The 407,498-nt window shown below is 67.3% G+C and carries 390 protein-coding genes, 4 tRNA genes, 1 other RNA gene and 7 pseudogenes (1 of these 402 only partly in view); 230 read left to right on the top strand and 172 right to left on the bottom strand.

Annotation, left to right across the window (positions count from 1 at the left end; all coding sequences use genetic code 11):
• Positions 1 to 214 precede the first annotated feature (214 nt).
• Positions 215 to 2,218, bottom strand: a complete 2,004-nt coding sequence (locus tag AU192_RS02790; protein ID WP_064394136.1) for a TPM domain-containing protein — start codon at positions 2,216 to 2,218, stop codon at positions 215 to 217.
• Between the two features lie 59 nt (positions 2,219 to 2,277).
• Here AU192_RS02790 and AU192_RS02785 point away from each other — a divergent pair, with 59 nt between their 5' ends.
• From AU192_RS02785 to AU192_RS02775, 3 genes are all read left to right on the top strand, one after another.
• Positions 2,278 to 3,534 carry a deoxyguanosinetriphosphate triphosphohydrolase gene (locus AU192_RS02785; RefSeq protein WP_064394211.1) on the top strand — a complete coding sequence of 419 codons (1,257 nt, stop codon included), beginning with the start codon at positions 2,278 to 2,280 and terminating at the stop codon, positions 3,532 to 3,534.
• 31 nt (positions 3,535 to 3,565) lie between these two features.
• On the top strand, positions 3,566 to 5,497 hold the full coding sequence (gene dnaG / locus AU192_RS02780) for a DNA primase (RefSeq protein WP_064394135.1): 1,932 nt from the start codon (positions 3,566 to 3,568) through the stop codon (positions 5,495 to 5,497).
• A gap of 64 nt (positions 5,498 to 5,561) precedes the next feature.
• Positions 5,562 to 5,855, top strand: a complete 294-nt coding sequence (locus AU192_RS02775) for a DUF7155 family protein (RefSeq protein WP_341271741.1) — start codon at positions 5,562 to 5,564, stop codon at positions 5,853 to 5,855.
• Here the strand turns inward: AU192_RS02775 and AU192_RS02770 are convergent.
• Entirely contained in the window at positions 5,852 to 6,106 is a 255-nt protein-coding gene (locus tag AU192_RS02770) for a hypothetical protein (RefSeq protein WP_064394134.1), read from the bottom strand. The genes AU192_RS02775 and AU192_RS02770 overlap by 4 nt on opposite strands.
• A 147-nt stretch (positions 6,107 to 6,253) precedes the next feature.
• On the opposite strand from AU192_RS02770, the gene AU192_RS02765 reads away from it, so the two are divergent.
• Together AU192_RS02765 and AU192_RS02760 are read left to right on the top strand one after the other, a co-directional pair.
• Positions 6,254 to 6,326, top strand: a tRNA-Asn gene (locus tag AU192_RS02765).
• Positions 6,327 to 6,399: 73 nt separating this feature from the next.
• On the top strand, positions 6,400 to 6,771 hold the full coding sequence (locus AU192_RS02760) for a hypothetical protein (RefSeq protein ID WP_064394209.1): 372 nt from the start codon (positions 6,400 to 6,402) through the stop codon (positions 6,769 to 6,771).
• 243 nt (positions 6,772 to 7,014) lie between these two features.
• Here the strand turns inward: AU192_RS02760 and AU192_RS26195 are convergent, their stop codons facing one another.
• Positions 7,015 to 7,704, bottom strand: a complete 690-nt coding sequence (locus tag AU192_RS26195) for a hypothetical protein (RefSeq protein WP_341271740.1) — start codon at positions 7,702 to 7,704, stop codon at positions 7,015 to 7,017.
• 28 nt (positions 7,705 to 7,732) lie between these two features.
• Between AU192_RS26195 and AU192_RS02755 the strand changes: the two genes are divergently transcribed.
• Together AU192_RS02755 and AU192_RS02750 are read left to right on the top strand one after the other, a co-directional pair.
• A complete protein-coding gene (locus AU192_RS02755) occupies positions 7,733 to 9,301 on the top strand; it encodes a DUF4185 domain-containing protein (RefSeq protein ID WP_341271739.1) in 1,569 nt (522 codons plus the stop codon).
• A 1-nt stretch (position 9,302) separates the two neighbouring features.
• The gene (locus tag AU192_RS02750; RefSeq protein WP_064394132.1) at positions 9,303 to 9,779 is read left to right on the top strand and encodes a hypothetical protein; all 477 of its coding nucleotides are present in this window, start codon (positions 9,303 to 9,305) and stop codon (positions 9,777 to 9,779) included.
• Positions 9,780 to 9,785: 6 nt separating this feature from the next.
• Here AU192_RS02750 and AU192_RS02745 read toward each other — a convergent pair whose 3' ends face one another.
• Both AU192_RS02745 and AU192_RS02740 read right to left on the bottom strand, forming a co-directional pair.
• A complete protein-coding gene (locus AU192_RS02745) occupies positions 9,786 to 10,094 on the bottom strand; it encodes a hypothetical protein (protein ID WP_064394131.1) in 309 nt (102 codons plus the stop codon).
• A gap of 94 nt (positions 10,095 to 10,188) precedes the next feature.
• Positions 10,189 to 12,162, bottom strand: coding sequence for an acyl-CoA dehydrogenase family protein (locus tag AU192_RS02740; RefSeq protein WP_064394130.1), 1,974 nt, complete (start codon positions 12,160 to 12,162; stop codon positions 10,189 to 10,191).
• A gap of 101 nt (positions 12,163 to 12,263) precedes the next feature.
• On the opposite strand from AU192_RS02740, the gene AU192_RS02735 reads away from it, so the two are divergent.
• Positions 12,264 to 12,977 (top strand): VIT1/CCC1 transporter family protein, encoded by a 714-nt coding sequence (locus AU192_RS02735; protein WP_064394129.1) that lies wholly within the window; start codon positions 12,264 to 12,266, stop codon positions 12,975 to 12,977.
• A gap of 397 nt (positions 12,978 to 13,374) precedes the next feature.
• On the opposite strand, the gene AU192_RS02730 is transcribed toward AU192_RS02735, so the two are convergent.
• A complete protein-coding gene (locus tag AU192_RS02730; protein ID WP_064394128.1) occupies positions 13,375 to 13,815 on the bottom strand; it encodes a MarR family winged helix-turn-helix transcriptional regulator in 441 nt (146 codons plus the stop codon).
• Positions 13,816 to 13,906: 91 nt separating this feature from the next.
• On the opposite strand from AU192_RS02730, the gene AU192_RS02725 reads away from it, so the two are divergent.
• Both AU192_RS02725 and AU192_RS02720 read left to right on the top strand, forming a co-directional pair.
• On the top strand, positions 13,907 to 15,946 hold the full coding sequence (locus AU192_RS02725) for an ABC transporter ATP-binding protein (RefSeq protein WP_064394127.1): 2,040 nt from the start codon (positions 13,907 to 13,909) through the stop codon (positions 15,944 to 15,946).
• On the top strand, positions 15,943 to 16,788 hold the full coding sequence (locus tag AU192_RS02720; protein ID WP_064394126.1) for a CbiQ family ECF transporter T component: 846 nt from the start codon (positions 15,943 to 15,945) through the stop codon (positions 16,786 to 16,788). The genes AU192_RS02725 and AU192_RS02720 overlap by 4 nt, the downstream gene beginning before the upstream one ends.
• A 76-nt stretch (positions 16,789 to 16,864) precedes the next feature.
• On the opposite strand, the gene AU192_RS02715 is transcribed toward AU192_RS02720, so the two are convergent.
• The 3 genes from AU192_RS02715 to AU192_RS02705 are packed head-to-tail and all read right to left on the bottom strand — an operon-like array spanning position 16,865 to position 19,873.
• A complete protein-coding gene (locus tag AU192_RS02715; protein WP_064394125.1) occupies positions 16,865 to 18,193 on the bottom strand; it encodes an ABC transporter substrate-binding protein in 1,329 nt (442 codons plus the stop codon).
• The gene (locus tag AU192_RS02710) at positions 18,190 to 19,017 is read right to left on the bottom strand and encodes a carbohydrate ABC transporter permease (RefSeq protein ID WP_064394124.1); all 828 of its coding nucleotides are present in this window, start codon (positions 19,015 to 19,017) and stop codon (positions 18,190 to 18,192) included. Before AU192_RS02710 ends, AU192_RS02715 begins: the two co-directional genes overlap by 4 nt.
• On the bottom strand, positions 19,004 to 19,873 hold the full coding sequence (locus tag AU192_RS02705) for a carbohydrate ABC transporter permease (RefSeq protein WP_082694878.1): 870 nt from the start codon (positions 19,871 to 19,873) through the stop codon (positions 19,004 to 19,006). The genes AU192_RS02710 and AU192_RS02705 overlap by 14 nt, the downstream gene beginning before the upstream one ends.
• Positions 19,874 to 19,919: 46 nt before the next feature.
• Here AU192_RS02705 and AU192_RS02700 point away from each other — a divergent pair, with 46 nt between their 5' ends.
• The 8 genes and pseudogenes from AU192_RS02700 to AU192_RS02670 all read left to right on the top strand — a co-directional run bounded on the left by AU192_RS02700 (position 19,920) and on the right by AU192_RS02670 (position 27,330).
• Positions 19,920 to 21,437, top strand: coding sequence for a TldD/PmbA family protein (locus tag AU192_RS02700; protein WP_064394122.1), 1,518 nt, complete (start codon positions 19,920 to 19,922; stop codon positions 21,435 to 21,437).
• Between the two features lie 3 nt (positions 21,438 to 21,440).
• Positions 21,441 to 22,815, top strand: a pseudogene (locus AU192_RS02695) (metallopeptidase TldD-related protein).
• A 52-nt stretch (positions 22,816 to 22,867) separates the two neighbouring features.
• Positions 22,868 to 23,674, top strand: a complete 807-nt coding sequence (locus AU192_RS02690; protein ID WP_064394208.1) for a carboxymuconolactone decarboxylase family protein — start codon at positions 22,868 to 22,870, stop codon at positions 23,672 to 23,674.
• Between the two features lie 147 nt (positions 23,675 to 23,821).
• A tRNA-Ile gene (locus AU192_RS02685) sits at positions 23,822 to 23,895 on the top strand.
• A gap of 268 nt (positions 23,896 to 24,163) precedes the next feature.
• Complete coding sequence (locus tag AU192_RS26090; RefSeq protein WP_269845548.1) at positions 24,164 to 24,295, top strand: hypothetical protein; 132 nt, start codon at positions 24,164 to 24,166, stop codon at positions 24,293 to 24,295.
• A gap of 6 nt (positions 24,296 to 24,301) precedes the next feature.
• Positions 24,302 to 24,976 carry a glycine-rich domain-containing protein gene (locus AU192_RS02680; RefSeq protein ID WP_133148008.1) on the top strand — a complete coding sequence of 225 codons (675 nt, stop codon included), beginning with the start codon at positions 24,302 to 24,304 and terminating at the stop codon, positions 24,974 to 24,976.
• A 98-nt stretch (positions 24,977 to 25,074) separates the two neighbouring features.
• Complete coding sequence (locus tag AU192_RS02675; RefSeq protein WP_064394120.1) at positions 25,075 to 25,878, top strand: crotonase/enoyl-CoA hydratase family protein; 804 nt, start codon at positions 25,075 to 25,077, stop codon at positions 25,876 to 25,878.
• Positions 25,879 to 26,022: 144 nt separating this feature from the next.
• Positions 26,023 to 27,330, top strand: coding sequence for a S1C family serine protease (locus tag AU192_RS02670; protein WP_064394119.1), 1,308 nt, complete (start codon positions 26,023 to 26,025; stop codon positions 27,328 to 27,330).
• A 7-nt stretch (positions 27,331 to 27,337) separates the two neighbouring features.
• On the opposite strand, the gene AU192_RS25875 is transcribed toward AU192_RS02670, so the two are convergent.
• The 3 genes and pseudogenes from AU192_RS25875 to AU192_RS02660 all read right to left on the bottom strand — a co-directional run bounded on the left by AU192_RS25875 (position 27,338) and on the right by AU192_RS02660 (position 29,337).
• Positions 27,338 to 28,096: a DUF1460 domain-containing protein gene (locus AU192_RS25875; protein ID WP_423202663.1), complete on the bottom strand. Its 759-nt coding sequence runs from the start codon at positions 28,094 to 28,096 to the stop codon at positions 27,338 to 27,340.
• A pseudogene (locus tag AU192_RS25870) lies at positions 28,070 to 28,987 on the bottom strand (lytic transglycosylase domain-containing protein); the annotation flags it as partial. The gene AU192_RS25875 and the pseudogene AU192_RS25870, both read right to left, overlap by 27 nt.
• Before the next feature lie 50 nt (positions 28,988 to 29,037).
• Entirely contained in the window at positions 29,038 to 29,337 is a 300-nt protein-coding gene (locus tag AU192_RS02660; protein WP_064394117.1) for a DUF732 domain-containing protein, read from the bottom strand.
• A gap of 132 nt (positions 29,338 to 29,469) precedes the next feature.
• Here AU192_RS02660 and AU192_RS02655 point away from each other — a divergent pair, with 132 nt between their 5' ends.
• Positions 29,470 to 30,750 (top strand): acyl-CoA dehydrogenase family protein, encoded by a 1,281-nt coding sequence (locus AU192_RS02655; RefSeq protein ID WP_064394116.1) that lies wholly within the window; start codon positions 29,470 to 29,472, stop codon positions 30,748 to 30,750.
• A 35-nt stretch (positions 30,751 to 30,785) separates the two neighbouring features.
• Complete coding sequence (locus tag AU192_RS02650) at positions 30,786 to 30,974, top strand: hypothetical protein (protein WP_059163799.1); 189 nt, start codon at positions 30,786 to 30,788, stop codon at positions 30,972 to 30,974.
• 3 nt (positions 30,975 to 30,977) lie between these two features.
• Here AU192_RS02650 and AU192_RS02645 read toward each other — a convergent pair whose 3' ends face one another.
• Positions 30,978 to 31,226, bottom strand: coding sequence for a hypothetical protein (locus tag AU192_RS02645; RefSeq protein ID WP_064394115.1), 249 nt, complete (start codon positions 31,224 to 31,226; stop codon positions 30,978 to 30,980).
• A 17-nt stretch (positions 31,227 to 31,243) separates the two neighbouring features.
• Here AU192_RS02645 and AU192_RS02640 point away from each other — a divergent pair.
• The 3 genes and pseudogenes from AU192_RS02640 to AU192_RS02630 form a co-directional block, all read left to right on the top strand.
• A pseudogene (locus AU192_RS02640) lies at positions 31,244 to 31,636 on the top strand (glycosyltransferase); the annotation flags it as partial.
• Positions 31,637 to 31,861: 225 nt separating this feature from the next.
• On the top strand, positions 31,862 to 33,517 hold the full coding sequence (locus tag AU192_RS25620; protein WP_064394113.1) for an MSCRAMM family adhesin: 1,656 nt from the start codon (positions 31,862 to 31,864) through the stop codon (positions 33,515 to 33,517).
• 71 nt (positions 33,518 to 33,588) lie between these two features.
• Positions 33,589 to 35,232, top strand: a complete 1,644-nt coding sequence (locus AU192_RS02630; protein WP_133148007.1) for a DUF7800 domain-containing protein — start codon at positions 33,589 to 33,591, stop codon at positions 35,230 to 35,232.
• Between the two features lie 7 nt (positions 35,233 to 35,239).
• Here the strand turns inward: AU192_RS02630 and AU192_RS02625 are convergent, their stop codons facing one another.
• The 5 genes from AU192_RS02625 to AU192_RS02605 form a co-directional block, all read right to left on the bottom strand.
• Positions 35,240 to 35,980 carry an SDR family NAD(P)-dependent oxidoreductase gene (locus AU192_RS02625; RefSeq protein WP_064394111.1) on the bottom strand — a complete coding sequence of 247 codons (741 nt, stop codon included), beginning with the start codon at positions 35,978 to 35,980 and terminating at the stop codon, positions 35,240 to 35,242.
• A 148-nt stretch (positions 35,981 to 36,128) separates the two neighbouring features.
• Positions 36,129 to 37,745 carry a dipeptide ABC transporter ATP-binding protein gene (locus AU192_RS02620; protein WP_064394110.1) on the bottom strand — a complete coding sequence of 539 codons (1,617 nt, stop codon included), beginning with the start codon at positions 37,743 to 37,745 and terminating at the stop codon, positions 36,129 to 36,131.
• On the bottom strand, positions 37,742 to 38,632 hold the full coding sequence (locus tag AU192_RS02615) for an ABC transporter permease (RefSeq protein WP_064394109.1): 891 nt from the start codon (positions 38,630 to 38,632) through the stop codon (positions 37,742 to 37,744). The genes AU192_RS02620 and AU192_RS02615 overlap by 4 nt, the downstream gene beginning before the upstream one ends.
• Positions 38,629 to 39,597: an ABC transporter permease gene (locus tag AU192_RS02610; RefSeq protein ID WP_064394108.1), complete on the bottom strand. Its 969-nt coding sequence runs from the start codon at positions 39,595 to 39,597 to the stop codon at positions 38,629 to 38,631. The genes AU192_RS02615 and AU192_RS02610 overlap by 4 nt, the downstream gene beginning before the upstream one ends.
• On the bottom strand, positions 39,597 to 41,132 hold the full coding sequence (locus AU192_RS02605) for an ABC transporter substrate-binding protein (RefSeq protein WP_064394107.1): 1,536 nt from the start codon (positions 41,130 to 41,132) through the stop codon (positions 39,597 to 39,599). The genes AU192_RS02610 and AU192_RS02605 overlap by 1 nt, the downstream gene beginning before the upstream one ends.
• A gap of 140 nt (positions 41,133 to 41,272) precedes the next feature.
• On the opposite strand from AU192_RS02605, the gene AU192_RS02600 reads away from it, so the two are divergent.
• The 5 genes from AU192_RS02600 to AU192_RS02580 all read left to right on the top strand — a co-directional run bounded on the left by AU192_RS02600 (position 41,273) and on the right by AU192_RS02580 (position 46,923).
• The gene (locus AU192_RS02600; RefSeq protein ID WP_242656882.1) at positions 41,273 to 41,818 is read left to right on the top strand and encodes a hypothetical protein; all 546 of its coding nucleotides are present in this window, start codon (positions 41,273 to 41,275) and stop codon (positions 41,816 to 41,818) included.
• Positions 41,819 to 41,860: 42 nt separating this feature from the next.
• On the top strand, positions 41,861 to 42,955 hold the full coding sequence (locus AU192_RS02595) for a DUF4185 domain-containing protein (protein ID WP_235630374.1): 1,095 nt from the start codon (positions 41,861 to 41,863) through the stop codon (positions 42,953 to 42,955).
• A 134-nt stretch (positions 42,956 to 43,089) separates the two neighbouring features.
• Positions 43,090 to 44,118 (top strand): NAD(P)H-dependent amine dehydrogenase family protein, encoded by a 1,029-nt coding sequence (locus AU192_RS02590; protein ID WP_064394205.1) that lies wholly within the window; start codon positions 43,090 to 43,092, stop codon positions 44,116 to 44,118.
• A complete protein-coding gene (locus tag AU192_RS02585) occupies positions 44,118 to 45,890 on the top strand; it encodes an Hsp70 family protein (RefSeq protein WP_064394106.1) in 1,773 nt (590 codons plus the stop codon). Before AU192_RS02590 ends, AU192_RS02585 begins: the two co-directional genes overlap by 1 nt.
• Before the next feature lie 70 nt (positions 45,891 to 45,960).
• Positions 45,961 to 46,923 (top strand): GlxA family transcriptional regulator, encoded by a 963-nt coding sequence (locus AU192_RS02580; protein ID WP_064394105.1) that lies wholly within the window; start codon positions 45,961 to 45,963, stop codon positions 46,921 to 46,923.
• 4 nt (positions 46,924 to 46,927) lie between these two features.
• On the opposite strand, the gene AU192_RS02575 is transcribed toward AU192_RS02580, so the two are convergent.
• Positions 46,928 to 48,016 carry a class I SAM-dependent methyltransferase gene (locus tag AU192_RS02575; protein ID WP_064394104.1) on the bottom strand — a complete coding sequence of 363 codons (1,089 nt, stop codon included), beginning with the start codon at positions 48,014 to 48,016 and terminating at the stop codon, positions 46,928 to 46,930.
• A gap of 136 nt (positions 48,017 to 48,152) precedes the next feature.
• Here AU192_RS02575 and AU192_RS02570 point away from each other — a divergent pair, with 136 nt between their 5' ends.
• Positions 48,153 to 48,896, top strand: coding sequence for an SHOCT domain-containing protein (locus tag AU192_RS02570; protein ID WP_064394103.1), 744 nt, complete (start codon positions 48,153 to 48,155; stop codon positions 48,894 to 48,896).
• Between the two features lie 48 nt (positions 48,897 to 48,944).
• Here AU192_RS02570 and AU192_RS02565 read toward each other — a convergent pair whose 3' ends face one another.
• Both AU192_RS02565 and AU192_RS02560 read right to left on the bottom strand, forming a co-directional pair.
• Positions 48,945 to 49,574 carry an MBL fold metallo-hydrolase gene (locus tag AU192_RS02565; RefSeq protein WP_064394102.1) on the bottom strand — a complete coding sequence of 210 codons (630 nt, stop codon included), beginning with the start codon at positions 49,572 to 49,574 and terminating at the stop codon, positions 48,945 to 48,947.
• 28 nt (positions 49,575 to 49,602) lie between these two features.
• Positions 49,603 to 50,691, bottom strand: coding sequence for an S-(hydroxymethyl)mycothiol dehydrogenase (locus AU192_RS02560; protein ID WP_064394101.1), 1,089 nt, complete (start codon positions 50,689 to 50,691; stop codon positions 49,603 to 49,605).
• Between the two features lie 36 nt (positions 50,692 to 50,727).
• On the opposite strand from AU192_RS02560, the gene AU192_RS02555 reads away from it, so the two are divergent.
• The 4 genes from AU192_RS02555 to AU192_RS02540 all read left to right on the top strand — a co-directional run bounded on the left by AU192_RS02555 (position 50,728) and on the right by AU192_RS02540 (position 54,120).
• Complete coding sequence (locus AU192_RS02555; RefSeq protein WP_064394100.1) at positions 50,728 to 51,507, top strand: dioxygenase family protein; 780 nt, start codon at positions 50,728 to 50,730, stop codon at positions 51,505 to 51,507.
• Positions 51,508 to 51,578: 71 nt separating this feature from the next.
• The gene (locus tag AU192_RS02550; RefSeq protein WP_064394099.1) at positions 51,579 to 52,655 is read left to right on the top strand and encodes a class I SAM-dependent methyltransferase; all 1,077 of its coding nucleotides are present in this window, start codon (positions 51,579 to 51,581) and stop codon (positions 52,653 to 52,655) included.
• A 10-nt stretch (positions 52,656 to 52,665) separates the two neighbouring features.
• Positions 52,666 to 53,490 (top strand): serine hydrolase domain-containing protein, encoded by an 825-nt coding sequence (locus AU192_RS02545; RefSeq protein WP_064394098.1) that lies wholly within the window; start codon positions 52,666 to 52,668, stop codon positions 53,488 to 53,490.
• Between the two features lie 117 nt (positions 53,491 to 53,607).
• Entirely contained in the window at positions 53,608 to 54,120 is a 513-nt protein-coding gene (locus AU192_RS02540) for a DUF3145 domain-containing protein (protein WP_064394097.1), read from the top strand.
• A 144-nt stretch (positions 54,121 to 54,264) separates the two neighbouring features.
• On the opposite strand, the gene AU192_RS02535 is transcribed toward AU192_RS02540, so the two are convergent.
• Together AU192_RS02535 and AU192_RS02530 are read right to left on the bottom strand one after the other, a co-directional pair.
• A complete protein-coding gene (locus AU192_RS02535) occupies positions 54,265 to 55,182 on the bottom strand; it encodes a diacylglycerol kinase (RefSeq protein WP_064394096.1) in 918 nt (305 codons plus the stop codon).
• Positions 55,179 to 56,759 carry an FAD-binding oxidoreductase gene (locus tag AU192_RS02530; protein WP_120275382.1) on the bottom strand — a complete coding sequence of 527 codons (1,581 nt, stop codon included), beginning with the start codon at positions 56,757 to 56,759 and terminating at the stop codon, positions 55,179 to 55,181. The genes AU192_RS02535 and AU192_RS02530 overlap by 4 nt, the downstream gene beginning before the upstream one ends.
• Positions 56,760 to 56,818: 59 nt before the next feature.
• Between AU192_RS02530 and AU192_RS02525 the strand changes: the two genes are divergently transcribed.
• On the top strand, positions 56,819 to 57,397 hold the full coding sequence (locus AU192_RS02525; RefSeq protein ID WP_064394094.1) for a TetR/AcrR family transcriptional regulator: 579 nt from the start codon (positions 56,819 to 56,821) through the stop codon (positions 57,395 to 57,397).
• Positions 57,394 to 58,938 (top strand): glycerol-3-phosphate dehydrogenase/oxidase, encoded by a 1,545-nt coding sequence (locus AU192_RS02520; RefSeq protein WP_064394093.1) that lies wholly within the window; start codon positions 57,394 to 57,396, stop codon positions 58,936 to 58,938. The genes AU192_RS02525 and AU192_RS02520 overlap by 4 nt, the downstream gene beginning before the upstream one ends.
• 102 nt (positions 58,939 to 59,040) lie before the next feature.
• On the opposite strand, the gene AU192_RS02515 is transcribed toward AU192_RS02520, so the two are convergent.
• The 7 genes from AU192_RS02515 to aceE form a co-directional block, all read right to left on the bottom strand.
• Positions 59,041 to 60,465: an acyl-CoA carboxylase subunit beta gene (locus tag AU192_RS02515; protein ID WP_064394092.1), complete on the bottom strand. Its 1,425-nt coding sequence runs from the start codon at positions 60,463 to 60,465 to the stop codon at positions 59,041 to 59,043.
• A 36-nt stretch (positions 60,466 to 60,501) separates the two neighbouring features.
• Entirely contained in the window at positions 60,502 to 61,764 is a 1,263-nt protein-coding gene (gene kasB / locus AU192_RS02510) for a 3-oxoacyl-ACP synthase KasB (protein ID WP_064394091.1), read from the bottom strand.
• Between the two features lie 23 nt (positions 61,765 to 61,787).
• Positions 61,788 to 63,038 carry a 3-oxoacyl-ACP synthase KasA gene (kasA, locus tag AU192_RS02505; protein WP_064394090.1) on the bottom strand — a complete coding sequence of 417 codons (1,251 nt, stop codon included), beginning with the start codon at positions 63,036 to 63,038 and terminating at the stop codon, positions 61,788 to 61,790.
• Entirely contained in the window at positions 63,035 to 63,337 is a 303-nt protein-coding gene (acpM, locus tag AU192_RS02500) for a meromycolate extension acyl carrier protein AcpM (protein ID WP_064394089.1), read from the bottom strand. The genes kasA and acpM overlap by 4 nt, the downstream gene beginning before the upstream one ends.
• Before the next feature lie 77 nt (positions 63,338 to 63,414).
• Positions 63,415 to 64,326 (bottom strand): ACP S-malonyltransferase, encoded by a 912-nt coding sequence (locus AU192_RS02495; protein ID WP_094288399.1) that lies wholly within the window; start codon positions 64,324 to 64,326, stop codon positions 63,415 to 63,417.
• Between the two features lie 139 nt (positions 64,327 to 64,465).
• A complete protein-coding gene (locus tag AU192_RS02490; protein ID WP_064394087.1) occupies positions 64,466 to 65,755 on the bottom strand; it encodes a PucR family transcriptional regulator in 1,290 nt (429 codons plus the stop codon).
• Positions 65,756 to 65,894: 139 nt separating this feature from the next.
• Positions 65,895 to 68,684, bottom strand: a complete 2,790-nt coding sequence (aceE, locus tag AU192_RS02485; RefSeq protein ID WP_064394086.1) for a pyruvate dehydrogenase (acetyl-transferring), homodimeric type — start codon at positions 68,682 to 68,684, stop codon at positions 65,895 to 65,897.
• Between the two features lie 251 nt (positions 68,685 to 68,935).
• Between aceE and AU192_RS02480 the strand changes: the two genes are divergently transcribed.
• The 5 genes from AU192_RS02480 to putP all read left to right on the top strand — a co-directional run bounded on the left by AU192_RS02480 (position 68,936) and on the right by putP (position 72,157).
• Complete coding sequence (locus AU192_RS02480) at positions 68,936 to 69,436, top strand: hypothetical protein (protein ID WP_064394204.1); 501 nt, start codon at positions 68,936 to 68,938, stop codon at positions 69,434 to 69,436.
• 136 nt (positions 69,437 to 69,572) lie between these two features.
• The gene (locus AU192_RS02475; protein ID WP_064347257.1) at positions 69,573 to 70,001 is read left to right on the top strand and encodes a DUF3052 domain-containing protein; all 429 of its coding nucleotides are present in this window, start codon (positions 69,573 to 69,575) and stop codon (positions 69,999 to 70,001) included.
• Positions 69,998 to 70,462 (top strand): peroxiredoxin, encoded by a 465-nt coding sequence (locus AU192_RS02470; protein ID WP_064394085.1) that lies wholly within the window; start codon positions 69,998 to 70,000, stop codon positions 70,460 to 70,462. The genes AU192_RS02475 and AU192_RS02470 overlap by 4 nt, the downstream gene beginning before the upstream one ends.
• 45 nt (positions 70,463 to 70,507) lie before the next feature.
• Positions 70,508 to 70,582 (top strand) — tRNA-Val (locus AU192_RS02465).
• 54 nt (positions 70,583 to 70,636) lie between these two features.
• Positions 70,637 to 72,157 (top strand): sodium/proline symporter PutP, encoded by a 1,521-nt coding sequence (putP, locus tag AU192_RS02460; protein WP_064394203.1) that lies wholly within the window; start codon positions 70,637 to 70,639, stop codon positions 72,155 to 72,157.
• Positions 72,158 to 72,188: 31 nt separating this feature from the next.
• Here putP and AU192_RS02455 read toward each other — a convergent pair whose 3' ends face one another.
• Positions 72,189 to 73,016 carry an oxygenase MpaB family protein gene (locus AU192_RS02455; protein WP_064394084.1) on the bottom strand — a complete coding sequence of 276 codons (828 nt, stop codon included), beginning with the start codon at positions 73,014 to 73,016 and terminating at the stop codon, positions 72,189 to 72,191.
• A gap of 36 nt (positions 73,017 to 73,052) precedes the next feature.
• On the opposite strand from AU192_RS02455, the gene AU192_RS02450 reads away from it, so the two are divergent.
• Positions 73,053 to 74,027, top strand: coding sequence for a cobalamin biosynthesis protein (locus AU192_RS02450; protein ID WP_064394083.1), 975 nt, complete (start codon positions 73,053 to 73,055; stop codon positions 74,025 to 74,027).
• On the opposite strand, the gene AU192_RS02445 is transcribed toward AU192_RS02450, so the two are convergent.
• Genes AU192_RS02445 through AU192_RS02435 form a run of 3 tightly spaced genes read right to left on the bottom strand, consistent with a single transcriptional unit; the run spans position 73,981 to position 75,966 of the window.
• Positions 73,981 to 74,808, bottom strand: coding sequence for an SURF1 family cytochrome oxidase biogenesis protein (locus AU192_RS02445; RefSeq protein WP_064394082.1), 828 nt, complete (start codon positions 74,806 to 74,808; stop codon positions 73,981 to 73,983). The genes AU192_RS02450 and AU192_RS02445 overlap by 47 nt on opposite strands.
• The gene (locus tag AU192_RS02440; RefSeq protein ID WP_064394081.1) at positions 74,808 to 75,302 is read right to left on the bottom strand and encodes a low molecular weight protein-tyrosine-phosphatase; all 495 of its coding nucleotides are present in this window, start codon (positions 75,300 to 75,302) and stop codon (positions 74,808 to 74,810) included. The genes AU192_RS02445 and AU192_RS02440 overlap by 1 nt, the downstream gene beginning before the upstream one ends.
• Entirely contained in the window at positions 75,295 to 75,966 is a 672-nt protein-coding gene (locus AU192_RS02435; RefSeq protein ID WP_064394202.1) for an HAD-IA family hydrolase, read from the bottom strand. Before AU192_RS02435 ends, AU192_RS02440 begins: the two co-directional genes overlap by 8 nt.
• Before the next feature lie 64 nt (positions 75,967 to 76,030).
• On the opposite strand from AU192_RS02435, the gene cobC reads away from it, so the two are divergent.
• The 4 genes from cobC to AU192_RS02415 are packed head-to-tail and all read left to right on the top strand — an operon-like array spanning position 76,031 to position 79,993.
• The gene (gene cobC / locus AU192_RS02430; protein WP_064394080.1) at positions 76,031 to 77,053 is read left to right on the top strand and encodes an Rv2231c family histidinol phosphate aminotransferase CobC; all 1,023 of its coding nucleotides are present in this window, start codon (positions 76,031 to 76,033) and stop codon (positions 77,051 to 77,053) included.
• The gene (locus AU192_RS02425) at positions 77,050 to 78,168 is read left to right on the top strand and encodes a Nif3-like dinuclear metal center hexameric protein (protein ID WP_064394079.1); all 1,119 of its coding nucleotides are present in this window, start codon (positions 77,050 to 77,052) and stop codon (positions 78,166 to 78,168) included. Before cobC ends, AU192_RS02425 begins: the two co-directional genes overlap by 4 nt.
• A 2-nt stretch (positions 78,169 to 78,170) precedes the next feature.
• A complete protein-coding gene (locus AU192_RS02420; RefSeq protein ID WP_064394078.1) occupies positions 78,171 to 78,908 on the top strand; it encodes a zinc ribbon domain-containing protein in 738 nt (245 codons plus the stop codon).
• On the top strand, positions 78,905 to 79,993 hold the full coding sequence (locus tag AU192_RS02415) for a bifunctional RNase H/acid phosphatase (RefSeq protein ID WP_064394077.1): 1,089 nt from the start codon (positions 78,905 to 78,907) through the stop codon (positions 79,991 to 79,993). Before AU192_RS02420 ends, AU192_RS02415 begins: the two co-directional genes overlap by 4 nt.
• Here the strand turns inward: AU192_RS02415 and AU192_RS02410 are convergent.
• Entirely contained in the window at positions 79,990 to 80,562 is a 573-nt protein-coding gene (locus tag AU192_RS02410; RefSeq protein WP_064394076.1) for a helix-turn-helix domain-containing protein, read from the bottom strand. The genes AU192_RS02415 and AU192_RS02410 overlap by 4 nt on opposite strands.
• 46 nt (positions 80,563 to 80,608) lie before the next feature.
• On the opposite strand from AU192_RS02410, the gene AU192_RS02405 reads away from it, so the two are divergent.
• Positions 80,609 to 81,565: an NAD(P)/FAD-dependent oxidoreductase gene (locus tag AU192_RS02405; protein ID WP_064394075.1), complete on the top strand. Its 957-nt coding sequence runs from the start codon at positions 80,609 to 80,611 to the stop codon at positions 81,563 to 81,565.
• Positions 81,552 to 82,178 (top strand): class I SAM-dependent methyltransferase, encoded by a 627-nt coding sequence (locus tag AU192_RS02400; protein WP_064394074.1) that lies wholly within the window; start codon positions 81,552 to 81,554, stop codon positions 82,176 to 82,178. The genes AU192_RS02405 and AU192_RS02400 overlap by 14 nt, the downstream gene beginning before the upstream one ends.
• Positions 82,179 to 82,282: 104 nt before the next feature.
• On the opposite strand, the gene AU192_RS02395 is transcribed toward AU192_RS02400, so the two are convergent.
• Positions 82,283 to 83,482, bottom strand: coding sequence for an IS110 family RNA-guided transposase (locus tag AU192_RS02395; RefSeq protein WP_064394201.1), 1,200 nt, complete (start codon positions 83,480 to 83,482; stop codon positions 82,283 to 82,285).
• A gap of 293 nt (positions 83,483 to 83,775) precedes the next feature.
• On the opposite strand from AU192_RS02395, the gene AU192_RS02390 reads away from it, so the two are divergent.
• The 3 genes from AU192_RS02390 to AU192_RS25565 are packed head-to-tail and all read left to right on the top strand — an operon-like array spanning position 83,776 to position 86,414.
• Positions 83,776 to 85,212 (top strand): HNH endonuclease signature motif containing protein, encoded by a 1,437-nt coding sequence (locus AU192_RS02390; protein WP_064394073.1) that lies wholly within the window; start codon positions 83,776 to 83,778, stop codon positions 85,210 to 85,212.
• Between the two features lie 40 nt (positions 85,213 to 85,252).
• Complete coding sequence (gene lpqN / locus AU192_RS02385; RefSeq protein ID WP_242656881.1) at positions 85,253 to 86,047, top strand: envelope biogenesis lipoprotein LpqN; 795 nt, start codon at positions 85,253 to 85,255, stop codon at positions 86,045 to 86,047.
• 52 nt (positions 86,048 to 86,099) lie between these two features.
• Positions 86,100 to 86,414 (top strand): hypothetical protein, encoded by a 315-nt coding sequence (locus tag AU192_RS25565; RefSeq protein WP_133148006.1) that lies wholly within the window; start codon positions 86,100 to 86,102, stop codon positions 86,412 to 86,414.
• A gap of 15 nt (positions 86,415 to 86,429) precedes the next feature.
• On the opposite strand, the gene AU192_RS02375 is transcribed toward AU192_RS25565, so the two are convergent.
• The 3 genes from AU192_RS02375 to AU192_RS02365 are packed head-to-tail and all read right to left on the bottom strand — an operon-like array spanning position 86,430 to position 87,832.
• Complete coding sequence (locus tag AU192_RS02375) at positions 86,430 to 86,924, bottom strand: methyltransferase family protein (RefSeq protein ID WP_064394070.1); 495 nt, start codon at positions 86,922 to 86,924, stop codon at positions 86,430 to 86,432.
• A gap of 5 nt (positions 86,925 to 86,929) precedes the next feature.
• Complete coding sequence (locus tag AU192_RS02370; protein WP_064394069.1) at positions 86,930 to 87,367, bottom strand: VOC family protein; 438 nt, start codon at positions 87,365 to 87,367, stop codon at positions 86,930 to 86,932.
• A gap of 9 nt (positions 87,368 to 87,376) precedes the next feature.
• Positions 87,377 to 87,832: a helix-turn-helix domain-containing protein gene (locus AU192_RS02365; protein WP_064394068.1), complete on the bottom strand. Its 456-nt coding sequence runs from the start codon at positions 87,830 to 87,832 to the stop codon at positions 87,377 to 87,379.
• A 59-nt stretch (positions 87,833 to 87,891) separates the two neighbouring features.
• On the opposite strand from AU192_RS02365, the gene rnpB reads away from it, so the two are divergent.
• An RNA gene (gene rnpB / locus AU192_RS02795) (RNase P RNA component class A) lies at positions 87,892 to 88,311 on the top strand.
• A gap of 26 nt (positions 88,312 to 88,337) precedes the next feature.
• On the opposite strand, the gene AU192_RS02360 is transcribed toward rnpB, so the two are convergent.
• Entirely contained in the window at positions 88,338 to 89,819 is a 1,482-nt protein-coding gene (locus tag AU192_RS02360; RefSeq protein ID WP_064394067.1) for a CYTH and CHAD domain-containing protein, read from the bottom strand.
• A 75-nt stretch (positions 89,820 to 89,894) separates the two neighbouring features.
• On the opposite strand from AU192_RS02360, the gene AU192_RS02355 reads away from it, so the two are divergent.
• Positions 89,895 to 90,674 (top strand): enoyl-CoA hydratase/isomerase family protein, encoded by a 780-nt coding sequence (locus tag AU192_RS02355; protein WP_064394066.1) that lies wholly within the window; start codon positions 89,895 to 89,897, stop codon positions 90,672 to 90,674.
• Here the strand turns inward: AU192_RS02355 and panB are convergent.
• Positions 90,671 to 91,534, bottom strand: a complete 864-nt coding sequence (gene panB, locus AU192_RS02350; RefSeq protein ID WP_064394065.1) for a 3-methyl-2-oxobutanoate hydroxymethyltransferase — start codon at positions 91,532 to 91,534, stop codon at positions 90,671 to 90,673. The two genes, AU192_RS02355 and panB, sit on opposite strands and share 4 nt — an antisense overlap.
• 160 nt (positions 91,535 to 91,694) lie before the next feature.
• Between panB and AU192_RS02345 the strand changes: the two genes are divergently transcribed.
• Both AU192_RS02345 and AU192_RS02340 read left to right on the top strand, forming a co-directional pair.
• The gene (locus tag AU192_RS02345; RefSeq protein WP_064394064.1) at positions 91,695 to 93,086 is read left to right on the top strand and encodes a WS/DGAT/MGAT family O-acyltransferase; all 1,392 of its coding nucleotides are present in this window, start codon (positions 91,695 to 91,697) and stop codon (positions 93,084 to 93,086) included.
• 45 nt (positions 93,087 to 93,131) lie between these two features.
• Complete coding sequence (locus tag AU192_RS02340) at positions 93,132 to 94,649, top strand: alpha/beta hydrolase (protein ID WP_064394063.1); 1,518 nt, start codon at positions 93,132 to 93,134, stop codon at positions 94,647 to 94,649.
• 35 nt (positions 94,650 to 94,684) lie between these two features.
• On the opposite strand, the gene AU192_RS02335 is transcribed toward AU192_RS02340, so the two are convergent.
• The 4 genes from AU192_RS02335 to AU192_RS02320 form a co-directional block, all read right to left on the bottom strand.
• Positions 94,685 to 95,461, bottom strand: coding sequence for a hypothetical protein (locus tag AU192_RS02335; RefSeq protein WP_233151483.1), 777 nt, complete (start codon positions 95,459 to 95,461; stop codon positions 94,685 to 94,687).
• Positions 95,462 to 95,549: 88 nt separating this feature from the next.
• A complete protein-coding gene (locus AU192_RS02330; RefSeq protein ID WP_064394062.1) occupies positions 95,550 to 96,152 on the bottom strand; it encodes a TetR/AcrR family transcriptional regulator in 603 nt (200 codons plus the stop codon).
• Positions 96,153 to 96,154: 2 nt separating this feature from the next.
• Positions 96,155 to 97,087, bottom strand: a complete 933-nt coding sequence (locus tag AU192_RS02325) for an acyl-CoA thioesterase (protein WP_064394061.1) — start codon at positions 97,085 to 97,087, stop codon at positions 96,155 to 96,157.
• A 38-nt stretch (positions 97,088 to 97,125) separates the two neighbouring features.
• Entirely contained in the window at positions 97,126 to 97,722 is a 597-nt protein-coding gene (locus AU192_RS02320) for a VOC family protein (protein WP_235630165.1), read from the bottom strand.
• Between the two features lie 26 nt (positions 97,723 to 97,748).
• On the opposite strand from AU192_RS02320, the gene AU192_RS02315 reads away from it, so the two are divergent.
• From AU192_RS02315 to AU192_RS02285, 7 genes are all read left to right on the top strand, one after another.
• Positions 97,749 to 98,663 (top strand): NAD-dependent epimerase/dehydratase family protein, encoded by a 915-nt coding sequence (locus tag AU192_RS02315; protein WP_064394059.1) that lies wholly within the window; start codon positions 97,749 to 97,751, stop codon positions 98,661 to 98,663.
• Positions 98,664 to 98,668: 5 nt separating this feature from the next.
• Complete coding sequence (locus AU192_RS02310; protein WP_082694885.1) at positions 98,669 to 99,808, top strand: sulfotransferase family protein; 1,140 nt, start codon at positions 98,669 to 98,671, stop codon at positions 99,806 to 99,808.
• A 4-nt stretch (positions 99,809 to 99,812) separates the two neighbouring features.
• The gene (locus AU192_RS02305) at positions 99,813 to 101,009 is read left to right on the top strand and encodes a hypothetical protein (protein ID WP_064394057.1); all 1,197 of its coding nucleotides are present in this window, start codon (positions 99,813 to 99,815) and stop codon (positions 101,007 to 101,009) included.
• Between the two features lie 63 nt (positions 101,010 to 101,072).
• Positions 101,073 to 102,413, top strand: a complete 1,341-nt coding sequence (gene glnA, locus AU192_RS02300; protein WP_064394056.1) for a type I glutamate--ammonia ligase — start codon at positions 101,073 to 101,075, stop codon at positions 102,411 to 102,413.
• 38 nt (positions 102,414 to 102,451) lie between these two features.
• Complete coding sequence (locus AU192_RS02295) at positions 102,452 to 105,418, top strand: bifunctional [glutamine synthetase] adenylyltransferase/[glutamine synthetase]-adenylyl-L-tyrosine phosphorylase (RefSeq protein ID WP_064394055.1); 2,967 nt, start codon at positions 102,452 to 102,454, stop codon at positions 105,416 to 105,418.
• A 16-nt stretch (positions 105,419 to 105,434) separates the two neighbouring features.
• Complete coding sequence (locus tag AU192_RS02290; RefSeq protein ID WP_064394054.1) at positions 105,435 to 106,070, top strand: PaaI family thioesterase; 636 nt, start codon at positions 105,435 to 105,437, stop codon at positions 106,068 to 106,070.
• Positions 106,067 to 106,927: a TIGR03619 family F420-dependent LLM class oxidoreductase gene (locus AU192_RS02285; protein ID WP_064394200.1), complete on the top strand. Its 861-nt coding sequence runs from the start codon at positions 106,067 to 106,069 to the stop codon at positions 106,925 to 106,927. The genes AU192_RS02290 and AU192_RS02285 overlap by 4 nt, the downstream gene beginning before the upstream one ends.
• Here the strand turns inward: AU192_RS02285 and AU192_RS02280 are convergent.
• Positions 106,924 to 107,889, bottom strand: a complete 966-nt coding sequence (locus tag AU192_RS02280) for an asparaginase (RefSeq protein WP_064394199.1) — start codon at positions 107,887 to 107,889, stop codon at positions 106,924 to 106,926. The genes AU192_RS02285 and AU192_RS02280 overlap by 4 nt on opposite strands.
• A gap of 181 nt (positions 107,890 to 108,070) precedes the next feature.
• Positions 108,071 to 108,484 (bottom strand): annotated as a pseudogene (locus AU192_RS02275) (DoxX family protein); the annotation flags it as partial.
• Between the two features lie 912 nt (positions 108,485 to 109,396).
• Here AU192_RS02275 and AU192_RS02270 point away from each other — a divergent pair.
• From AU192_RS02270 to AU192_RS24945, 3 genes are all read left to right on the top strand, one after another.
• A complete protein-coding gene (locus AU192_RS02270; RefSeq protein WP_064394052.1) occupies positions 109,397 to 111,445 on the top strand; it encodes a hypothetical protein in 2,049 nt (682 codons plus the stop codon).
• A gap of 108 nt (positions 111,446 to 111,553) precedes the next feature.
• Positions 111,554 to 113,068, top strand: a complete 1,515-nt coding sequence (locus tag AU192_RS02265) for an oligosaccharide flippase family protein (RefSeq protein ID WP_064394051.1) — start codon at positions 111,554 to 111,556, stop codon at positions 113,066 to 113,068.
• Positions 113,069 to 113,238: 170 nt separating this feature from the next.
• Positions 113,239 to 113,982: a class I SAM-dependent methyltransferase gene (locus AU192_RS24945; RefSeq protein WP_082694876.1), complete on the top strand. Its 744-nt coding sequence runs from the start codon at positions 113,239 to 113,241 to the stop codon at positions 113,980 to 113,982.
• An 88-nt stretch (positions 113,983 to 114,070) separates the two neighbouring features.
• On the opposite strand, the gene AU192_RS02255 is transcribed toward AU192_RS24945, so the two are convergent.
• The 5 genes from AU192_RS02255 to AU192_RS02235 form a co-directional block, all read right to left on the bottom strand.
• Positions 114,071 to 116,083 (bottom strand): O-antigen ligase family protein, encoded by a 2,013-nt coding sequence (locus AU192_RS02255; RefSeq protein WP_064394049.1) that lies wholly within the window; start codon positions 116,081 to 116,083, stop codon positions 114,071 to 114,073.
• Positions 116,080 to 116,775 carry a hypothetical protein gene (locus AU192_RS25560; protein ID WP_133148005.1) on the bottom strand — a complete coding sequence of 232 codons (696 nt, stop codon included), beginning with the start codon at positions 116,773 to 116,775 and terminating at the stop codon, positions 116,080 to 116,082. The genes AU192_RS02255 and AU192_RS25560 overlap by 4 nt, the downstream gene beginning before the upstream one ends.
• Before the next feature lie 296 nt (positions 116,776 to 117,071).
• Positions 117,072 to 118,310, bottom strand: coding sequence for a glycosyltransferase (locus AU192_RS02245; protein WP_064394047.1), 1,239 nt, complete (start codon positions 118,308 to 118,310; stop codon positions 117,072 to 117,074).
• A gap of 369 nt (positions 118,311 to 118,679) precedes the next feature.
• A complete protein-coding gene (locus tag AU192_RS02240; protein WP_064394046.1) occupies positions 118,680 to 119,885 on the bottom strand; it encodes a glycosyltransferase family 4 protein in 1,206 nt (401 codons plus the stop codon).
• A gap of 70 nt (positions 119,886 to 119,955) precedes the next feature.
• Complete coding sequence (locus AU192_RS02235) at positions 119,956 to 121,269, bottom strand: glycosyltransferase family 4 protein (protein WP_064394045.1); 1,314 nt, start codon at positions 121,267 to 121,269, stop codon at positions 119,956 to 119,958.
• Positions 121,270 to 121,475: 206 nt separating this feature from the next.
• Here AU192_RS02235 and AU192_RS02230 point away from each other — a divergent pair, with 206 nt between their 5' ends.
• Together AU192_RS02230 and AU192_RS24935 are read left to right on the top strand one after the other, a co-directional pair.
• The gene (locus AU192_RS02230) at positions 121,476 to 122,735 is read left to right on the top strand and encodes a nucleotide sugar dehydrogenase (protein ID WP_064394044.1); all 1,260 of its coding nucleotides are present in this window, start codon (positions 121,476 to 121,478) and stop codon (positions 122,733 to 122,735) included.
• Between the two features lie 203 nt (positions 122,736 to 122,938).
• Complete coding sequence (locus tag AU192_RS24935; RefSeq protein ID WP_158220788.1) at positions 122,939 to 123,682, top strand: heparin lyase I family protein; 744 nt, start codon at positions 122,939 to 122,941, stop codon at positions 123,680 to 123,682.
• Positions 123,683 to 123,727: 45 nt separating this feature from the next.
• Here AU192_RS24935 and AU192_RS02220 read toward each other — a convergent pair whose 3' ends face one another.
• Positions 123,728 to 124,939, bottom strand: coding sequence for a glycosyltransferase (locus AU192_RS02220; protein ID WP_242656880.1), 1,212 nt, complete (start codon positions 124,937 to 124,939; stop codon positions 123,728 to 123,730).
• A 112-nt stretch (positions 124,940 to 125,051) separates the two neighbouring features.
• On the opposite strand from AU192_RS02220, the gene AU192_RS02215 reads away from it, so the two are divergent.
• Positions 125,052 to 126,044: a polysaccharide deacetylase family protein gene (locus AU192_RS02215; protein WP_064394042.1), complete on the top strand. Its 993-nt coding sequence runs from the start codon at positions 125,052 to 125,054 to the stop codon at positions 126,042 to 126,044.
• 86 nt (positions 126,045 to 126,130) lie between these two features.
• On the opposite strand, the gene galE is transcribed toward AU192_RS02215, so the two are convergent.
• Together galE and glnA (AU192_RS02205) are read right to left on the bottom strand one after the other, a co-directional pair.
• Positions 126,131 to 127,090, bottom strand: a complete 960-nt coding sequence (galE, locus tag AU192_RS02210; protein WP_064394041.1) for a UDP-glucose 4-epimerase GalE — start codon at positions 127,088 to 127,090, stop codon at positions 126,131 to 126,133.
• 303 nt (positions 127,091 to 127,393) lie between these two features.
• Positions 127,394 to 128,830: a type I glutamate--ammonia ligase gene (gene glnA / locus AU192_RS02205; RefSeq protein WP_064394040.1), complete on the bottom strand. Its 1,437-nt coding sequence runs from the start codon at positions 128,828 to 128,830 to the stop codon at positions 127,394 to 127,396.
• Positions 128,831 to 128,985: 155 nt separating this feature from the next.
• Between glnA (AU192_RS02205) and AU192_RS02200 the strand changes: the two genes are divergently transcribed.
• A complete protein-coding gene (locus AU192_RS02200) occupies positions 128,986 to 129,468 on the top strand; it encodes an RDD family protein (RefSeq protein ID WP_064394039.1) in 483 nt (160 codons plus the stop codon).
• A 12-nt stretch (positions 129,469 to 129,480) separates the two neighbouring features.
• Here AU192_RS02200 and AU192_RS02195 read toward each other — a convergent pair whose 3' ends face one another.
• From AU192_RS02195 to sucB, 6 genes are read right to left on the bottom strand one after another with little or no spacing between them, the layout of a single operon-like run.
• Positions 129,481 to 131,277, bottom strand: coding sequence for an amidohydrolase (locus tag AU192_RS02195; RefSeq protein ID WP_207544897.1), 1,797 nt, complete (start codon positions 131,275 to 131,277; stop codon positions 129,481 to 129,483).
• A gap of 24 nt (positions 131,278 to 131,301) precedes the next feature.
• Entirely contained in the window at positions 131,302 to 132,054 is a 753-nt protein-coding gene (locus AU192_RS02190; RefSeq protein WP_064394038.1) for a DUF4191 domain-containing protein, read from the bottom strand.
• Between the two features lie 4 nt (positions 132,055 to 132,058).
• Complete coding sequence (lipA, locus tag AU192_RS02185) at positions 132,059 to 133,015, bottom strand: lipoyl synthase (protein ID WP_064394037.1); 957 nt, start codon at positions 133,013 to 133,015, stop codon at positions 132,059 to 132,061.
• The gene (gene lipB, locus AU192_RS02180) at positions 133,015 to 133,695 is read right to left on the bottom strand and encodes a lipoyl(octanoyl) transferase LipB (RefSeq protein ID WP_064394036.1); all 681 of its coding nucleotides are present in this window, start codon (positions 133,693 to 133,695) and stop codon (positions 133,015 to 133,017) included. Before lipB ends, lipA begins: the two co-directional genes overlap by 1 nt.
• 10 nt (positions 133,696 to 133,705) lie before the next feature.
• Complete coding sequence (locus AU192_RS02175; protein ID WP_064394035.1) at positions 133,706 to 134,611, bottom strand: TIGR01777 family oxidoreductase; 906 nt, start codon at positions 134,609 to 134,611, stop codon at positions 133,706 to 133,708.
• 19 nt (positions 134,612 to 134,630) lie between these two features.
• Positions 134,631 to 136,502 (bottom strand): 2-oxoglutarate dehydrogenase, E2 component, dihydrolipoamide succinyltransferase, encoded by a 1,872-nt coding sequence (gene sucB, locus AU192_RS02170; RefSeq protein WP_082694873.1) that lies wholly within the window; start codon positions 136,500 to 136,502, stop codon positions 134,631 to 134,633.
• A 159-nt stretch (positions 136,503 to 136,661) separates the two neighbouring features.
• Here sucB and AU192_RS02165 point away from each other — a divergent pair, with 159 nt between their 5' ends.
• Both AU192_RS02165 and AU192_RS02160 read left to right on the top strand, forming a co-directional pair.
• Positions 136,662 to 137,018: a hypothetical protein gene (locus tag AU192_RS02165; protein WP_064394033.1), complete on the top strand. Its 357-nt coding sequence runs from the start codon at positions 136,662 to 136,664 to the stop codon at positions 137,016 to 137,018.
• Positions 137,019 to 137,118: 100 nt separating this feature from the next.
• Positions 137,119 to 138,885 (top strand): SDR family oxidoreductase, encoded by a 1,767-nt coding sequence (locus AU192_RS02160; RefSeq protein ID WP_064394032.1) that lies wholly within the window; start codon positions 137,119 to 137,121, stop codon positions 138,883 to 138,885.
• Between the two features lie 89 nt (positions 138,886 to 138,974).
• Here the strand turns inward: AU192_RS02160 and AU192_RS02155 are convergent, their stop codons facing one another.
• Together AU192_RS02155 and AU192_RS02150 are read right to left on the bottom strand one after the other, a co-directional pair.
• Entirely contained in the window at positions 138,975 to 140,495 is a 1,521-nt protein-coding gene (locus tag AU192_RS02155) for a leucyl aminopeptidase (protein WP_064394197.1), read from the bottom strand.
• Between the two features lie 17 nt (positions 140,496 to 140,512).
• On the bottom strand, positions 140,513 to 141,598 hold the full coding sequence (locus AU192_RS02150; RefSeq protein ID WP_064394196.1) for an adenylate/guanylate cyclase domain-containing protein: 1,086 nt from the start codon (positions 141,596 to 141,598) through the stop codon (positions 140,513 to 140,515).
• 60 nt (positions 141,599 to 141,658) lie between these two features.
• Between AU192_RS02150 and gcvT the strand changes: the two genes are divergently transcribed.
• Positions 141,659 to 142,753 (top strand): glycine cleavage system aminomethyltransferase GcvT, encoded by a 1,095-nt coding sequence (gene gcvT / locus AU192_RS02145; protein WP_064394195.1) that lies wholly within the window; start codon positions 141,659 to 141,661, stop codon positions 142,751 to 142,753.
• A 22-nt stretch (positions 142,754 to 142,775) separates the two neighbouring features.
• Positions 142,776 to 143,894: a branched-chain amino acid aminotransferase gene (locus AU192_RS02140; RefSeq protein ID WP_064394031.1), complete on the top strand. Its 1,119-nt coding sequence runs from the start codon at positions 142,776 to 142,778 to the stop codon at positions 143,892 to 143,894.
• 20 nt (positions 143,895 to 143,914) lie between these two features.
• Here the strand turns inward: AU192_RS02140 and AU192_RS02135 are convergent, their stop codons facing one another.
• The 4 genes from AU192_RS02135 to AU192_RS02120 are packed head-to-tail and all read right to left on the bottom strand — an operon-like array spanning position 143,915 to position 146,855.
• Entirely contained in the window at positions 143,915 to 144,637 is a 723-nt protein-coding gene (locus AU192_RS02135) for an adenosylcobinamide-GDP ribazoletransferase (protein ID WP_064394030.1), read from the bottom strand.
• A 3-nt stretch (positions 144,638 to 144,640) separates the two neighbouring features.
• Entirely contained in the window at positions 144,641 to 145,696 is a 1,056-nt protein-coding gene (gene cobT, locus AU192_RS02130; RefSeq protein ID WP_064394029.1) for a nicotinate-nucleotide--dimethylbenzimidazole phosphoribosyltransferase, read from the bottom strand.
• Positions 145,693 to 146,223, bottom strand: coding sequence for a bifunctional adenosylcobinamide kinase/adenosylcobinamide-phosphate guanylyltransferase (locus AU192_RS02125; RefSeq protein WP_064394028.1), 531 nt, complete (start codon positions 146,221 to 146,223; stop codon positions 145,693 to 145,695). Before AU192_RS02125 ends, cobT begins: the two co-directional genes overlap by 4 nt.
• A 5-nt stretch (positions 146,224 to 146,228) precedes the next feature.
• On the bottom strand, positions 146,229 to 146,855 hold the full coding sequence (locus AU192_RS02120) for a DUF3043 domain-containing protein (protein ID WP_423202662.1): 627 nt from the start codon (positions 146,853 to 146,855) through the stop codon (positions 146,229 to 146,231).
• Between the two features lie 194 nt (positions 146,856 to 147,049).
• On the opposite strand from AU192_RS02120, the gene AU192_RS02115 reads away from it, so the two are divergent.
• On the top strand, positions 147,050 to 147,424 hold the full coding sequence (locus AU192_RS02115; RefSeq protein ID WP_064394026.1) for a HesB/IscA family protein: 375 nt from the start codon (positions 147,050 to 147,052) through the stop codon (positions 147,422 to 147,424).
• A gap of 16 nt (positions 147,425 to 147,440) precedes the next feature.
• Here the strand turns inward: AU192_RS02115 and AU192_RS02110 are convergent, their stop codons facing one another.
• Positions 147,441 to 148,073 carry an Rv0361 family membrane protein gene (locus AU192_RS02110; protein ID WP_064394025.1) on the bottom strand — a complete coding sequence of 211 codons (633 nt, stop codon included), beginning with the start codon at positions 148,071 to 148,073 and terminating at the stop codon, positions 147,441 to 147,443.
• A 119-nt stretch (positions 148,074 to 148,192) separates the two neighbouring features.
• Here AU192_RS02110 and AU192_RS02105 point away from each other — a divergent pair, with 119 nt between their 5' ends.
• Positions 148,193 to 149,167 carry a carbohydrate kinase family protein gene (locus tag AU192_RS02105; RefSeq protein WP_064394194.1) on the top strand — a complete coding sequence of 325 codons (975 nt, stop codon included), beginning with the start codon at positions 148,193 to 148,195 and terminating at the stop codon, positions 149,165 to 149,167.
• A 16-nt stretch (positions 149,168 to 149,183) separates the two neighbouring features.
• Here the strand turns inward: AU192_RS02105 and asnB are convergent, their stop codons facing one another.
• The gene (gene asnB / locus AU192_RS02100; protein ID WP_064394024.1) at positions 149,184 to 151,115 is read right to left on the bottom strand and encodes an asparagine synthase (glutamine-hydrolyzing); all 1,932 of its coding nucleotides are present in this window, start codon (positions 151,113 to 151,115) and stop codon (positions 149,184 to 149,186) included.
• A gap of 128 nt (positions 151,116 to 151,243) precedes the next feature.
• Here asnB and ctaC point away from each other — a divergent pair, with 128 nt between their 5' ends.
• From ctaC to AU192_RS02080, 4 genes are all read left to right on the top strand, one after another.
• Positions 151,244 to 152,311: an aa3-type cytochrome oxidase subunit II gene (gene ctaC, locus AU192_RS02095; RefSeq protein ID WP_064394023.1), complete on the top strand. Its 1,068-nt coding sequence runs from the start codon at positions 151,244 to 151,246 to the stop codon at positions 152,309 to 152,311.
• 9 nt (positions 152,312 to 152,320) lie between these two features.
• Complete coding sequence (locus AU192_RS02090; protein ID WP_064394022.1) at positions 152,321 to 152,740, top strand: cytochrome c oxidase subunit 4; 420 nt, start codon at positions 152,321 to 152,323, stop codon at positions 152,738 to 152,740.
• A 212-nt stretch (positions 152,741 to 152,952) separates the two neighbouring features.
• Positions 152,953 to 153,819 carry an MmpS family transport accessory protein gene (locus AU192_RS02085; RefSeq protein ID WP_064394021.1) on the top strand — a complete coding sequence of 289 codons (867 nt, stop codon included), beginning with the start codon at positions 152,953 to 152,955 and terminating at the stop codon, positions 153,817 to 153,819.
• Positions 153,819 to 154,502 (top strand): DUF2561 family protein, encoded by a 684-nt coding sequence (locus AU192_RS02080; RefSeq protein ID WP_064394020.1) that lies wholly within the window; start codon positions 153,819 to 153,821, stop codon positions 154,500 to 154,502. The genes AU192_RS02085 and AU192_RS02080 overlap by 1 nt, the downstream gene beginning before the upstream one ends.
• Before the next feature lie 39 nt (positions 154,503 to 154,541).
• On the opposite strand, the gene qcrB is transcribed toward AU192_RS02080, so the two are convergent.
• Genes qcrB through ctaE form a run of 4 tightly spaced genes read right to left on the bottom strand, consistent with a single transcriptional unit; the run spans position 154,542 to position 158,915 of the window.
• Positions 154,542 to 156,254, bottom strand: a complete 1,713-nt coding sequence (gene qcrB, locus AU192_RS02075) for a cytochrome bc1 complex cytochrome b subunit (protein WP_064394019.1) — start codon at positions 156,252 to 156,254, stop codon at positions 154,542 to 154,544.
• The gene (gene qcrA, locus AU192_RS02070; protein WP_064394018.1) at positions 156,251 to 157,465 is read right to left on the bottom strand and encodes a cytochrome bc1 complex Rieske iron-sulfur subunit; all 1,215 of its coding nucleotides are present in this window, start codon (positions 157,463 to 157,465) and stop codon (positions 156,251 to 156,253) included. Before qcrA ends, qcrB begins: the two co-directional genes overlap by 4 nt.
• The gene (gene qcrC, locus AU192_RS02065) at positions 157,462 to 158,292 is read right to left on the bottom strand and encodes a cytochrome bc1 complex diheme cytochrome c subunit (protein WP_197505924.1); all 831 of its coding nucleotides are present in this window, start codon (positions 158,290 to 158,292) and stop codon (positions 157,462 to 157,464) included. Before qcrC ends, qcrA begins: the two co-directional genes overlap by 4 nt.
• A gap of 11 nt (positions 158,293 to 158,303) precedes the next feature.
• Positions 158,304 to 158,915 (bottom strand): aa3-type cytochrome oxidase subunit III, encoded by a 612-nt coding sequence (ctaE, locus tag AU192_RS02060; RefSeq protein ID WP_066808554.1) that lies wholly within the window; start codon positions 158,913 to 158,915, stop codon positions 158,304 to 158,306.
• Positions 158,916 to 158,984: 69 nt separating this feature from the next.
• On the opposite strand from ctaE, the gene trpD reads away from it, so the two are divergent.
• On the top strand, positions 158,985 to 160,052 hold the full coding sequence (trpD, locus tag AU192_RS24930) for an anthranilate phosphoribosyltransferase (protein WP_231984501.1): 1,068 nt from the start codon (positions 158,985 to 158,987) through the stop codon (positions 160,050 to 160,052).
• On the opposite strand, the pseudogene AU192_RS02045 reads toward trpD, so the two are convergent.
• Positions 159,990 to 161,777: pseudogene (locus AU192_RS02045) on the bottom strand (DEDD exonuclease domain-containing protein); the annotation flags it as partial. The gene trpD and the pseudogene AU192_RS02045 sit on opposite strands and share 63 nt — an antisense overlap.
• Positions 161,778 to 161,888: 111 nt before the next feature.
• On the opposite strand from AU192_RS02045, the gene AU192_RS02040 reads away from it, so the two are divergent.
• The 4 genes from AU192_RS02040 (at position 161,889) to AU192_RS02025 (ending at position 165,328) form a co-directional block, all read left to right on the top strand.
• The gene (locus AU192_RS02040; RefSeq protein ID WP_064349930.1) at positions 161,889 to 162,092 is read left to right on the top strand and encodes a hypothetical protein; all 204 of its coding nucleotides are present in this window, start codon (positions 161,889 to 161,891) and stop codon (positions 162,090 to 162,092) included.
• A gap of 153 nt (positions 162,093 to 162,245) precedes the next feature.
• Positions 162,246 to 163,367 carry a peptidoglycan hydrolase RipC gene (ripC, locus tag AU192_RS02035; RefSeq protein ID WP_082693832.1) on the top strand — a complete coding sequence of 374 codons (1,122 nt, stop codon included), beginning with the start codon at positions 162,246 to 162,248 and terminating at the stop codon, positions 163,365 to 163,367.
• Positions 163,336 to 164,190, top strand: coding sequence for a hypothetical protein (locus tag AU192_RS02030; protein ID WP_064394014.1), 855 nt, complete (start codon positions 163,336 to 163,338; stop codon positions 164,188 to 164,190). The genes ripC and AU192_RS02030 overlap by 32 nt, the downstream gene beginning before the upstream one ends.
• A gap of 1 nt (position 164,191) precedes the next feature.
• Positions 164,192 to 165,328, top strand: a complete 1,137-nt coding sequence (locus tag AU192_RS02025; protein ID WP_064394013.1) for a glycosyltransferase family 4 protein — start codon at positions 164,192 to 164,194, stop codon at positions 165,326 to 165,328.
• Here the strand turns inward: AU192_RS02025 and AU192_RS02020 are convergent.
• Positions 165,316 to 167,118 carry an AMP-dependent synthetase/ligase gene (locus tag AU192_RS02020; protein ID WP_064394012.1) on the bottom strand — a complete coding sequence of 601 codons (1,803 nt, stop codon included), beginning with the start codon at positions 167,116 to 167,118 and terminating at the stop codon, positions 165,316 to 165,318. The two genes, AU192_RS02025 and AU192_RS02020, sit on opposite strands and share 13 nt — an antisense overlap.
• Positions 167,119 to 167,210: 92 nt before the next feature.
• Between AU192_RS02020 and AU192_RS02015 the strand changes: the two genes are divergently transcribed.
• The 5 genes from AU192_RS02015 to AU192_RS01995 all read left to right on the top strand — a co-directional run bounded on the left by AU192_RS02015 (position 167,211) and on the right by AU192_RS01995 (position 170,525).
• Positions 167,211 to 167,600, top strand: coding sequence for a hypothetical protein (locus AU192_RS02015; RefSeq protein ID WP_064394011.1), 390 nt, complete (start codon positions 167,211 to 167,213; stop codon positions 167,598 to 167,600).
• A 40-nt stretch (positions 167,601 to 167,640) separates the two neighbouring features.
• Positions 167,641 to 168,078, top strand: a complete 438-nt coding sequence (locus tag AU192_RS02010) for an SRPBCC family protein (RefSeq protein ID WP_064394010.1) — start codon at positions 167,641 to 167,643, stop codon at positions 168,076 to 168,078.
• Position 168,079: 1 nt separating this feature from the next.
• Positions 168,080 to 169,339 (top strand): ArsA family ATPase, encoded by a 1,260-nt coding sequence (locus AU192_RS02005; protein ID WP_064394009.1) that lies wholly within the window; start codon positions 168,080 to 168,082, stop codon positions 169,337 to 169,339.
• Complete coding sequence (locus AU192_RS02000) at positions 169,336 to 169,716, top strand: hypothetical protein (protein ID WP_064394191.1); 381 nt, start codon at positions 169,336 to 169,338, stop codon at positions 169,714 to 169,716. Before AU192_RS02005 ends, AU192_RS02000 begins: the two co-directional genes overlap by 4 nt.
• Positions 169,717 to 169,799: 83 nt before the next feature.
• Complete coding sequence (locus AU192_RS01995) at positions 169,800 to 170,525, top strand: lysophospholipid acyltransferase family protein (RefSeq protein WP_064394008.1); 726 nt, start codon at positions 169,800 to 169,802, stop codon at positions 170,523 to 170,525.
• 32 nt (positions 170,526 to 170,557) lie between these two features.
• On the opposite strand, the gene AU192_RS01990 is transcribed toward AU192_RS01995, so the two are convergent.
• Entirely contained in the window at positions 170,558 to 171,835 is a 1,278-nt protein-coding gene (locus AU192_RS01990) for a glycosyltransferase family 87 protein (RefSeq protein WP_064394007.1), read from the bottom strand.
• Between the two features lie 138 nt (positions 171,836 to 171,973).
• Here AU192_RS01990 and AU192_RS01985 point away from each other — a divergent pair, with 138 nt between their 5' ends.
• The 3 genes from AU192_RS01985 to AU192_RS01975 are packed head-to-tail and all read left to right on the top strand — an operon-like array spanning position 171,974 to position 174,726.
• On the top strand, positions 171,974 to 172,810 hold the full coding sequence (locus AU192_RS01985; protein ID WP_233151309.1) for a hypothetical protein: 837 nt from the start codon (positions 171,974 to 171,976) through the stop codon (positions 172,808 to 172,810).
• Positions 172,810 to 173,307: a polyadenylate-specific 3'-exoribonuclease AS gene (locus AU192_RS01980; protein ID WP_064394005.1), complete on the top strand. Its 498-nt coding sequence runs from the start codon at positions 172,810 to 172,812 to the stop codon at positions 173,305 to 173,307. Before AU192_RS01985 ends, AU192_RS01980 begins: the two co-directional genes overlap by 1 nt.
• 33 nt (positions 173,308 to 173,340) lie before the next feature.
• Entirely contained in the window at positions 173,341 to 174,726 is a 1,386-nt protein-coding gene (locus AU192_RS01975; RefSeq protein WP_064394004.1) for a class II 3-deoxy-7-phosphoheptulonate synthase, read from the top strand.
• 116 nt (positions 174,727 to 174,842) lie between these two features.
• On the opposite strand, the gene AU192_RS01970 is transcribed toward AU192_RS01975, so the two are convergent.
• Positions 174,843 to 176,039, bottom strand: coding sequence for a protein kinase domain-containing protein (locus tag AU192_RS01970; protein ID WP_064394003.1), 1,197 nt, complete (start codon positions 176,037 to 176,039; stop codon positions 174,843 to 174,845).
• A 66-nt stretch (positions 176,040 to 176,105) separates the two neighbouring features.
• Here AU192_RS01970 and AU192_RS01965 point away from each other — a divergent pair, with 66 nt between their 5' ends.
• On the top strand, positions 176,106 to 176,510 hold the full coding sequence (locus AU192_RS01965; protein ID WP_064394002.1) for an Rv2175c family DNA-binding protein: 405 nt from the start codon (positions 176,106 to 176,108) through the stop codon (positions 176,508 to 176,510).
• Here the strand turns inward: AU192_RS01965 and AU192_RS01960 are convergent.
• The 4 genes from AU192_RS01960 to AU192_RS01945 form a co-directional block, all read right to left on the bottom strand.
• On the bottom strand, positions 176,431 to 178,074 hold the full coding sequence (locus AU192_RS01960) for an alpha-(1->6)-mannopyranosyltransferase A (RefSeq protein ID WP_064394001.1): 1,644 nt from the start codon (positions 178,072 to 178,074) through the stop codon (positions 176,431 to 176,433). The genes AU192_RS01965 and AU192_RS01960 overlap by 80 nt on opposite strands.
• Before the next feature lie 2 nt (positions 178,075 to 178,076).
• A complete protein-coding gene (gene idsA2, locus AU192_RS01955) occupies positions 178,077 to 179,165 on the bottom strand; it encodes a bifunctional (2E,6E)-farnesyl/geranyl diphosphate synthase (RefSeq protein ID WP_064394000.1) in 1,089 nt (362 codons plus the stop codon).
• Between the two features lie 66 nt (positions 179,166 to 179,231).
• The gene (locus tag AU192_RS01950) at positions 179,232 to 179,960 is read right to left on the bottom strand and encodes an LppM family (lipo)protein (RefSeq protein ID WP_109395591.1); all 729 of its coding nucleotides are present in this window, start codon (positions 179,958 to 179,960) and stop codon (positions 179,232 to 179,234) included.
• Positions 179,961 to 179,970: 10 nt separating this feature from the next.
• Positions 179,971 to 180,570, bottom strand: a complete 600-nt coding sequence (locus AU192_RS01945; RefSeq protein ID WP_064394189.1) for a GNAT family N-acetyltransferase — start codon at positions 180,568 to 180,570, stop codon at positions 179,971 to 179,973.
• A 229-nt stretch (positions 180,571 to 180,799) separates the two neighbouring features.
• Between AU192_RS01945 and AU192_RS01940 the strand changes: the two genes are divergently transcribed.
• The 20 genes from AU192_RS01940 (at position 180,800) to AU192_RS01845 (ending at position 202,070) form a co-directional block, all read left to right on the top strand.
• Positions 180,800 to 181,204, top strand: coding sequence for a DUF3040 domain-containing protein (locus AU192_RS01940; protein WP_064349958.1), 405 nt, complete (start codon positions 180,800 to 180,802; stop codon positions 181,202 to 181,204).
• A gap of 294 nt (positions 181,205 to 181,498) precedes the next feature.
• On the top strand, positions 181,499 to 181,930 hold the full coding sequence (gene mraZ, locus AU192_RS01935; protein ID WP_059098924.1) for a division/cell wall cluster transcriptional repressor MraZ: 432 nt from the start codon (positions 181,499 to 181,501) through the stop codon (positions 181,928 to 181,930).
• Positions 181,905 to 183,065 carry a 16S rRNA (cytosine(1402)-N(4))-methyltransferase RsmH gene (gene rsmH, locus AU192_RS01930; protein WP_174523513.1) on the top strand — a complete coding sequence of 387 codons (1,161 nt, stop codon included), beginning with the start codon at positions 181,905 to 181,907 and terminating at the stop codon, positions 183,063 to 183,065. The genes mraZ and rsmH overlap by 26 nt, the downstream gene beginning before the upstream one ends.
• Positions 183,062 to 184,117, top strand: a complete 1,056-nt coding sequence (gene ftsL, locus AU192_RS01925) for a cell division protein FtsL (protein ID WP_064393998.1) — start codon at positions 183,062 to 183,064, stop codon at positions 184,115 to 184,117. Before rsmH ends, ftsL begins: the two co-directional genes overlap by 4 nt.
• Positions 184,114 to 186,021 carry a peptidoglycan D,D-transpeptidase FtsI family protein gene (locus AU192_RS01920; RefSeq protein WP_064393997.1) on the top strand — a complete coding sequence of 636 codons (1,908 nt, stop codon included), beginning with the start codon at positions 184,114 to 184,116 and terminating at the stop codon, positions 186,019 to 186,021. The genes ftsL and AU192_RS01920 overlap by 4 nt, the downstream gene beginning before the upstream one ends.
• Positions 186,022 to 186,087: 66 nt before the next feature.
• Positions 186,088 to 187,605, top strand: coding sequence for a UDP-N-acetylmuramoyl-L-alanyl-D-glutamate--2,6-diaminopimelate ligase (locus tag AU192_RS01915; RefSeq protein ID WP_064393996.1), 1,518 nt, complete (start codon positions 186,088 to 186,090; stop codon positions 187,603 to 187,605).
• The gene (locus tag AU192_RS01910) at positions 187,602 to 189,119 is read left to right on the top strand and encodes a UDP-N-acetylmuramoyl-tripeptide--D-alanyl-D-alanine ligase (protein WP_064393995.1); all 1,518 of its coding nucleotides are present in this window, start codon (positions 187,602 to 187,604) and stop codon (positions 189,117 to 189,119) included. The genes AU192_RS01915 and AU192_RS01910 overlap by 4 nt, the downstream gene beginning before the upstream one ends.
• Entirely contained in the window at positions 189,116 to 190,195 is a 1,080-nt protein-coding gene (mraY, locus tag AU192_RS01905) for a phospho-N-acetylmuramoyl-pentapeptide-transferase (RefSeq protein WP_064393994.1), read from the top strand. Before AU192_RS01910 ends, mraY begins: the two co-directional genes overlap by 4 nt.
• A complete protein-coding gene (gene murD, locus AU192_RS01900; protein ID WP_174522751.1) occupies positions 190,188 to 191,654 on the top strand; it encodes a UDP-N-acetylmuramoyl-L-alanine--D-glutamate ligase in 1,467 nt (488 codons plus the stop codon). The genes mraY and murD overlap by 8 nt, the downstream gene beginning before the upstream one ends.
• Positions 191,655 to 191,669: 15 nt before the next feature.
• Positions 191,670 to 193,175: a putative lipid II flippase FtsW gene (ftsW, locus tag AU192_RS01895; RefSeq protein ID WP_207544901.1), complete on the top strand. Its 1,506-nt coding sequence runs from the start codon at positions 191,670 to 191,672 to the stop codon at positions 193,173 to 193,175.
• Positions 193,172 to 194,338 (top strand): undecaprenyldiphospho-muramoylpentapeptide beta-N-acetylglucosaminyltransferase, encoded by a 1,167-nt coding sequence (murG, locus tag AU192_RS01890; RefSeq protein ID WP_064393991.1) that lies wholly within the window; start codon positions 193,172 to 193,174, stop codon positions 194,336 to 194,338. Before ftsW ends, murG begins: the two co-directional genes overlap by 4 nt.
• Before the next feature lie 38 nt (positions 194,339 to 194,376).
• Positions 194,377 to 195,780 (top strand): UDP-N-acetylmuramate--L-alanine ligase, encoded by a 1,404-nt coding sequence (gene murC, locus AU192_RS01885; protein WP_064394188.1) that lies wholly within the window; start codon positions 194,377 to 194,379, stop codon positions 195,778 to 195,780.
• Positions 195,777 to 196,745, top strand: coding sequence for a cell division protein FtsQ/DivIB (locus AU192_RS01880; protein WP_064393990.1), 969 nt, complete (start codon positions 195,777 to 195,779; stop codon positions 196,743 to 196,745). The genes murC and AU192_RS01880 overlap by 4 nt, the downstream gene beginning before the upstream one ends.
• A gap of 211 nt (positions 196,746 to 196,956) precedes the next feature.
• Positions 196,957 to 198,096: a cell division protein FtsZ gene (ftsZ, locus tag AU192_RS01875; RefSeq protein ID WP_064349978.1), complete on the top strand. Its 1,140-nt coding sequence runs from the start codon at positions 196,957 to 196,959 to the stop codon at positions 198,094 to 198,096.
• A 19-nt stretch (positions 198,097 to 198,115) separates the two neighbouring features.
• On the top strand, positions 198,116 to 198,823 hold the full coding sequence (pgeF, locus tag AU192_RS01870; protein ID WP_064393989.1) for a peptidoglycan editing factor PgeF: 708 nt from the start codon (positions 198,116 to 198,118) through the stop codon (positions 198,821 to 198,823).
• A complete protein-coding gene (locus AU192_RS01865; protein ID WP_235630164.1) occupies positions 198,820 to 199,623 on the top strand; it encodes a YggS family pyridoxal phosphate-dependent enzyme in 804 nt (267 codons plus the stop codon). The genes pgeF and AU192_RS01865 overlap by 4 nt, the downstream gene beginning before the upstream one ends.
• A gap of 13 nt (positions 199,624 to 199,636) precedes the next feature.
• Positions 199,637 to 200,272, top strand: a complete 636-nt coding sequence (locus tag AU192_RS01860) for a cell division protein SepF (RefSeq protein ID WP_064393988.1) — start codon at positions 199,637 to 199,639, stop codon at positions 200,270 to 200,272.
• A 120-nt stretch (positions 200,273 to 200,392) separates the two neighbouring features.
• The gene (locus AU192_RS01855; RefSeq protein WP_064349985.1) at positions 200,393 to 200,683 is read left to right on the top strand and encodes a YggT family protein; all 291 of its coding nucleotides are present in this window, start codon (positions 200,393 to 200,395) and stop codon (positions 200,681 to 200,683) included.
• Positions 200,684 to 200,920: 237 nt separating this feature from the next.
• Entirely contained in the window at positions 200,921 to 201,718 is a 798-nt protein-coding gene (gene wag31 / locus AU192_RS01850) for a DivIVA-like cell division protein Wag31 (protein ID WP_064393987.1), read from the top strand.
• 25 nt (positions 201,719 to 201,743) lie between these two features.
• Positions 201,744 to 202,070, top strand: a complete 327-nt coding sequence (locus AU192_RS01845; protein ID WP_064393986.1) for a hypothetical protein — start codon at positions 201,744 to 201,746, stop codon at positions 202,068 to 202,070.
• Here AU192_RS01845 and AU192_RS01840 read toward each other — a convergent pair.
• The gene (locus AU192_RS01840; RefSeq protein WP_064393985.1) at positions 202,067 to 202,765 is read right to left on the bottom strand and encodes a phosphoribosyltransferase; all 699 of its coding nucleotides are present in this window, start codon (positions 202,763 to 202,765) and stop codon (positions 202,067 to 202,069) included. The two genes, AU192_RS01845 and AU192_RS01840, sit on opposite strands and share 4 nt — an antisense overlap.
• Before the next feature lie 65 nt (positions 202,766 to 202,830).
• Between AU192_RS01840 and AU192_RS01835 the strand changes: the two genes are divergently transcribed.
• Positions 202,831 to 204,180, top strand: coding sequence for a TIGR01777 family oxidoreductase (locus AU192_RS01835; protein WP_064393984.1), 1,350 nt, complete (start codon positions 202,831 to 202,833; stop codon positions 204,178 to 204,180).
• Here the strand turns inward: AU192_RS01835 and AU192_RS01830 are convergent.
• Positions 204,159 to 204,893 carry a type 1 glutamine amidotransferase gene (locus AU192_RS01830; RefSeq protein ID WP_064393983.1) on the bottom strand — a complete coding sequence of 245 codons (735 nt, stop codon included), beginning with the start codon at positions 204,891 to 204,893 and terminating at the stop codon, positions 204,159 to 204,161. The genes AU192_RS01835 and AU192_RS01830 overlap by 22 nt on opposite strands.
• Positions 204,894 to 204,935: 42 nt before the next feature.
• Between AU192_RS01830 and AU192_RS01825 the strand changes: the two genes are divergently transcribed.
• The 6 genes from AU192_RS01825 (at position 204,936) to AU192_RS01800 (ending at position 216,457) form a co-directional block, all read left to right on the top strand.
• A complete protein-coding gene (locus AU192_RS01825) occupies positions 204,936 to 206,483 on the top strand; it encodes a phospholipase D family protein (RefSeq protein ID WP_064393982.1) in 1,548 nt (515 codons plus the stop codon).
• Entirely contained in the window at positions 206,480 to 208,021 is a 1,542-nt protein-coding gene (locus AU192_RS01820) for a phospholipase D family protein (protein ID WP_064393981.1), read from the top strand. The genes AU192_RS01825 and AU192_RS01820 overlap by 4 nt, the downstream gene beginning before the upstream one ends.
• 24 nt (positions 208,022 to 208,045) lie before the next feature.
• The gene (locus tag AU192_RS01815) at positions 208,046 to 208,792 is read left to right on the top strand and encodes an alpha/beta fold hydrolase (protein WP_064393980.1); all 747 of its coding nucleotides are present in this window, start codon (positions 208,046 to 208,048) and stop codon (positions 208,790 to 208,792) included.
• 167 nt (positions 208,793 to 208,959) lie between these two features.
• Positions 208,960 to 210,387, top strand: a complete 1,428-nt coding sequence (locus AU192_RS01810) for a nitrate/nitrite transporter (protein ID WP_064393979.1) — start codon at positions 208,960 to 208,962, stop codon at positions 210,385 to 210,387.
• A gap of 5 nt (positions 210,388 to 210,392) precedes the next feature.
• The gene (locus tag AU192_RS01805) at positions 210,393 to 214,343 is read left to right on the top strand and encodes a bifunctional nitrate reductase/sulfite reductase flavoprotein subunit alpha (RefSeq protein ID WP_207544896.1); all 3,951 of its coding nucleotides are present in this window, start codon (positions 210,393 to 210,395) and stop codon (positions 214,341 to 214,343) included.
• Positions 214,344 to 214,687: 344 nt separating this feature from the next.
• Complete coding sequence (locus tag AU192_RS01800; RefSeq protein WP_064393978.1) at positions 214,688 to 216,457, top strand: HNH endonuclease signature motif containing protein; 1,770 nt, start codon at positions 214,688 to 214,690, stop codon at positions 216,455 to 216,457.
• A 229-nt stretch (positions 216,458 to 216,686) separates the two neighbouring features.
• Here AU192_RS01800 and AU192_RS01795 read toward each other — a convergent pair.
• Positions 216,687 to 216,775, bottom strand: a tRNA-Leu gene (locus tag AU192_RS01795).
• Positions 216,776 to 216,847: 72 nt separating this feature from the next.
• On the opposite strand from AU192_RS01795, the gene AU192_RS01790 reads away from it, so the two are divergent.
• From AU192_RS01790 to AU192_RS26085, 3 genes are all read left to right on the top strand, one after another.
• Positions 216,848 to 218,191 (top strand): M20/M25/M40 family metallo-hydrolase, encoded by a 1,344-nt coding sequence (locus tag AU192_RS01790; protein ID WP_064393977.1) that lies wholly within the window; start codon positions 216,848 to 216,850, stop codon positions 218,189 to 218,191.
• Between the two features lie 18 nt (positions 218,192 to 218,209).
• Positions 218,210 to 218,740: a YbhB/YbcL family Raf kinase inhibitor-like protein gene (locus AU192_RS01785; protein ID WP_064393976.1), complete on the top strand. Its 531-nt coding sequence runs from the start codon at positions 218,210 to 218,212 to the stop codon at positions 218,738 to 218,740.
• A gap of 112 nt (positions 218,741 to 218,852) precedes the next feature.
• Positions 218,853 to 218,981, top strand: coding sequence for a hypothetical protein (locus AU192_RS26085; RefSeq protein WP_255361514.1), 129 nt, complete (start codon positions 218,853 to 218,855; stop codon positions 218,979 to 218,981).
• On the opposite strand, the gene AU192_RS01780 is transcribed toward AU192_RS26085, so the two are convergent.
• Genes AU192_RS01780 through AU192_RS01770 form a run of 3 tightly spaced genes read right to left on the bottom strand, consistent with a single transcriptional unit; the run spans position 218,978 to position 221,350 of the window.
• Positions 218,978 to 220,036: a quinone-dependent dihydroorotate dehydrogenase gene (locus AU192_RS01780; protein WP_165593258.1), complete on the bottom strand. Its 1,059-nt coding sequence runs from the start codon at positions 220,034 to 220,036 to the stop codon at positions 218,978 to 218,980. The two genes, AU192_RS26085 and AU192_RS01780, sit on opposite strands and share 4 nt — an antisense overlap.
• A gap of 7 nt (positions 220,037 to 220,043) precedes the next feature.
• The gene (locus AU192_RS01775) at positions 220,044 to 220,313 is read right to left on the bottom strand and encodes a DUF5703 family protein (RefSeq protein ID WP_064393974.1); all 270 of its coding nucleotides are present in this window, start codon (positions 220,311 to 220,313) and stop codon (positions 220,044 to 220,046) included.
• Complete coding sequence (locus AU192_RS01770; RefSeq protein WP_423202658.1) at positions 220,310 to 221,350, bottom strand: ligand-binding sensor domain-containing protein; 1,041 nt, start codon at positions 221,348 to 221,350, stop codon at positions 220,310 to 220,312. The genes AU192_RS01775 and AU192_RS01770 overlap by 4 nt, the downstream gene beginning before the upstream one ends.
• A gap of 138 nt (positions 221,351 to 221,488) precedes the next feature.
• Between AU192_RS01770 and AU192_RS01765 the strand changes: the two genes are divergently transcribed.
• The 8 genes from AU192_RS01765 to AU192_RS01730 all read left to right on the top strand — a co-directional run bounded on the left by AU192_RS01765 (position 221,489) and on the right by AU192_RS01730 (position 227,908).
• A complete protein-coding gene (locus tag AU192_RS01765; protein WP_064393972.1) occupies positions 221,489 to 221,800 on the top strand; it encodes a hypothetical protein in 312 nt (103 codons plus the stop codon).
• Between the two features lie 44 nt (positions 221,801 to 221,844).
• On the top strand, positions 221,845 to 222,675 hold the full coding sequence (locus AU192_RS01760) for an undecaprenyl-diphosphate phosphatase (protein ID WP_064394185.1): 831 nt from the start codon (positions 221,845 to 221,847) through the stop codon (positions 222,673 to 222,675).
• Entirely contained in the window at positions 222,672 to 223,376 is a 705-nt protein-coding gene (locus AU192_RS01755) for a histidine phosphatase family protein (protein WP_064393971.1), read from the top strand. Before AU192_RS01760 ends, AU192_RS01755 begins: the two co-directional genes overlap by 4 nt.
• A gap of 46 nt (positions 223,377 to 223,422) precedes the next feature.
• On the top strand, positions 223,423 to 224,010 hold the full coding sequence (locus AU192_RS01750; RefSeq protein ID WP_064393970.1) for a DUF3090 domain-containing protein: 588 nt from the start codon (positions 223,423 to 223,425) through the stop codon (positions 224,008 to 224,010).
• Complete coding sequence (locus AU192_RS01745; protein ID WP_094286545.1) at positions 223,994 to 224,827, top strand: SCO1664 family protein; 834 nt, start codon at positions 223,994 to 223,996, stop codon at positions 224,825 to 224,827. Before AU192_RS01750 ends, AU192_RS01745 begins: the two co-directional genes overlap by 17 nt.
• 3 nt (positions 224,828 to 224,830) lie before the next feature.
• On the top strand, positions 224,831 to 225,610 hold the full coding sequence (locus AU192_RS01740; protein WP_064393968.1) for a 3'(2'),5'-bisphosphate nucleotidase CysQ: 780 nt from the start codon (positions 224,831 to 224,833) through the stop codon (positions 225,608 to 225,610).
• 57 nt (positions 225,611 to 225,667) lie between these two features.
• Positions 225,668 to 226,906, top strand: coding sequence for a cysteine--1-D-myo-inosityl 2-amino-2-deoxy-alpha-D-glucopyranoside ligase (gene mshC, locus AU192_RS01735; RefSeq protein WP_064393967.1), 1,239 nt, complete (start codon positions 225,668 to 225,670; stop codon positions 226,904 to 226,906).
• A gap of 123 nt (positions 226,907 to 227,029) precedes the next feature.
• On the top strand, positions 227,030 to 227,908 hold the full coding sequence (locus AU192_RS01730) for an SDR family oxidoreductase (protein ID WP_064393966.1): 879 nt from the start codon (positions 227,030 to 227,032) through the stop codon (positions 227,906 to 227,908).
• Positions 227,909 to 227,996: 88 nt separating this feature from the next.
• On the opposite strand, the gene AU192_RS01725 is transcribed toward AU192_RS01730, so the two are convergent.
• Positions 227,997 to 228,863 carry a PAC2 family protein gene (locus tag AU192_RS01725; protein ID WP_207544900.1) on the bottom strand — a complete coding sequence of 289 codons (867 nt, stop codon included), beginning with the start codon at positions 228,861 to 228,863 and terminating at the stop codon, positions 227,997 to 227,999.
• Positions 228,864 to 228,968: 105 nt separating this feature from the next.
• Between AU192_RS01725 and AU192_RS26080 the strand changes: the two genes are divergently transcribed.
• The 10 genes from AU192_RS26080 (at position 228,969) to AU192_RS01680 (ending at position 240,485) form a co-directional block, all read left to right on the top strand.
• Positions 228,969 to 229,091 (top strand): hypothetical protein, encoded by a 123-nt coding sequence (locus AU192_RS26080; RefSeq protein WP_255392535.1) that lies wholly within the window; start codon positions 228,969 to 228,971, stop codon positions 229,089 to 229,091.
• Positions 229,092 to 229,317: 226 nt separating this feature from the next.
• The gene (gene metH / locus AU192_RS01720) at positions 229,318 to 233,067 is read left to right on the top strand and encodes a methionine synthase (protein ID WP_064393964.1); all 3,750 of its coding nucleotides are present in this window, start codon (positions 229,318 to 229,320) and stop codon (positions 233,065 to 233,067) included.
• A gap of 12 nt (positions 233,068 to 233,079) precedes the next feature.
• Positions 233,080 to 233,763 carry an HAD family hydrolase gene (locus AU192_RS01715; protein WP_064394184.1) on the top strand — a complete coding sequence of 228 codons (684 nt, stop codon included), beginning with the start codon at positions 233,080 to 233,082 and terminating at the stop codon, positions 233,761 to 233,763.
• A gap of 54 nt (positions 233,764 to 233,817) precedes the next feature.
• Positions 233,818 to 235,275, top strand: a complete 1,458-nt coding sequence (locus AU192_RS01710; protein ID WP_064393963.1) for a sugar porter family MFS transporter — start codon at positions 233,818 to 233,820, stop codon at positions 235,273 to 235,275.
• Positions 235,272 to 236,804: an FAD-binding protein gene (locus tag AU192_RS01705; protein WP_064393962.1), complete on the top strand. Its 1,533-nt coding sequence runs from the start codon at positions 235,272 to 235,274 to the stop codon at positions 236,802 to 236,804. The genes AU192_RS01710 and AU192_RS01705 overlap by 4 nt, the downstream gene beginning before the upstream one ends.
• Before the next feature lie 40 nt (positions 236,805 to 236,844).
• Entirely contained in the window at positions 236,845 to 237,126 is a 282-nt protein-coding gene (locus tag AU192_RS01700; RefSeq protein ID WP_064393961.1) for a phosphoribosyl-ATP diphosphatase, read from the top strand.
• A 5-nt stretch (positions 237,127 to 237,131) separates the two neighbouring features.
• Complete coding sequence (gene hisG, locus AU192_RS01695) at positions 237,132 to 237,977, top strand: ATP phosphoribosyltransferase (RefSeq protein ID WP_064393960.1); 846 nt, start codon at positions 237,132 to 237,134, stop codon at positions 237,975 to 237,977.
• Between the two features lie 67 nt (positions 237,978 to 238,044).
• Positions 238,045 to 238,527: a DUF4126 family protein gene (locus AU192_RS01690; RefSeq protein WP_064393959.1), complete on the top strand. Its 483-nt coding sequence runs from the start codon at positions 238,045 to 238,047 to the stop codon at positions 238,525 to 238,527.
• Between the two features lie 10 nt (positions 238,528 to 238,537).
• Complete coding sequence (locus AU192_RS01685; RefSeq protein ID WP_064393958.1) at positions 238,538 to 239,908, top strand: FAD-containing oxidoreductase; 1,371 nt, start codon at positions 238,538 to 238,540, stop codon at positions 239,906 to 239,908.
• A gap of 25 nt (positions 239,909 to 239,933) precedes the next feature.
• Complete coding sequence (locus tag AU192_RS01680; protein WP_064393957.1) at positions 239,934 to 240,485, top strand: nuclear transport factor 2 family protein; 552 nt, start codon at positions 239,934 to 239,936, stop codon at positions 240,483 to 240,485.
• A gap of 1 nt (position 240,486) precedes the next feature.
• Here AU192_RS01680 and AU192_RS01675 read toward each other — a convergent pair whose 3' ends face one another.
• From AU192_RS01675 to AU192_RS01645, 7 genes are read right to left on the bottom strand one after another with little or no spacing between them, the layout of a single operon-like run.
• Positions 240,487 to 241,119: a flavodoxin family protein gene (locus tag AU192_RS01675; protein WP_064393956.1), complete on the bottom strand. Its 633-nt coding sequence runs from the start codon at positions 241,117 to 241,119 to the stop codon at positions 240,487 to 240,489.
• A 6-nt stretch (positions 241,120 to 241,125) separates the two neighbouring features.
• On the bottom strand, positions 241,126 to 241,620 hold the full coding sequence (locus AU192_RS01670) for an SRPBCC family protein (protein WP_064393955.1): 495 nt from the start codon (positions 241,618 to 241,620) through the stop codon (positions 241,126 to 241,128).
• The gene (locus AU192_RS01665; RefSeq protein ID WP_064393954.1) at positions 241,613 to 241,933 is read right to left on the bottom strand and encodes an ArsR/SmtB family transcription factor; all 321 of its coding nucleotides are present in this window, start codon (positions 241,931 to 241,933) and stop codon (positions 241,613 to 241,615) included. Before AU192_RS01665 ends, AU192_RS01670 begins: the two co-directional genes overlap by 8 nt.
• 46 nt (positions 241,934 to 241,979) lie before the next feature.
• Complete coding sequence (locus tag AU192_RS01660; protein WP_064393953.1) at positions 241,980 to 242,264, bottom strand: YiaA/YiaB family inner membrane protein; 285 nt, start codon at positions 242,262 to 242,264, stop codon at positions 241,980 to 241,982.
• A gap of 43 nt (positions 242,265 to 242,307) precedes the next feature.
• A complete protein-coding gene (locus AU192_RS01655) occupies positions 242,308 to 242,823 on the bottom strand; it encodes a DinB family protein (protein WP_064393952.1) in 516 nt (171 codons plus the stop codon).
• Positions 242,820 to 243,617 carry a thioesterase family protein gene (locus AU192_RS01650; RefSeq protein ID WP_064393951.1) on the bottom strand — a complete coding sequence of 266 codons (798 nt, stop codon included), beginning with the start codon at positions 243,615 to 243,617 and terminating at the stop codon, positions 242,820 to 242,822. The genes AU192_RS01655 and AU192_RS01650 overlap by 4 nt, the downstream gene beginning before the upstream one ends.
• A gap of 34 nt (positions 243,618 to 243,651) precedes the next feature.
• A complete protein-coding gene (locus AU192_RS01645) occupies positions 243,652 to 244,539 on the bottom strand; it encodes a RecB family exonuclease (protein WP_064393950.1) in 888 nt (295 codons plus the stop codon).
• Positions 244,540 to 244,612: 73 nt separating this feature from the next.
• Here AU192_RS01645 and AU192_RS01640 point away from each other — a divergent pair, with 73 nt between their 5' ends.
• Entirely contained in the window at positions 244,613 to 245,446 is an 834-nt protein-coding gene (locus AU192_RS01640) for a tRNA (adenine-N1)-methyltransferase (protein ID WP_064393949.1), read from the top strand.
• 59 nt (positions 245,447 to 245,505) lie between these two features.
• Here the strand turns inward: AU192_RS01640 and AU192_RS01635 are convergent, their stop codons facing one another.
• Genes AU192_RS01635 through AU192_RS01625 form a run of 3 tightly spaced genes read right to left on the bottom strand, consistent with a single transcriptional unit; the run spans position 245,506 to position 246,854 of the window.
• Positions 245,506 to 245,802, bottom strand: a complete 297-nt coding sequence (locus AU192_RS01635; RefSeq protein WP_064393948.1) for a DUF503 domain-containing protein — start codon at positions 245,800 to 245,802, stop codon at positions 245,506 to 245,508.
• Between the two features lie 7 nt (positions 245,803 to 245,809).
• On the bottom strand, positions 245,810 to 246,355 hold the full coding sequence (gene lppK, locus AU192_RS01630) for a lipoprotein LppK (RefSeq protein ID WP_064393947.1): 546 nt from the start codon (positions 246,353 to 246,355) through the stop codon (positions 245,810 to 245,812).
• 7 nt (positions 246,356 to 246,362) lie between these two features.
• On the bottom strand, positions 246,363 to 246,854 hold the full coding sequence (locus AU192_RS01625) for an MTB12 family secreted protein (protein ID WP_064393946.1): 492 nt from the start codon (positions 246,852 to 246,854) through the stop codon (positions 246,363 to 246,365).
• Positions 246,855 to 246,999: 145 nt separating this feature from the next.
• Here AU192_RS01625 and arc point away from each other — a divergent pair, with 145 nt between their 5' ends.
• On the top strand, positions 247,000 to 248,841 hold the full coding sequence (gene arc, locus AU192_RS01620) for a proteasome ATPase (protein WP_064393945.1): 1,842 nt from the start codon (positions 247,000 to 247,002) through the stop codon (positions 248,839 to 248,841).
• A gap of 105 nt (positions 248,842 to 248,946) precedes the next feature.
• Positions 248,947 to 249,585, top strand: a complete 639-nt coding sequence (locus AU192_RS01615; RefSeq protein WP_064394183.1) for a hypothetical protein — start codon at positions 248,947 to 248,949, stop codon at positions 249,583 to 249,585.
• Here AU192_RS01615 and AU192_RS01610 read toward each other — a convergent pair.
• Together AU192_RS01610 and AU192_RS01605 are read right to left on the bottom strand one after the other, a co-directional pair.
• Positions 249,555 to 250,715 carry a hypothetical protein gene (locus AU192_RS01610; protein WP_064393944.1) on the bottom strand — a complete coding sequence of 387 codons (1,161 nt, stop codon included), beginning with the start codon at positions 250,713 to 250,715 and terminating at the stop codon, positions 249,555 to 249,557. The two genes, AU192_RS01615 and AU192_RS01610, sit on opposite strands and share 31 nt — an antisense overlap.
• Before the next feature lie 30 nt (positions 250,716 to 250,745).
• The gene (locus AU192_RS01605; RefSeq protein WP_242656879.1) at positions 250,746 to 251,915 is read right to left on the bottom strand and encodes a hypothetical protein; all 1,170 of its coding nucleotides are present in this window, start codon (positions 251,913 to 251,915) and stop codon (positions 250,746 to 250,748) included.
• 40 nt (positions 251,916 to 251,955) lie between these two features.
• On the opposite strand from AU192_RS01605, the gene dop reads away from it, so the two are divergent.
• From dop to prcA, 4 genes are all read left to right on the top strand, one after another.
• On the top strand, positions 251,956 to 253,452 hold the full coding sequence (gene dop, locus AU192_RS01600; RefSeq protein WP_064350045.1) for a pup deamidase/depupylase: 1,497 nt from the start codon (positions 251,956 to 251,958) through the stop codon (positions 253,450 to 253,452).
• Positions 253,453 to 253,545: 93 nt separating this feature from the next.
• The gene (locus AU192_RS01595) at positions 253,546 to 253,740 is read left to right on the top strand and encodes a ubiquitin-like protein Pup (protein ID WP_064393943.1); all 195 of its coding nucleotides are present in this window, start codon (positions 253,546 to 253,548) and stop codon (positions 253,738 to 253,740) included.
• Entirely contained in the window at positions 253,737 to 254,645 is a 909-nt protein-coding gene (gene prcB / locus AU192_RS01590; RefSeq protein ID WP_064393942.1) for a proteasome subunit beta, read from the top strand. The genes AU192_RS01595 and prcB overlap by 4 nt, the downstream gene beginning before the upstream one ends.
• Positions 254,642 to 255,385: a proteasome subunit alpha gene (gene prcA, locus AU192_RS01585; RefSeq protein ID WP_064393941.1), complete on the top strand. Its 744-nt coding sequence runs from the start codon at positions 254,642 to 254,644 to the stop codon at positions 255,383 to 255,385. The genes prcB and prcA overlap by 4 nt, the downstream gene beginning before the upstream one ends.
• A gap of 1 nt (position 255,386) precedes the next feature.
• On the opposite strand, the gene AU192_RS01580 is transcribed toward prcA, so the two are convergent.
• The 3 genes from AU192_RS01580 to AU192_RS01570 are packed head-to-tail and all read right to left on the bottom strand — an operon-like array spanning position 255,387 to position 258,132.
• Complete coding sequence (locus AU192_RS01580) at positions 255,387 to 256,298, bottom strand: alpha/beta fold hydrolase (protein ID WP_064393940.1); 912 nt, start codon at positions 256,296 to 256,298, stop codon at positions 255,387 to 255,389.
• Positions 256,295 to 257,860, bottom strand: a complete 1,566-nt coding sequence (locus AU192_RS01575) for an alpha/beta hydrolase (RefSeq protein WP_064393939.1) — start codon at positions 257,858 to 257,860, stop codon at positions 256,295 to 256,297. The genes AU192_RS01580 and AU192_RS01575 overlap by 4 nt, the downstream gene beginning before the upstream one ends.
• Positions 257,857 to 258,132 carry a DUF7162 family protein gene (locus AU192_RS01570; protein ID WP_064393938.1) on the bottom strand — a complete coding sequence of 92 codons (276 nt, stop codon included), beginning with the start codon at positions 258,130 to 258,132 and terminating at the stop codon, positions 257,857 to 257,859. Before AU192_RS01570 ends, AU192_RS01575 begins: the two co-directional genes overlap by 4 nt.
• 165 nt (positions 258,133 to 258,297) lie before the next feature.
• Here AU192_RS01570 and pafA point away from each other — a divergent pair, with 165 nt between their 5' ends.
• The 7 genes from pafA to AU192_RS01535 all read left to right on the top strand — a co-directional run bounded on the left by pafA (position 258,298) and on the right by AU192_RS01535 (position 266,808).
• Positions 258,298 to 259,656, top strand: a complete 1,359-nt coding sequence (gene pafA, locus AU192_RS01565) for a Pup--protein ligase (protein ID WP_094286531.1) — start codon at positions 258,298 to 258,300, stop codon at positions 259,654 to 259,656.
• A gap of 248 nt (positions 259,657 to 259,904) precedes the next feature.
• Positions 259,905 to 260,894 carry a helix-turn-helix transcriptional regulator gene (locus AU192_RS01560; protein ID WP_064393936.1) on the top strand — a complete coding sequence of 330 codons (990 nt, stop codon included), beginning with the start codon at positions 259,905 to 259,907 and terminating at the stop codon, positions 260,892 to 260,894.
• Between the two features lie 31 nt (positions 260,895 to 260,925).
• A complete protein-coding gene (locus AU192_RS01555; RefSeq protein ID WP_064393935.1) occupies positions 260,926 to 261,888 on the top strand; it encodes a helix-turn-helix transcriptional regulator in 963 nt (320 codons plus the stop codon).
• Between the two features lie 35 nt (positions 261,889 to 261,923).
• Positions 261,924 to 262,172, top strand: a complete 249-nt coding sequence (tatA, locus tag AU192_RS01550; RefSeq protein WP_064393934.1) for a Sec-independent protein translocase subunit TatA — start codon at positions 261,924 to 261,926, stop codon at positions 262,170 to 262,172.
• A 51-nt stretch (positions 262,173 to 262,223) separates the two neighbouring features.
• Complete coding sequence (tatC, locus tag AU192_RS01545; protein WP_064393933.1) at positions 262,224 to 263,174, top strand: twin-arginine translocase subunit TatC; 951 nt, start codon at positions 262,224 to 262,226, stop codon at positions 263,172 to 263,174.
• Positions 263,158 to 265,926, top strand: coding sequence for a DEAD/DEAH box helicase (locus AU192_RS01540; RefSeq protein ID WP_064393932.1), 2,769 nt, complete (start codon positions 263,158 to 263,160; stop codon positions 265,924 to 265,926). Before tatC ends, AU192_RS01540 begins: the two co-directional genes overlap by 17 nt.
• Positions 265,927 to 265,986: 60 nt before the next feature.
• Positions 265,987 to 266,808 (top strand): DUF4333 domain-containing protein, encoded by an 822-nt coding sequence (locus AU192_RS01535; protein ID WP_064393931.1) that lies wholly within the window; start codon positions 265,987 to 265,989, stop codon positions 266,806 to 266,808.
• Positions 266,809 to 266,815: 7 nt separating this feature from the next.
• On the opposite strand, the gene AU192_RS01530 is transcribed toward AU192_RS01535, so the two are convergent.
• A complete protein-coding gene (locus tag AU192_RS01530) occupies positions 266,816 to 267,772 on the bottom strand; it encodes a 5'-3' exonuclease (RefSeq protein WP_064394181.1) in 957 nt (318 codons plus the stop codon).
• A gap of 69 nt (positions 267,773 to 267,841) precedes the next feature.
• On the opposite strand from AU192_RS01530, the gene AU192_RS01525 reads away from it, so the two are divergent.
• On the top strand, positions 267,842 to 268,969 hold the full coding sequence (locus AU192_RS01525) for a M24 family metallopeptidase (RefSeq protein ID WP_064393930.1): 1,128 nt from the start codon (positions 267,842 to 267,844) through the stop codon (positions 268,967 to 268,969).
• Positions 268,970 to 268,977: 8 nt separating this feature from the next.
• Here AU192_RS01525 and AU192_RS01520 read toward each other — a convergent pair whose 3' ends face one another.
• Entirely contained in the window at positions 268,978 to 269,403 is a 426-nt protein-coding gene (locus AU192_RS01520; protein ID WP_064393929.1) for a F420-dependent biliverdin reductase, read from the bottom strand.
• 35 nt (positions 269,404 to 269,438) lie between these two features.
• On the opposite strand from AU192_RS01520, the gene dprE2 reads away from it, so the two are divergent.
• Genes dprE2 through AU192_RS01500 form a run of 4 tightly spaced genes read left to right on the top strand, consistent with a single transcriptional unit; the run spans position 269,439 to position 272,867 of the window.
• Entirely contained in the window at positions 269,439 to 270,197 is a 759-nt protein-coding gene (gene dprE2 / locus AU192_RS01515) for a decaprenylphospho-beta-D-erythro-pentofuranosid-2-ulose 2-reductase (protein ID WP_064393928.1), read from the top strand.
• Positions 270,194 to 271,372, top strand: a complete 1,179-nt coding sequence (locus AU192_RS01510) for a bifunctional cobalt-precorrin-7 (C(5))-methyltransferase/cobalt-precorrin-6B (C(15))-methyltransferase (RefSeq protein ID WP_064394180.1) — start codon at positions 270,194 to 270,196, stop codon at positions 271,370 to 271,372. The genes dprE2 and AU192_RS01510 overlap by 4 nt, the downstream gene beginning before the upstream one ends.
• Entirely contained in the window at positions 271,369 to 272,124 is a 756-nt protein-coding gene (gene cobM / locus AU192_RS01505; RefSeq protein ID WP_064394179.1) for a precorrin-4 C(11)-methyltransferase, read from the top strand. The genes AU192_RS01510 and cobM overlap by 4 nt, the downstream gene beginning before the upstream one ends.
• On the top strand, positions 272,124 to 272,867 hold the full coding sequence (locus AU192_RS01500; protein WP_064393927.1) for a cobalt-precorrin-6A reductase: 744 nt from the start codon (positions 272,124 to 272,126) through the stop codon (positions 272,865 to 272,867). Before cobM ends, AU192_RS01500 begins: the two co-directional genes overlap by 1 nt.
• Before the next feature lie 25 nt (positions 272,868 to 272,892).
• Here AU192_RS01500 and AU192_RS01495 read toward each other — a convergent pair whose 3' ends face one another.
• From AU192_RS01495 to AU192_RS01485, 3 genes are all read right to left on the bottom strand, one after another.
• Complete coding sequence (locus AU192_RS01495) at positions 272,893 to 273,822, bottom strand: VOC family protein (protein ID WP_064393926.1); 930 nt, start codon at positions 273,820 to 273,822, stop codon at positions 272,893 to 272,895.
• A 206-nt stretch (positions 273,823 to 274,028) separates the two neighbouring features.
• Entirely contained in the window at positions 274,029 to 275,126 is a 1,098-nt protein-coding gene (locus AU192_RS01490) for a phosphotransferase family protein (RefSeq protein WP_082694871.1), read from the bottom strand.
• A gap of 83 nt (positions 275,127 to 275,209) precedes the next feature.
• Complete coding sequence (locus AU192_RS01485) at positions 275,210 to 275,968, bottom strand: DUF2249 domain-containing protein (RefSeq protein ID WP_064393925.1); 759 nt, start codon at positions 275,966 to 275,968, stop codon at positions 275,210 to 275,212.
• A 58-nt stretch (positions 275,969 to 276,026) separates the two neighbouring features.
• On the opposite strand from AU192_RS01485, the gene AU192_RS01480 reads away from it, so the two are divergent.
• The 3 genes from AU192_RS01480 to AU192_RS01470 are packed head-to-tail and all read left to right on the top strand — an operon-like array spanning position 276,027 to position 280,374.
• Positions 276,027 to 276,722 carry a helix-turn-helix transcriptional regulator gene (locus tag AU192_RS01480; protein ID WP_064393924.1) on the top strand — a complete coding sequence of 232 codons (696 nt, stop codon included), beginning with the start codon at positions 276,027 to 276,029 and terminating at the stop codon, positions 276,720 to 276,722.
• Positions 276,719 to 277,807, top strand: a complete 1,089-nt coding sequence (locus AU192_RS01475) for a hypothetical protein (protein WP_064393923.1) — start codon at positions 276,719 to 276,721, stop codon at positions 277,805 to 277,807. The genes AU192_RS01480 and AU192_RS01475 overlap by 4 nt, the downstream gene beginning before the upstream one ends.
• On the top strand, positions 277,804 to 280,374 hold the full coding sequence (locus AU192_RS01470; RefSeq protein ID WP_064393922.1) for a multicopper oxidase domain-containing protein: 2,571 nt from the start codon (positions 277,804 to 277,806) through the stop codon (positions 280,372 to 280,374). The genes AU192_RS01475 and AU192_RS01470 overlap by 4 nt, the downstream gene beginning before the upstream one ends.
• Before the next feature lie 10 nt (positions 280,375 to 280,384).
• On the opposite strand, the gene AU192_RS01465 is transcribed toward AU192_RS01470, so the two are convergent.
• Genes AU192_RS01465 through cobG form a run of 3 tightly spaced genes read right to left on the bottom strand, consistent with a single transcriptional unit; the run spans position 280,385 to position 283,596 of the window.
• Positions 280,385 to 281,848: a precorrin-2 C(20)-methyltransferase gene (locus AU192_RS01465; protein WP_064393921.1), complete on the bottom strand. Its 1,464-nt coding sequence runs from the start codon at positions 281,846 to 281,848 to the stop codon at positions 280,385 to 280,387.
• Positions 281,845 to 282,471, bottom strand: a complete 627-nt coding sequence (locus AU192_RS01460) for a precorrin-8X methylmutase (protein ID WP_064393920.1) — start codon at positions 282,469 to 282,471, stop codon at positions 281,845 to 281,847. The genes AU192_RS01465 and AU192_RS01460 overlap by 4 nt, the downstream gene beginning before the upstream one ends.
• 9 nt (positions 282,472 to 282,480) lie before the next feature.
• Positions 282,481 to 283,596 (bottom strand): precorrin-3B synthase, encoded by a 1,116-nt coding sequence (gene cobG, locus AU192_RS01455; RefSeq protein WP_064393919.1) that lies wholly within the window; start codon positions 283,594 to 283,596, stop codon positions 282,481 to 282,483.
• A 134-nt stretch (positions 283,597 to 283,730) separates the two neighbouring features.
• Here cobG and AU192_RS01450 point away from each other — a divergent pair, with 134 nt between their 5' ends.
• Positions 283,731 to 284,009 (top strand): hypothetical protein, encoded by a 279-nt coding sequence (locus AU192_RS01450; protein ID WP_064393918.1) that lies wholly within the window; start codon positions 283,731 to 283,733, stop codon positions 284,007 to 284,009.
• Between the two features lie 36 nt (positions 284,010 to 284,045).
• Here AU192_RS01450 and AU192_RS01445 read toward each other — a convergent pair.
• A pseudogene (locus AU192_RS01445) lies at positions 284,046 to 284,405 on the bottom strand (TauD/TfdA dioxygenase family protein); the annotation flags it as partial.
• Between the two features lie 101 nt (positions 284,406 to 284,506).
• Here AU192_RS01445 and AU192_RS01440 point away from each other — a divergent pair.
• From AU192_RS01440 to AU192_RS01405, 8 genes are all read left to right on the top strand, one after another.
• A complete protein-coding gene (locus AU192_RS01440; protein WP_064393916.1) occupies positions 284,507 to 285,154 on the top strand; it encodes an ABC transporter permease in 648 nt (215 codons plus the stop codon).
• On the top strand, positions 285,151 to 286,338 hold the full coding sequence (locus AU192_RS01435) for an ABC transporter ATP-binding protein (RefSeq protein ID WP_064393915.1): 1,188 nt from the start codon (positions 285,151 to 285,153) through the stop codon (positions 286,336 to 286,338). The genes AU192_RS01440 and AU192_RS01435 overlap by 4 nt, the downstream gene beginning before the upstream one ends.
• Positions 286,335 to 287,105, top strand: a complete 771-nt coding sequence (locus AU192_RS01430) for an ABC transporter permease (RefSeq protein WP_064393914.1) — start codon at positions 286,335 to 286,337, stop codon at positions 287,103 to 287,105. Before AU192_RS01435 ends, AU192_RS01430 begins: the two co-directional genes overlap by 4 nt.
• Entirely contained in the window at positions 287,102 to 288,067 is a 966-nt protein-coding gene (locus AU192_RS01425) for a glycine betaine ABC transporter substrate-binding protein (RefSeq protein WP_064393913.1), read from the top strand. The genes AU192_RS01430 and AU192_RS01425 overlap by 4 nt, the downstream gene beginning before the upstream one ends.
• 62 nt (positions 288,068 to 288,129) lie before the next feature.
• Entirely contained in the window at positions 288,130 to 289,590 is a 1,461-nt protein-coding gene (locus tag AU192_RS01420; RefSeq protein WP_064393912.1) for a flavin-containing monooxygenase, read from the top strand.
• 405 nt (positions 289,591 to 289,995) lie between these two features.
• Positions 289,996 to 293,580, top strand: coding sequence for a cobaltochelatase subunit CobN (gene cobN / locus AU192_RS01415; protein ID WP_064393911.1), 3,585 nt, complete (start codon positions 289,996 to 289,998; stop codon positions 293,578 to 293,580).
• A gap of 9 nt (positions 293,581 to 293,589) precedes the next feature.
• Positions 293,590 to 293,970: a PPOX class F420-dependent oxidoreductase gene (locus tag AU192_RS01410; RefSeq protein ID WP_064393910.1), complete on the top strand. Its 381-nt coding sequence runs from the start codon at positions 293,590 to 293,592 to the stop codon at positions 293,968 to 293,970.
• Positions 293,971 to 293,972: 2 nt separating this feature from the next.
• On the top strand, positions 293,973 to 294,371 hold the full coding sequence (locus AU192_RS01405) for a PPOX class F420-dependent oxidoreductase (RefSeq protein WP_064393909.1): 399 nt from the start codon (positions 293,973 to 293,975) through the stop codon (positions 294,369 to 294,371).
• On the opposite strand, the gene AU192_RS01400 is transcribed toward AU192_RS01405, so the two are convergent.
• On the bottom strand, positions 294,355 to 295,062 hold the full coding sequence (locus AU192_RS01400; RefSeq protein WP_064393908.1) for a dienelactone hydrolase family protein: 708 nt from the start codon (positions 295,060 to 295,062) through the stop codon (positions 294,355 to 294,357). The two genes, AU192_RS01405 and AU192_RS01400, sit on opposite strands and share 17 nt — an antisense overlap.
• A 47-nt stretch (positions 295,063 to 295,109) precedes the next feature.
• Between AU192_RS01400 and AU192_RS01395 the strand changes: the two genes are divergently transcribed.
• Genes AU192_RS01395 through AU192_RS26240 form a run of 4 tightly spaced genes read left to right on the top strand, consistent with a single transcriptional unit; the run spans position 295,110 to position 299,598 of the window.
• Positions 295,110 to 295,595, top strand: coding sequence for an FxsA family protein (locus tag AU192_RS01395; protein WP_064393907.1), 486 nt, complete (start codon positions 295,110 to 295,112; stop codon positions 295,593 to 295,595).
• Between the two features lie 13 nt (positions 295,596 to 295,608).
• Positions 295,609 to 297,195 (top strand): amidohydrolase, encoded by a 1,587-nt coding sequence (locus AU192_RS01390; protein WP_064393906.1) that lies wholly within the window; start codon positions 295,609 to 295,611, stop codon positions 297,193 to 297,195.
• Entirely contained in the window at positions 297,188 to 298,825 is a 1,638-nt protein-coding gene (gene lnt / locus AU192_RS01385; protein WP_064393905.1) for an apolipoprotein N-acyltransferase, read from the top strand. Before AU192_RS01390 ends, lnt begins: the two co-directional genes overlap by 8 nt.
• Positions 298,822 to 299,598: a polyprenol monophosphomannose synthase gene (locus AU192_RS26240; RefSeq protein WP_064393904.1), complete on the top strand. Its 777-nt coding sequence runs from the start codon at positions 298,822 to 298,824 to the stop codon at positions 299,596 to 299,598. The genes lnt and AU192_RS26240 overlap by 4 nt, the downstream gene beginning before the upstream one ends.
• A 103-nt stretch (positions 299,599 to 299,701) precedes the next feature.
• On the opposite strand, the gene AU192_RS01375 is transcribed toward AU192_RS26240, so the two are convergent.
• A complete protein-coding gene (locus AU192_RS01375) occupies positions 299,702 to 300,037 on the bottom strand; it encodes an RNA polymerase-binding protein RbpA (protein WP_064350208.1) in 336 nt (111 codons plus the stop codon).
• A 125-nt stretch (positions 300,038 to 300,162) separates the two neighbouring features.
• On the opposite strand from AU192_RS01375, the gene AU192_RS01370 reads away from it, so the two are divergent.
• The 6 genes from AU192_RS01370 (at position 300,163) to AU192_RS01345 (ending at position 305,087) form a co-directional block, all read left to right on the top strand.
• Positions 300,163 to 300,504: a hypothetical protein gene (locus AU192_RS01370; protein WP_066808658.1), complete on the top strand. Its 342-nt coding sequence runs from the start codon at positions 300,163 to 300,165 to the stop codon at positions 300,502 to 300,504.
• A gap of 98 nt (positions 300,505 to 300,602) precedes the next feature.
• Positions 300,603 to 301,289 carry a hypothetical protein gene (locus tag AU192_RS01365; RefSeq protein ID WP_064393903.1) on the top strand — a complete coding sequence of 229 codons (687 nt, stop codon included), beginning with the start codon at positions 300,603 to 300,605 and terminating at the stop codon, positions 301,287 to 301,289.
• 213 nt (positions 301,290 to 301,502) lie between these two features.
• Positions 301,503 to 302,225: an ABC transporter permease gene (locus AU192_RS01360; RefSeq protein WP_231984692.1), complete on the top strand. Its 723-nt coding sequence runs from the start codon at positions 301,503 to 301,505 to the stop codon at positions 302,223 to 302,225.
• A complete protein-coding gene (locus tag AU192_RS01355) occupies positions 302,222 to 302,944 on the top strand; it encodes an ABC transporter ATP-binding protein (protein ID WP_064393901.1) in 723 nt (240 codons plus the stop codon). Before AU192_RS01360 ends, AU192_RS01355 begins: the two co-directional genes overlap by 4 nt.
• Before the next feature lie 27 nt (positions 302,945 to 302,971).
• Positions 302,972 to 303,985 carry an ABC transporter substrate-binding protein gene (locus AU192_RS01350; protein WP_064393900.1) on the top strand — a complete coding sequence of 338 codons (1,014 nt, stop codon included), beginning with the start codon at positions 302,972 to 302,974 and terminating at the stop codon, positions 303,983 to 303,985.
• Between the two features lie 7 nt (positions 303,986 to 303,992).
• The gene (locus AU192_RS01345; RefSeq protein ID WP_064393899.1) at positions 303,993 to 305,087 is read left to right on the top strand and encodes an LLM class flavin-dependent oxidoreductase; all 1,095 of its coding nucleotides are present in this window, start codon (positions 303,993 to 303,995) and stop codon (positions 305,085 to 305,087) included.
• Positions 305,088 to 305,096: 9 nt separating this feature from the next.
• On the opposite strand, the gene AU192_RS01340 is transcribed toward AU192_RS01345, so the two are convergent.
• Positions 305,097 to 305,771, bottom strand: coding sequence for a hypothetical protein (locus AU192_RS01340; protein ID WP_064393898.1), 675 nt, complete (start codon positions 305,769 to 305,771; stop codon positions 305,097 to 305,099).
• Positions 305,772 to 305,857: 86 nt separating this feature from the next.
• Between AU192_RS01340 and AU192_RS01335 the strand changes: the two genes are divergently transcribed.
• Together AU192_RS01335 and AU192_RS01330 are read left to right on the top strand one after the other, a co-directional pair.
• Positions 305,858 to 307,366, top strand: coding sequence for a carboxylesterase/lipase family protein (locus AU192_RS01335; RefSeq protein WP_064393897.1), 1,509 nt, complete (start codon positions 305,858 to 305,860; stop codon positions 307,364 to 307,366).
• A 40-nt stretch (positions 307,367 to 307,406) separates the two neighbouring features.
• Entirely contained in the window at positions 307,407 to 309,362 is a 1,956-nt protein-coding gene (locus tag AU192_RS01330; RefSeq protein WP_064393896.1) for a DUF7064 domain-containing protein, read from the top strand.
• Positions 309,363 to 309,456: 94 nt separating this feature from the next.
• Here AU192_RS01330 and AU192_RS01325 read toward each other — a convergent pair whose 3' ends face one another.
• The 3 genes from AU192_RS01325 to AU192_RS01315 all read right to left on the bottom strand — a co-directional run bounded on the left by AU192_RS01325 (position 309,457) and on the right by AU192_RS01315 (position 311,527).
• Positions 309,457 to 309,783, bottom strand: a complete 327-nt coding sequence (locus AU192_RS01325; RefSeq protein WP_064393895.1) for a YnfA family protein — start codon at positions 309,781 to 309,783, stop codon at positions 309,457 to 309,459.
• A gap of 89 nt (positions 309,784 to 309,872) precedes the next feature.
• On the bottom strand, positions 309,873 to 310,757 hold the full coding sequence (locus AU192_RS01320) for an SCO6745 family protein (RefSeq protein WP_064393894.1): 885 nt from the start codon (positions 310,755 to 310,757) through the stop codon (positions 309,873 to 309,875).
• Between the two features lie 56 nt (positions 310,758 to 310,813).
• On the bottom strand, positions 310,814 to 311,527 hold the full coding sequence (locus AU192_RS01315) for a FadR/GntR family transcriptional regulator (protein WP_064393893.1): 714 nt from the start codon (positions 311,525 to 311,527) through the stop codon (positions 310,814 to 310,816).
• Between the two features lie 124 nt (positions 311,528 to 311,651).
• On the opposite strand from AU192_RS01315, the gene AU192_RS01310 reads away from it, so the two are divergent.
• Together AU192_RS01310 and AU192_RS01305 are read left to right on the top strand one after the other, a co-directional pair.
• Complete coding sequence (locus AU192_RS01310; RefSeq protein ID WP_064393892.1) at positions 311,652 to 312,155, top strand: gluconokinase; 504 nt, start codon at positions 311,652 to 311,654, stop codon at positions 312,153 to 312,155.
• A 106-nt stretch (positions 312,156 to 312,261) separates the two neighbouring features.
• Positions 312,262 to 313,710, top strand: coding sequence for a GntP family permease (locus tag AU192_RS01305; RefSeq protein WP_064393891.1), 1,449 nt, complete (start codon positions 312,262 to 312,264; stop codon positions 313,708 to 313,710).
• A 45-nt stretch (positions 313,711 to 313,755) separates the two neighbouring features.
• Here AU192_RS01305 and AU192_RS01300 read toward each other — a convergent pair whose 3' ends face one another.
• The 3 genes from AU192_RS01300 to AU192_RS01290 form a co-directional block, all read right to left on the bottom strand.
• Positions 313,756 to 314,238, bottom strand: coding sequence for an RDD family protein (locus tag AU192_RS01300; protein WP_064393890.1), 483 nt, complete (start codon positions 314,236 to 314,238; stop codon positions 313,756 to 313,758).
• Positions 314,239 to 314,301: 63 nt separating this feature from the next.
• Complete coding sequence (locus AU192_RS01295; protein WP_064393889.1) at positions 314,302 to 315,243, bottom strand: DoxX family protein; 942 nt, start codon at positions 315,241 to 315,243, stop codon at positions 314,302 to 314,304.
• 39 nt (positions 315,244 to 315,282) lie between these two features.
• The gene (locus tag AU192_RS01290) at positions 315,283 to 315,786 is read right to left on the bottom strand and encodes a DUF6328 family protein (protein WP_082693826.1); all 504 of its coding nucleotides are present in this window, start codon (positions 315,784 to 315,786) and stop codon (positions 315,283 to 315,285) included.
• Positions 315,787 to 315,879: 93 nt separating this feature from the next.
• Between AU192_RS01290 and AU192_RS01285 the strand changes: the two genes are divergently transcribed.
• Positions 315,880 to 317,277 (top strand): xylulokinase, encoded by a 1,398-nt coding sequence (locus tag AU192_RS01285; protein ID WP_064393888.1) that lies wholly within the window; start codon positions 315,880 to 315,882, stop codon positions 317,275 to 317,277.
• On the top strand, positions 317,274 to 317,972 hold the full coding sequence (locus AU192_RS01280; RefSeq protein WP_064393887.1) for an MBL fold metallo-hydrolase: 699 nt from the start codon (positions 317,274 to 317,276) through the stop codon (positions 317,970 to 317,972). Before AU192_RS01285 ends, AU192_RS01280 begins: the two co-directional genes overlap by 4 nt.
• 29 nt (positions 317,973 to 318,001) lie before the next feature.
• Here the strand turns inward: AU192_RS01280 and AU192_RS01275 are convergent, their stop codons facing one another.
• On the bottom strand, positions 318,002 to 318,598 hold the full coding sequence (locus AU192_RS01275) for a PaaI family thioesterase (RefSeq protein WP_064393886.1): 597 nt from the start codon (positions 318,596 to 318,598) through the stop codon (positions 318,002 to 318,004).
• A 99-nt stretch (positions 318,599 to 318,697) separates the two neighbouring features.
• Here AU192_RS01275 and AU192_RS01270 point away from each other — a divergent pair, with 99 nt between their 5' ends.
• On the top strand, positions 318,698 to 319,366 hold the full coding sequence (locus AU192_RS01270; RefSeq protein ID WP_064393885.1) for a PadR family transcriptional regulator: 669 nt from the start codon (positions 318,698 to 318,700) through the stop codon (positions 319,364 to 319,366).
• Positions 319,367 to 319,370: 4 nt separating this feature from the next.
• Here the strand turns inward: AU192_RS01270 and AU192_RS01265 are convergent, their stop codons facing one another.
• Complete coding sequence (locus AU192_RS01265; RefSeq protein ID WP_064393884.1) at positions 319,371 to 321,074, bottom strand: 3-ketosteroid-delta-1-dehydrogenase; 1,704 nt, start codon at positions 321,072 to 321,074, stop codon at positions 319,371 to 319,373.
• A 100-nt stretch (positions 321,075 to 321,174) separates the two neighbouring features.
• Here AU192_RS01265 and AU192_RS01260 point away from each other — a divergent pair, with 100 nt between their 5' ends.
• Both AU192_RS01260 and AU192_RS01255 read left to right on the top strand, forming a co-directional pair.
• Positions 321,175 to 322,314 (top strand): 3-ketosteroid-9-alpha-monooxygenase, oxygenase component, encoded by a 1,140-nt coding sequence (locus AU192_RS01260; RefSeq protein WP_064393883.1) that lies wholly within the window; start codon positions 321,175 to 321,177, stop codon positions 322,312 to 322,314.
• Positions 322,311 to 322,586, top strand: coding sequence for a hypothetical protein (locus AU192_RS01255; protein WP_064393882.1), 276 nt, complete (start codon positions 322,311 to 322,313; stop codon positions 322,584 to 322,586). The genes AU192_RS01260 and AU192_RS01255 overlap by 4 nt, the downstream gene beginning before the upstream one ends.
• Positions 322,587 to 322,637: 51 nt before the next feature.
• Here AU192_RS01255 and AU192_RS01250 read toward each other — a convergent pair whose 3' ends face one another.
• The 12 genes from AU192_RS01250 to AU192_RS01195 all read right to left on the bottom strand — a co-directional run bounded on the left by AU192_RS01250 (position 322,638) and on the right by AU192_RS01195 (position 335,692).
• Positions 322,638 to 323,714, bottom strand: a complete 1,077-nt coding sequence (locus AU192_RS01250) for a hypothetical protein (protein WP_064393881.1) — start codon at positions 323,712 to 323,714, stop codon at positions 322,638 to 322,640.
• Between the two features lie 117 nt (positions 323,715 to 323,831).
• Complete coding sequence (locus tag AU192_RS01245) at positions 323,832 to 324,761, bottom strand: alpha/beta hydrolase (protein ID WP_064393880.1); 930 nt, start codon at positions 324,759 to 324,761, stop codon at positions 323,832 to 323,834.
• Complete coding sequence (locus tag AU192_RS01240) at positions 324,758 to 326,377, bottom strand: FAD-binding protein (protein WP_064394175.1); 1,620 nt, start codon at positions 326,375 to 326,377, stop codon at positions 324,758 to 324,760. The genes AU192_RS01245 and AU192_RS01240 overlap by 4 nt, the downstream gene beginning before the upstream one ends.
• 8 nt (positions 326,378 to 326,385) lie before the next feature.
• Complete coding sequence (locus AU192_RS01235; RefSeq protein ID WP_064393879.1) at positions 326,386 to 327,177, bottom strand: SDR family NAD(P)-dependent oxidoreductase; 792 nt, start codon at positions 327,175 to 327,177, stop codon at positions 326,386 to 326,388.
• A 26-nt stretch (positions 327,178 to 327,203) separates the two neighbouring features.
• A complete protein-coding gene (locus tag AU192_RS01230) occupies positions 327,204 to 328,055 on the bottom strand; it encodes an SDR family oxidoreductase (protein ID WP_064393878.1) in 852 nt (283 codons plus the stop codon).
• A gap of 3 nt (positions 328,056 to 328,058) precedes the next feature.
• Positions 328,059 to 328,547, bottom strand: a complete 489-nt coding sequence (locus tag AU192_RS01225) for a nuclear transport factor 2 family protein (RefSeq protein WP_064393877.1) — start codon at positions 328,545 to 328,547, stop codon at positions 328,059 to 328,061.
• 81 nt (positions 328,548 to 328,628) lie between these two features.
• Positions 328,629 to 329,639 carry an acyl-CoA dehydrogenase family protein gene (locus AU192_RS01220; RefSeq protein WP_064393876.1) on the bottom strand — a complete coding sequence of 337 codons (1,011 nt, stop codon included), beginning with the start codon at positions 329,637 to 329,639 and terminating at the stop codon, positions 328,629 to 328,631.
• Positions 329,636 to 330,781, bottom strand: a complete 1,146-nt coding sequence (locus AU192_RS01215) for an acyl-CoA dehydrogenase family protein (protein ID WP_198957169.1) — start codon at positions 330,779 to 330,781, stop codon at positions 329,636 to 329,638. Before AU192_RS01215 ends, AU192_RS01220 begins: the two co-directional genes overlap by 4 nt.
• Positions 330,778 to 331,557 (bottom strand): crotonase/enoyl-CoA hydratase family protein, encoded by a 780-nt coding sequence (locus tag AU192_RS01210; protein ID WP_064393874.1) that lies wholly within the window; start codon positions 331,555 to 331,557, stop codon positions 330,778 to 330,780. The genes AU192_RS01215 and AU192_RS01210 overlap by 4 nt, the downstream gene beginning before the upstream one ends.
• Positions 331,554 to 332,972, bottom strand: coding sequence for an aldehyde dehydrogenase family protein (locus AU192_RS01205; RefSeq protein WP_064393873.1), 1,419 nt, complete (start codon positions 332,970 to 332,972; stop codon positions 331,554 to 331,556). The genes AU192_RS01210 and AU192_RS01205 overlap by 4 nt, the downstream gene beginning before the upstream one ends.
• Before the next feature lie 14 nt (positions 332,973 to 332,986).
• Complete coding sequence (locus tag AU192_RS01200) at positions 332,987 to 334,093, bottom strand: zinc-binding dehydrogenase (RefSeq protein WP_064393872.1); 1,107 nt, start codon at positions 334,091 to 334,093, stop codon at positions 332,987 to 332,989.
• Between the two features lie 21 nt (positions 334,094 to 334,114).
• Positions 334,115 to 335,692, bottom strand: a complete 1,578-nt coding sequence (locus AU192_RS01195) for an acyl-CoA synthetase (RefSeq protein ID WP_416171889.1) — start codon at positions 335,690 to 335,692, stop codon at positions 334,115 to 334,117.
• Between the two features lie 101 nt (positions 335,693 to 335,793).
• On the opposite strand from AU192_RS01195, the gene AU192_RS01190 reads away from it, so the two are divergent.
• Positions 335,794 to 337,722 carry a flavin-containing monooxygenase gene (locus AU192_RS01190; protein ID WP_064394174.1) on the top strand — a complete coding sequence of 643 codons (1,929 nt, stop codon included), beginning with the start codon at positions 335,794 to 335,796 and terminating at the stop codon, positions 337,720 to 337,722.
• Positions 337,719 to 338,606 (top strand): SDR family NAD(P)-dependent oxidoreductase, encoded by an 888-nt coding sequence (locus AU192_RS01185; protein ID WP_064393870.1) that lies wholly within the window; start codon positions 337,719 to 337,721, stop codon positions 338,604 to 338,606. Before AU192_RS01190 ends, AU192_RS01185 begins: the two co-directional genes overlap by 4 nt.
• A gap of 48 nt (positions 338,607 to 338,654) precedes the next feature.
• Here AU192_RS01185 and AU192_RS01180 read toward each other — a convergent pair whose 3' ends face one another.
• Positions 338,655 to 339,275 carry a Dabb family protein gene (locus AU192_RS01180; RefSeq protein WP_064393869.1) on the bottom strand — a complete coding sequence of 207 codons (621 nt, stop codon included), beginning with the start codon at positions 339,273 to 339,275 and terminating at the stop codon, positions 338,655 to 338,657.
• Positions 339,268 to 339,615: a hypothetical protein gene (locus tag AU192_RS01175; protein ID WP_064393868.1), complete on the bottom strand. Its 348-nt coding sequence runs from the start codon at positions 339,613 to 339,615 to the stop codon at positions 339,268 to 339,270. Before AU192_RS01175 ends, AU192_RS01180 begins: the two co-directional genes overlap by 8 nt.
• Before the next feature lie 100 nt (positions 339,616 to 339,715).
• On the opposite strand from AU192_RS01175, the gene AU192_RS01170 reads away from it, so the two are divergent.
• Positions 339,716 to 340,921, top strand: coding sequence for an NADH:flavin oxidoreductase (locus AU192_RS01170; protein WP_064393867.1), 1,206 nt, complete (start codon positions 339,716 to 339,718; stop codon positions 340,919 to 340,921).
• 10 nt (positions 340,922 to 340,931) lie between these two features.
• Here the strand turns inward: AU192_RS01170 and AU192_RS01165 are convergent, their stop codons facing one another.
• The 7 genes from AU192_RS01165 to AU192_RS01135 all read right to left on the bottom strand — a co-directional run bounded on the left by AU192_RS01165 (position 340,932) and on the right by AU192_RS01135 (position 347,992).
• Complete coding sequence (locus AU192_RS01165; protein ID WP_064393866.1) at positions 340,932 to 341,840, bottom strand: alpha/beta hydrolase; 909 nt, start codon at positions 341,838 to 341,840, stop codon at positions 340,932 to 340,934.
• Entirely contained in the window at positions 341,837 to 342,679 is an 843-nt protein-coding gene (locus AU192_RS01160; protein WP_064393865.1) for an IclR family transcriptional regulator, read from the bottom strand. The genes AU192_RS01165 and AU192_RS01160 overlap by 4 nt, the downstream gene beginning before the upstream one ends.
• 165 nt (positions 342,680 to 342,844) lie before the next feature.
• Positions 342,845 to 344,002, bottom strand: a complete 1,158-nt coding sequence (locus AU192_RS01155) for a zinc-binding dehydrogenase (protein WP_064393864.1) — start codon at positions 344,000 to 344,002, stop codon at positions 342,845 to 342,847.
• 37 nt (positions 344,003 to 344,039) lie between these two features.
• The gene (locus tag AU192_RS01150) at positions 344,040 to 345,500 is read right to left on the bottom strand and encodes an FAD-dependent oxidoreductase (protein ID WP_064394173.1); all 1,461 of its coding nucleotides are present in this window, start codon (positions 345,498 to 345,500) and stop codon (positions 344,040 to 344,042) included.
• Positions 345,497 to 346,405, bottom strand: coding sequence for a biphenyl-2,3-diol 1,2-dioxygenase (gene bphC, locus AU192_RS01145; protein ID WP_064393863.1), 909 nt, complete (start codon positions 346,403 to 346,405; stop codon positions 345,497 to 345,499). Before bphC ends, AU192_RS01150 begins: the two co-directional genes overlap by 4 nt.
• A 10-nt stretch (positions 346,406 to 346,415) precedes the next feature.
• Entirely contained in the window at positions 346,416 to 347,597 is a 1,182-nt protein-coding gene (locus AU192_RS01140) for an acyl-CoA dehydrogenase family protein (protein WP_064393862.1), read from the bottom strand.
• Between the two features lie 92 nt (positions 347,598 to 347,689).
• Complete coding sequence (locus AU192_RS01135; RefSeq protein WP_064394172.1) at positions 347,690 to 347,992, bottom strand: 2Fe-2S iron-sulfur cluster-binding protein; 303 nt, start codon at positions 347,990 to 347,992, stop codon at positions 347,690 to 347,692.
• A gap of 130 nt (positions 347,993 to 348,122) precedes the next feature.
• Between AU192_RS01135 and AU192_RS01130 the strand changes: the two genes are divergently transcribed.
• From AU192_RS01130 to AU192_RS01115, 4 genes are read left to right on the top strand one after another with little or no spacing between them, the layout of a single operon-like run.
• Complete coding sequence (locus AU192_RS01130) at positions 348,123 to 349,754, top strand: flavin-containing monooxygenase (protein WP_064393861.1); 1,632 nt, start codon at positions 348,123 to 348,125, stop codon at positions 349,752 to 349,754.
• 27 nt (positions 349,755 to 349,781) lie between these two features.
• On the top strand, positions 349,782 to 350,576 hold the full coding sequence (locus AU192_RS01125) for an SDR family NAD(P)-dependent oxidoreductase (RefSeq protein ID WP_064393860.1): 795 nt from the start codon (positions 349,782 to 349,784) through the stop codon (positions 350,574 to 350,576).
• 2 nt (positions 350,577 to 350,578) lie between these two features.
• The gene (locus AU192_RS01120; RefSeq protein ID WP_064393859.1) at positions 350,579 to 351,427 is read left to right on the top strand and encodes a TIGR03619 family F420-dependent LLM class oxidoreductase; all 849 of its coding nucleotides are present in this window, start codon (positions 350,579 to 350,581) and stop codon (positions 351,425 to 351,427) included.
• Positions 351,424 to 351,948 carry a nuclear transport factor 2 family protein gene (locus AU192_RS01115; protein ID WP_064393858.1) on the top strand — a complete coding sequence of 175 codons (525 nt, stop codon included), beginning with the start codon at positions 351,424 to 351,426 and terminating at the stop codon, positions 351,946 to 351,948. The genes AU192_RS01120 and AU192_RS01115 overlap by 4 nt, the downstream gene beginning before the upstream one ends.
• A gap of 27 nt (positions 351,949 to 351,975) precedes the next feature.
• Here AU192_RS01115 and AU192_RS01110 read toward each other — a convergent pair whose 3' ends face one another.
• From AU192_RS01110 to AU192_RS01095, 4 genes are read right to left on the bottom strand one after another with little or no spacing between them, the layout of a single operon-like run.
• Complete coding sequence (locus AU192_RS01110; protein ID WP_064393857.1) at positions 351,976 to 352,986, bottom strand: zinc-dependent alcohol dehydrogenase; 1,011 nt, start codon at positions 352,984 to 352,986, stop codon at positions 351,976 to 351,978.
• Positions 352,987 to 353,022: 36 nt separating this feature from the next.
• The gene (locus AU192_RS01105; RefSeq protein ID WP_064393856.1) at positions 353,023 to 353,772 is read right to left on the bottom strand and encodes an SDR family NAD(P)-dependent oxidoreductase; all 750 of its coding nucleotides are present in this window, start codon (positions 353,770 to 353,772) and stop codon (positions 353,023 to 353,025) included.
• A complete protein-coding gene (locus AU192_RS01100) occupies positions 353,769 to 355,013 on the bottom strand; it encodes an alkyl sulfatase dimerization domain-containing protein (RefSeq protein ID WP_064393855.1) in 1,245 nt (414 codons plus the stop codon). Before AU192_RS01100 ends, AU192_RS01105 begins: the two co-directional genes overlap by 4 nt.
• Entirely contained in the window at positions 355,010 to 356,263 is a 1,254-nt protein-coding gene (locus AU192_RS01095; protein WP_064393854.1) for a sulfotransferase family protein, read from the bottom strand. The genes AU192_RS01100 and AU192_RS01095 overlap by 4 nt, the downstream gene beginning before the upstream one ends.
• A gap of 51 nt (positions 356,264 to 356,314) precedes the next feature.
• On the opposite strand from AU192_RS01095, the gene AU192_RS24925 reads away from it, so the two are divergent.
• Positions 356,315 to 357,247: an IclR family transcriptional regulator gene (locus AU192_RS24925; RefSeq protein ID WP_082694867.1), complete on the top strand. Its 933-nt coding sequence runs from the start codon at positions 356,315 to 356,317 to the stop codon at positions 357,245 to 357,247.
• 257 nt (positions 357,248 to 357,504) lie between these two features.
• Positions 357,505 to 357,867, top strand: a complete 363-nt coding sequence (locus AU192_RS01085) for a cytochrome P450 (RefSeq protein ID WP_064393853.1) — start codon at positions 357,505 to 357,507, stop codon at positions 357,865 to 357,867.
• Positions 357,868 to 357,871: 4 nt separating this feature from the next.
• On the opposite strand, the gene AU192_RS01080 is transcribed toward AU192_RS01085, so the two are convergent.
• The gene (locus AU192_RS01080) at positions 357,872 to 358,744 is read right to left on the bottom strand and encodes an alpha/beta fold hydrolase (protein WP_207544894.1); all 873 of its coding nucleotides are present in this window, start codon (positions 358,742 to 358,744) and stop codon (positions 357,872 to 357,874) included.
• Positions 358,745 to 358,965: 221 nt separating this feature from the next.
• Here AU192_RS01080 and AU192_RS01075 point away from each other — a divergent pair, with 221 nt between their 5' ends.
• Genes AU192_RS01075 through AU192_RS01040 form a run of 8 tightly spaced genes read left to right on the top strand, consistent with a single transcriptional unit; the run spans position 358,966 to position 368,198 of the window.
• Positions 358,966 to 359,775 (top strand): MlaE family ABC transporter permease, encoded by an 810-nt coding sequence (locus AU192_RS01075; RefSeq protein ID WP_064393852.1) that lies wholly within the window; start codon positions 358,966 to 358,968, stop codon positions 359,773 to 359,775.
• A gap of 9 nt (positions 359,776 to 359,784) precedes the next feature.
• On the top strand, positions 359,785 to 360,642 hold the full coding sequence (locus tag AU192_RS01070) for an MlaE family ABC transporter permease (protein ID WP_064393851.1): 858 nt from the start codon (positions 359,785 to 359,787) through the stop codon (positions 360,640 to 360,642).
• Between the two features lie 7 nt (positions 360,643 to 360,649).
• Positions 360,650 to 361,870 carry an MCE family protein gene (locus AU192_RS01065; protein WP_242656877.1) on the top strand — a complete coding sequence of 407 codons (1,221 nt, stop codon included), beginning with the start codon at positions 360,650 to 360,652 and terminating at the stop codon, positions 361,868 to 361,870.
• Complete coding sequence (locus AU192_RS01060; RefSeq protein ID WP_064393849.1) at positions 361,867 to 362,889, top strand: MCE family protein; 1,023 nt, start codon at positions 361,867 to 361,869, stop codon at positions 362,887 to 362,889. Before AU192_RS01065 ends, AU192_RS01060 begins: the two co-directional genes overlap by 4 nt.
• A complete protein-coding gene (locus tag AU192_RS01055; protein WP_064394169.1) occupies positions 362,889 to 363,971 on the top strand; it encodes an MCE family protein in 1,083 nt (360 codons plus the stop codon). Before AU192_RS01060 ends, AU192_RS01055 begins: the two co-directional genes overlap by 1 nt.
• Positions 363,968 to 365,416 carry an MCE family protein gene (locus AU192_RS01050; RefSeq protein ID WP_064393848.1) on the top strand — a complete coding sequence of 483 codons (1,449 nt, stop codon included), beginning with the start codon at positions 363,968 to 363,970 and terminating at the stop codon, positions 365,414 to 365,416. The genes AU192_RS01055 and AU192_RS01050 overlap by 4 nt, the downstream gene beginning before the upstream one ends.
• Positions 365,413 to 366,660, top strand: a complete 1,248-nt coding sequence (locus tag AU192_RS01045) for an MCE family protein (protein ID WP_064393847.1) — start codon at positions 365,413 to 365,415, stop codon at positions 366,658 to 366,660. The genes AU192_RS01050 and AU192_RS01045 overlap by 4 nt, the downstream gene beginning before the upstream one ends.
• Positions 366,660 to 368,198: an MCE family protein gene (locus AU192_RS01040; protein ID WP_064393846.1), complete on the top strand. Its 1,539-nt coding sequence runs from the start codon at positions 366,660 to 366,662 to the stop codon at positions 368,196 to 368,198. The genes AU192_RS01045 and AU192_RS01040 overlap by 1 nt, the downstream gene beginning before the upstream one ends.
• Before the next feature lie 5 nt (positions 368,199 to 368,203).
• Here the strand turns inward: AU192_RS01040 and AU192_RS01035 are convergent, their stop codons facing one another.
• Positions 368,204 to 368,716, bottom strand: a complete 513-nt coding sequence (locus AU192_RS01035) for an Rv2253/PknI dimerization domain-containing protein (RefSeq protein ID WP_064394168.1) — start codon at positions 368,714 to 368,716, stop codon at positions 368,204 to 368,206.
• A gap of 168 nt (positions 368,717 to 368,884) precedes the next feature.
• Between AU192_RS01035 and AU192_RS01030 the strand changes: the two genes are divergently transcribed.
• Positions 368,885 to 369,319, top strand: a complete 435-nt coding sequence (locus AU192_RS01030; RefSeq protein ID WP_423202661.1) for a hypothetical protein — start codon at positions 368,885 to 368,887, stop codon at positions 369,317 to 369,319.
• A 69-nt stretch (positions 369,320 to 369,388) separates the two neighbouring features.
• The gene (locus AU192_RS01025) at positions 369,389 to 370,252 is read left to right on the top strand and encodes an EamA family transporter (protein ID WP_064393845.1); all 864 of its coding nucleotides are present in this window, start codon (positions 369,389 to 369,391) and stop codon (positions 370,250 to 370,252) included.
• A gap of 91 nt (positions 370,253 to 370,343) precedes the next feature.
• Here AU192_RS01025 and AU192_RS01020 read toward each other — a convergent pair whose 3' ends face one another.
• The 4 genes from AU192_RS01020 to AU192_RS01005 form a co-directional block, all read right to left on the bottom strand.
• On the bottom strand, positions 370,344 to 371,189 hold the full coding sequence (locus tag AU192_RS01020; protein WP_064393844.1) for an ABC transporter permease: 846 nt from the start codon (positions 371,187 to 371,189) through the stop codon (positions 370,344 to 370,346).
• The gene (locus AU192_RS01015) at positions 371,186 to 372,061 is read right to left on the bottom strand and encodes an ABC transporter permease (protein WP_064393843.1); all 876 of its coding nucleotides are present in this window, start codon (positions 372,059 to 372,061) and stop codon (positions 371,186 to 371,188) included. Before AU192_RS01015 ends, AU192_RS01020 begins: the two co-directional genes overlap by 4 nt.
• 3 nt (positions 372,062 to 372,064) lie before the next feature.
• A complete protein-coding gene (locus AU192_RS01010) occupies positions 372,065 to 373,243 on the bottom strand; it encodes a polyamine ABC transporter substrate-binding protein (protein WP_064393842.1) in 1,179 nt (392 codons plus the stop codon).
• Positions 373,244 to 373,334: 91 nt separating this feature from the next.
• Entirely contained in the window at positions 373,335 to 374,408 is a 1,074-nt protein-coding gene (locus AU192_RS01005) for an ABC transporter ATP-binding protein (RefSeq protein WP_233151500.1), read from the bottom strand.
• Positions 374,409 to 374,818: 410 nt separating this feature from the next.
• Between AU192_RS01005 and AU192_RS01000 the strand changes: the two genes are divergently transcribed.
• Positions 374,819 to 375,247 (top strand): type II toxin-antitoxin system Rv0910 family toxin, encoded by a 429-nt coding sequence (locus tag AU192_RS01000; protein ID WP_064393840.1) that lies wholly within the window; start codon positions 374,819 to 374,821, stop codon positions 375,245 to 375,247.
• 27 nt (positions 375,248 to 375,274) lie between these two features.
• On the opposite strand, the gene AU192_RS00995 is transcribed toward AU192_RS01000, so the two are convergent.
• The 3 genes from AU192_RS00995 to AU192_RS00985 form a co-directional block, all read right to left on the bottom strand.
• The gene (locus AU192_RS00995; protein ID WP_064393839.1) at positions 375,275 to 376,747 is read right to left on the bottom strand and encodes an MFS transporter; all 1,473 of its coding nucleotides are present in this window, start codon (positions 376,745 to 376,747) and stop codon (positions 375,275 to 375,277) included.
• Between the two features lie 90 nt (positions 376,748 to 376,837).
• Positions 376,838 to 377,704 carry an alpha/beta fold hydrolase gene (locus tag AU192_RS00990; RefSeq protein WP_064393838.1) on the bottom strand — a complete coding sequence of 289 codons (867 nt, stop codon included), beginning with the start codon at positions 377,702 to 377,704 and terminating at the stop codon, positions 376,838 to 376,840.
• A gap of 62 nt (positions 377,705 to 377,766) precedes the next feature.
• Positions 377,767 to 378,195, bottom strand: a complete 429-nt coding sequence (locus AU192_RS00985; RefSeq protein WP_064393837.1) for a MerR family transcriptional regulator — start codon at positions 378,193 to 378,195, stop codon at positions 377,767 to 377,769.
• A gap of 46 nt (positions 378,196 to 378,241) precedes the next feature.
• Between AU192_RS00985 and AU192_RS00980 the strand changes: the two genes are divergently transcribed.
• The 3 genes from AU192_RS00980 to AU192_RS00970 all read left to right on the top strand — a co-directional run bounded on the left by AU192_RS00980 (position 378,242) and on the right by AU192_RS00970 (position 380,554).
• Positions 378,242 to 378,856 carry a class I SAM-dependent methyltransferase gene (locus AU192_RS00980; protein ID WP_064394166.1) on the top strand — a complete coding sequence of 205 codons (615 nt, stop codon included), beginning with the start codon at positions 378,242 to 378,244 and terminating at the stop codon, positions 378,854 to 378,856.
• 137 nt (positions 378,857 to 378,993) lie between these two features.
• Positions 378,994 to 379,695: an SDR family NAD(P)-dependent oxidoreductase gene (locus AU192_RS00975; RefSeq protein WP_064393836.1), complete on the top strand. Its 702-nt coding sequence runs from the start codon at positions 378,994 to 378,996 to the stop codon at positions 379,693 to 379,695.
• A 37-nt stretch (positions 379,696 to 379,732) separates the two neighbouring features.
• The gene (locus AU192_RS00970) at positions 379,733 to 380,554 is read left to right on the top strand and encodes a thioesterase family protein (protein ID WP_064393835.1); all 822 of its coding nucleotides are present in this window, start codon (positions 379,733 to 379,735) and stop codon (positions 380,552 to 380,554) included.
• 18 nt (positions 380,555 to 380,572) lie between these two features.
• Here the strand turns inward: AU192_RS00970 and AU192_RS00965 are convergent, their stop codons facing one another.
• The 4 genes from AU192_RS00965 to AU192_RS00955 form a co-directional block, all read right to left on the bottom strand.
• Positions 380,573 to 380,974 carry a hypothetical protein gene (locus AU192_RS00965; protein ID WP_064393834.1) on the bottom strand — a complete coding sequence of 134 codons (402 nt, stop codon included), beginning with the start codon at positions 380,972 to 380,974 and terminating at the stop codon, positions 380,573 to 380,575.
• 888 nt (positions 380,975 to 381,862) lie between these two features.
• The gene (locus AU192_RS00960; RefSeq protein WP_064393833.1) at positions 381,863 to 382,258 is read right to left on the bottom strand and encodes a type II toxin-antitoxin system VapC family toxin; all 396 of its coding nucleotides are present in this window, start codon (positions 382,256 to 382,258) and stop codon (positions 381,863 to 381,865) included.
• Between the two features lie 26 nt (positions 382,259 to 382,284).
• Entirely contained in the window at positions 382,285 to 382,524 is a 240-nt protein-coding gene (locus tag AU192_RS24920) for a type II toxin-antitoxin system Phd/YefM family antitoxin (protein ID WP_082693841.1), read from the bottom strand.
• 246 nt (positions 382,525 to 382,770) lie between these two features.
• Positions 382,771 to 383,430 carry a GAP family protein gene (locus tag AU192_RS00955; RefSeq protein WP_064393832.1) on the bottom strand — a complete coding sequence of 220 codons (660 nt, stop codon included), beginning with the start codon at positions 383,428 to 383,430 and terminating at the stop codon, positions 382,771 to 382,773.
• Positions 383,431 to 383,500: 70 nt separating this feature from the next.
• On the opposite strand from AU192_RS00955, the gene AU192_RS00950 reads away from it, so the two are divergent.
• On the top strand, positions 383,501 to 384,139 hold the full coding sequence (locus tag AU192_RS00950; protein ID WP_064393831.1) for a TetR/AcrR family transcriptional regulator: 639 nt from the start codon (positions 383,501 to 383,503) through the stop codon (positions 384,137 to 384,139).
• Between the two features lie 38 nt (positions 384,140 to 384,177).
• Here AU192_RS00950 and AU192_RS00945 read toward each other — a convergent pair whose 3' ends face one another.
• A complete protein-coding gene (locus AU192_RS00945) occupies positions 384,178 to 384,861 on the bottom strand; it encodes a DUF4304 domain-containing protein (protein WP_064393830.1) in 684 nt (227 codons plus the stop codon).
• Between the two features lie 119 nt (positions 384,862 to 384,980).
• Here AU192_RS00945 and AU192_RS00940 point away from each other — a divergent pair, with 119 nt between their 5' ends.
• Positions 384,981 to 386,690 (top strand): GMC family oxidoreductase, encoded by a 1,710-nt coding sequence (locus tag AU192_RS00940; protein WP_064393829.1) that lies wholly within the window; start codon positions 384,981 to 384,983, stop codon positions 386,688 to 386,690.
• Positions 386,691 to 386,766: 76 nt separating this feature from the next.
• Here AU192_RS00940 and AU192_RS25615 read toward each other — a convergent pair whose 3' ends face one another.
• Complete coding sequence (locus AU192_RS25615) at positions 386,767 to 386,913, bottom strand: hypothetical protein (protein ID WP_094289350.1); 147 nt, start codon at positions 386,911 to 386,913, stop codon at positions 386,767 to 386,769.
• Between the two features lie 321 nt (positions 386,914 to 387,234).
• Here AU192_RS25615 and AU192_RS00935 point away from each other — a divergent pair, with 321 nt between their 5' ends.
• From AU192_RS00935 to AU192_RS00915, 4 genes are all read left to right on the top strand, one after another.
• On the top strand, positions 387,235 to 388,488 hold the full coding sequence (locus tag AU192_RS00935; RefSeq protein WP_064393828.1) for a cytochrome P450: 1,254 nt from the start codon (positions 387,235 to 387,237) through the stop codon (positions 388,486 to 388,488).
• The gene (locus AU192_RS00930) at positions 388,481 to 389,128 is read left to right on the top strand and encodes a TetR/AcrR family transcriptional regulator (protein ID WP_064393827.1); all 648 of its coding nucleotides are present in this window, start codon (positions 388,481 to 388,483) and stop codon (positions 389,126 to 389,128) included. Before AU192_RS00935 ends, AU192_RS00930 begins: the two co-directional genes overlap by 8 nt.
• Before the next feature lie 133 nt (positions 389,129 to 389,261).
• The gene (locus AU192_RS25555; protein ID WP_133148003.1) at positions 389,262 to 390,089 is read left to right on the top strand and encodes a cysteine peptidase family C39 domain-containing protein; all 828 of its coding nucleotides are present in this window, start codon (positions 389,262 to 389,264) and stop codon (positions 390,087 to 390,089) included.
• Positions 390,090 to 390,379: 290 nt separating this feature from the next.
• Entirely contained in the window at positions 390,380 to 391,294 is a 915-nt protein-coding gene (locus AU192_RS00915; RefSeq protein WP_064393824.1) for an MBL fold metallo-hydrolase, read from the top strand.
• Here the strand turns inward: AU192_RS00915 and AU192_RS00910 are convergent.
• Complete coding sequence (locus tag AU192_RS00910; RefSeq protein ID WP_158220792.1) at positions 391,288 to 392,628, bottom strand: FAD-dependent oxidoreductase; 1,341 nt, start codon at positions 392,626 to 392,628, stop codon at positions 391,288 to 391,290. The two genes, AU192_RS00915 and AU192_RS00910, sit on opposite strands and share 7 nt — an antisense overlap.
• 169 nt (positions 392,629 to 392,797) lie before the next feature.
• Between AU192_RS00910 and AU192_RS00905 the strand changes: the two genes are divergently transcribed.
• The gene (locus AU192_RS00905) at positions 392,798 to 393,445 is read left to right on the top strand and encodes an FKBP-type peptidyl-prolyl cis-trans isomerase (protein WP_174522746.1); all 648 of its coding nucleotides are present in this window, start codon (positions 392,798 to 392,800) and stop codon (positions 393,443 to 393,445) included.
• Between the two features lie 10 nt (positions 393,446 to 393,455).
• On the opposite strand, the gene AU192_RS00900 is transcribed toward AU192_RS00905, so the two are convergent.
• From AU192_RS00900 to AU192_RS00890, 3 genes are all read right to left on the bottom strand, one after another.
• Positions 393,456 to 393,803 (bottom strand): hypothetical protein, encoded by a 348-nt coding sequence (locus AU192_RS00900; protein ID WP_064394164.1) that lies wholly within the window; start codon positions 393,801 to 393,803, stop codon positions 393,456 to 393,458.
• 86 nt (positions 393,804 to 393,889) lie between these two features.
• Positions 393,890 to 395,473, bottom strand: coding sequence for a threonine/serine exporter family protein (locus tag AU192_RS00895; protein WP_064393822.1), 1,584 nt, complete (start codon positions 395,471 to 395,473; stop codon positions 393,890 to 393,892).
• Positions 395,464 to 395,982, bottom strand: a complete 519-nt coding sequence (locus tag AU192_RS00890; protein ID WP_064393821.1) for a hypothetical protein — start codon at positions 395,980 to 395,982, stop codon at positions 395,464 to 395,466. Before AU192_RS00890 ends, AU192_RS00895 begins: the two co-directional genes overlap by 10 nt.
• Before the next feature lie 179 nt (positions 395,983 to 396,161).
• Here AU192_RS00890 and AU192_RS00885 point away from each other — a divergent pair, with 179 nt between their 5' ends.
• The 3 genes from AU192_RS00885 to AU192_RS00875 are packed head-to-tail and all read left to right on the top strand — an operon-like array spanning position 396,162 to position 397,845.
• Positions 396,162 to 396,869 (top strand): HD domain-containing protein, encoded by a 708-nt coding sequence (locus tag AU192_RS00885; protein ID WP_082694863.1) that lies wholly within the window; start codon positions 396,162 to 396,164, stop codon positions 396,867 to 396,869.
• A 5-nt stretch (positions 396,870 to 396,874) separates the two neighbouring features.
• Entirely contained in the window at positions 396,875 to 397,534 is a 660-nt protein-coding gene (locus AU192_RS00880) for a DJ-1/PfpI family protein (protein ID WP_064394163.1), read from the top strand.
• A complete protein-coding gene (locus AU192_RS00875) occupies positions 397,531 to 397,845 on the top strand; it encodes a hypothetical protein (RefSeq protein WP_064393819.1) in 315 nt (104 codons plus the stop codon). The genes AU192_RS00880 and AU192_RS00875 overlap by 4 nt, the downstream gene beginning before the upstream one ends.
• 49 nt (positions 397,846 to 397,894) lie before the next feature.
• Here AU192_RS00875 and AU192_RS25860 read toward each other — a convergent pair.
• Both AU192_RS25860 and AU192_RS00870 read right to left on the bottom strand, forming a co-directional pair.
• A pseudogene (locus AU192_RS25860) lies at positions 397,895 to 398,167 on the bottom strand (hypothetical protein); the annotation flags it as partial.
• A gap of 30 nt (positions 398,168 to 398,197) precedes the next feature.
• Positions 398,198 to 398,605 carry a hypothetical protein gene (locus AU192_RS00870; protein WP_233151497.1) on the bottom strand — a complete coding sequence of 136 codons (408 nt, stop codon included), beginning with the start codon at positions 398,603 to 398,605 and terminating at the stop codon, positions 398,198 to 398,200.
• A 148-nt stretch (positions 398,606 to 398,753) separates the two neighbouring features.
• On the opposite strand from AU192_RS00870, the gene AU192_RS25610 reads away from it, so the two are divergent.
• Positions 398,754 to 398,894 carry a hypothetical protein gene (locus AU192_RS25610; RefSeq protein WP_158220791.1) on the top strand — a complete coding sequence of 47 codons (141 nt, stop codon included), beginning with the start codon at positions 398,754 to 398,756 and terminating at the stop codon, positions 398,892 to 398,894.
• A 16-nt stretch (positions 398,895 to 398,910) separates the two neighbouring features.
• On the opposite strand, the gene AU192_RS00865 is transcribed toward AU192_RS25610, so the two are convergent.
• Positions 398,911 to 399,345 (bottom strand): DUF4383 domain-containing protein, encoded by a 435-nt coding sequence (locus AU192_RS00865; RefSeq protein ID WP_064393817.1) that lies wholly within the window; start codon positions 399,343 to 399,345, stop codon positions 398,911 to 398,913.
• A gap of 131 nt (positions 399,346 to 399,476) precedes the next feature.
• Between AU192_RS00865 and AU192_RS00860 the strand changes: the two genes are divergently transcribed.
• From AU192_RS00860 to AU192_RS00850, 3 genes are all read left to right on the top strand, one after another.
• Positions 399,477 to 400,136: an MOSC domain-containing protein gene (locus AU192_RS00860; protein WP_207544899.1), complete on the top strand. Its 660-nt coding sequence runs from the start codon at positions 399,477 to 399,479 to the stop codon at positions 400,134 to 400,136.
• A gap of 224 nt (positions 400,137 to 400,360) precedes the next feature.
• Positions 400,361 to 401,320, top strand: coding sequence for an esterase family protein (locus tag AU192_RS00855; protein WP_064393815.1), 960 nt, complete (start codon positions 400,361 to 400,363; stop codon positions 401,318 to 401,320).
• A gap of 66 nt (positions 401,321 to 401,386) precedes the next feature.
• Positions 401,387 to 402,943 (top strand): class I adenylate-forming enzyme family protein, encoded by a 1,557-nt coding sequence (locus tag AU192_RS00850; protein WP_082694862.1) that lies wholly within the window; start codon positions 401,387 to 401,389, stop codon positions 402,941 to 402,943.
• A gap of 42 nt (positions 402,944 to 402,985) precedes the next feature.
• On the opposite strand, the gene AU192_RS00845 is transcribed toward AU192_RS00850, so the two are convergent.
• The gene (locus AU192_RS00845; protein ID WP_064393813.1) at positions 402,986 to 404,170 is read right to left on the bottom strand and encodes an acyl-CoA dehydrogenase family protein; all 1,185 of its coding nucleotides are present in this window, start codon (positions 404,168 to 404,170) and stop codon (positions 402,986 to 402,988) included.
• 46 nt (positions 404,171 to 404,216) lie between these two features.
• Here AU192_RS00845 and AU192_RS00840 point away from each other — a divergent pair, with 46 nt between their 5' ends.
• Positions 404,217 to 404,663, top strand: a complete 447-nt coding sequence (locus AU192_RS00840) for an MOSC domain-containing protein (protein WP_064393812.1) — start codon at positions 404,217 to 404,219, stop codon at positions 404,661 to 404,663.
• A gap of 17 nt (positions 404,664 to 404,680) precedes the next feature.
• On the opposite strand, the gene ripD is transcribed toward AU192_RS00840, so the two are convergent.
• Positions 404,681 to 405,223: an NlpC/P60 family peptidoglycan-binding protein RipD gene (ripD, locus tag AU192_RS00835; protein WP_064393811.1), complete on the bottom strand. Its 543-nt coding sequence runs from the start codon at positions 405,221 to 405,223 to the stop codon at positions 404,681 to 404,683.
• 160 nt (positions 405,224 to 405,383) lie between these two features.
• Between ripD and lhgO the strand changes: the two genes are divergently transcribed.
• Together lhgO and aceA are read left to right on the top strand one after the other, a co-directional pair.
• Positions 405,384 to 406,592: an L-2-hydroxyglutarate oxidase gene (gene lhgO / locus AU192_RS00830; protein WP_064393810.1), complete on the top strand. Its 1,209-nt coding sequence runs from the start codon at positions 405,384 to 405,386 to the stop codon at positions 406,590 to 406,592.
• 55 nt (positions 406,593 to 406,647) lie between these two features.
• Positions 406,648 to 407,498 carry the 5' portion of an isocitrate lyase ICL2 gene (aceA, locus tag AU192_RS00825; RefSeq protein WP_064393809.1) on the top strand. The gene runs 1,450 nt beyond the window's last position, so 851 of the gene's 2,301 nt are visible here — the first part of the coding sequence; it begins with the start codon at positions 406,648 to 406,650; the stop codon falls past the right edge of the window.

Below are 407,498 nucleotides of genomic sequence, written 5' to 3'. Positions count from 1 at the left end.
GACGCACTACGTTGAGACCAGGACCGGCGCAGGCCACCCCAACCACCATTGACAAACACCACTTACGAAGGTGTCTGTCGGCAACACGCCGTTGCAAGGCAACACTTTTCGCACCGTCGCACCGCGCCGAGCGTGCAGAAACTGCGGCAAAACGTCGGTGTGTCGTGAGCAGACGCGCACGTTCGCGGTTCCGAGGAAAGGTGCAGAGAGCTACCTAGAAGCGGCCGCCGCCGCCGAACATCCCGCCACCGCCACCGGAGCCGCCGAACGAGCCGGGGCTGAACCCGCCACCGCCGAAACCGCCGAAGCCGCCGCGCATTCCTCCGCTGAGGATGTTTCCGATGAGGATGCCGCCGATGATCGCGCCCATATTGCCCCCACCGCCGCGGCCACCGCCGAACGGACCCATGTACGAACTGTGCGCGTTCTGCACGTCGGCGTTGGCCAGGTTCTGCGCCTGTGACGCGAGCATTGCCGCACCGTTGGCGTGCTTGATGGCTTCGGCCGGGTCGGTGGCCCGCCGCTCTTCGGCGGCGCCGATCTGACGGACGGCCTCCGCCAAGCGGGTCCGGGCCTCGGGCCCGACGATGCCGCGACGGGTGTCGATGAAGTCCGACACCGACCGGACCCGCGACCGCGCCGTGAACAGCGCCTCGTCCAAGGCTCGGTTGAGGCGGTCAGCGGCCTCCCGCTCCTGCTCGACGGCGGCCAGCAGCCGATCGAGATCCGCGTCGGCCTTCGTCAGCTCGGTGAAAGTGCCCAGCGGGTCAGCGGCTTTGGAGCGCTGCGCGGCGGCGACGGCTGCCGCTGCCGCGTCACGCGCCTCGGCCAACTGCGCGGCTTGCGGCACGCTGCCCTGCTGCAGCAAGACGCCTGCCTGCCTGATGCCGTTCTGGATGTCTTCGATCGCCGCGGGCATCGTGGCAGCGGCGCGACGGATGTCACTGGCGGCGCTGTCCACCGTGTCGAGCAGACCACGCGCCTGCACCAGCGCCGACTCCGCCGCTCGCACGCTTTCGACGAGCTCGCTCTGTTGGCCCGGCACCGGCCGGGCGGCAAGGTCGCGCCCGCGGCTGATGCTCGCATCGGCGAAATCGAGCAGTTCTTTAGCCGCATCGACATTGCCTGCCACTGAACTCAACGCCGTCGCGTCGAATTCGCCGTACAGTTCGGCCACCTTCTGACGTGACGGCTCGAGCCGGGCGGTGATGTCGACCACCTGCTGCGTCATCGAGTCCAGTTTGGACGGGGCGTTGATCACCAGGTTCCGCAGCTCGGCGAACGCGTCGCGTTGCGCGTCGAGCTCACGGTCGGCCTTGGCCGCCGCGACCACCACCCGCGTCAACAGGTCGCGCCTTTGCGCCGGGGTTTCGGGGATGGCGTCGTCGAGGATCTGCCGGACGTTGAACGCTTGAGCGAGCGTGGTTTTCGCGCTGTTGACCGCCCGGGTGAACGGCTCGGTCCGCGAGGTGCCGAACTCCTCGACCGCCAACTCCAGTTCGTGGTCGCTGGTCCGCACCGCGTTGTCGACCTCGACCACCATCGCCCGCGACAGGTCGTCGAGCGCGTCCAGCGATACCGCCGCGAGCGCCTGCGGGTCGCTCGGATCGACTCTGCGCGCAGCGGCGAATTCGGCCTCCCGACGCTTGCGCTGCCGTCGTCGGCGCCAGATCATCAGCACCACCACCGCGAGGGCGATCACTCCGAGGGCGATGAGCAACCCGACCCAGCTAAGCGTCGAACCCGAGCTGCCCGATCGGGCGAGCCCGTCGGCGGCCGCGACCGCCGCTCCGGCCCAGTCGCTGTTGCGCAGGGCGGGTTCGATGTCGTTGCGCCGCACGCTTTCCACCCGGCTCGAGCTCAACTCCGTTGCGCTATCGGGCACCAGGAAGGCGTACGAACGGTCAACCGTGGCCACCGCCAACAGGGCGTCGTAGGTGCCCAGGTCGCTCGTGCGCATGGTGTTGCGCGCCCATGTCTCGGCCGGCTGACCGGAAAACGTGTCGACGTAGACGACCCACAACCGGGTCCTGCTGCTGCTGTAGAGCGAGCCGACCGCCGACGTCACCTGCGCCCGACCGGCGCCGTCGAGGACGCCGGCGTTGTCGGTGACGTAGCCCGGCAGCCGAAACGGCGGCTCGGCGGCCGCCGTCGGCGCGATGAGTGCACCGGCGGCGAGCATGGCGAGCAAAAGGGTCAGCAGGCGGACGAGGCGCATGGACGCCAATCTAGTGCGCGGCACGGTCAAGCCGGTTGGTGCTGGCAGACTATCCGTCGGTGACAGGCAACGGAGATCCCTACGACGAGTTCGACCGCCAGCGATGGGTGGACGAGCCGCCGAAGAGCGCTGCACTGCCCGGCACCGACACCGAGCATCGCACCGATTTCGCGCGCGACCGGGCGCGGGTGCTGCACTGTGCGGCGCTTCGCCGACTGGCCGACAAGACGCAGGTCGTCGGCCCCCGTCAGGGCGAAACGCCGCGCACCCGGCTGACCCATTCGCTGGAGGTCGCCCAGATCGGCCGCGGCATGGCGATCGGCCTGGGCTGCGACCCCGACCTCGTCGACCTCGCAGGCCTGGCCCACGACATCGGTCACCCGCCCTACGGCCACAATGGCGAGCGCGCCCTGAACGAGATCGCCGCCGACTGCGGCGGCTTCGAGGGCAACGCCCAGAACTTCCGGATCCTGACCCGCCTCGAACCGAAAACCCTTGACGCAGAGGGTGGTAGCGCGGGGCTGAACCTCACTCGGGGCGCCCTGGACGCCGTCACCAAGTATCCGTGGCGACGCGGGTCGCGGCAGGCCAAGTTCGGTTTCTACTCCGACGACGTGCCGGTGGCCGACTGGGTGCGCACGAACGCGCCCGCGCAGAAGCCCTGCCTGGAGGCGCAGGTCATGGACTGGGCCGACGACGTCGCCTACTCGGTTCACGACGTCGAGGACGGGGTGGTTTCCGGCCGCATCGACATGCGGGTGCTGGCCGACACGGACGCGGCGGCCGTACTGGGTCGGCTGGGCGAGTCGAGCGGGATGGGCGCCGGGCTGCGATCCGGCGACCTGGTGGCCGCCGCGGCGCGGCTGTCGAGCCTGCCGGTCGTGGCCGCAGTGGGTAAGTACGACGGCACGCTGGCCGCATCCGTCGCGCTCAAGAAGTTGACCAGCGAACTCGTCGGCCGGTTCGCCTCGGCGGCCATCGCCGCGACCCGCGAGGAATCCGGTAGGGGACCCCTGGTTCGCTACCAGGCGGACCTGCGAGTCCCCGATCTGGTGCGGGCCGAGGTTGCGGTGCTCAAGATCCTGGCGCTGCAGTTCATCATGTCGGATCCCCGGCATCTGGAACTGCAGGCCCGGCAGCGCGAACGCGTGCACCGGGTGGTGGCGTGGGTCGCTGCCGGCGCACCTGCCACGCTCGACCCGATCTTCGTGCCTGCGTACAACGCCGCCGGCGACGACGGTGCCCGCCTGCGGGTGGTCATCGACCAGGTCGCGTCCTTCACCGAGGGCCGCCTCGAGCGGTTGGAACCCGCCTAGGCGTCCGCCCGGGGCGCTCTAGACTGGCCCGGTGGCCGGCCGCATTCCTGATCGCGACATCGCGGCCATCCGCGACCAGGTTCGCATCGAGGACGTCGTCGGCGACTACGTGCAGTTGCGGCGCGCGGGCGCGGACTCCCTGAAAGGGCTGTGCCCATTCCACGACGAGAAGTCGCCGTCGTTTCACGTGCGGCCCAATCACGGCCACTTCCACTGTTTCGGCTGCGGTGAGGGTGGCGACGTCTACGCCTTCGTCCAGAAGATCGAGCACGTCAACTTCGTCGAGTCGGTCGAACTGCTCGCCGACCGCGTCGGCTACACGATCACCTACACCGGCGCCTCGACCACCAACGTGCAGCGCGACCGCGGCAGCCGCAGCAGGCTGTTAGCGGCCAACGCGGCAGCCCAGGAGTTCTACGCAACGACGCTGGAGTCCGACGAGGCCGCACCGGCGCGACAGTATTTGATCGAGCGCAACTTCGACGGCCAGGCGGCCAAGCGGTTCGGCTGCGGCTTCGCGCCGTCTGGCTGGGATACGTTGACAAAGCACCTGCTGCGCAAGGGTTTCGAGTTCAAGGAGCTCGAGGCGGCCGGCCTGTCCCGGGAAGGCAAACGCGGTCCGATGGACCGCTTCCACCGCCGGCTGCTGTGGCCTATCAGGGCCAGTGGCGGCGAGGTGATCGGCTTCGGCGCCCGCCGGATCTTCGACGACGACCCGATGGAAGCCAAGTACGTCAACACCCCTGAAACCGTTCTGTACAAGAAATCGTCGGTGCTGTTCGGGCTGGACCTGGCCAAGCGCGACATCGCCAAGGGGCATCAGGCTGTCGTGGTCGAGGGCTACACCGACGTGATGGCGATGCACCTGGCCGGGGTGACGACCGCGGTCGCGTCCTGCGGAACCGCGTTCGGGGACGAACACTTGTCGATGCTGCGCCGACTCATGATGGACGACAACTTCTTTCGCGGTGAGTTGATCTACGTCTTCGACGGCGACGCGGCGGGTCGGGCGGCGGCCATCAAGGCATTCGAGGGGGAACAGAACCTGGCCGGGCAGTCGTTCGTCGCGGTGGCCTCAGAAGACAAATTGGCTGGGATGGATCCATGCGACATCCGCCTTAATTTCGGCGACGGTGCGCTTCGCGACCTGGTAGCCCGTCGAACACCGTTGTTCGAGTTCGCAATCCGCACCGCGCTGGCCGAACACGACCTCGACAGCGCCGAGGGGCGGGTCTCCGCCCTGCGCCGGTGCGTGCCGATGGTGGCCCGCATCAAAGAGCCGATGCTGCGCGACGAGTACGCGCGGCGGCTGACCGGATGGGTGGGCTGGGCCGACGAGGCGCAGGTACTGGCCCGGGTGCGAGAGGAAGCGCAGAAGCGGGGGATGCCCGAACGCGGCGGTCGCAGGCGCGCCGCGAGCGATCAGACGCAGCCACGAAGGTCGCGTACCCCCGACCCGGGCTCGCGGCCCGACCCCGCAGACCCGACGCTGTGGCCGCAGCGCGAGGCGCTCAAGGCCGCGCTGCAGTATCCCGCGCTGGCGGGGCCGGTGTTCGATTCGCTGACGGTCGAAAGCTTCACGCACCCGGGCTACGCCGCGGTGCGCTCGGCCATCGACGCCGCCGGCGGCACGTCGACCGGCCAGTCCGGCGCGGAGTGGATCGAGACGATTCGAACGCATACCGAGACGCCGGCCGCGGCGAGCCTGGTCAACGAACTCGGGGTGGAAGCCATCAACGTCGACGACGACGAGCGGTTACCGCGCTACATCGGCGGAGTGTTGGCCCGGTTGCAGGAAGTCTGGGTCGGCCGCCAGATCGCCGAGGTCAAGTCCAAGCTGCAGCGCATGTCACCGGTCGAGCAGGGCGACGAGTACCACGCATTGTTCGGGGACCTGGTCGCGATGGAGGCGTATCGGCGCAGCCTGCTCGAGCAGGCCAGCGGAGACGACATCTCTGCGTAGCCCGCGGTAACGCGATATGGTGGGCGCGCTATACAACCGTGGGAACGGTCAGGAAGGCGTGCACGTGACATCGACCATCAACCGGACGCGACGGTTCGTCGCCGCAGGCGCGTTAGCGGTGGCCGCGGTCGCTGCGCCGCTCGCAGCCTCCGCGCTGTCTGAATCCAGTGCGGACCCGCAGCCGCTCAGCCAGTGCCTGGCGTGGTTCGGGAACAAGGAGGATGGTCGCTGCCTGGGCGTTTCCAACGGCAACGGCATCAACGTCGGCACTCCTGACTTCGGGCTCAACCAGAGTCAGACCGGCGTCAACACGGGTCCGCTGGTTCCGGGCCAGACGATCACCGATCCCTACCGTTAACGGGCCTTTCTCACCTGCGCGGTCTCGGGGCCGATGATCTCGGTTCCGTTGTCGATCTCGGTCAACTTGATCATCGGTGGATCCGGTGACACCCGATCGGCGATCTTGCGCCGTCCGGCGTCGAGCACGGCTTTCGCCGCGGGGCTCTCGGTGACCGCCTTGTAGGTGCCGGCGATCTGCTCATATCGGCGGCGGCCGGCCTTCGAGCCAAGTACATAGCCGACACCCAATACGACGAAATACCCGATCACAGGGTCCCTTCCAGACGACGGTGCGTTGCGTTCCATCCTGCCTCACGTACCTGAGAGCGCGACCGGTGGCGGCGTATTGGCGGCGCCGCCGACACGTAAGCTAGAGTCAACCCCCGTCCCGCACACAGCGCGATGGCGGGAGAGCAGTCCCCTGTAGCTCAATTGGCAGAGCATTCGGCTGTTAACCGAAGGGTTGCTGGTTCGAGTCCAGCCGGGGGAGCAACACCACCACTTTCGGCTTCACAACCGTGTCGGGCCAACCCATCTCACCTCGCGCAGCGCATGATGGGCGGATGGCTGATGCAGGTATCTGGATCGCGTGGGGTATTCCCACCCGCGGACGCGAAGTGCAAGCACTCGAACTTTTCCGGGAGTCCCTCGAGGGCTACGGCGCCCAGCTTCTGCGCGATGGGGCGATCGAGCGCTACGACGTCGCCGTGCTGCGTCCACAGAGTATGCAGCTGGGCGGGTTCGTGTTGATCCAAGGCTCGCCAGAGCAGATCGACACGCTGCGTCGAGACGAGGACTTTCAGCGGTTCGTGACTCAGGTCCAGCTGGTGGCCGACAGCGTCGGAATGGTCGACGCGTGGGTCAACGACGGCCTCGGTGAGGCGTTCGACCTGTATGAGAAGGCGCTACGCAAGGGCGGCCTTCTGGCCCCATAGGCGATAGCTCCTCCGTGAGCCCGTAACGCAAAACCCCTACACGGCGATGACTGCACTGACAGTTGTTGCTAATGGGACATCTGCCGGTTTTGCTGTACACCCCCCATAACTGCTATTAGATTGCTTCGACGGGGCGGGGGATTTTCTTCGGAGGGCAAACATGGGCGCAGCAAGGTACGTCGGCCGTGTCGGGGGGCTGGCCGTCGCGATGGGAGTGGGTACCGCGATCGCCGTGGGACACGGCTACGCAGTGGCCGACACCACCGACTCGCCATCGGACAACTCCTCTAAGTCGGAGTCCGCGAGCAGCGCAACCGGCGCCAGCGGCGGGACGGGTACCGCGACCGGGTCCGCGACGTCGGGCAACGGTGCGACGGCCTCCACGACGGGGTCGACGTCGACGACGGGGTCGACTTCGACGTCCACCTCGACCTCGGCGGGAACCGACAAAGACGACAAAGATGACAAAGACGACGACAAAGACGGGGAGGCGTCCGACTCGACGACGAAAACCCGCACGGTCACCGGCGGGGTGACGGTCAGCGCCCAGACCAATACGGGATCCTCGCGCAACAACGCCGAGGAGGAAACCGAGGACGAGAAGGCCGCGACTCCGACGGCGGAAGCACCGAAGCCGACGTCGACACCGACAGCCGAGCCCACCGCGACTGCGACCCCGGAGCCCACCTCCACACCGACGGCCGCGCCGACCCCGAAACCAACGGCCGAGCAAACCCCGACACCGACGCCCGAGCCGACAGCGACGCCGACTCCTGAGCCGTCGCCAACACCCTCCGCCGAGCCGAAGCCGACCGCCGAGCCGGGAAAGGACTCCGACACCGGCGAAGCGGACCCGTCGTCGCAACCGAAGCCCGACGGAACCTCGAAAGCTTCCGCCCAACAAGCCGGCACCGCGACCGACACGGATGCCACGCAGTCGCTTTCCGATCCCACCGCGGCGGTGCAGGAAACCGGGAACTACGTCGTGTTCGCCGATGCCCGATCACTGGCGACGACGACGATGAACAACGCCTCGCCGTTGATGCTCGCCTACCAGCCGACGGCCGTGACGCCGGCGGCTCCTGCGAACCTGTTCACCGCCGTGACGAATCTGGTCACCAACACGATCAACTGGATCCTCAACCCGCTGGCAGGCACGGTGCCGTCGTCACCTGCGCAGCCGCCGCTGATATGGGGCCTGCTCGCGTTCGCGCGTCGTGAGTTCGAGAACTTCTTCGCGGCGCTGTCGGGCCGGCCCTCCACCACGCCGACGGTGATGACCCCGACGCTGATGGTCGAAGACGCCCCGATGGCCAGGATGGCGCTGATGGCCGCCGAACCCTTCACTCCGCTGTACTCACCGTTCCCCAACCCGCAGGTGAGCCCGTCGACGCAGTTCGTCTCCTGGGTCACGGGTCCTTGGTCGTACCCCGGCAATCCGCTCATGGCCAACACCGTCGACCGCTTCTCGGTCGGCGGCACCGACCTCGGCATCATGTGGGACAACGGAATTGAGGACGACCCCACCACTCCGGAAAACGAACATCAGGTCCTGATCGCGTTCGGCGACACGTTCTTCGACGGCAACATGTCGCAGGACTGGCGGTCCAACACCATCATGCGCACCTCCGACTGGTACCTCGCCAACGGGATGGAGATCCCCGACGGGGAGTGGTACAACGGCAACATGTTCGGTGGCGCGCCGCTGGGCCCCGACGGATTCCCGACTCGAGCCAGGCAGGTCATCTTCCCCGAAGGTCTGCCCGCCGGGATCACCCTGATCCCCACCGCGGGAATCTCGGTGCCCGTGGAAGACTCCAAGTACGGCGCGATCCAATACGTGAGTTTCATGTCGGTGACCCAGTGGGGCGCACCCGGCACCTGGACAACGAACTACTCGGCGATCGCCTGGTCCGACGACAACGGCGAAACCTTCCATGTCGCACCGGAAACCGTTCGCTACAACCAGCCGTGGACCGGCAACCAGAACTTCCAGCAGATGGCGTTCGTCCGGCCCGGCGACGGATATGTCTACGCGTACGGCACCCCCAACGGCCGTCAGGGCGCGGCTTACCTGGCGCGCGTGCCCGAACAAGACATTCTGGACCTGAGCAAGTACGAGTACTGGAACGGCAGCAGTGCCTGGGGCGGAGCCCCGGCCGGCTGGGTCAAGGGCAACCCCGCCGCGGCCACGTACGTGTTCGGTGTCGAGCAAGGCGCGTGCGGTGCGACCTACGCTGGCAACCAGGTCAGCGAAATGTCTGTGCAGTACAACAAGCAGCTGAACAAGTACGTGGTCCTGCACGGCGACCAGTTCAACAACATCGTGATGCGGACGTCGGACACGCCACAGGGCGCATGGTCGGGCCCGAAGGTGTTGATGAACCAGCAGCCCGGCGGCATCTACGCACCCATGATGCATCCCTGGTCGCCGTCGACCCAGGGCACGGGCACCGACCTGTACTGGAACCTGTCGGAGTGGAACTCCTACAACGTCATGATGATGAAGACCGACCTGAGCAAGGTGTGACGTGTTGAGAGCGGCACTCGTCGGCATGCTGATCCCAATGATCAGTGCGCCGGTCGCATGCGCAGAACCCGGTCAGCCGCCAGGACCGCCGTCGCAGACCGGTCAGTGCACCGCCGATCTCGAGGGCGCCATGACGCAGTTGCCGGGCACGGACACCCAGTCGGTGTGTCAGGGCGGCGCGTGGCAGGACGTGACCGGTCCGCAGCCGCCCGCCGACCGCTGGGTGGGCCAGGCGTCTCCGCTGACACTGCACGGACAGGGCATGCGCAATCCGGACATGACCGCAGGCAGATGGGTTGGCACACCGCGGGATTCGAGCACGACCTGCCGCGCACAGCAGCAGGTCGTCGTCAGCCCCGGCGAGCTCAGCACGCCGACCGCCGTCGCAGGCAACCCGGGTCGGCCACTGCAGTTCGACGTGCCCCCGAGGATGTTCTTGATCGAACTGAGCGGCGACTGCGTGTGGACGCGGAGTTGAGCCTCGTCAAGGTCCGCAGTAGATGGGCGTCCCAGTGAACAGGTCCCTACCGCAGATCGCACCGGGCGCCGGCGGGGGCGCCGGATAGAGGCGACCGCTCTCGTCGATCAGGTCGTTGCCCTGATACCGATACTGGTGGCAGACATTCCAATCCCAGTCAAGCGGGCGGTTCGATGCCGCCGACGGGGGAGTCTGACCGGGACACCAGCTGAACCAGTAGTAGTCGGCCCCGGCGGCACTTGCCAAACCCAGCCCGGCGAGCGCCAAGCCGCTGGAAACCGCTGCCGTGGCGGCGAATCGCGGGAAGGCCTTCATGATCGCATCCTTTGCCTCACGGCACCGCCGCGTCGGCGGTGCCTATGCGATCAAGTACACGGCCGTCCCGCTGCTACCGATCCCAAGAACCCCGTTACTTCGGCTCGATCGTGCCCGAGCTGATCGCGTTCTGCTCGGTGTGCTCGTCGGCGTCGGGAATGCGCTCGGGATGCAGCATCTCGGCGTAGCGCAACTGTTCGGGTATGCCGAAGCCGTCGACGAGAAGTTCGGCGTACGGGCGTAGTGTTCGGCAGCGTTCATTGATCCCACGGGTGACGGCCTTCGCGCGTTCGGTCGAGATGAACCTGTGCTCGATGAACCACGCCCGGTCCTTTTCGATCACCGACAGCGCGTACAGATCGCACACCATGTTCAGGATCTTGCGGGCCTCCTCGTCCTCGCACGCATCGATGCCGGCGACGAACGCTTCGAGGATCACCCGGTCGATGTGGGCCTGGGCGCAGTGCAGCACATGGTCCTGCACCGCGTTGAACGCATCGAACTCGCTCATCTCCTTCGACTTTCCCTGCAACCGGCGCGCCACCGTGGAGAGCATGTATTCCTCGCGGTCCTCGAACATCTGGACCTGGGTACCGCGGTTGAACAGGCTGCCCTCCTCCTCGTTGTCCTGCCGAGTGTCGAGGATCGTCTGCATGATCGCCTCGGCCGCAGTGCGTTTGAGCACCCGTTCACCGGCGAAGTTCGCGGCGAAGCGCACCCATTCGACCGGGCTCATGCTCTTGACGTCGTCGGCGTAGGCGGTGAGCAGTTGCTTGGCGACCAATTGCGTCAGGACATGGTTGTCGCCTTCGAACGTGGTGAACACGTCGGTGTCGGCCTTCAGCGCGATCAACCGGTTCTCGGCCATGTAACCCGCGCCGCCGCAGGCCTCGCGCGCCTCCTGGATCGCGCGGGTGGCGTGCCAGGTGTTGGCGGCCTTGAGCCCGGCTGCGCGGCCCTCGAGCTCACGCTGTTCTTCCGGGTCGGGATCTTCGGCGCTTTGCAGGTCATGGCACTTGGCGACGAGTTCGTTCTGCGCGAACTGCAGCGCATACGATTCGGCGATCAGCGGCAGCAGGCGGCGTTGGTGCACGAGGTAGTCCATGACGAGTACCTCGTCCCCGTCACCAGGCGCCTCGAACTGCCTGCGCTGCAACGCATATCGCGTGGCGATGTCGAGCGCGACGCGGGCCGCGGCCGCGGCGCTGCCGCCGACGGTGACGCGGCCGCGGACGAGGGTGCCGAGCATGGTGAAAAACCGGCGGCCGGGGTTCTCGATCGGCGAGCTGTACGTGCCGTCGGGCGCGACGTCGCCGTACTTGTTGAGAAGGTTCTCGCGCGGGACGCGGACCCGGTCGAACTGGATCCGGCCGTTGTCCACGCCCGGCAGGCCACCCTTGTAATGGCAGTCCGACGTGGTCACGCCCGGCAGGTCGTTGCCCTCCTCGTCGCGGATCGGGACCAACACGCAGTGCACACCGTGCCCTTCACCATCGGGGGTGATCAGTTGGGCGAAAACAGCGGCGATGCCGGCAGTTTCGGCGGCACCCCCGATGTAGTCCTTGCGCGCGGTCGGCGTGGGGGAGTCGACCACGAACTCCTGGGTTGCCGGGTCGTAGGTCGCGGTGGTCTCCAGCGCCTGCACGTTGCTGCCGTGACCGGTCTCGGTCATCGCGAAGCAGCCGAGAAGCTCGCAATCGATGATCGGCTTGACGTACTTCTCGTGATGTCGCTCGGTGCCGAGGTTCTCCACGGCCCCGCCGAACAACCCCCACTGCACACCGGCTTTCACCATCAGCGACAGATCGCTCATCGCCAACATCTCGATCTGCGTGACTGCCGCACCGACATCGCCGTTGCCGCCGTGCTCTTTTTTGAAGCCGTCCTCGGCGGCACCCATAGCCGCCATGATCTTGAGCTGCTCCGCCACCTTCGTACGGGCGATGACAGTGTTGGGGGTGTAGTGCGGTCGGAAGACCTCGCTGGAGAGCTCCGCACGCATCCGGTTCTTCACATCGCGCCAACGTCCGTCGAGCGCATTGCGCAGATGTTCGGCAGTGGTGGTCATGTCTCGACGGTAGCCGTCCGCGGGCCACCGCAAACTGTGATGTGGTAAACCCAGGCAATCCTCACTGGACCAGGCCATATCCGTGGCGTTGAATCGTCGGTATGACCGCCCCGACCGGAGTGCCACACACCTCGACGCACCGGCACGCCGATGTCACAGGCGGCTGGCTGCGCGCCGCGACCTTCGGCGCCATGGACGGCCTCGTCAGCAACACCGCCCTCATCGCCGGTGTCGCCGCTGCGGCCGACGCGGACACCGTTGTCATCAGCGGCGTTGCCGGGCTATTAGCCGGTGCGTTTTCGATGGCGCTGGGGGAGTACACCTCGGTCACCACCGCCAACGAACAAATCGAATCCGAGGTCCTGGTCGAGCGACGAGCCTTTCGCAAGCACCCACAGGCCGAGAAGGCGGAGCTGGTGACGATGTTGATGGACATGGGCATGACCCGTGAAACCGCGGTCAAGGCCACCGATGAGGTGCATCGCGACGAGCACCGGGCCCTGAACTTCCACCTCGTCCAGGAGTTGGGCGTCGACCCGCGGGAGAAGCCCTCGCCGTGGGTCGCGGCAGGGTCGTCGTTCCTGATGTTCACGCTCGGAGCGATCATCCCGCTGATCCCATACCTGCTCGGCTTCAGCTCGCTGTGGGCAGGGCTGGCGTGTGGTGGTGTGGGCCTGCTCGTCGCGGGTGGCGTGGCCGCGCGTTTCACCGGGCGACCGATCTGGTTCGCCTCTCTACGTCAGCTGGCTTTCGGGACTCTGGCCATCGCGGCGACCTATGTCGTCGGACTGTTGGTGGGCACGACCGTCACGTGAGCGAAGCGGTTCGCACCGCTACTCGTCTCGCAGAATCGGCGCGAGCGTCGCAAGACCCTTGATCTTCCCTGACGCTTCAGCCGGTGTCCGCGACCGCTGTCCTCGCTGAATAACCGGGCGGTCCAGGATCTGCATCCGCTGTGAGTGAAGCAGCTGATGAACCCCCCGTGGTTCACACCCGCCGGCCGAATGGCCCGCTGCCAGGCGACCCAAGTGCTGCTGAACATGTTCGGAGACTGCGATATTCGCAGATGCGGCAGTCGCGGGTCACCGCCTGAGTTCAAACCGCGAGATTGTATTCCGGCGGGCTCCCACTCGTCGAACTCCTGCTGCTCGAATGCGGCTTCGCGACGAAGCAGGCATCAGCTGTCGCCGACGGTGACCTCTCCTTTGCTGGTCACTTGGTGACGGTGTTGGACGTCGACGCCTCGTCAAGCAGCCGTCGCAGTACGCGCACCGCGTCAGTGAGCGTCTCCCGGTCGGCGACGTCGAGCCGTTCGAGGTACGGATCGATCGCCGCGCCGCGGTCCAGCCGCACCTGCCGGAGCGTGTCCACGCCCTTGGGGGTGATGCGGATCAGCACCGCGCGTGCGTCCTCGGGGTCGACCGTTCGCGACACCATGCCGGCCTCCTCGAGGCGGCGGACCTGGGTCGTCATCGTCGGCTGTGAGCAGTGGTCGAGTGCGGCCAGATCGGAGATGCGGGCCTCGCCCTGGTCCTCGATCGTGGACAGCAGTCGCGCCTGGGCATACCCGAGGGGCAGGCGGGCCCGCTGCGTGGCCAGTCGGTTGATCCGGGCGACCACGGACAACAGATCGGCTCCGAGCGTCTGGGTCATGCCGCCAGATTAGGTGTTCCAGAGGCCGAATCCGCCCCGATCGATCCCAGCGCAGTGTGGCCGCCCCGATCGCGACTGGCAGAATCGTGCAATGACCGCGACCGGGGCCCGAACTCGACATACCGGTCGTTTGCGTCCCGTCGAACTCGCGCAGGCCTCCGTCATGGCGGCGCTGTGCGCGGCCACCGCGATCATCTCCGTGGTCGTCCCGTTCGCGGCGGGGCTTTCTCTGCTGGGCACGGTGCCGATGGGGCTGCTGGCCTACCGCTACCGGTTGCGGGTGCTGCTCACCGCAACCATCGCCGGCGGCATCATCGCGTTCCTGATCGCGGGCATGGGCGGGTTCATGACCGTCGTCAACTGCGCCTATATCGGCGGACTGACCGGCATCGTCAAGCGCCGCGGACGCGGGACCCCGACCGTGCTATTCGCGGCGCTGATCGCCGGAGCGGTGTTCGGGACGGCGGTGGTGGTGGCGCTGTCGATCCTGTCGCGGCTGCGTCACCTCATCTTCGAGTCCGTCACCGCCAACATCAACGGCCTCGCCGCGGTGATCGCCCGCATCCCCGATATGGAGGGCGCGGCCGAGCGCCTCAAGCGCGACTTCGCCACGGCGATCGATTACTGGCCGCTGTTGTTCTTCAGCGCCGGCGTGATATCGATCACCTTCGTCAGCCTCGTCGGGTGGTGGGCCCTGTCGCGGGTGATGGAGCGGCTCTCGGGCATCCCCGACGTCCACAAACTGGAGTCGTCCAAAGACGTCGGCGCTATCGCCCCGGTGCCCGCGCGGCTGCGCGATGTCCGGTTCCGCTACCCGACCGCCGACCACGACGCGCTCGGGCCGGTCTCGCTGCGCGTGGAGCCGGGTGAACACCTCGCGGTGACGGGTGCCAACGGCTCGGGCAAGACGACGCTGATGCTGATGCTGGCCGGGCGGGAGCCGACTGCGGGCGCCATCGAACGGCCGGGCGCCGTCGGGCTGGGCCGCATCGGCGGCACGGCGGTCGTCATGCAGCATCCGGAGAGCCAGGTGCTCGGCACCCGCGTCGCCGACGACGTGGTGTGGGGGCTGCCGCCCGGCAAGGCCACCGACGTCGGCCAGCTGCTCGCCGAGGTGGGCCTCGACGGGTTGGCCGAACGCAACACCGGCGGGTTGTCGGGTGGCGAACTGCAGCGGCTTGCCGTCGCGGCGGCGCTGGCGCGCGAACCGTCGCTGTTGATCGCCGACGAGGTCACCAGCATGGTCGACCAGGAGGGCCGCGAGGGGCTGATGTCGGTGCTGTCCGGGCTGACGCGGCGCCACCAGATGTCGCTGGTGCACATCACCCACTACAACGATGAGGCCGACGCGGCCGATCGCACGGTCGACCTGTCCGGTAACGGCGACGCAGCCGACAACGCCGACATGGTGGAATCCGCCGATGCTCCGTCCGGGACCGTCGCTGCCGGCGTCGATGCGCCTCCCGTGCTGGAACTCGTGGAGGTGAGCCACGAGTACGGCAGCGGCACACCGTGGGCCGCGACGGCGCTGCGCGACATCACCTTCACAGTCCATGAGGGCGACGGCCTGTTGATCCACGGCCTCAACGGGTCGGGCAAGTCGACGCTGGCCTGGATCATGGCCGGTCTCACCGAACCGACCGCGGGTGAATGCCTGCTCGACGGGAAGCCCGCATCAGAACAGGTTGGCGCCGTGGCGATCTCGTTCCAGGCGGCGCGGTTGCAGCTGATGCGCAGCCGGGTCGACCTCGAGATCGCGTCCGCAGCCGGGTTCTCTGCGCGTGATCGCGGTCGGGTCAACCAGGCGCTGTCGACCGTCGGCCTGGATTCCACGTTGGCGGACCGGCGCATCGACCAGCTCAGCGGGGGACAGATGCGTCGCGTCGTCCTCGCCGGGCTGCTCGCCCGCTCGCCGCGGGCCCTCATCCTCGACGAGCCGCTTGCCGGCCTGGACGGCGCGAGTCAGCGGGGTCTGCTTCGGCTGCTGGTCGACCTGCGCCGCCGCGTCGGGCTCACCGTCGTCGTGATCTCCCACGACTTCGCCGGGCTGGAGGAATTGTGCCCGCGCACTTTGCATCTGGAAGGTGGCGTGCTGGTGCCCGCACCGACGACGGCGGGGGGACTGTCATGACGGCGCCGACGAAGCGTCGGCAGCGCAGGGGCGTCGTGCTGCTGCGGCCCGTGCCCGGCAACAGCGTGGTTCACCAACTCTGGGCCGGTACGAAGCTTCTGCTGGTCGCGGCCATCGGTGTGTTGATGACGTTCTATCCGGGCTGGGTGCCGATCGGCGCCGTCGCGGTGATCGTGCTGATCTCGGCGCGGCTGGCCAACATCCCGCGTGGTGTGCTCCCGTCGATACCCGGCTGGCTGTGGTTCCTGCTCTTTCTCGGCGGCTTGACGGCGACCTTCGCCGGCGGCAGCCCCATCATCTCCATGGGTTCGGTCGAGGTCGGGCTGGGCGGTCTGCTGAACTTCCTGCGCATCACCGCGCTGTCGATCGTGCTGCTCGGTCTCGGGGCGATGGTGTCGTGGACGACGAACGTCGCCGAAATCGCGCCCGCGGTCGCGAAGCTGGGCAGACCGCTGCGGGTGTTCCGGGTACCGGTCGACGAGTGGGCGGTCGCTCTGGCGCTGGCGCTGCGCGCCTTCCCGATGCTGATCGACGAGTTTCGCGTGCTCTACGCCGCGCGGAATCTGCGCCCGAAGCAGGTGCACCCGAGCCGCCGCGGACGGTGGCGTCGTTGGTGGCTCGAGGCGATCGATCTGTTGGCCGCTGCCGTCACCGTCGCGCTGCGGCGTGCCGACGAGATGGGCGATGCGATCACCGCGCGCGGTGGTGCCGGACAGATCTCGGCCGCACCGTCGGGGCCCAAAGCCATCGACTGGTGGGCGTTTCTCATCGTCGCGGCAGTGTGCGGGACGGCGTTGGCGCTGGAGTTGACGGTGGCGGGCACGAGCGCCGTCACCCGATGATCCTCACTGCGCCGAGAGTGCGGTTTCTGATGCGAATGCGCCCAGATCACGTCATAAACCGCACTCTCGGTGAGCCCTACCGTTGCGCGGCGGCGTTCGCGGCTTCCTGAGCCTCGGCCAGTGCCGTCGCCACGTCGCGCCGGCCGAGGAACATCTCGTCGAAATAGGGTTTGAGCGCGTCGAATCCCGCGGCGAAACCGGCGCCTCCGGGTGCCTCGATCCGGGGGCCGTCGAGCACATCGAAGAACGGGCTGACGTCGACGCCGCGGGAACGCCAGTACTCGTGGTAGACCCGCTGCGCGTCGAGCACCGCGGGGATCGCCGCGCCGCCGGCGCCGAGGTACGCGTTGCCGCGGGCACTGCCCATCCAGGCCAACACCTCGCGCACCGCCTCGGGGTGCGCGGTGACCGAATTGCCAGCGGCGGCAATCCCGTTCGTCACGCTGACACGGCCGGCGGGTCCTTCGGGCAGCACTGCGACGCCCCAGCGGAACGGGGCGGAGTCGGCGATCGCCGCCAGGTTGTACGTCCCAGACTGGAACAGCGCCATGTTGCCTTGGAGGAACTGGTTGCGGGAGAAGTCGCCGTTGTCGTTGGTGGCCGATGCGGGCGGGGCGACGTGATCGGTGTTGATCAGCGCCACCAGATACTCAAACGCCTGGGCGGCCTGCGGGTTGTCGAACGTGAACCGGTCGCCGACGGCGAACACCCCACCCGCCGAACCGATGTAGTTGAGGTAGATGCCCTGAAGGTCGTTGGCGGCGTTGTACCCCCACTGCCGGACCCGCTGCGCGTCGAAGTTCGCTGCGTCGGCCGTGCGGCCCTGGTGGTCGAGCGTGAGTCGGGCCAACAGTTTTCGCATCGTGTCGACGGCCGGATCGAGTGCCCAGCGCAGCGTGGCCAACTCGCTCGGCTCGACTCCCGCCGCCGAGAGCAGGTCGGCGTTGTAGTACAGCGCGATCTCGGCGTCGGTGAGTTGCGGTACACCCCACAGCGTTCCGTCGCGGGTGAACTGGTCGACCACCGACGGCTCCCACGCCCGCGAGGCCGCCATGTCGATGTCCATCAGGCGGCCGCTGTCGGCGTACTCGGCGAAGTAGGCGTTGCTGATCCAGAAGATGTCGTCGGCGCCACCGCCCGCGACATCGGTGCGCAGGCTGTCGAAATACGTCGAGTAGGCGACGACGTTCACGCGCACCTCGATGCCGGGATGCGCACGTTCGAACTCGGCGAACGACGCGCGGTAGGCCGCGGCCACCTGCTCATCCCACAACCGCACGGTCACCACCGTCCTGCCGCCCGCGTCACTTGGTTGCCCGAGCAGCATGGCCACGGCCAGCAGCAGCACACCCGTCATCGCCACACCTGTCGCGAAGAGTGTGGAAAACTTCGGCCGCACGCTCATTTCAGCCCCGTCACCACGATCGAGCGCACGACGTGGCGACCCAGCGCGACGAACAACACCAGCAGGGGCACGATCGCGACCGTCGTCGCGGCCATCACCAACGGCCACTGCGCGTTGTAGCGCGACTGCAGACCCGCCGTCGCGACCGTCAGCACCTGCCACTGGCCCCCACTGGTGATCACCAGCGGCCACATGAAGCTGTTCCACTGCGAGACAACGGTGATCAGCGCCAGTGTCACCAGGATAGGTCTGCTCGCGGGCACCACCACGTGCACGATGATGTCCAACGTGCTCGCGCCGTCGATGCGAGCCGCATTGATAAGGTCGCCGGGGATGGTGCGAAAGTACTCGCGCAACAGGAAAATCGCGTACGGCGAACCGAACATGAACGGCAGCACCAACGCCCAGAAGGTGTTACGCAGCCCCGCCTCGGCCATCATCAGGTACAGCGGTACGACGGTGACTGTCGCCGGCACCATCAGCGTCGCGACATACACCCAGAACAGCGCATCGCGGCCGGGAAACTGCAGCCGTGCGAACGCATACGCCGCCAGCACGGAGAACGTCAGCTGGCCGAGCAGAATCACCGCGGTCATCAGCGCGGTCACGACGACGGCCCGGCCGAAGCCGGCGTCGGCCAGGTTCGCGTAGTTCTGCAGGGTCGGCGGCAGAGGCAGCGACAGCGGTGATTCGGTGTCGAAGGTGCGCGGATCCCGCAGTGAGGCCAGGACGCCGAGGATGAACGGCGCCAACGTGATCAGCGCGCCCGCCAGCAGGATGGGGTAGATGACGGCGGCGGACGTGACGCGGCTAGGTGAGGTCATAGCTGATCCGTCGACGGAAGTACAACTGCTGGACGATGGTCACGCCGGCCAACAGGACGAACAACACCACCGCCATCACCGCGGCCCGGCCCACCGCTGCGGCGCCGAATGCCTCGGCGTAGATGCGGTGCGCCACCAGGTCGGTCCGGTTCTGCGGACCGCCGCCGGTCAACGCGTACACGGTGTCGAAAACCTGCGCCGCGCTGATGATTCCGGTCACCAGTACGAAGAACAACGTCGGCCGCAACATCGGCAGGGTGATGTGCCGGAAGCGTTGCCACGTCGTCGCGCCGTCGGTGCGGGCCGCGTTGTGGATGTCGGTGGGAATGTTGAGGATGCCGGCCAGGAAGAATAGCGTCACGTATCCCACGTTGGTCCACACGACCACCGCCGACACCACCGGCAGTGCCAGCGTCGGATCCGTGAGCCAGTCGATCTGGCGGCCGAGGACGGTGCTGACCGCTCCGTCGGTGGGTGCCAGGATCCAGCGCCACAGCACCGCGATCGCCAGCGGCGCACAGATCCACGGCAGCACATACACCGTTCGGAAGAAGCCGCTGCCGGGCAGCCCGCGTGCCAGCAGCGAGGCCGCGATCAATCCGAGGAGGGTCTGCGCGGGCACGACCAGCACGACGAACAGCAGCGTGACGACGAGCGAGGTGGCGAACGTCGGATCGGTCAGCACCGACTGCCAATTGCGCAGGCCCACATACTCCATCGGGCTCAGCAGGTCCCACCGGTGCAACGACAGCCACACCACCACGAACATCGGCAGCAGCATGAACGCGACGACTCCGAACAGGCTCGGCGCCAGGAGTGCGTACGCGGTCGCGGTCGTGCGGCGGCGTTGTGCCATCCGAGTCATTAAAGCGGCCTGGCGGCGCCACCACTACGGTGGTGTCGTGGCAGCTACCCGAAGCGTGGACGCCGACTTCCTCGACCTGCCGAGGAGCGAGTTGGCCGAGGCGGCGACCTCGGCGGCCGTGGCCGCAGGTGCCAGCTACGCCGACCTTCGCATCCAGGCGGTCACTTCGGAGTTCGTGCAGTTGCGCGACGGTGTCCTGCAGACCGCGGTCGTCGACCGGGAGATCGGGCTGGCGGTCCGTGTCATCGTCGACGGGACGTGGGGCTTCGCGTCGCATGCCGAGCTCAGCGCGGATGTGGCGGCCCAGACCGCGCGCCGGGCCGTAGGGGTGGCCAGGACGCTGGCTGCGCTCAACGCCGAGCGCATCGAATTGGCCGCCGAGCCCGTGTACTCCGATGTCACTTGGGTTTCCGACTACGACGTCGACCCGTTCACCGTCGCAACCACCGACAAGCTCGCCGTGCTCGGCGAATACTCGGGGCGGCTGTTGGCCGCGGACGGCGTGAATCACGTCTCAGCGGGACTGCAGATCGCCAAGGAGCAGATGTTCTACGCCGACACGTTCGGTTCGACGATCACCCAGCAGCGGGTGCGGGTGCAGCCGTCGCTGGAGGCGGTCGCAGTCGATGCCGCGGCGGGGACGTTCGAGACGATGCGAACACTGGCCCCGCCGACCGCGCGGGGCTGGGAGTACGTCGCCGGCGACGAGGTGTGGAACTGGACCGAGGAGCTGGCCATACTGCCGACGTGGCTGGCCGAGAAGGTCAAGGCGCCCAGCGTCACGGCGGGGCCGACGGATCTCGTCATCGATCCATCGAATCTGTGGCTGACGATCCACGAATCGGTCGGCCATGCCACCGAATACGACCGGGCAATCGGATACGAAGCCGCGTACGCGGGGACCTCGTTCGCCACACCCGACAAGCTGGGCACGATGCGCTACGGCTCACCGGTCATGAATGTGACCGCCGACCGGACCGTCGAATACGGTTTGGCGACGGTGGGTTTCGATGACGAAGGGGTACAGGCGCAGAAGTGGGATCTGGTGCGTGACGGTATCTTCGTCGGCTACCAACTGGACCGGGTGTTCGCACCGCGGCTCGGAGAGGAGCGCTCCAACGGGTGCGCCTACGCCGATTCGCCGCACCACGTGCCGATCCAGCGGATGGCCAACGTGTCGCTGGCGCCGAGCGCCGACGAGGTGAGCACCGAGGAATTGATCGCCCGCGTCGACGACGGTATCTACATCGTCGGAGACAAGAGCTGGTCAATCGACATGCAGCGCTACAACTTCCAGTTCACTGGGCAGCGCTTCTTCCGCATCCGCGACGGCCGGCTCGACGGTCAGCTGCGCGACGTGGCGTACCAGGCGACCACGACCGACTTCTGGGATTCGTTGGAGGCCGTCGGTGGTCCGTCGACGTGGCGGCTCGGCGGCGCGTTCAACTGCGGTAAGGCGCAGCCGGGCCAGGTGGCCGCGGTGAGCCATGGTTGTCCGTCGGCGTTGTTCCGCGGCGTGAACGTGCTCAACACCCGCGCCGAGGGCGGGCGGTAAGCGATGATCGGCGCACAGCAAGTGGTGGAGATGGCGCTGGCGGAGGCGGCCCGGTTGGGCGGTGCAGACGACACCGTCGTGTTGGTGACCGACCAGGCCGACGCGTCGTTGCGGTGGGCGGGCAACTCGATGACCACCAACGGCGAGTCGAGGACCCGCTACACGACGGTGATATCGGTAGTGCGCAAAGGGAAGCGCATCCCATGTGGGTTCGGTGCGATCCAGCGAGGTGGACCCATCGACCATCGCGGGTCTGGTGGCGGCATCGCAGGAGGCGGCGCGCTCGGCGCCCGAGGCCCGCGACAGCGCGCCGCTCTTGACGGGTGGTGACGCACCGCCCGATTGGGATGCTCCGGTGCCCAACACTGGAGCAGAGGTGTTCCTGCCGGTGGCCGACTGTCTCGCCCGCGCGTTTCGCGGCAGCGACCGGCTGTACGGGTATGCCCGGCACATCCTGGAGACGACGTTCGTCGCGACGTCGGGCGGGCTGCGGCGGCGCTACACGCAGCCGACGGGCTCGGTGGAGATCAACGGCAAGCGTGACGGCGCAAGCGCATGGGTCGGCGTCAACGCCGCCGATTTCGGCGGTGTGCCCATCGATTCCATGCTCGAGGAGTTGTCGACGCGCCTGGGGTGGGCCCGGCGCACGGTGGAGTTGCCCGCCGGCCGTCACGAGACGATCCTGCCGCCGTCGGCGGTGGCAGACCTGATGATTTTCCTGACATGGGCGATGGACGGCCGGGGCGCCCAGGAGGGTCGCACGGCGTTGTCGGCGCCCGGCGGCGGCACACGGGTGGGGGAGCGGCTCACCGATCTGCCGTTGACGCTGTACTCCGATCCGTTCGCTTCGGGACTGGCCTGCACGCCGTTCGTCGCGACGTCGACGTCATCTGAACGGATTTCGGTGTTCGACAACGGGATGGACATCGAGCGGGTGGACTGGATCCGCGACGGCGCGATCAACGCGCTGGCGTACCCGCGTGCCGCGGCCGCGGAATTCGACACGGCGCCGGCGGTGCCGGCGGGCAACCTGCTGATGACCGGCGGGGAGTCGGAGTTGGCGGACATGATCGCGGCGACCGAGCGTGGTCTGCTGCTGAGCACACTGTGGTACCTGCGGGCGGTCGACTCGTCGGTGCTGCTGCTGACCGGACTGACCCGGGACGGCGTGTATCTGATCGAGGACGGCGCGGTGACGGCGGCGGTCAACAACTTCCGGTTCAACGAAAGCCCGTTGGACCTGCTGCGCCGCGCGACGGAAGCGGGAGTCAGCGAGTTCACGTTGCCGCGCGAGTGGGGTGATTGGGCGACGCGGGCGGCGATGCCGTCGTTGCGGATTCCGGACTTTCACATGTCCTCGGTCAGTCAGGCGCAATAATCGGGGGGTGGGCGCTGATGAGCTTGCCGATCGGATAGCCGGTTTGGTGGCGATGTCGTCGGGTGACAGCCAACGGGACACGCTGATCCGGTTGACGTGCGGCAGGTCGCTGTCGTTGCCGCCGCTGGCGGTGCAAGTCGACCTGCTCGACGAGTCCACCGAAACGGACCGGGTGGTGGCGGCGTTCGCCGAGCAGTTCGCGACCGACGTGTCGGGTATCGGTGACAACCAGCGCAAGCGGCTATCGGAGACTTTGGGCGACAACGTATTTCGCACCGTCGTCGCTACCTACATCGCGGACTTCGTGCCGCGGGTGTGGGCGGGCTGTGAAGCGCTGGGGTTAGGGAGACCCGGTTACGTCAGCGTCGTGGAGTGGGATCCGGAGTCCGATCCCGTCGATGCGTTGCTCAACGGGTTCGCACCGGCGGTGGCGCGGTTGCGGGCGCTCGATCCCCTGACCACGGAGATCGTCCGGTTGCGTGGTGCGATGCAGCACAACTGCAGGCTGTGCAAGTCGTTGCGCGACGGCGACGCGTTGGACTCGGGCGGCTCTGAGGAGATGTATGGGCAGATCGAGGACTATGAATCCGCCGAGAGCCTGACCGAGGCGCAGAAGGCGGCGCTGCGGTACGTCGACGCGCTGATCTGGTCGCCAGCGCGCATCGACGCTGAGGTGGCGGCGGAGGTGCGGCGGAATTTCTCGGAGAAGCAGTCGTTGGAGCTGACGCTGGATGTCATGCGCAACGCGTGCAACAAGATCGCGGTAGCGCTGGGCGCCGACACGCCGCGGGTGGCTTCGGGCACCGAGAGGTACTCGATCGGTGACGACGGGCAGCCGGTGTACGCCGATATCGCCTGACGGCTCCCGGCCAGCGCTCTAGATGCCCACCTCTGAGGGGCATGCTGTGTAGGTGCCCACCTCGCAGCGAAAAAATCGCTGGGAGCGAATTAGTCGCTGCAAGGTGGGCACATCGCGATATGGGACGATGGTGCCGCGCAACGCGCCGGGGCGGTAGCTCAGTCGGTTAGAGCCGCGGACTCATAATCCGTTGGTCGCGGGTTCGAGCCCCGCCCGCCCCACAACCAACTTGTATTAGGTCGGCTGATGCTGGACATATCTGTTTCGGGTGACGCCTGACAGTGTTTCGGCTGATGGTTGACAGTTGCTTCGGGTGATCCATGACACTCATCTGAGAGCCGGGCGGCCGCTGGGTCCGCCGATCGGAGGACCGCGGTTCCTCCTCCGAACCCTCCAGTCTGCGGACTGTTCGAGCTGTCGGTTGGGGCGATAGTTGGTTCACCGAACGGGCCTCGACCAGCGGGGCCCGGGGGACAGGGAGGTAGCAACATGAACAAGAAGACCACCACGGAGAAGGTCGCCGTCGGCAGGCTCACCATCACCAGCCCCGCAGGCCGAGCCGGTCCCGCCTATTGCTCGTGCATCGTGCCCGGCAACAGTGATCCGTCCGGGAGGCGGTGATCCGCCGTGGCGCTTGAAGGTCGACTTCAAGAGGCGTTGGCGTTCGAAGCGCCCTACGTGATCGATCGACTTGTCAGGGACCGGGTCGTCGCGACCCGAGAGTCTGCCGAACGGCTCTTCACCGAGGCAAAGAAGTACCTCGTATTGTCGGCGGCAACCCCAGACAAGTCGTTCGACATGTGTTCATCGATGGTGGACGAAGCCTGGCACGCCTTCGTGCTCTTCACCACCGAGTACACCGACTACGGTCAGCGTTACTTCGGGAGCTACGTCCACCACGCGCCCGCCGGTGAGCGCGGCGGGCCCGAAACGACCGCACAGGCTGGCGCCTCACAAGAGGCGGCTTCCTTCGACGAGTTCTGCCGGCGATATGAGGAGCTGTTCGGGCAGCCGCTCCCAGGAATCTGGTACGACAGCGACAACGTCACTCCGTCAACCCGGGTCATCAACGATATGGCACACACGTTGACGATCGCCGCCGAGAACCACACCGTCCACGTTGTGGACGGCACCGGGAACACCGTGCTCTCCGTTGATGGGATGGCAACCGAGGCAGTGGAATTCATCGTCAACACGCACACGTTCTATGTCCGCGAACTCGCGGGAGACCTCACCGCGGCCGAGAAGGTCGGCTTGATCCAGCCTCTCGTCCGCTTGGGCGTTCTGCGTGTGGCGCCCTAGCGGCCGCAGCGCTCGACATCGATGATCAGGCTCAGAACTGATAGCTCCGAAAGCGACGCCCTCGCCCAAAAGGACCGCTGCGCGGTACGTTGCCACGCGTGAGCGAAGACAGAGTTCGAGTGGAAATCAGCGGCACCGGCGTGGCCACCGTGACGATGATTCGCGCAGACAAACACAATGCGCTCGACCACGCCATGTTCGAAGGCCTGGTCAATGCCGCCGCGCAGGTGGCGGGTGTTCCTTCGATCCGCGCGGTCGTGCTTCACGGCGAGGGTAAGAGCTTCTGCTCAGGCCTCGACGTCGCGAGCTTCGCGGCCCAGCGGGGCGGCACGAACGTTCTGTTGAACCGAGACGCCGATCACCCGGCCAACTTCGCCCAACGCGTGACCTACGACTGGTCGCTGGTGCCCGCGCCCGTCATCGCCGCGATCCAGGGCAACTGCTTCGGCGGAGGTCTTCAGATCGCACTGGGCGCAGACATCCGGATAGCGGCTCCCGATGCGAGGTTGTCCATCATGGAAATCAAGTGGGGCCTCGTTCCCGACATGGGTATCACGCAGACACTGCCCCGGCTGATACCGATCGACGTCGCCAAGGAGTTGACGTTCACCGGTCGCATCGTCTCCGGCAGGGAAGCGTCGGAGCTCGGTTTGGTCACTCGCACCGCGGACGATCCGCTCGCCGCCGCGTTGACACTTGCCGGCGAGATCGCGCAGAGATCCCCGGACGCCGTGCGCGCCGCCAAGCGCCTCTACAACGAGACCTGGGTCAGTGATGACGCCGCGGCGGCGCTGTCGCGTGAATCCCAGTTGCAGACCGAACTGCTTGGCAAGCCCAACCAGATCGCCGCTGTCAGCGCCGGGATGTCGGGCGAGCGGCCCGTCTTCACCGATCCCGAGTAGAACCAATTCCGAAGCGGTGTGACGGTCACGATTCGATCTCTCGGAATTTGTTGAGTCAGTTCTCAGTCCACTCTCAGTCGACGCGTGGACCGTGTGCTGAGGCCATGTGGGCTGATCAACGATCCGGAAAGAGAACGAACGCAAATGACCAACACTCCGCGGTATTCCACGGACCAGCCCTCGAGTTCGGCTACGGGACAGCCGTATCTGCCATACCAGGCTCACATCCCGTCACATCTGCGCTACGAGTGGCGGCACGGCCAGCCTCCACTCTATGACCTGAAACATCCTGCACAGCAAGCTGATACCGCTCCGATCCCCAGGATCCAGCTGAAGAAGTCTCGTCGCGGGCTCGTCGTCGCCGGCGCTGTCGTATGCGCGGTCGTCGGCGGCGGGGTCGGTGCGGCCGTCGTGGGCATCGACGACCGTACGCACCACGCGACCGCCGCGCAGACACCCATCGGTGCTGCACCCCTCACGCCCCGCCCGGCCGCCGCTGCTCCCGCGGGCACCGTCGAGGAGGTGGCGGCCCGGGTGCTGCCGAGCGTCGTCCAGTTGAAGATCGACTTGGGCGGTGAGGGCCCTTCGGGTTCGGGGATCGTGTTGAGCGAGGACGGCCTCATCCTCACCAACAACCACGTCGTGGCTGCCGTGGCCGACAGCGATCGCGGAGTGTTTCCCAGCTCGCGGCGTGGCGGGCCCACGGCAACTGTGGCCTTCTCCGACGGCAGAACCGCACCGTTCAGCGTTGTCGGCGCCGACCCATCGGGCGATCTTGCCGTCGTTCGCGCCGAGGGGGTTTCCGGCTTGACGCCCATCACCATCGGCTCCTCGGCGGATGTGAATGTCGGCGAGCAAGTCGTCGCGATCGGCTCGCCCCTCGGCTTACAGGGAACGGTGACGACGGGCATCGTCAGCGCGCTGAACCGGCCGGTGTTCGCAGGCGGCGATGCGGGTGGAGACGTCACTGTGCTCAACGCCATCCAGACAGATGCTGCAGTGAACCCCGGCAACTCCGGCGGCGCACTGGTGAACATGCGCGGCGAGTTGATCGGCGTGAACTCCGCCATCGCGAGCATGGGCAGCGGCTCCGGCGGCCAGAGCGGTTCCATCGGGCTGGGCTTCGCGATCCCCTCGGATCAGGCCAAGCGTGTCGCCCACGAACTGGTCACGACGGGCTCCGCCAGTCATGGTGCGCTCGGTGTGAAGCTCGGTAGGGAAGTCACCAAGGCCGGCGGCGCAACGGTCGCCGTCGTCGACGGTGGCCCCGCATCCGCCGCTGGACTGCCGAGCGAAGCAGTGATCACCAAGGTCGACAATCAGCCGATCGATGGCCCGGAAGCACTCGTGGCGGCGATCCGCTCGCGTGCCCCCGGTGAGAGCGTTTCCGTCACCTATCTCGACGGTTCGGGGGCTGCTCAGACCGCGAAGGTCACGTTGGGCGAAGCGTAGGGGCCGGCTACTGAACCGGCCGCAGAACCACCACTCCAGGAACGGTCCGGACGTAGTCGAACAGTGGGGTGTCGACGACCTTGTTGTCGCCGGGAAGCGAGGAGGCGTTGCGTAACACCGGGCCATCCGGCGTGTCGACGAAGATGCCGACGTGTGTGACGTCGAGGCCGCCGTCTCCGGAATACGCTCCGATGTAGTCGCCGGTTCGAAGTCCGCTCACCACGCCGATGTCGAACTGCGCGCTCGGTATGTAGGACACCGTCCGGGGAACGACCGGCAAGCCGGGCAGGTACACGTCGCCGGAGTCTTTCTGGTTCAAGTTCTTCTGCACCGGAATCGCGTTGGTGCTCAGGCTGGTTGTGATGTCGGTCGCGACCGCCGGCGCGGCCGCCGCCCAGTCAGTGAAGAAGTGCTTGCGGTTCGTGAAGCCCACGACACCGTCCTTGTAGCGGACATCGATCAGCGCGGAGATGAACTCGTCGCGGTTAGCCGCCCGTTTCAGCGCCTCGACGTAATCGGCATAGGTGAAGCAGTCGACTTTCGACAGTTCGACCACCAACTGCTCCGGCTCGCTCGCCGAACCAACGAGAGTGTGTGCACCATAAGGGGTTCCGAGAAACGCGCGTGAGATGACCTCCGCAAGCTTCGGTGGTGGCGCGTCGTTCCTGGCCGTCAGCATCCGCTCGAGGATCTGCGTGTTCTGCTCGGAGATCGCGACTTCGGGCGCCGGCGCTTCCGTGGCGGCAAGGTAATTCACGGCCAGGATCGGGTTGGCCTCGGCGTAGCCCACCGGCAGCAGCACGTCGCCGGCGGTGGACAGGTAGTAGACCTCCCACCGGTAATAGGTGTCGAAGCCGGCAGGGTCGGCGGCCATGACCGCGGCATAGTCGTGGATGGCCCGCACGTAGTTGTTCGAGTTGTTGTAGCGGTACAGCGCGTAATCGCGGTCTCGCGCGAACCCGTTGGCGGACAAGTAGCGTCCAGCCGCCATGATGCTGTCGCGAGGCGAGTGAATATCGCCGCCCGCGCCGAAAGCGGCGAACGTCGACGGCATGAACTGCATCGGTCCCTGCGCACCTGCCGTGCTCACCCCGGCGACGCGTCCGAAGGCGGTCTCGACGAGATTGATCGCCGCCAGATAGTGCCATGGCACCCCGAACTCGGATTCCGCCTCGCGGTAGTGGGTCATCAGCTGGTCCACCGGCGTGGGCGCAACGATCCGCCACGCGGGCAGCGTGTCCTTCGGCCGGCTCATCACGCCGAGCTCACGCCGCGCGTGGACGTTGTGGTCGTAAATCTTCCCCAGCTCCGGCGGAATCCGCGGACGCACGATCGGGTCCCACTCGGGGTGTCGTCCGATGGCTCGATACGCCAACTGCTGGCGCTGCGCCGCGGCGTTCTTCAAAGACTCGGTCGACGACGGATCCCGCAGCGCTCGTTCGTCGGCGACCAGGTCGTCGGCGATGCGCACCGGATCGGATGCCAATTCTCGGCGCGGTTCCTCTGCTGCGGGTGCTGGGGCCGAAGGTGTCGGCGCAGCCGTCGTCGTGGAGGACGCTTCCGGGCTGTCCGAACTCGAGCAGCCCACCGGCACGAACAAGATCACCACGGTGCCTGCGGCGGCAATGATTTTGGCGGCGTCGAGACGGGCGTTCATTGCCGTCGGAGTCTAGCGCCGCCGAGCGCGCGCCGATCCCGTCAGCGAATTTAGGTGCTCGTGGGCTCGGGGCACAGGTACAGCCGCGCACCGGCCACGATGAAGTTCGACAGCGTTTCGTCCTTGGTCGCGATGTCCAGCTTCTCGGCCACGGCGGTCGAATCGGCACCGCGCGCGAACTGCGTACACGCGTCGCGGGCGAGAGTGGTCAGTGTGGTGCAGTCGCCCGTATAACCCACCGAGGTGATGCTGCGGCAGAGGTCGTCCTCGGGCGAAGCGGCAGCCTGGGGCGCGGCCATCAGCAGGCCGACCGCTGCGATCGAAAGCGCTGTGAGCGCACGCGTAGTCATGTCACGTCCTTCCTAGCGCCTGACTACCCGTTCTGGCTCGGGGCACGCAGGATCGGATGCATATCGAGATTGCGGCGTTACCGAGGCCGGGATGGCCGCATCGCTGCGCAGGGGTGGTGACAGACTGCGAGCATGGCGTGGGACTTCAGCACCGAACCGGAATTTCAAGAGAAGCTCGACTGGGTCAAGCAGTTCTGCGAAGAGAAGGTCGAACCACTCGACCACGTGTTCGCGCACGCGGTGCGCATACCCAATCCGGCGGTCAAGGCTTACGTCCGCGAGCTCCAGCAGGAGGTCAAGGACCAGGGCCTGTGGGCGATCTTCCTCGACAAAGACCTCGGCGGCCCAGGCTTCGGACAGCTCAAGCTCGGCCTGCTCAACGAGATCATCGGCCGCTACTCCGGCGCCCCCCACATGTTCGGCGCGTCTGCCCCAGACACCGGAAACATGGAGATGCTCGCGGCCTACGGCACCGAGGAACAAAAGGAGCGATGGCTCAAACCGCTTCTCAACCAGGACATGTTCTCCGCCTACTCGATGACCGAACCGCAAGGCGGCAGCGACCCCAACCTGTTCAGGACCCACGCGGTGCGCGACGGCGACGAATGGGTGATCAATGGCGAGAAGTGGTTCACCTCGGCAGGCCGGGTCGCCGACATTCTTTTCGTGATGTGCACCAACGGGATGTTCGTCGTCCCGCGCAAGACGCCCGGCGTGGAGATCATGCCCGAGCCGCGCAACCACAACCACATCATCTACCGCGATGTGCGCGTGCCGCTCGACCATCTGCTGGGGCCGGAGAACGGCGCAAAGGTGTTGGCACAGAGGCGACTCGGCGGCGGACGCATCCACCACGCCATGCGCACTATCGCGCAGTGCACACTGGCCTTCGACATGATGTGCGAGCGCGCGCTCAGCCGCGAATCGCACGGAAAGATCATCGGCGAACACCAAATGGTGCAGGAGAAGATCGCCGAGTCCTACGCGATGATCAAGATGCTGCGCCTGTTCGTCCTCGAGACGGCGTGGAAGATCGACAACACCTCGACCCAGGAGGCTCGCACCGAGATCGCCGCGGTCAAGTTCACGATGGCCAAGGTCCTGCGCGAGGTGTCGTTCAACGCCTTGCACATCCTCGGGTCGCTGGGCACCACCGACCTCACCCCGATCCAGGCGATGTACGCCTCCGCCCCGACGATGGGCATCGCCGACGGCGTCGACGAGGTGCACAAGGCCACCGTCGCGCGCCGCGTGCTGCGCGACTATCAACCGCACGAGGGCGACTTCCCGACGGAGTTCCTGCCCTACAAGCGGGAGCAGGCGCGCCAGAAGATGCAGCCCGTGCTCGATGCCCGCCCCGAATTGGCGGCCGCCGCCGAGGCATATCAGAAGTATCTGTCGGGGCGCCGCTGACGTCTGCGCCGCAGATACTCGCCTAGGGTGAAGGCATGCGGTTCGCCATCGCCCTACTCGGAGTGATCGTCGCGTTGTTCGGCTTGCTGTTCACCCTCCAAGGCTTCGGAGTGGTCGGCGGCAGCCCGATGAGCAACACCACCACCTGGTCGATCCTCGGCCCGATCATCGCGTTGATCGGTATCGCGCTGGCCGTCGGCGGTCTTCGCCGCCGCAAGCCCTGAGCTTCATGCGGGCCTGCGGAACACCGTTTCGATGAGCAGTCGCCGGCACCACAGCCGGTAAGCCTCCACGCTCCAGCCGTCACGGTGGGTCACTGGGCGAAACGTCTCGACGCTGCCGAGCACTGCCGCCGTCTCGAGTAGCTCCTCGAACGGGACATCGTTGCGCAGCCAACCGCGGTCCCCGAAGTGCTCGAGGACCCGCCCGATCTGCCTGGTGACGCTGGCGATCAGGTCGCCGAGATAACGGTCCAACTCCCGCGAACGCGCGCGCGGCGGAGTACCTGCCGTACGACGAACTTTTCCCGCGTACCGCCGTCTTCGTCACCAACGGTGGTTACGGAGGTGTCCAGTACGCCTTGCGGTACGGCGTGCCGATCGTCGCCACCGGCGGCAAGGAAGACAAGCCGGAGGTCGGCGCTCGCGTTCAGTGGGCTGGCGTCGGCCGGCGGATCAGAAGCGAGCGACCGACCGCACGCGCGCTACGTCGAGAGATCCTGCGGGTGATCGATGAGCCGCGATACCGACGGGCCAGTGCCCGCATTGCGGCCGACATGGCCGCGTCCCCGGGCTTTGCCGAAGTGGCCGCGGTCGTCGACGGTCTGGTGGCCCGGGAGGCTCCGGACACGGGGCATGTATACCCTCCTGTCGCGCCGACTTCGTGAGGGCGACGGAGCATGCCCGGGCCAGGTGGACAGTCGATCGTTGATGTTCGCTGAAAGCGCACAAGCGGGGGCCGCCGCTCTGTAACGCTCGGGTAGGCGGAGCGATGAATTCTGTGAGGCCGGCAGCGTCGGGGGAGCCCTCAGGGTGCTCGTTTCCGTCTCAGCGACGAACCGTGTCGCACGGCGCCGAGCCGCCAACCAGGCAGAGAAGGGAGTGGAGGCACGATGGGTGCTCCGCTGAATGAATTCCGCAGGGATGTCCGGAAACGAGGTATCGCCGTCGTCGCGTCGGGAGCCGTGATCTCCCTGACCGCGCTCACCGCCGGGCTCGCGCCTGCCGTGGCGCAGCCGGACTCCGACGACGTCGTGACGACGGTCGCGCCGGAACCCAGAGTCAGCGCTCCTGAGCCGGAGGTGACCGTCGAGCAGCCGACCTCGGCCCCCGAGCCGCAGGTGCCGGCGACCCAGGTCGCGCCGCAGATGCAGGCACCGCAGACCCAGGCGCCGCAGACGCAGGCACCGCAGACGCAGGCGCCGGCCGTCGAGCCGGAGCTCGCCGCCGAGCCTGAGCCGGCTCCCACCAAGCAGCCGGAGCCCGAGCCGCAAACCGTGGCCCCGCCGAAGACCAGCACCGCGGTCCAGTCCGCGGAGCCGTCGACGCCGGTCGCCGAGCCGTCGACGCCCGCCGAGCGGACCCCGGCGACGTCGGCTGCGCCGCGTACCAGCGGCGCCGCTCCGGCGACCAAGCCCGAGACCAGCGAACCGGCCGAACCCGGCGAGTCCACCGCGTCGTCTGCAGCGGTCGCACCCGCGTCGGGCACCGAGACACCGACGTCGAGCGACAAGACGGTGGCGGAGACCACCGCTAACGAGGAGAGCGGTTCGGACTCCGACACCCCGACCGTGTCGATCGAGAACGCCTCCAAGGAGATCGAGACACTGGCACCCGAGACGCTCGAAGCGCCGGCCGAAGACGTCGAACTCGCACGCAACGCGAAGCCGGTGTTCGAACCGGAGCCCGCGCCCGCCCCCGAGGAGGACGTGAACGCCTTCAAGCAGTCGGTCGACATGACGCTCGGCTTGAACGGCGCCGAGGCCAGCGCCAGTGCGAAGGTCGAACTCGAGGCCAAGCGCGACCGCGACTTCGAGTTGGTCAGCAATGTGCGTCAGTGGCAACCGGAGTGGATCGAGTACGACGAGTTCTACCGCCCGGTGCTGATGAACCCGTTCCGGGCCCCGGTGCGCATCGTCTACGTCTACGACATGCGACCGCGCATCGCCTACATCCCGCCGCTGTCGCGGCTGGTGCTCGAGGCGGCCCAGTTCGCCGCCTACAGCTTCACCGCGGCGGTCCTCAGCCCTGTCGTCGCGGCGGCCAACGTCGCGCAGGCGGTGAGCAACATCGCGGTCGGCACCTTCTTTGGTGGCGGTTACTTCCCGGGCGCCGGCCTGCCGTTGCCTCCGCCTCCGCCGCCCGTCCTGCGCTACGACAACGTGCCGGTGTTGGTCAATTACTCCAACGCCCGTTACGAGCCGTTCCGGGTGCGCCAGATCGTCGACGTCGGTGAGGACCGGGTGTACGGCGGGCGCAAGGTGCTGCTCGACGGCGCGACGCCGGTCTGGGGTGAATGGACGCAAACGGCAAGCGGGGAGCGCCAATTCGAGGTCCGCAAGACCCAGCAGTTCCCCGGCTTGAGCGAACCGGCTGAGGCCCCGCTGCCCGGCGACTACCGGCTGCGGCTGGCGTCGGACGAGGCGTCGACCGGCGGTCTGACCGGCAGGGACATCTTCCTGATGGTCTCGGCGGGTGTGATCGGCACGCTCGGCTTCGGCGCCATCGGGCTGGCGTTCTTCCTCGGTCGTCGGCGGCCCGAACACTGACGGGTCGCGGGCGCACCGGGAAAGTCGTCACCGCCGTTACGCCGCCGTCAACAAGGGTGCATGATGGTGCGATGCCCGAGGTTCGCGTGGGTCCGCTGCTTCGCCACGTCGGCAAAACCGACGCGACCGTATGGGTCGAGACGGACAAGCCGTGCGGGGTCGAGGTCCTCGGCAGTCACGCCGACACCTTCGAGGTCGAAGGTCATCACTTCGCGATCGTCTGCGTGACCGACCTCGACCCCGACAGCGACCACCCCTACGAGGTGCATCTCGACGGGGAAAAGGCTTGGCCGCCAAACGGATATGAGTATCCGCAACCGCGGATCCGGTTGATGCCGCGGGACGGCTCGCTTCGGCTGCTGTTCGGGTCCTGTCGCGCGTCGGCCCCCCATCACCCGCCCTACACGTATCAGCACTGGTGGCACCCCAAGGGCAAGGGCATCGACGTGCTGCGCACATACGGGATGCGGATGCTGCGCCAGCCGTCGGCGCTGTGGCCCGACGCCCTGCTGATGATGGGTGACCAGCTCTACGCCGACCAGGTGAACGACACGATCAAGGATCTGGTCGCCGATCGCGAGGTACACGCCGACGGCCCGGTCGAGGTGCTCGAGGACTTCGAGGAGTACTGCATCGGCTACTGGGACGCCTGGTGCGATCCGGTCGTGCGGTGGATGCTCTCGACCATTCCGACGTCGATGATGTTCGACGACCACGAGATCAACGACAAGTGGAACACGTCGCAGGCCTGGCTCGACGAGAAGCGCCAGACCGACTGGTACCAGACGCGGATCATCGGCGGGCTGATGGCCTACTGGATCTACCAGCACCTCGGCAACATGTCGCCCGACGAACTGGCCAAGGACCAGACGTTCCAGCGCGTCATCGAGACCAGGCAGGGTTCCGAACTGGTTCGCGAACTCGCTCAGATTGCCGAAAAAGACGACGGCGCATCACATTTCAGCATGTGTCGTGATCTCGGTCCGGCGCGGTTGATCGTCGTCGACGCCCGCACCGGCCGCCAGCTCAAACCGGGGCGGCGCCGGATCACCACCGACGAGGAATGGGACTGGATCACCGCCAACGCCGACGGGAACTACCAGCACCTGCTGTTCGCCAGCTCGCTGCCGATCCTGCTGCCCTACGGAATGCACCACATCGAAGCGTGGTCGGAGGCCGTCGGCGACGGCGCCTGGGGACGGTGGCTCACTGGTTTGGGGGAGAAGGTCCGGATCACGGCCAATCTCGACCACTGGGCCTGTTTTCAGGAGAGCTTCCGGCGCTTCGAGGACCTGGTCATCGACGTGGCGAGCGGACGGCGAGGTCCCGCGCCCGATTCAGTGGTGCTGTTCGGCGGCGATGTGCACCACTGCTGGGTGTCCGAGGTCGAGGTACCCGACGAGGCGACCAGGCTGGGCACCAAGGTCTGGCAGGTGGTGTGTTCGGGACTGCGCAAGGAGCCGTCGGCGGTCGAACGAGTCATTCTGCGGCTCGGCCACACGGGGTTCGTCGAGACCGTCGGTAACGCGCTGGTGAAAACCACGAAAGTGCCCAAGCCGCGGCTCCGTTGGCGCCCCGTCTCCGAGCCGCATTTCCGCAACCAGGTCGGGACGCTGGAGATCGCGGGCGGCGAGATGGGCGTACGGATCGAGAAGGTCACTGGCCGCTGGCGCAAGCCGCACCTGACCACCGTCATCGAGCACAAACTACTCTGAAATCGCTTCAGCCGGCGCCTTTGCCGTTGTCGACACGGTAGACCGCACCGTGGATCGCCGCGGCGTCATCGCTGGCCAGGAATGCGATGGTCTTGGCGACGTCAACGGTGTCCATGAACCCGCGCGGCGACGCGATGCGCATGATGAGGTCCCAGTCGGCGTTGTCGGGTGCGGAGAACTCGGTGGTCTGCGCGGTCGGCATGCCGCCAGGGCAGACCGCGTTCACCCGGACCTTCTCCTTGGTGTACTCGAGGGCCAGCGCCCGGGTCAGCCCGACGAGACCGTGCTTGGCCGCGCAGTATCCGGCCGAATACACCTCGCCTTCCACACCCGCGATCGACGAGACGTTGACGATGTTGCCGCCGCTCTCCAGGAGATGCGGCAGCGCGGCACGACAAAGGTAGAACGGCCCGTGCAGGTTCACCGCCAGGTCGCGTTCCCACTCGTCGTCGGTCACCGCGGTGGTGTGGCGCATCTGATGAAAGCCCGCCACATTCACGAGTACGTCGAGTCGCCCGAATTCCTCCACGCACCGCGCGACGGCTTCACCGCACGCCGCCGACGACGTCACGTCCACCGACGCGAAGCGGCCGCCAGGCACGGCCTCGAACACCGACGCCATCCGTTCGGCGTCGCGCGCGATCCCGAAGACGGTGGCACCGCGTCGCGCGAACAGTTGCGCGACCGCCGCGCCCAATCCCGCCGAAGCGCCCGTCACCAGTGCGACCTTGTCGCTGAGTTGAGTCATGGTTGAAGACTTTCTCACGGACAAGCGTGCGATCCGGCGACCGGAGTACCCAACAGACGAATCTGGTTCCTAGGGTCGAGATTGCATCCAGGGTTGTTCAGCCGATCACAGCCCTGAATGCATTCTCGCCGCTAGGAAGCTGACAGCCCTACTGGGCCGAAGCCAGGGGACGCTCCGGGGGTACGGCGGCTAACAGCGCGCGGGTGTAGTCGTCGCGCGGTGAGGTGAACAAATCGGCGGCCGGCCGGTACTCCACCGCCGCACCTTCGCGCATCACCAGCACGTCATGGCTGACCTGCTGGACGATCGCGAGGTCGTGCGCGATGAACAGGTAGGTCAGCCCCAGGTCGCGTTGCAGACCGGCCAGCAGATCGAGCACCTTCGCCTGTACCGAAACATCCAGCGCCGCAGTCGCTTCGTCGAGGATCAGCAACTCGGGTTCACCGGCCAGCGCGCGGGCGATGCTCACCCGCTGGCGCTCGCCGCCCGACAGTTCGTGCGGGTAGCGCGACGCGAACGACGTCGGCAGACCGACGAGGTCGAGCAGTTCATCGACCCGGGCGGCGCGGGCGCGCCGACCCTTCGCGAGCCGGTGCACGATCAGCGGCTCGGCGATCGCGGTGCTGACGCGGGCGCGCGGGTTCACCGACGAGAACGGGTCCTGGAACACGAGGCCGATCCGCCGGCGCAACGCCTTCTCCGCCTTCCCGCGCACCCCGAACACGTCGGCGTCACCGAGCTTCGCGGTGCCGGCGTCGGGCCGCAGCAGGCCGGTGAGCGCGGACGCCACGGTCGACTTGCCCGAGCCCGACTCGCCGACGAGGCCCAGGGTGGTGCCCCGACGGATTTGAAACGACAGGTCTTTGACGGCGTGCACGGTCGACTTGCCGACCGGTGTGCTGGCTTCGAACCGCACATCGAGACCCTCGAGGTTCAGCAGCACCGGTGCATCCGGCGCCGGGGGTGGACCCGGGCGCCCGACGAGCGGTCGCGCTTCGAGCAATTCTTGGGTGTACTCGTGGCGAGGCCGATCGAAAACGTCCGTGACCGAGGCTTGTTCGACCGCTTCGCCGCCGCGCAGCACCGTCACGTCCTCGGCAACCTGGCCGATCACGCCGAGGTCATGGCTGATCCACACCACCGCGGTGCCGAAGTCGCGTTGCAGTTCAGCGACCAGTTCGACGATCTGCGCCTGAGTGGTGACATCGAGGGCGGTGGTCGGTTCATCGGCGATCAGCAGAGCCGGGTCACATGCCATCGCTATCGCGATCATCACGCGCTGCTTCTGCCCACCGGACAGCTGGTGCGGGAAGGCGCGCAGCCGCGAGTGCGGGTCAGGAAGCCCGACCGCCTCGAGCAACTCGAGCGCCCGGACGCGCGCCTGCTGTCGGGTCATCCGCCGGTGCGCCTCAAGTGATTCGGTGATCTGCCGTTCCAGCGTCAACAGCGGGTTCAGCGACGTACCCGGGTCCTGGAACACGAAGCCGATCTGGCCGCCGTGCACGCTGCGTAACATTCGGTTCGAGGCGCCGACGAGCTCGGTACGGCCGGCTTCGATTGTCAGCGTGCTGGTTCCGGTGACCCGCGTACCCGGCGCGTCGAGCAGGCCCGTCGCGGCGAGGACGGTCATCGACTTGCCCGAACCGGACTCGCCCACGATGCCGAGGGTCTGTCCCCGGTGCACGTCGAACGACACGCCGCGCACGATCTCCCGCCTGCCGATGCTCACCCGCAGGTCTCGCACGCTCAACACCGGATCGCTCACTGCTGCGTCCCTTTCCGGCGGGTTTCGGCGAGCGTGCGCTGCCGGGGATCGAGGACGTCGCGCAGACCGTCGCCGAGCAGATTGAACGCGAGCACCGTGACGAAGATGGCGGCACCGGGGAACACCGCCATCCACCACGCCATCGTCACGAAGCCTTGCGAATCGAAGATCATCCGGCCCAGCGACGGCTGCGGCGGCTGAATGCCAAGCCCCAGGAACGACAATGCGGCCTCGGACAGGATGGCGAAGGCCAGCGACAGCGACGTTTGCACCACCAGCGGTCCGGCGATGTTGGGCAGGATGTGGCGGCCCACGATGTAGAGGTGTCCGGTGCCCATGCTGCGCGACACCGACACGAACGGTTCGACGCGGACGCTCATGGTGCTGGCGCGGGCCACCCTGGCGAAGATCGGCGTGTACACGATGCCGATCGCCAGGATCGTCGTCGTCACACCGGGTCCGAGGATCGCGACCACGGCGAGCGCGAGCAGCAGCACCGGAAACGCGAACATCACGTCGACCACGCGCATGAACACGGTGTCGAGCCATCCGCCGCGATAGCCCGACACCACACCGACCGTCACGCCCACCACCACCGCGAACGCCACGCTGACCACCGCCACCCGCATCGACGCCTGCGTGGCCACGAGCACCCGCGACAACACGTCGCGGCCCAGTTCGTCGGTGCCGAACCAGTGCGCCCCGCTGGGCGGTTGCAGCGCGTTCGGGACGTCGACGTCGTTGATGCCGTACGGCGCAATCCAGTTGGCGGTGACGGCGACGAACGCGATCAGCACGAGCAGGGCCGCGCTGGCCACCGTGACGGGGTTCCCCATGAGCAGCCGCAGCGACGACACCCTGCTGCTCGACTCGGCGGGAGCTGTCATGACAACCGGATCCTCGGGTCGACGACGGCGTAGAGCACGTCCACGATCAGGTTGATCAACAGGAACAGCGCCGCGATCAACAGCACCGTGCCCTGGATGACCGCGTAGTCACGCCCTGCCACTGCGTTGTAGACGAGCCGGCCCAGCCCCGGCCAGGCGAACACCACCTCCACGACGATCACCCCGGACATGATCGTGGCCAGCTGGATACCGGTGATGGTCAGGATGGGAATCAGAGCGTTGCGCACGGTGTGGCGCAGCGTGACCACCCGCGGCGCAAGCCCTTTCGAGCGCGCGGTTCGCACGTAACCCATCGCGGCGACCTCGAGCACCGCAGAGCGCACATAGCGCGTCAGGATCGCGCCCGCCACCAGTCCGACGGTGAGCGCGGGCAGGATCAGATGGCGCAACCAGCCCACGGGGTCGTCGAACAGCGGCCGGTAGCCCGAGGTGGGCAGCCAGTGCAGCGTCGAGGCGAACAGCGCGATGAGCAGTATGCCCATCCAGAAGTCGGGGATCGACACCCCGAACTGGCTGCCCACCCGCACGAGCGCGTCGCTGACTCGGCCCTCGTGCAGCGCCGACCAGATTCCGGCCGGGATGGCGATCAGCAGAGCGATGACGATTCCGACCGCCGCCAGTGACACTGTGGCTGGCAGTCTTTCGAGCAGGATCACCGTCACCGGGTCGCCGTTGCGAAAGCTCACCCCGAGATTGCCGGTCAACGCGTTCCCGATGTAGGACAGGAACTGTTCGACGAGCGGTTTGTCGAGGCCGCTCGCGGACCGCAACGCCTCGTAAGCCTGCGGTGTGTAGCGGGTTCCCAGCGCGATGCGCACCGGATCGCCGGGCACCAGATGCACCAGCGCGAAGCTGACGACCAGCACGCCGAGCAGCACCACCGCCGAGTACGCCAACCGGCGCGCCAGAAAACGCGTGATCGGGTGAGTGAGCAAGCCCGTCATCAGGTTTCGCTCCCGTTCAGGCTCGCCGTCCGGAAGCGCACGGCACCGTCACGGCGGGCTTCGTAACCGGACAGATTGGTCACCCACGCCTGGATCACCGACGGGTTGTACAGGTAGATGTAGCTCACCTCGTCGGCGATGATCGTTGCGGCGCGCTGATAGAGCTCGAAGCGCGCTTGGCGGTCCGTCTCCACGCGGCCCGCGTCGAGAAGGCGGTCGACCTCGGGATTGGAGTACTTCTGGGCGTTGCTCGTTCCGTTCGTATGGTGCTGGGCGTAGTAGAAGTCGTCGGGGTCGATGTTGCCGAGCCAGCCCATCATCAGCATGTCGAAGTTGCCGTTGTTCTGCTCGTCGAGCCAGGTGGCGAAGTCGACGGTGCGGATGCTGACCGTGATGCCAAGCGGGGCAAGGTTATCCGCGATGACCTGCGCCGCGGTCACGGTTTCGGGATACTCACTGGTGACCAGCATGTCGAGATCGATGTCACCCACGCCCGCCTCGTCGAGCAGCCGCCGGGCGGTCTCCGTGTCGTAGCGGTAGCGGTCGTATGCGGTGTACCAGGGGTTGCCTTCGGGGATGGCGAGTTGGTTGGCGGCCGCGGTGCCGTAGCTGGTGGCCTGCACGATCGCAGCGCGGTCTATGCCGTAGGCGACGGCCTGGCGTGCCCGCACGTCGTCCCACGGTTTGTGCGCCTCGTTGAGCGCGAGATACCAGTAGTCGTTGCTGGCAGCCACCTGCAGATGCAGCGAGTCGTCGTCACGAAGCTGCGCCACCCGCTGCGTCGGGACGGAGTCGGTCCAGTCGACCTCACCGGCCTGCAGCGCCGACAGCGCGGTCGACGGTTCGGAGATGAACCGGAACGTCACACCGCTCACCTTCGGAGCGCCACCCCAGTACGCCTTGTTCGCCGTCAAGATGATGGAGTCGCCGCTCTTCTGCGACTGGAACGCGAACGGTCCGGTACCCACCGGGTGAGTGGCGATCTGACCGCTTTCGACGTTGCGACGCTGCACGATCGCCATGCCCTTGAATCCGCCGATGTTGGTCAACAGGTTGGGCGTCGGATGTTTGACCCGGAGCACCACGGTCATCGGGTCGACGGCCCGCACGTCGGTCACGGCGCTGAACTTGTCGACGTTGGCCAACTGCTCGTCGATGACGCGCCGGTACGAGAACACGACGTCGTCGGCGGTGAACGGGCTGCCGTCGTGAAACGTCACGCCCGGGCGCAGATGGAAGGTCCACGACAACTCGTCGGGGCTGACCTCCCACGACTCGGCGAGTGCGGGCCGCATCTCGAGGTTGGAGTCCGGTTCGACGAGCGTGTCGAAGACGTTCTCGAGCACCTCGAAGGAAAAGTACGCGCTGGTCTTGTGCGGGTCGAGCTGGTCGGGTTCGCCGGCGATGGCGGCGACGAGGTTGTTCGAGGACTCCCCGAGATCCACGCCTTGGCCGGTGGAGCACCCGGCCAGCACCGTCACGGCGGCGACGGCGGTGACGACCACGGTGGCGAGTACTTCCACCAGTCGTTTCATGCCTTCACCCCGCCGGTTGTGTGCATCGTTTCTACCCCTCGCCAGGGAGCAGCGAAACCCGGAGCCGGGGAAAGCCGTGACGACGCTGCGTGCACACTGAGATACTCGACATCAACCGTAGACGGCTGGAGGGGCACGACGTGACCAAGACGATCGCACGGGCGTTGGGCGTCGCGGCGTGCGCGCTCGGGCTGATGTTCGGTGCCGTAGGGATCGCGGCCGGCCAGGGTGATGTGAAATCCCCCGACACCCCCGAAGGGGTCTACACGGTCAAGATCGCCGGACAGGCCGAGACCACCTGGGAGATCTACCCGATCTGCGTACCGACGGTGGGCGATCTGCGCGAGCCGCTGATCCTTCCCGTCGGGTGCCGGCTCAAGGTCACACCGGCGGGCCGCGGAGGCGCCGAAGCCAACATGGTCGGCGGCGAGTGGACGTTCCAGGCCAACACCTTCGACTCGATCCGCAACTGCCCCGACGGCAGCACCGCGCTGCAGAAGGAGATCTACTCCTTCAACGGGGCCACGCTCACCGGGCGCGCCAGGATCATTCACGGTGCGGTGTGCGGCGAGCAGCCCGGGATGGTCGAATCGCCGCTGACGATGACGTTCAAGGAACCGCTGGCGATTCCCGTCACGCCGTATCCACTCATCTGCGAGCCCGGCGGTCTGCGCCGCTGCTTCTAGGTGCCTGACGATCCGTCGATCGGAGGAGCGGCCGGGCGCGGGCTGGACCCCGCCGGGCGGGCTCGCCTGCCGCTCCTCAACGGCAAGGCCCTCGATCTGACCGGTCCTGGCCTGACCGATCGATGGGGTGTCACGTGCACCGACCTCGGCGCGTCGGCGGTCGCGCCGAACGGAAAGCTGGTCTCGGTGTTCGGCGACACCTTCTCGGGTCTGCGGGTCGGCCAGGGGGACTGGCGATCCCCGGTCGTCCTGATCGGCACGGGCGACGCCGACCACCCGATCGTCTACGAACGCGCCGGCGGCAGCGATCCCGACTACGCGCGCCAACTGTGGCACTACGAGCACGACGACGCGGGCACCGGCTGGCGTCGGGGCGGTATCAGCACGGTGATCCCGTCGGACCTGCTGACCGTCGGCGGGTCGATGTATCTGCACGCGATCGTCAACCGCGGCTTCGGCAACGTCGTCTGGACCGAGATCTGGCAGTCGAACGACAGCGGTGTGAACTGGACACATCTGGGGGACAAGGCCAAGTTTCCCACCGACCTTCACGACGGTCACGCACAGTGCTGGGCTTGGGATTACGACCCCGACGACGGCTGGGTGTACGTGGCCGCGACCGGCTTCCAGCGCGACAAGGGCATCGTGCTGATGCGCGTGCGTCCGGAGCATATCGGCGACAGGACCCGTTATCTGAGTTGGCATTTCGACGGGGCGCGATGGTCGTGGGGGACGAGATCGGCGACGCCGATCACGCCCGTCGGCGAGCGATGGGGCGAGCTCGCGTTCCGCCGCATCGGGCCGGGAAAGTGGGTGCTCGGCGGGTTTCTCGCGTCGAAGTACGCGCTCGGCTACCGCGTGGTGGCCTCCCCTGTCGCCAACATGCACACCACGCCGGTCCAGACACCCATCCTCGGATCGGCGTGGCAGGACGAAGACCATGTCGGCAGCCGGGTCGCCCAGCTCTACGGTGGCTACCTGTTGCCGGGGTCGCGCTTCGACATCGACGGTGGTATCGGACTGATTGTCTCGCAGTGGAATACGACGACCGGCTGGCCGTATCGAGCGATGCAGTTCAAGACCGCGCTCAAAGACAGCACCAAGACGGTGCCGCCGCCCGACCCGATCAATTTGTAGCGTCCGATCCGTCGGGGTCGTGACGCCCCTATGGTGTTAGAGCGGGGCCGAAGGGAAGGCGAGCAGTGGCTGGGAGATCTGGGGATTCTGGCGCCAAACGTGTAGTGGTCTGGGGCACCGGTTTCGTGGGCAAGATGGTGATTCCCGAAATCGTCGAACACCCTCTGTTCGAGCTGGTCGGCGTGGGCGTGAACGCCCCTGACAAGGTCGGCCGCGACGTCGGTGAGATCTGCGGGCTGGACACGGAGTTGGGAATGGCCGCGACCGACGACGTCGATGCGCTGATCGCGCTGAAACCCGACGCGCTGGTGCACTACGGACCGACGGCCAATCACGCCGACGACAACATCGCACTGATTACCCGCTTCCTGCGGGCCGGCATCGACGTCTGTTCGACCGCGATGACGCCCTGGATCTGGCCCACCATGCATCTCAACCCGCCGAACTGGATCGAACCCATCACCGAAGCCTGCGAACTCGGTGAATCGTCGTGCCTGACCACCGGCATCGACCCCGGGTTCGCCAACGATCTGTTCCCGATGACGCTGATGGGCCTGTGTTCGGAGGTGCGCAAGGTTCGTGCCTCCGAACTGCTCGACTACACCAACTACGAAGGCGACTACGACCGCGAGATGGGCATCGGCAAGCCGCCCGAGTACCGGCCGCTTCTCGAGAATCCCGACATCCTGATATTCGCCTGGGGCGCAACGGTTCCGATGATCGCGCACGCCGCGGGCATCATGCTCGACGAGATCACCACCACATGGGACAAGTGGGTCACGCCGACCGAACGCAAGACCGCCAAGGGCGTCATCGCCCCGGGTAACGTCGCGGCCGTGCGCTTCACGATCAACGGCGTGTACCGGGGCGAGACCCGCATCCAGCTCGAACACGTCAACCGGATCGGTAACGACGCGGCGCCGGACTGGCCGTCGGGCAACGAGAACGACGTCTACCGCGTCGACATCGAGGGCACACCCAGCATCTTCCAGGAGACCGCGTTCCGGTTCACCGACGGTTCCGGGCGCGACGCTGCGGCGGCCGGCTGCCTGGCGACCGGCCTGCGCGCGCTCAACGCGGTGCCCGCGGTCAACGACCTTTCGCCGGGCTGGGTGACGGCGTTGGATTTGCCATTGATTCCGGGCGCAGGCACCATCCGCTGATGGCCGATGGGATAGGGCTGTCGGTCGGCGCCACCAACCTGGCGGCCGTCGTCGTGGGCAGATCGGCGCTGACCCGGTCGCCGGTGTTGACGCGGTTCCCGCATCGGCCGCCCGAGGTCGGCGTGCCCAGCGAAAACCCCAATCTCGACGAGCGCGGCCTGATTCTCACCGATTTCGTCGACCGGGTCGGCGACCATGTCGGCATCGTTGCCGCCGACGGTTCCACTCACAAGGCCGACGTCGTGCTCGCCGATGCGCTGCGGGCGATGCTTCACGCGGTCGGGGGCGGCCAGAGTCCGGGCGGCAACATCGCGGTGACGCACCCGGCGCACTGGCGGCCCGCCTCCGTCGACGCGCTGCGCGGCGCGCTGGCCGCCGTTCCCGAGTTTGCGCGGCCCCGGACCGCGCCGGTCGTCTCCGACGCGGTGGCCGCGCTGACCTCCCTGCAGGTCGAACCGGGGGTGCCCACCCGCGGTGTCATCGCGCTCTGCGACTTCGGCGGGACGGGAACGAGCATCAGCCTGTTCGATGCCGGTAACGGTTACGCGCAGATCGGTGAGACCGTCCGCCACCACGACCTGTCCGGTGACCTGGTCGACCAGGCGCTGCTGACCCACGTCCTCGAGGATCTGTCGGCGGCCGGGGCCGTCGAACTGACCAGCACCTCGGCGATCGGCTCGCTGTCGCGGTTGCGGGCGCAGTGCCGCGGCGCCAAGGAGCGGCTGTCCACGGCGACGTTCACCTCGCTGGTGGCCGAATTGCCCGGGCACCGCAGCGATGTGCGGCTGACCCGCACCGAACTCGACGAAGTGCTGAGCGGTCCCCTCGCGGGTTTCGCGAACACCCTGCAAGAGACGTTGGAGCGCAACGGGATACGTGGACTTGCGGCCGTCGCATCGGTCGGCGGCGGGGCGCGGATCCCGATCGTCACCACCACGCTCTCGGAGCGGTTCCGGGCACCGGTCATCACCTCGGCCCATCCCGAATTGGCCCAGGCGGTAGGCGGAGGGTTGGCGGCCGTGCGGGGAACCGTGGAAGAGGGGATGACCGCGATGTCCGCGGCACCCGGGGCTGCGGCTGCCGCCGCCGCGGCGACGGCGATGGCCCCCGAGGTCGGCTCTCCGGGCGACGAGGGGGCACCACAGTCGGGTTCCTTCGGGGCGTTGGCCTGGTCGGACGCCGAGGACCTGCCCGACGTCCCCGAGGGCGTGGCCACGGACCCCTACGACTACGGACCGCGCGCGGGAGCCGGCGAGGTGCGGCCGCAGATGCAGTTCGGAGCCGACGAGTCCTGGGACGACCTGCCGCCGCGACCGGTGCCGTGGTATCGCAATCCGGCCGTCCCGCTGGCCGGCGGTGTCCTCGTGGTCCTGGCGGCGCTGGTGGCCGCGGTGCTGTGGGTGATGTCCGGCGACGAGTCCGCACCCGATCCCGCGTCGACCACCACACCGCCGATGACGGTCACCCCGCGGCCCACGACACCGACCACCGCCGCGCCGCCGCCACCGCCGGCCACCCAGGCGCCGCAGACCGTCTACCGGCCGCCTCCGCCGGTGACGCGGACGGTCACCGAACCGCCCCCGTCGCCCGAACCGCCACCTCCACCTCCGCCATCGCCGGAGCCCCCTCCGCCGACGACGGAGCCACCGCCGACGACCGAGCCGCCGCCGACCACCCAGCCACCGCCGTGGAGTCCGACCCCGCCGTACCCGACGATCCCGGGGCTGCCGTGGGTGCCCGCTCCACAACTACCCGGTCAGCCGGGACCGTAGGTTAGTTCGGTCGGCTGGCAAGATTTCGGCGGCGCTGCTAATTATTGCCACCTATTGGTAGGGTGCCGGCATGCATACGGTCGCGGTTGTCGCGTTGCCGAACACGATCGCGTTCGACCTGGGCACCGCTGTCGAGGTGTTCGGCCGCGTTCGACTGCCCTCGGGGGAGCCGGGATATCGCGTGATGGTGTGCGCGACGGCTCCGGTTGTGACCGCAGGTCCGCTCGCCATCGCGACCGACCGCGGGATCGCAGATCTGCGGCGCGCCGACACCATCGTGGTGCCCGGCTGCGACGACCTGGACACCCCGCCGCCCGATGAGCTCGTCGACGCGCTGCGATCGGCCCACCGCGGGGGAGCGCGGATCGCGTCCATCTGCACGGGCGCGTTCACGCTCGCCGAGGCGGGACTGCTCGACGGTAGGCGGGCTACCACCCACTGGGTGGCCGCCGACCTGTTCCGTGCGCGGTATCCCGATGTGCACCTCGATCCCGACGTCCTCTACGTCGACGAGGGCGACATCTTGTCGTCGGCCGGCGCGTCGGCCGGGCTCGACCTGTGTCTGCACATGGTGGCGCTCGATCACGGCAGCGCGATGGCCGCCGATGCCGCCCGCATGGCGGTCGCGCCGTTGCACCGCAGCGGAGGCCAGGCCCAGTTCATCGTGCGAAACCGCCCGGCGGTCAACAGCATTGCCGAACAGACCACGCTCGACGACCTGCTGGCATGGCTCGAACACAGCGCGCACCGCGACCTGACACTGCACGACTTGGCCGCGCAGGCGGCGCTCAGTGTGCGAACCCTCAACCGTCGCTTCCAGGCCGAGACGGGGCAGACGCCGATGCAGTGGCTGACGGGTGTGCGCATCCGCCATGCGCAGCAGTTGTTGGAGAGCACCGACCACGGTGTCGAACGCATTGGCCGCGAGGTCGGCTTCACGTCCGCGGCGAACTTCCGCGAGCAGTTCCGGCGACTGACCGGTGTGTCGCCGCAGAGCTACCGCAACACGTTTCGCGATCGCATCGCCGGCTGACGGCTCAGGGGTTCCTCGGCTTCTTGGTCAACACCAGGTGCGCCATCGGGATCTGAGTTTTCTCGGGGGCCGCGGCGAGCCGGGCGGCCAGGCCCGCCTCCAGGCGATCGAAGACCTCGGCCGTCCGGGGGTCGGCGGCGCCGCCCTCGAGTGCGGTCGCCAGCATCGGGAACACCGCCGCCCTGGCGAACGACGCCCATTGTGCCCCGAAAGTCGTTGCGTTGCCGTCGACTTGGTACTGCTGCCAAAAGCGGTCCCCGGCGTCGAAGATCTCGAGATGTTCAATCTCGAGTTGTTCGAAGCGGCCCTTCGGCGCGAACGGCGCCAGGAAATCCTGTTCCCGACGGCCGACGATCGGGATACCCATCCGGTGCACCTCGTCGGCCGTGAGCAAGCCATCGGCGGCCAATTCGTCGATCGCATCGACCAGCGCGCCGAGCACCTTGCGGTACCCCACCTCACCGTTGTCGTCGACCGCCGTCGTCATCACGACGAGACGACCACCGCGGCGTAGCTCGCGACCGCGGAACGCGATGAACTCGTGCCAGTCGGTGGCGGCCTGCCTGGCGTACGCGGCGCGCACGGTCTCGTCGCGGCTGTAGGCCACGTGGACATGATCGGGGATCGGCGCGGGGACACGGCTGAGCCAATGGATGGCCCACGAACTCCAGCCGAGGATCACACTGCTCGACGGCATGATCTGCGAGTAGAACGACCGCCCGATCGCAGAGGCGAAGGCCGCCGAGTCCTTGCTCAGATAGGTGTCCGGATCCTCGGCCAGAGTGCGGAACAACGCGGTGAAGTCGTTATCCGGTACGTCGGTGTGCACGACCAAGGTGGGGTGATCGGTGCGGGTCCGCTTGCGCACGACCGCGATTGCCGCGCAGATGGGCAGCAACGAGTTGTGGCCGGTCGACGCGCCGTAGTCGGCGATGACGAACGGCTGCGGAGGCCTCGGGATCGGTACGGCCGCGGCCGCTTCCTCGAAGAGCTTGATCGCCCCCTGAAGGCCTGCGGCCTGCAGACGCGAACCGGCGGTGTACGACCCGCTCTCTATCGGCTCGGGCCGCACGACGATGCTGGACTCGGGCATCGCGACCTCCGTGACGTGCGGACAACAGGTTCGGTCCCATCCGACCGTAGTCCCCGCGGGCCGTCGCCGCCGACGGAGGTCGACGTATCCGTTGCAACACCGCGCCGCACGCTGCCTGCCGTGCCAAACTCTGCCCATGAGCGGAAGGGTCGGGCCGCGCGTCGCCGTCGTCGTCTCCGTGTTGACCCTCGTGACCGCCGTCGTCGGTTTCATCGTCACCTTGGTGCTCAACACGTTCGTCCTCGACGATTTCGACGCATACGGCGAGGTGCCGATTCCGGGATCCGGAAACATCGAGTTGCCCGCGGGCGAAGTGACCGTCAGCTTCCACACCGTGACCACCGGACAACCCACGAGTGGCTTTCCGATCCCCGCGCTCAGCATCAACATCGACGCGCCCGAGGGCGCGGCGGATCCCGCGGTGACCGAAAGTATCGGCGGGACAACCACCGTGAACAGCGACACCCACGTGCGGATCTGGGTGGTCCAGGTCGCCGAGCCCGGCACCTATCGAGTCTCGACCGACGGCAGCGTGAACGGATACATCAATCCACGGCTGTCCTTCGGCCATGGCAGTTCGTATGGCTGGCTGGCCTGGCTGTGCGGCGGATTGGCCGTGCTCGGGGTGCTCGCGCTGATCGCCGCCCTGATCTGGTCGGGTCGCGCGGCCAAGGCGGCGCGACCGCTGGCGCCGCACGAGATCGTCAACGCCGAAGCACCGCCGACGCTTCGGGCGGTCTCGACGCCCGCGTCGGCGTATCAACCCGACGACCGGGGCGCACGTCTCGAACAGCTCAAGCAGCTGGGCGCTCTTCGGGATTCGGGTGCGCTGACCGAGGCCGAGTTCGAGGCGGAGAAGCGCCGCATCCTGGGGGACTAGCTGCTCGAATCTGATTGGCAGCTCAGCTGCTCGAGCCTGATTGGCAGTTCAACTGCCGCGGGCCACCCACTCGTCGTAGTTGACGAGTTCGTCGCCGATGGTCGTGGAGTCGCCGTGACCGGTGTAGACGACCGTGTGGTCGGGCAGCTTCCCCAGCCGGCCGGAGATCGACTCGAGGATGGTGGGGAAGTCGGAGAACGACCGCCCTGTCGCCCCAGGCCCGCCCTGGAAGAGGGTGTCGCCGGAGAACACCGCGTTCAACTCGGGCGCGTGCCAGCACACCGAACCCGGCGAGTGGCCTGGCGTGTGCAAGGCGCGAAGCTCCGTCCCGGCGACCCGCAGGGTATCGCCGTCGGCGACGGTGCGGAAGTCGCTGTCCGGGTGCGTCATTCGCCACAGCACGTCGTCGGCCGGGTGCATCAGCACCGGAGCGTCGAGCGCCTGACCCAGTTCGGGCGCCACCGTCACATGGTCGTTGTGCCCATGGGTGCACACCACTGCGACCACATGCCGACCGCCGACCGCGTTGACGATCGGTCCCGCGTCGTGGGCCGCGTCGAACACCACCACCTCGGAGTCGTCGCCGACGATCCAGATGTTGTTGTCGACCTCCCAACTGCCGCCGTCGAGTTCGAAGGTCCCGTGGGTGACCACCCGGCCGATCGGTCCGCCGTTCATGATTCTCCGTTCCTCGCGCGAGCATTCCTCACAAGATCACCACCGAGCGCAGCACCTCGGAGCCGCCGTGCATCTTGTGGAACGCCTCTTCCACGTCGTGGATACCGATGCGTTCGGTGACGAACTTGTCCAGCGGCAGCCGCCCCTGCAGGTACAGGCTGATCAGGGTGGGGAAGTCGCGTTCGGGCAGGCAGTCGCCGTACCACGAGGACTTCAGTGCGCCGCCCCGCGAGAAGAAGTCGATCAGCGGCATCTCCAGCGTCATGTCCGGGGTCGGAACCCCGACCAGGACAACGGTTCCCGCCAGGTCGCGGGCGTAGAACGCCTGCTTCCAGGTCTCCGGTCGCCCGACCGCGTCGATCACCACGTCGGCGCCGAAGCCGTCGGTGAGGTCGGCGATGGTCTCCACGGGATCCAGCTCGCGGGCGTTGATGGTGTGGGTGGCGCCGAAGTCGCGCGCCCACTCCAGCTTCTTGTTGTCGGTGTCGACGGCGATGATGCGCTTGGCGCCGACCAGTGCGGCCCCGGCGATGGCGGCGTCGCCGACACCTCCGCAGCCGATCACCGCCACGGTGTCGTCGCGGCTCACCGCGCCGGTGTTGACCGCGGCGCCCAGGCCGGCCATCACGCCGCAGCCGAGCAGTCCGGCCGCCGCGGGGTCGGCGGCCGGATCGACCTTGGTGCACTGCCCCTCGTGCACGAGGGTCTTGTCTGCGAATGCGCCGATGCCCAGCGCCGGGGTCAACTCGGTGCCGTCGGTCAGTGTCATCTTCTGCGCGGCGTTGTGGGTGTCGAAGCACAGGTGCGGGCGGCCGCGCTTACAGGCCCGACACTGGCCGCACACCGCGCGCCAGTTCAGGATCACGAAGTCACCGGGTTCGACGTTGGTGACGCCTTCGCCGACGGATTCGACGCTGCCCGCGGCCTCGTGGCCCAGCAGGAACGGGAACTCGTCGTTGATGCCGCCCTCCCGATACGTCAGGTCGGTGTGGCAGACCCCGCACGCGGTGACGTCGACCACCACCTCACCCGGACCCGGGTCGGGAATCACGATGTCCACGACCTCGACTGGTTCGTCCTTCTTCCGTGAGATCACTCCGCGCACCGTTTGACTCATGAGTACAACCTATCGGCTGCGGGGAACACTGGGCATATGGCTGATTCGCTTCCCGCGCTGTTCCTCTCCCACGGTGCGCCGCCGCTGGTCGACGACGAGCTGTGGGTGCGTCAGCTGGCGGCATGGGCTACGGAGCTGCCGCGTCCGGCGGCCATCCTCGTCGTGTCGGCGCACTGGGAATCCGCACCCTTGACGATCGGCTCGACGACGACCGAGACACCACTGACCTACGACTTCTGGGGCTTCCCGGAGCGCTACTACCAGACGACCTACGACGCCCCCGGCGCCGTCGACCTCGCCGCGCGGGTCGAGGCGATGCTGCCAAGCGATGAGCCGGTGCGGCACGACCCCGACCGCAGACTCGACCACGGCGCCTACGTTCCGCTGACGGTGATGTATCCCGCCGCCGACATTCCGGTGCTGCAGATCTCGATGCCGACACTCGATCCGGGAACGCTGCTGAACCTGGGCGAGCGGTTGCGGCCGTTGCGCGATGAGGGCGTGCTCATCATCGGTTCCGGGTTCACCACGCACGGCCTACCGTTCCTCGACGACCCGTCGCCGGGCGCGCAGCCGCCGGACTGGTCGACGGAGTTCGACATATGGGCAGCCGAGATGTTCACCGCAGGCGACGTGGACGCGTTGATCGACTTCCGGCACCGGGCGCCGGGCATGCCGTACGCGCATCCGACGATCGAGCACTGGTCGCCGCTGTTCGTCGCGCTCGGCGCCTCTAGGGACCCCGGACAGCAGGCACGACAGGTGATCGACGGCTACTGGATGGGGCTGGCCAAGAGATCGATCGAATTGATTTAGCCGTTGAACCGCCCGGCGCGGGACTCCGTTGTGCAATGGAGATCAGTTCAGCACGCCGGAGGGAACCCGCTATGACCGATATCGACCAAAGCCCAGCCGCGGACACGACCGAGGATTTCGCCGCGCGGATGGTGTCCGCGATCGACAACGCCAGCCTCGTCCTGCTGTTGTCGATAGGCCACCAGACCGGGTTGTGGGACACCATGTCCGGTTCGGCCCCAGCCACCAGCGCCCAGCTGGCCGCGGCCGCGGGACTCAACGAACGCTATGTGCGGGAGTGGCTGGGCGGTGTCGTCACGGCCGGAGTAGTCGACTACGACGCGTCGGCGGGCACGTATTCGCTGCCGGGGCACCGCGCCGCGGTGCTCACTCGGGCCGCCGGCCCGGACAACGTCGCGCGGTTGGCGCAATTCCTCTCACTGCTCGGCGAGGTCGAGCAGAAGATCGTCGGCTGCTTCCGCTCCGGCGGAGGGTTGTCCTACAGCGAGTATCCGCGGTTCCACACGGTGATGGCCGAGCAGAGCGGAGAGGTGTTCGACGCCGCGCTCGTCGACGTCATCCTGCCGTTGGCGGAGGGACTGCCGCAGCTGCTGCGCGACGGGGCCGACGTCGCCGACATCGGGTGCGGCAGCGGGCACGCGATCAACGTGATGGCCCAGGCGTTCCCGGCCAGCCGGTTCACCGGCATCGACTTCAGCGACGAGGGTCTCGGGGCGGGGCGCGCCGAGGCCGCCCGGTTGGGCCTGGCCAACGCCACCTTCGTCGCAGCAGACGTCGCGGCACTCGATATGTCCGAATGTTACGATGCGATAACAGTTTTCGATGCCATCCACGACCAAGCCGCACCGGCGGCCGTGCTGGCGAACATCTATCGCGCGCTGCGGCCGGGCGGCTGCCTGCTCATGGTCGACGTCAAGGCCTCGAGCCGGCTGGAGGACAACGTCGGCGTGCCGCTCTCCACGTATCTCTACACGGTCTCGACGATGCACTGCATGACGGTGTCGCTCGGCCTCGACGGTGCGGGGTTGGGTACCTGCTGGGGCCATCAACTCGCCGCGTCGATGCTCGCCGACGCGGGTTTCAGCGACGTCCAGGTGCGCGAGATCGAGACCGATCCGATCAACAACTACTACATCGCGCGCAAGTAGGCTCGGCGCGATGAGCGCGCTGGATCTTATGGGCGACTGGCCGGTGCCCAACGCCGCGGCCGCCGTGGTCGGACCGTCCGGGGTGGTGGCCGAGCACGGCGACCAGCGGCGGCGATTCGAGTTGGCGTCGGTGACCAAGCCGCTGGCCGCACGCGCGGTGCAGGTCGGTGTCGAGGAGGGTGCCGTCGAACTCGACACCGAGGCTGGCCCGCCCGGGGCGACCGTGCGCCACCTGCTGGCACACGCGTCGGGTTACTCGATGCGCTCGTCGGAGACGATGGCCGAGCCGGGAACGCGGCGCGTCTACTCGAACTACGGATTCGGGGTGCTCGCCGAGACGCTGGAGAAGTCGACGGGCATCGCGTTCGACCGGTATCTGACCGAGGCGGTGTTCGAACCGCTGGGCATGACCGACAGCGTGCTCGACGGTGGCGCGGCCGCAGCGGGGTACGGCGCGACGTCGACGGTCGCCGATCTGGCGGCCTTCGCCGCGGACTTGCTTCGGCCGGCGACGGTCTCCGCACAACTGCATGGTGAGGCGATCTCGGTGCAGTTCCCCGGCCTGGACGGGGTGCTACCGGGGTTCGGTGTGCAGCGGCCCAACGACTGGGGGCTGGGCTTCGAGATCCGCGGCGGCAAGTCGCCGCACTGGACGGGCGAGGCGAACTCCGAGCGCACGTTCGGGCATTTCGGCCAGTCAGGGACGTTTTTGTGGGTTGATCCGGACGCCGATCGGGCGCTCGTCGTGCTCACCGACCGCAATTTCGGCGAGTGGGCGTACAAGCCGTGGCGGGCCTTGTCTGACGAAGTCCTGAGAGAATTTGCCGCAGACTAGCGCAACAGGCGCCTCACAAGGCACAATAGACACGCACGACACATATTTTGCTGCGAAGTTTCGGGTCCAAGAGGCCGCTTGGGGAAGACGTCCCTCGTGGAGCCGAAGGAGTGGCAAATGCGTGCGTCGAACCAGTTCGCCGAAGCGACGACGGGCGTGGTCTACATCCACGCGTCACCCGCTGCGGTGTGCCCGCATGTCGAGTGGGCGTTGTCGTCGACCCTTCAATCGAGGGCGAACCTCAAGTGGACCCCGCAACCGGCCATGCCGGGACAGTTGCGTGCCGTCACCAACTGGGTCGGTCCGGTCGGGACCGGCGCCGCGCTGGCCAGTGCGCTGCGCTCGTGGTCGGTGCTGCGCTTCGAGGTCACCGAGGATCCCAGCCCGGGCGTCGACGGCCATCGCTGGTGCCACACGCCGCAGCTCGGACTGTGGAGCGGGTCGATGAGCGCCAACGGCGACGTGATAGTCGGCGAGATGCGGCTGCGGGCGATGATGGCCGCCGGCGCCGACACGCTCGCCGCCGAACTGGACTCCGTGCTGGGCACGGCATGGGACGAGGCCCTGGAACCGTACCGCGACGGTGGTGCGGGCGCGGAGGTGAGCTGGCTCAGCCGCGGAGTCGGGTAGCCGACGACATCAGGCAGGGAGTCGGGTAGCCGACGACATCAGGCAGGGAGTCGGGTAGCCGACGACATCAGGCAGGGAGTGGGGTTGCCGAGGACGCCGATTGTGCATCCGGCGACGCTTTTCGCCGGTTTTCCGTCGCAGATTTCACTTTCGGCGCGGCGTCAGGATCTTGAGCGCGCCGGGCACCGCAGACACCTCGACCGGTAACGGGCACATGTACTCGCCGTCGGCGTAGGCGTTGATGCCGGGGGAGTCCACGGTGATCGTCTTGGCCCGTGCGGTGCTGACCTCGTCGAGGTCGACGTGGGTGCCCTTGAATACGGTGGGAAACAACCGGATCAGCCGAGTGCGCGACGCCGAGGCCACCATCGTGACGTCCAGCAGGCCGTCGGTCGGGTCGGCGCCGGGACAGATCCGCATGCCGCCGCCGTAGCTGCGGGTGTTACCGAATGCGGCGAGCGTCAACTCCGTCGTCACCTCCTCGCCGTCGAACGACAACCGAAACGGCAGCAGTCGCAGCTTCGACAACTCGGCGACCATCGCGAGGTTGTATCGCATGCGGCCGTGGGGCCAACGCATCCGATTGGTCCGATCGGTCACCAGCGAGTCGAAACCCGCGGCCATCACGGTGCCGAACCACTTGTCGGTGCCGTCGGCGCCGCGGATCCGCCCGAGGTCGATGGTCCGGGCGACCCCGCCGGTCACGCCGTCGACAACGACGTCGGCGGCGGCTTCGGGATCACGGGTGGGAATGTCGAATTCGCGCGCGTGGTCGTTGCCGGTGCCCGCCGGGATGATGCCCAACGGGATGTCGGTCTGCGCAAGCACTTGCAGCGCAAGGGAAATGATGCCGTCGCCACCGACGACGACGAGCGCGTCCATCCCGCGATCAAGCGCGCCCTCGACGAGTTTGCGCGCATGCTCGGCGCTGGTGCCCGCGATCGCGACGACGTCCATGCCGCGCCGATGGAATTGCGCGACAGCGCGTTCGGCCGCGTGTGGTGCGCTGCCGTGCCCCGACGCGGGGTTCGTCAGCATCGTGACGCGACCGTCGATCGTCATGGGATCAACTTGCCCGGGTTGAGGATTCCCACCGGGTCGAGCGTGTCCTTGACCGCGCGCAGGATCGCGACGCCGAGATCGCCGACTTCGTCCCGCATCCACGGCCGGTGGTCGGCGCCGACGGCGTGGTGGTGGGTGATGGTGGCCCCGGTACGCATCATCGCCTCTGACGCCGCGGCTTTCGCCTTGCGCCACTGCTCGATCGGGTTGCCCCGCTGCCCGGCGACGACCGTGAAGTACAGCGACGCGCCGGTGGGATACACATGCGAAATGTGGCACAGCACCAGCGATGGCGTGCCGGTTTCGGTCAGCGCGTTCGTCAGCGCCTCGGTGACGGCGGCCTTGAGCGCAGGCACGTTCGACCAGTTCGTCGCCGTTTCCAGCGTTTCGCACAGCGCGCCTGCTGAGAGCAGCGAGTCACGCAGATACGGCGCGTTGAACCGGCCGTGCTCCCATGCGCGTGCGGGTTCTTCACCCAGCGAGGTGCCGCCCGCGGCCTCGAGCACCGCGCGCGTCTCGGAATGTCTGCTGGCGACATGGGCTTCGGTGCCCTCGAACATCGTGATCGCCAGGCAGCCTCCGGTGATCTGCTTCTCGCCGATGCTGTCGGTGGTCGCCAAATTCACTCCGGTCTCGGCCTCGTCGGACAGCCGGATCACCGTCGGGCCGGTCCCGGTCTGCACGACGGTGCGCAAAGCGTCGGCGCCCGTGGCGAAGTCGGGGAACGACCACGCCTCGTAGCGGGTGGCCGTCGGGACCGGATGCACCCGTACCCGCACGCGGGTGATGACGCCGAGCACGCCTTCCGATCCGATCAGCAGTTGTCGCAGGTCAGGTCCGGCCGCCGACTCCGGTGCGCGGCCGAGGTCCAACACGCCGACCGGCGTGACCGCGCGCAGACCGCGCACCATGTCGTTGAACCGGCCGTAGCCCGCCGAGTCCTGGCCCGACGACCGCGTCGCGGCGAACCCGCCGATGGTGGCGAACTGGAAACTCTGCGGGAAGTGGCCGAGCGAGAAGCCGCCCGCGCCCAGCAGGCGTTCGGCGTCCGGTCCGGTCACTCCTGCGCCGAGTTCGGCTTCTCCGGACACCTCGTCGAGGAAGTGCAGTTCGTCGAATCGGCGCAGGTCCAGGGAGATCGCCGCGCGGAAGTCGCCGCGGATCGGATCCAGGCCGCCGACGACGCTGGTGCCGCCGCCGAACGGGACGACGGCGATGCGGCGCTCGCCGCACAGGTGCAGGATCGCGGTGATCTCATCTTCGGTGCCCGGCAGCACCACCGCGTCCGGCGCGTCCTGCTCACCGGGATCGCGGCGGCGCAGCAGGTCAAGCGTCGACTTGCCGCCGGCCCGGAGCAGACGGCCCTGATCGTCGACGTGGCAGTAGTCCCGTCCGACGATGCCGATGAGTGCGTCGCGGTCCTCGTCGGTCAGCGCCGACGGGCGCAGTCGCACCCGTTCGGGTTCGAGTTCTTGGGTGGTCGACGTCTCTACGCCGAGCGCCTGTTCGAGCAGCGTGCGGATGCCGTCGGACAGCGGTTTCGCCTCGGCGGGGTCACCCCAGGCGTTCCACTTCATCGGGGGCAGGAGAGCGGTCGAGTGAGCATCGGGACGCGTCATGCGTTACAGTATTACACATGTCGTCAATCCGTAACGACGAGTCGACGGTCGAGGGGCGCATCATCGATGCCGCGGCGGCCTGCGTGCTCGCGGTGGGAGTCAAGCGGGTCACGCTGACCGACATCGCCCGGCGTGCGCGCATGAGCCGCCCGACCATCTACCGCAGGTGGTCCGATACGAACGGGGTGCTCGCGGCGCTGATGACCGAGCGCATCGCGGGTGTGCTGGACAAAGTGCCCGACACCGGTTCCGACCGCAGAGCGTTGGTGCAGCGGGTCGTGGAGGTGGCCCGGCATCTGCGGAAGGACGAGATCATCATGTCGGTGCTGCGCGACGCTCCGGAATTCGCGATGGTCTACATCGCCAATCGGCTCGGGACCAGCCAGATGATCCTCATCGACGCGTTGACCCACGCCATCAAGATCGCCCAGGACGACGGCAGCGTGCGCGCCGGCGATGCGCGCCAGCTCGCCGCGATGTGCCTGCTGATCACCCAGTCGGCCATTCAGTCCGCGCAGATGGTCGAGAAGCTCTTGGACACCGCTGCGCTCGACGCCGAGTTGGCGCACGCCCTCGACGGGTATCTGGCACCGTGACCGGCTCGACGGCTCTGAACTCTGCGCGCCGCAGCGCCGAACTGGCGGCGCTGGCCGATGGCGAGCGCGTCGACGTCATCGTCATCGGCGGCGGCATTACCGGAACGGGCATCGCGCTGGACGCTGCGACCCGCGGTCTGAGCGTCGTGCTGGTGGAGAAGCACGACCTGGCGTTCGGCACCAGCCGGTGGAGCTCCAAGCTGGTTCACGGCGGACTGCGATATCTGGCGACGGGCAACGTCGGGATCGCCCGTCGCAGTGCCGTTGAACGCGGAATCCTGATGACGCGCAACGCACCTCATCTAGTTACGGCGATGCCGCAGTTGGTGCCGCTGCTTCCGTCGATGAACACCGCGTCGCGGGCGCTGGTGCGTTTCGGCTTCGCCGCCGGCGACGGGCTGCGAAAGCTGGCGGGCACGCCGGCGTCGGTGTTGCCCCGCTCCCGGCGGATCGACGCGAGCCGGGCCGTCGAGCTGGCGCCGACCGTGCGCCGCGACGGTCTCGACGGCGCGTTCCTGGCGTATGACGGGCAGTTGATCGACGACGCCCGCCTGGTCACCGCGGTGGCGCGGACGGCGGCCCAGCACGGTGCCCGGGTGTTGACGCGGGTGGCGGCGTCACACGCGACCGGCACCTCGGTGCGGCTGACCGATCAGCTCACCGGCGAGTCGTTCGACGTCGCCGCGCGCGCCGTGATCAACGCCTCCGGGGTGTGGGCGGGCGAGGTGGATTCCTCGATCAAGCTGCGGCCCAGCCGCGGAACGCATCTCGTATTCGATGCTGCGGCATTCGGCAATCCGGTTGCGGCGCTGACCATTCCGATACCCGGCGAGATCAACCGCTTCGTGTTCGCGATGCCCGAGCAGTTGGGCCGGGTGTACCTCGGGCTCACCGACGAGGACGCCCCAGGCCCGGTCCCCGACGTGCCCGAACCCGCGCCCGAGGAGGTCTCGTTCCTGCTCGACACGGTGAATACCGCCCTGGATGTCGCGTTGAGCCCGTCCGACGTGATCGGCGCCTACGCGGGGCTGCGTCCGCTGATCGACACCGGCGCGGGCCGCACCGCCGACGTCTCACGCGAACACGCGGTCGTCGAATCACCCTCGGGCGTCATCAGTGTCATCGGCGGCAAGCTGACCGAGTACCGCTTCATGGCCGAGGATGTGCTGGACCGGGCGATCGAGTGGCGCGGGCTGACCGCGACCGACTGCCGCACCCGCAACCTGCCGCTTGTCGGGGCGCCGTCGAATCCGGTTGCCACGCTGCGTCATCCGACGGAGATGCCGGGTTCACTGGTGGCCCGCTTCGGCGCCGAGGCGCCGAATGTCATCGCCGCCGCCGCGTGCGAGCGGCCGACGGAAGCGGTCGCCGAGGGGATCGACGTCATCCGTGCGGAATTCGAGTACGCGGTGACCCATGAGGGCGCGCTGACCGTCGACGACATCGTCGACCGCCGCACCCGCATCGGCCTGGTCGAGGCCGACCGCGAACGGGTGCTGGCGGTAGCCGACGAGTTCTTGGTGTCAGCGCGCGAACGGTAGCCTCGCGCCTCTTTCGCCGAGGCCGACGAAATGGTCGATTCCGCGCGCGCATTCCCGCCCAAACGTCGGTTTCGACGCTGAAGGTTGCGGCGCCGCCGGAGGTTACAGCGGGATGTTCTTGTGCCGGCCGCGGCGTGCCGGCGCCTCGGCCAGCGCCTGGGTCAGCTTGCTGCGGGTGTGGGCGGGGTCGATCTTCTCGTCCACGACGCCGATGTCGATCGCGGAATCGACTCCGCCCGCGATCTTCTCGTGCTCGACGGCCAACTGCTCGTGCAGGGCCTCACGCTCGGCGAGATCGTCCACGGCGGCCAACTTCTTCTTGTGCAGGATGCCGACCGCGGCCTTGGCGCCCATGACGGCGACCTCGGCATCCGGCCAGGCGTAGACCTTCGTCGCACCCAACGAGCGCGAATTCATCGCGATGTAGGCGCCGCCGTAGATCTTGCGCGTCACCAGCGTGACCCGCGGGACCGAGCACTCGCCGAACGCGTGCAGCAGCTTGGCTCCGCGCCGTACGACGCCGCCCCACTCCTGATCCACGCCGGGCAGGTAACCGGGAACGTCGACGACGTTGATGATCGGAATCCCGAATGCGTCGCAAAGGCGCACGAATCGCGCCGCCTTCTCGGCACTTTCGGAGTTCAGGCAGCCGCCGAGCCGCAGCGGGTTGTTGGCGATGACGCCGACGGAGCGACCGGACAACCGACCGAGACCGATGACGATCGACGGTGCCCACTTGGCCTGGAACTCCTCGAACGGAACGCCCTCGTCCAACAACGCCTCGACGAGCGGGTGCACGTCGTAGGCGCGTCGCGCCGACTCCGGCAGCAGCGCGTGCAGGTCGGTGTCGCCCGCTTCGGCCTTGGCCCGGTCGAAATGGCCCTGCTGGCAGAACAATCCAACCAGCCGGCGGCCGCGCTCGTAGGCGTCGAGCTCGTCGTCGGCGACGATGTGGCACACGCCGGACTTCTTGTGGTGGGTGTCCGGGCCGCCGAGGCTCGCCATGTCGACGTCCTCGCCGGTGACGCTGCGCACCACGTCCGGTCCGGTGACGAACACCCGGCTCTCCGGCGCCATCACGATCACGTCGGTGAGGGCGGGTCCGTAGGCCGCACCGCCGGCGGCGAAGCCGACGACGACCGAGATCTGCGGGACGTAGCCGGACGCCCGGATCATCGCCTCGAACACCAGGCCGACGGCGTGCAGCGCCTTGACGCCCTCGGCGAGGCGGGCACCGCCGGAGTGCCAGATGCCCACGATCGGGCTCTGTTCCTCGATGGCCTGGTCGTAGGCGTCGACGATATGGGCACAGCCCTCGACGCCCATGGCCCCGCCCATGACGGTGCCGTCGGTGCAGAACGCGATGGTGCGCAGCCCGTTGACGGTTCCGGCCGCGGCGAGAACGCCCGAACGGTCGCGCTCGTGGAGCAGTTCGACACTGCCGTCGTCGAAGAAGGTGCTCAGACGCAGCAGCGGGTCACGAGGGTCGAGCGATTCGCCGACTGTCTCGGGCGCCATGGTCGTCATTCACATACCTCCTATTGCGCTGGATTCCGGGGAGTGTCAGTACTTCCCGAAAGCGAGCGCTACGTTGTGCCCACCGAATCCGAACGAGTTGTTGATCGCGTACTGGTAATTGCCTGACCGCGGTTCACCGGCGACCACGTCCAGATCGATCTCCGGGTCGAGATTTCGCAGGTTCAGCGTCGGCGGAATGATGCCTTCGCGCAACGCCATAACGGTCAGGATGGACTCGACGGCACCGACCGCGCCGACCGAGTGGCCGAGCGCAGCCTTGGGTGCGTACACCGCAGGCTTGTGGCCGCCCATCGCGTTGTTGATCGCCTTACCCTCGGCCACGTCGCCGACGCTGGTGCCGGTGGCATGCGCGTTGACGTGGTCGATGTCAGTGGGCTGCAGCCCGGCGAGCTGGATGGCGCGTGTCATCGCGTGACCGGCCTGTTCGCCGTTCGGGTCCGGCGCCACGATGTGGTAGCCGTCCGAGGTGATGCTGGCTCCCATGATCCGAGCCAGGATGTTGGCGCCGCGGGCCTTGGCGTGCTCTTCGGTCTCGATGACCATCAGCGCACCCCCTTCGCCGAACACGAACCCGTTACGGTCCTTGTCGAACGGGCGGCATGCGCCGGGAGGGTCATCGTTGGTGGTGGACAAGACGATTCGCATCTGGGCGAAGCCGGCGATCGGCACCGCCTCGATCTTGGTCTCCACCCCGCCGCAGATCGCGACGTCCGCATCACCGAGCACGATGTTGCGCCAGGCGTGCGCGATGCCTTCGGAACCCGATGCGCAGGCCGACACCGGAGTGACCACCCCGGCGCGGGCCTTTCGCTCCAATCCCACTGCGGCGGCAGCGGCATTGGGCATGTACATCTGCACGGCCAGCGGTGAAACCGCCTTGAGGCCTTTGGAGCGCATGTCGTCGTAGCTGAACACCAGCTCCTCGGTGGAGCCCATGCCGGTGCCGATCGACACCATCAGCCGTTTGGGGTCGACCTCGGGGGTGCCCGCGTCCTCCCAGACCCGCCGGCTCAGCACCGTCGACATCTTCTGCAGGTACGACAGCCGGCGCAGTTCCACCCGGGTCAACTCGTGGTCGAAGTCCTCGAGGAGATGCCCGCCGATGCGAACTGGCAGGTCATACTCCTCGACGAACGGGTCCTCGAGCCTGCGGATTCCGCTCTGGCCGTCCAGCAGCTTCTTCCAGGTGTCGTCCGCGCTGGTGGCCAGGGCCGTCGTCATGGCGATACCCGTGACGACGACGTTGGGGAAACCGTCCCCCGTGGAAAGTGCGGCTAACCCTGCCATTACTGCTGAGGAGTTCCTTCCGCTCAGTAGCGTCCGAAGGCCAGGGCGACATTGTGTCCGCCGAAGCCGAACGAGTTGTTGATGGCGTACTGGTAGTCGCCATAACGAGGCTCGCCTGCAACCACATCGAGATCGATCTCAGGATCGGGCGTCTCGTAGTTCAGTGTCGGCGGGATGACGCCGTCACGCAGCGAGAGTACGGTCAGAGCCGACTCCAGCGCGCCGACCGCTCCGATGGAGTGTCCGAGCGCCGACTTCGGGGCGTAGACCGCGGCGTGCTCCACCCCGGCCGACCGGATCGCGTTGGCCTCGGCGACGTCACCGATCGACGTGGCCGTGGCGTGGGCGTTGACGTGGTGGATGTCCTTGGGATCCAGGCCCGCGGTCTCCATTGCACGCTTCATCGCCTGACCGGCGCGAAGACCGTCGGACGCGGGCGCCACCATGTGGAAGGCATCGGACGTGATGCCCGCACCCATCAGGCGGGCCAGCGGCTTGGCGCCACGAGCCTTGGCGTGCTCCTCGGTCTCGATGACCATGAGCGCACCGGCCTCGCCGAAGACGAACCCGTCGCGGTTCTTGTCGAACGGCCGCGAGGCGCCCTCGGGATCCTCGTTGTTGGTCGACATCGCGCGCATCATCGAGAACGCCGCGATCGGCAGCGCTTCGATTCCGCCCTCGACGCCGCCGACGACGGCGATGTCGGCGTCACCCATGACGATCTGACGCCAGCCGTGGGCGATGGCCTCCGAACCCGATGAGCAGGCCGAGACCGGGGTGATGACCCCGGCCCTCGCGCCCAGCTGCAGACCGATCACCGCGGCCGCACCGTTCGGCATGATCATCTGCACCGCGAGCGGCGACACCTTGCGGGGGCCGCCCTCGTTCATCGCGTCGTAGGTTTCGACGATCTTCTCGCCGCCACCCAGGCCGGTGCCGACGACCACGGTGAAGCGATCCGGATCGACCTCGGGTGTACCCGCGGTCTCCCAGAGCTGGCCAGACAGGAACTTGGCCATGCGCTGGACATACGACATCCGTCGCATGTCCAGTCGCGTCATGTGGTCGTCGATCGCGTCGACGAGGTGACCACCGATGCGGACCGGCAGGTCCCATTTGGTGACGAACTCATCCTCGAGGACGCGGATGCCGCTTTCTCCGGCCAGCAGCCCCTTCCACGTGCTCTCGATGTCCGCCGCGACCGACGTGGTTGCCGTGACGGCCGTCACGACCACGTTGGGGAAACCGCCGTTAGCAGTGGAAGGTCTACTCATGCCCGATCGGCTTCGATCTGCGCGCGGATGGCCGCGGCCGCTTCGGGGTTCTCTTCCTCGAGCTTCTGGATGTAGGTGACGACGTCACCGACGGTGCGAAGACCGGCGAGGTCCTCGTCGGGGATCTTCACGCCGTACTTGTCCTCGGTCTGCACGGCGATCTCGACCATCGACAGGGAGTCGATGTCCAGGTCGTCGACGAAGCTCTTCTCAGGGGTGACCTCGGAAGGCTCGATGCCGGTGACTTCTTCGATGATCTCGGCGAGACCGGTGATGATTTCGTCCTGACTGGCGGGCACGGTGGCTCCTTCTATTTGGTGGTGTTACTTGTTGGGAAATGACGATCGTTATGTGGTTGTGTCTGGCGCGAGCCTGCCTATGAGAGTGCGGCGAGCCCGTCCAGGTCAGCGGGGGACTTGACGGCGTGCGTCGGCACCCCCCGAAGTTCTCTTTTCGCGATACCCGCGAGGGCCCCGGCCGGCGGGAACTCGACGATCGCGGTCACATCGAGCCGGCGCATCGTCTCGGTGCACAGATCCCAACGGACCGGGCGCGTCATCTGCGCCACCAGCTTGCTCATGGCGTCGGCAGCCGAATCCACCGGCTGGCCATCCGCGTTCGACAGTAGCGTCGTGTTCGGTTCGGCGCTCGTTACACCTTCGGCCGCGGCGGCATAACCGTCGAGGGCCGAGGCCATGTAGTGGGTGTGGAACGCACCGGCGGTCGCCAGCTTGCGCACCCGCGCCTTCTCCGGCGGGTCCTCGACCAGCTTGTCCAGTGCGGCGATCGCACCGGCAGCGACGATCTGTCCGGCCGCGTTGCGGTTGGCCGGAACAAGGTCGAGCGCTTCGAGCCGAGCCAGCACGTCGGCTTCCTCACCGCCGAGGACGGCGGCCATGCCCGTGGGCTCGACCGCGCAGGCCTTGGCCATCTCCGCACCACGGGTGGCGGCCAGCTTGACGGCGTCGTCGGCGGAAATGACCCCGGCGATCGCGTAGGCGGCGATCTCACCGACGGAATGGCCCGCCACGACGGTCTTCTTGTCGGCGATTGCACCGCGTCGGGTCAGTTCCTCATGGGCCAGCAGCGTGGCCGCGACGACGAGCGGCTGGGTCACCGCGGTGTCGGTGATCTCCTCTGCGGAGGCGGTGGTGCCCAACCGGGCCAAGTCCAGCCCGCTGATCTCGGACCATCCGGCGAGCCGCTCGGCGGTACCGGGCAGCTCCAGCCATGCGGCGAGCATGCCGGGTGTCTGGGAGCCCTGTCCGGGCGCGAGAAGTGCAAGCACAGATTTATGAGGCACGAATTAAGAAAACACTGTGAAGACGGGTTTGCGCGGTGTAAGAGATTATGAACCTGGTCTTATGTTTTTGTGGAGACCCCACAAAATCGCCTGTGATGCGACGCTACCGAAATCCGACCGCGATCTACGCCCTGTCCAGCTGAGGATTGAGCGGTGCTGGTCGCAGCGCTGAACGCGCCGGGTTGATCATGTTTGCTGTGCTCGTCTGGTATGGCTGACGGCCCAATCGGCCGACGGTGATGGCCACCCGCAGCACGTAGGCGTCGCGCGGAAGCGTGGGATCGCGCCCGGTGAAGTCGGCGATTCGTCTCAGCCGGTACCGGACGGTATTTGGATGAACGAACAATTTGCGTGCGCAGGCCTCGATGGCCCCACCGGAGTCGAGATAGGCATCGAGGGTCTCCGTCAACGCCGGACCCGCGTCGGCCAGCGGCCTCATCACCTCGGTTTCCAACGCCGCGATCGCCGACACATCGCCCAGCAGTGCGCGTTCCGGGAGCAGTTCGCGCGCCGAGACCGGCCGCGGCGCGCCCGACCAGCCCGCGACGGCGTTCATGCCCGCGATCGCCTCGGTCGCGCTGCGGTGCGCGCTCGCCAGTGTGGTGGCGGTGGGTCCGACCACGACAGGACCCTCGGCGAACACCGTCATCATGTCGGCCAGGAACTTGTCGGTCGGGGAGATCGCACCCGACACGATCGCGACCAGCCATGTGCCGTGCACGTCTGACAGCGCGGCGCGGCCGTTGCGCCGCACCACGTCGTGGACGTCGTCGCTGGCCAGATCGATGCGGTCGGGCTGAGGCAGCCCGACGATGACGGTGGCGGGTGCGGTGGCGTCCCAGTTCAGCGTGGCCGCTTGGGATTGCAGTTCGGGGCCGACGTCGCCGCGTACCACCGCGTCGACGACGTTGGCCTCCATTCTGGTGTCCCATGCGCCGCGCGCCTCGGCCTGATCGGCGTAGGCGCTGGCCGCGGCGAACGCCAGGTCGCGGCTGTAACGCAGGATGCCCGCGGTCAGCGCGGTCAGCTGCTCCTCGGAGCGGGCCAGCAACGGCACCACTTCTTCGAAGAACTCCATGGTGACGCGCACCATCTCCACCGACTGCCGCAGCGCGATGCGCCGCCGCAGGTCCTGTGGCACCACCTCGAAGGCCTGTGCCGTGTAGCTGACGTTGCTCTGCGGGTCGCGCATCCACTCGACGAAGTTGACCACCGCGGTCTGCACGACCAGCTGGACGCTGGCTCGCTGCGAGGCCTCGAGTTCGGCGAAGAACGGCAAGCGTTCCTCCATCGCGCGCACCGCTTCGGTGGCCAGTCGGCCCGAATACTGCTGCAACCGGCGCAGCACCGAGTCGGGAACGGCCTCGAGGACCTCGACCGTCGACTTCGGTGGCACGAACCGGTTGTCAGGCACCTCTAAAGGCTACGCCACCGCTATGGAGGAAACCTCCAAGCGGCCATGCCACTCAAGCGACTCCCTGTCGCATGTCGTCGCCTAAGCGACTTCCTGTCGCATGTCGTCGCCTAAGCGACTTCCTGTCGCATGTCGTCGCCTAAGCGACTCCGGGGTCCGAGGTCTGCTCTGGGGCGGCCAGCACATCGTCGATCTCGTACTTCTTCGCCGCCTCGACCGCCACGGACTGGTCGATATTGCCGTCGCGGGCCAGCCCTTCGAGCACGGCGACCGCGATCGACTCACCGTCGGTGTTGTAGTACCGACGCGCGGCAGGGCGGGTGTCGGAGAAGCCGAACCCGTCGGTCCCCAGCGTGATGTAGGTGCCGGGGACCCACGCCCGGATCTGCTCGGGAACCCCGCGCATCCAGTCCGACACCGCGATGACCGGGCCTTCGGCGTCGGCGAGCACCTTGGTGATGTACGGGGTGCCGGCCGGCTGGTCCGGATGGCGCAGCCGTCGTTTCTCGATCTCGACGCCGTCGCGGTTGAGCTCGCCCCAGCTGGTCACCGACCACACGTCGGCGGCGACATCCCATTCGTCGGCGAGCAGCTCGGCGGCCTTGAGAGCCGACGGCATGGCCACACCCGACACCAGGATCTGAGCCGTATTGGACCGCTTCTCGGGTGCGGGCTGGTAGCGGTAGATGCCGCGCAGCAGGCCCTCGACGTTGAGGCCCTCCGGTTCCGGCGGCTGGACGTAGGGCTCGTTGTAGATCGTCATATAGAAGTAGACGTTCTCGGGGTCCTCGCCGTACATCCGGCTCAGGCCGCTCTCGACGATGTAGGCGATCTCGTAGGCGAACGCCGGATCGTAGGCGACGACCGCGGGGTTGGACGCGGCCAGCAGCAGCGAATGCCCGTCGGCGTGCTGAAGGCCCTCACCCACCAGCGTGGTGCGCCCCGCCGTGGCGCCGAGAAGGAACCCGCGCGTCATCTGGTCGGCGGCCGCCCACAGGTTGTCGCCGGTGCGCTGGAATCCGAACATCGAATAGAAGATGTAGATCGGGATCATCGGCTCGTTGTGCGTCGAGTAGCACGTGCCTGCCGCGATGAAACTGGCTGAGGACCCGGCCTCGTTGATGCCCTCGTGCAGGATCTGGCCGACCTCGGATTCCTTGTAGGCCAACATCAATTCGGCATCGACCGAGGTGTACAGCTGGCCGTTGCGGTTGTAGATCTTGAGGTTGGGGAACCACGAGTCCATCCCGAAGGTGCGGGCCTCGTCGGGGATGATCGGCACGATGCGCCAACCGATCTCCTTGTCGCGCAACAGTTCTTTGAACGTCCGGACGGTGGCCATCGTCGTGGCCACCTCCTGCTTACCGGACCCCTTCTTGAGCGCCTTGTAGGTGTCCCGGCCTGGCAGCGTCAGCGACTTGGTCTTGGTGCGACGCTCGGGCAAGAACCCGCCGAGCGCGCGCCTGCGGTCGAGCATGTAGCGGATCTCGGGTGCTTCCGGACCGGGGTGGTAGTACGGCGGAAGGTACGGGTTCTCCTCGAGTTGCTCGTCGCTGATCGGGATGCGCTGGGCATCGCGGAAGTACTTGAGGTCTTCGAGCGCAAGCTTTTTCATCTGATGAGTGGCGTTGCGGCCCTGGAAGTGCGCGCCCAACGAGTAACCCTTGATGGTCTTGGCCAAGATGACCGTCGGCTGGCCTTTGTGCTCCATGGCGGCGCGGTAGGCGGCGTAGACCTTGCGGTAGTCGTGACCGCCGCGCTTGAGGTTCCAGATCTCGGAGTCCGACATCTTCTCGACGAGCGCCTTGGTGCGGGGGTCGCGGCCGAAGAAGTGGTCGCGCACGTAGGCGCCGTCGTTGGCCTTGTAGGTCTGGTAGTCGCCGTCGGGCGTGCTGTTCATCAGGTTGACCAGCGCGCCGTCGCGGTCGGCGTGCAGCAGCGCATCCCATTCGCGGCCCCACACCACCTTGATGACGTTCCAGCCGGCCCCGCGGAAGAACGACTCGAGCTCCTGAATGATCTTGCCGTTTCCGCGTACCGGCCCGTCGAGGCGCTGCAAGTTGCAGTTGACCACGAAGGTGAGGTTGTCCAGCCCTTCCAGCGCGGCGACGTGCGCCAAGCCCCGGCTCTCGGGTTCGTCCATCTCCCCGTCGCCGAGGAACGCCCACACGTGCTGATCGGAGGTGTCCCTGATCTCCCGGTCGTGCAGGTAGTGGTTGAACCTTGCCTGGTAGATGGCGTTCATCGGGCCCAGCCCCATGGAGACCGTCGGGAACTCCCAGAAGTCGGGCATCAGCCGCGGATGCGGGTACGACGGCAGCCCGCCGCCGGGATGGCTGTGCTCCTGGCGGAAGCCGTCGAGTTGGTCTGCCGACAGGCGTCCTTCCAGGTACGCGCGCGCGTAGATACCCGGTGAGGCGTGACCTTGGATGAACACGTGGTCTCCGCCCCCGGGATGCTGCTTGCCGCGGAAGAAGTGGTTGAAGCCGACCTCGTAGAGCGCGGCCGACGACGCGTAGGTCGAAATATGGCCTCCGACACCGACTCCCGGCCGTTGTGCGCGGTGCACCATGATGGCGGCGTTCCACCGGATCCAGGTGCGGTAGCGGCGTTCGACGTCCTCGTCGCCGGGAAACCACGGCTCCAGCTCGGTGGGGATGGTGTTGACGTAATCGGTCGACGTCAGCGACGGGATGGCCACGCGCTGTTCGCCGGCGCGTTCGAGCAGACGCAACATCATGTAGCGTGCCCGCGCGGGGCCGGACTGTTCGAGCAGCTGGTCAAACGATTCCAGCCATTCGCCGGTCTCTTCGGGATCGATGTCGGGCAGGTACGACGCGACGCCTTCGCGGATCACCCTGACCCGGTCGTGTTCGGCTGCGTTGGTGGAGTTTTGGGCCAGGTCCTGGCGCGCGAACTCGGTGGTCAACTTCCGCTCCTTGGTAGGCGGTTCGGGTGCCCCCGCTCCTCGCGCAGATGTTTTCTGCGCTCGAACCGTGAGCGACGGGTTCCATCCTTCTCCCATCCTGCCCCACACGCACCGGTGGGGGTTGCCGACTGCAATGAACCGGCGGTCGCCGGAGCGACCCGGTAACGTCTGCAGCCGTGGTGATCGGTGCGCTGGTGCAAAAACCGCTGCGGATCGGCGCACTCGTGGTCGGCATCTCGGCCGCGGCCGCCATGGTCGTCGTCGGGTGCAGCAGCGTCACCGAGGGCTCCGCACGGGTGGACGCAGCCGAGGCCCCGGTGTACCGGGCGTCGGTGTCGGCCTCGCTCGCGGAGTCGGCGGCCAGTTCCAGCGCAAGGGAGTCGGAACGTCAGGCCTCGATCACCAAGGAGGCGATCCACTCGTCGTGCGAGACGCTGAGCTCGACCAGCGTCGAGGCGATCACCGCGGTCAACGCCTACGTCGATGCGTTCAACCGGAGCGCGGGGGATGTGCAGGCCAAGGCCGGGCCTGCGATCGACGCCCTGAATCACAGCGCCGACATGGTCGCGCGCAGCATCGCCGATCCGCTGGATCCTGAGCTCACCGATGCGCTCAACGGCTGGGTGGGCGCCGCCAGGGACGTAGCCACGGCGATCGCAGGCAACTACGGGCCCGACGAGTTCAACGCCGCGATCACCGCGCTCAACGACACCAAGACCACCGCGCTCAACCTCTGCGACGCCGCGTATTGACCAGGCGGATATTTTGGCCAACCTTGCTGCCAGTCGCGTGCGGGTGCAGTGCTTCGTGCGACGATAGGGCGCAGGACAATCGCCCGAGAGATGCCGAGCGCAACGTGCGCCCGAGCCGGCTGAAGGAGGACCGACCGTGGTCGCGGCGGATGACGCCCCGAACTACGCCCACAGACTGGGCATCCAAAAAGATCAGGTTGTACAGGAACTGGGCTGGGACGAGGACGTCGACGACGACATCCGAGCCGACATCGAGGAAGCGTGCGGCGGCGAGCTGCTCGACGAGGATGCCGACGAGGTCATCGATGTGGTGCTGCTCTGGTGGCGCGACGACGACGGGGATCTCGTGGATGCGCTGATGGACGCCATCACCCCGTTGGCCGACGACGGCGTCATCTGGGTGGTGACCCCGAAGACGGGCAAACCCGGCCACGTCCAACCGGCTGAGGTCGCCGAGTCGGCACCCACAGCCGGCCTGATGCAGACGTCGTCAGCCAACCTGGGTGACTGGATCGCCACCCGGCTGGTGCAGCCGAAGTCGAAGGCAGCGGGGAGGAGAGGGTGATCGAGGTCGGCACCGAGGCGCCCGATTTCACGCTCAAGGACCAGAACGGTCAGCCCGTCACGCTGAGCGATTTCCGGGGTGCCAAGAACGTACTGCTGGTGTTCTTTCCGCTGGCGTTCACGGGCATCTGCCAGGGTGAGCTCGACGAGATCCGGGACAAGCTGCCCCAGTACGAGAACGACGACACCGCGACGTTGGCGATCTCGGTGGGCCCGCCGCCGACCCACAAGATCTGGGCCGCCCAGAGCGGCTTCACGTTCCCCGTGCTGTCGGATTTCTGGCCCCACGGAGAGGTCGCGATGGCCTACGGGGTGTTCAACCAGGACGCGGGTATCGCCAACCGCGGCACGTTCGTCGTCGACCGCGGCGGGATCGTCCGGTTCGCCGAGATGAAGGAGCCGGGGGAGGCCCGCGATCAGGCGCTGTGGACCGACGCGCTGGCGGCGTTGCGCTCCGGTTGAGGTGATTTCTCGTCGCAGGTCATGGCCGTGTAGCTTGCCCTGCAGGGGCGCGTAGCTCAGTGGTAGAGCTCTGGTTTTACACACCAGCGGTCGGCGGTTCGATACCGTCCGCGCCCACCACGTTTGAAATACCATCGGATCACCAGCAGGTTCCTTCGGCGGAACGAGAGATCCATATCTGACACCGCGTTTCAGATGGTGGCGATCGGCCTGTACTTCGCCGTGATGCTCGCGATCGGGTTCTACGCATTTCGCCGAACCAGCGACCTCGACGACTACATGCTCGGCGGGCGCAGGCTCACTCCGACCGTCGCGGCGCTGTCGGCCGGCGCCTCTGACATGTCCGGATGGCTGCTCCTGGGCGTGCCCGGCGCGATCTACGCCTCCGGCCTGCTCGAGTCGTGGATTGTTATCGGGCTGGTGATCGGCGCCTGGCTCAATTGGAAGTTCGTCGCCCCGCGGCTCCGGGCGTACACCGAGATCGCCAACAACTCGATCACAGTGCCGAGCTTCTTCGAGAACCGGCTGCGTGACAAGTCGCATGTCCTGCGGATCTCGGCAGGCACGATCATCCTGGTCTTCTTCACGTTCTACGTGTCGTCCGGCATGGTCGCGGGCGGCGTGTTCTTCGAGTCGTCGTTCGGCTCGTCGTATCTGACGGGCATGCTGCTGGTCGCCGGAGTCACCCTGTGCTACACGCTATTAGGCGGCTTCCTGGGTGCCTCGCTCACTGACGTCGCGCAGGGGCTGCTGATGCTCGCGGCGCTCGTCACAATCCCCGTAGCCGCAATACTTGCCACCGGCGGGCCCGGCGAGGTGGTCGATCTGGTACGCGCCGCCGACGCCGTCCACAACGCCGATAATCCCGGTGACGAAATCCACCGCACGTCACTGTTCTTCGGCGGAAGTTTCCTCGCCATCGTGTCGGCGGCGGCCTGGGGACTCGGTTACTTCGGGCAACCCCACATCATCGTCCGGTTCATGGCGATGCGCTCGTCGGCCGATGCGAAGGCCGGTCGTCGTATCGGCATCAGCTGGATGATTCTCACGTCCGCGGGGGCGATCACCACCGGCTTCGTCGGCCTGGCGTACTTCTTCCGTGAGGGCGTGACGCTGGAAAATCCCGAGACCGTCTTCTTGCGCCTTGCGCAGGAGATGTTTCACCCGTTCGTCGCCGGTGTCGTCCTCGCCGCGGTGCTGGCGGCCATCATGTCGACGATCTCCTCTCAGCTCATCGTGTGCTCGTCGGCGCTGGTCGAAGACATCTACCGGGCGTTCGGCAAAGAGGCCAGTCCGACGAGGCTGGTCACCTACGGTCGGCTCGGGGTGTTGACCGTCGCGGTGGTGGCGGTCCTGTTGGCGCTCAACCCCGATGGGACGATCCTCGACCTCGTCGGATTCGCGTGGGCAGGTTTCGGCGCCGCGTTCGGTCCCCTGATCATCCTGTCGCTGTTCTGGCGCGGGCTCACCTCGCCCGGGGCGATCGCCGGCATGATCGCCGGTGCCGTGGTGGTCGGCGTCTGGGGTCAGACCGAGGCGCTGTCGAGCGCGATGTACGAGATCGTTCCCGGCTTCATCGCGTGCCTTGTCGTCGCGGTCGCCGTATCGCTCATGACGGCCCGCGAGGACGACGAGATTCAGTCCGAATTCTCCGAGATGGCCGAGAAGGCGCACGAGACCGCGGCGCCAGCCTGAAGCGAATAGGGCATGGTGCCGCCGGCTTTGTTCACACGACTCGTCTGCCGCGACGTGCCCGGGCCCGCATATCCCATAGGTACAGCCGGTAGCCGAGAATCCACACGTCGCGCGGGATGATGCGGTCGGCGACACGCAGCGCGGTCAGCAGCGCCTCGAACCGGCGCTGCTGGCGCCCCGACCACGGCAGCCGCATGTGCTCACGAAACTCATGCGGCAGGAACCCCGTCGTGGCGAACAGGTTGAACCGGCCGGCGGGCAGCCGCAGCGGAGCGGGCAGGAACGCCATCGCGGCCACCCCGTGCAAGTGTTCGCGCACGGGTTCGTCGATGCGCAGTTCGTCCAGTGAGCGCTTCCAGTACTCGTCGAACGCGGCGCGATCCGGCGGCCACATGTCCTCGCGGACCTGCAGCGTGGTGCCGAGTTTTCTGGCGTCGAGATAGATCGCGTCGGCCGCCTCGTCGTCGAGCGGTCCGTACAGGAACTCGTGCTGGTCGATGTAGTAGCGATACAGGCAGGCGGCCACCCATAGCTGCAGCCGGGGGTCAAACGCCTTGTACGACACCGGGCTTGACGGGGTGGACCGCACCATCGCGTGCACGCGGTCGACCTCTTCGCGGATCAACCGGCGGTCGCTCTCGGTGCCCATAGTCGCCACCGCGAGGTAGGTCCCGGTCGTGCGCGCGCGTTTGAACGGGTGCTTGTAGACGTTGCCGCTGTCGACCGGGCTCTCCAGCACGCCGTAACCGACGGCGGGCGAGGCCAGCTGCATGATCACGTTGGCCGCCGGCGCCAGCGCTGCAGCCGGATTGAGCAAGTCGACGACGCGTCTCGGCCGACGCGGGGGCCCGAACCTCATGCATCCGAGTAGATCACCTTGTGAGACGCTCGCGAAGTGTTTGCGCCGACCTCAGGCCCGCGTGTGGTGGGGATCGCAGCCGGTTGTGTCGCGGATTCGTTGTTCGCCGACCCTCGGCGCGGACATCCCGTGGCGCTGTTCGGCAGCGCGGCAGCCGCGTTGGAGGGTCGCAGTTACGCCGACACCCGCGCGGCGGGCGTCGTGCACACGGCCACCCTGCTCGGCGCGCTGGCACTGCTCGGGACCGCGGCGCACAGAACAGCGCTGCACCGAGGTGCCGCAGCGGGCACGGTCACCACGGCCGCGACGGTGTTCGTCGCGCTGGGTGGAACGTCGCTGGCCCGCGCCGGAGACCAGATGGCTCGACACCTGGACCGCGGTGACACCGACAGCGCCCGCCGACTACTGCCGTCGTTGTGCGGGCGCGACCCCTCGGTGCTCGACGAGGCCGGCCTCATCCGCGCGGCGCTGGAGTCGGTGGCGGAGAACACCTCCGACGCCCACGTGGCGCCGCTGCTGTGGACCGCCCTCGGGGGCGTGCCCGCGGTGCTGGTGTACCGCGGTGCGAACACGTTGGACGCGATGATCGGTCACCGCTCGCCGCGCTATTTGCGCTTCGGTTGGGCGGCAGCGCGTTTCGACGATCTGCTGAATCATCTCGCCGCCCGCGCGACCGCGGTGCTGGTTGCCGCATGTGCCCCCGTGGTCGGCGGCTCTCCCGTCGCGGCGCTGCGCGCGTGGAAGCGTGACGCCGGCCGCCATCCCAGTCCGAACGCAGGCGTGGTGGAGGCCGCATTCGCGGGCGCGTTGGGGGTGCGGCTCGGCGGCCCCACTCAGTACGGGCACGAACTGGAGATCCGGCCGACGCTCGGCGACGGCCCGCCGCCACAGGTGGCCGACCTGCGCAGGGCTGTGCGGCTGTCGCGGACGGTCCAACTGGCCGCCGCCGGGGTGGCGATCGTGCTCAGCGCCGTCGGCCGTACCGGTCGGCGAGCTTCTCCTCGGTCGTGAACGGAGCCTCGGGCCTCGCCTGCGCGGCCTCCCGAGCGGCCTTCTCCCGTCTGCGCTCGCGCAGTTCGGCATAGATGAAGTAGCCCAGCCCGATCGGCGCGATGATGCCGAACGCGATCCACTGAATGCCGTAGGACAGGAACGGTCCGGCGTCGAGATGCGGCAGCGGGATCGCGCCCAGTCCGCCCGGCTGATCGGCCTCCAGCTGCAGATAGGAACCGGCCAGCGGGACACCCGTGAGCGCCGAGATCTGCCCGGTGTTGATCGAGTACACCTGCTGGATGCCGTCCTGTCGGAACGGCTCCTTGCCTTGCACCAGCCCCTCGGAGTCGCGCAACCGCGCGGTGATCGTCACCGCGCCGTCCGGCACCGGTTCGATCTCCGGCACCCCCGAAGCCTGTACCGGCCGCACGTATCCACGGTTGACGAGCACCGTCGGCCCGCCGTCCACGGCGAACGGAACCAGCACCTCGAACGCGGGTTCGCCCTCGACGATCCGCAGCCGCGCGAGCACCTGAGCCTCGGGTAGATAGCGTCCGGTCGCGGTGACCCGCCGCCACTGGTCGTCCGGGGCTGCCGACTCCTGGTTCGGCAGAAGCGAGGTCACGGGGACCGGCTCGGCGGTCAAGGAGTTCGCGATCTGCGCGTTCTCCCGCGAGGTCTTGGTGTTCTTGCCCAGCTGCCAAGGCGCCAGCACGGTGAAACACAGGTACGCGAACGCGGCCACGACGACAAACAGCGCCAGCCATGACGGCCGCAGCAGGAAGGACCACCGGCGCATCAGCTGGCAATTCCCCGGTCGGCAAGCTGGTCGTCGACCCACTCGTGCAGACCCGGCAGCGACGCTTCGATGACCGTGTACACATCCTCGAAGTCGGAGTGATCGCCGTAGTAGGGGTCCTCGACGTCCAGTGCGTGAGCACCCGAACGCGGGTCGAACGAGCGCAGCATCCGGATCCGTTCGGCGGGCACACCGAGATCCTTGAGCATCCGAACGTGGTTGCGGCCGAGTGCGATCACCAGGTCGGCGGACATGTGGTCCTCGTTGACCTGGGCGGCCCGGTGGGCGGTCGGATAGCCGTGCTCGCGCAGGACGTGGCTGGCCCGGCGGTCCGCGGGCTCGCCGGCGTGCCAACCGCCGGTGCCGGCGCTGGTCACGCGGACCGCGTCACCCAGGCCGCGCTCGTCGATCTGATGGGCGAACATCTTCTCCGCCATCGGCGATCGGCAGATGTTGCCCGAGCAGATGAACGTCACGTGCAGGGGTTCAGACACCAAGCACCTCACGCAGGTCTGCGACCGAGGCGACGTGCGCGGCGGCGGCAACGGCGGCGGGTCCGTCGAAATCGCCCTTGCCGTAGCCCCATCCGACGACCACGGTCTCGATACCGTGCGCGGCGGCGCCTTCGACGTCATGCGACCGGTCGCCGACCATCAGTGTGCGCTCGGGTATCTCACCCAGCTGGGCCAATGCGTGGGCGACGACGTCGACCTTGTGTGCGCGCGAACCGTCAACGCTTGCGCCCGCGATGACCTCGAAGCAGTCGGCCAGGCCGAAGTGGGCGAGGATCCGCTGCGCGGTCGGCTCGGCCTTCGAGGTGGCCACCGCCAGGCGCACGCCGGCCGCGCGCAGATCGGCCAGCAGCGCGGGGATGCCGTCGAAGACACAGTTCATCGCCCACCCTCGGGTCCGGTAATCGGTGCGGTATGCCTCGATGGCGTCGTCGGTGCGGTCGCCGAGCCCGAGGCCCCGCAGCGTGTGGTGCATCGGCGGGCCGATGATCATGCTGGCCAGGTCTCCGTCGGGCACCACGGCGCCGACCGACCCCAGGGCATGGCGAAAACTCGAGACGATGCCCTGCGCCGAATCGGTCAGGGTGCCGTCGAGGTCGAAGATCACCAGTTGGGGGCGGGTCGCCGTAGTCGTGGAGGCCAGCATCTCGGTCACGGGTCCATTCTCCCCGATCGCAGAACCACCGCGGCCAGCGCACTAGGGTCGTGATGTGGTGAGTCCGTCGCGTGCTGCCGCGCGGTACCACGGCGATCAGGCCGTGGTCCCCGGGATGTTGGACTTTGCCGTCAACGTCCGCGCTGATGAGCCCCCGTCCTGGCTGGTCGACCGCCTCTCGGCCCGGTTGGCCGATCTGGCCCGGTATCCGAGCGCGACCGATTCTCAGCGGGCGCTCGACGCGGTCGCCCGCAGGCACGACCGCACCGCCGACGAGGTCGTGCTGCTGGCGGGGGCGGCCGAGGCGTTCGCGCGGTTGCCGGACCTGCAGCCGCAACGCGCCGCCCTGATCGCGCCGTCGTTCACCGAACCGGAGGCGGCGCTGGCCGCGGCCGGGGTGCCCTTCGTGCACGTGGTGCTGGAAGCGCCGTACACCCTGACCCCGGACGCGGTGCCCGGCGACGCCGACCTCGTCGTCGTCGGCAATCCGACCAATCCGACCGGCGTACTGCACACCCGCGAGCAGGTGCTCGCCCTGCGCAGGCCCGGGCGCATCGTGGTGGTGGACGAGGCGTTCGCCGACGCTGTTCCCGGCGAGCCCGGATCGCTGGCCGCCGACGCCCTGCCCGACGTCGTCGTCCTGCGCAGCCTGACCAAGACGTGGGCGCTGGCCGGGTTGCGCGTCGGCTACGCGCTGGGCGCGCCGGACGTGCTGGCACGGTTGACCGCACGGCGTCCGCACTGGCCCCTCGGCACGCTGCAACTCGAGGCCATCGCGGCGTGCAGCACACCCGATGCGGTGGCCGAGGCCGACGGTGCCGCCCGGCGGCTGACGGAGGTGCGCGCGGAGATGGTGGCCGGCTTGACTAGCATCGGCGTGCATGTCGTCACCGGTTCGGCCCCCTTCGTCCTGTTTTCTGTTCCGGATGCCGAGCTGATGCGAAAACACCTGGATCGCAGTGGCATTGCTGTGCGTCGCTGCGACACGTTCGTCGGGCTCGACGGTCAGTTCCTGCGCGCGGCGGTACGTCCGGAGTGGCCCGTGCTGGTCGAGGCGATGGCCGAGGTGCTGCGATGAGCGCCCGGCTGGCCGACATCATCGACGTGTTGGAGGCGGCATATCCGCCGGAGCTGGCGCAGGACTGGGATTCGGTCGGCCTGGTCTGCGGGGACCCGTCGGAGACCGTCGATACGGTCACGGTGGCCGTCGACGCGACCGCCGACGTCGTCGCCGAGGTGCCCGAGCGCGGACTGCTGCTGGCTCACCATCCGCTGCTGCTGCGCGGCGTGGACACCGTGGCCGCCAGCACCGCCAAGGGCGCCCTGATCCATCGCCTGATCCGCAGCGGCCGGGCGCTGTTCACCGCGCACACCAACGCGGACTCGGCTTCGCCCGGCGTCTCCGACGCGCTGGCCGAAGCGCTCGGGCTCACCGTCGAGGAGGTGCTCGCCCCGGCGAGTACGGAATCCGACCTGGACAAGTGGGTCGTCTTCGTGCCTGCGGAGAACTCGGAGGCGCTGCGCGAGGGCATGTTTGCGGCCGGGGCAGGGCGTATCGGTGACTATTCGCACTGTTGCTGGACCACGACAGGCACCGGGCAGTTTCTGCCGCACGACGGCGCGTCACCGGCGATCGGCAGCGTCGGATCCGTCGAACGCGTCCCGGAGGACCGGGTGGAAGTCATCGCCCCCGCGCGGTTGCGCGGGCACGTGCTGGCCGCGCTGCGGGCCGCGCATCCCTACGAGGAACCCGCGTTCGACGTCTTCGCGCTGGCGCCGATTCCCGGTAATGCCGGGTTGGGACGTATCGGCGTGCTGGATCGTCCTGAACCGTTGTCGGCGTTCGTGTCTCGCGTGCACGAAGCGCTGCCCGCCACGTCGTGGGGCGTGCGCGGATCCGGTGATCCGGACGTCGAGGTCTTGCGGGTCGCGGTGTGCGGCGGTGCGGGTGACTCGCTGCTCGGCCTCGTCGCACGCATGGGTGTCGACGCGTACGTGACGTCGGACCTGCGGCACCACCCCGCCGACGAACACCGACGCGCTTCGCAGGTCGCGCTCGTGGACGTCGCGCACTGGGCCAGCGAATATCCGTGGTGCCGCCAAGCCGCAGACCTGCTGCAAGCCCATTTCGGTGACGCGCTGGCCGTGCGGGTGTCCGACGTGCGCACCGATCCGTGGAATGTCGAGAGATGAGCATGAAAGCCGAAGTAGCTCAACAACAGACGCTATCCGAGTTGGCCGAGCTCGATGCTTCCCTTGCCCGGCTGGAGCATCGGGTGAAGAACCTCGCCGAACAGCAGCGGCTCGAGGAGGTACAGGCTGCGCATCGGGAGGCCAACGACCGACTCGCGGCACTGCAGATCGCCATCGAGGATCTCGACGCCCAGATCGCCAAGTTCGAATCCGAGATCGACTCGGTCCGCCAGCGTGAAGACCGTGACCGCAAGCTGCTCTCGGGCGGCTCGGTGGACGCCAAACAGCTCACCGAGTTGCAGCACGAACTCGACACCCTGGAGCGCAGGCAAGCCGCACTGGAGGATTCGCAACTCGAGGTGATGGAGCGCCGCGAAGAACTGCAGCGCGACCAGCAAGCCGCGCTCGCGAGGATGGACGAGCTGCAGAACGAGCTGGGCTCCGCGCAGACCGCATGCGACGACGTCCGTACCGAACTGGATCAGCAGCGCCACCAGAGCCTGTCGCGCCGCGACGAACTCGTCGCGGCGCTCGACGCCGATTTGGTCAGGCTCTACGAACAGCAGCGCGCCCGCGGCGGTGCGGGGGCCGGCCAACTGCAAGGGCGCCGATGCGGAGCGTGTCGCCTCGAGATCGACAAGGGGGAGCTTGCGCGCATCTCCGCGGCGGCCGACGACGAGGTGCTCCGCTGCCCTGAGTGCGGCGCGATTCTGTTGCGTCTCAAAGGATCCGGCGCGTGAAGGTCATCGTCGAGGCCGACGGTGGCTCGCGCGGCAACCCGGGTCCGGCGGGCTACGGGGCGGTGGTGTGGTCGGCGGATCACGCCACGGTGTTCGCCGAGCGCAAGGAGGCGATCGGTCACGCGACGAACAATGTCGCCGAGTACCGCGGGTTGATCGCCGGCCTGAGCGAAGCGGCGAGCCTGGGCGCCACCGAGGTCGACGTGCGAATGGACTCCAAGCTCGTGGTGGAGCAGATGTCGGGCCGGTGGAAGGTCAAGCACCCGGACATCGCGGCCCTGCATCAGCAGGCCACAGCGCTGGCCACCCGTTTCGACCGGGTCACCTACAAGTGGATTCCGCGTGCGGAGAACAGCCACGCCGACCGGCTGGCGAACGAGGCGATGGACGCCGCGGCCGAAATTCCTTCCGGCGTGGCGGAAACCAAACCGCATCAGGCGTCGACCCCCACCGCGTGGAGCGGTGCGCGTGGGGCGCCGACGCGGTTCCTGCTGCTGCGCCACGGCCAGACCGAGTTGTCGGTCGACCGTCGATACTCCGGGCGCGGTAACCCCGCGCTGACGGATCTCGGCCGTCGTCAGGCCGAAGCCGCCGCGCACTATCTCGGACAGCGCGGGGGTGTCGCGGCGGTCGTCACGTCACCGCTGCAGCGGGCGTACGACACCGCGGCGGCGGCGGCCAAGGTGCTCGGCCTGGATGTGACCGTCGACGACGACCTGATCGAGACCGACTTCGGGGCCTGGGAGGGCCTGACCTTCGCCGAAGCGGCCGAACGCGACCCAGACCTGCATCGGCGTTGGCTGCGCGACACCTCGCTTGCGCCTCCGGACGGCGAGAGCTTCGACTCCGCTGCCGAGCGCGTCGGCAGGGCGCGGGCACGGATCCTGGCAGAGCGTGCGGGGGAGACGGTGCTGGTGGTCTCGCACGTGACGCCGATCAAGACGTTGCTGCGGGTGGCGCTCGACGGTGGCCCGAACATCTTGTACCGGCTGCACCTCGATCTCGCGTCGCTGTCGATCGCCGAGTTCTATCCCGACGGCGCGGCATCGGTGCGGTTGGTCAATCAGACGGCCTACCTGGATTAGTCGTGTAGGTGCAGTCGCTCGCCGTGCGGCCCGAAGATCGTGATCGCCTCGACCGGCCCGTCCACCGCGCCGAACCAGTGCGGCGTCCACGTCGAGAACTCCACCGCTTCACCGGGTTTCACGGTAAAGTCGCGCTCACCGAGGATCAGGCGCAGCCGGCCGGACAGGACGTACATCCAGTCCTGGCCTTCGTGCACCGGAAGTTCAGCGGGCGGATTGCGCCGCCGGGCGCTGATCCGGATCTTGAAGGCGTGCAGACCGCCGCCGGCCTGGCGGGTCAACGGCCAATACGTGATGCCGTGTGCAGTATGGGATCCGCTGCGCACGCGTGGGTCCTCGGCCTCCGGCGCGCGCAGCAGTTCGTCGGTGCTCACCGACAACGCGGCCGCCAGCCTGGGCAGGTGGTCGAGGGCGAGGCGACGCTTGCCGGACTCCAGCCGGCTCAACGTGGACACGTCGATGTTCGACCGCCGAGCCACCTCCTCCAGCGTCAGGCCGTGCTGGGTGCGCAAATCGCGCAGCCTGCGTCGCACCCGCGCGTCGACGCCGTCTTCATCTTTTGCCTGCATGGCAAGAAAGCTTGGCAGTTTCCCGCGGCCGCTGCAAGGTGGTCGCATGGACAGGATTTGGGATTGCGTCGTCGTCGGTGGCGGTGCCGCCGGGCTGAGTGCCGCGCTGGTGCTGGGCCGGGCCCGTCGTCGCACACTGCTGATCGACGGCGGCGCACAGAGCAACCTTTCCGCGCACGGCATCGGTGGGCTTCTGGGCCACGACGGCCGACCGCCGGCGCAGCTGTACGCGTTGGGACGTCGAGAGTTGTCGGCGTATCCGTCGGTCGAAGTGCGAACGGCAGAAGTCACCGGCGGGGAGCGCGCGGACGAACTGTTCGTCCTGCGGTTGGACGACGGCAAAGTCGAGCGGGCCCGGAAGGTGGTGTTGGCCACTGGCATGGAGTACCGGCCGCCGCCGCTTCCCGGCCTGGCGGAGCTATGGGGTCGGTCCGCCTTCCACTGCCCGTTCTGCCACGGCTGGGAAGTCCGCGATCAGCCCCTGGCCGTGCTGGCCAGCGGTGAGCGTGCGGTGCATACGGCGCTGTTGCTGCGTCTCTGGAGCGACGACGTCGTCCTGCTCACCGACGGTCCCACCGAACTCGACCTCGCACAGCGCGAGCGGCTGGCGGCTGCGGGTGTGACGATCGACGAACGGCCGGTGGCCGAATTGGTAGGCGCCGCAGGCACTCTGGAGGCCGTGGTGTTCACCGACGACAGCTGGCTGCCCCGGACAGGCATCCTGGTCGCCACGACGCTTCACCAGCGCACTTCGCTGGCCGAACAACTCGGCGCCACAACGGGCGAGTCGACTCCGGTCGCGCACAACCCGGTTCACATCGACGCGTTCTATCGCACCAGTGCGGACGGCGTCTTCGCCGCAGGCGACCTGGTGGCCCAGATGCCGCAGGTGGCCGCGGCGGTGGCGGCGGGTTCAGCGGCGGCGGCCGCCGTCGTGCAGAGCCTGGTCGAAGAGTATTTTCCAGCAGTCGTTCCCGAAGGGAGCCCACATGTCAACGCCTGACGCCAAACAACATTGGGAAGAGCGCTACAGCGAACGCAATCGCATCTGGAGCGGGCGGGCGAACGTTCGTCTGGTCGAGATGGTGTCCGGCCTCGAGCCCGGTACCGCGCTCGATCTGGGCAGCGGGGAGGGCGGCGACGCGATGTGGCTCGCCGAAAGGGGATGGCGGGTCGTCGCCGTCGACATCGCCGAAACCGCGTTGCGGCGTGCGGCCACCGATGCCGTCGCGCGCGGGGTGGGCGATCGGATCGACTTTCAGCAACACGACCTGTCGGAGAGCTTCCCCTGCGGCGAATTCGATTTGGTGAACGCGCAGTTCCTGCACTCGACATTCCCCCTTGATCGGACGGCGATCTTCCGCTCGGCCGCGCGGGTGGTCCGGGCGGGCGGGCTCCTGCTCATCGTCGACCACGGCACACCGCCGCCGTGGCTTTCCGAACTTCATGGCCACCACCAGACGTTCACACCGCCCGAGGAGGTCGTCGCGGCGCTGAACCTGTCCGAGTCCGAATGGGAACCGGCAAGGATCAGTACGCCGATGCGTGACGTCACGACGCCGGACGGCGAGCCGGCGCAGTGGTCCGACAACGTGATCCTGCTGCGGCGCCGGTAGACGCCGGTCGCGGTCGCATTTCGTGAGGTTCTCCACAGGCCGAAACTCATTCACAGAGAAATGCTTTCGTCGTTAAGACTTGATGCTCCTATTCGTGTTAAGGGTCAAGCGGCGTTGAGGTAGAGGCGGTAGTTGGCGGCCAGGGTGTCGTCGCGTTTGAGTCCGCGTTCGAGTCGCGAGATGTCGTTGGGCCAGACGCCGAAGTGTTCGGCGACGGTGGTCAGGGTGATGTTCTTGGCTCGGCGTGCGGGTCGAAGATCGCTGTAGTCGTCGATTTCGCAGGCTTGTGTGAGCAGTCTGAAGATCTCGCGGGCGATGGCCCGTTTGAGCAGTCGCAGGATTTCAATCTTGCTGCGGCCGTCGGCGGTTTGGCGGGCGACGTATTCGCGGGTGCGGGCATCGTTGGACATTCGGACGAGGGCGATGCGGTAGAGGGCGTTGTTTGCCGAGCGGTCCCCGCCGCGGGAAAGGCGGTGGCGGGTGGTCTTGCCCGAGGATGCGGGAACAGGGGCGGTTCCGCACAGGGCGGCGAAGGCGGCCTCGCTGCGCAGTCGGTGAGGATTCAGGCCGGCGGTAATCAGCAGCGCGGCGGCGGTGTCAGGTCCGACGCCGTGAGCGGCGCGTAGCCCAGGGTTGATCTGTTGGACCAGGATCTGGATTTGGTCGGTCAGCTGGTGTTCTTGGTGATGGAGGAACTGAGCACGGTAGGCCAGGGTCTTTAGTGCAGTGAGCACGGCGATGGTGGTCGTGTCGGTGTGGGCGGTGGGCCGGCAGCGCGCCAGCGCTTTGATTAATCCCCTGGTGGTGTGGCGCCGGTAGCGTTCGCGCAGCTCAACTGGTGCGGTCACCAACAGCGATTGGATCTGGTTGGTTGCGGCGGTTTGGGCCTTGACCGCGCCGCGGCGAGCGGTCAACAGCGCGCTCAGTGCGGCGGTCCGTTCGTCTTTGGGGGCGGCCAGGCCGTGGCCCGAGAGCGCGGCGCGGGCGGCGGCGTAGGCATCCAGCGGGTCAGACTTGCCGCGGCGTCGGCGTGCGGCGCGGTCAGGGCGATTGACTTCCACGACGTCGATACCGGCGTCCTGCAGTGCTCGGGTCAGCCCAGCGCCGTAGGAGTTGGTGCCTTCCACCCCGGCGATCATGACGGTCCCGAAGCTCTGCGCCCACTTGATCGCGATGTAGTAACCGGTCGGGCGGGTGGGAAACTCCGCATCGCCAAGGGGTTTGCCGGTATCAGACACAGCGGCCAGGTGAATTGTGTCGAGGTGGGTGTCGGCGCCGATGACGACGACCCGTGATGGTGTCACGATGGTGGTGCCCTTCTGCCGGTGTGCACCGGCGGTTGTGATGACACCCGGTAGGGCGGGCAGACAAGACATTGAAGAGGGAACTGCCAGGCTCCTGATTAGGTCATGTCCGCTCTGCCGGGGCTCAGGGTGCGAGACCCGACCGCCACCGGTGGGACAGATCAAGCGAAGGACAACCCAGCAGGGCGTCAGTCAGTGCGAGGGTCACCACCAGCGGCGGACGGGCCAGCCCATTCTCAACCGCGGTCGGTTGAACACCATCAATGTCGGTGGGCGGGCGTAGTGTCGGAAGCATGTTCGAAGAGGCTTCGGATGCGGACTTGGTCACCTTGATGGGTGAGGAGGCGCGTGAGGAGGCCGCGGCGACGGGACGGCGGTTGTCGTTGGTGGGGGAGTTGTGCGCGCGGCGTCACCCCGAGATGGTTGGAGCCGAGTTCTATGTCGCTGATGCGATCTCGGCGGTAGCAGCTGAGATCTCGGCGGTGCACAACATCAGCCACGCCCGGGCGGTGAGTCAGGTCGAGATGGCCCTGAGCCTGCGGGATCGGCTTCCGCAGGTGCTGCGGAGGTTTCGTCGGGGGGTAATCGACTATCGGATGGTGTCGACGATTATCGCGCGCACCCAGAACGTCGATGACGAGGTGATGGTGGGCCTGGATGAGGCGTTGGCCTGGCGGGTTGAGAAGTGGATGAAGCTGTCCAAACCCAAACTGCGCGATCGCATCGATGTGTTCATCGCCGAGTTCGATCCGGCCGCGGTGCGCGTGCCGCCCGAAACCGACAAGCACCGCTATGTCGAGATCAATCCTGGTGACGTCGCGGGGACGGCCTTGATGTCTGCCCAGCTCCGTGCTGAAGATGGCGCCGCGCTCGATGCTGGGTTGGATGCGTTGGCGGCCACGGTGTGTGACAACGATCCGCGCACCAAGGCCCAGCGGCGCGCTGATGCGTGCGGGCCGCTGGGTCGCCGGGAAGCCACACTGGCTTGCCAGTGCGGGCTCGACGATTGCCCGGCGGCTGGGCGGCGGGCCGAGGCGGCTGCTGCGGTGGTCCATGTGCTGGCTGAGCAGGGCACCGTGGAGGGCACCAGCGCCAAACCGGGATATCTGCCCGGTTTCGGGGTTCTGCCTGCCGAGTCGGTGCGTGAGCTGGCGCGCAACGCTGAACTCAAGCCGGTGATCGTGCCCTCAGCCGATGACGCTGCGCGCGCCGGGTATCGTCCCGGCGCCAGGTTGACTGAGTTCTTGCAGTGGCGCGACGTGACGTGTCGCTGGCCTGGTTGTGACAAACCGGTGTGGGGCTGCGATGTGGACCATACGGTGCCGTGGCCCTACGGCCCGACGCATCCGTCGAACACCAAGCACTACTGCCGCATTCATCATCTGATCAAGACGTTCTATAGCGGCAGCGGTGGCTGGCGGGAAGAACAGTTGCCTGACGGTGCAGTCGTTCTCACCGCCCCGACCGGACACCAGTACCGATCCGAACCCCACGGGGCGAGCTTGTTCCCGGTGCTGCGCCAACCCACCGGAGTCATCCGAGCCACCGCACCCCCACCAAACGACACCGCCGAGCGGATGGTGATGATGCCGCGCCGCAGGCAAACCCGCGAACAGGTGCGCCGTGAACGCATTGACACCGAACGACGGCGACGCAGCGAACTGATCGGCGAAGAGCAACGCCAACATCAGGCGTGGCTCGCCGCGAATTACAAGCCACCGCCGTTCTGAACTCGGCGTCACGCGCATCTTGCCGGCAGGCCAATTGATCATGAAATTGATGAACCTGCCAATATTCGGTCTCCGCGGTCCTAAGCTCGTGTCCAGATCTTGCCTCGTGTTCCGGAAAAGTGACCGTAGGAGACAGGAGTCCATGAGAAATCTCCCTGTAGGAACGGCGGCTGGTCTCTGTGCCGTTGCTTTGAGCTTTGGGCTTGTGGGCTGTGGTTCCAGCGGTGAAAGTGACACCGCCGCCACGACAACGACCTCGGCGACGAGCACAACCGGCACGTCGGCCGCGCCCAGCCCCCAGGCGGACGACGAAGACACGATCAACGAGTACATCACCGAGAACGGGATCGCCGAGACGCCGATCAAACCGGGTGAGCCGGGAACCCCCGATTTCGATTTCCCCATTCCACCCCGATGGAGCGATGCGGGGGAGGCGACGCCGGAGTGGGCCTACGGAGCCATCGTCTACGACGCCCCCAAGGATCCCAACGATCCGCCCGACATGTACGCGATCGCCTCCAAACTCACCGGCAACGTCGACCCGGCGAAGATCTTCGAGTACGCGCCGGAGCAACTGGAGGAAATGGCCGAGTTCAAACCATTGGGAGAACCCACAAGGGGCTCCTTCGGCGGCTTCGACTCGATTTCGTTCGCCGGCAATTTCATGGACAACGGCAAGCCGCGATTCGTCGCTCAAAAGACGGTCGTGGTGCCGGCCGCCGACGGCCTATTCGTCCTTCAGCTGAATGCGGACAGTCCCGATAGCGAGCAGAACGTGGTGCTCGATGCCATCAAGGTGATCGATGAACAGACGACCATCAGGCCGCCGTCGTGATCACCGGCATCCGTGACCCATGGACCCCGCTTACCGACGGAGACGCATCGATATGAGAATCCGGACATCGGCTCCAGCCGCCCTGTTGGCTTCGGTGTGCAGCGCCGTAGTGATCTCGTGGTCCCTCGTGGCCGCGCCTGCGGCGGTTGCGCAGTGCACGGCCGGCGAGGTGTGGGACCAGCGCACCGGGGTGTGCTGGGACCAGTCGCAGACCTCACTGGGGGTCTCGGGCACCGGCGGCTGGTGCAAACCGGGGAGGATCGGACTGTGCATTGCGGCCTGGCAGAACTCGCAGGTCCCCGGCGCGAACCTCAGTCCCGCCCCGCCCGCGGGCCCGGCGCCACGCTCGACTTGGCCTCGCGGCTGACGTCCGCCTAAAGCATCAGGACGGCGCCGTCCACGGGGTCAACCGAGGAATCCACGCGCGCACGTTTGCACGGTACGTCTCGTACTGCAAACGATAGGTCCGGACCAGGGTGGGCTCTTCGTACCACCGCACGAACGACGCGGTGACCGCCCATGCGATCGCGGCGTACAACACCAGCCACAGGTTGGCGAAAAGCACTGCCTGGCCGAGGATCGCGATGATCAGACCGACGTACATCGGGTTGCGGACGAACCGGTTGAACCCCGTCACGACCAGCCGCTGGGTCGGCGCGACGGGCATGGGAGTGCCGCCTGCCCTGACGAATTCGATGAACGCGTGGATGGGCGGGAACAGGCCGGCGACGATCATGATCCCGCCCAACACCACGCGCCACGCCGGAGCCTCGGAAAGCTCCCAGCGCGTGATCAACCACGGGCCGACCCCGACGACTGTGCCGGGCGCGACCACGAAGAAGGCAGCCGAGGCGACCGCAGCGGTGCTGGTCCGCACGTGCGCTACCCCGTGATGGCCGAGATGTCCGCGAGTTGGGTCAGGCGCACGCTGTTGCCCGACGGATCGCGGAATCCACAGTCGATGCCGTAGGGCATTTCGTGGGGTTCCTCCGTGAACTCGACTCCGCGCGAACGCATTTCCTCGTAGGAGGCCTGGCAGTTCTCCGTCGTGAGAAACACGGTGCCCGCGAAGCCCTTGGCGGTCAGGTCCAGTACCTGCTTGCGGGTCGGCTCGTCCATGACCGGTTGGCCGGGTACGGCCATCAGCACGATTGACACGTCGTCCTGGCCCGGCGGTCCGACAGTCAACCATCGGAAGATGCCGTCGACATCAGGCAGTGAAACATCCTGCCGCACTTCCATACCGACCTTCTCGGTCCAGAATCTCAGTGCGGCTTCTTGGTCATGTACCCACAGGTGGGCGCTTGCGATTTTGATCATGGCTGAACGCTACGACCGCCCGACTTTCCTCGTCTTCTCCCCGTGTGCTGTCTTGGTCACCCGACTGTCGGCGGGAGGTCGGGTGTCGCGCTTGAGGATGCAACTCGGAATCCGGGCATGGACGGCCGCGGGTGGAAGGCTCGCGCGGTACGCGGCCGGCGGCAGCCCGTACACCCGGGCGAAGCTGGTGGTGAACGACCCGACGCTCTGCAGGCCCACCATCACGCAGATATCGGCCACCGAGCGGTCGGTGTAGCGCAACAGCGCGGCCGCACGTTCCAGGCGACGGGTCTGCAGGTAGGCGCGCGGTGTTTCGCCGAAGGTGCGGGTGAACATCCTGCTGAAGTGCGCGCGCGACAGCCCGGCGGCCGCGGCGAGGTCGTCGACGGTGATCGCCTCGGCATAGCGCGCGTCGACCAGATCCTTGGCGCGCAGCAGATAGCGCGCCGGAGGCACCCGGGCCATGCGCCAAGTATGTCGAACTCGCGGAACAGCGGCGACACCCAGTACGTTGAACCCGCGGATGAGTTGGCTGGGCGGCCGCGGGATCCAGGTTCACCTGGATTTTCGAGGAAAGTCCGGACTTCACAGAGCAGGGTGATTGCTAACGGCAATCCGAGGTGACTCGCGGGAAAGTGCCACAGAAAACAGACCGCCACCACCGGGTCTTCGGACTCGGGGAGGTAAGGGTGAAACGGTGCGGTAAGAGCGCACCAGCATTCCGGGTGACCGGAGTGGCTAGGCAAACCCCACCCGAAGCAAGGCCAAGAAGGCCGCAACCTGGTTGCGGCCGCGCAGGCGCCCGAGGGTTGCTCGCCCGAGCCTGCGGGTAGGCCGCTCGAGGCACCCGGCGACGGTGTGTCCAGATGGATGGTCGCCACCTCGCCGCCGCGGTCAGCCGCGGTGGTGCGGGACAGAATCCGGCTTACAGGCCAACTCATCCGCCCCTGGCCGGGTGGGCCGGGCCGCGCTACCGTGCCTTGCGCACCGCCTTGGCGAGTTTCTTCAGCGTGCCTTTCAACTGCTCCCGCGAGCGGTGCGCCAGTTCCTCCTCCATCCGGAAGAGCAGACCGTAGGTGAACGTGTCCTCGCCCGCGGCGTGCGCGGCATCGGCCTGCTGGCTGAGGTGGGTCCGGCTGACGACGCTGTCCTGGTGGTCACCCAGCAGCGACTGAATGCTCTTGGCCCGATCCGAGACCTTGGACTCGCCGGTCGCCGCTGCCGTGTATCGAAGACGTTTAGCGCCCTTGCGAATTCGATGCAGGGCCTCGTCTTTGTCGTCGTCGGCCTCAGCGGCGGCGGCCGCCTTGGCCGCTTTGCGCACCCGCTTGTAGGCCGCGCCGATCGTCGCCTGGGTGCGCTCATCTTGGTCCTGTGACAGCGCCGGCTCCGCGGCGACCAGCCCTTCGAGCGCGTCGAGCAGCCGGAAGTAACGCTGCGACCGCATGGCGATCAGCGACCGGCGCAACCCGGCCGCATAGCGACGGTTGGCCCCGTCGACCAGCCGCTCCCGCACCGGCCCGCGGACCAACGCCGCCGGCAACTCGCCGAGGGCCTCCTCGTAACGTTCGGCCAGCACTTCGGCGTCGCGCGCCACTCCCAGAATTGCGGCCAGTTGCTTGAGCTCGTCGAGAATCCAGGCGTCGTCGGAGATGCCGAACACATCCCGAGAGGTCTGCAACAGGCTGCGGATCTTGCGCGTCGTCACCCGCATCTGGTGCACCGAGTCCGGCACGTCGGCGCGCACCGCGCGGTCCCACTCGATCAGCTGCTCGACCTGTGCGGCCACCGCACGGTGCACGACGTCGCTCGATGCGGAGGCAGTCTCCGGTGCCGACGACTCCGCCAACACCCGCGCCAACTTCGAACCGCTGGCCGCGGCTTCGGCGCCGGCGTCGATCAGCCGGTTCGACAGCCGGTCGAGCAGTTCCCGGTCGGCACCATCGGTAAGTTCGAGTTCCCATTCGCGCCACGCCTGCTCAGGGCCGCCCGGCTCGGCCGACGCCGTCACGTGGTCGTCACAGAACTCCGCGACCGGCGTCCCGTCGGGACCGTAGAGCATGTTGACGGTGCGCCGGGTCGAGATGCGCGCGACGGGGCGCAGCGGATGGTCGCGCACGATGGCCAGCACGATGTCGCGCAGCGCCTCGGGCACCTCGTTCTCATCGCCGAGAGGCTCCCTGACCTCCGTGCGGGCGTCGGGGCCCGCGGGGAGTTTGAGATGCCATCCTTCGTCCGGACCGCCGGTGCGCCTGCGCAGCGTGATACGCCGCGCCGCGAGGTCGTGATCGGGGGTATCGAAGTACACGGCCTCCAGGTGGTGCGCGGGCGATCCCTCGACCCGGGCCACCGCCGACAACCCTTCGAACGACGGTGCCACGGTCGATTCGCCGACGTCGAACTTGCGCTCGACCTCCAGATGCCGCGTCGACTTGTCGCTGGATTTGCCCATGGTGCGAGACAGATTGCCACATGCAGGTGAACACGGGGGAACGGATGCCGAGGACGGAGAAGATAGTGTCCCTGTGTGACCGAATACGAAACGCTGACCTTCGAGCAGACCGGTGCCATCGCCCGCATCACGCTGAATCGGCCGGATGCCGCAAACGGCATGAACGGCACCATGACTCGCGAGCTGGCCGCGGCGGCCAAGCAGTGCGACACCGCCGCGACCAAGGTCGTGGTGCTCACCGGGTCGGGCCGGTTCTTCTGCGCCGGTGGTGATTTGAAGGACTTCGCATCGGCGCCGGACCGCGGCGCGCAGATCAAGGGCGTCGCCGACGATCTGCACCGGGCGATCTCGACGTTCGCTCGGATGAACGCGGTCGTGATCACCGCCGTCAACGGCACCGCGGCCGGCGCGGGATTCTCGCTCGCGGTGACCGGCGACCTGGTGCTGGCCGCCGAGTCGGCATCGTTCACGATGGCCTACACCCGCGTCGGCCTCAGCCCCGACGGCAGCGCCTCCTACTACCTTCCGCGGCTCATCGGGATCACCAAGACCAAGGAACTCATGCTCACCAACCGCACCCTCACCGCGCAGGAGGCCTCGCAGTGGGGCCTGGTGACCGAGGTGGTCCCCGACGCCGAACTGGCCGACCGGGCCTCGAAGCTGGCGGACCAGATGGCGGCCACCTCGGCCGGCTCGAACGGTGGGGTCAAGCAGCTGCTGCTTACAACGTTCGGCAACGGGCTCGAGGAACAGATGGAACTCGAGGGACGGCTGATCGCCGCCCGCGCGGTCTCCAACGACGGCCGAGAAGGCGTCGACGCCTTCCTGGCCAAGCGAAAAGCCGAGTTCGCCTAGAAGGAGTGCTCGTCGGCGGGGAACACCCCGCTGGCCACCTCGTCGGCGTATTGCTCTGCGGCGCGGCGCAATTCGGCACCGACGTCGCCGAAGCGCTTCACGAACTTCGCGGTTTTGCCGTTGGTCATACCGGCCATGTCCTGCCACACCAGCACCTGCGCGTCGCAGTTCGCGCCGGCGCCGATGCCGATCGTGGGGATGGTCAGCTTGCCGGTGATCTGAGTGGCCAGTTCGGCGGGCACCATCTCCATGACGACGGAGAACGCGCCTGCTTCCTGCACGGCGATCGCGTCGTGAATGGTCTGCTCGGCGGCGTCACCGCGGCCCTGGACCCGGAATCCGCCCAGACCGTTGACGCTCTGCGGGGTGAACCCGATGTGGGCCATCACAGGGATGCCTGCCGCGCTCAGCGTTGCGATCTGCTCGGTCACACGCTCGCCGCCCTCGAGCTTGACCGCGTGCGCACCGGTCTCCTTCAGGAAGCGGGTCGCGGTGGCCAGCGCCTGCTGGGGCCCGCCCTCGTAGCTGCCGAAGGGTAGGTCGGCCACGACCAGCGCATGCGGTGCACCGCGCACGACGCCGCGTACCAGCGGGATCAGCTCGTCGATCGACACGGGCACGGTGGTGTCGTAGCCGTAGACGACGTTGGCGGCCGAATCGCCGACCAACAGCACCGGGATGCCTGCCTCGTCGAAGATGCGGGCGGTGGAGTAGTCGTAGGCCGTGAGCATGGCCCATTTATGGCCTTCGGCCTTCCACTTCTGCAGATGCAGGGTGCGGACCTTCGTCCGCGGAGCGGGCGGTTCGGCAGAGGTGCGTGGTTTGGCCTCGGCAGCCCCGTACACGGTCTGCTCAGACATCGTTGTCCCCCAATTGGGTGGGTCGGGTCGAATCCTCGAGGCCGAAATCGGTCCCCGGGTTCGCTGACGCCCCTCAGTCTGCCACTCTGTGCGCGAGATGTTAAAAGGCCTGTTGAGTGGATTTGCTCACACCCGGCGTCACCGGGCATAGCATTCCGACATGCAACGGCTCAGCGGGCTCGACGCCAGCTTCTTGTACCTCGAGACCGCGCAGCAGCCGCTGCATGTGTGTTCGATCCTCGAACTCGACACCTCGACGATGCCCGGCGGCTACACGTTCGACCGGTTCCGGGACGAGTTGAACATGCGGATCAAGGCGATGCCGGAGTTCCGCGACAAGCTGGCCGACACCCGGTTCAACCTCGACCATCCGGTGTGGGTGGAGGACAAGGACTTCGACGTCGACCGCCATCTGCATCGCATCGGCCTGCCCGCGCCCGGGGGCCCCCGCGAGCTCGCGGAGATCTGCGGACATATCGCGTCGCTGCCGCTCGACCGCACCCGCCCGCTGTGGGAGAAGTGGGTGATCGAGAACATCGACGGGACCAACCCGCAGGACGGCGGGCGTCTCGTGGTGATGACGAAGGTGCACCATGCAGGCGTCGACGGAGTCACCGGCGCGAGCATGATGTCGCAGCTGTGCAGCACCGAACCCGACGCGCCGCCACCGGATCCCGTCGACGGTTCCGGTGACGCGAGCTCACTGGAGATCGCGATCTCCGGTGCGGTCAAGTTCGCCACCCGACCGCTGAAGCTGGCCAGCGCGGTGCCCATGACCGTCTCCTCGGTGGTCGACACGGTCCGTCGCGCCCGCTCGGGCCTCTCGATGGCGCCGCCGTTCGCCGCCCCGAGGACGGTGTTCAACATGAACGTCACCGGGCACCGCAACGTCGCGTTCGCGCAACTGGATCTCGAGGACATCAAGACCGTCAAGAACCACTTCGGGGTCAAGGTCAACGACGTGGTGATGGCGCTGGTGTCCGGCGTGCTGCGCAAATACCTCGCCGACCGCGGCCAGCTGCCGGAGAACTCGCTCGTCGCGATGGTGCCGGTCTCCGTGCACGACAAGTCCGACCGGCCCGGGCGTAACCAGGTGTCGGGGATGTTCTCGCGGCTGGAGACCCACATCGAGGATCCAGCGGCCCGGCTGAAATCGATCGCCGAGGCGAATTCGGTTGCCAAACAACACAGTTCGGCGATCGGTGCGACCCTGTTGCAGGACTGGACACAGTTCGCCGCCCCGGCGGTATTCGGTGTCGCGATGCGCGTCTACGCCTCGAGCCGGCTCAGCGGTGCGCGGCCGGTGCACAACCTCGTCATCTCCAATGTTCCGGGCCCGCAGGTGCCGCTGTACTACCTGGGCTGCGAGGCCAAGGCGATGTATCCGCTCGGGCCGATCTTCCACGGGTCGGGTCTCAACATCACCGTGATGTCGCTGTCCGGGTCGCTGAACGTCGGCATCGTGTCCTGCCCGGAACTGCTGCCCGACCTGTGGGATATGGCCGACGACTTCTCCGCGGCCCTCGACGAGCTGTTGGCCGCCACGCGATAGCGCCCTAGCCAGCGGCGATGAGGGTTCATGGCAGCATGTTGAGCCATGAACGCCAAGATCGGGGTCTTCGCGACCACTGTGCTGCTCGCGGCCACCGGATGCAGCCAACTGGTCGACGGCCGCGCCGTCGTCGCGGTGCCGCCACCAGGCACCCCGATCGAATGGGCCAAATGCCAGACCGAACAGTCCGACGAGTCGCGGATTCCCGCCGACGCCGAGTGCGGCATGCTGTCGGTCCCGGTGGACTACGACGAGCCCGACGGAGACGTCGCCCGCATCGCGATGGTCCGGTTCAAGGCCACCGGCGACAAGATCGGCTCGCTGATCATCAACCCCGGAGGGCCGGGGGAGTCCGGTGTGGAGGCCGCCGCGAGCATCGTCGGCTCGCTGCCCGAGTCGGTGCGCCAACGCTTCGACCTCGTCGGCTTCGATCCTCGTGGCGTCGCGAACTCCACCCCCGCGCTGTGGTGCAACTCCGACGCCGACAACGACCGGCTGCGCGCCGAACCCCAGGTCGACTACTCGCCGGAGGGGGTTGCCGAGATCGAGAAGGAGACCAAGGAGTTCGTCCAGCGCTGCGAGGACAAGATGGGCAAGGAGTTCCTCGCCAACGTCGGGACCGTGAATGTGGCCAAGGATCTTGAGGCGATGCGCCAAGCGCTCGGTGACGAGAAACTGACCTACCTCGGCTACTCCTACGGCACCCGCATCGGCGCCACCTATGCCGAGAACTACCCGGACAAGGTGCGCGCGATGGTCCTCGACGGGGCGGTCGATCCCAACGCCGATCCCACCGAGGCCAACGTCCGCCAAGCCGCAGCCTTCCAGACCGCGTTCAACGACTACGCCGCCGATTGTGCGCAGAACCCCGCCTGCCCGCTGGGCACCGACCCTTCGAAAGCCAACGACGTCTACCACAGCCTGGTCGACCCGCTGGTGGAAAAGCCGCTGCGGACGCGGGATCCGCGGGGGCTGAGCTACTCCGACGCCATCGTCGGGACCATCCTGCCGCTGTACTCGCCGGACCTGTGGCGGCACCTGACGCAGGCGCTCAGCGAGATGGAGCGGGGCGCCGGTGACACCATGCTTGCGCTGGCCGATCTGTACATGGGCCGCGACGCGCAGGGTCATTACAACAACTCGACCGACGTACGGGTCGCGGTCAACTGCGTGGACAAGCCCGCCGTCACCGACCGCGCGAAGGTCGTCGAGGAGGACCGGCGGGTGCGCGAGGCGGCGCCGTTCATGAGCTATGGCGAGTTCACCGGGCACGCACCGTTGGGCACGTGCGCGTTCTGGCCCGTGCCGCCGACGAGCGAACCGCATGAACTCCAGGTGGAGGGGCTGCCACCGACGCTCGTGGTGTCGACGACCAACGATCCCGCGACGCCGTACCAGGCTGGTGTGGAGCTGGCCAAGCAACTCGGTGGGACTCTGGTGACGTTCCAGGGCACCCAGCACACTGTGGTGTTCCAGGGCAACAACTGCGTCGACGACATCGCGGCCAACTACCTCGTCGACCTGACGCTGCCGCCGACCGACACCACCTGCTCCTCGGACTGATCACCGGCGGGGCGTCTTCGGCTGGGCTGTGACCGCTACGGAATCTCCCAGTGGCCGGGGGCGCCGTCGAAGAACGGGTTCTCGAAACCCTGCACCGTCGGAAGCTTCCTCAGCTCATCCGGCGGGATTCCGTAGAAGGGGTTGCGCACCCCGTTGATGGTGGCCGATGCCCTCAGTTGTACCGCGCCGATCTGCTCGCCCGGCAGGCCGAAGTAGTCGTCGATCCCCGGAACGCCCGGCCAGGCGTCGGGCACGACCGACGCAGGGATCTCCCAGTGGCCCGGTGCCTCATCGAAGAACGGGTTTTCATACCCCTGGACCGTGCGCATCTTCTTGAGCTGTCCGGGTGGGATGTTGAAGAACGGATTCGGCACCCCGTTTATGGTTGCCGAGTTCATCAGCTGCCCAGGCGGAATGCGACCGCCCGGCAGGCCGAAGTAGGCGTCGACGTCGGGCAGGTTCGGCTCCAGCTTGGGCACGTCGACATCGACGACGGGAGCCGGAACAGGCGGCACGTCCACCTTGGGCAGCGGCGGCACCTCGACCGGCGGCACGTTCACGTCGACGTCCGGGACCCGCGGAGCCTCGACCCGTGGCACATTCACCTCGGGTGCCCTCGGTACCTCGACTCGCGGTACCTCGACCCCTGGCACGTCGACCTTGGGAACCGGCGGTGGGCCCGGAATGGGAGGCACCGGCGGGGACGGGAACTTCGGGTCGGCCTGCACGGTGCCCACACCCAACCCGAGTGCGGCGAAGCCCCCCACCGCCCCGACCAGGCTCATCGATATTGCGGTTTTCTTGAGATTCATGGTCGCTCCTCGCATCGGCTCAGCGGCGCGACCCCCCGAATGAACGCCGACTACCCGGGGGGTGTGCCGTCGAAACCCATGCGACGCCTCAGGATCGGCTCGCAGCGATCTGGGCGAGCAAATACTCCAGCCGATCGCGCTCGATGGCCGGCTGACTGCCCGCCGCGGCGCTGAGCATGAGCCCGCTGATGAACATCACCGTGAGCAGGGCCCGGTCGTCGACAGCGGAGGGGTCGGCCGCGTCCGGTTGTGATCGCTCCGCGAGCTCTCGGTGCAATCTGAGATAGGTCTGCGAATTGGTATGAAAGACAGCGGATATCGCCGAATCGCGGCTGGTCTGCAGGAGCAACTCGATTCGCGCGCGTGTCCGGGTGAGCCCGGTGCCGGTCAGCGACTTCATCACCACCTCGGCCAGCCTCGCGACGGCGGCCTGCCGGGATGTGTCGACGTGGGCTTCGGTGACCGAACGCAGGTCCGCAAGGTCGAGTTCGGCCACCCGCTCGGCGACGGCGTGGATCAGCGCGGTGCGGGTGCGGAAGTAGTACGAGGCGCTCCCATCGGGCACCCCCGCCCGGCGGTCGACTCGCGGATGACTGAGGCCCTTGGCGCCCAGCTCGGCGAGCAACTCGATGCCGGCGTCACACAATTCGCGGCGCCGTTGACGGCTGTCCGGCGCCCGACGCGCGGCCATCTCTACTTCGCAATCGGGCGGATCAGCACTTCTTGCGAGGTGCTGGCCACGGTGCGGCCCACCGCGTCACGGATGGTCCCGCGGATCAGCGCGCGATGTCCGGTGACGGCCACGGTGTCCTGGGTGTACAGATGCCACTCGTCGAAGCGGACGGGCCGGTGCAGCCACAGCGCGTGATCGAGGCTGACCGCCGCGATCGACGCGTAGTCGGCGGGGTGCGGGTGATTGCGCAACGCCATGTCCAGCAGCAGGTAGTCGCTCGCGTACGCCAGCATCGCGCTGTGCAGCGCGGGTTCGTCACCGACGGGACGGGGCAACCGCATCCAGTGCGACCGGGGCTCGGCCGTCTGCCTGCCACCCAGGAAGTTCGTCGGCTCCGCGATGCGCATCTCCACTGCCGGTGGAACGTCGACCCAGTTCTGCGCGTTCTTCCTCAGCCGCGCGGGGACCTGGTGCACCCAGTGCTGCAGCAGCGGCATCTCCTCCGGACCCGGGGTCTCGGGCTGCGGGCGCTCGAGTTCGGGTTCGGCGGCATTGGTGTGGAACGACGCAAGGGCGGTGAGCAGGGTGCGCTCACCTTGGGCGATGGTGACCCGACGCGTCGCCATCGATCGCCCGTCGCGCACGGCCTCGACGGCGATGTCGACCGGCGTGTCCGAGGCGCCGGTCTGGACGAAGTAGGCGTGCAGGGAATGCGGCGCGTGCCCGTCGACGGTGTGCGACGCGGCGTACAGGGCTTGTGCGAGCAGCTGGCCGCCGAAGATCCGGCCGAAGCGGTCCCGTTCGTTGGTCGCCCGAAAGCGGTTGTCGCCCAACGATGTCATTTCCAACGCCCGCTCGAGCGTGTCGAGGGACTCGAGCACGGCCTTCTCCAGTGCCGTTCCGCGCAGCGGACCGGACAGGTCGGTCAACGGGTCGATCTCATCAGTGGCCATCACGGGTGGATCCTGCCAGATGCTTGCCACCGCTGTCTCTAAGACTTTAGAGTCCGGGGGTGCCCCTTGGAATCCTCCGGCACTCGGTAGCCGTCGCGGGTCATGATGCGGACCGGATCGCTGCCGTCCCAGTCGGCGCATGTCTCAGAGATGGCACGCACCTGGTCGAGGAAGGCGGTTGGGGCCTCGACGACCTCGGTGTAAAACCCGAAGGCGGCCACGGTGTCGATGTAGGCGACGCGGAAACCGCCACCGGTGCTCTGGGCGGCAACCGGATAGCCCAGCGACGCGAAGTGTGCCGTCTTGGCATTGTAATCACTTGTGATCGTGGCTATTTGGTGAAACGAGCTCGTTCCGCCCCGGCTCCACTCGGAGTAGATGCTGGGTGTGTCGCAATGCTGCTGGATCAATTCGATCTGTACGGGGCCGGCTTGAGCCACCGCGACCTGAATCCGGACCGTGCGGATCTCACCCCCGTAGTCGGCCACCTGATCGGCGATGGGCAGCACGTGGAACGGTCCGACCCCGAACACGCGCGCCCAACTGGCGGCGGCCTCGAGGACGTCCTCGACGACGTGCCCGAGTTGAAAGAACCGAAAATCTCCTTCGGGCCAAGGCTGTTCGAACAGGTCCATGCGCACGATCATGGCATGACCGCGCAATGCTGAGCGGGGAACGCGTCCTCATCACGGGACCGGCCGGTCGCATCGCCTACGGCATCACAAAGACACTGGCTAGGGACAACGAGGTGTGGGGGATCGCTCGGTTCTCCGACCCGGCAGCGCGCGAGGAGGTCGAAGCCCTCGGTGTGACCACCCGCCGCGTCGATCTCGGCGACGGGGATTTTTCCCAGCTGCCAACCGATTTCACTTACCTGCTGCACATCGCCGCCGATTTCGGCGAAGACTATGAGCGAGGGTTACGCGTCAACGCCGAGGGAACCGGGCTGTTGCTGTCCCACTGCCGCGGTGTCAAGGCGGCGCTGGTGATGTCGACGGTCACCGTTTACAAACCTCACCCCGACCCGTGGCACCCATTCCGGGAGGACGATCCGATCGGCGATGCCGGATTGCCCAGTCCACAACCGTATTCGATCGTCAAGATCGCCGAAGAGGCCATCGCCAGATACTGTGCACGCGAGTTCGGCATACCCACAGTTATCGCCCGGATGGGCAGCGCGTACGGCGAGCGGGGCGGTCTGCCGCTGTGGCACCTGCAGGCCATCGCGGAGGGTCGGCCCGTCGTGGCTAGATGGGACCCGTTGCCGTACAGCCCGATCCACTACGACGACATCAACGCCCAGATCCCAGCGCTGCTGGACGCGGCGAGCGTTCCCGCCACCATCGTCAACTTCGCGGGCGACACTCCGGTGAGCGTCCAGCAGTGGTGCGCGTACTTCGGTGAACTTCTCGGCGTGTCGCCGCAGGTGGACATGCAGCCTGTGCCCGGTGCCTCGGTCGGTTCGGTCGGCGACCACACCAAGCGCACATCGATCACCGGACCCTGCACCGTGGACTGGCGAGAGGGCTTCCGCGCCATGGCCGCTCACCACTATCCGGACCGCATCGAGGCGTGACGCACATGCGCTATCCCGATCCGCAACAGTTGCTCGACGAAGCGGTCGCCGAATGCGGGCGCGCGGACTTCGGGCCCGGAGACTTCCGCGAAGGGCTGGCCATCCTGCTGGAAAGCCTGGAACGGGACGGCGATCTGGACCCGGGCACCGACGCCGCGGTCATCGGCGATTTGCGCCGCAGGCTGATCAACCGCCTCGAGGTCGAGGCTTATTACCGGGCACACCCCGAGGTCGAGGACGTCGTCATCGAGGGGCCCATCGACATCAACGGGTTGCCGCGCACGGGCACCACCGCCCTTGCCGACATGCTGTCGCTCGATCCACAGTTCCGGTGTCTGCGTGGCTGGGAGCAGTACCAACCCGTTCCGCCGCCGGTCGCCGGCGGCGAGGCCGACGACCCGCGCAGGCAGGCCTTCATCCGGATGCACGAGGACCGACCCGCCGCGCAGGCCGCCATGCACATCTTCGAGGTCGACGCCACCATGGAGGACACCGAGATCCTCGGGATGGCGTTCCACGGCCAGCAGATGACCTTGCCGGTGGCGGGTTACCGATCGTGGTGGCGGCGCGCGGATCTGAGCGAGACCTACGCCTACCACCGCAGGGTCGTGAAGCTGCTGGGGTCGACGTGCCCACCGCAGCTGTGGCTGTTCAAGGCGCCTCACCACAAATTCCACCTGGAGGCGCTCGCCGAGGCCTACCCGAACATGCGGTTCGTGATGACACACCGCGACCCGGCCAAGGTCGTGCCGTCCTACACCAGCCTGGTGTCCACCATCTTCCCGCCCGCGGCGGGCGAACGGGACCTGTGTGCACTCGGCCGCGAGGTGTGCGATCACCTGCGTGAGGGCATGGAGCGCGCCATCGTCGAACGCGCACGCATCGGTGAGGACCGCTTCCTCGACGTACATCATCGTGAGCTGGTCTCCGATCCAAGGGGCACCGTGCGCCGTGTCTACGACTGGCTGGGTCTGGAGTTGAAACCCGATGTTGCACAGGCGATTTTCGTCTGGCAGGACGCCAACGCCGTGGGCGCCAAGGGAACGCATAGGTACACCGCCGAGCAGTTCGGCCTCTCGGCCGACGAGATCCGATCCGACTACGACTTCTACATCCGGCATTTCGAGGTCACGGTGGAGGGCTGACACGATGACCGCATTACCCCGCTGGGACACCCAGATGGAGGCGCTCAAAGGCGTCGCCGACCACCTGCTGGCGACGTGGCGGCCCGACGGCGCCTCCGAAGCCGAAGTGCAGGACATGAACAAGCTCGCCCTGTCGATTCTCGCGTGCGGCTACCTCTGCCACGTCTACACCGACTCGCGGCGGCCGGTGTTCATGCCGCTGTGGAACTACGCGTGCAATCAGGGCGGGCCCAACCCGGACTACGTGTACCTGAGCGCTGAGGTCGACGGGTCGGGCGTCTACGAACTCGTCGGTCGTCGCGGCACAGTGCGGTTCGTCGAGATCACCCAGCAGGCACCCGGAATGATGAAGAGTCTCAAGGGCGTCGAGCGGCAGATGAAGTTCCGGGCCATCACCCACGACCTGGATGACCTGACGATCGCCGAGGACGGTTCCTTCCGCGTGATCATGTCCGCCGAACGTCCCGACTCCTACGACGGCGACTGGTGGCCGCTCAACCCCGAGGTCGGCAAGCTGCTCATGCGCAAATGCGCCTGCGACTGGAACGCAGAGATCGACGCCCAGGTCGCGATCAACCGCCTCGACGACGCAGGTGAGGACATGTCGCCTGCGGAGATCGCGCGACGGTTCTCGGAACTGGGCGACTGGATCAAGGGCATGATCGACTTCGACATGGAGCTGGTCCGGTACTACCGGGAGCACCACGGTTTCAACGTGCTTTTGCGGTCGCAGTGGATCCAGCAGGGTGGTGGCCTGGCCACCAAGCAGGCCTACTACGACGGCATCCATCAGATTGCCGACGACGAGGCGTTGATCGTCGAGTTCCCCGTGCCGGCGAACTGCTACTACTGGCAGATCCTGGTGGCCGACGACCGGTTCTCGACGGTGGACTGGGTGAACCGGCAATCCAGCCTCAACGATATTCAGGCGCGGATCGACCCCGACGGCTGGTGTCGCGGCGTGGTGTCCAAGCGCGATCCCGGCGTGTACAACTGGCTCGACAAGGCCGACTGGCCGTGGGGGATCCTGCAGGCACGGTTCTACAAGGCCGAGGAGTTCCCCGACGTCACGGTCACGAAGGTGCCGGTCGCCGACGTGCTCGACCATCTCCCGGAGGGCACACAGGTGCTCACCCCAGATGAGCGCCGAACCCAGCTGCGGCACCGTCGAACGGGTGCGCAGATGCGCCGGATCTGGTGATCAGCCCATCGATTGCAGCCGCCGTGTAACACCGATTTAACAGCCGGTGCCTACGCTGCGATCATGGATCGGCAGAAGGAATTCGTGCTGCGCACGCTGGAGGAACGCGACATCCGCTTCGTCCGGCTGTGGTTCACCGACGTGCTCGGATACCTCAAGTCGGTCGCGATCGCCCCGGCTGAACTCGAGGGCGCCTTTGAAGAGGGGATCGGATTCGACGGCTCGTCGATCGAGGGCTTCGCCCGGGTCTCGGAAGCCGATATGGTGGCCCGCCCCGATCCGTCCACCTTTCAGGTGCTGCCGTGGGCCGACGGTTCGGGCCGTCATCATTCGGCGCGGATGTTCTGCGACATCACCATGCCCGACGGCTCCCCGTCATGGGCGGACTCGCGCCACGTGCTGCGCAGGCAGTTGGCCAAGGCCAGCGATCTCGGGTTCTCCTGCTACGTCCACCCGGAGATCGAGTTCTTCCTGCTCAAGCCCGGCGAGGACGACGGCACCCCGCCCGTGCCCGCCGACAACGGCGGTTACTTCGACCAGGCCGTGCACGATTCGGCGCCCAACTTCCGCAGGCACGCCATCGACGCGCTCGAGCAGATGGGCATCTCGGTCGAGTTCAGCCACCACGAAGGCGCGCCCGGCCAGCAGGAGATCGACCTGCGCTACGCCGACGCCCTGTCGATGGCAGACAACGTGATGACGTTCCGCTACGTCGTCAAGGAGGTTGCGCTCGGGGACGGGGTCCGGGCGTCGTTCATGCCCAAGCCGTTCGCCGAACATCCTGGTTCGGCCATGCACACGCACATGAGCCTGTTCGAGGGCGACACCAACGCGTTCCACAGCCCCGATGACCCGCTGCAGCTCTCCGACGTTGCCAAGTCGTTCATCGCCGGGATCCTCGAGCACGCCAAGGAGATCAGTGCCGTCACGAACCAGTGGGTGAACTCCTACAAGCGCCTGGTGCACGGCGGTGAGGCGCCGACGGCGGCGTCCTGGGGTGCGGCAAACCGATCGGCGCTGGTGCGGGTGCCGATGTACACCCCGCGCAAGGCGTCGTCGCGGCGCGTGGAGGTGCGCAGCCCCGACTCGGCGTGCAACCCGTACCTGACGTTCGCGGTGCTTCTGGCCGCGGGCCTGCGCGGTATCGAGAAGAACTACGTGCTGCCTGCCGAGGCCGAGGACAACGTGTGGACGCTGACCCCCGAAGAGCGCAGCGCGATGGGATACAAGGAGCTTCCCGGCAGCCTCGGCGCCGCGCTCGAGCAGATGGAGAACTCCGAACTTGTCGCGGAGGCCTTGGGCGAGCACGTCTTCGACTACTTCCTGCGCAACAAGCGCGCGGAGTGGGAGAACTACCGCAGCCACGTCACACCGTTCGAGCTGAAGGCCTACCTGTCTCTGTAGGTGATTAGCCGACATAGGTGCTGCGCTACCTTTTAGGCGTGGCCAAACCAGCGACGCAGCGTCCGAAGCTGCCGAGCGCAGGCCGGTTGGGACTCGTCGAACCCACCGCGCCCGCGGAACTCGACCTGTTGGGTTGGAACACTGACGCGCACGTCGAGCTTCTGTGGTCGTTGTCGCGCGCCCCCGACGCCGACACCGCGCTGCGCACGATGGTCCGGTTGGCCGAGGCGTTGGGCGATGGCTGGGACGAACTCAACCGCGCTCTGCTCACCGACAAAAGCCTGCGGGGCCGGCTGTTCAGCCTGCTGGGTTCCTCGTTGGCCCTCGGTGACCACCTCATCGCGACTCCGGAGAATTGGCGGTTGCTCGCCGGTGACGTCGCCCTGCCGACCCGTGACGCGCTGCGCGAGATGTTCGTCGCGCTGGCCGACGAGGCGTCCGACACGTCTACCGCGCTGCAGCCGCTGCGCAAGCTCTACCGCGACCGGGTGCTGGTGCTGGCCAGCCTGGACCTGGCACCGACGGTGGAGAACGAACCGGTCCTGCCCTTCCCGACCGTCGGCGAGCACCTGTCGGACCTCGCCGACGCGGCACTGGCCGCCGCGCTGCACCTCGCGATCAAGACGACCGGGGGCGAGTCACCGCCCCGGATCGCGGTCATCGCGATGGGCAAATGCGGTGCGCGCGAACTGAACTACGTCAGCGACGTCGACGTCATCTTCGTCGCCGAGCCCGCCGACGCGTTGGCGACCCGGGTGGCCGGCGAGCTGATGCGGTTCGCGGCCGACGCGTTCTTCGAAGTCGACGCGGCGCTGCGGCCCGAAGGCAAACACGGCCAGCTGGTGCGCACGCTGGACTCGCACGTCGCCTACTACGAGCGCTGGGCCAAGACGTGGGAGTTCCAGGCCTTGCTGAAGGCGCGGCCGGCCGCGGGCGACCCCGAACTCGGTCAGGCCTACGTCGACGCCCTGATGCCGATGGTGTGGACGGCCAGCGAGCGCGAGGACTTCGTCCCCGAAGTGCAGGCGATGCGCAGGCGGGTCGAGGAGCTCGTGCCCGCCGGGCAACGCTCGCGGGAGATCAAATTGGGCACCGGCGGGCTGCGCGACGTCGAATTCGCCGTGCAGCTCCTGCAATTGGTGCACGGCCGCAACGACGAGCGGCTGCACGTCGCGTCGACGGTGGCCGCGCTGGCCGCACTCGGTGAACGCGGATACGTCGGGCGCGACGACGCCGCCAACCTGACCGCGTCGTATGAATTCCTGCGCACACTCGAGCACCGGCTACAGCTGCAGCGGATGGTGCGCACCCACCTGCTTCCCGACGAGGACGACGACGAGTCGCTGCGCTGGCTGGCCAGGGCCGCGCACGTGCGGCCCGACGGCACGCGCGATGCGCTTGGCGTGTTGCGCGAAGAGCTCAAGCGCCAGAGCCTGCGGGTGTCGCGGTTGCATGAAAAGCTGTTCTATCAACCGCTTCTGGAGTCCGTCGGGCAACCGGCAGTGAGCATCTCGGACGGTATGACGCAGGCGGCCGCCGAACGGCAGCTGGCGGCACTGGGGTACGAAGGCCCGCAGAGCGCATTGACGCACCTGGCCGCCCTCACCGGGAGCAGCGCGCGGCGTGGCCGCGTGCAGCAGGTCTTGTTGCCGACGCTGCTCAATTGGCTGTCGGACACCCCCGACCCCGATGCGGGGCTGCTGTCCTACCGCCGCATCAGCGATGCGCTGTCCGAACAGCGGTGGTTCCTGGCGACGCTGCGCGACGAGGGCGCCGTCGCCAAACGCCTCATGCAGGTGCTCGGCACGTCGGCCTACGTTCCGGAATTGCTCATGCGGGCCCCGGAAGTCATCCAGTCCTACGCCGACGGCCCCAACGGGCCCAAACTGCTCGACGCCGAACCCGACGCGGTGGCGCGGGCGCTTGTCGCCTCGGCCGCAAGGTATTCCGAGCCGCAGCGGGCGATCGCGGCGGCGCGCACGTTGCGTCGACGCGAGCTGGCGCGGATCGCCTCCGCCGACCTGCTGGGCATGCTCGAAGTCACCGAGGTGTGTCGGGCGCTGTCGTCGGTGTGGGTCGCGGTGCTGCAGGCGGCGCTGGAAACCGTGATCCGCGCCCAAACGTCGGACCGGGGGCCGCTGGCCAAGCTCGCGGTGATCGGCATGGGCCGCCTCGGCGGGGGCGAACTGGGCTACGGTTCGGACGCCGACGTGCTCTTCGTGTGCGAACCCGAAGCCGGAGTTGACGAATCGGCCGCGGTGAAGTGGGCGGTGACGGTCGCCGAACAGGTGAGGTCTCTGCTCGGGACACCGAGTTCGGATCCGCCGCTGGAGGTCGACGCGAACCTGCGGCCGGAGGGTCGCAACGGTCCGCTGGTGCGCACCCTGTCTTCGTATCAGGCCTACTACGAGCGCTACGCCCAGACGTGGGAGGTGCAGGCGCTGCTGCGGGCCCACCGCGTCGCTGGCGATCTGGACCTGGGGGAGCGGTTCCTGTTGATGATCGACAAGATCCGGTACCCACCCGGCGGGGTGTCGGCCGAAGCGGTACAGGAGATCCGGCGGATCAAGGCTCGGGTGGACGCCGAACGGCTGCCGCGGGGAGCCGATCCGAATACGCACACCAAACTCGGGCGCGGAGGCCTCACCGACATCGAGTGGACGGTGCAGCTGCTGCAGTTGCGATACGCGCACAAGGTGTCCGCGCTGCACAATACGTCGACGCTGCAGTCGCTGAACGCGATCGGCGCCGCCGAGCTGATCGCCGAGGGCGATGTCGAACTGCTGCGTCAGGCCTGGCTGACCGCGACGGCGGCACGTAACGCGTTGGTTCTGGTGCGCGGCAAGCCGACCGACCAATTACCCGGGCCGGGACGCCAGCTCAACGCCGTTGCGGTGGCCGCCGGCTGGGACAGTGACGACGGGGGCGAGTTCCTCGACAATTACCTGCGGGTGACAAGGCGGGCAAAAGCCGTCGTGCGCAAGGTCTTCGGTGGCGAGGCATAGTGGATAGGCACAGCCGATGAGCATGGATTTCGGGTTCGACGTGATCACCGACGAGGAGTACGAGCGCCAGCGCGCGCTGTACGGTCCGCTGACCGAGGCGGTGCGCCGACTGATCTGTGCGAGCCTGCACACCGAGATCGACGAGACCGCCGTCGCGGACGCGCAGGCCAAGATCGAGGCCGTCACACGGATTCTCGAGAGCACACAGCGCCCGGTGTCCTCAACCCTGCGGCACGAGGTCACCGGCCGTCCGCTGGCGTGGGCGAATCCCGCTGTGGGACTGCGTAATGCGATCGCACCGCCGATGGTCATCCACCACGAACGGGATGGTCGCTGCTGGAGTGAGTTCACGCTGAGCGGTGCCTACGAGGGGCCGCCGGGGTGGGTGCACGGCGGCATCTGCGCGTTGGTGCTCGACCATCTACTGGGCGAGGCCGCCAGTGACGGCCTTACCCAGCCGAAGTTCACCGGCACCATCTCGCTGCGTTATCTGCGCGGCACACCGCTGGGACCGCTGCGTGCAGAGGCGTTCGTGGAACGGTCCGAGGGGGTCAAGACGTTCGCCCGCGGATATCTGCTCGACGCACAGGGGCCCACGGTGGAAGCTGAGGGTGTGTTCATCCAGCCGGCGTGGGCGAGGGACGCCGGATGAAGTTCTATGTCAGCCTGGCGTTCCTCGACACCGCAGAGGCCGTCGAGATCGCCAAGGCCGCAGACGATCTCGGCTACGAAGGCCTCGGTATCCCGGATCACGTCGTCAACCTCGAGACGTTGGAGACCCCGTACCCTTACACCAAGGACGGCAGCAGGCGCTGGGAGGCGTTCACCGACTGGCCCGATCCGTGGGTGCTGATCGGCGGACTGGCCCTCGTCACATCACGGTCGCGGTTCGTCACCACGGTGTATCTGCCCGCGATGCGCGACCCGTACTCGGCGGCGAAGGCGATTGGCACGGCGGCCGTATTGGCCGGTGGCCGACTCGAACTCGGCATCGGCGTGGGCTGGTGCGAGGAGGAGTTCACGCTGATGGGCCAGCAGTTCGCGCGTCGCGGCAAACGCACCGACGAGATGCTCGAGCTGATGAAGGAACTCTGGAAACCGGGCTGGACGGAGTTCGACGGCGAGTTCTACACAACGCCGAAGCTGGAGATGGAGCCGACACCGCCGCCGATCCCGGTGTACGTCGGCGGGCTCTCCGATATCGCACTTCGCCGCGCGGCGCGCCACGACGGCTGGATCGGCGACCTGATCACCACCGACCGTGCCCTCGAACGCGTCGCCACGCTGCGCGACCTACGCGCCGAAAAGGGTTTGACCATGGACGGTTTCGAGGTGCTGACCCCGCTGACCGACGCGTTCACCCCCGATCATTTCGACCGTGCGGAAGCAGGCGGCATCACCGGCATCATCACCATGCCGTGGATGTTCTACGCCGGCCCGGCAGCCTCGTTGGCCGAGAAGATCGATGGGATGAAGCGGTTCCGCAAGGACCTTCGGCTCGACAGCTAGCCCCAGCGAGCGATCACGTCGCCCACCGGTTGGCCCGCGGCCAGCGCCGCCATCACCAGCACCCTGGCCTGACTGGGCCGAAGGGTCGGCACCATCACCGCTCCCGCCTTGACCATGTCGTCGCCGGGTCCGTACGCGGCTTCGACCGGACCGGTCGGAACGCGCGTCGAGATCGCGAATGCGACGCCGGCAGGCGCATGCCGACGCACCGCGTCCACCACACCCTCGCCGGCGTTCCCGGAACCCAACGCCTCCACCACGATTCCCCGCGCACCCGATGCGACGGCGGCGTCGATCGGTCCCGGCCCGTCGCCCGGATAGGCCGCGACGATGTCGACGCGCGGCGCGTTGGCCGCCGAAACCTCGGCGATGAACGGGCGTCGCGCCGGCTGGGTCAGGGTGAACGTGTCGCCGCCGACCGTGCCGATCGGTGCGCCGGCGAACGCGGACAGCATCGCGGTATCCATCTTGCGGGTGCCCAGTGCCTGAAACACGGTGCCGTCGAACGCGATCAACACACCCTGCTCGCGAGCGGCCGGACTGGCCGCGACGGTCAGTGCGTCCCGCAGGTTCTTGGGCCCGTCGGCGTCGGGGGCGTCGGAGGACCGCTGTGCACCGGTCAACACGATCGGCGGGCCACCGCGGTACGTGACGTCCAGCCACATCGCGGTGTCCTCCATGGTGTCGGTGCCGTGCGTGATGACCACGCCGTCCGCGCCGTTGGAAACCGCGTCCTTGGCGGCACCGCCGATCGCGTCCCAATCCGCGGGGGTCAGCTGCGAGCTGTCCTTCTGCATCAGATCGACGATCTCGACGTCCAGACCGGCGGCGAGTTCCTCACCGCCGACGGTCGGCCGCCGCACACCGCTGGGATCGGTGCTCGTCGAGATCGTGCCGCCGGTGGTGATCACGACCAGGCGGGCGTTCTGGGCACCGGCGGGCGATGCCGCCGGGCCGAGCATGCTCGTCACCGTCGCGACCGCTACCGCGGCCGCCAGAAGTCCTCTGCGCATCCGCGCGTCACCGCCGAAAACGGCTCAGCAGGCCGCGACGGCGAACCGGCGCAGCAGTTGCGGCCGGCCCCGCAGTGGCGGCCGGTGCGGCGGTGCCGGTGACCACGCGTCCGGGCGCCGCGCCACCGACTCGGGTGCGGCGGCGGGCGTCGGCCGACCAGGCACCTGGACCCAAGCCTGCGATGGCGAGAAACCCGAAGCAGTACAAAAGCACGGCCTCGCCGCCGTTCTCGAACGGCCAGAAGCTGGCAGGAGGACCCTCGAGCGGCGGCCAGTGCATCCAGAAGTACGCCACCGCCATCTCACCGGACGCGATGAAAGCCGCTATGCGCGTGAACAGTCCGACGGTGATCAGCAGCCCCGCCACGAGTTCGATCATCCCAGCCCACCACAGTGGCCAGGTGCCGACGGGGATGGCTTCACCGATCGGCCAACCGAAGATCTTCATAGTGCCATGCAGAAAGAACATCAGCCCGGCGATAATCCGGAAGAGGCTGAGAAGCGGCGACGAGTAGCTGGAAAGGCGTGCGTCGAAGGTCGTCATGCGCGTTTACCCTACGCGCAGACGCACTTCGGGCCGGGCGATTTGACTCGCCCGGCCCGAAGTGTCGACTGATGTTTACCCGGCTCGGTTACACGTCGAAGTACGACGAGTACGAACTCGAGGAGTCCAGCCCACCATGCCGGCCACGCCCCGACTTCGATCGGCATCGGCGCGGCGATCGGCCAGTCGAACAGCTTCTGCGAGCCGTGCAGCGTGAACAGCAGACCGAAGATGATGCGGGATGCTCAGGAACGGTGCGGAGTAACCGGCGAGGCGTGCGTCCAGATTGGTCGTCATGTGATTCAACCCTACGCGCCGGCGGACAGGATTTTCACAGCTGAATGCCCAAAGGGCCGGCGGCGCAATCGCCACCGGCTCTTTGGTCAGAGCTCTTCACACGTCGTAATAGTGCGCGGTCTCCTATGACTGGCTGATGCCCGGTGAAGTAGACGACGATGGCCATTGCCCCGGAACCGAGTGACGCCCGATTCGCGTGAACAATCCTACTAGCACCAGTAGACGGACCACCAGTTCGATGACGCCCGCATACCAGTTCGGCCAGGGGGCCGTCGGGGATGGGTCCCGAACCCAGGGGATGAGTGAATGTCGAGGCGGAAGTCCAGGGTCGGCATCATCAGCCGACAAGGCGGCGCGCGGCGCTTTTCTTGAGATGGTCGACGACCCGACATCGGCCAAAGTCCTGCCGTCCGGGCCGACGTCGGATTCGCGTGAGATTACTACGTGTGAAACGAGACCCGGTGGTAGCAGATAAGGGTCATAGCTCGTTGGAGGGGCGCTAGCGTTGTCCAATAGTTCCAATAGTGACGATTGGCATTGCGGCGAATCACGATCGCACGGCAATTCTTGAAAATTCTTGTAAAGTGCCTCCGGCGACGTTTCTGGCGTCATGCGATGACGAGGAGAACTCAACTGCCCACGATTCCGGCCCTGGGTGCCCGATTGCTCGGACGGCTCGCAGCGCTCACCGCGGTCATTGCAATTCCCATCTGTTCGGCGCCAGTGGTCAACGCCCAGCCACCACCGGCCCCTGATCCCGGCGCTGCCCTCACTCTGCCGCTGAACGATTTGGGTGAGGATGGCACGCTGGTGTTCTACGGGACCACGGCCACCCTCCCCTTGTACATCCCCGTGCCAGCGGGCTTATACCCGACATCGCTGAATGTCACCGTCGATCTTCCGTTCAATATGAGGTCCGGAACCTTGACCGTTACGCAGGATGACCGTCTCATCGGACAGATCGGGTTGCCACCGACAGACCTTGCCCCGCTCGTCATTCCCCTTAATGGTGTCCAGATTGTCGACGAGTCTGCATCTGTGAACCTGACACTGACCGCGCTCGCCGAAGACGGATACTGTCTAGATACAGAGAACCCGGTCAGATTCGTCAATGGTTCGGTCAGTTACGCCGGAGAGGCATTCGCCCCGACCACGGTCGCCGACTTTCTTCCGCCCCTGTTGCGCACCCTGACAATCGGGGTGCCTGCTACGCCATCAGAAGACGAATCTGAAGCGGCGGTGCAGCTCGCAGCCACCCTGTCGGCACGCTATCGGAGCCAGAACCCGCAGGTAGTCCTCGTGCCGCTGGCCGACGACGCGACCATTCCCGGCAGCCCCTCGCTACCATTTGAACGCCGAATCATCATCAAAGAAGGTCCGGACGAAGGTGTTGCCTTAGTAGGTGCGGGACCGCCTGACCTACTCATCTCCGGGCCGGCGGACAAGCTCACCAATAACGCCCGGCTGCTTACCCGCGGCTCTGTGAAAATGGCGCTGAGTACGAAGGTGATTCCGGGCGATCTACCGTCCGTTATTCCCCCACTGCCAGGCAACCTCGCGACGCTGACCGAGTTGGGCGCGTCGAAACTTTCTGCAGTGGGTGTGGCTCCGAAGGTGAGCATCGGATTGGACCAGACCCGGTTCGGTCATCCCACGCAGGGGATCCGGGTGCATTTGTTGGGGACGTACACGCCGGTTCCAGCCGCCTTGGGTTCACAGATGACGGCCTCCGTCGGAGGAGAAATCGTCGGATCCTGGCCGACTGAATCAAACGGTGTAATCGATCAGTGGGTGGAGGTTCCCGACCGCCTCGTGCAGCGTTTCACCAACCTGGACGTGAGAGTCGAGACCAGTGGCGAAACCGGATACTGTGGCGATTTCAGAGCGATTAGGCTGGAGATCAGTGGCAACACCGTGGTGGAGAGCGCTCCAGCCCAGCCGCCGATCCCGCTCGGTTTTCAATCCCTGCCACAGGCTTTGATGCCACGAATGCTGGTCGGCATCGGTGCGAACAGGTTCGCCGACACTGCCCGCGCGACGCAAATTGCGGTGGGACTCCAGCGGCTCAGCGCGGTGCCGCTCTCGTTTGACGTGTCATCTCTTGAGCAGGCGATGAACAGCGACGATCCGGCTGTCCTCATCAGTGCGGACGGCTGGACAGAGTCGTCGATTTCGCTGCCGGTGAGCGCCGAGGACGGGCGCCTGAAACTGATGGGTGCGATTGATGGTGGCGAGAATACGGCGGACACGACTTTCAGCCTCGACCCAGGGATTCAGTTCGGATCCCTGCAAACAGTGTTCGACGGCCAACGCTCCCTGCTGATAGCGACGTCCAATGGCGCGGCCGCGCAACTCGACGAGTTGCTGAGGTGGCTGGCCAGCGACCCCACGCGGTGGTCGAGCCTGCGTGGAAATGCGCTGGTCGCTGTTGCCGGCCGAGAGCCGGAGATAGTTCCAGATAGCGGAGCTTTCAGTGTCTACGGGCCATCGATGTCGCCGACGGCGCAGGAGTCCTCTGGCAGTTCCGATGGCATCTCGCCGTGGTGGGCTTTGGTCGGGGTCGGCGGAGCGGTCGCGGTCGGCATCGTTGCATTCTGGATGGGCGGTCGAAGGTCGCGGTCGGGCAGCGGCCAGCCGGCGGGCGATGATGACGTGCAGTCCTGACGAGGAAACCCTATGGCACGGTAATCGAGGCCACGTTGACAGCATGCTCAACTCAGCGAGCCTGACGCGCCGGTCGCCGGACCGGTCGTTGAGTGCTGGTTATTCGTGATGCGCCTGTCCGACGCTAAGGATTCGGACGGCGACGACGAATCCGCCGCTGCGCCGAGCCTGACTGGGCGCAGCGTGCGTGGTTTCCTTTGGGCCCTGCTCAGCTTCGGCAGCGGCAAGGCGATCACCTTTGGTAGCACGCTTGTACTGGCTAGGGTGCTGACGCCCGAGGCGTTCGGTGTCATCGCGGCTGGATTGGCTTACATCGCATACCTGCAGGTGTTGGCGGATCTTGGTGTTGGCGCCTCGGTAATCTACGAGCAGGGCGAAGGTATCGGACGCCGCGTCCAAGTCGCCTGGACGTTGAACGTCGTGCTTGCCGTTGTCTTCGGTGTCGTCGGGGTGATCTTTGCCCCGTTTCTTGCAAACTTTTTCGGAGTCTCCGATCAAGCGAACGTATTCAGACTGCTGTCACTATCGGTGATAGTCACAGCGTGTGCCCTGGTGCCGACAAAGGTGCTCGAGCGGAACCTGGATTTCCGACGTCGCATCTGGATAGAGCTGGTGCCAGCCGCGGTGCGCGCCGCCGTTTCCATTTTGCTCGCGGTGGCTGGCTTCGACGTTTGGGCACTCGCAGTCGGCTACGTCGCAGGTGAGATCGTTCGCGTACCCGTGGCGTGGGGCCTGCTTCGCTTCCTGCCCAGATTCGTATTCGACCTTCCAATCCTGAAGTCGATCCTGGCGTATTCGCTCAACATGTTCGGTGTCGCTATCGTCTACGCGCTCGCAGGCTACGGTGACTACTTCGTCGTTCTGGGCGCGCTGGGCGCAACCGCGCTCGGCTTTTACACAATCGCCTACAAAGTGCCACAGTTGTTGCTCGACAATGTGTATTGGGTATTTTCCTCCGTCGTGTTTCCAGCATATTCAGCCGCTCGAGCCGTTGACGCCGCAACATTGCGGTCGGCCGTCGTACGTTCGCTGCGGGTGATCACATTGTGGGGATTTTCGATTGGAACTTTGATTGCCCTGTCTGCCGAAAACATAATAGTGGTTGTCTTCGGCGAGAATTGGCTACCTGCGGCTGCACCGATGGTTCTCGTAGGCATCGCCCTAGGTTTGGGCTCGGTGCGATATGGTGTGTCGGATGTATTTCCGGCACTAGGCAGCCCGCGCACACTGCTGTTCGTGCTTGTTCCCGAGACAGCTTTGATTTTGTCGGCAATGGTTGCGGTGTCAAGCCGCGGCCTTACCTACATAGCGGGAGTTCTCGTCGTTAGCGAATTCTTTTTCGGCACGCTTCTGACGATTCTCGCTGCACGCTTGGTCGGCCTGACGCTCGGGCCGGTGATTCGGGCGCTCCGGCCCGGGTTCATCGCCGCGCTAGGAATCGTTGCACTGGGAGTTTGGCCGAACATTTTTCTGCCGCCCGGCTTATTGAGTCTGGCCTTGACCGCCTGTGCGGGCGTTCTCGGGGCATCCATCATGATGTCGCTTTTCGCGCGCGAGACAATCAGAGAACTTGGCGCGATTGTGAAAAAGGCGGTTTCCGGGCAGCGGAAGGCTGGCGCATAGATGGACGGCACGGCGCCTACGTGGCTTCGCGATTGCGAGGATCAGTATTTGAATTCGGTGACGGCCCATGATGGGGAGGAGAAGACGAGGCTAATTGGCAAATTCAGTTGGTTCTCGTGCCCGCATCTGACAGCTTGACAGATGGGCCCCTTGGCAAGTCGACTTGATAGATGGGATTCAACCAAGTGAAACAGATCGCAAAGCGTCTCCTCGATAAATCTCCGCGAGCTGTTAAAGACTCCGGCAAGAAGATATTTCGTGGGCTTGTCTCACCCTATGCGAGAGTACGCCTGTCAGTTGGTGTGCAGCCATTAAGTTTTTGGTGGGGGCGAGATCGTGGCCAGGAAATTGCCCGGTACTACCTTGAGGAGCTTTTTCTTCCCGAGTTCTCCGAAGATATCCGGGGCAATTGTCTCGAGTTTTCCGCAAATGACTATACGTCTAGGTTTGGCGAAGATTCTCGGATCACGAAAATTGACATACTGAACCTTGAGGCGGGTAATCCACATACCACGATACAAGCCGATCTTACAACGGCAAACGACATCCCCAGCGACCAATTCGACTGCATAATCTGCACTCACGTGCTGCACGTTATCCCTGGCTTCGAGAAGGCGATTGCAGAGCTGCACCGCATTCTCCGACCGGGTGGGGTCGTGCTGATTGCAGTGCCGCAGGTGAGCATGTGCTGTCCGGAGTACGGCGAACTATTTCGCTTCACGCAGGAGGGACTTCGGTTCGCACTTGCCGGCGCTTTCGAAGACGAGAACATCGTTACCCGGGCCTACGGGAACTCGCTGACTGCTGCAGGTGAGATTCGAGGCCTCGCGGCCCACGAGTTCACAAGACGACAGTTGAATCATCACGACCCACGCTTCGCAGTGGAAGTGTGCGCGCGGGCAGTGAAGCGCTGAGCACTCGGTGCGTAGGTGATTTCGTTATTTCGGCGCTCCGGTGGACCGGACTACCAGGATTCGACGGTCGGCACGATGGACTTGCGCGTCACACCGTTACCAGATCCCCGGTTGGCGATCGGCCGGACGGGGTGTACTTTGGCCGCCTTGCCAACATGCGGGACAGTGCCAGCCCAGCCACCAGTACGGTGCTGGCGCCGACGGCGCCGGCCACTACCGGAGCGAATGGCGCTCGCTTCTGGGAAGGGACGATCTGCATGCCACCGACCGTCCGCAAAGAGTATTGCTGGTAACCGATTGAGGCATTCAACGCTGATCCGGCATGTGCGGCGGCGAGTTGGATCTCGTCGCGGGCGGCACTCGCTGTGTCTGCGGTAGTGGTGAGCTTCAGCACTCCCCGCACCGGGTCGGCGGTGACGCTGACCGGCGAGGTTGTGTCCTGCAATATGGTCGCGAATGTGGGCAGAAGCTCGATCCGAGAGCGGATGTCCAGCGCATAGGCGTACCAGCCGTCGATAGGCCCTTCCGGGACCAACGTCGCCCGTTGGGTCGCGGTGACGCTCGGAGAGCTGCTCACCGATAGGCACAGCCAGAATGCGAAGCATCCGAGTATCCCCGCCAGTAGCCAGACAGCGACACCACGCAGGAATCGGGGCATCACATCAACCGACAACGGCAACGCCGGCGCAAGTCCTGCCGCTAGGGCCAGCACCACTCCGAAGGCGCGGAAATACGCCATGTGCAACGCGATGCTGGCTACTGAATATGCGATGATCGCCGCGCACACCGCCGCGGCCAGCACCCGGTCGCTCGAGGCGGGCTGTGCGATGATCCGCAGTACCACCACGGTCAGAAATCCCAGGATGAGCACCGCCAAGCCAAGTAACCCGAAAACGCCGGACTCGCCGGCAAATTCGGCGTACAAGTTGTGCGGGGCGCCGGCCGAACCCCGGGTAGCGGTGGACACCCGCCCGGCGTAATTGATCGTCTCACTGACGAATGAGCCGGGACCAAATCCGAAATACGGGCGGTCCTCGAACATCTTCCAAGCCATCTCGACGGCCGAGACTCGGTTCAGCGTCGAAGAGTCGATGCTGTAATTTTCCTGGGCCTGCGAAAGGTCAACGACTGTCTGCACCAGCCGATCTCCGATGCCCGGCACCGCGAAAGCCAGTAGGGCCAGCGGCAGCACCGCCATGCCGCGCCGTCGAACCGATCGCTCGCAGGCGAGAAACCACACGGCCATCGCGATGCCGGCGGTCGCGTACGTCCCGCGGGACTGGGTCAGATAGATTCCAGCGAAAAGGGCTGCGAGCACCGGCATCCACATCGCCACTGCGTACCGCCGCCCGGAGCGCAGCGCCCTGGTCAGTAGAGCAGCCGCCAGGGGTAATGCCATGACCAGGTAACGACCCCAGAAGTTCGAGTCCGGCAACGGACCACCGTAGCGCAGCGTAGCGAAACTCTGGTCCGCTGCCGTCACAGCAGCCACGTCGGCGAAACCGCCGAACGGCATGGTGCCGCCGAAGATCAGCTCATTGATGACAGTCAGTGAACTCAGCAAAGCCAGCGGCACAACGAAGGCTACGGCTAGCACCCATGGCCGTGCGGTCAGCTGAACCAGTAGCAATATCAACATGACGAAAAGACAGTCGATTATTCCCCTGCGCATGGTGGTCAGTGATGCCGACATATCCACGCTGCCGATCGTGGCTACCGCCTGGGTGGCCAGAAACACGACCAGGAAGCCGGCGCACGCCATCGTCCACCCGTTGAGTCGACTCCTGGCTTTTGGATCGCGTAGTGCGAAGGCGACTGCCATCAGGCCCATCAGCAAGGATGCCGGAAAAAACGGGATTCCCAAGCGGGGGGCCAGCACCCCGGACACATTGGTGACCTCGACGACAACCATGATGGTCACCGCCAGAAGCGGACGCCGAGCCGCGAAGATCAATCCGATCCCGCCGATCGGCGCCGCAAGTAAAAGCACCGGGTTTCGCGATCCCAAAATGACGAGTGCACCGAAAGTCGCGACCGCTGCCGCCAGGATGAACCCGGCAAGTTCGTTCGCGGCCGCAGCGGTCCGGTTCAAACTCGTCATGCCGAATGTTTAGCGCGATTCCCGACGACAGCATCATTCTGGCCGAGGGGATCATGTTGGTGGGCGGCATAGCCTTGGTCGACGGCGTCGGTCTCGACGATGTCAGTAGGCTGATCGTGGGCGAGCCGCGAACCACCGCGTCGTCGCAGGAAATACCATCCGACACTACCGCCGCCCAGAAGCCCTGCGAGTGCACCTGCCGCCGCGAACTGTGCTTTGCCGGGAACGGGAACCCGACGCGCACTGCCCTCCGTCGGCGACAGCGTTTTCGCCAGGAATGGTGCGGTCACCGACGCTACTTCCGCGGACGCAGTAGTCAACACATCGCTGAGCGCCGCCTCGGCGGCAGCCGATGAGTTCGCTGTCACACTGACGGAAAGTACCGAGGTATCCGGTAACGCATTGGCGCTGAGGGTAAGTTCGCTCTGCCGGACATTTGCGGCCTTGGCCGCTGATGTTAGCCAGCGAGAGTCTTCGTATACGATGGCTGCCGTTCGACTGATTTGGCCGCGGGTCAGAACTTCCCAGAAACTGGATGATTCCGCGGTCGTCAAATCTGGCCCGGGAGTCAGCGCAACATTGACCGACGCCGTGTAGCGCTGCGACGTCGGCGCCGCAAGCGCTCCGAATGCTGCCCCGAGAACAGCGCCGATCAGAGCGAAAAGAAGAATGACGAAGCGCCGCTTGATCATGGTGTCTCTTTCGCCGTCGTCCGGTGTTGTTGTCACAGGCCGAGCCGGTTGGGCCGAAGTATGCCGGGGGGCCGTGACCACGTGCGGGAGCTGATCATAGTCGACGGCGCGGGTGCCGGCACCGAACCCGATCGGCAAGCCGAATCGAGGCGGATCGCAAGGCTGGCCTCCATGACTACGCTCGTGGGCTCTCACGCCCGATCCGGGTATTAACTGCGACCTCTTCGCTAGCCGCGCGCCAAACCTTCAATGGGGTCTGTGCGCGCATCCGCGATCTCTCAACCAGTGGACCTACTTCACGTTGATCCCGCGGTCCACGTCGAGTGCTGTTCGAAAAGCTGCGACAGAGCGGCTGTCGCGGTATGAATATCGAACTGTTGCTCCACCAGCTTCCTTCCAGCCCGGGCATATTGCTTCGCGGCGGAGGGGTTCCCAATGATCGACTCCATTGCATCGCGGAGACTTTGGGCATCTCCCGGAATAGCCAGCAATCCCGTCTCGCGATCGAGGACGATTTCTGGGATCCCGGAAAGCGCCGTGGAAACTGACGGTAGCCCGCAGGCCAATGCCTCCATGAGAGAAACCGGCAAGCCTTCCATTTGCCCATCGGCTGCAATCACGCTGGGCAGGATGAACATGTCCGCCACAGCGAGAGCGTCGCGGACCTCGGTTTCGGTGCGGCTGCCGTGGAACGTGATCCGATCGTTGATCCCGAGTTCATCCGCCAGCCTGCCAAGACAGTCACGGAGCGGACCCGAGCCAATGAGATCCAGCTGGATTCGGTCGACACCGGGCCCTCCGATCGCAAGCGCACGGAACAGGACCTGATGTCCCTTCTTTTCTCCTAGAGTCGCGACGCACAGCGCACGTATGGGCCCCTCTGCCGGCATCGCCCGCTCACGGAACGGATACTTGTCCAGGTCGATGCCGCAGTGCACGACGGTCACGGCCGTACCGGGTGAGGCGAAACGATCCAGGAATCGGCGGTTGTACTCCGAGATCGTGACGGCGAAGTCCGCCTCTGCAATCTTGATGGCCAGCATGGACTGGTCGATGTAAAGATCGTGGGCGTGGGCGGTGAAGCTGTAGCCGACCCCGAGAAGTCGGTGACAAACCCACGCGGCAAGCGCCGGATACGTCGCGTAGTGAGCGTGGAGGTGCACTGCAACCTTCGAACGTTGCAGTTCCCTGGCATGCGCACAGGCAAGGGCAACCGTTACCAGGGCTCGCGCGAGCCGGCTCGGATGTGCGACGTATTCCCTTGTGACCGTGGCAATCACGGACGCGAGGACTCGTGGGTTGCGCGCCGTCGCCCATCCGAGCCCTAGCAACGCCTCAGCCGCTGATGGGCGACGTAGTTGCGGGACCCACTTGCGCGCTATGTCGTGTACCGCCGAGGCGTGCGCCGGGAACAGCGATCGCAGCCCGAACGTGTAAGGCATACTCGACGCCAAAGCGTCGAGTTCGCGAACGATGAACGTCTCGGAAGGCTGGGGAAACCGGGAGACCAGGTAATCGATCCGAGCGGCGCTCACCGACGCCCCCGAACAACCGCGAGCAGCGATTCAGCGCCACCGAACCTGAACACATCGATCAGGGTCAGGGCCCGCAAGCATGCCATCACCCAAGCATCTACGGTCGATTCCACCCGGCAAGTCTGGCAGCCACCGATCGGGCACCGGAACCACCCACCCGGTCCCCGTCCAGATCGTTGGCCGCGCCGAACGACTCGGCCCGGGTATTTCGTGCGAGCGAGCCTTTTCGGAATCCGCAAACCCAGGTCCGCGAGTCGGCACGCGCCCCAGTCCTTGACACGGCAGCCTGATGGATGGGGCATCAGGTTTGCGACCTGATCGCCGTATCCGCGTCACCTGCGCGATCATGCCAGCGCTTCTAGGATGCCACTATTTCGATTCCGGAACCCATGGGCGACAGCGGCCGAGCGCCTCGGACACCCGCATCGCGGCCGTTTCCCAAGCTCCGGCGACGCTCCGCTGCCCGGCAGCGCCCATGTCGTCCGCGCGCTGCGCGTCACGCAGAAGCACCAGCATCGCGTCGGCCAGTTCCTCACGATTATTCGGGCGCACCAAGAGACCCGTCTTGCCGTCTTTGACCACCTGCGGAATGTCCCCGATCGCAGTCGCCACCACCGGTCGGGCGAAGGTGTACGCCAGATGTGCGACACCACTTTGGGCAGCCTGGAGATAGGGCGTCGCGACGAGGCGCACGCTGGAAAAGAGGCTTGAGACTTCATCGACCGCAACGTAACCAGGGCGAGCGTCGATGTTTCCGATCTCATCGGCGCGGGCCAGCAAAGCATCGAGGTCAACTGCGGCGTCGACCGCTCCAGCGAGGATCAGACGAGCTTCGGGCAGGCTCTTGAGCACCAGCGCAAAAGCGTCAAGAAGCACATGGATTCCTTTGCGGGTGGACCACGTACCGAAGAACAACGCGACAGGAGCGGTATCGGCAACTCGGGCAACGGCTGGCCCTACGCCCAGCACTCTCTCGTCGCCGTGCGGGATCACTACCACCTCCCCGCGAGGACGCCAGTGCTCCAGCACCAGATTCCTGGTTTGGGGCCCCAGCGTGAAGGCGACATCCATTCGACGCCACGCCGCACCGAAGGCGAACGAGAAGAACCTCCCGGATTTCGGTCGACTGGTGTTCTTCGCGTCCGAACGTGGGAGTGGCTCGTGTGCGACTATTCCCAGCGTCACGTTGCGAAGAACGGCAGCGATCAAGACGACGAACAGCGGCTCGAAGCTGAATCGCCAATGCGACCAAAGCACCGCGCGAGGTCGAATCCGGACCAGATACCAGCCCAGGACCACCCAGGCGAGCATCAACTTCGCAGCCCGCCAACCCCTTCGAGCGATGCGAAGCACCCGTGATGTCGGTGCACCATCCGCACCGTCCTTAGGGTGCCACGTCGGCAATACCGGACGCACTGTGCACCCGGGTTGGGTCGCGGACAGCTCGGGTTCGGGACCGGTTAGTAACTCAACCTGTTCCCCCGTGGCCGCGAGCGCGTCTCCAAGTTGCATGGCGAACTGGAATAGCCCACCGGACGGCGAGAATTCCACCAGTAGGATGGGTCGCTTGGACATTGTGCCGACGCCTTTCGTGGTCCGTCTGTCCGCCGCCGACCGTGTGCAGCGTGCTTCTAGGATGTCGTGCTCATAGATTGCTGCTTCTTGTGTCAAGCAGGTCCGGCGGTTCAGCGCACGCTGCGTAGAACGCGAGTTCCAGATCCAAGAAGTGCTTCTCCCAGGTCCATTCGGAAAGCACATACTGGCGGGCTGCAGTGCCCAACCTCGCAGCTGACTCGGGATCTCTCAATAGTCGAATCACAGCATCAGCGAACGGATCTGGATCATCGGCGATGACCACCGTCTCTTGGGGCGCCCGGATACCCTCGTTCGCCACGGACGAGGCGACTACGGCTTTGCCAGATGCCATGTACTCGATCAACTTGTTCTGCATGCCACCGGCGGCGCGCATCGGATTGACGCAGACCTGTGCCGATCGAATGAGCACACCCACGTCAGGTACCGTGCCGGTCACCCAAATGCCTTTTCTTCCGTCCAACTTCAGCAACGCCGGTGCTGGATCACGGCCTTGGATCACCAAGGTCGCATCAGGTACTTCAGCGCGTACTGTCGGCCACACGTTCTGGACGAACCAGAGGACTGCCTGGATGTTTGGCGGGTAAAGCATTGACCCGGAAAAGATCACGCGGCCCGGCACGACCTCGTTCGGACGAGCGGCGACAAACTTGCTGGTGTCGGTACCGTGCGCTCCGTAGATCCAGTTGTCGATTTCCGGTTGACCGTGTTTGCGACATTGCTCCTTGATCGCCGTTACGTCGGCAGGTCCGATGAGGACCACCTTATTGAAATCCTGCCAAACTCTGGCCTCGTATCGCCCCATCACGACGGTCTCAAGGCGATAGACCCACCGCATCAGCAGACTGCGCTCATTATCGGCCATCCGTTTCGTGTTGAGCGTCTGCGACAGTTGGAGCGCAAGGAACGACGCGGTGGCCGGCATCGTCTTCACGGCGGTGGGAATCGCCGGCGCCGTGCGAGGGTAATAGCAGTACACGATGTCGTAGTTGCCGGATTCGATTGCCCGGGCAAGATCACGCTTCAGGCTGTGATTGCGGAACATGCTCACCTGGAGAGGCAACAGAGAGAATGATCCGAGCGTGAGCCCGGCCAGCTTCGCGTACCAAGGCTGAGGATAGATTTGAATCTTGCGGCATGCTTGCTTCAACCACTGCGCCTGCTTTTCGTCCAACTGACCGTCGACGGCCAGGGTGTACAGGTCGACGGCGTGACCGCGCTGAGCAAGAAAGCTGATGAGGTGCGCCACGGTCATCTGATCGCCCCGCATCATGGGGAACGGAATGCGGCTGTAGACCAACGCGATTCGCAGGGATTGCGGTGCGGATTCGCAGTCCATCACTTTCGGCAATTGGCCGTCGCCCACGATGCCTCCTCTCAGGCTGGGTCCGCTGGACGATCAGGTGACAGTCTCGGTCACCCCGCCCCATTGGTCGGTGTGGTCATGATTGCTTCGAATTCGATTGTGGTCAAACGATCAAGACCCGACTCGTACACCGCCTTTCTGCTCGTACGGCACCTTGGTGGAAACGACCGGCGCTATCCTCGACGCGACCTGGGTGAGGGGGAGCCGTGAAGATCGCCGTCTTGGGCCTTGGGTACGTCGGCACCACTGCTGCCGCGTGCCTAGCAAGCCAGGGGCATGACGTGATCGGCATAGATCCGAATGAGACGAAGGTGAAGGCGATTCTCGACGGTCGCTCACCGATTACCGAGCCGGGGGTGGACGACCTGGTTTCGCGCGCGCGCACTCATGGGTTGATCACGGCCTCTACGACTCTCGTCCCGGAAGTCGCCGAGTGCGAACTCGTCATCGTTTGCGTGGGAACGCCGAGCGCAGCGGACGGATCGCACAACATGACCCACATCGCCGAAGTCTCGCGCCAACTAGCCGAACTGGTGAAGGCACACCCGGGCAGCAAGCTCACCGTTGCGTATCGGTCGACAATCCGTCCGGGGACCATCGAGGAACTGATACGGCCGATTATCACCAGTGTGCTCGACGAGGAGACTTCACGCATCGAGCTCGTATACAACCCAGAATTCCTGCGCGAGTCGTCCGCTATCGAGGATTTCTTCCACCCTCCCAAGATCGTGATTGGAACAGCGACCGGGGGTCGTTGTGTCGTGCTCGACAGGGTCAATGAAACCATCGATGCGCCTGTCTTCTATGTGAAGTACCGGGAGAGCGAGATCACGAAGTTCGTCGACAATACATTCCACGCGGTCAAGACGGTCTTTGCCAACGAGATTGGGCGCTTGTGTATCCAATTGGGCATCAGTGCATCCGAAATTCATAAGATCTTCATCTCGGATACCAAGCTGAATATCTCGACGCTCTATCTCAGACCAGGAGGCGCCTTCGGTGGGTCATGCCTGCCGAAAGACGTTCGGGCGTTGCAGCACATCTCCCGGATGTCTGGCGGATTCACCCATCTCATCGACTCTCTTACCGCGTCAAATGAAGCTCACAAGTCGTTTATATTCGAGTACGCGACCCGCGGCCTGAACCATGGATCGCGTGTATTGATGGTCGGGATCGCCTTTAAGGACAATACTGACGACTTACGCGAAAGCCCGAATGTCGACCTGGCCCGCATGCTGATCACGGCCGGATATCAGTTGTCGATTTTTGATCCACACGTTGCGCCAGAGAACCTCATGGGGCAGAACCTAGGAGTGTTGTCCAATTCACCGTTCATACGGCAACTTCTCGTGGATCAAGCGGCAGCCGAGAGTGGTGAATGGGATTTGGTGATCGACACCCGAGGTACCGCTGCTGAGTACTCGCTGAAAGCGGTCCGAACCGTAGACGTCAAGCGCCTAGCCTAGCCAAGCTATTGCGTGACCGCCCGTTGCCATGCTTGCGCGAATCCGCCTGGGCAATTTCTCAGACTGGAACTACCATCAAGCGGGTGAGGGGAAAAATCCTCGCTGGTCGGGCGCTGGCCCCTACGATAGGGGTGTTCGCACTCGCCCTTGTCGCGACTGCAATGCCTAGCAACCCTCCTATGGGGACCCCTGCGGAGGTCAGTGTGAATTCTGGCACAGGGCTTCCGCGTAGTGCTACGGAAAATTTGGTCATTGATTCGCAGCCGATGAGTGTATCGGCGGTGGAAAAGGACTATGCCTTTTCCATTCCAGCCCGCGACGTCTATCGGTTTGAGGTGCGTAATAATGATTTCGGCTGGAGTGGTGATGAAGCGAATAATAATCGCCGATCTGAACTCGTTTCGAAAGGTGAGAAATACAATTCCGGCGAAACCCTATGGTCCTCATTCTCCTTCGTGGTCGGGCCCGACCACCTACCGTTCGACGCCGACGGCGAAATTCCCAGTCCCTACCACGACATCATTCACCAATGGCATTCCGTGGACACCGTAGCGGGTCGCTCACCAGTATTCGCCATCGAGTTGCGGGACGGCGATTTCATCGTGTCGACACGATCCGACGACGACCCCAGCCGCAATGTGATCCACTATTCGAAGAGTCGCCCCACCGATGGCGTCGCGCACAATGTGGTGGTAGCGGGCCTGCTTGGTAGAGACGGTCACCTGGATGTATGGCTGGACGGCAAACGGATCGTTGATGTTGACACCGCAATCGGCTACTACAACGACGACGGCCCCCTCGCATATCCCCATTGGGGCATCTACCAGCACAATGTGGATGACCCCGCCGTTGTTTACCACGTCAACATCGAGTGGGGTCGCGCAGATTTATCGGCGCGAATAGTCAGGCCGTTGGCTGTCGTCAAACCGCCGGGCGGATGGGTTTGACGCTGCAGCCGTGCCGGAGGGAGTCATCCTCCAAGTAGGGCAGGATCATCCCGGACCATCGCGTTTTGTCATCCCCGCCACCCCCGCGCACCGTCGCCGCGGGTATCGGCGCTTCCCCCGCTCGGCAATCACTTCGGCATACAGGTCCGTCAGGTTGTCGACCCATGTCGACAACGCATACCGGTTCTCGATGAGATCGCGTCCCGCCCTGCCGAACTCCTCGGCTCGCTCCGGGTGGTCGATCACGTCCAGTAGCGCCGCGGTCAGCGCCTCGTCGTCGCTGATCGGCACCAGCCGCCCGGTGACCCCATCGATCACGATCTCGCGGGTGCCGCCGGCGTCGGCCGCCACTACTGGCAGTCCGCACGCGGCAGCTTCGATCAATGCCGTGGGCAGCGCCTCGTCGATGGATGCCGATACCACCCCGTCCACGCCGTGCAGGATGTCGACCACGTCCTCGCGGCGTCCCAGCATGCGCACGTTGGCGATCAGGCCGAGCTCTTCGATCGCGGCTTCTGTGGCGTCCCGGCTCGGGCCGTCCCCGACGATGAGCAAGGTCGCGCGCGGGTGTGCGGCCACCACGGCTGCCCAGGCCCGCACCAGACCGACATGGTTCTTGTCCGGACGCATCGCGGCGACGCACGCCCACACCGGGGCATCGACCGATTGGGCCCTCGGCCGCGGCGCATAGCTCGTCGTGTCGACGCCGTTGGGGATCACTCGCCAGGTGTCGCGTGCCGGGCCGTGTCGTTGGGCGAACTCCTCGCGGGCGTGCTGGGAGATCAGGACAAGCCGCCCCAGACGCGCGGGCACCCGGATGGACAGCCGCTCCTTGAGCCACTCACCACCCCGCAGCCGGTGCGGAGGATTGACGTGCAGGGTGGCGACGGCCGGCTTGCCGGCCAGGCGCGCGGCTATTGGAACGACGATCGCGGCGTAGCCAAGATGCGCGTGCACGACGTCGACGGGCGCCTGCCGAATCGCGCGAACGACCCGCATGAAGCCCACCGGGTCAAGCAGCCGGCGCATACCCAGAAACGTCGGTTTCAGGCCCGACTCGGTAAGGCGGTCCAGCAGCTGGTTACTGCCCTGGCCAGCGGGTTGCAGGCTGGCGACCGAGATGTCCAGTGAAGCAGACGCGTGCCGGCCCAGTTCGGCGACCAGGTTCTCTGCGCCCCCGAAGCTGAACGAGTCGAGCACCATCATCACGCGGATCGGCAGGTCCGAATCGGGCGTCGAACTGTGTTCATGGGTCATCTGGTTGCATCTTCCCGGATGGCGGATACGCCAATCCCTGTCTATCGCACGCGTATGTGCGCAGGTGGCGTTTGGTATGTTTTGCAGATTTCGACATCTCTGGTCGAAGGGGATGACGTTGGCAAAAGAAGCGGTGGCGCGACTGCTGTGCGCTACTGGAGTGCCGGCAATCGCGCGGCGGCACCGTCGAGGTCAGCTGGCGATTCTGATGTATCACGGTGTCGAGCCCACAACGTTGATACCGCCATGCTGGCATGTTCTCGATGCCACCGCCTTTCGCCGGCAACTCGAGTACGTCCGACAGGTTTATCGGGTCCTTCCGCTCGAGGAGGCGCTGGAGCAGCTTGAAACGGGGACTCTTCCGGACCGGGCAGCAACGCTGACGTTCGACGACGGAACCCGCAACCTCGCCACACAGGCCGCGCCCATCCTGCGCAGCCTTGGGCTACCCGCAGCAGTTTTCTTGGCCACCGGGCCGATGGGCACCTGTGAGACGCTATGGCCCGACCGGTTGTGGCTGGCGTTCGCCCGCACGGAACACACCGAGGTTGATCTGACCACCCTCGGCTTGGGCGCACACCCTCTCGGCAGCGCCGCCCGCCGCGGAAAGGTGTACGCCGCGGCGGTGAATCGGCTCAAAGCGCTGCCCGACAACCAGCGGATCGAGCGGACCGAGTGGCTGATCGGCACCCTCGGGCAGCAAGCCGACAACGATCCCGGGCCGTTTGAGATGCTCTCCTGGTCGCAGGCCCGCGCGCTTGCTGCCGACGGGCGGATCACCCTGTACCCGCACACCGTGACCCACCCGATCCTCGCGCGGTGCCCGGACGAGAAGGTACAGCGCGAGATTGACGACTCCTGCGATGCGCTGCAGGAGGAGACCGGCCGCGCGCCAAGAGTTTTCGCCTATCCCAACGGCCGCGTACAGGATTTCGACGACCGCGCCAAGCAGGCGCTGCGCCGCCGCGGCGTGCGGTGGGCGCTGTCGACCGTCGAGGGCTTCGCCGACCGCGACAGCGATCCGCTAGCCCTGCCGAGGCTGGGCATTGGCAGCGACCTGTCGTTCGCCCGCTTCCGGTTGCTGACCTCCGGCGCGCTGACCTGACCACTGTTCGTCGCGTTTGGAGGGGTATGGACGAAGCGCACGTGAGGCGCGCCGGCGAGCTAGCGGAGCGCCTCTTGGAAGCTCAGCTAGTCCGCATCTGACCATGCGCGCCAAGCGCTCTCGACGGCGCTGGCTAAATCATGTCTTGATTCCCAACCTAGTTCGTCACGTATCAGCCCCGGGTCGGCAACTACTTGGGCGGGGTCACCAGGCCTCGGCGCGGTGATGTCGCACGAGAATTCGATGCCTGTCACCTGTCGTGTCGCGGTCATGACCTCGAGGACGCTAGTGCCGGTACCGGTACCGACGTTATATGTGTCGGCTAAGTCGGTGGTGACCATATGGTTGATGACGGCTACGTGCGCATCCGCGACGTCCTCGACATGGACGTAGTCGCGGATGCACGTTCCGTCTGGAGTCGGATAGGTATTGCCGTAGACCTTGGGACGCACACCCGAGGTGATCGCCCTGAATACCCTTGGAATCAGATTGTTCTCGCCTCGGTCGGCCATCCTCGGTTCGGCGGTACCGGCCACATTGAAATATCGCAGCGCCGACCAGCTGATCCGATGCGCCGCCGCGACGTCGCGAATCATCTGCTCGCCCATCAATTTCGTCCAACCGTACGGCGACGATGGAACGGTCGGCGAGGTCTCGATCACCGGGCTGTCCGAAACGACTCCGTAAACCGCTGCGCTAGAGGAGAACAGAATGCGCGTTGTTCCGGCGGCGACCATTGCGGACAGCACCCTATGCATGCCGATTACGTTTTCGTTGTAGTACTTCAGTGGATCAGCAATGGACTCTTCCACGGCCTTCTTTGCTGCGATGTGCACGACGGCCTCCGCGGAATGTGCACGCAATGACGATTCGACGAAGCCGTCATCGAGCACAGAACCAACGAACAGCGCAATGTCAGAAGCGAGGCGGCTACGACTTCCGGTGGAGAGGTCGTCGAGGGCGGCGACGTTATGCCCCGCCTGCTGCAGCGCCCTGACTACGTGTGCTCCAATGTATCCTGCTCCACCCGTCACCAAGACTCTCACCGCAAACTCCTAGGGCTGAACGCGATGCGATTGAGGGCCGACGGCATCATTCATGAGACCACATCGAGCAACCCAGGGCGGCCACCAGCAGAACGCAAACTCCCAGACGTGGGAAACCGCCGTCTGGCCGGAGGCGATCAACGCTGCGATGCGCAGTGAAGAATCCGACTGTGTCGGGAGAAGACAAACCAGCTGGCCTCGCGTCGAGGTTCTGGGTCATCGTCAAACGATCACCGGGCGGCGATCAGCGATCGAGGCGTAGTTGGCCACACTGACTGTTACCAACTACGCCGAAATCACTCGTTACACGTCGAAGTACAGCGCAACCTCGTACGGATGCGGCCGGATCTGGATCGGCATGATCTCGTTCTCCCGCTTGTAGGAGATCCACGTCTCGATCAGGTCCTCGGTGAACACCCCGCCCTCGGTGAGGTAGTCGTGGTCCTCTTCGAGCTTGTCGATGACCGCCGACAGCGAGGTGGGCGCCTGCGGGATGTTGGCGGCCTCTTCCGGGGGCAGCTCGTAGAGGTCCTTGTCGACCGGCGTCAGCGGCTCGATCTTCTTCTTGATCCCGTCGATGCCTGCCATGAGCATGGCCGCGAACGCCAGGTACGGGTTACCCGAGCTGTCCGGGCAGCGGAACTCGAGGCGCTTGGCCTTCGGATTGTTGCCGGTGATCGGGATACGCACACACGCCGAGCGGTTGCGCTGGCTGTACACCAGGTTGATCGGCGCCTCGTAACCGGGAACCAGCCGCTTGTAGGAGTTCACCGTCGGGTTGGTGAACGCCAGCAGCGACGGCGCGTGGTGCAGGATGCCGCCGATGTAGTGGCGGGCGAGGTCGGACAGTCCCGCGTAGCCGGACTCGTCGTGGAACAGCGGCTGGCCGTCCTTCCACAGCGACTGGTGCGCATGCATACCGGAGCCGTTGTCACCGAACAGCGGCTTGGGCATGAACGTGACCGTCTTGCCGGCCTGCCAGGCGGTGTTCTTGATGATGTACTTGAACAGCAGCACATCGTCGGCCGCATGCAGCATGGTGTTGAACTTGTAGTTGATCTCGGCCTGGCCCGCGGTGCCGACCTCGTGGTGGCCACGCTCGAGCACGAAGCCCGCGTTCTGCAGGTTGGTCGCCATCTGGTCGCGCAGGTCAACGTAGTGGTCGTAGGGCGCGACGGGGAAGTAGCCGCCCTTGGGCCGGACCTTGTAGCCGCGGTTGGGGCTTCCGTCGGCCTCCAGCGGCTCACCGGTGTTCCACCAGCCCGACTCCGAGTCCACCTCGTAGAAGGTCCCGTTGATCCGCGAGTCGAAGGTCACCGAGTCGAAGATGTAGAACTCGGCCTCGGCGCCGAAGTACGCGGTGTCGGCGATGCCAGTGCTGGCCAGGTAGTTCTCCGCCTTGCGGGCGACGTTGCGGGGATCGCGCGAGTAGGCCTCGCGGGTGAACGGATCGTGCACGAAGAAGTTCATGTTCAGCGTCTTGGCGGCGCGGAACGGGTCGATGCGTGCGGTCTCGGGATCCGGAAGCAGCATCATGTCGGATTCGTGGATCGACTGGAACCCGCGAACCGACGAGCCGTCGAAGGCCAGGCCGTCCTCGAAGACGTCCTGGGTGAAGGCCGAAGCCGGGATCGAGAAGTGCTGGACGACGCCGGGCAGATCGCAGAATCGGATGTCGACGTACTCGACTTCCCCGTCCTTGATGAGCTTGAGAATGTCGTCGGCCGTCTTTTCTGCCACTGAGTTGTCTCCTTTATCCAGTAACTCGCGGGTTGACGCTAAGGACACGATGTTGCACGGTCGTCAACCGAATGTTGCGCTGAAGTTACGCAATCACATCAGGGCCAGTCGCCGGCGGCCAATGGACTTCTTTCGAGTCCCATATCCTTCAGTGTATGGCCCGCACACTCGGGTCCTGGCTGTCGGGACCGGATCCGACCAGCGACGCGGGACCCAACGACTATCCCGGCAAGCGCCTCGGTTTACCGGAGACCGGCCCGGGGTCCATCGCCCGGTTCGGCAGGCGAATCGGCGCGCTGATGCTCGACTGGTTCATCGCATACGGGCTGGTGGGGCTCGCCGTGAACCTCGGATTCATCAGCAAGGACGCTTTCCTGTATTCGCCATTGGGGTCGACGTCCATCGCGGTGGTGTGGCTGGTGCTCGGCATCATCTCGGTGCGGTTGTACGGCTTCACCCCCGGACAGTGGGCGCTCGGGCTGCGGGTCGCCTCGATCGACCACCGCCAGCACGTCGGTGTTGGCCGTGCCGCGGTGCGCGGGCTGCTGGTGTTCTTCGTCATACCCGCGCTGTTCACCGATAGGGACTTCCGCGGTTACCAGGACCGCTTCAGCAACACGGCGGTGGTCCGGCGCTGACCGCTCCGAAGGTCACGCCTCGTGGCGGATCTGGCCGTTCATCATCGTCATCGTGACGTTCGCTCCGGCGATGTCGTGCGGGTCGATCGCGAAGATGTTCTTGCTCACGACGATCATGTCGGCGAGCTTGCCGACCTCGAGTGAACCCACCTTGTCGTCCATCCGGATCTGATAGGCCGCGTCCAGCGTGTTGGCGTGCACCGCCTCCGCGACGGTCAGCCGTTGGTTCGCGGGCGCCAGCACCGGCGCATCCGGTTGGCCGATCAGCTGACGGGTGACACCGATCTGGATCGCATCGAGCGGTTTGTAGGTCGAGAAGTAGCCCGCGGCCGGCCAGTCGGTGCCCAACGAGATGCGCCCGCCCGACTTCAACACGTCTTGGGGGCGATACATCAGGTCCTTTCGTGGTGGCCCGTAGCGGGCAGCCATGTTCTGCAGCGTGTCCGGATCCGCGGACATCCAGTTGGCCGAGAACTGGGCGACGACGCCGAGTTCGCCGAAGCGCCGGCTGTCGGGGTCCTCGACGTAGACCAGGTGCGCGATCGCATGCCTGCGGTCGCGCGGGGGATTGGCGGCCGCGGCGCGCTCGATCGCATCGAGGGCGACGCGGGCGGTGCGTTCCCCGCAGGCGTGTACATGCACGTCGAAACCCGCGGCGTCGATCTGACCGATGAGCTGGTGCCACTGCTGCTCGGTGAACGGGGATCCGCCCGTGGAATCGGGTTTGTCCGCATAAGGCTCGATGAGCCATGCGGTGTATCCGCCCTGGGTTCCGTCGCCGACGATCTTGACGACGTCGGCGCGCACCAGGTCAGTCGAGAACCGATCCCTGACGTCGGTCACCGCCTGTACGACGTCATCCACCGGCGCCGATCGCACGCTGTACGAGGCCACCACGCGGAACGGCAGCTGACCGCGGTCCTCGACGTCGGTGTACAAGCCGATCAGCGCGCCCTGATCCGAGCCGATGGGTGGCACGCCGGCGTCGAACACCGACGTGATGCCGGCCGCGGACGCCTTGGGCAGCCATTCTTCGAGCAACCGCCCCATGGTCTGCGGTGAGATCGGCTCGATCGCATCGACGAGACCGAGAACGGCGTTGACCTCGAGCACATATCCGGTCGGATCGCCGTTGCCGTCGCGTACGTAGTAGCTGAAACCCGGAATCGGATCCGGCGTGTCGCGGCCGACGCCTGCGATCTCGAGCGCCTTGCTGTTGGCCCACAGGCTGTGCCCGTCGATGGCGAAGAAGAAGCCCGGCCGGTCGGGCAGCACGCGGTCGAGGTCGGCGCGACTAGGTCCGTCGGGACCGAACATGTCGACGCGCCAACCGAATCCGCGCACCGGTCCGGTCGGGTGCTGTTTCGCGTACTGCTCGATCGCGGCCAGCGCGTCGGCACCCGTGGGCACCTGCAGGTCGACACCCGAGGTGAGGAAGGCGCCGAGGAACGGGTGGGTGTGGCCCTCGACGAAGCCGGGCATCAGCAGCCGGCCCTGCAGGTCGACCACCTGGGTGTCGGGACCGACGAGCGCCATCGCGCCCGCCTCGTCGCCGACGTGTGTGATGGTGTTGCCCCGCACCGCCACCGCCTGTGCCCACTGCGCCGGGCCTGCGACGGTGTAGATCGGGCCGTTGCGGAACACGTAGTCGGCCGCGCCATCGGTAGCCGTGGCGTCGGAGCCGCTCCCGGACGGGACGCTCGGAGAGCAGGCGCTGCTGGCCGCGGTCGCGGCGAGGACCACAGCGCCCGCGCGCAACACGGTCCGTCGATTCGCGAAATAGCCTGCCCATTCGCAGGCGGTGCACATACCGCGCGTCCGGCCGAAGCTGCCCTACCGCCGCCTCACCGTGCGCTGCACGCCCCGCATCTTGGCCTGCGCCGGCAGCGGGCCCTTGGGCATCGCGGCGGGCCCGACCTTGGTGCCCAACGCGGCCAGCCGCGACTCCAGCGCGTCCAACTGCTTGACGGTGATGTTCGCGGGCAGCTTGTTCAGGTGGCGCTCCAGTTTGGCCAGCGGAACTTCACCCTCGCCGTTGCCGATGATGACGTCGTAGATCGGGGTGTCGCCGACCAGCCGAGCCGTGCGCTTCTTCTCCTGCGCCAGCAGCGGCCGCACGCGCGACGGCGACCCCTCGCCGACGAAGATGACTCCCGGCCTGCCGATCACCCGGTGCACCGCGTCGAAGTGGCCCGTCGCCGCGACACCGGGCGTCACCCGCCACTTGCCCCGCATGTTGTCCAGCGCCCAGGCCGCTGCGCCCGTCTGGCCCTCGGCCTTGCTGTACACCGACTTCTGCGCGCGCCTGCCGAAGATGATGAACGCGACCAGCGCCCCGAGCACAATGCCGAGCGGAATCATCATGTAGGTGGTGAAACCGCCCGCGAAGATGCCGAGCGCCACCGAAGCGGCGACGATCAGCACGAATGCGCCGATCATGTACGGCAGCAGACGCTTGTCCTCTTTACGCTGAATCTGGAACGCCTGCCACAGCTGGCTGCGGCGCTGTTTGGACGCCGCCTTACGAGCCGCCTTGGCTTCGGCCTTCGCAGCCTTCAGTGCCTTTGGATCGCGGGTTTTCGCCATTGCTTCAGGATACGGACGCCGATTTGGCCTGGGCGTACAACCGACCCGCACGATACGACGAGCGCACCAGCGGTCCGGCCAACACACCGGCGAAGCCGAGGCGCTGCGCGAACTGCTCATGCTCGACGAACTCGTCGGGGTGCACCCAACGCTCCACCGGGTGGTGGCGCACCGACGGCCGCAGGTACTGGGTGATCGTGACGATGTGGCAGCCCGCGTCGTACAGATCGGTCAGCGCGGTCCGCACCTCCTCGGGCGTCTCGCCCATCCCGAGGATCAGGTTCGACTTCGTCACCAGCCCGAAGTCTCGCGCCGCGGTCAGCACGTCGAGGCTGCGCTCGTAGCGAAACGCGGGCCGGATGCGCTTGAAGATCCGCGGGACCGTTTCGACGTTGTGCGCCAACACTTCTGGACGGGACTCGAATACCTGCTGCAGCAGGTTCGGCTCACCGTTGAAGTCGGGGATCAGCAACTCGACACCGGTGTTGGGGTTGAGCGCCTTGATCGCGCGGACCGTCTCGGCGTACAGCCAGGCGGCGCCGTCAGGCAGGTCGTCGCGGGCCACCCCGGTCACGGTCGAGTAGCGCAACCCCATCGCCTGCACGCTCTCGGCGACCCGGCGCGGCTCGTCGCGGTCGAGTTCGGCGGGCTTGCCGGTGTCGATCTGGCAGAAATCGCAGCGACGCGTGCACTGCTCACCGCCGATCAGGAACGTGGCCTCGCGGTCCTCCCAGCATTCGAAGATGTTGGGGCAGCCGGCCTCCTCGCAGACCGTGTGCAGACCCTCGCGCTTCACCAGCGCCTTGAGTTCCTGGTACTCCGGGCCCATCTTGGCGCGGGTCTTGATCCACGGCGGCTTGCGCTCGATCGGCGTCTCGGCGTTGCGGACCTCGAGACGCAGCAGCCGCCGGCCTTCCGGAGCCGCATGGCCGGCGACATTGGATGAAGGAACGACAGTCACTACGTCAACGCTACCTCTAGCCGACCGTCGAGCGCATCGCACACAGCGTCGGCCACCCGGTCGATGACGTCGGAGACCGCGACGCGGCGCCCCAGTTCGGTTGACAGCGAAGTCACCCCGGCGTCGGCGATGCCGCACGGCACGATCGCGTTGAACGCCGTCAGGTCACAGTCGCAGTTGAGCGCGAATCCGTGCAGGGTGGTCGCCCGCGACACCCGGATGCCGATGGCGCCGATCTTGCGGGCCGGGCCGTTCTCATCGGCAGCGACCCACACTCCGGAGCGGCCCTCCACCCGGCCGGTCGGCACGCCGAGGTCGGTGCAGACCTTGATCAACGACTCCTCGAGCCGTCGCACGAAGTTGACGACGTCGAGCGGTTCGGCAAGGCCGATGATCGGATAGCCGACGAGTTGGCCGGGGCCGTGCCAGGTGATCTTTCCGCCGCGGTCGGTGTCGATGACGGGAGTGCCGCCGGTCCCGGGGTTCGGCCGCTCCTCGGCGAGCGTGCGCCGCCCGGCGGTGTACACCGGCGGGTGCTCGAGCAGCAGCAGGGTGTCCGGGCCGCCCGCCACGCGCTGGTCGGCGATCGCTCGTTGCAGCTGCCAGGCGTTCTCGTAGTCGACCGAACCGAGTCGGCGCACCTCGACCGGCACTGTCGCCGACCGGATCGAATGCGTCATGACCTCGACGCTACTCCGGGCGCGCGGTGGCGAACGCCAACGCTTCACCAATGGTGTTGTGGTGGAAAACGAATCCGGCCCGCTCGAGCGCGGCGGGGATGGCGCGTTGACCGCCGAGCAAACCCTCGTCGGCGAACTCGCCCATTGCCGCGCGCAACGCGAACCCGGGCACCATCAGCGGTGTCGGGCGGTTGACCGCGCGGCCCAACGCCGTGGTGAACTCGGCGTTGGTGACCGGCGCCGGGCCGGTGAGGTTCACCGGACCCGACAGCTCGTCGTGCGATATCGCGAACAGCAGCGCGCGGATCTCGTCCTCGAGGCTGATCCACGGCATGTACTGGCGCCCGTTGCCCAGCCGAGCGCCAAGCCCCAGGGAGAACAGCGGCTTGAGCCTGCCGAGCATGCCTCCGGCCTGTGCCAGCACCAGCCCCGAGCGCACGAGCACCACCCGGGCGCCGTCCTGGCGAGCGGGCCAGGTGGCGGCTTCCCAGTCCACGCACAAGTGGGCGAGGAACCCGTCACCTGCAGGGGCGGTCTCGTCGGCGATCTGGGACCCGGTGTCGCCGTAGTAGCCGACCGCGCTGGCGTTGACCAGCACCGGAACCCCGGCCTCGGCGACTGCGGTGGCCAACACCTCGGTCGGGCCGATGCGGCTGTCACGCAGGCTCTGCTTGAAGGCGCCCGACCATCGCTTCTCCCCGACGTTGACCCCGCACATGTTGACCACGGCGTCCACCCCGGCCAGCATCGCCGGGTCGAATTCGCCGGTGTCGGGGTTCCAGAACACCTCGTCGGCGTTCGACGGTGCGCGCCGGACGATGCGCAGCACACGGTGGTCGGTGGCGCGCAACGCGTAGACCAGAGCCGTGCCGATCAGACCGGACGATCCCGCGATCGCGATGACGGGTTCGGACACGAGATTCTCTAGAGGCGTTCTAGAGACCCAGATCGGCCTCGAATGCGCCCTCTTCTAGGCGACGCTTGATGGTGGTCAGGAAGCGCCCCGCATCGGCACCGTCGATCAGCCGGTGGTCGTATGTCAGCGGTAGGTAGCACACCGAACGCACACCGATCGACTCGTTGCCGAACTCGTCGGCGATCACCCTCGGCCGCTTGACGATCGCGCCGGTTCCCAGCATCGCCGCCTGCGGCGGCACCAGGATCGGCGTGTCGAACAGCGCGCCCTGGCTGCCGATGTTGGTGATGGTGAACGTCCCGCCGGACAGCTCGTCGGGCTTGAGGTCACTCGACCTGGCGCGCGCGGCGATGTCGGAGATCGCGCGGGCCAGCCCGGCCAGCGACAGGTCACCGGCGTTCTTGATGACCGGCGAGAGCAGACCCTGCTCCGTGTCGACCGCGATACCGAGATGCTCGGCGTCGTAGTAGGTGATCTCCTTGGTTTCCTCGTTGTAGCTGGCGTTCACGTTGGGATGCGCCTTGAGCGCGTCGATGACGGCGACGGCGATGAACGGCAGGTACGTCAGGTTGACGCCCTCGCGTTCGGCGAACCCCGCCTTCGCCCGCGCCCGCAGCGACACGATCCTGGTCATGTCGACCTCGTGGGTCTGCGTCAATTGCGCTGTCGCCTGCAGGGATTCGCGCGTCTTCTTCGCGGTCAGCTGCCGGATCCGGGTGGCCTTCTGGGTGGTGCCGCGCAGGTGTGCGAGCGACGCCGCCGACGCGTCGGCATCCGCGGGCGCTTTCGCCGCCGCGGGCGACCTGCCCGGGGCCTCGGCCGCCTGTTCGGTCGACGCCGCCGGTTTCTTGCCGGCCTCCGCGGCCGCGAGCACGTCCTGCTTGCGGATGCGGCCGCCGACCCCGGTGCCCTTCACGCTGGCGAGGTCAACGTTGTTCTCCGCGGCCAACTTTCGCACCAACGGGGTGACGTAGGGCCCGGACTCGCTTGCCGGCTGCGGTTCGGACTTGGACTCGGATTTGGGTTCGGGCTTCGGTTCGGGCTTCGGTTCCGGCTTGGACTCCTGCGCCGGTTCCGGCTTCTTGTCTTCCTTCCGCTCCGGCTTCTTCTCTTCCTTGGGTTCGGGCTCAGGTTCCGGCTCCGGTTCGGGCTCTGGCTCCGGTTCGGGCTCCGGTTCCGGTTCGGGCTCGGCTTCTGCGTCGGCATCACCGATCTTGGCCAGCTCGCCGCCCACCTCGACGGTGTCGTCCTCTTCGGCGGTGATCGAGATCAAGGTGCCCGCCACGGGCGACGGAATCTCGGTATCAACTTTGTCGGTCGACACCTCGAGCAGCGGTTCGTCGATCTCCACGCTGTCGCCGACCTTCTTCAGCCAGCGGGTCACGGTGCCTTCGGTCACCGACTCGCCGAGTTCGGGCATCAGGACCGGCGTCGACTTACCCGAAGACTCACCCGAGGACTTCGCGGCGGGCTTTTCCTCGTCCTTGTCGTCGGGCTCGGGCTCGTCTTCGGTCTCTTCGGCTGCGGGCTCGGGCTGCGCGGCCGGTTCCTCGGCGGGCTTCTCCTCCTCGGCGGGCTGCTCGTCGTCGGACCCTTGGTCCTCGTCGTCCGACGCTTCCTCGGAGTCGTCGGATCCTCCGGAGTCGCCGTCGTCGGCATCACCGATGACCGCCAACTCGCCGCCCACCTCGACCGTGTCGTCCTCCTGGGCGATGATCTTCTTCAGCACACCGGAAGCGGGCGCGGGGATCTCGGTGTCGACCTTGTCGGTGGAGACTTCGAGCAATGGCTCATCTTGTTCGACCGTGTCACCCTCTTGCTTGAGCCATCGGGTGACAGTCCCCTCGGTAACGCTCTCACCGAGTGCGGGCATCTCAACGGTGATGGCCATGTGATTGACTACCTCGCTCCCTTGAACGGTCGTCAGTCGTGCTGGGTGATTGTCTGCATACCCATCCTGTCACGTCCGGACGCGCAGTTCGCCGCAGACCGTCCGACCCACTGTTCTGGCACTATCGAAAAGAGATGATCGGAGGGAGCGCGGACGCGAGTGGGAGTCCTCGACAGGTTTCGGCGCGGAAAGCGTAAAGGCAGGGGTTCGGGTGCCGACCCCGCCGCCGATCTGAACTATCTCCGGCAGTGGGTCGCCACGCACACCGGCGTCGAAGCGTTCGTCGAACCGAAGACCACCGTCACCGACGTCACCGTGGTACTGGTCGCCGCCGACGGGGAATGGACGCGGCGACGCGCCGGGGGAGACGCCGGCGCGCGGCGGCTGTCCGACCGACTGAAGATCCCGGTGTACGACGTGCAGAAGGTCGGCTATCCGCAGCGGATGCGGGACTACGACGAGAAGCGCCGCATCGAGCGTCGGCGCGCTGCTCGACGGGAACTCGACGAGCGCTGACGAACGCTTGCGTGTGGGGGTGCCTCCACCCGGAGGGTAGGGGGGAGAACGGAAGGCACTGATACGGTACCGGCGGTTCCGCCAAGTCACGGGAGGTGCGATGGGGGACATCGCTACGCGGTTCGTCGACAGCACCGACGACGTGCGAATCGCCGTCTACGAAGAAGGCGATCCGCAGGGGCCGACCCTGGTCCTCGTGCACGGGTGGCCCGACTCGCATGTGCTGTGGGACGGCGTGGTGCCCTTGCTGTCCGACCGGTTCCGCATCGTGCGGTATGACAATCGCGGTGTCGGGAACTCGATTGGGCCCAAACGGGTTTCGGCCTACCGCATGTCTGCGTACGCGGATGACTTCGACGCGGTCGTCGCCGCGGTGAGCCCGGGCGAGCCGGTGCACGTGCTTGCCCACGACTGGGGCTCGGCGGCCATGTGGGAGTACCTGCGCCGACCCGGTGCCGGCGACCGGGTCGCGTCGTTCACCTCGATCTCTGGTCCCAGCATCGACCATCTCAACGCCTTCGTCACCAGCAGCCTGTTGCGCCCGTGGCGTCCGCGCCGATTCGTCCGCGCCCTGAGCCAGTTCCTGTCCTTCGCCTACATGGGCTTCTTCTCGATCCCGGTGCTCGCACCGCTGGCGGTGCGTGGCTTCGTCGCGAACCTGGTGCGCCAGATCCTGTTGCTGCGCGACGGCATCCCGCGTGAGCAGCTGCACCATTCCGCGACCTACAAGGCCGACGCCGCGAAGAGCGTCAAGGTTTACGGCGCCAACTATCTGCGGTCGATGAAGCCCGGACGCCGCGATCACTACGTCGACGTCCCGGTGCAGATCATCGTCAACACCAAAGACCCGTTCGTGCGGCCGCACGTCTACGACGACACGAAGAAATGGGTGGCTCGGCTGTGGCGGCGCGACCTTGCCGCCGGGCACTGGTCGCCGATGTCGCATCCGCGAGCCATCGCCCTGTCCGTCGAACAGCTCGTCGACTTCCTCGGCGGCAAGCCACCCGCGCGTGAGCTCCTGCGCGCGCAGGTAAGCAACCCGCGCGAATACTTCAGCCACACACTGGTTTCCGTCACAGGCGCTGGTAGCGGCATCGGCCGTGCGACGGCGCTGGCATTCGCCCGCGAGGGCGCTGAAATCGTGGTCAGCGATATTGACGAGGGCACCGCGAAGGAGACCGCGGCCCACGTCGCCGCGCGCGGCGGAATCGCGCACGCCTACACCGTGGACGTGTCGGACGCAGAGTCCGTCGAGCGGTTCGCCGAAAAGGTGTGCGCAGAACACGGGGTACCCGACGTCGTGGTCAACAACGCAGGCGTCGGGCACGCGGGCATGTTCTTCGACACCCCGCGCGAGGAGTACGACCGCGTGCTGGCCATCAACTTCGGCGGAGTCGTCAACTGCTGCAGGGCCTTTGGGCGCAGGATGGTTGACCGCGGACTTGGCGGGCACGTCGTCAACATCTCCTCGATGGCCGCGTACTCACCGCAACAGTCGATGAACGCCTATGCCACGAGTAAGGCCGCGGTCTTCATGTTCGGCGACTGCCTGCGCGCCGAACTGGACCAGGCGGGAGTCGGGCTGACCACGGTGTGCCCCGGCGTCATCGACACCAACATCGTGCACACCACCCGGTTCGACATACCCGCCGCCAAGCGGGAGCAGGCCGAAGCCCGTCGCGCGCAGCTCGAGAAGGCGTTCTCCCGGCGGCGGTACGGTCCGGACAAGGTCGCCAACGCGATCGTGTCGGCGGTCAAGAAGAACAAGCCCATCCGCCCCGTCGCCCCGGAGGCCCACATCGTCTACGGCGTCGCACACCTGCTTCCGCAGGTGATGCGCAGCGCCGCGCGCGGCAAGGTCGTCTAGCGGTCCCGAGACCGACGAGCGCCGAGACCGACGTTCTGGCGGATTTTTGCGCCGAAAAGCCGCCATTTCGTCGGCCTCACGGGAGTTGATCAGCCGCTCGCGGCTATGTCCTCGAGGACCGCGAACATCGTCCGCGTCGGCACACCCGTGCCGCCCTTACCCGTGTAGCCCCACGGCCCTCCGGTGTTGTACGCCGGGCCCGCGATGTCGATGTGGGCCCACTGCACACCGTCCGGCACGAACTCGCGCAGATAAGTGCCCGCCACGAGCATGCCGGCATAGCGCGAACCGCTGACGTTGGCGAGGTCGGCGACCGTGGACTTCAGATCGTCCTTGAGTTCCTCGGGCAATGGCATCGCCCAGGCGTTCTCGCCGACCGACTGCGAAATAGTGGCCACCCGGTCGCGAAACTCGTCGCTGCCCATGACGCCCGGCGTCCGGGCGCCGAGGGCGACGGTCTGGGCGCCGGTCAGCGTCGAAGTCTCGATCAGATAGTCCGGCTTGTCCTCACCCGCGCGCACGATCGCGTCGGCCAGGATCAGCCTGCCTTCGGCGTCGGTGTTGAGCACCTCGACCGTGATGCCGCCGTACTGCGTCAACACGTCACCGGGACGCTGCGCGGTTGCCGACGGCATGTTCTCGGCCATCGGCACCGTGGCGATCACGTCGATCGGCAGCTTCTGCTTGGCCGCCAGCACCACCGTGGCGATGACGGCCGCCGCACCGCCCATGTCGGAGGTCATGTGGTGCATGTTCGCCGCGGGCTTGATCGAGATGCCGCCGGTATCGAACGTGATTCCCTTGCCGACCAACGCGACACGTTTGCCTTTACGCTTGGCGCCCTTGTGGGACAGCCGCACCAGCCTCGGTGGCCGCGACGAACCCTTGCCGACGCCGATGATGCCGCCGTAACCGGCCTTCTCCAGTGCCTTCTCGTCGAGGACCTCGACCGATAGTCCGGCCGCCTCGCCCAACGCCTTTGCGCGCCGGGCGAACTCGTCGGGAAACAGGTGGCTGGGGGGAGTGTTGACGAAATCGCGGGCGGTGGCCACCGCGGTCGCGATGTCCGCTGCACGTTGTGCGGCCTCTTTGGTGGTCGACTTGGTGTCCGAGGTCAGGGCGGTGATCTCGCGGAGGCCGGCGTCTTTGGGTGCGGTCTTGTCGCTGCGGAAGTCGCTGAACCGGTATGCCCCCAGAATCAGGCCCTCGACCGCCGCCGCGAGGCCCACGCCCGACAGCGTGGTCAGCACTGACTCGGTGCCGTTGAGCGAGCGCGCCGCCACCCCGGCCGCGCGGCGGATGACATCGGCCGGATACCCGTCCCGTCGCTTACCGAGCCCGACGGCCAGCACGCTGCCCACCGGAAGCGACGGTGCGACGACGCGCGTGACCTGCTCGCAGCCGCCCTTGGCGTTCAGCGCCGCCAGCGCGGACTCGATCTCGGCGACCGCCGCGGCGTGGAGGGACGGGTTGGGCACCACCTTCACCTCTGAGTCGTCGTCCCCGTTCACCACGGGAACGACCAGCACCGAGCCATCGGCTTTGCGTTTGGGCAGCGACGTGCTGACGGTGACGGTCGGGGTCTGATATCCGGGGGTTGCAGGGCTCACGAAACCCAACCCTAGCTTCAGGAGCCGGTGTGAAGGTCGTAGGCCGTGACTGGGCCCTCGAACCCCTTGAGCGTCAAGGGTTCCAGCTGGACCGCAGGGTGATCGGGCAGCGCATCGCGCACATCGTGCCCGGCGAGTATCTGGCCGGGCGCCGCCGCGCTGACCAGTCGGGCTGCCAGGTTGACGGGGGTGCCGAAGTAGTCGCCTCCGATCGAGAGCACCAGCCCATACCCCAGGCCGGCACGAACCCCCAGGCCGCTCTCGCGCGCCCCGGAATACTCGACCAGGTCGGTCGCGGCCTTGACCAGCTGCTCCGGGCTGGAGTTCACCCACATCACCTCGTCGCCGATGAACTTGACCACCCGGCCGCCGTCGCCGTGCACCACGTCGCTGACCGCGCCGCTGAACTCGACCAGCAGATCCGACAGCTCCGTCGGGCTCAGCCGCTGGGTCAGCACCGTGAACCCCGACAGGTCGGCGAACCCGACGCCGCAGGTCACCATCGCCGACGCGTCGTGAATGACGTCCTCGAAGTAGGCCCTGGCGCTGGTGATGTGGTGGCGCCACACCGCATCCATCAGCGCCGAGATTCCGGGCACCAGCGCGGCGACCGAACGGTAGGCGCGCGCGGTGGTCAGCTCGTCGTGGGTGTGCGTCATCAACAGATCGGGCTGCGCCAGCCGGATCATCGTTCCGCTGGCCTCGGCCAGGCGCGCCATCGTCGCACCGATGATCCGGAGGAAGTTGAGGGCGGCACCCGAGCCCGTCACCGCGCTGATCGTCCGCCACGACGCCAGCGCGTCGACGTCGGCGCGGCTCAGCGCGGGCACGTCGGGGCCGGCGACGTGCAGACCGAGCGCCTGCCAGGCGTGGGCGAGGTCGGCGAGGTCGACGCCGAGTTGTTCGGCGGCCGCCCGCAGGGTGTAGGTGGGCGGCCCCGACCACTGCAGGACGTCGCCGGCCAGACCGAAGAGCCGGCCGCGGCGTTCGGCCTCGACCATCTCCTCGGCGGAAAAGCCCAGCGAGTCGAGGTAGGCGATCAGCCCGGCCCGCGCATGGGCGTCGGCGATCCCGGCGGCTTGCAGCGCGTCGAGGTCGACCACCTGCACAAGTGTGCCAACTTCGCGGCCCCATTAGGGTGGATCGGCGTGACGCACGGTGAGATGAACGACGTGTCCAAGGGCCCGCTGGAAGACCGCCACCGCGAACTCGGAGCGAACTTCGCCGAGTTCGGCGGCTGGCTGATGCCCGTTTCGTACGCGGGAACGGTCAGCGAGCACAACTCGACGCGTACCTCCGTCGGGCTGTTCGACGTCAGCCATCTTGGAAAGGCATCGGTGCGCGGTCCGGGCGCCGCCGATTACATCAACTCCGCATTCACCAACGACCTGCGCCGGATCGGCCCCGGCAAGGCGCAATACACGTTGTGCTGCAACGACTCCGGCGGGGTGATCGACGATCTGATCGCCTACTACGTCTCCGACGAGGAGATCTTCCTGGTGCCCAACGCCGCGAACACCGCCGCGGTCGTCGAAGCGCTGCGCGAGCGGGCGCCTGCAGGCCTCACCATCGCCGACGAACACCGGTCGTACGCGGTGCTTGCGGTTCAGGGACCGAAATCGGCCGAGACCGTCGGCGCGCTGGGGTTGCCCACCGACATGGACTACATGGGCTACGCCGACGCGGAGTTCGCCGGCGTACCCCTGCGGGTCTGCCGCACCGGCTACACCGGCGAACACGGTTACGAGCTGCTGCCGCCGTGGGACAGCGCGGGCGTGGTCTTCGACGCACTGCTCGAGGCCGTCACCGCCGCCGGTGGCGAGCTCGCGGGGCTGGGGGCGCGCGACACCCTGCGCACCGAGATGGGTTATCCGCTGCACGGCCACGAACTGTCGCCGGACTTCTCGCCGCTGCAGGCCCGCTGCGGGTGGGCCATCGGCTGGCGCAAGGAGGCGTTCTGGGGGCGCGACGCGCTGCTTGCCGAGAAGGAAGCCGGCCCGCCCCGGCTGCTGCGCGGTGTGAAGGCCGTCGGGCGGGGAGTGTTGCGTGCCGATCTCACCGTGCTCGACGGTGATCGGCCCGTCGGAGTGACGACATCGGGAACCTTCTCTCCCACATTGAAAGTCGGCATCGGGCTGGCGTTGCTCGACACCGCGGCCGATATCGCCGACGGAGCCCGCGTCGCGGTCGACGTCCGCGGCCGCGCGGTCGAGTGCGAGGTGGTCAAGCCCCCGTTCGTCGCGGCAAAAACCCGGTAGCGCCCGGATATACAATCGGCGCATGACTGACGGCCCCCTCGAGTTCACGGTTGAGCGCAATGCGAACCGGGCGAGCGACGAGGTACGGGCGTCGATCCTGGCCGATCCAGGATTCGGCCGCTACCACACCGATCACATGGTCTCGATCGACTGGAAAAAGGACGGGACCGAGGGGGAAGGCTGGCACAACGCACGCGTGATCCCCTACGGCCCGATCGAACTCGACCCGTCGGCGATCGTGCTGCACTACGCGCAGGAGATCTTCGAGGGGCTCAAGGCCTACCGCTGGGCGGACGGCTCGGTCGTGTCGTTCCGGCCCGAGGCCAACGCGCGCAGGCTGCGGACGTCGGCGCGTCGGCTCGCCATTCCCGAACTGCCCGACGACGTCTTCATCGAGTCGCTGCGCCAGCTCATCGCGGTCGACGAGCAATGGGTCCCACCCGCCGGTGGTGAAGAGTCGCTGTATCTGCGGCCCTTCGTATTCGCCACCGAGCCAGGACTCGGTGTGCGGCCGGCGACCGAATACCGCTACATGGTCATCGCCTCGCCCGCCGGCGCCTACTTCACGGGCGGCATCAAACCGGTCTCCGTGTGGCTGTCCACCGAATACGTGCGGGCCTGCCCGGGCGGTACCGGCGCCGCCAAGTTCGGCGGCAACTACGCGGCTTCGCTGCTGGCCCAAGCCCAGGCCGCGGACAACGACTGCGACCAGGTGGTGTGGTTGGATGCCGCCGAACGCCGCTATGTCGAGGAGATGGGCGGGATGAACCTGTTCTTCGTCTTCGGCAGCGGCGGGTCGGCACGGCTGGTCACCCCCGAGCTGAGCGGTTCGATCCTGCCCGGTGTCACGCGGGATTCGTTGCTGCAGTTGGCATCCGACGCTGGCTTTGCGGTCGAGGAACGCAAGATCGACGTCGACGAGTGGCAGAAGAAGGCGGCCGCGGGCGAGATCACCGAGGTGTTCGCGTGCGGGACCGCCGCGGTCATCACCCCCGTCGGCACCGTCAAGCACGCCGAGGGCGAGTTCACCATCGCCGACGGCGGGCCGGGGGAGATCACGATGGCGCTGCGTGACACGTTGACCGGGATCCAACGCGGCACCTTCGCCGATACGCACGGCTGGATGGCCCGGCTCGGCTGAGCCGGGCCACTCCGGCGGCTTCAGCGGATCGCCAGCCCCAACGCCGTGATCACGGTCGTCACCTCGATCGCGGCGCCGAGCACGTCGCCGGTGATGCCGCCGAAGCGCCGCACGCAGTGCGCCACGAGCACCGCGCCGCACGCGAGCCCGACGACTACGGCCAGTGGCCCCTGCCAGAGCCGGGGACCCGCGAGCGCGGCCAACCCGGCGACGGCGCCCGTCCACGCGACGACCACCAACGCCGATTGCGTGCCCGCGACGCGAGCGCCCAGCGCACTTCCCGCCGCGGCGGGCACGCCTCGACGGCACGCCAGCACCGCCGCCACCCGCCCCGCCATGACAGCCACCACCAGCCCGACGGCCGTCAGGCCGCCGAACGTGAACGCCTGCGACAGGATCACCAAGACCACCGCGGCAACGCCGAACGGGCCCGCCGAGCCGTCCCGCATCACCTCGAGGGCGCGCTGCGGCGGGCCGTAACAGCCCAAACCGTCGGCGGTGTCGGCGAGCCCGTCGATGTGCAGGGCACGCGTCGCGGCCACGACGACGGCCACCGCCAGCACACCGGCCAGGGCTCCAGGTCCGAACGCCCACGACGCCGCCCACACCGTGGCCGCCGCCAGCCCGCCGACTGCCGCGCCGGCCACCGGCAACGCCGTCAACGCACCGCGACCGATCGCGACCGAACTCCGTACCGGTACGACGGTGCCGAACGCGAAAGCCCCTGCAAGCGAACGGATCACCGGTTAGTTCTCCTGGGTAACCTGGGTGACGCCGGCTTCGTCGAACGTCGCCATCGACGTCAGCGTGGCCACCGCCGCGCGCACGACGGGCAGTGCCACCGCGGCCCCGGTGCCCTCGCCGAGACGCATGCGCATGTCGACGATCGGCTCGAGTCCCAGCCGGTTCAGCGCCACCTCGTGGGCGGGTTCAGTGGACAGATGCCCGGCCTGCCACCACTGGCGGGCGCCGGGTGCCAGGCGTTCGGCCAGCAGTGCGGCCGCCGTCACCACCAGGCCGTCGAGCAGCACCGGCGTCCGCCGCACGGCCGCTTGCGCACAGAATCCGGCGATCGCGGCGAGATCGGCGCCGGCGCAGATACGCAGCAGCGCAACGGGATCGGTAAGGCTGTTGCGGCAGCGGTACAGCGCGTCACGGACGGCGGCGGCCTTGCGTGCCCAGCCCGCGTCGTCGACCCCGGTGCCTCGCCCGACCAGCACGACCGGCTCGGTGTCGGTGAGCGCCGCGATCAAAGTCGTTGCCGGGGTTGTGTTTCCGATGCCCATATCGCCCGCGATAAGCAGGTCGGCACCCGAATCGACCTCGTCGTCGACGACGCGGCGGCCGGCCTCGAGCGCGGCGGTGACCTCGTCGGCGCTCAACGCGTCCTCGACCGTGATGTCGCCGCTGCCTCGGCGTACCTTGTGCGCACCGATCGACGGCGAGTGCGGTTCTTCGGTGTCGACCGCGATGTCGACGACCCGCACGGTCGCGCCTGCGGCCTCGGCCAGCACGTTGATCGCCGCGCCGCCGGCGTCGAAGGTGGCGACCATCTGCGCGGTGACGCCCGACGGGTAGGCCGAAACTCCCGCCGAGGCGACGCCGTGGTCCCCGGCGAACACCACAACGCGGGGGCGCTCAAGCGGCCGCGGCGGGCATACCCCCTGACATGACGCGATCCAGACCGCGAGGTCTTCGAGGCGGCCCAGGGAGCCTGCAGGTTTGGCCAGATGGCCTTGGCGCGCACGGGCGGCGGCGGCGACCTCGGCGTCGGGTGGCTGGACCGCCGGAAAGTCCGTCACACCGGGTCCTTCACGGCCAGTGGCTGCCCGGCGATGACGAGCACGACCCGATCGCAGACCGTCGCGAGCCGTTGGTTGAGCGATCCCAGCTCGTCGGCGAAACGGCGACCGGCCGCCGTCGCCGGCACGACGGTCAGCCCCACCTCGGGGCTCACCACCGCCAGCGGAGCGGGGAAGCCGTCGACCGCGTCGAGCAGGTCGTCGACGTCCGCGGCGATCGAGCCGCCGGTCCATGCACCCGAGCGGTCCATCGCCGCTGCCAGCCATGTACCGATGTCATCGACCAGTGTCGCGGAGGGGTGCGCGCGTAATTGCGTTGCGACGTCGGTGGTTTCGACGGTGGACCACCGAGCCTGACGGCGCGATCGGTGGGCCGCCAACCGGGCCGCCCACTCGGGATCGTCGGTGGACGAAGGTCCGGTGGCCAGGTAGCACATCGGTTGCGCGTCGGTCGCCTCGCCGGCGAGCGCGGCTTCAGCCCATTGCGACTTACCCGATCGGATGCCGCCGAGCACCAGGGTGCGCACCGGGCTCAGGTGACCTTGTCGCCGCGGTTCACCTGCGGGCGCGGTGCGCGCATGCGACGCAACTGCGAGGCGCGGCTGGCCGCGTAGAAACCGAGCTTCCAGCCGCCTTCGGTGTTGTTCGGGAACTTCTCGTCGACCAGCCGGTTGACCCGACGGCCGAGGATGAAGCCGTCGATCACCATGATCAGCACCAGCACGAGCATCGCGGGGGAGAGCAGGCGCTGCACCTCGACCGAGGGCACCGCGAGCATCACGAAGATCAGGCCAAGGGCCGACGGCATGAACAGCCCGAGCACATTGCGCCGAGCGTCCACCTCGTCGCGGACATAGCGGCGCACCGGTCCCTTGTCCCGGGGGAGCAGGTAGGCCTCTTCGCCGGCCATCATCTTCTCGCGGCGCTCGGTCATCTGCTCGCGGCGCGCCGCCTTCTCCTCGCGGCGCTCCTCACGGCTCATCGTGTTGCGCATCTCTTTGCGGCGGCGACGCGCTTCGGCGGCCGTCATCGGGGCGGGTGCCACCGGACCGCGCTTGCGGGCCGCCTGATCGCGCTTGGGGGTCGGCCTGCCTTTCGGTGGGGTGGTGCCTGCAGGCCGGGCGGTTTCCTGCGCTTCGGCGCCGGTGTTCTCCGACACATCGGCGCTCGACGCGTCGGCGGTCGGCTTGTCGTCTTTCTTGCGGCCCAGCAGCTTCACGCCTGCCAGGTTACTTCCGTCGCGAGGAGCGGTACTGCCAGGGGAGGAGGCCTGGGGACAAACTCGGGAATAGCGTCGAGACGAGGTACCGTTGATTTGTACGCGCCACGACAATGAGGCCTACAGGAGACGTAATGACAGTTCAGGAAGAGTCGGCAGGAACCCCAGGGACGGCGACCGCCGCCCACGGCGTGACCCTGACCGACGCCGCTGCCGCGAAGGCCAAGGCGTTGCTGGACCAGGAGGGCCGCGACGACCTCGCCCTGCGCATCGCCGTGCAGCCGGGTGGGTGTGCCGGACTGCGCTACAACCTGTTCTTCGACGACCGGTCGCTCGACGGTGACCTGTCCGTGGAGTTCGGCGGCGTGAACCTGACGGTGGACCGGATGAGCGCACCGTATGTGCAGGGCGCGATCATCGACTTCGTCGACACGATCGAGAAGCAGGGATTCACGATCGACAACCCCAACGCCACCGGCTCGTGCGCCTGCGGCGACTCGTTCAACTGATTTCCGACCCAGTCGGTCAGTACTGACCTGACGTGCGTGGCAGGTAAGAACACACCAGGATTTCGTTGTCTTGGGCCAACAGCTGAGCGACGGCCTGCTGTTCGCGGGTGTCGTTCTGCCCTCGGCGCGATCCGCCCGCCGGCGTCACCCGCATGGTGAACAGCACCTGCGCCTGATGGGGCGAGGGCTGGACGATCTTGTCGATCGATATCACCTCGGCCTGCCTGTACTGCTTGCGGAACGCGTCACCCGACAGGCGCGCCAGCGCCAGATCCGAGCGCTTCTCCTTCACCGCATCGAACAGCCCACACAGGGTGTGGCGGGCGACGGTCTCGTCGTCGCCATTGGTCAGCGCATCCAGGTAGTCCTGGATGGCCGCCGTTGCCGAGGATTCGCTCAGCGCGTTCGAACTGGCCGGGTCCTCGTCCCCGCCCGCCATGGCGATGACCGCCACGACCGCTGCGACCAACGCGACCACGACCACCGCTGCCAGGACGATCGGCCAGCGCTTCTTCTTCCGGTACGGCACCGGCGGCGGCAGCATGCCCGGATACGCCGACGGCACATTTTCCGGATACGGAAGTGATTGCGGATACATTTGCGGGCCGGTCGGTCCAGCGCCGTATTCGGGCGGGTACGGGCCGGTCATAGATTTGCTCCCCCGAGATGTGGGTCGGAATGCGCCTGTCTACAGTTGCTGGCGGACTTTTGTACGCAGGTTAGCGCACTAGAATACCTAGGCGACTTAATAAATGAAGGGTGCAGTTCGTGACAATTGCGGTGACCGGATCGATTGCAACCGACCATCTGATGCGGTTCCCCGGGAAGTTCTCCGAACAGCTGCTCCCCGAACACCTGCAGAAAGTCTCGCTCAGCTTCCTGGTCGACGACCTCGTCGTGCACCGCGGCGGCGTGGCGGGCAACATGGCCTTCGCGATCGGTGTGCTCGGCGGTGACGTCGCACTCGTGGGCGCCGTCGGGCGCGACTTCGACGACTACCGCAGCTGGCTGGAGGCCGTCGGCGTCGACACCGAGTGCGTGCTGGTCTCCGAGACCGCCTACACCGCCCGGTTCGTCTGCACCACCGACGACGCCATGGCGCAGATCGCGTCGTTCTATCCGGGTGCGATGTCGGAGGCGCGCAACATCTCGCTGGCCGATCTGACGAAGCGGATCGGGCAGCCCGAGCTGGTGATCATCGGCGCCAACGACCCCGACGCGATGTTTCTGCACACCGAGGAGTGCCGCAAACTCGGCCTGCCCTTCGCCGCCGACCCCTCCCAGCAGCTGGCGCGGCTCTCCGGTGAGGAGATCCGCAGGCTGATCGACGGCGCCACGTACCTGTTCACCAACGACTACGAGTGGGACCTGCTGCTGCAGAAGTCAGGCTGGAGCGAGGCGCAGGTGATGAGCCAGATCGGGATTCGCGTCACCACCCTCGGCCCCAAGGGCGTGGACCTGGTCAGTTCGGACGGCACTTTCATCCACGTCGGGGTGGTGCCCGAGAAGCACCAGGCCGATCCGACCGGTATCGGAGATGCGTTCCGTGCCGGCTTCCTGACCGGTCGCAGTGCCGGGCTGAACCTGGAGCGTTCGGCGCAGCTCGCCTCGCTGGTGGCCGTGCTCGTGTTCGAGGCGCCCGGGCCGCAGGAATGGAGCTGGGACCGCGACGAGGCGATCCAGCGGCTCGGCGGCGCCTACGGCGACGAAGCGGCCAAAGAGATCGCCTCGGCTCTCAAATAGGGAGGCGCTCTAGTAGCTAGAGCTGCACCGGGTAGGTCGGCTCGCCGATCTGCGGGGTGATGCTGTGCTCGACGAAGATCGCGTGCCACAGCATGAAGATCAGCACGGTCCACAGCCGGCGGCTGTGATCGCTTGTGCCGTCACGGTGCTCGTCGAGCATGGTGCGAACGGTCGCGAGGTCGACCAGATCGCCGGCCTGTGACGAGCTGACCATCGAGTACGCCCAGTCCTGCAGCTCGCCGGCCCGCAGCCAGTGCCGGATCGGGACGGGGAAGCCCAGCTTGGGCCGGTTGAGCACGTGCTCGGGAACGATCGGCTCCAACGCCCGCCGTAATGCGAACTTCGTTGTCGCCCTGGTGATCTTCTGGTCATACGGCAGACGGGAAGCGACCGCGAATACCTCGGGGTCGAGGAAGGGCACTCGCAGTTCGAGCGAGTTCGCCATGGTCATCTTGTCCGCCTTGACGAGGATGTCGCCGCGCAACCAGGTGAACAGGTCGACGTGCTGCATGCGCGCGACCGGGTCCCAGCCCTGCGACGCGGCGTACACCGGTGCGGTCACGTCGGTGTGCGTCCACTCCTGGCGGAAGCCGGGAAGCACCGCGCGCAGTTGCTCGTCGGAGAAGCTGCGCGCATTGCCGTAGTAGCGCTCCTCGAGCGTGAGCGAACCGCGGTGCAGCAGGCTCTTGCCCCGCATCCCCTCGGGCAGCGGTCGCGACGCCCGCCCCAGCGACCGTCGCAGCGGCCGCGGCAGGTATTCGAAGGGCTTCAGCGACAATGGTTCCCGGTAGATGGTGTAGCCGCCGAACAACTCATCGGCGCCCTCGCCGGAGAGCACCACCTTGACGTGTTTGCGGGCTTCGCGGGCGATGAAGAACAACGGAACCAGCGCCGGGTCGGCCACGGGTTCGTCGAGATACCAGACGATTTCGGGCAGCGCGTCGACGAACTCGGACTGGCTGACGACCTTGGCCACATGTCTGGCGCCGATCGCCTCTGCCGAGGCGACCGCGACGTCGACCTCGGAGAAGCCTTCCCGCTCGAACCCGGTGGTGAACGTGATCAACCGCGGGTTGTGCCGCATGGCCAGCGCGGCGATCGCCGTCGAGTCGATGCCGCCGGACAGGAACGCGCCCACGGTCACGTCGGCGCGCATGTGCTTGGCCACCGAATCCTCGAGCACCGCGGTGATCTCGTCGTAGCGCTCCTGCTCGCGGCCCTGTATGAACGGCACAGCGGTGAACCGCGGGTGGAAGTAGCGGGTCACCTCGAGTTCGCCGCCCGGCCGCACGCGCCCGTAGCTACCCGACTCCAGCCGCCGGATCCCGACCTGCAGCGTCTCGGGTTCGGGCACGTACTGCAGCACCGTGTAGTGCTGAACGGCGCGCTGATCGATGTCGAGGTCGAGGCCCAATTCGTCGGCGAGCTCGAGCAGGCACTTCTTCTCGCTGCCCACCGCCGTGCCGCCGGGGCCGGTGGCTAGATAGAGCGGCTTGATGCCGAACGGGTCGCGGGCGCAGAACAGCTCACCGCCGACGGTGTCCCACAACGCGAAGGCGAACATGCCGCGCAGTCGGGTCAGCGCGTCGGTGCCCCAGTGGTGGTAGGCCGCGATGATTGTCTCGCCGTCACCGTCGGTGTTGAACGTCACGCCGTGCCGGGCCGACAGTTCCTCGCGTAGCTCGAGGTAGTTGTAGATCTCGCCGTTGAACACGAGCACATAGCGGTCGGGCGTGTCCGGCGGTCCCCACCGCAGGGGTTGGTGGCTGTGGGCGATGTCGATGATCGACAACCGGTTGAACCCGAGCACGACCCGGTCGTCGGACCAGGTCCCGGGCTCGTCGGGGCCGCGATGACGCATCAGGTGGGATGCACCGGACACCGCGTCGATCAGCGCGGGGGAGACGTCAGCGGACGGGTCACACACGAGGGCCAGCAGTCCGCACACGGCGCCAGTATGCCTAATCGTGAGGTGTGTTGAGACCTGCACCCGGGCGTGGTCTACGCTGCGTAGTATTCGCTCCAGAAATTGACCGCACCGCGGTCGCGCGTCACTGACTTCTAGGAGGCTCCAACGTGACACCTCGCGGGCTGAAGGCGGTGGCGCGAACCGCGTCGCTGTCAATCGTCCTGGGTGCTACGGCGTTGCTGCTCAGCGGTTGCAGCTGGTCGGAGGTGCTGGGCCTGGGATGGCCGAAGGGCATCACGCCCGAAGCGCACGTCAACCGCGAACTGTGGATCGGCTCGGTGATCGCCTCGCTGGTCGTCGGCGCGATCGTGTGGGGCCTCATCTTCTGGTCCTCGGCGTTCCACCGGGCCAAGAAGACCGACACCGAGCTGCCCCGCCAGTTCGGCTACAACATGCCGCTGGAACTGGTGCTGACCGTCATACCGTTCCTGATCATCTCGGTGCTGTTCTACTTCACCGTGGTGGTGCAGGAGAGGATGCTGCACGAGGAGTCGAACCCCGAAGTCGTCGTCGATGTCACCGCCTTCCAGTGGAACTGGAAGTTCGGTTACAAGTCGGTGAACTTCTCCGACGGCACCTTCACCTACGACGGCGCCGACCCCGAGCGCGCGGCCGCCGTGGCGTCCGGCCCCGAGGGCCTGGAGGGTGAGCACGGCGGCGAATTCGGTTCACACGACCCCGCATTCGGCGTGATCGCCGGCAAGCACCCGCAGGACCGCTCGTATCTGGCGTTCGACAAGGTCGAGACGCTCGGCACGTCCTCGGAGATCCCGGTGCTGGTGGTGCCGTCCGGCAAGCGCATCGAGTTCCAGATCGCCTCCGCCGACGTCATCCACGGATTCTGGGTGCCGGAGTTCCTGTTCAAGCGCGACGTGATGCCTAACCCGCGGGCCAACAACTCCGACAACACCTTCCAGATCAGCGAGATCACCCAGACCGGGGCGTTCGTCGGGCGGTGCACCGAGATGTGCGGCACCTACCACGCGATGATGAACTTCGAACTGCGCGTGGTGGAGCCGAACGACTTCAAGGCCTATCTGCAGCAGCGCATCGACGGCAGGACCAACGCCCAGGCGCTGCAGGCGATCAACCAGCCGCCGACCGCCGTCACCACGAAGCCGTTCGACACCCGTCGCGGTGAACTGGCGCCCCAGCTAACGCAGGCCAGCAAGTAGGGACACCACATGCATATCGAAGCCCGGCTGTTCGAGTTCTTGACCGCGTTCTTCGTTCTCGCCGCCGTCGTCTACGCGGTGCTGACGGCGATGTTCCAGTACGGCGGCATCGAATGGGCCGGTACCACCGCGCTGGTGTTGACCGCCGGACTGACCCTGATCACCGGCACGTTCTTCCGGTTCGTGGCCCGGCGCCTGGACACCCGGCCCGAGGACTACGAGGACGCCGAGATCAGCGACGGTGCCGGTGAGCTCGGCTTCTTCAGCCCGCACAGCTGGTGGCCGGTGATGATCGCGCTATCGGCCTCGATCGCTGCGGTCGGTGTGGCGCTCTGGCTGCCGTGGCTCATCGTGGCCGGTGCGTGCTTCGTGATCACGACGGTCGCGGGCCTGACCTTCGAGTACTACACCGGCCCCGAGAAGCACTGACCGTCGAATCGGCTGCCCTGCCGTTCGGTGCGGGCGGCCAGGGTCACAGCCAAGGTCACAATCGGGCCACCACTTGCGGCGGGAACCGTGGCGGGTGATCACGCCCGGTTACGGCGTTGGGTAATGTTGCCGAGGCACGGTCAGTCGCCGCCGCTGAGCCGGGAGTCTGTGGCGTGCCGCGCCGGTTGAGTAGTCGAGAAGGATAGGCGTAAATGAGCGGGCCGAATCCCCCGGATGACGAAGGGTCGGATTTTCAGAGTCGGGAGCCGAGTCAGGATCCGAACCAGACCGGCGGTGACCAGCCTCCGCCCGACAGCAGCGACACCGACTTCTACTCGCGGGCCTATTCGGCGCCGGAGTCCGAGCAGTTCACGGCGGGCCCGTATGTACCGGCCGACTCGTCGCTGTACGACTACGACAACTACGAGCCGCCCGAACCGGTCGACCAACCCGCACCGCCACGGTGGCCGTGGGTCGTCGGCGTGGCGGCCATCATCGCGGCCATCGCGCTGGTGGTCTCCGTTTCGGTGTTGGTGACCCGCACCGACACCGACAACCTCGCGACGCCCGAGACCTCGACGACGACCGTGGCGCCCCCGGTGCAGGACGAGATCACGACCACCACGCCGCCGCCACCACCTCCGCCGCCTCCACCGAGCGAAGAGCCACCACCGCCACCGCCCGAAACGGTGACGGTGACCCAGGAGCCGCCTCCGCCGCCCGCGGCGGCCGAACCGCCTCCGCCACCCCCGCCTCCGGAGACCACGTCGCCGCCGGCGCCACCACCGCCCACGACAACCCGTTCGGGCCCGCGACAGGTCACCTATTCGGTGACGGGAACCAAAGCACCGGGAGACATCATCACCGTGACCTACATCGACGCGTCGGGCCGAAGCCGGACCCAGCGCAACGTCTACATCCCGTGGTCGTTGACCGTGACGCCGATCTCGCAGTCCGAGGTCGGTTCGGTGCAGGCGTCGAGCCTGTTCCTGGTCAGCCGGTTGAACTGCTCGATAACAACGAGCGACGGCACCGTGCTGTCGTCGAACACCAACAACGCCGCACAGACCAGCTGCTGATGACGTACGAAACGGACGCGTCGGGGCGCTCGCGGTTGACCCCGGCACTGGATCTCCGCGAACTCGACCGCACCGATCGCATCCTGCTCGGCTCGTGCGCGGCGATCTGGCTGGTGGCGCTCGGCACCGGGGTCGCCGCGACGGTCGCGCTGGTCGACCTCGGGCGAGGGCCGGCCGAGTCGTCCGGGGATGCCGGCACGCCGTGGCTGCTCTACACCGTCATCGGGATCTCCGCGGTGGTGATCATCGGCGCGGTTCCGCTGCTGTTGCGCGCCCGCCGGGACGCGCTGGCCGAATCGCCGCAGCCCCAAGCCGCCGGACCCGCGCCGGCCGCCTCGGCGGCTCCCGGCCGGGGGCGGCCGATGGACCCGACACCGCCCACTGAGAAGTTGCCGTACGCGGCGCCGCGCCAGGAGCGCATCCTCGAGGCGCCTGCGCCGGCGTCGACGCCCGCATCCGCGGCCGTTGACCTGCTGGGGCTGCGCTGCGCCGTGGCGATCGCCTGCGCGATCGGAGTCGCCATGGTGGCCATCGGTGTGGCCACCTATCTGATGGCGGTCGACAGCAATGTCGCGGCCTGGGTTTTTTATGGGTTGACCGCTCTGGTCACGCTCGCCATGCCCGTCGTGCCGTGGTTCTACCTCAAAGAACTACGCGCCCTGCTCGATCAGCAGGGCGCGTAAGTCCTTCACAGCGGGTGCTTTTCGAGCGTGCCGACTGCCTCAGTGGTGGCCGTTGGACGAGTCTCCGTCGCGAGAGCCATGCCCGTTCGACGAGCCGTTGCGCTCCTGGTGCTCGGCCAGCGCGGTGAGCGCCTTGCGCTCGCCGGCGTGCAGAGCCGCGGTCAGCGCCTCGTGCTCTTCGATCGGGTCGGCCGTGAGGAAGCTGCCGGTACCCGGCGCGCCCGCGGAGCCCAGCTTGTTCATCCGCTTCGGGATGGCAGCGCCCTGGTACTCCAACGGAATCGGATGACCGTGCTCGTCCACCGGACCCAACGGCTGGTGCAGCTCGATGTAGGCACCGTGCGGCAGCCGCTTGATGATGCCGGTCTCGATGCCGTGTTCGAGCACCTCCCGGTCGCTGCGCTGGAGGCCCACGGCCCACCGGTAGGCGATGTAGTAGACGATCGCGGGCAGCACCACCATGCCGATGCGGCCGATCCACGTCGTCGCGTTCAGCGAGATGTGGAACTTCAGCGCGATGATGTCGTTCATCGCGCACAGCGTGAACAGCATGTACAGCGCGATCGCCGCCGACCCCAACGCGGTTCGCACCGGGGCGTCACGCGGACGCTGCAGCAGGTTGTGGTGAGCGGTGTCGCCGGTGAGCCTCTTCTCGATGTACGGGTAGGCGATCAGCAGCGTGAACACCAGGCCCATGAACAGGGCCACCCAGGTGGACGCCGGAACCGTGTAGTTGCCGAAGTAGAGCTCCCACGGCGGGAAGATACGCGCCACGCCCTCGGTCCACATCATGTAGAAGTCCGGCTGGCTACCCGCCGACACCTGAGATGGCTTGTACGGCCCGAGATTCCAGACCGGGTTGATGGTCAGAAGGCCGCCCATCAGACCGAGGATTCCGACGGTCATCGCGAAGAAGGCGCCGGACTTCACCGCGAACACCGGCATGACGCGCACGCCGACGACGTTGGTCTCGGTGCGGCCGGGGCCGGGGAACTGGGTGTGCTTCTGGAACCACACCAGCGCGAGGTGAAGCCCGATGAGCGCCAACATGATTCCCGGGATCAGCAGGATGTGCAGTGCGTACATCCTGGGAATCCAGAATCCGTCGGTCGCACACTCGTAACCGACGCCGCCGCAGGGGAAGTCGCCGCCGAACAGCGCCCAATGCAACCAGGTGCCGATCACCGGCATGCCAAGCGAGATCGACGAGAGCGCGGCCCGCAGCCCGATGCCGGACAGCAGGTCGTCGGGCAGCGAGTAACCGAAGTAGCCCTCGAACATCGCCAGGATCAGCAGCAGCGCGCCGATCACCCAGTTCGCCTCACGCGGCCGCCGGAAGGCGCCGGTGAAGAAGATGCGAGCCAGGTGCACCATGATCGCCGCGGCGAACAGCAGTGCGGCCCAGTGGTGGATCTGGCGGACGAACAATCCGCCGCGGACCTCGAAGCTGATGTCGAGCGTCGACTCGTAGGCCTTCGACATCTGCACACCGCGCAGCGGCTGGTACACGCCGTCGTAGGTGACCTCGGCCATCGACGGGTCGAAGAACAGCGTCAGGTACACGCCGGTGATCAGCAGCACGATGAAGCTGTACAGCGCGATCTCGCCCAGCAGGAAGGACCAGTGGGTCGGGAACACCTTGTTCAGCTGGCGTCGCACCGCCGCGGAGGGGTGATAGCGGGAATCGATCGCATTCCCTTGGCCCGCCGCGACTTCGGCGAGGTTCGGCGGCTTCGGCAGTGATGGACTCATGCTGTTTTCCGTTCCCAGAAGGCCGGCCCGACGGGTTCGATGAAGTCGCCGTTGGCGACGAGGTACCCGTCCTGGTCGATGGTGATGGGCAGCTGCGCCAACGCGCGCGCAGCCGGGCCGAATATGGGTTTAGCGAAGTGCAGCGCGTCGAACTGCGACTGGTGGCACGGGCAGAGGATGCGATACGACTGCTGCTCGTACAGCGACGAGGGGCAGCCCAGGTGAGAGCAGACCTTCGTATAGGCGAACAGGTCGCCGAAGTTGAAGCTCTCCTGCCCCTTGCGCTTGACCACCCGGGGCAGGTCTTGCGCCTTGATTCTGATCAACATGACGGGATTGCGCACACCCATCGCGATCTCGGCGAGATGGTGGTGCGACTCGACAGTGGTTCCGTCGCCGTCGGATTCGCGCCACGGGAACACCGTCTCCATACCGCCGGCGTCGATGTCCTCGGGGCGCATCTTGACGAAGGTGCCGCTGCCGGTGGAGCGGGCCAAAAAGATGGTCTCGCCCTCGTACCGCGGTGTCCACCCGGACGTCCACAGCACCGCCTTCTTGCCTTCGGCGGTCTGGACGACGGGTTTCCACGGGTTCTTGATCAAACCGCCCGCGAACGCCACCAGCGTGCCGAGGCCGAACGCGCCGAGGCCGATGCCCAGCGAGAGGCCGACCAGCTTGCGCCGCTTGATCGTCGAACCCTCCAGCGCGTCGGTCAGGTTCGCCACGACCGTCTTGCGGTGGATCTCGGGGGAGGCGCCGTCATGGCGTTCCTGGATCGAGATCTCCTCGGGGATGAACTTCTTCTGGTACAGCACCGCACCGATGCCGATCGCCAAGATCGACAGCCCGAAGGTCAACCCGTACAGCGGCGTGGTCAGGCTGAACAGGAACTCGCCCTCGGAGCCGTAGGGCACGTACTCCCACGGCCAGAACAGGAACACCAACAGCAGGGCCAGGCCCGAAAACCCGCCCAGCAGAAGCCAGTACGAGACGACGCGGCCGGCGCGCTTCTCGGCCTTGGTGTCGGGGACCGGCCAGCGGCTTTCCTTGTAGACGATTTCGACGCCGTCGAGTTTGCCGCCGAGTTCGACCAGTTCCTCGCGGGACATCGCGGCCAGTTCGGCGTCGGTGGGCTGCCCCGGTACACCGGCCTGGCCGGGCGCGTCGGTGCCCTTCGGTGTGTTTTCTGTGCCGTTGCCCGGTTCGCTCATGCTCGCGCTCCGATCCACAGGGCCGCGGCGATGACGGCCACCATGCCGATGATCCAGGCCGCCATGCCCTCGGGCGCGGGGCCGAACCCGCCCAGGCCGTAGCCGCCGTAGCTCGGTGCCTCCGCCGACTCGCGGACGTAGGCGACGATGTCGCGCTTCTCATCCGGCGACAGCTGCCGGTCCGAGAACTTCGGCATGTTCTGCGGGCCGGTGAGCATCGCGGTGTAGATCTGCGCGGGCGTGGCGTCACCGAGGTCGGGCGCGTACTTGCCCGACGACAGGGCGCCGCCCTTGCCGGTGAAGTTGTGACACGAGGCGCAGTTCAGCCGGAACAGGTCGCCGCCGCGGGCGACGTTGTCGCCCAGCAGCGACTCCTGTGCGACGCGTCCGTTGTCGTCGCGCGGGACGACCGGGCCGCCGCCGTTGGCCTGCACGTAGGCGCCGAGCGCGTCGGTCTGCGCCTCGTCGAATACCGGGTCCTTCTTCGGGGCCTGGGCCTCGCCGCGCATCGCGGGCATGCGGCCGGTCGAGACCTGGAAGTAGACCGCCGCCTCGCCCACGCCGATGAGGCTGGGCCCGCGGTCGGGCACACCCTGGAGGTTGACGCCGTGGCAGGTCACGCACGAGGTGTCGAACAGCTGCTTACCCGTGCGCAACAGCGCCGACTGCGATTCGTCGGCGACCGCGACTTGCGGCGCGGGCGTCAGGGTCGCGGCGAGACCGCCGGCGACGCCCAGTCCGAGCAGCAGCAGCACAGCACCTGACAGGCGCCGGCGTAGCCGACGGCGCGACTTGTCGGTCATCGAACTCCTTCTCATCGGATTCATCGGCGAGCCGATCAACGGACGAAGTAAATGACGGCGAACAATGCGATCCAGACGATGTCGACGAAGTGCCAGTAGTACGACACCACGATCGCCGCGGTGGCCTGAGCCGGAGTGAACTTACTCATCCGGGTTCGGGCCAGCAGGATGAGGAAGGCGACAAGGCCGCCGATCACGTGCAATCCGTGGAATCCCGTGGCCAGGTAGAACACTGAGCCGTAGGCGCTGCTGGAGATGGTGGTGCCGTGCTTGACCAGTTCCATGTACTCGTAGCCCTGGCCGAGGACGAAGAACAACCCCATCGCGAAGGTGAGGGTGTACCAGCGGCGCAAGCCGAACACGTCGCCGCGTTCGGCGGCGAATACGCCCATCTGGCAGGTGAACGACGAGGCGATCAGAACCAGCGTGACCGGGACGGCCTGCATGAGGTTCAACTCGGTCGGCGGCGGCGGCCATTCGCCCGCCGCTTGCGAACGCGCGGTGAAGTACATCGCGAACAGGCCAGCAAAGAACATCAGCTCGCTGGACAGCCAGACGATGGTGCCGACACTGACCATGTTCGGCCGGTTCAGCGAATGTACTCGCGACGTGATTGCGGTTCCGGAGGTACCTACAGCGCTCGTCACAGGAGCAAGTATGACGCTTTGTAGTTGTCGATCACCACCCGGGTCCGCAGTTTCGTCAATAATCGCGTGGTGGCTTCTCCCAAAAACCCCGATTCCTTCACCTGGCCCCGGATCCTTGGCCGCCTCACCACCGGTCAGTCGCTGGAGAACGGCCAGGCGGCGTGGGCGATGGACCAGATCATGACCGGCGCGGCCACCCCTGCTCAGATCGCCGGTTTCGGGGTGTCCATGCGGATGAAACGCCCGACGTCGGCCGAGGTGACGGAGCTGGCCGACATCATGCTCAAACACGCGCGCCGTGTCCCGACCGACGTGATCGGCACCGCGACCGTCGACGTCGTGGGGACCGGCGGGGACGGCGCCAACACCCAGAACCTGTCCACGATGGCGGCCATCATTGTCGCGGCCGCGGGCGTGCCGGTGATCAAGCACGGGAACCGTGCCGCGTCGTCGCTGTCCGGCGGTGCCGACACGCTCGAGGCGCTCGGGGTGCGTATCGATCTGGGTCCCGACGAAGTCGCGCGCAGCGTCGCCGAGATCGGTATCGGGTTCGCGTTCGCGCCCCACTTCCACCCGTCGTACCGGCACGCAGGCGTGGTGCGCCGCGAGCTCGGGGTGCCCACGGTGTTCAACCTGCTCGGCCCGCTGACCAACCCGGCAGCGCCGCGGGCCGGGCTGGTCGGTTGCGCATGGGGCGACCTGGCCGAGGTGATGGCGGGCGTGTTCGCTGCCCGCGGGTCCAGCGTGCTGGTGGTCCACGGCGACGACGGTCTCGACGAGCTCACCACCACCACGACCAGCACGATCTGGCGCGTACAGGCGGGCACGGTCGAACAACTGAAGTTCGACCCCGCCGCGTTCGGCTTCAAGCGCGCCGAGATCTCCGAACTGGTCGGTGGCGACGCCGAGGCCAACGCGGCCTCGGTGCGCGCGGTGCTCGGCGGTGCGCCGGGGGCGGTGCGCGACGCCGTGATCCTCAACGCCGCGGGCGCGCTGGTGGCGCACGCGGGCCTAGCCAGCGACGCCAAATGGTTGCCGGCCTGGGAGAGCGGGCTGGCCAAGGCGGCCGAGGCCATCGACTCCGGGGCGGCCGAACAGCTCCTCGCGCGTTGGGTGCGGTTCACTCAAAAGGCCTGAGCGGGTTGTCCTTTCGACCTGTTCGGCGGCGAGCCGCGCCGAGCGCGCCGACGCGGCCCACGCCGCCCACCGGCCCGCTGCATGCGTCGGCGAGCAGTAGCCCTCGTCGGCGCGCACGATGCGCACCCCGGGCTGGTGTAGCCACCGCGCGATCAGTGCCGTCTCCTCGACCAGCGCGCCGCCCAACGGTGCCGTCGACGGCAGAACGGCTTGTGCGCCAGCGCAAATCGCGTCGACAACGGGCATCGGGGGAACCCCGCGCGGCGCGTTTCCCGCCGCGGCCAGTTGGCCGTTGCGGATCACCGCGAGGTGCCATCCACCGCTGCCGTCCGGGCGTGCCGCCACCAACTCGGTGACGGCGACCAGCGCCCGCAGTCGCTGGCCTCGCCACAGTCCATCGATCGCGGCGGCGGCGTGATCGCGTAGTCGCGCCGCGGTCTCGTAGCGGCCGCGGTCGGCGAGGTCGGCGACGTGGGCCAGCACCGCGGCCAGCGCCCGGCCGTCGCGGCCGGCCATCAGGTCGGCCGCCTGCGCGACCGTCTCCGCGTACTCGTCGGCGCCCACGTCGCGGGGCGCCGGGCACGGCGACAACTCCCGGTCGGGGCAGGCCGGGCCGTGCACCGCGGCGCGCCCCAGCTTCTTGGTGCACGTCCGCACCCCGGTGAACCGAGCCAGCAGGGCTGCGGTGTCGACGGCGTCCGCACGCGCGCGGAACGGGCCGATCACCGCGTCGTGCTTGGGGGTGCGCACGATCGAGAAGCGGGGAAAGGCCTCGTCGGTCAACGTGATCCACCACCATCGGTGCGGGAACTTCGACCGGCGGTTGTAGGGCGGGGCGTGCGCGGCCAGCAGGCGCAGCTCGCGCACGCCTGCCTCGAGATCGTGCGCGCATTCGACGTGGTCGACCGCGGTGGCCAGCGACGCCATCTCCTTGATGCGGGTGCGTGAGTCGGAGCCGTTGAAGTACTGCCCGACGCGTCGCCGCAGGTTGACGGCCGTGCCGACGTAGAGCACCTGGGCGCCGGGGCCGCGGAACAGGTAGACGCCGGGCAGGCGGGGCAGCGCGGCGGCGAGGTGGCGATTGCGCCGCTGCGCCGGGGGGACGTCGGGCAGGTACGAACGCAACTCCGTGTACGTGTGCACGCCCTGGTTGCCCACGCGCTCGATCAGCCCGTGCAGCACGTCGACCGTGGCGCGCGCGTCGTCGAGTGCTCGGTGCGTCGGGGTGGTGCTCGCGCCGAACAAGCGGGCCAGCGCGGAGAGGCGCACGCTGGGCGCCTCGTCGCGGGTGAGGACCCGACGGGCCAGTTTGACCGTGCACAGCACCGGCGGCCGCGGCCAGGCGATCTGAGCGCGTTCGGCGGCGGCCCGCAGGAACCCGATGTCGAATCCGGCGTTGTGGGCGACCAGCACGGCCCCGCGCGAGAACTCCAGGAATGCCGGCAGCACCGACTCGATCCGCGGCGCGTTGCACACCATCGCGGTGGTGATCCCGGTCAGCGCAACGATCTGCGGCGGGATGCTGCGGCCCGGGTCCACCAGCGTCGCCAGTTCGCCGAGCACGACGCCGCCGCGCACCTTTACCGCCCCGATCTCGGTGATCTGGTCGTGGTTGTCGCCGCTGGCGCGGCCTCCGGTGGTCTCGAGGTCGACGACGACGAACGTGGTGTCGCGCAGTGAGACGTCAGCCTGCCGATCGACATCGGCGAAGCTGAGCTGGCTCACGGGTCGACCGTAGAAAATCCCACCGACAGCTTCGGGTTGCCACGCGGACCCGCAGAATCTGTCGGTACCTCCCGATAGCGTGCGGACCGCACCGACCGAGAGGAGCCATTCGTGGGCACGGTGAAGATCGACTGCGACGACTGCGCGGTCCGCGGACCGGGCTGTCAGGACTGCGTCGTGAGTGTTCTGCTGGGCGTACCCGACACCTTGCTGGACGACGAGCGTCGAGCGTTGGAGGTGCTCGCCGACGTGGGTCTGGCACCGCGGCTGCGACTGGTACCCATCCGGCGGGAGGGCAGTTCAGGTGTCGCCTGATGACACGCGGCGCGACGGGCGACGGAACGAAATATGAGCTGCCTGTTAAATTTGCGTCTTCTGTTGGACAACGCCGATGCCGTTTCGTAACCTGTCTGAGACCTAAGGGCTATTCGACACGGCTTCGTTCCGGAAGTTGAAGGACGCAAAATCTTGAGGCTCGACCGCACGCGTTTGACCATTCGTGGGTTCCTTCGCCCCTTCGTCAGCGCGATAGTCGGTATCACTTTTTTCGCAAGTCTCTTCGCGGTCAGTGTGCAGGCCGATCCGGCCGACGACGCGCTGGCGAAGCTCAACGAACTGTCGCGTCAGGCCGAGCAGACCACCGAGGCGATGCACTCGGCGCAGCTCGATCTCGACAACAAGCTGGCCATCCAGCGGGATGCGGAGGCCAAGCACGCCGCCGATGCGGCAGCGGCGAACGCGGCCCGCGAACAGCTGGCAAAGTTTCAGGTCGCCGTCGACAAGGTTGCCGCGGCCCAATATATGGGCGGCAGAACCGATGGACTGGACGCGATCCTGACCGCCGGTTCGCCGCAGGGCCTCATCGATCAGCTGTCCGTACAACGCGTGATGGCCGCCCAGATGTCGGCGCAGATGAAGAGCTACCGCGAAATGGGCAGGCAGGCGGCCCTGGCCGAAGAAGCCTCCGCGAAGTCGGCCGCCGAGGCGAAGACCGCGGCCGAACAGGCCGCCGCCGTCCGGGCCGATCTGCAGTCCAAGCAGAGCACGCTGCAGGTGCAGATCGCGGTCGTGAAGTCGCAGTACGAGGCGCTGACCCCGAACCAGCGTGAGGCGCTCGCCGCCCTCCCGCCCATGCCTCCGGTGCCTGCGCCGGCGCCGGTGCCACCCGGCGATGATCCCGCGGTCCTGGCCGCACCGCCCGCGCCCGGGGCCATTCCGCCCGGAGACGTCGCGGCCCCGGGGGCCGGACACTCCGCGACCGTGATCCAGGCCGCGCTGAGCCGTATCGGCTCGCCGTACTCCTGGGGCGGATCCGGACCGAACGCGTTCGACTGCTCGGGGCTGGTGATGTGGGCGTTCCAACAGGCCGGCATCTCGCTGCCCCACTCCAGCCAGGCGCTGGCCCGCGGCGGTCAGCCGGTGTCGCAGGACCAGATGCAGCCGGGGGACGTCGTCAACTACTACTCCGACGCGTCGCACTCGGCGATCTACATCGGTGACGGAATGATGGTCCACGCCTCGACCTACGGCACGCCGGTGCGGGTCGCCCCGGTGGACAATGCGCCGATCTACAACGTCCGCCGTTACTGACCGCCGGGGTGTCGCGCACGCGAGGAGTAGGTCTCGGCTCGCGGCGCTGCTCATCGCCGAACTGATCTTCGCGCTGCTGATCGTCGGCCGCTCCGAGGTCCCGTCCGGTCCGGTGGTGGCCACGCCCCCCGCTGCTCCGGTGTCGCTGACCACGCCGACCGCGGCATCGCGCGTCCACACGCTCGCCGACGGCCGTGCGGTCCGGTTGATGAATCTCGGCGGGCCGCGGACCGAGCGGTTGCTGTCCCGGATCGCGGCTGAGTCGGACGGGGCCGCGGCGGCGGTCACCGCGTTCTGGGGACCGGAGTGGCCGCGCGAGATCGTCATCGCCGTCGCAGGCACCGGCGCGCAGTTCGCGGCGATCGGCGGCGGTGACTCCCACACCGCGGCCACCACTACGCCCGAGCGGATCATGTTCGCCCCCGGCGCTGCCGATCTGAGCGACGCCGCGTTGCGAATCGTGTTGCGCCACGAGCTGTTTCATTACGCTGCCCGCACTCGAACCGCGTCGGACGCTCCGCGCTGGCTCACCGAGGGGGTGGCCGACTTCGTGGCCCGGCCCGCCACACCGGTGCCGGACGCTTCGCTTCTCACGCTGCCCGGTGACGCCGAACTGTCGGGGCCAGAGCGTTCGCTGGCCTACGACCGGGCGTGGTGGTTCAGCAGGTTCGTCGCCGACCGGTTCGGCGAAGCCACGCTGCTCGCGCTGTACCAGCGGGCCTGCGGAGCCGGCCACCCCGACGTCGCGACGGCGGTGCGCGACATCCTCGGAACGGACCTCGATACGGTGCTGGCCGAGTGGCGGCAGTGGGCGAGTCGATGACGTGACGCGGGTTCTGTTGGTCACCAACGACTTTCCGCCGCGGCGCGGTGGCATCCAGTCCTATCTGCAGGAGTTGGTCGACCACCTCGAGGCCGAAGGGCGGCACACGCTGACGGTGTACGCGCCGAAATGGAAGGGTTCCGACGCGTTCGACCGGGACGCGTCGTATCGAGTCGTGCGGCACCCGACCACCCTCATGCTGCCCGAACCGTCGGTGAGCGGCCGGATGCGGCGCCTCATCGAGCAGACCGGGGCCGAGACGGTTTGGTTCGGCGCCGCGGCTCCGCTGGCGCTGATGGCGCCGCTGGCCCGCGACGCGGGCGCACGCCGGGTGATCGCCAGTACGCACGGTCACGAGGTCGGCTGGTCCATGTTGCCCCTGGCTCGAACCGCGCTGCGGCGCATCGGATCCGCCACCGATGCGGTCACCTACGTCAGCCAGTACACCCGGCGCCGATTCGCCTCGGCGTTCGGGCCACGGGCCGCGCTCGAACACCTACCGCCGGGGGTCGACACGGACCGGTTCACGCCCGACGAGGTCGCGCGAGCCGAACTGCGCGCCCGCTACCGGCTCGGCAACCGCCCCGTCGTCGTATGCCTGTCGCGACTGGTTCCGCGCAAGGGGCAGGACATGCTGATTCGGGCGATGCCCGCGATCCGGCAGCGCGTGCCCGATGCGGCGCTGGTGATCGTCGGCGGCGGGCCCTACCGGTCGACCCTGCACAAGCTGGCGCACAGCTTCGGGGTGGCCGACGACGTCGTCTTCACCGACGCCGTCCCCGGCGACGAGTTGCCCGCACACCACGCCATGGCCGACGTGTTCGCAATGCCGTGCCGGACCCGCGGCGCCGGGCTGGACGTCGAGGGACTGGGCATCGTTTATCTCGAGGCGTCGGCGGCCGGTGTTCCGGTCGTGGCGGGCCGGTCGGGTGGTGCGCCGGAGACCGTGCGGGACGGCGAGACCGGCGTGGTGGTCGACGGCTGGGACGTCGGCGCGATAGCGGCGGCTGTCAGCGACCTGCTGGCCGATCCCGACCGTGCCGTGCGGATGGGCGCGGCGGGTCGGCGCTGGGTGGTCGAGAACTGGCAGTGGCACACCCACGCGAGGCGACTGTCGAACCTGCTCTACCCCGAGTAGAGCGCCTCGATGTCGCTGGCGAACTTCTCCGCCACCACCTTGCGCTTGACCTTCATCGTCGGGGTCAACTCACCGCTGTCCTCGGTGAAGTCCACCGGCAGGATGCGGAACTTGCGGATCCCCTCGGCCTTGGACACCGCCTGATTGGCGTCCTTGACGGCGAGGTCGATCTCGGCGACCAGGTCCGGGTCGGTGGCCAGGTCGCCCACCGACGCGTCCGCGTTCTTGCTGTTGCGTTCCTTCCAGCCCTCGATCGCCTCGGGGTCGATGGTGATCAACGCGCCGACGAAGGGTTTGGCGTCGCCGACCGCCATCGCCTGGCTGATCAGCGGGTGTGCACGCAACCGGTCCTCGAGGATTGCCGGGGCGACGTTCTTGCCGCCCGCGGTCACGATGATTTCCTTCTTGCGGCCGATGATGGTCAGGAAGCCGTCGTCGTCGATCGCGCCGAGGTCGCCGGTGTGGAACCAGCCGTCGGAGGAGAAGACGGCCTTGGTCTCCTCCTCGTTCTTCCAGTAGCCGTTGAACACAACGCCGCCCCTGACCAGCAACTCGTCATCGTCGTTGATGCGCATGCTGTTGCCTGGCAACGGCGTTCCGACCGAACCGACCTTGACGTTGTCGATCCGGTTGACGGTGATCGCGGCGCTGGTCTCGGTCAAGCCGTAGCCTTCGTAGATCGTCAGCCCCACCCCGCGGTAGAAGTGACCGAGCCGTGCGCCCAGCGGAGCGCCGCCGGAGATGGCGGCGCGGCAGTCGCCGCCCAGCGCCGCCCGTAGTTTGCCGTAGACCAGGCGGTCGAACACCGCGTGCTTGGCGCGCAGCAGCAGGCCGGCCTTGCCGGTGTCCAACGACTTGCTCCACTCGATCGCGGTGTTGACGGCCATCTCGAAGATCCGGCCCTTGCCGTCGTTGTGGGCGTTCTGCTCGGCGGTGTTGTAGACCTTCTCGAACACCCGCGGCACCGACACCACCACGGTCGGCTTGAACACCGCGAACGTCGCCACGAGGTTCTTGATGTCGCTGGTGAAGCCCAACGTGACCTTGTTGGCGAGCGCGGCGAGCGTGATCGCCCTGGCCAGCACGTGCGCGAGCGGCAGGAACACCAGCATGCGCTCGCCCTTGGCCAGCAGCGTCGGGAAGCACTCCTTGGAGCCGCGGATCTCGTAGACCAGGTTGGAGTGGGTGAGCTGACAGCCCTTCGGCTGGCCGGTGGTGCCGGAGGTGTAGATCAGCGTCGCGGGATCGGCGGCCGCCAGACCGGCCATCCGGTCGTCGAGTTGTTTGGCATCGACCGACTTTCCCGCCTCGGCGAGTTCGTCGAGCGCCGACGCGCCCGCGCTCTCGATGCGCAGCACATCGCGCAGCCCGGGCAGTTCGTCCTTGAGGTGCTCGATCCTGTCGGCGTGCGCGTCGGTCTCGACGATCAGCAGCACGGATTCGGAGTCCGAGAGCACGAACTTCACCTGCTCGGGCGAACTGGTCTCATAGATCGGCACGGTGAGCGCACCGGTGGCCAGGATCGCGAAGTCCAGGATGGGCCATTCGTAGCGGGTGGCCGACAGCAGCGCCACGCGGTCGCCCGGTTGCACGCCCCTGGCGATCAGGCCGAGCGCGGCGGAGCGAATCTGGTCGGCGGCCTGCCTGCACGTCACATCTGTCCACGAACCGTCGACGAGGCGCTGGAAGATCACATGGTCGGGATCGTCGCGCTCATGGTCGAACACGGCGGTGACGACGTTGTCGTGCTCCTCCACCGTGAAGGACGCTGGCACACTGAACTCACGCACGGTCTTGGCCTCTCGATGCGGCTGCTCTTGCCGTATCCACCCTAGTCGGCCGGTATCCGGGCGGGCAGGATCGTATGTGAAGCTGGTATGCCATGCACAGCATTCAGATCGCGGACGACACGTTCGTCGCGGCTGACCCCGCCGAGGTCGGCCGCTACATCGCCGAGCCCGCGAGCTGGCGTCGCTGGTGGCCGGACCTGCGGCTGACCGTGGTGGAGGATCGCGGCGACAAGGGCCACCGGTGGACTGTCACCGGGGCGCTCGTCGGGACCATGGAGATCTGGCTGGAACCGGTGCTCGACGGGGTCGTGCTGCACTATTTCCTGCACGCCGAGCCGGCGGGGGTGGCGGCGTGGCAGCTGGCCAAGATGAATCTGGCGAAGATGAACCACCGGCGACGGGTCGCGGGTAAGAACATGGCATTCGAGGTGAAGCAGCGGCTGGAGGCCACGCGCCCGGTGGGTGTTTCGCCGTTGGCCTGAGGCTTCGGCCGCCGACAACAGGGGAGGGTAGATTTTCAACGTGGCGGACAAGACGGCGCAGACCATCTACATCGATGCCGATCCCTCGACGGTCATGGACGTCATCGCGGACATCGGGTCCTATCCGGACTGGGTGGCCGAATACAAGGAGACCGAGGTGCTCGAGGCCGACGCCGAGGGCTATCCCAAGACCGCCCGGCTCGTGCTGGATGCCGCCGTCCTCAAGGACACCATGGTGTTGTCCTACAACTGGCCGCCTGACCGCAAGTCGGTGACGTGGTCGCTGGTGTCGAGCTCCCTGCTGAGGTCGCTGGAAGGCGCATATCGACTGTCGCCCAAGGGATCCGGGACCGATGTCACCTATGAGCTGTCGGTTGATCTGATCATTCCGATGATCGGGCTGTTGAAGCGCAAAGCCGAACGGCGCCTCACCGACACCGCGTTGAAGGACCTCAAGAAACGAGTCGAGGCTGAGTGAGCTGAATGCCCCCGACCCGCCTGTCGCCAAGATCGGCCTGTTCGTCGGTAAGGGCGGGGTCGGCAAGTCGACGTTGGCGACCGCCACCGCCGTGCGTGACGCACGCGCGGGGCTGCGTGTGCTGATCGTCTCGACCGATCAGGCCCACTCCATTGGCGACGTGCTCGGGGTGACCGTGACACCGACCGGCGCGCGCCGGCCCACCCGGGTGTTCACCGACGACGCCGACGCCGGTGGCGGAGCACTGGACGCGCTGGCGTTGGATACGTTGGCCCTGCTCGAAGCGCGGTGGCGCGAGATCGCGGGCCTACTGTCCGACAGGTTCCCCGAGTCCGAATTGGGAAGCGTTGCCCCGGAGGAACTTTCGGCCCTGCCCGGTGTCCAGGAGGTGCTCGGCCTCTACGAGGTGGGCGAACTGGCGGCCTCTGGGGACTGGGACCGGATCGTGGTTGACTGCGCGTCGACCGCCGACGCGCTGCGCATGCTCACTCTGCCCGCGACGTTCGGTTTGTACCTGGAGCGGGCGTGGCCGCGGCACCGGCGGCTGTCCACTGGATTCGACGATCCGCACAGCGCGGCCGTCGTGGCCCTGTTCGAACGCATCAGCGCGGGCACCGACACACTGAGCGCGATGCTCACCGACGGTTCCAAGGTCAGCGCGCATCTGGTGATGACCGCCGAGCGGGTGGTGGCCGCCGAGGCCGCCCGGACGCTGGGTTCGTTGGCGCTGATGGGCGTTTCGGTAGCCGAGCTGATCGTCAACCAGATACTCGTACGAGACGATTCGTTCGAATACCGCAACCTGCCCGAACATCCCGCCTTCGATTGGTACACCGAGCGGATATCCGAACAGCGGGCCGTCCTCGATCAGCTCGACGCGACCATCGGCGATGTGCAACTCGTCCTGGTCCCGCATCTGGCCGGCGAGCCGATAGGGGCGAAGGCGCTCGGTGAGCTGCTGGACTGCGCACGCCGCCGCGACGGGTCGCCCCCGCCCGGTCCGTTGCGCCCGATCGTCGACCGCGAGTCCGGCTCCGGCCTCGAATCGGTGTACCGGTTACGGCTAGAGTTGCCGCAGGTCGACTCCTCGGCGCTAACGCTGGGCCGGGTCGACGACAATCTGATAGTCGGCGCGGGCGGATTGCGGCGCCGGGTCCGATTGGCGTCCGTGTTGCGGCGATGCATCGTCGTGGACGCGCAGCTGCGTGGGAGTGAGTTGATCGTGCGGTTCCGACCGAATCCGGAGGTGTGGCCGAAGTGACGACGCCACACGGCGATCTCGGACCGGAGCTGCGGGCGCTCGCGCAGGCCATCCTGGACCGGCTGGACCCCGCGGTGCGACTGGCCGCGGCGCGCGCGACGACCGGTACGGCGGGCAAGTGTCAGCAGGTCTGGTGCCCGGTGTGTGCGCTTGCTGCCCTGGCCGCGGGCGAACAGCATCCGTTGCTCACCGTCGTCGCCGAGCACAGCGTCGCCCTGCTTGCCGTGGTTCGGGCGATTCTGGAACAGGCAGCAGAAGGCCCGTCGGGGCCGGACACACCTCCGGACGGGCCACCGGACGGCCCGGGCCCGAACGGCTCGGCTCCGCCTCCTGCGCCGGGTCGATATCAGCACATTCCGGTAACTGTCGAGGAGTAGTCTTGCGCGCTGTGGTCGCATCCACAGTGCGTGGGTAAAGTTGGCGCAGAACACCGGCCGGTGTTCGATCACCGGGAGGGCCCATGTGGTATTGGCTGTTCAAGTATATCTTCATGGGACCTCTGCTGACGTTATTGGGACGGCCGAAAGTCGAAGGGCTGGAGCATGTTCCGCCGTCTGGCGCGGCGATCTTGGCGAGTAACCACCTTGCGGTCGCGGACAGTTTCTACAAGCCGCTCGTCGTCAGCCGGCGCATCACATTTCTGGCCAAGGCCGAGTACTTCACCGGCACCGGGCTCAAGGGCTGGTTCCAGCGCTGGTTCTACACCGTCGCCGGTCAGGTGCCGATCGACCGCACCGACGCGGATTCGGCACAGGCCGCACTGACCACCGCAGAACGCATCCTGGGTGAGGGCAAGCTGCTCGGGATGTATCCGGAAGGCACCCGGTCCCCGGACGGGCGGCTTTACAAGGGCAAGACCGGACTGGCGCGGCTCGCGCTGCAAACGGGCGTGCCGGTGATCCCGGTTGCGATGATCGGCACCGACTCGGTCAACCCGCCCGGCAGCAAGATGTGGCGATTCGGCAAGGTCCACGTGAAATTCGGCAAGCCGATGGACTTCACCCGCTTCGAGGGGTTGGCGGGCAACCGCTTCATCGAGCGCGCGGTCATCGACGAGGTGATGTACGAGCTGATGCGGCTGTCGGGTCAGGAGTACGTCGACCTCTACGCCGCCGACGTCAAGGAAGGCAGGGCCGACGACACGGCAAAGCCGTCGGCCCGCATGCCGGAGGTGGCCGCCGGCTGAGCCGGCAATTCAACCGGGCCGGCTGAGGCCGCCTAGTTCACCGCGGGTACCGGCGCCTCGTCGACGACCGGCCTGCTGCGCATCGCCGGCGCCGCCGTCAGCGACCCGGCAACCACGATCATCGCGATCGCCCACCACACATAGGAACCGCCGACTAGCTGTCGCCACAGCGACGCGGCGGTCTCCTGGTGCTCGGGCATCAGCGTGATCGGTGTCCACACCATCAACGCAAAGCCCGCGGCGGCCACCACGCCCAGCGCCGCATGGCGCCTCCGATAGGCCACCAGCGCCGTGACCAGCAGGGTCGGCAGCGCCCACACCCAGTGGTGCGACCACGACACCGGCGACACCACCAACCCGAACATCGCCACGCAGATCAGTGCCAGCACCGGTTCGTCGGCCTTGAGCACGCGTCGCACCGCCCACACGGTGAGCGCCAGCACCGCGAAGCAGGCCGCGGTCCACAACACGAACCGTGGCCCTTCGCTCAGCCCCAGCCGAGCCAGGGCCCCGGCGATGTTCTGGTTGGTGTTCAGCGTCGCCGTGCCGATGCGATCGGTGTTGCGCACGGTCTCGGTCCAGTACTCCAGGGAGTCACGCCAGGCGAACGCCACCCCGATCAGCGTGGCGACGACGGCGGACACCGCGGTGACGACCACCGCGCGAACGTCGCGGCGCAGCACGAAATACAGCAGGAAGACCGCCGGGGTCAGCTTCAGCGCGATGGCCAGACCCAGGAGCATGCCCCGCGGCCAGGGTGTCCTGCGCGGCACGCAGTCGGCGATCACCAACGTCATCAGCACGACGTTGATCTGGCCGAAGTCGAAGTTCGACCGGATGGGCTCCAAATAGACCACCGCTGGGGCGACGATCGCGGCGGCCAGCCACGCCTGCCGCAGCCACGCGGGTTCGGTCGTCACCGACGTCTTCGACCAGACATCGCACCGGTGCAGCACGATCGTCAGCGCGACGATGAGCAGCACCAGCGTGGTCACCGTGATCGCGACGCTTGCCGCTTCCAGCGACAGCAACGCGAACGGCGCGAACACCACGGCGGCAAGTGGGGGATAGGTGAACGGCAGATCGAGGCCGCCCCTGGTGTGGAACATCGCGCCGTCGGCGTAGAGCGGCCTGCCGTCCAGCCAGGCCTGCCCGCCCATCCGGTAGACGTCGACGTCGATGCGGTAGGGCACCCGGCCGAGCACACGCCAGCCCGCCCAGGCCAACGCCGCCAGGGTCAGCAGCTGAAACAGCCGCCAGGCGAGCGTTGGCCCCCAACCAGCCCCGCCGGGCGACCGCCACGTACTCATGTCGCTGACCAGACTATCGGGGTGCCTCGGCGCGTCGGTCGGTATCCCGGGCGCGACACGCGCAGGTCGGCGTAAGTTTTCTGGGTGCTCGCGGACTTACACCTCGTATTCGGCGTCCCGCACGCGCGGGTGCCGCTCATGTACTGCCTGATCGCGTTCATCCTGACGTTCTTCGTCACCCGCACGATCGTGCGGTACATCCGCAGGCATGCCGGCAGCGATGCGCCGCGCAAGTGGTGGCAGCCGCGCAACATCTCTGTTTCCGGCTCTGGGCTGCACATCCACCACGTGGTGATCGGCGTGGTCCTGGTCATGATCTCCGGTGTGACGATGGTGACGTTGAGTGTCGACGGGGGAGTACCCGAATTCACGGCGGCGGCAATCTTTTTCGGAATCGGTGCAGCGCTGGTGCTTGACGAGTTCGCGCTGATCCTGCATTTGCAGGACGTGTACTGGGCCGAGGACGGCCGAACCTCGGTCGATGCGGTGTTCGCCGCCGTCGCCGTCGCAGGCCTGCTGATCCTGGGCTTCAACCCGTTGTCGTTCTTCGACATCGACATCTGGCGCAACGACCACTCGCTGACCGCGCGGGCGGGCGTGATCGTGGCGGCCGTGCTGACCTTGATGCTGGCCGTCATCGTGTTGCTCAAGGGCAAGGTGTGGACCGGGCTGGTGGGGATGTTCGTGACGCCGCTGCTGTTTGTCGGAGCGATCCGGTTGTCGAGGCCGCATGCGCCTTGGGCGCGCTGGCGCTACACGAACCGCCCGCGCAAGATGCATCGGGCGCTGGAGCGCGAGCGCTGGCTGCGGCGCCCGGTGGTCCAGGCCAAACTGTGGCTGCAGGACGCCATCGCGGGTATGCCCAAGTTTCCCGACGACGCCAAGGTCGATGAGCAACTCGACCGCGAGATCCACGCCGCACCCGCCCCGAAGGATCGGTCGGTCGCGGCCGCACCCCAGAAGGAACCCGCGTAGTGCGCTACTTCTACGACACGGAATTCATCGACAACGGGCGCACCATCGACCTGATCTCGATCGGTGTCGCCGCCGAGGACGGTCGCGAGTATTACGCCGTGTCAACCGAATTCGACCCTGACCGGGCAGGCAGCTGGGTCCGCAAGCATGTGTTGCCCAAGCTTCCGCCGCCGTCCTCACAGCTGTGGCGCTCGCGTCGGCAGATCCGCTCGGAGCTGGAGGACTTCTTCGGAATCGACGGAGACGAGCCGATCGAGCTGTGGGCCTGGGTGGGCGCCTACGACCACGTCGTGTTGTGTCAGCTGTGGGGCCCGATGACCGATCTTCCGCCGGCGATACCGCGCTTCACCCGCGAGTTGCGCCAGTTCTGGGAGGAGCGCGGTTCGCCGCGCATGCCCCCGCGCCCGCGCGACGCCCACGATGCATTGGTCGACGCTCGCCACAATTTGCGGCGGTTCCAGTTGATGACCACCGGTGAAGCGCCGGGCCAGCGGTGAAAAGCACATGTCGCGGGCCGTTACCATGAACGGGTGAACTGGACCGTCGACGTACCCATCGAACAGCTGCCCTCGTTGCCGCCGCTGCCCGATGAGCTGCGGCAGCGACTTGACGCCGCGCTCGCCAAGCCCGCGGTGCAGCAGCCGACCTGGGATGTCGAAGCGGCGAAGAACATGCGCACCGTGCTTGAGAGCGTCCCGCCGGTGACGGTGCCCGCCGAAGTGGAACGACTCAAGGACCTGCTGGCCGCCGTGGCCCGCGGCGAGGCGTTCCTGCTGCAGGGCGGCGACTGCGCCGAGACCTTCGTCAACAACACCGAGCCCCACATCCGGGCCAACCTGCGGGCGCTGCTGCAGATGGCCGTGGTGCTGACCTACGGCGCCAGCGTGCCGGTGGTCAAGGTGGCCCGCATCGCAGGCCAGTACGCCAAACCGCGCTCGGCCGACATCGACGCGCTCGGTCTGCGGTCCTACCGCGGCGACATGATCAACGGATTCGCGCCCGACGCCGCTGTGCGTGAGCACGACCCGTCGCGGCTGGTCCGCGCGTACGCCAACGCCAGCGCCGCGATGAACCTGGTACGCGCCCTGACCGGTTCGGGCCTGGCGTCGCTGCACCTGGTGCACGACTGGAACCGCGAGTTCGTCCGCACGTCGCCCGCCGGTGCCCGGTACGAGGCGCTGGCCGGTGAGATCGACCGCGCGCTGACGTTCATGAGCGCGTGCGGGGTCGACAACCGCAACCTGGAGACCGCCGAGATCTACGCGAGCCACGAGGCGTTGGTGCTCGATTATGAGCGCGCGATGCTGCGGCTGTCGGAGACCGAGCAGGGCTCGAAGCTCTACGACCTGTCCGCGCATTACGTGTGGATCGGTGAGCGCACCCGTCAGCTCGACGGCGCCCACATCGCGTTCGCGGAGGTGATTGCGAATCCGATCGGGGTCAAGCTCGGCCCGACCATGACACCGGAGCTGGCCGTCGAGTACGTCGAACGCCTCGACCCGAACAACGAGCCGGGTCGGCTGACGCTGGTCACCCGCATGGGTAACAACAAGGTGCGTGACCTGCTGCCGCCGATCATCGAGAAGGTGCAGGCCACCGGCCATCAGGTGGTTTGGCAGTGCGACCCGATGCACGGCAACACCCACGAGTCCTCGACCGGCTACAAGACCCGCCACTTCGACCGGATCGTCGATGAGGTGCAGGGTTACTTCGAGGTGCACAGGGCGCTGGGCACCCATCCCGGCGGCATCCACGTCGAGATCACCGGCGAGAACGTCACCGAATGCCTCGGTGGGGCGCAGGACATCTCGGACGCCGACCTCGCCGGGCGTTACGAGACGGCGTGCGACCCGCGGTTGAACACCCAGCAGAGCCTGGAGTTGGCGTTCCTGGTCGCGGAGATGCTGCGCGACTAGTCGGACGACGATCAAGCGGCGAGGGACGAGCCGCGTTGAGGAGTCCGACAGTGCAATTAGTCGGACGACGATCAAGCGGCGAGGGACGAGCCGCGTTGAGGGGTCCGACAGTACAACTAGATCAGGCTGGACAGGTTGCTGCCGGTCGTCCACGCAACCGCCGCAACCAGCGCCGTCAGTGTGATCACCGCGATCACCCAGAACAGCAGTGCGCGCCTGGCGCGCTGCCGCGCCCAGTAGAACTCCTCGAGCTCGATTCCGGCGAACCGTCCCGACACCGTTTCGTATTCGGGTTCGGGGGCCTGCCAGTCGTCGCGCGGTAGCGTCCGGGTCGCCTGACGTGGTGCGGGCGGGGCCGCAGCCGCCGGCGGCGCCGCAGGCGGGTGAAGAGGAACCGACGCGTTCTGAGCGGAGTTGCGTGGTGCCGGCACCCGAAACGGCGGGAGGCCGAGTTCGTCGACGATCGCTTCGAGCTCCTCACCCATCTCCCGGGCATCGGCATAGCGCCGGGCCGGATCGCGGGCGGTCGCGCGCAACACCAGCTCGTCGAACTGCGCGGGCACGCCAGCGATCACCGAGCCCGGAGCCGGGACGTCATTGTCCATCCGCTGATACGCCACGGCCAGCGCCGAGTCGCCCGCGAACGGCGTGCGGCCGGTCAGCAGTTCGTAGGTCAAGATGCCCGCCGCGTAGACGTCGCTGCGGGGATCGGCGTCACCGGTGCTGACCTGTTCGGGTGACAGATACGCCGCGGTGCCCAGGATGACGCTGGTCGAGGTGATTTTCGCTTCGGCCACCGCCCGCACCAGTCCGAAGTCGGCGATCTTGACGTCGCCGTCGTCGGAGATCAGCACGTTCTCGGGTTTGACGTCGCGGTGCACCAGGCCTGCGCGGTGTGCTGCGGCCAGCCCGCCGAGAACCGGGCCGAGCACCGCAGCGGCGGCGTGCGGCGGCATCGGCCCACGCTCGCGCAGCAGCTCCCGCAGCGTGCCGCCCTCGACGAGTTCCATCACCAGGAACGGGGGAGGACCGCCCGTGCGTCCGCCGCCCTGGTCGTACACCGCGACCAGACCCGGATCGGTCAACCGCGCCACCGCGCGCGCCTCGCGCTGGAACCTGGTGAGGAACTGAGAGTCGCCCGCATAGCGGCTGTCCATCACCTTCAGCGCGACCGGACGATCCAGCCGCAGATCGAGTCCGCGGTACACGGACGACATGCCCCCGGTCGCGATCATCACGTCGACGCGGTACCGACCGTCGAGCACGGTTCCCAGCAGCGGGTCCGTCCGCGGGTAGGCCTCCACCGGAGACATGTTACGGAGCACGACACCGGCGGCTTGCGGCTCCGGCCGACGGTTAAGAGATTTAGACTCGGTGCGGTGAGCAGTATTCCGGCCTCCGAGGATGTCCTCGATCCCGCCGAGGACGTCTACGACCTACCCACCGTCGCCGAGATGCTCGGTGTCGCGGTGACGAAGGTGCATCAGCAGCTGCGGGACGGCCATCTGATCGGCGTCCGGCGCGACGGGGTCGTCGTGGTTCCGAAAGTGTTCTTCGACGACACCGGCCACGTCGTCAAGAGCCTGCCCGGACTACTCGTCGTGCTGCGCGACGGGGGCTACCACCACACCGAGATCGTTCGGTGGCTGTTCACGCCCGACGCATCCCTGACCATCAGGCGCGACGGCGCGACCGGCGAACTGCCTAATGCTCGGCCCGTTGATGCTCTTCACTCGCATCAGGCCCGTGAGGTGGTGCGCCGGGCCCAGGCGATGGCTTATTGACCGCCCGCGGTCGTGGCCTATTGACCGTCCACGGTCGTGGCTTATTGACCGCCCGTGTTCCTTGCGGCGCGTTCTTCAGCGAGTACCACGCCACCGCGGCGCATGCCAGCGAGAGCAGCACGTGGGGCCACGAGTACATCCCGTGCGCCCCATCGGGTTTCCAGATCACCATGATCCACGTCGACAGGCCCGCGATGATCGCGATCGACCGCCTGCTCTGAGCCAGCGCGGCCACCACGGCCAGCGGCCAGGTGTAGTACCAGGGCAGCGCCGCGGGCACGAGAAGCACCACGATCACCATCACCACCGCGATACCGGTCAGCGCTTCGCGGTCGGTGTGCCGAAACCGCCACCACACGAACGGAAGTGACAGTGCGATGAGCGCGATGCCGATGATCCTGGCGACGTCGAGCACCGCGTAGAAGTTCACCGGCAGGAACAGGCCGCCGACCGCGTTGATCACGTTGGCCGCCGCGGTGGGCAGGGTCAGCCAGTTGATGATCTTCACCGAACCCGCCAGGGCCGTCAGCCAGCCCAGTCCGACGCCCGCGGCCAACGACAGCACGGCGAACACCGCGGTGAAGATCAGCGCCGAGCCCGCCGACGCCGTCACGAATGCCTTGACCGCCGAGACGTCGCGCCTGTTGCGCACGTCCCGCGCCCACACCCAGACCATGAACGGAAGCGCCAGTCCCGCGGTCGCTTTCACCGCGACCGCCGCGGCGATCAGGCTCACGCCCCACAGGTGGCGGCCGGAGAACGTCAACGCGATGCCTGCCATCATCAGGCCGACCATCAGCATCTCGTTGTGCACGCCGCCCATCAGGTGGATGATCACCAGCGGGTTGAGCACGCAGATCCACAGCGCGGTCGCACCGTCGGCGCCGATATGTCTTGCGACGCGCGGCGCGGCCCAGATCAGCAGCGCCAAGCCGGGAAGCATGCCCAGCCGCAACAACATCGTGCCCGCGACGACATCGTTGCCGACCAGCATCGTGACGTACTTGGCGATCAGGATGAAACCCGGCCCGTACGGTGCCGTGGTGGTGGTCCAGATGGGACTGACGTTGTCCAGCAACGAGTTCGGGTTGTCGACGGGCCCGACCGCGTACGGGTCGAGGCCGTCGCGCAGCAGTGCCCCCTGCGCGAGGTAGGAGTAGGTGTCGCGGCTGAACAGCGGGACGCTCAGCAGCAGCGGCGCCAGCCAGATGCCGGTGGTGGCTACCATCGTGTATTCGGTTGCGGTGCGGTCGATCACCCGTCGTCCCAGCCACAGCCACGCCGCCAGCATCAGTGCCACACCGCCCCACAACAGGATCGACGACAGCACCAGGCCGTGCCCGAACCGCAGCCACGACAGGTGCAGCGACTCGAGCAGCGGGTCGTGCAGGCGCGTGCTGCCCGCGCCCAGCCCTCCGGCGGTGATCAACACGGCGCCGAGGAAGCCCAGCCGGGCAGGTTGGGCCTGTGGTGACGTCGCAAACGAGGTCAACCGTGAGAGGTGTGCAGTGAAGCCGGATTTCGACGGCCGTGTTGATGGGGAGGTCGATGGGGAGGTCGTCATCGTTATGCGGTTCGATTCGCGACCAATCGGGCGAGCTCGGACAACCCCGCCTTGGCATGGGCGTCGATGTCGGCGGAGTCGAGGGTGTCGAGCGCGCGGCGGGTGAGCTCGGAGATGCGGTTCTCCACCGCGGCGAGCGCGCCGACGGACTCGATCACTGTGCACAGTTCCTGGACCTGGGCGTCGGAGAGTTTCGACCCGATGGAGGTGCGCAGCAGCTTCGCCGCCGCGGGGTCGGCCTCTTCGGCCAGCTCGACCGCCTCGGCCAACAGCACCGTGCGCTTGCCTGCTCGCAGATCGTCACCGGACGGCTTGCCGGTGACGGCGGGATCGCCGAACACCCCGAGCACGTCGTCGCGTAGCTGGAACGCCACACCGAGGTCGGTGCCGAACTGATGGAAGGCGGCATGGACGTCGGGCCGGTCGGCGGCCGCGGCGGCGCCGAGTTGTAGCGGCCGGGTGATCGTGTACGACGCGGTCTTGTAGATGTTGACCGTCAGCGCCGAAGCCACCGAATCGGCTCCGCTGGCTTCGGCGACGATGTCGAGGTACTGGCCGCCGAGCACCTCGGTGCGGATCGCGCCCCACACCCCGCGGACCCGCACGGCGGCCTCGGTCGACAGGTTCGCCGTGGCGACGACGTCGTCAGCCCAGACCAGGGCCAGGTCGCCGAGCAGGATCGCCGCCGACATGCCGAACTGCTCGGCCGAGCCGTGCCAGCCGTGCGTGCGGTGCCGCTCGGTGAACAGCCGGTGCACGGTCGGCAACCCTCGGCGGGTCGCCGAGGCGTCGATGACATCGTCGTGGACCAATGCGCAGGCGTGCAGCAGCTCGAGCGCCGAACACAACCGCAGGACGTCCGGATTGAGAGGGTCCTCGGGCTGCTCGGCGACCGCCCGCCACCCCCAGTAGGCGAACGCGGGCCGCAGCCGCTTGCCGCCGCGCAGCACGAATTCCTCCAGCGCGGCGGTCATTTCGGCGTAGTCGTCGCCCATGTAGGCGCATTCGCTGCGACGCTGCCGTAGATAGTCCCGCAGCTGATCGGTGACGGCCCCCGCCAACTCGACGGCCGACGGTGCCGTGGCATGCACGCTCAGCGGGCGCCCCTTTCTCTGTGCGACCACCCTGCCCCGAACGCCTTCAGCGTAGAGCCTGCGCTAATCGCGGGCTTCGCCCACTTTCGGCGATTGGTCACGGCTCATGTACGCCAGGGTTCCGATGATGGCCGCCACCACGAAGGAGCCGAGGCCCAGCCAGATCGCGGCACCGGTGAAGGACCGTGCGCTGGGGTCGGTGTAGCGGGCTTGTGCGTTCATGGTGCTGACCACGCCGGGCCGCAACTGCCACTCGACGATCTCGGCCGACACCTGATCACCGTTGGTGGAGGTGACTTCGCCAGGGAACGACACGGTCACCGACACGTCGGCCTCCGAATCGCTGAGCGAGGTGAGGTCGGCGCGCCCCTCGAGGATGACGAGGTCACCCGCCCGGCGCAACGAGAGGTCGACACCGGCGGCGTCGCGGTTCATGTTGGCCAGCTGAGGCAGTTCGGCGAAGGTGAGGTCGGAGAACACCGCCTGAGAGCCGACGTAGTCGTCGCGGCTGTACTCCGAGACCGCCACCTTGTTGGCGAACGGCAGGTTGTTCAGCAGCTGCGGGCCCTTGTCGTCGGCGTTCCGCGGCTTTGCCGCCGCGACGATCTGACCGGACACCCGGTCGTCGGGGGAGACCGTGATCGAGGCCCGCACCCGGACGCAGCCGACGGCGGTCGGAAGCACGACGAGGATCAGCATCACGAGTGCGAGCAGGCGGGTTCTGCTGCTGCGGTGGCGGGCCGGCACGTGGTCATCGTGCCAGACCGAGCCGAGCCGAGGCGTCGGTGACATCAAATCCGTGTCACAGCGGCAATGACCGGCCCAGGATCGCGAAAGCCCGCGGATCGCCCGCGAAATGGTAGCCACGGATGACGTCGGTGAAGCCGAGCCTGCGGTACAGCCGCCACGCCCGGTTCGCCTCACCGTTGATCTCCGGCGTCGACAACAACACGTGGGACTCCTGGCGGTCGGAGAGCAGTCGGCGTGCCAGCGCCTCACCGAGCCCCTGTCCCTGGGCTCGCGGGTGGATGTGCAGTTCGGTGAGCTCGAAGTAGCTCGTCATCAACGCAGCGATGGAGTTGCGGTCGGTGCCGACCCGCTGCAGCCCGGCCACCACCTGCTGCTGCCACCACTGGTCAGGGGCGCCGCAGTAGCCGTAGGCGATGCCGACCATCGGGGCTGAGGTCAGTTCGGCCTCGCCGGCGGGTGCGTCCTCGGAATCGCCGATGGTCACCGCCGCCACGGCCTTCCACCCGGGCCTGCGGGTGTGCTCGAGCCACATCGACGCCCGCTGTGCCTCGGTGCCGCGCGGATAGCGCATCGCGTCGACGTAGACGGCGAGCGCGTCACCGAGCCGGCGCTGCATATCGCTCGGCGACAGATCGATGAGAAATGTCGCCAACTGTGTCTGCCTCTCCGCGTATCGGGGCGGTGTCGTCTCAACCATTATCGAGTGGATCCGCCTGCGCCTCCCACGCGGCGGCGTCCGTCATACAATCGGGCGTCGAACAAGGTGGTACGGCTCAGATCGACCTCGTATCATGACTGTTAGATGCCCGTGAACGCGGGCACACATGACTTTGAACAATGAGATGGCCACGGTGGGCCCCTGGGTTCCGAGGGAGGGACGAATGCCACTCTCCGATCATGAGCAGCGCATGCTCGACCAGATCGAGAGCGCGCTCTATGCCGAGGACCCGAAGTTCGCTTCGAGTGTCCGAGGCGGAACCCTGCGCGCACCCTCGACCCGGCGCCGCCTGCAGGGTGCCGCGCTCTTCGTGCTCGGCCTCGCCATGCTGGTGTCCGGTGTCGCGATACCTGCCACCCAGATCGGTGGCTTCCCGGTGCTCTCGGTACTCGGGTTCATCGTGATGTTCGGCGGTGTGGTGTTCGCGATCACCGGCCCGCGCGTCCCCGGTGGACGCGACCGTTCGGTCGCCGAACCGGGCGCTCCCCGGCAGAAGCGGGGCAAGGGTTCGGGTGGATCGTTTGCCAGCCGCATGGAGGATCGCTTCCGTCGCCGCTTCGACGAATAGGCGCTGACGCGACACAGGGGTAGCCCGCACCGCGGGCTGCCCCTTTTTCGTGTGTCCGACTGCTGACCGCCCCCACTTCACCCCACCGCCTCCCGCGCCGCGTCCACCTGCGCTTTTCTTCACCGTTGCGCTCGACGCCGGGACGTTGTCGCCCTCGCCACGTCGGCTGTGGGGCGAGGGGTGGGGACTCACCAGGAAAATTGACGCGCAAATGGTGGATGGTGGGGGATTGTGGGGTAAAGTGGCGGACAACGGAGCGACCGGGGCTCTGTTGATCGGCAGGGAGGTGGCGAGATGTTTCTCGGCACCTACACGCCGAAGCTCGACGACAAGGGGCGGCTCACGCTGCCCGCCAAGTTCCGCGACGCGCTGGCAGGAGGGTTGATGGTCACCAAAAGCCAAGATCACAGCCTTGCCGTCTACCCGCGCGCCGAGTTCGAGAAGCTGGCCCGACGGGCGTCGCAGGCATCGCGTAGCAACCCGGAAGCACGCGCATTCCTGCGGAACCTGGCCGCGGCCACCGACGAACAGCATCCCGACGCACAAGGCCGAATCACGCTGTCAGCTGATCACCGCCGCTACGCGAACCTCTCGAAGGACTGCGTGGTGATCGGATCGGTCGACTACCTGGAAATCTGGGACTCCACCGCATGGCAGGAGTACCAGCAGACCCACGAAGAAAACTTCTCCGCGGCCACCGATGAAGCTCTGCACGACATCATCTGATTCGGCGGTCGACCGGCACAGGCATCCAGTCCGTGCATCGCGGCCTCTGCCCGAACCGGCCCTGGCGTACTTCCCCGACGTCAGGTCCGCGCTCTCGGACAGGGACCCCGGTGCAGGGATTTCGGGTGGAGGCGAGGGAGACAGGGCGATGGCACGGCGCAGCGGCGACCACGGACATGTGCCGGTCCTGCTGGACCGCTGCGTCGAGCTGCTCACACCCGCACTGACACGGCGCGGTTCCGACGGTGAGGGTGCGGTGCTCGTCGATGCCACCCTCGGAGCCGGCGGGCATGCGGAGCGCTTCCTGACCGAACTGCCCGGTCTGCGGCTGATCGGCTTGGACCGCGACCCCAACGCGTTGTGGATCGCCGGCGAGCGCCTGTCGCGGTTCGGTGACCGGGTGATGCTGGTCCGCACGCGGTACGACGGCATCGGCAGGGTGCTTGGCGACGACCGCTACCGGGCCAGCCATGCCGATGGAATCCTGTTCGACCTCGGCGTGTCCTCGATGCAGCTCGACCGCACCGAACGCGGCTTCTCCTACGCCGCCGACGCGCCACTGGACATGCGGATGGATCCCGACGCGGAACTGACCGCCGCCGAGGTGGTGAACACCTACGACCAGAAATCGCTGACCCGGCTTCTGCGCGAGTTCGGCGAGGAACGTTTCGCGAGCCGGATCGCCGCCCAGCTCATCCGCAGGCGCGCCCGCCAGCCGTTCCGAACCACCGGGGAACTCGTCGAGCTGCTGTACCAGGCGATTCCCGCGCCGGCGCGCCGAACCGGTGGCCACCCGGCGAAGCGCACATTTCAAGCGCTTCGCATCGCGGTCAACGGAGAATTGGACTCGCTGCGCGAGGCGTTGCCTGCGGCGCTGAACGCTCTGGCTCCCGGCGGCCGCATCGTCGTGATGGCCTACCAGTCCCTGGAGGACCGCATCGTCAAGGCGGCCTTCGCCTCCGCAACGGCGTCCAGGACGCCGCCCGGCTTACCGGTGGAACTGCCGGGTCACGAGCCGGAGTTCGTCGCACTGACTCGCGGTGCCGAGCGTGCAGCTCCCGAGGAGATCGAACGGAACCCGCGTAGCGCACCTGTGCGGCTACGAGCACTGGAGAAGGTGGGGGCACCCAGGTGAACGCCAAGCAGGCCAAGCAGACCAAACAGCGCAAACCGGCCAAGCCGGCCAAGCGGGCAAAAGCGGTGCGCAGCGCCGACGAACGACGGCGCACCGGCGCTCAGCGGCGCTCAGCCGACGCGCAGGCGCGCCGCAAGCCGACCCGCGAGCAGCGACCGCAGCGCTCAGCGCCGCAGACCAACCCCATCCCGCGCCCGACCGGCGCACCGAGCAGGCCCAAGAACGCCAGCCAGGCCAAGGCGCGTGCCAAGGCGCGGAAGGCCAAGGCGCCAAAGGTCGTTCGGACACCATTACGCCAGCGCATCATCGTCAAACTGGCCTCGGTGGAGCTCAGCCCGCGGGCGCTGGTGGCCAGGGTGCCGTTCGTGGTGCTGGTGATCGGCGCGCTGGGAGTGGGCCTGGGCACGACGCTGTGGCTGTCCACCGACGCCGCCGAGCGGTCCTATCAACTGGGCAACGCTCGCGAGACGAATCAGGCTCTGCTGCAACAGAAGGAAGCGCTCGAGCGCGACGTGCTCGAGGCGCAGGCCGCCCCGGCGTTGGCAGAAGCGGCACGCGAGCTCGGGATGATCCCGTCCCGCGACACCGCACACCTCGTACAGGACCCGGCCGGTAACTGGGTGGTGGTCGGCACACCCAAGCCGGCGGAGGGCGTTCCGCCACCGCCGCTGAACACACCGCTGCCCGACGCGACCCCGCAGGCGCCCCCACCCGGTCCGCGGCCGCCCGCGCCGCGGGTCGTCGATCCCCGCGAGGTCACCGTCCGGATGCCGACGCGTACGGCGCCCACCCCGAATGTGCCCACCCCGAATGTGCCCGGCGCCGCGGTGCCGCAGGCTATCCCGGCGGCGCCGCAGGCGCTCCCGGGTCAGCCGCCGGTGCCCGGTGCCGCACCGGGGCCGATGGTCCCGCCGGCGGCGCCGATGGCCCCGACCGACGCCCTGCACATCCCGAACCCGCAGGTGCTGCCGGGTCCCGTGCCCGGCGCCGAACAGTTCAGCCCGGCGGTCGTGCCTCCCGCGGTCGTTCCTCCGGCGGGTCCCGGCGCATGAGTCGCGAGCGTCGGCCCCGCAAGGCCGCACCGGCCGCCGGCCCTCAGGAGCGCTCGGCCAAAGCGCGGCGGACGCGCGCTCCGATCACTGAAACCGGGCTGCGCAGTGCCTCTTTCGTGTTCCGGCATCGCGTGGGCAACGCGGCGATCTTCCTCGTCCTGATCGTCGCGGCGGGGCAGCTGTTCCATCTCCAGGTGCCCCGCGCCGACGGATTGCGGGCCGAGGCGGCCAGCCAGCTCAAGGTCACCGACGTCGACAAGGCCGTTCGCGGGGCGATCGTCGACCGCAACAACGACAAGCTGGCCTTCACCATCGAGGCGCGCGCGCTGACCTTCCAGCCGCAGAAGGTCCGCAAGCAGTTGGAGGAGGCCAGGGCGAAAAGCACCGAGGCGCCCGAACCCGACCGCAGGCTGCGCGACATCGCCGCCGAGGTGGCGTTGCGGCTGAACAACAAGCCGGACTCGGCCACCGTGCTCAAGAAGCTCAAGAGCAACGAGACGTTCGTCTATCTCGCCCGCGCGGTCGATCCCGCCATCGCCGAGGCGGTCACCAAGAAGTTCCCCGAGGTCGGTTCGGAGCGCCAGGATTTGCGCCAGTATCCGGGCGGCTCGCTGGCGGCCAACATCGTCGGCGGCATCGACTGGGATGGACACGGGCTGCTGGGGCTGGAGGATTCGCTCGATGCCGTGCTCGCGGGCACCGACGGATCGATCACCTACGATCGCGGGTCCGACGGCGTGGTCATCCCGGGCAGTTACCGCAACCGCCACGACGCGGTCGACGGTTCCACGGTCATGCTGACCATCGACGACGACATCCAGTTCTATGTCCAGCAGCAGGTGCAGCAGGCCAAGAACCTGTCCGGCGCCAAGAATGTCTCTGCGGTCGTCCTCGACGCGAAAACCGCTGAGGTGCTGGCGATGGCGAACGACAACACGTTCGACCCGAGCCAGGACATCGGCAGGCAGGAACACCGCCAGCTGGGCAACCCCTCGGTGTCCTCCCCATATGAACCGGGTTCGGTCAACAAGATCGTCACCGCCGCATCGGTCATCGAGTACGGGCTGTCGCATCCCGACGAGGTCCTGCAGGTGCCGGGGTCGATCCACATGGGCGGGGTCACGGTCGGTGACGCCTGGGAGCACGGGACGATGCCGTACACCACGACGGGCATCTTCGGTAAGTCCTCCAACGTCGGCACGCTGATGCTGGCGCAGCGACTCGGCCCTGAGCGCTTCTTCGAGATGGTCCGCAAGTTCGGTCTCGGTCAGCGGACCGGGGTGGGCCTGCCGGGTGAGAGCGCGGGTCTGGTCCCGCCGATCGACCAGTGGTCGGGCAGCACATTCGCCAACCTGCCCATCGGACAGGGCCTTTCGATGACCCTGCTGCAGATGGCGGGCATGTATCAGACCATCGCCAACGACGGTGTGCGCGTCCCGCCGCGCATCGTCAAGACCACTATCGCTTCCGACGGCACCCGCACCGACGAGCCTCGCCCCGAGGGCATCCGGGTCGTCTCACCGGAAACGGCCAAGACCGTGCGGCACATGTTGCGGGCAACCGTGCAGCGCGACCCGACAGGGGTGCAGCAGGGTACGGGTTCGCAGGCGGCCGTCGAGGGCTACCAGATCTCCGGGAAGACCGGAACCGCACAGCAGATCAACCCGGCCTGCGGCTGCTACTACAGCGACGTCTACTGGATCACGTTCGCAGGCATCGCCACCACCGACGACCCGCGCTACGTCGTCGCCATCATGATGGACCACCCGCAGCGCACGGCCGACGGCCAGCCCGGCACCACGTCGGCGCCGCTGTTTCACAACATCGCCTCCTGGCTGCTGCAGCGCGAGAACGTTCCGCTGTCGCCGGATCCCGACTCGCGGTTGACCCTGGTAGCCGACTGACGAGGGTGCCGGCGGCCCCGATATGTCACAGGGGCCGCGAGGGCGACTGGGTACTGTGTCAACGCCATGAACCTGCGACCCAGCCATCCCGCCGGCGCGGCGCTCGGACCGCTGGCCGGGCAGGTCCAGGCGGTGCCCGCGAGCGGTGCCGTACCGGACATCCGCGTCACCGGCGTCACGCTGCGCAGCGGGGACGTCGAACCGGGTGACCTGTTCGCGGCGCTGCCGGGGGCGTCGTCACACGGCGGCCGCTACGCCGCCGAGGCGGTCGCACGCGGTGCGGCAGCGATCCTCACCGACCCCGACGGCCTGGCGCTGTTGGGGTCCGATGCGGACATCCCGGTCGTGGTCCACCCGGATCCGCGGTCGGTGCTGGGCACGGTGGCCGCGGAGGTGTACGGGCGGCCGTCCGAGCGGCTGCGCGTCATTGGGGTCACCGGCACCTCCGGCAAGACCACCACCACCTATCTGGTGGAGGCCGGGCTGCGGTCGGCGGAGCGGGTGGCGGGACTCGTCGGCACCGTCGGCATCCGGATCGACGGCCGCGACCAGGCCAGCGTCCTCACCACGCCCGAGGCACCCGACCTGCAGGCGCTGCTCGCGGTGATGGTCGAGCAGGGCGTCGACACCGTCGTGATGGAGGTGTCGAGCCACGCGCTCACCCTCGGCCGCGTCGACGGGGTGCGCTTCGCGGTCGGCGGGTTCACCAACCTGTCGCGCGACCATCTCGACTTCCACCCGACGATGCGGGACTACTTCGAGGCCAAGGCGCGACTGTTCGCTCCCGAATCTCCCAACCGCGCAGAGCTTTCCGTGCTGTGCGTCGACGACGACGCCGGCCGGGAGATGGCCAGGCTGGCGCGCGAGCCCGTGACGGTCAGCGCGACGGGCAGAGTCGCCGACTGGCGTATCGAGGACATCCGCACGGTCGGCCGCAACGCACAGGAGTTCTTCGCGGTGGACCCGGCGGGTGTGCACCACCACCTGCAGATCGGGCTCCCGGGGCGCTACAACGTGGCCAACTGCCTGCTCGCGATCGCGCTGCTCGACGCGGTCGGGGTGTCACCCGAACAAGCCGTGCCCGGTCTGCGCACCGCGACGGTGCCGGGGCGGATGGAGCCCGTCGAGCGCGGGCAGGATTTCCTGGCGGTCGTCGACTACGCGCACAAGCCCGGTGCTCTGCAGGCCGTGCTGGAGACGTTGCGGGCAGACACCGACGGCCGCTTGGCGGTCGTGTTCGGGGCGGGCGGCAACCGCGATCCCGGCAAGCGCGGCCCGATGGGCCGCGTCGCCGCCGAATTGGCCGATCTGGTGGTGGTGACCGACGACAATCCGCGCGACGAGCACCCTGCCGAGATCCGCGCGGCGATCGTGGCCGGCGCGATGGGCCGTGCGGAGGTCGTCGAGATCGGCGATCGCCGCGCCGCGATCGAGCACGCGGTGGCGTGGGCGCGACCGGGGGACGTCGTGCTCGTCGCGGGCAAGGGCCACGAGGCAGGGCAGACCGGTGCCGGGATCACCCGACCTTTCGACGACCGCGAGGAGTTGGCGCGCGCCCTCGAGGCACGGGGATCGCTGCCGTGATCGACCTGACGCTGGCCCGGATCGCCGAGATCGTCGGCGGCCGCCTCGCCGACATCTCCGAAGCGGACGCCGCGACCACCAGGGTCACCGGCACCGTCGAGTTCGACTCGCGGGCCGTCACACCCGGCGGTCTGTTTCTCGCGCTGCCGGGAGCCCGTTCGGACGGACACGACTTCGCCGCCGCGGCGGTGAAGGCCGGCGCGGCGGCGGTACTGGCCGCCCGGCCGGTCGGGGTGCCTGCGATCGTCGTCGACCCGACACCGGAGACGTCCGACCGCGCGGCGGGCGTGCTCGAACACGACGCCGACGGTTCGGGTGCAGCGGTACTCACGGCGTTGGCGAAGCTGGCCGGTGCGGTCGCCGCAGAACTCGTCGCGGGCGGGCTCACGATCATCGGAATCACCGGATCGTCGGGTAAGACCTCGACCAAGGACCTGGTCGCCGCGGTGCTGGCTCCGCTCGGCGAGGTGATCGCACCGCCGGGTTCGTTCAACAACGAACTCGGACATCCGTGGACAGTGCTTCGCGCGACGCGGTCCACCGACTTCCTCGTGTTGGAGATGTCGGCACGGCATCGCGGCAACATCGCCGCGCTGGCCGCGATCGCCCCGCCCTCGATCGCGGTGGTGCTCAACGTGGGCACCGCACACCTGGGCGAATTCGGGTCGCGGGAGGCCATCGCCGAAACCAAATCCGAACTGCCACAAGCAGTTCCAGCATCCGGGGCCGTCGTACTCAACGTCGACGACGCCGCGGTGGCGGCGATGGCCGCCAAGACACCCGCGCGCATCGTGGCTGTGTCGCGGGAGCGGGGCGGCCGCGACGTGGACGTGTGGGCCGAAGCGATCACGCTCGACGAGCTGGCTAGGCCGCGGTTCAGCATGCACACCGGTGCCGGGTCCGTCGACGTCGCGCTGGCCGTACACGGGGACCATCAGGTGTCCAACGCGCTGTGCGCGGCGGCCGTGGCGCTGGAGTGCGGCGCCTCCCTCGAGCAGGTCGCCACCGCGCTGGCCACCGCGGGTCCGGTGTCCAAACACCGCATGCAGGTCGCCACCCGCAGCGACGGCGTCACCGTCATCAACGACGCCTACAACGCCAATCCCGACTCGATGGGCGCGGGCCTCAAGGCGCTGGCGTGGATGGCCCGCGTGGGCGGGGGCCGGCGCCGCAGTTGGGCGGTGCTCGGCGAGATGGCCGAACTCGGCGACGACGCGATATCCGAGCATGACCGCATCGGCCGACTGGCCGTGCGCTTAGATGTGTCACGACTCATCGTCGTCGGAACCGGGAGGACTATGAGCGCCATGCACCACGGCGCGGTGATGGAGGGATCGTGGGGGGCCGAGGCCACCATGGTCGCCGACGCCGACGCGGCGCTGGACCTCCTGCGCGCTGAACTGCGACCGTCCGACGTGGTGCTGGTGAAGGCGTCGAACGCGGCCGGACTCGGCGTGCTGGCCGAAGCTTTGGTCGATCTTGGGCCCGCCGACGTCCGGGACCCGCACGCATGAGGCAGATCCTCATCGCCGTCGGCATCGCGCTGACGGTCTCGATCCTGCTCACCCCGGTGCTGATCCGGCTGTTCACCCGGCAGGGGTTCGGTCACGAGATTCGCGAGGACGGGCCCCCCACCCACGCCAAGAAGCGCGGCACCCCCTCGATGGGCGGCGTGGCGATCGTCGCGGGCATCTGGGCCAGCTACCTGGGAACGCACCTCGTGGGCGTCGTGATCGACGGCCGGGGACCGTCGGCTTCCGGCCTTCTCGTGTTGTTTCTGGCCAGCGCCCTGGCCGTCGTCGGTTTCGTCGACGACCTGATCAAGATCCGGCGCTCGCGCAACCTCGGGCTCAACAAGACCGCCAAAACCGTCGGCATCCTGACCGCCGCGGTGATCTTCGGCGTGCTGGCCCTGCAGTTCCGCAACGCCGACGGGCTGACACCGGGCAGCGCCGAACTGTCCTATGTGCGCGAGATCGCCACGGTCACACTGCCGCCCGCACTGTTCGTGTTGTTCTGCATCGTGGTGGTCAGCGCGTGGTCGAACGCGGTTAACTTCACCGACGGGCTGGACGGGCTGGCCGCGGGCGCGATGGCGATGGTGTGCGCGGCCTACGTGCTGATCACGTTCTGGCAGTTCCGCAACGCCTGCGCGACGAGTCCGGGCCTGGGCTGTTACAACGTGCGCGACCCTTTGGACCTGGCGATCATCGCCGCGGCAACCGCGGGCGCCTGCATCGGATTCCTGTGGTGGAACGCCGCGCCCGCCAAGATCTTCATGGGCGACACCGGCTCGCTCGCGCTCGGCGGCATCATCGCCGGGCTGTCGGTGGCCAGCCGCACCGAGATGCTGGCCGTGGTGCTCGGCGCCCTGTTCGTCGCCGAGGTGGTCTCGGTCGTCGTGCAGATCCTGGCGTTCCGCACGACCGGCCGCCGGGTGTTCCGGATGGCGCCGTTCCACCATCACTTCGAGCTGGTGGGGTGGGCCGAGACCACGGTGATCATCCGGTTCTGGTTGCTCACCGCGATCGCCTGCGGGCTCGGCGTCGCGTTGTTCTACAGCGAGTGGCTGACGACCGTCGGTGCCTGACATGACGCATCTCGAGCCGCTGGTCCCCGGCGCCCGGGTGCTGGTGACCGGCGCGGGCCTGACCGGCCGCTCGGTGAGCGCCGTGCTGGAGCCCACCGGGGTGCGGTTGACGATCTGCGACGACGATCCGCTGGCGCTGCAGCGGTTGATTACGCCCGCGAGGGTCGTCACCACCGCCGAGGCCCAGGCCACCATCGGCGAATACGCGCTCGTGATCACCAGTCCCGGATTCGCGCCGACCGCTCCCGTGCTGGCCGCAGCGGCACAGGCGGGCGTGCCTGTCTGGGGCGACGTGGAACTGGCCTGGCGGCTGGACCGGGCGGGCTGGTTCGGGCCGTCGCGGCGCTGGCTCGTCGTCACCGGGACCAACGGCAAGACCACGACCACGTCCATGCTGCACGCGATGCTCGTCGCCGCCGGGCGAAACGCGGTGCTGTGCGGCAACATCGGCAACCCCGTCATCGACGTCCTCGCCGAACCGTCCGACCTGCTCGCGGTGGAGCTGTCCAGCTTCCAGCTGCACTGGGCGCCGTCGCTGCGGCCGGACGCGGGCGTGGTGCTCAACGTCGCCGAGGACCACCTCGACTGGCACGGGTCCATGGCCGCCTACGCCGGGGCCAAGGCCCGGGTGCTCGACGGCCGCGTCGCCGTGGTCGGACTCGACGACCCGGTGGCGGCGGGCCTGTTGGACACGGCGGCGGCCCCGACGCGCGTCGGGTTCCGGCTGGCTGAGCCCGGCCCCGGCGAACTGGGCGCGGTGGACGGCGCGCTGGTCGACAACGCGTTCGGGACCGGTGTGCGGTTGGCCGATGCCGCATCGATCGCGGTGGCCGGCCCGGTCGGGGTGCTCAACGCGCTCGGTGCCGCCGCGCTGGCCCGCGCGGTCGACGTGCCACCGGCCGCCATCGCCGACGCGCTCGCCGGTTTCCGGGTGGGCAGGCACCGCGCCGAGGTCATCGGCACCGTCGACGGCGTCACGTACGTCGACGACTCGAAGGCGACCAATCCGCACGCCGCCCGGGCATCGATCGCCGCGTACCCGCGAGTGGTGTGGGTGGCCGGCGGGCTGCTCAAGGGCGCCTCGGTCGAGGAGCTGCTCACTTCGATGTCGAATCGGCTGGTCGGAGCGGTGTTGATCGGCCGCGACCGGGCCCTGATCGCCGAGGCGTTATCGCGACACGCCCCGGATGTCCCCGTCATCGAGGTTGTGACGGGGGAGGATTTTGGGGTGCAAGGGACAAATGGGTCGGATGTTAATTCTGTTACTCATGTGATCAGGCTCGAGGGAACGCAAACCGGTGACACGATCATGGCCGCAGTGGTCGACGCCGCCCGCGGCCTCGCCCGGTCCGGCGACACCGTGCTGCTGGCCCCCGCTGGCGCCTCCTTCGACCAGTTCAGCGGCTACAGTCACCGCGGCGACGCGTTCGCCGACGCTGTACGCGCCCTGACCCGATAGTCGCCGATGACCACCATCCTGACCCGGCTGCGGCTTCGCAGGGCGGGCGCCGAAGACAAACCGGCCGAGCCGGTGCCCGCGACCGCCGGGCATCGGACCCGGGTCGGGGCGTGGCTCGGCCGCCCGATGACGTCGTTCCACCTCATCATCGCGGTGGCCGCGCTGCTGACCACGCTGGGGCTGACGATGGTTCTGTCGGCGTCGGGGGTGTACTCCTACGACCAGGACGGGTCGCCGTGGGTCGTCTTCGCCAAGCAGGTGTTGTGGACGGTCATCGGGCTGTTCGGGTTCTACGTCGCGATGCGGATCCCGGTGCAACTGATGCGACGCATGGCCTTCTCCAGCTTCGCGCTCACCATCGTGCTGCTGATCCTGGTGCTGATCCCGGGAATCGGCACCGTGGCCAACGGTTCGCGTGGGTGGTTCGTGGTCGCGGGGTTCTCGATGCAACCCTCCGAACTGGCCAAGATCGCGTTCGCCATCTGGGGCGCGCATCTGCTGGCCGCGCGCCGCATGGAGCAGGCCTCGCTGCGGGAGATGCTGATCCCGTTGGTGCCCGCCGCATTCGTCGCACTGGCGCTGATCGTCGCCCAGCCCGACCTCGGGCAGACGGTGTCGCTGGGCATCATCCTGCTGGGCCTGCTCTGGTACGCGGGCCTGCCGCTGCGGGTGTTCGTGTCCTCGCTGTTCATGGTCGTGGTGTCGGCCGCGGTGCTGGCGATGGCCGAGGGGTACCGGTCCGCGCGGGTGCAGTCCTGGTTGAACCCCGCCGCCGACACACAGGGTTCGGGCTATCAGGCCCGCCAGGCACGGTTCGCGCTGGCCAACGGCGGTGTGTTCGGCGACGGCCTGGGTCAGGGCGCGGCCAAGTGGAACTACCTGCCCAACGCGCACAACGACTTCATCTTCGCGATCATCGGCGAGGAACTCGGCTTCATCGGAGCCGGCGGCCTGCTGTGCCTGTTCGGCCTGTTCGCCTACACCGGGATGCGCATCGCGCGGCGCTCCGCGGACCCGTTCCTGCGCCTGCTCACCGCCACCGCAACGCTGTGGATCATGGGCCAGGTGTTCATCAACGTCGGCTACGTGGTAGGCCTGCTTCCCGTGACCGGGCTGCAGCTGCCCCTCATCTCGGCGGGTGGAACCTCAACGGCGACAACACTTCTGATGATCGGCATCATGGCGAGCGCGGCACGGCACGAACCCGAGGCGGTGGCGGCGTTGCGGGCCGGGCGCGACGACCGGGTCAACAGGCTGCTGCGGCTGCCCCTGCCCGCGCCCTACGTGCCGTCGCGGACCGAGGCGGTGCGCGACCGGCTCAACAAGCGCGGTTCGCAGCGACCCGGCAAACCGCCGGCGGGCAAGCGCACCCGGGCACCCAAGCCCGCGGCCAAACAGCCACCCAAGTCCGCCCGCAAACGCCAGACGGCCGGTAAGCCGGCCCGGGCGGCAAGGCATCATGGAGGCGGCCGCGCGGACAGCAACCGGCGGCGCGCACTGGAAGGTCAGCGTTACGGGTGAACGACACGGGTCCCGTCCCTCGGCGGCCGGGGGACGACCGGGGAGTCTCCGTGATCCTCGCGGGCGGTGGCACCGCAGGACACGTCGAACCGGCGATGGCGGTGGCCGACGCCCTGACCGACTTGGTGCCCGACGTGCGGATTACCGCCCTGGGCACCGAGCGGGGCCTGGAGACCCGGCTGGTCCCCGAACGCGGCTATCACCTCGAGCTGATCACGCCGGTGCCACTGCCCCGAAAACTCTCCGGCGACCTCCTGCGCCTGCCCCTGCGGGTGCGGCGGGCGGTGCGCCAGACCCGGGCGCTGCTCGACGAGGTCGAGGCCGACGTGGTGATCGGCTTCGGCGGTTACGTCGCGTTGCCCGCCTATCTGGCCGCGCGAAGCGTGCGCAGAAGCAAGCGCGTGCCGGTGGTGGTGCACGAGGCGAACGCTCGCGCGGGCTGGGCCAACCGCGTCGGTGCCCGTTCGGCACGACGGGTGCTCTCGGCCGTCGCCGACCCTGGACTGGGCAAGCCAGCCGAGGTGGTCGGGGTTCCGGTGCGCGCGGCGATCACCTCGCTGGACCGCACGGCGTTGCGGGCCGAGGCGCGCGCCCACTTCGGTTTCGCCCCTGACGCCCGGGTGCTGTTGGTGTTCGGCGGGTCGCAGGGCGCGCAGTCGCTGAACAGGGCCGTCTCGGGCGCCGCCAAAGACCTTGCGGCGGCTGGTATCTCGGTGCTGCACGCCCACGGCCCCAAGAACACCCTCGATTTGCGCGAGCCCGCCGACGGCGACCCGCCGTATGTCCCTGTGCCCTATCTGAACCGGATGGACCTGGCGTACGCCGCCGCCGACGTCGCGATGTGCCGGTCGGGAGCGATGACGGTCGCCGAACTGACCGCGGTCGGGTTGCCCGCGGTATACGTTCCGCTGCCGATCGGCAACGGCGAACAACGGCTCAACGCACTTCCCGTCGTCGAGGCCGGGGGCGGGCTGATCGTCGACGACGCCGACCTGTCGCCGGGTTTCGTCGCCGAGACCGTCGTCGACCTGCTCACCGACACCGGCCGGTTGCAGACGATGACGGCGGGCGCCGCCCTGGCCGGTCACCGCGACGCGGCACGGCGGGTCGCCGAGATCGCCATCGAGGTGGCACAAGCCGAGTCCCGAAAGGGTCTGCGGTGAAACCGAAATCGCTGCCCGAGGAGCTGCAGCAGGTGCACATGGTGGGCATCGGCGGTGCCGGCATGTCGGGCATCGCGCGCATCCTGCTCGACCGCGGCGGGCTGGTGTCGGGCTCCGATGCCAAGGAGTCGCGCGCGGTGGCCGCGTTGCGGGCCCGCGGTGCCGCGATCCGGATCGGACACGACGCCTCCTCGCTGGACCTGTTGCCGAACGGCCCGACCGCCGTCGTCACCACCCACGCCGCCATCCCCAAGACCAATCCGGAACTGGTCGAGGCCCGTCGACGCGGTGTCCCGGTGATCCTGCGGCCGGTGGTCCTGGCCAAGCTGATGGCAGGCCACACCACGCTGATGGTGACCGGCACCCACGGCAAGACCACCACGACGTCGATGCTCATCGTGGCGTTGCAGCACAGCGGGTTCGACCCGTCGTTCGCGGTGGGCGGGGACCTCGGCGAGGCGGGCACCAACGCCCACAACGGCAGCGGCGACGTCTTCGTGGCGGAGGCCGACGAAAGCGACGGCTCACTGCTGGAGTACAGCCCCGATGTCGCGGTGGTGACGAACATCGAGGCCGACCATCTCGACTTCTTCGGAAGCGCCGAAGCCTACGGCGCCGTGTTCGACGACTTCGTCGAACGCCTCAAACCCGGTGGCGCGCTTGTGGTCTGCACGGACGACCCGGGCGCCGCGGCGCTCGCCGAGCGTACCGAGGAGCTGGGCATCCGCGTACTGCGCTACGGCAGCGACCCGAGCCGGCCGCTGCAGGGCACCTTGTTGAACTGGGAGCAGCACGACACCGGCGCGGTGGCGCACATACAGTTCGCCGACGAACCGCACCCGCGGGTGATGCGGCTCGCGGTGCCGGGACGGCACATGGCGCTCAACGCGATCGGCGCGATGCTCGCGGCGGTCGAGGCGGGTGCACCGGTCGATGCGGTGCTCGACGGGCTGGCCGGTTTCGAAGGGGTGCGGCGCCGGTTCGAGTTGGTCGGAGAGGCGAACGGCGTGCGGGTCTTCGACGACTACGCGCACCATCCGACCGAGGTGCGCGCCACGCTCGGTGCGCTGCACACCGTCACTGAGCAGGCCGGCGGTCGTTCGATTGTCGTCTTCCAGCCGCACTTGTATTCACGCACACAGACATTCGCCCGCGAGTTCGGACAGGCGCTCGACGGTGCCGACGAAGTGTTCGTGCTCGACGTCTACGCCGCCCGCGAGCAGCCGATCGCGGGCGTCAGCGGAGCAAGCATCGTCGAGCACGTCAGCGTGCCGGGAACCTATGTGCCCGACTTCTCGGCGGTCTCAGCGCGGGTGGCCGAGGCCGCCGCACCGGGCGACGTCGTCGTCACGATGGGCGCCGGCGACGTCACGATGCTTGGCCCGGAGATCCTCACCGCGCTGCGTGTCAAGGCCAACCGGAGCACACCGGGGTCGCGATGACCGGGCCGAGCGACCGTGACCCGGAGCCCTCGGAGGCGCCCGAGCCGGGGGAGGATGCGCCGCAGTCGCAGGAGACGCCGCAAGATGCGGAGACGCCGCCGGACTCCGAAACGTCGCCAGACTCTGAAACATCTAATCGGACACCGGATTTCGAAGGCCCGCGCCGGCGCGCGCGCCGCGAGCGTGAGGAGCGCCGCGCGGCTCAAGCCCGCGCCACGGCGATCGAGCAGGCCCGCAGGGAGGCCAAGCGGCGCGCACTGGGCAAGCCCGCGGGCGACACCCGCAAACTGCGGAGGGGAACGGTCCGCGGCCTGAAGGTGCTGATGTGGTCGGCGCTGATCAGTGTCATCGTCGTCGGGCTCGGACTGCTGCTGTACTTCACTCCGGTCATGGCGGTGCGCAACACGGTGGTCACCGGTGTGGGCGCGGTGACGCAGGAGGAGATCGTCGCCGCGGCGGCCGTCGCGCCGGGCACGCCGCTGCTGCAGGTGAACACCGACAACGTCGCCGAACGGGTGGCCGCGATCCGGCGGATCGCCAGCGCACGTGTTCAGCGCCAGTATCCGTCCACCCTGCGGATCACCGTCGTCGAGCGAGTGCCGGTGGTGGTCAAGGACTATCCGGATGGACCGCACCTGTTCGACCGCGACGGCGTCGACTTCGCGATCGGCCCGCCGCCGCCGGGGGTGCCCTACCTCGACACCGACAATCCCGGTCCCAACGACGCACCGACCAAAGCGGCGCTGCAGGTGATGACGTCGCTGCGCCCGGAGGTCGCCGCGCAGGTCGCCCGCATCGCGGCGCCCTCGGTCGCGTCCATCACCCTGCAGCTCATCGACGGCAGGGAGGTGGTGTGGGGAACCACTGACCGGACCGAGGAGAAGGCGCTCAAACTCGGGGCGTTGCTCACCCAGCCGGGCAAGACCTACGACGTGTCGAGTCCCGACCTGCCGACCGTGAAGTGAGTCTCTGTGTCCAACGCGCGGTTGCGAGTCCAGCGCGAAGTTGCACGAAAATTTGTCGCGCGTGTCGGCGCGCCTGCGTCGCTAGGTCGCGACCTCGCCCTACCGTTCTGGTTGCGCGGAACAACTTGACATAACTATAACCCTCTGGTTGAGGTTTAGGGTTTGCCAAGGCTCGGCGTGTCGTCGGACAACTTGGGAGGAAGGGATCGCGATGACCCCCCCACATAACTACCTCGCCGTCATCAAGGTGGTCGGCATCGGTGGCGGCGGCGTCAATGCCGTCAACCGGATGATCGAGCAAGGCCTCAAGGGCGTGGAGTTCATCGCCATCAACACCGATGCACAGGCGTTGTTGATGAGCGACGCCGACGTCAAGCTCGACGTCGGTCGCGATTCCACGCGCGGTCTCGGCGCCGGCGCCGATCCCGAAGTGGGGCGCAAGGCCGCCGAAGACGCCAAGGACGACATCGAGGAGCTGCTGCGCGGCGCCGACATGGTATTCGTCACGGCGGGCGAGGGCGGCGGCACCGGCACGGGTGGCGCGCCGGTGGTGGCGTCGATCGCGCGCAAGCTCGGCGCGTTGACCGTCGGCGTCGTGACGCGGCCGTTCTCGTTCGAGGGCAAGCGGCGCAGCAACCAGGCCGAGAACGGCATCCAGGCGTTGCGGGAGAGCTGCGACACGCTCATCGTGATCCCCAACGACCGGCTGCTGCAGATGGGCGATGCTGCGGTCTCGCTGATGGACGCGTTCCGCAGCGCCGACGAGGTGCTGCTCAACGGCGTGCAGGGGATCACCGACCTGATCACCACACCCGGCCTGATCAACGTCGACTTCGCCGACGTCAAGGGCGTGATGAGCGGGGCGGGCACCGCGCTGATGGGCATCGGTTCGGCACGCGGCGACGGCCGTGCGCTCAAAGCCGCCGAGATCGCGATCAACTCGCCGCTACTGGAGGCGTCGATGGAGGGCGCGCAGGGTGTGCTGCTCTCGGTCGCCGGCGGCAGCGATCTGGGCCTGTTCGAGATCAACGAAGCCGCGTCGCTGGTGCAGGACGCCGCCCATCCCGATGCCAACATCATCTTCGGCACGGTCATCGACGACTCGCTCGGCGACGAGGTGCGGGTCACCGTGATCGCTGCAGGCTTCGACTCCGCCGGTCCTGGACGCAAACCGGTGGTCAGCCCGGCCGAAGGGCAGGGCATCACCCCGGGCAAGGCCGGCAAGGTGAGCACATCGCTGTTCGAGCCCGCGGATCCGGCGAGCGTGCCGGTTCACACCAACGGCGCGACGGTCAGTATCGGCGGGGACGATGACGACGACGTCGACGTGCCGCCGTTCATGCGCCACTGATCCGGCAATACTGGCGACCGTGACGGTTCGCATACGGCGCGTGACCACGACACGGGCCGGCGGCGTCTCCGCGCCGCCGTTCGACACCTTCAACCTCGGCGACCACGTCGGCGACGATCCGCAGGCCGTCGCCGCCAACCGCAAACGGCTCGGCGGCGCCATCGGATTGGGCGACGACGCAATCGTGTGGATGAATCAGGTGCACGGGGATCACGTCGCCGTGGTCGACGACGCCACGGATCGTCCGGTCGACAAAACTGACGCATTGGTCACCGCCACACCGCGGTTGGCTTTGGCGGTGGTCACCGCCGATTGCGTTCCCGTTTTATTGGGCGACGCGCGCGCCGGTGTGGTGGCCGCCGTGCACGCCGGGCGCGTCGGTGCGCAAAACGGCGTCGTGGCGCGCACCGTCGAGGCGATGCTGTCGATCGGCGCGCACGCCGAGGACATCTCGGCGTTGCTCGGACCGGCGGCCAGCGGACGCAACTACGAGGTCCCCGAGGCCATGGCCGCCGAGGTCGAGACCGCGCTGCCCGGCAGCCGCACGATGAGCGCGAAGAACACACCCGCGCTGGACCTGCGAGCCGGAATCCACCGGCAATTAACGACTTTGGGTGTCACCGCCATCGACGTCGACCCTCGCTGCACGATCGAGGACCGCAACTTGTTCAGCCATCGCCGCGACGCCCCGACCGGGCGGTTCGCCTCACTGGTGTGGATGGAGTGAGCGACACCGTGCCGTCCTCCCGCGAAGTCGAGCTGAGCCAAGCGCTGGCGGCCGTGCGCAAACGCCTGGCCGCCGCCGCCGAGGCCGCAGGGCGCGATATCACCGACATTGAATTGTTACCGGTAACCAAATTCTTTCCCGCCCACGATGTCATTATTCTTCGCCGTTTGGGTTGTGAGGCTTTCGGCGAATCACGCGAACAGGAAGCGTCGAATAAAGTCCGAGAAATCGCCGCCATTCCCGATGTCGGATCCATTCGCTGGCACATGGTCGGCCGGATACAGCGCAATAAAGCGCGATCCATTGCCGGCTGGGCGTATGCGGCGCACTCGGTCGACACCCGCAAATTGATCGACGCGCTGAGCCGCGCGGCGTCCGCCGCGCTCGACGAGGGCAGGCGCAACGAACCGCTGCGCGTCTTCATCCAGCTGAGCCTCGATGGGGACGAAAGCCGCGGCGGCGTCGACATCGACGAACCCGATTCGGTCGACGAATTGTGCGCCGCCGCGCACGCCGCACCCGGACTGGAGTTCGCCGGGCTGATGGCGATCCCTCCGCTCGGCGAGGATGCGGACGCGGCGTTCGCGCGCGTGAACGCCGAGTACGAGCGGGTGCAGGCCGGCTACCCGCAGCGCCTTCAGCTGTCGGCCGGGATGTCGAACGATCTCGAAGCGGCGGTCAAACACGGCTCGACATGTGTGCGTGTCGGTACCGCGTTATTGGGACAACGTCCTTTACCGTCACCAGAAGTAGTCACTCCAGTCACATCTTCATCACAGACACCAGAGTCCAGGGCATGAGAAGGGTCGAACGATGAGCACACTTCACAAGGTCAAGGCCTACTTCGGTATGGCCCCGATGGACGACTACGACGACGAGTACTACGAGGACGACGACCGCGGCGCCTCACGTGGATATTCGCGCCGTAGTCGAGACGAACACTTCGACGACGACGGGTACGGCCCGGGCCACCGCGGTTACGACGACCGCGACTACGACGATGCGCCGGGCGGTTACCGCGGTTACGAGGACCGCTTCGAGCCGAGACTGCGCACACCGCGCGAGTTCGAGCGCCCGGCACCCCGTTTCGCCCCGATGCGCGGCGCCACCCGCGGCGCGCTGGCCATGGACCCCCGCAGGATGGCCGAGCTGTTCGAGGCGGGCAGCCCGCTGGCGAAGATCACCACGCTGCGGCCGAAGGACTACAGCGAGGCCCGCACGATCGGCGAACGGTTCCGCGACGGAACCCCGGTGATCATGGACCTGGTGTCGATGGACAACGCCGATGCCAAGCGCCTCGTCGACTTCGCCGCAGGCCTGGCCTTCGCGCTGAGGGGGTCGTTCGACAAGGTGGCCACCAAGGTGTTCCTGCTGTCGCCGGCGGACATCGACGTGACGGCCGAGGAGCGGCGCCGCATCGCCGAGGCCGGCTTCTACTCCTATCAATAGGTCGTCTCACAGATGGGTAGGCTGGCGTCGCGTGCGGGCTTGAGAGGTCTCGGGCGAGACTTGCCTGTATCAAGCCTGTAGTAAACGTCACATCTGAGCCCGTAGTGAGGACCGTCCGCGTTGTCGCTTTTTTTCGAAATCCTGGGCTTCGCCCTGTTCGTCTTCTGGCTGCTGCTGATCGCGCGGGTTGTGGTCGAGTTCATCCGGTCGTTTTCCCGGGACTGGCATCCGAAGGGCGCCACCGTGGTGATCCTCGAGATCATCATGACGCTGACCGATCCGCCGGTGAAGCTACTGCGGCGGCTCATTCCCCAGCTCACGATAGGTGCGGTGCGCTTCGACCTGTCGATCATGGTGCTGCTGCTCGTCGCCTTCATCGGCATGCAACTGGCCTTCGGCGCGGCGGCCTGAGACCGCATCGAGCCAGACGGAATCGGCTCTCCCGGCGAGTGGAGACCGGGCCGTTTGCCGGCAAAAAATTGAGCGGCGAAATGGTCGCCGCGTGTCCGGCCGTGTTTGAAATTCGCTCTTAATTTCATCCTCTTCTGCTACGGCCGCGTCTGGTGTGACAGGATGGACGCCAGTTACGTTCCACCCACGCTCTACACTTTGAGACCGGTTGACTGTCCAGACTTCAAGGGGGCGACAATGCCGCTCACACCCGCCGACGTTCACAACGTCGCGTTCAGCAAGCCACCGATTGGCAAGCGCGGCTACAACGAGGATGAGGTTGACGCGTTCCTCGATCTGGTCGAGAACGAGCTGACGCGCCTCATCGAGGAGAACGCGGATCTTCGGCAGCGTGTCGCCGAGCTGGAGCAGGAGTTGGCTTCCGGCTCCGGCGGAAGCCAGTCGACACAGGCCATGCCGGTCTACGAGCAGCCCGCCCCCGAGCCTGCTCCGACTCCGCAGCCGGCCTATGAGGCGCCTTCGTCGCAGCCCAGCGAGGACCAGGCGTTGAAGGCGGCCAAGGTGTTGAGCCTGGCCCAGGACACCGCGGACCGGTTGACCAGCACCGCGAAGGCCGAGTCGGAGAAGCTGCTCGCCGATGCGCGGGCGCAGGCCGATGCCCTGGTGAGCGAGGCACGGCAGACCGCCGAGACCACCGTCGCCGATGCTCGCCAGCGCGCCGACGCGATGCTCGCCGACGCCCAGACCCGGTCCGAGGCGCAGCTGCGCCAGGCGCAGGAGAAGGCCGACGCCCTGCAGGCGGACGCGGAGCGCAAGCACTCCGAGATCATGGGCACCATCAATCAGCAGCGCACCGTGCTGGAGGGCCGCCTCGAACAGTTGCGCACGTTCGAGCGCGAATACCGCACCCGGCTCAAGACTTATCTGGAGTCTCAGCTCGAGGAGCTCGGCCAGCGCGGTTCGGCCGCGCCCGTCGACTCCAGCGCCGGAAACGACGGCGGTGGCTTCAATCAGTTCAACCGGGGAAACAACTGAACCCGCTTTGGCCTAGGGTTGATCAATGCTGATCGTTGCGCTCGTCCTCGCCGTCATCGGCCTCGCGGCACTGGTGACGGCCGTCGTCACCAGCAATGAACTGATCGCCTGGGTCTGTATTGCGGCCAGCGTGATCGGTGTGGTGCTGCTGATCGTGGATGCGGTGCGGGAGCGCTCGGGCCGCAAGGCCGACGCGGCGCCCGACGCGCAGACCGATGCCGATCCGGAGTACTACGAGGACTATCCCGACGACGAGGCCGTCGCTGAGCAACCCGAGTACGCGGGCGAGCCCGGCGCCGACGACGAGACCACGGTCGTCGAACAAGCCGACTCCGGCGAAGACCGCCGCTAATTCCCTTGGCGCCCTTGCTGATCCGGCTCGCCGGGGGCCAGCAGGTCGCGCACTTCGTCGTCGCTGACCTGATGGAAGTCGGCGAACACCTGGCCGACGGCTTCGAATCCCTGCGGCATGCTCGCGCAGACGACGTCGTCGGCTTCCTTGGCTAGCTCGCGGCACGCCGACGGCGGTCCGACCGGGACGGCGACGACGATCCGCGCCGGGTTCTTGGACCGCACGGCACGCACCGCGGCGAGCATGCTGGCTCCGGTGGCGATCCCGTCGTCGACCAGGATCACCGTCCTGCCCGTCAACTCGGGAGGCGGGCGGTCGCCGCGATAGGCCTGCTCGCGCCGGTTCAACTCCTCGGTCTCGCGAGCGATCGCGGCCTGCATCGCCTCGTCACCGATGCCCAGGTTGCGCACGAGGTTGTCGTTGACGACGACACCGCCCCCGCTGGCCAGCGCGCCCATCGCGAGCTCCTCCCATTGCGGCACACCGAGCTTGCGGACCAGGAAGACGTCGAGGGGAGCCTGCAGCGAGCGGGCCACCTGCGCGGCGACCGGAACGCCGCCGCGCGCGAGTCCCAACACCACCACATCGTGACCGCGGTAAGACGACAACTCGCGGGCCAGAACCTCGCCGGCCTCCCGGCGGTCCTGGTACAGGCGTTTGCCGCTTCGGCGGGCGAGTCCGCTCCATCCGTTCATGACTACGACCGTGGGTACCCCACCCTGAAGCAATCCATCGGCATGACGGCGACGAATATCGACACATGGGAATCGAATACGAAAGCGTCGTCGGGCACACGCTCGACGAGGTGTTCGGCTGGTACGCACGACCCGGCGCGATGAGGCGGCTGATCCCGCCGTGGCAGCCGATGAAGGCGATCGCGGAAGCCGAGTCGCTGGCCGACGGGCGCGCGGTGCTCGGGCTGCCGGGTGGTCTGCGTTGGATCGCCCAGCACGACCCGGACCGCTATGACCCGCCGCGCCGCTTCGTCGACGTGCTGACCTCGGACGGGCCGGCCTCGTGGCCGCCGCGACTGGTCGGCCGGTGGACCCACGTTCACGAGTTCGGCGAGGCCCCCGGCGGCACCCGGGTCTATGACCGCATCGAGGCGCCGGTGCCGGCGGCGGCGCTGCGGCCGATGTTCGTCTACCGCCACCGCCAGCTGGCCGACGACCTTGCCGCCCACCGCGACGCCGCCGACGCAGGGCTTCGCCCGCTCACGGTCGCGGTCAGCGGCGCATCAGGTCTGGTCGGGTCGGCGTTGACAGCGTTCCTGAGCACGGGAGGGCACCGAGTGATCCGGCTGGTGCGGCGGGCGGCGGCGGGCGCGGACGAGCGGCAGTGGAACCCCGATCGGCCGGATCCAGGGCTGTTGACCGGGGTCGACGCGGTCGTGCACCTGGCGGGCGCGTCGATAGCCGGCCGGTTCACCGACGCCCACAAGGACGCGATCCGCGCCAGCCGCCTCGAACCGACCCGTCGGCTCGCCGAGGTGGCGGCGCGGGCCGATGACGGACCGAGAACCTTCGTCAGCGCGTCGGCGGTGGGCATCTACGGCTTCGACCGCGGCGATGCGGCGCTGACCGAGGAAAGCGTGGTCGGGGACGGCTTCCTGGCCGAGGTGGTCCGGGACTGGGAGGCGGCGACGGCGCCGGCCGCCGAGGCGGGACTGCGGATCGTCACCGTCCGGACGGGGATCGTGCAGTCCGCGCGCGGGGGCACGCTGCGCCTGATGCGGCCGTTGTTCGGCGCCGGTCTGGGTGGCCGGCTGGGCAGCGGCAGGCAGTGGCTGGCGTGGATCGCGCTCGACGATCTGCTCGACGTGTATCTCCGCGCGCTCTACGACGACCGGATGGCCGGTGCCGTCAATGCGGTGGCCCCACATCCGGTGCGCAACGCCGACTACACCAGGACGTTGGCGCGGGTGCTGCGCCGTCCCGCTGTCGTGCCGGTTCCGTCGTTCGGGCCGCGCCTACTGCTCGGGGAACAGGGAGCGCGCGAACTCGCCGAAGCCAATCAACGAGTGCTGCCCGCCGCATTGCAGGCGCTCGGCCACCGCTTCCGTCATCCGTCGCTGGACGGTGCGCTCGCTCACGAGCTCGGGCACGGTTGACCGGCCACACGTGTCACGAAGCCGTGCACGAGACACCGTACCCGGCTGGCCGCGTCACCTGCGAACCTGTCTGTCTGAGAACGTAATTCGTCACGGGTGAGGCCGAAGGCGGCGACTTCGCCGATATCGTCGTCGGCCAGCCATCGGTCCAGCAGCTCGAGGTCGACCTCGGGGTGGAACTGCAGCGCGAGCGCGCGGCCGAACCGGAACGCCTGGGATGCGTTGGCGGTGCGGGCCAGTTCGGTGGCGCCGGGCGGCAGTGTCCAGCGGTCGTGGTGCCATTGGAACCATCGACCGCCGGGCACCAGTTCCGGATCGGTGGACTCGACGTCATACCAACCGATCTCGGGTGACAGCGACCGTGTGACCGTCCCGCCGAAGCTCTGCGCCAGCAGTTGTCCGCCGAAGCAGATGCCGAGGATCGCGATGCCCGCGTCGGCCGCGCGGCAGATCATCGCCATCTCCTCGCCGACCCAGGTGCGGCGCAGCGCGTCGTCGTAGACGGGCCAGCGCGCGCCGAGAGGTACAAGCACGTCGTAGTGGGTCGGGTCGGGAAACGTGACGTCGTCGGCAGGAGAGTGTGCGCGCTCACGGGGCACCACCTCGAAGGTGTGCACGTCGAAGCCCTCGTCGACGAACGCCTCGCCGAGCAGCGCCTCGGTCGCGAGGGGGTCGTTGTAGAGAAACAGGACTCTTGCCGTCACGCGGCCCATTATTCCGCGCGTAGATCCAGCGTCGAGTGGGCATCCCACGGGGTGTCAGTGCTGGCCGAATGGTTCCTCACCGCCGGGGAACGCGGTAACCCCGATTGGGAGCTGCCGGCGTGGAGCGAGGGCAACCACGCCGAGGCTCTTATTCACGGCGCGTCGTACTTCGATCGGCTCGTCACCGAGGTTGAGGCGCTTCGCGCGGGAGATCACCTGTTCTTCGCCGACTGGCGCGGCGACGCCGACCAGAGGTTGCGCGACAACGGTCCTACCGTCGCCGAACTGTTCCGCTCGGCCGCCGAGCGCGGCGTGCTCGTCAAGGGTCTGATGTGGCGGTCGTATCCGAATCGCTTGCAGTTCAACGAGGAGCAGAACCGTCACCTGGCCGAGACCATCGAGCGCGCCGGTGGGGAGGTGCTGCTCGATCAGCGGGTGCTGGTGGGCGGATCGCATCATCAACGGCTGGTGTTGCTCCGCCATCCCGGCGAACCGGAGCGGGACGTGGCGTTCATCGGAGGCATCGACCTGTGCCACTCGCGTCGCGACGACGCGTCGCACCGCGGTGACCCGCAGGCGGTGCAGATGTCGAAGCGGTACGGGGAGCGCCCGCCGTGGCACGACGTGCAGCTGCAGGTGCGCGGTCCGGTCATCGGGGCGCTGGACGTCACCTTCCGGGAGCGGTGGACGGCGCGCGCGCCGCTGGATCTGTTCAACCCGCTTGCGTGGCTTCGCGACAGGTTCGGGGGCGAGGATCAGCGGCCGCGCCCGCTACCGGAGCAACCGCCGGACCCGCCGGCCTGCGGACCGCATGCGGTGCAGGTGCTTCGCACCTACGGCGACGCCTTGATCCAGTACGAGTTCGCCAAGGAGGGCGAACGCAGCATCGCACGCGGCTACACGAAGGCGATTCGGCGCGCCAGGAGCCTGATCTATCTGGAGGACCAGTATCTGTGGTCCGATGAGATCGCCAACCTCTTGGTCGAGGCGTTGACCAACAATCCCGACCTGCAACTGGTGGCGGTCGTGCCGCGCTACTTCGATCTGGAAGGTGGTCTTGGCCGCCCGCCGACGCTGGTCGGGCGGCAACTGGCGCTCGACGCGTGCCGCCGCGCCGCGCCTGACCGGGTGCACGTGTTCGACGTCGAAAACCACGAGGGCACACCGGTTTACGTGCACTCGAAGGTGTGTGTCATCGACGACACCTGGGCCTGCATCGGCAGCGACAACTTCAATCGCCGTTCGTGGACGCATGACAGCGAACTGTCGTGCGCGGTGCTCGACGCCGACGACCGGTTCGCGCGTGATCTACGGCTGCGGTTGTTGCGCGAGCATCTCGACCGGGCCGAGGACGGCAGCGAAGACGAGGGTCTGGTCGACCCGGTCGCCGCCGTCGACGAGATGATCGCGTGCGCAGCGATTTTGGAGGAGTGGCATCGGTCGGGCCGCTCCGGGTCGCGACCGCCGGGACGACTGCGGCCGCACGAGAGCGAACGGGTCGATCCGCTGACACGGCTGTGGGCCGAACCCGCCTACCGGATGATCTTCGACCCCGACGGTCGCTCGTATCGCGACCGGCTGTTGCGGCGGCGGCCGTGAACGTCGAGGAGTGGTTCCTGACCGAGCAGGAGCGCGGCAACCCGGCGTCGGACATCCCGGCGTGGTGCGAAGGAAACCGCGTCGAACCGCTCGTGCACGGCTCGACCTATTTCGACCACCTCGCCACCGAGGTGGAGGCGCTCGCGGCGGGCGACTACGTGTTCTTCACCGACTGGCGTGGCGACCCCGACGAGAAGATGCGTGACAACGGGCCGACGGTTCGCGAGTTGTTCTGCCGTGCAGCCGAACGCGGGGTGGTGGTCAAGGGTCTGGTGTGGCGGTCGCATCTCGATGAGCTCTCCTACAGCGAGGAGGAGAACCGCCATCTCGGTGAGCACATCGAGAAGGCCGGCGGCGAGGTCCTGTTGGACCAGCGGGTGCGGATCGGCGGTTCGCATCATCAGAAGCTGGTCGTAATCCGCCATCCCGGTTCCCCGGAGCGCGATGTGGCGTTCGCGGGAGGCATCGACCTGTGTCACTCGCGGCGGGATGACGCCTCGCATCACGGCGACCCTCAGGCGATCGAGATGTCACCGCGCTACGGCGACCATCCACCGTGGCATGACGTGCAGTTGCGCTTGCAGGGGCCGGTCGTCGGCGCGCTGGACATGACGTTTCGTGAACGGTGGAACGATCCTGCGTCCCTGGACATGCTGAATCCTTTGGCATGGCTGCGGGACAAGTTCAGTGGCACGGACATGACCGCCGATGCGCTGCCGGAGCAACCGCCGCACCCGCCACCGTGCGGTCCGCACAGCGTGCAGGTGCTGCGGACCTACCCGGACGCCCATTTCGCGTACGACTTCGCGCCGCACGGCGAGCGCAGCATCGCCCGCGCGTACAGCAAGGCGGTGCCGCGGGCTCGCCGGCTGATCTACCTGGAGGACCAGTACCTATGGTCGAAGCGGGTGGCCGACCTGTTCGCGGCCGCGCTGCGGGATAATCCGGATCTGCATCTGGTCGCGGTGGTGCCGCGCTATCCCGATGTCGACGGCCGGCTGGCCCTGCCGCCCAACCAGGTCGGGCGTTGGCAGGCCATCGAGACGTGTCACCGTGCCGCACCGGACCGGGTGCACGTGTTCGATGTCGAGAACCACGAGGGCACACCGGTGTACGTGCATGCGAAGGTCTGCGTGATCGACGATGTGTGGGCGTGTTCGGGTAGCGACAACTTCAACCGGCGATCGTGGACGCACGACAGCGAGTTATCCTGTGCGGTACTGGATTCCGAGGGCGTTTTCGCACGGGATTTCAGACTGAAGCTGATGCGCGAGCATCTGGACCGGGCCGAGGACGGCAGTGAGGACGGCGGCCTGGTCGATCCGGTGACCGCGGTGTCCGAGATCGTTGAAACCGCAGAGGCGCTGGAGGCGTGGTACGCCTCGGGTCGGCGAGGACCGAGACCGCCCGGCCGCTTGCGCCCGCACAAGGCCGAACGACTCGGGCTGCTGACGCGGCTGTGGGCCGAGCCGGTGTACCGGTTCATGTACGACCCGGACGGGCGGTCGTACCGGGACCGGCTCCGGCGCAAGCTGTGAATCCGACGTGCCTAGGATCGCCGTATGACAGTGGTTCTGGTGCACGGTAATCCGGAGACGGATGCGATCTGGGGTCCCATGGTCGACGTCCTCGGCCGCGATGACGTGGTGCGGCTCTCCCCGCCCGGATTCGGCGCACCGTTGCCAGACGACTTCGCGGCTACCTACCTTGACTATCGCGACTGGCTCGAGCGCGAACTGGAGCGCATCGGTGAACCCGTCGATCTGGTGGGACACGACTGGGGCGGCGGTCACGTCGTCAACGTGGCGATGCGCCGTCCCGAACTCCTGCGCACCTGGGCCAGCGACGTCGTGGGGCTATTCGATCCCGACTATGTCTGGCACGAGCTCGCCCAGGTGTGGCAGACGCCCGGAGCCGGTGAGGAACTGGTCGAGGCGATGATGGGCGGCACGGTCGAAGACAAGACGGCGCAAATGGCCGGTCTGGGACTCCAACCCGATGTCGCAACAGCGCTCGCCCGGGCGCAAGGTCCCGAGATGGGGCGCGCGATCCTGGCGCTGTACCGCTCTGCGGCCCAGCCGGTTCTGTCCGAGGCGGGCCGCCAGCTCGAGAAGGCTGCCGCCCGTCCGGGGTTGTCGTTTCTCGCGACGGAGGACACGTACGTGGGCACCGAGGGCATGCGCCGGCGGGCGGCGGCGCGAGCAGGCGCGCGCACAGAGGTTCTCGACGGCTTGGGGCACTGGTGGATGGTGCAGGATCCCGCACGCGCGGCCGAGGTTCTCGCCCGATTCTGGGAGACGGCTGCCTGACGGGCCGACCTGTCCGTTCTGATCGCTCGCCGGCCGGCGTAACCCACGCCACATTTGTTTCGTCAACGTTTCCGGCGACCGGACCGCCTTGCACCGCCTGTGTGAGCGGGAGTTGACCTTTCGGTCACGGACGTGCAACGGCTACGGAATGGCCGCACTTCATCGTGATGCCTGTGAAGACTCTGAGCCGCAGCCGCACCATCGACAACTGGGACGCCGAGGACCTCGAGGCCTGGGAATCCGGTGGCAAGAAGATCGCCAAGCGGAACCTGATCTGGTCGATATTCGCCGAGCACGTCGGATTCTCAGTGTGGTCGATCTGGTCGGTGATGGTGCTGTTCATGCCCCAGGACGTCTACGGCATCGATGCGGCGGGCAAGTTCTACCTGGTCGCCATGCCCACCCTGGTCGGCGCATTCATGCGGATCCCGTACACCATCGCCCCCGCAAGGTTCGGCGGGCGTAACTGGACCATCGTCAGTGCCCTGCTGCTATTGATCCCGACCGTGCTGACGCTGTGGGTGATGAACACTCCCGGCACGTCCTACACCACGTTCATGATCGTGGCCGCGGTCGCGGGAGTCGGCGGCGGCAACTTCGCGTCGTCGATGACCAACATCAACGCGTTCTACCCGCAGCGGCTCAAGGGGTGGGCGCTCGGCCTGAACGCCGGCGGCGGCAACATTGGGGTACCGGTGATCCAGCTGGTCGGGCTCCTGGTGATCGCCACCGTCAGCAACACCGCACCCGAAATCGTCTGCGCCATCTACCTTGTCCTGATCGCGTTGGCCGCGCTGGGGGCGGCGCTGTTCATGGACAACCTCGGCAATCAGCGGTCGAACCTGGGCGCCATGGCAGAGGCGTTGCGGTTCAAGCACTCCTGGGTTATGAGCTTTCTCTACATCGGCACGTTCGGCTCGTTCATCGGCTTCTCCTTCGCCTTCGGGCAGGTGCTGCAGATCAACTTCCTCGCCGGCGGCGACACCCCCGCGCAGGCCTCGCTGCACGCCGCCCAGATCGCGTTCATCGGCCCGCTTTTGGGTTCGATCTCGCGTCCGTTCGGAGGCAAGCTGTCCGACCGGGTCGGCGGGGGCAGGGTCACCCTCTACACCTTCATCGCGATGATCTTCGCCGCCGGAATCCTGGTGGCGGCCGGCGTGCTCGACGACGGTATGGCGGGGGCGGCCACCAGCGGGCAGATGGCCGCCTACGTAACCGGTTTCATCCTGCTGTTCGTCTTGTCGGGCATCGGCAACGGCTCGACCTACAAGATGATCCCGTCGATCTTCGAGGCCAAGGCCCAGGGTCGCGACGAATGGAGCCGCGAGGACAAAGCCGCCTGGTCGCGCAGCATGTCCGGCGCGCTGATCGGCTTCGCCGGTGCGGTCGGCGCCCTCGGCGGCGTGTTCATCAACGTCGTCTTGCGCGCGTCGTACGTCAGCGACGCCAAGTCCGCAACCAACGCGTTCTGGGTGTTCCTCGGCTTCTACGTGATCTGCGCGATGGTCACGTGGTTCGTGTTCCTGCGCATGCAGACCTCGCGGGCCGGCGCCGGCGAGCAGGTCGGCCGCGTCGCTTCACCGGTGCCCGCCTGACGCCCATGGTGACTCGGACGGCGTGTTCGTACTGCGGCGTGGGCTGCGGTATCGAGGTGCACACCACCACCGACCGGCAGACCGGTAACCCGGTGATCGCGCGGGTGTCCGGGGACAAGCTGCACCCGGCCAACTTCGGCAGGCTGTGCACCAAGGGCGCCACCCACGCCGAGTTGATGCGCGCCGCGGACGGCCGGTTGACCTCGGCGATGCTGCGGCCCAGCCGCGACGAGGAACTGGTCCCGATCCCCGTTGACGACGCCGTTGCCGAGGCCGGCCGGCGGCTGCGGGAGATCGTCGAGCAGCACGGTCCCGACGCGGTGGCGCTGTACGTGTCGGGCCAGATGTCCATCGAGGCGCAGTATCTCGCGACCAAACTGGCCAAGGGGTTCCTGCGCACGGTGCACATCGAGTCGAACTCACGGCTGTGCATGGCCAGCGCCGGAACCGGCTTCAAACAATCGCTGGGCGCCGACGGTCCGCCGGGGTCGTACGCCGACTTCGATTGCAGCGACCTGTTCTTCGTCATCGGTTCCAACATGGCCGACTGTCACCCCATCCTGCACCTGCGCATGGTCGACCGGCTCAAGGCAGGCGCCAAGCTGATCGTCGTCGACCCCCGCCGCACGACGACCGCCGAACGCGCTGACCTGTTCCTGCAGATCAAACCCGGCACCGATCTCGCGTTACTGAACGGGCTGCTGAATCTGTTAGTCGAAAACGGCGCCATCGACCTCGATTTCATCGATCAACACACCGAGGGTTGGGAGGCGATGCCGGCGTTTCTCGCCGACTACACGCCCGAAAAGGTCGCTCACGTCACGGGTTTGGCGGAGGCCGACATCCGGCTCGCCGGCCAGATGATCGCCGACGCGGGGGAGTGGCTGAGCTGCTGGACGATGGGGCTCAACCAGAGCACTCACGGTACGTGGAACACGAACGCGATCTGCAACCTGCATCTGGCCACGGGCGCGATCTGCCGACCGGGCAGCGGGCCGATGTCGCTGACGGGACAACCCAATGCGATGGGTGGACGCGAAATGGGTTATATGGGCCCGGGGCTGCCGGGTCAGCGCTCGGTGACATCGGCGCAGGACCGCGCATTCGTCGAGAAGCAGTGGGGCGTGGCCCCCGGCACGATCCGTGCGGACGTCGGCCCAGGCACCGTCGACATGTTCCGGCAACTCGCTGACGGCGACATCAAAGCGTGCTGGATCATTTGCACCAATCCCGTTGCCAGCGTGGCCAACCGGTCGACGGTCATCGATGGGTTACGTGCCGCCGAGCTCGTCATCACCCAGGACACCTACAGCGCGACCGCCACCAACACCTACGCCGACATCGTGCTACCCGCGACCATGTGGGCAGAATCCGATGCGGTGATGGTCAACTCCGAACGTAACCTCACGCTGCTGCAGCAGTCCATTCCGGCGCCGGGACAGGCCAGGCCCGACTGGCAACTGATCTGCCAGGTCGCGGCCCACATGGGCTTCGGCGAGTATTTCGCCTACACCTCCAGCGAGCAGATCTTCGACGAGATCCGGCGGTTCTGGAACCCGAAGACCGGCTACGACATTCGCGGTGCCAGCTACGCGCGGCTGCGGGAGACCTCGGTGCAGTGGCCGTGCGCGCCGGACGACGAGTCCGATCGCCATCCCATCCGCTACGTCAACGACGGTGTCAGCCAGGAGTACTTCGTCGACGAGCGCGGGCAGGCGCCGCGACTGGCCTTCCCAACCCCGTCGCGGCGGGCGATCTTTCACGCCCGCCCGCATATGGACGCGCGGGAACTGCCCGACGATGACTACCCGATGGTGCTCAACACCGGTCGGCTGCAACATCAGTGGCACACCATGACCAAGACGGGACGCGTCGAGTCGCTCAACAAGCTCACCGGTGAGCCGTTCGTCGAGGTGCATCCCGAGGATGCGCTGCGGCTCGGCATCGAGAACGGACGACCGGTCGAGCTCACGACGCGGCGCGGGGGCGCGGTGCTGACCGCCGTCGTCACCGAACGCGTACGGCAGGGCAGCTGTTTCGTGCCTTTCCATTGGAACGACGAGCACGGTCAGAACCTCACCGTCAACGCGTTGACCAACGACGCGGTCGACCCCGATTCGCTGCAGCCCGAGTTCAAGGTCTGCGCGGTCGACCTGCGACCGGTCGCGTCGCCGACGCTCAGCGAGCAGGAATCGCTCTACGTGTCAGGCTTTTTCAGCGGACTGGCCGAGGCCGGGGCCGATGTTCCGGTGCTGCCCGATTCGGCGCCCGTATGCACCGAGGTACGACAGTGGATCAACGGCCTGCTCGCGGGCCAGGCCCACCGTTCCTCCGAAGAACCGGTCGCTCGACCAGAACTCGACGATGGGCCGCTCGTGCTGTGGGCGTCGCAGACCGGCAACGCCGAGGACTTCGCCTCCCGACTCGCCGAGCGGCTCGGCAACGCCCAGTTGGTGAACATGGACGACCTCGCGCCGGCCGACCTCGCGACGGCCCGTGACGTACTCGTGGTCACGAGCACGTTCGGCAACGGCGGACCGCCCGACAACGGCGCGAGCTTCTGGCAGCGGCTGCAGTCCTCGGAGGCGACGCCGTTGACCGGCGTGCGGTATGCGGTGCTGGGCATCGGCGACCGCTCCTACGACGACTTCTGCGGCCACGCCAAGGCCGTCGACACGAGGCTGGCAGACCTCGGCGCCGTGCGGCTGCTCGAGCGCGCCGACTGCGAGGCCTATGACGACGAGCGGATGCGACGCTGGGCCGACGATGTCACCGCACTGCTCACCCCTGGCATCGACACGTCGCCGCCCAGGGGTGGCGTCACGACACTCGCGCGCCCGGTCACCGTCGCTCAGCCGTTCACTCGCGCGCGCCCCCTCGTCGTGCCGCTGGCCCGCAACGTAGTGCTCACCGGACCGGCGTCTCGAAAAGAGGTGCGGCAGTTCGGATTCGACATCTCGGGACACGACGTCACCTACGCAGCAGGTGATTCGCTGGGAGTGTGCGCCACCAACGACCCAGTGACGGTCGACGCGTGGCTGGCGGCCACTGGAATGCCTCCGCAGCACGCCGTCGAGGTCGACGGCGCCGAGATGTCGTTGCGCGATGCGCTCATCTCGCACTTCGACTTCTGCCGGATCACTCCCGACCTGGTGCGCTTCATCGCCGAGCACAGCCGCGACGCCAAGGCGCTGCGGGCACCCAAGGCCAAGCTGGACAAGTGGCTGGCCGGCCGCAACGGCCTTGACCTCGTCCAGGAATTCGTCGTGCACGCCGATCCCGACGAGTGGCGCGAGGTGCTGGTCCGGTTGACTCCGCGCAGCTACTCCATTTCGTCGAGCCCGCTGGTCAGCCCGCACGAGGTGCAGCTGACGGTGTCGGTGGTGCGCTACCGTGGCGCCGACGGCGGTCGTCGTGGCGGCGTCTGCTCGACCTTTCTGGCCGACCGCGCGTCGTCGGTGCCGGTTTTTCTGCAGCGCTCACCGCATTTCCGCCCGCCGGAGGACGGCTCGGTTCCGATGATCATGGTGGGTCCCGGCACGGGCGTCGCGCCGTTCCGTGGCTTCCTGCAGGAGCGACGGGCCCTCGGCCACCGCGGTCGCAACTGGTTGTTCTTCGGTGAGCAGCACCGCGACCAGAACTACTACTACCGCGACGATTTCGAGGATATGGCTCGCGACGGCCTGCTCGACCGGTTGGACCTCGCGTTTTCCCGCGATCAGGCCTCGCGGGTCTACGTCCAGCACCGGATGCTCGACCGCGGTGCTCAACTGTGGCGCTGGCTCGACGACGGCGCGCACTTCTACGTCTGCGGCGACGCCAGCCGCATGGCCAAGGACGTCGACGCCGCGTTGACCACGATCATCGAGCGGCACGGCGGGATGTCACACGAACAGGCGCACGATTACAAGCGCGAACTGGTCGCGGCCAAACGCTACGTACGCGACGTTTACTGAGCGCTCGCCGTGTCGCGAGCGTGCAGAGACTGCTGAACTCGAGAGGCGCGTCGTGGGCAGACACGCACGTTCGCCGAGATAGTGCTCGGAAGTCTGCACACCACGATTTCCCACGGCCACAATGACTTCCAACCACCCTCAACCCCCATGCGCCACCTAATTGAACGGCCCGCACCGCTACCGCGAACTCTCGCTACGCGAACTCTCGCTACGCGGACGCCTTCGACCTCCGATCGCCCCGCGACTTCGGATCACTTCTGGACACCCTTCTGCGGGCTACAACATCGAACACGCCGACCGCCGGCGTGCCAGCACAGTCGCCGGCCGGATCTGTCAGATCTCGAATGTATGTTCGAAGCATGTCGGGGACAGCGTTGCAGGTGGCGATCGCCGAGTTGCGGGCCGCCTATGAGCAGGTGGTTGCCTGTGATCTGGAGCTGTTGACCCGCCATGACCTGGTGGCCGCCCTCGATGAGTTCGAAACGCTGTCGTGTCAGCTGCCGACGTTGGGCCAGCGTTTGCTGGCCCGTCTGCGGTGCGAGGCCACTCCGGCTGAGATGGGTGCGCACTCCTGGAAGGAAGTCCTGCGAGTGCGCTACCGGACCTCCACACGCGAGGCCAATCGGCGCCTGACCGAGGCTGACTTGTTGGCCCCCCGCCAGGCGGTGAGCGGCGCGTCGCTGCCACCGGCACTGGCCGCCACGGCAGCCGCTCAAGCCCACGGGCTGATCAACGCCGAACATGTCGAGGTCATCCGCAAATCACTGCACAAGCTGCCGGGCTGGGTCGACACCGCCACCCGCGAACAATTCGAACTGGACCTGGTGCGCACCGCGGTCACGGTCGGACCCAAAGAACTCACCGACACCGCCGAACTGACGCTGTTTCTACTCGACCAAGACGGCCCCGCGCCCAGCGACGTCGACCGGGCCCGCAAACGCGGAATCACAAAATCCCCACAAGGCCCTGACGGGATGGTGGGGCTGCGCGCGATGCTCACCCCCGAAGCGTGGGCGCTCTGGGAGGCGATCTTCGCCAAATACGCCGCCCCGGGCATGTGCAACCCCGACGATGCCCAGCCGTGCACCTCGGGCACCCCCTCCCAGGCTCAGATCGACAACGACCACCGCAGCCTGGCCCAGCGTCAGCACGATGCGCTGATCGCTGTGGGGCGTATCGCGTTGATGAGCGGTGAGTTGGGCCGGCTCAACGGGCTACCGGTGTCGATCATCATCCGCACCACGTTGCCGGACCTGGAATCGCGCGCCGGGGTCGGCACCACCGGCGGGGGCACCCGCATGCCCATCAGTGAGGTGATCCGGCTGGCCGGCCACGCCAACCACTACCTGGCGGTGTTCGACCAAGCCACCGGTTCGGCGCTGGATCTGTTCCGCACCAAGCGCATCGCCTCCCCTGCGCAGCGGATCATGTTGATCGCTCGTGATGGCGGATGCACCAAACCGTGCTGCACCGTGGGTGCCTACGGCTGCCAAGCACACCACGTCGAAGCTGATTGGACCGATGGGGGCAACACCAACATCGACGAACTCGGCCTGGCCTGCGGACCCGACAACCGCAGCGTCACCGACGGCGGCTGGACCACCCGCATGAACAACCGCGGCGAAGTCGAATGGCTGCCCCCACCGGGCCTCGACACCGGCCAAGCCCGCCTCAACTACTACCACCGCCCCGAACGCCTCCTGCACCCCCACGACCCCGAAGAGCAACCCTCGACGCCTCGCACCGAACCGACCACGACCCCCGATGAAGACCCGCCGTCGAATGCTGAGCCTGCTGACGGCAACCAGGTCGCCGAGTCCGAGCCACCTGCGGTAGCGCCCGCAGACGATAACCAGACAGCCGACGAAATCGCAGACACGGCGTCAAGCACCGAGCCTGCTGACGGCAACCGGGTCGCCGAAACAGAAACGGGCGCCGCAGTACCCACCGACGACAGCGAAATAGCCCACGAAGACACTGCGTCGGTTGCCGAGCCCGCCGACGACAATGCCGACGACAATGACGCCGTCGAAACCGATTCCGCCGCCGCAGTGTCAGTCGACGGATCCGGTGAGCCCGGCGGACCAGCACCCCCAGGAGGCCGGGCGGCCTGACCGTCGGCGCGAACAAGCCCCGGGGATCCGCCTGAATTATCCGAGGCCGCGGGATCAACATCACTCGAGCAATTCGGCAAGTTCACGTTAACCACGGCAGCCGACTACACGACCTATGCACCGGCCGCGACCACGACACCGCCTCCAGCGCAATTACTGGCGCAAACCAACAGAAAAACCCCGGCCGATGGCCGGGGCGATCTGTAACCAATGACTCAACTCATCACAATGGTGTCCGAGGGGGGACTTGAACCCCCACGCCCGTTAATAGGGCACTAGCACCTCAAGCTAGCGCGTCTGCCATTCCGCCACTCGGACTCGCTGTGGGCAGCTAAGGCTATCGGATCACTGAGGCGTGACCCAAACCCAGCCGCCAGGTCAATGGTACGAATGGTGACTGTGACTGGTCCCGTCAACGCCGAAGCGGAGGTTGTCGACCTCGTCAGCGCGCTCATCCGGTTCGACACGTCCAACACCGGCGACCCGGCCACCACCGTGGGTGAGGCCGAATGCGCGCGCTGGGTGGCCGAACAGCTCGAAGAAGTCGGCTATGCGACCGAATACGTGGAGGCCGGCGCGCCGGGCAGGGGCAACGTGTTCGCCCGGCTCGAGGGCTCCGACAGCTCGCGTGGGTCGCTGCTGCTGCACGGACACCTCGACGTCGTGCCCGCCGAGGCGTCCGACTGGAGCGTGCACCCGTTCTCCGGCGCGGTCGAGAACGGCTACGTGTGGGGTCGCGGCGCGGTCGACATGAAAGACATGTGCGGCATGATGATCGCGATCGCGCGGCACTTCAAGCGCGCGGGCATCACCCCGCCGCGCGACCTGATCTTCGCGTTCCTGTCCGACGAGGAGGCCGGCGGCAAGTTCGGCTCACACTGGCTGGTCAAGAACCGGCCCGACCTGTTCGCCGGGGTCACCGAGGCGGTCGGAGAGGTCGGTGGCTTCTCGTTGACCGTGCCGCGCAAAGACGGCGGCGAGCGGCGCCTCTACCTGGTCGAGACCGCCGAGAAGTCGATGAACTGGATGAAGCTGACCGCGCGCAGTCACGCCGGCCACGGCTCGATGATCCACGACAGCAACTCGGTCACCGCGGTCGCCGAGGCGGTCGCCAAGCTGGGCCGCCACGAGTTCCCGCTGGTGATGACCGACGCCGTCGGCCAGTTCCTGCAGGCGGTCACCGAGGAGACCGGCTACACGTTCGACATCGACTCGCCGGACCTGCCCGGCGCGATCGCCAAGCTCGGCCCGATCGCCCGCATCGTCGGCGCCACGCTGCGCGACACCGCCAACCCCACCATGCTCAAGGCCGGATACAAGGCCAACGTGATCCCCGCGTCGGCCGAGGCCATCGTCGACTGCCGGATCCTGCCCGGGCGCCAGGCCGCATTCGAACGCGAGGTCGACGAGCTCATCGGCCCCCACGTCACCCGCGAGTGGGTCACCGAACTGCCGTCGTACGAGACCACCTTCGATGGCGACCTGGTCGACGCGATGAACGGCGCGATCCTGTCCGTCGACCCCGACGCCCGCATCGTGCCCTACATGCTCTCCGGCGGTACCGACGCGAAAGCGTTCGCGCAGTTAGGAATTCGTTGCTTCGGCTTCGCTCCTCTGCAGCTGCCGCCCGATCTGGACTTCAGCGCGTTGTTCCACGGCGTCGACGAGCGGGTACCCGTCGATGCGTTGAAGTTCGGTACCCAGGTCCTCGAGCATTTCCTGTTGCACTGCTGATCGACGAAAGGACGAGTCATGGCGTTTGATTACAACCCCTACGAGTTCCTCCCCGAGTTGCCCTCGTTCACGGTGTCCTCGGACACCTTCAACGACGGCGACGCGCTGGGCAACGACCAGGTCAGCGGCATCATGGGTGCCGGGGGAAACGATGTCTCGCCGCACCTGACCTGGTCGGGCTTCCCCGAGGAGACCCGCAGCTTCGCGGTCACGGTCTATGACCCCGACGCCCCGACCGCGTCCGGCTTCTGGCACTGGGCGGTGGCCAACCTGCCCGCCACCGTCACCGAACTGCCCGAGGGAGTGGGTGACGGCAGCGGCCTTCCCGGCGATGCGCTCACGCTGCGCAACGACGCCGGCCTCCAGCGCTTCATCGGCGCCGCCCCGCCTCCGGGACACGGCCCCCACCGCTACATCGTCGCCGTGCACGCCGTCGACGTGGAGAAGCTCGATCTGCCCGAGGACGCGACTCCGGCGTACCTCGGGTTCAACCTGTTTCAGCACGCGATCGCGCGGGCGCTGATCCACGGCACCTACGAGCAGAAGTAGCAGAACACTGAAATCTGCTCTGCGCGCTCCGATTTCCTGCACGACTGGCTTTTCTGAGGAACTGACGTATGGTCGCAGGTGAGTGATTGCCACTTCTGCTTAAGGAGCGACAATGGCTGACAAGAAACCCGGTAGAAGCCTGAAGAAGGCTGAACGGTCCCTCAAGGACCGGCGCGCTGAGAAGCGTCAGCGCGAAGCCGAGGCGGGTGAGTTCATCCGCAAGCGCAAGCGCGCAAGCTAGGCCGCAGAACCGACCGCTTCGGCCAGTGAGCCGAAGCCCCCCTCGTGGAGGCGGCGGGCGATTCCATCGTGGATGCCTTTGGCCCACAGCCCGCCGCCGTACACGAATCCGGTATAACCCTGCAGGAGTGAGGCTCCGGAGATGATCCGGTCCCACGCGTCGTCGGCGGTTTCGATGCCGCCGACACTGATCAGCACCAGCCTGTCCCCGACGCGGCGATAGAGCCTGCGCAGCACCTCGACCGAACGTGTGGCCACCGGCCGCCCGGAGATCCCGCCGGGCCCCAGTTCGTCGAGGCCCGGGGTGGCCAACCCGTCGCGCGACACGGTCGTGTTGGTGGCGACGATGCCGGCCAGGCCGAGATTGACTGCCAGGTCGGCGATTTCATCGACGTCTTCGTCGGACAGGTCCGGTGCGATCTTCACCAGCACCGGTTTCGACGTCTCCGCCAGCACCGCGGTCAGGATCGGGCGCAACGACGAAACCGCCTGCAGGTCGCGCAGCCCCGGAGTGTTCGGAGAGCTGACGTTGACCACCACGAACGAGGCGAGCGGTCCCAGCAGGCGCGCCGATGTCGCGTAATCCTGCACCGCCTCCTCCGGCGGCGTGATCTTCGTCTTGCCGATGTTCACGCCGATGGGGACATCGGGAACGTGCCGGGCGAGCCTCACGGCGAGTTCGCCCGCGCCGTGGTTGTTGAATCCCATCCGGTTCAACAGCGCATGGTCGTCAGGCAGCCGGAACATCCGCGGTTTCGGGTTGCCGGGCTGGGCTTGGGCGGTGACGGTGCCCACCTCGGCGTAACCGAAGCCGAGTGCGCCCCACGTGTGCAGTCCGCTGCCGTTCTTGTCGAACCCGGCGGCCAGGCCCAGCGGTCCGGGAAACCGGACACCGAACACCGTGCTGGCCAGTATCGGATCGCGGGGTCCCAACCACCGTCTCAACGCGCGCCTGGTCCACGGCGGATAGGTGACGGCCCGCAGCAGTGCGAAGACCCACGTGTGAATCCGTTCGGGTGCAACGAGAAACAGCGCCCGCCGCAGCGCGCCGTACATCATCGCCTCACTGTGCGGGCTGCTCCGGGATGTTCATCCGGCTGGCTGCGGTCTTCTTGCGGCGCAGCAACACCCGTCGCGAACCGTCGGTGTAGAGCCTGACGCGGGTGAGTTCCCAGCCTCGGTATTCGGCCTCGATCGACAACCGGGTCGAGGCGCTGACTCGCGTGACGTCCGGCGGCAACCGCAGCGGAATCCATTCGTAGTCGTCTGAGAGGTCTGATTTGACGGCGTCCTCCCAGGCCGCTGGCATCCGTCCGCGGTGAAGTGCGCTCATGCGTGCGCTCTCGCCGCGTCGACGATCACCTGCACACCCGCTCCCGATCCGGACACCACATACAGGGTGCCAGAGGATTCGTCGAATGCCAGGGAGTTCGGTTGCTGCACGGTTCGATATCGCACCTTCTCGACGGGAATGCCGGTGGCCAGATCGTAGCCAACGACCTCGTTCGTCGCAGTCTGCGACACCCAGGCCAGCGTCGACGACCCGGCGAGGCCGTAGGGGGCGTCGCGCACCGGGTACCGCTGACGCAGGATCAGCGGATCGGTGCCGAAGACCAGGAGCCCCTCGCCGCGGGTGTCGGCCACCAGCACCCGACCGGCCGGGTCGGCGACCATCGTCGTCGCACCCTCGCCCGCCCGCAGCGCCTGCGCCTGCTCCTCGCCGTTCTCGGTGAGCGCCGTCACCGACGTCTGGGCGCGGTCCAGTACCACGGCCGTATTCCCTTGTGTGACAAGCGCATCGACACGGGCAAAGATGTTCAGCGTAGCGGCTACGGCGGTGTCTGAGCCCAACGTGTAGACGGCGCCGTCGGCGCTCCCGAGCACCAGTCGGCCGTCCGCGCGCCGCGCGATCGCGGTGAAGTCGGTGTCGGGCAGGCCCTCGACCTCGACCTTGGTCGCGGTGCGGCCGGCGACGTCGATCCGGTGGTAGCCGCCGCGCGTCGCCGCGTAGACCTGGCCGTCGCCGTCACCCGTCAACGCCGTTGCGGGACTGGACAACGACATCGTCGCCGCGTCCTCGCCGCCCGTGGAATACACCGTGACCTGCGATCGGTCCGCCGGATCGGGCGCCAGTACCACCAGTGAGCCGCTTTCCGCGTCGACGATCGCCGCCTGCGCATCGGCGCCCAGCGGCCGCACGACGCCGTCGGGCCGGCCGGCCACCGGTGGGGACACCGCGGCCTGCGCGGGCGCGATGGTGGCAGGAGCGTCGGAGCTTTCCGACAAGCAGCCGCCGACCAGCACAAATGCCGGCACGATAGCCAGCGTCGCCACGATCCGGCGAATCGGCTGATTCGATGTGTTTACCACGGGCGCCAAGGGGTAGCTCTCGGTCGTGCGAACGGTTAATCGACTGAACGGCCAGTCTAGGCAGACCGCTGCGCGTCGGCTTTCGTCCGCTCGCCGTGCCCTCCCAATTAGCGGCCGCGTCAACGGTATGGTGCGATCATGACCCTCGCCACGGACCGCGCGACCGGCGCCGGTGAGTTTGTCATCGAGGACATGACCACCGGCCTGTATGCCAGCGGCTTCGGCCAGGTGGGCGACGGCCGCAGCTTCTCGTTCCATGTCGAGCGCCAGATGCTGGTCGTCGAGATCTACCGCCCGCGGTTGGCGGGACCGGTCCCGCACGAGGAGGACGTGGTCGCGGTGTCCAGCCGCAAGCTGACCGACATCGACCTCACCGACCGACGCAGCGTGGGCGCGGCGGTGCGTGATCTCGTCGCGTCCGCAGAGCCGGTGGCGCGGACCGGTCGCTAACACCCGCCCACGGTACGGTCGTCGTCGTGACGGACGTGCCGGCGATGTCGTGGGTGCAGGTCGTCGTCCTCGCGATTGTGCAGGGGCTGACCGAGTTCCTGCCCGTCAGCTCCTCGGGGCACCTGGCGATCACGTCGCGCGTGTTCTTCGCCGACGACGCCGGGGCGTCGTTCACCGCCGTCACCCAGTTGGGCACCGAGTTCGCGGTCCTGCTCTACTTCGCCAAGGACATCGGGCGCATCGTCAAGGCCTGGTTCAACGGCTTGTTTGTCACCGCGCACCGCAACGCCGACTACTGGTTGGGTTGGTATGTGATCGTCGGGACCATCCCCATCGCCGTCCTCGGGCTGCTGTTCAAGGACCAGATCCGCACCGGCGCACGCAATCTGTGGGCGATCGCGATCGCGCTGATCGTGTTCTCGGCCGTCATCGCCGCCGCCGAGTACTTCGGCCGCCAGGCGCGCACCGTCGAACAGCTGACGTGGAAGGACAGCATCATCGTGGGCTTCGCGCAGTGCCTGGCCCTGCTGCCCGGTGTGTCCCGTTCCGGCGCGACGATCAGCGCCGGGCTCTTCCTCGGTCTCAACCGCGAGCTGGCCGCCCGGTTCGGTTTTCTTCTGGCCATCCCCGCGGTGTTCGCCTCCGGGTTGTTCTCGCTTCCCGACGCGTTCCATCCCGTCGGGGAGGGGATGAGCGCGACCGGCCCGCAGTTGCTGGTGGCCACGCTGATCGCGTTCGTGGTCGGTTTCGCCGCAGTGGCTTGGTTCCTGCGGTTCCTGGTCAGGCACAGCATGTACTGGTTCGTCGGGTATCGCGTCATGCTGGGCACCGTGGTGCTGATCTTGTTGGGGACGGGTGTGGTGGCAGCGACATGACGGTCATCCTGTTGCGGCACGGCCGCTCGACGTCCAACACCGCGCACACGCTGGCGGGCCGGTCCGAGGGCGTCGACCTCGACGACAAGGGTCGCGAACAGGCGCATGCGGTGGCAACCCGCATCGGTTCGCTGCCGATCCGCGCGATCGTGCGCTCGCCGCTGTTGCGCTGCGAACGAACCGTGGAACCGCTGGCCGCGGCGCTGGGCCTGACGCCGATCGTCGACGACCGGATCTCGGAGGTCGACTACGGGGCCTGGACCGGGCGCAAGATCGCCGACTTGGTCTCCGAGCCGCTGTGGGCGGTGGTGCAGCAGCATCCCAGCGCCGCGGTGTTCCCCGGCGGGGAGGGCCTGGCCCACGTGCAGGCCCGCGCGGTGTCCGCGGTCCGTGAGCACGACCGTCGACTCGCCGAGGAGCACGAGGGCGACGTGCTGTGGGTCGCCTGCACTCACGGCGATGTGATCAAAGCCATTGTCGCCGACGCGCTCGGCACCCATCTCGACAGCTTTCAGCGGATCACCGCCGACCCGGCGTCGATGAGCGTGATCCGTTACACGGCGGTGCGGCCGTTCGTGATCCACGTCAACCACACTGGTGACCAACTCACGTCGGGGCTGGCGCCCAAACCCGCGAAAAGCGACGCGGAAGACGGCGAGGTGCCGCCGGAGGATGCCGTCGTCGGCGGGTCCACCGGCTAGTCGCAATTACGGGTGACAAGCCCCAACCGGTATTTTGGGAGGTGCCATGGCCCGCGCAATCCACGTCTTCCGCACACCCGACCGATTCGTGGCCGGGACCGTCGGCCAACCCGGTAATCGCACGTTCTACTTGCAGGCCGTCCACGACAAGCGCGTTGTCTCGGTGGTTCTGGAGAAGCAGCAGGTCGCCGTGCTCGCCGAACGGATTGCCGCGCTGCTGCTCGAGATCAATCGCCGGTTCGGAACGCCGATTCCGCCCGACACCGGTGATGTCGAGGATCTCAGCCCGCTGATCACTCCGGTCGACGCGGAGTTCCGCGTGGGCACCATGGGACTGGGCTGGGACTCCGAAGCCCAGACGGTCGTCGTCGAACTGCTGGCGGTGTCGGAAACCGAGTTCGACGCGTCGGTGGTGCTCGACGACGCAGAGGAGGGCCCCGACGCGGTCCGTGTGTTCCTCACACCGGAATCCGCGCGCGAGTTCGCGACGCGCTCCAACCGGGTGATCTCGGCAGGCCGCCCGCCCTGTCCACTGTGTGACGAACCGCTGGACCCCGAAGGCCACATCTGCGTGCGCACCAACGGCTATCGGCGCGGCGCCTTCGCCGAGTCCGACGATGACATCGACATCTGACGGCGGGGCCGATGCGGTCCGCGAAGAGGTGCTGCGGCGCGGTGAACTGACCGTCATCGGGCGCATCCGATCGGCCAGCAACGCGACCTTCCTGTGCGAGGCGAATCTTGGGCAGCACCAAGTCCATTGCGTCTACAAGCCGGTGGCGGGCGAGGCACCGCTGTGGGACTTCCCCGACGGAACGCTGGCCGGTCGCGAGCGCGGAGCCTATCTGGTGTCGGCCGCGTTGGGATGGAATATCGTGCCCTACACCATCATTCGTGAAGGGCCGGCGGGTGAGGGCATGGTGCAGCTGTGGGTGGACCAGCCGGGCGACGAGGTCGACGACGAACGACCGGACGGGCCGGATCTGGTGGATCTGCTTCCCGCAGGGCGCATTCCGCCCGGCTTTTTGCCGATCCTGCAGGCCTACGACTACGCGGGCGACGAGGTCGCCCTGGTGCACGCCGACGACGACCGGTTGCGCCGGATGGCGGTGTTCGACGTGCTGGTCAACAACGCCGACCGCAAGGGCGGACACATCCTGTCCGGCGTCGACGGTCGGGTGTACGGCGTCGACCACGGGGTGACCCTGCACACCCAGGACAAGCTGCGCACCGTGCTGTGGGGCTGGGCCGGTAAACCCGTCGACGACCAGACACTGGAATCGGTGGCCGCGCTGCGCGATCAGCTGCGCAACGGGTTAGGCGACGAACTGTGCGCGCTCATCACCGAGCGGGAGATTGCCGCGTTGCTCTCCAGAACCGTTGCGCTGCTGACCGATCCGGTGATGCCCACACCCGATCGGCATCGCCCGATCCCGTGGCCGGCGTTCTGAGCGATGACCCTGACTGATGCGGCGTTGGCCGCCGAGGTGGCCGCCGAGGCGGGCGAGATGCTGCTGAAGGTCCGCGAGGAAGTGGGTTTCTACGACCCGTACGACCTCGGCGACACCGGCGACAAGCTGGCCAACAGGCTGATCCTCGATCGGCTTCGCGCTGAGCGGCCCGACGACAAGGTGCTCTCCGAAGAAGCGGTCGACGATCTGTCCCGCGTCGACGCCGACCGGGTGTGGATCGTCGACCCGGTCGACGGCACCCACGAGTACTCGATGCCGCGGCGCACGGACTGGGCGGTGCACATCGCGCTGTGGCGACGCGACGGCGGGCCTAACGGGCGCATCACCGACGCCGCGGTCGCGCTACCCGCGCGCAACGAGGTCTACCGCACCGACACCGTCACCCCGCCGCCGCCCCGCGCCGACGGCCCCATCCTGATCACGGCCAGCTCCAACCGGCCGCCGCCGGTGCTGTGGTGGCTGCGCGACCGGATGGACATCCAGTTGGTGCGCATCGGGTCCGCGGGCGCCAAGGCGATGGCGGTGGTGCGCGGTGACGTCGACGCCTACCTGCATGCCGGCGGACAGTGGGAGTGGGATTCGGCCGCGCCCGCCGGCGTGGTGCAGGCCGCGGGTCTGCACGCGTCGCGCATCGACGGCTCGGAGCTGGTCTACAACCGGCGCGACCCCTACCTGCCCGACCTGTTGATGTGCCGGCCCGAGCTCAGCGAGGCGCTGCTCAAGGAGATCCTCTCGGCGTATCGGAGCCGCTGGAGGGACTGACGGGAATGAATACGGCCGCCCGCGATGTCGGTCAGATCGATGCCTAGAGTCGAGACTATGAATTCGTGGCCGGCTCCCGTCGTCCCGGCGCTGCCGGGCCGGGGACCGCAGCTGCGCCTCTACGACAGCGCCGACCGGCAGGTCCGGCCCGTCAGCGCGGGCGAAACGGCCACGATGTACGTCTGCGGCATCACGCCCTACGACGCGACCCACCTCGGCCACGCCGCCACCTACCTCGCCTTCGACCTCGTGCACCGCATCTGGCTGGACGCCGGACATCGGGTGCACTACGTGCAGAACATCACCGACGTCGACGACCCGCTGTTCGAACGCGCGCAGCGCGACGGCATCGACTGGCGCGAACTCGCCGACCGCGAGACCCGGCTGTTCAGCGAGGACATGGCCGCGCTGCGGGTGCTGCCGCCGCACGACTACGTCGCGGCCACCGAGGCCATCGCCGAGGTCATCGAGGTGGTGGAGAAGCTGTTGGCCTCAGGTGCCGCCTACATCGTCGACGACGCCGAATATCCCGACGTGTACTTCCGCGCCGACGCCACCGCACAGTTCGGTTACGAGTCCGGCTACGACCGCGACACCATGGCCCGGTTGTTCGCCGAACGCGGCGGCGACCCGGAGCGACCGGGGAAGGGCGACGAACTCGACGCGCTGCTGTGGCAGGCGCAACGGCCGGGGGAGCCGAGTTGGCCGTCGCCGTTCGGGCCGGGCCGCCCGGGATGGCACGTCGAATGTGCGGCCATCGCCCTGAGCCGCATCGGCACGGACCTCGACATCCAGGGCGGCGGCAGCGACCTGATCTTCCCGCACCACGAGTTCTCCGCCGCGCACGCCGAATCCGTCACAGGCGAGCGCAGATTCGCGCGTCACTACGTGCACGCCGGCATGATCGGCTGGGACGGCCACAAGATGAGCAAGAGCCGCGGGAACCTGGTGCTGGTCTCGCGGCTGCGCGCCGAGGGCGTCGACCCCGCGGCGATCCGGCTCGGGCTGTTCGCCGGTCACTACCGTGCCGACCGGTACTGGAGTGACGCGGTGCTGGCCGAGGCGGTCGAGCGGCTGGGTCGTTGGCGTGCGGCGGTCGCGCTGCCCGGCGCGCCGGATGCGACCGATGTCGTGCAGCGGGTTCGCCGGTACCTCGCCGACGATCTGGACACCCCGAAAGCGCTTGCGGCGCTGGACGGTTGGACAACCGACGCGCTGAGCTACGGCGGCCACGACCCCGAGGCGGGGCACACGGTGGCGACCGCCGTCGACGCGTTGCTGGGCATCGCGCTGTAGCCCCGTTGCGGCGAGTGCGCGCGTCTGTCGACGACACGCCGCTGGTTTCCCAGCCATTTGTGCACCCTCGCGGCGCGCTGAACGTGCGTCGAATGCCGCCGCCGGCGCGGTACCTTAGCCGCCATGAGTTCACTGAACGGCAAAGTCGCGTTGATCACCGGCGGGGCGAACGGCATCGGCGAAGAGGTGGCCCGGCGGCTGCACGACAAGGGCGCCAAGCTCGTGCTGACCGACCTCGACGCCGACCGGTTGGCCCAGGTCGCTGCCCGGTTCGGCGAGGACGGGGTGGTGACATCGGTCGCCGACGTGCGCGACCTGGCGGCGATGGAGGCGGCGGTCGCCAAGGGAGTCGAACGGTTCGGCGGCATCGACATCGTGATCGCCAACGCCGGCATCGCGACCTACGGGTCGGTGCTCGGGGTCGACCCGCAGGCGTTCCAGACGATCATGGATGTCAACGTCGTCGGCGTGTTCCACACCGTGCGCGCTGCGCTGCCCTCGGTGATCGACCGGCGCGGCTACGTCCTGGTGGTGTCGTCGGCGGCCGCCTACGCTGCCTCGGCCGGCATGGCTCCTTATGACGCCTCGAAGGCGGCCGCCGAGCATTTCGCCAACGCGCTGCGCCTGGAGGTCGCGCACCACGGTGTCGACGTCGGATCGGCGCACATGCTGTGGATCGACACGCCGCTGGTCCGGGAGAGTCGCTCGGACCTGCCGAGCGCGCGCAAGATGCTCGACTCTCTGCCCGGGCCGCTGGGCAAGACCACCTCGGTGGACAAGTGCGGTGAGCTGTTCGTTGCCGGCATCGAACAGCGCAAACGCCAGATCAACTGCCCGCGGTTCGTCGGCCTGATGCGCTGGCTCAAGCCGCTGCTGGCGTCGCGGCTGGGGGAGCGGGCCACGCTCAAGACGGTGCCGGATCTGCTGCCGAAGATGGACGCCGAGGTCGCCGCGTTGGGCCGGTCGATGAGCGCGCGCACCGAGGCGCTGGAAAAGCGCTAACCCTCACTGCCGCGAGCGACCGAGTTTGCCCCGCGACACGCCGCGCTCGGCCGTACAAATGCGGTCGCTCGCGCGGGATGACGGACGCTCAGCCCCTGAAGCCGGGGCCGCGGCGGCGCAGGTAGCGCTCGAACTCGGCGGCCAGCGCGTCGCCGTCGATCTTGCCGAGAGCCTCGGTCATGTCGACCTCGGCGTCGCCGCGTTCCTCCAGCGACTGCACGTACTCGGCGATCTCGTCGTCCTCGGCGGTCATCTCCGAAACCGCCTGCTCCCACTCCTCGGCCGCGGTCGGCAGGTCGGCCAGCGGCACCTCGATGTCGAGCACGTCCTCGACGCGGCGCAGCAGGGCCACGGTCGCCTTCGGGTTCGGCGGCTGCGAAACGTAGTGGGGCACCGCGGCCCAGAACGTCACCGCGGGGATCCCGGCCTGCACACACGCGTCCTGGAACACACCGGCGATGCCGGTCGGGCCTTCGTACCGCGTCTCCTCCAGCCCGAACACCGCCGCTGAATCCGACGAGTAGGCCGCGCCCGACACCGGCACCGGCCGAGTGTGGGGCGTATCGGCCAGCAGGGCGCCGAGGATGACGACGGTCTGCACGTTGAGCTTGTCGGCGATCGCCAACAGCTCCGAGCAGAACGTGCGCCAGCGCATGTTCGGCTCGACGCCGTGCATCAGCACGATGTCACGGTCGGAACCCGGGGGACGGCAGTGCGAAATCCGCATCGACGGCCACACCAGTTCCCGCGTGACCCCGTCGACCTGCCTGATCACCGGCCGATTCACCTGGTAGTCGTAGTAGGCCTCGTCGTCGATCTCGACGATCGTCTCGGCTTCCCAGATCGCGTCGAGGTGCTCCACCGCATCGCTGGCCGCGTCGCCGGCGTCGTTCCAGCCCTCGAACGCTGCGACGACGATCGTGTCGTTCAGTTCGGGCAGGTCGGGCGGTTTCAAACCGCTCGCATCCGACAAGGTCACAACGCCAGCGTAAGCCCTCTGAGGCGGGTAGGAGCGCCATCGCCACACGTGCTGACTTGATTCGCCGACTACCCTGGATTCGTGGCTGATGTGAAGGACCGCGCGTACACCACCGATTTGCTCGACGCCCTCGTAATCGGTGGCCGCGCGATGTGCACCCGGCTGCCAGCCAAGACGAAATACGCTCGGCTGCAATCTGGTTAACCATGGTGTCGACGACAGTGCCGACAAGATCCGCCAGCGTTCGCTCATGGGCGCGCGTCGCCGTGCGGGTCGGACCGATCGCCACGTCGAGGCGGGCGTCCGAGAATCGTTTGGATGACAACGTAGACTTTGCCTGTCGAGAGGCGTTGCAACGGATTCCGGTCTTCACCGTTATCCGCCACGCTCGGCAGACTCAAGGACGCCTTCCCCTAGGGAAGGAGCGCGCATGACTGCCGTTGAGTCGAACACTCTCACGCCGAACATCCGCCCCGACTGCACCGACGAACTGACCGCGACACTGGGTCAGCGGATCATGGTGATCGACGGCGCGATGGGCACGGCGATCCAGCGGGACCGGCCCGACGAGGCCGGATACCGCGGCGAACGGTTCAAGGACTGGCCGAGCGACGTCCAGGGCAACAACGACCTGCTCAACCTGACCCAGCCGCAGATCATCGAGGCGATCCACCGCGAATACCTCGACGCCGGCGCCGACATCATCGAAACCAACACGTTCAACGCGAACGCGATCTCGCTCTCCGACTACGGCATGGAAGAGCTCAGCTACGAGGTGAACTACGCCGGTGCGGCGCTGGCGCGCAAGGCCTGCGACGAGGTCGGCACCGGTGACCGGCCCCGCTACGTCGCCGGAGCTCTGGGACCGACCACGCGGACCGCCTCGATCTCGCCGGACGTGAACGATCCCGGCGCCCGCAACATCACCTACGACCGGTTGGTCGACGCCTACCTCGAAGCCGCCAACGGCCTGGTCGACGGTGGTGCCGACATCATCCTGGTCGAGACGATCTTCGACACACTCAACGCCAAGGCCGCCGTGTTCGCGATCGAGACGCTGTTCGAGGAACGCGGCCGCCGCTGGCCCGTCGTCATTTCGGGCACCATTACCGACGCTTCCGGGCGGACGCTGTCCGGCCAGGTCACCGAGGCGTTCTGGAACTCGGTCCGGCACGCCAAGCCGCTCGCGATCGGCCTCAACTGTGCCCTCGGTGCACCGGAGATGAGGCCCTACATCGCCGAGATGTCGCGAATCGCGGACACGTTTGTGTCCTGCTACCCGAACGCCGGGCTGCCCAACGCGTTCGCCGAGTACGACGAAACCCCCGAGCGTCAGGCCGGCTACGTCGCCGACTTCGCCGAGGCGGGCTTCGTCAACCTGGTCGGTGGATGCTGTGGAACGACGCCCGCGCACATCGCCAAGATCGCCGAGGCCGTCGAGGGCAAGCCGCCGCGCCAGGTGCCCGAGATCCCGGTGGCCACCCGGCTGTCGGGCCTGGAACCGCTCAACATCGACGACGACACCCTGTTCGTCAACATCGGTGAGCGCACCAACATCACCGGCTCGGCCCGGTTCCGCAACCTCATCAAGGCCGAGGACTACGACACCGCGCTGTCGGTGGCCCTGCAGCAGGTGGAGGTCGGTGCGCAGGTCATCGACATCAACATGGACGAGGGCATGATCGACGGCGTCGCCGCGATGGACCGGTTCACCCGGCTGATCGCGTCCGAACCCGACATCAGCCGCGTGCCGGTGATGATCGACTCCTCCAAATGGGAGGTCATCGAGGCCGGCCTGAAGAACGTGCAGGGCAAGCCGATCGTCAACTCGATCTCCCTGAAGGAGGGCGAGGAGAAGTTCATCCGCGAGGCCCGGTTGTGCCGCAAGTACGGCGCCGCCGTCGTCGTGATGGCCTTCGACGAGGAGGGGCAGGCCGACAACTTGGAGCGCCGCAAGGAGATCTGCGGTCGCGCCTACCGGGTCCTGACCGAAGAGGTCGGCTTCCCCGCCGAGGACATCATCTTCGATCCGAACTGCTTCGCGCTGGCCACCGGCATCGAGGAGCATGCGACCTACGGGATCGACTTCATCGAGGCGTGCGCCTGGATCAAGGAGAACCTGCCCGGGGTGCACCTGTCCGGCGGCATCTCGAACGTGTCGTTCTCGTTCCGCGGCAACAACCCGGTCCGCGAGGCGATCCACGCGGTGTTCCTCTTCCACGCCATCAAGGCGGGCCTGGACATGGGCATCGTCAACGCAGGCGCGCTGGTGCCCTACGACTCGATCGACGCCGAACTACGGGAGCGCATCGAGGACGTCGTGCTGAACCGTCGCGAGGATGCGGCCGAACGACTGCTCGAGATCGCGGAGCGGTTCAACAGTAAAGGCAAGGGCGAAGACCCCCAAGCTGCGGAGTGGCGATCCCTACCGGTCCGCGAGCGGATCACGCACGCGCTGGTCAAGGGCATCGACGCCCACGTCGAGGACGACACCGAGGAACTGCGGGTCGAGATCGCCGACGCCGGCGGGCGACCGATCGAGGTGATCGAGGGTCCGCTGATGGACGGTATGAACGTCGTCGGCGACCTGTTCGGCTCGGGCAAGATGTTTTTGCCCCAGGTCGTGAAGTCGGCCCGGGTGATGAAAAAGGCCGTCGCCTACCTGCTTCCGTTCATCGAGGCGGAGAAGGAGGAGGCCGGCACGACGGGTTCCAAAGACACCAACGGCACGATCGTGATGGCGACCGTCAAGGGCGACGTCCACGACATCGGCAAGAACATCGTCGGGGTTGTCCTGCAGTGCAACAACTTCGAAGTGATCGACCTCGGGGTGATGGTGCCCGCGCAGAAGATACTGGACGCGGTGAAGGAGCACGACGCCGACATCGTCGGGCTGTCCGGCCTCATCACCCCGTCGTTGGACGAGATGTCCAACTTCGCCGTCGAGATGGAACGCGCAGGGCTGGAGATCCCGCTGCTCATCGGCGGCGCGACCACCTCGCGCGCGCACACTGCGGTGAAGATTTCGCCGCGCCGCAGCGGTCCGGTGGTCTGGGTCAAGGACGCGTCCCGCTCGGTTCCGGTGGCCGCCGCGCTGCTCGACGACAAACAGCGGCCCGGACTGCTGGAGGCCACCGAGAAGGACTACGCATCGCTGCGCGAACGGCACGCCCAAAAGAACGACCGGCCGATGCTGACGCTGGAGAAGGCCCGCGCGAACCGGACGCCGATCGATTGGGACGGCTACACGCCACCGGTGCCCGCTCAGGGGCTCGGCGTGCGCGAGTTCCTCGATTACGACCTCGCCGAACTGCGCGAGTACATCGACTGGCAGCCGTTCTTCAACGCCTGGGAGATGAAGGGCCGATTCCCCGACATCCTCAACAACCCGGCCACCGGGGAGGCGGCGCGCAAGCTCTACGACGACGCGCAGGAGATGCTCGACACGGCGATCAAGGAGAAATGGCTGACCGCGAACGGGGTGATCGGTTTCTTCCCGGCCAACGCCGTCGGTGACGACGTCGAGGTCTACACCGACGACACCCGCACCGAGGTGCTGACCACACTGCACAACCTGCGTCAGCAGGGCGAGCACCGCGAGGGCATCCCGAACCGGTCACTGGGTGACTTCGTTGCGCCGAAGAAAACGGGTCTGGCCGACTATGTCGGTGCGTTCGCCGTGACCGCCGGCCTGGGCAGCCAAGAGAAGATCATGGAGTTCAAGGCGGCGCTGGACGATTACAGCGCCATCCTGCTGGAGTCGGTCGCCGACCGGCTCGCCGAGGCGTTCGCCGAACGGATGCACCAACGGGTCCGCAAGGAGTTCTGGGGATACCAGCCCGACGAGCAGCTGGACAACGACGCGCTCATTGGCGAGAAATACGTGGGCATCCGTCCCGCGCCCGGTTATCCGGCATGCCCGGAGCACACCGAGAAGGCGACGCTGTTCAACCTGCTGGACGTCACGAAGCGCACCGGCATCGAGCTGACCGACTCGATGGCGATGTGGCCGGGGGCCGCGGTCAGCGGCTGGTACTTCTCGCACCCGCAGTCGCAGTACTTCGTCGTCGGCCGGGTGGCCCAGGACCAGGTCGCCGACTACGCCAAGCGCAAGGGTTGGACGCTGAAGGAGGCCGAGCGCTGGCTCGCGCCCAACCTCGGCTACAACCCGGAGGACTGAATGGAGGCGGTGCTGCGCGCCGTCCTCTTCGATATGGATGGCACCCTTGTCGATTCGGAAAAGCTGTGGGACGTCTCGTTGGGGGCGCTCTACGCCGAACTCGGGGGCGAGCTGACCCCACAGGTGCGCGAGGTGCTGGTCGGCGGCTCGGCCGAGGACACCATCCGGACCGTGTACACCGACCTCGGACTCGAGCAGGATCCGCGCGCGATGGCCGAATCGAACCGATGGCTGCACGACTACACCGCCGAGCTGTTCGACGGCGGCCTGGAGTGGTGTGACGGTGCCCAAGAATTACTCGATGAGCTTGCCGCAGAAGAAATCCCGATGGCGCTCGTTACCAACACTCTGCGCGCACTGACCGACAAGGCGCTGAACAGCATTGGTTCGCACTACTTTTCGGTGACCGTCTGCGGTGACGAGGTTGCCCGCGGCAAACCCGCACCCGACGTATACGAACGCGCGGCCACACTGCTGGGTTTCGATCCGGTGGCGTGTCTGGCGGTCGAAGACTCCGTCACCGGCTCGGCGGCCGCCGAACGTGCCGGATGCCCGGTGCTGGTGGTACCCAACGACGTAGCGGTACCCGAGGGGCCACGTCGACACCACGCTTCCTCGCTCGCCGGGTTGCGTGCCGCGGACCTCCACCAGGTCCATTCCGAACTGGTGACCAGGCCGGGAGAACGCACCGCCTGAGCACCGGTCTGTGATTGAATGTGACATCCATCACGCGCTGTGGAAAGGTCTCACATGACTCACGGACCCGCAGGTGACTCCTCGACGGCGGTGGATTACGAGGAATCCGAGCACAGCGGTCGCGTCGTTCTCATCGCGTCCGTCGCGGCGCTCGGCGGCCTGCTGTTCGGCTACGACAGCGCGGTCATCAACGGCGCGGTTGCGGCGGTCGAGGACCATTTCCAGATCAGCAAGGCGGTTACGGGCGTGGCCGTGGCGGCGGCCCTGATCGGCGCCGCGTTGGGTGCGCTGGTCGCCGGACGTCTCGCCGACAAGATCGGCCGGCTGTCGGTGATGAAGGTCGCCGCGCTGCTTTTCTTCATCAGCGCCTTCGGCACCGGCCTGGCCACAAACGTCTGGATGTTCACGATTTTTCGCATCGTGGGCGGTATCGGCGTCGGCGTGGCTTCGGTCATCGCACCGGCCTACATCGCCGAAACCTCGCCACCGCGGATCCGGGGCAGGTTGGGCTCGCTGCAACAGCTGGCCATCGTCTCCGGCATTTTCATCTCGCTGGCGATCGATGCGCTGCTGGCCCGCCTGGCCGGCGGATCGCGCGAGGAACTCTGGTTGGGGATGGCAGCCTGGCGCTGGATGTTCCTCGTGATGGCGGTACCCGCCGTGGTCTACGGCGTGCTGGCGTTCACGATCCCCGAATCACCGCGTTATCTCGTTGCCACATACCGGATTCCGGAGGCGCGGCGGGTGCTGACGAAGTTGCTGGGGGAGAAGAACCTCGAGCTGACGATCACGCGCATCAAGGAATCGCTGAAGTCGGAGAAGCCGCCGTCGTGGCGCGATCTGCGCAAGCCGACCGGAGGGCTCTACGGCATCGTCTGGGTGGGTGTGCTGCTGTCGGTGTTCCAGCAGTTCGTCGGCATCAACGTGATCTTCTACTACTCGAACGTGCTGTGGGAGGCCGTCGGGTTCGGGGAGCAGCAGGCGTTCCTGATCACCGTGATCACGTCGGTGACCAACATCGTCACCACGCTGATCGCGATCGCGCTGATCGACAAGGTCGGACGCAAGCCGTTGTTGTTGGTCGGGTCGACGGGTATGGCGATCACCCTCGGCACGATGGCGGTCATCTTCGGCACGGCGCCGGTGGTCGACGGCCAGCCGAGCCTGGAGGGCATCGCCGGTCCGATTGCACTGGTGGCCGCGAACCTGTTCGTGGTGTCGTTCGGCATGTCGTGGGGTCCGGTGGTCTGGGTGCTGCTCGGTGAGATGTTCCCGAACCGCATCCGCGGCGCCGCGCTGGGTCTGGCCGCCGCAGCGCAGTGGCTCGCCAACTGTGCGATCACCGCGTCGTTCCCCGCACTCGGTGACTTCTCGCTCGGCATCGCCTACGGCTTCTACGCGATCTGCGCGGTGCTGTCGTTGCTGTTCGTGTGGAAGTTCGTCGCCGAGACCAAGGGTAAACACCTCGAGGACATGGGCAACGAGGTCGCATCGCAGCAGGAAACCGTCTGAGCGGCATCGACGAGTCGGTCGTCGTCGTCGCCGGCTCTGCCGGGGCACTGGCCGGAGCCTATACCGCTGCGCGGGAAGGACTCTCGGTCGCAATCGTGGAGGCGAGCGACCGGTTCGGCGGCACCTTCGCCTACTCCGGAGGCGGCGGCATGTGGTACCCGTGCAATGCGGTGCTCACCCGCGCCGGATGCGACGACACGATCTCCGACGCGCTGCGTTACTACCGCGAGGTTGTCGGCGACCGCACACCCGCGGCACTTCAGGAGACCTACGTCCGCGGCGGTGCCGCGCTGATCGACTACCTCGAACGCGACGAGCACTTCGCGTTCAAGATCCTGCCGTGGCCCGACTACTACAGTTCGGCGGCCGGGGCCCGCACCGACGGCATGCGCCACATCGTCTCCAAGGCGGTGCCCGACGAGCGCCTCGGCCGGTTCGCGGGCCTGGTTCGTGGGCCGCTGGACCATGAGCGCCTCGGGGCGCCGCAGCCCGATCTGCTCACCGGCGGGCGGGCGCTGGTCGGACGGTTTCTGTGGGCGATGGCCGACAACCCGGCGGTGACGGCGCATCTGTCCACGAGCCTGGTCGAGTTGGTCGTCGAGGGAGGTCGCATCGTCGGAGCGGTCGTGGAGCACGACGGCGAGCGACGCACGATCACGGCGCGGCGCGGCGTGCTGCTCGCCACGGGCGGTTTCGAACAGAACGCCGACATGCGGGCCGAATTCGGCGTCCCCGGAAGCGCTCGCGACACCATGGGCGCCCCGGCCAACACCGGACTGGCCCATCGGGCGGCGATCGCCGTCGGGGCCGACGTGGACCTGATGGACCAGGCGTGGTGGTCGCCGGGGCTGATCCATCCGGACGGCCGCGCCGCGTTCGCGCTGTGCTTCACCGGCGGCATCTTCGTCGACCGTTCCGGCCGCCGCTTCGCCAACGAGTCGGCGGCCTACGACCGGTTGGGGCGCGCGATCCTGCGCGCGATGCGCGACGGCACGGTCGGGTCGCGGTACTGGATGGTCTACGACAGCCGAACCGGCGAACAACCGCCCGTGATGGCCACCAACGTCTCCTTCTCGCCGACCGAACAGTACTTCGCCGAGGGTCTGTGGGTGCAGGCCGACACGCTGGCCGCACTCGCCGGTCAGATCGGCGTTCCGGCAACACAATTGGAAGACACCGTGCGCCGTTTCAACGAGTTCGCGGCGCGGGGTGTCGACGAGGACTTCGGTCGCGGCCGCGAATCGTTCGACCGGGCCTTCACCGGCGGCGCGTCGCCGCTGGTGCCGATCGATACCCCGCCCTACCGCGCGGCGGCCTTCGGCATATCCGACCTCGGCACCAAGGGCGGGCTGCGCACCGACACCGACGCCCGCGTCCTGGACACCTCCGACCGGCCCATCGCGGGTCTGTATGCGGCGGGGAACACGATGGCGGCCGTCTCGGGGGAGACCTACCCCGGTGGAGGAAACCCGATCGGGGCGTCGCTGTTGTTCAGCCACCGCGCCGCACTGCACATGGCGCGTACGTGACCGGGGTCGGGCAAACCGGCGTGACCCGACGGGTGCGAGCGTGACACAATCGCGTGCCGTGAAGACCTTCGACGCCCTGTTCGCGGAGCTCAGCGAACGCGCCCGGACCCGCCCCGCCGGTAGCGGCACCGTCGCCGCACTGGACGGCGGCGTGCACGGGATCGGCAAGAAGATCCTCGAGGAAGCCGGCGAGGTGTGGCTGGCGGCCGAACACGAGAGCGATGACGCGCTCACCGAAGAGATCAGCCAGCTCCTGTACTGGACACAGGTGCTGATGATCGCTCGCGGACTCACCCTCGACGACGTCTACCGGAAGCTGTAAATCGCATGCTTCGCGTCGCCGTCCCCAACAAGGGCACACTCTCCGAACCCGCCAGCGAGGTCCTGTCCGAAGCCGGCTACCGGCGCCGCACCGACCAAAAAGACCTGACGGTCATCGACCCGGCCAACAACGTCGAGTTCTTCTTCCTGCGCCCCAAAGACATTGCGATCTATGTCGGCTCGGGGCAACTCGACTTCGGGATTACCGGCCGCGATCTGGCCGCCGAATCGGATGCGCCGGTGCGGGAGCGGTTGGCGCTGGGCTTCGGCTCGTCGTCGTTCCGGTATGCGGCCCCGGCCGGGCGCGATTGGCGGGTCGAGGATCTCGCGGGAAAGCGGATCGCGACCGCGTTCCCGAACCTGGTGCGAAAAGACCTGGCCGCGCACGGCATTGAGGCGACGGTGATCCGGCTCGACGGCGCGGTGGAGATCTCCGTGCAGCTCGGCGTCGCCGACGCGATCGCCGATGTGGTGGGCTCCGGACGAACGCTGGGACTGCACAACCTGGTGCCGTTCGGCGATTCCCTGTGTGATTCCGAGGCGGTGCTGATCGAGCGGGACGGCGCGCCGGACAGCCCCACCGGCGCCCAACTGGTGGCCCGTGTGCAGGGCGTGGTTCGCGGCCAGCAGTACCTGATGCTCGATTACGATTGCCCGCGCAGCGTTCTCGACCGTGCGGTCGCGGTGACCCCCGGCCTGGAGTCGCCGACAATCGCTCCGCTCGCCGACCCGGCGTGGGCGGCGGTGCGCGCTCTGGTGCCCCGCCGCGACGTCAACAAGATCATGGACGAACTCGCCGCCATCGGTGCCAAGGCGATACTGGCTTCTGACATCCGATTCTGTCGCCTGTGATTCAGCGCGAACCCTTCCGGCCTGCGTGTTAGCGTCCGGAGGTCCATAACGCCGGCCGGAGGTCGCCATGACACAGGTCCTGATTCTGGTACTCGCACTATTGATCGGCGTCATCGCCGGCCTACGCGCACTGACCGCACCGGCGGTGGTGTCCTGGGGCGCACTGCTGGGGTGGATCGACGTGGACGGGAAATGGTCGGAGTGGATGGCACATCCGATCACCGTCACCGTGTTGACCATCTTTCTGCTCGTCGAGTTGGTCACCGATCAGCTGCCGAAAACCCCCAGCCGTAAGACGGCTCCCCAGTTCATCACGCGCCTGATCATGGGCGCCTTCGCCGGCGCGGTGATCGGCAGTGCGTACTTTCACACGTTCAGTGCGCTCGGCGCGGGTGTCATCGGCGCGGTGCTCGGCACGATGGGCGGCGCGGCGGCACGTCAGCGGTTCGCCGACCTGCGCAACGGCCAGGACCGCCCTGGCGCGATCCTCGAAGACATCGTCGCCGTGGGTGGCGGCTTCCTGATCGTGTTCCTGGTCAGCCTGGTGTGAACGGCCCACCGTGACAGAACGATTCGACGCGATCATCGTCGGTGCGGGGCAGGCCGGGCCACCGTTGGCGGGCCGGCTCACGCAGGCGGGGCAGAAGGTCGCGGTCATCGAACGCAAACTCGTCGGCGGGACATGCGTGAACTACGGATGTATCCCGACCAAGACCCTGGTCGCCAGCGCGCACGCCGCCCATCTGGCCCGCCGCGGTGCCGAATACGGTGTCAGCACAGGCGATATCGGCGTCGATATGACAAAGGTCAAGGCGCGCAAGGACAAGATCGTGCTCGATGACCGCGACGGCGTCGAGTCCTGGCTCGAAGGCATGGACGGATGCACGTTCATCCGCGGCCACGCACGCTTCTCCGATCCGCACACGATCCGCGTCGACAACCGAGTGCTGCACGCGGACAAGATCTTCCTCAACGTCGGCGGTCGCGCCGTCGCACCCGACATGCCCGGGCTGGCCGACATCGACTACCTGACCAACGTCGGCATTCTCGAACTCGATACGGTGCCCGAACATCTCGTCATCATCGGCGGCAGCTACATCGCACTGGAGTTCGCGCAGATGTACCGTCGCTTCGGAGCCGGGGTCACCGTGATCGAGAAGGGGCCGCGGCTGACATCACGTGAGGATGAGGACGTTTCGGCCGCGGTCAAAGACATCCTGGAGGCCGAGGGCATCGATATCGCCCTCGACGCCGACGCGATCCGATTCACCAAGACCGACAGCGGTTTCGAGGTCATCCCGAGCGACGGTGCGGCACCCATCGCAGGTACTCATCTGCTCATCGCGGTCGGGCGCACCCCCAACACCGACGACCTGGGGCTCGAGAACGCCGGGGTCGAAACCGACGCCCGCGGTTACATCGCCGTCGACGATCGATTGCGCACCAACGTCGAACACATCTGGGCCATGGGCGACTGCAACGGTAAGGGGGCGTTCACGCACACGTCGTACAACGACTTCGAGATCGTCGCGGCGAACCTGCTCGACGACGACCCGCGCCGGGTCAGCGACCGCATCACGACGTATGCGCTTTACATCGACCCTCCGCTGGGGCGCGCCGGTCTGACCGAGGCGCAGGTGCGCGAGTCGGGTCGAAAAGCGTTGGTCGGCAAGCGTCCGATGACGCGGGTCGGCCGCGCGGTGGAAAAAGGGGAGACGCAAGGCTTCATGAAGGTGGTCGTCGACGCCGAGACCGAGCAGATTCTGGGTGCGGCGATCCTCGGCGTCGGCGGTGACGAGGTTATCCACTCGATACTCGACATCATGACCGCTGGGGTTGCCTACACTGCGATCTCGCGCACGATGCACATCCATCCGACCGTCAGCGAGTTGGTGCCTACGATGCTGCAGGAGATGACGCCCCTGACCTAGGCGGACTATCGAATATCGTCGACGCATGCCCACCGCGCTGCCGAATCTCGATGCACTGATCGCCAAGGACGAGATCCGCGATCTCGTCCTTAACTACTGTCGCGCGATGGATCGCGGCGACGTCGCACTGGCTGAATCTCTGTACGAGAAAGGCGCCCACGACGAGCACGGCCTCAACGCGACGAACACCGCCGAGGAGTTCATCGACTCGATCGGAGACTTACTCGGCGGACTGGCGACGCTTCAGCACAACGTCACGAATCACCTCATCCGAATCACCGGATCCGATACCGCCGAAGGGGAGGCCTACGTGGTCGCCTACCACCGCGCCGAGCGTGCTGGTGTCGGGTATGTGCTGATCACCGGCGGCCGTTATCTCGACCGCTACTCAAAGCGGGAGGATCGGTGGAAGTTCGCCCACCGCAAATGCGTGGCCGACTGGACACACGAGTTCTCGGCGCCGCTCGCGAGCGATGTCAAGAACCCGGTGTCCGGCAACCTGGCCGAGGGGCGCATGGACGAGCAGGACCCCTCGTACGCGTTCTTTACCGCGTTCCCGCGCGGGGAACGGGCATAGCCTACGACGCCGCAGGCGATGGCGCCGCTGCCGTGACCGAGCGGCCGACGATGAATTGCCGGGTCACCAAAGCGAACCGGTGACCGAGGTGACGGTGGGTGGCTACATCGGCGGCGTGGACCCCGTCGGGGTCGGCGTCGACGTCGGTCTGCGCGCCGGCGCCGAGAAAGAAGCCGAGCCGGTTGAGGTCGTTCTCGCTCGCCTTCGAATGGTTCCAGCCCGGAGGCAGACCGAGGCTGACCCAGTGCATGTGGTGCTGCGCGGCGAACACCGCCAGCGACACCAACGTGTTCAACTTGTCGCCGCTTTTACCGCCGGAATTGGTGAACCCGGCCGCGACCTTGTCGCGCCACGCGCCGGTGAAACAACGCCGCCCGGTCGACTCGGCGAAGCCCTGGAACGCCGCGGACACGTTGCCCATATAGGTCGCGCTCCCGAACACGATGCCGTCGGCCGAATCCAGAACGTCCCAGTCGGCGTCGGTCATCCGGTCGACGGCAACGGTTGCCACGACCGCGCCCGCCTCGCGCGCTCCCGCGGCCACGGCTTCGGCGAGTGTCGCGGTGTGCCCGAAACCCGAGTGGTAGGCAACCGCGACGGCAGGTGCGGCGATGTCAGATCCGTTGTGCGTCATGTCAACTCATCCTGTCTGCGTGCTGTTGATCTCTGCGCGCCTGCGCAGCCAGTCCGGTAGCGGTGCGTGTTCCAGGTATGCCTGCAGCCGATCCAGGTAGGCGTGGGTTCCGCCGAGGAACCCGCCGGCGTTGCGCACGCCTAATCCCCGATGGGTGAACTTCAGCAGGGTGCCGGTGCCGTCGGGAGTCAGTTCGTAGCGCACGGTGCTGTCCTCGACGATGGGCTGACGCCACTCGTGCTCGAGGACGTGCGGCGGATCCCACACCAGAATGCGCCCGGTCATGCGCATCCGGTCCGGAGGTAGCGGCGGTCCGATGGGCACCATCTCGATCGTCCCGCCTTGCCGCGGTTCGATCGTCGTCGCGCCGAACCACTCTCGGCGTTCATCGGGGTCGGCGATCGCCGACCAGACCGCCTCGATCGGATAGGGCAGTCGGCGTTCGAACGTCAGGACGGCGCGCTCGCCGTCGATGGTCAACCGGCCGTTGCGGTCAGTCATCGCCGCTCCCGTGCTTTGCTTCCAGATGACGCTCCAGTGCGGCGAGGTGGTCGGTCCAGATGCGGCGGTAACGCGCGATCCAATCGTCGATCGCCATCAGTCCGTCGGCGCGAAGCGCATAGATGCGGCGCTGCGCGTCGGGCCGCACCTCCACCAGGCCGACTTCCCGCAGCACCCGCAGATGCCGGGACACCGTCGGCTGGGTCAGTCCAGGCAGACTCGCGACCAGTTCACCCGCGGTGCGTTCACCGTCGACGAGCTGGTCGAGCAGTGCGCGACGACTCGGCTCGGCGACCGCTTCGAAGACGTCCATGCGGCTAGTATTACATTCTATCTATATAGACGCAAGGACATATTGCTCAGCTCGCGCTGAAGGGGTTGTGTTCGGCGATCAGTTTCTCGAGCCGGGCCTCATCAAGCCTCACCCGGATGGTGGCGGCTTCCTGTTGGTCGCGGATCACCTTGGCCAGGGTGAACGAACTGGTGACCAGAAACAGCGCCGTCATGCCCAGGAACAGCCGCTGCCAGGAGTCCAGGGGAAGGAACAAGATCCCGCCGACCAGTCCGAGCAGGCTGACGCCGAAAGCGATTGCGGCTTGCAGGAAGTAGGCGGCGGTGGTCCGCGAGGTGGTAGGTGTGTCCATGCCGCCAGCCTGCAGGCGCAGCCGACGGCGGGGGTAGGTAGAACTACCCGACCTTCGACCTGTGTGCCGCGCGTATCAGGCGCAACTGGCCGATCTCGGCGGTGTTCTTGGTCAATTCGACGTTCACCCACAGCGCGGTGCGCGCGACGGTGTGGCCCGAGTCCTCGCCCCACGGGTACGCCGAGGGGGCGTTCGGGTCGACGCCGGTCAACACCTCTCGCCAGCGGTCGGCGAGGTGACGCAGGCGGGCGACGGCGGCGGCGCCCTCACCCGGCCAGGTGACGACGCCGGGCTCCCGCGGTGCTTCGCCGGTCAGATGATCGATCGCGCTCGACCACCACCAGTCGACGTGCCACGTGAGCCACGCGATCGTCGGCGCCGGGATGGGCTGGGGTTCCGTGGCGGACCAGTCCGCACGCCACACACCGTCCGCATCCGGCCGTACCGTCCACGTCACCTCGGCGGGCTCCCAGAGGAAGTCGTCATCGGCGAGGGCGGCCAAGTGCAGGTCGGCCAGCGCCCACACGAGTTCGAACTGCCACTGGAGGTCGACGGTCACGGGCGGCGTTGCACCAGCAGGGTCTGCGCCGAGGTGCCGATGAAGCCCTGCCGATCGAAGAGTTCGGCCGTGGTCACCCCGATGCCGTCGGGGCCGATCGAGCCACGGGCACGAACCGCGAAGTCGCTACCTGTTGGCAGGCGGTGCAGATGCACGGCGGTGTCGGTGTTCATGAACACGAACGACTCCGGGTCCAACGCCGCACCTGCACCGTTGGCGCTGTCCACGACCATCGCGAGCCGCTGTAGCGCGGTTGTCGGCTCCGAATCAACAAGCGCGACAAGCGGACTCATCCACACCACGTGTCCGGTCTCGCCGGTCTCGGGTTGGCGCCGCCAGCTCACCGTCTCCAGGTAGCCTTTCGCGCCGACCCAGCCGTGGGGCACCTCCACGGCGGTGCCCTCGATGAGTGGGGGATAGCGGTCGGTGGCCGCGTCGGCGGTGTCGCTGGTCGCCAACAACCATGCCGTCACGCGGGCCACCGCCCGCCGTGTGCCGTCGGGCCGGGTGTGGAGCATCTCGGCGGCCATAAGCGATATTCGCGCGCCCGGGCGTTCCACCCAAGCCCGGACCCGCAGCTGTTCGACGGGAATCGCCCCCAGGATGTCCAGAGTCAAACGCCCGATGCGCAGTCCCGAGTCGCCGGCCAGCTCCTCGATGTGCTTGGTCATCAGCGCCAACGGCGGTGAGCCGTGCTGGATTTCGGGATTCCAGTTGCTGCGGGTGCCGTCTGTGGACTTGAAGACCTCGAATTCGTTGTCGGTACCGATTCGGCGGTAATGGCAATCGATCACGCCTCGGCTCCCGCTCGTTCCGGCCTTCGGGCGATCACGCCGCAGGCTCCGCAGCCCGCAGCACGATGTCCTCGGCGGTCGGCGATCCCTCGTCGGGTGAATCCGGCCAACCCGGATACGGCGGCGGGGTGCCGCCGAACACCGGGCAGTGCGCATGGTGGGCGCACCAGTCGCACATCGCCGACGGCTTCGGGCGGAAATCACCGGTGGCTCCGGCGTTCTGGATTGCCCGCCAGATGGCGGTCAGGGTCTTCTCGAACCTCATCAGTTCGTCGAGGTCCGGGGTGTAGTCGAGGATCTGACCGTCGGCCAGGTACAGCAGCCGCAGCCGCGCAGGCAGCACGCCACGCGAGCGCAGCAGCGCCACCGCGTAGAACTTCATCTGGAACATGGCCTTGAACTCCGCGAGCGCCCGCGCCTCGGGCGGCGCCTTGCCGGTCTTGTAGTCGACCACCCGCAGCTCACCCGTCGGGGCGACGTCGATGCGATCGACGAAGCCGCGCAGCAGCGTCCCGTCCGCGAGTTCGACCTCGACGCGCTGTTCACAACTCTGCGGGTCGAAACGGGTGGGATCCTCGAGCCGGTAGTAGCCGGCCAGCAGGTCGCGCGCCTCCATCAGCAGCGTGGTCCGCACCTCGGGGGCGAACTCGTCGGCGATGTCAGGGTGGTCGGCGACGATGCGGTCCCAGGCCGGCTCGACAAGCGTCATCGCAGTTTCCGGACGGCGCTGGGCGGGCGGCAGCGCGTACAGCTGCTCGAGCGCCGCGTGCACCACCGAACCGCGGACCTGGGCGGCGGACGACGGCTCGGGCAGCCGGTCGATCGCGCGGAAGCGGTACAGCAGCGGGCACTGCTTGAAGTCGGCGGCCCGTGAGGGCGACAGCGCCGGGCGCCGCAGCTTCTGCTCGCTCCGGTCGTTCATAGCGCCAGCCTAAGACCGGTGTCCGACAACCCCGGTACCCACGGCGGCGCGTCTACTGGCAGGCTGAACGACTGTGCCAAGGACCGGTCCGTTCGCCGTCGGCGATCGGGTGCAGCTCACCGACGCCAAGGGTCGTCACTACACGATGCTGTTGACGCCCGGCGGGGAGTTCCACACCCATCGCGGCGTCATCGCCCTCGACTCCGTGATCGGGCTGCCCGAGGGCAGTGTGGTCAAATCCACCAACGGCGACCAGTTTCTGGTGCTGCGGCCGCTGCTCGTCGACTACGTGATGTCGATGCCGCGCGGCGCCCAGGTCGTCTACCCCAAGGACGCCGCCCAGATCGTGCACGAGGGCGACATCTTCCCCGGCGCCCGGGTGTTGGAGGCCGGTGCCGGCTCCGGCGCGCTGACGTGCTCGCTGCTGCGGGCCGTCGGCCCCGAGGGACGGGTGATCTCCTACGAGGTCCGCGAGGACCACGCTCACCACGCAGAGCGCAATGTCGCGACCTTTTTCGGTGAGGCCCCGGCGAACTGGGAGCTCGTGGTCGCCGACCTGACCACCTACAGCGGTCCGGAGGTCGACCGCGTCGTCCTCGACATGCTCGCTCCATGGGAGGTGTTGGGCACGGTCGCCGATGCACTGGTTGCTGGAGGCGTGCTGATGGTCTACGTCGCGACCGTCACGCAGTTGTCGCGAGTGGTGGAGGCACTGCGCGAGCAGCAGTGCTGGACCGAGCCTCGGGCCTGGGAGAGCATGCAGCGCTACTGGCACGTCGTCGGTCTGGCGGTGCGTCCGCAACATACGATGCGCGGCCATACGGCGTTCTTGGTCTGCGCGCGCAAGCTGGCGCCGGGCGCGGTGGCGCCGATGCCGCTGCGGCGTAAACGGCAACTCGGCAGCTGACCTTGATCGGTTGATTGCACGCACCAGGTGAGGGCGATCAACCCGTTAGGGCGCGATTGTCAGTCGTCGGTGCTGCGCCGCAACCCGCGCCGGGCCGACAGCAGCTCGAACTCCGGGCGCGCGGCCACCAGACGTTCAGCGGCGTCGAGCACCTCGACGACATGCCCACGGTCGGCGGCCACCAGAGCCACCCCGACGTTGGCCCGCCGGTGCAGTTCCTGGGCGCCGGTTTCGGCGGCCGAGAGGGCGAATCGGCGATGCAGTTCGGCGATCACCGGCCGGATCGCCGAGCGCTTCTGCTTGAGCGAGCGCACGTCGCCGAGCAGCAGGTCGAATTCGAGCCAACCGATCCACATCGGCGGCTCACGGCGTCGGTGTCGGCGTTGGGGCCGGACCGAGCTGCAACAGCGCATCGGTCGTCGAACGGGTCAGCTGCCAATGGTTGTCGGCGAAGCGGAACTGCATCGGGAACGTGAACTCGCCCGCCGCCGGGTTGGCGGTCCGCACGGTGACGATCGCCTGAACGACACCGTCGGCGCCGTCGGACCACATCAGATCTTTCGCCTCGAACGTCGCCGGTGCGTAGCCGCCGTCGCGCAGCGCGACGGCGAACTTGTCCATCGCTTCACCGTCGGCCGCGGTGGCGTCCTCGATCAGGTGGAGCTTCTCGGCTCCGGGAACATTGGCGTCGGCGATGCGCGCCAGCACGTCGGTGAGCGCCTCAGGAGGCGGCAGGGGTGCGCTCGTCGCCCCCGGGTCCGGCGGCTGCACCGTCGGCGACGTGGCGACCGGCGGCTCGGTCGCCGCGGGGGATTCGGTTGCCGGTTCGTCGGCGCCACATCCGCAAAGCCCGAGCGCCGCCGCTAACGCGACGGCGCTCAGGACTGCGAAACGGTCGGTGCGGCGCACCGGGCTCCTAGCCGACGGCGGACAGCAGCGCCATCAGCGACTGCTTGGCCATCTGCCAGCCGGTCGGGCTCGGGCCGAGCACGAACTGGATGTTCTGGCTGGCCGTGCCGCCGGTGGCGGCGGTCGCGGTGACATCGGCCGACACGACGGGGCCATTCTGGTCGATGTTGGCCACCGAGAAGCTCAACGGGAACTTGCCTTCGGCGGCCGCCTCACGAAGCTTGGTGTCGGCAACGCGGCTCTCGATGCGCCCGATGCCACCCTGGATGTACGGCGCTTTGCTGGCGGCCGTGCCGGACGTGCCGAGCGCCTGCAGCGTCTGCAAAAGCGCGCCTTCGAGTTCGGGAGCCGGGGCCTGCGGCATCGGGATGTCCCAAACGACCGGGGTGACGGTCGGTGCGGCGGCTACGTTGGAGGATGCAATGGACGTCACACCTGCCGCAGCACCGCCGACAACAGCAACCGCTGCGACGCCGGTAACGAGGGCTTTCAGGGTCACGATTTTCCTTTCGATCGGACCAACACATCAGAGAGGTTAACAGTGGTGCAGGTGTGTCGAATTGCTACACCGCACACAAAGGCTGAATCGCCGGTAGCTTTGAAGTTGTTACTGCACCAACTTTCGGTGCGGGGAGGGGCGCAATATGAGTGAATCAGACCGTTCTGACGCTTTCGCAGAGGGTTTTGACGCCCGAGGATCCGGCCTGTCCAGTGAGGACGCGGCCGAGCTCGAGGAGCTCCGCCGGGAGGCTGCCGTCTTGCGAGAGCAGTTGGAGAACGCGGTCGGGCCCCAGAGTGGGTTGCGCAGCGCCCGAGATGTTCACCAGCTCGAGGCGCGCATCGACTCCCTCGCCGCCCGCAACACCAAGCTGATGGAGACCCTCAAGGAGGCCCGTCAGCAGCTGCTCGCGTTGCGCGAGGAGGTCGACCGACTGGGCCAGCCGCCGAGCGGATACGGAGTGCTGCTCGGCGTCCAGGACGACGACACCGTCGACGTGTTCACGTCCGGGCGCAAGATGCGGCTGACGTGCTCGCCGAACATCGACACCAAGTTGCTCAAGCAGGGCCAGACTGTCCGCCTCAACGAGGCCCTGACGGTCGTGGAGGCCGGCAACTTCGAGGCGGTCGGCGAGATCAGCACACTGCGCGAGATTCTGTCCGACGGACACCGCGCGCTGGTGGTCGGGCATGCCGATGAGGAGCGCATCGTCTGGCTCGCCGAGCCGCTGGTTGCGGCCGAGGACCTGCCGGAGCGCTACGACGACGACCTGAACGACGACAGCCGTCCCCGCAAGCTGCGCCCGGGGGACTCGCTGCTGGTCGACACCAAGGCCGGATACGCGTTCGAGCGCATCCCCAAGGCCGAGGTCGAGGACCTCGTGCTCGAAGAGGTGCCCGACGTCAGCTACAACGACATCGGCGGCCTGGGCCGCCAGATCGAGCAGATCCGCGACGCCGTCGAACTGCCGTTCCTGCACAAGGAGCTGTACCGGGAGTACTCGCTGCGCCCGCCCAAGGGTGTGCTGCTCTACGGTCCGCCCGGCTGCGGTAAGACGCTGATCGCCAAGGCGGTGGCCAACTCGCTGGCCAAGAAGATGGCCGAGGTGCGTGGTGACGACGCCCGCGAGGCGAAGAGCTACTTCCTCAACATCAAGGGCCCGGAGCTGCTGAACAAGTTCGTCGGTGAGACCGAGCGTCACATCCGGTTGATCTTCCAGCGCGCGCGGGAGAAGGCCTCCGAGGGCACCCCGGTGATCGTGTTCTTTGACGAGATGGACTCGATCTTCCGTACCCGTGGCACCGGTGTGAGCTCAGATGTGGAGACGACGGTTGTGCCGCAGCTGCTTTCGGAGATCGACGGCGTCGAGGGGCTGGAGAACGTGATCGTCATCGGCGCCTCCAACCGCGAGGACATGATCGATCCGGCGATCCTGCGGCCCGGCCGCCTGGACGTCAAGATCAAGATCGAGCGTCCGGATGCCGAAGCGGCCCAAGACATCTTCAGCAAGTACCTCACCGAAGAGCTGCCGGTCAACGAGGACGACCTCGCGGAGTTCGACGGCGACCGCTCGCTGACGATCAAGGCGATGATCGAGAAGGTCGTCGACCGGATGTATGCCGAGATCGACGACAACCGCTTCCTCGAGGTCACCTACGCCAACGGCGACAAAGAGGTCATGTATTTCAAGGACTTCAACTCCGGTGCGATGATCCAAAACGTCGTCGACCGGGCCAAGAAGTACGCCATCAAGTCGGTGCTGGAGACCGGCAGCAAGGGTCTGCGGATCCAGCATCTGCTGGACTCGATCGTCGACGAGTTCGCCGAGAACGAAGATCTGCCCAACACCACCAATCCCGATGACTGGGCACGGATCTCAGGCAAGAAGGGCGAGCGGATCGTCTACATCCGCACGTTGGTCACCGGCAAGAGCTCGTCGGCCAGCCGGGCGATCGACACCGAGTCCAACCTGGGCCAGTACCTGTAGCCCACCTCACCTTTTCGGCCGCGAGCGGGCGTGTTTGTACACGGCGGGCCGCGGTTGTGCAGCAATTCGCGCACGCTCGCGCGCGCCGAGGGATACCGTCGCGTCATGTCTGCGGACGAGCTGTCGGTCACGGACGGTGTTTTCGGCAAGCGGTACGGCGAAGTGCTGCTCGTCAAGTCCACACCGTCGGGTGCCGAAGCCACGGTGTACAACACGTTTCCGCTCAACGACTGCCCGGCCGACTTGTGGAACGCGCTCGACGCGCAGGCGATCGCCCAGGAGAACGGCGCTGTGGCCACGCTGCTCAACGGGCCGCGGTACTGGCTGATGAGCAGCATCGGCAAGAGAGGCCGGGAGACGTTGGAGCGCAAGAGCTTCGGTGGTATCGAAATGCTGCGGCAAGCCACCGTCAAGCTCGCGTCGATGAATCCGGCCCCGTATCAGCTGAACCGGGTGGACCGGAAGGCGGTCTTCACCTTCGATGCGGGCCGCGAGATCTACGAACTCTTCGACCCGGACGGCAGGCAGTGGGTCATGCAGACGTTCAGCCAGACGGTGGACCCGTCGCTCACGCTGAGCGACCTTCCTGGCCTCGCCGCCAGGCTGTCGCTGCCTGAGGGCTGGTCCTATCGGGCGCGCACCCCGACATCGCCGCTCGTGGTCGACACCGCCACCGAGGACGCCTGCGTGACGCAGGACGATCTCGCGAACAGTTACTCGTTGGTGGCCTCCATCGCGCGGTAGGCGTCGCGGCCGGCCAGGCTGACCGCCACATCGGCGATCAGCGGGTCGAAGAAGCGTTCGCGGTACAACGGGTCCACGCTGGTGCTGACGGTGAAGTACAACCCCGACAACACGGCGACGAAAAGCGATACGTGCACGATGGTCTGCGGCACCGGCACGTTGACGCCGAACCACGTTCCCGGACAGGGTGGTTCGCCGACCGGACAGGACTGCTCCGACGCCCACAGCACCGCGACATCGTCAGGGACGGCGACGATGCCGAGCGCGAGGAAGAATATGAACAGTCCGGTCGTGAAGAACACCACCTGGATCGTCTGGGAAAACACCATCACCGCAACGACATTGACCTGTTCGGCCAGCGAAAGTGGCGTGTGTTCCAGGCGCGTGCCGGGCGCGACGGCCAGCGGTGTGCCCTCGAGCAGCGTGGCCGGGTCGTTTTGTTCGGCGCGATCTTCGCGCAGGGCCCGAACTTCGTCGCGAATCGTGGTGACCACGAAGATCAGCGCGACCAGGGCCAGGAAACCGATTGTCTGCCAGAGCCGTTGGCGTGGCATCCGGGCGGCCAGCTGCCACAACTCACCGGTGAAGTACACGACGACGGTGAGCATCAGCAGCGGCAGCGCCCGGCTCATCAGTGTTCCGAGCGCGCCGAGTTGCACCCAGGCGAACCGCAGCGCCCACAACGCGATCGCGCCGATACCGAGATAGGTGAGCCAGATCGTGACCACGGCGACGACCGCGAACCCCACCGCCTCGACAGCCGCGATGCCCGAAAAACCGCTGTCGGCGAACGGAAGTCCCAGCACGAACACCGCCATCACCACCAACGCCGCCGACCGTCGCCCGGCCTCGCTGTGCGCGGTGCCGATGCGGTGCAGGAGATGTAACACGAACGGAGCCGCCACCAACAGCGCAGTCAGCACTCCCAACCGGATCGCATAGCCGATGTCAGGATCATCGCCGGTGAGATCGGCCAGCAACATCGTCAGCGAAATCACCGCTCCGACACCGCTGACTGTCGGGGCCGAACGTTCGATCAGCGCCCCGGAGCGAACCCGTCGCGTGAGAACAAGCGGCAGACCGCGATGCAGGAACCAGTTGTGCACCCGACGCATGTCCGACACGGGCATATTGTGCGCGAGATTCGCTCCGGCAGGCGCTCACCGCGCCGGAACGGCGGCCCGGTAGCGGTTGCGTGCGGTCAGCGTGAGCCACAGATCGTCGAGCAGAGGGGCGATGAACCGGTCGTGATAGGCGTCGTCGCCCACCGCGCGGGCGCTGACGTACATGAACGTCAACGCTCCCAGGAACAAAGTCACCTGGATCAGCGCATCCGGAACCGGGATCGTCATGCCGAGGATTTGCCCGTCGCTGGAACCGTTGCGCGTCCATGCCGCGAGCAGCTCGGGCGAGAGCAGGATCAGGCCCAACACCAGGAACAACAGTGCGGTGACCGTGGCCACCACCAGGATGTGGGCCAATTGCGACACCGCGAGCACGAAATACACGTTCCACCGCTCGGACCGGCTCAGCGGCTTCACCCGCGCAGGATCGGGCATGTCGGCGAACGGGGTACCGTCCAGCTTTGCGGCGTGACCCGGGTCCGGATCGGGGTCGTTGACCATGGGGCGCAACCGGTCCACGATCACCGACGCGACGAACGCCGCCGCGATCGCGGTGAGGAACGACAGCGCCAGCCAGAGCCGGGTGCGCGAGATCGTCGCCGCCATCAGCCACACCGGCGAGTTGAAGAACACCAGGAACGTCAGCAGCAGCACAGGCAGCGCGCGCAGCAGCAGTGAGCCCGCCGCGCTCAGATGCGCGAGAGTCACCCGGGCGGCCCAGCCCAGTATCGATCCGACGCCCGACGCGGTGAGCGCCAGGATCGCCGCGATGGCCACCGCCACCCACACCAGGTTCCTCGGCAGGTACGGGCTCGGGCCGCCGAACACACCGCCCAGCACCGCGACGGCGACAGCGACCGCCGCGGCCGCGAGGCGACCCCGCTGGAGAGGGATGCGCGACACCCACCAGCCCAGCGCCGCCGCCACCGGCAGCACCAGAATCAGCAGCACCAGCACGAACCACTCGCCCCGTGTCGGCCGTCCGTCGATGTCGATCGCGTGTTTTCCCGTCAATGACACCACCGCGACGGTGTTGGCCATCAGCACCGCGAATGCGGCGAGGGCGGGGGCCGACCGCGACCACAGTTGGCGCACCGAACGGCTGGGCCGCAGCACCGCGGGCAGGCCGTGCACGAGGAACCACCGTTCGGCGGCCTGACGGCGCGCCGCATCGATGGGTGCGGGATCGACCGGATCGGATGGCACGGTCGCAGGCTACTTTCCGCCGTCACCTAGGCTTGGCGACATGCAACGGATTATCGGGACCGAGGTCGAGTACGGCATCTCGTCGCCGTCCGACCCGACCGCGAATCCGATTCTGACCTCGACCCAGGCTGTGCTCGCGTACGCCGCGGCGGCCGGGATCCAGCGCGCCAAGCGCACGCGCTGGGACTACGAGGTGGAATCGCCGCTGCGCGACGCCCGCGGGTTCGACCTCAGCCGGTCGGCGGGGCCGCCGCCGGTCGTCGACGCGGACGAGGTCGGCGCGGCGAACATGATCCTGACCAACGGCGCCCGCCTCTACGTCGACCACGCCCACCCGGAGTACTCCGCACCCGAGTGCACCGACCCGCTGGACGCCGTGATCTGGGACAAGGCGGGCGAGCGGGTGATGGAGGCCGCCGCGCGGCACGTCGCCAGCGTGCCCGGCGCCGTGAAACTGCAGCTCTACAAGAACAACGTCGACGGTAAGGGCGCGTCCTACGGGTCGCACGAGAACTACCTGATGAGCCGGCAGACCCCGTTCTCCGCGGTGATCGCCGGGCTGACACCGTTCCTGGTGTCGCGCCAGGTCGTGACCGGTTCGGGGCGTGTGGGCATCGGTCCCTCCGGCGACGAGCCGGGCTTCCAGCTGTCGCAGCGCTCGGACTACATCGAGGTGGAGGTCGGCCTCGAGACGACGCTCAAGCGCGGCATCATCAACACCCGCGACGAGCCGCACGCCGACGCCGACAAGTACCGCAGGCTGCACGTGATCATCGGCGACGCGAACCTGTCGGAGACCTCGACGTATCTCAAGCTCGGCACCACCGCGCTGGTGCTGGACCTGATCGAAGAGGGGATGGATCTCAGCGATCTCGCGCTGGCCCGTCCCGTGCACGCGGTGCACGTGATCAGCCGCGACCCGTCGCTGCGCGCCACCGTCGCGCTGGCCGACGGTCGCGAGGTGACCGGCCTTGCGCTGCAACGGATGTATCTCGACCGGGTGGCCAAGCTCGTGGACAGCCGTGATCCGGATCCGCGGGCCGCCGACATCGTCAAGATGTGGGCCGAAGTCCTCGACCTGCTGGAGCGCGATCCGATGGAGTGCGCGGAGATCCTGGACTGGCCGGCCAAGCTGCGCCTGCTCGAAGGTTTCCGTCATCGCGAGAACCTGGGCTGGTCGGCGCCGCGGCTGCATCTGGTCGACCTGCAGTACTCCGACGTGCGGCTGGACAAGGGCCTCTACAACCGGCTGGTGGCCCGCGGGTCGATGAAGCGGCTGGTGACCGAGCAGCAGGTGCTGGACGCGGTCGACAACCCGCCGACCGACACGCGCGCGTACTTCCGCGGTGAGTGCCTGCGCCGCTTCGGGGCCGACATCGCCGCGGCGAGTTGGGACTCGGTGATATTCGATTTGGGCGGTGATTCGCTGGTCCGGATTCCCACCCTGGAGCCGCTGCGGGGCAGTAAGGCGCACGTCGGAGCCCTTCTGGACTCCGTGGACAGCGCCGTGGAACTGGTAGAACAGCTCACCAACTAGGCGCGCTATCGCAGGCAATCAGCGCGGCGACCGGTAATGTGGAGTCACGGCGGGCAGCAGTGAGCCCGCCGACAACTTACGCAGGAGGCAGCGATGGCTCAGGAGCAGACCAAGCGTGGCGGTGGTGGCGGCGAGGACGACGACCTCACCGGCAGCACGGCCGCCGGGCAGGAGCGTCGCGAGAAGCTGGCCGAGGACACCGACGACCTGCTCGACGAGATCGACGACGTCCTCGAGGAGAACGCCGAGGACTTCGTGCGCGCATACGTCCAGAAGGGTGGACAGTGACCTGGCCGCACCGCGATCAGCTGGCCTTTCCCTCGCCCCTACCTGGAGCTCCATCCGTTCCCGTGGACCTGTCGTCCTTCTCTGAACTCCTGCGCCGCCAGGCGCCCGAACTTCTACCCGCCCACCGGGCCGCCGCCCATGCAGGCGACGCCCATTCCGACTTCGCGCCCCACGGCACCACGATCGTCGCGCTGAAGTTCCCGGGGGGCGTGGTCATGGCCGGTGACCGCCGCGCCACCCAGGGCCACATGATCGCCAGCCGCGACGTGCAGAAGGTGTACATCACCGACGATTACACGGCCACGGGTATCGCCGGGACGGCGGCCATCGCCGTCGAGTTCGCCCGCCTCTACGCCGTCGAACTCGAGCATTACGAGAAGCTGGAAGGCGTCGCTCTGACCTTCCCAGGCAAGGTGAACCGGCTCGCGACCATGGTGCGCGGCAACCTCGGTGCGGCCCTGCAGGGTTTCGTCGCGCTGCCGCTGCTCGCCGGCTACGACGTCGACGACCCCAACCCGCAAGCGGCAGGGCGCATCGTGTCCTTCGACGCGGCGGGCGGCTGGAACTTCGAGGAAGAGGGCTACCAGTCGGTGGGCTCGGGCTCCATCTTCGCCAAGTCGTCGATGAAGAAACTGTATTCGCAAGTGACGGACGGTGATTCGGCGCTGCGGGTGGCCATCGAGGCGCTCTACGACGCCGCCGACGACGATTCGGCGACCGGTGGGCCCGACCTCGTGCGCGGTATCTACCCGACCGCGGTGATCATCGACGCCGACGGCGCCGAAGAGGTGACCGAGGAGCGCATCGCCGAGTTCGCCCGTTTGGTGATCGAAAACCGTTCGCGCGCTGACACGTTCGGCCCGGACGCTGTCCACCGTTCGACCGATGCGCGGGGAGATTCGTGAGCTTTCCCTATTTCATCTCGCCCGAACAGGCGATGCGTGAGCGGTCCGAGCTCGCGCGCAAGGGTATCGCCAGGGGGCGCAGCGTCGTGGCGCTGGCCTATGCCGACGGGGTGCTGTTCGTCGCCGAGAACCCGTCCCGCTCGCTGCAGAAGGTGAGCGAGCTCTACGACCGGGTGGGGTTCGCCGCCGTCGGGCGGTTCAACGAGTTCGACAACCTGCGCCGCGGGGGCATCCAGTACGCCGACACCAGGGGTTACGCCTACGCCCGCCGCGACGTCACCGGACGTCAGTTGGCCAACATCTACGCCCAGACACTGGGCACCATCTTCACCGAACAGGCCAAGCCCTACGAAGTCGAGTTGTGTGTCGCGGAGGTCGCACACTACGGCGAGTCCAAACCTCCGGAGATGTACCGCATCACCTATGACGGGTCGATCGCCGACGAGCCCCACTTCGTCGTCATGGGCGGAACGACGGAACCGATCATCGCTGCCCTCAACGACTCCTACACCGAGAACGCCGGCCTGGAAGATGCGATGAAGATCGCGATCGACGCGCTGCACGCCGCGGGTAACGGTGGCACCGAACAGCGCGTGCTGGGTCCCTCGACACTCGAGGTGGCTATCCTGGACGCCAATCGGCCACGGCGCGCGTTCCGTCGGATCACCGGCTCCGCCCTGGAGACGCTGCTGCCCGCGGTGGAGGAGACTCCGCAGGACTCCGAACCCGCCGGAGAGTAGGTCAGCCGGCGGCCGGCGTCGGCCGCGCCCGGATGAGGATGAGTTCGGCGAACTGCTCAGGGCATTCCAGCGGCGTGAAATGTCCCGCGTCGTAAGCGAAGTGCACGTGCACGTCGCTGAAGTAGTGCCCGAGTCGGTCCGACCATGCGGCCGGGAACAACGGATCGTGGTGCGGCCACACCACATCGGTGGGTACGTGGATCTTGATGGCACGCTCGGGCGGCAGTTCGGTGAGCGACTGGGCGATCATCCCGGCGCCCGCGCGGTACCACGCGATGGACGCGGTGAACGCGCCGGGCAGGCCGTAGTCGGCCACCAGTCGTTCCAGATCATCTTCTGACACGGCGAAATTCGGCCCTGACCAATGCGTCCAGAAGTGCCGTAGGTAGTCGCGGACCAGATCGGGGTTCCCGTCGAGCAGCTGGCCCGCCAGCGGCAACTGGTGGAAGGACTGATACCAGAACTCGCTCTGCGCTTTCGCGGTCAGGACGCGGTCACCGGCACCGGGCAGCGGCGGGGACAGCACCAGCGAGCACACCAGATCCGGCTGCATGCGAGCGACGCTCTGCGCGACGCGGCTGCCGACGTCGTAGCCGGCGAGCACCACCTCGGACAGCTCGAGCTCCTTGATCAGGCCGATGATGCTGCCGGCCTGCGCGGTGGCGCTGTAGAAGTGCCGGATCGCAACCGCGTGTTTGTCCGAGCCGCCGAACCCCCGCAGGTCCGGCACGACGACATCGACGGCATCCCCGAGCAGAGGCACCACCCGGCGATAGTCGTGGCGGTTTCCGGGCCAGCCGTGCAGCAGTACCACCGGCGACGCGCCCCTGGTGCCGAACCGGTCGTAGGCGAGCCGGAACCCGTCGACGGGCGAGCTGCGCGACCACACCGGCTTATTCTGGCCAGATGTCATCCCGGTTGTTGTGAGGTTGGACGATCCCTGCCGATATCACCGGTGATGACCCCGAGGATCGCGCGCCACGCGTCCGAGGGCGCGTTCAGCACGTCGGAATGGGCGCTGGGGCCGGCCATTGGGCGCCCGTCGTCGTACCGGCCGGCGGGCAACGTGATCACACCGGCCATCTCGTCGGGATCGGCGCCGTGCGGGCCGCCCGGGATGCCCTGCACGGCCGCGATGAGGTCGCCGGGCGGTGTCATGGAGAAGCGCAACACATGTGGGTTTCTGTTGTGCCAGTCACCGGGCTCATGCACCCCGACGCCCGCCCCCGCGGCGGCGACGTACATCGTGCGGTCCGAGGTCATGCCCAACGCCTCCGCAGTGCCCACGATCGACCCGCCGTAGGAGTGGCCGACGACGGTGACGGGGATCCGGCGGCCCGTCGAGTCCACCGTGCGATCGACGTCTTCGGTGAAGGCGACCAGCCGCGGCGCCATGGCCTGCGCGTAGCGCGGGTCGGCCGCCGCCGCCAGACCGCTCACGACGTTGTCGCCACGCGGAAACGGCCCGCCGAGATAGGTGATGGCGGCGACGTCGCCGCGGGTCGCCGAGACGAACCTGCGCGCGGTCCCGACGTTGGCCGCCGAGCCGGTGATCGTCGTGTTCAGCCCCGGTACGAGCACGGCGACGCTGGAGGCCGTTGCGACGTTGCCGTGCAGTTCGACCAGCGATGAACGGCGGGGGTCGAAGGCGAGCACCTGGCGGTCCAGGCGGGCGTGTCCGCCTGCGGGATCGTCGATCTCGCCGAGCAGGTCCCGGTACACCGCGAGCCGCTTCGGGTCGGGTTCGCGCAGCACGGCCTGCGCCACGTTGGTGCGGTTGGCCTCGACCCGCATCTGCCACGGCACGCCGTCGGTGTTGCCCACCTGCGAGGGGAAGTCGTCGATCAGCCGCTGCCGCTGCTCGGGTGTCATGGCCGCGATTTGATCGGCGATCCGGTCCTGGCTGGTGACCGGCCATGCGGCGACGACGTCGGCATCGGCGGCGTGACTACCGGCAGGCAGCACGAAGGCCTCGGCGATGTCGGCCGCAGCGTCGGCGTCGGCGGCCTCGAGGCGGTCCAGTGCCTCAGCGAGTTGGCCGGTCAGCTCGGCCGCACGCAGGGTGAGCATCTCGACGGCGACCGGCGGGGCACCTCCGGACAGCGCGACCAGCAGCGGCGACGGCGGGTCGTGCACCGCGACCGCCCCGGCGTCGTCGACGGAAAAGCCTTCGGCGCGCGCGGTGGCGACCACGGCCATCACGTCGGCTCGGGCGGCGCCGATCTGGGCGGCGCCGTCGCGGGCCGCCGCGGCGGCGAGCACCAGTGCGCGCGAGAGCGTATCGGCCGTCTCCACAATGCTTTTCGCGCGGTGGCGGGCCGTGTCGGCGGCGGCACCGGTCCAGAAGCTGAATTCGGCGGCCAGGGCGTCGGCGTGCACGCACACGGACCGGGCGTTGCGGTCCCACCCGTCGGCCAGCCGGCTCAGCGCGCCCGGAGACCAGGCTTGGGCCTGGCCGATGGTCGGCCGCGTCACCGTCCGACGCGGACGGCGGTGCGTTGCTCGGCGCGCTCGAACGCGTCCGCGGAGATTCGCGCCGCGAGGGCCCAGCCGCGCATGTTGGCGACGACCTCGGCGAGCCCGGGCGCGACGGGCGCTGTCGCGGCGACGTCGGCGACGGCCGCGCCGGGCAGCTCACCCGGATTCAATTCGGGCCAACGCATCTCGGCGATCCGGTCGGCGGCGGCCATGACCTTCTGGGCGACGGTGCGCAGCTGCGACACGTCGACCTCGACGATTTCCCCCATGGCTCATGCTGACAGAACCGACGTCCGCGCTGCTGAAGTTATCCACAGGGCCAAGCTCGTGGCCGTCCTTACGGACCGCGCGGAGGGTGTCCACCCCGATGTCCGCTGCCTTCTTCGGCGCGGCTTGCCCACCGCGACCGCCGAGCAACAAGTAGTCTCGATGAGGTGCAGCGACGGATCATGGGCATCGAGACCGAATTCGGTGTCACCTGCACGTTCCACGGCCACCGTCGGCTCAGCCCCGACGAGGTGGCGCGCTACCTGTTCCGGCGCGTCGTGTCGTGGGGCCGCAGTTCGAATGTCTTTCTCCGGAACGGCGCCCGGCTCTACCTCGACGTGGGCAGCCACCCCGAGTACGCCACCGCCGAGTGCGACAGCCTCACGCAGTTGGTCACCCACGACCGGGCGGGTGAGCGGGTGCTCGAGGATCTGCTCATCGACGCCGAACAGCGGTTGGCCGACGAGGGCATCGGCGGCGACATCTACCTGTTCAAGAACAACACCGACTCCGCGGGCAACTCCTACGGTTGCCACGAGAACTACCTGATCGTCAGAGCCGGAGAGTTCTCGCGTATCTCCGACGTGCTGCTGCCGTTCCTGGTCACCCGCCAGTTGATCTGCGGTGCGGGCAAGGTGCTGCAAACTCCCAAGGCCGCGACGTTCTGCCTGAGTCAGCGCGCCGAGCACATCTGGGAGGGCGTGTCCTCGGCCACCACCCGGTCGCGCCCGATCATCAACACCCGCGACGAACCGCACGCCGACGCCGAGAAGTACCGCAGGTTGCACGTCATCGTCGGCGACTCGAACATGTGCGAGGCCACCACGATGCTCAAGGTGGGCACAGCGTCGCTGGTGCTCGAGATGATCGAGGCCGGAATCGCGTTCCGCGACTTCTCGCTGGACAACCCGATCCGCGCGATCCGGGAGGTCAGCCACGACCTGACCGGCCGGCGCCCGGTACGCCTGGCCGGCGGCAGGCAGGCCAGCGCCCTGGACATCCAGCGCGAGTACTACGCCCGCGCCGTCGAGTACCTGCAGAGCCGGGAGCCCAACACCCAGATCCAACAGGTCGTCGACCTGTGGGGACGCCAGCTCGACGCCGTGGAGAGCCAGGACTTCGCCAAGGTCGACACCGAGATCGACTGGGTCATCAAACGAAAGCTGTTCCAGCGCTATCAGGACCGCTACAACATGGAGCTGTCCGACCCGAAGATCAGCCAACTCGACCTCGCCTATCACGACATCAAGCGCGGTCGCGGAGTGTTCGATCTGCTGCAGCGCAAGGGGCTGGCCGCGCGGATCACCACCGACGAGGACATCGAGGCGGCCGTCAACACGCCGCCGCAGACCACCAGGGCCAAACTGCGCGGCGAGTTCATCAGCGCCGCCCAGGAGGCCGGCCGCGACTTCACCGTCGACTGGGTGCACCTCAAGCTCAACGATCAAGCGCAGCGCACGGTGCTGTGCAAGGACCCGTTCCGGTCGGTCGACGAGCGGGTGAAGCGGCTCATCGCTTCGATGTAGCTCTCGCGGGAATCCCCTCGCTTTGCTCGGGAGGTGCTTGCTCAGTTCTCCCCGCCGGGCGTCGGGTTTATGGCGCAAAATTGGCCGAAACGCGTCAGAATCCCGACGCTCGGCAGTTGGAGGGGCCGGCGGCGCGTCCTCGTCCAGGCGGCGGCAGCGTGAGCGCTCACCTGTGTGCGGTTTCGGCGCGAAAACTGGTACGAGGCTGAGCGCTCGGTGGGCATGCGGCACACCCTAAGCTGGGTCGAGTGGCGATCTCCAAAGTCGAACGGCTGATGAACCTCGTGATCGCACTCCTGTCGACGCGCAACTTCATCACCGCCGAGCGGATCCGCCAGACGGTTTCGGGATACGCCGACAGCGCGAGTGATGAAGCCTTCTCCCGCATGTTCGAGCGCGACAAGAACGAGTTGCGCGACTTGGGCATTCCGCTGGAGACCGGGCGGGTCTCGCAGTTCGACCCGACCGAGGGCTACCGGATCAACCGGGAGGCCTACGCGCTGCCCACGGTCGAACTGACCCCCGACGAGGCGGCCGCCGTCGCCGTGGCCACCCAGCTGTGGGAATCGCCGGAGCTCATCACCGCCACCCAGGGCGCGTTGCTGAAACTGCGCGCGGCGGGCATCGACATCGACGCCGTGGAGGCCGCACCGGCGATCACGTCGACCGCGGCACTGCCCGGGCTGCGCGGCTCCGAGGAGGTCTTGGGAATCCTGTTGTCCGCCATCGACTCCGGACAAGCCGTGCAGTTCCCGCACCGGCCGTCTCGCAGCGACCCCTACACCACCCGCACGGTGGAACCCTGGGGCGTCATCACGCACCGGGGCCGCTGGTATCTGGTGGGACACGACCGCGACCGCGACGCCACACGCACGTTCCGGCTCTCTCGCATCGGCGCCGAGGTGACCACGGTCGGACCGCCCGGCGCGGTCAAGCGACCACAGGGCGTCGACCTACGCGAAGTCGTCGAACGCGCAGTGGGCGAGTGGCCATCGGGCGGCCAGGCGCGGGTGTGGATCGCCGACGGCAAGGGCACCGCGTTGCGTCGACGGGCCGCCTCGGCGACTCCGCAGACACACAACGGCCGCGCGGGCGAGGTCATCACCATCGACATCGGAATGTTCGACCGGCTGGCCCGCGAGGTCGCCAGCTACGGTCCCGACGCGGTGGCACTCGAGCCCGACTCGTTGCGTGACGACGTGGTGGCCCGGTTGACGGCGCAGGCAGGCCAACAGTGACTTGCGAGCGAGTAGCGAAGGCGGATCGCGCATGACGGCCGTATCGACGCGCCTGGTCCGGCTGCTCAACATGGTGCCGTACTTCCAGGCCAACCCGAAGATCACCTACGCAGAGGCGGCCTCCGATCTCGGCGTCAGCGTCAAGCAGTTGCGCGAAGACCTGAACCAACTGTGGATGTGCGGGCTGCCCGGATACGGACCCGGCGACCTGATCGACTTCGAGTTCTCCGGCGACACAATCGAAGTGACGTTCACCGCGGGTATCGACCATCCGCTGCGGCTGACGTCGCCGGAGGCGACGGGCGTGCTGGTGGCCCTGCGCGCGCTGGCCGAGGTGCCCGGCATGGTGGACCCGGAGGCGGCGCGCAGCGCGATCGCGAAGATCGAGTCCGCCGCGGGCACGCTGGGCCAGGACGGTGCCGCGGTCGACGAGCCCGCGCCGATCGAGAGCGAGGCGGCCGCGGCGGTGCGGGAGGCGGTGCGCGACGGACACGCCTTGTCCATCGAGTACTACTCGGCGTCGCACGACGTGCTGACCAGCCGCATCGTCGACCCGATCCGTGTGGTGCTGGTCGGCGACCACAGCTACCTGGAGGCGTGGTGCCGCACCGCCGAGGGGGTGCGGCTGTTCCGTTTCGACCGCATCGTCGACGCGCAGGTGCTCGACGAGCCCTCGTCGCCGCCACCGCCGGCGGTGCAGGCCGAACCGGACACCTCGCTGTTCGACGCGGACCCCTCTCTGCCGTCGGCACTTCTGCTGATCGATCGGTCGGCGGCGTGGATGTTCGACTACTACCCGCTGCGGGTCAGCCGGGAACTGCCCGACGGCGCCGGTTGGGAGGCCGCGATGACCTATGCCTCCGACGACTGGATGGCCCGCTTCGTGCTCGGTTTCGGGTCGGCGGTGCGGGTGCTCGAGCCCGCTCATCTTGCCGAGAGGGTGCGGGAATCGGCGCAAGCCGCGCTGCGCGCCTACGGCGCGGCGGCCGAGTGACGGTAGACTGGCCGCGACGTCTGGAGGTGACCTAAATGGGCGGTCTACAACCCTGGCACTGGGTGATCGTTATCGCCGTATTCGTGCTGCTCTTCGGTGCCAAGAAGCTCCCGGACGCGGCACGCTCGCTCGGCAAGTCGATGCGGATCTTCAAATCGGAGATCAAGGAGATGCAGGCCGATTCCAAGTCGGACACGCCGCCGGCCACTCCGATCGCCTCGGAGCGCGTTGACAACGCTGCGGGTCCCGAGACCGAGCAGCCATCGGACAAACGTCCGGCCTGAACGCCGAGAATCGATTGACCGCGGCCACGCTGCCGCGTCAGTAGGCATGCCGTGCAGACCCCAGGACTCTTCAAGAAGCTCGATCCTCGCCGACGGCGCTCGCGGGTCAACCCCGATGGCACGATGTCGCTGGTCGAGCACCTGCATGAGCTGCGGACCCGGCTGCTGATCTCGGCGGCCGCCGTCGTCCTCACCACGATCCTGGGCTTCCTCTGGTACAGCAACGGCGTGTTCGGGCTGCCCAGCCTCGGGGACTGGCTGCGCGGCCCGTACTGCGATCTGCCCGCCTCGTCGCGGGCGACGATCGCGCCCGACGACGAATGCCGTCTGCTCGCCACCGCACCCTTCGACCAGTTCATGCTGCGCCTGAAGGTCGCGCTGACCGCGGGCATCGTGCTGGCCTGCCCGGTGTGGCTGTATCAGATGTGGGCGTTCATCACGCCCGGGCTGTACAAGAAGGAGCGCCGGTTCGCGGTCGCGTTCGTCACCGTCGGCGCCACGCTGTTCGTGGCGGGCGCGGTGCTTGCCTACGTGGTGTTGGCCACCGCGCTGGGCTTTTTGCTGACCGTCGGCGGCGACGTGCAGATCACCGCGCTGTCCGGCGATCAGTACTTCGGCTTCTTGATCAACCTGCTGCTGGTGTTCGGTTTCAGCTTCGAGTTCCCGCTGCTGATCGTGATGCTCAACGCCGTTGGAGTGCTGACCTATGAGCGGCTCAAGGCGTGGCGCCGCGGGCTGATCTTCGCGCTGTTCGTGTTCGCCGCGCTGTTCACCCCGGGATCGGATCCGTTCTCGATGCTGGCACTTGCGCTCGCCCTGACCGTGCTGCTCGAGTTCGCGATTCAGATCGCGCGGCTGCACGACCGACGCAAGGCGCGTCGGGCCGCGCTCGAAGACATCTCCGACGACACGGCCGCGCCGATCGAACCCGCCGAACCCATCGAAGCGTCCAGCACCGTGCCGACGTCCGCACGACTTGTGGTCGATGACGACGCCACCTAGTGAATTGGGCTGCGAGCTGGCCCGTTTCACCGAACAGTTGACGTTTGCGCTCGACGACTTTCAACGCCGATCCTGCGAGGCACTGGAGAACGGGCACGGTGTGCTGGTGTGCGCACCCACCGGCGCGGGCAAGACGGTGGTGGGGGAGTTCGCCGTGCACCTCGCGCTGGCGGCGGGCGGAAAGTGCTTCTACACGACGCCGATCAAGGCGCTGAGCAACCAGAAGCACAACGACCTGGTGCTGCGCTACGGTCCGGAGAAGATCGGACTGCTCACCGGTGATCAGTCGGTCAACGGTGACGCCGATGTGGTGGTCATGACGACCGAGGTTCTTCGCAACATGCTCTATGCGAATTCCTCGACGCTGCAGGGTCTTTCGTATGTCGTGATGGATGAGGTTCACTTCCTGGCCGACCGCATGCGCGGCGCGGTGTGGGAAGAGGTCATCCTGCACCTGCCCGACGAGGTGCGGCTGGTGAGCCTGTCGGCGACGGTCAGCAACGCCGAGGAGTTCGGCGGCTGGATCCAGACCGTGCGCGGGGACACCGCGGTCATCGTCGACGAACACCGTCCGGTTCCGCTGTGGCAGCACGTCCTGGTCGGCAAGCGGCTGTTCGACCTGTTCGACTACCGCGCCACCCGGGCGGCCCGCGGCACCACGAAACCCAACCGGGAGCTACTCGTCGACCCGGAGTTGTTGCGGCACATCGCACATCGGCGCGAAGCGGATCGGCTGTCCGACTGGCAGCCGCGCGGTCGGGGCCGCAACCGGGGCAGGCCGACCATGTACCGGCCCCCGTCGCGACCCGAGGTGATCGCCACGCTGGACCGCGAAGAGTTGCTGCCCGCAATCACCTTCATCTTCTCGCGCGCGGGATGCGACGCCGCGGTCAAGCAGTGCCTGCGGTCGTCGCTGCGGCTGACCACCGACGAGGAACGCGCCCGCATCGCCGAGGTCGTCGACCGGCGCTGCGGGGATCTGCCCGAGTCCGACCTGATCGTCCTCGACTATCACGAGTGGCGCGAAGGCCTGCTGCGCGGGCTGGCCGCCCACCACGCCGGCATGTTGCCGGTGTTCCGCCACACCGTGGAGGAGCTGTTCTCCGCCGGGCTCGTGAAGGCGGTATTCGCCACCGAGACACTGGCTTTGGGAATCAACATGCCCGCACGCACGGTGGTGCTGGAGCGGCTGGTGAAGTTCAACGGCGAACAACACGTGCCGTTGACCCCCGGTGAGTACACGCAGCTGACCGGGCGGGCGGGCCGCCGCGGCATCGACGTCGAGGGCCACGCCGTGGTGCTGTGGACCCCGGATGTCGAACCGGCAGAGGTCGCCGGGTTGGCGTCCACCCGAACGTTCCCCCTGCGCAGTTCGTTTGCGCCGTCGTACAACATGACCATCAACCTCGTCCGGCAGATGGGCCCGGCCCAGGCGCACAAACTGCTGGAGAGTTCGTTCGCGCAGTACCAGGCCGATCGCTCGGTGGTGGGGCTGCGCCGCGGTATCGAGCGCGGTGAGCGGATGCTCACCGAGATCAGCGCCGAACTGGGCGACGACGCGATCCTCGACTACGTCCGGCTGCGGATGCAGATCTCCGAACGCGAACGCGCGCAGTCGCGAGCCTCGCGGCTGCAGCGCCGCAGGGCCGCCAACGAGGCGCTGGCCTCGCTGCGCCGCGGCGACATCATCACGATCACGCACGGTCGCCGCGGAGGTTTGGCCGTTGTGCTCGAACCGGCCCGCGACGACGAGGACCCGCGCCCGCTGGTGTTGACCGAACACCGCTGGGCGGGGCGGATCTCGTCGGCCGACTACGCGGGAACGTCTGCCCCGTTGGGCACCATGCGGTTGCCCAAACGCGTCGAGCACCGCAACCCGCGAGCCCGGCGCGACCTCGCCTCGGCGCTCAACTCGGCGGCCGAACGCCTCGACGTGCCGGCGAGAAAAGGCAAGCGCAGCGGGAGCGCCGCGGCCGAACGCGACATCGACCCCGAATTGGTCGCGCTGCGCGAGCAATTGCGCGCGCACCCGGTTCACCACCGTCCCGACCGGGAGGAAAAGGCGCGGCTGGCCGAGCGGTGCCTGCGCATCGAACGCGACAACGAACAGATCCGTCAGAAGGTGGCCGCGGCGACCAACTCGCTGGCGCGCACGTTCGACCGGATCGTGGTGCTGCTGACCGAGCGCGGATTCATCAGCGGCGCCGCGGACGACCCCAAAGTGACCGACGACGGCCGCCTGCTGGCCCGCATTTACAGCGAAAGCGACCTGCTGGTGGCCGAGGCGCTGCGCACCGGCGTCTGGGAGGGACTCGACGCCGCCGAGCTGGCGGGCGTCGTGTCCGCGGTGCTCTACGAAGCGCGCGGCGACACGCCGGGCGCTCGCGAGGGCTTCGACATCCCGACCGGCAGACTGCGCCGCGCCCTCAACCAGACGCAGCGGCTGTGGACCGAGTTGCGCGCCGACGAACAGCGCCACCGCATCACCGGCAGCCGCGAACCCGACGACGGGTTCGTCGCCGCGATTTTCCGGTGGGCCACCACCGGCGACCTGACCAGCGCCCTGGCCGCCTCGGATGCCACGGGCAGCGGATCACCGCTGTCGGCGGGTGATTTCGTCCGGTGGTGCCGACAGGTCCTCGACCTACTCGACCAGGTGCGCAACGCCGCACCCAGCGCCGCGTTGCGGAGCGCCGCGAAACGCGCGATAAACGACGTTCGACGCGGCGTCGTCGCTGTTGATGCGGGGTAATGTGTCGGGGGCAAGACGCCGAGGTATCCGCGGCTCGGCCGCGGGTGAACAAGGAGTGATATGAGCGGACCGCAGGGATCTGATCCGACGCAGTCGTGGCCAGGCCAGCAGCCGGAACAGCCTTCGGACCAGCCGTCCAGCGATCCATCGGCCAACCAGCCGTGGCAGCCCCAGGGCGGCGACGCGACCCAGGCGGCGCCCAGCTGGCAGCCGCCTGCCTACGACCCGTCGCAGGCCCAGCAGCAGTACCCGCAGTACCAGCAGCCGGCGTACCAGCCGCCGCAGCAGTACCCGGGTGGCGAACAGTACGGACAGCCGCCCAGCGAGTACACCCCGCAGGCGTATCAACAGCCGGGGCAGTACGGCCAGCCGCACTACGGGCAGCCATACGCGCAGCCCGGTCAGCCGGGCTACCAGCAGCAACCCGGCCAATACGGTGACCAGACCGGCCAGTACGGACAGCAACCGGGCCAGTACGGCCAGCAGCCGGGTCAGTTCGGCCAGTACCCGCAGTACGGCCAACCGGGTTCGGAGGAGGGTTCGAAGCGCTCGCTGGCGGTGATCGGCGGCGTGATCGGCCTGCTGGCGGCGGTCATCGTCGCGGTCGTGCTGATCATGGGCTTCTGGAAACCGGGTTTCTTCGTCACCACCAAGCTCGACATCGACGCCGCGCAGGCCGGGGTGCAGCAGATCCTCACCGACGAGGCCAACGGATACGGCGCCACCAACGTCAAGGACGTCAAGTGCAATGACGGCCAGAATCCGACAGTCGAGAAGGGCGGCACCTTCAACTGCGAGGTCAGCATCGACGGCACCAAGCGCCAGGTGACCGTGACCTTCCAGGACGACAAGGGCACCTACGAGGTCGGCAGGCCCAAGTAGGTCCCCGTCAGCCGTCGAGCCCGTCGAGGGCCTTCTGCAGGCGGCCGATCGACGATGTGACGCCGTAGGTCTCGGCGAGTGTGACGACCTTGCGCGGATGCTCCGCGGCCAGCGGCAGCGTGTCGTCGGGCGTCGACCAATCAAGATCGGCGTCGGTGGCCACCTTGACCACCGGGGCCGCCGCCTCGATGTAGTCGGCGGCCTTGAGCAGTTTGGTCCGGTACGCCTTGCTCATCTTCGATTTGGGGTCGTTGGCCGCGGCGAGGATGTTCTCCAGCGAACCGTGCTGTGCCAGCAGCGTCGCGGCCGTCTTCTCTCCGATACCGGGCACGCCGGGCAGGCCGTCACTCGGATCCCCGCGCAGCAGCGCCAGTTCGGCATACGCCGGGCCCGCCCGGTCCACCGGGACCCCATACGTCTCGGCCACTTCCTTCGGACCCCATTTGGTGGCCTTGGCCAGACCGCGGCCCAGGTAGAGCACACGCACCGGGACCGGCTCGTCGCGCACCAGCTGCAGTAGGTCGCGATCCCCGCTGACCACCACGACCGGATCGCGCTTCTCGCGCGCGGCCAGTGTGCCCAGCACGTCGTCGGCCTCACACTCGACGGCCCCCGCGGTCGGGATGCCGAACGCGTCGAGGATCTCGAAGATCATGTCGACCTGCGGCGTGAGCTCGTCGGGCACCTCCTCGACGTCGGGCTCACCCTCGGGGTTCTCCTCGAGCACGCGGTGCGCCTTGTAGGACGGAATGAGGTCGACGCGCCACTGCGGTCGCCAGTCGTCGTCACGGCACACCACGAGCCGGCCGGGGCGCTCCCGGGTGATCACCGTGGCCATGGCGTCCAGGAAGCCGCGCAACGCGTTCACGGGGCGGCCGTCGGGCGCGGTGATCGAGTTGGGCACCCCGAAGTAGGAGCGAAACCACATGCTGGCGCCGTCGAGCAGGACGAGGGGAGCGGCCACGGTCACTGACAGTAGCGCGACCGACGAGCGCGGTCGCCACCGATGCGGGCGCCGATTAGCCTGAATCCCATGACGGCCAACCGATTCAGCACCGATGTCTACGCCTCCCGGCTGCGTGCCGCCGCCTCAGCCGCCGCCGATGCCGGTCTGGCGGGCCTGGTCATCACGCCGGGCTACGACCTGCGCTATCTGGTTGGTTTGCGCGCGCAGACCTTTGAGCGGCTCACCGCGCTGGTGCTGCCGGCCGACGGCGAGGCGACCATCGTGGTGCCCAGGCTGGAGCTGGCGGCGCTCAAGGAGTCGGCGGTGCCTGAACTCGGCTTGACGGTGCGCGACTGGGTCGACGGTGACGACCCGTACGCACTCGTGGGCGAGGCGCTCGGCGGGGGGACGGTGAAGAGCGCCGTGACCGATTCCATGCCCGCCCTGCACCTGCTTCCTCTCGCCGAGGTCCTCGGCGCGGTGCCGGTGCTGGCCACCGACGTGCTGCGTCGGCTGCGGATGATCAAGGATCCGGCCGAGATCGACGCGCTGCGCAAGGCGGGGGCGGCCATCGACCGGGTGCACGCCAGGGTGCCCGACTTCCTGGTGCCCGGCCGCACTGAAGCCGACGTCGCCGCCGATATCGCCGAAGCCATTGTCGCCGAGGGACATTCGGAGGTCGCCTTCATCATCGTCGGTTCAGGGCCGCACGGTGCCGATCCGCACCACGAGTGTTCGGACCGCGAACTGCGCGCCGGTGACATCGTTGTCGTCGACATCGGCGGACCGTACGAGCCCGGCTACAACTCCGATTCCACCCGTACCTACAGCATCGGCGAACCGGACGCCGACATCTCCGGTCGCTACGCGGTGCTGCAGCGCGCCCAGCGCGCCGCGGTCGATGCGGTCCGGCCCGGCGTCACCGCCGAACAGGTCGACGCCGCCGCCCGCGACGTGCTGGCCGCCGAGGGCCTGGCCGACGCGTTCGTGCACCGCACCGGCCATGGCATCGGGCTGTCGGTGCACGAGGAGCCCTACATCGTCGCCGGCAACACGCTGACCCTCGAGGAGGGCATGGCGTTCTCCGTCGAGCCGGGCATCTACTTTCCCGGCGAGTGGGGCGCGCGCATCGAGGACATCGTGATCGTCACCGCCGACGGCGCCGAACCGGTGAACAACCGGCCGCACGAGTTGGTGGTCGTGCCCGTCGGCTGAGCCGCGGTTTAGTCGGCGACCCGGTCCAGCAGGTCCGAGGAGCCCAGCACCCGCTCGACACGGACCTCGATCACAACGCGTTTCGGGTTGACCCGCGGTGTCCGGTAGCGCTGTGCGTAGCGCAATTCGGCGTCGCGGACAGCGTCGGGATCGGTGTTGACCTTGGCCTTGCCCTCGAGCGACAACCACCGCGCACCGTCGACCTGGCTCAGCACCGCGACGCCTTGGCGCTCGGCGTTCACGGCCTTCTGAGACCCGCCGCTGGTGATGACGCGGGCGATGTGGGTAGTCGGGTCGAAGGTGAAACCGACGGCGACGACGTGCGGCGAGTTGTCCGAACGCAGGGTCGTCAGCATGGCGAGATGACGCTCGGACAGGAACGCGAGCGCGTCGGTGGTGAGCCGGGTGGTCGCCCGGCGGCTGGACTGGGCCATCGGGCTTCACCGTAGCGCAGGACATAATCGCAGCCATGACAGACACGGCTGACTCTCGTCCGCCCTTGGTCGTGGTCTTCGGCGGGCGCAGCGAGATCGGCCTCGAGGTGGCCACGCGCCTGGCGCCCGGAGCGGTGGTGCTGCTGGCGGCGCGCCGCTCCAACGAGCTGGCCACGGAGGTGTCCGCTGTCCGCGCTGCCGGTGCCGTCGCCGTGCACGTGCGCGAGTTCGACGCCGACGACCTGGACTCCCACGGACCGCTCGTCGAGTCCATCGTCGCCGAACACGGGCCGGTCGACACCGCGGTGCTCGCCTTCGGCATCCTCGGCGATCAGGCCCTGGCGGAGAAGGATGCCGCGCACGCTGCGGCGATCGTGCACACCGACTTCGTCGCCCAGGTCAGCCTGTTGACCGTGCTGGCCGCCACGATGCGCGGCGCGGGCGCCGGGGCCATTGTCGCGTTCACGTCGGTGGCCGGCGTCCGGGTGCGACGCGCCAACTACGTCTACGGGTCCGCGAAGGCGGGGCTGGACGGGTTCTGCAGTGGGCTCGCCGACGCCTTGCACGGCTCGGGGGTGCACCTGCTCGTGGTTCGGCCGGGGTTCGTGATCGGGCGGATGACCGAGGGCATGGCACCGGCGCCGCTGTCCAGCACGCCCGGGCAGGTCGCCGACGCCTCCGTGCGTGCGCTGCGGAAGGGCCGCGCCACGGTGTGGGTGCCCGCGCCACTGGCCGTGCTGGCGGCGGCGTTCCGGATGACGCCGCGGTTCGTGTGGCGGAGGTTACCGCGGTGATCATCGTCGTCGGCATCGGCGCCGACGGAATGCCAGGACTGTCACCGGTCGCGAAGGCCGAACTCGCAAGAGCCACCGTAATTTACGGCTCGCGACGTCAACTGGAGCTACTCGACGACACCGTCACCGCGCCGCGGCGGGAGTGGCCGTCACCGATGCTGCCCGCCCTGCGCACGCTGCTCGACGCGGCCGAGGGCGACGTACACGTGGTGGCCAGCGGCGACCCGCTGCTTCATGGCGTCGGCAACTCGCTGATCCGGCTGTACGGCGCGCACCGGGTGACGGTGCTGCCGCACGTGTCGTCGGTGACCCTGGCCTGCTCGCGGGTGGGCTGGGCGGTGCAGGACACCGAGGTCATCAGCCTGGTGTCGGCTGACCCGCACATCGCGGTGCGCCGCGGCGGGCAGGCGGTCGTGATGTCGCGCGACCGTTCCACTCCCGCGGCGTTGGCGCGCCTGCTGACCGACACCGGCCGCGGCGATTCCCAGGTCACCGTGCTCGAGCAACTGGGCGGGCCCGCCGAGCGGCGCCGGACCGCCACAGCACGGGAATGGGCGGCGCGGCCTCCCGGTGACGTCGACGACCTCAACGTGGTCGCGGTGCGCTACCTGCCCGACGAACGGCGGCTCGGGGTGCTGCCCGACGACATGTTCGCCAACGACGGGCAGATCACCAAACAACCGGTGCGCGCGGTGACGCTGGCCGCCCTGGCACCGCGGCCCGGCGAACTGCTTTGGGACGTCGGAGCCGGATCGGGCAGCATCGCGATCGAATGGTGTCGCAGCGGGCCGGGTTGCCGCGCGGTGGCATTCGAACGCGACGAGCAACGCCGCAAACGAATCACCGAGAACACCCTGGCGTTCGGTGCGCGCGTCGAGGTGCATGGCGATGCGCCCGGTTCCTTCGACTCCGTACCGGCGCCCGACGCCGTCTTCATCGGCGGCGGCATCACCCAACCCGGCCTGTTGGAGGCTTGCTTCGAGCGGTTGCCGTCCGGCGGCAGGCTCGTCGCCAACGCCGTCACGGTTGAATCCGAATCTCTTGTTGCTCAGCGGTATTCACGTCACGGTGGGGAACTGCGGCGCTTCGAATACCACCGCGGCGAGCCGCTCGGCGGCTTCACCGGCTGGCGCCCGGCCATGCCCATCACCCAGTGGACGGTGACCAAACGATGACCGTCTACTTCATCGGCGCCGGCCCCGGTGCTGCCGACCTGATCACCGTTCGGGGACAGCGACTGCTGCAGCGCTGCCCGGTCTGCCTCTATGCCGGTTCGATCATGCCCGAGGATCTGCTCGCGCTGTGTCCGCCGAACGCGCGCGTCGTCGACACCGGGCCGTTGACACTCGACCAGATCATCACCGAACTCGCCGACGCCCACGCCGCGAATCTCGATGTGGCGCGGCTGCACTCCGGCGATCCCTCGATCTACAGTGCGCTGGCCGAACAGTGCCGCCGCCTCGACGAACTCGACATCGACTACGAAATCGTGCCCGGGGTACCGGCATTCGCCGCGGCTGCGGCCGCACTGGGCCGCGAGCTCACGGTTCCCGGTGTCGCGCAGACGGTCACACTGACCCGGGTGGCCACTTTGTCGACCGCGATGCCGCCGGGGGAGGACCTGCAGACATTGTCGGCGCCGGGCACCACACTGGTGTTGCACCTGGCGGCCGCGCAGATCGACACGATCGCAGCGGACCTGCAGGCCGGTGGTTACCGGCCTGAAACCCCATGCGCGGTGGTCGCGTTCGCGTCGTGGCCACAGCAGCAGGTGGTGCGCTGCAGGCTCGAGAATCTCGCGGAGCAGACGAAGGCGGCCGGCATCACCCGCACCGCGGTCATCGTCGTCGGCGACGTGCTGGCGGCCGAGGGGTTCGCCGACAGTTACCTGTACTCGTCAGGGCGAGTACGGCGGGGACGACACTGATGCGAATCCTGTTGTTGGGCGGCACCTCGGAGGCGCGTGCGCTCGCCGCGCGGCTGCACCCCGACGTCGAGGTGATCAGCTCCCTCGCCGGACGGGTGCCCGACCCCGCGCTGCCGGTCGGCGAAGTGCGCATCGGCGGGTTCGGTGGCGTCGAGGGCCTGCGGCAGTGGCTGCGCGGCGAACAGGTCGACGCCGTCGTGGACGCCACCCACCCGTACGCCGCAACGATGACCGCCCACGCCGCCGCCGTCTGCGCCGAACTCCGGCTGCCGCACCTGGTGCTGGCGCGACCCGCCTGGCCGGCCGGCGACGCGATCGTGGTCGGTGACGATCGCGAAGCCGCGAAGGTCGTTGCTGCCGAAGGGTTTCAGCGGGTCTTTCTGACCACCGGGCGATCCGGCGCCGCGGCGTTCCGGAATGTCGACGCGTGGTTCCTGATCCGCGCCGTCACTCCACCCGATGTCGGGGACCTGCCGTCGCGGCATCAGGTCCTGCTGTCGCGCGGGCCGTATCGCTACGACGACGAGTTGGCGCTGCTGCGTGAGCACCGCATCGACGCGCTGGTCACCAAGAACAGCGGCGGATCGATGACGCGGCCCAAACTCGACGCCGCCGCCGCGCTCGGCATCGCGGTGGTGATGGTGGACCGGCCGCCGCTGCCCGCGGGGGTGACCAGCGTGGCCACGGTGGATGAGGCGGTCGAATGGGTGACGGCGATTCGGAAGGCGCCGACAAGCGACTGACCGCAGGGCTCCTGCGCGGTTTTGCTCACTGCCTCGCAGCAGCGTGGGCACCGATCATCAGGGCTGCGAGGTCGTCGGGTTCGAGGAACGACGGTGGAGGGGGCGGCCCCCAGGCGTAGAGCCCCCGCAGGCCGTGAAGCACCTCTGGGCTCCACAGTTCGTCTTCCGGAACGGTATCCATGTCGGAGTAGTACTCCGAGAAGTTGCCCGCCGGATCCTTGAGATACCAGAAGAAGTTCGCGCCCGCATAGTGGCGACCGAGACCCCAAATGTGGCGCTCGGGATGGCCCTCCAGCATCATCTGAGCGCCGCGGCCGACCTCGTCGATGTCGTCTACCTGCCAGCTGGTGTGATGCATGAAGTTGACCGGCGCAGCCATGACCAAGAGGTTGTGGTGTTCAACGGAGCAGCGTAGAAAGGCGGTGTTGTCTCCTATGTAGTCGCTGACCTTGAAGCCCAACCCGTCGACGAAGAACCGCATCGTCGTCTCCAGATCGACCGAACCGATCACCGCGTGGCCGAGCTTACTCGGCTGGACTCGCCCACGCCGAGCGGTGAAAGGTGCGCGGCCCCAACGGTCGATGCGTCCCGGGCCGTTGTACGCAGTAGCGGCGACGGCTGGTTCGACGACGATCCGGGGCCGGATCTCGACGGCGACCCGAGTACCGGTAACAGGTTCGAACGCCGAGCACGAGGTGGGTGAGCGCTGGACCTCGGCACCGAAGGCGGCGATCCCCGTGGCGATGCGTGCGATGTCGTCTTCGTCATCGGCCGCAACCGTCAGCTCGACCAGTCGGCGCCTAAGCGTATGCACGATTTCGAGTTGGTCACCGCCGTTGCGGGTGGCGAACACGCCGCCTCCGCGGTAAGTGAGGCCGAACTCGGTGTAATAGGCGACGGTTTCGTCGACGTGAGGTACGCCGATAGTGGCTTTGGCCAAGCCGTGTAATGCCATGGTGCTCCTTAGAAGTCTGTCGAGTCTGCGTCGAACGCCGACGTTTCCCGATGCCCTCGTTCCAGCGAATCTGAAGACTTCTACGACGCAGCGCTCGAGAAGGTTCACAGGGGATTCCGCGGCGCCACGGTCGAGCAAGCTGGGAGCAGCAGCCGCCCCGATCCTCCGTGGTGTGCAGGCACCGACTTCTTACTTCACCGGTCGGCCTACCGATACGACGCGATGAGCTCCAAGGTCTCCAGTTCGCGGATCGCCCGGCATCCGCGGCTCAACATCGCCAGCATCATCTCATCGCCGCGCTCTGTTGACGTCGCGAACGCCGTACCGAGCGCCACGAGCAGCGGCGCCTGCACGACGCCGAGACGGTAGTCGTTCCAGCAGGTGGCGAGATCGTAATCACCGACGCCGTAACCGATCAGCGCACGGTGGTAGCGCTCGACAAGGTCACGCTCGATCTGCGCGCGCACCGTCGGTTCGAGGCTGGTCGCGGTGAAGTACGCGAGGTCGCGTGTGGGTAGCCCGATGCCGATGGTCTGCCAGTCGACCACCGTGATGCGGGTGTGGTCGGGATCGAACAACATGTTGTCGAGCCGGTAGTCGCCGTGCATGAGCGCGTAGCGGTCCGGTTCGGCCTTCAGCCAGTCGGTGACCGAAGCCATTGCTGCGGAGAGTGTTTCCTGGTCCTCGGCGCTGATCGAGGACCCGAGGCGGTCGATGACGATGTCGGCGGCCATCTTGCAGACGTCACCCATGCCCTTGGCGGCTTCGTCATCACCGGGTTTCGGCATCACGATTCCGGCCAGCTGCATCCACCGGTCGTCGCGCCAACTCGGGCCGTGTAAGCCCGCGAGCGCCTCGACGGCGAGCCGTGCCTCGACAACGCTGCACCCGGCGATCTGGTCACCCTGCACGGCCGGGGCCATGTCGGCAAGGACCAGGACGAAATCCGTTCCGTCGGGCGAGATGTCGCTGTGGAAGCAACCGGGGATCGGGATGGCCACCTGATCGGCGATCAGCGAGTAGAACTCGACCTCGGAGCGGTAACCGAGCGCCACCCGCTCGCGCACCGCATCGTCTTGGGCGGACAGCTTGATCGCGAATGTCGCGGGCAGGTCGGTGTCGCCGGCGTACGTCACCGCCGCCCGGTAGGTGGCGCCGGTCTGTCCGGTGCCGATCGCGAGCACGTCGACGGCGTCGATGTCCACGCCGAGCGCCGAGGCGAGCCAACGGGGCGTCACATCGGCAGGGCCGCGGGGGATGGTGACGACGGTGCCCTCGTCGGTCGACGGGGTCTGCTGCCCCACGGCGCCTCCCTCAGTGGTTGCGGGTGTGAGCCGAAACCGTATCGGTAAGGGCGACAGTCGTCAACGAACCCCGGCGCCCCCCGTCAGCGCCGGGTCAGGCGCAGCTTCCAGGCCTCCGGCCCGCGCTCGAGGTAGTCCACCGAGATCCGGCCGGCTGTGCGGTCGTGCAGCTGGCGCAGCAGCGGCACCGGGTCGTGGGGAGCCACGAGCACCAACGCACCCCCGACCGGAACCGCGTCGAACGCGCCGAACACCGTGGCGTGCCGAATCGAGTGCGGCACCTCGCGCACGTCAAGCACGGGCTCCTCGGCGTCGGCTCCGCAACCGCAGCTGTGGCCGCCCTCGGCGTGGTGATGACCGCCGATCAGTTCGTGCATTCCGTCGAGGGAGTCTGCGAGCGAGATTTCCGGGTCGGAGGCGACGATCGGCAGGATCCGGTCGTTCTCGTCGACGAGGTGGGCCTCGAACACGACCCGCAGCGCGTGCCCGGCCGCCGCGGCACGCAGGGGAGACTGTTCGGTGCGGACCTGGTCCACCAGACCGCCGATGACTCGGTGCGCGGCGATCATCGACTCGATCAGCGGCCGGGCCCGGTCGGTGTGGGCGGCGGCCGGATACAGCCGGGCCTCCTCGGCTGCGGCGTGCGGTAGCAACTCGTCGGTCAGGAATTCGGTGGCCGCGGCGCGCGCCGCTTCGAAACCGGCGCCGCGTTCGGCCGCCGTCAACATCGCCTCGGTCAGAGCCTTGAGGTGTCCGGCCAGCTCAGCGTGGTGAGTCTTCACCGTCTCGGCCGCCTCCGCGTCCGCGGGTGTGGTAGCGACGATCAGTTCGTTGACAGTCATGACGGGTCCCTTTCGGCTGTGCTGGTCCTACAGCTAGCAATTTACTACAATAATTTCCGTGGTAAATAGTGCGCCGCCTTTCGGGCCTTCTCCGGTGCCGTCCGCGACCGGTCCCGTGCCGTTGTCGGGACAGCGGTTGAGGGTGCTCGAGCACGTGCGGGCGCACGCTCCGGTACGGACTGTCGACGCGGCCGCCGAACTGGGGCTGCATCAGAACACGGTGCGCGAGCACCTGGATGCGCTCGTCGACGTCGGCCTCGTCGAGCGCGCCACCGAACCCGCCGCCGGACGTGGCCGGCCGGCGGCGCTGTACCGGCCCTCGGCGGGTGACCCCGCGTTGCGGGTCCGCGACTACGCCAGCCTCGCCACTGCGCTGGCCGGGCACATCGCCCGGACCAGCACCGAGCCCGAGCGCGACGCCCGGGCCGCCGGTGTCGAGTGGGGCCGCGAGGTGGCCGAAGAGATCGGCCGCACCACCAATGATCCGCGCCAGGCTGTCCTCGACGCGCTGGACCGGTTGGGCTTCGCTCCCGATGACGAGGGCGCCGAGCGTGGGGTGGCCCTGCGGCGCTGTCCGCTGCTCGACGCGGCCCGTCGCTACCCGAGCGTGGTCTGCCAGGTCCACCTCGGCATCGTCGAGGGGTTGCTACGCAGCGTCGATGTGCCCACCGGGCCGGGCCTGGACCTGATCCCGTTCGCCGAACCCGGCGCCTGTCGGTTGTTCCTACCCGATCCGATGGTGAAAAACCCATGACTGAGAATCGGATTCCGCTGCGGGCGGTGTTGCTGATACCGGGAGGCTTCGCGCTGTTGGCCGGATTGGATGCCGCGCTGCTGCGTCTCGGGCTACCCGCCCCGGTGGAGACGGTCCGGCTGGCCGAGGTGCACGGCATCGTGCTCGTGCTCGGGTTCGTCGGCACCGTGATCGCGCTGGAACGCGCTGTCGCAACGGGTCGGCGGTGGTGCTATCTGGCTCCGGCGGTGTCCGGACTGGGGGCGATTCTTCTCATCAGCCCTGCCCCGCGACCCCTCGCCGACGCCGCCCTTCTGGCGGGCGCCGCGCTACTGGTCGCGGTGTATGTGCCGCTGTGGCAGCGCAGTTGGGATACGGCGGTGCTGGTTCAAGCCGCCGGTGCGGTGTTGGCGACCGGAGCGGCGCTGCTGTGGGCGGCCGGGTTTCCCGCGTCGGACCTGCTCGGCTGGCTGGCCGGCTTCCTCATCCTGACCATCGCGGGGGAGCGCCTGGAACTGGCGCGGGTGGCGCTGTCGGATACCCGCGCCGAGATGCTGCTCGGCGCGGCAACGGTCACACTCGTCATCGGGGCGGTGACGCAGTTGGTCTGGCCGACAGTCGGTTTCGCACTTCTCGGTGCGGCGGTCCTCGGGGTCGCATGCTGGCTGTTTCGATTCGACGTCGCCAGGCGAACCATCCACACGACAGGCCTCACACGGTATATGGCGGTGTGCTTGTTGGCCGGCTACGCGTGGCTATTGGTTCCCGGCATGGCGTGGTTTGTCGTCGGCGCGGTGAGCTCGGGCGGCGGATACGACGCGATCGTGCACGCGGTGATGCTCGGGTTCGTGCTGTCGATGATCATGGCCCACGCACCGGTCATCCTGCCCGCGGTGCTGCGACGCCCGTTGCCGTACACCCCGGCGATGTACGGGCCTGTCATGCTGCTGCACGCATCGCTGTTGTTGCGCATAGTCATCGGTGACGTGCGCGGCGTCGAGTGGGCGGTGCAGGCAGGGGGCGTGCTCAACATCGTGGCGGTGCTCGCGTTCGTCGGCGTCGCGGTCCGCGCGTCCACGCGGCAGACGATCGGGGCGCCGGTATGAACCGCTCCCAGTGGCATCTGCGGGTCGGGTCGATCGTATTCGCCTGGCTTGCAGCACTTGTCGTGATTGCACTGGTCCACAGGTCGGTGCCGGTATCGACTTGGCTGCTGATCCACCTGCTCGGTCTGGGGGCGGCCGGCAACGCGATCCTCATCTGGAGCCGGCACTTCACCGATGCGCTTCTACGCCGTCCACAAGACCCGTCGAGGTCTGGGCAGGCCTGGACTCTCGCGGCTTTCAACGTCGGCGCGGTCGCGGTGGTCGCAGGGATGGCCGTCTCCTTCTGGCCGGTGGTGCTGGCCGGTGGTGTCGCGGTCGCCGCCGTCGCGTTGACTCATGCCGTCACATTGGTGCGGCAACTGCGCAGCGCGCTGCCCTCGCGCTTCGGCGACACCGTGCGCTATTACGTCGCTGCGGCAGCGCTGCTTTCGGTCGGGGCCGGGCTCGGCATCGCGATGGCCAACGCGGCGCTGCAGGGCGCCCTGCACGAGCGGTTCGTCGTGGCCCACGCCGCGGTCAACCTGTTCGGGTTCATCGGTCTCACGGTGCTGGGCACATTGGTGACCCTGTGGCCGACGATGCTGCGCACCCGGATGGCGGACGGCGTCGAGGTCGCCGCCCGGCGCGGTCTGCCCCTGCTGGTCGGAGGTTTGGTGGTGGCGGTGTCGGCGGCGGTGGCCGGCTCGCCGATGATGACCGCCGCGGGCGCGCTGGCCTACCTCGTTTCGGCCGGCTACGTGCTGTGGCCCCACCTCGACGAGGTCCGCCGCAAGCGGCCGGGCAACTTCGCCACGCTGTCGGTGCTGTGCGGGGTGGTGTGGCTGCTGGGCTCGCTGAGCTACACCGTGGTCGCCTTCGCCACCGCACCGACATGGTCCGCACTGCTGGACCGGGCCGATCCGCTCACCGCGGCGGTGCTCGCCGGGTTCCTGGTTCAGGTTCTGCTCGGTGCGCTGTCGTACCTGACCACCATCGTCGTCGGCGGGCGCGCCGCCTCCATCGCGGCGACATTCGAACTGGAGCGCGGCGCACCGTGGCGGCTGGCCGTCGCCAACGTCGCGCTGCTGCTGTGCGTGCTGCCGACCTCGAGCCTGCTGCGGGTGGCGGCGTCGGTGTTGGTGCTGACCGCCTACGCCGCGTTCCTGCCGCTGCTGGTGCGGGCGGTGTGGCGGGCACGCAAGCTACGCGATACGCCCTCGACGCCGGGGCCGCCGCCGTCGGGGCCGCCGGTGCGCCAGCGGCTCGGCGTCGCGGCCGCCGGGCTGGCTGTCGTGGTGTTGACGGCCGCGGCCGCGGTGGCCGCCGACCCCGCCGCGGTCGGAATCGCCGACGAGCCGCAGGTATCGGTGACCGCCACCGGACAGACCACCGAGGTCGAGGTGCATGTCGAGGGGATGCGCTACGTGCCCGACACCATCGACGTGCCCGTGGGCAATCGGCTGGTGATCACCCTCGTCAACAGCGGTTCGGACCGTCACGATCTGGTCCTGGCCAACGGGGCCAGCACCGGGCGCCTCGCGGTCGGGGAAACCGCCGTCCTCGATGCCGGGGTGATCGGCGCCGATATGGACGGCTGGTGTTCGGTGGCCGGGCACCGGCAGATGGGCATGACCATGTCGGTGCGCGCGACGGGGGCCGAGGCACACGCCGGCCACCACGACCAGGTGAGTGCGGCGTCGATCGCCGGTGACGACGTCGCGCGCAGTCTCGCGGCGACACCCGGCCCCGGTTTCGTGCCGCGTGACCCCGCCTTGGCCGCCGCGACGCCCGATCACCGCGTCACCTTGGCGGTGACCGAGACGACGCGGGAGGTGTCGCCGGGAATCACGCAGCGGCAGTGGACATTCGGCGGCACGGCGCCTGGGCCGACGCTGCGGGGCAAGGTCGGCGACGTCTTCGAGGTCACCCTCGTCAACGACGGCACGATCGGGCACTCGATCGACTTCCATGCCGGGGCGCTCGCCCCGGACGTGCCGATGCGCACCATCCAACCCGGCGAACGCCTGGTCTACCGGTTCACCGCGAGCCGTGCCGGTGTGTGGATGTATCACTGCTCGACGATGCCGATGTCGGTGCACATCGCCAACGGCATGTTCGGCGCGGTGGTCATCGACCCGCCGGACCTGGCCCCTGTCGACCGCGAATACCTTCTCGTGCAGTCGGAGTACTACCTCGGCCCGCAGGGCGGCGAGGTCGACGCAGCCAAGGTCGCCGCCGACGAACCCGACCTGGTGGTGTTCAACGGCTACGCCAACCAGTACGACCACGCGCCGCTGACCGCGCGGATCGGGGAGCGAGTGCGGATCTGGGTACTCGCGGCCGGGCCGAACCGAGGCAGTTCCTTTCACGTCGTCGGCGGCCAGTTCGACACCGTGTGGTCCGAGGGTGACTACCGGCTGCGGCCGGGCCCCGGCGGCGCGCAGGCCCTCGGATTGTCAGCGGCCCAAGGCGGTTTCGTCGAGCTGAGCTTCGATCAGCCCGGGCGCTATCCGTTCGTCACCCACGCGATGGTCGACGCCGAACGCGGCGCCCACGGGATCATCCAGGTCACCGCGCAACCCGGGTAGGCCCCCAGATTCACTCCGGATACCGGCGCGGGGTGAACACCCGGTCGCCGTCATCGGTGTACCACTGGGTCTGCGAGGAGCCGACGATCAGCAGGCACCGCATGTCGACGTCGCGGGGGTCTAAGTCCGCAAGGCGCACCACTTTCACCTCCTCGCGGGGGCCGGATACGTCGCGGCCGATTACCACCGGGGTGCCGGGATCGCGGTGCTCGAGCAGTAGGTCGCGCATCGCACCGACCTGCCAGGTGCGGGTCTTGGACGCCGGGTTGTAGATGGCCAGTACCAGGTCGGTCTCGGCGGCGGCGGTCAGTCGGGCTTCGATCACGTCCCACGGCTTGAGGCGGTCCGAAAGGGAGATCACCGCGTAGTCGTGGCCCAGCGGCGCGCCGACCCGGCTGGCGACGGCCTGCGCGGCCGTCATCGCCGGGATCACCCGCACCGAAACCCCTGGCCACTGCTTGGCCTCCTCGAGCACCGCGGTCGCCATCGCGAAAACCCCCGGGTCGCCGGAGGACACGACCGCGACCGTGCGGCCCTGCTCGGCCAACGTGCACGCGAGTCGGGCGCGGGCAGGCTCGTCGGTGTTGTCGCTGGGATGCTTGCGTTGCCCGGCGCGGTTGCCCACCCGGTCGAGGTAGGGGCCGTAGCCGATGAGGTCGGTGGCCGCGGCGAGTTCACGACGGCATTGCGGGGTCATCCAGTCGGTGCTGCCCGGACCCAGTCCGACCACCGCGACGCTTCCGGTCGGCGCCTCCCGATCGCGTCGGCCCGGCAGCATGGCCAGCGAGAAGTACGGCACGGTCTCGTCGTCGACCTCGCCGGCGCTCAACACCCGCTGCTGCGGCGTGCTGGCCCGTTCGACGTAGAACGCGTCGTCCAACCGACCCGTTGCCGAGAGTGCCTCGCGCACAGCCGGGTACGACCTACCGAGTTTGAGCATCACCGCCGCGTCGGTGTCGGCGAGCCTGCGTCGAAGCTCGTCGGCGGGCAGCGTGCCCGGCAGTATCGTCAACACCTCGTCGCCCTGGACGAGGGGAGTGGCCACCGCCGCCGACGCCGCGCTGACCGACGTCACCCCCGGCACGATGACCGCATCGAACCGTTCGGTGAGCCGGGTGTGCATGTGCATGTAGGAGCTGTAGAACAGCGGGTCGCCCTCGGCGAGCAGGGCCACGTTGCGACCGGCCTCCAGGTGGGCGGCGATGCGGTCGGCGGCCTCGCGGTAGAAGTCCTCCATCGCGCCTGCGTAGCCGCCGGGGTGGTCGGTGGTCTCGGTGGTGACCGGATAGACCAGGTGCTCCTCGATCTGACTGGGCCGCAGGTACGGTTCGGCGATACCGCGCGCGATGCTGTTGCCGTGTCGTGCGCTGTGGTACGCCACGACGTCGGCCTCGCCGATCACCCGTGCGGCCTTCACGGTCACCAGTTCGGGATCACCGGGGCCCAGCCCGACACCCCAGAGCGTGCCCCTCATTCCCGTTCCGTCGCAATCGCATTCACGGCCGCGGCGGCCATCGCGCTGCCGCCGCGACGGCCCGTCACCACCAGGTAGGACATCCCGCGGGGGCGGTCGATGAGTTCCTGTTTCGATTGCGCCGAGCCGACGAAGCCGACCGGGCCGCCGAGCACCGCCGCTGGAGTCGGGGCGCCCTCGTCGAGTAGCTCCAGCAGCCGGAACAACGCGGTCGGCGCGTTGCCGATCGCCAGAACCGCGCCGTCGAGCCCCTCGGCCCACAGATCGACTGCCGCCGCGGACCTGGTGGTGCCGAGGCGCGCGGCGAGGTCGGCGGCGCGCGGGTCGGCCACCAGCGAAACCACCTCGTTGTCGGCGGGCAGCCGTGACCTGGTGATCCCCGCGGCGACCATCGACGAGTCACACAACACCGGGGCGCCGGCGTTCAGCGCGGCGTGGGTCCTGGCGACGACGTCATCGCGGTACGCGACGTGGTCGGCGACGTCGACCTGACCACAGGTATGGATCAACCTCACGACAACACGGGCGACATCCTCGGGAAACCGAGACAGATCCGCTTCGTCGCGGATCGTCGCGAACGACTGCCGGTAGATCTCCCCGGCGTCGCGGATGTAGTCGAGCACGCGATCACCCTACGGGTGAGCGTCGCGCGTCCGGTATCCGTCTCCGGTTGCCACCAGCACCTCACCGGTGGGTGGGCTGCCGCAGGCCCGGTCGCATCCGACGAAGTGGCGGTGGCCCGCGGCCGGTTGTGTCACCGCGGCGGCGGCGTCGGCGCGGACGTCGGCCAGCGAGTGCTCGCAACCGGGGCGCCCCGTGCACGCGCTGACCGACAGCCAGGGCGAGTTCTCGTCGAACACCAGGCCCAACGGGGCGAGCACGCGTAACGCGACGTCGGCGACGTCCTCGGTGAGGTCGAACACCAGCACCGAGCGCCACGGCGTGATCACCATCGGCGCCTCGATTGCGGCCAGAAACTCGGCCGTTCGTGCGGGCAGCACGCCCAGAGGAACCGCCGCACCCAGCGCGATGCGGCCGTCGAGCTGTTCGAGCCAACCGACGGGCGGCCGGGTGACCGCCGGCCACGTCGTACCCGGTTCCACGGACGGCAGCAGCGCGCCCAGCAGTGCGCCGGTCTCGCTGAGTTCCTTGACGCGCCAGGCATTTTCGCGCGTGGCAGCGAAGCGACGGGCCACGTCGAGCATCGTCGACACCGCCGTCTGCATCGGCACCCGGACACCGGTGTCGCGCCCGGCCAGCAGCAGCGCGGCGTCGGCGGCCGCGACGTGCACGCCGACGTCGGGGGCAAGACCGGAGATGTCGCCGCGCCCGTCGTCGATGCCGAACAGGAACCGGCCGGGCAGCGTGGCCAGTTCCGGGTCGGCCTGGATGGCGTCGTCGAGCTCGGTGACGATTCCGCGGATGTCGGCGGTCACTCCCACCCGCCCCGACAGCGGTGAGGCGACGATGTTGCGCACGCGCTCGTGCGTCGGCGAGGGCAGGAGCCCGGCCGCGGCCACGGCCTCGGCGACCGCCCCGGTGTGGGTGACGCCGCGGATCTGGAGGTTGCCCCTCGACGTGAGCTCCAGCGTGCCCGCGCCGCATTCGGTGGCCGCCCGTGCCAGCGCCTCCAACTGCGGAGCGGTGATCACCCCGCCCGGCAGCCGCATCCGCGCCAACGCGCCGTCCGCCGCCTGATGCACCTGCAGCGCACCGGGGCAGGCGTCCTGGTCGCGGGTCCTGGCCACGAGTTCACGGTAGTCCGTGGGTGGCCCCCGCAAACACAGGTAGTGCCTTACGCGTGCGTGGCCTACCGCGGGCTCCTAACTTCACAAACATCCAGGTCCGAGGTGGACCGGGCGAGCACGGTGGGAGAGTCGCCATGACCGAACTGACCAGAACGAGGCGTCCGTCGACGGAACACTCCTCGACACGTCCGGCGCCGACGGCCGAACCGACGCTGATCACCGAAGAGCAGGTGCGGTTCGGCACCGCGGCCGCCCGGTTTCCGTCACCGACGTACCGGCACTGGCCCTCGGCGCTGGATGCGGTGCGCGGGCTCTGGCACCACAGCGGCCGCCAACCCGCGCGTAACCACTATCCACAGCGCTTCGCCTACCTCGAGGAAGCGTTGCTGTCTCGGGAGTGCAACCGGCTCTGATCAGCTGGCCAGCGCCGGGGCCTGCCCGCCGGAGGCTTTCACCACAAGATGTTCGGTCTCGTAGTAGTCGGAGACGAATTCGTCGCGGTATGACCGCTGTTCGGCGGTGAGTGCCGCGCCCGGCTCATCATGCAGCGAGGCGTAGTCGTACTGATTTGTGTGCACGGCCCACAGGTTCTCGGCCAGCGCACGCAACGGCGCGGGCAGACGGTCGTAGGCGGCCTCCGTGGATGCCCATGTCGTCGTGCCGCCGTACGGGGGCAGGGTGATGGCGCGCAGGATGGACGCTTTCGGGATCCGGTCGACGAACGTCACGTCGGTGCTGGTCGCGCCGAGCTTGACCACCCGCAACGAAAGCGGCACGTGGTGACCTCCAGACGATGGATGAAACGTGGTGAACACCTTCGCCTCAGCACCGTGTGACGACGACCGTTCGACTCAGCGCGAATCGAACAGCGCAGGGTTTCGGCTCGATCAAGATCGGGTAGCTCACCGCCGTGAGGGCACTGTGGGACTACATCTGGGCCCACCAGGCGCAATTGGCGTTCGACTCCTACCAGCACGTCAGCGCGGTCGTCCAAAGTGTGCTCATCGCGACGATCGCCGGCGTGGTGATCGGTGTGCTGACCTACCGCAACCCGGTCGCCGCCAACCTCGCCACCTCGACATCCAGCGTGATCATGACCGTCCCGGCGTTCGCGCTGCTCGGCCTGCTGATCCCGTTGTTCGGGCTCGGCGTGGTTCCCAGCATCACGGCGCTGGTGCTGTACTCACTGCTTCCGATCGTGCGCAACACGATCGTCGGGCTCACCGCGGTGGACCCCGCGCTCACCGACGCGGCTCGGGGTATCGGGATGAGCAGGCTCGACACCCTGGCCCGAGTGGAACTGCGGCTGGTGTGGCCGTCGATCCTGTCGGCCATGCGGATCAGCACTCAGATGTCGATGGGCGTGCTGGCGATCGCCGCATACGTCAAAGGACCGGGGCTGGGGAACCTGATCTTCACCGGGTTGGCGCGCGTGGGCAGCCCGACGGCCGTCCCGATGGCGCTCACCGGCACGCTGCTCATCGTCATCCTCGCGCTCGCGCTGGATGCGGTGCTCGTCCTGATCGGCCGCCTCACCACGTCGAAAGGCATTCGATGACAGGGCAACTCATACCGGACGACACGGCCTCGAACGGCAGCACCGGGGTGCGCATCGTGCTCGACCACGTCTCCAAGGTCTATCCCGGCTCCGACTGCCCTGCGGTGGACGACGTGTCGCTCGAGATCCCCGCAGGCGAGATCGTCGTGTTCGTTGGCCCGTCGGGATGCGGGAAGACCACGATGATGCGGATGATCAACCGGTTGTCGGAGCCGACGTCGGGCACGATCATGATCGGCGACAAGGATGCGATGTCGATCCGCGCGACCGAACTTCGCCGCTCGATCGGCTACTCCATCCAGCAGGCCGGGCTGTTCCCGCATATGACGATTCGCCAGAACGTGGGTCTGGTGCCCGGGTTGCTGCGCTGGGACCGCAAACGCATCGCCGAGCGAGTCGACGAACTGCTCGACATGGTCGGGCTGGAGCCGAGCCAGTACGCCGACAGGTATCCACGCCAACTGTCCGGTGGGCAGCAGCAACGTGTGGGGGTCGCGCGCGCGTTGGCCGCCGACCCTCCGGTGTTGCTGATGGACGAACCCTTCGGCGCGGTCGACCCGATCACTCGCAGCACGCTGCAGGACGAACTGCTGCGGTTGCAGGGCGAACTACGCAAGACCATCGTCTTCGTCACCCATGACTTCGGTGAGGCGGTCAAGCTCGGCGACCGGATCACCGTACTGGGCAACCAGTCCAAGGTGCTGCAGTACGACACTCCGCAGAACATCCTGGCCAACCCCGCCGACGACACCGTGGCCGGCTTCGTCGGCTCCGGCGCCTCGTTGCGCCAGCTGGGGTTGACGCGGGTCAAGGACGTCGAGCTGCGGCCGCATCCCTCGGTACGCCAGACGGATTCGATCGACGACGTGCGAAAGACGCTGGCGGGCAGCGAGTTTGACTGGGTCGTTGTGCTCGATGGCCGCGACCGGCCGGTCAGCTGGATCCGGGGCGCCAAGCTCGCGCACGCCACGACGTTGGCCGATGTCGTCGAACCGCTCGATGTCGTCAGCACACATTCCACGCTCGAGGACGCGCTCGAGGCAATCCTCGCCGACCAGCACGCGTCGGCGGTGGTGGTCGGTGCGGGCAGCCGGTACGAGGGTGTCGTCACCCTGGACACGCTGATCGACACGATCACCTGGCTGCGGGTGTCGGCGGAGGCCGACACGGACGGACAGCCATGACCGCGGTCGCGGATTCCGCTCAGTCGTCGGGTGCCAGTTCGGGTGAGCGCATACGACTGCTCATCCAGCCGGTCCTGGTGCTCATCATCGCTGCCGCCGTGATCTTCTGGGCGTTCAACCGCGACCTGACCGCCACCCAGCAGGAGAACATCAACCCCGGCAACATCGCCACACTGATCTGGCAGCACCTGTTGATCACCGTGGCGGTTACCGCGATCGTGCTCGCCATCGGCGTTCCGCTGGGGGTGCTGGTCACCCGCCCCGGGGCGAAACTGTTGCGCCCGTTGTTCATGGGCGTCGCCAACATCGGCCAGGCGGCGCCGGCCATCGGGCTGCTCGTGCTGCTGTTCCTCTGGTCGGGTAGGACCGGGTTCTGGATCGGCGTCCTTCCGATCGCGCTGTACTCACTGCTGCCCGTGCTGGCCAGCACCATCCTCGGCATCAATCAGGTGGACCGGTCGCTGGTGGATGCGGGACTGGGACAGGGCATGTCGCGACGTTCGGTGCTGACGCGGGTCGAGATGCCGCTGGCGATCCCGTACATCCTGGCCGGACTGCGCACTTCGTTGGTGCTCGCCGTGGGAACCGCGACACTGTCGTTCCTGGTCAACGCCGGCGGTCTGGGGATCCTGATCGACACCGGATACAAGTTGCAGGACAACGTGACCCTGATCCTCGGCAGTGTGCTCGCGGTCTGCCTCGCCCTGCTGGTCGACTGGATGGGCGGATTGGCCGAGTTCTACCTCAATCCCAAGGGCCTTCGATGATCCGCCGCTCGATCGCCGCGCTGGCCTGCCTGCTGCTCGCCGGGTGCGGGCTGGGAGCGGGCAGCACCGTGCCGCTCAAGGTAGGCCCCGGCTCCATCCAGCCCGTCGCCGCACTCGAAGGAGTGCAAATCACGGTGGGCTCAAAGGAATACACCGAACAGGTGATCCTCGGATACATCCTGGAGTTCGCGTTGACCGCCGCCGGTGCCGACGTGCGTGACCTCACCGGCATCGTGGGCTCACGCAGCACCCGGGAAGCCCAGTTGTCGGGTCAGGTCGACGTCGCCTACGAGTTCACCGGCAACGCATGGATCAACTACCTGGGCCACGAGAAGCCGATTCCCGACAGTCGCAGACAGTTCGAGGCCGTCCGCGACGAGGACCTGGCCCGCAACGACATGGTGTGGTTGCCGCCCGCACCGATGGATGACACCTACGCGCTGGCGGCCAGCAGGGCAGTCGTCGAGCGGACCGGTGTGCGCACGCTTTCGCAGTACGCCGAGTTGGTCAAGCGCGATCCGGCGGCTGCGCGTACGTGCGTGGACACCGAGTTCCGGGCCCGCCAGGACGGCTTTCCCGGAATGGCGGCGGCCTACGGGTTCGACCCGGCGCGGGCGCAGACGCCGGTACTGCAGGTCGGGATCATCTATCAGGCCACAGCGGACGGCACGCAGTGCGACTTCGGCGAGGTGTTCACCACCGACGGCCGCATCTCCGCGCTCGACCTCGTGGTACTCGTCGACGACAAGCAGTTCTTCGCCCACTACAACCCGTCGGTGACCATGAAACGTGCCTTCTACGAAGCACATCCGCAGATCGCGGAGGTCACGGCGCCGGTGACGGCCGCACTGACCAACGAGGCGATCATGGAGATGAACAAGCAGGTCGACGTGGAGGGCCGCGACCCGAGCCAGGTCGCGCGGGACTGGATGGTGGCCGAAGGTTTCGTCACCGTGCCGTAGCCCCGATTGCCACGACAACCACGCTGGTCAGGCGTACCCTTCCGGTAGCCGGAGGGGGTTCGATGGCAGAGAAACGCGCAGTGCGTATCGCGATCGTCGGCGCAGGCATGTCGGGCATCTGCATGGCGGCCAGGCTGCAGGACGCGGGCATCGACACCTTCACGATCTTCGAGCAGGCCGACGAAGTCGGTGGCACCTGGCGCGACAACACCTATCCCGGACTCCACTGCGACGTGCCCTCGCGCTTCTACTCGTATTCGTTCCGGTCCAATCCCGAATGGACGCGGTTGCTGCCGCCGGGTGGCGAGGTGCAGTCCTACTTCATGCAGGTCGCCACCGAGCGCGACATCCGAACCCACATCAGATTCGGCACAGCGGTGACATCGGCGGAGTTCCGCGACGGCACGTGGTGGGTCAGCACCACCGGCGGCACAGAAGCGTTCGACATCGTCATCACCGCCACCGGAATCCTGCGCGTGCCACGCTATCCGGACATTCCCGGCCTGGACACTTTTGCGGGCCCGATGTTTCACTCGTCGCGCTGGGACCACTCGGTGTCCTTGCAGGACAAGCGGATCGGGCTGATCGGGACGGGCTCGACCGGTGTCCAGATCACCGCTGAGCTCGGCGGGAACGTCCGCGGTCTGACGATCTTCCAACGCACCGCGCAATGGGTCTTCCCGTTCCCGAACCCGCGCTACTCACCGATCACCAAGGCAGCACTTCGACGCTTCCCGGCGATGAGCCGCCTCGGCTACCGCTTCTGGCAGGCCGTGTACGAGAACTTCTTCGCCAAGGCCATGGTTTCGCCGGGATTCCGTCGCCGACTGGTGTCGGCGATGTGCCGGTGGAATCTCAACCTCTCGGTGCGCGACCCAGAACTGCGGAGCAAACTGACACCGAACTACCAGGCGATGTGCAAGCGCATCATCGCGGCCGGCCACTACTACCAATCCGTGCAGAAGCCGGGCGTCGACGTCGTCGTCGATCCGATCGACCACGTCGAGCCCAAAGGTGTCGTCACTGCGGACGGGACACTGCACGAGGTGGATCTGCTCGTCGTCGCCACCGGCTTCGACGCCCACGCCTACGTGCGTCCGATGGAGATCATCGGCGAGCACGGAGTGTCACTCAACGAAGCCTGGGCAGACGGGCCGCAGGCCTACCGGTCGGTCGCGGTGCCGGGATTCCCGAACCTGTTCATGCTGATGGGCCCGCACTCTCCGATAGGACAACAGTCGTTGGTGATCATCGCCGAGAACCAGGCCGACTACGCGATGTGGTGGATCGAACGCATCCGCAACGGCGACATCGTCGCCGCGGCCCCGACGGACGTCGCCACCAAGGATTACAACGAGGAGATGAAAGCCGCTATGCCGCAGACGGTTTGGACCACCGGCTGCAACAGCTGGTATCTCGACAAGAACGGTCTACCGGAACTGTTCCCCTGGGAACCCGTTCGGCATCGCCGGCTGCTGGCTTCGCCGGTGCTGTCGGACTTCACCGTCCACACCGCCGAATAGTGACGACCGTCACACTAGAGCCTCTAGTGATCCGTGCCACACAAGTCGGCCGCAAAAACCCGCTGACGTCGTAAGTTCCCGATTACTGCACGCGTGTGCAGTAAGCGTCAGGAAGGAACGACGATGTTCGAACTCATCGTGTTCGGTGCTCTTCTGGTCGTACTGATCGCCGCCCTCGGACTGCCGTATCCGCAGAGCACGTACGGCCGCTGGAACCGCCGCTAGACACCTCACCCTTGTTGCGCGAGCGTGCGAGTCTGCAGACGACACGCCGCGAAAATTCAGCGCGTTCCGCACGCTCGCGCCCGCCGACGGTGCGTGGAGTGCGCACATCACGCGGCGTGTCGTCGGCAGACCCGCACGCTCGCGGAAAACGGGGGTGAGCGGGTGGGGTAGGAATGGGGGGTGCCGGAACCTGCCGTACTACTGCTGTCCACCTCTGACACCGACCTCATCACCGCCCGGTCCAGCGGCGCCAATTACCGGTGGGCCAACCCGTCCCGGCTGGTCGACGGTGAACTCGGCGAACTGCTGAGCGGCGTGGGCGTCGTGGTGGTGCGGATTCTCGGCGGCTACCGCGCCTGGCAGGACGGCATCGATGAGGTGGTGGCCAACGGCGTACCCACCGTCGTGGTCAGCGGCGAACAGTCGCCCGACGCGGAGTTGATGGGTCACTCGACCACGCCCGCAGGGGTCGCGCTGCAGGCACACGTCTATCTCGCTCAGGGCGGTGTGACGAACCTGCGTCACCTCCACGCGTTCCTGTGCGACACGCTGCTGATGACCGGCTTCGGGTTCTCACCGCCCGAGAGCACACCGCTGTGGGGCGTCGTGCCCCGCGACGGCGGCGGCGACGGACCCACGGTCGCCGTGCTCTATTACCGCGCGCAACATCTCGCCGGCAACACCGCCTACGTCGAGGCGCTGTGCGACGCGATCGAGGGCGCCGGTGGCCGTGCGCTGCCGGTGTTCTGCGCTTCGCTGCGCACCGCCGACGCGGACCTGCTCGAACTGCTCGGGTCGGCCGACGCGCTGATCACGACGGTGCTGGCGGCAGGCGGCGCCACCCCGTCGAGCGTGTCAGCCGGCGGCACGGATGACGCATGGAACGTCGCTCACCTCGCGGCGCTGGACGTTCCGATCCTGCAGGGGCTGTGCCTGACGAGCCCACGGGCGCAGTGGCAGAACAACGATGACGGGCTCTCACCGCTGGACGTCGCTACCCAGGTCGCCGTGCCGGAGTTCGACGGGCGCATCATCACGGTGCCGTTCTCGTTCAAGGAGATCGACGACGAGGGCCTCACCTCGTACGTGCCCGATCGTGAACGGTGCGCCCGGGTCGCCGGGCTGGCCGTCCGCCATGCGCGGTTGCGTGCAATCCCCGTGCAGGACAAGCGGATCGCGGTGGTGTTCTCCGCCTACCCGACCAAGCACGCCCGCATTGGCAACGCCGTCGGGCTCGACACGCCGGCCAGCGCGATCGCGCTGCTGCGCGCGATGCGCGAGCACGGCTACCGGATCGGCGACGGTGACGGCGATCTCGACACCATCATCGCCTCCGGTGATGGCGACGCACTCATCCACAATCTGATCGAACGCGGCGGCCAGGACCCCGACTGGCTTACCGAAGGCCAAGTCGAGGGGAACCCGATCCGGGTGTCGGCCAAGGAGTATCGCGACTGGTTCGCCACGCTGCCCGCCGAGCTCACCGACGCGATCGTCGAGCACTGGGGTCCGCCGCCAGGAGAGATGTTCGTCGACCGCAGCGCCGACCCCGACGGTGAGATCGTCATCGCGGCACTGCAGGCGGGCAACGTCGTGCTGATGGTGCAGCCGCCGCGCGGTTTCGGTGAGAACCCGGTCGCGATCTATCACGATCCGGATCTGCCGCCGAGCCACCACTATCTGGCCGCGTATCGGTGGATCGAGTCGGTGTTCGGCGCCGATGCGGTGGTGCACCTCGGCAAGCACGGCAACCTGGAGTGGCTGCCGGGTAAGACGCTGGGCATGTCGGCGGCCTGTGGATCCGATGCCGCGCTGGGCAGCCTGCCGCTGATCTACCCGTTCCTGGTCAACGATCCCGGTGAGGGCACCCAGGCCAAGCGTCGCGCCCACGCCACGCTCGTCGACCATCTGATCCCACCCATGGCGCGCGCCGAAACCTACGGTGACATCGCGCGTCTGGAACAGCTGCTCGACGAGCACGCCAACGTGTCGGCGCTCGACCCCGGCAAGCTGCCCGCGATCCGTCAGCAGATCTGGACGCTGATGCGCGCCGCGAAGATGGACCACGATCTCGGTCTCGAGGAAAGACCCGAAGAGGACTCGTTCGACGACATGCTGCTGCACGTCGACGGCTGGCTCTGCGAGATCAAAGATGTCCAGATCCGCGACGGGTTGCACATCCTCGGCCAAACACCAAGCGGCGAAGACGAACTGGACCTGGTGCTCGCGGTGCTGCGGGCGCGCCAACTCTTCGGCGGCGAGCAGACGGTGCCGGGCCTTCGCCAAGCGCTCGGCCTCGCCGAGGACGGCAACGACGAACGCACCGCCGTCGACGCCGCCGAAGCACAAGCCCGGAAGCTGGTCGCTGCGCTGCAGGATTCGGGGTGGAACGCCGAGGTGGTCGACACGCTGACCGACAACGCCGACGTCGCCGCGGTGCTCCGGTTCGCCGCCACCGAAGTGGTGCCGCGGCTCGCGGGCACGGCCGAGGAGATCACCCAGATCCTTCGCGCACTCGACGGTCGCTTCATCGCCGCAGGCCCGTCGGGATCGCCGCTGCGGGGGCTGGTCAACGTGCTGCCCACCGGGCGGAACTTCTACTCGGTCGACCCCAAGGCGGTGCCGTCACGACTGGCCTGGGAAACCGGTGTGGCGATGGCCGATTCGCTGCTGGATCGGTACCGCCAGGACTACGGCGGCTGGCCGCGCTCGGTCGGCCTGTCGGTGTGGGGCACATCGGCGATGCGCACCTCCGGTGACGACATCGCGGAGGTGCTCGCCCTGCTGGGGGTGCGCCCCGTGTGGGACGAGGCGTCGCGGCGAGTCGTCGATCTCGAACCGATCGCGCTGGCCGATCTCGGACGGCCTCGTATCGACGTCACCGTGCGCATTTCCGGTTTCTTCCGGGACGCCTTCCCACACGTCGTCACGATGCTCGACGACGCCGTGGCGCTCGTCGCCGGCCTCGACGAACCGGCCGAGGACAACTACGTCCGCGCGCACGCCCAGGCCGACCTGACCGAGCATGGCGACGAGCGTCGCTCCACCACTAGGATTTTCGGCTCGAAGCCGGGCACATACGGTGCCGGGCTGCTGCAGCTGATCGACAGCCGCAACTGGCGCGACGACGCCGACCTCGCCGAGGTGTACACGGCGTGGGGCGGATTCGCCTACGGCCGCGGATTAGACGGAGCCGCCGCCAGTGATGATATGAGCCGGCAGTACCGCCGAATCGCGGTGGCGGCCAAGAACACCGACACCCGCGAACACGACATCGCCGACTCCGACGACTACTTCCAGTACCACGGCGGCATGATCGCCACCGTTCGTGCACTGACCGGTAAGGACCCCGCCGCCTACATCGGCGACAACACCCGCCCCGATGCCGTGCGAACCCGCACCCTGTCCGAAGAGACCACCCGGGTGTTCCGCGCCCGCGTGGTCAACCCGCGTTGGATCAACGCGATGCGCAGGCACGGTTACAAGGGTGCGTTCGAGATGGCCGCCACGGTCGACTACCTGTTCGGTTACGACGCCACGGCAGGCGTGATGGCCGACTGGATGTATGAGCGGCTGTCGGCGGAATACGTGCTCGACGACGAGAACCGCAAATTCATGACCGAGTCCAATCCGTGGGCCCTGCACGGTATGGCCGAACGGTTGCTGGAGGCCGCCGACCGCGGAATGTGGGCGGCCCCGGAGCAGGCGACGCTTGACGGTTTGCGCAAGGTGCTGCTCGAGACCGAAGGCGACTTGGAGGGCTAGGTTGGGGAGGTGTCTGCCACCTTCGCCGATGTCGCCAAGTCCGAGTACATCCTGCTGACCACGTTCACCAAGGACGGCAGGCCCAAGCCGACACCGATCTGGGCGGTGCCCGAGGGCGACGGGCTGATCGCCATCACGCAGGAGTCCTCGTGGAAGGTCAAGCGGATCCGCAACACCCCGCGGGTGACCATCGCGCCGTGCGACATGCGCGGCAACCCCAAGGGGGAGGCGGTCGAAGCCGTCGCCGCGGTTCTCGACAAGTCCGCCAACGGCGCGACTTACGACGCGATCGGCAAGCGCTACGGTCTGCTGGGCAAGACGTTCAACGTTTTCTCCAAGCTGCGCGGGGGAATGAAGAACAACGTGACCATCGAGATCAAGCCGGGTTGACCGTGGCCGACACCTTCGACGACGTCGCCCGCTCGAAGTACATCCTGCTGACCACGTTCACCAAGGACGGCAGACCCAAGCCCACCCCGATCTGGGGTGCCCCCGAGGACGACAAACTGCTCGTCATCACCGATGACGGGTCGTGGAAGACCAAGCGCATCAACAACACCCCGCGGGTGACGATCCAGAAGTCCACGGCGCTGGGCAAGCCGAAGGGCGACCCGGTCGAAGCCGTCGCCCGGGTGCTGCCCAAACAGGAGACCCGCCGCGTCTTCGACAAGGTCACCCGGCGCTACTGGTGGCATGCGTGGTGGTGGATCCCGCAGGCGCTCATCCGCGGTGGCATCGACAAGATCCACATCGGCATCGAGATCAAGCCCGCGGTCAACCCCGCGGGGTAGCTGCCAGGTGTTCGCCGAAGAACTCGAATACCCGCGCCCAGGCGTCGCTGGCCGCCGCCTCGTTGTAGCCGAAACCGGTGATCCGCAACAGCGGCTGCCCCGGCAGCTTGTTCGCGAAGCTGTGCCCGGCATCCGGATACGCCTTGATGTCGGCTGGAATCTGCTTGTCCGCAACCACTTTTCGTAACCGGTCCGCCGCTCCGATGCCGATCGGGTCGCGGCGGCCGAAGCTGGCGACGATCGGGCACGCCCCGGTCAACGTCTCGTCGAGTCGGCGGGGCAGCGGGGTGCCATAGAACGGTGCGGACGCGCCGAACCCCTTCGGCGACATCACCAGCGCGAACTGTCCACCCATGCAGAACCCGGCGATGCCGACGGCGCCCGTGCACTCGGAAAGGCCCAGCACATGGTCGCGGGCGGCGAGGATGTCGTCGAGCGCGCGACCTCGCTTGCTGAGCAGTTCGCGGAACACCCGGGTGATACAGCGGGCCCGGCCACCGCGCGAGTACAGGTCGGGGGTGATCGCGATGTAGCCCGCCTCGGAGATGCGCGCCGATATCGCCGCGTTGTCCGGTCCGTAGCCGATCGCGTCGTGCACGACCACGATCGCCGGCCACGGGCCCTCGCCGGCCGGCGTCGAGAGCAGCGCGTCGATGGGACCGCCCGGTGTGTCGATCTTGATCGTGGCCATACCGCCAACCTACGGAACCCTCGCGGCCGTCCGGACGTTTACCACGTATGGCGATGCGGCTGTTTGTCCTCTATGTGGTCATCGAAACCGCGGTCGTGGTGGCTCTGGTGTCGACGATCGGCATCGGCTGGACGCTACTGCTGCTGCTCACGACGTTCGTGCTGGGTTTCGCGCTGGCCGGATCGCAGATCAGGCGTCACGTCGGCAGGTTGCGCGCGGGCCTGACCCCGGCGACCCTGCACGGCACCGCCGCCGACAGCGTCCTGGTCGCGCTCGGCACGGTGCTCGTCGCGATCCCCGGGCTGGCCAGTTCGGTGGCGGGGGCGCTGCTCCTGCTGCCACCGACGCGGGCCGCGGGACGCCCGCTGCTGACCGCGCTCGCCGCCCGCCGGGCGCCGCTGATCACCGCGGGAATGGCCGGGTGGGGAGCGGCTACCAAGCGGAATGACTACATCGACGGTGAGGTCGTCGACGTGGTCGACGTCGAACCGCCCGCCGTGGAGCGCCCGCGTCCGCCCGCCGACGGGCTGTGAGAACCTCCCCTAGGTGACGACCCTTCTGCTCAACGGGCGGGTGCACAGCCCCGCCATGCCCGACGCCACGGCGCTGGCCGTGCGCGACGGTGTGATCGCATGGTTGGGCAGCGACGACGTCGGCCGTAGCCAGTTTCCCGACGCGCGGGTCATCGACCTCGACGGTGCCTTCGTCGCACCCGCCTTCGTCGACTGTCACATCCATCTCACCGCCACCGGGCTCACGTTCTCCGGGCTCGACCTGCGCCCCGCCGCCTCACTACAGCACTGCCTGCAATTGCTCGCAGACCACGCCCGCCGCCACCCCGAGGGCCCGATCTGGGCCCACGGCTGGGATGAATCGGCCTGGCCGCAGCACACCCCGCCCAGCGTCGACGACATCGACGCCGTCGTGGGGGACCGGCCGGCCTACCTCGCCAGGGTCGACGTGCACTCGGCCGCGGCCTCCACTGCGCTGCGCGCGCGGTGCCCGGGCCTGGCCAATGCGACCGGATACGACCCGCAGCGGCCGCTGACCAGCGACGCTCACCACCTGGTCCGCGCCGCCGCCCGGGCGGGTCTGACCGCCCGACAGCGTGCCGACGCGCGCACCGCCGCGCTCGACGCAGTGGCAGCGCACGGCATCGTCGCGGTGCACGAATGCGCGGGCCCCGACATCGGCGGCCTCGACGACTGGGACGAGATCCGCGTCCTCGACCACGGCGTCGAGGTCGTCGGCTACTGGGGCGAAGCGGTCGCCACGGCCGACGAGGCACGCGCACTGATCGACCGCACCGGCGCCCGCGGCCTGGCGGGTGACCTCTTCGTCGACGGGGCACTGGGCTCGCGCACCGCGTGGCTGCAGCAGCCCTACGCCGACGCGCCCGGCTGTGTCGGGAACACCTACCTCGACCCCGGCGCCATCGCGGACCACGTGCAGGCGTGCACGGAGGCGGGCATCGCGGCCGGCTTCCACGTGATCGGCGACGCCGCCGTCACCGCGGTCGTCGACGCGTTCGAGTCCGTCGTCGCATCCTCGGGCGCCCCCGCGGTCGCCCGGTGCGGGCACCGACTCGAACATCTGGAGATGGTCACCTCAGAACAGGCGCGCAAGCTCGGCGCCTTGGGCGTGCTCGCCAGCATGCAACCGAATTTCGATGCGCTCTGGGGCGGCGACACCGGCATGTACGCCCAGCGTCTCGGGGCGCAGCGAGCCAGATCGCTGAACCCGTTCGCGCTGTTAGCATCCCAAGGCGTGCCCCTCGCGTTCGGCTCGGACAGCCCGGTTACCGGGATCGACCCCTGGGCGATGCTGCTCGCGGCGACGCGACACCATACGCAGGGCAGTGCACTCTCGGCGCGCGCGGCGTTCGCAGCACTCACCCGAGGTGCGTGGCGCGCCGCAGGTGTGCGAGACGGGTTGGCGGGCACCCTCGTTCCCGGTGCACCGGCGTCGTACGCGATCTGGGAAGCCGACGAACTCGAGGTGAGCGCGCCTGCCGACGCGGTGCAACGGTGGTCCACCGACCGGCGGTCGCGGGTACCGCCGCTGCCGCGACTCGGCGCCCCGTCACCTCGCTGTCGGCAGACGGTCCATCGAGGTGTCGTCATATATGGCTGAAACTCTCTCGAGGACAAGGCGATTCGGCCAGGGCCTGGTGGACCGGCTGCCGCAGCTGGGCGTGGCGATCGTCGCCGGGGTACTTCTGTGTCTGAGCTTTCCGCCCTTTGGATGGTGGTATCTGGGCTTCCTCGCGTTCGCACTGCTGGCGTGGGTGCTGACACGCGAGACCACCACGGTGCTCGGCGGATTCGGCTACGGGTTCCTGTTCGGGGCCGCGTTCTACCTGCCGCTGCTGCCGTGGGTCGGGGCGTTCGTCGGCCCCTTCCCGTGGATCGGACTGTCGCTCGCCGAGGCGGTGTTCCCTGCGCTGTTCGGCGCGGCCGCGGTGGTGGTTCGCCGGCTGCCGGGCTGGCCGTTGTGGTTCGCCGGGTTGTGGGCCGCGCAGGAGTGGCTCAAGTCGACGGTGCCGTTCGGCGGATTCCCCTGGGGCGTCGTCGCGTACGGCCAGACGGAGAGCCCGCTGCGCTCGATCGCCCAACTCGGCGGGGCGCCGCTGCTGTCTTTCGCGCTGGTGCTCGTCGGGTTCAGCTTGGCGGCAATGGTATTCGAGGTGATCCAGTGGTGGCGTCGCGACGACGCGCAGACCACACCACCAGCCGTGGTGGTGCCCGGCCTGTGTATCAGCGCCGTGCTGCTGGCCACCGCGCTGACGTGGCCGCACGTACGCCAGTCCGGCCTCGGCGCCGGTGACGAGCACTCGGTCACCGTCGCCGTCGTCCAAGGCAATGTGCCCCGGCTCGGATTGGATTTCAACGCCCAGCGTCGCGCCGTGCTCGACAACCACGTCCGCGAGACGTTGCGGCTGGCCGAGGACGTGAGGGCGGGCCGCGCGCCGCGGCCGATGTTCGTCGTCTGGCCCGAAAACTCCTCCGACATCGATCCACTGGCCAATCCCGACGCTCACGAGCTGATCTCGTCGGCCGCCGCGGCCATCGACGCACCGATCCTCGTCGGCGCGGTGGTCGAGGCTCCCGGCGCCACGGCCGAGGAGCCGACCACGACGAACTCGGTGATCGTGTGGAACCCGGAGAGCGGACCCGGCGAGCGCCACGACAAGCAGATCGTGCAGCCGTTCGGCGAGTACCTGCCGTGGCGCGGGTTCTTCCGCAACTTCTCCGAGTACGCCGACCGCGCCGGCTACTTCGTACCCGGTGACGGAACGGGCGTCGTGCACCCGGCCGGCGTGCCGGTCGGGGTGACCACCTGCTGGGAGGTGATCTTCGACCGTGCGCCGCGAGAGTCGGTGCGCAACGGCGCGCAACTGCTGGTCGTGCCCTCCAACAACGCGACGTTCACCGAGTCGATGAGCGAACAGCAACTCGCTTTCGCCCGGCTGCGTGCTGTCGAACACGACCGCTACGTCGTCGTGGCGGGGACGACGGGGATCAGCGCGATCATCTCGCCGGACGGCCGTGAGCTGGCTCGCACCGCGTTCTACGAACCCGCCTACCTCGACTCCGCCGTACGGCTGAAATCCCAGCTCACGGCCGCGACACGGTTCGGACCGCTGGTGGAGGGGCTGCTCATCGCCCTCGGCGTAGGCAGCCTGATCGTCGCGATGCTGCACAATGAAGGCTTTGTGCGTCGCCGCGTCGGCGGCCGCACCACAGACAGAGGAGCCACATGACGACGGGCCGGGACCCGGGGGAGCGACCCAGCCAGCGCACGCTGGTCATCATCCCCACGTACAACGAGCGGGAGAACCTTCCGCTGATCGTCGAGCGCGTCCAGAACGCGCTGCCCGACATCCACCTCCTGATCGTCGACGACGGCAGCCCTGACGGCACCGGCAGGCTCGCCGACGAACTCGCCCTCGCGGACCCCGACCGCATCCACGTGATGCACCGCAATGCCAAGGGCGGCCTGGGCGCGGCGTACCTGGCCGGTTTCGCCTGGGGGCTGAGCCGCGAGTACTCCGTGCTGGTCGAGATGGACGCCGACGGCAGCCACCCGCCCGAGCAGCTGTACCGGTTGCTCGACGCCATCGACGGAGGCGCCGACCTGGTCATCGGCTCGCGCTACGTGCCCGGCGGAGAAGTCCGCAACTGGCCCCGGCGGCGCCTGCTGCTGTCGCGTACCGCCAACGGTTACTCGCGCATCCTGCTCGGCGTCGACATCCACGACATCACCGCCGGTTACCGCGCCTACCGCCGCGAGGTGCTGGAGAAGATCGATCTGAGCGCGGTCGACTCCAAGGGTTACTGCTTCCAGATCGACCTGACCTGGCGCACGATCAACAACGGGTTCGTCGTCGTGGAAGTGCCCATCACCTTCACCGAACGCGAGTTCGGTCAGTCCAAGATGAGTGGATCCAACATCCGCGAGGCCCTGTTCAAGGTCGCGGAGTGGGGTCTGCGCGGCCGCATCGATCGCGGCCGTGGCGCCCGAGTCACGCGCTAACCCTCACCACCCGCGCTACCCCTCACATTCCGCGAGCGACCGCGTTTGCACCGCGACACGCCGTGCTTTCGTGGCAGGGAGCGGTCGCTCGCCGAGGGCGGGGTCAGCCGCGGCGGCGGGCCTTGATGATGTCGAGGCGCTCCTTGAGCAGCTCTTCGAGCTCTTCGATCGACCGGCGCTCGAGCAGCATGTCCCAGTGCGTGCGCGGCGGCTTGGTCTTCTTCGGCTCGGGGGCGTCCCCCTCGATCAGGGTGCCTTCCATGCCGTTGCGGCACAGCCAGGTGTGCGGGATCTCGGCGTCGTCGGCGAACGGAACGTCGAACTCTTCACCGTTGTCGGTGCGGTACCGCGCGACCTGACGCGGCGCCAAGTCGTGGTTGCGGTCGGTCTCGTAGCTCACGGCTCCGAGGCGACTTCCCCTCAAGACGCGATCAGCCATCGTCAAACACTCCTCGATCAGCGCGTAATTGTCCGAATCATCAACGCCGCAGCATGCTGTGAAGTTCCCGACTCGACCCACCATGATACCGGGAAACCGATGACCGTCGGTTTACAGTCTGGCCTGTGACATCCGGGATCAAAAGGCGCCTCCGCCCTGCGGCCTGCCGCTGGTGCGGTCGTGAGGTCGGCGACGCGGGGCTGGGCAGACGGCGACAGTACTGCAGGCAGTCGTGCCGCCAGCGCGCGTACGAGCAGCGCAGCGTGATCAAGGGCACGTCGCTGGCTCCCGACGCCGTCGTCCTCACCCCGGACGAGGCTGCCGAGCTGTCCGACCGCATCTACCAGGTCAGATGCGCGGCCGAGGACGTCGCCACCGCGGTCGAGGAAGGCGCCGACACCGTCGAACTGCGCCAACTGTGCGACGCGCTGATGACGGCGGCCAAGGCCGCCGACGGCTGGCGCTGACGCGCCCGGGCTTTCCGGTATTTCGCTGCGTCGTTGAACCAGAAGGGGTGCTGACTCGTCGTCTCGATGACCAGTCAGTTCCGTCCGATAGGACCACCATGACCAGGAAGAGATGGACCCGCGTTCTGTTCGTGGGTATCAGCGCGACGCTCGCGTTCGCCACCCTGACCGCATGCTCGGGCGGCTCGTCTTCGGAGTCGACGACCACGGCGCGGGCCCAGCCGTTTCCGCAGTCGGCGCGCTACGTCGCGGACATGAAATCGCCGGACGGCAAGCCGATGACCATCGGTATCTCCGTTGACGGCGGCGAGCTCGCCGCGTACGCCTGCAACGGCAGCGATGACGAAGCCTGGTTCTTCGGCAACCACGCCGCCGGCAAGATCGATCTCACGTCGAAATTCCGCGACACGCTGACCGCGCAGTTCGACGGCGCGGACGTCGAAGGAGACCTGACCATGAACGGGGTCACCTACGAATTCACCGCGGCACCGGTGTCCGGTGAGGCCGGCGTCTATACCGCCGACCTCGACGGCGTACGAGCGGCCTGGGTGGTCCGCGAGGACGGCTCGGCCGTCGGCGTGCAGCTCAACGGGTTCAGCGGCACGCTCGACCAAGCCGATATCCAACAGCTCAACGACGCCCAGTTCCGCGCCGAGGTCCGCAACAAACGCCAGCTGCAGCAGGCCCAGCAGATCACCCGCCTGTCGAACGGGGCGATGAGCTCCAGGATCAACGGCACGGACGTGACCCCGACCCCCGTCACGGGTGCGTTCCGTTTGAGCTGACAACACGATTCCACGGCCCGCCGGTCTGCCCGATCACCCGGCGGTCTCGTGTATTTCGTTCACCCAGAATCAAAGCCTTCAGGCCCGGCTCTGCCGTCCGTAGCGTCAGACCACGTGACCGCCCCACCCGATCTCACCGCGCCCAACGCGCCGAGCACGGCCGTACCGGCCGCGAATCGCACTCGGCGCCAACACAAGTGGGCGGCTTTTCGGTTGGCGTCGCCGGCGGTCCTGCTGGTGCTGTGGCAGCTTCTCAGCGCGGTCGGCGTGATTTCCCAGGACGTGCTGCCCGCCCCGTCGCTGATCCTCGAGGCGGGCGTGGAGCTGGTCCGTAACGGCCAACTCGCCGACGCGCTGAGCGTTTCGGGAATCCGGGTGGTCGAGGGCCTGGTCCTCGGCGGCGTTCTCGGTGTCGCGGCCGGCACGGCCGTCGGCCTGTCGCGGTGGGTGGAGGCCGGTATTGATCCGCCCATGCAGATGGTCAGGGCGCTGCCCCATCTCGGCCTGATCCCGTTGTTCATCCTGTGGTTCGGCATCGGCGAACTGCCCAAGGTGCTGCTGGTCGCGTTGGGTGTCAGTTTTCCGCTGTACCTGAATACGTTCTCGGCTATCCGCCAGGTCGACCCGAAACTTTTCGAAACCGCTCAGGTGCTGGGCTTTTCATTCTGGCAACGGTTCTGGCGCATCATCGTGCCGAGCGCGGCGCCCCAGGTGCTCGTCGGGTTCCGGCAGTCGTTGGCGATCGCATGGCTGACGTTGATCGTCGCCGAGCAGATCAACGCCGACAGCGGGATCGGCTTCCTGATCAACAACGCGCGCGATTTCCTGCGCATCGACATCATCATCTTCGGCCTGATCGTGTACGCGTTGCTCGGTATCGGTACCGACGCGATCGTCCGCGGTCTCGAACGACGCGCATTGAGGTACCGCTCATGACATTGGCCACCGCACGGGAACTCCGCACCGCGGCCGAACTGCGGCACGTCGACAAGTGGTACGGCGAGCACCACGTGCTCGTCGACGTGTCGATGAGGATCGGCAGCGGCGAGATCGTCGCGCTGATCGGCCGCAGCGGATCCGGTAAGTCGACCGTGCTGCGGGTGCTCGCCGGCCTGTCGACCGAACACAGCGGGCAGCGTGTCGTGTCTGGCCCGCCCGCACTGGCCTTTCAGGAGCCGCGGCTGTTTCCGTGGCGGGACGTGCGCACGAATGTCGAGTACGGGCTCACTCGCAGCGGGTTGCGCAAGGATCAGGCCCGGTTACGCGCCGAGCGGGCGCTTGCCGACGTCGGGCTCGCCGACCGTGCCGACGCATGGCCGCTGACGCTCTCCGGCGGTCAGGCACAGCGGGTTTCGCTCGCTCGTGCACTGGTGGCCGAACCCGATTTGCTACTGCTCGACGAGCCGTTCGGCGCGTTGGACGCGTTGACGCGGCTGAGCATGCGTGAACTGCTGCTCGACCTCTGGCGCGAGCACGGGTTCGGCGTGCTGTTGGTCACGCACGACGTCGACGAGGCCGTCGCGCTCGCCGATCGCGTGCTCGTGCTCGACGACGGCCGCGTCACCCACACGCTCGATATCGCCGACCCACGCACCTCGATCGGCGCGGAGAACCACCGTGCCGAACTGCTCGCCCAGCTCGGCGTACACAGCTGAAACCGTAAGCAACCGAAGGGATTCGTCATGTCCAGGGTCATCGCCGTACTCGCGCTCATCGGCCTGTTGGTGAGCGGATGCGTGTCACGGCAGGACAGCCCGAGCGCACAGGAGGCACCGGCCACCGTGGCGTTGTCCGACCTCGCCGGACTCACGCTCAACGTGGGCGACCAGAAGGGCGGCACCGAGGCGCTGCTGCGCGCATCGGGCGGCCTTGACGGCCTGCCGTACAAGATCAGCTTCTCCACGTTCACATCCGGTCCGCCCCAGATCGAGGCCGCCACCGCCGGAAAGATCGATTTCGCGATCACCGGCAACACACCGCCGATCTTCGGTGCCGCTTCCAACGCGAAGGTCAAGGTGGTGTCGGCATACGACGGCGGCGGATACGGGGATCAGATCCTGGTGCACGCCGACGCGCCGATCCAACGCGTGGCGGATCTGCGGGCCAAGAGCATCGCGGTTGCCAAAGGCAGTTCGGCACATGGTCATACGCTGGTTCAACTCGACCGCGCCGGATTGAGCGTGGCCGACGTGAAACTGGTGTTCCTGCAACCCGCCGACGCGCTGTCGGCGTTCACCCAGCGTCGCGTCGACGTGTGGGCCGTATGGGATCCCTACACCGCGCAGGCCGAGACCGATCTCGCGGTGCGCAGCATCGCCACCGCGACCGGTGTCACCAACGGCGCAGGCTTCGGTGTCGCCTCGGACGCCGCACTGGCCGACCCGAAACGCAATACCGCACTGAGCGATCTGCTGCAGCGCTACGCCAACGCCGTCCGGTGGGCCGACGACAACCGCGAGCGGTGGGCGAAACGCTACGGCGAGGAAGTCGGTCTCGATCCCGCGGTCGCCGCACTCGCCCAGGGGCGCAGCCTGCGGTTGCCCACCGACCTGTCCGAAGAACTGATCGCGTCCGAGCAGGAGATGGCCGACCTGTTCGCCGAGTGCGAACAGATCGCGGCGGCACCGGATTTCGCGCGCTGGGTCGACCGCCGCTATACCGACGTGCTCAAACCTCTCTACCTCACTCGCGATTAGGAGCGACATGTCCACGGGAAGGTTCTTCTGGTTCCTGCCCACGAGCGGTGACGGCCGCTCCATCGTCGGTTCCTCGCACGCGTCGTCACAGCAGACCGTGCCCGCCAATTACCGTCCGCCGACGCGGCGCTACCTCGCCGAGGTGGCCCGCGCCGCCGACCGCCTGGGCTACGAAGGGGTGCTCACCCCGACCGGAACCTGGTGTGAGGACGCGTGGTTGAGCGCATCCGCCCTGTTGGCGGAGACCGAGCGGCTGAAGTTCCTCGTCGCGTTCCGGCCGGGGCTGACGCCGCCCACACTCGCCGCGCAGCAGGCCGCGACGCTGCAGCGGTTCTCCGAGGGGCGTGTGCTGCTCAACATCGTCAGTGGGGGTGACGATGTCGAACAGCGCCGGTTCGGGGATTGGCTCGACCACGACCAGCGCTACGCGCGGACGGGGGAGTTCCTCCACATCGTCGACGCCATCTGGCGTCAGGAATCGCTTGACTTCAAGGGCGATTACTACAAGGTCGCCGACGCCCGGGTGTCGGAGCCGCCGGATCCGCTGCCGCAGATCTACTTCGGCGGATCGTCACCGGCCGCGCTGCCGATCGCCGCGAAGTACGTCGACGTCTACCTAACGTGGGGCGAGCCCCCGCAGGACGCCGCCACGAAGATCGCGCGAGTCCGTGAACTCGCTGAACAACGCGGCCGCACCGTGCGGTTCGGCATCCGGCTGCACACCATCAGCCGCGACACCTCGGCGGCCGCCTGGGCGGTCGCGAACGACATGCTGTCAGGACTGCGCACCGACCAGATCGCCAAAGCCACTGCGCTGCACACTCGGTCGCAATCCGAAGGGCAGCGGCGGATGACCGCACTGCACGGCGGTCGGACCGACCAGCTCGAGATCTACCCGAACCTGTGGGCCGGTGTCGGCTTGGTGCGAGGCGGCGCGGGCACGGCGCTCGTCGGCAGCCATGAGGAGGTCGCCAATCTGATCTGTGAGTATTACTCACTCGGCTTCGACGAGTTCATCCTGTCGGGCTACCCGCACCTGGAAGAGGCCTACTGGTTCGCCGAAGGCGTGTTGCCGCTGCTGAAGCGCAAGGGCGTCGCCTAGCGCGGGTGGTCAGCAGCTGAACTTCTCGCCGGTTTGCGGGGGCGCGGCGACCGACTGCAGGCAGCCGAAGGGTTCGATGCCTGCATCGCTGAACTTGACCGCGGATTGGTAGGCGTGGTTGACACAGAAGAGTCCGACGGTGTCGGTGCGGCAGCGGTAGTCCCCGAACGACAGCACCAGGCCGTACGGAAGCTCGGGCCCCTCGCCGGCGGTGAACCGGCCGGGGTCTCCGTGCACGGAGCCGACGGTCACGCTGTTGCCGTCGTAGTCGACCCAGCCGCCCTTCCACTCGCCGTAGGCGTCATCCGGCCGCGGCGGCGGGTCGACCAGGTCCACCAGGCAGGCCAACGCACCGTCGGCGTACTGGCTGTCGGTCATACAGCTGGTCTTGCCCGACGGCGTGGTGAACGCGACGTCCTCCCCGAGGTCGGTCGTCTGGCCCTCACGCGTGGCCACGTGGTACTGGCCGGCGTCAGCGGGTTCACCGGCTTCGACCCAGGCGACCACGTCGCCGATCGGCGCGCCGGGGGCCGGTGGAGCGGTCGGCTTCGGTTTGGTCGTGGTCGTGGTGGGCGAACTCGCCGACGGCGCCGGCGGGATCGGTTCGATCCGTTCAGCCTGTCCGCCCGTCGTCGTCGAACACCCCGCTACCAGCACAGACGCGATCAGCACAGCCATTCGCATACCGGCCAGGCTAGCGGGCCGACACGCAATCCCTGGCCAGGCGCGGCGGGAGGCCCTGCTTGAAAGGTCATTGCTAACGTCGGGTGATGCACGAACACACCGTCCGCGCGACCATCGCCTCCGGCACCATCGAGGGGTTCACCCGCGACGGTGTGCACCGTTGGCGTGGCATCCCCTACGCGCGCCCGCCGGTGGGTCCGCTGCGCCTGCGCGCGCCCCAGCCGGTGCAGCCGTGGCGCGGCGTGCGCTATTGCCACGGATACGGCAACTGCGCCCCGCAGCAACGCATGTACACGATGCTGGCGCCGGGCAAGTACCAACCGATGAGCGAAGACTGCCTGACCCTGAACGTGGTGAGCCCGAAGAAGCAGTCGGACTCCGCGCTGCCGGTCATGGTCTTCATCCACGGCGGCGGCTACTTCATGGGGACGTCGGCCACGCCGATCTATGACGGTGCGGCGCTGGCCCGCAAGGGATGTGTGTACGTATCGGTCAACTACCGCCTGGGCGCGCTGGGGTGTCTGGACCTCTCGTCGCTGTCGAACCAGGACATCACGATCGACGACAACCTGTATCTGCGCGACCTGGTGATGGCCCTGCGCTGGGTACGCGAGAACATCGCGGTGTTCGGCGGCGATCCCGACAATGTGACGATCTTCGGTGAGAGCGCCGGAGCGCACGCCGTGGCCACGCTGCTCGCAGTGCCCGCGGCGAAAGGCCTTTTCGCCAAGGCGATCTCGGAGAGCCCGGCGGCAGGCATGGTGCGCACCCCGGAGGTGGCCGCACAGTACGCGACGCGGTTCGCCGCGATGCTGGGCGCGGGGGAGGACGACGGCGCCGACGCGGTGATGGCGGCGCGGCCGGCCGAACTGGTGGACGCGTTCGAAGAGCTGATCAAACAAGGCCAGCGCGAGATGCTCGGCGCCTTCGCGGCCGGTCCCACGAGCGGAACCGGTTACCTGCCAGAGGATCCGGTGGAGGCGATGCGCAGCGGTAAGGGACACCGGCTTCCGCTCATCGTCGGAACCAATGCCGAAGAGGCCAACCTCTTCGGTCGCTTCCTCAAGCTGCTGCCCATGTCCGAGCCGATGATCGAGCGGCTGCTCGCCGAGGCCGAACCCGAAGAGCGCGAACGCATCACCGCCGCGTACCCCGGCTATCCGAACCAGAAGGCATGCGTCCAATTCGGCAGCGATTTCGCCTTCGGTTCGGCCGCCTGGCAGATCGCCGAGGCTCACAGCCGCCATGCGCCGACCTACCTCTACCGCTACGACTACGCTCCGCGGCCGCTGCGCTGGTCGGGACTCGGCGCGACGCACGCCACCGAACTGTTGGCGGTGTTTGACGTCTACCGCACCGGGTTCGGTCGTCTGCTGACCGCCGTCGGTGACCGCCGAACAGCCTTGCGAGTCAGCGACGACGTCCAACGCCGCTGGCACGAGTTCGCCCGCACCGGCGTTCCCGGCCCCGACTGGCCCACCTACACCGGCGCGGACCGCGCCGTGCAAGTGTTCGATCAGCGCCCGCGCATCGAGTTCGACCCGCACGCCGCCCGCAGGGAGGCATGGGCGAACTTCTCGCTAGTCTCGCGTTAACGGCGGCCCCTAGCCGCCAGTGTTCACACAGAGGAGAAAAGTGCCCACCATCGATGTCGTCGAGCGCCCCGCGGAACTGAACGCCGAGTGGCTGACGTCGGCGATCGGTTCACCTGTTGCGGACTTTTCCTACGAGCGCATCGGGACCGGCCAGATGAGCGAGTGTTACCGCGTCGCGTTGACGTATGCGGGTGAGGACACCGGCCCCGCGACCGTGGTGCTCAAGGTGGCCGCGACCGACTCGGTCAGCAGGCAGACCGGTTTGGCGCTGGGCCTGTATGAACGCGAGGTGCGGTTCTACACCGACATCGCGCCGCGGATCGGGGGACCGGTGGCGCCGTGCTTCTCTTCGGCGTTCAACGCCGAAACCGGCGCCTTCCATCTGCTGCTCGGCGACGCGGGACCCGCGACCGTCGGCGACGAGATCCGCGGCGCCTCAGCTGAGCAGGCCATGCTGGCGCTGTCCGAGCTCGGCCGGTTGCACGGACCGCTGCTCTGCGATCCCGCCGTCGCGAGCGCCGAGTGGCTCAACCGAGAGGCGCCGGTCAACCAGGCGCTGATCGCCGGCTTGTACGCGGGCTTCGCCGAGCGGTACGCCGACCAGATCGCGCCCGCGCACCGCGACGTGTGCGAGCGACTGATCGCGAGCTTCGACGAGTATCTGGCCGCCGAATCCGCGCCCGATCGGGTCATGGGGCTCGTGCACGGCGACTACCGCCTCGACAACATGCTGTTCGGGCAGCCGGGCGCGGATCGTCCTTTGACGGTGGTGGATTGGCAGACGGTCACGTGGGGACCGGCGATGACGGACGTCGCGTACTTCATGGGCTGTGCGCTTCCCGTCGAGGTGCGCCGCGAGCACTACGACGCGCTGCTTTCCGCATACCACTCCGCGCTCGGTCCGAATCCTCCGATCACCCTCCACGACGTGCGCGACGGGGTGCGTAGGCAGACTTTCTTCGGCGTGATGATGGCGATCATTTCGTCGATGCTCGTCGAGCGGACCGAGCGCGGCGACGAGATGTTCATGACGATGCTGGCTCGCCATTGCGAGCATGTGCTCGACGTCGACGCGCTGAGTGCGCTGCCAGAACCGACTGCGCCAGAACCGCTTGCGCCCACCGCCGAGGATGATGGCGAACACCCGCCCGGTGACGAGCCGCTGTGGAATGAGAGCTGGTACTTCGACTTCGTCGACCCGCAGCAGGAGATCGGCGGGTGGGTGCGTCTCGGGCTGTACCCGAACATCGAGACGTCCTGGATCAACGGCCTGGTGTGTGGTCCGGACATCCCGACCTACGCGCTGCTCGACTTCGAGGGCACCGATGCGATCGAACTGACGCTGACCCCGACCGAACCGCTCAAGACCTTCCGCGTCACGATGCGTGGCCGCGGCCAGGCGTACGACGATCCGGCCGCACTGTTACGCAACGAATCCGGCCGCCCGGTCGACGTGTCGATGGAACTCGAGTGGACCACCACCGGCACTCCGTATCTGTACCGGGTGACACCGCGATACGAGATTCCGTGCTCGGTGTCGGGCACGGTGTCCGTCGACGGTCGCGAGTTCACGTTCACTGACGTGCCGGGCCAGCGCGACCACTCCTGGGGTGTGCGTGACTGGTGGGCGATGGACTGGGTGTGGAGCGCACTGCACCTCGACGACGGCACCCACCTGCACGGTGTCGACATCCGTATCCCCGGCGCCCCGCCGCTCGGAATCGGTTATGTGCAACCACCCGGCGAACCGCTCATCGAACTGCAGACCGTTTCGGCGCGAGAGACGTTCGCCGACAACGCGTTACCGGTGGAGACGACGCTGACCCTCGCGCCCGGCGACGTCACAGTCACAGCAAAGGTGCGCGCCCATGCTCCCGTGCTGCTGACCTCCCCCGACGGCCGGATCAGCCACTTCCCGCGCGCATGGGCGACGATCACGACCGCCGACGGCCGCAACGGCGTGGGCTGGCTGGAGTGGAACCGCAACCAGCCGTAGCAACTCGCCTCTGTTGTGCGAGCGTGCGGGTCTGCACACGACACGCCGCGAAAATTCAGCGTGTCGTGCACGCTCGCACCGCAGCGAGCGTGCGCTACCGCGGGGCGTACATGATCAGGCCGACCCCGGCCAGACAGATCAGCGCACCCGTGACATCCCACCGGTCGGGCCGGAAACCGTCGGCGACCATGCCCCACGCGAGTGAACCGGCGATGAAGACCCCGCCGTACGCCGCCAGGACCCGACCGAAATGGGCGTCGGGCTGAAACGCTGCGACGAAACCGTAAGCGCCGAGCGCCATCACCCCCGCCCCGATCCACCACCAACCGCGATGCTCACGCACGCCCTGCCACACCAGCCACGCGCCGCCGATCTCCAGCAGCGCGGCGAGGACGAACAGCATCACCGATTTGAGCACCATCACGACACTCAGCGTGCCGTGAGCGTGCGCAAAATGCTGACGCACCGCGGCGTGTCGTGTGCAGACTCGCACGCTCGCGGCACAAGCGGCTAGGGGAGGTGGGCGCTGTCGTCGTCGAGGTCGTCGCGGTTCAGGCCCATCGGCGTCGCGGCGGGGAGGTCACCGCCTGCGACGACCTTGCGGGTGATCGGGGTCAGCGTGCGGAACAACATCTCGATCTCGTCGTCACTCAATGCGTCGAGCACCGGCAACGCCAACCGGTCGGTGCCGTCCTCGATCTGCTGCTTGAGATCGCGGCCGGCGTCGGTGAGCTCGTCACCGTCGATCAGCCCCCGCTCGGCGAGCCGGTCCCGGTACAGGGCCCACTGTTCGTCGTCGTAGTCACGGCTGCGCATGATCATCTCCTTGGGCACGCGCCCTGCAACGGCGTGCAGGATGTTGCTCTCGCGACCGGAGATCCCGTGACTGATGAGCAACGCGATGTGACCATCGCCGCGTTGTTCGCGCAGCAACGTGGCGGCGTGCCAGAGCTTGGCCAGCGGTTCGTCCGGCCACGGCAGGGCCGCGTTGGCGGCGAACAGGCATCGACCGTCGAGCGCGGCGTTGCGGGCGGCCTTGGCCAGCAAGTCGGCCGCTGTCGCCGCGTCGTCACCCTGTCCGACGCCGTAGCGCTCGAGCGCCTCCACCGCGGACTCCTGTCGCACGCGCAGCGCGTCGGCCGGGGCAGCGACTTCCCATGCCGCCGGAAGGGCCTTGGCCACCCGTTGCGGCGCGAAGTTGTAGAACGCCGCGGTCACCACCTCGGGCGCCACCACGCCCAGCGGTGCCGATCTGGCCGCGAAGTAGCCCATCCAGAATCCCTTGTAGCCAAGGCCGTCGAGGGCGGCACGAGCTTCCGGGGCGAAGTAGGTGACGGCGTGCACGGGTTCGAGTCGATCGAAGAATCGGCGCGCCAACGATGGTTGCCTGTCCACGTCGGCAGTTAACCACTGACCTCGATCCCGGCTGGCCGCGGCCCGATCAAGACGGGTCAATGCCCCGAGTCGTCCCCGGCCACCGCCGAACTGGTCTCGTCGATGATCGCCCGCATGGCGTGTTCGGCTGCCGCCTCGTCGCGCATCCTGATCGCGCGCGCCACCTCGTCGTGCAGGTTGATCGCGGCCGGGTTCGGTGTCGAGGGCATCATCCCGTGGTGCGTCCGCCCGGCGAGCACCTCGGCGACCACGCCGTCGAGCGCGCGGAACATCTCGTTGCCGCTGGCCTCCAACATGGTCCGGTGGAACAGCTTGTCGGCCTCCAGATAAGCCTCGAGGTCACCCGCGCGGCCGTGTACGACCATGTCCGAAACGGCCGCCGCCATGATGCGGCACTGGTCCGGGTTGGCTCGACGCGCTGCCAGCGCCGCCGCCGCCGGCTCGAAACCGCGGCGTAGCTCGGAAAGCGAGAGGAGTTGGGCGGCCCGGTCGCCGTCCTCCAGGCGCCAGCGAATCAGCCTGGGGTCGAAGACATTCCACTTCTGCGAAGGCAGGACCGTGATGCCCACCCGTCGTCGCGATTCGACCATCCCCATTGATTCGAGCACCCGGATCGCCTCGCGCGCCACGCTGCGCGATACCCCGTGACGCGCGCTGACCCCGTCGAGGGTCAGCACCTGCCCGGCGGGATACTCACCGGAGACGATCGCCGTGCCCAGCGCCTTGAGAAGATTGCCATGCAGCGCGCCGACGATTGGTTGAGACGCCACGCATACATCTTTTCATAGGATCCCCAGACCGATTTAAAGACATACCAATACGTGACGGTATTGCAATCGTATGCCTATTACGGCATGCTGTGTGATGCCAAACACAACTGGGTAGGTGGAGGGAATGGTCGCTCCGATCGTGGTCATGGGCGTTTCGGGCTCGGGTAAGTCGACCGTGGGTGCCGCGCTCGCGCAGCGTCTGCGCGTACCGTTCGCCGATGCGGACGACTTCCATCCGCCTGCCAACATCGCGAAGATGACTTCCGGCGAGGCGCTCAACGACGACGACCGTTATCCGTGGCTCGAAGCGATCGGCGAGTGGTTGGCCGAACGGTGCGAAACGGGCGGGGTGATGAGTTGCTCTGCGCTCAAGCGCAAGTACCGCGATCAACTGCGGCGTCACTGCCCTGAGATGGCACTGCTGCATCTGGTTGGAACCCCCGAGGTCATCGGCAGGCGGCAGGCCAGCCGTCCCGGTCACTTCATGCCGGCATCGCTGCTGGCTTCGCAATTTGAGACGCTCGAACCGCTGGGATCCGATGAGCACGGCGTCGACATCGACGTCGACCAGAGCATCGATGCCATCGTCGAGAGCTATGTATCGGCAACGGGCTCGACCGGCCGGTAATACGCGTGGCCGACACACCGGATGAACCAAAGACGATGCCAAAAGGGCACTTTGACCATCCGCCGATTGGCCTGAAATCGTACGACATCGACAGTTCGGAGGCCTGATGGAAGCAATCGATCCCGCCTACGGAGCCACCACGCTCCTGCTGATCGCTGCGGGGGCGGTGGCGGTCCTTCTGTTCTTGATCATGAAGGTCAAGCTGCACGCCTTCGTGGCGCTGGTGCTCGTCAGCGTGCTCACGGCGCTGGCCGCGGGCATTCCGGTCGGCGACGTTCCCGACGCCATCAGCTACGGCTTCTCGAACACGCTCGGCTCGGTGGCGCTGCTCGTCGGCTTCGGCGTGATGCTCGGTCGGTTGCTCGAAGTCACCGGCGGCGCCCAGGTTCTCGCCGATACGCTCATCGCCCGGTTTGGCGAGAAACGGGCGCCCTTCGCGCTCGGCGTCGCCGCGCTGCTGTTCGGATTCCCGATCTTCTTCGACGCCGGTCTCGTCGTGTTCCTGCCCATCATCATGACCGTCGCCCGGCGCTTCGGAGGGTCGCTGCTGCTCTACGGTCTGCCCGCCGCAGGTGCGTTCGCCGCCATGCACGCGCTGGTTCCGCCCCATCCGGGGCCGGTGGCGGCGGCCGAGGCGCTCGGCGCCAGTATCGGTGTGACGCTTCTGGTCGGCGCTCCGGTCGCCATTCTGTCCTGGTACATCGGCGTGCTGCTGGTTTCCCGGGCGATCGGGCGCCGGGTGCACGTCGACATTCCGACGGCGTTGTTCGGCGAGATCAACGGCGGAACAACCATTTCCGGCTCCGACGATGCTGGCGACGCCCCCGACGGGGCCGGGGCGGGAGGAGTGGCCACCGCGGCCCGAACCGCTCCGTCCTTCGCCTCGGTGCTCGGCGTTCTGCTTCTACCGTTCGTGTTGATCTCGTTCAACACCGTTCTCGACACCTTGGTGACCGCCGGGACTCTGGAAGAGGACGCCACGTGGGTCCGGTACCTCATGCTGCTCGGCAACACCAGCGTCGCGCTGCTGATCACGGTGATCGTCGCGGCCGTGGTGTTGGGTCTGCGGCGGGGCCGGTCGATGGACGAGGTCAGCGCCCTCTACGACAAGGCGCTCGGGCCCATCTGCTCGGTCATCTTGATCACCGGGGCCGGCGGCATGTTCGGCGGGGTGCTGCGGTTGAGCGGCATCGGCAGCGCGCTGAGTGACTCTCTGTCGGGTCTGGGGATGTCGCTGATCGTTCAGGCCTTCATCATCGCGACGCTGCTGCGGGTGGCCCAGGGATCGGCGACGGTTGCGCTGACGACGACGGCCGGGCTGATCAGCGCCGCAGCGGCCGAGGCGAGCCTGAGCAGTCTCCACCTCACCCTGCTGGTCATCGCGATCGCCGCGGGAGCCACCGTGCTCTCACACGTCAACGACTCGGGCTTCTGGCTGGTCAGCCGCTTCTTCGGGATGGACGTGAAGACCACGCTGAAGACGTGGACGGTCATGGAGACCACGCTCGGCCTTACCGCATTCGGCTTCAGCCTCGTTGTGTGGCTGGTGATCTGACCCCCGGACCCAAGTCGGGGTCAACGGCGTCGACCGGTCCGACGGTCAGCCCTTGACGACCTGCGTTCCGCCCGCGAGTTCGTCGTGCTTGCCCTGCTTGGTCGGGCTGCCGCTGATGGTCACAGCGATGACGATGATCGCGATGACGCCGAGCAGTCCGCCGACGAACGGGATGATCGGGAGCAGCGTCCACGAGTTGCGAATGGCCGCCTGAGCGGCGGTCGGCTTGGCTGCCCCGCCGGGGCCGCGAACGGTCAGGCCGAGCAACTTCTTGCCCGGAGTCGAGCCCGTACCCGCTTCGAAGGCGAGGAAGTAGACGAACATCAGGCCGCCGGTGAAGAAACCGGTGACCATGATGTTGGAGGCGGAGTCGGTGGCGAAGGCCAACAGCCAACTCACGATTCCGACGAGGATGCCGTCGATGAACCGCGCGAGCCAACGCAGAAGCAGGCCGCCCGGCCGACCGCCGCCCGCGGGGTAGCCGCCGCCGTACTGTCCAGGCTGGGGTCCGAGATTTCCGCTAGTCATCCGAGTCAATGTACCGGCGACCCCGACCGATCAGGGGCGCTTTCCGATCGCTCGGTGGAAACCTCAGCGAAGCTTGCGCTGCTGGCGCTTGGCCTCTTTGCGTGCCTGCTTGCGGGCCGTCTCGGCCTGTTTGCGTGCCGTGTCGGCTTGCTTGCGGGCCGTCTCGGCCAACTCCGTCGCACGTTCGCGCGCCGTCTCGGCCAGTTCGGGCGCGCGGTCGCGGGCGACGTCGGCCCACTCCGAGCTGCGTTCCCGCGCGACGTCGGCGAGTACCGATCCGCGCTTGCGCGCCACCTCAGCGAGTTCGGGCGCGCGGTCACGGGCGACGTCGGCCAGTTCGGCACCCCGTTTGCGGGCCCGTTCGGCGAGTTCGGGTCCGCGTTCGCGGGCGACCTCGGCCAGTTCGGCGCCGCGCTCGCGGGCGACGTGGGCGAACTCGCGGCCGCGTTCGGCGCCGACCTGCAGGCCGTGACCGACCTTGTCGGCCAACGCGCTGTCGGCGAGAGTGCCACCGGCCGCCGCCCCGACGGGCAACGCCGTGCTGACCGCTTCGGACACCTTGTGGGCCGCCCGTCGACCGCGCCAACCGATCGAGGGTTTGCCCTCGGTGTCGACCGCGGCGATGATCAGCCCACCGATCAAGCTCACGTCGGTGATGAACGCACGCCGTTCTTCGGCCTTGCGCTCGGGGTCTGTCTCACTCCAGAACGTATGTCCGCCAAGGCTGCCCGGTACCACGCTCAGTGCGAGCGCGGCAGAGGCGAGCCGGGGTAGTTTGCCGGTGGCCAGGAGCAGGCCACCGCCGATCTGGACGGCGGCCGTGGCGCGGGCGACGGTCTCGGCGTTGGTCGGAACGTTGGTGCCGACCGGGTCCGGCAGTTTGCTCAGACCCTCCAGCGTCGGGCGTGCGGCGTCGGCCGCGGGTTTCGGGCTGCGTAGGGCCTCGACGCCTCTGGCGATGAAGGCTGCTGACAGCATCGGGCGCGCGATACGTCGAATCAACATGCGCGAGGTGTTCCCAGGCGAGCGGGGACGCAAACGTCGTTACGAGGCATCGTGGGGGGTGCGGTGTTGCAGCGGCACGAGATACCAGAACACGATGAGCGCGACCAGCACGCCGCCCCCGGCGATCCATGCCGCCACCCGGTCGGCGACGGCGTCGAAGATGATCGTCGCCACGCCGGCGAGCGCGACGCCGAGGAGCAGCGTGCCGGTGATGGCGAAGGAGTGCGCCGTCGACACCAACGTGCGCATGCGGTGCCGACGGAACAACAGCCGGTGCATGCTCACCGGAGCGATCAGCAGGACCGTCGCCCCGATCGAGCAGGCCACCGTCACCAGGTAGACGGTCCGCATGACACCGTCGAGATCGGAGAAGTGGTCGGTGAACGGCAAGATCAGCAGGAAGCCCGTGAGCAGCTGGACACCCGTCTGAGCCACCCGTAGCTCCTGCAGCAAGCTGGACCAATTGCGGTCCAGCCGTTGGGCTTCCGTCTCGTCGCGGTGGTAACCGTCAGGCCCTGCCAGGTCGGGGCGCTCCGAGTTCACACCTGATTCTGGCAGGCGGCGCCGCGGCTGGTCGACCGATCCACGGTTGTGGGCGGCACAAACGGGGCGCGACGCCGGAGTAGGTTGGCGAACGTGGCGCTCGTCGCGGGAATAGATTCATCCACTCAGTCCTGCAAGGTGATCGTCTGTGATGCCGACACCGGGTCGGTGGTCCGGTCGGGTTCGGCCCCGCACCCCGACGGCACCGAGGTCGATCCCCGGTCGTGGTGGTCGGCTCTGCAGGCCGCCGTCTCGGCGGCGGGCGGGTTACACGACGTGGCGGCGATCTCGGTGGGGGCCCAGCAGCACGGAATGATCTGCCTGGACGACGGCGGGCGGGTCGTGCGAGATGCGCTGCTGTGGAACGACGTTCGGTCGAGTGCGGCCGCGGTCGACCTGGTCGACGAGCTGGGCGGCCCGCAGGAGTGGGCCACGCGCGTGGGCGTGGTGCCGGTCGCGGCGATCACCGCGACGAAGTTGCGCTGGCTTGTAGATGACGAACCCGGGCACGCCGATGCGACCGCGGCGGTGTGTCTCCCACACGACTGGCTGACTTGGCGCCTCAGCGGGTCTTCCGACCTCGGCGATCTCCGCACGGACCGCAGCGACGCCAGCGGGACGGGGTACTTTTCGTCGGCGACCGGCGACTACGACATCGACCTACTCGAGATGGCCATGCGCGGGAGGAGGCCACTCGTCCCGCCGGTGCTCGGACCGTCCGCACCCGCCGGGCACTCGACGACGGGCGCGTTGTTGGGCCCTGGTGCCGGCGACAACGCGGCAGCGGCGCTCGGGCTGAGCGCCGGGCAGGGTGATTGCGTGGTGTCGTTGGGAACCTCGGGGGTGGTCAGCGCCGTCGGAACCGTCGCACCTCGGGATCCGGAAGGCATCGTCGCCGGTTTCGCGGACGCGACCGGGAACCAGTTGCCGTTGGTGTGCACGCTCAACGGTGCTCCCGTGCTCGCGGCCGTCGCCAGGATGTTGGCCGTGGAGTTCGACGAACTGGACCGCCTGGCGCTGTCGGCGCGGCCTGGCGCAGAAGGGCTCACGCTGGTGCCGTACCTGGAGGGGGAGCGGTCGCCGAATCTGCCCGCCGCGGCCGGCGCCCTGCACGGCGTGACCACGCGAAACCTCCTGCCCGCCAATGTTGCTCGGGCAGCTGTCGAGGGCTTGTTGTGCTCGATGGCGTACTGCATCGACAAGATCAGGGCGCACGGTGTTCAAGTGCAGCGCATCATGTTGACGGGCGGAGGGGCGCGTTCGGAGGCGGTGCGACAGATCGCGCCCGCTATTCTGGGGACGGCCGTGCAGGTGCCCGTACCCGCGGAGTACGTGGCGCTGGGTGCGGCCAGGCAGGCCGCATGGACCTTGTCGGAGGGGGACGCAGCGCCGACGTGGAGGCTCGGTGGCACCGCGTCCTACCGCGCGGATCCCACACCGTCGGTGCTCGACCAGTACCGAACCGCGCAGCCGCTTACGTTGGGGCAGTGAATTTTCGATGGGACCGGCTGGCTGACGGGGTGTTCCGCACGCGGCTGCCGTTCCTCGACGTCACCGTCGGGTTGGTCGTCGGGCGTGACGGCGGCATGCTGATCGACACGGGCAGCACGCTGAGCGAAGCGCGTGCCGTCAGCGCCGACGTCGCCGAACTCGCCGAACATCAGGTGCGGCACGTACTGCTGACGCACAACCACTTCGACCACGTCCTCGGATCTGGCGTGTTCGTCGGTGCGCAGGTGTACTGCGCACCGCCGGTGGCCGACACCATGACGTCCGGCAAGGAGCATCTGCGTGCCGACGCGTTACGGCACGGCGCCGACGGTGACGAGGTGAACGCGGCGCTCGGCGCCCTGCGCGAGCCCGATCGACAGGTGTGGGAGGCCGTCGTCGACCTCGGCGGACCGACGGTGTCGCTCAGCCACCCCGGTCGCGGGCACACCGGCCACGACCTGATCGCGGCGGTGACGGATCCGACCCGGCGGGTGGTGTTCTGCGGTGATCTCGTCGAGGAGTCGGGCGATCCGTGTGTCGACGAGGATTCCGACCTCGACGCCTGGCCGGCGACGCTGGACCGGTTACTGGCGATCGGAGGCGAGAACGCGGTCTACGTCCCCGGTCACGGCGCCGTCGTCGACGCGGATTTCCTCCGTCGACAACGCGAGTGGTTGGCCGACAGAAGCCGGTGACGGCTCGAATGCCTTACTCAGGCGAGGTGTCACGGAACTCGCGGATGGATGAAGACACCGTCGGCTTCGACGGTCACGCCGTCGGCGTCGGCGATATGCCCGACGGCAAACGTCTTAACGCCCTCAATTCGTTCGACCCAGGCTTCCGCACGCAGCGGGTGCCTGAGCCGGGTCCCACGCCGATAGCGCATGGTCAGCGTGCCCGTCACCGCCGGCTTGCCCGGTTTGTGCGCCGTGGCGCCGAGCACGTGGTCGAGCAGCATCGCGCAGGCTCCACCGTGGACATGTCCCGGGGGACCTTCGAATGCGGCGCCGAGCGTGAATTCGGCCCAGACTCGGCCGTCGGTGTCGTGATGGACCACCAGCGGCGGGGCGGCCGGGTTGCGCACCCCGATGACGACATTGCCCCAGACCATCGCCTCGCCGTCGCGGGTGTGTTGCACACCGAATGAGTCGCCAAGCAGCGATGCGCTGAGTTCGTCACTAGCGCTGTCGATCCGGTTCCTCACCGCTTCGACGGTTGCTGCATCCGCTGTGGTGCGGATCGTGACGTCGACGAGTCGGCGCACCGCTTGCGCCAAGGGTTCGTACACATCGCGCAGATCGTCGAGTTCGGAGCCGGCCATGGGTTCAGGGTGCGTAAACCCCGACGCCGCCGCAAGGCGCCGTCCCGGCCAGTGGTGCGTTGGACGAGCGGTTCGAGCTGTCGTTGTTAGGCTGACCGGATGGCGAAAAGCACGTCCGACGCGAAGCCGAATCTGGCTGCGACCAGTTGGGCGTTGCTGGGCATGCTGTCGTACGAACACGAACTGTCGGGCTACGACATCCGCAAGTGGATCGAATGGAGCATGCGGTTCTTCTACGGGAGCCCCGCCTACAGCCAGATCTACTCAGAGCTGAAAAAGCTGGAGCGGCTGGAACTGCTGTCATCACGCGTCGAGAGCACCGGTGGCACCCGCAACCGTCGGCTGTACAGGATCACCCCGGCCGGTCTGGAGGCGGTGCGGAAGTGGGCCAACGAATCTCCGGTCGATCCGCCGGTGCTCAAGCACAACCCGTTGCTGCGCGTGACGTTCGGACATCTCACCGATCCGGCACGGCTCAAGGAGATTCTGCAGGAGCACGTCGCCTACGCCGATGACATGCAGCGCAAGGCCGCCAAGGACGCCAAGTGGGCAGGCGTGGAGCCGTCGTGGGCGTACGCGAAGGTCGCCTTGCAGTGGGCCGAGAGGTACTACGCCGCCGAACGCGAACTCGCGTTGAAGATGCTCAAAGAACTGGACGAGGCCGAAGCCGCCTTCGCCGACGCCGGCATCGAACCCGGTACCCAGATTCCCTGGCCCGCAACCGAATACTGGTACGAGATCGAAAAGAAGGCCGAGGCTGACGACTGATCGGTCACCGGTCGGCGGCGTCCGCGGCGGCGATGTAGCCGTACACCAGACCCTGCGCGATCGTCGCGCCCGCTCCGGGGTAGGTGGCACCGAACGCGTTGGCGGCGGTGTTGCCGATCGCATACAACCCGTCGATCGTGCCGCCGTCCTCTCGTAGCACCCGGGCGCGGTCGTCGACGCGCAAGCCGCCACACGTGCCGAGATCGCTCAGCACCATCTTGACGGCATAGAAGGGTCCGCGATCCAGTGGGCGCAAGTTGGGGTTCGGCGTGACCGTCGGGTCGCCGTAGTAGCGGTCGTAGGCGCTGGCCCCACGCAGGAAGTCCGGGTCGACACCCGCTCCTGCGTTTGCGTTGAAGCGCTGGACGGTCGAGGTGAGGGCTGACCCGTCGAGGTTCATCTTGGGTGCGAGTTCGGCGATCGAATCGGCACGATGCGCGATGCCGGCGTCATACCAGCGCTTGGGTATCGCCATCCGTGGGAACAGTTCGGCGGCAAAGACATAGCTGTTGCGATAGCCCTGATCGAAGACGATCCACATCGACTCGACGGGGTTTCCCGCGCGTTCCCGCTCGAGGATCCGCTGTCCGAATGACATGTAGTCGGTCGCCTCGTTGACGAAGCGATTCGCGCTCTGGTCGACGATGATCGATCCGGGAAGCGACCGCTCCGCCAGCATGACTTTCGGCTCCGCACCGGGCAGTGCGGCGACGGCGGGGAACCACCACGCTTGATCCATGAGATCGGTTGCAGCGCCGATGTCCTGGGCCAGGCGGATGGCATCGCCGGTGTTGGTGTCGGCGCCCAGGCTGGCATGCTCGCCGAGGAATTCCGATTGGAATTTCCACCGCATGTCCATCTGGTGGTCGAAACCGCCCGCCGCGAGCACGACACCGCGGCGCGCGGACACGGTGATGTCGGCGCCGCCATGGCTCAGCACCACGCCGCTCACCCGATCGCCGTCGGCGACCAGCCGAAGCAGCGTGGTGTCGGTCCAGACGGGGATGCCAGCGCGCAGGACACCGGCGAAAAGACCGGCTGCCAGCGCCTGGCCCCCGGCGACGTATCGCCGCTTGAGCAGCAGACCACCCACACCCTGGCCGAGGCGTTTGGCGACCACCGGCAGACCCTTGCGCGGCATCCGCGACATCAGGTTCAGCCATCGATAATCGGCGCCGGTGGTCGGTATCGGAACCTTGGCTTCCATCACGCCGGGTCGCAGTCGCGTGCGGTACGGGCCCAGAATCGCCGAATCGAGGGGACGGCATTCGCACGTGCGGCCGACGGCCGTGCCGCCGGGCGCCTCGGGGTGGTAGTCCGAGTACTCCTTCGCCCAGAACAGCCGCATCGGCGTTGTACGCCGCAGAAGCTCGACCGTCGCGCCGATGTGGGCCACGAATGCGTGCGAGCGCTGGGAGGTCGCGGTCCCGTCGACCACGGCGCCGAGGTACGTCTTCGCCCGCTCCGCGGTGTCGGCACCGCCGTCGCCGTTGATCACCGTGCTGGCCGGCAGCCACAACGCCCCGCCGGACCTGGCGGTGGAACCTCCGACATAGGTCGATTTCTCGACGATGAGCACGGACAGGCCGCGCTCATGAGCGGCAAGGGCTGCCGCCATACCGGTGCCGGAACCGACCACCACCAGATCGACGGTCGTATCGGTTACGGGCAGGCCCTCCGGGATCGTCGCCGCGTGCGCGCTGTTCACAAGCCATCAACGTAGAGCGGATGGCAGCGGGCCGGTATCGATGTCCTGATGAGCGGAACAGAACCGTGAACAGGGCCGGTGGGGCTGCTAGAACAGCGGTATGACGATGGACACCGACATCGAGGTCCGCCAGATCGAGGCCGAGGCCGCGCCGTCGCGGTTCGCCCGAGGCTGGCACTGCCTAGGTCTGGTCAGAGAGTTCGGTGACGGTAAGCCGCACCAGGTCTACGCATTCGGCAAGAAGCTGGTGGTGTTCCGCGGCGGCGACGGCCGCCTCAACGTCCTCGACGGGTACTGCCGCCACATGGGCGGCGACCTGAGCCAGGGCGAGGTCAAGGGCGACGAGATCGCGTGCCCGTTCCACGACTGGCGCTGGGGCGGTGACGGTCGGTGCAAGAAGGTGCCCTACAGCAAGCGAGTGCCGCGGCTGGCCCGCACCGCGACCTGGACCACGCTCGAACAGGACGGCATGCTGTTCATCTGGAACGACCCGGAGGGCAACCCCCCGCCGCCGGAGGTCACGATCCCGCGCATCGAGGGCGCCACAAGCGACGAGTGGACCGACTGGCACTGGTATACGACCGTGGTCAACACGAACTGCCGCGAGATCATCGACAACGTCGTCGACATGGCCCACTTCTTCTACATCCACGGCTCGCTGCCGACGCACTTCAAGAACATTTTCGAAGGCCATGTCGCGACCCAGTACATGAACAGCGCGGGCCGGCCCGATCTCGGCGAGCCGGGGCCGACGCAGATGCTCGGAACCACCTCGGTCGCATCGTATTTCGGGCCGTCCTTCATGATTGACGACCTGACGTATCACTACACCGACGTCGATCACAAGACGGTGCTGATCAACTGTCACTATCCGATCGACCAGAACTCCTTCGTGCTGCAGTACGGGATCATCGTCAAGAAGTCCGAGAACCTGCCCGAGGACCTCGCGATGCAAACGGCGATCGGTCTCGGCGACTTCGTGAAGATGGGTTTCGAGCAGGACGTCGCCATCTGGAAGAACAAGGCGCGCATCGACAATCCGCTCCTGTGCGAGGAGGACGGGCCCGTCTACCAACTGCGTCGTTGGTACGAGCAGTTCTACGTCGACGTCGCCGACGTGACGCCGGACATGGTGGACCGCTTCGAATACGAGATCGACACCACCCGGCCGCGCGAGGAATGGATGAAGATCGTCGAGGCCAATATCGCCGCACGGGACGCCGTCACGAGCGCGGGATGAGCGTCCGCCAGGACAACCGACTCGCCGACGCGCCGATGACCTCGGTGATGTGCCGACTCTGCGCGGCAACCGTTTTGGTGCGCAAGAGCACCTGGCAGCAGACCAGCGTGCAGTGGGACGCCGAGGCCGCCCGAAAGTGCCACCAGCGCCGCGACGCCGAGGCCATCCACGCGCACGACGGCAGGCCGTTCCTGGTCTGCTTCGAACTGCGGGATTCGATCGAGGAGGCGGCGCGCCGCGGGGCGTTGCCGATCGTCGACGAAGCAGTGTGATTTCGGTGCGCTACCGATCGCTGAGCGACCGATAGCGCACCGAAACCGCCCCTAGGTCAGCTGGAACTCCGACAGGGGAGCTTCCTTCGGGTACTCCGCCGGCCCGCCGAGGTCGTAGACCGCGTTCAGCGCCGCGATGAACTCCGGATCGTGCAGAGGCTCGCTCGGCACGTCGAGCTTGATGCCCTTGGAGTGCACATCGTCGACGAGCATGTCGATCGCCTTGTCGATGGTCAGATCGTCGCTGCCGTCCATGTTCTTCTTGAGCTCGTCGAAGTCGGTGAACACCTCCGCCGACCAGTGCACCAGGAACCGCAGTTCGTCGGTGTGGTGGCGGGCGATCACGTCGTCGCCGTTCTTCAGCAGCCAGAAGTCGCGGTCCGACGGATCCCCGGTGAACACCGTGTCGAACGCCAGTCCCGCGGGGGTCTGTTGATCGAGCGGCCCGTTGGCCTCGCCGCGGTGCACCATCATCTCGTTCTGCACGAGCACACCGCGGTTGTAGACCGGCGGCAGCAGGCGTTTCGGCGGCTTGAGAGGGCCCTCGGGCCAGTAGGTGAAACCGCTGCCCTCGTCGAGCGAGAACCACGTGATGACCTGAGCCATCTTGATGAGGTAGTCGCGGAACAGCCCGGACTTGCCCATGACGCTGGTCAGCCAGGTGGGAGCGTTCTCGTGGCGCACGCCGCGGAAGCTGGGGGAGTCCAGGTGGCCGGGATCGCGGTTGGCGCAGGGGCCGTTGATGTTGAACAGCATCATCTCGGGCTTGGCGTAGTCGGCGTTCCAGTAGCTCTTGGCGTACTCGACGAAGCGCTGGTTGTAGAAGCAGTCGTGCAGCTCGGGATAGAGCACCGTGCCGTAGTTGGCCAGATAACCGCGGAACGTCGCGGTGAGGAACAGGTCCAGCGAGGGGGTGAAGCCCTCGGGGAACAACCCGCTCATGGTGGCCATCAGTTCTTCGGCCGACGCGAAGTGCTGGGCGATGATCAGCTTCCACGGCCCCTGGGTGCGCACCACGTCGAGGAGGCGCTCCCGCTGGTCGTCGGTATAGAGGTTGTCGATCTCGCGGGGCGGTGAAGCGGGCCGCAGGACGTCGGACAACTCCATCCGCTGCTCTTGGGTGAGCATGTTCTCTCCTACTCTCGAGGTCGGCATCTCATGCCGGTCGCTTGGCCAATTCTGGTGTTGTGGCCCGCAAGTGGCCGCGTGCCTGTCCGGTCATCGGGACATCTGTTTTCCGCTCGATCAGAAGGGCAGCGGATGGGCGAACTTCGCGCGTAGCAGTGCGCCGATCTCGGCAACCGCCAGTCGCCCACGGGCCGTCGCCTCTGAACGCATCAGGAACCCGTGGTAGATGCCGGGGTAGCGGGTGACCGTCGTCTGTACTCCCGCGTCGCGCAACCGGTCCGCGTAGCGCTCGCCCCAGTCGCGGATCGGATCGGCTTCGGCGGTGACGACGATGGCCTGCGGCAGGTCCGACAGATCTTGTGCGCGTGCGGGAATCGTGTACGGGCGCTCCGGACCGTCGGCCAGCTCGTGCATGTATTCGATGTCGACGACGCTAAGCATCGGCGCCTCGGGCATGGCTCGGATCGACGGGGCCCCGAGATCCTTGTCAACGCCCGGATACATCAGGATCTGGGCGAACAGGGCCGGCCCACCGCGGTCACGGGCGGCCAATGCGACGCCGGCCGCCAGTGTGCCCCCCGCGCTGTCGCCGGCCACCGCGACGCGGGTGCTGTCAATGCGGAGGTCATCGGCGTGTTCGGCGACCCAACGGGTCGCGGCGTAGGCGTCGTCGAACTGGGCCGGGGGTGCCGCTTCGGGGGCCAGGTGGTAGTCGACGGACACCACAGTGGCGTGGGAGTGGTGGGCGAGGTTGCGCGCCAACGGTTCGAACGAATGGTTCGAGCCCAGGACCATCCCGCCGCCGTGAAAGTAGACGACCGCGGGGGCGCCGCTTTCGGTCGACGGTCGGTAGATGCGCAGGGGGATCTCCCCGACGGGTCCCTCGATGATCCGATCCTCGACATCGGCCATCTCCGGCATTTCGGGCAGCGGCGCGGATTCCAAAGCGTCACGCACCGCGTCGAGTCCACGCTCCCGCATCGGCGCCACGTCCCCGAACTGCGCAACCCGCGCCGCGGCGTCGGGATCCAGGCAGTAGTGCGTCACAGGCGATCTCGATCACTCGAGACCGACCGTAGCGTGTCCGACGCGTGCGCCCCTGCGCGCCGTCCGCTGAAAATGCAGTCCGCGATGGACAACCCGCTGACATAGCTGTTGGAGCAGATACCGACCGCATTGCGACCCGCGGCGTAGAGGCCGGCCACGGTTCCACCGTCACGATGGGCGACTTCGCCGGTGTGTTCATCGACGATGAGGCCGCCGAGTGTCAGCCCGGGGATCGGGTAGAACATCGACGAGTCCGCAGAGATGTTGATCGAGTAGAACGGCGGGGTTGTCAGCGGGGGACACAGATCCGGCTCTTTGTGCGCGGGGTCGCCCGCGCCGCCGGCAATGCCGCGGTTGTACTCCTCGACAGTGCGGCGCAGACCCGTCGGATCGATCCCGTTCTTGCGCGCGATCTCCTCCACCGTCGACGCCTTGCGGTGTCCGACCGTCAACAGGTACATCAATTGCAGGCGCTGGAAGAGCTGTGTCTGCGTTCGAATCTGGGTCTTTACTTTCCTCCAGGTCGGGGCGTCGTAGATGGCCCAGCCCGCGCCGCCGAACTCGCGCATCATCACATTGCCGTGCGTCGCGCCGTAGAGGTCTTCATTGGCGATGCGTCGGCCGTCCCGGCCCACGGTGAGACCTTCGAGAAATGCGCTCGGTGGCGACAGAAAACGCCAGGCCGTGATGTTGCCCATCTTGTCGGTCATGCCGCCGGCCTCGACTCCCAGCGCGATACCTGAGCCGTCGTCGCCGGGGGTGCCGAGCGGCGAGATCTTCATGAACTCCGGAGCGTGTTCGGCCATCCACTCACGGTTGTGAATGAAACCGCCGGCGGCCAGTATCACTGACCGTGCGGATGCCTCGCCGTCCACGGCGGCGTCGGACCACAGCGTCTCGGCGCGCTCGACCACGCCCTTGACCAGGCCGGGCAGCCAGGTGCCTGCCTTTCCGGTGAGCTTGGTCAGAACGCGGTGCTTGCGCGCGTCGGGATGGTTCGTCGGCATCGCGCGGTACCGGACCCCGCGGATCCGCCCGTGGTCATCGGCGATGAGTTGATGCACTCGGCACAACGGAATGAATTCGACGCCTTTGGCTTTCGCCGAACGGCGCAGGTTCTCGAACAGCACCTTGCCCGAGCTCATACCCGGAGCCACCACGCGGTGCCCGCGCGGCACGGGCCGCGTGTGCCGCGCGTAGGGATGGGCCTTCTCGTTGCCGGAGTAGTAGAGGTAGAAATCGTCGGTCGGATACGACGTCTTGTATGAGGACACGGGACCGCCGCGGAACCCGACCCCTTGACTCTTGAGCCACTCGATCAGATCCGGGCTCTGTTCGCAGAACCTCCGAAGGGTTTCACTGCTGACCGCGTCGCCGACCTCCTGTTCGAGATACGCCCGCATGTCCGCGACGCTGTCGTCGTATCCGCCGGCCCGCTGTTCGGCCGTACCCGCGCCCGCGTAGACGATCCCGCCCGACAAGGCAGTCGCGCCGCCGCCATACCCCCGATCCAGCACCAGGACGCGCGCTCCGCGATCGGCAGCCTCGATCGCGGCGGCGGCGCCGGCAGCACCGAACCCGACAACGATGACGTCGTACTCGGTTTCAGCTGCCATGTTCAGCCTCACAGAACCGACTTGATCTGCTTGGCGACCAACCGGGTAGCGCGCTTCGCCGACAGCCGGGCCAAGATGTCGAGGGCCAATGCGTCCGTGCCGATCAGGACTCGGAAGCGGTCACGGGCGATTCCGTCGACAATCTTCTTGCCTGCGGCTTCGGCGGTGGCAGAACGAACCTTCTTGTCACCGGCGTCGAGCATCGCCACCCCGGAGTTCCCCGTCAGGTTGGTGTCGATGTTGCCCGGAAACACCGTCACCACATGGACATTGGTGTCGCACAGTTCGGCGTAGAGACCCTCGCTGAACTGCTTCACCGCCCCTTTACTCGCGCTGTAGAGCGTTTGGCTGGCGAACGGCAACAGCGCGGAGAGACTCGACATGTTGGTGATGTTCGCCTCCGGCCGCGTCAGCAGGGACGGCAGGAAGGCGCGGCACATCCGCACTGTGGCATCGAAGTTGACGGCCATGATGCGGTCGGTCTCATCTGGGGAGAGCTCGGAAAAGGGGGCGAATCGGTGGATGACGCCGGCGATGTTGACCAGTCCGTCGATCTGTCCGTGCGCCTTCGCCACCGCATCGGGTAGTGCGGCGACCGCCTCGTCGTCGGTGAGGTCGAGAACATGCGTGGACATCGGGATGCCGGTGATGCTCGCGAGTTCCGCCGTACCAGCCAGGCCGACCGAGTCACGGTCGACCGCAGCAATGCGTGCGCCGCGGCGGGCGAGTCCAAGCGCGACTTGCCTGCCCATACCATTGCCGGCGCCGGTCACCACGAACACCTTGTCGGCGATCTGCACGTCGACCTTCCTTCAATCGAATTCCGTCAATGCCGAGTGGGGTCGAACCGCCGCTTGGCGCGCAGGGCCGGCGCCCGGCGCGACGCCAGGACTTCGGCGCGCTCCGCCATGGCGTTGCCGACGTAATCGGGTTGGGTGAGCAGATAGAACTCGCCGGCCGCGGCCTGTTCGAAGACCACTCGCGCCGCTTCGACCGGATCCATTGCCTCGGCCTTGATGTCGAGCATTGCGGTCCGCTGCGCTTCGGCGGCCCCGACGTCGCCGTCGTCGACGCCGCCGGCGGCCTCGAAGATGTTCGACTTCACGGCGCCCGGCAGCACAGCCTGCACGTGGATCCGGTCGGCGTGGCCGGCCAATTCGACCTCCAGTCGCAGGCATTCGGTCAGCGCCAGCACCGCATGCTTGCTCACGATGTAGGGCGCCTGCAGCGGTACGACGGCGACGCCGCCGATCGACGACAGGTTCCACACCCACGACGGGGAGTCCGCGGCGATCATGCGCGGCAGGAACGCGCGGACGCCGTAGAACACGCCGCTGACATTGATGTCCACCAGCCGGTCCCAATTGGCGACGGGGGTGTCCCACAGATATCCGAACTGCTCGACACCGGCGTTGTTGACCAGCAGCCGGACCGGGCCGATCTCCGAGTACACCTGTGCGGCAAGGCCTTCGAGCGCCTCGGGATCACGCACATCGCACACCAGGTCCACCGAGCCCGCGAGCTCGCCGCGAAGCGCCGCGATCGCCGAGGCGTCGATGTCGACCAGTACGACGGTCATGCCCAGCGCGGCGGCATGGCGTGCCAGCCCCGCGCCTATCCCGTTGCCGGCGCCGGTGATGACCGCGACACCACCGCCGAACGTCGCGCGTGCGTCCACGCGTTACGAGGCGGTCGAGGCGGTGGCGGTCTTGGCGGCGTGCTCGGAGAACGTGACGGAGTCCTCGGCGTCGAGGATCACGGTCATCGACGTGAACACCAGGCCGTCGCCGGCGCGGCGGATGCCGACGTCGACCACGCCGCTGGAGACGTCGAACGGGACGTTGTTCGTCACCTGGTTCACGTACAGGTAGAAGCGCGCGGTGGTGACGTCCCCGTCGACGCCGGTGCGGAAGACGTTGGTGGCGTGGTGGCGCAGCGGGTAGGGATTCTCGTTGCGGTGCTGGGTCAACCACGCCAAGGTCTCGTCCTTACCGTGCAACTCGGCGGCCAGCAGCTCCTCGAACGGGCAGTTCCCGGAATCGGACCGGCTCAGGTATTCCATCTCGTCGCCGAGCCGGGCCCCGAGTTCGGCGAAATGACCCTGGTCGTAGTGGTACCAGAAGGCGGCGATGAACTCCTGGACCTCGGACAGCGTGATCTCGTTGCTCATGGGTGCGAGTCAACCGTCGCCGACCGGGACGTGGCGCGGTGATGCCCGGTCAGTGGAACACCGCGCGGGCGGGCGGCCGGATCAGTCGACGATCAGGCTCCACACGTCCGCTCCGGCGGCCAGGGTCGCGTCGGTGACCCGTTCGTCCCAATAGCGCACCGACCCGAATTCGGATCGCCATGCGAGCGCGGCCCGGGTGAACTCGTGCAACCGGTGCTCGAGGGTGGTACTGATCGCGCCGTGCACCTGGTGGGCGTTGCGCACCACGACCGACGTGGCATGACCGACGCAGGAGCGTGCCGCCGCGACGCGGAAGGCGAGGTTGCCCGTCGACCAACCGTTCGTGACGGCCGTCGTCAGCGCACCCTCGGTGGCCGCCCGCGCCAACGCCGCTTCGGCGGCGGAGTCGGCGATCAGGTGCTGGACGGCCTGGAAGCGGGACAGGGGCCGGCCGAACTGGATTCGCGACGCGGCGTGTTCGACCGACGACAGCACGATCCGGTCAAGCGCCGCGCACACCTGGATCGCCCGCACCAGCGCGGCTTTGTGCCACAGTTCGGCCACCAGATCGGAGGTCACCGGGACACTGTCGAGCGCGGCGACGTCGGCCTCGACGGAGTCGCGGGGTTCACCGATCGCGTTGCTGCCGGCCGTGATCGAGAGTGCGGCGGCGTCGATGTCGGCGACGCGATGGCCGTCGCCATCGCGCCAGACGACGACCACCCGGTCACTGGCCGCGGCCCAGGGGACACCTTCGGCAGTTCCGTCCTCGCCGAGCAGGCACACGGTGCGCACCGCGTCGTCGCCGCCCATTCCATTCGCCTCGAGCAGCCAGCAGGCCAGTAGGTCGTGTTCGGCCAACGGTGTTCGCACCGCGTTGCGGGCGGCGGCCGCCAGCAGTTCGGCGGCTTCGAACCAGCCCGCTCCGCTGCCGCCCGACTCCTCGGCGCCGGTCAGTCGGACCAGGCCCAGTTCGTCGAGGCGCCGCCACAACTCCGTGTCCCGTTCGACCGTCTTCGCGGGCGGGTGGGCGTCGCGGTACTCGGCGAAGACCGCGTCCATCATCTCGACCAGTGCTGGATCGACGGTCATCGCAGCCCCAATCCTCGCGCGATCACGCCGCGCAACACCTCGTTGGTGCCGCCGCGCAGCGTGAAGCCGGGACGCTGATCCACGGCTCGCGAAACCAGTTCGGCAAGGTCGGGATTCGTGGTCGCGTCGGTCAGCGTGTCGGCGAGGTCGGCGATGTCGCCCTCGGTGGTGGTGCCGAGCACCTTGACCACCGCCGCGGGAACATCGGCGGGCTCGCGCCTCTCCAGTGCGCCCGCGACGGCGGCCGACATCTGGTGCAGTCCGGCGGTTCGGGCGATAAGGCGGCCGAGTCCGGCGTCCCGCGAAAGCTCCTGTGCGGCCATCTTTTCGCCGCACATCCGTAACAGCACGAAGGTGGACAGGAACCGTTCGGGTCCGCTGCGCTCGAAGGCCAGCTCCGAGGTGACCTGGCGCCAGCCCGCACCGATCTCACCGAACACCATGTCGTCGGGGACGAAGGTGCCGTCGAGGATCACTTCGTTGAAGTGGTGTGCGCCGTTCATCGAGACGACGGGGCGGATGTGCACACCCGGTCCGCGTAGGTCGACGATGAACTGACTCAACCCGGCGTGGCGGTTGTCCGGATCGACCGGGGCCGTGCGGGCCAACGCGATGAACGCATGCGCGTAGTGCGCCCCCGACGTCCACACCTTCGTCCCCGACAGCGACCAACCGCCGTCCACCTGGACCGCCTTCGTGCGCACGCTCGCGAGATCGGAGCCGGAATCGGGTTCGCTCATGCCGATGCCGAAGAAGCACTCACCGCGCACGATCCGCGAAAGGAACTCCCCCTTCTGTAATTCCGTGCCGTACTTGAGCAACGACGGCACGATCTGCCGGTCGGCGATCCAGTGCGCCGCCACCGGTGCGCCCGCGGCGAGCAATTCCTCGGTCACCGCGAACCGTTCGACGAAGGAGCGTCCGTGTCCGCCGTACTCGACCGGGACCGTCATCCCGAGATAGCCCTGTGCGGCAAGCGCTTTGGTGAAGTCTTCGTCCCATCCCGTCAGCCACGCGTCGACCGACGGCGTGAAAGCACCCGCGGCACGCTGCTCGGCGAGGAACTCTCGTACCTCGGCTCGCAGGGCCGCGGTCGCAGCAGCGTCGACGGCCGCCGGGGGAACCAGGCGGGGGAGCGTCACGGAGCGGTCCGCCATCGGCTGATGCGCTGTTCGTGTTCCGGGTCGCGGTGGGCCAGCGGCTGCATGGCCGCGGCCATGGCCAGCGTGGAGTCCAGCGAGCCGGCCCGCGATTCCTGCAGCAGACGTTTGGCCATCCGCAGCGCGTGAGCGGGGTTCTTCGTGATCCGCTCGGCCAAGGCGAGCGCCTCCGTGAGCAGGTCGTCGTGCGGCACCACGCGGGTGACCATGCCCCACTCCAGGGCGGTGGCCGCATCGATGCGGTCGCCGGTGAACGTCATCTCGGCGGCGCGCTCGTAACCGATCGCCCTGGGCAGGAACCAGGTGCCGCCGTCGCCCGGGATGATGCCGATCTGCACGAAGCTCTCGGCGAACGACGCCCGCTCGGAGGCCACGCGGATGTCGCACATCATGGCGAGGTCGCAGCCCGCTCCCACGGCGGGACCGTTGACCGCGGCGATCAGCGGGACCTCCAGGCGGCCGAGTGCGCGGGGAATGCGCTGGATCCCGTCGACGTAGGCACGCCGCTGATCGAGGGCGTCGAGGCCGAACATCCCGGTGCGGTCGGCCATCTCCTTGACGTTGCCGCCCGCGGAGAAGATCTTGCCCGCGCCCGTCAGGATCACCGCGCGCACGTCGAGGTCCGCGTTGGCGGCGTCGACGGCGGCCTCGAACGCCGAGATGAAGCCCTTGTCGGTGATCGCGTTGCCGACCTCGGGCAGGTCGATGGTCCACGTCTGTGTCGCACCGTGAGCGGCGATGTTCAGCGGTGTGCTCATGACGGCAACTGTAGGGACTTGGTCTGCAGGAATTCCTCGAACCCCGCGCGGCCGAGTTCCCGGCCGACGCCGGACTTCTTGTAGCCGCCGAACGGCGCGACGGGGTTGTACACGCCGCCGTTGACGTCGAGCTGTCCGGTCTGCACGCGCTTTGCGAAAGATATGGCGGTGTCGAGGTCGGGACCCCACACTGCGCCCGCGAGCCCGTAGGGCGTGCCGTTGGCGATGCGTAGGGCGTCGTCTTCGTCCCGGAACGGGATCACCGCGAGCACCGGCCCGAACACTTCCTCCTGACCCAGCTCGGAGTCGGGGTCGACGTCGGCGAACACGGTCGGGGCGACGTAGTAGCCGGTGTCGCGGACCGATTCGGATCCGCCCGTGAGCAGGCGGGCGCCGTCGCGGCGCGCGCGGTCGATGAACCCGCGCACGGACTCGAACTGCGCGGCGGAAGCCAGGGGGCCGATCCGGGTGTCGGGGTCGGACGGGTCGCCGACGGTGTACTTGGCGGCGGCGGCCTTGATCAGTTCGAGGGCCTCGTCGTAGCGCGAGCACGGCACCAGCATCCGGGTCCACGCCATGCAGGTCTGCCCGCCGTTGAGGAACGCATTGCCCACACCGACCTTCACCGCGGTGGTGAGGTCGGCGCCGTCGAGGATGACGTTGGCGGACTTGCCCCCGAGTTCGAGGGCGACCTTCTTCACCGAGCCGGCGGCGAGCTCGGCGACCCGGCGACCGACGGCGGTCGAGCCGGTGAACGACACCACGTCGACGTCGGGATGCGACGCGATGCGCTCACCCACCACGGATCCGCGCCCCGACACCAGGTTCACCACACCGTCGGGAAGTCCGGCCTCCTCGACCGCTTCGATGAACTCGAACACCGACAGCGGTGCCTCGTTGCTCGGCTTGAGGACGACGGTGCAGCCCGCGGCGATGGCGGGCAGCACCTTGGCCACCACCTGATAGAGCGGATAGTTCCACGGGGTGATGGCGCCGACGACGCCGTACGGCTCGCGCAGCACCAACGAGTTGCCCACGCGCTCTTCGAATTCGAAGGACTCGAGGACGTCGGCGAAACCGCGTGCCACCGCCAGTGGCACCTTGGTCTGAACCCCCTGCGCCACACGCAGCGGCGCGCCCATCTCCCGGCTGATGGTCTCGGCGATGTCGGGCAGCCGCTTCTCCATCGCGGCGATCACCCGGGCCAGCCGGTCACTGCGCTCGGCGCGGGTGATCAGCGGATCGAAGGCTCGGCGGGCGGCGGCCACGGCCGCGTCCACGTCGGCGACCGATCCGTTGGGCACACAGCCGATCACCTTCTCGGTGGCGGGGTGGACGACGTCGATCACGTCGGCCGCCGACGGTGTCATCCACTGCCCGTCGATGAACAGCGTCTTGCGGGTGTAGTCGTGCATGGATCTCCTTGGGATCAGGGAATGATGCTGGCGCGGACGTCGCGCTTGTGCTCGGCGGCGGCGAACGCCTCGTTGATGTCGTCGAGCGGATACTGCGCTGCAGCCAACCGGTGCAGGGGGAGGGCGTCCTGGTGTTGTTCGAGGAAGGTCAGCGCCCGCGACAGTACGGGCGGTTCGTACAGCGAGACCCCGACCATCGTCTTGTTGGCGAAAACGAAACGTGACGGGTCGAATTCGAAGGTCTTGCCGATGTTGATGTTTCCGATCTCGACGTAACGGCCGAACTGGCCCAGCATCTTGAGCCCCTCGTCGATGGCGGACGGGTGGCCGACCACCTCGACCACGACGTCGGCGCCGTAACCGTCGGTCAGGTCGCGGATGATCTTCGCGCGGTCCTTCACCGTGGCGGCCGTGTTGATGTCGATCACCGCGTCGGCGCCGAAGGCGGTTGCCAGCTCGAGCCGTTCGGCCACCCCGTCGATGGCGATGACCCGACCGGCGCCGCGGGCCTTGGCGACCGCGACCGCGTACAGCCCCAGTGCGCCGGCGCCCTGCACGACGACGGTCTCGCCGAGTTGCTGGTCAACGCGCTCGAGGCCGTACATCACCTGGGACAGCGCACAGTTGGCGCCCGACGCGATGTCGTCGCTGACCCGGTCGGGCACGGTATACACGACCGCCCCGGCGGGCAGCAGGAAGTAGTCGGCGTAGCCGCCGACGAAGTAGGGCGGCGCGTCGGCGCGTCCGAGCATGGCCATCGCGAGGTTCAGGCACGCGTTGCGCCTGCCCGCCAGGCAGTTTCGGCACCGGTGGCAGGAAAAGAAGTAGGGGAACACCACCCGGCTGCCCTTCGCCAGCGGTGCTCCGTTCGAGTCCGCTGTGACCCCGTCACCGAGTTCGGATACCGCGCCGACCATTTCGTGACCGAGCACCGTCGGAAGTTGTCCACCCAGGCCGCGGGTGGCGAAGGTGCCGTGCCACGCGTGTAGGTCCGATCCGCAGATGTTGGTCCTGGTGACCTTGATCAGGATCTCGCCGGGGCCGACCTCGGCCAGGTTCACGGTCTCGATCTCGAATGGCTTTCCGGGCGCGTCGAAGCGCGCGATACGTCCTGTGAACAACAGACAGTTCCCTTCGGTGGCTCAGCGGCTCAGCGGTTCGGCCGCGAAGCGTTCGCGCAGTTGACGTTTCAGCAGCTTGCCGCTCGGATTCTTCGGCAGTGCGTCGACGAAGTGGACGTGCTTGGGGGTCTTGAACCCGGCCAGATGCTGCCGGCAATGCGCGATCAGGTCATCCTCGGTCAGGTTGGCGCCCTCGCGGGACACCACCGCGGCGACCACGGTCTCGACCCACGTCGGATGGGGAAGGCCGAAGACGGCGACCTCCTGAACCCCGTTGTGCCGGTAGAGGACTTCCTCGACCTCGCGGCTGGCAACGTTCTCGCCACCCGTCTTGATCATGTCCTTCTTGCGGTCGACCACGTGTAGCAGGCCGTGTTCGTCGTAGTAACCGAGATCGCCGGAGTGGAACCAACCGCCGCGGAACGCCTCCGCCGTCTTGGCCGGGTCGTCGAGATAGCCGAGCATCAGATGGGGGCTGCGGTGGGCGATCTCACCCACCACGCCGGGGGCGACCGGGGCGTCGTCCTCGTCGAGGATCGTCGTCTCGACGTTGACCACCGGGCGTCCCGCCGAACCGGCGTGGGTGTCCTGCTCGTCGGGTCCGAGCGCGGACGCCAGCGGTGCCAACTCGGTCTGGCCGTAGAAGTTCCACAACCTGAGGTTCGGCAGCCGGTCGCGGATCTCGGCGAGGATCTCGATCGGCATCGCCGAAGCGCCGTAGTAGCCCTTGCGCAGGCTCGACAGATCGACCTCGTCGAACACCGGACAACGCAACAGGCTGATCCAGACCGTCGGAGGCGCGAAGTAGTTGGTCACCCCGTAGCGGGCGATCGTGCGCAGCACCGTTTCGGGATCGGGCCCGGGCAGGATGATGCTGGTCGCACCGAGATAGATGTCGGTGGCCAGGAAGTTGTCCAGCTGCGCGCAGTGATACAGCGGCAGCGAATGGATTTCGACGTCGTCGCCGGCCATCGAACCGGCGACGATGGTGCTGACGTACTGCCACATCAGGCTGCGGCTCGTGTGCATCGCGCCCTTGGGCCGCGACTCCGTGCCGCTGGTGTACATCAACCGCACCAGCTGGTCGTCGTCGATGCGGGGATTCGGCGAGGGGGCCGCGGTGGACAGCCACTGCGCGAAGTCGTCCCAGCCCGGCGGAACGCTCTGTCCGGTCCGGACGATCGCGGCCCTGGTGCGAACCGCTCCGTCGATGCGCATGGCGTCCTGCGCGACGCCTGTCAGCTCGGCTTCGACGATGAAGCCCTCTGCCTTGCTGTGGCCGAGGATGTAGGCGATCTCCTCGGCCGTCAGCATGAAGTTGACCGGCACCAACACCACCGCTGCGCGGGCGGTGGCGAAGGCGAGCACCGCATACTGCCAACAGTTGCGCGCCAGCAGCGCCACCCGGTCACCGGGACGGAAGCCGTTGTCCTGCAACGCCGCCGCGGCCCGGTCCACGAGCTGGTCGAACTCGGCGAACGTCAACACCGTGTCGCCATCGATGATCGCGGTCTTGTCGGGTTGCCTGCGGGCCGAGCGGCGTGGGATGTCGCCCAGAGTGTGGCTGCGTGCCTGCTCGACCACCGCATCCAGATCCATGGCGGGCAGCGTAAGCATGTCTGGCGTGGGGCGAGGACCGATGTCCCGCTCAGTAGGCAGGGCACTGCCCGGTCGGCCGTGCTGCGCCGATACTTGTGCCCGTGACTGCAGACGCTCGAGCAATACCGTCGCCGCACGCCGCGGACGTCGACCGCGATGAACTGAGGGCGAACCTCGCTCAGGCGGACCCCGGCGTCCTGGTCGCGGTGCTGGCGCAGCTGACGGGTGACCCGTCGGTGCTCGACCGGTTCGGGCCCAAGATCACGCACATCCCCGATCCGCCCGAGCGCGCAGGCGTCACCGACGCCGACACCATGGCGGCGCTTGTCGATGCGGTCGTCTCGGCGCTGTCCTCGCCGCGGGCCGAAGGGGCGATGGCCGCCGACGACATCGATCTGTTCACCCGCGCGCTGCCGGTGGCGCTCGGCTCCGACGTCGACGACGAGTTCGTTCCGCTCCTGCTCGAGCAGGGCGGTTTTCACCTCTCCCAGCCGACGTTGCCGCGCACCGTGCCGATCCCGCCGACGACGAATGTCGCGATCGTCGGCGCGGGCATCGCGGGCATCATCACCGCGCTGGCCGCAGCCGACGCCGGGGTGCGGTATCAGATCTTCGACCGCAACGACGAGGTCGGCGGCACCTGGTTGACGACGAAGTATCCCGGTATCGGTGTCGACACGCCGTCGGCGTACTACTCGCTGTCGCGGGAGGTCAACCCCGACTGGTCGAGCTACTACCCGCAGGGCGCGGAATACCAGAACTACCTGGTGTCGCTCGCCGACAGGCACGGACTGCGTGAGCACACCCGGTTCGGCACCGAGGTCGAGGCGCTGTGGTGGGACGACGCGCGAAACCAGTGGCAGATCCACGCGGTCGACCGCGACGGGAACCGCGACGTCAGCTACGCCCGAGTGGTCGTCACCGCCGCCGGCTATCTCAACCGGCCACGGTTTCCCGATGTTGCCGGCCGAGAATCGTTCGAGGGCACCAGTATTCACTCGGCGCTGTGGGATCCTTCGCTGGACCTCACCGGTAAGCGGGTCGCCGTTATCGGCGCGGGATGCACGGCCGTACAGATCGTCGACGCGTGTGTGGACGAGGTCGAACACCTGACCGTTTTCCAACGGCAACCGCACTGGGTGGCTCCGCGAAAGCGGTTGTCCGACGATGTCCCCGAATTCCGGCGGTTCCTCGGACGGCACGTGCCGTATTACGCGAACTGGCACCGGCTGAAGTCCTATTGGGCGACGGCCGACAACAACTATCCCGTCATCCTGCGCGACCCCGAGTGGGCGAAGGACCATTTGTCGATCTCGCAAGCCAACGACGTCCTGCTGCAGATGTGCTTGGAGTACATCAACGAGACGTTCGGCGAGGGATCGGAATTGGCGAAGAAGGTCACCCCCGACTTCGCGCCGTACGGTAAGCGCATCATTCGCGACCCGGGCGGCTACTACGCAGCGCTGACGCGGGAGCACGTCGACATGGAGGCGAGCGAACCGGCCGCCGTCAACGCCGCAGGCATCGTCACAGAAGACGGGCGGCAGATCGATCTCGACGTGATCATCTACGCCACCGGCTATCACCTCGACTTCCTGTCCACGGTCGACATCCGCGGTCGCGACGGCAGGACACTGCGCGAGGAGTGGGGCGACAGTCCCCGCGCGTACCGCGGCGGCACGGTGCCGGGCTTCCCGAACCTGTTCATCACCTCGGCGCCCAACTACAGCCCGGGCCACGGTGCGGGCGCCAACTTCTCGATGGAGGTGCTCGCGCACTACATCGTTGAGTGTCTGCAACTGCTCGCGCTGCGCGATGCCGACACCATCGAGGTGACGCGGGAGGCCTACGACGATTACGTCGCGCAGATCGACGAGGCGATGTCGCGGACGGTGTGGTGCCACACCCCGAACGCGCACACCTACTACCGTTCGGCATCCGGTCGCGTGGTCGTCGCGACGCCGTACCGCCTGGTCGACATCTGGCACCAGCATCGCGCGCCCGTCGAAGAACACTTCGTGATCCGATGACCGGCCTGCTCGCAGGCAAGACGGCGCTGGTCACCGGCAGTAGCCGAGGCATCGGACGCGCTGTGGCGCAACGCCTTTCCGCCGAGGGCGCGACTGTGGTGGTCACCGCGCGATCGTTCGAGCCGTCGGCGTCGATACGCGGCGGTGCGGCGACGGCCCTGCCGGGGACGATCGCCGAGACCGTCGAGCTGATCGAGGGGGCGGGCGGCACCGCGATCGGCATCGCCGCCGACCTCGAAGACCCCGACCAACGGGGCGGGTTGGTCGACGAGGTGGTCGAACGCGCGGGTGGGCTGGACATTCTCGTCAACAACGCGGGTTTCGCCGATTATGCCTGCGTCGAGGACATGGGCCTGGACACCTTCGACCGCACCGTCGAGCACTATCTGCGCACGCCGTTCGTGCTGACCAAGGCCGCCGTGCCGCACATGCGGAAACGGGGTGCAGGCTGGATCGTCAACATCGGGTCGGTGACCGGTGTCGCTCCCGTGCGGCCGTACCGCGAGTACAACAAGACGTCCGGCGACGTCGTCTACGCCTCCTGCAAGGCCGCCCTGCACCGCTTCACCCAGGGCGTGGCCGCCGAACTCCTCGACTCGGACATCGCGGTGAACTGTGTCGGCCCGTCGACGGCCATCCGTACTCCCGGTGCGGCACAACTCATTCCGGATACCTTTCCGACCGAGCCGGTCGAGTATCTGGCCGAGACGGTGCTGGCGATGTGTCACCGGCCCGCCGCCGAGCGCACCGGGCTGGTCGCGTTCAGCCTGCACTATCCGTGGTCGCAAGGGCTGACCGTGCACACGCTCGACGGCACCGCCGAGTTGCCGCCGCTACAACCACCCGCGACGGCCAACCCGAACATCCTGCCCGCCGGTTTCTAGCGGTTTCGGTGCGCTAACGGTCGGCGAGCGACTGTTAGCGCACCGAAATCACTGTCGAGCCATGCTGCAGAAGCTGTGGCAGACCCGGTCGCGGACGATGACATCGGGGCATTCGGGGTCGAACCAGCGGTCCACGTACGCCCAGTGAATCGGATGCATGAGGTACGGACCGGTCAGGCCGTCGAGGTCACGGAACTCCTGCTCGAAGACGTGGGTCCACGGTGAGGCACCGACGGCCGCGTCGACGCGACTGAGTTGCCATGTACCGATCGAGCTGACGTAGCGGGGGAGCAGGCGCAGATCGTCCTCGAACCGCGCCACCGTCGCCTCGTCGGTGTCCGGTTGCACTCGCAGCAGCAGTGTCCGGTAGACGGTGGCCGAAAGGTCTCGGGCGACGCTCGAGACGCCCGTATAGGTTGCGCCGTTGACGCGGGCGACCTCGGGGCGGTCGAACAACGCGTCGAAAGACCGTGCCACCGAGGACCATCCGTCGGCATCGCCGAATCGCAGATGCATGAGGATGTCGCCGCCGTTGCGCACGCCCGGCAGCGTCGGCTGCACCAGAGCGTGGGCCGCGCCGCTGGCCGCCGACGCCTCCCGCAGCTCACTCAGCAGCCGGTCACGTTCGGGGGCGCCGGCCACATCGATCAGCCGGATGACGCTATACATCGCACAGTCCGTCCACATCGGTTGCCGCGGCGGCGACGCTGCGGGTGCGCTCCACGACCAGTTCGGCCACGCCGTCCCACCACGCTCCGAGCGTGGCGTCGGGCCTGCCTTTCCACGTCATCTCCCACCACGCCTGCGGGCTCGGCAGCGACCACGTCACGGTGACCACGTTGGATTGGTCGTCGAACCAGATCGGCGGGCTGACAAGCACGTCGCGAAGCGTCATCCCGCGATCACGCGCACCCGGCGCGTATTCGGCCAGATACGTGTCGACGAACCGCCGTGCGCATCCGGGCCGGGTGATGACCCGGTCGATGACGAACACCTCACCGTCGGCCATGGCCCGACACTAGAGCGACGGCGTCCGTGGCGCCGATGACGCTCCCGGCCATCGGGACGACACGGTTGACCGCCGCCGCGGTGGGGAGCACCGTGGTCCGATGCCCGTTGAGACGCTGGACCCGTTCGCGCCGTCCCGGCTCGGTCCGGTGAAGCTGCGCAACCGGGTCATCAAGGCCGCGACGTCAGAGGGCCGCTCGCCCGACGGCATGGTCACCGACGACCTGATTGACTTTCACGTCGCATTCGCCAAGGGCGGCGTCGGCATGACGACGGTCGCGTACTGCTGCGTCTCAAAAGAGGGCGCCAGCGCACCCGGCCAGATCGTGATGAGCCCGGCGGCGCTGCCCGGACTGCGCAGGCTCACCGACGCCGTGCACGCGACAGGCGCGGCGATCTCGGCGCAGCTCGGCCACGCCGGCGTCGTCGCTCCGAAGAAGTTGACCGGCGTCACGGCCGTCGCCCCCAGCCGCTTCGTCAACCCCACCTCCTTCGCCTACTGTCGCGAGATCACCCGCGCCGAGATCCGTGACGTGATCGGACAATTCGCGACAGCGGCGCAGGTGGCCATCGACTCCGGCTTCGATGCCGTCGAACTGCACTTCGGCCATCTCTACCTGCCGAGCTCGTTCCTCAGTGCGCGGATCAACCGGCGCCGCGACGAATACGGCGGTTCGATCGACAACCGGTCGCGGTTGGTCCGCGAAATCGCGACCCGGATCCGAGACGTCGTGAAGAACCAGATCGCGGTCATCGCGAAACTCGACATGGACGACGGGCTGCCCGGCAGCATCTGGATCGACGAGGCCCTGCGGACCGCGCAACTGCTCGACGCCGACTCCGCGCTGGACGCCATCGAGCTGACCCAGGGTTCCTCGGTCTACAAACCGATGTACCTGTTCCGGGGCGACGTCCCGGTCAAGGAATTCGCCGAGGTGATGCCGTCCGCGCTGCGGCCCGGCGTCCGCCTCGCAGGCAAGCGGGTCATGGGCAGTTACCCGTACCGCGATCTCTACATGCTCGACGCGGCACGGCAGTTCGTGCCGGTGGTCCGCAACACCAAGCTGATCCTGCTGGGCGGCATCACGAACTACGAGCATCTCCAGACAGGGCTGCGTGAGGGCTTTGACTTCATGGCGATGGGCAGGGCACTGCTGCGTGAACCCGACCTGGTCAACGCGATGATCGCCGACCACGACACGCGCAGCCGCTGCAACCACAACAACAAGTGCATGGTCACGGTGTTCGGCCGGACCCACTGCGTGCTCGACCCGCACCAGCGCTACGGTCCGGTGCCGAAGGTCTAGTTCGAGGGCCTCACAACAACTTCGCGAGTTCTTGTGTCGCTTGGCGCCGCGCCTCGTGAGCGATGTCGAGCATCGGGATCGTCATGAAACCGTGGATCCCGCCCTCGAAACTGCACCGCGTCACGGGCACACCCGCGGCGTCCAACGCGTCGGCGTAGGCAACGCCCTCGTCTCGCAACGGATCATGACCCGCGATCACCACCACCGCCGGCGGCAGACCGTCGAGGCGTGCCTGCAGCGGCGACGCATACGGGTGGGTGCGGTCGGCGGGGGAGGGCACGTACTGGTCCCAGTACCACTGCAGCGCCGGCCGCGGATTGTAGAAACCCTTGCCGTAGCGCCGGTATGACTCGGTTTCAAAGTCCGCGGCGATCATCGGGTAGATCAGCAGTTGCGCGGAGAGCGCGGGCCCGCCGCGGTCGCGCGCCATCAGCGTGGTGACCGCCGCGAGGTTGCCGCCGGCGCTGTCACCCGCCACCGCGAGCCGGCCCGGGTCGCCACCGAACTCCGCGGCGTGCTCGGCCGCCCACCGCGTCGCCGCATAGACGTCCTCCGCCGCAGCCGGCCACCGGCTCTCGGGTGCGAGCCGGTAGTCCACCGAGATGACCACCGCGGAAAGGAGATTCGCCAGATTGCGGCACAGCCCGTCGTGGCTGTCGAGGTCGCAGAACACGAATCCACCGCCATGGGCGTACACCACCACCGGCACCGGGACATCCGACACCGGTCGGTAGATCCGAACCGGGACATCCCCGGCTATGGTCACGTCGTCGACCGATCCGACGGCCTCGGGCTGTGCGGGAGGCACGAACCGCGATCGGATCGTCGCTCGCGCCTGCGCGCCGGTCATGGTGTGCACCGGCGGAAATCCGGAGTCCAGCGCCTCGATCAGGTCGGCGATCTGCGGATCGAGTGTCACGCGTACTGCAACACCGGCTCGCGGGGCGCCGTGGGCCGCGGTGTGGGCATGTTCCGCAGCGGACGGGCCTGCTGCAGGGTCGGGGCCACCCGTCGCGGGCCGTCCTCGGCGTTGCGCCACACTGCCATGGCCGTCATCCGCACCGGCGCGACGAGACGCTGGTCGAACATCATCCGGTTCATCGGGCCGCACACCGACACGGCCGCCACGGCCTCGCCCTGGCCGCCGATCGGCGCTGCGACACAACCGAATCCGGTGAGCGCCTCTTCGCGGTCGAACGCGATGCCGTGCGAACGCACCTTGGCCAGCTCCGTGCGCAACTGGACGGGCGATCCGATCGAGTACTTGGTACGGCGGTTCGTCAGGTCGATCGCGTCGTAGTTCAGGTCGGTGGCGGTGGCTAGCATCGCCTTGCCCAACGCCGAACAGTGCGCGGGGTGGCGCCCTCCGACGCGGCTGGGAATGGCTGCGCCCAATCCGTCACCGATCTTCTCCAGGTACACGACATCGGTGCCGTCGAGCACGGCGAGGTGGACGACGAGACCGGTGGCGCGATGCAGGTCGTGCAGCAGGGGCACAGCCGCGCGGTGCAGGCGGTCCTGATGCACGGCGAGCGAACCCAACTCGACCAGCCGCATGCCCAACTCGTAATCGCGCCCGTTGCGCCGTAGCCAGCGCAGCTGGACGAGGCGCTCGAGCATGCGGTGCGCGGACGAGCGGGGAAGCCCGGTGCGGCGAACGATCTGCGCCAGTGTCAGTCGTCCGGGCCCATCGAAAGCGTCAAGAACCAGCGATACGCGGTCGAGGACGGCGCTGGGGGTTTCGACAGTCGTTGTCATGTGGCCTCCGGAGAGCGACCTGCACCAGGCAGGCGATATTTCTAATAGGAATATGCCTATTTGTAGCATGCCGGTGTGCGGGGTGTCACACGAACAGCACGATTTACTTTCGATCACGTCAACGACCTGCGGAGACGGCCGCACGCCGGCGTGTTGCAACCCCGGCTAGGGCGAAACGGCGTCGCTTCGGGGGTCGATCAGGATCTTGGCGTGCGCCTCGGCCGCGCCCAGCACCTCGAAGGCGCGGGCCACGCCGTCCAGGCCCACCGTGCCGGTGACGAGGGACGAAGCGTCCACCTTGCCCTCGGCGAGCAGGTGCAGCGTGTCGCGGAACTCCAGCGGCGTGTAGCCGAAGACGAACCGCAGGTCGATGTCCTTGCCGTTCGCGACCGCCGGGCGGAAGTGGTCGGTGCCCATGCACACGCCGACGACGACGACCCGCGACTGCAAGGGCGCCGCCCGGATGATGCCGTCGATGATCCCGGGCACGCCGACGCATTCGAAAACCACCGGCCGCTTCGGCGACGCTGCGCCCAGCCTGTCGGCGACCCGGTACAGGTGCGACCAACCGGGCACGCGGCGCAGCTTCTCCATCGCGCCGACGGCGAGTTCGAACAATTGTTGGGCCTCGGTGACAACACCGGACTGATCGACGGCCGTGTACGGGGAGTCGACGGCGGGGTCGACGACGACGTCGGCGCCGCAGCGCGCCGCCATCTCGCGACGGGTCGCAGAGAAGTCGCTCGCCACGATGGTCTGCACCCCGCGCGACTTGAGATGGCAGATCACTGCGAGACCGACCGGCCCACAACCGATCACGATCGCGACATCTCGCTTGCCGATCTGGCTGCGGCGCACCGCATGCAGGGCCACCGCCATCGGTTCGGTCAGCGCAGCGATGTCGAGGTCGAGCCCGTTCGGCACGACGAAGCTCATCGAGGCTTCGGCGAGGACGTGTTCGGCGTACGCACCGGGCGCCAGCGGCGACAGCCCGGTCATGTGCACCCCGCCGGCCGCGCGCACCATCGGAAACGACACCACGGGAGCCCCGACTCTGAACTCGTTGGGGGCCCCGGCGCCGCGCTCGGCCACTTCGCCGACGAACTCATGGCCCAAGACGACCGGCGTGTCCTGGCGCATGAAGTCCGGATAGCCGACTTCGTCCATCACGTCGGTCAGCTCGTCGGCGTGGTCCTTCGCGTGCAGATCCGATCCGCAGATGCCGCAGCGCCGCACCTCGAGCAGCAATTGCCCACGCGCCGGGGAGGGTGTCGGGCGGTCGACCACGGACAGGGTGCCTCGTTCACAGCTGACGGCCTTCATACGTCCATGGTGTACCACGCCGACCGGCAGTCGGGGACTAGGCGCCCGCCGCGCTCCGCCCCGCCCGCCGGCCGTAGAAACTGCCGTCGCCCAACGAGATACCGCTCGCGTAGCCCCATGCGGCGAGACCAGCCGTGCAGCGGCCCGCTGCGAACAGCCCGGGGATGGGCTCGCCGCTGACGTGCAGAACCTCCGCGTTCAGCGACGTCAGAAGCCCGCCAAGGGTGAATCCGCCGGTGCTCTCGCGCAGGTCGATCGCGCCGACCGGCGAGCCGATCGGTCGCAGCCACTGCGGCTTCTTGTGGAGCAGCGGATCTTCGCCCGCGGCGGCGCCGGCGTTGTAGGCGGCGACGGTCGCCTGAAGCGATCCCGTCGGCAGCCCCATCTCGGATTCGAGTTCGGCCACCGTCTCGCACACCCAGGTCGGCGGGCGCAGCATCAGCTGTGGCGACAGCGAGGCCATCGCCTCCTCCTGGGACTTCTCGTCGATGATCAGGAACGCCGTGTTGTCCTGGTGATACAAGGTCAGCTGTCCGACCCTGCCGGGATAGGTGTCCTCGGCGACGTAGCGCTGACCGCGGCCGTTGACCAGGATGCCCCGCACCAACTGCTGCGGGTCGATGAAGATGGCCACCTCGGTGGCGTCCATGTGGGCGAGGTCGGCGCCCAGCGCCTGCGCCATCCGGATCGCCTGACCGTCGTGCTGCTCGATGGCGGCGGCGGGCCGGCCTGCGATGCGCGGCGCGTACTGAGCGACCATGGCCTCGTTGTAGGCGAAGCTGCCCATCGCGAGCACCACTCCGCGACGCGCCCGCACGGCGATCTCCTCGCCGTACCGGCGCGCGTACACACCGACCACCCGGCCGTCGGACTCGACGATCAACCGCTGCACACGAACGTCGTAGATCGCCCGCGCCCCGGCCGCGGTGGCCGTCTCCACGAGCGGCTTCATCAGCATGTAGCCGGCGCTCGCCTCGCCCTGCTTCTTGTTCGACATCTGCGGCACGTGTCCGCGCGGCGTGGGCGTGGCAATCGTGTTGAACGGGTAGGAGTTCTCCCCGCCGCTGTACATCAGCCCCTGATCGCCCATGGGCTCCCAGCCGGGCTCGCCGAAGAACTCCGGCTTGAACTGGACGCCGCAGCCGACGAGCCAGTCGAAATGCTCCAGGCTGCCGTCGCAGTAGTCGGCGATGCGCTTCTCGTCGGCGCCGGGGCCCATCGCGACGTTCAGGTACGCGGCCATGTTCGCGACGGAATCGTCGAAGCCACAAGCCTTTTGGATGGGTGTACCGCCGCCCAGGTAGATGAACCCGCCGGCCATCGACGCCGCGCCGCCCCAGGACCCGGTGCGTTCGAGCACCAGGACGTCGGCGCCGGCGCGCGCGGCCTCCACCGCCGCGGCCGCCCCGGCGATCCCGAAGCCGGCGATGACGACGTCGGCCTCCTCGTCCCACTTCGCGATGTCGGCCGCGGGCAGGGGAGTGAGATCGCTGCTCACGGGCGCATCGCGGCCGGCAGGTCGGACACCCACTCGTGGCCCCAGTAGCTGTCGGCGGTGATTTCCTCTGCCGTGTAATAGGTTTCGTCGACCCGCATCCCCTCGGTGCCGAACTCGATGTCCCAGTCGCCGGGCGCCCGCACGTAGAACGACACCATCTTGTCGTTGGTGTGCCTGCCCAGCGTCGAGGACAGCTGGAAACCGTCCTTGCCCACCCGGTCGAGGGCCTGCCCGACCGCGTCGAGGCTGTCTACCTCCACCATCAGGTGGATCAGGCCGGGATCGCGCAGCGTCATCGCGGGACAGATCGCCAGGCTGTGGTGGCGCGCGTTGATGCCGAGGAACCGGACCCGCAGCGGTCCGAACTCCGGCGGCGTCGGAACGCGGAACGCCCCGCGCGACTTGAATCCCAGGACCTCCGTGTAGAACTGGAAGAGCCCCGGCACGTCGAGGGCCGGCAACACGACGTGGCCCAATCCCTGATCGCCGGTGACGAATCGGGCGCCGTACGGCGTCACCACCGGGCTGTGGTCGAGCACCGCGCCGTGGAAGACCTCGGTGGACGTTCCCGCGGGATCGTCGAAAGCGATCACCTCTTCGACGCGACGTGCGTCGGCCTCCTCGAGTGAAAGTTCCTTGACCGCCACGCCTGCGCCGTCGAGCGTCGCCTTCACGCGCGTCAACGCCGCATGGTCGCGGACCTCCCACCCGACGGTGACGATCTTGTCGACGTCGCCGGGCACCACGATGATGCGCGCGGCGCGCTCGTCCATGCGCAGATACAGCGCATCGCCGTCGGGACCGGAGCCCTCGGCGAAGCCGAGCACCTTGAACGCGAAGTGGCGCCAGCGGTCGATGTCGGTGGCTTGAACCTTGACGTATCCGAGGCTCTTGAGATCGCTCATCGTGCCCTTTCTAGATCATCGCCCGCAGCGGGCCCTGCGGATCCACGCCGAGCGAGCTCAGCGCCGCGGCGTGAAACACCGTGCCGGGCACGTGGATCGCGTGCAGCTGGCCGACGTGCACATCGCGCCAGTACCGCTGCAACGGCTTGTCCATGCGCGCGGCGTTGCCGCCCGAGCGGGCGAAGATCTCGTCGACGGCGGACACGGCGCGCCACACCGCACGGATCTGGGTGCGGCGGCCCGCGGCCCGGTCCTCGAAGCTGACCTCCTTGCCCGCATCGACCATGTCGTAGATGCGGTCGGCGTTGGCCAGCAGTTCCTGGCGTGCGGCGTTGATGTCGGCGGCGGCCTCGCCGATCGCGTACATGACGTAGGGGTCGTCCTTGATCGCAACGCCGCTGGAGTTCACGCGTTCGCGCTGATAGTCCAGGTGTGCGGCCAGCGCGCCCTCGGCGATGCCGATCGTGGCGGCGGAGATGCCGAGCGGGAACATCGTCGACCACGGCATCAGGTACAGCGGCTCGGTCATGCCAGCCTCGCGCTGAGCGGTGCCGTCCATCACCTTCATCGCGTCCATTGTCCGGTACTCCGGCACGAACGCGTCTTTGACGATGACGTCCTTGGACCCAGTGCCCCGCAGCCCGACCACGTCCCACGAGTCCTCGACGATCTCGTAGTCCGGTCGCGGAAGGATCATGTGCAGCATCTGCGGCGGCATCAGCGGTTTGCCGTCGGAGTCGCCGATCATCGCGCCGAGGATGATCCAGTCGCACGCGTCGGTCCCGGAGCTGAACTGCCAGCGCCCGTTGAAGATGTAGCCGCCCTCGACGGGTTTGGCCACACCCTGCGGCGCGTACGGCGACGCCATCCAGGTGTCGATGTCGTCGGCCCAGACCTCCTCGCCGACGCGCGGATCGGCGTAGGCGAGCTGATACGGGTGCACACCCACCACGCCGTTGACCCAGCCGGCCGCGGGGTCGAGGGCCGCGGTGGCCATCACGGTTTCGGCGAACTCGCGCGGGTGAGCCTCGTACCCGCCGTGCTTCTTGGGCTGAAGCAGGCGGATGGACCCGGCCGCCTTCATCGACTTGACCGTGGCGTCGGTCAGCCGTCCGATCTTCTCGGCCTCGGCGCCCTGATCCTTGAACTGCTCGGCCAGTTGCATCACCCGGTCGAGTACGCGCTCACTCATGCTGATGTCCTCACTATCGGCTGCACTTGATGGTCTACCGCACCGGAAGCGCGAACGGAATCAAATCCCGGTCAGCGGGCGGCGTTTCCGGCTCAGTACTCGACGTGCAGATCGTCGCTGACCGGTCGGGCCTGACAGCCGAGGAACAGGCCCTCGGCCAGGTCGTCGGGCTCGAGGATCTCGCAGCTGGCCATGTCGACCTCGCCCGACACCACGGTCGCGACGCATGAGCCGCAGTGGCCTTCCCGGCACGAGTGCGGAGGCTCGACACCGGCGTCGAGCAGCGCGTCGACCAGTGACTTGTCGCGCGGCCAGCGAAGGTGGTGCCGGGTGCCGTCCAGATCGACGCAGACGGTGGCATCGGCCCGCGTCCCGCAGGCGTCGGTTGGTGGCATGCGACGATCTTCACCGTCGCCGGTTCCCGGGTCGACCGGTCCTTCCGATGGGCGGAACGGTGACCGCCCGATCGCCCGGTCATCGGGAAACTCCGGCGGTGGCGGGTCCACGACGACCTACCGTGGCTGCGTGGGTATCTCCGAGGAGCGGTCAAGCGTGGACGCGGTGGTGGTCGGTGCCGGCTTCGCCGGGCTGTATGCGTTGCATCGGCTGCGTTCGCAGGGCTTGTCGGTGCGCGTGTTCGAAGCGGCGCCCGAGGTCGGGGGCACCTGGTACTACAACCGCTATCCGGGAGCACGCTGCGACGTCGAGAGCGTCGACTACTGCTACTCGTTCGATCCCCAGCTCGAACAGGAGTGGGACTGGTCGGAGAAGTACGCGACGCAGGCCGAGATCCTGCGCTACATGAACTGGGTCGCCGACAAGCTGAACCTGCGCGACGGCATCACGTTCAACACCCGGGTCACCTCGGCCGTGCTCGACGAGGACAACCTGCGTTGGACGGTCTCGACCGACACGGGCGAGGTCGTCACCGCGCGGTTCTGCGTGATGGCGACCGGTCCGCTGTCCGCGGCGTTGACACCGGATTTTCCCGGCCTGGACGGTTACGCGGGGGAGCTGTACCACACCGCGCACTGGCCGCACGAGCCTGTCGACTTCACCGGCAAGCGGGTCGCGGTGATCGGGACGGGTTCGTCGGGCATCCAGTCCATTCCGGTGATCGCCGAACAGGCCGATCGTCTCTACGTGTTCCAGCGGACGCCGAATTACAGTGTGCCCGCGGGTAATCGGCCGTTGACCGACGAGGACCACGCCCAGGTCAAGGCGACGTACGCCGAACGCCGCCGACTGTCGTGGCGCAGCGGCGGCGGCTCACCGCACATCGCCCATCCGAAGCTGACGATGGAGGCCACGCCCGAGGAGCGCCGCGAGGCTTTCGAGAAGCGGTGGGAACTCGGGGGTGTGCTGTTCTCGAAGACGTTCAGCGACCAGATGATCGATCTGGCCGCCAACGAGGAAGCGCGCAAGTTCTACGAGGAGAAGATCCGGGCGGTGATCGACGACCCTGAGGTCGCCGAGCTTCTCATCCCGACCGACCATCCCATCGGGACGAAGCGAATCTGCACCGACAGCAACTACTTTCAGACGTTCAACCAACCGCACGTGAGCCTGATCAGCGTGCGGAAGACACCGATCGTGTCCATCGACGCAGACGGCATCAACACCACCGATGCCCATTACGACGTCGACGCGATCGTGCTCGCCACCGGGTTCGACGCGATGACCGGTGCGCTGGGCAAGATCGACATCGTCGGTCGGGGCGGACAGAGGCTGCGCGACGACTGGGCGGACGGTCCGCGCACCTACCTCGGCCTCGGCGTCGACGGATTCCCGAACCTGTTCATGGTCTCGGGACCCGGCGCGCCCGCCGTGCTGGCCAACATGGTGCTACACGCCGAGGCGAACGTGAACTGGATCGCCGAAGCCATCTCCTATCTCGACGGGCACGGCTACACCGCGATCGAAGCCACCGGCGACGCCGTGGACAACTGGGTCGCCGAGTGCACTCGGCGCGCGGAAGCGACGCTGTTTCCCAGGGCGAAGTCCTGGTACATGGGCGCCAACGTGCCGGGTAAACCGCGCGGATTCATGTTGTTCATCGGCGGCTTCGGCGTCTACCTCGACATCTGCGCCGAGGTGGCCGGCGCGGGTTACAAGGGGTTCCGATTGCTGACGGCGACCTCACGCGCCGCGTTGTAGGAAGTTCGATCCGAAAGGGCGACGAGAATGGTTGATGTGAGTCGATATGGGCCGTGGGCGGTGATCGCCGGCGGATCGGAGGGTGTAGGCGCCGAGTTCGCGTGGCTAGTCGCGAAGTCCGGGATCAACCTGGTGCTGATCGCGCGCAGGCCCGACCCGCTCGAAGAGACCGCGCAACGCTGCCGCGCTCTCGGCGTGGAGGTACGCACCATGTCGGTCGATCTCCTCGACTCGCAGTCGGTTGCGCAGATCGCCGAAGCGACGGCCGAACTGGAGGTCGGCCTGCTGATCTACAACGCCGGCGCGAGCACGTGCAACGAACTGTTCCTCGACGCTGATCTCGGCGACTTCCAGAATGTCATCGATCTCAACGTCACGCGCATGCTCGGCCTGGTACAGCACTATGGACGGTCGATGGTGGATCGGCGCCGTGGAGGGATCCTGATCGTCGGGTCGCTCTCGGGATACATGGGGGCATGGCGCCATACCATCTACGCGGGCGCCAAGGCGTTCTCGCGAGTATTCGCCGAGAGCCTGTGGTTGGAACTGCGAGAACACGACGTCGATGTTCTCGAGTTGGTGCTGGGGGTGACGCGAACCCCGGCGATGGCCCGGGTGGGATTGAACTTCGATGCGCCGGGGATTCTCGTCAACGAGCCGGCCGAGGTGGCCGCCGAAGGTCTCGCGCGACTCTCTGACGGTCCAGTTTGGGTGGCCGGCGGGAACGCTGCGCGAGCTGAGGCCAACAGTGCCCTCGATCGCGCTCGGGTTGTACTCGAGTCACACGAGATGATCAAAGCATTGACCGCGGGTGCACACTGACTGTGCGGCTTGGGCTCTCGACGCCCGTCGTCGTGCAAGTCCCCGGCGTCGCGGCGCCGTGGGAAGCCGACGCAGGCATCGATGACCTGGCGATGATCGCCACCGCCGCCGACCGGCTCGGTTTCGACTACCTCACCTGTTCCGAACATGTGGCGATCCCGTCCGCCGATGCCGCCACCCGCGGCGCGGTGTACTGGGACCCGTTGGCCACTCTCGGATATCTGGCTGCACACACCCAACGGATTCGGCTGGCTACCTCGGTGCTCGTCCTCGGCTACCACCACCCGTTGGAAATCGCCAAGCGCTACGGCACGCTTGACGTGGTCACCGGTGGCCGTCTTGTGCTCGGCGTGGGAATCGGCTCCCTGACAGAGGAATTCGCGTTGATCGGCGCCGCATGGGAACACCGCGCCGCACGCGCGGACGATGCGATTCGCGCGCTGCGCGCCTCACTGTCCACCTCGACGCCGCAGTATCACGGGCAGTTCTACGACTACCAAGGCGTTACGGTGCTGCCGCACACTCAGCAACGACGAGTACCGATCTGGGTGGGTGGTCGCAGCATGGGCTCTCTGCGCCGAGCCGTTGAGCTTGCCGACGGTTGGATGCCTTTCGGGCTGACATACGACGCGGTCCGCGACATGCTCACCAAGGTGCAGTTGTCCGAGGGGTTCGAGGTGCTGCTACCGACGTCGGTCGACCCCGAATCCGACCCGAAGCGTACGCGGTCGCTCTTGTCGAAGTTGCGTGACGCCGGAGCTACCGCGATCACGTGCACGGTCCGGTCGGCCAGCGCGCGACACTATTGTGACCAGTTGGCACGACTGCGCGACTTGGAGGACAGCACGTGACCGATCCGGAAATTCTGGCGCGCTTGCAGCGGCTCGAAGACGAGCACGCAATTGCGAAAATCATCGCTTCCTACGGCCCCTCTGTCGATGCCGGTAATGCCGACAATGCCTCGAAGCTATGGGCTCTCGACGGCACCTACGATGTCGAGGGCTGGCAGATGAAGAGTCGACGGGATGTGCGCGCGATGGTGAAGTCACGCTCACACCAGGAGCTGGTCGCCCGCGGCTGTTGCCATTTTCTCGGCCCCGCAGTGGTGTCCGTCAACGGCGACTCCGCCGTCGCGGTGTGTGAATCGCTGGTGCTGCTGCGAGACAGCGACGATGAGAAGGCATATCGCGTCTGGCGGGCAACAGCGAACCACTTCGCGCTCGCGCGAGTCGCAGGGGAATGGCAGATCACCAGCCGCACCAGCCGGGTGCTCGACGGACACCCGTACGCCCATGCGGTGCTCGACGCGGGCCTGGCCGGTGAACCTGCCCCGGCCGCGCCAATCGCCGCCGACACAGAGGATCTCGCATGAGGCCAACGCTTTCGTACCGTTGACAGCTCAACTCAATGTGATGACGACCTTGTCCGCCATACCCGGGGTGGCCACACAGCGCAGAGCCTCCTCGAAATCGTTGAAGTCAAACGTGTGACTGATGATCACGCGGTACTTCTCCCAGTTCTCGACGATGTCCTTGGTCACCTCGAAGATCTCATCCGGGTAGCCCATCGACCCGACAATGGTCAGCTCGTTGCTCATGAGGTTCATCATGTCCACGCTGACGGGTTCTTTGTGAACGGCGACGACACCGAGCTTGGAGCCGCGTTGCGCCACGGCCATGACCGAGTCGATCACCGCTGGCACCCCCGCGGCGTCGAGGAAGATGTTCGTGCCCGCCCTGTCGGGCCACATCGAATCACCGGGGCCGTGCAGCTCGATCAGCCGGGCGGACAGGTCCTCGGCTGCGGAGTTGATGACGGCGTCAGCGCCGACCTTCAACGCCTTGTCCAGACGATCTGGCAGAATATCCACCACCACAACGTGTTTCACACCCCGCGACTTGAGTGCGATGGTGGCGCCCAGACCGATCGGGCCCGCTCCGAAGATCACCACCTGGTCGCCGCGCCGCGGCGCCACCTGGTTGACGGCGTGTTGCGCCACCGCCATGGGTTCGTTGAGGGCCGCGACCTCATACGGGATGTGATCGGGGATGACTTCCAGGCTGTGGCCGCGGACCGCATCCTTGATCAGCAGATAATCGGCCAGCGCACCGGTGGACCCGCCGTTGCCGATGATGTCGTCGGGAACGGCCATCGGGTTGATTACCACGCGGTCGCCGGCGTCGATATCGCGCACATTGGCGCCGACCTCGACCACCTCGCCAGCCGGTTCGTGGCCAATCGGCATACTGCCCTGTCGCGGCGGCAGGCCGCCCATCGAGATGTAGAGGCTGTCGGACCCGCAGATGCCGCATGCCCGAATCCTGACCAGCACATCGTCTGGTCCGACAGAAGGCTTTGGCACCTCACGGATCTCGGTCTTTGCGGGAGCGGTGATGATGGCTGCTCGCATTTGGGGGTGTTCCCTCCTGTCGGTGTCGTCGGCCGTTCAGAGCACGCTGTAGCCGCCGTCGACGACGACCGCCGACCCGGTGCTATAGGACGCACTGGCGCTGCACAGGTACAGGATCGGGCTCGCGATTTCTTCCGGCCGGGCGAACCGGCCGAGTGGGATGTGATCGATCTGTTCCTGTTTGAGCTCTGGGACATAGTCCATTGGCGCGGTCATGCGGGTGGCAACGACTCCGGGGACGACGGCGTTGATTCGGATACCGTCTGATGCCCATCGGACCGCGAGGTTGCGAGTCAGGGAGAGCAGGCCCGCTTTTGCCGAGCCGTATCCGGGTACGACCGGTACTGCACGTATCGCGGCCATCGAGCCCAGCATCACCACACTTGCGCCCCCGTCGGCCTTCGACGCCTTGAGCGCGCCGTAGAGCCGTTCGGTAAATCGGAACGGTGCCAACAGGTTGAGCTCGACCGACGCGGTGAACCCTTCCACGGTGGCTTCGTCGAGCCCGCCGGGAAAGTTGGCGCCGGCGTTGTTGACGAGAATGTCGAGCGCTGCGAACGATTCGGCAAGCGCATCGAGGTCGGCGGCGTCGGTCAGGGTCAGCTGCCGGTACTCCAGTCCCGACAGATCGACGTCGTAGTCCTCGGGTCGGGCTCGAGTGCCGGTGACGGTCACTCGGGCTCCGCTGTCGCGCAGGAGCGACGCCGTGGCGTGGCCGATGCCGCTCGTGCCTCCGGTGACCAGCGCCGTCGCGCCCGTGAAGTCGAACGACACACGGCCGGTCATGACAGCGCCGCGATCGTCCTACGCAGCCAGGCCGATTCCCAGAAATTGGTACTGGCGTGCAGGAGAGCGTCGTGCGCGGTGATCAACAAGTGCTTGGCCTCCGTGTTGTCGGGTTCGGCTCGGCTGACGATCTCGGCCAGCCGGATCGCGCGGACGGGTTCGCCGGCGTCAAAAAGGGCACGCGCGCGCCCGAGAACCACTGCGGTACCGGCGAGTTCGAGGAGGTCGGCCTCGGCCCGGTCCGGATCCTCGGCATAGAGTTCGGTGGTGGATCCGTGATGGAACCAGCCGGCATAGTTCTCCCAGATCGCGCGGACGTTCCACCGCACCATCCCGTAGCCCTGACCGACCTCGAGTTCCGTGGGAAGCTCCACCTCGCGCATCAGCGTGTGCACATCCTTGCCGGCGTTCATGCCGTCGACCGTCTTGTCGTGGATATAGGTCACCGCGTCGCGCAGGCGGGTCAGTTCCCACTCGATGCGGTCCTTCCCGACGATGGGACCGAAGTGCCCGGTAAGCAGTGTGTGCGGACCAAGGGCGCGGACCCGGTCGATGGATTCGACGACGGTCAGTGCGTCGCGGTAGCGATCACCGCGCATGGTGACCAAATTCGGGATGTGCCCGAACAGGGCGCCGAACACATTGCCGCACAGGCATACACCTTCGTTGGGCAACCACACTACGAGGCTGTCGGTGGTTTCACCACCTGGCGTGGCGTATAGCTCCAGGCGGCGACCGCCGAGTTCGATGACGAGTTCGTCGTCGAACGTGAGCGTGGGAACCGGCACACTCTGGGGCGGAACCGTGCCGAACCGCGCGGTTGTGCGATCGATGGTGTCCATCACCTTCTCGACCCACGCGAAGCCGGAGTTCTGCGCGCGAAACGGCGCCAGCAGTTCGTTGTCGCGCCGCCACGTCTCCCAGTTCGCTTGTGCGACGATCTCGCTGGCAGGGTCGGCGACGGTATCGAGTCCGCCGACGTGGTCGACGTGTCCCTGCGTGAGGATGACGTAGCGGACCGGCGAGTTGTCGACCGCGTCGTAGTTGGCGCGGTGCACCGGACCCTCGAAGCCCATGCCCGTGTTGAGCACGATGCGGCCTTCGTCGGTCGTCAACATGTACGAGTTCGACAGTCCTGGCGACAGCCAGATCCCCGGACTGACCTCCTCGGCGGGCGCACCCGCGCCGACGATGTCGTCGGCTCCCGGCCGGCTCCGGTAGATCGGCTCGTAGGCGGTCATGCTTCTGGCCGCACGTCGAAACGGTCGAAGTAGAACCCAAAGCGCGAACGGACCTCGTCAGGCGACCGTCCGAAATGACCCTCGAGGTCGTACCGCAGAAGCCCGTGCTTGCCGCGCGGGTTGTCGTCCAGGTAACCGCAAAACGCCGCTCGCGTGTCTGACGTCAGCGGCGTTCCGTTGGCGGCATAGATCTGCTCGAGGATCGCCATCTCGTTGCCGTTGAGCTGATGGAAGGAGATGTCCATGCTCTGCTCAGGGCCGACCAGCCCGCGGTCGCGCACGCATGCCCGCAACAGGCGCTCGATCCGGTCGATCCAGTACTCCACGAGGCCTTCGGGATCAATCGCATTGCGGCGCACGCGGTCTCCGTAGGCGAGCATCGTGACGGCCGACTGGATCACGGCGACGGGATCACGATGGGTGAAAGCGACCGTGGCGTCGGGGAAGGTGCGGATCAGGGGCCCGAGTTGCTCGCAGTGCTGGGGCGACTTGAGCACCCACTGCCGAGGACCGCGCAGGAACGTCAACGCCTTGAGGATCGTCCGTAGGTAGCCGTAGTGCTGGTCCTGATCCAGAGTGAGATAGAAGTCGCGCCACCGCGGCACCCGGGCGTGCCATTCCAGCACGTAGCTGGCGAAGTCGAGGTCGAGGAGTTCGACCTCCTCCTCGATCGCCTGTGGGACCCGGTCGTGCATCGCCTGGACCAGTGGGGTCATCACCATCGCTGACTCGTGTTCGGCGACGCTGCGGGCGAACCGCGGATCCACGCCATTGACGTCGGGCCCCTCACCGCGCAGTGGGAACGGCTCCTGGCTCTCCCAGTACGGCAGCGCGCGCCGCCGGGTGTCCGCCGCGATGAGGTTCACCAGATGCGTTGTCCCCGAACGGGGGAGGCCCACGACGATGATGGGCCGCTCGATTTCGATGTCGTGGATCTCGGGATATCGGCGGAGCAGATCGGTCAGCAGCAGTCGCTGAGACAGCAGCCGTACGATCCGGTTGTGCAGGATCAGGCGGTTGAGATTGGTGTTGCCGGCGTCGGTGTCGGCGGCGGCCGCATACACCTCGAGCCGTTGCCGAAAGTCGTTGTGTCCGAAATCTTCCAGCCCGGTCTTCTCGATCGCCTCGTCGAGCAGCGTTTCGGGATCGAGGTCCACCGTCAGCCCGTCGAGATAGCCGAGGATCTCCCGCTGCTCGGGGCGCAGCACGGGGTCGGTGAGATCGTCGATGGGTACTGCGGCGCCGGGCATCCGGACCTCCGTATAGCGGGTGGCGAGTATTCGACGTAAGCTGCCGAATATATGAACGCCAAGCTAGGACCGCCGTCGCCTGCGGGTCAAGACCCTTCGCCACCGACCCGGCGTGTCATCGATGTGGTGGAGCTACTGGCGCGTGCGTCCACGGGGCCCCGGACGCTAGCCGAAATATGTCGTGAGCTGGGCATCAGTCGATCCACCGGGCACGCCATCCTGGCCACCTTGTCCGCGGGCGGCTGGGTGCGGCGTGACCCGCTCAGCGGGAAATTCTGCCTTGGCAGCGGGTTTCCCCACCCGCCCACCGTCTACGCGCCGGCGTGGGACGCACTGCGCGAACCACTACAGGAGCTGTGTTCGACGTTGGGGATGGCGGCGTGTGTCTCCGAGGTTCGCGACGGCCACATCATCGTCATCGAGTCCGCCGCTCCCGCCGGCGGTCGGTCCCAGGTGCAGGCCGGGCAGCGGTTGCCCTTCGTCGCGCCGTTCGGCCGGGAGTTCGTCGCGTGGGCGCCAGCGCCCGTGCGCCGGGACTGGATGGTGGCCGCAGGTCCGGTCAACGACGTCTACCGCGCGCGGATGCCGAAGGTGCTCGACGAGATCACCCGGCGCGGGTATGGAATCGAAAGGCTCAGCGACCCGCTGCTGAAAGTCTTTGCGGCGCTTCTGGCTGTGGAAGACGGCGACGCACCGGATCCCGTGGCGGTACGCCTGGCCGGCGCCGTCGCCGAGCTCACGGTCGTCGATTTCCTGCCGGGGGAGTTGGCTGAAGTGGAGCACAGTCCACTGGCCACGGTTTCGGCGCCGATCTTCGATACCGACGGCAATGTCGTGCTGACGGTTTCGGCGCAGCCGTACAGCCGACTCACTCTCGAACGGGTCCGCGCCATCGGCGAGCATATGCTCGACTTCGCCGAGCGCGCCGGTACCGCTGTCGCGCAACAAGTCTCGACACCGGATCGAGCGAACCGCGGGTCTTGACCTGTCGTCTGAGAGATTGCGTTCCCACTCAGTGAAAGCATCCAGTGGCGCGGTGAGTCCGCGCTTAAGGTCCGTTCCTCGACGCGGAGATCGACGGCGAGATCCTCAGCGACCAGGAGCTACCTGCTGTTGGTCCTCGGCGGTAATGACACAACGGCAAGCCTGATCGGTTCCGGTCCCTACCTTCTCCTGAGCCACCCCGAGCAGCTCGCCCTGGTGCGCACGACCACTCCCTGCGGCCGTCTACCGTCGAGGCGATGATCCGGATAGAGGCGGCCACCCGGGCCCTGCCCCAAACCACCTCGCGCGATGTGGAGCTGCACGGCGTCCAGATCCCCGCTGGATCGCGCGTCATGTTGGTTTGGGGCGCCGCCAATCACGATGATCGTGAGTTTCCGTATCCGGAACGCTTCGATGTGACGCGGCGTGTCCAGCGACATACCTCATTCGGCCATGGCCCACATTTCTGCATGGGCTCCGTGCTCGCTCGAATGGAGACCCGCTTGGCCTTCGCCGAATGGTTCGAGCGCTTCCCAGGATGCGAACTCGCCGGTGAGCCGGAGAGAATCACGTCCGCCTGGGCGCGGGCGTTCAACTCGATACCACTCCGGTTGGGCTGACCGGTCACCGACGACTCAAGAACGCGAGCACCACGCTCTCGAACGCAGCCTTGGCCTCGATCATCGCCCAGTGCCCGCAATTCGGGAACACGTGCAGTTCGGCGTTGGGAATAGTGCGCATCGGGATCAGCGCCATGTCCAGCGGGCTGACCCGGTCGTCACGCCCCCACGTCAACAGCGTTGGCGCGGCGACCTTGTGCATCTGCGCCCACGGCAGCGGCGCGTCGCTGCTGCGCATGAACGCCATCATCTGCGCGAAGGCCTTCTCGCCGTACATGCGCCGGGAGGACCCCAGCGTCTCCGGATCGGTCGCCAACTGCCAGCGTTCCTCGATCAGTTGTTCGGTGACCAGAGACTGGTCGTAGACCATCGAGTTGAGCCAGTCGACCAACCGCTGACGGGTGGGGTCCTCGGTGAACTCCTGGAGCAGCCGGATTCCCTCACTCGGACCGGGACTGAAGATGTTGGTGCCGATGCCGCCGATCGTGACCAGCCGACGGATGCGATCGGGATTGTTGATCGCAAAGTTGATTCCCACGCCGCCGCCCATCGAGTTGCCGACGATGTCGACGCGATCGATCCCGAGCGCGTCGAGGAAGGGGACGACGGCGCCTTGCGCGGTGATCATCGGATGGCCCCCGAAATCGTCGCTGACCCCGAAACCGGGAAACTCCAGAATCAGGCAGCGGAACCGCTCGGCGAAGGTCGGTAGCACGCCGCGGAAGTTGCGCCACCCGGTGACGCCGGGCCCGGATCCGTGGAGGAAGAGCAGGACGGGACCGTCACCGACGTCGTAGTAGCGCAGCACACCGGAAGGGGTGGGCGTCTCGCGGAGGTCGTTCTCGACGCGGGCGATGAAGGCTGCGGTATCGGTCACGCCCACAGCCTGCCACGCGCTCGTCGCACCGCGGGGCGGGTGTTCCGTTCATCGGTCGTCCCGGTAAGCGGGACGCTCACTGTGCCGTTGCGCATTTCACTGCGACGCTGCCGATCGGAGACGGGCCGTCGACGCGCCCGCGCTTAGTCAGGAGGCCCGATGTCGCCGGCGACCCCGTCAGGGTGTTTCGCGATGACGGCCGGACACGGAGTCGTGGGGTTATGGTGACCGACGCGCCGGAACGGTGGTCGGCCGGTCTACCGCGGTTGCGGAATCTGGCCGGGCCGATGCAGGCGGTCGGGGCGCTGTTCGCGATGTCGGCCGATGCGGTGCGGTTCGTGTTCCGTCGGCCGTTTCAGTGGCGGGAGTTCCTGGGGCAGTGCTGGTTCATCGCTCGGGTGTCGTTGGCTCCGACGTTGTTGGTGGCGATTCCGTTCACGGTCCTGGTGTCGTTCACGTTGAACATCTTGTTGCGGGAGTTGGGCGCGGCCGACCTGTCGGGAGCGGGTGCGGCGTTCGGTGCGGTGACCCAGGTGGGTCCGCTGGTGACGGTGTTGATCGTGGCCGGGGCGGGGGCAACGGCGATGTGTGCTGATCTGGGGTCGCGGACGATCCGTGAGGAGATCGACGCGATGGAGGTGCTCGGCATCAACCCGGTTCAGCGACTGGTGACGCCGCGGATGTTGGCCTCGGGGTTGGTGGCGTTGCTGCTCAACAGTTTCGTGGTGATCATCGGAATCGTGGGGGGTTACACGTTTTCGGTGTTCATTCAGGATGTGAACCCGGGGGCGTTCGCGGCGGGGATCACGCTGTTGACCGGTGTGCCGGAGGTGATCATCTCCTGTGTCAAGGCGGCGTTGTTCGGGTTGATCGCGGGTTTGGTGGCGTGCTATCGCGGATTGAGCATCACCGGGGGTGGGGCCAAGGCGGTCGGTAACGCGGTCAACGAGACGGTGGTGTATGCGTTCATGGCGTTGTTCGTGATCAACGTGGTCGTCACCGCGATCGGTATCCGGATGACCACGGGATAGCGGCATTTCATGGGCACCGCAACGATTTTGCGCACGACGTATCCACGCTTGAGCCGTCAGGCCCAGCGGCCCGTCGAATTGCTCGCCCGTATCGGCGATCACATGCTGTTTTATCTGCGGGCGTTGGGTGGGGTGCCGCATGCGGCGGTGCATTTCCGTAAGGAGATCGTGCGGTTGATCGCCGAGATCTCGATGGGTGCGGGCACGTTGGCGATGATCGGCGGCACGGTCGCGATTGTGGGGTTTTTGACGTTGGCCGCCGGTGGGACGTTGGCGATTCAGGGCTACAGCTCACTGGGTGATATCGGTATCGAGGCGTTGACGGGGTTTTTGGCGGCGTTCATCAACGTGCGTATCGCCGCGCCGGTGGTGGCCGGGATCGGGTTGGCGGCCACGTTCGGGGCCGGGGTGACCGCGCAGTTGGGCGCGATGCGCATCAACGAGGAGATCGATGCGCTGGAGTCGATGGCGATTCGGCCGGTGGAGTATCTGGTCTCCACGCGCATCGTGGCGGGCATGGTGGCCATCACCCCGTTGTATTCGATCGCGGTGATCTTGTCGTTTGTGGCCTCGCAGTTCACCACGGTGGTGTTGTTCGGTCAGTCCGGGGGGCTCTATGACCACTACTTCGACACGTTTTTGAACCCGATCGATTTGTTGTGGTCGTTTCTGCAGGCGGTGTTGATGGCGATCACGATCTTGTTGATCCACACCTACTTCGGCTACTTCGCCTCGGGCGGACCGTCGGGTGTGGGGGTTGCGGTCGGCAACGCGGTGCGCACCTCGCTGGTGGTCGTCGTATCGGTCACCTTGCTGGTCTCGCTGTCCATCTACGGTTCCAACGGCAACTTCAACCTGTCCGGGTAGTGGCACGTTGACAACCAACCAGCAGGCGGCGGTGCCCGCACAGCCGCGCGAATACGCAAGACCGGCAGCGGGACTAGCCGCCGTCCTCGCAATCGTCGCGGTCGTCGCCTTCGCCATCGCGCTTTTCCGCGGCGACTTCACCAAGACCGAACCGGTCACCGTCATCACCGACCGCGCCGGCCTGGTGATGAACCCCGACGCCAGGGTCAAGCTGCACGGCGCTCAAGTGGGCACTGTCGCCTCGATAGAACCTCTGCCCAACGGTCGTGCCGCGATCCACCTCGCCATGGATCCCTCCGCGATGGAGCTGATCCCGGCCAACGTGCGTGTCGACATCGCGTCGTCGACGGTGTTCGGCGCGAAATCCGTTGCGCTGGTTCCGCCCGCGGACCCATCCCCGCAGGGGCTCCGAGCCGGCCAGGTGCTCGACGCCGACCACGTCACCGTCGAGATCAACACCATCTTCGAACAACTCGTGTCGGTGTTGAACCGCATCGAGCCCGCCAAACTCAACGAGACGCTCGGGGCCTTGGCCTCGGGTCTGAGCGGACGCGGCGAGAAGTTCGGGCAAACGCTGTCCGATCTTGACGCGATGCTCGCGAAGATCGATCCCAGCCTGGGGAACCTGAGCCACGACATCGCGGTCATGCCACAGGTTCTCGAGGCCTACGCCGACGCCAGCCCGGACCTGCTGGCCATCGTCGACAATGCCACCAGTATCAGCGACACGATCGTCGACAAACAGCAGGACCTCGACACCCTGTTGCTCAGCACGATCGGGTTGGCCGACATCGGCGACGAAGTGCTGGCGGGCAACCGCAAGGCGATCACCGACGTCGTCCACCTCCTGGTGCCGACGACCGATCTGACCAACCAGTACAACCCGGCGCTGAATTGCCTTCTGGCAGGCATGGTCCCGCTGGCCACCGCCGCACCCACACCGGTGCCCGGGGTGCTGCTGCTCGACTCCTTCGTATTAGGCTCCGAACGCTACCGCTATCCCGGAAACCTGCCGAAGGTCGCGGCCAAGGGTGGGCCCCAGTGCGCGGGACTGCCCGACGTCGGCTACGAAACACGGGCGCCCTACGTCGTCAGCGATATCGACGCCAGCCGCGCGCAGTACGGCAACCAGGGCATCCTGCTGAACTCCGATGCGCTCAAGCAGGCGCTGTTCGGTCCGATCGACGGTCCGCCCCGCAACACCTCGCAGATCGGACAACCGGGATGAGCGGCGGCAGAACAGTCATCAAGCTGAGCGTTTTCGGTGCGGTGATGCTGCTGCTCACCGCCGCGCTGTTCGCGATCTTCGGCCAGTACCGCACCGGGTCCGCGCACGACTACTCCGCGGTGTTCACCGACGTCTCCGACCTGAAACCCGGGGATTCGGTGCGGGTTTCGGGTATCCGCGTCGGCACCGTCCGCGACGTCTCCCTGCAACCGGACAACACCGTCGTGGTCACCTTCGACGCCGCCTCCGACATCGTGCTCACCACCGGGACCAAAGCCGCGGTGCGTTATCTCAACCTGGTCGGGGATCGCTACCTCGAACTCCTCGACGGGCCCGGCTCGACGAGAGTCGCCGGACCCGGCTCACGAATTCCCGCCGACCGCACCGAGCCTGCCCTGGATCTCGACCTCCTTCTCGGCGGGCTGAAGCCCGTGATTCGCGGCCTGAACCCCGACGACGTCAACGCGTTGACCCGCTCCTTGATTCAAATCCTGCAGGGGCAGGGCGGGAACCTCGAATCGCTGTTCGCCAAGACCGCATCCTTCACCAACTCGATCGCCGACAACGGCGAGACCGTACGGAACCTGATCGACAACCTCAACGCGGTGCTGGCCACCATCGCCAAGGACGGGAACAAGTTCTCCGGTGCGGTGGACCGCCTCGAGAAACTGATCACCGGCTTGGCCGCCGACCGCGACCCGATCGGGGAGGCGATCACCGCACTGGACAGCGGAACCGCCTCGCTCGCCGATCTGATGACCCAGGCCCGCCCACCGCTGGCCGGCAGCGTCGACCAGCTCAACCGCGTCGCTCCGCTGCTCGAGAAGGACATACCGCTGCTCGACATCTCCCTGCAGAAGGCGCCGCAGAACTACAAGAAGCTCGTGCGTCTCGGCGCGTACGGAAGCTTCCTGAACCAATACCTGTGCGGAATATCCGTCAGGGTCACCGACCTCCAGGGCCGCACCGCGCACTTCCCATGGATCCTGCAGAACAACGGAAGATGCGGGGAGCCCTGATGCTGAAATACCGTGCCCCATCGCTGATCCGAGCCGGATTCATCGGCGTTGTTCTCATCGTCCTGATCATCGCCGTCGGGCTGCAACCCGAGCGGCTGTGGTCGTGGGCCACCGCCGTCAGATATCAGGCGCTGTTCACCGAGGCCGGCGGTCTGGCGCCGGGCAACGACGTGAAGGTCTCCGGTATGACGGTCGGCTCGGTGTCCGATGTCTCCCTGGACAAGGGCAAGGCCCTCGTGACGTTCACCGTCGACGGAAAGGTCCGCCTCGGATCGCAGACCACGGCGCACATCCGCACCGGCACCCTGCTGGGGGAGCGCACGCTGGCCCTGGAACCGGCGGGCGATGACCGGCTGAAGCCGCTGTACGTCATCCCGCCGTCGAGGACCTCTTCGCCGTACTCCCTGACCGAGGCGGTCAGCGAGTTCACCGCCAACACAGCCGACACCGACACCGCATCGATCAACCAGGCCCTCGACACGCTCTTGGACACGATCGACCGGATCGCGCCACAACTCGGACCGACCTTCGACGGGCTGAGCCGGCTGTCGCGCTCACTGAACGGACGCGACGAGTCGCTGGGTCGGCTGCTCGAGAGCGCCGCCGACGTCACGGGTGTGCTGTCCGAGCGCAGCGAGCAGCTGAACACCTTGATCCTCAACGCCAACGACCTGATGGGTGTTCTCGAGACCCGCCGATACGCCATCGTCAGCCTGCTGGCCAACACCTCGGTGGTCGCCCGCCAGTTGACGGGCCTGGTGCACGACAACGAACAGGAACTGGCGCCGACGCTGCAGAAGCTCAACGCGGTCTACGACATGCTCGAGCGCAACCGCGACAACATCGCCAAGGCGCTCTCCGGACTGGCGAAATATCAGGTCACCCAGGGCGAGGCGGTCAACAACGGGTTCTACTACAACGCGTTCGTCGGCAACCTGCTGCCCGCACAGTCGCTGCAACCGTTCCTCGACTATGCGCTGGGCTATCGCCGCGGCGTGAACGCCGGGCAACCCCCCGACAACGCGGGGCCCCGCGCCGAATTCCCCTTCCCGTACAACGGTATTCCGGGCGGGTCACGATGATCGCCCGCAAACCGCTGTCAACCGCGCTGCTGGTGGTCCTGGTGGGACTGCTCGTCGGCGGAACCACCGTGGTGATCCGCCAGTCGTTCTTCGGCCCCAGGACCATCACCGCGTACTTCACCTCCGCCACCGCGATCTACCCCGGTGATGAGGTGCGCGTCGCCGGGGTGCGGGTCGGCACGATCGAAGCGATCGAGCCCGACGGCGCCCAGGCCCGCATGCGGCTGTCCGTCGATCGTGACGTGCCGATCCCCGCCGACGCCAAGGCGGTGATCGTGGCGCAGAACCTGGTGTCCGCGCGTTACGTTCAGCTCGCCCCCGCCTACGAGACCAGCGGTCCGACCCTTCCCGACAACGCCGTCATCGGTGTCGACCGGACGGCGGTGCCCGTCGAGTGGGACGAGGTCAAGGAACAACTGACGCGGCTCGCAACGGATCTCGGGCCGAGCGGCGACATTTCGACGACATCGGTCAGCCGCTTCATCGACAGCGCGGCCAACGCCATGAACGGCAACGGCGACAAACTCCGCGAGACCATCACGCAGCTGGCACAGGTCGGCCGAATCCTCGCCGACGGCAGCGGCGACATCGTCGATGTGATCGTGAACCTCCAGACCTTCGTCAACGCACTGCGCGACAGCAACGCGCAGATCGTGCAGTTCCAGGACCGCCTCGCCACGGTGAGCAGCGTCGTCGATTCGAGCAGGTCCGATCTCGACGCCGCTCTCACCTATCTCGCCGAAGCCGTCGGCGAGGTGCAGCGGTTCATCGCGGGCAGCAGAGATCAGACCGCCGAACAGATCCAGCGCCTCGGCGCCGTCACACAGAATCTCGCCGACAACCGACTGGCCCTGGAGAACGTGCTCCACGTCGCGCCCAACGCGATCGGCAACGGATACAACATCTACAACCCCGACACCGGCACCATGATCGGCGGCTTCGCGTTGGCGAACTTCGCCAACCCGGTGCAACTGGTGTGCTCGGCGATCGGGGCGGTTAAGAACGCCACGGCGCCCGAGGCGTCGAAGGCATGCGCGGAATACCTCGGGCCCGCACTGCGATTGCTCAATTTCAACTATCTGCCGATGCCCTTCAACGCCTACCTGCAGAAGTCGCCGAGCCCGGACAACCTGATCTATTCGGATCCCGCGCTGGCACCCGGGGGAGCCGGCGGCGCTCCGGTACCCCCAGAAGCCGCGCCGGCGGTATCGGCGTACACCGGCGCCGGTGATGTGCCGCCGCCGGCGGGATGGGCCACACCGGCCGGCCCGCCCGGCGCCTACGCCCCGCACGGACTGCCGGCCGCACCGCAGCCCGCGCTGTTCCCGGGTGCGCCGATTCCGCCCGGCCCACCGCCGACGGTCTCGCAGCCGACGACCCTCGAGGACATGTTGCTGCCCGCCGAAGCACCGGCACCGCCGGCGACCCCGATGGGGCCATCATGACGCGCACCCGTTCTGTCCGCCGACTGGTCGTCATGGCGTGCTTCCTCGCCCTCGCAGTGACCGGGTGCACGTTCGAAGGCGTGAACTCGCTGCCGCTCCCGGGCACGGTGGGCCGGGGAGCGGGCGCCGCCGTGTACTACGTCCAGGTCGCCAATGTCGGCTCCCTGGAACCCAATTCACCGGTCATGCTCGGCGACGTCGTCGTCGGGAGCATCGGCAAGATGAAGGTGACGAACTGGCACGCCGACATCGAGGTGTCGGTGCGGCCCGACGTCGTGATACCGGCGAACGCGGTGGCGACCGTGGGGCAGACCAGCCTGCTCGGCTCGATGCACCTGGCGCTGGACCCGCCTCTGGGCCAGGCGCCCAGCGGCGCACTGGAACCCGGGTCGACGATCGGACTGGACAGGTCGTCGACGTACCCGTCTACCGAACAGACGCTGTCCTCGCTGTCGGTCGTGGTCAACGGCGGCGGCCTCGGACAGATGGGTGACATCGTCCGTGAGTTCAACGCCGCGCTGAGCGGACGCGAGGACCAGATCAGGGACCTGCTGGTCCGGCTGAACGACTTCATCGGGATGCTCGACACCCAACGCGACGACATCAATGCCTCCATCACCGCGATGGACCGGATGACGAGCGCGTTCGCCGCCGAACGCGGCGTGATCACCGATGCGCTGCAACGCATTCCGCCCGCTCTCGATGTGCTGATCAAAGAACGCCCGCGCATCACCGAGGCGCTGGAGCGGCTGGGACGGTTCAGCGACACGGCCACCGGGCTGATCAACGACACGAAAGACGACATCGTGCGCAACCTCGCCAACCTCGAACCGACGTTGCGCGCACTCGCCGACGTCGGCCCGAACCTGGGCACCGTCCTGGCCTACGCGCCGACGTTCCCGTACACGCAGAGCTTCATCGATCGTGCGATCCGCGGCGACTACATGAACCAGTTCATCGTGTTCGACTTCACCATTCCGCGGCTCAAGCGGGGCCTGTTCCTCGGCACCCGCTGGGGGCAGGAGGGCGCGCCGATGGTGCCCGCGCCGGGCGATCCCTGGTATCTGACCTACACCCTGGACCCGCTGAACGCGCCGATCACGCCGGCGCCCACCGAGGTCGCCGAGCCACCGCCGTTGGTTGAAAGCGTTGACGGCTCGGAAGATTCGGCCGCAGTCGTCGTTGACCACGGGTCCGGTCTCGCGGCGGACGGCGCGGCGGTCGTCGGGGGAGGCGGCAACTGATGTTGACGCGCTTCGTCCGCAATCAGCTCATCATCTTCACCATCGCCTCGGTGCTCGGCATCGCGTTGATGGTGTTCGGTTACATGCAGGTGCCGACGCTGCTGGGCATCGGCCGCATCACGGTGCAGCTCGAACTGCCCGGCACCGGAGGCCTGTACCGGTTCTCGAACGTGACCTATCGCGGTGTCCAGATGGGCAAGGTCCTCGACGTGCGCGCCACGCGCGAGGGCGCCGTCGCGACGCTGTCGCTGAACACCTCGCCGAAGGTTCCGGCCGACACCCGAGCCGCCGTGCGCAGCGTGTCCGCCGTCGGCGAACAGTACGTCGACCTGGTGCCCGATGACACGAACGGACCGTTCCTACAGGACGGCTCGGTCATCCCCCGCGAGAAGACCTCGGTACCGCAAGCCGTCGGTCCGATGCTCGATCAGGTCAGCGCGCTGATCGACAGCATTCCGAAGGACAAGATCAGCGGTCTGCTCGACGAGTCGTTCAAGGCGTTGGACGGGGCCGGATACGACTTCGGTTCGCTGATGGACTCGTCGGCGAAAGTCGTCGGTGACGGCAACGCGATCGCCGACAGGACGCGGGCGTTGATCGACGACAGCCGCCCGCTGCTCGACGGTCAGGCGCAATCGGCCGACGCCATCCGCAGTTGGGCGCGCAGCGTGGCGGGTATCACCGGTCAACTGGAGGCCGATGACGCGCAGATGCGCACGATCCTAGAGACCGGTCCCGGCGCGGCGGACGAGGCCTCGCGGTTGTTCAACGACGTCAAGGCCACATTGCCCGTGCTGTTGGCCAACCTGACATCGGTCGGCGAGGTCGGCGTGACGTATCACGCTGCGCTGGAACAACTTCTGGTGCTGTTCCCCCCGTATGTGGCGGCGACGCAGACCGTCGGCGTGGCGCGCAACAACCCCACCGGCATGGCGCTGGGGGACTTCACGCTGGTGATGAGTGACCCGCCCGCCTGCACGGTCGGATTCCTTCCGCCCAGCCAGTGGCGCTCACCCGAGGACGAGACGATCGTCGACACGCCCGACGGTCTGTACTGCAAACTGCCGCAGGATTCGCCCATCGGGGTGCGCGGGGCACGGAACTATCCGTGCCTGGGGCAGCCGGGCAAGCGCGCGCCGACCGTCGAATTGTGCCAGAGCGACAAGCCGTTCGAGCCGTTGTCGATGCGCCAGCATCCGCTGGGCCCGTACCCGATCGATCCGGGCCTGATCGCTCAGGGCGTCGCGCCCGACGACCGCGTCGACTTCGACGAGCGGATCTACGGTCCGGTGCAGGGCACGCCGATGCCGCCCGCCGAACCAGGCGAGGCTGCGCCGCCGCCGCCGTCCGGTGTTCCAGGTCCCGCCGCGGCCCCGAGTTCCTCGAGTTCCGGTGGCGGGCCGTCCGTCGCCTTCGCCCCCTACGACCCGCAGACGGGTCAGTACGCGACGCCCGACGGGCAGGTGTTCCGGCAAGCCGATCTGGTGGCGCCCGCCGGTGCGCGGAAGTGGCAAGACCTCCTGGTCCCGGGTGGGTGATTCGGTCAGCCGTTGTTCTTGACGAGCTTGAACGGCATGGTGATGAAGACCGGTTTGCTGACGCCGCACGCGCCGCTGGGGCCGGTGGTCTGGTCTTCACCCGCCAGTGTGGTCGACGCGGGGTCGGTCATGCTGCCGTCCTCGTTGACGGGGACGAACCGGAACACCTGGAGACCGGGGGCCGCCGTGCCGTCGGGACACGGAATCCAGTCCTGGACGGTGTGCTTGACGTACCAGACGCCACCCGTCTTGTAGATCGGCGCTGTCCAGCCGAAGTCGCTGACGACCGTGCCGGTGCACTCGGTCGGATAGCTGCACGTCGTGGTGATGGTCCAGGTGCTGCGCAGGCTGGCCTCGTCGCGGAACCTGTCGTTGGTCTTGGCGTATTCGCCGTTCGAGGTGGCGGTGTAGCGGCCGTTGAGGCCCCACTCGTTGTCGGTGGCCTGGGCGCCGCCGGCCAACCCGATGCCCGTCACGGCCACGGCGACGACACCTGCCGCGACACCGGGCATTCGCATCGCCGTCTCCTTCACCGATCGTGACGAACGATCAACCTAGGCCGGTTCCGGCGGGCACGACGATCCGCGTCCGCTCAGTGGAACAGGTGATCCCGCTCAGCGGCACCACCGCCGTCGATCGTCGTCGCTATGACGTATCAAGGAACCGTGCCTGTCCGACGCCGTTCCGTGGCCTCCGCATTGGCCGGTGTGACGCTGGTCGTCGCGGCGTTGTTCGCCCCCGGTACCGCACGCGCCGAGACCGTCTACGGCAACTTTCATCTCGTGATCCACGGGCGCTACGACTTCCACACGTGGCTGTGGGCCATCTCGCGCTGCCCCGGCGACTGCGTGCACATCCAGGCGACGCCGCAGCCCATCGCGAAAGCGTTTGCCTACCGCGGTGATGCGTACCTCGCCGGTGGCCGGTACACGCTGACCGTCGACGTTCCGGACGGACTGCGGTGCGGCAACGTCTACTACGGTCCGGTGATCCCGACCCGCGACGTTTACTCGTGGGATGCGGTGACCCGGTCGGGCACGCTCGAATCGTCCTTCGCGACCGGCTGTGACGGCGCGCCGGGCGGGACCATCACCTACCCGTTCAGCCTCGCTCGCCTGTAGCAGAGCCACGGCTGGCTGCCGAACGAAATACCGTGGACGCGACCGCTCCACATCCCGTTCAATGCAGGAATGGTGAGCCGTACCCGCAGCGGGGTGCTGATGGCGGTTGCGGCGATGCTGTCCGTGCAGACTGGCGCGGCGGTCGCGGTGACGCTGATCGACCGTATCGGCGCCGAAGGCGCGGCCTGGCTGCGGCTGGCATGGGCAGGTGTGCTGATGCTCGTCATCGTGCGGCCGCGACCAAGCGCGTTCACCTGGGCGACTTTTCGGATGTGCGTGCTGCTCGGTGTCGTCACTGCCGCCATCACCTTATTGTTCATGGCGGCGCTCGCCCGCATTCCCTTGGGCACTGCCAGCGCGATCGAGTTCCTCGGTCCCTTGGCCGTCGCGGTCGCGCACGGGACCGGAAGGACCCGCCTCCTGTGGCCGGGGTTGGCCGCGGCGGGGGTCGTGCTGCTCACACAACCGTGGGCCGGCGAGATCGATCCGGTCGGCGTCCTTTACGCGCTGGCGTCGGCCGCCTGCTGGGCGGCGTACATCCTGTTGACCCAGCGGGTCGGTGACGAGGTGGTGGGCATGTCCGGTTTGGCGGTGTCGATGCCGGTCGCTGGTTTGGTGGCGACGCTCGCCGTCGGCCATCTGGTGCTGCCTCGAATGTCTCCTGAGATCCTGCTGATCGGTATCGGACTGGCGATCCTGCTGCCGGTCGTGCCGTTCGCGTTGGAACTCCTGGCGTTGCGCAGACTCACGACCGCGGCGTTCGGCACCCTGATGGCCCTCGAACCCGGCTTCGCGATGGCCATCGGCCTCATCATCCTGCACCAGGTGCCCGCTCTGCTCGGCGTGCTCGGCATGTGCTTCGTGGTGGCCGCCGGTATGGGAGCTGCGCGCACCGGCGCCCGTACACCGCCGGTTCCCGTCGAGGTGGCTTGAGTTGGACGTCGAGTTCTGCGGGAGGGTCGTGATTCCGCGGAATTTACAGCCCTAGTGCAGAATTCGACGCTGCCAGGTGCCGCAAGTCCCGCTAGACGTCGATCCGCTTGCGCCGGTACAGGGTTCCCGCCGCCAGCAGGATCAGGCTGATTACCAGGATCGCCGTGGCGAGGACGTTGATCTGCGGCGGCACCGCGGCCTTCACCGCGGCATTGACATACAGCGGGTACGTCACCGTCGAACCGCTGACGAAGTAGGTGATGATGAAGTCGTCGAGCGACAACGCGAACGACAGCATCCCGGCGGCGACGATGCCGGGAACGATCAACGGAAGCGTCACGCGGAAGAAGGTGCGCGTCGGGCTGGCGCCGAGGTCCATCGAAGCGTCCTCGAGCGTCCAGTCGAAACCGCGCACCCGCGCGCGCACGGTCATCGCGATGAAGCTGACCTCGAATGCGATGTGCGCCAACACGATCGTCGTATAACCGGTCGCCCAACCCAGGTCGAGGAACAACACCAGCAGGGCGGCGCCCATGACCACCTCGGGCGCCGTCAGCGGCAGGACGAGGAAGGTGTCGACCGCGCGCTGACCCCGCCACCGTTGCCGCACAAGGGCTATCGCCACCAGCGAGCCCAGCACCAATGCAACCGCGGTGGAGACCGCCGCGACGTTGATGCTCAGCTTCAGCGCCTCGGTCAGAGCGGGGTACTTGAAGGGATCGGCCCAGTTGTCCAGGGTGAAACCCTGCCAGGTGTAGTTGAACTTGCCCTTCGGATCGTTGAACGAGAACAGCACGATCACGAAGATGGGCAGGAACAGGTACAGCAGCACCAGCCCCGCTACGGCCCGCAGCAGCCAATCGCCCCACCGCGGCGAGCCCTTAACCCGGCCGCCAGGAGCGGGATTCGTCGCCGCTTCCATCGCCCGGACGGTCATACGAGTTCCTCCGTCCCCAATGCCCGGGTGTAGAGCAGGACACCGACAAGGATGATGCCCATCAGCACCATGCTCAGCGCCGCCGCTGCCGGGTAGTCCTTGACGACCAGGAACTGCTGCTGAATCACGTTGCCGATCATCGTCGTTTGGGTGCTGCCCAGATACTCGGCGTTGATGAAGTCACCCGCGGCCGGGATGAAGACGAGCAGGCTGCCGGCCAGCAGTCCGGGAAGCGACAGCGGCAGGATGACTTTGGTGAAGCTGCGGGTGTTCGACGAGTACAGGTCCTTGGAGGCCTCGATGAGTCGGGGATCGATCTTCTCCAAGCTGACGTACAGAGGCAGGATCATGAAGATGATCCAGTTGTAGGTGAGGCCCCCGATGACGGCCCAACTCGTCGACAACAGCCGCCCGTCGGCGGGCAGCAGCCCGATCGCGTCCAGCGCACCGACTACCCAACCGTTGTCGGCCAGAATGGTTTTCCACGCGATGGTGCGGATCAGGAACGTCACGAAGAACGGCAGGATCACCAGGCCGAGGATGAGGTTCTTGAAACGTCCGGCCTTGAAGGCGATCACATACGCCAGGGGGAACGAGAGCAGCACGCACAGCACCGTCGCGGTGGTGGCGTAGCCGAACGACCGCAGTATCTGCTCCTGATACTTGCTGAACGCCTCGGCGTAGTTCCCGAAGTCCCACGAGAACGTCAGTGTCGGAAGGAAAATCGAGCCGCTCGCCTTCGACAGAGACATCCGCGCCAGGGAGATGAACGGAACGACGAAGAACACCGCCAAGTACACCATCGCGGGCAAGATCATCAGATACGGGGCGATCCTGCTGCGCTGTCGGCCGCTACTGGCGACTCCTGCCATCCATCAACCGCCGGTGACTTCGGCGTACATCGTGGCGTACTGCTGCTTCTGCTCGTCCTCGAGCGGAGCCCAGGCCTTGATCCGGTCGAGGGTGGATCGCGGGGGATTGATCAGCTGGTTCTTGCCCAGATTCGGGTCGATCCGGTCGAGTTCTGCCGTCATGTCCGAGAGCACCGGAACGAACTGCGTGAAGGCGATGAGTTTAGCGTAGTTGGCCCGGTCGTAGACGAAGTCGATCCACGCCTCGGCGGCCTTCTGGTTCTGCGTGGTGTAGGGGATGACCATGGTGTCGAGGAAGTCGGTGCCACCGGTCTCCGGTACCACGAACTGCAGGTCGGGGTTGTCGGCCTGTAGCTGCACCACATCGCCCGAATAAGCTTGTGCGACCACGACATTGCCCGCAGCCAGGTCGTCGGCGTAGTCGTTGCCGGTGAACCGGCGAATCTGGCCCCGGTCGTTCTGCTCGCGGACGAGGTTCACCGCCTTCTGCACCGCTTCGGTGTTGGGCGATGCGGGGTCTCCGCCCTGGGACTGCATGATCATGCCCAGACCGTCCTGGAAGTCGGAAAGCATACTGACGCGGCCCTTGAACGCCGGATCCCACAGATCGTCGATCGTGGTGATGTCGCGTCCGGTGGCGGCGCGGTTGTAAGCCAGGCCGACCATGCCCGTCATGTAGGGCGCGCTCCATTTGCGGCCCGGGTCCATCTGCGCGTCGAGCAGGTCGGGTCGCAGGTTCTTCTTGTTCGGGATGCCGTCTTCGCTGAAGTCGTTGACCCAGTTGAGCTTCCGAATCTGCGAGGCCATGAAGGCGGTGGGCACGACGAGATCGGTACCGATGTCCTGCTTGCGCGACAACGGCTCCTTGACCTTGGCGAACCACTCCTCGTTGTCGTTGAAGTCTTCCTTGTAGTCGACGGTGATACCCGACGCCTGCTGGAAGGCGGCGATGAACCCCTCGGCCATGTACAGCGGCCAGTTCGAGATCCGCAGCGTGCCGCTCGCCGGTCCGCCTTCCTGTGTGGTGGTGCCGGAAGTCCCGCTGTCTGATCCGCACGCCGCTAGGAACGACGGGCCGAGCACCACGGCGGCGGCCGCAGCGGCGCCTCCACCGATGAAGCGGCGGCGCGACGTGCGGTTGGCGGCGAAGCGGGCGAGGCGGGGATCCATCTCGTAGGGCATGGGGCGGCTGTGCCTTTCGTCGGAGGGAGGGGAGGGGCCGACAACTTCCGAGTCGCCGCTCGGGGCGGTGCCGGATCGCCACGGGTGACGATCAGGAATCGTCGAGCATCTCCTCGAGATCCTCGGCGGTGGGAATGTCGGCCGCAGGCAACACGAGTGAGGCGTCCGGTGTCCAGCAGACGTGAACCTCGTCGCCGGGGCGCAGCAGCGGCAGATCCTCCTCGGGCCCGATGTGGGCGATCATCGCCGAGTCATCCGGAGCGGCCAACGACAGCCGCACCAGCGGACCCTGGAAGGTCAGGTCGGTGACCGTCGCGCGCACGCCGACGAGGTCACCGGTGGGAGCATCCATGCATACGCGGATCCGTTCGGGCCGCACCATCAGCGTCGCGTGGCCTCCGGGTTCGATCGTCGTCTCGCCCGGCCGCGCTTTCAGCGTCGAGCCCAGCACCTCGATCTCGACGTAATCCCGGTTGGCCCTTCCGGTCTGCCGACCCGCCCACAGGTTGGCCTGTCCGATGAAGCTCGCGACGAACACGGTGGCGGGTCGGTCGTAGATCTCGGTCGGCGTACCGATCTGGTCGACGTTGCCGGCATTCATGACCGCGATGCGGTCGCTCATGGTCAGCGCTTCCTCCTGGTCGTGGGTCACGTAGATGAACGTGATCCCCACTTCGCGCTGAATACGCTTGAGTTCGAACTGCATCACCTGACGCAGCTTGAGATCCAGCGCGCCGAGCGGTTCGTCGAGTAGCAGCGCGCTCGGATAGTTCACCAGGGCCCGCGCCAGCGCGACGCGCTGTTGCTGTCCGCCCGAGAGCTGGCCAGGACGGCGATCGGCGAAATCGGTCAACCGGACGATCTCGAGGAGCTCGTCGACCCGCTTACGGATCTCACCTTTGGCCAGCTTCTTGCTTCGGGGACCGTATGCGACGTTGTCCCATACCGACATGTGCGGAAACAGCGCATAGTGCTGGAACACCGTGTTGACGTTGCGCTTGTGAGGTGGAACTTTCGAAACGTCGACGCCCTCGAGCCGGATCGCACCGTCGGTGGGGCTTTCGAACCCGGCGATCATGCGCAACGTGGTGGTCTTGCCGCAGCCCGACGGTCCCAGCATCGAAAAGAATTCACCGGAGGCGATGGAGAAGTCCGCGTCCGCCACGGCGACGTAGTCGCCGAAGCGCTTGGTGACGTTGTCGATCTCGATGACCGGGGCGCCCGACGGGCGCGTCGCCTCGTTGTGTCCCGACGATCGGTCGACGGCTCTGGTGTGTGTGCCGGTCAGTGCGGATCCTCCTCAGGACAGCCCCCCGAGCTGTGGGTAAACGATCGCGGATCGAGCGGTCGTTCGCAAGCGATTCCGCAGGGAATTTACATATTCACAATGGAATCCTTCGTCTGATGTGATGCGGGGCACCAGATTCGCGTCACCCGTGCAGTCGTCGGCCTGGCCGGCGGACCGCAGGCCGCGCCGACGCTGAACCGGTGTCTGGATCAGTTTCGCAGTCGGCGCCGCGATGATCGGGCGAAACGCCGTTTACCTGCCCCGCTTCGGGGGGTACGGCACTAGTCATGGCAGCAGTGGACGTTGCGGTGTCGTCGGACCTGACCCCGCACAAAGCGTGGGAGTTGGCCTCGGACCTGAGCCGGTTCGACGAGTGGCTGACGATCTTCGGCGGGTGGCGCAGCGAGGTGCCCGCCAACATCGAGGTCGGGACATGCGTCTCGTCGCTGATCAAGGTCAAGGGATTCCGCAACACCATCCATTGGCAGGTCACCCGCTACGACGAGCCCAAGGTCGTCGAGATGGTCGGCCGGGGCCGCCCGGGCATTCGCATCGGGTTGACGCTGTGCGTCCGCGCCGACAATCCGGGGTCGACGTTTCAGGTGGTCGCCGACCTGTCTGGCGGGCTGTTGAACACCCGCATCGGCAATCTGGTCGCCAAGGTGATCGAATCCGACGTGCGCAAGTCGGTCAGCAATCTGGCCGCGCTGCACTGACCAACGGACGTCGCTGGCTGGGCGGCGTCAGCCCCATTCGTGGTTCATGGCACGCGTTTCGTAACGGGCCTCCACGGAATCCATCGGCCGTGACGACGGACGCGACATGGCGATCAGCACCAGCGCGAGCATCGATGTGATCGCGCCGCCCAGGAAGATCGCGAAGAAGCTGTTCTCCATCGGCACGCCCGTTCCCGGCACCGACCGGCTGAGCAACATCGCGACGACCGCGGCCGCGATCGAACTGCCGATGGTGCGGGCTATCGCGTTCATGCTCGTGGCCACGCCCGTCTCACCGGCGTCCACCTCGCTGACGACCAACGCGGGCAGCGCGCCGTAGCCGAGGCTGATGTAGGCGTTGGCGAGGATGCTCGCGACGATGATCTGCCACGTGTGCGAGTGCACCAACGCGACGAACAGGAAGCCGGCGATACCGGCGACCGCCGCCACGAGGAGCACCGGCCGGGCGCCGAAGCGGTCGATGAACCTACCGCTGACCAACGCGACGATGAACCCGGTGAACGCACCCGGCAGCAGATAGACGACGCTGGCTTCCAGTACCGTCGCGCCGAAGCCGTAACCCGCTGCCTCACGCGGTATTTGAACGAAGAGCGTCAACCCGAGGAACGCGAAGTACAGGCCCATGCCGACGAAGATCGTGGCGACGTTGGTGAGCAGGATCGGGCGCCGGGTGAGCATCGCCGTCGATACCAGCGGGCGGTTGATGTGACGCTCCCACCACCACCAGCCGGCAAGGACCGCCACCAGGCCGACAACGCAACCGAGGGTGGCAGGCGATGCCCAGCCCCACGTCTGGCCCTGGCTGATCGCCAGCAGCAGCGCCGACAGTCCCACCGCCAATCCGACCGCGCCCAGCCAGTCGATAGATCCGGCGACGTGGCGCGGGCGTCGTGGCACCACCAGGAGCACGATCGCGATCACCACGACCGTGAACGCGGTCGTCAACCAGAACACCCGGTGATAGCCGGCGTCACCGGTCATCAGCAGGCCCACCACGACGAGGCCGGTTCCGCCGCCGAAGCCCAACGTCCCGGACAACACCGCCATCGCCGACATCAGACGGTCGGGGGGCAGTTCCTCGCGCAGGATCGCGATGCTGATCGGGTAGAGGGCGTAGGAGGCGGCCTGGAGCACGCGGGCGACGATGAGCAGTTCAAGCGACGACGTGACGGCCGCGAGCAGTGATCCGGCCAGCACGACAACAAGCACGCCGAGCAGGACACGGTGCTTGCTGTGAAGGTCGGCAAGCCGGCCGAGTAGCGGCGTGGCCGCGACGGCGGCCAGCAGATTCGCGGTGACCGCCCAGCCCACACCGACGATGGATGCGTCGAGTTGGTCGGCGATGATGCCCAATACCGGGACGACGGCCGTCTGCAGCACCGCGACGGTCAAGACGACGATGGACAGCCCGGCGACCAGTAGGCGAGGGGAGCGTTCGCGACCGATCGAGGGCGAGTGCGCCGCGCCGGTCTCGACCACAGCCGCTCCGATCCTTAGATGACCTTCCGTTTGGTCGATTATGTCTGCGCGTTCCGGAGGCATCCGTACCGGGCGGTGCAGGCGCCGCGGCTACGTTTCGCTGTGGACGACGGGTTGGGCGGTGGTGCTGATGAAATCGTCGAGCAGATCCACCACGTCGTTCGGCCGCTCCACATGGGCAAAATGCCCGACACCCGGGAGCACTTCCAACCGGCATTCCGGCCGCGCTTCGTGCGCCGCGTAGGCATGGGCGACGGGGATGATCCGGTCTTCGTCGCCCCAGATGGCCATGATGGGCAGCTCGTTGGCCACGTGCAGACGGTTCAATGCGCTGACCGCTTGGCCGCGATAGTCGACGACCGAGCGCAACGTCCGTAGGAAGGCGTGGCGTGTCTGGGCGTCCGCCAGTGAGGAATACGCACTCCACATCTCGGCCCCGCGTGGCGAATGGATTCCCGCCGTGCGGAACCAACTGCGCAGCTTGTTGCCGACCGTGAGAACCGGCGGGGGTGCGATGGCAGGCAGAAGAAACTCGGCTCCCGGCGCCGAGAGCAGGCGAAGTGTCCAGCCGACGTCGGGTCCCAGCCCGCCGCTGCTGATCAGCACGAGGCGTTGGCAGTAGTCGGGATGTTGGTAGACGAACTGCATTGCCACCCCGCCGCCCAGAGACTGGCCGACGATGGTGGCCTTGGAGATCCCGAGCTCGTCGAGCAGATCGCGCAGCCACACCGCGAACGCGCCCAGCGAGTAGTCGCCGCGGGGCTTGTCGGATCGGCCGTGCCCCAACAGGTCGGGTGCGATCACCCGGTACCGCCGCGACAGCTGGGGGATCACCGCCCGCCACGTCTCGGAGCTTCCGGCCATCCCGTGGATCAGCAGCAGCGCTTCTTCACCGCTGCCGACGTCTCGGTAGGCGACGCGGTCGCCGTGCAACTCCAGAAAGTTCATCTCGGTCATGAGCGTGGTCCCTCCCGGTAGGCATCTATACCCGGATCGAGCCGCACATATCGTTCGGATGGTCAGGGATCGGCGTGTTCGGCGGCCAGTTGCTCGACCGATGCGCCGTCGACCAGCCGGTCCAACGCACCGGTCATCGTGGGGCATTCGCGGGCGGGGTGGTCGGCGGGGCAGTGCAGCGCGTGTGTGAGGAACTGCTGGGCCCCGCGCGCCTGGGCGATCACGTCGTCGAGCTGGCCGATCTGCCGGCGCACGAGTTCGCGCCACTGCGGGCTGGGCGCGTCGAGGACGGCCGCGGCGGTGTCCAGCGGCAGCCCCAGTTTCTGGAAGATCTTCAGCAGTGCCAGGCGGCGCAGTTCGTCGACGCCGTACATGCGCCGACCGGCCAGCCGCTTCTGGGGACGAACCAGACCGCGTTCGTCGTAGTAGCGCAACGTCGACGACGCCATCTGCAACCGGGCGGCCGCCTCGCCGATGGGAATCGCGTCCATGCTGACATTTGACTTCAAGCCGGCTTGAAGCGGCAAGCTTGTGGTCGTGAACGCCGCCGAGAATCTGCCCGTCAACCACCACGCCGACCACCCCGGCTTCGCAGGCCCGATCGGCGCGCTGGTCGGGCTCGTCTTGATGCTCATGGGGCGGCCGAGCGCGCGCCTGGCGGCGGACCTCGTTGGGGTCTCGGCCGCGGACACCGTTGTCGACATCGGCTGTGGGCCCGGGTCCGCGGTGCGCGAGGCCGTCCGCCGTGGGGCGGCCGCGACCGGCGTTGATCCGGCGCCCGTGATGCTCCGGCTCGCCCGCATGTTCACCCCCGATGGTTCCGTCGCGTGGACGACGGGCACCGCCGAGCGCGTGCCGTTGTCCGACCAGTCGGCGACCGTGGTGTGGTCGCTGGCGACCGTGCACCACTGGCAAGACGTGGACGCGGGGCTGAACGAGGCGTCGCGGCTGCTGGTCCCCGGTGGCCGCCTGCTCGCTGTCGAACGACAGACGAAACCGGGTGCGACGGGCCTGGCCAGCCACGGGTGGACGCGCCAGCAGGCTGACGCGTTCGCAGAGCTTTGCCGGTCTTTGGGTTTCGCGGACGTGACGGTCGGCGCGCATAAGGCCGGGCGGCGGGACGTGTGGGCGGTCTCGGCCGTTCGCGACTAGCTTTCGGTGCCGATCTTCGGCGTTGAGTGTGCGATCTGCTACACCTGAAGGACGCGCGTCAGCACTCCTTGGTCTGCGGGCGCTCCACTGATCGGCATAACGCCTTCTCTGACAAGGCGTTACGAAAGGACAAGTGAATGAAGACAGCGGTCGTCACCGGCGGCGGCTCGGGAATCGGACGCGCCATCGTGGAGCGCTTGCGCGCCGACGGCTTTCACGTCGCCACGCTCGACCTGGCGCCGAGCGACGAGGAGTTCAGCTTCACCGCCGACGTCACTGATCGCGGTCAGGTCGACACCGCGCTTTCGGCCGTCCGTAGCCAGCTCGGACCGGTGGCGATTCTGGTCAACGCCGCCGGCCTGGACGGGTTTTCGCGGTTCGGCGACATCACGTTCGAGCAGTGGCACCGCGTCATCGACGTCAACCTCAACGGCGTCTTTCACTGCGTGCAGGCGGTACTGCCCGACATGGTGGACGCCGGCTGGGGCCGGATCGTCAACATCTCGTCGTCGAGCACACATTCCGGCGCGCCGTACATGTCGCACTACGTGGCGGCGAAATCGGCGGTGAACGGGCTGACGAAGACGCTGGCGCTCGAATACGGTCCGGCAGGCATCACCGTGAACGCCGTGCCGCCGGGCTTCATCGACACGCCGATGCTGCGAGCGGCAGAGGCGCGGGGCTACCTCGGCGACGTTCAGGCCACCATCGACGCGACCCCTGTGCGCCGCATGGGTAAGCCCGAGGACATCGCGGCCACGTGCGCGTTTCTCGTCTCAGAAGAAGCCGGCTACATCACCGGTCAGATCGTCGGCGTCAACGGCGGCCGCAATACCTAGCTGAGGCGCGTCTGAAGCCTTGTGCGAGGATCCGCAGATGAGCACTGAGCCCGCGTATTTCACGCCGACGGCGGACGGCGCTTTCATGCCGTCGATCTATGCCCAGAGCCACTGGGGTGATGACCACCTCAACGGCCCGGCCATCGTCGGGTTGGCTGCACAGGCGCTCGAGAAGGATTGCGGTTCGCCGGAGTTCATGCCGACGCGGATCACTGTCGACCTGTTCCGGGCGGCGCGAAACCTGCCGACGACCGTTCACGTGCGGGTGATTCGCGACGGTCGGCGCGTACGCAACGCGGAATGCGAAGTGGTGCAAGATGGTCGGCCGGTCGCACGTGCCACGCTGGTGCAGTACCGACGATCGGCTGCGCCGCCCGGTGAGGAGTGGGTTGCGCCTGGCGGCGTCCCGCAACTGCCGACTCCAGACGAGGAACTCGTACCGTTCATCGGTAGCGACGACGCGGGTTGGACGCGTTCTCCGGCAGCGCACCAGAACACGTCGCGTAAGCGGTTCTATTTCTCCTGCGCGGACATCGTTGGGGGAGAGCCAGTCTCACCGTTTGTCAGGGCGGTGACAGTGGCGGAGTCGACGAGCCTGGTGAGCAATCTGGGCACCGAGGGGATCGGTTACATCAACGGGGACCTCACGGTTGCGTTGGTGCGGCTGCCATTTGACGACTGGGTTCTGGTGCAGGGGGACTCACATTGGGTGGCTGACGGGGTCTCGGTCGGCACGGCGACGCTGTTCGACCGGCACGGCGCCTTCGGGTCGGGCATGGTGACCGCGGTGGCGAACCCGGCCGCGCAGATCGACTTCCGAGGCCGGCCGTTCCCGCGCGGTGAAGTCAACTACGAGTGATCACTCGGCGGCTTGCCGTCAGGGTTTCTTGCGGGTGCGTCCACCAGGGGGTTTCTTTTCTGCCGGCGGGCTCGAGGTCCGAGACGCAAACCGGCCCACCGTCGCAACGCCGGGGATCCGGCCCACGGCGTTGTAGACGTCGTTGCCGGTGGCAATCAGCGCCTCGAGTTGCGGCACGATCGCGTCCATGGTCCGGATCATCGGATCGGCCAGTGCGAGATAGCGTTCCGCGCGGTCGATCGCCGCATTGAGACGCTCCGTCGCCGCGGCCATGTTCTCGATGAGGTCCGGCACTTGGGCCATCATCTGTAGCGATGCGGGTGGGATGCGCATCGCCTCACTGGCGACCGTTTGTGCTGTCTCGGCGGCCGCCTGCGCCGCTTCTCTGATTTCTTTAGGGGTGGGAACCTTGGGGCTCATGTGACAACGATCCCGCACGGTGACCGCATTGTCCGGTATTTGCCACGAACGATTCGCGCGATGGACAGGCCGGGGAGCGTGCAAATCGTCACGTGACATAACGATGGGCGTCTGGGGCGGGAAGAGCCGAGGGGTGAGGTCGCTGCTTTGGTGGTGCCGGCGACGGCACGAGCCCGATGACGCGCGCCCTTCTCGATATGCCGGGTGGCCGAGCTTTTGGTTGCTATCAGTCTGGCGGGTTGCATTCTCGAAATAGCCTCGGAGCGAGCGCTTTCCAGGTCCGGCTAGGTGGCATCAAATCGTCACAGTGACAAAATGACGTCGCATAGCGGGGAAGTCGGGAGGTACCGATCGAGGCGTCCGAGCCGGACTGGTTGACGACGCCACGAAGCGACCACGGTTCACCGGGCCTGGTGTGGACATCGCTAACCGGTTGATCGCGCGCACGTGGTGCGTGGAATCAACCAGTTAAGGGTCGCCGGACGGCGTGTTGGCCGGAACGGAGCGGTCCGCCGGCAGGCGCTCCTGGACGCCGGCCGTAACAAATAACCGGCCCGGCAACACATCCGCCAGGTCAGCTAAGTGCCGATAAGCCACATTATGTCAAGTAGGGTCTGCCCGATTGCGCTGCGACCTAAGGGTTCTCGCTTATCGAGGAGCAAGGCCGAGGAATGCCATCATCGGTCGCTCACCTCGACGACTTGTCGATCATCAAGTCACTGTCGTGATCAAGTCCGGATAGCCGGCCGCCTCCGCCGGCTATCCGATACGGGCCTTTCACCAGCACTGAATCAGTGATCCGGGTGCGCGAAATCGCGATGGCGCGCCTTTCACCAGCCGGGTGTAAGAAGGTCGGCGGTGTGCGCGAAATCGCGATGGCGCACTGAATCAGTGATCCGGGTGCGTGACCACACGTAGGTCTAGCTGGGGTATCCCAGAGAAGTCACTGGGATTGCATGTGTATAACGGCACACCGTGCGCGACGGCACTGGCCGCAATGAGCGCGTCGTAGGCTCGCGCAACTGGTTTGCGGCCCGACGTACGCAGCGCGGCAGCGATGCCTCCAAACGCGCGCGCACTTTCGGCGTCGAATGGAAGGACTTCGAAATCCGCCTCCGCCTGCTGCAGGTGTTGCTGGCGTGCGCTGCGTTCGACGTCAGCTTGGGCGACATGCGGACCCACGGACAGCTCAGCGAGTGTTATCGCGCTTATTACAGACTCGTTTGGCAACTCGTCGGGATCTGCCAGCCGGCCGAGCAGAATTACCGTCGACGTGTCGAGCATGCCTCTCGACCGGCCGGCCGATCCCCTCACAGTGACGGATCCACCACGCTGTCCACGTCCGAACGCAACTTCTCCACGTTCACAGGTGGCAGGTTCCGGCGCCGGCGAATCAGCTCCCTGGGACTCACGCTGGGCCGCGGCAACGGGGTCAGCTCGGCTACCGCCGCACCATCACGCGTCACCACTATCCGCTCACCACGCTCCACTCTGCGCAGCACTTCCCCACCGTGGTTGCGAAGGTCGCGAACAGTCACCACCTCAGTCATACGCACCAGAGTATCACCGGTGAGACATATCCGCACGGCCTGATGCCCGTGAACCCTGGCGAGCCCACCACCCTCCATCCGCGCGTCGTCGAGGTGGCCGCACGCCTTAGGGATACGGCGGAATCGAAAATGGCGGACACAGCCGGTGCCGTCTCGCGTTGATACCTCCAGCGCAGGGTGTCGAGGTGGCCCTCACGAAGTCCTGGACTCTGCATCGCGGTGGTCCTCATGGTGCAGGCCCTTCTGCTAGTCACTCGTGATCGCAATCTCGGCGGGCAGGGCGTTGAGAAAGAGGAGCACGCCAGCGATACCGACGATCCAGCTCACGGTGGTGCGCGAGTTGACGGTAAGCCTGCGCTGCCAGCGTTCGAACCGTTCACACATCCGCTCGCGCAGAAGTGTCCACGCCAGAAACAGCACGATGCCGGGCAGGATCATGATGAGTACGTAGGCCCCTAGTAGGACGAGCCACTGAGGCGGTTCGAGGCTGGCGGAGGTCATGATGCCGATCGCCGCGAAATACGGTATCGCCGTGTAGAACTCGAACAGCCATGTCCCCAGCCCCAACAGCACGATCGACTGCACGGTGAACGTCTCGACACGGGGCTGGCTCGTCTCCTTGGCGGGGATGAACCAACTGCCGATGAACAACGCGACCCCGATCCCACCTTGCACCCACGTCCACACCCCCGGGTCGATCACCGGAAGCAGTGCGCCGAGCCCGAGCTTGAGTAGGACGCCAAGAACGAAGTACGCGCCGGCAACGGTCGTCAGGTAGACCGCCAGCAACATTCCGACCCTCCGCGGGCGGGCGGGAAGGAGATAGAGCGTCACGCCAATGAGCGCAGGGCTGAGCATGTCGAGCGCCGCAAGCGCCAGCACCGCCCCCACGGTGACGATTGGCATTCAACTCCCCCCTTGCTCTACCGGTGAGCGGCGAGCATCGGAAATAACACGTCCGTGTTACCATACCGTAGTGCCTCGGCTCGTGGATCACGATCAGCGGCGCGCCGAGATCGCTAGCGCTGCCCTTCGGGTCGTGCTCCGTGAAGGGCTTGACGGTGTCACCGTGCGCGGCATCGCTGCCGAAGCGGGTTGGTCGACGGGCTCTTTGCGGCACTACTTCGCCAACCAGCACGATCTGCAGGCATACGTCATGCAAACTGCCACTGACACTCTCCGCACACGAGTGCTCCCCCGCGTGCAACGACTCCGCACCAGCGGCTCGGTGGTTGAACGCGTCGCCTCTATTGTGGAGGAACTCCTTCCTCTGGACACCGAACGCCGAGAGGAGTACGCGCTCTGGGATGCGGTGACTGAATGGGAGCGCCGTCATCCGCCGGCAGGCGGGTCCCGCACGTGGCAGGACCAACGCGCCCTGTACCGCCAGTGCATCGCCGCACTGCGAGACCAGGAGACCACGAGCGATCCCGAACTGGCCACAGTTCCCCACGCGGACAACGAGATCGAGGAGTGGAGCGCTCTGCTCCATACCTTCGTCGACGGACTGGCCTCGCAACTCACCAATACACCCGGAGAAGTGACACCAGCGTCGGCCAGAAACCTCCTCCTCTCGCTACTGCGGATCGCGCATTCGGAATCGACGAAGACATGACGCCAGTTCTTTCGGCAGCCTGGGGTGGACCGCCGCCGTTAGGACGGCTCATACCCGCCACTGGAGATAACCGCGTCTAGCAATCCTCGCTTCCGCAGCTCATCCGCCCAGCGCCCGGCGGCCGTGCTGATTTTGCGGCTGAAGATCGACCAACGGTCTTGATGCCCGAAGCAATCGTGCAGCCTCGTCACGTATTCAGTCAGCGTATCGATGTCATCAATTGCAGCCAGGTACCGGCAGGTCTTGTCATATTCGATGAGCAGGTTGTTGTCGACTGCGTATCGCACCAATTGCTCTGTGGTGCTTATCCGTTCCATCACAACCAGTACCAAGTCAAAGCCGTCGCAGAGCGCGCCGGCGAACTGCCGCATGTCGGTGCGGCGGTCGAACCGCACCTCGTATGGCAGATCAGGTATCAAGCGCTCCCAACGATGTTGCAGCAGCGAACCTTTGAGGGGATGTCTCACTCCCTCGTATCCAGGACATGCGGCGTCGACCTCGACTGATCCGATACCGACATTGACGAAGAACCCGTGCCACGACATCGTGCCGTTGTACCAGTCCGGCTGAAGGTGGATCACGTCGTAGAGCGGCCCCCGCTCCCGCTTGAAACTGCTGTCCGACATGCCAAATCCGCGCGCACGTAGAAACGGGCCGACATCGGCGGAGACCACCGCCTCGTAAGCCCGTTGCAATGAACCGTTGACTGCCCCCTCGCCCATGACTCAAGGCTAAGGCGGCGGCGCCATCCTTCAGCGCACCAATTTGAAGCTACTCAAGGGCGACGCAGCCGTGCCCGACCATGAGGGCGAAAACTACCTTGCCCATTAATGTGGTAGCGGTGAGATCCCGGGGCCATCAGGGAGTTCGACTTGACGCCGAATTCGATTTCATCATTGTGGGAGCGGGCAGTGCCGGCTGCCTGCTCGCCAATCGCCTCAGCGCCAACCCCGACCACCGGGTACTCCTGATCGAGGCCGGCGGCACGGACAACTGGTTCTGGATCAAGGTGCCGGTCGGCTACCTGTACACCATTGCCAACCCCCGTACTGACTGGTGCTTCACGACGGAGCCCGACCCAGGCTTGGCCGGCCGAAGCATCATCTACGCGCGGGGTCGCGTGATCGGCGGATGTTCGTCGATCAACGCCATGATCCATATGCGCGGGCAGGCAAGCGATTACGAGGTGTGGGCGCAAGCCACAGGAGACGAGCGGTGGCTTTGGGGCGGCCCAGACGGTCCAGGCGAAACACTCGCAATCTACAAAGAGTTGGAAGACTACTTTGGCGGAGCCGACGACTGGCATGGCGCCGGTGGTGAGATCCGCGTTGAGCGACCGCGGGTGCGCTGGAAGATTCTGGACGCCTGGCAGGCCGCCGCGGCCGAACTGGGTATCGCGCCGATCGAAGAGTTCAACCGGGGCGACAACTCCGGGAGCGCCTACTTTCATGTCAATCAACGACGCGGACGGCGCTGGTCGATGGCCGATGCCTTCCTGCACCCCGTCACCCACCGCTCCAACCTCACCGTCTACACGCAGACTCAGGCTCTCCAGTTGCTCATGGACGACCAGGTCAGCGACGATCAGCGTCGCGGCGCCTGGACCACGGCGCGGCACCGCGTCACCGGCTTACGGCTGCTCAAAGACGGAAAGATCGTCGACGTCCGAGGCTGTCGGGAGGTGATCCTGAGCGCCGGCGCCATTGGCTCGCCTCATCTGATGCAGGTCTCGGGGTTGGGCCCGGCGGAGTTGCTCTCCCAGCACCACGTGCCGGTGGTCGTTGATCTGCCAGGTGTCGGCGGAAACCTCCAGGACCATTTGCAACTTCGAACGGTCTACCGCATTCGGGGCGCGCGAACCGTCAACACGCTGTACCGGAATTGGATCACCCGGGCGGGCATGGGAATTCAGTACCTGCTGATGCGATCGGGACCCATGACGATGCCGCCGTCCACACTGGGGGCTTTCGCCAAGAGTGAGCCCGCGCTGGCCAGCCCGGATATGGAGTGGCACGTGCAACCCCTGTCGTTGGCCAAGTTCGGCGAGCCGTTGCACCGCTTCGGCGCGATCACACCTTCGGTCTGCAATCTAAGACCCACTTCGCGCGGGCACGTGCGCCTGGCCGACGCGGATCCGCTGACCTACCCGAAGATCATCTGCAACTACCTGTCCACTGATGCCGACCGTGAAGTCGCCGTGCGCGGCCTTCGGATGACCAGGCAGATCATGGCTGCCCCTCCTCTAGCCCGTTACTGTCCGGAAGAAATGCTCCCCGGGTCGCAAGTGGTGAGCGACGAAGACCTACTGGCGGCGGCGCGTGAATTGGGGACCACCATCTTCCATCCGGTGGGCACCTGCGCGATGGGTGCCTTTGATACACGCGGTATGCCACGGTCGGCCGCCACGGTGCTCGACACCGACTGCCGCGTGTTTGGTGTCGCGGGTTTGCGGGTGGCCGATGCTTCGGCGATGCCCACCATCACGTCCGGGAACACCAACGCGCCGGTCATGCTGATCGCAGAGCGCGCGGCGCGGACGATCCTAGAATAAGTCGGTCACACGGCTCGTACCGCGGCGTTTCACGCAGGTCTCGGATAGCCCCATCGATTTGCTTGAGTCGTGACCGTCAGTCCTCTTCGTCGTCGTCACGGTGCGCGGCTTCGATCACCTCCGGTGGTGCGGGCTTCTGCAACCAGGCGCGGATCCGCAGTAACCCGCCGGCGACAGCCCCGCCGGCGAATACCGCAACCACAATCCAAAGCGCAGTGGACATGGATCAATTCTCCGCCCGCGGCCGAGTATCGAAGCTACTTCCGCACGTTGCCGACAAGCCTGTCGAGCCAACGGCCGGAAACACCTTCTAGAGCGGCGCCGTCGTAGCCAAAAACGAGTCACCACCCCACTGCGGTGACCGGCGTGAGGGCAGTTGGAGCCGGGTGCCGCGACGACATGTTAAGACGCTTAGGCGCTATTCGTATGATCTATCTCGCCTGAAGCTCGCATCTGCCTCGTAAAACGCTCCCTACATTGACACCGATCCGGTGATGGTCATACGCTTCGAAACAAAACGTCTAACTCGTGAAAGTCGCTTCTGATGACCGTGACCAGCGCCGCTTCCAATGTCTTCGATGCGGGCCTCCCTTCCTTCGACTACGGCCTCACCGCGACACCGCACGACATCCTCGAGGATGTCCGAGCGGCGCAGGCACGTGCACCCATCGCCATCGGCCCCTTCGGGCCGGAAATCCTGTCATATGAACTTTCCCGCGAGATCCTGCGCGACAGCAGATTTCGGCTTCCGCCCGGCATTACTCTGGCCTCGCAGGGCATCACGTCGGGTCCCTTGTTCGACAAGATGGCGAACAGCCTCCTGGGGCTGGAAGGCGCACCTCATATGCGCCTACGCAAACTCGTGTCCAAGGCGTTCACGCCGCGGGCGACATCGCGTCTTCAAGTCACCATCCAGGAAGTGGTGAACGGGCTGATCGATCGAGTGGCGGACGCCGGACGGTGCGACGTCGTGACCGACATCGCGCGCCCCTACCCCACTCCGATCATGTGCGCGCTCATCGGTGCGCCCCGGGAGGATTGGCGCCTGTTCGCAGATTGGACTGAGGAGGTCTTCAAGGCCCTCAACTTCCAGCCCGACGCCAACTTCGACGAGTCCGCGATTATGCGGGCGTGGGGCGAACTGGACGCTTACGTCGACGACATGGTCGCCGCCCGTCGAAGCAGCCTCACCGATGATCTGCTCTCCGAACTCATCCGCGCCGAAAGCGACGGCGACCGCCTGAATCTCGACGAACTCCGCATGCTGGTGGCCGGCTTCCTGATGGCCGGAACGGACACCACGCGGAATCAACTGGCCGCGTCGGTCCAGGTGCTCTGCGAGCACCCCGATCAATGGATGATGCTGCGCGACCGACCGGAGCTTGCGATGCAGGCTGTCGAGGAGAGCATGCGACACTCACCGGCGGCCAGTATCGTGCCACGGGCCGCGACCGAGGATGCCGAGTTCGGTGGCTACCTGTTCCCGGCAGGCACCTTCATACTGGTGAACACCTTTGCGGCCAACCGTGATCCAGCGATCTATCGCGATGCCGAGCGGTTTGACATCACCCGCAAAGACGTACCCCCGATTCTGACTTTCGGCGGTGGTGCCCACTACTGTCTGGGAGCCAACCTCGCGCGCCGCGAGCTGGCGGAGGCACTTGTAGTCCTCACCCGCCGTCTCGATGCACCCCGCCGCGTCGGTCCGGCGCCGTGGAAATCCCTGTTGGGAATGACTGGTCCGCTCACACTTCCGATCGAATTCACCAGCGCAGCGATTGCGACAGCGCATGCGTAGCCGCGGCTGGGCAGGCGCCACACCCAGCTCAGACGAGGAAGCGATTACCCGCATCCTGGACGCGGTGGACGAAGTAGTCGCTGAGCACGGACCAGCGTTACGCCTTGCTGACGTCGCCCGCAGACTCGGGGTCACACGGCAAACGGTGTACCGCTACTTCCCCAATGCTGACGCGTTACTGATCGCCAGCGCGATGCGGGCCGTGGATGGTTTCATCGATCAGGTCGTCGACCACGTCAGGGGTGTCAACGACCCGGTCACTGCGGTCGTCGAATGCGTGTCGTTCGCACTCGAGACCCTCACCGGCGATCCTCAGCTGGAGGGCCTACTGGCCCGGCGACAGGACGGCGAAGCGGTCACCTCGTTGACCTCCGACACGGCGAAGTCATTCTGCCTGACGTTTTTCCATCGGCTGGATGTCGATTGGCAGCTTCACGGCTTCGACAGCACCGCTCTCGAAGAGCTGGCCGAAATGACCTTGCGCACAGTGCAGTCCATGCTGACTGATCCTGGGCAGGCGATTCGCAAAGATGCCGCACTGCGTGGGTTCGTGACTCGATGGCTCGGCCCAGCGATCCTCTATCCACGAATGACCTCGTTGTCGATGGACGACAGGCGACAACCGCGCGGCACCGCGTGATGATTTCCACCCGTCCGGCGAGGAACGCCCGGATCTATGAGGTCGTTGCAGTTAGCGGATGGTTACCTCGAGGTTCGCGACAGGCGCGTCAATAATGCCCAGAGAACACACAGGCGTCTGCTAACTTCGCGAGGTGCCACTTTGCCAGCGAAGCGAAAGAAGCCGGAAGGCCTTCGCCGCAACCGTAATCGCCAGCCTGATCGTCGTTGCCGGGGCCGCCTGCGGTGGTGGTAGTGGCACAGAGCCCGACGAGACCCCGGCGGCAACAGCCGACCAATCCACGGCGGCTCAACAAGCTGAGGCGAATCCAGAAGATCAACAGGCTCAACCGATCGTCAAAGACGAGGACGGCGATGGCCAGCCCGAGATCACGGGCGGCGTCTACGGAGATCCTGCGGCCGCCCTTCACTTTTGGGAGCAACAGACCGAAAGCGACTGCGGGTTGATGGCCACCCGCATGGTGGTCGGCGAGATCACCGGAGCACCGCCCACTGAACGGGAGATCATCGATCTCGCGGCCAAAACTCCGAGCGAGTGCGACCCGGGTGAGCCGGTGTATGACGAGAGCGTCGATCCCAGTGACGGCGGTGTCGGCCATGGCACCTGCACGACCGATCTTCTGCTTCTGCTCAAGCATTACGGAATCAAAGCCGACTACACGAATGACGACACGGCCGCCAAGGGTGGACTCGCCACCGGAATGGACGCGTTGGCGGACTATCTGGGTGATGGACGGCAAGCGATTGTGTGCGTGAACTCCAACACCATCTGGGATGGCGACGGCGACCGGACGGGATGCGGTCACCTGGTCACCGTCGCCGCCATCGATTACGACAACGACGCCGTCTATCTCGGCGACAGCGGCGGCGACGACACCAAGGGCGAGCACGTGACCACCGACGTGTTCGAATCCGCTTGGGCCGCCGGAGACCACGAACTGGTCGTCACTGCGCCACGCTGACATCGCCTGTGACTCAACCGATCACGAAACACTGGGGCAAGTCGCCCCCAGCAACCCGGCGGCCATCACCATGACCGCGGTGGTCAAGGTGGTCCGCCACCCGAAGGTGCGCGTGACCATGGCGATCCCTGTTCGACGCCATAACTCCTACATGTAACCGTCACTCCGGCAGTCGAACCTTTTTGGGGCACGACGAAAGTTCCTCGGTCCCGGATGGATAAATCGCGTCATCTGAGGGCGTTCTCCAGAAATGACAGGTGATATTCGGTAACGCCCTCAGGAGGACAGCCATGAGCGTGGAGAGCATCTCGGATTTGGGTACGACGAACGTCGACGAGTTGGTTCCGTCGAGGTACGCGGTGCAGGTCGGCGACATCGAGGTGCTGGTGATCAGCGATGGCGTGTTACCGATCACGGCCAGGACCATGGCGACCAATGCCGACCCGACCGAGTTCGGGAGCTGGCTCGACGACCGGTTCCTTCCCAGAGACGTGCTCGCCTGGCCACTCAACGTTGTCGTCGTACGCACCGGGGGTCGGACCATCCTGGTCGACGCCGGGCTCGGCGTGGAGTTCCCGGACTTTCCGCGGGCCGGGCAGACCGTCCGTCGTCTGGAAGCAGCCGGTATCGATCCCTCGGCGGTGACCGACGTGGTGCTCACCCACCTGCATATGGACCACGTGGGCGGACTGCTCACGAAGGGCCTGAAGGAACGGCTGCGTCCTGACCTGCAAGTCCACGTTGCGGCCGCTGAGGCCGAGTTCTGGGAGGCGCCCGACTTCTCCCACACCGACATGCCCGCTCCCGTTCCGGACGCGCTCCGGTCGATAGCCTCACGTTTCCTGGACGAGTACCGCGGTCACATGCGCACCTTCGAGACGGAGTACGAACTGGCGCCCGGAGTGCTCGTCGTCCGCACCGGAGGTCACACCCCGGGTCATGCCATCGTCCGCCTCGACTCCGGCGGTGACCGGCTGACGTTCGCCGGTGATGCCGTGTTCGCCCCTGGATTCGATAATCCGGAGTGGCACAACGGATTCGAACATGATCCAGAGGAGTCAACACGCGTGCGGATCGAACTTCTGCGGGAGCTGGCGGCGACCGGTGAGTCCTTGGTGGCCACTCATCTGCCGTTCCCATCGGTCTGTCGAGTCGCGACCGCCGGCGACGTCTTCCGTTGCGTGCCGACCGTCTGGGACTACTGACGAGAGCGCTGCCGTGCGTGACCGATGACCCGCGCGACATGCCTAGGGCGCATAAGGCTCGTCCCGGGGTCCACGCCTTGCAGCGTGCGGAGGAACGTCTCGGCGAGCGCCATGTCTGTCGACGCGGCGGCCATATAGGCGGTGGTGTAGCCGTTGAACGCCCGCTGCGGCCACGATCTCCATCCACTCGCCGGGGTGAAACCGAAGTCGTTGAGCCGGTTGGCCCACCAAAGAGGAGCCAGCCGCCGTGCAACATCGCGAAAGTACGCCTGACTCGACGGTTCACCGTTGGAGGCAAGGGTCTGTCGAAGGCTGCGAGCCTGCATCAGCGCCGATGTCATGCCCTGGCCGTACATCGGGTTCAAGCTACACACCGCGTCCCCAATCACCAACAGCCCGTGAGGAAATGGGGACATCCTGTCGTAGCGACGCCACATGCTGGTCGGGAACTGGCGATGATGCGTCTCCCCCAGCGGTTCGGCGTCGTGAAGCGCTGCGCCGATATGCGGGGGCACGCATTCGGCCACGGCGGCCAACACCCCCGGCAGTTCGGTGGGCAGCCTGTGTCCGGCGACACCGATCAGCGTCACGATCATGGTGTCGTTCTCGTAGGCGAGCATTCCGACGCCAGTTGGACGTTGCAGCGTCGGACTGACGAACACCACCTTGTCGTCCAGCGCCCCCGGCGTCATGCGAAACAGCTGACTGGCGTAGCTGAGCTGTACCCGATACGACCGCTCGACGGGGCGTGTGAAGCCATGCGCCGCAAGGAAGGCCGGTGTACGCGCCGAGCGTCCCGTCGCGTCGACCACGAGATCGGCGGGCAACGTCTGCCGCCGTGAACCAGCGCCGTCGCTGATACGAACACCGCGTACCGCACGATCGCTCACCACGGGCTCGACAACGTCGTGGCCGTCGAGCACCGTGACGTTGGACAGTGCGTGAACCCGTTCGCGAACAACGGATTCCAGCAGCGGCCTACTCGCCGGTTGCACAGGCATCGCGTCAGGGTCGGCCAATGCTGCCGTCCGACACAGCGCATGCCCACGGACCTCGATGTACACCGCCGACAGGGTGTTCGTGTCGATGATCGGTGCGCCCGCCGCTTTCAACTCCTTCGTGGCGCCGGGGAACATCTCCTCGAGGATCTTCAAACCCGCACTGGTCATCATGTGCAGGTGGTGACTCTGAGGCACGCCGGTGCGATGCGACACGTCGACGGGCAGCCTGTCGCGTTCCACGACGGTCACCGAGTCGTACGCGTCTGCCAGCACTCTCGCAGCGAGCAGCCCCCCGATGCTCGCTCCACACACGACCGCTGCTCGCGTCGCCATCGCGCCCCTCTTCGGCAGGCTGTATCCCGCTACCGTCGCACAGAGAGCGGCCGAGAGTGCGGTTTCATCCGCGACGCGCAGTGCCAGCCGTATCAGAACGCACATCCGCGGTCAGACCCCCACGGACCACCGGAGCGCCGTCAGCGCCGCTGTCTGTAGCGTGGCGACCGTGAATTCCTCGCGTGTGTCTCTTCCTGTCGGACTGATCGCCTGCACCGCATCGATGGTTCTGGCTCTTGCCGCGTGCGGCTCGGACACGGAAGCGTCATCGACTACCACGACCTCCTCGACGAGCACGTCCTCTCTGGCCGACGAGTTCATTCCCCCACCCGCCGAGACGGGCGATCCCGCCAGCGCGATGTGCCCGACGGCTCCGCCGCAGTTCGGTGGCACCCCCGAGTGGACCCTCAACGGCGACACCGGAAGCGTCGCCGTCACCGGATCCACCGACGCGACGGCACCGCTGATCAACGTGCAGCCGCCGTTCAGCGTGTCCGAAACCCAGGTGCACACGCTGAAGCCCGGTGACGGACCGGTCGTCTCCGAGACGGCCACCGTTTTCGTCTGCTACATGGGCGTCAACGGACGCGACGGGTCCGTTTTCGACAACAGCTACGAGCGCGGCATGCCGGTCGACTTCCCGCTCGACGGGGTCGTGCCCGGCTTCCAGAAGGCCATCGCCGGACAAAAGGTGGGGTCGACGGTCGCCGTGGCGATGACGTCTGCCGACGGCTACCCGGAAGGTCAGCCCGCCGCGGGGATCCAGCCCGGCGACTCACTGATCTTCGCGATCAAGATCCTCGACGCCTCGAGCTGACCCGTAGCGGTCAGCCGCCGGCGGTGACCGGGTTCTTCGACAGGTGGATGAAGGCGCCGTTCTTCCACACGCCCCAGCGTCCGCCCCAGCCGGAGTGCCATACGACGGGCTCGCCGAGCCAGAACTCAGCGGGCTTCCGCGGTGCCCACGACGGAACCGGTTCCCCGGCCATCGGCCGCGCCGGCGGCGGAGCCACACCAGGCGGAGGCGGTGCATAAGGATTGGGGGCCTCCGCGGCCAGCATCGGCGGTGGGGGCGGCGGTGGAGACGGCTGGGCGCTTGCCGGAGCGCTCAGCCCTAGAGTCGTCGCTGTCAGTCCGCCTGCAATGGCAGCCAGCGTGGTCTTGGAAAACCTCATGAGCATGCCTCCAGCGGTAGTCGCGAATCCGATGCTTCGAATTTATAGCCTGCATTTGCTACGGCCAAACCAGGGCGCGTCTGTATTTACGATTGCTCGGTGCTCTCATCGCGTTCGGACGCGTCGCTGTCCTCGGTTTCTTCCTGGGCGTCGCCTGTCGGCTTCGGTTGCAGCGCGACACTGCGCGTGCGCGGGATGATCTCCGACGGTTGATCCTCGGCCGGAGCGAGGTGCACGACGCGGCCCACCGCACGACGTAACCCCGGTGGTCCTTCCTTGCGAATGAAGTCGCCGATCCGGCCGGCCCGGTAGCGCAGCGGCGAGCCGATGAACTCACCCAGGACCACGCCACTGCCCAGGGCGAGCGCGATCGCGATCGCCGACATCATCTGGCGGATTCCGTTGTCGAAGTTGCCGTCCACGGCAAAGGAGAACACCGCGCGAAACACCGCCAGGCCCGGCAGCATCGGCATGATGCCCGCCGTGGCCGTCACCAAGGCAGGCGCTTGTCGACGGATCGAGATCAGCGTGGCGACGAGACCGACACCGACCGCGGCGGCACCACTCGCGAACACCTGACCGAACCCGGCGTTGCCCAGGGCGATCAGAACCGCCTCGGCGAGTCCGGCTGCCAGCCCTGCGGTGAGGATCGCCCGCAACGGCGCATAGCTCGCCACGGTCAGGCAGGCGCCCGCCAGCGCCGCGCCGAACACCGCGACCGCGATCCGTACCGCCCCGCTCGGCGCGATGAACGATTCGGTCGCATCGACATGCAGCGAGATGGTCACTCCGGCGATCTCGGCGATCTGCAGGCCGGCGAGGATGCCCACCACGATCCCCGACGTCAGCAGCACCGCTTCCCCCAACCGGGCGACCGAAGTGAGCATGTAGCCGGTCACCGCGTCCTGCATCGCGCCGACGAACGTCAAACCAGACAGCAGCACCACGATGCCGGTGGCCACCATGACCGTCGGTCCTATGTCGGCATACAAAAAAGCCGCCACGGCGACCGAGGTCGCGATCGCCGCGCCCGCGACGTGTTGGAAGAAGAACGGTGTACCCCAGCGATTCAGCCGCCGCCCCACCTGGTCGATGACCCCCGACGTGACTGCGGCCAGGATGCAGGTCAACCAGCCACCGCCGAGAAGCATGGCGATGCCCAGCGCAAAACCCGCCCAGCCCGCGGTCGCGAGCCACCGTGGGTAGGGGTGCGGCCGTTCGGTCAACTCGTCCATCGCGTCGTGCGCTTGATCGACCGTCACACCGCCGGAGGTGATCCGCTGAACCAGACGGTCGAGTTCGCCCAGTCGCGTGTAGTCCGTCGACCGAGCGTGCACTGCTCGAACGATGGTGACGGGCGGGCTGTCCGCGGTCGGCAGAGCGGACACGATGACGGTGGTGACGAAGATGTCGACGACACAGTCGGTCAGTCGGTATGCCTGGGCGACGTCCTGGGCGGTCGCGACGACGTCGGCGGTGCCCGAGCCCGAAGACAGCATCACCTCGGCGAGGCGGATCGTCAGATCGAGCACCTTGCGGGTGTGCAGGTCGCCCATCCCGTCGGAACGGCGGCGCCGCTGACCCGCGACGGGCGCCGGATCGCGCGGGCCGCGCAGCGCATTGCGTAAGCCGCGGCGGACGCGGCCACGCGGTGTTCGGTCTAACGGCATCGACGTGAACGATACTGACGCGCGGGCATCATGGCCCAGGCGGCTAATCCCGCTGCGGCGCCCGACAACACATGCCAGAGGCCGTGGTACTGCCACAGGCTGTCGGGCCGGCACAGCGGCGAGCCCGTGCGCCCGGCGGCATAGGCGGCCAGGCCGAGCGCGAAGACCGCTGCAGCCGCGACCCACACCGAGCGCCGCCCTCGCGCGCTGCCGATCACCCCGATCACACACACCCCCGCAAGCGCGACAATCGGCCAGTCGTGTACCGGTCCCGCCCAGGGCGGCTGGGGTCCGTGGAAGACGAAGCTGCCGAAGCCGACGGCGACCAGCGCCACTCCTGCGGCTCCCGCCAGCACCGCTCTGCCCCGTATGGCCCAGCACAGGACGGCTATCCCCACGGCGACGTACGCCAGGCTGGTGAGGGCGAGGACGGGTTGGCCAAGCATGGCGTCGCCGATGCGTTCGCAGTCCGAGCGTCCGAAGGCCGCCGGGGCGGTCCAGGCCTGCATCCAACTCACGATAGCCGCCGATGGTGTTGGGCAAGCGAGCCGAACGTATTCGTCTGTGCCACAGCCGCATTCTGCGGGCATCCACCGCCCATCGCACGACGCCAAGAGTGGCCAGATTCCGTTGAATCTTGGCTACTTTGCCACTAGTCGGGCATGCCGGAACCGGGCACTGTCAAGGCATGCGTACCGAAGACATGGCCACGCTCGCCGACGCGAAAGCCGACGTGGACAGCTGGGCTCTACCCGATACCGAAATCTGCTCGGAAGCACTGCGATACGTCATCGACGTCTCCCCGGATTTCCTCATCAACCACTGTGTCCGCAGTTATCTGTTCGCGCGCGAGATCGCCTCGGGCCAGGGTATGCGCAGCGGTACCGACTACGACGACGAACTTGTCTTCCTCGCCTGTCTCCTGCACGACCTGGGGGTCACGGATGCCGGCAGGGGTGATCAGCGGTTCGAGGTCGAGGGGGCCGATGCGGCGGCGGACTTCCTTTGCCGACAAGGGCTTTCGGCCGATCGGATCACGACGGTGTGGCAGGCGATCGCACTTCACACCAGCGCCGGGTTGGCGAACCGGTTCGGGCCCGACCAGTCGGTGGTCTTCAACGGAATCGCCCTCGACATCAACGGCGTGGACAAGCACCTGCTCTCCCCCGGCTTCGCCGACCGGGTTCACGCCGCGTGGCCACGTCACGACCTGGGGTACGCGATCGCCGACGCCGTGGCCCGCGATGTGCGCCTCAACCCGATGAAGGCTCCCCCGTTCTCGTTTCCCGCGCACCTGCACGAACTGATCAATGGGTCGACGTTCTCGTTCTTCGATTTCGTGCGCGCTTCCGGGTGGGGCGACCAGCCTTTACGCGGCGACTCGAGTGCCCCATGACGCCGATGCATGCACAGATCGTGTTGTTCGACGGCTTCGACCCGCTCGACGCCGTCGCCCCGTACGAAGTGCTCGTCGCGGGCAGCGACTTCGTCGGAGGCGAACTGGAAGTCGAGTTCGTCTCGGCCGAGGGGCCGCGGCCGGTAGTCAGCGGTTCGCGGGGACTGACGTTGGAAGCGACCGCCCGACTCGACCCCGCCAAGCCGGGTTTCGTGATCGTGCCCGGCGCGGCAGGCCCTGTCGACGGCGACCCCGATGAGGGCGTCGCGACCATTCCTGTCCTGCTCGCGCGCTTCGGCGATACCGCCGCGGTGCCGATGATGCGTGAAGCCTTCGCAAATCCGGACATCACGGTCGCGACCGTATGCGGTGGGTCGCTCGCGCTGGCGATGGCGGGCCTGCTCGACGGCCGCCACGCCAACACCCACCATCTCGGTGTGGACGTGCTCGACGCGACAGGCGTATTTCCGGTGTCGGCCAGGGTCGTCGACGACGGTGACCTGGTCACCGCAGGCGGCGTCACGTCGGGGCTGGACCTCGCGCTCCATCTGCTCGACCGAAGCTACGGTCCGCGCATCGCATTGGCCGTCGAGGAGTTGTTCGCCTACGAGCGGCGGGGCACCGTCTGGACCGACACCGGCCGCGCGCCGAAAGCCTCGGCATGACGAGCGTCGTGGGCGACTGGGATGTGCGCATCAAGACACCGGTCGGAGCCTTGGAAGTGGTTTACAGCTTCGTCGAACAAGACGGTGCGATCACCGGCACTGCGCAGAGTAAATCCGAAAACATGTTGCTGAGCGACATCACCGTCGTCGAAGATGTTGACGGACAACGGGTCACATGGCGGCAGACGGTGACCAAACCGATGAGCCTCAAACTCGAGTTCGATGTGCAGGTGCGTGGTGATCATCTGGCTGGTCACTCGCGTGCCGGACGCCTGACGCGCTCGGCAGTCGCCGGGGTGCGACGCACCTGACGGCCGACCGTGTCAGCCGTCTTCCGGCGGTGCTACGTTCGCCTGCCATCGCCTGCCATCGCCTGCGTCGCTGTTCGTCGGTCTGCTCCCACCACGGCGGTGAGCCCCGCTCGCCCAATGCGACCTTGACCGCGTGCACACCGGCCCGCGCGGTCTTCTCGTCTGCAGTTCCCTTGGTGCGGCGCACTTCTCGGCGCCATGCCATGAGTATCCGGGTCAACTCCGCGCGCCGATTCTCGGGTATGGCCGGATCGGTGGCGCGCCACCGGCGACCGTTGATGACGAGGAAGTGGCCGTCATCGGTCAGCTGGGGCTCACCCATCGGCCGATACTAGCTCCGACTAATCCTGCTTTACGGGCACGGCCCGGGGATGAACAGTGACCAGCACCAGCCCGGCGGAAGGGGTGGGGTGAAGCCGGGCGGTGGCGGTGGCGGCGGTGGTGGCGCCTCGCCTTCGAAGATGTTCTGCGCCACGTTGCCCTGCCCGTGGTAGACGTACCAATACGTGTGGCACACGTTGTTGTCCCATACCACCGGATTCACCCGCAGATTCCCGGTCTGCACCGGCGGATCACCCGGGCACCACCGGCAGGGCCCTGACGGATTCTCGTCCGGACATCCGGGCCAGGCTTGCTGCGGCGTCGGCCCACCGGGCAGCGCTTGGGCCGTGCCCGCCAGCGACCCGAAGCCGGCGCTCGTGATCGCGAATGACATCAATGCCGCGCCGAGGATTCGCTTCGATGTGTGAGGTGTGGTCATGTTTCGCCCTTGCTCGGTTCGGCGCTCGATGGCCGTCGTCGAGGCAAGTACACGAGATCCGGTCGGCTACCGATCCCAACTCCGCGGTTTCCGTGACAAGGGGTTCGGGTATCGCTCGGCGAGACCATCGCCGACTAGGAGAGAACTGATGAGCTCACCCGAACAAGCCTCCGACGACGCGAGCCAGGGTGAGGGCGCGGACCAAGGCGTCCCGCCGACGGCTCCCGCGTATTCGTCGCCGCCGCCCGAGGGAATCCCTTCGGCCGACGACAAGGACGGAGCCGACTAGCAGGGGCGGTGCCGGATCACGACCCCCTGCGCAGATCAGCGAGCGAGTTCTGCACACCGCCGTCCATGCGGATCTGGATACCGGCCACCGCCAGCATCACCGCCGAGGTCACCAGATGCACGATCGCGTCGGTGATGTTGTTGGGGAACGTGAACACGTACGCCACCTGGTGCGAGAAGAACGCCCAGATGCCCGGCAACGCCCCCGCCACCGCCGCCACGAGCAGATACAAGACCGACCACGACTTGCGAAACGCGAACACCAGTCCCGGTCCGAACAGGGCGAGACCGGCGACGGCGTGCCAGCCGTTGTAGTCCATCCCGAGTACCTGCGCAGTCGGTGCGCCCGGGCCTGTCGCGAAGCTCGGCTCCACAATGAAGCCGATCACCGCCTGGATGACGTGGAACGCGGCGATGACCAGCAGGCCGACCTGGGCGAAACTCCACTTCACGGCGACACCCTTCTGGTTGTCGATACCCCGGTGAATACTACGCTCGGTAGTAGTGCCTTGTTAAGGGGTCGAGTGCAAAATCCCGCCGGGCGGCTCGCTCGCTCCGTCGCTAACCTGTCCGGGTGGCAGAAGTGCTGTCGGTGAACGTTGCGCGAGTGCGGGTCAATCCCGATGCGCCGTCGAGGTCGACCGGTATCGACAAGGTCGCCGTGCTGGACCGGGTCGCGGTGCGCGCGCCGGGACCGATGCGCTGCGGCCTGGGCAGCGGACTCGTCGGCGACACCATCGGCCATAAGAAGCTGCACGGCGGCGACGATCAAGCCGTCTACGCATACGCGCGAGAAGACCTCGACGACTGGGAAAGTCGACTGGACCGCCGGTTGACCAACGGCATGTTCGGCGAGAACCTCACCACCACGAACGTCGACGTGACACAGGCGCGCATCGGTGAACGTTGGCGCGTCGGCACCGACGGTCTCCTGCTCGAGGTTTCGGCGCCGCGCACACCGTGCCGCACCTTCGCCGCCTTCCTGCAGATCGACCGCTGGATGAAAACCTTCACCACAGCCGCCAAACCCGGTGCGTACCTGCGCGTTATCTCACCGGGAACGGTGGGCTTAGGCGACGAGATCTCCGTCGAGTACCGCCCCGACCACCAGGTGACCGTCGAGTTGGCGTTCCGCGCAAGGATGTCCGACGCGTCGTTGCTTCCACAGCTGCTCGCCGCCGACGCGTTGTCTGCCGAACTCAAGACCTACGTCCGCAAGCGCCTGTCGACCAACGGCAAATAGGCACCACCGCGGTCCGCCGGCGGAACCGTGACGCACCCCACGCTTCGGTAACGGGGCCGCTGCCGGTGCCGACATAACCGTCAGCAGCGGCTACGCGCGGCGGGTGTCCCGTATCGCGGCAGGTGTGAAGCAGCAGCGCCTGAACCGGCAGCCCCGACCCGGCTCCGGTCCGCCCATCCGCGATGACCGCTCGGCGGTATCCCTCGACCAGGAAGTTCACAGCGATGACATTGCGACACAGTTGGGCGCGCCGCATGATGGCCGGCGCGCTGGCGGCCCTGCTCATACCGGGCCTGGTCGCGGCGGTGGGTGGCACGTCCACCGCAGCGGCATACTCACGACCGGGCCTTCCCGTCGAGACCCTGATGGTCCCGTCGGCCGCCATGGGCCGCGACATCCCGGTCAAGTTCCAGGGCGGTGGCCCGCACGCGGTCTATCTGCTCGACGGTTTGCGGGCGCGCGATGACAACAGCGGCTGGGACATCGAAACCGCCGCGTTCGAGAACTACTTCGAATCCGGTTTGTCGGTCGTGATGCCGGTCGGTGGCATGTCGAGTTTCTACACCAACTGGCAAGGACCCGCGGTCGGCAACGGCGGGCGCTACTCCTACCAGTGGGAGACCTTCCTGACGTCTGAACTTCCGGCGTATCTGTCCGCCAACAAGGGCGTCTCGCCCAGCGGCAACGCGGTGGTCGGCCTGTCCATGTCGGGCAGCGCGGCGCTGATCCTGGCGGCCTACCACCCCGGCCAGTTCCGCTACGCGGCATCGTTGTCGGGCTTCCTCAACCTCTCCGAGGGCATCTGGCCGCTGCTGGTCGGCGTCGCGATGCGCGATGCGGGCGGATTCAGCGCCACGGCGATGTGGGGCCCGCCGGGAAGCTCGGCCTGGAAGCGCAACGACCCGACGGTCAACGTCGGCAAGTTGGTGACCAACGGCACCCGCATCTGGGTTTACTGCGGCAATGGCGTCCCTTCCGAACTCGGTGGCGGCGGCGACATCGCCGGACAGTTCCTCGAAACCATCACGCTGGACAGCAACAAGAGCTTCCAGCAGGCCTACGAGGCAGCCGGTGGAGGCAACGGCACGTTCAACTTCCCCGCCAACGGCACCCACGGATGGGGCTACTGGGGTTCGCAGCTGGCCGCGATGAAGGGCGACATCCAGGCCACGCTGGGCGCCTGAGCTCGCTGACGCCACTGGGCGACCGCCTCGTGCGGTCGCCCAGTGCGCGTTGGAGACAATCACGGGGTGACGCAGCAGCCGCGACCGACCATTCCCGCGCTCTTGGCGCATGCTTGCCACGACTTTGGAGACCACACCTATCTGGTCACCCCGACGGACCGACTCACCTACCGCGAGGCGCACGAGCGCTCGGCGCGCATCGCGCGGTGGCTCCTAGGGCAAGGCGTCGGCAAAGGAACCCGCGTCGGCCTGTTCTTCCCCAACGGAGTGGACTGGGTGCTCTGGTGGTTGGCGGCCTCCCGCATCGGCGCGCTGGTGGTGCCGCTGAGCACGCTCTACGCCCCGGTCGAGATCGCCAAAGTCGCTCGGCTGGCCGACGTCGCGCTGATCGTCGCTCCCAGCCGCGTGCTGAGCATCGATGTCGCCGACCGGTTCGAAGCGGCCTGGCCGGAGTTGACGACCCAGCGGGGCGGAGGGTTGGCCATGACGGGCGCCCCGTACCTGCGTCGGATCGTGTTCGTCGACGGCCCGGTTCCCCCTTGGGCCACACGGTGGGGCGGCGACGCCGACGGCCTACCTGGCGAGCTACTGGCCGCCGCGGAGGCCGAGGTGAGCCCCGCCGATCTGGCCGTTGTCATCCACACGTCGGGCTCGACAGCGGACCCGAAGGGCGTCATGCACACGCACGGCACCCTCGTGCGACAGACGTCGACATGGCCGAATGCGATCCGCGCGGTGTCCAAAAGCGAAGGCGCAGTGCGGATTCTGTGTGCGATGCCGTTCTTCTGGGTCGGCGGGTTGCTCGCGGCGACCGGTGCGCTGCACGAACCCGTCACGGTGCTCGCCATGCCGAAACTGGACGCCAAGGGTGCACTCGATCTGATCGAACGCGAACGGGCAGCTGGAGTCGTCGGATGGCCCGCGTTCACCCAGCGGCTCCGTGAACATCCGAGCTTTCCCGGCCGCGATCTGGCCTGCGCGCCGATGTTGCGCGACGGACCGCTCGACATCGCGATGGTCGACGTACCCGACGGATATCCGGTCCACCGCACCATGTCCGAGACCGCGGGCGGGTTCGCATACACCGACATGTGCATCGTCGACGACGACGGCGCACTGGTTCCCGACGGACAGGTCGGCGAACTGCTGATCCGCGGCATCGGCGTGATGGCCGGCTACAACAAACGCGAACGGTCGGAGACCTTCGACGAAAACGGTTGGTACCACACGGGCGATCGCGTCTACCGAAGACCGGGCGATCCGCGGCTCTTCTACGTGGGCCGGACCACCGACATGATCAAGGCCGCCGGGGCCAACGTCTCACCGCTCGAGGTCCAGGCGGTCATCGAGGAATCCCCTGCCGTGGCACAGTGTCTCGTGCTCGGAATCGACGACCCGCAGCGCGGGGAGCAGGTGTGCGCAGTCGTCGTCCCCACCGCTGCAGGTGTCGACATCGACGCGTTGGCCGCCCACGCCCGCGCGCACTTGTCGACATACAAGGTGCCGACCCGCTGGGTGCTGGCCTCCAGCGACCAGATCCCGATCCTGCCCAGCGGGAAGTTCGATCGCAAGACGCTGGCCATCATGATCGTCGACGGCGTCCTTGAATCGGTTGTTCGGTGACCGAGATGGGTGATCGCCGAATTCATCGCCCGCACAGGGTGATCAGAGCCCGAACTGGTCATCGATGATGCCGAGCCACACCTGAGCCGCGTCGATCGCCACCTTCTCGCTGATGAACGCGTGCTGGGTGCCGGTGTACATGTCGCGGAAGGCACGTTCCAGGCGGCTGCCCTCGCGGATCGCACTGGTGCCCGCGGCCAGATGTGCCCACTCCGCGCACTGACGAGCCACGTCGGTGGCGTACACCGCGGCCACCCTCATGTCCGCGCGCAGGGTCGGCGTGAGGTCCTCACCGGCCGCCACACTGGCTTCTGCCGTTGCGAACGCATCGAGCACCAGCAGCCGCGCCGCCCGCCACGCCGCGACGTGATGGGCCAGCCCTTTCTGGAAGGTCGGCCGGCTCGCCAGCGACGCCATGTCGCTCATCCGGAACTTCGTGGCGGCCAGCTCTTCGACGTCGTCGAGCATGCTCTTGGCGACGCCCAGCGCCCACGACGCATGCCCGGCGGCGGTGACGGGCATCATCCCCATCCGCGTCGCGGGCGACGATCCGCGCAACGGCTCTCGGGTGAACAATGCGAACGTGCGCTCGGCGGGAACGAACACGTCCTCGACGCTGTAGTCGTAGGAACCCGTCCCCTTGAGCCCTTGCACATGCCAACCGTCGTTGAAGCTGACCTGCTCACGCGGCAGGATGGCGATCTGCATGTCCGGCACACCTTCGCTGACCCAGCGCATTTCGGTCCCGTCCATCGGCAGGAACCCCGCGGCGACATACTGCGCATGCCCGATCCCTGAACCGAAGCTCCACGACCCGGTCAGCCGGTAACCACCGGGCACGGCGGTGCCTTGACCGTTCGGGAAGAACTGCCCGCCCATCGTGACCTGATTGTCGTGGGTCGTGAACACCTCGGCGAATCCCGCGTCCGGCAAGTACGCGGCGGCAGCGAACGACGACGGCAGGTTGGCGATGCCGATCCAGCCGAAAGACCCGTCCTGCCAAGCCATCTCAATCCAGGTCTCGATCATCTCGGCGAACGATGGTTCGCTGCCGCCGGCGGGAGCGGGGTTGAACGCCGTCATCAGCCCGGTGTCCCACATCGCCTCGACCACGGTCGGGCTCAGCGTGCGCAACCGCTCCGACTCGCCGGCCTCTTTCTGCACGATCTCGCGCAGCGTGCGCACCCGTCCGGCGATTCCCTCGGCGGCTTCCAATGTCGACGTCATCAGTCCTCTTTATCAGCGATCGTCGCGGCGCACATACACTTCGGCCGTGCACGTCACCGCGCTCAACATCGCCCCGGGTCGCCGGCTGCCGATGCGCTCCGTCGGTGAGGTGGTCGCCGAGGCGGGAACCGGCCTGGTCGGCGACCGCTACCACGGCACCCGGCATCGTCACGTCACCGTCCAGTCACAGGAGCTGCTGGATCGTGCGGCGGTCGATCTGGGTTACGCGTTCGACCAGGCCCAGACCCGACGCAACGTGACGGTGGACGCCGGTGAGATCCCGACCAGACCGGGCACGCGGCTGCTCATCGGCGATGTGCTGGTGGAGGTCGTGCGGGTGTCGGCCCCGTGCCGCCTGCTCGACGACTGGATCGGTGCCGGCGCCGCCGCAGCGCTGCGCAGGCGCGGCGGCTCGGCCTGTCGCCTCCTGACCTCGGGGACGATCCGGCTCGGGGATCGGGTCGAGGTGCTGACCGACTCAGAGTCCGAGTGACGTCGCTCCGCTCACGTTCACTTGATGATGCGAACCAGGTAGGGCGCCATGTTGGTGGTCCGCACCGGTGACACGGCGACGCCCGAGTCGGTGGCCTCCAGCATCTGCCCGTTGCCCAGGAACAGCGCGACGCTCTGATTTCCGTTGGGGCCGTAGAAGATCATGTCACCGGGCAGCGCCTCGGAGGGCAACACCTTCTGCCCGACGTTGTACTGCGCGCCCGAGGACCGCGGCAGCTTGACCCCGATACCGGCGAACGAATAGACCATCAGGCCCGACGCGTCGAAACCGACGGTGCTGAGCGCGGGATCCAGGCCGACGATGTGGCCTTCGCGGTCGAGTCCGGCGACGTTCTCGGGCGTGCCGCTGCCCTTCGTCGGCCCGTTGGCGTCTCCCCCGCCGTAGGAGAAGGGGACGCCTCGCTGCGCGAGACCGCGCGCGATGACGAGGTCAACCGCCTGCTGGTTCGCCGCGGAGCGGGAGGATGGTGCGGCGACCGCCACCCCAGGGATGGCCACCAAAAGGGTGACACCGATCACCAAGGCGTAGATGCGTCTCATGGTTCGTTTGCTCTTTCTTCGTCTGCGCGCATACCGATGGCGCTGTAATCACTTGTACGCGTGGTTTGCTCGTGACGCCAATTCGCGCCTGGCTCAGCGTCAATGAGATGCAGTACCGTAACCGAACAGTGATTACCTCCCTTTGTTGCGGCGTCCGGCGATGATCGAACGGATCGCAGTGGTCGGCGGCGGCATCCTCGGCGTTGCGGTGGCCCGCGAGATCGTGCGGCGTCGTCCCGATTCCGATGTCATGCTCTTCGAGAAGGAAAACCGTCTCGCTTCGCACCAGACCGGCCGCAACAGCGGGGTGGTGCACGCGGGTCTGTACTACCAACCCGGGTCGCAGAAGGCCGTGCTCTGTCGTCGCGGGGTGAGCCTGCTCGAAGAGTTTTGCGCCGAGCGCGGGATCCGCCGGATCGCTTGCGGCAAGGTCCTGGTCGCGCTCACCGACGAGGAGAAGGACAGGCTCGCCGACATCGAACGGCGGGCGTCGGCGAACGGTGTCCCCGGGGTGCGGATCATCGGACCTGAGGAACTGCTTGAGCTCGAACCCAATGTGCGTGGCATCGCCGCGCTGCACTCCCCGTCGACCTCGATCGTCGACTACGCGGAGGTGACCAGGGAGCTTGCCGCCGACGCCACGAAGGCCGGTGCGAAAGTCCTTCTCGGACACGAAGTGACCGGCCTACGGGTGGGCGACTCCGACGTGGTGGTCAGCACCCGTACGGAGGGAATCGGCGACCAGGCCCGGTTCGACCGGGCCGTCGTGTGCGGTGGCCTGCAGAGCGACCGGCTCGCCGAAATGGCCGGGGACGGCCCGAATCCAGTGATCATGCCGTTCCGGGGCGAGTACTACGCGCTGAAACCCCATCGGCGCGATCTCGTCAACGGTCTGGTCTATCCCGTGCCCGACCCGCGCTATCCGTTTCTGGGTGTGCACCTAACCCCGCGCGTGGACGGTCAGGTGCTCATCGGACCCAACGCGGTGCTCGCGCTGGCACGTGAGGGTTACACCTGGGGCACGGTGTCGTTGCGCGATCTGGGCGCGATCGCCTCGACGCCCGCTTTTTGGCGGTTCGCCAGGCGGCATTGGCGCACGGGTGTCCGCGAGGTGTCCGGTTCGCTGTCCAAGCGGCGATTCATCACCGCCGCCAGGGCCTACGTCCCGTCGTTGCGTGACGAGGACGTGGTGCCCGGTACCGCCGGCGTGCGGGCCCAGGCCCTCGACCCCGACGGCGGTCTGGTCGACGACTTCCGGATCAGCGTGTGCGGCCGCGTCGTGGTGCTCCGAAATGCGCCGTCACCGGCGGCGACCTCCGCGCTGGCGATCGCCGAGCGCATCATGGACACCTTCGAGGCGTCGACGTGACGCCTCCCTGCTGATAACGCCATCCCCGGCAAAGGCCGGGTCGTACTGTGGGGGCATGGCCATCATCGAAACGGACGCCGCGCCTCAGACCCCGTTCGACCAGGAGGTCGCTGCCACGCAGCGGTACTTCGACAGCCCGAGATTTGACGGCATCATCCGCCTCTACTCGGCCCGCCAGGTCGCCGAGCAGCGCGGCACGATCCCCTCCGACTACATCGTGGCGCGCGAGGCCGCCACGGCCTTCTACGAGCGCCTGCGCGAACTGTTCGCACAGAAGAAGAGCATCACCACGTTCGGCCCGTACTCGCCGGGCCAAGCCGTGACGATGAAGCGGATGGGCATCGAGGGCATCTACCTCGGCGGCTGGGCGACGTCGGCGAAGGGGTCGACCACCGAAGACCCCGGCCCCGACCTGGCCAGCTACCCCCTCAGCCAGGTTCCCGAGGAGGCCGCGGGACTGGTCCGGGCGCTGCTCACCGCCGACCGCAACCAGCAGTACCTGCGGCTGCAGATGACCAGCGAACAACTTGCGGCAGCGCCCCCTCCCGTCGACTTCCGCCCGTTCATCATCGCCGATGCCGACACCGGCCACGGCGGAGATCCGCACGTGCGCAACCTGATTCGCCGGTTCGTGGAGGCGGGGGTCCCTGGCTACCACATCGAGGACCAGCGGCCGGGCACCAAGAAGTGCGGCCATCAGGGCGGCAAGGTGCTGGTGCCCTCCGACGAGCAGATCAAACGGCTCAACACCGCCCGCTTCCAGCTCGACATCATGCGGGTGCCGGGCATCATCGTGGCCCGCACGGACGCCGAGGCGGCCAACCTGATCGACAGCCGAGCCGACGAGCGCGACCAACCGTTCCTGCTCGGCGTGACGAACCTCAAGGTGCCGTCGTACAAATCGTG

Origin of the sequence: Mycobacterium lehmannii, assembly GCF_001499925.1 — a bacterium.
GTDB lineage: Bacteria > Actinomycetota > Actinomycetes > Mycobacteriales > Mycobacteriaceae > Mycobacterium > Mycobacterium lehmannii.
Note: the sequence above shows the minus strand (reverse complement) of the source record. Positions and strands in the feature narration are given on the sequence as shown.

Bases quoted from the DNA above. Each gene is read 5' to 3' on its own strand.
- AU192_RS01790 (WP_064393977.1), top strand. From the start codon at position 216,848: ATGGTGACTGTGACTGGTCCCGTCAACGCCGAAGCGGAGGTTGTCGAC.
- AU192_RS01730 (WP_064393966.1), top strand. From the start codon at position 227,030: ATGAGTTCACTGAACGGCAAAGTCGCGTTGATCACCGGCGGGGCGAAC.
- AU192_RS01470 (WP_064393922.1), top strand. From the start codon at position 277,804: ATGAACCGCTCCCAGTGGCATCTGCGGGTCGGGTCGATCGTATTCGCC.
- AU192_RS02425 (WP_064394079.1), top strand. From the start codon at position 77,050: ATGAGCGCCCGGCTGGCCGACATCATCGACGTGTTGGAGGCGGCATAT.
- AU192_RS01645 (WP_064393950.1), bottom strand. From the start codon at position 244,539: ATGAACGACCGGAGCGAGCAGAAGCTGCGGCGCCCGGCGCTGTCGCCC.
- AU192_RS01780 (WP_165593258.1), bottom strand. From the start codon at position 220,036: ATGTACGGCGCGCTGCGGCGGGCGCTGTTTCTCGTTGCACCCGAACGG.
- AU192_RS01785 (WP_064393976.1), top strand. From the start codon at position 218,210: ATGGCGTTTGATTACAACCCCTACGAGTTCCTCCCCGAGTTGCCCTCG.
- AU192_RS00960 (WP_064393833.1), bottom strand. From the start codon at position 382,258: ATGCTCGACACGTCGACGGTAATTCTGCTCGGCCGGCTGGCAGATCCC.
- AU192_RS01815 (WP_064393980.1), top strand. From the start codon at position 208,046: ATGACAGTGGTTCTGGTGCACGGTAATCCGGAGACGGATGCGATCTGG.
- AU192_RS01920 (WP_064393997.1), top strand. From the start codon at position 184,114: ATGAGTCGCGAGCGTCGGCCCCGCAAGGCCGCACCGGCCGCCGGCCCT.
- AU192_RS02705 (WP_082694878.1), bottom strand. From the start codon at position 19,873: ATGGCACAACGCCGCCGCACGACCGCGACCGCGTACGCACTCCTGGCG.
- AU192_RS01750 (WP_064393970.1), top strand. From the start codon at position 223,423: ATGGCCCGCGCAATCCACGTCTTCCGCACACCCGACCGATTCGTGGCC.
- AU192_RS01350 (WP_064393900.1), top strand. From the start codon at position 302,972: ATGTCCAGGGTCATCGCCGTACTCGCGCTCATCGGCCTGTTGGTGAGC.
- AU192_RS01310 (WP_064393892.1), top strand. From the start codon at position 311,652: ATGGTCGCTCCGATCGTGGTCATGGGCGTTTCGGGCTCGGGTAAGTCG.
- AU192_RS00870 (WP_233151497.1), bottom strand. From the start codon at position 398,605: ATGACCACACCTCACACATCGAAGCGAATCCTCGGCGCGGCATTGATG.
- AU192_RS02760 (WP_064394209.1), top strand. From the start codon at position 6,400: ATGGCTGATGCAGGTATCTGGATCGCGTGGGGTATTCCCACCCGCGGA.
- AU192_RS02710 (WP_064394124.1), bottom strand. From the start codon at position 19,017: ATGACCTCACCTAGCCGCGTCACGTCCGCCGCCGTCATCTACCCCATC.
- AU192_RS02580 (WP_064394105.1), top strand. From the start codon at position 45,961: ATGCATACGGTCGCGGTTGTCGCGTTGCCGAACACGATCGCGTTCGAC.
- AU192_RS01535 (WP_064393931.1), top strand. From the start codon at position 265,987: ATGAGCGGACCGCAGGGATCTGATCCGACGCAGTCGTGGCCAGGCCAG.
- AU192_RS02115 (WP_064394026.1), top strand. From the start codon at position 147,050: ATGACAGTTCAGGAAGAGTCGGCAGGAACCCCAGGGACGGCGACCGCC.
- AU192_RS02015 (WP_064394011.1), top strand. From the start codon at position 167,211: ATGCACAGCATTCAGATCGCGGACGACACGTTCGTCGCGGCTGACCCC.
- AU192_RS01775 (WP_064393974.1), bottom strand. From the start codon at position 220,313: ATGAGCGCACTTCACCGCGGACGGATGCCAGCGGCCTGGGAGGACGCC.
- AU192_RS01995 (WP_064394008.1), top strand. From the start codon at position 169,800: ATGTGGTATTGGCTGTTCAAGTATATCTTCATGGGACCTCTGCTGACG.
- AU192_RS01710 (WP_064393963.1), top strand. From the start codon at position 233,818: ATGACTCACGGACCCGCAGGTGACTCCTCGACGGCGGTGGATTACGAG.
- AU192_RS01035 (WP_064394168.1), bottom strand. From the start codon at position 368,716: ATGCGAATGCCCGGTGTCGCGGCAGGTGTCGTCGCCGTGGCCGTGACG.
- AU192_RS02140 (WP_064394031.1), top strand. From the start codon at position 142,776: ATGACTGACGGCCCCCTCGAGTTCACGGTTGAGCGCAATGCGAACCGG.
- AU192_RS02575 (WP_064394104.1), bottom strand. From the start codon at position 48,016: ATGCCCGAGTCCAGCATCGTCGTGCGGCCCGAGCCGATAGAGAGCGGG.
- AU192_RS01375 (WP_064350208.1), bottom strand. From the start codon at position 300,037: ATGGCTGATCGCGTCTTGAGGGGAAGTCGCCTCGGAGCCGTGAGCTAC.
- AU192_RS00895 (WP_064393822.1), bottom strand. From the start codon at position 395,473: ATGCCGTTAGACCGAACACCGCGTGGCCGCGTCCGCCGCGGCTTACGC.
- lnt (WP_064393905.1), top strand. From the start codon at position 297,188: ATGGCTGAAACTCTCTCGAGGACAAGGCGATTCGGCCAGGGCCTGGTG.
- AU192_RS01010 (WP_064393842.1), bottom strand. From the start codon at position 373,243: ATGCCCTACGAGATGGATCCCCGCCTCGCCCGCTTCGCCGCCAACCGC.
- AU192_RS25560 (WP_133148005.1), bottom strand. From the start codon at position 116,775: ATGATCAAGCGGCGCTTCGTCATTCTTCTTTTCGCTCTGATCGGCGCT.
- AU192_RS02630 (WP_133148007.1), top strand. From the start codon at position 33,589: ATGCCCGAGGTTCGCGTGGGTCCGCTGCTTCGCCACGTCGGCAAAACC.
- AU192_RS02455 (WP_064394084.1), bottom strand. From the start codon at position 73,016: ATGAGGTTCGGGCCCCCGCGTCGGCCGAGACGCGTCGTCGACTTGCTC.
- AU192_RS02110 (WP_064394025.1), bottom strand. From the start codon at position 148,073: ATGACCGGCCCGTACCCGCCCGAATACGGCGCTGGACCGACCGGCCCG.
- AU192_RS02195 (WP_207544897.1), bottom strand. From the start codon at position 131,277: ATGTGCACCGCCTGCGAATGGGCAGGCTATTTCGCGAATCGACGGACC.
- AU192_RS02370 (WP_064394069.1), bottom strand. From the start codon at position 87,367: ATGATCAAAATCGCAAGCGCCCACCTGTGGGTACATGACCAAGAAGCC.
- AU192_RS00985 (WP_064393837.1), bottom strand. From the start codon at position 378,195: ATGGACGCGATTCCCATCGGCGAGGCGGCCGCCCGGTTGCAGATGGCG.
- AU192_RS02410 (WP_064394076.1), bottom strand. From the start codon at position 80,562: ATGCAGGCAAAAGATGAAGACGGCGTCGACGCGCGGGTGCGACGCAGG.
- AU192_RS02085 (WP_064394021.1), top strand. From the start codon at position 152,953: ATGAGCGGGCCGAATCCCCCGGATGACGAAGGGTCGGATTTTCAGAGT.
- AU192_RS01100 (WP_064393855.1), bottom strand. From the start codon at position 355,013: ATGACCGCCTACGAGCCGATCTACCGGAGCCGGCCGGGAGCCGACGAC.
- AU192_RS01800 (WP_064393978.1), top strand. From the start codon at position 214,688: ATGTATGTTCGAAGCATGTCGGGGACAGCGTTGCAGGTGGCGATCGCC.
- AU192_RS01300 (WP_064393890.1), bottom strand. From the start codon at position 314,238: ATGACTAGCGGAAATCTCGGACCCCAGCCTGGACAGTACGGCGGCGGC.
- kasB (WP_064394091.1), bottom strand. From the start codon at position 61,764: ATGGCAGGGTTAGCCGCACTTTCCACGGGGGACGGTTTCCCCAACGTC.
- AU192_RS00910 (WP_158220792.1), bottom strand. From the start codon at position 392,628: ATGGCGACGCGAGCAGCGGTCGTGTGTGGAGCGAGCATCGGGGGGCTG.
- AU192_RS01160 (WP_064393865.1), bottom strand. From the start codon at position 342,679: ATGACAACGACTGTCGAAACCCCCAGCGCCGTCCTCGACCGCGTATCG.
- AU192_RS01595 (WP_064393943.1), top strand. From the start codon at position 253,546: ATGGCTCAGGAGCAGACCAAGCGTGGCGGTGGTGGCGGCGAGGACGAC.
- lpqN (WP_242656881.1), top strand. From the start codon at position 85,253: ATGAAATTGATGAACCTGCCAATATTCGGTCTCCGCGGTCCTAAGCTC.
- arc (WP_064393945.1), top strand. From the start codon at position 247,000: ATGAGTGAATCAGACCGTTCTGACGCTTTCGCAGAGGGTTTTGACGCC.
- AU192_RS01465 (WP_064393921.1), bottom strand. From the start codon at position 281,848: ATGAGGGGCACGCTCTGGGGTGTCGGGCTGGGCCCCGGTGATCCCGAA.
- AU192_RS00880 (WP_064394163.1), top strand. From the start codon at position 396,875: ATGCATGCACAGATCGTGTTGTTCGACGGCTTCGACCCGCTCGACGCC.
- AU192_RS02400 (WP_064394074.1), top strand. From the start codon at position 81,552: ATGTCAACGCCTGACGCCAAACAACATTGGGAAGAGCGCTACAGCGAA.
- AU192_RS02480 (WP_064394204.1), top strand. From the start codon at position 68,936: ATGGTCGTCGTCGGGTGCAGCAGCGTCACCGAGGGCTCCGCACGGGTG.
- AU192_RS01635 (WP_064393948.1), bottom strand. From the start codon at position 245,802: ATGTGGATCGGTTGGCTCGAATTCGACCTGCTGCTCGGCGACGTGCGC.
- qcrA (WP_064394018.1), bottom strand. From the start codon at position 157,465: ATGAGCGAACCGGGCAACGGCACAGAAAACACACCGAAGGGCACCGAC.
- AU192_RS01840 (WP_064393985.1), bottom strand. From the start codon at position 202,765: ATGAACGGATGGAGCGGACTCGCCCGCCGAAGCGGCAAACGCCTGTAC.
- AU192_RS01915 (WP_064393996.1), top strand. From the start codon at position 186,088: ATGAACCTGCGACCCAGCCATCCCGCCGGCGCGGCGCTCGGACCGCTG.
- AU192_RS00845 (WP_064393813.1), bottom strand. From the start codon at position 404,170: ATGACGTCGACATTGGAAGCCGCCGAGGGAATCGCCGGACGGGTGCGC.
- AU192_RS01660 (WP_064393953.1), bottom strand. From the start codon at position 242,264: ATGGACACACCTACCACCTCGCGGACCACCGCCGCCTACTTCCTGCAA.
- AU192_RS01225 (WP_064393877.1), bottom strand. From the start codon at position 328,547: ATGAGCAACGAGATCACGCTGTCCGAGGTCCAGGAGTTCATCGCCGCC.
- mraY (WP_064393994.1), top strand. From the start codon at position 189,116: ATGAGGCAGATCCTCATCGCCGTCGGCATCGCGCTGACGGTCTCGATC.
- AU192_RS25610 (WP_158220791.1), top strand. From the start codon at position 398,754: ATGAGCTCACCCGAACAAGCCTCCGACGACGCGAGCCAGGGTGAGGGC.
- AU192_RS02285 (WP_064394200.1), top strand. From the start codon at position 106,067: ATGAAGTTCTATGTCAGCCTGGCGTTCCTCGACACCGCAGAGGCCGTC.
- AU192_RS02255 (WP_064394049.1), bottom strand. From the start codon at position 116,083: ATGACGAGTTTGAACCGGACCGCTGCGGCCGCGAACGAACTTGCCGGG.
- AU192_RS01140 (WP_064393862.1), bottom strand. From the start codon at position 347,597: ATGAGTGAGCGCGTACTCGACCGGGTGATGCAACTGGCCGAGCAGTTC.
- AU192_RS01060 (WP_064393849.1), top strand. From the start codon at position 361,867: ATGAGCGGCGGCAGAACAGTCATCAAGCTGAGCGTTTTCGGTGCGGTG.
- AU192_RS01195 (WP_416171889.1), bottom strand. From the start codon at position 335,692: ATGGATCTGGATGCGGTGGTCGAGCAGGCACGCAGCCACACTCTGGGC.
- AU192_RS01335 (WP_064393897.1), top strand. From the start codon at position 305,858: ATGCACGAACACACCGTCCGCGCGACCATCGCCTCCGGCACCATCGAG.
- AU192_RS01075 (WP_064393852.1), top strand. From the start codon at position 358,966: ATGGTGACCGACGCGCCGGAACGGTGGTCGGCCGGTCTACCGCGGTTG.
- AU192_RS01210 (WP_064393874.1), bottom strand. From the start codon at position 331,557: ATGAGCACACCGCTGAACATCGCCGCTCACGGTGCGACACAGACGTGG.
- AU192_RS01345 (WP_064393899.1), top strand. From the start codon at position 303,993: ATGTCCACGGGAAGGTTCTTCTGGTTCCTGCCCACGAGCGGTGACGGC.
- AU192_RS01615 (WP_064394183.1), top strand. From the start codon at position 248,947: ATGTCTGCGGACGAGCTGTCGGTCACGGACGGTGTTTTCGGCAAGCGG.
- AU192_RS01340 (WP_064393898.1), bottom strand. From the start codon at position 305,771: ATGCGAATGGCTGTGCTGATCGCGTCTGTGCTGGTAGCGGGGTGTTCG.
- AU192_RS01070 (WP_064393851.1), top strand. From the start codon at position 359,785: ATGGGCACCGCAACGATTTTGCGCACGACGTATCCACGCTTGAGCCGT.
- AU192_RS01255 (WP_064393882.1), top strand. From the start codon at position 322,311: ATGAGCGTCCGCCAGGACAACCGACTCGCCGACGCGCCGATGACCTCG.
- AU192_RS24920 (WP_082693841.1), bottom strand. From the start codon at position 382,524: ATGACTGAGGTGGTGACTGTTCGCGACCTTCGCAACCACGGTGGGGAA.
- AU192_RS02315 (WP_064394059.1), top strand. From the start codon at position 97,749: ATGCTGAGCGGGGAACGCGTCCTCATCACGGGACCGGCCGGTCGCATC.
- AU192_RS02335 (WP_233151483.1), bottom strand. From the start codon at position 95,461: ATGAATCTCAAGAAAACCGCAATATCGATGAGCCTGGTCGGGGCGGTG.
- AU192_RS01270 (WP_064393885.1), top strand. From the start codon at position 318,698: ATGGCGAAAAGCACGTCCGACGCGAAGCCGAATCTGGCTGCGACCAGT.
- AU192_RS00975 (WP_064393836.1), top strand. From the start codon at position 378,994: ATGAAGACAGCGGTCGTCACCGGCGGCGGCTCGGGAATCGGACGCGCC.
- AU192_RS01430 (WP_064393914.1), top strand. From the start codon at position 286,335: ATGACCGCGGTCGCGGATTCCGCTCAGTCGTCGGGTGCCAGTTCGGGT.
- AU192_RS02365 (WP_064394068.1), bottom strand. From the start codon at position 87,832: ATGGCCCGGGTGCCTCCGGCGCGCTATCTGCTGCGCGCCAAGGATCTG.
- AU192_RS01240 (WP_064394175.1), bottom strand. From the start codon at position 326,377: ATGGCAGCTGAAACCGAGTACGACGTCATCGTTGTCGGGTTCGGTGCT.
- AU192_RS01355 (WP_064393901.1), top strand. From the start codon at position 302,222: ATGACATTGGCCACCGCACGGGAACTCCGCACCGCGGCCGAACTGCGG.
- AU192_RS01555 (WP_064393935.1), top strand. From the start codon at position 260,926: ATGACGGCCGTATCGACGCGCCTGGTCCGGCTGCTCAACATGGTGCCG.
- AU192_RS02745 (WP_064394131.1), bottom strand. From the start codon at position 10,094: ATGAAGGCCTTCCCGCGATTCGCCGCCACGGCAGCGGTTTCCAGCGGC.
- AU192_RS02160 (WP_064394032.1), top strand. From the start codon at position 137,119: ATGGGGGACATCGCTACGCGGTTCGTCGACAGCACCGACGACGTGCGA.
- AU192_RS26085 (WP_255361514.1), top strand. From the start codon at position 218,853: ATGGCTGACAAGAAACCCGGTAGAAGCCTGAAGAAGGCTGAACGGTCC.
- AU192_RS02735 (WP_064394129.1), top strand. From the start codon at position 12,264: ATGACCGCCCCGACCGGAGTGCCACACACCTCGACGCACCGGCACGCC.
- metH (WP_064393964.1), top strand. From the start codon at position 229,318: ATGACTGCCGTTGAGTCGAACACTCTCACGCCGAACATCCGCCCCGAC.
- AU192_RS01475 (WP_064393923.1), top strand. From the start codon at position 276,719: ATGACTGAGAATCGGATTCCGCTGCGGGCGGTGTTGCTGATACCGGGA.
- AU192_RS02270 (WP_064394052.1), top strand. From the start codon at position 109,397: ATGACGAGGAGAACTCAACTGCCCACGATTCCGGCCCTGGGTGCCCGA.
- AU192_RS01450 (WP_064393918.1), top strand. From the start codon at position 283,731: ATGACCGAACTGACCAGAACGAGGCGTCCGTCGACGGAACACTCCTCG.
- murC (WP_064394188.1), top strand. From the start codon at position 194,377: ATGGTGGGCATCGGCGGTGCCGGCATGTCGGGCATCGCGCGCATCCTG.
- bphC (WP_064393863.1), bottom strand. From the start codon at position 346,405: ATGAGCGATCTCAAGAGCCTCGGATACGTCAAGGTTCAAGCCACCGAC.
- AU192_RS02540 (WP_064394097.1), top strand. From the start codon at position 53,608: ATGCGTGCGTCGAACCAGTTCGCCGAAGCGACGACGGGCGTGGTCTAC.
- AU192_RS01020 (WP_064393844.1), bottom strand. From the start codon at position 371,189: ATGACCGTCCGGGCGATGGAAGCGGCGACGAATCCCGCTCCTGGCGGC.
- lipB (WP_064394036.1), bottom strand. From the start codon at position 133,695: ATGACGCATTCGATCCGGTCGGCGACAGTGCCGGTCGAGGTGCGCCGA.
- AU192_RS00900 (WP_064394164.1), bottom strand. From the start codon at position 393,803: ATGAGGTTTTCCAAGACCACGCTGGCTGCCATTGCAGGCGGACTGACA.
- AU192_RS02690 (WP_064394208.1), top strand. From the start codon at position 22,868: ATGTCGTCGGGTGACAGCCAACGGGACACGCTGATCCGGTTGACGTGC.
- AU192_RS02545 (WP_064394098.1), top strand. From the start codon at position 52,666: ATGAGCGCGCTGGATCTTATGGGCGACTGGCCGGTGCCCAACGCCGCG.
- AU192_RS02585 (WP_064394106.1), top strand. From the start codon at position 44,118: ATGGCCGATGGGATAGGGCTGTCGGTCGGCGCCACCAACCTGGCGGCC.
- AU192_RS02525 (WP_064394094.1), top strand. From the start codon at position 56,819: ATGTCGTCAATCCGTAACGACGAGTCGACGGTCGAGGGGCGCATCATC.
- AU192_RS01985 (WP_233151309.1), top strand. From the start codon at position 171,974: ATGTACTGCCTGATCGCGTTCATCCTGACGTTCTTCGTCACCCGCACG.
- rsmH (WP_174523513.1), top strand. From the start codon at position 181,905: ATGAAGCTCTGCACGACATCATCTGATTCGGCGGTCGACCGGCACAGG.
- AU192_RS00930 (WP_064393827.1), top strand. From the start codon at position 388,481: ATGCGTAGCCGCGGCTGGGCAGGCGCCACACCCAGCTCAGACGAGGAA.
- AU192_RS01740 (WP_064393968.1), top strand. From the start codon at position 224,831: ATGACCCTGACTGATGCGGCGTTGGCCGCCGAGGTGGCCGCCGAGGCG.
- AU192_RS02190 (WP_064394038.1), bottom strand. From the start codon at position 132,054: ATGGCGAAAACCCGCGATCCAAAGGCACTGAAGGCTGCGAAGGCCGAA.
- AU192_RS02325 (WP_064394061.1), bottom strand. From the start codon at position 97,087: ATGGCCACTGATGAGATCGACCCGTTGACCGACCTGTCCGGTCCGCTG.
- AU192_RS25620 (WP_064394113.1), top strand. From the start codon at position 31,862: ATGGGTGCTCCGCTGAATGAATTCCGCAGGGATGTCCGGAAACGAGGT.
- AU192_RS01205 (WP_064393873.1), bottom strand. From the start codon at position 332,972: ATGCACGACTACACCCGCAAGACGCTGTTCATCGACGGGCAGTGGATG.
- AU192_RS02340 (WP_064394063.1), top strand. From the start codon at position 93,132: ATGAACGCCAAGATCGGGGTCTTCGCGACCACTGTGCTGCTCGCGGCC.
- AU192_RS02405 (WP_064394075.1), top strand. From the start codon at position 80,609: ATGGACAGGATTTGGGATTGCGTCGTCGTCGGTGGCGGTGCCGCCGGG.
- AU192_RS01540 (WP_064393932.1), top strand. From the start codon at position 263,158: ATGACGACGCCACCTAGTGAATTGGGCTGCGAGCTGGCCCGTTTCACC.
- AU192_RS00885 (WP_082694863.1), top strand. From the start codon at position 396,162: ATGCGTACCGAAGACATGGCCACGCTCGCCGACGCGAAAGCCGACGTG.
- AU192_RS02655 (WP_064394116.1), top strand. From the start codon at position 29,470: ATGGCGTGGGACTTCAGCACCGAACCGGAATTTCAAGAGAAGCTCGAC.
- AU192_RS02090 (WP_064394022.1), top strand. From the start codon at position 152,321: ATGCATATCGAAGCCCGGCTGTTCGAGTTCTTGACCGCGTTCTTCGTT.
- AU192_RS02240 (WP_064394046.1), bottom strand. From the start codon at position 119,885: ATGTCCAAGCGACCCATCCTACTGGTGGAATTCTCGCCGTCCGGTGGG.
- AU192_RS01485 (WP_064393925.1), bottom strand. From the start codon at position 275,968: ATGACTGTCAACGAACTGATCGTCGCTACCACACCCGCGGACGCGGAG.
- AU192_RS02310 (WP_082694885.1), top strand. From the start codon at position 98,669: ATGCGCTATCCCGATCCGCAACAGTTGCTCGACGAAGCGGTCGCCGAA.
- mraZ (WP_059098924.1), top strand. From the start codon at position 181,499: ATGTTTCTCGGCACCTACACGCCGAAGCTCGACGACAAGGGGCGGCTC.
- AU192_RS01220 (WP_064393876.1), bottom strand. From the start codon at position 329,639: ATGACCGTCGATCCAGCACTGGTCGAGATGATGGACGCGGTCTTCGCC.
- kasA (WP_064394090.1), bottom strand. From the start codon at position 63,038: ATGAGTAGACCTTCCACTGCTAACGGCGGTTTCCCCAACGTGGTCGTG.
- AU192_RS01845 (WP_064393986.1), top strand. From the start codon at position 201,744: ATGCTGATCGTTGCGCTCGTCCTCGCCGTCATCGGCCTCGCGGCACTG.
- AU192_RS01675 (WP_064393956.1), bottom strand. From the start codon at position 241,119: ATGACGCACAACGGATCTGACATCGCCGCACCTGCCGTCGCGGTTGCC.
- glnA (WP_064394056.1), top strand. From the start codon at position 101,073: ATGGATCGGCAGAAGGAATTCGTGCTGCGCACGCTGGAGGAACGCGAC.
- AU192_RS01670 (WP_064393955.1), bottom strand. From the start codon at position 241,620: ATGACTGACCGCAACGGCCGGTTGACCATCGACGGCGAGCGCGCCGTC.
- AU192_RS00890 (WP_064393821.1), bottom strand. From the start codon at position 395,982: ATGCAGGCCTGGACCGCCCCGGCGGCCTTCGGACGCTCGGACTGCGAA.
- AU192_RS01025 (WP_064393845.1), top strand. From the start codon at position 369,389: ATGGTGAGCCGTACCCGCAGCGGGGTGCTGATGGCGGTTGCGGCGATG.
- AU192_RS02535 (WP_064394096.1), bottom strand. From the start codon at position 55,182: ATGACGATCGACGGTCGCGTCACGATGCTGACGAACCCCGCGTCGGGG.
- AU192_RS01180 (WP_064393869.1), bottom strand. From the start codon at position 339,275: ATGTATAGCGTCATCCGGCTGATCGATGTGGCCGGCGCCCCCGAACGT.
- AU192_RS01250 (WP_064393881.1), bottom strand. From the start codon at position 323,714: ATGCTCACCCAAGAGCAGCGGATGGAGTTGTCCGACGTCCTGCGGCCC.
- AU192_RS01580 (WP_064393940.1), bottom strand. From the start codon at position 256,298: ATGACATCTGGCCAGAATAAGCCGGTGTGGTCGCGCAGCTCGCCCGTC.
- AU192_RS02215 (WP_064394042.1), top strand. From the start codon at position 125,052: ATGACGTTGGCAAAAGAAGCGGTGGCGCGACTGCTGTGCGCTACTGGA.
- AU192_RS01365 (WP_064393903.1), top strand. From the start codon at position 300,603: ATGACCAGGAAGAGATGGACCCGCGTTCTGTTCGTGGGTATCAGCGCG.
- AU192_RS00965 (WP_064393834.1), bottom strand. From the start codon at position 380,974: ATGAGCCCCAAGGTTCCCACCCCTAAAGAAATCAGAGAAGCGGCGCAG.
- AU192_RS01860 (WP_064393988.1), top strand. From the start codon at position 199,637: ATGAGCACACTTCACAAGGTCAAGGCCTACTTCGGTATGGCCCCGATG.
- AU192_RS02730 (WP_064394128.1), bottom strand. From the start codon at position 13,815: ATGACCCAGACGCTCGGAGCCGATCTGTTGTCCGTGGTCGCCCGGATC.
- AU192_RS24945 (WP_082694876.1), top strand. From the start codon at position 113,239: ATGGGATTCAACCAAGTGAAACAGATCGCAAAGCGTCTCCTCGATAAA.
- AU192_RS02305 (WP_064394057.1), top strand. From the start codon at position 99,813: ATGACCGCATTACCCCGCTGGGACACCCAGATGGAGGCGCTCAAAGGC.
- AU192_RS02590 (WP_064394205.1), top strand. From the start codon at position 43,090: ATGGTGATTCCCGAAATCGTCGAACACCCTCTGTTCGAGCTGGTCGGC.
- AU192_RS01155 (WP_064393864.1), bottom strand. From the start codon at position 344,002: ATGAAGGCCGTCAGCTGTGAACGAGGCACCCTGTCCGTGGTCGACCGC.
- AU192_RS02265 (WP_064394051.1), top strand. From the start codon at position 111,554: ATGCGCCTGTCCGACGCTAAGGATTCGGACGGCGACGACGAATCCGCC.
- AU192_RS01135 (WP_064394172.1), bottom strand. From the start codon at position 347,992: ATGCCACCAACCGACGCCTGCGGGACGCGGGCCGATGCCACCGTCTGC.
- AU192_RS02615 (WP_064394109.1), bottom strand. From the start codon at position 38,632: ATGACAGCTCCCGCCGAGTCGAGCAGCAGGGTGTCGTCGCTGCGGCTG.
- lhgO (WP_064393810.1), top strand. From the start codon at position 405,384: ATGATCGAACGGATCGCAGTGGTCGGCGGCGGCATCCTCGGCGTTGCG.
- AU192_RS01755 (WP_064393971.1), top strand. From the start codon at position 222,672: ATGACGGTCATCCTGTTGCGGCACGGCCGCTCGACGTCCAACACCGCG.
- hisG (WP_064393960.1), top strand. From the start codon at position 237,132: ATGCTTCGCGTCGCCGTCCCCAACAAGGGCACACTCTCCGAACCCGCC.
- AU192_RS02650 (WP_059163799.1), top strand. From the start codon at position 30,786: ATGCGGTTCGCCATCGCCCTACTCGGAGTGATCGTCGCGTTGTTCGGC.
- AU192_RS01805 (WP_207544896.1), top strand. From the start codon at position 210,393: ATGGTGACTCGGACGGCGTGTTCGTACTGCGGCGTGGGCTGCGGTATC.
- AU192_RS01680 (WP_064393957.1), top strand. From the start codon at position 239,934: ATGCCCACCGCGCTGCCGAATCTCGATGCACTGATCGCCAAGGACGAG.
- AU192_RS02565 (WP_064394102.1), bottom strand. From the start codon at position 49,574: ATGAACGGCGGACCGATCGGCCGGGTGGTCACCCACGGGACCTTCGAA.
- AU192_RS01495 (WP_064393926.1), bottom strand. From the start codon at position 273,822: ATGGCATTACACGGCTTGGCCAAAGCCACTATCGGCGTACCTCACGTC.
- gcvT (WP_064394195.1), top strand. From the start codon at position 141,659: ATGAACGACGTGTCCAAGGGCCCGCTGGAAGACCGCCACCGCGAACTC.
- AU192_RS02715 (WP_064394125.1), bottom strand. From the start codon at position 18,193: ATGAGCGTGCGGCCGAAGTTTTCCACACTCTTCGCGACAGGTGTGGCG.
- mshC (WP_064393967.1), top strand. From the start codon at position 225,668: ATGAATTCGTGGCCGGCTCCCGTCGTCCCGGCGCTGCCGGGCCGGGGA.
- AU192_RS01970 (WP_064394003.1), bottom strand. From the start codon at position 176,039: ATGTCTCCGGTGGAGGCCTACCCGCGGACGGACCCGCTGCTGGGAACC.
- AU192_RS01960 (WP_064394001.1), bottom strand. From the start codon at position 178,074: ATGACGACCTCCCCATCGACCTCCCCATCAACACGGCCGTCGAAATCC.
- AU192_RS01085 (WP_064393853.1), top strand. From the start codon at position 357,505: ATGATCCGGATAGAGGCGGCCACCCGGGCCCTGCCCCAAACCACCTCG.
- AU192_RS00945 (WP_064393830.1), bottom strand. From the start codon at position 384,861: ATGGGCGAGGGGGCAGTCAACGGTTCATTGCAACGGGCTTACGAGGCG.
- AU192_RS01125 (WP_064393860.1), top strand. From the start codon at position 349,782: ATGGTTGATGTGAGTCGATATGGGCCGTGGGCGGTGATCGCCGGCGGA.
- wag31 (WP_064393987.1), top strand. From the start codon at position 200,921: ATGCCGCTCACACCCGCCGACGTTCACAACGTCGCGTTCAGCAAGCCA.
- AU192_RS02200 (WP_064394039.1), top strand. From the start codon at position 128,986: ATGGCCCGCACACTCGGGTCCTGGCTGTCGGGACCGGATCCGACCAGC.
- AU192_RS01185 (WP_064393870.1), top strand. From the start codon at position 337,719: ATGACCGGCCTGCTCGCAGGCAAGACGGCGCTGGTCACCGGCAGTAGC.
- dop (WP_064350045.1), top strand. From the start codon at position 251,956: ATGCAACGGATTATCGGGACCGAGGTCGAGTACGGCATCTCGTCGCCG.
- AU192_RS02360 (WP_064394067.1), bottom strand. From the start codon at position 89,819: ATGGGCAAATCCAGCGACAAGTCGACGCGGCATCTGGAGGTCGAGCGC.
- AU192_RS01110 (WP_064393857.1), bottom strand. From the start codon at position 352,986: ATGCGAGCAGCCATCATCACCGCTCCCGCAAAGACCGAGATCCGTGAG.
- AU192_RS26240 (WP_064393904.1), top strand. From the start codon at position 298,822: ATGACGACGGGCCGGGACCCGGGGGAGCGACCCAGCCAGCGCACGCTG.
- AU192_RS01055 (WP_064394169.1), top strand. From the start codon at position 362,889: ATGCTGAAATACCGTGCCCCATCGCTGATCCGAGCCGGATTCATCGGC.
- AU192_RS01260 (WP_064393883.1), top strand. From the start codon at position 321,175: ATGACGATGGACACCGACATCGAGGTCCGCCAGATCGAGGCCGAGGCC.
- AU192_RS02080 (WP_064394020.1), top strand. From the start codon at position 153,819: ATGACGTACGAAACGGACGCGTCGGGGCGCTCGCGGTTGACCCCGGCA.
- AU192_RS01940 (WP_064349958.1), top strand. From the start codon at position 180,800: ATGCCACTCTCCGATCATGAGCAGCGCATGCTCGACCAGATCGAGAGC.
- AU192_RS00935 (WP_064393828.1), top strand. From the start codon at position 387,235: ATGACCGTGACCAGCGCCGCTTCCAATGTCTTCGATGCGGGCCTCCCT.
- AU192_RS02445 (WP_064394082.1), bottom strand. From the start codon at position 74,808: ATGCGCCGGTGGTCCTTCCTGCTGCGGCCGTCATGGCTGGCGCTGTTT.
- AU192_RS00955 (WP_064393832.1), bottom strand. From the start codon at position 383,430: ATGCCAATCGTCACCGTGGGGGCGGTGCTGGCGCTTGCGGCGCTCGAC.
- AU192_RS01880 (WP_064393990.1), top strand. From the start codon at position 195,777: ATGACCGGGCCGAGCGACCGTGACCCGGAGCCCTCGGAGGCGCCCGAG.
- AU192_RS01175 (WP_064393868.1), bottom strand. From the start codon at position 339,615: ATGGCCGACGGTGAGGTGTTCGTCATCGACCGGGTCATCACCCGGCCC.
- qcrC (WP_197505924.1), bottom strand. From the start codon at position 158,292: ATGAATCCGATGAGAAGGAGTTCGATGACCGACAAGTCGCGCCGTCGG.
- ftsZ (WP_064349978.1), top strand. From the start codon at position 196,957: ATGACCCCCCCACATAACTACCTCGCCGTCATCAAGGTGGTCGGCATC.
- AU192_RS01610 (WP_064393944.1), bottom strand. From the start codon at position 250,715: ATGCCCGTGTCGGACATGCGTCGGGTGCACAACTGGTTCCTGCATCGC.
- AU192_RS01420 (WP_064393912.1), top strand. From the start codon at position 288,130: ATGGCAGAGAAACGCGCAGTGCGTATCGCGATCGTCGGCGCAGGCATG.
- AU192_RS01325 (WP_064393895.1), bottom strand. From the start codon at position 309,783: ATGGTGCTCAAATCGGTGATGCTGTTCGTCCTCGCCGCGCTGCTGGAG.
- tatA (WP_064393934.1), top strand. From the start codon at position 261,924: ATGGGCGGTCTACAACCCTGGCACTGGGTGATCGTTATCGCCGTATTC.
- AU192_RS02550 (WP_064394099.1), top strand. From the start codon at position 51,579: ATGACCGATATCGACCAAAGCCCAGCCGCGGACACGACCGAGGATTTC.
- AU192_RS01305 (WP_064393891.1), top strand. From the start codon at position 312,262: ATGGAAGCAATCGATCCCGCCTACGGAGCCACCACGCTCCTGCTGATC.
- AU192_RS02605 (WP_064394107.1), bottom strand. From the start codon at position 41,132: ATGAAACGACTGGTGGAAGTACTCGCCACCGTGGTCGTCACCGCCGTC.
- AU192_RS01950 (WP_109395591.1), bottom strand. From the start codon at position 179,960: ATGTCACCGACGCCTCGGCTCGGCTCGGTCTGGCACGATGACCACGTG.
- AU192_RS26090 (WP_269845548.1), top strand. From the start codon at position 24,164: ATGAACAAGAAGACCACCACGGAGAAGGTCGCCGTCGGCAGGCTCACC.
- AU192_RS00970 (WP_064393835.1), top strand. From the start codon at position 379,733: ATGAGCACTGAGCCCGCGTATTTCACGCCGACGGCGGACGGCGCTTTC.
- AU192_RS01435 (WP_064393915.1), top strand. From the start codon at position 285,151: ATGACAGGGCAACTCATACCGGACGACACGGCCTCGAACGGCAGCACC.
- AU192_RS02790 (WP_064394136.1), bottom strand. From the start codon at position 2,218: ATGCGCCTCGTCCGCCTGCTGACCCTTTTGCTCGCCATGCTCGCCGCC.
- AU192_RS02720 (WP_064394126.1), top strand. From the start codon at position 15,943: ATGACGGCGCCGACGAAGCGTCGGCAGCGCAGGGGCGTCGTGCTGCTG.
- AU192_RS02435 (WP_064394202.1), bottom strand. From the start codon at position 75,966: ATGCTGGCCTCCACGACTACGGCGACCCGCCCCCAACTGGTGATCTTC.
- AU192_RS01520 (WP_064393929.1), bottom strand. From the start codon at position 269,403: ATGGCCCAGTCCAGCCGCCGGGCGACCACCCGGCTCACCACCGACGCG.
- AU192_RS02570 (WP_064394103.1), top strand. From the start codon at position 48,153: ATGAGCGGAAGGGTCGGGCCGCGCGTCGCCGTCGTCGTCTCCGTGTTG.
- AU192_RS01170 (WP_064393867.1), top strand. From the start codon at position 339,716: ATGCCCGTTGAGACGCTGGACCCGTTCGCGCCGTCCCGGCTCGGTCCG.
- AU192_RS00990 (WP_064393838.1), bottom strand. From the start codon at position 377,704: ATGACCGAGATGAACTTTCTGGAGTTGCACGGCGACCGCGTCGCCTAC.
- sucB (WP_082694873.1), bottom strand. From the start codon at position 136,502: ATGGCCATCACCGTTGAGATGCCCGCACTCGGTGAGAGCGTTACCGAG.
- AU192_RS01745 (WP_094286545.1), top strand. From the start codon at position 223,994: ATGACATCGACATCTGACGGCGGGGCCGATGCGGTCCGCGAAGAGGTG.
- AU192_RS01295 (WP_064393889.1), bottom strand. From the start codon at position 315,243: ATGTTGATTCGACGTATCGCGCGCCCGATGCTGTCAGCAGCCTTCATC.
- ripD (WP_064393811.1), bottom strand. From the start codon at position 405,223: ATGAGACGCATCTACGCCTTGGTGATCGGTGTCACCCTTTTGGTGGCC.
- AU192_RS02330 (WP_064394062.1), bottom strand. From the start codon at position 96,152: ATGGCCGCGCGTCGGGCGCCGGACAGCCGTCAACGGCGCCGCGAATTG.
- AU192_RS01050 (WP_064393848.1), top strand. From the start codon at position 363,968: ATGATCGCCCGCAAACCGCTGTCAACCGCGCTGCTGGTGGTCCTGGTG.
- AU192_RS00915 (WP_064393824.1), top strand. From the start codon at position 390,380: ATGAGCGTGGAGAGCATCTCGGATTTGGGTACGACGAACGTCGACGAG.
- AU192_RS02420 (WP_064394078.1), top strand. From the start codon at position 78,171: ATGAAAGCCGAAGTAGCTCAACAACAGACGCTATCCGAGTTGGCCGAG.
- AU192_RS02555 (WP_064394100.1), top strand. From the start codon at position 50,728: ATGGCTGATTCGCTTCCCGCGCTGTTCCTCTCCCACGGTGCGCCGCCG.
- AU192_RS02390 (WP_064394073.1), top strand. From the start codon at position 83,776: ATGTTCGAAGAGGCTTCGGATGCGGACTTGGTCACCTTGATGGGTGAG.
- AU192_RS02725 (WP_064394127.1), top strand. From the start codon at position 13,907: ATGACCGCGACCGGGGCCCGAACTCGACATACCGGTCGTTTGCGTCCC.
- AU192_RS01095 (WP_064393854.1), bottom strand. From the start codon at position 356,263: ATGCCCGGCGCCGCAGTACCCATCGACGATCTCACCGACCCCGTGCTG.
- AU192_RS02560 (WP_064394101.1), bottom strand. From the start codon at position 50,691: ATGAGTCAAACGGTGCGCGGAGTGATCTCACGGAAGAAGGACGAACCA.
- AU192_RS25615 (WP_094289350.1), bottom strand. From the start codon at position 386,913: ATGTCCACTGCGCTTTGGATTGTGGTTGCGGTATTCGCCGGCGGGGCT.
- AU192_RS01015 (WP_064393843.1), bottom strand. From the start codon at position 372,061: ATGGCAGGAGTCGCCAGTAGCGGCCGACAGCGCAGCAGGATCGCCCCG.
- AU192_RS02670 (WP_064394119.1), top strand. From the start codon at position 26,023: ATGACCAACACTCCGCGGTATTCCACGGACCAGCCCTCGAGTTCGGCT.
- AU192_RS02220 (WP_242656880.1), bottom strand. From the start codon at position 124,939: ATGACCCATGAACACAGTTCGACGCCCGATTCGGACCTGCCGATCCGC.
- AU192_RS01570 (WP_064393938.1), bottom strand. From the start codon at position 258,132: ATGGGGGAAATCGTCGAGGTCGACGTGTCGCAGCTGCGCACCGTCGCC.
- AU192_RS02320 (WP_235630165.1), bottom strand. From the start codon at position 97,722: ATGGACCTGTTCGAACAGCCTTGGCCCGAAGGAGATTTTCGGTTCTTT.
- AU192_RS01040 (WP_064393846.1), top strand. From the start codon at position 366,660: ATGTTGACGCGCTTCGTCCGCAATCAGCTCATCATCTTCACCATCGCC.
- AU192_RS02345 (WP_064394064.1), top strand. From the start codon at position 91,695: ATGCAACGGCTCAGCGGGCTCGACGCCAGCTTCTTGTACCTCGAGACC.
- AU192_RS01830 (WP_064393983.1), bottom strand. From the start codon at position 204,893: ATGGGCCGCGTGACGGCAAGAGTCCTGTTTCTCTACAACGACCCCCTC.
- panB (WP_064394065.1), bottom strand. From the start codon at position 91,534: ATGTCTGAGCAGACCGTGTACGGGGCTGCCGAGGCCAAACCACGCACC.
- AU192_RS01045 (WP_064393847.1), top strand. From the start codon at position 365,413: ATGACGCGCACCCGTTCTGTCCGCCGACTGGTCGTCATGGCGTGCTTC.
- AU192_RS01105 (WP_064393856.1), bottom strand. From the start codon at position 353,772: ATGACCGGCCGTGTGTCGTTCGACTTCACGGGCGCGACGGCGCTGGTC.
- qcrB (WP_064394019.1), bottom strand. From the start codon at position 156,254: ATGAGTCCATCACTGCCGAAGCCGCCGAACCTCGCCGAAGTCGCGGCG.
- AU192_RS01525 (WP_064393930.1), top strand. From the start codon at position 267,842: ATGACGGCCAACCGATTCAGCACCGATGTCTACGCCTCCCGGCTGCGT.
- AU192_RS00875 (WP_064393819.1), top strand. From the start codon at position 397,531: ATGACGAGCGTCGTGGGCGACTGGGATGTGCGCATCAAGACACCGGTC.
- AU192_RS01275 (WP_064393886.1), bottom strand. From the start codon at position 318,598: ATGGCCGGCTCCGAACTCGACGATCTGCGCGATGTGTACGAACCCTTG.
- AU192_RS02280 (WP_064394199.1), bottom strand. From the start codon at position 107,889: ATGCTCGGCCCGGCGGCATCGCCCGCCGGTGCCCAGAACGCCCGCCTG.
- AU192_RS01500 (WP_064393927.1), top strand. From the start codon at position 272,124: ATGCGAATCCTGTTGTTGGGCGGCACCTCGGAGGCGCGTGCGCTCGCC.
- AU192_RS24925 (WP_082694867.1), top strand. From the start codon at position 356,315: ATGAACGCCAAGCTAGGACCGCCGTCGCCTGCGGGTCAAGACCCTTCG.
- AU192_RS01810 (WP_064393979.1), top strand. From the start codon at position 208,960: ATGCCTGTGAAGACTCTGAGCCGCAGCCGCACCATCGACAACTGGGAC.
- AU192_RS02030 (WP_064394014.1), top strand. From the start codon at position 163,336: ATGCGCCGATCTACAACGTCCGCCGTTACTGACCGCCGGGGTGTCGCG.
- AU192_RS01690 (WP_064393959.1), top strand. From the start codon at position 238,045: ATGACACAGGTCCTGATTCTGGTACTCGCACTATTGATCGGCGTCATC.
- AU192_RS01400 (WP_064393908.1), bottom strand. From the start codon at position 295,062: ATGGCCACGATCAAGATCGACACACCGGGCGGTCCCATCGACGCGCTG.
- AU192_RS25565 (WP_133148006.1), top strand. From the start codon at position 86,100: ATGAGAATCCGGACATCGGCTCCAGCCGCCCTGTTGGCTTCGGTGTGC.
- AU192_RS01395 (WP_064393907.1), top strand. From the start codon at position 295,110: ATGGCGATGCGGCTGTTTGTCCTCTATGTGGTCATCGAAACCGCGGTC.
- AU192_RS02515 (WP_064394092.1), bottom strand. From the start codon at position 60,465: ATGACGACCATGGCGCCCGAGACAGTCGGCGAATCGCTCGACCCTCGT.
- AU192_RS02740 (WP_064394130.1), bottom strand. From the start codon at position 12,162: ATGACCACCACTGCCGAACATCTGCGCAATGCGCTCGACGGACGTTGG.
- AU192_RS02625 (WP_064394111.1), bottom strand. From the start codon at position 35,980: ATGACTCAACTCAGCGACAAGGTCGCACTGGTGACGGGCGCTTCGGCG.
- AU192_RS02530 (WP_120275382.1), bottom strand. From the start codon at position 56,759: ATGAAGTGGAACGCCTGGGGTGACCCCGCCGAGGCGAAACCGCTGTCC.
- AU192_RS01760 (WP_064394185.1), top strand. From the start codon at position 221,845: ATGTCGTGGGTGCAGGTCGTCGTCCTCGCGATTGTGCAGGGGCTGACC.
- AU192_RS01425 (WP_064393913.1), top strand. From the start codon at position 287,102: ATGATCCGCCGCTCGATCGCCGCGCTGGCCTGCCTGCTGCTCGCCGGG.
- AU192_RS01665 (WP_064393954.1), bottom strand. From the start codon at position 241,933: ATGGACGTCTTCGAAGCGGTCGCCGAGCCGAGTCGTCGCGCACTGCTC.
- cobM (WP_064394179.1), top strand. From the start codon at position 271,369: ATGACCGTCTACTTCATCGGCGCCGGCCCCGGTGCTGCCGACCTGATC.
- dprE2 (WP_064393928.1), top strand. From the start codon at position 269,439: ATGACAGACACGGCTGACTCTCGTCCGCCCTTGGTCGTGGTCTTCGGC.
- AU192_RS00855 (WP_064393815.1), top strand. From the start codon at position 400,361: ATGACATTGCGACACAGTTGGGCGCGCCGCATGATGGCCGGCGCGCTG.
- AU192_RS01990 (WP_064394007.1), bottom strand. From the start codon at position 171,835: ATGAGTACGTGGCGGTCGCCCGGCGGGGCTGGTTGGGGGCCAACGCTC.
- AU192_RS02290 (WP_064394054.1), top strand. From the start codon at position 105,435: ATGAGCATGGATTTCGGGTTCGACGTGATCACCGACGAGGAGTACGAG.
- AU192_RS02610 (WP_064394108.1), bottom strand. From the start codon at position 39,597: ATGACGGGCTTGCTCACTCACCCGATCACGCGTTTTCTGGCGCGCCGG.
- AU192_RS02660 (WP_064394117.1), bottom strand. From the start codon at position 29,337: ATGACTACGCGTGCGCTCACAGCGCTTTCGATCGCAGCGGTCGGCCTG.
- AU192_RS01765 (WP_064393972.1), top strand. From the start codon at position 221,489: ATGACCCTCGCCACGGACCGCGCGACCGGCGCCGGTGAGTTTGTCATC.
- AU192_RS01835 (WP_064393984.1), top strand. From the start codon at position 202,831: ATGGGAATCGAATACGAAAGCGTCGTCGGGCACACGCTCGACGAGGTG.
- AU192_RS01000 (WP_064393840.1), top strand. From the start codon at position 374,819: ATGGCAGCAGTGGACGTTGCGGTGTCGTCGGACCTGACCCCGCACAAA.